The 461,373-nt window shown below is 56.8% G+C and carries 396 protein-coding genes, 11 tRNA genes and 2 riboswitches (2 of these 409 running past the window's edge); of the genes, 174 read left to right on the forward strand and 233 right to left on the reverse strand.

The window, feature by feature from the left end; translation table 11 throughout:
* The 4 genes in view from J8E65_RS00385 to J8E65_RS00400 are tightly spaced (at most 9 nt apart) and all read left to right on the forward strand, a layout consistent with a single transcriptional unit that may run on beyond the window.
* Positions 1 to 851, forward strand: partial view of a response regulator gene (locus J8E65_RS00385; RefSeq protein ID WP_210373371.1) — the 3' portion only. It extends 712 nt beyond the left edge of the window; the window shows 851 of its 1,563 coding nt (coding positions 713-1,563); its start codon lies off the left edge, out of view; it ends in the stop codon at positions 849 to 851.
* A gap of 9 nt (positions 852 to 860) precedes the next feature.
* A complete protein-coding gene (locus J8E65_RS00390; RefSeq protein ID WP_210373372.1) occupies positions 861 to 1,952 on the forward strand; it encodes a HEAT repeat domain-containing protein in 1,092 nt (363 codons plus the stop codon).
* Complete coding sequence (locus tag J8E65_RS00395; protein WP_210373373.1) at positions 1,949 to 3,358, forward strand: glycosyltransferase; 1,410 nt, start codon at positions 1,949 to 1,951, stop codon at positions 3,356 to 3,358. The genes J8E65_RS00390 and J8E65_RS00395 overlap by 4 nt, the downstream gene beginning before the upstream one ends.
* Before the next feature lie 3 nt (positions 3,359 to 3,361).
* Complete coding sequence (locus tag J8E65_RS00400) at positions 3,362 to 4,117, forward strand: YaiO family outer membrane beta-barrel protein (RefSeq protein ID WP_210373374.1); 756 nt, start codon at positions 3,362 to 3,364, stop codon at positions 4,115 to 4,117.
* Positions 4,118 to 4,121: 4 nt separating this feature from the next.
* On the opposite strand, the gene floA is transcribed toward J8E65_RS00400, so the two are convergent.
* From floA to rdgB, 5 genes are all read right to left on the reverse strand, one after another.
* Positions 4,122 to 5,111, reverse strand: coding sequence for a flotillin-like protein FloA (gene floA / locus J8E65_RS00405; RefSeq protein ID WP_210373375.1), 990 nt, complete (start codon positions 5,109 to 5,111; stop codon positions 4,122 to 4,124).
* An 86-nt stretch (positions 5,112 to 5,197) separates the two neighbouring features.
* Positions 5,198 to 5,707 carry a cyclic pyranopterin monophosphate synthase MoaC gene (moaC, locus tag J8E65_RS00410; protein WP_210373376.1) on the reverse strand — a complete coding sequence of 170 codons (510 nt, stop codon included), beginning with the start codon at positions 5,705 to 5,707 and terminating at the stop codon, positions 5,198 to 5,200.
* 82 nt (positions 5,708 to 5,789) lie between these two features.
* On the reverse strand, positions 5,790 to 7,484 hold the full coding sequence (locus J8E65_RS00415; protein ID WP_237181487.1) for an amidohydrolase: 1,695 nt from the start codon (positions 7,482 to 7,484) through the stop codon (positions 5,790 to 5,792).
* On the reverse strand, positions 7,474 to 7,938 hold the full coding sequence (gene dtd / locus J8E65_RS00420; RefSeq protein WP_210373377.1) for a D-aminoacyl-tRNA deacylase: 465 nt from the start codon (positions 7,936 to 7,938) through the stop codon (positions 7,474 to 7,476). Before dtd ends, J8E65_RS00415 begins: the two co-directional genes overlap by 11 nt.
* Position 7,939: 1 nt before the next feature.
* On the reverse strand, positions 7,940 to 8,539 hold the full coding sequence (gene rdgB, locus J8E65_RS00425) for an RdgB/HAM1 family non-canonical purine NTP pyrophosphatase (RefSeq protein WP_210373378.1): 600 nt from the start codon (positions 8,537 to 8,539) through the stop codon (positions 7,940 to 7,942).
* Between the two features lie 124 nt (positions 8,540 to 8,663).
* Here rdgB and rpsU point away from each other — a divergent pair, with 124 nt between their 5' ends.
* Positions 8,664 to 8,867 carry a 30S ribosomal protein S21 gene (gene rpsU, locus J8E65_RS00430; protein ID WP_210373379.1) on the forward strand — a complete coding sequence of 68 codons (204 nt, stop codon included), beginning with the start codon at positions 8,664 to 8,666 and terminating at the stop codon, positions 8,865 to 8,867.
* 69 nt (positions 8,868 to 8,936) lie between these two features.
* On the opposite strand, the gene J8E65_RS00435 is transcribed toward rpsU, so the two are convergent.
* The 15 genes from J8E65_RS00435 to J8E65_RS00505 form a co-directional block, all read right to left on the reverse strand.
* Positions 8,937 to 12,605: a multifunctional oxoglutarate decarboxylase/oxoglutarate dehydrogenase thiamine pyrophosphate-binding subunit/dihydrolipoyllysine-residue succinyltransferase subunit gene (locus J8E65_RS00435; RefSeq protein WP_210373381.1), complete on the reverse strand. Its 3,669-nt coding sequence runs from the start codon at positions 12,603 to 12,605 to the stop codon at positions 8,937 to 8,939.
* A gap of 72 nt (positions 12,606 to 12,677) precedes the next feature.
* A complete protein-coding gene (locus J8E65_RS00440; RefSeq protein WP_210373384.1) occupies positions 12,678 to 13,985 on the reverse strand; it encodes a GWxTD domain-containing protein in 1,308 nt (435 codons plus the stop codon).
* 180 nt (positions 13,986 to 14,165) lie between these two features.
* A complete protein-coding gene (gene ftsY / locus J8E65_RS00445; protein ID WP_210373385.1) occupies positions 14,166 to 15,128 on the reverse strand; it encodes a signal recognition particle-docking protein FtsY in 963 nt (320 codons plus the stop codon).
* Between the two features lie 3 nt (positions 15,129 to 15,131).
* On the reverse strand, positions 15,132 to 15,743 hold the full coding sequence (locus J8E65_RS00450; protein ID WP_210373387.1) for a CDP-alcohol phosphatidyltransferase family protein: 612 nt from the start codon (positions 15,741 to 15,743) through the stop codon (positions 15,132 to 15,134).
* Between the two features lie 113 nt (positions 15,744 to 15,856).
* Positions 15,857 to 17,695 (reverse strand): glycoside hydrolase family 13 protein, encoded by a 1,839-nt coding sequence (locus tag J8E65_RS00455; RefSeq protein ID WP_210373388.1) that lies wholly within the window; start codon positions 17,693 to 17,695, stop codon positions 15,857 to 15,859.
* An 18-nt stretch (positions 17,696 to 17,713) separates the two neighbouring features.
* Entirely contained in the window at positions 17,714 to 20,683 is a 2,970-nt protein-coding gene (locus tag J8E65_RS00460) for an alpha-amylase family glycosyl hydrolase (RefSeq protein ID WP_210373390.1), read from the reverse strand.
* 115 nt (positions 20,684 to 20,798) lie between these two features.
* Complete coding sequence (locus tag J8E65_RS00465) at positions 20,799 to 22,850, reverse strand: T9SS type A sorting domain-containing protein (protein WP_210373392.1); 2,052 nt, start codon at positions 22,848 to 22,850, stop codon at positions 20,799 to 20,801.
* 34 nt (positions 22,851 to 22,884) lie between these two features.
* On the reverse strand, positions 22,885 to 23,925 hold the full coding sequence (locus J8E65_RS00470) for a PorV/PorQ family protein (RefSeq protein WP_210373394.1): 1,041 nt from the start codon (positions 23,923 to 23,925) through the stop codon (positions 22,885 to 22,887).
* A 5-nt stretch (positions 23,926 to 23,930) separates the two neighbouring features.
* On the reverse strand, positions 23,931 to 27,770 hold the full coding sequence (locus J8E65_RS00475; protein ID WP_210373396.1) for a fibronectin type III domain-containing protein: 3,840 nt from the start codon (positions 27,768 to 27,770) through the stop codon (positions 23,931 to 23,933).
* Positions 27,771 to 27,784: 14 nt separating this feature from the next.
* A complete protein-coding gene (locus tag J8E65_RS00480; RefSeq protein ID WP_210373397.1) occupies positions 27,785 to 30,625 on the reverse strand; it encodes a TonB-dependent receptor in 2,841 nt (946 codons plus the stop codon).
* Positions 30,626 to 30,657: 32 nt separating this feature from the next.
* Positions 30,658 to 32,337 carry a peptidyl-prolyl cis-trans isomerase gene (locus tag J8E65_RS00485; RefSeq protein WP_237181488.1) on the reverse strand — a complete coding sequence of 560 codons (1,680 nt, stop codon included), beginning with the start codon at positions 32,335 to 32,337 and terminating at the stop codon, positions 30,658 to 30,660.
* Positions 32,334 to 33,395, reverse strand: coding sequence for a LacI family DNA-binding transcriptional regulator (locus J8E65_RS00490; RefSeq protein WP_210373399.1), 1,062 nt, complete (start codon positions 33,393 to 33,395; stop codon positions 32,334 to 32,336). The genes J8E65_RS00485 and J8E65_RS00490 overlap by 4 nt, the downstream gene beginning before the upstream one ends.
* A gap of 154 nt (positions 33,396 to 33,549) precedes the next feature.
* A complete protein-coding gene (gene ispG, locus J8E65_RS00495) occupies positions 33,550 to 34,650 on the reverse strand; it encodes a flavodoxin-dependent (E)-4-hydroxy-3-methylbut-2-enyl-diphosphate synthase (RefSeq protein WP_210373401.1) in 1,101 nt (366 codons plus the stop codon).
* A gap of 39 nt (positions 34,651 to 34,689) precedes the next feature.
* The gene (locus J8E65_RS00500) at positions 34,690 to 35,592 is read right to left on the reverse strand and encodes a rhomboid family intramembrane serine protease (protein ID WP_341481729.1); all 903 of its coding nucleotides are present in this window, start codon (positions 35,590 to 35,592) and stop codon (positions 34,690 to 34,692) included.
* Positions 35,593 to 35,660: 68 nt separating this feature from the next.
* Positions 35,661 to 36,317, reverse strand: a complete 657-nt coding sequence (locus tag J8E65_RS00505) for a rhomboid family intramembrane serine protease (RefSeq protein WP_210373402.1) — start codon at positions 36,315 to 36,317, stop codon at positions 35,661 to 35,663.
* Positions 36,318 to 36,471: 154 nt separating this feature from the next.
* Here J8E65_RS00505 and J8E65_RS00510 point away from each other — a divergent pair, with 154 nt between their 5' ends.
* From J8E65_RS00510 to J8E65_RS00520, 3 genes are read left to right on the forward strand one after another with little or no spacing between them, the layout of a single operon-like run.
* Complete coding sequence (locus tag J8E65_RS00510) at positions 36,472 to 37,221, forward strand: metallophosphoesterase (protein ID WP_210373404.1); 750 nt, start codon at positions 36,472 to 36,474, stop codon at positions 37,219 to 37,221.
* A 14-nt stretch (positions 37,222 to 37,235) separates the two neighbouring features.
* Positions 37,236 to 39,587, forward strand: a complete 2,352-nt coding sequence (locus tag J8E65_RS00515) for a penicillin-binding protein 1A (RefSeq protein WP_210373407.1) — start codon at positions 37,236 to 37,238, stop codon at positions 39,585 to 39,587.
* A gap of 11 nt (positions 39,588 to 39,598) precedes the next feature.
* Positions 39,599 to 40,831: a metallophosphoesterase family protein gene (locus tag J8E65_RS00520; RefSeq protein ID WP_210373408.1), complete on the forward strand. Its 1,233-nt coding sequence runs from the start codon at positions 39,599 to 39,601 to the stop codon at positions 40,829 to 40,831.
* Between the two features lie 5 nt (positions 40,832 to 40,836).
* Here J8E65_RS00520 and J8E65_RS00525 read toward each other — a convergent pair whose 3' ends face one another.
* Together J8E65_RS00525 and J8E65_RS00530 are read right to left on the reverse strand one after the other, a co-directional pair.
* Positions 40,837 to 42,900 carry a S9 family peptidase gene (locus tag J8E65_RS00525; protein WP_237181489.1) on the reverse strand — a complete coding sequence of 688 codons (2,064 nt, stop codon included), beginning with the start codon at positions 42,898 to 42,900 and terminating at the stop codon, positions 40,837 to 40,839.
* Positions 42,901 to 42,980: 80 nt separating this feature from the next.
* Positions 42,981 to 43,313, reverse strand: a complete 333-nt coding sequence (locus J8E65_RS00530) for an ArsR/SmtB family transcription factor (RefSeq protein ID WP_210373409.1) — start codon at positions 43,311 to 43,313, stop codon at positions 42,981 to 42,983.
* Between the two features lie 155 nt (positions 43,314 to 43,468).
* Here J8E65_RS00530 and J8E65_RS00535 point away from each other — a divergent pair, with 155 nt between their 5' ends.
* From J8E65_RS00535 to J8E65_RS00575, 9 genes are all read left to right on the forward strand, one after another.
* Positions 43,469 to 44,035, forward strand: a complete 567-nt coding sequence (locus tag J8E65_RS00535) for a YeeE/YedE family protein (protein ID WP_210373411.1) — start codon at positions 43,469 to 43,471, stop codon at positions 44,033 to 44,035.
* Between the two features lie 8 nt (positions 44,036 to 44,043).
* Complete coding sequence (locus tag J8E65_RS00540; RefSeq protein ID WP_210373412.1) at positions 44,044 to 44,562, forward strand: DUF6691 family protein; 519 nt, start codon at positions 44,044 to 44,046, stop codon at positions 44,560 to 44,562.
* 98 nt (positions 44,563 to 44,660) lie between these two features.
* A complete protein-coding gene (locus J8E65_RS00545) occupies positions 44,661 to 46,115 on the forward strand; it encodes an MBL fold metallo-hydrolase (RefSeq protein ID WP_210373414.1) in 1,455 nt (484 codons plus the stop codon).
* Positions 46,116 to 46,123: 8 nt separating this feature from the next.
* Positions 46,124 to 46,930 carry a sulfite exporter TauE/SafE family protein gene (locus J8E65_RS00550; protein ID WP_210373416.1) on the forward strand — a complete coding sequence of 269 codons (807 nt, stop codon included), beginning with the start codon at positions 46,124 to 46,126 and terminating at the stop codon, positions 46,928 to 46,930.
* Positions 46,931 to 46,943: 13 nt separating this feature from the next.
* Entirely contained in the window at positions 46,944 to 47,276 is a 333-nt protein-coding gene (trxA, locus tag J8E65_RS00555; RefSeq protein ID WP_210373417.1) for a thioredoxin, read from the forward strand.
* 15 nt (positions 47,277 to 47,291) lie between these two features.
* Positions 47,292 to 47,861 carry a Tll0287-like domain-containing protein gene (locus J8E65_RS00560; RefSeq protein ID WP_210373419.1) on the forward strand — a complete coding sequence of 190 codons (570 nt, stop codon included), beginning with the start codon at positions 47,292 to 47,294 and terminating at the stop codon, positions 47,859 to 47,861.
* A gap of 5 nt (positions 47,862 to 47,866) precedes the next feature.
* On the forward strand, positions 47,867 to 48,223 hold the full coding sequence (locus J8E65_RS00565; protein WP_210373421.1) for a rhodanese-like domain-containing protein: 357 nt from the start codon (positions 47,867 to 47,869) through the stop codon (positions 48,221 to 48,223).
* Between the two features lie 13 nt (positions 48,224 to 48,236).
* On the forward strand, positions 48,237 to 48,671 hold the full coding sequence (locus J8E65_RS00570; RefSeq protein WP_210373423.1) for a rhodanese-like domain-containing protein: 435 nt from the start codon (positions 48,237 to 48,239) through the stop codon (positions 48,669 to 48,671).
* A gap of 188 nt (positions 48,672 to 48,859) precedes the next feature.
* Positions 48,860 to 49,471, forward strand: coding sequence for an SAM-dependent methyltransferase (locus J8E65_RS00575; protein ID WP_210373425.1), 612 nt, complete (start codon positions 48,860 to 48,862; stop codon positions 49,469 to 49,471).
* On the opposite strand, the gene J8E65_RS00580 is transcribed toward J8E65_RS00575, so the two are convergent.
* Positions 49,468 to 49,758, reverse strand: a complete 291-nt coding sequence (locus J8E65_RS00580; protein ID WP_210373427.1) for a hypothetical protein — start codon at positions 49,756 to 49,758, stop codon at positions 49,468 to 49,470. The genes J8E65_RS00575 and J8E65_RS00580 overlap by 4 nt on opposite strands.
* A gap of 77 nt (positions 49,759 to 49,835) precedes the next feature.
* Here J8E65_RS00580 and J8E65_RS00585 point away from each other — a divergent pair, with 77 nt between their 5' ends.
* Complete coding sequence (locus tag J8E65_RS00585) at positions 49,836 to 50,957, forward strand: NAD(P)/FAD-dependent oxidoreductase (RefSeq protein ID WP_210373428.1); 1,122 nt, start codon at positions 49,836 to 49,838, stop codon at positions 50,955 to 50,957.
* Here the strand turns inward: J8E65_RS00585 and J8E65_RS00590 are convergent.
* The 4 genes from J8E65_RS00590 to J8E65_RS00605 all read right to left on the reverse strand — a co-directional run bounded on the left by J8E65_RS00590 (position 50,954) and on the right by J8E65_RS00605 (position 53,836).
* A complete protein-coding gene (locus tag J8E65_RS00590; protein ID WP_210373430.1) occupies positions 50,954 to 52,168 on the reverse strand; it encodes an NAD(P)/FAD-dependent oxidoreductase in 1,215 nt (404 codons plus the stop codon). The two genes, J8E65_RS00585 and J8E65_RS00590, sit on opposite strands and share 4 nt — an antisense overlap.
* A 122-nt stretch (positions 52,169 to 52,290) precedes the next feature.
* Entirely contained in the window at positions 52,291 to 52,998 is a 708-nt protein-coding gene (gene arsM, locus J8E65_RS00595) for an arsenite methyltransferase (protein WP_237181490.1), read from the reverse strand.
* Positions 52,999 to 53,003: 5 nt separating this feature from the next.
* Positions 53,004 to 53,471, reverse strand: coding sequence for an arsenic resistance N-acetyltransferase ArsN2 (gene arsN2, locus J8E65_RS00600; protein WP_210373433.1), 468 nt, complete (start codon positions 53,469 to 53,471; stop codon positions 53,004 to 53,006).
* 35 nt (positions 53,472 to 53,506) lie between these two features.
* Positions 53,507 to 53,836, reverse strand: coding sequence for an ArsR/SmtB family transcription factor (locus J8E65_RS00605; protein ID WP_210373435.1), 330 nt, complete (start codon positions 53,834 to 53,836; stop codon positions 53,507 to 53,509).
* 175 nt (positions 53,837 to 54,011) lie between these two features.
* On the opposite strand from J8E65_RS00605, the gene J8E65_RS00610 reads away from it, so the two are divergent.
* The 3 genes from J8E65_RS00610 to J8E65_RS00620 all read left to right on the forward strand — a co-directional run bounded on the left by J8E65_RS00610 (position 54,012) and on the right by J8E65_RS00620 (position 58,159).
* Complete coding sequence (locus J8E65_RS00610; protein ID WP_210373436.1) at positions 54,012 to 54,428, forward strand: hypothetical protein; 417 nt, start codon at positions 54,012 to 54,014, stop codon at positions 54,426 to 54,428.
* A 113-nt stretch (positions 54,429 to 54,541) separates the two neighbouring features.
* Positions 54,542 to 56,839 (forward strand): TonB-dependent receptor, encoded by a 2,298-nt coding sequence (locus J8E65_RS00615; RefSeq protein ID WP_210373438.1) that lies wholly within the window; start codon positions 54,542 to 54,544, stop codon positions 56,837 to 56,839.
* Between the two features lie 69 nt (positions 56,840 to 56,908).
* The gene (locus tag J8E65_RS00620; protein WP_210373440.1) at positions 56,909 to 58,159 is read left to right on the forward strand and encodes a sialidase family protein; all 1,251 of its coding nucleotides are present in this window, start codon (positions 56,909 to 56,911) and stop codon (positions 58,157 to 58,159) included.
* 45 nt (positions 58,160 to 58,204) lie between these two features.
* Here the strand turns inward: J8E65_RS00620 and J8E65_RS00625 are convergent.
* Positions 58,205 to 58,288, reverse strand: a tRNA-Leu gene (locus J8E65_RS00625).
* A gap of 210 nt (positions 58,289 to 58,498) precedes the next feature.
* Between J8E65_RS00625 and J8E65_RS00630 the strand changes: the two genes are divergently transcribed.
* The 18 genes from J8E65_RS00630 (at position 58,499) to hypE (ending at position 74,882) form a co-directional block, all read left to right on the forward strand.
* Positions 58,499 to 58,571 (forward strand) — tRNA-Asn (locus J8E65_RS00630).
* Between the two features lie 142 nt (positions 58,572 to 58,713).
* Positions 58,714 to 59,301, forward strand: coding sequence for a HupE/UreJ family protein (locus J8E65_RS00635; protein ID WP_210373442.1), 588 nt, complete (start codon positions 58,714 to 58,716; stop codon positions 59,299 to 59,301).
* Positions 59,302 to 59,305: 4 nt separating this feature from the next.
* A complete protein-coding gene (hypB, locus tag J8E65_RS00640; protein ID WP_210373443.1) occupies positions 59,306 to 59,962 on the forward strand; it encodes a hydrogenase nickel incorporation protein HypB in 657 nt (218 codons plus the stop codon).
* Positions 59,963 to 60,134: 172 nt separating this feature from the next.
* A complete protein-coding gene (locus tag J8E65_RS00645) occupies positions 60,135 to 61,514 on the forward strand; it encodes an NAD(P)-dependent oxidoreductase (RefSeq protein ID WP_210373444.1) in 1,380 nt (459 codons plus the stop codon).
* Positions 61,511 to 62,440, forward strand: a complete 930-nt coding sequence (locus tag J8E65_RS00650; RefSeq protein ID WP_237181491.1) for a 2-oxoacid:acceptor oxidoreductase family protein — start codon at positions 61,511 to 61,513, stop codon at positions 62,438 to 62,440. The genes J8E65_RS00645 and J8E65_RS00650 overlap by 4 nt, the downstream gene beginning before the upstream one ends.
* 19 nt (positions 62,441 to 62,459) lie before the next feature.
* Positions 62,460 to 63,647, forward strand: a complete 1,188-nt coding sequence (gene porA, locus J8E65_RS00655; protein WP_415663036.1) for a pyruvate ferredoxin oxidoreductase — start codon at positions 62,460 to 62,462, stop codon at positions 63,645 to 63,647.
* Positions 63,648 to 63,664: 17 nt separating this feature from the next.
* The gene (locus J8E65_RS00660) at positions 63,665 to 64,675 is read left to right on the forward strand and encodes a thiamine pyrophosphate-dependent enzyme (protein ID WP_210373448.1); all 1,011 of its coding nucleotides are present in this window, start codon (positions 63,665 to 63,667) and stop codon (positions 64,673 to 64,675) included.
* A gap of 114 nt (positions 64,676 to 64,789) precedes the next feature.
* Positions 64,790 to 65,932 carry a 4Fe-4S dicluster domain-containing protein gene (locus tag J8E65_RS00665; RefSeq protein WP_210373450.1) on the forward strand — a complete coding sequence of 381 codons (1,143 nt, stop codon included), beginning with the start codon at positions 64,790 to 64,792 and terminating at the stop codon, positions 65,930 to 65,932.
* Entirely contained in the window at positions 65,929 to 66,420 is a 492-nt protein-coding gene (locus J8E65_RS00670) for a cyclic nucleotide-binding domain-containing protein (RefSeq protein WP_210373453.1), read from the forward strand. Before J8E65_RS00665 ends, J8E65_RS00670 begins: the two co-directional genes overlap by 4 nt.
* 5 nt (positions 66,421 to 66,425) lie before the next feature.
* Positions 66,426 to 67,295: an FAD/NAD(P)-binding protein gene (locus J8E65_RS00675; RefSeq protein WP_210373455.1), complete on the forward strand. Its 870-nt coding sequence runs from the start codon at positions 66,426 to 66,428 to the stop codon at positions 67,293 to 67,295.
* A gap of 3 nt (positions 67,296 to 67,298) precedes the next feature.
* On the forward strand, positions 67,299 to 68,090 hold the full coding sequence (locus tag J8E65_RS00680) for an NADH-quinone oxidoreductase subunit B family protein (protein ID WP_210373457.1): 792 nt from the start codon (positions 67,299 to 67,301) through the stop codon (positions 68,088 to 68,090).
* Complete coding sequence (locus J8E65_RS00685; RefSeq protein WP_210373460.1) at positions 68,083 to 69,384, forward strand: Ni/Fe hydrogenase subunit alpha; 1,302 nt, start codon at positions 68,083 to 68,085, stop codon at positions 69,382 to 69,384. The genes J8E65_RS00680 and J8E65_RS00685 overlap by 8 nt, the downstream gene beginning before the upstream one ends.
* Positions 69,385 to 69,386: 2 nt before the next feature.
* A complete protein-coding gene (locus tag J8E65_RS00690) occupies positions 69,387 to 69,827 on the forward strand; it encodes a hydrogenase maturation protease (RefSeq protein ID WP_237181493.1) in 441 nt (146 codons plus the stop codon).
* Positions 69,820 to 70,185, forward strand: coding sequence for a hydrogenase maturation nickel metallochaperone HypA/HybF (locus J8E65_RS00695; RefSeq protein WP_210373463.1), 366 nt, complete (start codon positions 69,820 to 69,822; stop codon positions 70,183 to 70,185). Before J8E65_RS00690 ends, J8E65_RS00695 begins: the two co-directional genes overlap by 8 nt.
* Positions 70,161 to 72,482, forward strand: coding sequence for a carbamoyltransferase HypF (hypF, locus tag J8E65_RS00700; RefSeq protein ID WP_210373465.1), 2,322 nt, complete (start codon positions 70,161 to 70,163; stop codon positions 72,480 to 72,482). Before J8E65_RS00695 ends, hypF begins: the two co-directional genes overlap by 25 nt.
* On the forward strand, positions 72,473 to 72,730 hold the full coding sequence (locus tag J8E65_RS00705) for a HypC/HybG/HupF family hydrogenase formation chaperone (RefSeq protein ID WP_210373467.1): 258 nt from the start codon (positions 72,473 to 72,475) through the stop codon (positions 72,728 to 72,730). Before hypF ends, J8E65_RS00705 begins: the two co-directional genes overlap by 10 nt.
* Complete coding sequence (gene hypD / locus J8E65_RS00710) at positions 72,727 to 73,836, forward strand: hydrogenase formation protein HypD (RefSeq protein ID WP_210373469.1); 1,110 nt, start codon at positions 72,727 to 72,729, stop codon at positions 73,834 to 73,836. The genes J8E65_RS00705 and hypD overlap by 4 nt, the downstream gene beginning before the upstream one ends.
* The gene (gene hypE, locus J8E65_RS00715; RefSeq protein ID WP_210373471.1) at positions 73,833 to 74,882 is read left to right on the forward strand and encodes a hydrogenase expression/formation protein HypE; all 1,050 of its coding nucleotides are present in this window, start codon (positions 73,833 to 73,835) and stop codon (positions 74,880 to 74,882) included. Before hypD ends, hypE begins: the two co-directional genes overlap by 4 nt.
* Positions 74,883 to 75,182: 300 nt before the next feature.
* Here the strand turns inward: hypE and J8E65_RS00720 are convergent, their stop codons facing one another.
* Positions 75,183 to 76,082, reverse strand: coding sequence for a DMT family transporter (locus tag J8E65_RS00720; RefSeq protein WP_210373473.1), 900 nt, complete (start codon positions 76,080 to 76,082; stop codon positions 75,183 to 75,185).
* Positions 76,083 to 76,404: 322 nt separating this feature from the next.
* Here J8E65_RS00720 and J8E65_RS00725 point away from each other — a divergent pair, with 322 nt between their 5' ends.
* Both J8E65_RS00725 and J8E65_RS00730 read left to right on the forward strand, forming a co-directional pair.
* On the forward strand, positions 76,405 to 77,694 hold the full coding sequence (locus tag J8E65_RS00725) for an RsmB/NOP family class I SAM-dependent RNA methyltransferase (RefSeq protein ID WP_210373474.1): 1,290 nt from the start codon (positions 76,405 to 76,407) through the stop codon (positions 77,692 to 77,694).
* 173 nt (positions 77,695 to 77,867) lie between these two features.
* Positions 77,868 to 81,518, forward strand: coding sequence for a two-component regulator propeller domain-containing protein (locus J8E65_RS00730; RefSeq protein WP_210373476.1), 3,651 nt, complete (start codon positions 77,868 to 77,870; stop codon positions 81,516 to 81,518).
* 44 nt (positions 81,519 to 81,562) lie between these two features.
* Here the strand turns inward: J8E65_RS00730 and J8E65_RS12645 are convergent, their stop codons facing one another.
* The 5 genes from J8E65_RS12645 to J8E65_RS00755 form a co-directional block, all read right to left on the reverse strand.
* Entirely contained in the window at positions 81,563 to 82,810 is a 1,248-nt protein-coding gene (locus J8E65_RS12645) for a dienelactone hydrolase family protein (protein ID WP_341481730.1), read from the reverse strand.
* A gap of 4 nt (positions 82,811 to 82,814) precedes the next feature.
* On the reverse strand, positions 82,815 to 85,052 hold the full coding sequence (locus J8E65_RS00740; RefSeq protein WP_210373480.1) for a pectinesterase family protein: 2,238 nt from the start codon (positions 85,050 to 85,052) through the stop codon (positions 82,815 to 82,817).
* Between the two features lie 14 nt (positions 85,053 to 85,066).
* Entirely contained in the window at positions 85,067 to 86,236 is a 1,170-nt protein-coding gene (locus J8E65_RS00745; protein ID WP_210373482.1) for a glycoside hydrolase family 88/105 protein, read from the reverse strand.
* Positions 86,237 to 86,337: 101 nt separating this feature from the next.
* Positions 86,338 to 88,056 carry a T9SS type A sorting domain-containing protein gene (locus tag J8E65_RS00750; protein WP_210373484.1) on the reverse strand — a complete coding sequence of 573 codons (1,719 nt, stop codon included), beginning with the start codon at positions 88,054 to 88,056 and terminating at the stop codon, positions 86,338 to 86,340.
* A gap of 21 nt (positions 88,057 to 88,077) precedes the next feature.
* On the reverse strand, positions 88,078 to 91,092 hold the full coding sequence (locus J8E65_RS00755; protein ID WP_210373486.1) for a TonB-dependent receptor: 3,015 nt from the start codon (positions 91,090 to 91,092) through the stop codon (positions 88,078 to 88,080).
* Positions 91,093 to 91,291: 199 nt separating this feature from the next.
* On the opposite strand from J8E65_RS00755, the gene J8E65_RS00760 reads away from it, so the two are divergent.
* Positions 91,292 to 91,657 carry a DUF7009 family protein gene (locus J8E65_RS00760; RefSeq protein ID WP_210373488.1) on the forward strand — a complete coding sequence of 122 codons (366 nt, stop codon included), beginning with the start codon at positions 91,292 to 91,294 and terminating at the stop codon, positions 91,655 to 91,657.
* A complete protein-coding gene (locus tag J8E65_RS00765; protein WP_210373489.1) occupies positions 91,641 to 92,243 on the forward strand; it encodes a molybdenum cofactor guanylyltransferase in 603 nt (200 codons plus the stop codon). Before J8E65_RS00760 ends, J8E65_RS00765 begins: the two co-directional genes overlap by 17 nt.
* On the opposite strand, the gene J8E65_RS00770 is transcribed toward J8E65_RS00765, so the two are convergent.
* The 5 genes from J8E65_RS00770 to J8E65_RS00790 all read right to left on the reverse strand — a co-directional run bounded on the left by J8E65_RS00770 (position 92,205) and on the right by J8E65_RS00790 (position 102,436).
* The gene (locus J8E65_RS00770) at positions 92,205 to 93,113 is read right to left on the reverse strand and encodes a Clp1/GlmU family protein (protein WP_210373492.1); all 909 of its coding nucleotides are present in this window, start codon (positions 93,111 to 93,113) and stop codon (positions 92,205 to 92,207) included. The two genes, J8E65_RS00765 and J8E65_RS00770, sit on opposite strands and share 39 nt — an antisense overlap.
* Before the next feature lie 130 nt (positions 93,114 to 93,243).
* Entirely contained in the window at positions 93,244 to 94,272 is a 1,029-nt protein-coding gene (locus J8E65_RS00775; RefSeq protein WP_210373494.1) for a PorV/PorQ family protein, read from the reverse strand.
* 28 nt (positions 94,273 to 94,300) lie between these two features.
* Entirely contained in the window at positions 94,301 to 97,708 is a 3,408-nt protein-coding gene (locus tag J8E65_RS00780) for a T9SS type A sorting domain-containing protein (RefSeq protein ID WP_210373495.1), read from the reverse strand.
* 17 nt (positions 97,709 to 97,725) lie between these two features.
* The gene (locus J8E65_RS00785) at positions 97,726 to 100,785 is read right to left on the reverse strand and encodes a TonB-dependent receptor (protein WP_210373496.1); all 3,060 of its coding nucleotides are present in this window, start codon (positions 100,783 to 100,785) and stop codon (positions 97,726 to 97,728) included.
* Between the two features lie 205 nt (positions 100,786 to 100,990).
* Positions 100,991 to 102,436: a glycine--tRNA ligase gene (locus tag J8E65_RS00790; protein ID WP_210373497.1), complete on the reverse strand. Its 1,446-nt coding sequence runs from the start codon at positions 102,434 to 102,436 to the stop codon at positions 100,991 to 100,993.
* Positions 102,437 to 102,508: 72 nt separating this feature from the next.
* Here J8E65_RS00790 and J8E65_RS00795 point away from each other — a divergent pair, with 72 nt between their 5' ends.
* A complete protein-coding gene (locus J8E65_RS00795; RefSeq protein WP_210373498.1) occupies positions 102,509 to 102,973 on the forward strand; it encodes a BP74-related protein in 465 nt (154 codons plus the stop codon).
* Positions 102,974 to 102,977: 4 nt separating this feature from the next.
* On the opposite strand, the gene radC is transcribed toward J8E65_RS00795, so the two are convergent.
* Together radC and rho are read right to left on the reverse strand one after the other, a co-directional pair.
* Positions 102,978 to 103,715 (reverse strand): RadC family protein, encoded by a 738-nt coding sequence (gene radC / locus J8E65_RS00800; protein ID WP_210373499.1) that lies wholly within the window; start codon positions 103,713 to 103,715, stop codon positions 102,978 to 102,980.
* A 49-nt stretch (positions 103,716 to 103,764) separates the two neighbouring features.
* The gene (gene rho, locus J8E65_RS00805) at positions 103,765 to 104,886 is read right to left on the reverse strand and encodes a transcription termination factor Rho (RefSeq protein ID WP_210373501.1); all 1,122 of its coding nucleotides are present in this window, start codon (positions 104,884 to 104,886) and stop codon (positions 103,765 to 103,767) included.
* A gap of 262 nt (positions 104,887 to 105,148) precedes the next feature.
* Between rho and J8E65_RS00810 the strand changes: the two genes are divergently transcribed.
* Positions 105,149 to 105,952, forward strand: a complete 804-nt coding sequence (locus J8E65_RS00810) for an alpha/beta fold hydrolase (RefSeq protein WP_210373503.1) — start codon at positions 105,149 to 105,151, stop codon at positions 105,950 to 105,952.
* On the opposite strand, the gene J8E65_RS00815 is transcribed toward J8E65_RS00810, so the two are convergent.
* On the reverse strand, positions 105,909 to 107,294 hold the full coding sequence (locus tag J8E65_RS00815) for an MFS transporter (protein ID WP_210373505.1): 1,386 nt from the start codon (positions 107,292 to 107,294) through the stop codon (positions 105,909 to 105,911). The genes J8E65_RS00810 and J8E65_RS00815 overlap by 44 nt on opposite strands.
* Positions 107,295 to 107,460: 166 nt before the next feature.
* On the opposite strand from J8E65_RS00815, the gene J8E65_RS00820 reads away from it, so the two are divergent.
* The 3 genes from J8E65_RS00820 to J8E65_RS00830 are packed head-to-tail and all read left to right on the forward strand — an operon-like array spanning position 107,461 to position 110,598.
* Entirely contained in the window at positions 107,461 to 109,077 is a 1,617-nt protein-coding gene (locus tag J8E65_RS00820; RefSeq protein WP_210373507.1) for a UDP-N-acetylmuramoyl-tripeptide--D-alanyl-D-alanine ligase, read from the forward strand.
* The gene (locus J8E65_RS00825; RefSeq protein WP_210373509.1) at positions 109,074 to 110,009 is read left to right on the forward strand and encodes a polysaccharide deacetylase family protein; all 936 of its coding nucleotides are present in this window, start codon (positions 109,074 to 109,076) and stop codon (positions 110,007 to 110,009) included. Before J8E65_RS00820 ends, J8E65_RS00825 begins: the two co-directional genes overlap by 4 nt.
* Entirely contained in the window at positions 110,002 to 110,598 is a 597-nt protein-coding gene (locus J8E65_RS00830; RefSeq protein ID WP_210373510.1) for a ribonuclease HII, read from the forward strand. The genes J8E65_RS00825 and J8E65_RS00830 overlap by 8 nt, the downstream gene beginning before the upstream one ends.
* On the opposite strand, the gene J8E65_RS00835 is transcribed toward J8E65_RS00830, so the two are convergent.
* Together J8E65_RS00835 and J8E65_RS00840 are read right to left on the reverse strand one after the other, a co-directional pair.
* The gene (locus J8E65_RS00835) at positions 110,568 to 111,158 is read right to left on the reverse strand and encodes a shikimate kinase (protein WP_237181494.1); all 591 of its coding nucleotides are present in this window, start codon (positions 111,156 to 111,158) and stop codon (positions 110,568 to 110,570) included. The genes J8E65_RS00830 and J8E65_RS00835 overlap by 31 nt on opposite strands.
* Positions 111,159 to 111,160: 2 nt before the next feature.
* Complete coding sequence (locus tag J8E65_RS00840; protein WP_210374021.1) at positions 111,161 to 111,541, reverse strand: HEAT repeat domain-containing protein; 381 nt, start codon at positions 111,539 to 111,541, stop codon at positions 111,161 to 111,163.
* Between J8E65_RS00840 and truA the strand changes: the two genes are divergently transcribed.
* From truA to J8E65_RS00870, 6 genes are all read left to right on the forward strand, one after another.
* Complete coding sequence (gene truA / locus J8E65_RS00845; protein WP_237181495.1) at positions 111,540 to 112,358, forward strand: tRNA pseudouridine(38-40) synthase TruA; 819 nt, start codon at positions 111,540 to 111,542, stop codon at positions 112,356 to 112,358. The genes J8E65_RS00840 and truA overlap by 2 nt on opposite strands.
* Positions 112,343 to 113,659, forward strand: a complete 1,317-nt coding sequence (locus tag J8E65_RS00850; protein WP_210373511.1) for a Kelch repeat-containing protein — start codon at positions 112,343 to 112,345, stop codon at positions 113,657 to 113,659. Before truA ends, J8E65_RS00850 begins: the two co-directional genes overlap by 16 nt.
* A 13-nt stretch (positions 113,660 to 113,672) precedes the next feature.
* Positions 113,673 to 113,858 (forward strand): hypothetical protein, encoded by a 186-nt coding sequence (locus tag J8E65_RS00855; RefSeq protein ID WP_210373512.1) that lies wholly within the window; start codon positions 113,673 to 113,675, stop codon positions 113,856 to 113,858.
* A 60-nt stretch (positions 113,859 to 113,918) separates the two neighbouring features.
* Entirely contained in the window at positions 113,919 to 115,172 is a 1,254-nt protein-coding gene (locus J8E65_RS00860) for an arginine deiminase family protein (RefSeq protein WP_210373513.1), read from the forward strand.
* A 29-nt stretch (positions 115,173 to 115,201) separates the two neighbouring features.
* Entirely contained in the window at positions 115,202 to 115,678 is a 477-nt protein-coding gene (gene tadA, locus J8E65_RS00865; protein WP_210373514.1) for a tRNA adenosine(34) deaminase TadA, read from the forward strand.
* A 79-nt stretch (positions 115,679 to 115,757) separates the two neighbouring features.
* On the forward strand, positions 115,758 to 116,765 hold the full coding sequence (locus tag J8E65_RS00870; protein WP_210373515.1) for a YpdA family putative bacillithiol disulfide reductase: 1,008 nt from the start codon (positions 115,758 to 115,760) through the stop codon (positions 116,763 to 116,765).
* Between the two features lie 6 nt (positions 116,766 to 116,771).
* Here the strand turns inward: J8E65_RS00870 and J8E65_RS00875 are convergent, their stop codons facing one another.
* The 5 genes from J8E65_RS00875 to tatA all read right to left on the reverse strand — a co-directional run bounded on the left by J8E65_RS00875 (position 116,772) and on the right by tatA (position 121,895).
* Positions 116,772 to 118,511, reverse strand: a complete 1,740-nt coding sequence (locus J8E65_RS00875; RefSeq protein ID WP_210373516.1) for a SulP family inorganic anion transporter — start codon at positions 118,509 to 118,511, stop codon at positions 116,772 to 116,774.
* Positions 118,512 to 118,612: 101 nt separating this feature from the next.
* Complete coding sequence (gene yihA / locus J8E65_RS00880; protein ID WP_210373517.1) at positions 118,613 to 119,212, reverse strand: ribosome biogenesis GTP-binding protein YihA/YsxC; 600 nt, start codon at positions 119,210 to 119,212, stop codon at positions 118,613 to 118,615.
* A 13-nt stretch (positions 119,213 to 119,225) separates the two neighbouring features.
* Positions 119,226 to 120,104, reverse strand: a complete 879-nt coding sequence (sucD, locus tag J8E65_RS00885) for a succinate--CoA ligase subunit alpha (RefSeq protein WP_210373518.1) — start codon at positions 120,102 to 120,104, stop codon at positions 119,226 to 119,228.
* Between the two features lie 22 nt (positions 120,105 to 120,126).
* Positions 120,127 to 121,599 carry an Asp-tRNA(Asn)/Glu-tRNA(Gln) amidotransferase subunit GatA gene (gatA, locus tag J8E65_RS00890; RefSeq protein WP_210373519.1) on the reverse strand — a complete coding sequence of 491 codons (1,473 nt, stop codon included), beginning with the start codon at positions 121,597 to 121,599 and terminating at the stop codon, positions 120,127 to 120,129.
* Positions 121,600 to 121,616: 17 nt separating this feature from the next.
* Positions 121,617 to 121,895: a twin-arginine translocase TatA/TatE family subunit gene (gene tatA / locus J8E65_RS00895; RefSeq protein WP_210373520.1), complete on the reverse strand. Its 279-nt coding sequence runs from the start codon at positions 121,893 to 121,895 to the stop codon at positions 121,617 to 121,619.
* A 203-nt stretch (positions 121,896 to 122,098) separates the two neighbouring features.
* Between tatA and add the strand changes: the two genes are divergently transcribed.
* Complete coding sequence (gene add, locus J8E65_RS00900; protein WP_210373521.1) at positions 122,099 to 123,178, forward strand: adenosine deaminase; 1,080 nt, start codon at positions 122,099 to 122,101, stop codon at positions 123,176 to 123,178.
* A 15-nt stretch (positions 123,179 to 123,193) separates the two neighbouring features.
* Positions 123,194 to 124,495, forward strand: a complete 1,302-nt coding sequence (aroA, locus tag J8E65_RS00905) for a 3-phosphoshikimate 1-carboxyvinyltransferase (protein WP_210373522.1) — start codon at positions 123,194 to 123,196, stop codon at positions 124,493 to 124,495.
* Here aroA and J8E65_RS00910 read toward each other — a convergent pair.
* The 4 genes from J8E65_RS00910 to J8E65_RS00925 all read right to left on the reverse strand — a co-directional run bounded on the left by J8E65_RS00910 (position 124,492) and on the right by J8E65_RS00925 (position 130,929).
* Complete coding sequence (locus J8E65_RS00910) at positions 124,492 to 124,830, reverse strand: MGMT family protein (RefSeq protein WP_210373523.1); 339 nt, start codon at positions 124,828 to 124,830, stop codon at positions 124,492 to 124,494. The genes aroA and J8E65_RS00910 overlap by 4 nt on opposite strands.
* A gap of 17 nt (positions 124,831 to 124,847) precedes the next feature.
* Entirely contained in the window at positions 124,848 to 126,656 is a 1,809-nt protein-coding gene (locus J8E65_RS00915) for a GWxTD domain-containing protein (RefSeq protein WP_210373524.1), read from the reverse strand.
* Between the two features lie 99 nt (positions 126,657 to 126,755).
* A complete protein-coding gene (locus J8E65_RS00920) occupies positions 126,756 to 127,979 on the reverse strand; it encodes a RagB/SusD family nutrient uptake outer membrane protein (protein WP_210373525.1) in 1,224 nt (407 codons plus the stop codon).
* A gap of 28 nt (positions 127,980 to 128,007) precedes the next feature.
* Positions 128,008 to 130,929 carry a TonB-dependent receptor domain-containing protein gene (locus J8E65_RS00925; RefSeq protein WP_210373526.1) on the reverse strand — a complete coding sequence of 974 codons (2,922 nt, stop codon included), beginning with the start codon at positions 130,927 to 130,929 and terminating at the stop codon, positions 128,008 to 128,010.
* 360 nt (positions 130,930 to 131,289) lie between these two features.
* On the opposite strand from J8E65_RS00925, the gene murB reads away from it, so the two are divergent.
* Both murB and J8E65_RS00935 read left to right on the forward strand, forming a co-directional pair.
* The gene (murB, locus tag J8E65_RS00930) at positions 131,290 to 132,306 is read left to right on the forward strand and encodes a UDP-N-acetylmuramate dehydrogenase (protein ID WP_210373527.1); all 1,017 of its coding nucleotides are present in this window, start codon (positions 131,290 to 131,292) and stop codon (positions 132,304 to 132,306) included.
* A complete protein-coding gene (locus J8E65_RS00935) occupies positions 132,279 to 133,109 on the forward strand; it encodes an alpha/beta fold hydrolase (protein ID WP_237181496.1) in 831 nt (276 codons plus the stop codon). Before murB ends, J8E65_RS00935 begins: the two co-directional genes overlap by 28 nt.
* Before the next feature lies 1 nt (position 133,110).
* On the opposite strand, the gene J8E65_RS00940 is transcribed toward J8E65_RS00935, so the two are convergent.
* On the reverse strand, positions 133,111 to 135,090 hold the full coding sequence (locus J8E65_RS00940) for an RNB domain-containing ribonuclease (protein ID WP_210373528.1): 1,980 nt from the start codon (positions 135,088 to 135,090) through the stop codon (positions 133,111 to 133,113).
* A 172-nt stretch (positions 135,091 to 135,262) separates the two neighbouring features.
* On the opposite strand from J8E65_RS00940, the gene J8E65_RS00945 reads away from it, so the two are divergent.
* The 3 genes from J8E65_RS00945 (at position 135,263) to J8E65_RS00955 (ending at position 137,350) form a co-directional block, all read left to right on the forward strand.
* Positions 135,263 to 136,189, forward strand: a complete 927-nt coding sequence (locus tag J8E65_RS00945; RefSeq protein WP_210373529.1) for a DnaJ C-terminal domain-containing protein — start codon at positions 135,263 to 135,265, stop codon at positions 136,187 to 136,189.
* A 40-nt stretch (positions 136,190 to 136,229) separates the two neighbouring features.
* Positions 136,230 to 136,646, forward strand: coding sequence for a DoxX family protein (locus tag J8E65_RS00950; protein WP_210373530.1), 417 nt, complete (start codon positions 136,230 to 136,232; stop codon positions 136,644 to 136,646).
* 104 nt (positions 136,647 to 136,750) lie between these two features.
* On the forward strand, positions 136,751 to 137,350 hold the full coding sequence (locus J8E65_RS00955) for a DJ-1/PfpI family protein (RefSeq protein ID WP_210373531.1): 600 nt from the start codon (positions 136,751 to 136,753) through the stop codon (positions 137,348 to 137,350).
* Between the two features lie 62 nt (positions 137,351 to 137,412).
* On the opposite strand, the gene trmB is transcribed toward J8E65_RS00955, so the two are convergent.
* Positions 137,413 to 138,357, reverse strand: a complete 945-nt coding sequence (gene trmB / locus J8E65_RS00960; RefSeq protein WP_210373532.1) for a tRNA (guanosine(46)-N7)-methyltransferase TrmB — start codon at positions 138,355 to 138,357, stop codon at positions 137,413 to 137,415.
* A 90-nt stretch (positions 138,358 to 138,447) separates the two neighbouring features.
* On the opposite strand from trmB, the gene porX reads away from it, so the two are divergent.
* The 3 genes from porX to J8E65_RS00975 are packed head-to-tail and all read left to right on the forward strand — an operon-like array spanning position 138,448 to position 142,142.
* The gene (gene porX, locus J8E65_RS00965; protein ID WP_210373533.1) at positions 138,448 to 140,007 is read left to right on the forward strand and encodes a T9SS response regulator signal transducer PorX; all 1,560 of its coding nucleotides are present in this window, start codon (positions 138,448 to 138,450) and stop codon (positions 140,005 to 140,007) included.
* Complete coding sequence (gene tsaE, locus J8E65_RS00970; RefSeq protein ID WP_210373534.1) at positions 140,004 to 140,453, forward strand: tRNA (adenosine(37)-N6)-threonylcarbamoyltransferase complex ATPase subunit type 1 TsaE; 450 nt, start codon at positions 140,004 to 140,006, stop codon at positions 140,451 to 140,453. Before porX ends, tsaE begins: the two co-directional genes overlap by 4 nt.
* Before the next feature lie 33 nt (positions 140,454 to 140,486).
* Positions 140,487 to 142,142 (forward strand): M28 family metallopeptidase, encoded by a 1,656-nt coding sequence (locus tag J8E65_RS00975; RefSeq protein WP_210373535.1) that lies wholly within the window; start codon positions 140,487 to 140,489, stop codon positions 142,140 to 142,142.
* A 151-nt stretch (positions 142,143 to 142,293) separates the two neighbouring features.
* Here J8E65_RS00975 and J8E65_RS00980 read toward each other — a convergent pair whose 3' ends face one another.
* Positions 142,294 to 142,842, reverse strand: coding sequence for a YfiT family bacillithiol transferase (locus J8E65_RS00980; protein WP_210373536.1), 549 nt, complete (start codon positions 142,840 to 142,842; stop codon positions 142,294 to 142,296).
* Positions 142,843 to 143,264: 422 nt separating this feature from the next.
* On the opposite strand from J8E65_RS00980, the gene J8E65_RS00985 reads away from it, so the two are divergent.
* The 4 genes from J8E65_RS00985 to J8E65_RS01000 all read left to right on the forward strand — a co-directional run bounded on the left by J8E65_RS00985 (position 143,265) and on the right by J8E65_RS01000 (position 147,040).
* A complete protein-coding gene (locus J8E65_RS00985; RefSeq protein WP_210373537.1) occupies positions 143,265 to 144,635 on the forward strand; it encodes an ammonium transporter in 1,371 nt (456 codons plus the stop codon).
* 21 nt (positions 144,636 to 144,656) lie between these two features.
* Positions 144,657 to 145,019 (forward strand): P-II family nitrogen regulator, encoded by a 363-nt coding sequence (locus tag J8E65_RS00990; protein WP_210373538.1) that lies wholly within the window; start codon positions 144,657 to 144,659, stop codon positions 145,017 to 145,019.
* A gap of 127 nt (positions 145,020 to 145,146) precedes the next feature.
* Complete coding sequence (locus J8E65_RS00995) at positions 145,147 to 145,782, forward strand: sigma factor-like helix-turn-helix DNA-binding protein (RefSeq protein WP_210373539.1); 636 nt, start codon at positions 145,147 to 145,149, stop codon at positions 145,780 to 145,782.
* 40 nt (positions 145,783 to 145,822) lie between these two features.
* Positions 145,823 to 147,040: a baeRF10 domain-containing protein gene (locus J8E65_RS01000; RefSeq protein ID WP_210373540.1), complete on the forward strand. Its 1,218-nt coding sequence runs from the start codon at positions 145,823 to 145,825 to the stop codon at positions 147,038 to 147,040.
* 154 nt (positions 147,041 to 147,194) lie between these two features.
* On the opposite strand, the gene J8E65_RS01005 is transcribed toward J8E65_RS01000, so the two are convergent.
* The 7 genes from J8E65_RS01005 to J8E65_RS01035 form a co-directional block, all read right to left on the reverse strand.
* Entirely contained in the window at positions 147,195 to 150,539 is a 3,345-nt protein-coding gene (locus J8E65_RS01005) for a Swt1 family HEPN domain-containing protein (protein WP_210373541.1), read from the reverse strand.
* 65 nt (positions 150,540 to 150,604) lie between these two features.
* Entirely contained in the window at positions 150,605 to 153,592 is a 2,988-nt protein-coding gene (locus tag J8E65_RS01010) for a DUF1156 domain-containing protein (protein ID WP_210373542.1), read from the reverse strand.
* A gap of 21 nt (positions 153,593 to 153,613) precedes the next feature.
* Positions 153,614 to 154,456 carry a hypothetical protein gene (locus J8E65_RS01015; RefSeq protein WP_210373543.1) on the reverse strand — a complete coding sequence of 281 codons (843 nt, stop codon included), beginning with the start codon at positions 154,454 to 154,456 and terminating at the stop codon, positions 153,614 to 153,616.
* Between the two features lie 122 nt (positions 154,457 to 154,578).
* Positions 154,579 to 158,151 carry a helicase-related protein gene (locus J8E65_RS01020; RefSeq protein WP_210373544.1) on the reverse strand — a complete coding sequence of 1,191 codons (3,573 nt, stop codon included), beginning with the start codon at positions 158,149 to 158,151 and terminating at the stop codon, positions 154,579 to 154,581.
* Positions 158,152 to 158,547: 396 nt separating this feature from the next.
* Positions 158,548 to 161,529: a vitamin B12-dependent ribonucleotide reductase gene (locus J8E65_RS01025; protein WP_210373545.1), complete on the reverse strand. Its 2,982-nt coding sequence runs from the start codon at positions 161,527 to 161,529 to the stop codon at positions 158,548 to 158,550.
* A gap of 429 nt (positions 161,530 to 161,958) precedes the next feature.
* Positions 161,959 to 162,216 carry a hypothetical protein gene (locus tag J8E65_RS01030; protein ID WP_210373546.1) on the reverse strand — a complete coding sequence of 86 codons (258 nt, stop codon included), beginning with the start codon at positions 162,214 to 162,216 and terminating at the stop codon, positions 161,959 to 161,961.
* Positions 162,217 to 162,354: 138 nt separating this feature from the next.
* Positions 162,355 to 162,993, reverse strand: coding sequence for a DUF2459 domain-containing protein (locus J8E65_RS01035; RefSeq protein ID WP_210373547.1), 639 nt, complete (start codon positions 162,991 to 162,993; stop codon positions 162,355 to 162,357).
* Positions 162,994 to 163,073: 80 nt separating this feature from the next.
* On the opposite strand from J8E65_RS01035, the gene ilvD reads away from it, so the two are divergent.
* From ilvD to J8E65_RS01050, 3 genes are read left to right on the forward strand one after another with little or no spacing between them, the layout of a single operon-like run.
* The gene (ilvD, locus tag J8E65_RS01040) at positions 163,074 to 164,789 is read left to right on the forward strand and encodes a dihydroxy-acid dehydratase (protein ID WP_210373548.1); all 1,716 of its coding nucleotides are present in this window, start codon (positions 163,074 to 163,076) and stop codon (positions 164,787 to 164,789) included.
* Positions 164,790 to 164,829: 40 nt separating this feature from the next.
* Positions 164,830 to 166,206, forward strand: coding sequence for an AAA family ATPase (locus tag J8E65_RS01045; RefSeq protein WP_210373549.1), 1,377 nt, complete (start codon positions 164,830 to 164,832; stop codon positions 166,204 to 166,206).
* A gap of 47 nt (positions 166,207 to 166,253) precedes the next feature.
* Positions 166,254 to 168,011, forward strand: a complete 1,758-nt coding sequence (locus J8E65_RS01050) for a dynamin family protein (RefSeq protein ID WP_210373550.1) — start codon at positions 166,254 to 166,256, stop codon at positions 168,009 to 168,011.
* On the opposite strand, the gene queF is transcribed toward J8E65_RS01050, so the two are convergent.
* Positions 168,008 to 168,520 carry a preQ(1) synthase gene (queF, locus tag J8E65_RS01055; RefSeq protein WP_237181497.1) on the reverse strand — a complete coding sequence of 171 codons (513 nt, stop codon included), beginning with the start codon at positions 168,518 to 168,520 and terminating at the stop codon, positions 168,008 to 168,010. The genes J8E65_RS01050 and queF overlap by 4 nt on opposite strands.
* A 124-nt stretch (positions 168,521 to 168,644) precedes the next feature.
* Between queF and J8E65_RS01060 the strand changes: the two genes are divergently transcribed.
* Genes J8E65_RS01060 through J8E65_RS01070 form a run of 3 tightly spaced genes read left to right on the forward strand, consistent with a single transcriptional unit; the run spans position 168,645 to position 170,497 of the window.
* On the forward strand, positions 168,645 to 169,106 hold the full coding sequence (locus J8E65_RS01060) for a 6-pyruvoyl trahydropterin synthase family protein (protein ID WP_210373551.1): 462 nt from the start codon (positions 168,645 to 168,647) through the stop codon (positions 169,104 to 169,106).
* A complete protein-coding gene (queC, locus tag J8E65_RS01065; protein WP_210373552.1) occupies positions 169,075 to 169,791 on the forward strand; it encodes a 7-cyano-7-deazaguanine synthase QueC in 717 nt (238 codons plus the stop codon). Before J8E65_RS01060 ends, queC begins: the two co-directional genes overlap by 32 nt.
* Positions 169,792 to 169,795: 4 nt before the next feature.
* Positions 169,796 to 170,497 (forward strand): 7-carboxy-7-deazaguanine synthase QueE, encoded by a 702-nt coding sequence (locus J8E65_RS01070; protein WP_210373553.1) that lies wholly within the window; start codon positions 169,796 to 169,798, stop codon positions 170,495 to 170,497.
* Between the two features lie 35 nt (positions 170,498 to 170,532).
* Here the strand turns inward: J8E65_RS01070 and J8E65_RS01075 are convergent, their stop codons facing one another.
* The 12 genes from J8E65_RS01075 to J8E65_RS01130 all read right to left on the reverse strand — a co-directional run bounded on the left by J8E65_RS01075 (position 170,533) and on the right by J8E65_RS01130 (position 181,179).
* Positions 170,533 to 173,634 carry a UvrD-helicase domain-containing protein gene (locus tag J8E65_RS01075; protein ID WP_210373554.1) on the reverse strand — a complete coding sequence of 1,034 codons (3,102 nt, stop codon included), beginning with the start codon at positions 173,632 to 173,634 and terminating at the stop codon, positions 170,533 to 170,535.
* 114 nt (positions 173,635 to 173,748) lie between these two features.
* Positions 173,749 to 173,838 (reverse strand) — tRNA-Ser (locus tag J8E65_RS01080).
* Positions 173,839 to 173,898: 60 nt separating this feature from the next.
* Positions 173,899 to 174,828, reverse strand: coding sequence for an ATP synthase F1 subunit gamma (gene atpG / locus J8E65_RS01085; protein WP_210373555.1), 930 nt, complete (start codon positions 174,826 to 174,828; stop codon positions 173,899 to 173,901).
* A gap of 11 nt (positions 174,829 to 174,839) precedes the next feature.
* Positions 174,840 to 176,447: a F0F1 ATP synthase subunit alpha gene (atpA, locus tag J8E65_RS01090; RefSeq protein ID WP_210373556.1), complete on the reverse strand. Its 1,608-nt coding sequence runs from the start codon at positions 176,445 to 176,447 to the stop codon at positions 174,840 to 174,842.
* A gap of 3 nt (positions 176,448 to 176,450) precedes the next feature.
* A complete protein-coding gene (atpH, locus tag J8E65_RS01095; protein ID WP_210373557.1) occupies positions 176,451 to 177,032 on the reverse strand; it encodes an ATP synthase F1 subunit delta in 582 nt (193 codons plus the stop codon).
* A 6-nt stretch (positions 177,033 to 177,038) separates the two neighbouring features.
* Positions 177,039 to 177,554, reverse strand: a complete 516-nt coding sequence (atpF, locus tag J8E65_RS01100; protein WP_210373558.1) for a F0F1 ATP synthase subunit B — start codon at positions 177,552 to 177,554, stop codon at positions 177,039 to 177,041.
* A gap of 108 nt (positions 177,555 to 177,662) precedes the next feature.
* Entirely contained in the window at positions 177,663 to 177,890 is a 228-nt protein-coding gene (atpE, locus tag J8E65_RS01105) for an ATP synthase F0 subunit C (RefSeq protein WP_210373559.1), read from the reverse strand.
* A 50-nt stretch (positions 177,891 to 177,940) separates the two neighbouring features.
* Positions 177,941 to 179,059 carry a F0F1 ATP synthase subunit A gene (gene atpB / locus J8E65_RS01110; RefSeq protein ID WP_237181498.1) on the reverse strand — a complete coding sequence of 373 codons (1,119 nt, stop codon included), beginning with the start codon at positions 179,057 to 179,059 and terminating at the stop codon, positions 177,941 to 177,943.
* 35 nt (positions 179,060 to 179,094) lie between these two features.
* Positions 179,095 to 179,394, reverse strand: coding sequence for a hypothetical protein (locus tag J8E65_RS01115; RefSeq protein WP_210373561.1), 300 nt, complete (start codon positions 179,392 to 179,394; stop codon positions 179,095 to 179,097).
* A 102-nt stretch (positions 179,395 to 179,496) separates the two neighbouring features.
* Positions 179,497 to 179,739, reverse strand: coding sequence for an AtpZ/AtpI family protein (locus tag J8E65_RS01120; protein ID WP_210373562.1), 243 nt, complete (start codon positions 179,737 to 179,739; stop codon positions 179,497 to 179,499).
* Positions 179,740 to 179,774: 35 nt separating this feature from the next.
* Positions 179,775 to 180,275: a bactofilin family protein gene (locus J8E65_RS01125; protein ID WP_210373563.1), complete on the reverse strand. Its 501-nt coding sequence runs from the start codon at positions 180,273 to 180,275 to the stop codon at positions 179,775 to 179,777.
* Positions 180,276 to 180,279: 4 nt separating this feature from the next.
* On the reverse strand, positions 180,280 to 181,179 hold the full coding sequence (locus tag J8E65_RS01130) for a M23 family metallopeptidase (RefSeq protein ID WP_210373564.1): 900 nt from the start codon (positions 181,177 to 181,179) through the stop codon (positions 180,280 to 180,282).
* A gap of 126 nt (positions 181,180 to 181,305) precedes the next feature.
* On the opposite strand from J8E65_RS01130, the gene rpsT reads away from it, so the two are divergent.
* The 3 genes from rpsT to queG all read left to right on the forward strand — a co-directional run bounded on the left by rpsT (position 181,306) and on the right by queG (position 183,884).
* Complete coding sequence (gene rpsT, locus J8E65_RS01135) at positions 181,306 to 181,560, forward strand: 30S ribosomal protein S20 (protein WP_210373565.1); 255 nt, start codon at positions 181,306 to 181,308, stop codon at positions 181,558 to 181,560.
* Between the two features lie 265 nt (positions 181,561 to 181,825).
* Entirely contained in the window at positions 181,826 to 182,788 is a 963-nt protein-coding gene (locus tag J8E65_RS01140; RefSeq protein ID WP_210373566.1) for a PKD domain-containing protein, read from the forward strand.
* Between the two features lie 115 nt (positions 182,789 to 182,903).
* On the forward strand, positions 182,904 to 183,884 hold the full coding sequence (queG, locus tag J8E65_RS01145) for a tRNA epoxyqueuosine(34) reductase QueG (RefSeq protein ID WP_210373567.1): 981 nt from the start codon (positions 182,904 to 182,906) through the stop codon (positions 183,882 to 183,884).
* Here queG and lysS read toward each other — a convergent pair.
* The 15 genes from lysS to J8E65_RS01220 form a co-directional block, all read right to left on the reverse strand.
* Positions 183,864 to 185,438, reverse strand: coding sequence for a lysine--tRNA ligase (lysS, locus tag J8E65_RS01150; RefSeq protein ID WP_210373568.1), 1,575 nt, complete (start codon positions 185,436 to 185,438; stop codon positions 183,864 to 183,866). The two genes, queG and lysS, sit on opposite strands and share 21 nt — an antisense overlap.
* A gap of 110 nt (positions 185,439 to 185,548) precedes the next feature.
* Positions 185,549 to 185,929, reverse strand: coding sequence for a hypothetical protein (locus J8E65_RS01155; protein ID WP_279308392.1), 381 nt, complete (start codon positions 185,927 to 185,929; stop codon positions 185,549 to 185,551).
* Positions 185,913 to 186,443 carry a hypothetical protein gene (locus tag J8E65_RS01160; protein ID WP_210373569.1) on the reverse strand — a complete coding sequence of 177 codons (531 nt, stop codon included), beginning with the start codon at positions 186,441 to 186,443 and terminating at the stop codon, positions 185,913 to 185,915. The genes J8E65_RS01155 and J8E65_RS01160 overlap by 17 nt, the downstream gene beginning before the upstream one ends.
* A gap of 77 nt (positions 186,444 to 186,520) precedes the next feature.
* Positions 186,521 to 187,420, reverse strand: coding sequence for a Rossmann-like and DUF2520 domain-containing protein (locus tag J8E65_RS01165; protein ID WP_210373570.1), 900 nt, complete (start codon positions 187,418 to 187,420; stop codon positions 186,521 to 186,523).
* A gap of 114 nt (positions 187,421 to 187,534) precedes the next feature.
* A tRNA-Val gene (locus J8E65_RS01170) sits at positions 187,535 to 187,608 on the reverse strand.
* Between the two features lie 36 nt (positions 187,609 to 187,644).
* Positions 187,645 to 188,274 carry an anti-sigma factor family protein gene (locus tag J8E65_RS01175; RefSeq protein ID WP_210373571.1) on the reverse strand — a complete coding sequence of 210 codons (630 nt, stop codon included), beginning with the start codon at positions 188,272 to 188,274 and terminating at the stop codon, positions 187,645 to 187,647.
* 90 nt (positions 188,275 to 188,364) lie between these two features.
* Positions 188,365 to 189,039: an RNA polymerase sigma factor gene (locus J8E65_RS01180; RefSeq protein WP_237181499.1), complete on the reverse strand. Its 675-nt coding sequence runs from the start codon at positions 189,037 to 189,039 to the stop codon at positions 188,365 to 188,367.
* Between the two features lie 20 nt (positions 189,040 to 189,059).
* Complete coding sequence (gene holA / locus J8E65_RS01185; protein WP_210373572.1) at positions 189,060 to 190,130, reverse strand: DNA polymerase III subunit delta; 1,071 nt, start codon at positions 190,128 to 190,130, stop codon at positions 189,060 to 189,062.
* An 86-nt stretch (positions 190,131 to 190,216) separates the two neighbouring features.
* The gene (locus tag J8E65_RS01190; RefSeq protein ID WP_210373573.1) at positions 190,217 to 190,741 is read right to left on the reverse strand and encodes a DinB family protein; all 525 of its coding nucleotides are present in this window, start codon (positions 190,739 to 190,741) and stop codon (positions 190,217 to 190,219) included.
* Between the two features lie 4 nt (positions 190,742 to 190,745).
* The gene (locus J8E65_RS01195) at positions 190,746 to 191,438 is read right to left on the reverse strand and encodes a NuoI/complex I 23 kDa subunit family protein (protein ID WP_210373574.1); all 693 of its coding nucleotides are present in this window, start codon (positions 191,436 to 191,438) and stop codon (positions 190,746 to 190,748) included.
* Positions 191,439 to 191,497: 59 nt separating this feature from the next.
* Positions 191,498 to 192,802: a ribosome biogenesis GTPase Der gene (gene der / locus J8E65_RS01200; RefSeq protein WP_210373575.1), complete on the reverse strand. Its 1,305-nt coding sequence runs from the start codon at positions 192,800 to 192,802 to the stop codon at positions 191,498 to 191,500.
* A gap of 61 nt (positions 192,803 to 192,863) precedes the next feature.
* Positions 192,864 to 193,676, reverse strand: coding sequence for an EcsC family protein (locus tag J8E65_RS01205; protein ID WP_210373576.1), 813 nt, complete (start codon positions 193,674 to 193,676; stop codon positions 192,864 to 192,866).
* 64 nt (positions 193,677 to 193,740) lie between these two features.
* Complete coding sequence (locus J8E65_RS01210) at positions 193,741 to 194,550, reverse strand: undecaprenyl-diphosphate phosphatase (RefSeq protein ID WP_210373577.1); 810 nt, start codon at positions 194,548 to 194,550, stop codon at positions 193,741 to 193,743.
* Between the two features lie 87 nt (positions 194,551 to 194,637).
* On the reverse strand, positions 194,638 to 196,308 hold the full coding sequence (locus J8E65_RS01215; RefSeq protein WP_210373578.1) for an Rqc2 family fibronectin-binding protein: 1,671 nt from the start codon (positions 196,306 to 196,308) through the stop codon (positions 194,638 to 194,640).
* A 32-nt stretch (positions 196,309 to 196,340) separates the two neighbouring features.
* Positions 196,341 to 196,661, reverse strand: coding sequence for a hypothetical protein (locus tag J8E65_RS01220; protein WP_210373579.1), 321 nt, complete (start codon positions 196,659 to 196,661; stop codon positions 196,341 to 196,343).
* Between the two features lie 95 nt (positions 196,662 to 196,756).
* Here J8E65_RS01220 and J8E65_RS01225 point away from each other — a divergent pair, with 95 nt between their 5' ends.
* Entirely contained in the window at positions 196,757 to 197,209 is a 453-nt protein-coding gene (locus J8E65_RS01225; RefSeq protein WP_210374027.1) for an OsmC family protein, read from the forward strand.
* Positions 197,210 to 197,217: 8 nt separating this feature from the next.
* On the opposite strand, the gene J8E65_RS01230 is transcribed toward J8E65_RS01225, so the two are convergent.
* On the reverse strand, positions 197,218 to 197,997 hold the full coding sequence (locus J8E65_RS01230; RefSeq protein ID WP_237181502.1) for a TrmH family RNA methyltransferase: 780 nt from the start codon (positions 197,995 to 197,997) through the stop codon (positions 197,218 to 197,220).
* A 51-nt stretch (positions 197,998 to 198,048) separates the two neighbouring features.
* On the opposite strand from J8E65_RS01230, the gene J8E65_RS01235 reads away from it, so the two are divergent.
* From J8E65_RS01235 to J8E65_RS01255, 5 genes are all read left to right on the forward strand, one after another.
* A complete protein-coding gene (locus J8E65_RS01235) occupies positions 198,049 to 198,765 on the forward strand; it encodes an SDR family oxidoreductase (protein ID WP_210373580.1) in 717 nt (238 codons plus the stop codon).
* A 57-nt stretch (positions 198,766 to 198,822) separates the two neighbouring features.
* On the forward strand, positions 198,823 to 200,166 hold the full coding sequence (locus J8E65_RS01240) for a glucuronyl esterase domain-containing protein (protein ID WP_210373581.1): 1,344 nt from the start codon (positions 198,823 to 198,825) through the stop codon (positions 200,164 to 200,166).
* A 2-nt stretch (positions 200,167 to 200,168) separates the two neighbouring features.
* Positions 200,169 to 201,383 (forward strand): SGNH/GDSL hydrolase family protein, encoded by a 1,215-nt coding sequence (locus J8E65_RS01245; RefSeq protein ID WP_210373582.1) that lies wholly within the window; start codon positions 200,169 to 200,171, stop codon positions 201,381 to 201,383.
* 16 nt (positions 201,384 to 201,399) lie between these two features.
* Positions 201,400 to 205,209: a ThuA domain-containing protein gene (locus J8E65_RS01250; RefSeq protein ID WP_210373583.1), complete on the forward strand. Its 3,810-nt coding sequence runs from the start codon at positions 201,400 to 201,402 to the stop codon at positions 205,207 to 205,209.
* Positions 205,210 to 205,292: 83 nt separating this feature from the next.
* Complete coding sequence (locus J8E65_RS01255) at positions 205,293 to 206,399, forward strand: TRAP transporter substrate-binding protein (RefSeq protein WP_210373584.1); 1,107 nt, start codon at positions 205,293 to 205,295, stop codon at positions 206,397 to 206,399.
* Here J8E65_RS01255 and J8E65_RS01260 read toward each other — a convergent pair.
* From J8E65_RS01260 to fdxA, 3 genes are all read right to left on the reverse strand, one after another.
* Complete coding sequence (locus tag J8E65_RS01260; RefSeq protein ID WP_210373585.1) at positions 206,396 to 207,718, reverse strand: TRAP transporter large permease; 1,323 nt, start codon at positions 207,716 to 207,718, stop codon at positions 206,396 to 206,398. The genes J8E65_RS01255 and J8E65_RS01260 overlap by 4 nt on opposite strands.
* A complete protein-coding gene (locus J8E65_RS01265; protein ID WP_210373586.1) occupies positions 207,715 to 208,269 on the reverse strand; it encodes a TRAP transporter small permease subunit in 555 nt (184 codons plus the stop codon). The genes J8E65_RS01260 and J8E65_RS01265 overlap by 4 nt, the downstream gene beginning before the upstream one ends.
* 99 nt (positions 208,270 to 208,368) lie before the next feature.
* Positions 208,369 to 208,722, reverse strand: coding sequence for a ferredoxin FdxA (gene fdxA / locus J8E65_RS01270; RefSeq protein WP_210373587.1), 354 nt, complete (start codon positions 208,720 to 208,722; stop codon positions 208,369 to 208,371).
* Positions 208,723 to 208,888: 166 nt separating this feature from the next.
* Here fdxA and J8E65_RS01275 point away from each other — a divergent pair, with 166 nt between their 5' ends.
* Entirely contained in the window at positions 208,889 to 209,308 is a 420-nt protein-coding gene (locus J8E65_RS01275; RefSeq protein ID WP_210373588.1) for a methylglyoxal synthase, read from the forward strand.
* On the opposite strand, the gene ruvB is transcribed toward J8E65_RS01275, so the two are convergent.
* On the reverse strand, positions 209,297 to 210,334 hold the full coding sequence (gene ruvB, locus J8E65_RS01280) for a Holliday junction branch migration DNA helicase RuvB (protein WP_210373589.1): 1,038 nt from the start codon (positions 210,332 to 210,334) through the stop codon (positions 209,297 to 209,299). The genes J8E65_RS01275 and ruvB overlap by 12 nt on opposite strands.
* Positions 210,335 to 210,425: 91 nt before the next feature.
* Between ruvB and J8E65_RS01285 the strand changes: the two genes are divergently transcribed.
* A complete protein-coding gene (locus J8E65_RS01285; RefSeq protein ID WP_210373590.1) occupies positions 210,426 to 211,010 on the forward strand; it encodes a DUF3109 family protein in 585 nt (194 codons plus the stop codon).
* 22 nt (positions 211,011 to 211,032) lie between these two features.
* Positions 211,033 to 212,583, forward strand: a complete 1,551-nt coding sequence (gene rpoN / locus J8E65_RS01290) for an RNA polymerase factor sigma-54 (RefSeq protein WP_210373591.1) — start codon at positions 211,033 to 211,035, stop codon at positions 212,581 to 212,583.
* 3 nt (positions 212,584 to 212,586) lie between these two features.
* On the opposite strand, the gene J8E65_RS01295 is transcribed toward rpoN, so the two are convergent.
* Entirely contained in the window at positions 212,587 to 213,870 is a 1,284-nt protein-coding gene (locus tag J8E65_RS01295) for a sensor histidine kinase (protein ID WP_210373592.1), read from the reverse strand.
* A 190-nt stretch (positions 213,871 to 214,060) separates the two neighbouring features.
* On the opposite strand from J8E65_RS01295, the gene J8E65_RS01300 reads away from it, so the two are divergent.
* Both J8E65_RS01300 and J8E65_RS01305 read left to right on the forward strand, forming a co-directional pair.
* Positions 214,061 to 214,312 carry a hypothetical protein gene (locus J8E65_RS01300; RefSeq protein ID WP_210373593.1) on the forward strand — a complete coding sequence of 84 codons (252 nt, stop codon included), beginning with the start codon at positions 214,061 to 214,063 and terminating at the stop codon, positions 214,310 to 214,312.
* Positions 214,313 to 214,395: 83 nt separating this feature from the next.
* Positions 214,396 to 215,328, forward strand: a complete 933-nt coding sequence (locus J8E65_RS01305) for a hydroxymethylglutaryl-CoA lyase (protein WP_237181504.1) — start codon at positions 214,396 to 214,398, stop codon at positions 215,326 to 215,328.
* On the opposite strand, the gene gcvP is transcribed toward J8E65_RS01305, so the two are convergent.
* Positions 215,316 to 218,186 (reverse strand): aminomethyl-transferring glycine dehydrogenase, encoded by a 2,871-nt coding sequence (gcvP, locus tag J8E65_RS01310; RefSeq protein ID WP_210373594.1) that lies wholly within the window; start codon positions 218,184 to 218,186, stop codon positions 215,316 to 215,318. The two genes, J8E65_RS01305 and gcvP, sit on opposite strands and share 13 nt — an antisense overlap.
* Before the next feature lie 163 nt (positions 218,187 to 218,349).
* On the opposite strand from gcvP, the gene J8E65_RS01315 reads away from it, so the two are divergent.
* Positions 218,350 to 219,555: a damage-control phosphatase ARMT1 family protein gene (locus J8E65_RS01315; RefSeq protein WP_210373595.1), complete on the forward strand. Its 1,206-nt coding sequence runs from the start codon at positions 218,350 to 218,352 to the stop codon at positions 219,553 to 219,555.
* Here the strand turns inward: J8E65_RS01315 and rnc are convergent.
* Complete coding sequence (rnc, locus tag J8E65_RS01320; RefSeq protein WP_210373596.1) at positions 219,543 to 220,334, reverse strand: ribonuclease III; 792 nt, start codon at positions 220,332 to 220,334, stop codon at positions 219,543 to 219,545. The genes J8E65_RS01315 and rnc overlap by 13 nt on opposite strands.
* 132 nt (positions 220,335 to 220,466) lie before the next feature.
* On the opposite strand from rnc, the gene J8E65_RS01325 reads away from it, so the two are divergent.
* Positions 220,467 to 221,756, forward strand: coding sequence for an NAD(P)/FAD-dependent oxidoreductase (locus J8E65_RS01325; RefSeq protein WP_210373597.1), 1,290 nt, complete (start codon positions 220,467 to 220,469; stop codon positions 221,754 to 221,756).
* Here J8E65_RS01325 and J8E65_RS01330 read toward each other — a convergent pair.
* From J8E65_RS01330 to J8E65_RS01380, 11 genes are all read right to left on the reverse strand, one after another.
* Entirely contained in the window at positions 221,753 to 223,390 is a 1,638-nt protein-coding gene (locus J8E65_RS01330; RefSeq protein WP_210373598.1) for an MFS transporter, read from the reverse strand. The two genes, J8E65_RS01325 and J8E65_RS01330, sit on opposite strands and share 4 nt — an antisense overlap.
* A 90-nt stretch (positions 223,391 to 223,480) precedes the next feature.
* Entirely contained in the window at positions 223,481 to 225,481 is a 2,001-nt protein-coding gene (locus J8E65_RS01335) for a monovalent cation:proton antiporter family protein (RefSeq protein WP_210373599.1), read from the reverse strand.
* A 3-nt stretch (positions 225,482 to 225,484) separates the two neighbouring features.
* On the reverse strand, positions 225,485 to 225,787 hold the full coding sequence (locus J8E65_RS01340; protein ID WP_210373600.1) for a P-II family nitrogen regulator: 303 nt from the start codon (positions 225,785 to 225,787) through the stop codon (positions 225,485 to 225,487).
* A gap of 4 nt (positions 225,788 to 225,791) precedes the next feature.
* Positions 225,792 to 226,751, reverse strand: a complete 960-nt coding sequence (locus J8E65_RS01345; RefSeq protein ID WP_210373601.1) for a sodium-dependent bicarbonate transport family permease — start codon at positions 226,749 to 226,751, stop codon at positions 225,792 to 225,794.
* Positions 226,752 to 226,808: 57 nt separating this feature from the next.
* Positions 226,809 to 228,155 carry a Na+/H+ antiporter NhaA gene (gene nhaA, locus J8E65_RS01350; protein WP_210373602.1) on the reverse strand — a complete coding sequence of 449 codons (1,347 nt, stop codon included), beginning with the start codon at positions 228,153 to 228,155 and terminating at the stop codon, positions 226,809 to 226,811.
* A 184-nt stretch (positions 228,156 to 228,339) separates the two neighbouring features.
* Positions 228,340 to 229,395 (reverse strand): sensor histidine kinase, encoded by a 1,056-nt coding sequence (locus J8E65_RS01355; RefSeq protein ID WP_210373603.1) that lies wholly within the window; start codon positions 229,393 to 229,395, stop codon positions 228,340 to 228,342.
* 6 nt (positions 229,396 to 229,401) lie between these two features.
* Complete coding sequence (locus J8E65_RS01360) at positions 229,402 to 230,133, reverse strand: response regulator transcription factor (protein WP_237181506.1); 732 nt, start codon at positions 230,131 to 230,133, stop codon at positions 229,402 to 229,404.
* Between the two features lie 54 nt (positions 230,134 to 230,187).
* Positions 230,188 to 230,931 carry a PIG-L deacetylase family protein gene (locus tag J8E65_RS01365; RefSeq protein WP_210373604.1) on the reverse strand — a complete coding sequence of 248 codons (744 nt, stop codon included), beginning with the start codon at positions 230,929 to 230,931 and terminating at the stop codon, positions 230,188 to 230,190.
* 100 nt (positions 230,932 to 231,031) lie between these two features.
* On the reverse strand, positions 231,032 to 231,238 hold the full coding sequence (locus tag J8E65_RS01370) for a (2Fe-2S)-binding protein (RefSeq protein ID WP_210373605.1): 207 nt from the start codon (positions 231,236 to 231,238) through the stop codon (positions 231,032 to 231,034).
* Between the two features lie 2 nt (positions 231,239 to 231,240).
* A complete protein-coding gene (locus tag J8E65_RS01375; protein ID WP_210373606.1) occupies positions 231,241 to 232,359 on the reverse strand; it encodes a YncE family protein in 1,119 nt (372 codons plus the stop codon).
* 26 nt (positions 232,360 to 232,385) lie between these two features.
* On the reverse strand, positions 232,386 to 234,293 hold the full coding sequence (locus J8E65_RS01380) for a TonB-dependent receptor (protein ID WP_210373607.1): 1,908 nt from the start codon (positions 234,291 to 234,293) through the stop codon (positions 232,386 to 232,388).
* Between the two features lie 112 nt (positions 234,294 to 234,405).
* A riboswitch (cobalamin riboswitch) is annotated at positions 234,406 to 234,659 on the reverse strand.
* 160 nt (positions 234,660 to 234,819) lie between these two features.
* Here J8E65_RS01380 and J8E65_RS01385 point away from each other — a divergent pair.
* A complete protein-coding gene (locus J8E65_RS01385; RefSeq protein ID WP_210373608.1) occupies positions 234,820 to 235,290 on the forward strand; it encodes a MarR family winged helix-turn-helix transcriptional regulator in 471 nt (156 codons plus the stop codon).
* Positions 235,291 to 235,296: 6 nt separating this feature from the next.
* The gene (locus tag J8E65_RS01390; protein WP_237181507.1) at positions 235,297 to 236,040 is read left to right on the forward strand and encodes a queuosine precursor transporter; all 744 of its coding nucleotides are present in this window, start codon (positions 235,297 to 235,299) and stop codon (positions 236,038 to 236,040) included.
* Here the strand turns inward: J8E65_RS01390 and J8E65_RS01395 are convergent.
* On the reverse strand, positions 236,037 to 236,279 hold the full coding sequence (locus tag J8E65_RS01395; RefSeq protein WP_210373609.1) for a DUF2905 domain-containing protein: 243 nt from the start codon (positions 236,277 to 236,279) through the stop codon (positions 236,037 to 236,039). The two genes, J8E65_RS01390 and J8E65_RS01395, sit on opposite strands and share 4 nt — an antisense overlap.
* Positions 236,280 to 236,285: 6 nt before the next feature.
* On the reverse strand, positions 236,286 to 237,224 hold the full coding sequence (locus J8E65_RS01400) for a branched-chain amino acid transaminase (RefSeq protein WP_210373610.1): 939 nt from the start codon (positions 237,222 to 237,224) through the stop codon (positions 236,286 to 236,288).
* Positions 237,225 to 237,323: 99 nt separating this feature from the next.
* Between J8E65_RS01400 and J8E65_RS01405 the strand changes: the two genes are divergently transcribed.
* A complete protein-coding gene (locus J8E65_RS01405; RefSeq protein WP_237181508.1) occupies positions 237,324 to 237,578 on the forward strand; it encodes a pneumococcal-type histidine triad protein in 255 nt (84 codons plus the stop codon).
* Between the two features lie 5 nt (positions 237,579 to 237,583).
* Here the strand turns inward: J8E65_RS01405 and J8E65_RS01410 are convergent, their stop codons facing one another.
* Genes J8E65_RS01410 through J8E65_RS01425 form a run of 4 tightly spaced genes read right to left on the reverse strand, consistent with a single transcriptional unit; the run spans position 237,584 to position 241,834 of the window.
* The gene (locus J8E65_RS01410) at positions 237,584 to 238,087 is read right to left on the reverse strand and encodes a GNAT family N-acetyltransferase (protein WP_210373611.1); all 504 of its coding nucleotides are present in this window, start codon (positions 238,085 to 238,087) and stop codon (positions 237,584 to 237,586) included.
* Entirely contained in the window at positions 238,084 to 239,607 is a 1,524-nt protein-coding gene (locus tag J8E65_RS01415) for an AAA family ATPase (protein ID WP_210373612.1), read from the reverse strand. The genes J8E65_RS01410 and J8E65_RS01415 overlap by 4 nt, the downstream gene beginning before the upstream one ends.
* 35 nt (positions 239,608 to 239,642) lie before the next feature.
* On the reverse strand, positions 239,643 to 240,677 hold the full coding sequence (locus tag J8E65_RS01420; RefSeq protein ID WP_210373613.1) for a hypothetical protein: 1,035 nt from the start codon (positions 240,675 to 240,677) through the stop codon (positions 239,643 to 239,645).
* Positions 240,677 to 241,834 (reverse strand): S1C family serine protease, encoded by a 1,158-nt coding sequence (locus tag J8E65_RS01425; RefSeq protein WP_237181509.1) that lies wholly within the window; start codon positions 241,832 to 241,834, stop codon positions 240,677 to 240,679. The genes J8E65_RS01420 and J8E65_RS01425 overlap by 1 nt, the downstream gene beginning before the upstream one ends.
* Positions 241,835 to 241,941: 107 nt before the next feature.
* Between J8E65_RS01425 and J8E65_RS01430 the strand changes: the two genes are divergently transcribed.
* Positions 241,942 to 242,547: a pseudouridine synthase gene (locus J8E65_RS01430; protein WP_210373614.1), complete on the forward strand. Its 606-nt coding sequence runs from the start codon at positions 241,942 to 241,944 to the stop codon at positions 242,545 to 242,547.
* Between the two features lie 36 nt (positions 242,548 to 242,583).
* Here J8E65_RS01430 and J8E65_RS01435 read toward each other — a convergent pair whose 3' ends face one another.
* The 3 genes from J8E65_RS01435 to metK all read right to left on the reverse strand — a co-directional run bounded on the left by J8E65_RS01435 (position 242,584) and on the right by metK (position 247,983).
* Positions 242,584 to 243,861: an adenosylhomocysteinase gene (locus tag J8E65_RS01435; RefSeq protein WP_210373615.1), complete on the reverse strand. Its 1,278-nt coding sequence runs from the start codon at positions 243,859 to 243,861 to the stop codon at positions 242,584 to 242,586.
* 83 nt (positions 243,862 to 243,944) lie between these two features.
* Positions 243,945 to 246,728 carry a T9SS type A sorting domain-containing protein gene (locus J8E65_RS01440; protein WP_237181510.1) on the reverse strand — a complete coding sequence of 928 codons (2,784 nt, stop codon included), beginning with the start codon at positions 246,726 to 246,728 and terminating at the stop codon, positions 243,945 to 243,947.
* Positions 246,729 to 246,816: 88 nt separating this feature from the next.
* Positions 246,817 to 247,983 carry a methionine adenosyltransferase gene (gene metK / locus J8E65_RS01445; RefSeq protein WP_210373616.1) on the reverse strand — a complete coding sequence of 389 codons (1,167 nt, stop codon included), beginning with the start codon at positions 247,981 to 247,983 and terminating at the stop codon, positions 246,817 to 246,819.
* Positions 247,984 to 248,245: 262 nt separating this feature from the next.
* On the opposite strand from metK, the gene J8E65_RS01450 reads away from it, so the two are divergent.
* Positions 248,246 to 248,488, forward strand: a complete 243-nt coding sequence (locus J8E65_RS01450; protein ID WP_072714710.1) for an acyl carrier protein — start codon at positions 248,246 to 248,248, stop codon at positions 248,486 to 248,488.
* A 101-nt stretch (positions 248,489 to 248,589) separates the two neighbouring features.
* On the forward strand, positions 248,590 to 249,846 hold the full coding sequence (gene fabF / locus J8E65_RS01455) for a beta-ketoacyl-ACP synthase II (RefSeq protein WP_210373617.1): 1,257 nt from the start codon (positions 248,590 to 248,592) through the stop codon (positions 249,844 to 249,846).
* Positions 249,847 to 249,852: 6 nt separating this feature from the next.
* On the opposite strand, the gene J8E65_RS01460 is transcribed toward fabF, so the two are convergent.
* The gene (locus tag J8E65_RS01460; protein ID WP_237181511.1) at positions 249,853 to 250,134 is read right to left on the reverse strand and encodes a DciA family protein; all 282 of its coding nucleotides are present in this window, start codon (positions 250,132 to 250,134) and stop codon (positions 249,853 to 249,855) included.
* A gap of 83 nt (positions 250,135 to 250,217) precedes the next feature.
* Here J8E65_RS01460 and J8E65_RS01465 point away from each other — a divergent pair, with 83 nt between their 5' ends.
* The 3 genes from J8E65_RS01465 to J8E65_RS01475 all read left to right on the forward strand — a co-directional run bounded on the left by J8E65_RS01465 (position 250,218) and on the right by J8E65_RS01475 (position 253,368).
* Positions 250,218 to 251,633, forward strand: coding sequence for a TolC family protein (locus J8E65_RS01465; RefSeq protein ID WP_210373618.1), 1,416 nt, complete (start codon positions 250,218 to 250,220; stop codon positions 251,631 to 251,633).
* A 61-nt stretch (positions 251,634 to 251,694) separates the two neighbouring features.
* On the forward strand, positions 251,695 to 252,291 hold the full coding sequence (locus J8E65_RS01470) for an MlaC/ttg2D family ABC transporter substrate-binding protein (protein ID WP_237181512.1): 597 nt from the start codon (positions 251,695 to 251,697) through the stop codon (positions 252,289 to 252,291).
* Between the two features lie 81 nt (positions 252,292 to 252,372).
* Complete coding sequence (locus J8E65_RS01475) at positions 252,373 to 253,368, forward strand: glycosyltransferase family protein (protein WP_210373620.1); 996 nt, start codon at positions 252,373 to 252,375, stop codon at positions 253,366 to 253,368.
* On the opposite strand, the gene J8E65_RS01480 is transcribed toward J8E65_RS01475, so the two are convergent.
* Positions 253,321 to 254,958 (reverse strand): hypothetical protein, encoded by a 1,638-nt coding sequence (locus J8E65_RS01480; protein ID WP_210373621.1) that lies wholly within the window; start codon positions 254,956 to 254,958, stop codon positions 253,321 to 253,323. The genes J8E65_RS01475 and J8E65_RS01480 overlap by 48 nt on opposite strands.
* Positions 254,959 to 255,134: 176 nt before the next feature.
* Here J8E65_RS01480 and J8E65_RS01485 point away from each other — a divergent pair, with 176 nt between their 5' ends.
* Entirely contained in the window at positions 255,135 to 255,644 is a 510-nt protein-coding gene (locus tag J8E65_RS01485; RefSeq protein WP_210373622.1) for an outer membrane protein, read from the forward strand.
* Positions 255,645 to 255,870: 226 nt separating this feature from the next.
* Here J8E65_RS01485 and ftsZ read toward each other — a convergent pair whose 3' ends face one another.
* From ftsZ to mraZ, 13 genes are all read right to left on the reverse strand, one after another.
* The gene (gene ftsZ, locus J8E65_RS01490; protein WP_210373623.1) at positions 255,871 to 257,097 is read right to left on the reverse strand and encodes a cell division protein FtsZ; all 1,227 of its coding nucleotides are present in this window, start codon (positions 257,095 to 257,097) and stop codon (positions 255,871 to 255,873) included.
* Positions 257,098 to 257,169: 72 nt separating this feature from the next.
* Complete coding sequence (gene ftsA / locus J8E65_RS01495) at positions 257,170 to 258,438, reverse strand: cell division protein FtsA (RefSeq protein WP_210373624.1); 1,269 nt, start codon at positions 258,436 to 258,438, stop codon at positions 257,170 to 257,172.
* 39 nt (positions 258,439 to 258,477) lie between these two features.
* A complete protein-coding gene (locus J8E65_RS01500) occupies positions 258,478 to 259,263 on the reverse strand; it encodes a cell division protein FtsQ/DivIB (protein WP_210373625.1) in 786 nt (261 codons plus the stop codon).
* Positions 259,250 to 260,677 carry a UDP-N-acetylmuramate--L-alanine ligase gene (gene murC / locus J8E65_RS01505; RefSeq protein WP_272491911.1) on the reverse strand — a complete coding sequence of 476 codons (1,428 nt, stop codon included), beginning with the start codon at positions 260,675 to 260,677 and terminating at the stop codon, positions 259,250 to 259,252. Before murC ends, J8E65_RS01500 begins: the two co-directional genes overlap by 14 nt.
* Before the next feature lie 22 nt (positions 260,678 to 260,699).
* Positions 260,700 to 261,884, reverse strand: a complete 1,185-nt coding sequence (gene murG / locus J8E65_RS01510; protein ID WP_210373627.1) for an undecaprenyldiphospho-muramoylpentapeptide beta-N-acetylglucosaminyltransferase — start codon at positions 261,882 to 261,884, stop codon at positions 260,700 to 260,702.
* Complete coding sequence (locus J8E65_RS01515) at positions 261,881 to 263,071, reverse strand: FtsW/RodA/SpoVE family cell cycle protein (protein ID WP_210373628.1); 1,191 nt, start codon at positions 263,069 to 263,071, stop codon at positions 261,881 to 261,883. The genes murG and J8E65_RS01515 overlap by 4 nt, the downstream gene beginning before the upstream one ends.
* 4 nt (positions 263,072 to 263,075) lie before the next feature.
* The gene (gene murD, locus J8E65_RS01520; protein ID WP_210373629.1) at positions 263,076 to 264,440 is read right to left on the reverse strand and encodes a UDP-N-acetylmuramoyl-L-alanine--D-glutamate ligase; all 1,365 of its coding nucleotides are present in this window, start codon (positions 264,438 to 264,440) and stop codon (positions 263,076 to 263,078) included.
* Positions 264,441 to 264,452: 12 nt separating this feature from the next.
* Positions 264,453 to 265,598 (reverse strand): phospho-N-acetylmuramoyl-pentapeptide-transferase, encoded by a 1,146-nt coding sequence (mraY, locus tag J8E65_RS01525; RefSeq protein ID WP_210373630.1) that lies wholly within the window; start codon positions 265,596 to 265,598, stop codon positions 264,453 to 264,455.
* Between the two features lie 2 nt (positions 265,599 to 265,600).
* Positions 265,601 to 267,136 (reverse strand): UDP-N-acetylmuramoyl-L-alanyl-D-glutamate--2,6-diaminopimelate ligase, encoded by a 1,536-nt coding sequence (locus J8E65_RS01530; protein ID WP_210373631.1) that lies wholly within the window; start codon positions 267,134 to 267,136, stop codon positions 265,601 to 265,603.
* A complete protein-coding gene (locus J8E65_RS01535) occupies positions 267,127 to 269,193 on the reverse strand; it encodes a penicillin-binding transpeptidase domain-containing protein (protein ID WP_210373632.1) in 2,067 nt (688 codons plus the stop codon). The genes J8E65_RS01530 and J8E65_RS01535 overlap by 10 nt, the downstream gene beginning before the upstream one ends.
* A gap of 32 nt (positions 269,194 to 269,225) precedes the next feature.
* Positions 269,226 to 269,657 (reverse strand): hypothetical protein, encoded by a 432-nt coding sequence (locus tag J8E65_RS01540; RefSeq protein ID WP_210373633.1) that lies wholly within the window; start codon positions 269,655 to 269,657, stop codon positions 269,226 to 269,228.
* 15 nt (positions 269,658 to 269,672) lie between these two features.
* Positions 269,673 to 270,620: a 16S rRNA (cytosine(1402)-N(4))-methyltransferase RsmH gene (rsmH, locus tag J8E65_RS01545; RefSeq protein ID WP_210373634.1), complete on the reverse strand. Its 948-nt coding sequence runs from the start codon at positions 270,618 to 270,620 to the stop codon at positions 269,673 to 269,675.
* Entirely contained in the window at positions 270,617 to 271,060 is a 444-nt protein-coding gene (gene mraZ, locus J8E65_RS01550; RefSeq protein WP_210373635.1) for a division/cell wall cluster transcriptional repressor MraZ, read from the reverse strand. Before mraZ ends, rsmH begins: the two co-directional genes overlap by 4 nt.
* A 267-nt stretch (positions 271,061 to 271,327) precedes the next feature.
* Here mraZ and J8E65_RS01555 point away from each other — a divergent pair, with 267 nt between their 5' ends.
* A complete protein-coding gene (locus J8E65_RS01555; RefSeq protein ID WP_210373636.1) occupies positions 271,328 to 271,975 on the forward strand; it encodes a LexA family protein in 648 nt (215 codons plus the stop codon).
* Between the two features lie 60 nt (positions 271,976 to 272,035).
* On the forward strand, positions 272,036 to 273,343 hold the full coding sequence (locus J8E65_RS01560; RefSeq protein ID WP_210373637.1) for an NCS2 family permease: 1,308 nt from the start codon (positions 272,036 to 272,038) through the stop codon (positions 273,341 to 273,343).
* Here the strand turns inward: J8E65_RS01560 and J8E65_RS01565 are convergent.
* From J8E65_RS01565 to J8E65_RS01590, 6 genes are all read right to left on the reverse strand, one after another.
* Positions 273,340 to 275,034 carry a CTP synthase gene (locus J8E65_RS01565; RefSeq protein ID WP_210373638.1) on the reverse strand — a complete coding sequence of 565 codons (1,695 nt, stop codon included), beginning with the start codon at positions 275,032 to 275,034 and terminating at the stop codon, positions 273,340 to 273,342. The genes J8E65_RS01560 and J8E65_RS01565 overlap by 4 nt on opposite strands.
* 162 nt (positions 275,035 to 275,196) lie before the next feature.
* Positions 275,197 to 276,036, reverse strand: coding sequence for a class I SAM-dependent methyltransferase (locus J8E65_RS01570; protein WP_210373639.1), 840 nt, complete (start codon positions 276,034 to 276,036; stop codon positions 275,197 to 275,199).
* The gene (locus tag J8E65_RS01575; RefSeq protein WP_210373640.1) at positions 276,017 to 277,165 is read right to left on the reverse strand and encodes a glycosyltransferase; all 1,149 of its coding nucleotides are present in this window, start codon (positions 277,163 to 277,165) and stop codon (positions 276,017 to 276,019) included. Before J8E65_RS01575 ends, J8E65_RS01570 begins: the two co-directional genes overlap by 20 nt.
* A 6-nt stretch (positions 277,166 to 277,171) precedes the next feature.
* A complete protein-coding gene (locus J8E65_RS01580) occupies positions 277,172 to 278,131 on the reverse strand; it encodes a glycosyltransferase family 2 protein (protein ID WP_210373641.1) in 960 nt (319 codons plus the stop codon).
* An 18-nt stretch (positions 278,132 to 278,149) separates the two neighbouring features.
* The gene (gene gyrB, locus J8E65_RS01585) at positions 278,150 to 280,099 is read right to left on the reverse strand and encodes a DNA topoisomerase (ATP-hydrolyzing) subunit B (RefSeq protein WP_210373642.1); all 1,950 of its coding nucleotides are present in this window, start codon (positions 280,097 to 280,099) and stop codon (positions 278,150 to 278,152) included.
* A 77-nt stretch (positions 280,100 to 280,176) separates the two neighbouring features.
* Positions 280,177 to 280,644: a hypothetical protein gene (locus tag J8E65_RS01590; RefSeq protein ID WP_210373643.1), complete on the reverse strand. Its 468-nt coding sequence runs from the start codon at positions 280,642 to 280,644 to the stop codon at positions 280,177 to 280,179.
* A gap of 111 nt (positions 280,645 to 280,755) precedes the next feature.
* Here J8E65_RS01590 and J8E65_RS01595 point away from each other — a divergent pair, with 111 nt between their 5' ends.
* The gene (locus J8E65_RS01595) at positions 280,756 to 282,078 is read left to right on the forward strand and encodes a metal-dependent hydrolase family protein (RefSeq protein ID WP_210373644.1); all 1,323 of its coding nucleotides are present in this window, start codon (positions 280,756 to 280,758) and stop codon (positions 282,076 to 282,078) included.
* Between the two features lie 43 nt (positions 282,079 to 282,121).
* On the opposite strand, the gene J8E65_RS01600 is transcribed toward J8E65_RS01595, so the two are convergent.
* The 5 genes from J8E65_RS01600 to J8E65_RS01620 all read right to left on the reverse strand — a co-directional run bounded on the left by J8E65_RS01600 (position 282,122) and on the right by J8E65_RS01620 (position 288,000).
* Positions 282,122 to 282,781, reverse strand: coding sequence for a CBS domain-containing protein (locus J8E65_RS01600; RefSeq protein WP_210373645.1), 660 nt, complete (start codon positions 282,779 to 282,781; stop codon positions 282,122 to 282,124).
* Positions 282,782 to 282,991: 210 nt separating this feature from the next.
* On the reverse strand, positions 282,992 to 284,341 hold the full coding sequence (hflX, locus tag J8E65_RS01605; RefSeq protein WP_341481731.1) for a GTPase HflX: 1,350 nt from the start codon (positions 284,339 to 284,341) through the stop codon (positions 282,992 to 282,994).
* A gap of 56 nt (positions 284,342 to 284,397) precedes the next feature.
* Positions 284,398 to 284,961 (reverse strand): hypothetical protein, encoded by a 564-nt coding sequence (locus J8E65_RS01610; protein ID WP_210373646.1) that lies wholly within the window; start codon positions 284,959 to 284,961, stop codon positions 284,398 to 284,400.
* A 40-nt stretch (positions 284,962 to 285,001) separates the two neighbouring features.
* Positions 285,002 to 287,131, reverse strand: coding sequence for a BatA domain-containing protein (locus J8E65_RS01615; protein ID WP_210373647.1), 2,130 nt, complete (start codon positions 287,129 to 287,131; stop codon positions 285,002 to 285,004).
* A gap of 65 nt (positions 287,132 to 287,196) precedes the next feature.
* A complete protein-coding gene (locus J8E65_RS01620; protein ID WP_210373648.1) occupies positions 287,197 to 288,000 on the reverse strand; it encodes a methyltransferase domain-containing protein in 804 nt (267 codons plus the stop codon).
* Between the two features lie 274 nt (positions 288,001 to 288,274).
* Here J8E65_RS01620 and J8E65_RS01625 point away from each other — a divergent pair, with 274 nt between their 5' ends.
* Both J8E65_RS01625 and J8E65_RS01630 read left to right on the forward strand, forming a co-directional pair.
* Entirely contained in the window at positions 288,275 to 289,117 is an 843-nt protein-coding gene (locus tag J8E65_RS01625; RefSeq protein ID WP_210373649.1) for an endonuclease/exonuclease/phosphatase family protein, read from the forward strand.
* Between the two features lie 245 nt (positions 289,118 to 289,362).
* Positions 289,363 to 289,746, forward strand: a complete 384-nt coding sequence (locus J8E65_RS01630) for a DoxX family membrane protein (protein WP_210373650.1) — start codon at positions 289,363 to 289,365, stop codon at positions 289,744 to 289,746.
* Between the two features lie 316 nt (positions 289,747 to 290,062).
* Here J8E65_RS01630 and J8E65_RS01635 read toward each other — a convergent pair whose 3' ends face one another.
* From J8E65_RS01635 to J8E65_RS01750, 24 genes are all read right to left on the reverse strand, one after another.
* A complete protein-coding gene (locus J8E65_RS01635) occupies positions 290,063 to 290,305 on the reverse strand; it encodes a hypothetical protein (protein WP_210373651.1) in 243 nt (80 codons plus the stop codon).
* A gap of 451 nt (positions 290,306 to 290,756) precedes the next feature.
* Positions 290,757 to 291,137 carry a VOC family protein gene (locus tag J8E65_RS01640; RefSeq protein WP_210373652.1) on the reverse strand — a complete coding sequence of 127 codons (381 nt, stop codon included), beginning with the start codon at positions 291,135 to 291,137 and terminating at the stop codon, positions 290,757 to 290,759.
* 115 nt (positions 291,138 to 291,252) lie between these two features.
* Positions 291,253 to 294,717 (reverse strand): T9SS type A sorting domain-containing protein, encoded by a 3,465-nt coding sequence (locus tag J8E65_RS01645; protein ID WP_210373653.1) that lies wholly within the window; start codon positions 294,715 to 294,717, stop codon positions 291,253 to 291,255.
* Positions 294,718 to 294,772: 55 nt separating this feature from the next.
* Positions 294,773 to 295,627: an alpha/beta fold hydrolase gene (locus tag J8E65_RS01650; protein WP_210373654.1), complete on the reverse strand. Its 855-nt coding sequence runs from the start codon at positions 295,625 to 295,627 to the stop codon at positions 294,773 to 294,775.
* Between the two features lie 52 nt (positions 295,628 to 295,679).
* Positions 295,680 to 296,048, reverse strand: a complete 369-nt coding sequence (locus J8E65_RS01655; protein WP_210373655.1) for a hypothetical protein — start codon at positions 296,046 to 296,048, stop codon at positions 295,680 to 295,682.
* 101 nt (positions 296,049 to 296,149) lie between these two features.
* Entirely contained in the window at positions 296,150 to 296,398 is a 249-nt protein-coding gene (locus tag J8E65_RS01660) for an alpha/beta fold hydrolase (RefSeq protein ID WP_210373656.1), read from the reverse strand.
* 341 nt (positions 296,399 to 296,739) lie between these two features.
* The gene (locus J8E65_RS01665; protein ID WP_210373657.1) at positions 296,740 to 297,012 is read right to left on the reverse strand and encodes a glyoxalase superfamily protein; all 273 of its coding nucleotides are present in this window, start codon (positions 297,010 to 297,012) and stop codon (positions 296,740 to 296,742) included.
* A 187-nt stretch (positions 297,013 to 297,199) separates the two neighbouring features.
* Positions 297,200 to 297,955, reverse strand: a complete 756-nt coding sequence (locus J8E65_RS01670; protein WP_210373658.1) for a hypothetical protein — start codon at positions 297,953 to 297,955, stop codon at positions 297,200 to 297,202.
* Between the two features lie 496 nt (positions 297,956 to 298,451).
* A complete protein-coding gene (locus tag J8E65_RS01675) occupies positions 298,452 to 299,243 on the reverse strand; it encodes a DUF2182 domain-containing protein (RefSeq protein ID WP_210373659.1) in 792 nt (263 codons plus the stop codon).
* A 179-nt stretch (positions 299,244 to 299,422) separates the two neighbouring features.
* Positions 299,423 to 300,031 (reverse strand): DUF1326 domain-containing protein, encoded by a 609-nt coding sequence (locus J8E65_RS01680; RefSeq protein ID WP_210373660.1) that lies wholly within the window; start codon positions 300,029 to 300,031, stop codon positions 299,423 to 299,425.
* A gap of 233 nt (positions 300,032 to 300,264) precedes the next feature.
* Positions 300,265 to 301,284: a methyltransferase gene (locus J8E65_RS01685; RefSeq protein ID WP_210373661.1), complete on the reverse strand. Its 1,020-nt coding sequence runs from the start codon at positions 301,282 to 301,284 to the stop codon at positions 300,265 to 300,267.
* Between the two features lie 448 nt (positions 301,285 to 301,732).
* Positions 301,733 to 302,221: a group I truncated hemoglobin gene (locus J8E65_RS01690; protein WP_210373662.1), complete on the reverse strand. Its 489-nt coding sequence runs from the start codon at positions 302,219 to 302,221 to the stop codon at positions 301,733 to 301,735.
* A 160-nt stretch (positions 302,222 to 302,381) separates the two neighbouring features.
* Entirely contained in the window at positions 302,382 to 302,654 is a 273-nt protein-coding gene (locus J8E65_RS12700; RefSeq protein ID WP_210373663.1) for a DUF4242 domain-containing protein, read from the reverse strand.
* Positions 302,655 to 302,776: 122 nt separating this feature from the next.
* Positions 302,777 to 303,841 (reverse strand): class I SAM-dependent methyltransferase, encoded by a 1,065-nt coding sequence (locus J8E65_RS01700; RefSeq protein ID WP_210373664.1) that lies wholly within the window; start codon positions 303,839 to 303,841, stop codon positions 302,777 to 302,779.
* 687 nt (positions 303,842 to 304,528) lie between these two features.
* On the reverse strand, positions 304,529 to 306,568 hold the full coding sequence (locus J8E65_RS01705; RefSeq protein WP_272491912.1) for a copper-translocating P-type ATPase: 2,040 nt from the start codon (positions 306,566 to 306,568) through the stop codon (positions 304,529 to 304,531).
* A gap of 413 nt (positions 306,569 to 306,981) precedes the next feature.
* Positions 306,982 to 307,323, reverse strand: a complete 342-nt coding sequence (locus tag J8E65_RS01710; protein WP_210373665.1) for an SRPBCC family protein — start codon at positions 307,321 to 307,323, stop codon at positions 306,982 to 306,984.
* A 227-nt stretch (positions 307,324 to 307,550) separates the two neighbouring features.
* A complete protein-coding gene (locus J8E65_RS01715; RefSeq protein WP_210373666.1) occupies positions 307,551 to 308,063 on the reverse strand; it encodes a hypothetical protein in 513 nt (170 codons plus the stop codon).
* Positions 308,064 to 308,510: 447 nt separating this feature from the next.
* Positions 308,511 to 309,299, reverse strand: coding sequence for an ABC transporter permease (locus J8E65_RS01720; protein ID WP_210373667.1), 789 nt, complete (start codon positions 309,297 to 309,299; stop codon positions 308,511 to 308,513).
* Entirely contained in the window at positions 309,292 to 310,233 is a 942-nt protein-coding gene (locus tag J8E65_RS01725) for an ABC transporter ATP-binding protein (RefSeq protein ID WP_210373668.1), read from the reverse strand. Before J8E65_RS01725 ends, J8E65_RS01720 begins: the two co-directional genes overlap by 8 nt.
* A gap of 179 nt (positions 310,234 to 310,412) precedes the next feature.
* The gene (locus J8E65_RS01730; protein WP_210373669.1) at positions 310,413 to 311,036 is read right to left on the reverse strand and encodes a protein-S-isoprenylcysteine O-methyltransferase; all 624 of its coding nucleotides are present in this window, start codon (positions 311,034 to 311,036) and stop codon (positions 310,413 to 310,415) included.
* Positions 311,037 to 311,265: 229 nt separating this feature from the next.
* Positions 311,266 to 311,883 (reverse strand): dihydrofolate reductase family protein, encoded by a 618-nt coding sequence (locus J8E65_RS01735; RefSeq protein ID WP_262896811.1) that lies wholly within the window; start codon positions 311,881 to 311,883, stop codon positions 311,266 to 311,268.
* A gap of 147 nt (positions 311,884 to 312,030) precedes the next feature.
* Positions 312,031 to 312,855: an SAM-dependent methyltransferase gene (locus J8E65_RS01740; protein WP_210373671.1), complete on the reverse strand. Its 825-nt coding sequence runs from the start codon at positions 312,853 to 312,855 to the stop codon at positions 312,031 to 312,033.
* 106 nt (positions 312,856 to 312,961) lie between these two features.
* A complete protein-coding gene (locus J8E65_RS01745) occupies positions 312,962 to 313,444 on the reverse strand; it encodes a VOC family protein (protein ID WP_210373672.1) in 483 nt (160 codons plus the stop codon).
* A gap of 275 nt (positions 313,445 to 313,719) precedes the next feature.
* Positions 313,720 to 313,986, reverse strand: a complete 267-nt coding sequence (locus J8E65_RS01750) for an Lrp/AsnC ligand binding domain-containing protein (RefSeq protein ID WP_210373673.1) — start codon at positions 313,984 to 313,986, stop codon at positions 313,720 to 313,722.
* A 469-nt stretch (positions 313,987 to 314,455) separates the two neighbouring features.
* Here J8E65_RS01750 and J8E65_RS01755 point away from each other — a divergent pair, with 469 nt between their 5' ends.
* The 4 genes from J8E65_RS01755 to uvrA all read left to right on the forward strand — a co-directional run bounded on the left by J8E65_RS01755 (position 314,456) and on the right by uvrA (position 320,112).
* Entirely contained in the window at positions 314,456 to 314,863 is a 408-nt protein-coding gene (locus J8E65_RS01755; protein ID WP_210373674.1) for an ArsR/SmtB family transcription factor, read from the forward strand.
* Positions 314,860 to 315,459 (forward strand): mercuric transporter MerT family protein, encoded by a 600-nt coding sequence (locus J8E65_RS01760; protein WP_210373675.1) that lies wholly within the window; start codon positions 314,860 to 314,862, stop codon positions 315,457 to 315,459. Before J8E65_RS01755 ends, J8E65_RS01760 begins: the two co-directional genes overlap by 4 nt.
* Positions 315,449 to 317,125 carry a mercury(II) reductase gene (gene merA / locus J8E65_RS01765; RefSeq protein ID WP_210373676.1) on the forward strand — a complete coding sequence of 559 codons (1,677 nt, stop codon included), beginning with the start codon at positions 315,449 to 315,451 and terminating at the stop codon, positions 317,123 to 317,125. The genes J8E65_RS01760 and merA overlap by 11 nt, the downstream gene beginning before the upstream one ends.
* Positions 317,126 to 317,223: 98 nt before the next feature.
* Positions 317,224 to 320,112: an excinuclease ABC subunit UvrA gene (gene uvrA, locus J8E65_RS01770; RefSeq protein WP_210373677.1), complete on the forward strand. Its 2,889-nt coding sequence runs from the start codon at positions 317,224 to 317,226 to the stop codon at positions 320,110 to 320,112.
* Between the two features lie 144 nt (positions 320,113 to 320,256).
* On the opposite strand, the gene J8E65_RS01775 is transcribed toward uvrA, so the two are convergent.
* Positions 320,257 to 320,841, reverse strand: coding sequence for a tetratricopeptide repeat protein (locus tag J8E65_RS01775; protein WP_210373678.1), 585 nt, complete (start codon positions 320,839 to 320,841; stop codon positions 320,257 to 320,259).
* Between the two features lie 84 nt (positions 320,842 to 320,925).
* Here J8E65_RS01775 and msrA point away from each other — a divergent pair, with 84 nt between their 5' ends.
* The 3 genes from msrA (at position 320,926) to J8E65_RS01790 (ending at position 324,117) form a co-directional block, all read left to right on the forward strand.
* Entirely contained in the window at positions 320,926 to 321,477 is a 552-nt protein-coding gene (gene msrA / locus J8E65_RS01780) for a peptide-methionine (S)-S-oxide reductase MsrA (RefSeq protein WP_210373679.1), read from the forward strand.
* Positions 321,478 to 321,700: 223 nt separating this feature from the next.
* On the forward strand, positions 321,701 to 322,948 hold the full coding sequence (locus tag J8E65_RS01785; RefSeq protein ID WP_237181514.1) for a glycosyltransferase family 4 protein: 1,248 nt from the start codon (positions 321,701 to 321,703) through the stop codon (positions 322,946 to 322,948).
* Positions 322,949 to 323,034: 86 nt separating this feature from the next.
* Positions 323,035 to 324,117, forward strand: a complete 1,083-nt coding sequence (locus tag J8E65_RS01790; RefSeq protein ID WP_237181515.1) for a glycosyltransferase family 4 protein — start codon at positions 323,035 to 323,037, stop codon at positions 324,115 to 324,117.
* Here the strand turns inward: J8E65_RS01790 and J8E65_RS01795 are convergent.
* The 4 genes from J8E65_RS01795 to J8E65_RS01810 form a co-directional block, all read right to left on the reverse strand.
* Positions 324,086 to 326,608, reverse strand: a complete 2,523-nt coding sequence (locus tag J8E65_RS01795; RefSeq protein ID WP_237181516.1) for an efflux RND transporter permease subunit — start codon at positions 326,606 to 326,608, stop codon at positions 324,086 to 324,088. The two genes, J8E65_RS01790 and J8E65_RS01795, sit on opposite strands and share 32 nt — an antisense overlap.
* A gap of 2 nt (positions 326,609 to 326,610) precedes the next feature.
* On the reverse strand, positions 326,611 to 327,339 hold the full coding sequence (locus J8E65_RS01800; protein ID WP_210373682.1) for a DUF3047 domain-containing protein: 729 nt from the start codon (positions 327,337 to 327,339) through the stop codon (positions 326,611 to 326,613).
* Between the two features lies 1 nt (position 327,340).
* Positions 327,341 to 328,273 (reverse strand): hypothetical protein, encoded by a 933-nt coding sequence (locus J8E65_RS01805; RefSeq protein ID WP_279308393.1) that lies wholly within the window; start codon positions 328,271 to 328,273, stop codon positions 327,341 to 327,343.
* A 99-nt stretch (positions 328,274 to 328,372) separates the two neighbouring features.
* Positions 328,373 to 329,758: a capsule assembly Wzi family protein gene (locus J8E65_RS01810; protein WP_237181518.1), complete on the reverse strand. Its 1,386-nt coding sequence runs from the start codon at positions 329,756 to 329,758 to the stop codon at positions 328,373 to 328,375.
* A gap of 110 nt (positions 329,759 to 329,868) precedes the next feature.
* Here J8E65_RS01810 and J8E65_RS01815 point away from each other — a divergent pair, with 110 nt between their 5' ends.
* Positions 329,869 to 330,978, forward strand: a complete 1,110-nt coding sequence (locus J8E65_RS01815) for a glycosyltransferase (RefSeq protein WP_210373683.1) — start codon at positions 329,869 to 329,871, stop codon at positions 330,976 to 330,978.
* Positions 330,966 to 331,214: a hypothetical protein gene (locus J8E65_RS01820; RefSeq protein WP_210373684.1), complete on the forward strand. Its 249-nt coding sequence runs from the start codon at positions 330,966 to 330,968 to the stop codon at positions 331,212 to 331,214. The genes J8E65_RS01815 and J8E65_RS01820 overlap by 13 nt, the downstream gene beginning before the upstream one ends.
* Before the next feature lie 207 nt (positions 331,215 to 331,421).
* Here the strand turns inward: J8E65_RS01820 and J8E65_RS01825 are convergent, their stop codons facing one another.
* Positions 331,422 to 332,252, reverse strand: a complete 831-nt coding sequence (locus tag J8E65_RS01825; protein ID WP_210373685.1) for a glycosyltransferase family A protein — start codon at positions 332,250 to 332,252, stop codon at positions 331,422 to 331,424.
* Positions 332,253 to 332,401: 149 nt separating this feature from the next.
* Here J8E65_RS01825 and J8E65_RS01830 point away from each other — a divergent pair, with 149 nt between their 5' ends.
* Complete coding sequence (locus J8E65_RS01830) at positions 332,402 to 332,821, forward strand: MaoC family dehydratase (protein WP_210373686.1); 420 nt, start codon at positions 332,402 to 332,404, stop codon at positions 332,819 to 332,821.
* An 8-nt stretch (positions 332,822 to 332,829) separates the two neighbouring features.
* On the opposite strand, the gene J8E65_RS01835 is transcribed toward J8E65_RS01830, so the two are convergent.
* Together J8E65_RS01835 and recF are read right to left on the reverse strand one after the other, a co-directional pair.
* The gene (locus J8E65_RS01835) at positions 332,830 to 334,314 is read right to left on the reverse strand and encodes a M48 family metalloprotease (RefSeq protein ID WP_210373687.1); all 1,485 of its coding nucleotides are present in this window, start codon (positions 334,312 to 334,314) and stop codon (positions 332,830 to 332,832) included.
* A 26-nt stretch (positions 334,315 to 334,340) separates the two neighbouring features.
* Positions 334,341 to 335,504 carry a DNA replication/repair protein RecF gene (recF, locus tag J8E65_RS01840; RefSeq protein ID WP_210373688.1) on the reverse strand — a complete coding sequence of 388 codons (1,164 nt, stop codon included), beginning with the start codon at positions 335,502 to 335,504 and terminating at the stop codon, positions 334,341 to 334,343.
* 353 nt (positions 335,505 to 335,857) lie between these two features.
* Between recF and J8E65_RS01845 the strand changes: the two genes are divergently transcribed.
* The 3 genes from J8E65_RS01845 (at position 335,858) to mfd (ending at position 342,985) form a co-directional block, all read left to right on the forward strand.
* Positions 335,858 to 338,470, forward strand: a complete 2,613-nt coding sequence (locus tag J8E65_RS01845; protein WP_210373689.1) for a CHAT domain-containing tetratricopeptide repeat protein — start codon at positions 335,858 to 335,860, stop codon at positions 338,468 to 338,470.
* Positions 338,467 to 339,399, forward strand: a complete 933-nt coding sequence (murQ, locus tag J8E65_RS01850; RefSeq protein ID WP_210373690.1) for an N-acetylmuramic acid 6-phosphate etherase — start codon at positions 338,467 to 338,469, stop codon at positions 339,397 to 339,399. Before J8E65_RS01845 ends, murQ begins: the two co-directional genes overlap by 4 nt.
* Before the next feature lie 211 nt (positions 339,400 to 339,610).
* Positions 339,611 to 342,985: a transcription-repair coupling factor gene (gene mfd, locus J8E65_RS01855; RefSeq protein WP_210373691.1), complete on the forward strand. Its 3,375-nt coding sequence runs from the start codon at positions 339,611 to 339,613 to the stop codon at positions 342,983 to 342,985.
* A 3-nt stretch (positions 342,986 to 342,988) separates the two neighbouring features.
* Here mfd and J8E65_RS01860 read toward each other — a convergent pair whose 3' ends face one another.
* From J8E65_RS01860 to mnmG, 3 genes are read right to left on the reverse strand one after another with little or no spacing between them, the layout of a single operon-like run.
* A complete protein-coding gene (locus tag J8E65_RS01860; protein ID WP_210373692.1) occupies positions 342,989 to 343,963 on the reverse strand; it encodes a helix-turn-helix transcriptional regulator in 975 nt (324 codons plus the stop codon).
* A 45-nt stretch (positions 343,964 to 344,008) separates the two neighbouring features.
* Positions 344,009 to 344,686, reverse strand: a complete 678-nt coding sequence (locus J8E65_RS01865) for a 16S rRNA (guanine(527)-N(7))-methyltransferase RsmG (protein ID WP_210373693.1) — start codon at positions 344,684 to 344,686, stop codon at positions 344,009 to 344,011.
* A 36-nt stretch (positions 344,687 to 344,722) separates the two neighbouring features.
* On the reverse strand, positions 344,723 to 346,624 hold the full coding sequence (gene mnmG, locus J8E65_RS01870; RefSeq protein ID WP_210373694.1) for a tRNA uridine-5-carboxymethylaminomethyl(34) synthesis enzyme MnmG: 1,902 nt from the start codon (positions 346,622 to 346,624) through the stop codon (positions 344,723 to 344,725).
* A gap of 157 nt (positions 346,625 to 346,781) precedes the next feature.
* Here mnmG and J8E65_RS01875 point away from each other — a divergent pair, with 157 nt between their 5' ends.
* On the forward strand, positions 346,782 to 349,343 hold the full coding sequence (locus J8E65_RS01875) for a hybrid sensor histidine kinase/response regulator (protein ID WP_210373695.1): 2,562 nt from the start codon (positions 346,782 to 346,784) through the stop codon (positions 349,341 to 349,343).
* Positions 349,340 to 351,661, forward strand: a complete 2,322-nt coding sequence (locus tag J8E65_RS01880; RefSeq protein ID WP_210373696.1) for a PAS domain-containing sensor histidine kinase — start codon at positions 349,340 to 349,342, stop codon at positions 351,659 to 351,661. Before J8E65_RS01875 ends, J8E65_RS01880 begins: the two co-directional genes overlap by 4 nt.
* On the opposite strand, the gene mnmE is transcribed toward J8E65_RS01880, so the two are convergent.
* The 4 genes from mnmE to rpmH form a co-directional block, all read right to left on the reverse strand.
* Positions 351,638 to 353,023 (reverse strand): tRNA uridine-5-carboxymethylaminomethyl(34) synthesis GTPase MnmE, encoded by a 1,386-nt coding sequence (mnmE, locus tag J8E65_RS01885; protein WP_210373697.1) that lies wholly within the window; start codon positions 353,021 to 353,023, stop codon positions 351,638 to 351,640. The two genes, J8E65_RS01880 and mnmE, sit on opposite strands and share 24 nt — an antisense overlap.
* A gap of 11 nt (positions 353,024 to 353,034) precedes the next feature.
* Positions 353,035 to 354,819 carry a membrane protein insertase YidC gene (gene yidC, locus J8E65_RS12650; protein WP_210373698.1) on the reverse strand — a complete coding sequence of 595 codons (1,785 nt, stop codon included), beginning with the start codon at positions 354,817 to 354,819 and terminating at the stop codon, positions 353,035 to 353,037.
* Between the two features lie 73 nt (positions 354,820 to 354,892).
* Positions 354,893 to 355,321 (reverse strand): ribonuclease P protein component, encoded by a 429-nt coding sequence (locus tag J8E65_RS01895; RefSeq protein ID WP_210373699.1) that lies wholly within the window; start codon positions 355,319 to 355,321, stop codon positions 354,893 to 354,895.
* Between the two features lie 12 nt (positions 355,322 to 355,333).
* Positions 355,334 to 355,492, reverse strand: a complete 159-nt coding sequence (rpmH, locus tag J8E65_RS01900) for a 50S ribosomal protein L34 (protein WP_210373700.1) — start codon at positions 355,490 to 355,492, stop codon at positions 355,334 to 355,336.
* A gap of 159 nt (positions 355,493 to 355,651) precedes the next feature.
* Here rpmH and J8E65_RS01905 point away from each other — a divergent pair.
* The 3 genes from J8E65_RS01905 (at position 355,652) to J8E65_RS01915 (ending at position 356,888) form a co-directional block, all read left to right on the forward strand.
* Positions 355,652 to 355,724 (forward strand) — tRNA-Gly (locus J8E65_RS01905).
* Between the two features lie 58 nt (positions 355,725 to 355,782).
* Positions 355,783 to 355,857 (forward strand) — tRNA-Val (locus J8E65_RS01910).
* A 374-nt stretch (positions 355,858 to 356,231) separates the two neighbouring features.
* Positions 356,232 to 356,888 carry a nucleotidyltransferase family protein gene (locus J8E65_RS01915; protein ID WP_210373701.1) on the forward strand — a complete coding sequence of 219 codons (657 nt, stop codon included), beginning with the start codon at positions 356,232 to 356,234 and terminating at the stop codon, positions 356,886 to 356,888.
* On the opposite strand, the gene J8E65_RS01920 is transcribed toward J8E65_RS01915, so the two are convergent.
* Positions 356,840 to 358,030: an XdhC family protein gene (locus J8E65_RS01920; protein WP_210373702.1), complete on the reverse strand. Its 1,191-nt coding sequence runs from the start codon at positions 358,028 to 358,030 to the stop codon at positions 356,840 to 356,842. The two genes, J8E65_RS01915 and J8E65_RS01920, sit on opposite strands and share 49 nt — an antisense overlap.
* A gap of 259 nt (positions 358,031 to 358,289) precedes the next feature.
* On the opposite strand from J8E65_RS01920, the gene J8E65_RS01925 reads away from it, so the two are divergent.
* Genes J8E65_RS01925 through J8E65_RS01945 form a run of 5 tightly spaced genes read left to right on the forward strand, consistent with a single transcriptional unit; the run spans position 358,290 to position 366,856 of the window.
* The gene (locus tag J8E65_RS01925) at positions 358,290 to 359,594 is read left to right on the forward strand and encodes an MFS transporter (protein WP_272491913.1); all 1,305 of its coding nucleotides are present in this window, start codon (positions 358,290 to 358,292) and stop codon (positions 359,592 to 359,594) included.
* Positions 359,595 to 359,606: 12 nt separating this feature from the next.
* Positions 359,607 to 361,406, forward strand: coding sequence for a NirA family protein (locus J8E65_RS01930; protein ID WP_210373704.1), 1,800 nt, complete (start codon positions 359,607 to 359,609; stop codon positions 361,404 to 361,406).
* Positions 361,407 to 361,414: 8 nt separating this feature from the next.
* On the forward strand, positions 361,415 to 362,023 hold the full coding sequence (locus J8E65_RS01935) for a flavodoxin domain-containing protein (protein ID WP_210373705.1): 609 nt from the start codon (positions 361,415 to 361,417) through the stop codon (positions 362,021 to 362,023).
* A gap of 8 nt (positions 362,024 to 362,031) precedes the next feature.
* A complete protein-coding gene (locus tag J8E65_RS01940) occupies positions 362,032 to 363,330 on the forward strand; it encodes a diflavin oxidoreductase (protein ID WP_210373706.1) in 1,299 nt (432 codons plus the stop codon).
* 7 nt (positions 363,331 to 363,337) lie between these two features.
* Positions 363,338 to 366,856, forward strand: coding sequence for a nitrate reductase (locus J8E65_RS01945; RefSeq protein WP_210373707.1), 3,519 nt, complete (start codon positions 363,338 to 363,340; stop codon positions 366,854 to 366,856).
* On the opposite strand, the gene J8E65_RS01950 is transcribed toward J8E65_RS01945, so the two are convergent.
* Positions 366,818 to 367,036: a hypothetical protein gene (locus J8E65_RS01950; protein WP_210373708.1), complete on the reverse strand. Its 219-nt coding sequence runs from the start codon at positions 367,034 to 367,036 to the stop codon at positions 366,818 to 366,820. The two genes, J8E65_RS01945 and J8E65_RS01950, sit on opposite strands and share 39 nt — an antisense overlap.
* Positions 367,037 to 367,118: 82 nt before the next feature.
* On the opposite strand from J8E65_RS01950, the gene J8E65_RS01955 reads away from it, so the two are divergent.
* Both J8E65_RS01955 and mgtE read left to right on the forward strand, forming a co-directional pair.
* Positions 367,119 to 368,078: a hydrogen peroxide-inducible genes activator gene (locus J8E65_RS01955; protein ID WP_237181519.1), complete on the forward strand. Its 960-nt coding sequence runs from the start codon at positions 367,119 to 367,121 to the stop codon at positions 368,076 to 368,078.
* 250 nt (positions 368,079 to 368,328) lie between these two features.
* Positions 368,329 to 369,717, forward strand: a complete 1,389-nt coding sequence (gene mgtE, locus J8E65_RS01960) for a magnesium transporter (RefSeq protein WP_210374041.1) — start codon at positions 368,329 to 368,331, stop codon at positions 369,715 to 369,717.
* On the opposite strand, the gene J8E65_RS01965 is transcribed toward mgtE, so the two are convergent.
* The 4 genes from J8E65_RS01965 to J8E65_RS01980 are packed head-to-tail and all read right to left on the reverse strand — an operon-like array spanning position 369,697 to position 374,081.
* On the reverse strand, positions 369,697 to 370,629 hold the full coding sequence (locus J8E65_RS01965; RefSeq protein WP_341481732.1) for a tetratricopeptide repeat protein: 933 nt from the start codon (positions 370,627 to 370,629) through the stop codon (positions 369,697 to 369,699). The two genes, mgtE and J8E65_RS01965, sit on opposite strands and share 21 nt — an antisense overlap.
* A gap of 53 nt (positions 370,630 to 370,682) precedes the next feature.
* Complete coding sequence (locus tag J8E65_RS01970) at positions 370,683 to 371,702, reverse strand: LacI family DNA-binding transcriptional regulator (RefSeq protein WP_210373709.1); 1,020 nt, start codon at positions 371,700 to 371,702, stop codon at positions 370,683 to 370,685.
* A gap of 34 nt (positions 371,703 to 371,736) precedes the next feature.
* On the reverse strand, positions 371,737 to 372,348 hold the full coding sequence (locus J8E65_RS01975; protein WP_210373710.1) for a gluconate 2-dehydrogenase subunit 3 family protein: 612 nt from the start codon (positions 372,346 to 372,348) through the stop codon (positions 371,737 to 371,739).
* Positions 372,345 to 374,081: a GMC family oxidoreductase gene (locus tag J8E65_RS01980; protein ID WP_210373711.1), complete on the reverse strand. Its 1,737-nt coding sequence runs from the start codon at positions 374,079 to 374,081 to the stop codon at positions 372,345 to 372,347. Before J8E65_RS01980 ends, J8E65_RS01975 begins: the two co-directional genes overlap by 4 nt.
* 176 nt (positions 374,082 to 374,257) lie before the next feature.
* Between J8E65_RS01980 and nagB the strand changes: the two genes are divergently transcribed.
* Positions 374,258 to 376,183, forward strand: coding sequence for a glucosamine-6-phosphate deaminase (gene nagB / locus J8E65_RS01985; protein WP_210373712.1), 1,926 nt, complete (start codon positions 374,258 to 374,260; stop codon positions 376,181 to 376,183).
* Between the two features lie 136 nt (positions 376,184 to 376,319).
* On the opposite strand, the gene J8E65_RS01990 is transcribed toward nagB, so the two are convergent.
* Positions 376,320 to 377,252, reverse strand: coding sequence for an N-acetylglucosamine kinase (locus tag J8E65_RS01990; RefSeq protein ID WP_210373713.1), 933 nt, complete (start codon positions 377,250 to 377,252; stop codon positions 376,320 to 376,322).
* Positions 377,253 to 377,545: 293 nt separating this feature from the next.
* Between J8E65_RS01990 and J8E65_RS01995 the strand changes: the two genes are divergently transcribed.
* From J8E65_RS01995 to J8E65_RS02005, 3 genes are all read left to right on the forward strand, one after another.
* A complete protein-coding gene (locus tag J8E65_RS01995) occupies positions 377,546 to 378,352 on the forward strand; it encodes a TonB-dependent receptor plug domain-containing protein (RefSeq protein ID WP_237181521.1) in 807 nt (268 codons plus the stop codon).
* Entirely contained in the window at positions 378,262 to 378,873 is a 612-nt protein-coding gene (locus J8E65_RS02000) for a SusD/RagB family nutrient-binding outer membrane lipoprotein (RefSeq protein ID WP_237181522.1), read from the forward strand. Before J8E65_RS01995 ends, J8E65_RS02000 begins: the two co-directional genes overlap by 91 nt.
* A gap of 144 nt (positions 378,874 to 379,017) precedes the next feature.
* Positions 379,018 to 381,615, forward strand: coding sequence for a family 20 glycosylhydrolase (locus tag J8E65_RS02005; RefSeq protein ID WP_237181523.1), 2,598 nt, complete (start codon positions 379,018 to 379,020; stop codon positions 381,613 to 381,615).
* On the opposite strand, the gene J8E65_RS02010 is transcribed toward J8E65_RS02005, so the two are convergent.
* The 8 genes from J8E65_RS02010 to J8E65_RS02045 all read right to left on the reverse strand — a co-directional run bounded on the left by J8E65_RS02010 (position 381,612) and on the right by J8E65_RS02045 (position 387,891).
* Positions 381,612 to 382,319: a type 1 glutamine amidotransferase gene (locus J8E65_RS02010; RefSeq protein ID WP_210373714.1), complete on the reverse strand. Its 708-nt coding sequence runs from the start codon at positions 382,317 to 382,319 to the stop codon at positions 381,612 to 381,614. The two genes, J8E65_RS02005 and J8E65_RS02010, sit on opposite strands and share 4 nt — an antisense overlap.
* Positions 382,320 to 382,409: 90 nt before the next feature.
* On the reverse strand, positions 382,410 to 383,165 hold the full coding sequence (locus J8E65_RS02015) for a ChaN family lipoprotein (RefSeq protein WP_210373715.1): 756 nt from the start codon (positions 383,163 to 383,165) through the stop codon (positions 382,410 to 382,412).
* A 145-nt stretch (positions 383,166 to 383,310) separates the two neighbouring features.
* Complete coding sequence (gene fabG / locus J8E65_RS02020; protein WP_210373716.1) at positions 383,311 to 384,060, reverse strand: 3-oxoacyl-[acyl-carrier-protein] reductase; 750 nt, start codon at positions 384,058 to 384,060, stop codon at positions 383,311 to 383,313.
* Positions 384,061 to 384,063: 3 nt separating this feature from the next.
* The gene (gene fabD / locus J8E65_RS02025; RefSeq protein ID WP_210373717.1) at positions 384,064 to 385,023 is read right to left on the reverse strand and encodes an ACP S-malonyltransferase; all 960 of its coding nucleotides are present in this window, start codon (positions 385,021 to 385,023) and stop codon (positions 384,064 to 384,066) included.
* 9 nt (positions 385,024 to 385,032) lie between these two features.
* Positions 385,033 to 386,067: a beta-ketoacyl-ACP synthase III gene (locus J8E65_RS02030; RefSeq protein WP_210373718.1), complete on the reverse strand. Its 1,035-nt coding sequence runs from the start codon at positions 386,065 to 386,067 to the stop codon at positions 385,033 to 385,035.
* Positions 386,068 to 386,078: 11 nt separating this feature from the next.
* On the reverse strand, positions 386,079 to 387,086 hold the full coding sequence (gene plsX, locus J8E65_RS02035) for a phosphate acyltransferase PlsX (protein WP_210373719.1): 1,008 nt from the start codon (positions 387,084 to 387,086) through the stop codon (positions 386,079 to 386,081).
* Positions 387,087 to 387,169: 83 nt separating this feature from the next.
* Entirely contained in the window at positions 387,170 to 387,367 is a 198-nt protein-coding gene (rpmF, locus tag J8E65_RS02040) for a 50S ribosomal protein L32 (protein ID WP_210373720.1), read from the reverse strand.
* Between the two features lie 29 nt (positions 387,368 to 387,396).
* Positions 387,397 to 387,891 carry a YceD family protein gene (locus tag J8E65_RS02045; protein WP_210373721.1) on the reverse strand — a complete coding sequence of 165 codons (495 nt, stop codon included), beginning with the start codon at positions 387,889 to 387,891 and terminating at the stop codon, positions 387,397 to 387,399.
* 645 nt (positions 387,892 to 388,536) lie between these two features.
* Here J8E65_RS02045 and dnaA point away from each other — a divergent pair.
* On the forward strand, positions 388,537 to 390,054 hold the full coding sequence (dnaA, locus tag J8E65_RS02050) for a chromosomal replication initiator protein DnaA (protein WP_210374044.1): 1,518 nt from the start codon (positions 388,537 to 388,539) through the stop codon (positions 390,052 to 390,054).
* 62 nt (positions 390,055 to 390,116) lie between these two features.
* On the forward strand, positions 390,117 to 391,256 hold the full coding sequence (gene dnaN / locus J8E65_RS02055) for a DNA polymerase III subunit beta (RefSeq protein ID WP_210373722.1): 1,140 nt from the start codon (positions 390,117 to 390,119) through the stop codon (positions 391,254 to 391,256).
* On the opposite strand, the gene J8E65_RS02060 is transcribed toward dnaN, so the two are convergent.
* Entirely contained in the window at positions 391,253 to 392,245 is a 993-nt protein-coding gene (locus J8E65_RS02060) for a hypothetical protein (protein WP_210373723.1), read from the reverse strand. The genes dnaN and J8E65_RS02060 overlap by 4 nt on opposite strands.
* Positions 392,246 to 392,323: 78 nt before the next feature.
* Positions 392,324 to 392,968, reverse strand: a complete 645-nt coding sequence (locus tag J8E65_RS02065) for an RNA polymerase sigma factor (RefSeq protein WP_210373724.1) — start codon at positions 392,966 to 392,968, stop codon at positions 392,324 to 392,326.
* Positions 392,969 to 393,199: 231 nt separating this feature from the next.
* On the opposite strand from J8E65_RS02065, the gene rplM reads away from it, so the two are divergent.
* The 12 genes from rplM (at position 393,200) to dnaB (ending at position 402,694) form a co-directional block, all read left to right on the forward strand.
* Positions 393,200 to 393,643, forward strand: coding sequence for a 50S ribosomal protein L13 (gene rplM, locus J8E65_RS02070; protein WP_237181527.1), 444 nt, complete (start codon positions 393,200 to 393,202; stop codon positions 393,641 to 393,643).
* Between the two features lie 13 nt (positions 393,644 to 393,656).
* The gene (rpsI, locus tag J8E65_RS02075; protein ID WP_210373725.1) at positions 393,657 to 394,055 is read left to right on the forward strand and encodes a 30S ribosomal protein S9; all 399 of its coding nucleotides are present in this window, start codon (positions 393,657 to 393,659) and stop codon (positions 394,053 to 394,055) included.
* 110 nt (positions 394,056 to 394,165) lie between these two features.
* Complete coding sequence (gene rpsB, locus J8E65_RS02080; RefSeq protein WP_210373726.1) at positions 394,166 to 395,032, forward strand: 30S ribosomal protein S2; 867 nt, start codon at positions 394,166 to 394,168, stop codon at positions 395,030 to 395,032.
* Between the two features lie 11 nt (positions 395,033 to 395,043).
* Positions 395,044 to 395,874, forward strand: coding sequence for a translation elongation factor Ts (gene tsf / locus J8E65_RS02085; protein ID WP_210373727.1), 831 nt, complete (start codon positions 395,044 to 395,046; stop codon positions 395,872 to 395,874).
* Positions 395,875 to 396,004: 130 nt separating this feature from the next.
* Positions 396,005 to 396,790 (forward strand): UMP kinase, encoded by a 786-nt coding sequence (gene pyrH / locus J8E65_RS02090; RefSeq protein ID WP_210373728.1) that lies wholly within the window; start codon positions 396,005 to 396,007, stop codon positions 396,788 to 396,790.
* A gap of 45 nt (positions 396,791 to 396,835) precedes the next feature.
* On the forward strand, positions 396,836 to 397,405 hold the full coding sequence (gene frr, locus J8E65_RS02095) for a ribosome recycling factor (RefSeq protein ID WP_210374046.1): 570 nt from the start codon (positions 396,836 to 396,838) through the stop codon (positions 397,403 to 397,405).
* Between the two features lie 49 nt (positions 397,406 to 397,454).
* Positions 397,455 to 397,542 (forward strand) — tRNA-Ser (locus J8E65_RS02100).
* Positions 397,543 to 397,605: 63 nt separating this feature from the next.
* Positions 397,606 to 398,484 carry a YicC/YloC family endoribonuclease gene (locus J8E65_RS02105; RefSeq protein WP_210373729.1) on the forward strand — a complete coding sequence of 293 codons (879 nt, stop codon included), beginning with the start codon at positions 397,606 to 397,608 and terminating at the stop codon, positions 398,482 to 398,484.
* Positions 398,485 to 398,488: 4 nt separating this feature from the next.
* Complete coding sequence (gmk, locus tag J8E65_RS02110) at positions 398,489 to 399,058, forward strand: guanylate kinase (RefSeq protein ID WP_210373730.1); 570 nt, start codon at positions 398,489 to 398,491, stop codon at positions 399,056 to 399,058.
* A 12-nt stretch (positions 399,059 to 399,070) separates the two neighbouring features.
* The gene (gene coaBC, locus J8E65_RS02115; protein ID WP_210373731.1) at positions 399,071 to 400,294 is read left to right on the forward strand and encodes a bifunctional phosphopantothenoylcysteine decarboxylase/phosphopantothenate--cysteine ligase CoaBC; all 1,224 of its coding nucleotides are present in this window, start codon (positions 399,071 to 399,073) and stop codon (positions 400,292 to 400,294) included.
* Between the two features lie 72 nt (positions 400,295 to 400,366).
* Complete coding sequence (locus J8E65_RS02120) at positions 400,367 to 401,125, forward strand: uracil-DNA glycosylase (protein ID WP_210373732.1); 759 nt, start codon at positions 400,367 to 400,369, stop codon at positions 401,123 to 401,125.
* A gap of 21 nt (positions 401,126 to 401,146) precedes the next feature.
* Positions 401,147 to 402,694, forward strand: a complete 1,548-nt coding sequence (gene dnaB, locus J8E65_RS02125) for a replicative DNA helicase (protein ID WP_210373733.1) — start codon at positions 401,147 to 401,149, stop codon at positions 402,692 to 402,694.
* Between the two features lie 22 nt (positions 402,695 to 402,716).
* Here the strand turns inward: dnaB and J8E65_RS02130 are convergent.
* Both J8E65_RS02130 and J8E65_RS02135 read right to left on the reverse strand, forming a co-directional pair.
* Positions 402,717 to 402,787, reverse strand: a tRNA-Cys gene (locus tag J8E65_RS02130).
* Between the two features lie 111 nt (positions 402,788 to 402,898).
* Positions 402,899 to 404,581 carry a glycosyl hydrolase gene (locus tag J8E65_RS02135; RefSeq protein ID WP_210373734.1) on the reverse strand — a complete coding sequence of 561 codons (1,683 nt, stop codon included), beginning with the start codon at positions 404,579 to 404,581 and terminating at the stop codon, positions 402,899 to 402,901.
* A 134-nt stretch (positions 404,582 to 404,715) separates the two neighbouring features.
* Between J8E65_RS02135 and J8E65_RS02140 the strand changes: the two genes are divergently transcribed.
* Complete coding sequence (locus J8E65_RS02140; protein WP_210373735.1) at positions 404,716 to 406,035, forward strand: NfeD family protein; 1,320 nt, start codon at positions 404,716 to 404,718, stop codon at positions 406,033 to 406,035.
* A gap of 20 nt (positions 406,036 to 406,055) precedes the next feature.
* Positions 406,056 to 406,829 (forward strand): slipin family protein, encoded by a 774-nt coding sequence (locus tag J8E65_RS02145; protein ID WP_210373736.1) that lies wholly within the window; start codon positions 406,056 to 406,058, stop codon positions 406,827 to 406,829.
* Between the two features lie 40 nt (positions 406,830 to 406,869).
* On the opposite strand, the gene J8E65_RS02150 is transcribed toward J8E65_RS02145, so the two are convergent.
* The 8 genes from J8E65_RS02150 to J8E65_RS02185 form a co-directional block, all read right to left on the reverse strand.
* Positions 406,870 to 406,943: transfer RNA gene (locus tag J8E65_RS02150), tRNA-Arg, on the reverse strand.
* Positions 406,944 to 406,957: 14 nt separating this feature from the next.
* A tRNA-Pro gene (locus tag J8E65_RS02155) sits at positions 406,958 to 407,032 on the reverse strand.
* 58 nt (positions 407,033 to 407,090) lie between these two features.
* Positions 407,091 to 407,255, reverse strand: a complete 165-nt coding sequence (locus tag J8E65_RS02160) for a hypothetical protein (RefSeq protein ID WP_210373737.1) — start codon at positions 407,253 to 407,255, stop codon at positions 407,091 to 407,093.
* 4 nt (positions 407,256 to 407,259) lie between these two features.
* Entirely contained in the window at positions 407,260 to 407,433 is a 174-nt protein-coding gene (rpmG, locus tag J8E65_RS02165) for a 50S ribosomal protein L33 (protein ID WP_210373738.1), read from the reverse strand.
* Between the two features lie 19 nt (positions 407,434 to 407,452).
* Entirely contained in the window at positions 407,453 to 407,689 is a 237-nt protein-coding gene (gene rpmB, locus J8E65_RS02170; RefSeq protein ID WP_210373739.1) for a 50S ribosomal protein L28, read from the reverse strand.
* A gap of 123 nt (positions 407,690 to 407,812) precedes the next feature.
* Positions 407,813 to 408,610 (reverse strand): phosphosulfolactate synthase, encoded by a 798-nt coding sequence (locus tag J8E65_RS02175; RefSeq protein ID WP_210373740.1) that lies wholly within the window; start codon positions 408,608 to 408,610, stop codon positions 407,813 to 407,815.
* Positions 408,611 to 408,621: 11 nt separating this feature from the next.
* Entirely contained in the window at positions 408,622 to 409,875 is a 1,254-nt protein-coding gene (locus J8E65_RS02180) for an ABC transporter permease (protein ID WP_210373741.1), read from the reverse strand.
* Entirely contained in the window at positions 409,876 to 410,643 is a 768-nt protein-coding gene (locus tag J8E65_RS02185; RefSeq protein ID WP_237181531.1) for a hypothetical protein, read from the reverse strand. It abuts the gene before it with no gap.
* 211 nt (positions 410,644 to 410,854) lie between these two features.
* Here J8E65_RS02185 and J8E65_RS02190 point away from each other — a divergent pair, with 211 nt between their 5' ends.
* Together J8E65_RS02190 and J8E65_RS02195 are read left to right on the forward strand one after the other, a co-directional pair.
* The gene (locus tag J8E65_RS02190) at positions 410,855 to 411,925 is read left to right on the forward strand and encodes a glycoside hydrolase family 5 protein (protein WP_210373743.1); all 1,071 of its coding nucleotides are present in this window, start codon (positions 410,855 to 410,857) and stop codon (positions 411,923 to 411,925) included.
* A 58-nt stretch (positions 411,926 to 411,983) separates the two neighbouring features.
* Entirely contained in the window at positions 411,984 to 412,700 is a 717-nt protein-coding gene (locus J8E65_RS02195) for a hypothetical protein (protein WP_210373744.1), read from the forward strand.
* Here J8E65_RS02195 and ychF read toward each other — a convergent pair.
* Complete coding sequence (gene ychF / locus J8E65_RS02200) at positions 412,690 to 413,790, reverse strand: redox-regulated ATPase YchF (RefSeq protein ID WP_210373745.1); 1,101 nt, start codon at positions 413,788 to 413,790, stop codon at positions 412,690 to 412,692. The genes J8E65_RS02195 and ychF overlap by 11 nt on opposite strands.
* A gap of 92 nt (positions 413,791 to 413,882) precedes the next feature.
* Here ychF and J8E65_RS02205 point away from each other — a divergent pair, with 92 nt between their 5' ends.
* The gene (locus J8E65_RS02205; protein ID WP_210373746.1) at positions 413,883 to 414,380 is read left to right on the forward strand and encodes a hypothetical protein; all 498 of its coding nucleotides are present in this window, start codon (positions 413,883 to 413,885) and stop codon (positions 414,378 to 414,380) included.
* A gap of 11 nt (positions 414,381 to 414,391) precedes the next feature.
* Here J8E65_RS02205 and J8E65_RS02210 read toward each other — a convergent pair whose 3' ends face one another.
* Both J8E65_RS02210 and nusB read right to left on the reverse strand, forming a co-directional pair.
* Positions 414,392 to 415,048 carry a metallophosphoesterase family protein gene (locus J8E65_RS02210; RefSeq protein ID WP_210373747.1) on the reverse strand — a complete coding sequence of 219 codons (657 nt, stop codon included), beginning with the start codon at positions 415,046 to 415,048 and terminating at the stop codon, positions 414,392 to 414,394.
* Positions 415,049 to 415,053: 5 nt separating this feature from the next.
* Entirely contained in the window at positions 415,054 to 415,551 is a 498-nt protein-coding gene (gene nusB, locus J8E65_RS02215) for a transcription antitermination factor NusB (RefSeq protein ID WP_210373748.1), read from the reverse strand.
* Positions 415,552 to 415,710: 159 nt separating this feature from the next.
* On the opposite strand from nusB, the gene J8E65_RS02220 reads away from it, so the two are divergent.
* On the forward strand, positions 415,711 to 418,110 hold the full coding sequence (locus tag J8E65_RS02220; protein WP_210373749.1) for a DNA internalization-related competence protein ComEC/Rec2: 2,400 nt from the start codon (positions 415,711 to 415,713) through the stop codon (positions 418,108 to 418,110).
* Here J8E65_RS02220 and J8E65_RS02225 read toward each other — a convergent pair.
* The 3 genes from J8E65_RS02225 to J8E65_RS02235 all read right to left on the reverse strand — a co-directional run bounded on the left by J8E65_RS02225 (position 418,101) and on the right by J8E65_RS02235 (position 420,706).
* Complete coding sequence (locus J8E65_RS02225) at positions 418,101 to 418,937, reverse strand: universal stress protein (RefSeq protein WP_210373750.1); 837 nt, start codon at positions 418,935 to 418,937, stop codon at positions 418,101 to 418,103. The two genes, J8E65_RS02220 and J8E65_RS02225, sit on opposite strands and share 10 nt — an antisense overlap.
* Positions 418,938 to 418,944: 7 nt before the next feature.
* Positions 418,945 to 419,193 carry a hypothetical protein gene (locus tag J8E65_RS02230; RefSeq protein WP_210373751.1) on the reverse strand — a complete coding sequence of 83 codons (249 nt, stop codon included), beginning with the start codon at positions 419,191 to 419,193 and terminating at the stop codon, positions 418,945 to 418,947.
* Positions 419,194 to 419,431: 238 nt separating this feature from the next.
* Complete coding sequence (locus J8E65_RS02235) at positions 419,432 to 420,706, reverse strand: glucose-6-phosphate isomerase (protein WP_210373752.1); 1,275 nt, start codon at positions 420,704 to 420,706, stop codon at positions 419,432 to 419,434.
* 68 nt (positions 420,707 to 420,774) lie between these two features.
* Here J8E65_RS02235 and J8E65_RS02240 point away from each other — a divergent pair, with 68 nt between their 5' ends.
* The 5 genes from J8E65_RS02240 to J8E65_RS02260 all read left to right on the forward strand — a co-directional run bounded on the left by J8E65_RS02240 (position 420,775) and on the right by J8E65_RS02260 (position 424,727).
* A complete protein-coding gene (locus J8E65_RS02240; protein ID WP_210373753.1) occupies positions 420,775 to 421,998 on the forward strand; it encodes a molybdopterin molybdotransferase MoeA in 1,224 nt (407 codons plus the stop codon).
* A 59-nt stretch (positions 421,999 to 422,057) separates the two neighbouring features.
* Positions 422,058 to 422,675 carry a thioredoxin family protein gene (locus J8E65_RS02245; RefSeq protein ID WP_210373754.1) on the forward strand — a complete coding sequence of 206 codons (618 nt, stop codon included), beginning with the start codon at positions 422,058 to 422,060 and terminating at the stop codon, positions 422,673 to 422,675.
* Positions 422,676 to 422,760: 85 nt separating this feature from the next.
* Positions 422,761 to 423,393, forward strand: a complete 633-nt coding sequence (locus tag J8E65_RS02250; protein ID WP_210373755.1) for a hypothetical protein — start codon at positions 422,761 to 422,763, stop codon at positions 423,391 to 423,393.
* Positions 423,394 to 423,396: 3 nt separating this feature from the next.
* Entirely contained in the window at positions 423,397 to 424,101 is a 705-nt protein-coding gene (locus J8E65_RS02255) for an NUDIX hydrolase (RefSeq protein WP_210373756.1), read from the forward strand.
* A gap of 62 nt (positions 424,102 to 424,163) precedes the next feature.
* A complete protein-coding gene (locus tag J8E65_RS02260; RefSeq protein ID WP_210373757.1) occupies positions 424,164 to 424,727 on the forward strand; it encodes an NUDIX hydrolase in 564 nt (187 codons plus the stop codon).
* Here the strand turns inward: J8E65_RS02260 and J8E65_RS02265 are convergent.
* The gene (locus J8E65_RS02265; protein ID WP_210373758.1) at positions 424,707 to 425,402 is read right to left on the reverse strand and encodes a phosphatase PAP2 family protein; all 696 of its coding nucleotides are present in this window, start codon (positions 425,400 to 425,402) and stop codon (positions 424,707 to 424,709) included. The genes J8E65_RS02260 and J8E65_RS02265 overlap by 21 nt on opposite strands.
* 89 nt (positions 425,403 to 425,491) lie before the next feature.
* Between J8E65_RS02265 and J8E65_RS02270 the strand changes: the two genes are divergently transcribed.
* The 6 genes from J8E65_RS02270 (at position 425,492) to J8E65_RS02295 (ending at position 434,156) form a co-directional block, all read left to right on the forward strand.
* Complete coding sequence (locus J8E65_RS02270) at positions 425,492 to 426,130, forward strand: uracil-DNA glycosylase (protein WP_210373759.1); 639 nt, start codon at positions 425,492 to 425,494, stop codon at positions 426,128 to 426,130.
* A gap of 88 nt (positions 426,131 to 426,218) precedes the next feature.
* Positions 426,219 to 427,727: an MmgE/PrpD family protein gene (locus J8E65_RS02275; protein WP_210373760.1), complete on the forward strand. Its 1,509-nt coding sequence runs from the start codon at positions 426,219 to 426,221 to the stop codon at positions 427,725 to 427,727.
* Positions 427,728 to 427,763: 36 nt separating this feature from the next.
* A riboswitch (TPP riboswitch) is annotated at positions 427,764 to 427,868 on the forward strand.
* A 71-nt stretch (positions 427,869 to 427,939) separates the two neighbouring features.
* Positions 427,940 to 429,817 carry a phosphomethylpyrimidine synthase ThiC gene (gene thiC, locus J8E65_RS02280; protein ID WP_210373761.1) on the forward strand — a complete coding sequence of 626 codons (1,878 nt, stop codon included), beginning with the start codon at positions 427,940 to 427,942 and terminating at the stop codon, positions 429,815 to 429,817.
* A gap of 90 nt (positions 429,818 to 429,907) precedes the next feature.
* The gene (rpmE, locus tag J8E65_RS02285; protein ID WP_210373762.1) at positions 429,908 to 430,141 is read left to right on the forward strand and encodes a 50S ribosomal protein L31; all 234 of its coding nucleotides are present in this window, start codon (positions 429,908 to 429,910) and stop codon (positions 430,139 to 430,141) included.
* Positions 430,142 to 430,287: 146 nt separating this feature from the next.
* Complete coding sequence (locus J8E65_RS02290; protein ID WP_210374047.1) at positions 430,288 to 432,807, forward strand: glycoside hydrolase family 9 protein; 2,520 nt, start codon at positions 430,288 to 430,290, stop codon at positions 432,805 to 432,807.
* 11 nt (positions 432,808 to 432,818) lie between these two features.
* Positions 432,819 to 434,156: a thymidine phosphorylase gene (locus J8E65_RS02295; RefSeq protein WP_210373763.1), complete on the forward strand. Its 1,338-nt coding sequence runs from the start codon at positions 432,819 to 432,821 to the stop codon at positions 434,154 to 434,156.
* A 3-nt stretch (positions 434,157 to 434,159) separates the two neighbouring features.
* Here the strand turns inward: J8E65_RS02295 and J8E65_RS02300 are convergent, their stop codons facing one another.
* Positions 434,160 to 436,670: a M14 metallopeptidase family protein gene (locus J8E65_RS02300; protein ID WP_210373764.1), complete on the reverse strand. Its 2,511-nt coding sequence runs from the start codon at positions 436,668 to 436,670 to the stop codon at positions 434,160 to 434,162.
* Between the two features lie 235 nt (positions 436,671 to 436,905).
* Here J8E65_RS02300 and atpD point away from each other — a divergent pair, with 235 nt between their 5' ends.
* The 3 genes from atpD to J8E65_RS02315 are packed head-to-tail and all read left to right on the forward strand — an operon-like array spanning position 436,906 to position 440,005.
* Positions 436,906 to 438,411, forward strand: a complete 1,506-nt coding sequence (gene atpD, locus J8E65_RS02305) for a F0F1 ATP synthase subunit beta (RefSeq protein WP_210373765.1) — start codon at positions 436,906 to 436,908, stop codon at positions 438,409 to 438,411.
* Between the two features lies 1 nt (position 438,412).
* Positions 438,413 to 438,841: a F0F1 ATP synthase subunit epsilon gene (locus J8E65_RS02310; RefSeq protein WP_210373766.1), complete on the forward strand. Its 429-nt coding sequence runs from the start codon at positions 438,413 to 438,415 to the stop codon at positions 438,839 to 438,841.
* Between the two features lie 9 nt (positions 438,842 to 438,850).
* Entirely contained in the window at positions 438,851 to 440,005 is a 1,155-nt protein-coding gene (locus tag J8E65_RS02315; RefSeq protein WP_210373767.1) for an alanine racemase, read from the forward strand.
* Here J8E65_RS02315 and J8E65_RS02320 read toward each other — a convergent pair.
* The 7 genes from J8E65_RS02320 to J8E65_RS02350 form a co-directional block, all read right to left on the reverse strand.
* Positions 440,002 to 440,658 carry an RluA family pseudouridine synthase gene (locus J8E65_RS02320; protein WP_210373768.1) on the reverse strand — a complete coding sequence of 219 codons (657 nt, stop codon included), beginning with the start codon at positions 440,656 to 440,658 and terminating at the stop codon, positions 440,002 to 440,004. The genes J8E65_RS02315 and J8E65_RS02320 overlap by 4 nt on opposite strands.
* Before the next feature lie 3 nt (positions 440,659 to 440,661).
* The gene (locus J8E65_RS02325; protein WP_272491906.1) at positions 440,662 to 441,411 is read right to left on the reverse strand and encodes an ABC transporter ATP-binding protein; all 750 of its coding nucleotides are present in this window, start codon (positions 441,409 to 441,411) and stop codon (positions 440,662 to 440,664) included.
* Between the two features lie 17 nt (positions 441,412 to 441,428).
* Positions 441,429 to 442,793 (reverse strand): efflux RND transporter periplasmic adaptor subunit, encoded by a 1,365-nt coding sequence (locus J8E65_RS02330; RefSeq protein ID WP_210373769.1) that lies wholly within the window; start codon positions 442,791 to 442,793, stop codon positions 441,429 to 441,431.
* Between the two features lie 15 nt (positions 442,794 to 442,808).
* Positions 442,809 to 444,161, reverse strand: a complete 1,353-nt coding sequence (locus tag J8E65_RS02335) for a TolC family protein (RefSeq protein WP_210373770.1) — start codon at positions 444,159 to 444,161, stop codon at positions 442,809 to 442,811.
* A gap of 151 nt (positions 444,162 to 444,312) precedes the next feature.
* Positions 444,313 to 444,401 (reverse strand) — tRNA-Ser (locus J8E65_RS02340).
* A 15-nt stretch (positions 444,402 to 444,416) separates the two neighbouring features.
* Entirely contained in the window at positions 444,417 to 445,076 is a 660-nt protein-coding gene (locus J8E65_RS02345) for a class I SAM-dependent methyltransferase (RefSeq protein ID WP_210373771.1), read from the reverse strand.
* Between the two features lie 107 nt (positions 445,077 to 445,183).
* Positions 445,184 to 447,565: an alpha-amylase family glycosyl hydrolase gene (locus tag J8E65_RS02350; protein WP_210373772.1), complete on the reverse strand. Its 2,382-nt coding sequence runs from the start codon at positions 447,563 to 447,565 to the stop codon at positions 445,184 to 445,186.
* Between the two features lie 670 nt (positions 447,566 to 448,235).
* Here J8E65_RS02350 and J8E65_RS02355 point away from each other — a divergent pair.
* The 4 genes from J8E65_RS02355 to modC are packed head-to-tail and all read left to right on the forward strand — an operon-like array spanning position 448,236 to position 451,270.
* The gene (locus J8E65_RS02355) at positions 448,236 to 448,745 is read left to right on the forward strand and encodes a PadR family transcriptional regulator (protein WP_210373773.1); all 510 of its coding nucleotides are present in this window, start codon (positions 448,236 to 448,238) and stop codon (positions 448,743 to 448,745) included.
* Positions 448,723 to 449,553 (forward strand): molybdate ABC transporter substrate-binding protein, encoded by an 831-nt coding sequence (gene modA, locus J8E65_RS02360; protein WP_210373774.1) that lies wholly within the window; start codon positions 448,723 to 448,725, stop codon positions 449,551 to 449,553. Before J8E65_RS02355 ends, modA begins: the two co-directional genes overlap by 23 nt.
* Positions 449,529 to 450,191: a molybdate ABC transporter permease subunit gene (gene modB, locus J8E65_RS02365; RefSeq protein WP_210373775.1), complete on the forward strand. Its 663-nt coding sequence runs from the start codon at positions 449,529 to 449,531 to the stop codon at positions 450,189 to 450,191. The genes modA and modB overlap by 25 nt, the downstream gene beginning before the upstream one ends.
* The gene (gene modC, locus J8E65_RS02370) at positions 450,188 to 451,270 is read left to right on the forward strand and encodes a molybdenum ABC transporter ATP-binding protein (RefSeq protein WP_210373776.1); all 1,083 of its coding nucleotides are present in this window, start codon (positions 450,188 to 450,190) and stop codon (positions 451,268 to 451,270) included. Before modB ends, modC begins: the two co-directional genes overlap by 4 nt.
* On the opposite strand, the gene J8E65_RS02375 is transcribed toward modC, so the two are convergent.
* The 7 genes from J8E65_RS02375 to uvrB all read right to left on the reverse strand — a co-directional run bounded on the left by J8E65_RS02375 (position 451,267) and on the right by uvrB (position 459,469).
* A complete protein-coding gene (locus tag J8E65_RS02375; RefSeq protein ID WP_210373777.1) occupies positions 451,267 to 451,875 on the reverse strand; it encodes a YceI family protein in 609 nt (202 codons plus the stop codon). The two genes, modC and J8E65_RS02375, sit on opposite strands and share 4 nt — an antisense overlap.
* Before the next feature lie 19 nt (positions 451,876 to 451,894).
* On the reverse strand, positions 451,895 to 452,581 hold the full coding sequence (locus tag J8E65_RS02380) for a hypothetical protein (protein ID WP_237181536.1): 687 nt from the start codon (positions 452,579 to 452,581) through the stop codon (positions 451,895 to 451,897).
* Positions 452,582 to 452,591: 10 nt separating this feature from the next.
* Positions 452,592 to 453,059 (reverse strand): QcrA and Rieske domain-containing protein, encoded by a 468-nt coding sequence (locus J8E65_RS02385; RefSeq protein ID WP_210373778.1) that lies wholly within the window; start codon positions 453,057 to 453,059, stop codon positions 452,592 to 452,594.
* Positions 453,060 to 453,129: 70 nt separating this feature from the next.
* Positions 453,130 to 455,907: a carboxypeptidase-like regulatory domain-containing protein gene (locus tag J8E65_RS02390; RefSeq protein ID WP_210373779.1), complete on the reverse strand. Its 2,778-nt coding sequence runs from the start codon at positions 455,905 to 455,907 to the stop codon at positions 453,130 to 453,132.
* The gene (locus J8E65_RS02395) at positions 455,844 to 456,794 is read right to left on the reverse strand and encodes a FecR family protein (RefSeq protein WP_210373780.1); all 951 of its coding nucleotides are present in this window, start codon (positions 456,792 to 456,794) and stop codon (positions 455,844 to 455,846) included. Before J8E65_RS02395 ends, J8E65_RS02390 begins: the two co-directional genes overlap by 64 nt.
* Positions 456,791 to 457,345, reverse strand: coding sequence for an RNA polymerase sigma factor (locus J8E65_RS02400; RefSeq protein WP_210373781.1), 555 nt, complete (start codon positions 457,343 to 457,345; stop codon positions 456,791 to 456,793). Before J8E65_RS02400 ends, J8E65_RS02395 begins: the two co-directional genes overlap by 4 nt.
* 63 nt (positions 457,346 to 457,408) lie before the next feature.
* Positions 457,409 to 459,469, reverse strand: coding sequence for an excinuclease ABC subunit UvrB (uvrB, locus tag J8E65_RS02405; RefSeq protein WP_210373782.1), 2,061 nt, complete (start codon positions 459,467 to 459,469; stop codon positions 457,409 to 457,411).
* Between the two features lie 88 nt (positions 459,470 to 459,557).
* Between uvrB and J8E65_RS02410 the strand changes: the two genes are divergently transcribed.
* Together J8E65_RS02410 and J8E65_RS02415 are read left to right on the forward strand one after the other, a co-directional pair.
* The gene (locus tag J8E65_RS02410) at positions 459,558 to 461,282 is read left to right on the forward strand and encodes an AAA family ATPase (RefSeq protein WP_237181538.1); all 1,725 of its coding nucleotides are present in this window, start codon (positions 459,558 to 459,560) and stop codon (positions 461,280 to 461,282) included.
* 3 nt (positions 461,283 to 461,285) lie between these two features.
* Positions 461,286 to 461,373: the beginning of a DUF2357 domain-containing protein gene (locus J8E65_RS02415; protein ID WP_210373783.1), read on the forward strand. 1,601 nt of this gene lie beyond the right edge of the window; 88 of the gene's 1,689 nt are visible here — the first part of the coding sequence; its start codon is at positions 461,286 to 461,288; its stop codon lies off the right edge, out of view.

Raw genomic sequence — 461,373 nt, forward strand, 5'->3', positions numbered from 1 at the left:
TGGAGGAGGCTTTTGCGCGTTTTTGCAGCTTACATGCCAGCACCGGTGCCCCCTTTTGCCTGGCTTTAATTGATTTAGATCACTTTTCGGAAATCAACCAACGCTACGGTACCGCTGCAGCCGATGAAATCCTTCGGCAGGCGGCTTGGCGACTTGGTCGGCTACTGCGGCCTGGGGACTTCCTTGGCCGCTGGGAGTCCGATATGTTTTGCCTGCTGCTTCCAGATACTTCGGCTACACAAGCCAAGGAACTGCTAACGCAAGCGCTTCGCGTATTACAACTGGAACCTTTTGAAATCTCCCCAAACGCATCGCTCGTTCTTTCATTTTCGGCCTGCATTGTACCCGTTACCTCGCCACAAGTACAACTGGTTTTGCTCATAGAACAAGCCCAAAAATGTCTTATGGTTCAAAAAACATCTGGCACCATTCGCACCTATCAGGAGCCTTCGGCAAGTAAACCGCGCATCCTGCTTGTTGAAGACGATCCTGATATTGCTGCCCTGATTCAGATCCGGCTGCAACGTGATGGCTACGAAGTTGTTGTCTTCGCCAATGGTCGAGAGGCCGCTGCATGGGCGCAAACCAATGCAGCCCAGCTGGTGATTCTTGACGTCAAGCTGCCTGGCATGGATGGGTTTGAGCTCCTTTCGTTTTTGCGGTCTCAGCCGGCCTATAAGACGGTTCCTATTGTTTTGCTGACCAGCCTTAGCCAAGAGCATCATGTTGTGCGCGGCTTTGAACTTGGAGCAGATGACTATGTGCTTAAACCTTTCTCGCCGGTAGAGCTTAGCGCCAGAGTTCGCCGACTGCTTCACCGTCAAGAGATTCGCATAGCACAGGCGGCATAAACAGCGTGCATGATTGGAGCCATTGCACAAGAGCTATTAGAGTTGACGTTTGGGGATCGGCTTTTCCAGGCCGCCTTGATCTTTTTTTACGTACTTGTTGGGCTGACCGGTCTCATGGTCATCGCCGCTGTTCTGCTTCGCTGGCGGAACGAGTGGCAACAAGCGCACCTGCAACACCAGGAAGCGCGCTGGAAGGCGCAGCTCATGGCCGTACTGGTCGGAGCACAACCTCCAGAAACCTTATGGGCTATTGTAGCGCCCAACGAAGCACTGGCGTTCTGTGCGTTTTTGTATCGATTTGCCCGCAGGGTAAAAGGCACCGAGCTAGCGCAATTTCGCCGATTGGCAAGGCCATACCTACCTCAACTGCGACGGGCCATCGACCGGGGCAGTCCGGAAAAACGTGCCTACTACTTGCAAATTCTAGGTGTGCTCAGCGATGAAAATCTGTCTGAAGTGCTGCTTCAGGCATTGGATGACCCGGCTCCACTGGTTGCGCTTGTAGCTTTCCGCCGGCTTGCACGAGCCGAAAACGCACACCTTACTCCGCACCTTGTTGACCGCCTGCACCGCTTTAGTCAGAGCTCGCCGGCACTGCTGGCCTCCCTGCTGAGCCGCTTGGGTTTTGAGGCCCTGCCTATGCTACGCCAAGCGCTAAGCAATGTGCAGCGCCCGTCTTGGGTAAGGGCAGTTTTAGCCGAAACGCTCAGCCTGCTTAACGACCCTCATGGAGCGTTTATTGCTGCTCGGCTGCTTCAGGAAAAGGATCTGCCCGAAGAATTAACGATTGCGCTGTTGCGGCTGCTTGCCCATGGCGGTAGTCCGGCTCACGCCACCATTTTGCTTCCCTACTTGCGGCATCCTAAAGAAGCCCTTCGCTTAGAGGCAGTACAGACCTTGGGCACTATTGGAGACTCTAGCAGCTTACCCTTGCTTGTTGAAGCCATGCACGACGACTCGCCTTGGGTAGCGCTGGCTGCAGCCCGCGCCCTTAAGCGACAAAACGCCTTTAGCTTGCTAGCGCAGCTAGCCGAGCAATACCCTTCACGCCGACTGCTCATTGAACAGGTGCTGCACGAGTCGCCCCAGGAAGAGCCATGATGCAGACGTTCTTGCCGCTGTTGGCGGTTTTTCAATTGGTGGTACTGCTCTACTTTTTAGCCCTGAACACTTACTATCTAATCACCAGCCTACTGGCTTTTCGCAGCTTACATCGCTATGCTCGGCGGCTAAGTTCAGTGGATATCGATGACCTGATTGCTACAGCAGGTGCTCCGCCGGTAACGATTATTGTACCGGCGTACAACGAAGCAGCCACCATTGTCGAGGCTTCCCGCTCCCTACTCACACTACGGTATCCCGACTACGAAATCCTCATCGTCAATGATGGCTCGACCGACGCTACGCTGGAGGTCCTGCAAACGACTTATCGTCTACAGCCAGCCCCTCGCTTCCCTTTGGCCCATTTGCCTACCGCTCCGGTACGCGGTGTTTATCAGAGCCAGACGCACTTGAACTTGTGGGTTATCGACAAAGAAAACGGCAAACGTGCTGATGCCATCAATGCTGGGATTAACTTTTGCCGTACCCCACTGCTATGCATTGTAGACGCCGACGGTATCCTCGAGCCCGAAGCGCTCATGCGGATCGTGCGTCCCTTTTTGGAAGATGTACATACGGTAGCTTCGGGCGGTATCATTCGGGTGGTCAACGGCTGTCGCGTGCAGGATGGGCTGGTAGCCGACGTACGTCTCCCGAAACGATGGCTAGCGCGGTTTCAGGTGGTAGAGTACCTGCGCTCGTTTCTTGCGGGTAGGGTCGGCTGGGATGCACTTCAGATCATGCTGCTCATCTCCGGAGCTTTTGGGATGTTTCGGCGCGATCTGGTGGTTGCTGTTGGCGGGTTAGCCCACGACAGTGTGGGTGAAGATTTTGAGCTAACGGTGCGTTTGCATCGCTATTGCCGCGAGCGGCGTTTGCCCTATGCCATCCACTTTGTGCCTGATCCCGTTGCTTGGACCGAAGTTCCTGAAACTACAGCGCTACTGGGCCGCCAGCGCGATCGCTGGCAGCGCGGCCTAATCGACACGCTGCGACGTCATCGACGCCTGATGCTTAATCCGCGCTATGGCCGAATTGGCTTGGTCGCCTATCCCTACTTTTTCTTTTTTGAAATGCTTGGCCCTGTGATCGAGTTTTTAGGCTACATCGTGTTTTTTATCCTAGGGATTACGGGGCATATCTCCCCAGCTGCTGCGCTGCTTTTTTTGTGGATTGCCGTGCTTATGAGCGCTGTGCTTTCGGTTGCTGCCGTTGGTTTAGAAGAACTCTCTTTTCGCCGTTACCCTCAGCTACGGGATTTATTCCTGCTTTTACTGTTGTCGCTGCTGGAAAGCTTTGGCTACCGTCAGCTCATCACGTTTTATCGCATTCGCGGTACGATTTCATACCTGCGCGGCCAAACAGGCTGGGGCACAATGGAACGCAAAGGATTTCAAAAGGGCTAAACTATGCAAAAGCTGGCTTTTTGTTTGAGCTTGTTTTTTAGCCTGCCAATTACAGGCATTGCGCAGCAGCCCCCATCCCGATGGGGTGCGCAGGTAAGCTACGCTTACGAGGCGCTTAGCGGCAGGCGCGCTCCTTGGCAAATCAGCAGTGCCATACTCCAACGTCATTTCGCGAAAACCACGCTTCTAGCCGAGCTTGCTTCGGTACAACGCTTCCGGCGCCGAGATCTGGCCTTTGCCCTCGAGGGATGGGCAGCACTCTGGCCGCAGGCTTACGGTAACCTGCGCTTGCAATACGCTCCGTCTCCGAATTTTTCGCCCACTTATGAGCCGTACCTTGAACTTTACCAGGGCATTGGGGCTTGGGAAGTAGCCGTAGCACTCCGCTATCGTCATTTCTCCAATCAGGAGGTCACCACGTGGGGACTGGCAACGGGACGTTACTTAGGCAACTGGTACCTGCGAACCCAGGCCTTAGTAACGGTCGTGGTCGGCCATTTCAACTGGACCCAACGCATTTTAGCGCGTCGTTACGGTACCTCCCCGACCTCCTTTGTAGAAGTGCAAGCCGGCTATGGCCGTGGCGTAGAAATTGTCGATACAGGCCCTGTGCTTAAGCAACTGCGCACCTACTTTGTTACCTGCCGCATCCAGCACTTCCTGACGCAAACGGTAGGGGGTACGATAGGGTTAAGCTACAGCAATGATGATCTATTTACGCGTCGGGGAGCAGTGCTGGGTGTGCTAACGCGCTGGTGAAGTTTTAGCCCCCTTCCGCTTCCTGCTGACCGGCACCCCCAATGGCCCGGCGCATCTCAGTGTCGGCCTGGATGTTACGCAGGTTGTAATAATCAAGCACGCCGAGATTGCCTTGGCGCAACGCTTCGGCAATGGCTCGAGGGATTTCAGCTTCTGCCTCCACCACTTTGGCGCGCATCTCTTGCACCAGTGCCCGCATTTCCTGCTCACGTGCTACAGCCGCTGCCCGCCGCTCTTCGGCCTTTGCCTGGGCTACGCGCAAATCGGCTTCGGCTTGGTCAATCTGCAACTTAGCCCCAATGTTTTCACCTACATCCACGTCCGCAATATCAATCGACAGAATCTCAAAGGCTGTCCCAGCATCCAAGCCTTTTTCCAGAACCGTCTTGGAGATACGATCCGGATTTTCAAGCACTTCTTTATGGGTGTTGGCCGAGCCGATGGTCGAGACAATGCCTTCGCCAACGCGGGCGATAATGGTTTCCTCACCAGCGCCACCTACCAACCGGTCGATGTTGGCCCGTACCGTAACGCGCGCAATTGCCCGTACCTGAATGCCATCCTTAGCCACGGCCGAAACCGGAGGTGTTTCAATGACTTTGGGGTTAACTGAAACTTGCACAGCCTCATACACATCACGACCAGCCAAGTCGATGGCTGCAGCCCGCTCAAAGCTTAGATCAATATTGGCCTTATCTGCTGAAATGAGCGCATTGACCACTTTTTGAATGTTTCCCCCTGCTAGATAGTGGGCTTCAAGTTGCGCTGTTTCCAGATAAATCCCTGCCTTATGGGCTGTAATAAGCGGCTTGACAATAATCGCCGGGGGCACCTTACGTAGCCGCATGCCCACCAGGTCGCGCACCAGGTTTAGGCGCACCCCCGAAAAGTAAGCCGTGACCCAGAGCCCAACCGGCACGAAGTAAAAAAACAAAAATAGGCCGGCGACAATCAGCGCCAGCAAAATCAGGCCGGATGAAAAGAGCAATTCCATAACTGTGGTCAACGATAAAACCCCTAGGGTTACAAGCTAACCACACGCCTGTACGTTTGCAACCCTAAAGAAGTTACGCTCTAGGGCTATCGGGGCAGGGCTTTACGGTAGTCGCCGCTTGCACCTCCCGTTTTGGCCAAGAGTTGGATATCCGTGATGACAATCTCTTTAGAAAGGGATTTGCACATGTCATAAATGGTGAGCGCCGCCACCGCAACAGCAGTTAGCGCCTCCATTTCCACGCCTGTGGGGCCGGTCGCCTTGGTAAAAGCCCGGATCTCAATGCTATGGGTCTCTTCGTTGGGTTTAAGTTCCAGGTCAATCCCCGTTAGGTTGACATGGTGGCACAGCGGGATGAGCTGACTGGTTCGCTTAGCTCCGAGGATGCCAGCAATTTGCGCTACAGTCAGCACATCCCCTTTGCGTACTTCATGAGCCAAGATGGCCTGCAATACGTCAGCCGGTAGGACAACGCGCCCACTGGCCACAGCAGTACGCACGGTGTCCGACTTGGCTGACACGTCTACCATATGCACCCCTCCCTCTGGATTCAGGTGCGTAAGCATGTATTCCCGGGCTTGGAGTTCCTGCGTCATAGGATGGTAACAGCGTCTGTTGAGCTACTTAGAAGTATCGTCCGCATACTGGCCCAGTAAACGGACAAGGCTGTCAAGAGGTTCATGGGAGCTTGGGGCACAGCCCAGCGGCTGCTTCGTGATGAAACACACACTGGCCACCGACGAAGGTAGCCAGTACCTGCGTTTGCAGAATCTCTTCAGGGGGTATCGTCATGATGTCCTGCGAGAGGACCACAAAATCAGCATATTTGCCTGGCGTGAGTGAACCCAGCTCATCCTCTTGGAAAGCAGCATAAGCGGCCCCGAGTGTAAAGGCGCGAAGCGCCTCTTCGCGCGTTAGGCGTTCCTCGGGATACCAACCGCCCGGGGGCCAACCCTGCGCGTCTTGCCGGGTCACAGCTGCATAAAATCCCAGTAAGGGGTTAGGCGATTCAACCGGAAAGTCAGAGCCGAAAGCCAGGCGTGCGCCATGCCGCAGCAACGTACGCCAGGCGTACGCCCCGCGCACCCGCTCTGGTCCTAGCCGATCTTCGGCCCAATACATGTCGCTGATCGCATGTGTAGGTTGCATGGAAGCAATCACGCCTAATGCTGCAAATCGGGCAAAATCTGGCGGAGCGATCACCTGTGCATGTTCGACGCGATGCCGGCCAGCGGTGCGTCCTAAGGTTTGCAGCGCCTGCTCGTACGCATCAAGCACCACGCGTACACCCCGATCGCCAATGGCATGGGTGTTGACTTGCAGGCCGCAACGCATGGCCTGCTGTACCATTTCAGCAAAAACTTCCGGTGCGTACCGTAATAGACCCTGATTCTCAGGGTCATCGCTATACTCAGCCAAAAGGGCTGCCCCTCGGCTTCCAAGGGCCCCATCGATGTAAAATTTGACTGAGCGCACCGTCAGATAACCTTTATAGCCTAAGATTGGCCCCTGAGTACAAATATGCTCGAAGGCTTCGCCTAGGCCATCCACCATGACGTACAGCCGCAGGCGGAGTGCGTCGCGGTCGATAGCGCGCCAATACCGTTGAATGGTGTCCCAGTCGGCACCGGCATCATGCACACCCGTAAGGCCGTAGCGATGCACTTCAGTGACTGCCCGCTGCAAGGCTTCTTCCAGCACCGCTTCTGTAGGTCTAGGGATATGGCGGGCCACGAGTTCCATAGCGGCATCAATGAACACGCCTGTCGGTATGCCTTGGGCATCGCGCACGATACGACCTCCAGGGGGATCGGCCACAAACGTTGCTAGCAACTCTGGCGCAGCCTGTTGAAGCGCAGCAGTATTTGCCCATGCAGCATGGCCATCGATACGCACCAGCCATACAGGCCGATCCGGAAACGCAGCGTCTAGCATGTAGCGTGTAGGGAATGCCTTTACGGGCCAGTCGTTTTGGTCCCAACCGCGCCCTAGCAGCCAAGCCCCTTCCGGCAGCGACGTTGCAAACGCTTTAAGGCGTTCAAGTACCTCTTGGACCGAACGCGTACCGGTCAGGTCTGCTTGCATCCGGTTTAGTCCTAATCCCATCAAATGGGCATGCGCATCTATAAAGCCAGGCACCACCACATACCCATCCAAATCTATACGTTGCGCGTTTGGATAAGCAGCCAGCACCTGCTCGCTAGTCCCTACCATGAGGATGCGCTCGCCTTGCACTGCCATGGCTTCGGCAATCGGTTGGGCTGGATCGACCGTATAGAGGCGCCCTCCGACGAGCACGTAATCAGCTTGCCCGTAAGCACCCATGACCCCCAAGCAAAAAGTCCAAAACCAAGGTCCTCGCTTAATCCTCATGGCAAGATATCGCTTTACGTTCCACCCAGAGCGTAACTGGGCCATCATTCACCAGGTGCACGCGCATCATAGCTCCAAAAACACCGGTAGGCACGGTTTGGCCCAGCTCCTGGGCCAGACGTTGGACAAAGTACTGATACAGACATTCGGCCTTTTCCGGCGCGGCCGATTCGGTAAACGAAGGCCGATGGCCGCGCGAGACGTCGCCGTAGAGTGTAAACTGAGAAACCACCAAGGCTTGGCCGCCCACATCTTTAAGCGAACGGTTCATTTTACCCTCTTCATCGGGGAAAATTCGAAGATGGGCGCATTTTCGGGCCAGCCAATCGGCCTCAGCCTCCGTATCGTCACGGTGCACCCCTAGCAAAATGAGCAAGCCGCGGCCAATGGCTCCGGTAATTTGTCCATTGACCTCCACAGAGGCTTCAGCAACGCGTTGTACTAAGGCAACCATACTAAACCTTGTTTAGCCATTGCTCCAGAAAGCGGGCAAATGCACGCAGGGCTTGTCCTCGGTGGCTGATTTGGTTTTTTTCTTCTAAGGAAAGTTCAGCAAAGGTCTGCGTGTAGCCCTCAGGGACAAAAAGGGGATCGTAGCCAAAACCGCCCTGACCGCGTTCAGCCTCTAAAATATAGCCCGAGCAGACACCTTCAAAAAGGTGCAGTGTTTGTGCATCTGGCGCAAAAGCCAAGACTGTGCGGAAGCGTGCGCGCCGGTTGGTCACGCCTTCGAGCAAGCGAAGCAAGTGTGCTCGGTTTTCGGCATCCGTTGCTTGAGGACCGGCAAAGCGCGCCGAGTGCACCCCGGGCTGTCCGCCAAGCGCTTCCACTTCTAGTCCTGTGTCATCAGCCAAAGCAGGTAAACCCGTATATTCCTGCAGTGCACGGGCTTTGCGCACTGCATTGCCTTCGAGCGTAGCCGCATCTTCCATAACTTCAGGGGCTCCTGGGAAATCGCTTGCAGCATGCAGAACTACCGGAAAGGCTTCTAAAAGTGCTTTAAGTTCCGCAAGTTTGCCCGGATTGCGCGTAGCCAAAACCAACGCTACAGCCATAAGCAAGTATTACGAATTGATCAAGGTTTCACGTCGGGGAAGGCGAAACCTCCTAACGCTTTGATTGTTGCAGCTTCTGCTTTGTTACAACCTGTAACCCTAAACCAAAATAGGAGGAATTGCCTTGGCCCGAGCAGGTGTTGGGATAAAAGTTCGCGATAACGAACCCATTGATCGCGTGCTGCGGCGTTTCAAGCGCGCTGTCAACCGCAGCCGGTTGCTGCGCGAATACCGGCAGCATATGTACTACATTAAGCCTTCAGAGGAACGCCGGATGGAGGAGCAAAAGGCGCTGCGCAATGCGCGTCGGCATTCGCAGCAGTCCTAAGCAAACCTACAGCCGTTGCTGGAGCGACCTGCGGAGGAGTAGGTCGCTTTTTTATTTCTGGGGGTTGGGTTATTCCAAGCTTAGGGCCATACGCACGATCCGCTCCTGCTCCAGCTGATGTACTTTAGCACTGCCGGTAGCAGGACTGGCACTTTCGGGTCGGCCAATATATCGCACACGCCGGCTGCAGTCGCCATGGAGCGTTTCTAAAAGGGCATTTAGGCGTGGCTGCATGTAGGTCCAAGCCCCCATATTTGCCGGTTCCTCTTGCACCCAGACCACCTCTTTCACGTCCCGATAGCGGGCTAATTCGGCCTGCAGGGCGGCTTTCGGGAAAGGATACAGTTGTTCTATGCGAAGCAGCCCGATCTGATGGCGACGCATCTCGTCCGCCATCAGGGCCTCGAGCAGGTCATAGTAAACCTTTCCGGTGCAAAGGATAAGTCGGCGGGTTGCTGCAGGATCGGTTTCGGCCGGATAGATTTCATGGAAGCGGCCGTTCCAAAGCTCTTCCGGTGTTGATACAGCCAGCGGATGCCGCAACAGGCTCTTGGGGGTCATCAGGATGAGCGGCTTTTTAACCGGCATCCGCGCCTGTCGCCGCAGCACGTGGAAGTAGTTGGCGGGTGTAGTGAGGTTGCCCACGATGATATTCTGCTCAGCACATAGCTGCAGGAAGCGCTCCAGGCGGGCGGAAGAGTGTTCTGGTCCCTGCCCTTCGTATCCATGGGGCAATAGGCAAACCAACCCCGAGTGCTGACCCCATTTTTCTTCGGCTGCTGCAACAAACTGGTCAAAAATAATCTGGGCTCCATTGGCAAAATCGCCGAACTGGGCCTCCCAGAGCACTAGGGTTTCTGGTGAAGCGACCGAGTAGCCGTATTCAAAGCCACAGACAGCATATTCTGACAGCAGACTGTCGTAGATGAGCAATTCGGCCTGGCCTTCACGGATATGGTTGAGCGGGATGTACTCCTCGCCAGTTTCCTGATCGTACAGGACGGCGTGACGCTGACTAAAGGTACCTCGCCGCGAATCTTGGCCACTCAGACGTACCGGCGTACCTTCCAAGAGCAGCGTGCCAAAAGCCAAGGCTTCGGCAAAAGCCCAGTCGATTTTCTTTTCTTTGTAAAAAAGCACATCCCGTCGCTTAAACTGCCGTTCCAGCTTGGGGTGAATGTGGAAGTTTTCAGGAAGCTGGACCAAGGCCTGCACCACCGCTTCTAGGTCTTCTTGACGGGCAGCCGTTTCTACCTCAGGCAGGGGAGGCTCTTCTTCGGCCTGCTCGTGCAACCGTTGCAACACGGCGCCGGGGTCTTTTTCTTTGAGGTGTTGCGTACGCTCAAAAGCCTCTTGCAGCCGGGCCTGATAGTCGTCGAGCATCTGCTCGGCTTCCTCGGGCTTCATGTCACCCCGCCGGAGTAGCATTTCGGTGTAAAGCTTACGGACCGAGCGTTTTTGGGCGATTTTCTTATACAGCAGCGGCTGCGTGTAGGTAGGCTCGTCGGCTTCGTTGTGGCCGTGCACGCGATAGCAGATGAGATCGATGACCACGTCTTTGTTGAAAACCTGCCGGTAATCAAGCGCCAAACGGGCTACACGTACGCAGGCTTCTGGATCGTCGCCATTAACATGAAAGATCGGCGCCTGAATCATGCGGGCAATGTCCGTTGCATAGGTTGAGCTGCGGGCATCGGCAGGGGTGGTAGTAAAGCCGATCTGGTTATTGATCACAATGTGGATTGTACCGCCGGTTTTGTAGCCGCGCAGCTGGCTTAGGTTGAGCGTTTCGGCCACTACGCCTTGGCCTGCGAAAGCCGCATCCCCATGGATAAGAATCGGGATCACCGCGTCGTAGTAATCGCCTCCTGGGGCATCGGCACGCCGGCGGCGAAGCTGGTCTTGCTTGGCCCGCACCATGCCTTCTACCACCGGATCGACCGCTTCGAGGTGGCTGGGGTTCGAAGCGAGCGTAATTTTGACCACAGCACCACTGGGGGCGCGGTGCACCCCTTTGGCCCCTAGGTGGTACTTCACATCGCCTGAACCCTGGATGGTGTTCGGGTCGATGCTGCCTTCAAACTCAGAGAAGATGACCTCGTAGGGCTTGCCTAAGATATTGGCCAGCACGTTCAAACGGCCGCGATGGGCCATACCGATAACCACTTCTTCAACTTCCTGATCGGCCGCATCCGACAGCATCGCATCCAAAATGGGGATCAGCGACTCGGCTCCTTCGAGCGAAAAGCGCTTATGCCCGATGTATTTGGTATGCAAGAAGCGCTCAAAGGCCTCGGCCGCGTTGAGCTTTTGGAGGATGCGTCGCCGCATCTCGGGTGAAATGGGATCAGCCGCACGTACGGGCTCAATGCGTTCCTGCAACCAGCGGCGCTCGGTAGGGTCCGAGATGTGCATAAACTCAATACCGACCTTGCGCGTGTAGGTCTGGCGCAGAATGTCGAGAATTTCTCGCAGGGGGGCGATGTCTTTCCCTCCCAAGCCACCGGTGACAAACGTGCGGTCGAGGTCCCAGATGGTCAGCCCGTAGGTTGCAGGGTCAAGTTCAGGATGGTACTTCCATTCGTAGCCCAGTGGGTTAACGTCGGCCTGAAGGTGGCCGCGCACGCGGTAAGCGCGGATGAGCTGGAGCACGGCCGCCTGCTTCTGAATCATGGTCAATTCTTGGCCGTTCTCCAACCCGCCCAAAAGGGGCGTTGTGTCTTGAGCTAGACGATAGGGCTGGTAGGGAATGCCCAGATCAGCAAATACGCGTTCATAGAACGCGTGCTGCCCTTGCAGCAGCTCATCGATATAGGCAAGGAAGGCGCCGCTCTCGGCCCCTTGAATGACGCGATGGTCGTAGGTAGAGGTGATCGTCATCACCTGCGAAAGGCCTAGGCGGCTGATCATATCGGCGGGTAAAGCCGTGTACTCGGCGGGATAGCCGATAGCACCTACGCCCACAATCACCCCCTGGCCAGGCATTAAGCGGGGTACGCTCATAACCGTACCGATCATGCCGGGGTTTGTGATTGTTGCGGTCGTGCCCTGAAAATCCGTCACGTCTAAGCGGCCATCTCGTGCCCGAGCGACGATATCGTTATAAGCGCCCAGAAACTGGGCAAAATTCATCCGCTCCGCATGCTTAATGTTGGGAACCAGCAGCGTGCGCTTACCCCGACGCTCTAAGTCGATGGCAATGCCTAGGTTAATTGTTTTTGGCTGCACATGCATGGGCGTGCCATCATCCCGCCGAAACGTAGCATTCATCACTGGAAATGCTTTGAGCGCCTGCACCACTGCCCATGCGATCAGGTGGGTAAACGACACCTTTTCCCCACCCACATGGCGTTGATAGTCATTGATAAGCGCCCGGTTTTCGGCTAGCAGCCGGACCGACACTGTGCGCACCGAGGTCGCCGTGGGAATACCCAGGCTTGCCTCCATATTTTCGACAATCCGGGCTGCGGGCCCACGAAGCGGGTGGGCTTCGACCTCTTCAGGTGGCAATGCGGCTGCAACAGGCTCTGGTGCAGCGCCGTCGCCACCTGGGCGTTCACCTGATGCGAGGCGCGCTGGTTCAGCACCCGGGCGCATTTCGGGAGCTGCTACAAACGACTCACCCGGTTTGTAATCGGCAAAAAATTCCCGCCAGCTTTCGCTTACGCTTTCCGGATTTTCCAGATACTGGCGATACAGCTCTTCAACGTAACCGGTATTAAATCCTAGTGTGCTCACGGTAGGCAGTAGAAAGACCCCGCTTTTCGACTGTAGCTCGAACGATGCCTGCGCAAGAAGGATTCCAGAATTTTAGCGGATCCGTGAGCGTTCGTCCCAGACAGGCTCCAGCAGCTTGTAGTCGCCCTGACCGGTTTGGTCGATGAAGATGAAGCGGCGTCCCAAGCGACGATAGTGCCAAATTTCATAGGGTTGTGTTCCCGATCGACGCTCGATGAAGTCGGGTTCTCCAAAGAGCACGACAATATGCCCTCGATCGGTTTGCCAGCCTGGTCGCTGCCCGCTAAACTTACGATTTGCCAATGCAATGCGTGTGTAGTACTCTTCCATTTGCTCGTTGCGTGGCGTCCCAGGCGTGGGATCACGTTTTTTCCAGAATTCCAGAAAACGCTGCCAGCGTTGCTCGGGCGTTTTGCCAGAGCGGATGTAAGTCAGCTCTTTGGCTTTAGCAATGTAGCGGAGCTGGTCGATTGCCGCGTCTAGATCCTGCACGTAGGCCATCAATGGGTTCCAGAACACGGTAAACGGTTTTTCCACGGCAGCCAATAGCTCACCCTTTTCGGCCACGACGCGAAGACGCAGCAGGTAGGCCCCAGGGTCTAAGGGTTCCTTAAGCTCAAGCGGATAAAGGCGCGCCGTGCGGCCTGCAGGCAACGTAAGGACTTCTACCTGCTGCTCTAGCAGCACATAGTTTTCTGCACGGCCCAGGCCTAAAAGCGGTCCCACGATAGGCCAGCCCCGGCTTTGTTCAAGACGCAGCAGCTCATAGACGACGCGTCCCGCTTGCCGCTGCCGAGCGGCAAGCTCATAAAATATGGGCAGCGTGCGCGCGGCTATTGCACTCACTGCACCCACATAAGGCACCAACTGCTGTCGGTCAGGAGTGTAGGTTTTCAGGAGTAACGGATCACTCAGCGCTACTGGAGACTCTAGGCTCCGCACCTGCACATCCAGTGTTCGGGTAATTAGGCGTTGCGTTGCCCGATCCTCCAGTTGCACCACCACTTGGTAGCGTCCAGGCGGAAGGATAAACGAGCGGGTTGAAAGGTCAGCGGCTTCAGGGCTTTGCGTTGCTGCAAAGTCAGCCGTTGTTACACTACGCTGCCAGCTCTCGCGAGCAACAAAACGCCGCTGGTCGCCAGCTTCTAGCCGATACACTTCGGCCAGCAGTGCATATGTAGCACTAAATCCACCTTCGATGCGTAGAAACTGCAATGTGGCATAAGGGACTTGCACGTAAAGATCAACCCAGCGCTGCCCGGGCGGTGCTGGTGCTACTGTATGAATGGCTTCGATCGCAAAGGGGGCTTCGGGCTGCGCTTGCAGCATTCCCGCCGAGAGTCCCCACCAGAGCCCCAAAAAGACAGCCCAGCGTTTCATCGTTAACCCATCTACTGCACGCTTGACGGCAATAAAACGCGTTGCATTCCGCTTTATTGCTCAATTATCGTTACGAATGCCTCATGTCACGTAGTAAGATGGGTCAACGGTTAGGCATACCCTATCAACCGTTCAAAAAAGCAGCTGAACCGCACAAAGAGGAGATTGCAGAATCTCTTTCTAGACCAATACGCGACCAAACAGCGCTTCGACAAACTGTCGCCGGTCAAACACCTGCAAATCGCTGATTTTTTCGCCTACGCCAATGTATTTCACTGGGATTTGGAACTCATTAGAGATGCCGATCACAATGCCTCCTTTGGCCGTACCGTCCAGCTTGGTGAGCACAAGGCCGGTTACCTCAACGCTTTTGGTAAACTCTTCCGCTTGCCGAAGGGCGTTTTGGCCCGTTGAGGCATCCAGGACCAGCAAGACTTCATGCGGGGCGCCTTCGACCTGGCGAGCCATAACGCGCCGGATCTTTGCCAGCTCTTCCATCAGGCCGCTTTTGGTATGTAAACGTCCAGCGGTATCGATAATCACCACATCAACACCCCGGCTTTTGGCAGCAGCCAGCGTGTCGAAGGCCACTGCTGCAGGGTCGGCTCCGGGGTGCTGTTTAATGAGCGGCACCTGAGCTCGCTCGGCCCAGATTTCGAGTTGTTCGATAGCTGCAGCCCGAAACGTATCGGCTGCACCCAGCAGTACACTTTTACCCGCTTCGCGGTAGCGGTAGGCCAGCTTACCAATGGTTGTGGTCTTACCTACCCCATTAACTCCCACAACCATGATCACATACGGCTTATGCGGCAGCGGGGCTTCAAAATCGGCTGGGCGCTCCGAAGCATGGTCGAGCAACAGGCCCGCAATTTCGTCCCGAATGAGGGCATAAAGCTCCTTGGTCGAAACGTATCGGTCGCGTGCTACCCGGGCTTCAACACGCCGAATAATCTCCAAGGTGGTTTTTACCCCTACATCACTGGTGATTAGGAGTTCTTCAAGCTGATCAAGCACCTCGTCGTCGATCCGGTCCTTACCTCGGATCAAGCGATCGAGCTTACCAAGCAGGCTGGAACGGGTTTTTTCCAGGCCTGACTCCAGACGTTCCTGGTCTTGCTTCTTAAACCGATCCAAAAAGCCCATAGCCTACGATACCTCTGTAGACGCCAAAGCGGCTGCGGGGGGTGCCGCAGACCAAGCGCGCACAAACCGAATCACGTAGCGCAAAAACGAATAGCCCAGCAGTACCACTGAAACCCAAAGCAAAAAGCGAAACACTGGTGGATCAGCCCCAAGCAATGCAGCCAGCATTGTCAAGGCCAGTACGGTCACAGCTACTTTGCCAATCCAAATGCTCATGTAGACCCGCTGCGTGCGATGGGCCAGCAGTACGCCGCCCAGCACAATCAGCGCATCACGCAATACCACAAACGCAAAAAACCAAAACGGTAAGTCGCCCCGTACCACCAGCGCCATCGATACCAACCCGGCCGTCACCTTGTCGGCTAGCGGATCGAGCACCTTACCCCACTCTGAGACGGTATGGGACCAGCGAGCCACGCGGCCATCAAACCAGTCGGTGACAATGGCCAGCAGCGCTAGCACCAAAACCCAGGATAGCGGGCCGCGCGTCAGCACCAAATAGGCCAGCGGAAACGCCAAAACAAGGCGCAGCAGACTCAAAATGTTCGGAATGGTCCAAAATCGCCCTAAGGGTAACAGGCGAATGTTCGCAAACAGCGCACCCTGCTCCGGCATCCCGACTCCCAAGGTTGTGGATGGCGCGGGAAGCATACGCCGAAGCGCGCGTTAGGTTTGCTCTCAAACGACGGGTGCAGCCCGCGGCAACAGGCAGAAGGGTACAATGCACCTTACTCCTGTTGCAGCACCAGTCCAGTCAGCGGCGGCAGCCTCAGGTGCAGGGTGTCGGCAGCCGCATGCACGGCGTAGCCGTTGGGCACTGTAGCCAGTTGCACGCGATAGCGAGCTGCTTCTGGCAGTGGCAAAGTGACTTGCCGGTCTGTTTCGTCGCGGTTCAGCACCACCAGCACCTTTTCTTTGTCGAGCGTGCGCTGGAAAACCAGCAGGCCTCCTTCAGCCATAAGAACTGAAAACGTTCCGCGCCGCAGCGCAGGCGATTGTTTTCGTAAAGCTATAGCCTGCTGGTAAAACTGAAACAGTGTGCTGTCGAACCGCACGGGATCGGGCTGCCGAGGCCTTCCCAGCGGATCTGAGACTTCGTCGGCGTACTGCAGCTCGGGCCAGACCATCGGCTTGCGAACGTCGGGGTCGTCGGCACCCCACATACCAGCCTCTGTGCCGTAGTAGATCATGGGTGCACCAACGTATGTCATCTGAAAGAGCGCCACCAGGCGCTGAATCGCTCGCGCAGTGGCATCGGGGGCTTGCACCTTGTAGTCCGGGTTGTGTCGCGGAGAGTTGTGACGATCGTACCCAAACTGCTCCCGGCGAATATGTGCTGGATCACGGTTGACGATCATCGAGGCTAAGCGATCGGTATCATGCGAATCGATTAGGTTTTGCATTGCATATTGTACCGCCAGCGGATAGCGGCTGCGCCGCTCGTCCAGCAAACGCGCAAAAGCCGGCGCATCCAGACCGTAATCGATCAAGAAGGCTTTCACCGGAAAAGCGAAAGCAAAGTAATTCATTGTGGCAGAAAAACCGCCCTGAACGATAATATCACGGGCATCCTGCCAAAGCTCGGTGACGGTGTAGGCGTTCGGGTTAAGCTGGCGCACGTAGGCATTCCAGTCGGCCCAAAAGCCCACAGGCACCTCGTTTGTTACATCGAGCCGCCAACCGTCGATGCCATCTGAGGGGTCGCCATCGCCGTTGGGGTCCATCCAGCGCGCTGTCGCGTGGAAAATATAGCGCTTAGGTCCTGGATGCAGGTCCGTACCTGCTGCGTTGTCGGCAAAAACCGGCAGCGTCTTGACACCCCACCAACCTTCGTAGTCAAACTCGTTCGTGTCGGGTGTGGCCGGGTCATCGAAACGGCGAACAATATACCAATCTTTATAGGGGGAGTCCTGCTGCCGTGCCCGTAGATCTGCAAAGGCAAAAAAGTCGCGCCCCGTATGATTAAAGACGCCATCGATGATTACGCGCATGCCGCGCGCATGGGCTTCCTGGATCAGGCGCAAAAAAAGACGGTCAGCTGCGGTCCAATGCCAGGTGCTCGGATCCTCGGTTTCTTGGGCCATCAGAGCCAGATCGCCCTCGGGATCGGGCCCAAAGTAAGGATCGATGTGGTGAAACGTATTGCCGTCATATTTGTGGAGCGAGCGGGCATAAAATACGGGATTAAAGTAAAGTGCTGTAACACCCAGATCTTTGAGATAGTCCAACCGATCGATCACGCCCTGCAGATCGCCTCCATAGCGCCGATGGAAAACGGCATAGCTTTCGTAGAAGTCTTCACCCATTTCGCGCTCCCAGTCGTCTCGTGCATACCAGTCGCCCGTCCAGGGGGAAAGACGCCATGAGGCTGGCGCAGCTGGCAGGGCCGGCGGGTACTCAAGCGAAGCGCGGGTAGGATCGTTCGTCGTGTCGCCATTCCAGAAACGTTCGGGGAAAATTTGATACCAAATGGCATCGGCAGCCCAATCGGGTACGTTAGCTTCTTTCGGGGCTTGCATTGCACATCCGACAAGCAGCAGTGCAACAAGGAAGGAGGCTTGACGCATAATTCTAGCAGGTTGGGATCAAGGGGCATACAGGACAAAACGGGTTTCGATGCGCGCGGCTGTCTCGAGCCGGACCAAGTATGCGCCCGAGGCTAACGCGGTAGGCGTCCAAGCCACTTCGTGCAAACCGGCCGGCTGTAGCGCATCCACGAGGGTGGCTACGCGACGGCCTAGGAGATCATAGACGATAAGGCGTACCGGCCCTGGCTCTGCAAGGGCATAGGTCAGCGTGGTGCTCACCCGAAACGGATTGGGGAAGGGGGCTTCAAGCCGCGTCTGCGTCGGCCGCCCTTCCTGCTGTAAGAGATCTAGCCCTACGGTAATCAGCCCAGGCTCGGCCTGCCCCACATAGCGATTTGTGTAGAGCCGGAACTCTCCAGGCAGCAGGCTAATGGACGTGTTCGGGTCGCTTATTTCCAACGAGTCGCCGCGGAAATAGTCGTACCACGTCCCTGTTTGGGGAAACGTAGGCGTAACCGCAAGGGGCTCTAGGCCGAAGTTGCCCACGACAACCACACTCAGCTCCGGATGCGCCAGCGAAATCCAACGACCGGGCACGCCGTGCTGCAACCGCAGACGCACTTGCGTATCCGGACTCCGAAACACAGCGTACGTGCGCCGAAGCTTGAGCAGCTCGGCCCAGGTTTTGTACAGCTTAAGCCGCAGCGGGTCGCTTCGGTAGTCCCAACGAATGGGTTTCGGATCAACGCGGCCAGGCGCAATGGATGGGCAACGATCTCCGGCACCCTCCAAGCATTGCTCGCCACGCTCGCCATACCCATAACCCAGCTCACCGAACTGCCAGATCATCTTGGGTCCTGGTATCGTAAAGAAAAACGCTCCAGCGAGCTTTAGCCGATCGAGCGCCACCGGAAGCTGCCGTATATCGTAACTCCCCTGCTGCGCCCCATAGACCCGCATGCGATACATGAGCCACTGCTCATCGTGGCTTTCCATATAGGCAATCAAATTTGGCGAAGGGAAACCGCGGTTTTTAAAGTAGATTGCGGTCAGGTCCGACGAGAAAGTTAGATCATTTAAGTAGCCCATTACGCTCTGGCTAAACGGCCGGTTGAGGTTATGCCAGAGCAACATGCCCGCGCGGCCGCGATCTCGTCCGTAGGCAGCCAGTTCCCTCTCCTCTTGGTTATCTGCAAAATGCTCCAAGATGATGTAGGCTGTAGAATCGACCGACCAGATGGCATCGGCCATGCGCTTCAGCAATCGAATGCGGGAAGCATCATAAGCGCTCCAAGCACTTACGTCGTTACCTGTATACCTTTGCGTAAAGCCTTTTGAGAGGTCAAAACGGAAGCCATCTACGCGAAATTCTTCTAGCCAATAGCGGTTGGCCCGATCGAGCCAGTATTGGATATAAGGATGCTCGTGGTTTAAGTCATAAAAGACATTAAAGGGATGGCGGGCTGGGATGTTAATGAACGGATTGCTGGCTGTAGGACCGTAGAGCTGCACCAGGGGGGAACTGCCTGTAGCATGGTTGTAGACCACATCAAGGATTACCGCAATACCGCGGCGATGGCACTCGTCAATAAAGCGTTTTAGATCGTCGGCGGGACCGTAATACTTGTCGGGAGCCAAATGAAAGGCAGGGTTGTAGCCCCAGCTCACATTGCCTTCAAACTCGGCCACGGGCATCAACTCGATGGCATTAATGCCCAGGCGTTCTAAGTAGTCGAGCGTATCGATAAGCGTAGCGTAATCATGCTTGGCTACAAAGTCGCGTACCAACAGCTCATAGATCACCAGTTCGTGGGCTGGTGGTCGCTCAAAGTTGGTTACCTGCCATGTGTACCTCGGTGCGCCGGGCTGGAGCACCGCTACGATACCCTGAGTTTTTCCTGTGGGATAGGGTTTGAGGTTTGGATAGGTACTGCTTGGAATGAACGGATCATTCCAGGGATCGAGTACCTTATGGGCAAACAGGTCAGCCAGGCGCAGTTCGCCGTCGATAAAATACTGAAAAGCATACTCCTGCCCAGGGGTTAGACCATCGATGGTGATCCACCAGTGGACGCTATCGGGACGCGGCGCATCCCGGTGCATGAAGTAAGCAGGATCCACCTCCCAGTTGGTAAAATCGCCAATCACATAGACGAAAGCTTTGCCTGGTGCATAGAGCGAAAGCGTAACCCGCGTAGGGTCGTTTGGATCGTAGTTGATGCCGTCTTCAATGCCCGGTGGGCGAGGTTGATCGACAATCGACGGGTTGCGTACCGCATAAAACTTGGCAGTGTCGGCCTCTCCTAGTGCGTTTTCGGCCACAGCCCACACATCGAAGCGGCCAGGCGCGCTGAGCGTCAGCGCATAGCGCAGCGTGTCGCTGGTCGTCTGCGCCACCTCACTACCGTTGACAAACAGCCTTAGAGCGGTTAAGGTGGCACCGGTGCCTGGATCGGCTACAGCAACGACGGCAACAGTCGTGTCGCGTGGCGCAATCAGCGGGCGCAAGGGGGTCACATTAGGCGCAGCGAACTTAACAGCCAATCCCGGTGATGCGACATCTACGAAAATATCACGACCGCCCACGTCTTTCCCTTCACGCGAGCCGTCTGCATTCCGAAAGACAAACGCCAGTTTGCGGATCTGTTCATCATAGATGTTGTCCCACGGCGAAGCACCTGCTGGAGGCGTGGCGGAATAGTCTTGATAATAGGCCCGGATGTCCTCAATATGGAGGCGGTAGAGGTCCTCTCCAATGCGTTCCATGCGGATGTCCGCACGGTTTTGGCCCCAGTTGGCTTTCACGTAGCGCCAGTCGGTGTCGGTGCGACTTTCATTGGTGATGACGCCGGTGTGTGCATAAACGTCGCCGGTGTAGCCGGCCAGTCCGCCAGTACCTTCTTTGGCGTTGAAGTAAATTGTAACGGGTCGGTCTAGCCGCACCACCACGGGATCGGTCCAAACCACCTGGGCTGCGCTGGGGAGCACCCAGGTCCAAAGCAGCAGTACAACAAAAACCCTACGCATGCCTATGCTTTCGCGTTAAGCCCACCGAAGGCCTTGTGTGCTTTTGGGATAAAAATGGGCGGGATCGGGGCCGCCGGACCTATCAAACCCCGACCCCGCCCTCACGGCATCCGGTTTACCGGACGATCATCATTTTCTGCGCGTAGATCCCCGAAGGCGTCTCCAACCGATAGATATAGACGCCGTTCGACAAGCCTGCAGCCTCGAACGTGACGCGGTAAGTGCCTGCTGGCTGCACCTCATCGACCAGCGTGGCAATTACCCGTCCAAGCAAGTCATAGACGCGCACGCGCACCGGCTGCGTCTCGGGCAGGGCATACTCGAACGTGGTGCGATCGGCAAACGGATTCGGGTAGTTCCGCCCAAGCGCAAACCGCTCAGGCCGGCTGCCCGCTATTGGCTCAACTGCGGTCGGCGACGTGCCGGCCTCATAGCAGAGATCCTGGATGTCTTGCGGAAGCGAGGCTACATTGGCCGTCGGATTGCATTCGAAGGGAAGCGCACCGCTTTCCTGGAACGCGACCAGCGGCATGGTATAGGCACTCGGCCAGTTCTTGGCTGCCGAAGGCAGAATGTACTGGTAGCGCCGACGACCGGGGCCAAAGCCGCCTTCCCCTTCGTCAACAAAGCCATCCAGCATATTACCGTAGCGATAGCGGAAGCCAACGCCATTGTAGGTCGGTCCACTCACCGTCAGCGTGCCCGTGTAGATCAAATCGCCGTTTTCGTCTGCAAGCAGCAGCGGCTGAAGGTCACTTAGTCCTCGCGGACGGGCCTGCGTTAACCGCCAAAGTGGGTCTTCAAAAACCACATACACGCTGTCTTTTTGCGGATCAAAGGCCCGCTTAACCCGGAAGGTGAGCGCCGGATTCATATCAACCTGGAAGGTCACCTCGACCTGCGTTCCAGAAGGGATCACATTGCCCTCCCGCACGTCGTTGAAGAACTGGATACCTAGGTCGAGCGGGTCATCTCCCGTAAACACAAACCGTCGGTCGCTACCGCCGTAGTCTAGCGGCTCTTCCCAGCCCTGTGGCCAGTCTGAAGGCGCATAGTCCACATAGAATTTGTACTTGAACTGGGTGCCAGTGAAGGCCGTTAGCGGGATCGAAGTCGTGTATTGGGTAGGATCGACCGACTCGAACAGAGCGCAAGCATCTGGGTTGCCTACTTCCAGGCAGTTCCCCCAGCCGTTGAAATCACCCCGTACAATAATCGTGTCTCCACGCTGCTTGTCAAAAAGGCCAGCCCCCACTAGAGGATCGATATCGACCGTAAAGATCACCTCAGCAGTGACGCGACGCACGCCGGTCAGGTCGACGGGCTTCGTATTGCCATAATAGACCCAGTGCAGCGTGGTGTCTTGTGCCGGAATCACAAAGGAGCGGTTCCCTGTGAGCCTACCTTCTTCCCAACCATTAGGCTCAATGAAGAACTTGTATTCCTGGCGCGTGCCGGCCAGCGAAGCGGGATAGTAAGCTACACCAGAAAAGAGGTGGTAGCCCGGTTTGGTAATGTCGTTGGATTCGCGTTGCAGGATTACCTTTGTCGTGCTCCAGTCCAGCGGACCAGCATTATTGAGCGGGTCACCCCGCACGCCAACCACAATGTTGGCTGCCTGGGGGTCGTAGCCATCGGCTGCGCCTTCCTCAGTGCTCACGTAGACGCGGAACCACACTGCGACGGTGTCTGGCTTTTGTACCCAGGGCCGCCAGCTATAGTCCCGATCTGCTCCCTTCTCAAAATAATGGAGCACCAGCGTCGTGTCGCCGCTACCGGCTGCAAGCACATGATTTCCGCCATCTTCCCAGCCACCGATGCCTACCGCTTCGGCCTGGCTGGAGAAGAATTTGAACTCCAATCGTTCATTTTCTGGGATTTGGAAGCTGATTTGCCAATAATCGCCGCCGAGGTTGGTGGGCCTAAGCGTAGTGCGGTCGTCCCAGGAGATTACGTTTCCATCAGGCAGCGTAAAGGGCCAGTCCTGGTTTGTAATCTGGCCACGCACTTGAATGAGTCCATCGGCCGTGCCCGTAGTGTCGGGCAAGGTGGCCGTGTTCAGGCGGAGCGTCACCGTGCGCTGCGCCAGCGCATTGCCAGCCATGAGCGCTGTTGCGAGCAACAGCAAGCTAAGGCGGCTGCCGAGTTTTCTGGTAGCGCTTACCATGGCAGTTTCACCGGTTGGTTTGTGGGGTTTATGGTCAGAAGGCGACCATCAGGGTAAAGCGGTTGACGCCGTCGAAGTAGCGCCAACCTTCGTAGGCATAATCCAAGGCCAACTGCAACGGACCAAAGCGATAGCGCAGTCCCCCACCCAAGGAGAAGGTATGTGCGCTGTCGGTTAGAAACAGTTCGCTATAGCCTCCACGCAGCAGGATGAGGTCCCCCAGTAGGCCCAGCTCGGCGCCCACGTTCACATACTGGCTACTGTTGCTAGGGCTGAGGGCATCGACAGCCAGCGTCAGGCGACTTCCGTTGCGCTGAAAGACCTCCCCAGCCAAGCCAATGCGCATGGTTAGGGGAAGGTCAAAAGGGTCAGTGCGCAGCTCAGCACGGTTGCTGGTGTTGTTGCCTTGGCTACTGGGGTCAATATCGACAATGGTTAGTAAATCGTCACCTTGCATGCGCATTTTGGTGCCAAAGTTGGTAATCGCAGCGCCCAGGCGAATGCCCCAGAAGGGTGTTACAAAGAGTGTCCCGAGGTCGAGCGCTAGGCCAGTGGCTGTCGAGTAAGAGATGCGCTCTGTGATGTACTTTAGCGAGCCGCCGATCGAAAAACGATCGGTAAGCGCCCGGCCGTAACTTAGCGCGAAGGCATACGAGGCAGCCGTGAAAGTGCGGCCTGTGCCCTCTTGTTGCTCGACGGTGGTCTCCTCCATTTCTGGTGTGCGTAGGGCAGTAACAGCTACGCCCACGGTGCCAGCTCCTAGCGGTGCGGCTACAGCCACGTAGTTCAGCGCAATATCGGCCAGCCATGCGGCATGCTCGGCCGTGAACATTCCCTGCGTCAGGCCGGCCAGCCCAGCTGGATTCCAATAGATAGCCGTAGGATCGTTGACCGAAGCGCTTAGGGCGTTACCCATAGCTGTAGCCCGTGCGCCAATGGGAATGCTCAGAAACTCGGCTGCAGCTGTGCCTGCGCGCGTGACCGTACGCGTCTCACTTGCAAACTGCGCCTGCACCGGCCTAGTGGCCAGCATCAGCAGGCCCAAAACCACCCCAATCGATGTATGTCCACGCATGGTGCTTATTTGATAATCGCGAAGGTTCCGGTTTTTTCGCCGATACCTGGCGCTTCCACGTGATAGAGATAGACGCCGTAGGATACTTCCAGTCCATCTTCGGTGAGCAGGTCCCACACGAGCGTTCCATTAAGTAGCGAAGCAGCGTCCAATCCATCGTTTGCCCCTTCATTTAAGCGCAATGTGCGCACCAGCCGTCCTCCTACCGTAAAGATGCGCACGGTAGCTTGCGGAGGCAGGTGAATAAAGTGGATCGCCCTAGGTCCTCGGCCCGTGGTGAAGGGGTTTTGCGCTTCAAACCGGTTGGTAGCGATGTAGGGGTTAGGCACAACCTGAATCTGGTCTAAAAGCTGCCGTGCGCGTTCTCGATCTACGGTCGGACCTTTAGCCGTAAACTCAAAAACGTCGCTGGAGAGGAATGGCTTGCGCGTAATGAGCGTGGCTACATCGCCTTCGCGCGGATTACGCCGGTCGGATTGGGTAAAGTCCAGCGAAATACGCCAGGTTACCCCTTCACGACCATCCGGTAAGGGCTCGATCAGCACCAAAAAGTCGCTCGCGGGAGGATTAGCTCCTGGACTGGCTGTAAAACGCGCGGGAGTGGTCGAAAGCACACCGCCGTCGGTATTGTCGCGGTCCAGGAAAGCAAACTTTACAGGCTGACCGGTAGCGATGTTGATGACGCGGACGTTGGTAGGCCGTGCAGGGATGGTTTGTGCTCCGATGCGAAGCGGCTCCGACATGACCGAGCCGTCGGCCACAATCTCAATCCGGTAATCGGCGGGATTGCGCAGCCCCTTGATGAAAGGAGGCTGCACAAAAGGCTCCATTACCGGCGCAAATACGTCTGGGTTGTTCCAGCCCGAACTTGCGCGATCTTGCACGACATAGGGATCTGGGAAAAAGATGAGCTGGAAGCCGTCTACTATGGGCACCTCCTGGCCTGGTTTAAAGGCTGTGGAGCGCCGGATGAGCGTATCGGGGCGCGCAGCGTCCGTAATATCGATCAGAGAGAAGTTCTTCGTCGTGAGCGTGTCGGGTGTGGTACGTGTACCGGCAATCAGGGTGTCTTCGAACACAATACGGTAGCGGGCGCCTTCGCGCACAGCCCGTGGGTCGATAATCTGATACGCAATGCGGCTTGTGGTAAAACCGGCTACGCGCGGCAAAAAGCCGTCTACGTTTTCCAGTTCTGCGTTGCGATAGCCAGCCACGGGCGCTGTAGGGGTCACACGCACCACGTTGGGCCCAGTTTGGATCGTTCCGTCAGGTAGCCGTCGAATGCGGATAGGCGTTTCGGTGGGTGCAATATTGATTTCGGCCACTCCGCGGTCGTAGGCTGTCACCGCGTAGTAATACGTGATCCCATTGGTGACCGTTGTGTCGACGAACACATGTCGAATGCCATTGTCATTGCCTAGGTAGAACTTGATCCCATTGATATCGATGGGATGAAAGCCCGTAATGCCATTTTTTAGGTCAAATTGGGCGATCGGCTTGCGGAAGGTTAGGTTACCAAAGCCGTCGGTAATCACCAGGGCATCTAGAAAAGCAGGATCGGTAGCCCGGTAAATCCGGTACCCTTCAAAGTCGCGGCCATCAAGACCGATGCTTTCCAAATAGGAATCGACGGATTCTTCGGCTTTGCTATCCCAGTAAAGCGTCACGCGGCCATCGCCGGGCACAGCTACTACGGTAGGCGTAAGCGGCGCCTGGGCAAACTGGTAGTCTTCGGCATAGGCGCTCAGTGCATAATCCCGCCCCTTAAGGGCTTCGCTGCGATTGGCAGCCAGAATGACCGCCAGCGAGATGCGCTCGATTTGACCTGCTGTCAGGGGGAAAAGACCGCTGGAGACCGCTAAGTCGTTATCCCCAGCCGGTGGGCGTTCTAGATCCAGAAAACCTGGTATCATAAACCGATTAAACAGCGTCTGGTCCGGAGTTTGCGTCAGGTTGAGCGAACCGGCTGGGAAGATGCGCACGTTGGTAATGCCGATTTGGTCAGACTCTGCCACGTCGGTCTTATCGATGTTGCGCTCTCCTGGGAAAGATGTACCTGCTCCCGAAGTAGGGCAGCTATCATCTTCTCCTGGATCTCCCGTATTGGGAACGCCGTCAAGTCCCGTGTCGTCGCGCAGCAGGTTCCAGTCGCCGTCGTTGTCGATACCATCATCGCGGCGCTCATCGATCATCTCGTCGATGTTCTCGTCGATCCCTTCGTCAACGGCCCCATTGCCGTCGTTGTCCAGGCAATCTTTGTAGGGTTTACCTAGGTCTTCCGGCCCTACCTGATGCAGGATGGTGCACCATTGCAAGCGACCGTTGCGGCGCACAAAGACCGGGTAGCGACCGTAAGGATCTTGCGCGGCCTGGTTGACCATTTCCTGGGTGACGCGGGGACTACCCGGCTCACCGCGACAGGGGTCCTTGGCAGCTGTATCGTCGTTGTCGATGCCGTCTTTGAACTTCATGCCTAGGTCTTCTGAACTCACATCGACCAGGTGTACCCGCACCCGCTCAAACCCGGGCAGATCGCGCAAGCGAACACCTTCGACAAGCTGATCAAAGAAAGGATCGGCCTCAAAAGCAGGGGGCCAGCGCCGCCAACGATCTGACGCGGCCTGGTCGATCATCTCCTGCGTAACAACAGAACTACCTTCTTCGCCATCGCCATCGTTATCGATGCCATCAGCAAAACCAACCCCTGGGCTAGAGCCTAGCTCGTTTGTAAAGGGGATATGGGAGGCATTTTCGTCGATCAAGCCGTTGCCATTATCGTCGATCCCGTTGAGCGGGTCCTCCCCCTCCAGGAACTCAGCCCGTACCACTGGGCTATTGCATTCGGCCACGGTGCAGTCTGGATTGCCCGTCGAGCCGTCGGCATCGTTGTCGATGCGGTCGAGGGCATTGCCTGGTGTTTCCAGGAAGGCAAAGGCAGCTACGCCGACAGGATCAGTGCCAAAGTTTTGATCCCCTACCCCGTCGCGATCGGTCATAAACGCGACGTCCTCAAGGATGTCAAAAAACGGGATGTCGTCTCCGCAGTCGCCACCTACGCAGTCAGCCAGCCAGATCGTAAAACCGACACGTTCGAGGTCTTCGGTGCCGTCGTTTTTAACTTCGTAAAGCAAAAAGACGACATCGTCAATTAGGATCTGGCTCCAGGCCATAATTCGGGAATCCACAATAAGCCCTAGGCCGCCACGTGAGGGATCTGTAGAGTCGGGCCGATAGGCGCTAAGGTAACGGTCATACTGATCGTCCCCAGCCTTAAAGAAGAACTCTTGATCGGCGTTAAAGATGTTTTTGCCAAAAAAGCCGTTCCAGGAGCCGCGCCAGCCGGGGTCGTTTCGGTCGGCCAGTTTATCGGGCCAGAAAGGTGGCCAGCTATCGGGCTCATCGCTTTGGGCAATGCCATAGGCGCTACCGGCCGGATTGACGTAGCCCTTGATCGGCTCAAACGTCCAGGAGTTGGTACCGCCAAAGCGATTCTGGCGGAAATCGGCCACATCCACAATGTAGAGCGTCTGTCCTGGGTTGGTGCCCGTATTGGCCTTTACCTGGGCGCCAACCCAAAGCTGGGTGAGCGCTACGTAGATGCGGCGCGTGTTTTTGGGCCACTCGTACCAGAAATCTCCAGGGTTGCCTGACTGCGCTGTTTGCAGCCAGTTGGTGATGGTAGCACGGACGTTATTGCCGTCGATATCGTCGCGCCGGCGCTCCAGTGGATCGACGCGTTCCTGGCTGGGCACATGTCGGCGTTCAATTTCCTGTCCATAAGCCCAATGGCTGATGGACCCTGTGATTAACCCGACCAGTAGTCCAAAGGTTAAGCGTTTACACATCAAGCGCATAACACTCAAAACTGCAGTTCAAGTCCTATGTGGAGTCGGCGGGGTTCGCTGTAGTGTTCGGGCCGGACAAAGTAGCCGGGGTCGAACGAAGCGGCTTGCTGCTGAGGCAGCGTCACATCGGGCCGGCCAGTATCGCCAAAGACGGCCACAGGATTACGGCGGTCAAGCAGGTTATAGACCTGGGCAAACAGGCGTGGGCGCACGCCAGCCACTTCAAAGTCCCGATACACGTAGAGGTCGAGCTGCCAGGTTGAAGGCATGCGCCGCGCGTTGCGTGGAAAGGCCGGCGGTACGTTAGGCCCGGTAATTGCGGCTTCGGGGAAGGACGGCGTATATGGGAAGCCTGACCCCCAGATGCCCAGTAGTGATGCCCCCCAGTGTCTGCCGCCCAGGTAAAGCGAAGCAGCAACCTTGTGCCGCTGATCCCAGTCGAGGGGTAAAAGCGCCAGCGAAGGTTGTTGGTTGCCAAGGCGAGCGAAGAATTCTTCCTCTGGGTTAGAGTTTGAGCCTTCGGCCACCTGGTAGGTATAGCTCAAGTCAAAGCCCCAACCAGCTTCAAAGCGGCGGGAAAGCGTAGCTGTTACGCCCCGCGTGCTAGCGTAGTCCCGGTTCGTGTAGATCACATAGACCACGCCAGGGATCTCGGTCTCGATCGGGGTAGACGTGGAAACCCAGTCGCGTACGTCGCGGGCATAGGCCGTTACGTCTATCACAAACGGTCCGATGCCTTGTTTGAAGCCGATTTCGTACATAACGGTCCGCTGGGCATCCAGGTCAGGGTTCCCATAGGGGCCGTACGATCCAGAATTGTTGGGAATTTTGTAGCCGTAGTTGGCAAAGAGCAAATTCAGCGTTGGAATTTGGAGAAAGTGGCCGTAGGAAAAGTGCAGCACGCCGCTTTCGGTGATAGGATAAGCAATGCCTAATCGCGGAGAAAGCTGCAACTTTGGCTTAGGATACTTCCACCAGAAGGCTTCGCGTTCTTCGAGCGTAAAGCGGTTATCTTCCCGCTCTTCGTCGACCGTAATGACCCCGTCGCCGTTGAGGTCTTTATAGATGTGGATTTTCTTGAAGGGGAAATAGATGTTCGGATCTGAGGGATCCGCGGGGACCGGCGTACGGGCATCAAAGTAATCGAAGCGTAAGCCTACGTTGACAATAAAGTTTTCGAACTCGATTTTGTCCTGCACGTAGGCGCTGGCCGTAAGGGGCTTAACGTCGCTGTAGCGTTGAAATTGCAGTGAGGTCTCTTGGGGTACGGCCGGCTCGAAGGGCACAATAACATTGCCTTCGGCGTCGGTTTTAGGAATTAGGCTAAACGCTGTAAAATCTAGCCGGTCTAGGCGCACTTCAGCACCGATTTTGACCAAATGGTTGCGGGCAACTTGGCTGGTCAAATCTGCCTTGGCAAAGTAAGCCTGGGAAGTGCGCCGGAAGTGGCCCATATCCATTCCCCCTCGGGCAAAGCGGCCACCCCCGGTTAGGTAGGGAACCCAAATGCCTGGTGCCACTTCGATGGAATCTGGCGGCAAAATGGCAAGACCATTGTAGCGCGCATCCAGCGGGTTGTCGAACCGGCGGCTCCAGGCTTCTCGCCAAAACGTGGTTAGGTGTACGGTGTAAAACGTGCGGGCACTGAGCAGGTGCTTAATTTGCAGCTTCAGGTTGTAGCCGTTATCGTAGGAGCGCGTGCGGCCATCCGGGTTCCAGCGCCAGTAAAGATCGTAGGGCCGACTGCGCGTGACTGAACCCAATCCAATAAGGTTAATAAACAGGTTGGGCGTCACCTGCAAGCGTAAGTTCCCCTGCCAGCTCAACTTCGAAAAAGTATTCATGGGCACCAGCGACGAGTCGCCATAGGTGCCGTCCATGTTGAACAAGCGTACGCCATAGAGCCAGCCGTCGTTGTGGAAGTAGCGTACCAGTCCAAAGAGCGTCAGCTTGGGTGTGAGGACAGGTCCTTCGAGCGCCGTCTCCAGGTTATAGTAGTGCCTTGGGTTTAGGGGCAGGTAGCCATACGGATCGACGTCTCGGTACTGGATGCCCTGGCGCGTGTAGCGCTCGACTTCAACACCACGCAGGTAGGCCTCGCCACCTTCACCGAAAACCAGGTAAGAGCCGCTGTATGCTTTGATCGAGCCGGCCCAGCGATCCGATCGGCCTTCTTTGGTCACCACATTAATCACGCCCGACATGGCGTTGCCATACTCGGCGTTAAACGTGCCTGAAATCACCTGCAACTCCTGAATACCCTCGTTTTCGAGCTGCACAGCCGTTGACCCGTCGAAGTTATCCGTAACCGGTACGCCATCGACCATGACAACGACCTCACTCGCACGACCGCCCCGGATGTGCAACCCACCACGCTGGGTTACGCCAGCCTGAAGCGCTAATACCTGGCTTAGCTCTTGTACTGGGAGACGCTCAATCGTCTCGGCGGTTACGCGCGCCTCGGAGCTCGTCAGGTCTTTGCGTACCGTGATCGGGGGCGCAACCACAATAATTTCTTCCCCTTCGATTACTTCTTCACGTAACGCAAAGTCAACCTGTGTGGTCAATCCGCTGCCTACCTGTACACCTTCACGGCGCTCGGTCGCATAACCCACAAAAGAAGCCACTACCGTGTAGGTCCCTGGTCGAATGCCAATAATTACATATTCGCCGTTAATGTCCGTGGCTGCCCCTTGGGTTGTGCCCTCGATATACACGCTAACCCCAGGTAAAGGCGCACCGGTCCCTGCATCGATCACCCGACCGGCAATTTTCCCTGTGGTTTGCGCATGTGCAGCAAACCCGAAAAACAAGGGCAAAATCAACGCAATGCAAAATGTAAACGCTTTACCCATGACGGCTAATGCTCTTCTATGCAAACTGAGACTCAGGGCATGCGCATAGCGGCTGGCGCTTCTAAGCGAAAATCTTTTGTCCAGGTCACTTTGTCGGCATAGCGCGCCAGCACCTGCTCCAGGTAGTGTTGCCAGTGCTGGCGTGCAAATTCCGGTCGGAGCAATGCTTCAATCTGCGGCCTTGCTTCTTCAAAGGTCATCGGCTGTTCTGGCCTCCAGCCCCCCACTTTTAGGAGTACGTAGCCGGCTGGAATATGCAGCGGCCCTAGCACTTCCCCTTCTTGTGCAGCAAACACCTGTGCTCCGACCTTGCCTAGTTGCTCCTGCGTCACGTAACCCAGATATCCTCCTGTAGTCGCGGCACCTGGTCGCTTCGAATAGCGCCGCGCCAAATCAGAGAAATCTGCTGTGTCGAGCGCAGCCCGCAGGCGGTAAGCCTCGGCTTCGGTAGGCACCAGGATTTCCCAGACGGCACGCCTCGCGGGTAGCCGGAAGTATTCCTGGTGGGCAGTGTAGTAGGCCTGCAGTGTGTCTTCCGGGAGCCTTAGTTGGGCTAGCGCCTGCTGTTTTATGTAGTCATAGACCCATCGGTCTAGTGCTTTTTGCAAGGTTTGCGCAAACCCTGGGGTGCGGTCTAAACCGGCGTTTCGTGCCCGTTCAGCCAGTACATGCCGCACCACCAACCCCCGAGCAAACTCCTGCAGGGCTTCAACGGAGCGGGCAGCGGCTTCACGCTGGGCCCGGCTGGTACGCTGCGCCTGAGCCCGAAAGTCAGCTACGGTCCACGTTGTGCGCGCGCCTTTAAGGCCAAACGTCAGCAAGGGGGCCTGCAACAGCTCTGGATCGAGCGTTTCGAGCGGTTGTTCTACGCGACCGGTGATCCGATCGTAAAGCCGGCGTAGGGTTGCTGGCTCAAAGCGAATGGCCAGTGAGTCGGCCAGGCTACGGGCACAGGCCTCCCGTGCAGCTTGCTGTTTCCGGTAGCGGAGATAGCGCTCAAGCAACGGTCGCTTTTGGGCAAACTCCGTTTCCGTCAGCACTGGTTTTGAGAAGCGGTCGGTTACCTGAAGAATAGCCCAACCGTAGGCCGTCTGCACCGGCGAGGAAATCTCGCCTACCTTTAGGGAGAAGGCCGTCTCTTCAAAAGCCGGATCCATATCATCGAACGAAAACCAACCCACGTCGCCACCGCGATGGGCCAGCAGCGTGTCGCGAAAGACTTCGCGCGCCAAGGTCTCGAACGACTCCCCGGCCTCGAGGCGAGCCCGCAGCGACTCGGCAGCTGCACGCGTAGGTGCCAGCAAATATCGGGCACGAAGCTGCGTGTTTAGGCGCACAAAAGCTTCGGCCAAGTCGGTTTCGCGTACCTGCACCGTGTCGTAAAGCACCTGCCGGGCATAAGCTTCCACCAGCAGTTTCATCTCCAAGGCAGCCCGTTCTTCCTGATAGACCGGATCCGCCTCAATGCCCTGCTGACGGGCTTCATGAACGACCAATGCTTCGGCTACCAGTTGGCGGGCAAATTGCAGGCGCAGTAGCGGACTATCGGTCCGACCTGTGCGCAGCAGATAGTCGGTATAGGCTTCCTTAAAATTTTCAAGCGTTAGGTGAACGCCTGGACCTTGGGCCAGCACGACGTCCTGTGCCTGCCCTGGCCTAAGGACAGCGGAAAACGCCATCCATCCCCCCAATATGAAACCCCAGATCTTCATAACTGCACCGACACCGAAGCTGTGCCTGTAGCTTCGTGCTGTCCGTTACGCTTCACAGCTGCACACGTACGTCGGCAAATCAGGCGAGGCGCGAAGACCGTGCTGGTTACCGGTAAGTCGGGTTCTGCAATCCGCCGCAGGAGTTTTTCAGCGGCCAGCTTTCCCATCTCATACATTGGCTGCCGCAGTGTGCTGAGTCCTAGGTAGCGGCTTACGCGCAGGTCATCGAAGCCAATCAAGGCCACATCGTCGGGGACCCGCAAGCCGGCCTCTTCAAGGGCTTGCAACGCCCCCAGCGCCATAATGTCGGACACCACGAAAACGGCTTCTGGCCGAGGTTCATGTCCAAGCAGCTGGCGCATCGCCTCGCGGCCGCCTTCTTCGGTATAGCCGTGATGATGTGGATCTGTACTGGAGGCGATCAGCGACGGATCAAGCGTAAGACCTGCTTCACGCAGCGCCCGTTCGTAGCCGTAGCGCCGCTCCCGTGCTGGCACCGAATCGGGATGGGCCATCAGCAAGCCAATGCGCCGATAGCCATGCTCAATCAGGTGCCGCGTAGCTAAGTAGCCCCCCTGTTCGTTATCAATAGAAACCGAATCGAAATCCGGGTGAAACGAGTCCACAAGCACAATGGGCTGGCGTCCCCGCTTAAGCAGCTCCACGCGCTCTTGAGTTAGTGGTGTCGAAAAAAGCATCACACCGGCCGAGCGACCGCGTTGCAGGGCGCGCTCTAGGTGGGCATCGACATCGGCCAGCGTCGGCGCCGCATAAACCAACAAATCAAAAGGACTCTCGGCCAGGCGATCCTGCAGTCCCCGCAGCACCTCGACAAAAAAGTAGTTTGTCAGCATGGGGACCACAGCCGAGACGAGCTGAGCTTGCCGCCGCGCCAAACTTTGAGCCGAAACGTGCGGCTGATATCCTAAGCGACGGGCCACCTCTAAAACCCGCTTACGCGTATGCGGCGCAACGCGCGGGCTGTTGTTAAACACGCGCGAGACCGTTGCGATCGAAACCCCCGCCTCACGCGCAATGTCGTAAATCGTCAAGCTCATGCACACCAAAGATGGTGTAAGCGCTTACCTACAGTAAGAAATAAAACATCTTTGCACGATTTCGTCAAGTCCTGTCCCCAAAAATTTTTTTTGTTCCTATCGCCCCTTTGGAGAGGATGCCCGGCGCCACGCGTCGTGTAAGCAGCTAAAAAATTTACACCTTTGCGCCATTGGTGCCATCGCCTGAGGGTTCTTCCCACTGTTCAATGGCCTCGAGTACAGCCTCGACGACCTGGTCTTCGGGCACTACACGGACTACCTTACCTCGGATGAACAGGTGAGCCCGCCCGCGTCCTAGCGATACGCCTAAGTCGGCACCGGCAGCTTCACCCGGGCCGTTCACAGCACAGCCCATAAGGGCCACATTGAGGTTCTTTTTGAACTTACGGGCTTTGACGGCTTCTTCTACGGCTTCTACAATAGAAAACAAATCGCCTGTTAGCCGGCCGCACGTGGGGCATGCAATGATATTGACGCCTGGCGGTCCTAGCCGCAAGGCTTTCAGGATTTGATGGGCTACCTCAACTTCCTTGATTGGATCCGTGGCCAGTGAGACGCGAATTGTGTCCCCAATCCCTTCGACAAGCAAGGTGCCTATCCCGATAGCGCTCTTGATGCTTCCACTCAAGAACGAACCCGCCTCTGTTACGCCCAGGTGAAGGGGAAAGTCCGTATGGGCCGCCACCAGGCGGTAGGCTTGGATCATGTAGTAGACGTCGGAGTGCTTGACCGAAAGGATAATGTCTTCAAAGCCGTGCTTGTGGCAGATCTCTACATGCCGCATGGCACTCTCAAAGAGCGCCTCTGGCTTGGGATAGCCGTATTTGTCGAGCAGGTCGCGCTCCAGCGAGCCGGAGTTCACCCCAATGCGGATTGGGATCTTCTTTTCTTTGGCCGCCAGCAGCACTTCTCGTTCCCATGCTTCCTTTCCAATGTTGCCTGGGTTGATGCGCACTTTGGCTACGCCAGCTTCAATGGCCTTGAGGGCATACTGGTAGTTGAAATGAATATCGGCTACCACCGGCACGGGACTGCCTTGCACGATATCGCGCAGCGCTTCGGCATCCTCGGGCCGCGGCACAGCTACACGCACAATGTCGGCGCCTGCCTCAGCCAGCGCACGAATCTGAGCCAGCGTGGCCTCAACATCGTGCGTCTTGGTCGTGGTCATGGACTGCACGGAGATGGGTGCTCCGCCCCCTACCTGCACTTTACCCACCCAAACAGGACGGGAGCGGCGACGTGGTCTTTCCATGATAAACGCGGCTTATTTTCACAAGCTAGGACTACGCCTTCAACGCCGACTGGCTTCGTAAAGGATCCGCTTTTCTTCCTCAGTTAGCGAATCGTAACCATGGGCACTGATTTTGTCGAGAATGCGGTCTACTTCTTCCTCCAACGAGCGGCTGTGTTTGGCCACGGCTTCTCCCTCGGCTGTGCTACCGCGCCGCTGCTCAACCCAAGCGCCTAAGCGACGCAAAACCCTGCCCGGTTCGGCTGCTACGCTGGCCCGACTGCGTCGATGCGAACGGAAAAACACGCGCGCCCATCCGGCCAGCTCCCAGCCCCGCTGTTCCGCTTTCGCATAGAGAAAACCGAACAAAGCGCCCCCTAGATGTGCGCCTACAGCTGTGCGCCCACCGCTCAAAAACAGCACGTCCAGCGCCAAGAAAATGAGTACTAGATAAAGCAAGCGAATGGGACCAAAGAAAAACAACGCAACGCTTTTAAACGGATACAAAATCGCTACAGCCATTAGCACACCCAATACGGAGGCCGAAGCCCCATGTACCAACCCGCCAAAAGCACCCACACTCGGAAATAGCCCGTGCAGCAATACCGTAACCAATCCTCCACCTATGCCACTGAGCACATAAAGGGCCAGGAGTTGGTGTGAACCGTGCAGTTCTTCATATTCTCGGCCTATCCATACCAGCCAGAGCATGTTAAACAAGAGGTGCAGGAATCCCCAAAACCCAACCTGCAAATGCAGAAAGTTATATGTGAGCAGCTGCCAAGGGTGCGTCAAAATTGCAGGCCAATCCGGATTAAGCGCCAGGTAGATCCACACCAAGCGACGCGTGCTGTCGATGTGGGCCAGGGCCAAGATCCACAGCACGTAGAGTACCACGTTTATCGTCAGCAGCGCCCGTAGTGCAGGTGGCTGCATCCGATACCAGATCTGAAACCGGCTCACGGGAGCTTTTCCATCGATAGGTTTCACGATCTACCTTGTGAACCACCTAGCCCCTTGAAAGGTTTTGCTTAACGCCTGGGCTTTACCAGCAGCTTACCGCGCCAGTATTGGATGAGCAAAAAGCCGAAAACCATACCGCCCAGGTGGGCAAAATGCGCTACACCAGACTGCGTGCTGGCCACGCCAGCCCAGAGCTCTAGCAGGCCATAGCCAATCACCAGCCACTTGGCTTTAATTGGGAACAAAAAGTACAGGTAAATCGGCGTGTTTGGAAACATCATCCCAAAGGCCAGCAAGATGCCGAACACGCCTCCAGAAGCACCCACGGTAGGGAACACCGTCCCGCTCAGCGTTACCACCAGCAGTTGGGTGAGCCCCGCACCGATCACACACAAAAAATAGTACAGTCCAAAGCGGCGAGAACCCCAAAACTGTTCAATCGACACGCCAAACATCCACAAGGCAAACATATTGAAAAACAGGTGCGTCAGTCCCCCATGCAAAAAGCTGTAGGTCACCAGCTGCCAAGGCCAAAAGCTTGGATAGCCCGGGAGGTCGGGTAACCCCAGTGGCCAGAGAGCAAACCATTCTACCAGCCAGCGATCGGTTGTCGGCACCAGTTGCGCCAGAAAGACCAGACCGTTAAGGATGAGGAGATTTTTAACCACCGGGGGAAAGAGGGTAAACCGTGTCGGTGGCTGGTAGTAATTGTAGTCGCGATACATGAAGGCTTTGCTAGGTTAATACCCCTTTAAATACAATAAGTGCGGGTGCAACGCCTAAAGCGCCAAAAGGGTGCAAGCGGACGATCAAAGCGGAACTCTTTGGGCGCATTGGCGAACAAGCGCAAGCCGTTTCTGCTCACCTGTCCGGCTACCTGTGATTCTCTTCTTTGCCGATATGCACCTGGGGCGTGCCGATCCCGCAACCGAGCGGGCCAATGAAGCCGCCTTGCTGCGCTGCCTTGAAACGTTAGCTGACCGCACGCAGCATTTGTTTTTGGTTGGAGATGTATTTCACCACTACATCGAATATCGCTACCTGGTGCCTAAAGGCTTCGTACGCTTTCAGGCGCTACTGGCAGCGTGGACGGCGCGTGGCATTCCGGTAACCTATTTAGTAGGCAACCATGATCCTTGGCATCAAGGCTATTTTGCCCAAGAGCTAGGCGTACGTGTGGTCTTTAGGCCCTTGATTGAACCCCTCTTGGGGCGTCGCGTTTATCTAGATCATGGTGACCTGGCCATTGCTGGTCCGCTGGCGCGTCGGCTGCGTCGGTTGTTGCGTCACCCCGTGCCGGTTTGGCTCTACCGCACGCTACTGCCCGGCGACTGGGGGCTTCAACTGGCACGGTGGACAACGCGGCTGCGCCCCGAGGTGCTTAATCAAAAAACCATTGAACGCTTACGCCGCTACGCCCACCACCTACTGTCCACGCAGCAAGCCGACCTTGTCGTCTTAGGGCATAGCCACTATGCGGAATTGGCCTGCTGGCCAGAAGGCTGCTATCTTAACCCAGGCTGCTGGTATCAGCAGCAAACCTTTGGTCTGCTCGACCATGCAACGCTTAAGCTATGTCGCTGGACCTCAAGGGGCATCGAAACGTTGACCCAGTACGAACTTCCTTGATTTGATGGCCGCCTATGCCGAATCGGTGGACCCATACAGAAGAAGAACTGCAACGGTACTTTAGCGACCCTAACTTTCGCCGCGCGCGGCTTCGGCCCGATGGGGAGAAGGTTTCGCCCCCGCGAAGCAGACTCGGCAGGTTTTTTTACCGGCGCTTTCGCGATCCACGCAAAGCTCAGGCTGCCTTAGTGCTGAGCGTGCTGCTGGCCACCATGCTGGCCGGCATGTTGCTATTGCTGCTGTACATGTGGATGATTTCAGACGAGCTGCCCTCGTTTCAAGAACTAGATAATCCTACGTTTCAACTGGCCACGGTGGCCTACACAGCCGATGGGCAGGAGCTGGCCCGCTACGCCCGCCAAAATCGTTCTTGGGTCTCCTATGATGAGATTTCCCCCTACGTAATTCAAGCCGTACTGGCCACCGAAGACCATCGCTTTTACGAGCACTGGGGCATCGACCTATTTCGCACCGCATCAGCTTTATTCCAAACGTTCTTAAGCCTAGGGCAGAATGTACAAGGGGGGTCAACCATCACGCAGCAACTGGCCCGTAACCTATACAACGAACAAATCGGCCGGGCGCAAACGATTGAGCGTAAGCTTAAGGAAATGGTGACGGCTGTGGCGCTTGAGCGCCGGTATACCAAGCGCGAAATCCTTGAGATGTATCTCAACACGGTGGAGTTCGTCTACAACGCGTTTGGCATTGAGGCAGCTGCCCGGACGTTCTTCAATAAATCGGCGCGCGACTTGGATGTGCTTGAGGCGGCTACACTGGTAGGCATGCTGCGTAACCCTTCGCTTTATAACCCGGTTCGCTATCCAGAACGCGCCCGCCAGCGCCGCAACGTCGTGCTCTGGCAAATGGTACGGCATGGATACCTAGAGCGCGCTTTTTACGAAGCCCACAAAGATGAGCCCATAGCCCTCAACTTCCGCTCAGCCGCCATTACGGCCAGCATGGCCCCTTATTTTGCGGAGTACGTGCGACGCTGGCTTGTGCAGTGGGCAGAAGCGCACGGCTACAATATTTACACCGATGGCCTGCGCGTTTACACCACGCTCGACAGCCGCCTGCAAGAACTCGCCCGCCAGGCTGTCGAAGAACAGATGCGCGGCTTGCAAGCCGTAGTGGATTATGAGTGGAGCCGGCGCACGGGCTTCTTTCTGGGCCAGGACGTCAGCTTGTACCTCCGGCAGCGGAACTACGAGCCATTTGCCTACTACTGGTCTAGCCGGCAGGATACGGTCAATGCTTTCATTCGCGAGACCCCGCATTACCGCAGCTTACTTGAACAAGGGCTTACGCCAGAAGAAGCGCTCCGCCAGCTTCGCACAGATCGTGCGTTTATGGATTCACTCAAAGCGGTCAAAACGCGCCTGGAAGCGGGTTTTGTCGCTATTGATCCCCGTAATGGTTACGTCCGGGCCTGGGTAGGAGGGCGCGACTTGACGCAAGACTGGTACGACCACGTAGCCATTGCGCGGCGCCAGCCAGGTTCCACGTTTAAGCCTTTCCTCTATACCGCAGCCATCGACAACGGCTGGTCACCCGATGACCTTTTGCCCGACAGTTCGGTGACTTATGTAGATGCCGCAGGAAACGTTTGGCGGCCCCGCAACGCCGAAGGAGAATCGACCGGCCAGCTTATTACGCTGCGTGAGGCCTTAGCCCATTCGGTCAACACGGTTTCGGCTCGGTTGGTCTTGCAAGTTGGCGCGCGTAACGTGGCTTTCTATGCCCGGCGCATGGGCATCAAAAGTCCGCTGGAAGAAGTTCCTTCATTGGCCCTGGGGACCAGCAATGTTACGCTCCTGGAGCTAGTCTCGGCCTATGCCACGCTAGCCAGTGGTGGACTGTACTACGAGCCTATCGTCGTTACCCGTATTGAAGATGCCAGCGGACATGTCCTTTACGAGGCGCGTCCTGTGCCGCGTGAAGCTCTTTCTGAAGAGACGGCCTACACTGTGATCGACATGCTGCGCGACGTTGTCCGTTACGGAACGGGCACCCGCATCCGGTGGCAGTTTGGGCTCACGCAGTATGACTTTGCCGGCAAGACCGGTACAACGCAAAACAGTGCCGATGGCTGGTTCATTCTCATGCATCCGGAGCTTGTTACTGGGGCTTGGGTAGGCTTTAACGATCAGCGCGTTACCTTTCGCACGCACTGGTGGGGCCAAGGCGCCCATAACGCCTTGTTTATCGTTGGGGACTTTTGGCGCCGCCTAACCCAGATGCCCGACGTTGAAATCAACCGCAATGCTACGTTTCCCTTACCGCTGTGGCAGCGCACCCCAACGCAGAGAGCGCCTGAAGAACACCTGACGCCTGACGAGCGGCAGCGCCGCGTTGGCTGGTAACAGTTGGTGCCATGAAGATTCTGCACACGGCAGACATTCACCTGGGCATGACCACCTACGGTCGTGTAGACCCGACTTCAGGTCTGAATAGCCGACTGCTGGATGTGCAACGGGCCTTTCAATTCATGGTAACCCGAGCGCTTGAAGAAGACATCGACCTGTTTCTTTTTTGCGGCGATGCTTTTCGGAATCCGGATCCCTCGCCTACTGAACAAATGATCTTTGCGGAATGCCTGCGCCCGCTGAGCGAGCGCGGCATCCCGATTGTGCTTCTGGTAGGCAATCACGACCACCCGGTCACCTTTGGCCGCGCCTCGTCCATTGATATTTTTGGCTATCTTCAAGGGCAGACGCGGGTTTTTCGGCGACCAGAAGTCACCATCGTGCAAACCAAAAGGGGCCCGCTGCAACTCATAGCCCTCCCATGGCCTGTGCGCAGCCTACTCATGACTCAGGAAAACTTCCGCCGCAAATCCGCTACTGAAGTGCGTGAGCTCATCGAGCAACTCTACGTCGAGTACATTCAATCCGCTGCAACGCAGCTCGATCCTACGCTGCCTACAGTTTTAGCGGGCCACTTTAGCGTTCAAGGAGCAGAACTTGCTGGCTCAGAGCGCACCAGTCTCATTGATCACGAGCCGAAGTTTACTGTCGGACAACTCGCCTTACCGCCGATCGATTACGTCGCCCTGGGGCATATTCATCGGCACCAGAACCTCAACCCGGGCGGCATCCCCGTGGTCTACAGTAGCAGTATTGAGCGCGTCTCGTTTCGCGAAGCCGACGATCCGAAAGGCTTTGTGCTGGTGCAGATCGAAACCTCCCAGGGACGGAAGCAAACCTCCTATGAATTTGTGGAAACGCCAGCCCGGCGCTTTATCGACCTTTACGTAGACGTGCGCGCAAGCAGCAACCCTACAGAGCGCATTTTAGAAGCTCTGGCGCGCCACCCCATTGCCGATGCCATTGTGCGCCTACGCTACCAGGTAGACGAGCAGGCCGCCGCCCGCGTCGACGTGCAGCGCATCCGTGAGGCGCTCCGCTCAGCTGCAGCCATTGCGAGTATCGAACGCACCCTCGAGCCGGTAGAACGCCAGCGTCGCACTGTTGTCCATCGGGAAACCTCACTGCGCGAGGCACTTGAACGCTACATCGACCAACACGAGACACTGCGCCCTTTGCGTCAGGAGCTGATCGAGGCAGCCCTGGCCCTTGAAGCACGCCTGGAAGCCGAGCGCACCTAAAACCCCTAGGGTTCAGCCTCCACGGTCACACCCGGGATGCGGCCTTTCTTGTCAAACCAATCTAAAATGTAGGCCTGGGTGCGCAAGAAGTTTGACGGACGCGAGCCCGTGCCGTGGTACTCTTCGTTAAAACGCAACAGCACCACAGGCACGTCTTGCATTTTCAGCGCCACATAGTATTCTTCGGTTTGGCTCATTGGCGTACGTAGGTCCAGTTCCCCTGTCATCAGCAACGTGGGCGTTTTTACCTTCCCAGCCAGCATGAGCGGTGAGCGGAGCAGCCAGGACTCCGGATCCTCCCAGAAAGGTCGATCAAACCAGTTGAATGTAAACAGGGGAATGTCTGTGGTACCCGCCATGCTGATCCAGTTGGTTACCGGGCAACGCACAGCAGCCGCTGCAAAACGGTCTGTCTGACCAATCGCCCAGCTCGACAGAACCCCACCTCCACTGCATCCTGTCACAAACAGCCGATCTGGATCAATATAACCGCGGGCCAAAAGCGCATCGACCCCAGCCATGAGGTCTTCGTGATCTATACCAGGATAAGCCTGACTGATGGCTGCGCCAAAAGCTGTTCCATACCCTGTGCTCCCACGGGGGTTCGTGTAAAGCACGACGTAGCCACTGGCTGCAAAGTGCTGAAAAGCATAGTTAAACCCCACGTTGTACATGGCATGCGGTCCGCCATGGATATCTAAAATCAAAGGATATTTGCGCGAGGGGTCAAAATCTGGGGGTTTGACGATCCAACCTTGAATGCGCGTGCCATCGCGCGAGGGATACCACATCTCTTCGACTTCCCCAAGCTTTACGCCCTGCAGCACGTCGTCGTTGACGGCTGTCAAGCGCTCAATCCGACCTGGTGTACTCAACGAAAACCGAACCACATCGCCAGGTGCTTGGGCACTGGTCAGCACTCCCACAGCCATGCCGGTGCGGGAAAGCGAGCTCAGCGTGAGCATATGTGCCCCTTCCGTGACGCGACGCACTTCGCCCCGAACCGAAGCGAAGTACACGTTGCGCGTGCCGCGATCATCGAGCGTAAAGTACACCCCGCTGCCGTCGGGCGCCCAGTGCACGTTGCTGACATCCCGATCCAAGGCGCGCGTTAGGTTCCGGGGTGGCGCATTGCCCTCAAGCGGCAGCAACCACAGATCGGCCGCATGGTAAGTTTGCCGCGTTTCTGGATATCCGATATAGGCAACGTACCGCCCTTCTGGAGAAAGCACAGGCTGCGTCCACCGCCCCGCCTGTTGGGTAAGCTGCCGAAGCTGCCGGGTTTGCACGTCGATCACGTAAAGATGGGCATTGCGATAGTTGCGATCGACCGAATCGGCCGAAGCCTTGAACCCTTCGAAGACAATCGCACGTCCGTCTGGCGTCCAGCTTAAACGCGCCTCTGCCGGAATGCCGTCAAAACGCGCACCCACATGCCAAGTCCCTTCGGTCAGCTGCCTTGGCGTGCCGCCTTCTGCAGGAATCACAAAAAGATGGGTATAGGCCTCTTCCATAAAGCCGCGCTGATCAGCCCGGTAATGCAAGCGCCTTACCATTCGGGGCGCTTTTGTCCACTGCGCGCCTTGTGGAGGTTTAGGCAGCTGCACGTCCCAACGCACTTCGTAGGGCACCGCCATCGTAAAGGCAATCATGCGCCCATCAGGCGACCATCGCAAACTCCCCGGAGCTTCCAAAAGACGGGTCAACTGCGTGGGCGGCTCCGGCAAATCCACCCACTTGACGAAAATCTGCGGCCGGCCTTCCGCATCTTCGGCAATAAAAGCAATCCGGCGACCGTCAGGCGACCATTGGGGAGCCCGACCGTCCACCAAAAAGCGCTGCGCAGAACCGTCCGCATTCATGATCCACAAGGACGACTGCCACCGATCTTTTTGCACATCAATCCAGCGCCGGGTATAAACAATACGCTGCCCATCTGGCGAGATTTGCGGATCGGCCACAGCCTCCCATTCTAAATAACGTTCCAGCGTAAGACGATTGGTTTGGGCCTCCACCATAGGGGACACGCAGACCCAAACCCAAAACAGTATCATCCAAAAGCGAGGCATAGCACTTACCTGCAGATTGCTTGTAACGAAGCGCTTCCAAAATATAAAAGCCACAGGACACGCTTGCCAATAGCTTTAATTCAAGAAAGGCCAGTGGCATCCTGCAACGTAACTGCTGCATCAGACACTTGGCTACAGACCAGTACGCACAAAGCAGCCAACATGGGGTCGTTAATCCGATAATAGGCAAACACGCCTTCCTGCCGGCGTGCCACAAGCCCTCCCTCCCGTAATACTTTTAGGTGCTTACTGAGATTGGCCTGACTCTGACCCGTTGCTTCGACCAGTTCCTGCACGGTCATCTCCCCACGAACGTGCAATAAATTCAAAATCTCTAGACGTACCGGCTCGCTCAGCAACTGAAAACGCCGAGCCACTAACTGCAACTGCGCGCGCGGAATCAGCTCCTTCATTTTTAAGGTTCTGTGGTTTTCCCATTGAATTACCTATCAGTTATACGTGTTTCAGGAAAATCGCATTTTTAACTTTATAACCGTTCATACGAGGAAACTATTATAACCTTATGGTTGTTAGATCGCCCAGTGCAAAACAAACCTCTACCTAACCTATGCTATCGTGGCTTTCGCAACCTTGGCCCTGGTATGTGGCTGGACCGCTGATCGGACTCATCGTACCCCTGCTGCTGTTGCTAGGGGGCAAGTCGTTTGGCGTGTCGGCGAACTTGCGCCACCTATGCGCTGCTATTTTGCCTTCACGCCAAGACTTTTTCCGCTATGATTGGAAAAGCCAAGGGCTGTGGAACCTAACGTTTGCCCTAGGCATCGTGCTCGGCGGTCTGATCGCTTCGACGCTGCTTGCTTCACCAGATCCCTATGTGCACATTGCTGAGGCTACCCGGACCGAGCTGGCGGCATTAGGCATTTCAGACTTTCGCGGCTTGGTGCCGTCGGAATTCATGAGTTGGCAGGGGTTGCTCACGCCTGCTGGCCTAGTGATGATCGTCCTTGGCGGTTTTTTGATCGGTTTTGGTGCCCGCTACGCTGGCGGCTGCACTTCAGGCCACGCCATCATGGGTCTGGCCGATCTGCAACTGCCGTCTTTAGTGGCCACCATTGGATTTTTCATCGGTGGCCTCATCGCAACCCACCTGATTCTTCCCCTACTTTTAAACTGAACATCCCTATGGCAGAAATTTTACACAAAAGACGGCCAGAAGGCTGCATCGATCTCAACCAGGTGGCACCGGATTATGAGGCCCAGGCGGTTGAAACAGGCAACCGCCCGCAACATCTGCTGGCTTACCTGCTTTTGGGCATCTTCTTTGGCATTGTGCTCATCAAAAGCGAGGTAGCCTCCTGGTTCCGAATTCAGGAGATGTTCCGCTTTCAAAGCTTTCATATGTACGGCGTCATTGGCTCAGCCGTACTCGTAGCAGCCCTATCGGTGCAGTTCATTAAAAAACGACACCTGAAAACGCTGAGCGGCGAGCCAATCGAAATCCAACCCAAAATTTGGGGCAAAGGCACACGCTACTGGCTAGGCGGTATACTCTTTGGCCTGGGGTGGGCCTTGCTGGGTGCTTGCCCTGGACCGATGTTTGCTCTGCTAGGCAGTGGCATAACGGTCATGGTTGTGGCCATTGCCAGTGCCATGCTGGGCACGTGGACCTACGCTGTGCTTCGCCACCGCCTGCCCCACTAGCGGTTGACTTTATCCTGCTAACCTCATAACGTACTTACAACTGCCTACTTTTTTTATACTTCATCTTGTAATTACATGTAAACCAACCTAAATGTGCCATGCTTTTCCGTCAGATTTTTGATCCCAAACTGGCCCAGTATGCTTACCTGATTGGGTGCCAGCAAACCAAAGAGGCTATCGTCATCGACCCGGAGCGTGACGTCGACCAGTACTTGCAGCTGGCCGAAGAGGAGGGGCTGCGCATTGTTGCTGTCGCGGAGACGCACATCCATGCCGACTTTCTCTCGGGTGCCCGAGAGCTGGCCGAACGCATAGGCGCCAAACTGTATCTCTCGGCTGAAGGAGAATCTGAAGGCTGGGCTTCAAACTGGGCGAAAAACGGACGTTACAACGTCACCTTCTTGCACGACGGGGACACCTTCACCATCGGCAACCTTGTTTTTCAAGCTGTCCATACTCCCGGCCATACCCCAGAACATCTGTGCTATCTGGTGACGGATCAGGGAGGTGGGGCCACGGTGCCTATAGGCATGGTAACCGGCGACTTTGTGTTCGTAGGTGACCTGGGCCGGCCTGACCTACTCGAATCGGCGGCCAAAATTTCGGGGATGAAGGACCCTTCTGCCCGTCGGCTTTACCAGTCGGTCTTGCGTTTTTTGGAGCTGCCCGACTACCTGCAACTTTGGCCTGGTCATGGGGCTGGTTCGGCCTGTGGTAAAGCGCTAGGTGCTGTGCCCCAGTCAACCGTAGGCTATGAGAAACGCTTCAACGCCTCGCTGGCCCCAGCCCGAGAGGGGGAGACCGTCTTTGTGGAAGCCATTTTGAGCGGCCAGCCTGAACCTCCCCTTTACTATGCCCGCATGAAGGCCTATAACCGCGACGGAGTACCGCTCTTGGGCAAGTTGCCTGTCCCCCGCCGGCTTTCGGTTGTCGAACTAGACCGCCTGGTACGGCAGGGTGAAGTCACGTTTGTAGATACGCGTTTGGATCGCATGGCCTTTATGCAGGCCCATCTTCCTGGGGCTTTATATGCTCCGTTTAACCGGAGCTTTAACACGGTGGTCGGGTCACTGGTAGCCGACGACCAGCAGCCGCTTGTGCTAATCATCGATGAGGAAGACGTCGAGCAGGCCGTGCGCGATTTGGTGCGCATCGGCTACGACCGTATTGAGGCCTATGCCACGCCTGATACGCTCATCCGTTACTTCAACGAGGGCGGAGCCCGAGCCGCAATCCCGATGATTTCCTTTGCTGAAGTAGCCCGGTTGCGCACGCAGCCCGATATCGCGGTACTCGACGTGCGCTATGCAGCAGAGTTCGAAGCAGGTCATGTGCCTGGCGCGCTGAATGCTTCCTACACGCGGCTGCCAGAGTACCTGGACCGCATCCCCAAAGACCGCACGCTGCTGGTGCACTGCGCTACCGGTGGCCGCAGTGCAGCTGCAGCTTCGTTCCTGGCGGCGCAAGGCTACTGCGTGCAGTACGTGGCCGACGACTTCGCTGTTTATCAGCAAATCGGCCCGGTCGAAAGCAACACCCCAGTTATCGCCTGAGATTAGCCATGTGGATTGCCTTAATAGGGGCTGTACTGATCGGGCTATCCCTAGGCCTACTGGGCTCTGGGGGAAGCATCCTCACGGTGCCTGTACTGGTCTATTTGGTGGGCGAGCCCGATAAAATTGCCATTGCCGAAAGCTTAGGCATTGTGGGGGCCATTGCCGCTGCTGGTGCCCTGCCCTACGCTCGCCAACGTACCATCGACTGGCGTAGCGTGTTGTTTTTTGGCATTCCAGGCATTATCGGCACCTACGGCGGAGCCTGGTTGTCGCGTTTCGTTTCCGGACCCGTACAGCTGTCCCTTTTTGCAGTCGTCATGTTGCTGGCAGCGGTGCTCATGTATCGCCGCAGCCAGCCTGCCTTGCCAGTGGTGCGTGCCGCAGCCGGGGGTCTTGAAGCCAGCCGTCGCCATGCTGCCTGGAAAATCATGCTCGAGGGCCTCAGCGTAGGCGTGCTCACTGGCCTGGTAGGCGTCGGGGGAGGTTTTTTGATTGTCCCTGCGCTGGTGCTGCTAGGCGGCCTCGACATGCGCCAGGCCGTCGGCACGAGTCTTGTCATCATCGCGCTAAAGAGCTTTGCTGGTTACCTCAAATACCTTGAGGTGCTTGCCGAGCTAGGGCTAAGTGTCCATTGGGAAACGGTTGGCTTGTTTGCGGCCGTTGGCATTGCTGGCTCTTTTGCCGGCAATTGGATCGGCGGCCGCATCCCTCAACACCACCTGCAGCGCGGTTTTGCCGTTTTTTTAGTGGCAATGGGATTGTGGATTTTATACCAAAACATAGAAGCCTTCACGGGTTCAATTGCAAACTAAGCTCATTACTGCCATGTCGCTTCCAGCATTCTTTCAAAAAGAAGTGATTGAAAAAAGCCACGAAAAACCTGTAGTGGTAGACTTCTGGGCTCCTTGGTGTGGTCCTTGCCGCATTCTAGGACCCGTACTTGAAAAGCTGGCTCGGGAAAGCCACGGGGCTTGGCGCCTGGTAAAGGTGAACACCGACCAGCATCCAGAGCTGGCCATGCACTACCATGTGCGCGGCATCCCCACTGTCAAACTGTTCCGCAACGGTCAGGTCGTCGATGAATTCGTGGGGGCCTTGCCCGAAGTAGCCGTGCGCCAGTGGCTACGCCAACATGTACCCGAGCTTGCGACTTCCTAAAGCTACACAGACGCTATGCTTGCCCTTGTCTTACTTGCCTTGGTTTTTCTAGCCGCTTGCCGGCCCGCTGCATTACCCGAGACGCCGCCAGCGGAAATGCGACAACAGGTAGAAGCAGCAATCCAGGCACTTGACGCTATGCGGGCTGGCCTAGCGCAAACCATTGCGGCTGGAGAACAGGTCGACGAAGCTACATTCAACCGCGTCTGTCGCCCTGTGGGCCAACAGGCTCGACTACTGGGAGAAAGTAACGGCTGGGTGGTACGGCAACTGGCGATCAAGTATCGCAACCCAGCCAACCAGCCGGATTCGCAGGCCGCAGCCTTGTTTGCTCGCTTTGCAGCTGACCCTTCGCTCGACAGCCTTTGGGTACGGACTGTGCACAATGGGAGCTCGGGCTGGCGCTACCTGCGTCGCATCACGGTGCTTCCACAATGCCTGGTCTGCCACGGCCCACGCGACGCTCGCCCAGCCTTTATCGTCCAGAACTACCCCAGCGACCAGGCTTACGACTTTCAGCCCGGCGACCTGCGTGGGCTTTACAGTGTATTTGTGCCTGATTCGCTGCTGCAAACTTCCTTTTAAGCACTATGTGGACGCGCCTACTGGAACGGCTGCGCCAGGCCTCGCCTACCGCAGCCCAAGAAACGTTACGCCCGGAGGTTTTTCTGCATCGCCGACGCCCTGAAGATGTGATCATCGATGTGCGCACGCCTGCAGAATATCAGCAAGGACACCTAGAAGGGGCGTTGAACTTAGACCTTATGGCAGCAGACTTTCACGCCAAAATTGCGCAACTTGACCCTAGCCGAACCTACTATCTTTACTGCCGTTCTGGTAACCGAAGCGGACAGGCCGCGCGCCTGCTTCGCCAACATGGCCTAGAAGCCTACAATATTGGCGGACTGGAAGACCTGGTCCGTGCCGGAGCACCCTTAGCACCCTGAACGCTGACTGACCATGAAAACGCGCGCATTACCATTGCTAGTAGTACTTATCCTTGGGCTAACGGCTTGCGCCAGTGAACGCCCCCAGACCTCAGTGTCGGTCGCCACTCGAGCTACCCCCGATACCACCGTCATTTTGCGACTGACTGCTGAAGAATTCCTGGCGCGCTACACGCCCGAAACCGTTGTGATCGACGTACGCACGCCAGAAGAATTCGCTCAAGGACATCTCCAAGGCGCTCTAAACCTCAACGTACAAGCTCCCGACTTCCGGGAGCAGGTTGCAGCACTCCAGCTTAGTCCCGACCAGCCCGTATATCTCTACTGTCGCTCGGGCCGCCGCAGCCAGAGGGCCGCCGAGATCCTGCGCGAAATGGGCTTCCGTAAGCTGTACAACATCGGAGGGTTCGAAGACTTGGTACGCGCTGGCGCTAACGTAGCGCCGTAGAAGCCAGCACGTTTGCTATGAGCGCCTTGCTTCCCCTAGAGCAAAACAACCCCAACCTGTGCTGCCTGACCAACGAAGCCCGCTTTGCAGCGCAAGGCCAGCTCCAGCGGTTAAAGCGTACGGTTGTGGCGCGATAAGGGCGGTGTGAGGTAGACTGCTTAAAGCACAGCCAAGAGGCCTTAATAAAGATGCACCCTGAGTTCTGGAACCAACGTTTTGGTGAAGCGGCCTTTTTCTACGGTACAGCGCCGAACGCTTTCCTAGCCGAGGTGGTACCGCTTTACCTCAAGCCGGAATGCGACGTGATTGAACTGGGTGCTGGTGAGGGCCGCAACGCAGTATGGCTGGCCTGCCAAGGCTTTCGGGTGACCGCAGTCGATTACGCTGAGGCTGGCCTAGAAAAAACGCGGCAGCTGGCCAGACAAGCTGGGGTTCAGGTAGAGACCATAGCCGCAGATGTAACGCGGTGGCATCCGCAGCGCACCTGGGATGCTGTAGTCATGACGTTTTTGCACCTGCCCCCGGATCAGCGTCCGACCCTCTACGCCTTAATAGAACGCATCCTGCGTCCCAAAGGCTATCTTATTGCCGAGTGGTTCAGGCCTGAGCAGCGCACCGAAGGCTACCTGAGCGGTGGACCACCTGATCCGGCCTGGATGGTAACGGCCGAGGAGCTGCGCCGGTATTTTGCTCCAGCCGGGATTTGCCTCCTAGAAAACGCCACGCCCGAACTAAACGAAGGCATAGGCCACCGCGGCCCAGCAGCTACGATCCGTCTGGTATGGCAACGCGTAGCCTAAAGGCAATGCGTGGGATCGTCGGGGTCCAAGTAGCAGGCGTCCGACTGAAACTGGCGATTCAACGTAACCTCATAGGCCAGTTCGTCCAAAAACGCCTGCACGGCTGGCATCCCCTCGTAACGCTGCGAACCTGCCTCAAGCACAGGCCAAGCCGCAGGGATCGATCCATCGGGCAGCGCGGCCCCTTCGGCAAGCCGCACTACCCGATGCGCCAGCACCAGCTCTCGAAGCTGCTCCTCGATAGCCCCACCTTCTGGGTCGTTAGCGTGTCGATAGAGCACAAGCATTTTTCTGCCTTGGCCAGCTATGTTTGGCTACAACTGACCCGTGCATAGGTTCTCTGCGTATCCAAACCCGATCACCCATGCGACGACGCGTATGCATCATTGGGGCTGGACCAGGGGGCTTAGCAGCTGCCCGGCGTCTGCGTGAACGCGCAGCCGATGCGTTGGAAATCGTGGTTATCGAACGCGATGGCACTGCCGAATTTCTAGCAGGGACTATTGCTACCGCGCTTGGCGAGGCCCCGCCCAACCATTGGCGCACACCGGTACGCTTGCGTGGCATCGAAGTGCTCAAGACCCGTGCCCAGCAGGTTAGTGGCCAAGGCGTCGTATTGGCGGACGGCCGCACGCTAGAAGCCGACGCCGTCATTGCTGCCCCTGGCCTGCATTTAGACCTGGAAGCCGTCCCGCAACAACCGAATTTGTTTGCTTTTTGGAGTCCTAGCACGGCTCGAGCGGCCCATGAACCCATCGCTCAGCTGCACTCAGGCCATGTCGTAATCGTGATTGCTGGCCTGCCTTACCGTTGCCCGCCTGCACCTTACAGTCTTGCCATGCAACTGGCAGCGTTTTATCGTCGCCAGCAACGCGATGTGCAGATCACGCTTACAACGCCAGAACCAGTCCCATTGGCTTCGCTCGAGCACGGTATTCCTGAATTTCTGCTCCACGCTTGCGCTACGTCGGGTGTCGACGTCGTGCTGAACCGGCAGCCTGACTGGAGCGCCAGCACAGATCGACAAATCACCTTCACCGATGGCGCCCGGTTATCCTACGATCTAGCCCTGGTCATCCCACCGCATACGCGATCCCCACTACTTACCTCTTTACCAGATGACGGTGTACTAGTAGCGGTAAACGAGCAGTTTGAAAGCGTGCAGTCGGGACTGTTTGTTGTGGGCGATGCCGCGCGTACGCTGCTGCCACGCGCTGCTGGGGCCGCTACTGCCCAGGGGATGACTGCCGCCGACGCCATCCTAGACCGCTTTGGTCTGGCCCGCTATTCAGGACCCCACCTGCCAGCCCCAGAATGCTACATCGGCCACGGCGAAGGCCGCTACAGTCGCATCACGATCCGCTTTCCCAACGGCTTACCCCCCGTTGGCCAACCCGAAATCCAACGTGAAGGCCCTTCGGCGAAACTGGCTGCGGGTTTTGCCCGCGTATTTGACGAATGGCGCGCCCTGCGCACTGAGCTTTAGGCCTTCCCGCGCAGCATAAGATTCCAGTACATCCAAGGCAGCACGTATTTTTTGAGCAAGTACATCGAGCGCCGCTCCTTGGTGGTGTCGAATGGGAAGGAGGGCATAGGCCGGTTGTTGTAGTCGAATTCCGCCAGCACGAGCTTCCCATAGCCCGTTACAAGCGGGCATGAACTGTAGCCATTGTAATGCTTAGGGTGGATCAGCGCCCCATGCTCCCGAAGCTGCAGCAGGTTGTGCACTACCACAGGTGCCTGCTTGCGCACCGCTGCACCGGTTTTTGCATTTGGCGTGCTGGCAGCGTCGCCTAGAGCAAAAATGTTTGGATAGCGCACATGCTGCAGCGTATAGGGGTCTACTTCCACCCAGCCGTCTGCGCTGGCCACCTTGCTCTGCTTGATAAAGTCCGGCGCGCTCTGCGGCGGCACCACATGCAGCATCTGGAACGAGAAAATCCGCTCTTCCAGCACCTGGCCTTTTTCATCCTTCAAGTGAAAGACAGCCTCTTGCTTAGGGCCGCGCACTTCAGCTAAATCATGCCGAAAATGAAACTGAATGCCGTAGCGAGCAATGACTTTCTCCAGCGTTCGGGCAAATTCCGGAATGCCAAAGATGACCACGCCTGGTGAGAAAAAGTGTATCTCGACCTGATCTAAAATCCCACGGCGGCGCAAGTGATCGGCCGTCAGATACATGATTTTCTGAGGTGCTCCACCGCATTTAACCGGTGTTGGGGGCTGCGTAAAAAGTGCCCGGTCGCCAGGCTTAAGCTGTTGCATAACCTGCCAGGTATAAGGCGCCAGCTCATAGGCATAGTTGCTGGTCACGCCATAGCGGCCCAGCGATTCCTTTAGGCCAGGAATTTTATCCCAGTCGAGCTGAATCCCTGGTGCCAGTACTAAATAGTCGTAGTGGAGCGTACGTCCTGCGGCCGTCTGCACCGCATCGCGGTCCGGATCAAGGGCCACCACGCGATCTTGAATCCAGGTAGCGCCAGGCGGAATGTAGTCCGCTTCATTGCGCACAGAGGCTTCCGGTGGGAAAACACCTGCACCTACCAGTGTCCAGAGCGGTTGGTAGTAGTGCTTCACGGAAGGCTCAATAATGGCCACTTGTGGGGGATTTTTGGCGCGCCTTAGCTGGGCGGCTACCGTCAAACCTGCCGTACCCCCTCCCACAATAACCACTTCGTAGTGCGCTTGCTGTGTCATAACAGATAAGCGGTTAAGTTCAACAGGTTATAGCAGAATATGGATAACCTAAGATTAAGAGCAACCAGGCTTACCGGACCTTGCCTGTCGGCGGAATGTGCCAAAAACTGTAAGGCTATTTCCTACAAAGGACGACGGGCGCGCACCTGAAGCGAGACAATGGGTCCTTCAACGGCAGCACGCGTCACGGCCTCGATGACCAAGCCAGCCATTTCAATGGCTGCTAGATAATCTGCTTCAGGAATTGTACCTGCCAAACAACGGGCATAGGCCTCTGGATCGTCTTCCCAATAGGCTGGTAGCGCACCTTGCCGCACCAAGTCAGCCACCAGCAACCATCCTCCTGGCCGAAGCACACGGAAGGCTTCAGCAAATGCACGCGCTTTATCTGGCACCAAGTTGATAACGCAGTTGGAAAGCACCACATCGACCGAACACTCTGGCAGCGGCAAAGCTTCAATATCTCCTTGCACAAAGGTGACATTGTGCAGGCCCACCTTTCGGGCATTCTCCTGTGCCAATGCTACCATCTCAGGTGTCAAATCCACGCCGATTACCCGACCTTCTGGTCCTACGTGCTGGGCTGCAATCAGGCAGTCCATCCCTGCCCCAGAACCCAAGTCCAGCACGGTAGCCCCGCGGGGCAACGCTCCTAAAGCAAAAGGATTACCGCAACCAAGGCCCATTTGGGCTTCAACAGGTACGGAAGCCAACACCTCCTCCGCATAACCTGCAGCGCATCCACACGAGGAAGTGCAGCACGAGGTGCGCTCTTGTGCAATTTGGGCATAATACGCCCGCACGGCTTCTTTGATGCGATCCGTTGTCATGGCTTTCATTGATGTTTATCGATGACTTCAGGCAAAAAAATGCGCATCACTTGGCTACTTGTGGGACACAAGTGCGTAAACTGTGACGCCTGTTGCACAGAGACCGGGACAACCTCGCGCGTGATGGCCTCAAAGCCCAGGCGGGCAAAAAAACCTGCAGCGGTTTCTGTAAGCAGAAACACCTGTTGCAAACCTTCCTGACGCGCTTCCTCGAGCATGGCTTCAACCAACCGCCGCCCAATTCCTTTACCCTGCCAGGCTGGATCTACCGCAACGGAGCGAAGCAATCCCCCTTCAGCGTACCGTTCCAGCAACGCCATGCCCACTACCTGGCCATGCATATACGCCACACGCACACGGTCCAGCTGCGCTGCAACCCCCTCTTCGGTAAGATGACAGATTTGCAAAAGATGGCGCAATGCCGGCCACGCGTCAGCGTGGGCCGGTAGCACCTGAATGGTTGGATGACTCATAGACGATCCTCAATGAGTTAATTGATAAAAAAAATTTAAGCGGCTAAGCGCTGAAGCCACGCTCCTAAATCCTCAAGGACCTCAGGCTTAAGCTGATAATACGTGTACGGCCCGCGTACCTCTGCTATCACCAAGCCTGCCTCCCGCAGCCAACGCAAGTGGTGCGAAATCGTGGGCTGCTTCAGATCAAAATGCGCCTCGATATCACATACGCACAAGGGTGCACCTTCCTGCGAGAGCAACGCCACCATTTGCAGCCGTACCGGATGCCCAAGTGCCTTGAGCTGCCGCACCCGCAAGCGCAGCACCTCTGCTGGCAAGCGTAAGGCACGCGTCGACTGACCACACGCTGAGGGTGACGACATCGCTGTATTCGCTGAAAAAAACCTACTGATCCAATATATCGAAGTTTATCAATGAAGTCAATCTTGTTGTCCTTTGGGGACGCAAAAAATTTGTAAAGGGGATATTTTTATCCAAATTTATTTGGACTGGGCCAGCGCCGGTTCTACTTTTAGATTGCATTTAAATACCCAAATTATGCGCCAGAGCTTTGGGCAGCGACTGATCGCAAGTGGCCTTATGCTGCTCTTTTTGGGGCAGCAGGTGCCGCTGGTGATTTCGTTACCTGAGCTTCAGGCGCCTGTTGTCTGTCATCATCGGGAAGCTGACCTAGTTCCTGGCATAGTTGCCTGTCCGCATCACAGTTCTACCCCCCAAGCGAAGGTAAGCGTGCATGTAGCTGGTCTTGGCGAAATTGCGCTGCTGGTGTGCAATTGCCGCCACGATGCCCCGGCACACGTTTTTACCCTAGTGATCGATCGGTGGGTCCTTCCTCGAGCGTGCAGTTTAGCTTGTCCGGAAGGCAGACCGTTTGAGCTGCTTCCCGGTGAGGAAATGGTGCTTGCGCTTCGCCTTGCGGTAGACATTTTCCATCCCCCTCGTCTGGTTGGTTAGGCAGCTGCTTAGCAGCTGGCCATGCAGATGGTGCTTGCTGCTGCCTTTTGCACGGCAGAAGGGTCTAGGTATGCCCACTATCTCGAAAACCCATCAGACGAGACAGTTGTGTCATGCGATACTTCCTGTTTGCCCTAGGGCTGCTGGGACTATTGGCTTCAGCACACGCCCAGTCTACAGCCATTTTGGAAGGCAACGTACGCGTTGCTGGTACGGCGACGCCGCTTCAAGGCGCCCATGTCATCCTTGAGGAACTGGCTCAAGGTACTACAACCGACGCCAAGGGACGTTTTCAGCTAGCGAATCTGCCAGCAGGAACGTACACGCTAACGGTACGCTTTTTAGGTTTTGTGCCTTACCGCCAGGCCATTCTCCTCCAAGCAGGTGTAACAACGCAGCTTACGATCATCTTGGAAGAGCAAACCGTAAGTCTGGGGGAAATTGTGGTAGCAGCCAGCGGTTTGCCTCAGTCTCGGACGGATGTAGCGGCCTCTGTGGGCTTATTGCGCCAAGAGGCGATGGCATCGGTTGGGGCTTTGCACCCGGCTGAGCTTCTTAATCGACTGGCTGGGGTATGGTTGATGACGCCTACGGGTGAAGGCCATCTGACGGCCATCCGCCAACCGCTCACGACCGAGCCGGTCTATTTGTACTTGGAAAATGGGGTTCCCATTCGCTCGACCGGCTTTTTCAATCATAATGCCCTCTATGAAGTCAACTTGCCCCAGGCTGAAGCGGTCGAAGTGATTAAAGGCCCGGGAACGGCACTCTACGGTAGCGATGCTATTGGGGCAGTGGTCAACGTCTCTACGCCACCCGCGCCAGATCGCCCGTTGCTGCAAGGAAAAGTGGAAGGGGGTTCCTACGGCTATGGCCGCGCGCTTCTTAGCGCCGGCACGCGCATTGGCGCGCATCGCGTGCGGATGGATGCCAACGTGACCCGTACAGACGGTTGGCGCGAGGCTACACGCTATGCACGCCAAAGCGTCGTAGCGCGCTGGGACTGGGGTCGGGCAGGTAACCGTGCACGCCTAAGCACGGTTGTATCTTTTTCCCACATTGATCAAAATCCTGCCGGATCTTCAGCCCTCTCGGCCGAAGATTTTGAGCGCAATCCACGCCTAAACTATACGCCTATCTCTTACCGCCGCGTCTGGGCGTTTCGGCTTTCTGCGGCCTATGCTTACCAGACAGCACGCAGCCGGCTAGAGCTGACGCCTTACGTGCGCTACAACATCACCGAATTGCTGCCCAATTGGTCGCTGGCCTTTGATCCAGCTATCTGGGATCTGCGGCATCGGTCGCTGGGCTTGATGGTTCGCTATCACCATGAACTGCAGCCCGAGCGCCTTCGGCTCACCAGCGGTATCGACCTGGAAAGCAGTCCCGGAAGCCACTTTGAGCAGCGCGTGCGCGCAACGCGACAAGGCAAAATCTTTACTGCCTACACCCTTGCTGATACACTCTACGACTACTACGTGACGTTTTGGCAAGCAGCACCCTATGCCCAGCTCGAAGTGCGGCCGCTGCAGCCATTGGAGTTCAGCCTGGGTTTACGCTTGGATTGGGCACGCTACGACTACGACAATCGGCTCAGCGTCGTTACCACAGGCCGCCACCGCCGCGCCCCGGATACCAGCCGTGCGTTTGTACACGCCAGTCCTAAACTTGGATGGGTGTACCGGCTAGATCGTAGTCTGACGCTTTTTGGTTCTTATCGCCACGCTTTCCGCGTGCCTTCGGAGGGACAGCTTTTCCGACAGGGCGCGACGTCCAATACGACCCATCTAGCGCCTGTACGGGCCGATCAGTTTGAGCTAGGCATTCGCGGGGCCTTGTGGTCCGATTGGCTAGCTTATGAACTGGTAGGCTATCAGCTTGAAAAACGGAACGACATCGTTTCGTACGTTGATGCCCAGGGGGTTAGCCAAGTAGGCAATGTGGGCCGTACGCGCCACCGCGGCCTGGAGCTTTCACTGCGTCTTAAGCCGACGGAAGCCTTCCAGCTTGAGGCTGCTTGGTCCTATACCGGCCAGTGGTATGTCTCTTGGGAAACAGCCCCTCAAAGCAATCTCAGTGGAAACGAACTTGAGCTCGCGCCGCGCGTGCTGGCCAGCCTGGTTTTAAGCTACACGCCCTCCTTTTGGAGAGGAAGTCTGCTCCTCTTCGAGTGGCGCCGCGTGGGGTCCTACTGGATGGACGCAGCCAACACCGTACGCTACGAGGGCTATCACGTGGCAAATATGCGGCTTAACCTACCGCTACATAGCCGGGTAAGCCTCTCCGGGCGCGTGCTGAATTTATGGAATCGGCGCTACGCCGAGCGTGCCACCTATCATCCGGTACGCGGATCCGAGCTCTCTCCGGCCATGCCGCGCAGCATTTACCTAAGCCTGCAATACCACTTTTAATGCACCCTGCAAGGTGGGGCGCTGGTTTAGCCAAGCGCCCCACCCGCTTATGACACAGCGTTTACGATCATGAAATCCTTGAAGCTTGCGCTTGCTGGCTTGTTGCTGGGAGCGGGGTGTTCCAGCACAGGGCCTTCTGGGCTTAGGCCATACGATTTTCAAGTCATACGTCTGGACAGTGGTCGCGTAGGTGCAATCACCACAGCGATCGATCCCCAAACGCACACGATCTATTGGAGCTGGGCGGCTATGCGGGATAGCCTGGTGGATATTTACCTGTCGCGCATGGCTCCCGGCGATACGGCCCCTTCGCCACCGGTACGGGTTCATCCACAGCGAGGGCTAGGGAATCTGCATACCCAAGCACCGCCCCAAGTCCGGGTAGGCCCTGATGGCACAGTTTACGTGCTGTGGAGCAGCCGCATTCCGGTCCCTGGACGACGGTTTCCGGCCAGCAACCTGTACCTGGTGCGATCGACTGACCAAGGCCAAACCTTTGCACCACCCTGTTTGGTAAACGACGACGCGGAAGGGCCGCCTTCAAGCCATACCTTTCACGACTTAGCTATTGGACGTGAGGGCATCGTGTACGTCTCTTGGATTGATGCCCGTCGGCTGGATGCCCAGCGCTCTGCAGAAACCCACAGGCACCATCACGAAACCTCATCTGCTGGTCCTGACATTCGCGTAGCTCGCTCTACCGACGGCTGCACGTTTAGTCCTGGCGTTATTGTAGATTCGACCAGTTGCCCTTGCTGCCGCACAGCGCTCACGATCGATGCCCAGGGCGGGCTCTACGTTGCCTGGCGCAAGGTCTTTCCAGGCAACGTGCGCGACATTGTGGTGGCTGTATCACGCGACAGAGGACAGACATTCTCCCAGCCAGTGCGCGTCCAAACCGACGGCTGGGTGCTTGACGGCTGCCCACATGTGGGGCCAAGCTTGGCCGTCGATGATCGGCAACAACTGCATGTAGCTTGGTATACCGGAGCCCCTGAGCGAACAGGCATCTGGTATCGCCGCTTGAGCCCCCAGCTGCGCCCTGTCTTGGCAGCCCAACCGCTTGCTCAGGTCCTACCCATAGCCCAAATGCGGCTAGCTTGGGATACGTACCAGATGTGGGCAGCGTGGGAAGCGCCTACGAAGGGACAAGTGCGCCTGCAAGTTTTTTCCAAAACGGCGTTTCCAGACACAACGCAGGCGCTGAGTTTTATGGGTAGGAATCCTGCGTTGGCCGCAGTGGACGGCTGGGTTGTGCTGGCCGTGGAAACTGAGCAAGACGTGCGTGCCTATATTAAACGCCCTGCGGCCAAACCCTAAAAGCCAGGGGCCCAAGTTCTGCGTAGAACTTGGGCCCTTCCCTTGTGCCCGGGGAGGGATTCGAACCCCCACGGAGTTACCCCCACATGACCCTGAATCATGCGCGTCTACCAGTTCCGCCACCCGGGCAGGAAATAGTGGCAGGGGATGATAACAAATCGCAACCCGGTTTGCAAGTTCCCGCAAACGCCTTTCACGACCTTTTCTCGACCTCCAGGAAGGCTGCTGAGGTAAACTAAAATGAACCTGAAAGCCATTTGGGCGTTTGAAAAGGCGTCAAACTCCTATCGTACTATTGACGGCCGCGGCCGGTCGCTGTATCTTAGAGGCCGCTTTCATTCCTCGGTAGCTCAATTGGCAGAGCACCTGGCTGTTAACCAGGGGGTTGCAGGTTCGAGCCCTGCCCGAGGAGCTTAAAGTAAAGCCCCTGCCGCGAATCGCGGTAGGGGCTTTTTTTTTACAAGTTGATTTTTTAAAGGATTGCGCCAGCCCATCTTGACCAGTCGAAAACCAGTCTTTTCTTGTTAAGGGTGTAGCACCCAAATTTTTTTGACATGAACCCTTCACGTCTTCCTTTAGCAGCGGTGCTGTGCTGGCTGCCCATCCTCGTGCTCACAGCGCCTGCTTCAGCACTGGCCCATACGGGGTTGACACCAACCACAAGCTGGGGCTACGGCTTGCTACATCCGCTCACCGGCCTAGATCACTTGCTAGCTGCAGTGGGGGTGGGTTTATGGGCTGCCTTGCAGGCACATGTTCTTGCACGCCGCTTACTGTTCGTTTTTTTGAGCATGCTCCTGGTCGGACTACCGCTTGGAGCTGCTTGGCCCACGGAGACCACCGAATGGAGCGTGCTGGCTTCGGTGCTGCTTTTGGGCACAATGCTGGTTTTGGTGTCTCGCCCACCTGCTGCAGTTAGTCTACTGCTTATTGCGCTGTTTGGTTTGCTACACGGACACGTCCACGGCACCGAAATCCTGCCTGAGACGGGCTGGGCTTATGCCCTTGGATGGATGCTTGCCACAGGCCTGTTAACCTTTACGGGCTACGCGATCGGACGCTTGCTGCACCACCGACAGGTGGTTGGCGTTTTTCGGCTTGCCGGTTTCATGCTTATTGGGGCGATGATTGCCCTGCTTTAAAAATATGGAGCCTACGCTAAAAATCATCCAGGTAGCGCGCCGCGTGCAGGCCGATAACAACGCCTTAGCCCAGGCGCTACGTGAGCAGTTCGACAAGGCCGGCGTGCGCGTGCTTAACTTGATTGCTGCCCCAGGGGCGGGCAAAACCAGTTTGATTGCTCGGACGCTGGAGCAGCTTGGCCGGCGCCTGCAAATTGGCGTGCTGGAAGGCGACATTGCCGGTAGCATCGATACCCAAAAGGTCCTTCAGGCCGGCGCCCGTGATGCCGTACAGATCAACACGGGTGGAACCTGCCATTTAGAAGCCCGCATGGTTGCCGAAGCCCTTGGCCAACTTGAACTGGAGGCGCTCGACTTACTCTTTATCGAAAACGTCGGCAATCTTATTTGCCCAACCCACTGGGATTTAGGCGCGCACTATACGGTATGCATCGTCAGCGCTGCCGAAGGGCACGACAAGCCACTCAAATATCCAGCTATTTTTGTTCGGAGCGATGCGATTGTACTCAATAAAATCGACTTAGCCCCGCTATGTGGTTTTGACCACGATCAGTTCTACCTCCACCTCAGAGCCCTTACCCAAGCCCCGGTTTTTGAGCTCTCCTGTCGCACGGGTGAAGGTTTGGCGTCGTGGATTACTTGGTTAACCAATGTATTGTAATACAAAAATTACCCACAAACTTTTGCCCTTCTATTCACATCTATTTCGACAGATCGCTTTTCTCAAGCGCAACAACTTCTCGATTTTATAGTCAGTAATTCTGGCGACTCCAAGACGCCTCTTTAGAGGCGGGGCAGCGCCGTACGAAGTACTGTTAACCTAAAGCTGTGCTATGGAAGCCATCGCTAACTTTCGTACGGTTTTTGAAGAAGAGCGCCCCCGCCTGACGGATGTTGCAGCGCTACTGGAGGCTTCGCGTTGTCTGGAATGTGGGCGTGATGGGCGGCCGGCCCCTTGCATTGAGGCTTGTCCTACCCGCATTGATATTCCCGGTTTTATTCGGGCTATTCGTGAAGGCGACCCGCTGACCTCAGCGCGAATCATTTTCGAGGCGAACGTGCTAGGGGGAAGCTGCGCGCGCGTCTGTCCGGTGGAAGCGCTTTGCGAAGGTGCTTGCGTGCTCACGCACGAGAAACGCCGGCCGGTAGCTATTGGCCGTCTGCAACGCTACGCAACCGACGCTGCGTTTGCAGCGGGTATCGCCCTCCATCCTCCCCGCCGGCAGGCTCAGCTACCGCTCAGCGTAGGCGTTATTGGAGCTGGCCCGGCCGGACTGGCCTGTGCTGCAGAGCTGGCTCGTTTGGGTCATGAAGTCACCGTTTATGAAGCCCGCTCAGAGCCAGGAGGGCTAGTCGTTTCGGCCATTGCACCCTACAAACAGATGGTCGAGCCGATTCCCCAGGAAGTTGAAGCCATCCGAGCGCTAGGCGTCACCTTCTGCTTTAACACCAGCATAGGGGAAGATCTTTCGTTTGCTGAATTGGAATCGCGGCATGATGCCCTGTTTTTAGCAGTGGGCTTAGATGGGGATATGCCGCTTGAAATCGCAGGAAGCGACCTGGAAGGCGTTTGGCCTTCCCTACGCTTCATCGAACGCCTAAAGGCCATGGATCCGCCACCGATAGGCGAAAACGTTGTGGTGATCGGTGGCGGCAACACGGCAATCGACGTGGCCCGTGAAGCGGTGCGTCTAGGAGCGCGGCACGTCACCGTGCTTTACCGTCGCACGGAAGCTGAAATGCCGGCTTTCCGGCACGAGGTGGAAGCTGCACGGGACGAGGGTGTGCAGTTTGAATGGCTTACGCTACCGGTACGTCTGCTGGGGGAGGTGCGCGTTTCGGGGGTTGAATGTGTCCGAACGCGCCTGGTGCCTGATCCTTCCGGTGGGCGTCCGCGACCGCAAGTCGTCGAAGGCACCGAGTTTGTTTTGCCAGCCGATACAGTAGTCTTTGCTATTGGGCAACAACCACGCACCAATCTGCTGGCCACGATCCCAGACCTTCGCATAGAGCAAGGGCGCGTGTGGGTGGATGAGCATTTTCAGACCAGCCATCCACGACTGTTTGCTGGCGGCGATTGCGTCAATGGCGGTGCTACCGTAGTCGAGGCTGTAGCGCAGGGCAAGCGGGCGGCCCATGCTATTGCCCAACGTATTCAGCCCTTAGAAAGTCGGCCTAGGCCGATGACCGACCGAAAAGAGACCCTACAATGAACATGCTGGAAATTCGCTGGCACGGACGTGGTGGCCAAGGGGCCATCACTGTATCCAAAATCCTGGCGCTGGCTGCTTTACGCAGTGGCAAATATGCCCAGGCCTTTCCGGAGTACGGTCCGGAACGCAGCGGCGCCCCCGTACGTGCCTACAACCGGATCGACGATCGGCCTATTGTACTGCATTCGGGCGTCTACACGCCACAGCGTGTGGTGGTGCTGGACGAGACGCTGCTGGAGGCCGAAGACGTATGCGAAGGATTGGCACCAGATGGCGCTTTGGTGCTCCATACCCATCGTTCGCCCGAACTCATCCGAGAGCAAACAGGCTATGCCGGACGCATCGTGTGCGTCGATGCCGCAACGATTGCTGAAAGCACCGGTGCCCGCTTTGCTAACGTGCCGCTGCTAGGCGCCTTAGCCAGCACACTGGATTTTCTGCCGCTGGCCACGCTGGAAGAAGCGCTACGCACCTTCCTGGGTAAACGTCGGCCCGAAGTGGTTGCGGCCAACATCGAGGCGCTGCGTCGCGGCTACGCAGAGACAGCAACGCTAGAGGCCATTGTACCCGATAGCCTGCCGCTTCGCCCCCGTCCCGAAGGGGCACGGATGCTGCTGCCGTATCACAAGCTGCCCATAGGGGGCGTTATCACGCCCGAAATTCGTTGGTTTCCCAAAACCGGTGGCTGGCGTAACGAACGGCCGGTTTTCCACGAAACGCTTTGCGTCAACTGCCTGCTCTGCTGGGCTCATTGCCCAGAACCGGCCATCCTGGTACACAACCGTCGGATGGAAGGGATCAACTATGACTACTGCAAAGGCTGTGGCATTTGCGCGACCTCATGCCCCACAGGGGCGCTCAGCATGGTCCCGGAAAACACAGCTGAACCGGTCGTCGTCGCCGCAACCGCACACAACCCTGGATAAAGCTATGGCCCTTGGCGTCATTCCGCGGCTTGAAGCTGCCCAACTGCTCACCGGCGCACAGGCGGTTGCCCACGCTATGCGCCAGATCGAACCCGACGTCGTGCCGGTCTATCCGATTACGCCACAAACTCCAATTGTTGAGGAGTTTGCGCAGATGGTTGCTGATGGCCGCTGCGACACCGAGATCATCAACGTCGAATCGGAGCATTCGGCCATGAGTGCAGCCATCGGCGCCTCGGTAGCCGGTGCACGGGTAATGACGGCCACAGCTTCGCAAGGCCTGGCCTTAATGATTGAAGTCCTCTACATCGCTGCTTCGATGCGCTGCCCGATCGTGATGCCCCTAGGCAACCGAGCCCTCAGCGGACCCATCAATATTCACTGTGACCACTCCGATGCTATGCTGGCCCGCGACTCGGGTGCTGTCCAGATCTTCACCGAAAATGGCCAAGAGGCCTACGATTACACGCTGATGGCTGTGCGCTTGGCAGAAGATGAACGGGTACGATTACCTGTGCTGGTGAACCTGGACGGCTTTACACTTACGCACTCGGCTGAGGCTGTCGAGCTGCTAGCCGACGAGGTAGCACGTGCGTTTGTGGGACGCTACCGTCCGCACTATCCCTTGTTGGACACAAGGCGACCCACAACGCAAGGGCCTTTCGACATGCCCGATTTCTACTACGAACACAAGCGTCAGCAAGATGAAGCCCTACGGAGCGTATTAACCGTCTTTCCTGAAGTGCAGCACGCCTATGCCGAGGCCACAGGGCGCAACTATCTGGGCTACTACGAAGCCTATTGCCTTGAAGATGCGGATTTTGCCCTGGTCGTCCTAGGATCGACCGCAGGTACGGCCAAAGCGGTCGTTGAGGCGCTGCGCGAGGAAGGCCAGCGCGTAGGTTTGCTGAAGCTTTGGCTCTTTCGCCCCTTCCCACACGCAGCTGTAGCCAACGCCCTGCGCGGCAAGCAGGCCGTAGCTGTCATGGACCGGGCGTTATCGTTTGGCAGCTGGGGACCACTTTACACGGAAATGGCGGCTGCACTTTACGGACTACCCGAGGCCGAACGTCCCCAATTGTACAACTTTACCTATGGTCTGGGGGGGCGAGATGTGACGCCTGACCAGATCGCGGAAGCCTTCAGACGTATCCAAGACCCGCGTACGCCCACGCAACACATGCATTACTTGGGTGTACGCGCTTAAAGCTGGGAGCCTCGACCATGATCGCTACACGCATTTATCCTAACGGCGAGCCGACACGCCCCAAAACGCTTAAAGAACTGGCCGATCGCGAAAGCCGTGAACCGCGTTTCCAGGGAGGGCATTCGCTTTGCGCCGGCTGCGGTGTGCCTCTGGTGGTGCGCATGGTGCTCAACGCTATCGATACCCCCGTGGTGGTGGTTAATGCTACTGGCTGCCTAGAGGTAGCCACCACGCGTTATCCCTCGACGGCCTGGAACGTCCCCTGGCTCCATGTGGCCTTCGAAAATGCCGCTGCCGCAGCCAGTGGCGTAGAGGCTGCCTTTCGTGTGCTCAGCCGAAAGCGCCGCCAGGGCCAGCCCATCCCTTTCGATCTGCCCGAAGAGGTGCGCATTGTAGCCTTCGGGGGCGATGGCGGTACCTACGACATCGGTTTGCAGGCGCTCTCGGGCGCCTTGGAGCGGGGCCATCGCTTTACCTACATCTGCTACGATAACGAAGCCTACATGAATACGGGCAACCAGCGCAGCGGGGCTACTCCACCTCTAGCCCACACCACAACTACACCTGTGGGCGAGCAAAGCCTCGGGAAACTCCAGCAGCGTAAAGACCTAACCGAGATCGCTGTCGCACATCATGTGCCCTATGTGGCCCAAGCTTCCATCTCTCACTGGCAAGACTTGGTGCGTAAAATTCAACGGGCAGTGCATGTCGACGGTCCCAGCTTCCTCAACGTGCTCGCCCCTTGCCAACGCGGCTGGGGCTACGATCCTGCCCAAACCGTCGAAATAGCCCGCCTAGCTGTTGAAACCTGCTACTGGCCGCTTTATGAAGTCATTGATGGGGATTACTGGCTAAATGCTTGGCCACGCAAACCCTTACCCCTTACGGAGTGGCTTAAGGTCCAAGGGCGTTTTCGCCACCTCCTACGGCCAGAAAATCGCCACTTGCTTGATGCCTTACAGCAGCAGGTCAACCGCAAATGGGAACTCCTGCTGCGCAAATGTGAGGGCCGAGTGCTGGAAGTATAGCGTTACGTAAACTAGATTGCCAGAAACGACTGCATGTAATTTAGCTTTAGGTAAAGCTTTGTCGAGACAGGACCGTGAGGGGGCATCAAGGTTCATCTTAAACCGTTAAGCCCTATGCACGCCCCAGCCTCACGATGGATTGTAGAACGCTCGGACTTCGATGCCCTGCTTGAAGCCTTAGGACAACGGGGCTTTACGCTGATTGGACCACACGTGCGCGACGGCGCTATCGTCTACAGCCCTATTCAACGCAGTGAGGATCTACCCATCGGATGGACCGACGAGCAGGACGGCGGTTTGTATCGACTGCATCGCCGAAATGACGCCGCCTTGTTTGGCTACGCTGTAGGACCGCACAGCTGGAAACAGTTTCTCTTTCCACCTAGGCTACGCCTCTGGCAAGCCCATCGTAACGGGACCGGGGGACACTTTGAAATCCATGAGGCTCCCCTTCCGGAGACGCCATATGCGTTCATCGGCGTTCGCGCCTGCGAGCTTGCCGCCATCCGCATTCAAGATCGTATTTTTCTAGAAGGGCCTTACGTTGATCCCTATTACCAGGCCTTACGCGAACGGCTGTTTGTGCTGGCCGTTAACTGCACAGAACCTGCCGGCACCTGTTTTTGCGCTTCCATGGGCACTGGGCCCGAAGCCCGTGCGGGCTTCGACCTGTCCCTTACGGAAGTCCTTACCGAAAACCGGCACTACTTTGTCGTGACTGTTGGCAGTGAAGCTGGCCAAGCAGTACTTGCCGACGTACCCCATCGCCTAGCCACAGCAGATGAAATCGCTGCAGCCAATGCGCTTCTTGCTGAAGCCGCTACGCGTATGGGACGCCAGCTTGACTGCCAGCACCTCAAAGAACGGCTCTACGCTTCCTATGAACATCCCCACTGGGATGCGGTGGCCCAGCGCTGCCTCAGCTGCGCCAACTGCACCATGGTATGCCCAACCTGCTTCTGCCATACCGTTGAAGAAGTTACAGACTTAACAGGCCAGACGACTGAACGCGTGCGCCAGTGGGACTCGTGCTTTTCGGTGGAATTTTCCTATATCCATGGCGGCAGTGTGCGGCAAAGCACACGCGCCCGCTATCGGCAGTGGCTCATGCACAAACTGGCCACGTGGGTCGATCAGTTCGGCACCATGGGATGCGTAGGCTGCGGTCGGTGCATCACCTGGTGCCCTGTAGGCATCGACTTAACTGAAGAAGTTGCTGCCTTGTGTACAGAATCACAACCGGAGACCGCTCCATGACGTCCCAACATTCGCTCAGCGCCCTACTGGCTGAACATCCCTTCTTTCGAGGGCTTGAAGCGCCCTACCTGGAATTGATCGCCGGTTGCGCGCGCAACGTGCGCTTTAATGCAGGCGAGTACATCTTTCGCGAAGGCGAAACGGCCAATGAATTTTACCTCTTACGTTACGGCCGCGTGTCGCTTGAAGTTCATCTGCCCGACCGGGGAACCGTAACCATTCAGACCCTAAGCGAAGGCGACGTGCTAGGCTGGTCGTGGCTCGTTCCCCCTTATCAAAACCAATTCGACGCGCGGGCGCTAACGCTTGTGCGGGCACTGGCGTTCGATGGCACCTGCATTCGCAACAAGTGCACCGAAGACCCTCGCCTAGGGTATGAGATTTTCAGTCGCTTTGCGCGGATCATTGCCGAGCGGCTGCAAGCTACCCGCCTCCAGCTCCTCGATATGTACGGTGGGGTCCCCCGGCGCCAACCTCTGCATGCCTAAAACCTATGAGCGCCCCTTCGATTTTGAGCTTGCCTGTTGAAGCGCGTCACGCGCTTCAACCTCTAACGCCACGGCTATGGCGCGTGCTACGCACGCGTCGCGAAACGCACGACACACGCACGCTCGAGCTAGAAGCCCTAGACGGTATTGGATTACCGTTTTGCCCAGGCCAGTTTAATATGCTCTATGTTGGGGGCATCGGAGAGATTCCGATTTCGATCAGCGGCGATCCAGCCCGTCCAGAACGGCTAGTGCATACCATTCGGGCTGTAGGCGCCGTCAGCCAAGCCCTGTGCAGTTGCAAGCCTGGGGACGTCATCGGCGTACGTGGACCGTTTGGCAGCGCCTGGCCTGTTGAAGCTGCCGAAGGTTACGACGTAGTGGTTATGGCAGGGGGTATTGGGCTGGCGCCACTCCGGCCTGCAATTTATCATTTACTGCAGTATCGTGGTCGGTATGGCAACTTGGTGCTACTCTACGGCGCTCGCACGCCCCAAGACCTGCTCTACGTGCGGGAGCTGGAACGCTGGCGTAGCCGCTTCGACTTCCAAGTGGAAGTTACCGTCGACCGTGCGCGCGAGGGCTGGTTTGGCCATGTGGGCGTGGTCACCGGCTTGCTTCCTAGAGCCCTCTTTGATCCCGAAGAAACTATGGCTTTCGTCTGCGGCCCAGAAATCATGATGCGCTTTGCAGCTAAAGCCTTAGTAGAGCGAGGTGTGGCTGCAGAGCGGATTTTTCTCTCCATGGAGCGAAATATGAAATGTGCTATCGGCTTGTGTGGCCATTGCCAATTTGGGCCTCACTTCATTTGTAAAGACGGACCGGTTTTCGCTTTTGCACGCGTTGCCCGATGGCTAACCATCCGTGAGCTTTAAACCATGCCCCGGCGTAAACCTAAACTAGCTGTCTGGAAGTTTGCCTCTTGTGACGGCTGCCAGCTCAGCCTGCTCGACTGCGAAGACGAGCTGATGACGATAGCCGGTGCGGTTGAAATTGCCTATTTCCTAGAGGCCTCGCGGGCTACGGTACGCGGCCCCTACGACCTATCCCTTGTTGAGGGATCGATTACGACCCCTCACGATGCTGAACGAATTCGGCAAATTCGTCAGCAATCAAGGTTTTTGATCACCATCGGCGCCTGCGCTACGGCTGGGGGCATTCAGGCACTGCGCAATTTTCGGGACGTGGCCGAGTTTACCCGTATCGTGTATGCCCATCCCGAGTATATCGAAACGCTGGCCACTTCAACACCCATAGCGGAGCATGTAGCCGTTGACTTTGAGCTGCGCGGCTGCCCCGTCAGTAAGCAACAGCTCCTTGAGGTTATTGTGGCTTTTCTTCAGCACCGGCGCCCCCAGATTCCCGCCTACAGCGTTTGCGTCGAGTGCAAGCGTCGAGGTACGGTGTGCGTCATGGTAGCCCAAGGTACGCCCTGCCTGGGTCCTATTACCCAAGCTGGCTGTGGAGCCCTGTGCCCGGCGTATCACCGAGGCTGCTATGCTTGCTTTGGTCCCAAAGAAACGCCCAATCCAGCCTCGCTGATGCACTGGTGGCAGGAACGGTTGGGCGTAGCTGCGCAAGACGTCGAACGCGCCTTGCATACCTTTAATGCATACGCACCGGCTTTCCGCGAAACGTTCTCACCCAACCCCGCGCGTCACCATGGCTAAGGCCCGACTTACCCGCACCCTCCGCGTTGACGCCTTGGCCCGTGTTGAGGGTGAAGGTGCACTCTACGTGCGTATCCAAAACAACCAGGTCGTCGACGTGCGACTGCGCATCTATGAGCCACCCCGTTTTTTCGAAGCGTTTTTGCGTGGACGCTCGTTTCTTGAGGCGCCTGACCTTACCGCACGCATCTGCGGCATCTGTCCCGTAGCCTATCAGATGAGCGCATCAACAGCGATGGAGAACGCCTGTGGCGTCGAAGTGACTGGACCACTGCGGCTGCTGCGCCGCCTGCTTTACTGTGGCGAGTGGATCGAAAGCCATGCGCTGCACGTGTTCATGCTGCATGCTCCTGATTTTCTGGGCTACCAAAGCGCCCTCGAAATGGCCCGGGACTATCCGGACTGGGTTCAAAAAGGCCTGCAGCTCAAGAAAGTCGGTAATGAACTCATGCGCCTCATCGGCGGTCGTGAAATTCACCCGATCAATGTGCGGGTGGGGGGCTTTTACCGAGTTCCAAGCCGGGAAGAACTTCTTGCGCTGCGCAAACCGCTCTTGTGGGCCCGTGAAGCTGCTTATGATACGGTGCGTTGGGTAGCTAGCTTCGACTTTCCAGATTTTGAACAAGACTACGAGTTTGTGGCACTGCGGCGCGAAGACGAGTACGCCATTCTCGATGGCCGTCTGGTGTCTAACCGCGGCCTAGACATTCCAATAGCCGCCTTCAACGACCATTTCGAAGAGGAGCATGTGCCCCACTCGAATGCCTTGCATGCCCACATTCGAGGGCGTGGGGCTTATCTCGTAGGACCGCTGGCGCGCTTTAACCTGAATTTTGATCAGCTGTCGCCACTAGCCCAACAAGCTGCCCAGGAAGTTGGTCTGCGACCAGGGTGCCGTAATCCTTTCCAAAGCATCATCGCACGTGCTGTCGAAATACTTTATGCCTGCGACGAGGCCTTGCGGCTCATCGAAGCCTACGTGCCTCCAGAACGGCCCTTTATCGACGTGCAACCGCGCGCGGCTACCGGACATGGCTGCACCGAAGCCCCCCGAGGCATTCTCTACCATCGTTACGTGATTAGCGACGAAGGAACCATCCTAGAAGCCCAAATTGTGCCACCCACGTCACAAAATCAACGACGCATCGAGGAAGACTTGCGACAGGTCGTAAGCCGCTGGCTTACGTTAACCAACGACGAACTGCAGTGGCGCTGCGAGCAAGCTATTCGGAATTACGACCCCTGCATCTCGTGCGCCACGCATTTTTTAAAACTGCACGTGGAACGTTCGTGAAGATGGTGATCGGCCTGGGGCATCCTCTTCGAGGCGACGATGCTGCCGGACTGGAAGTGGCGGCGCTGCTTCAAAGCCAAAAGCCTAAAGGGGTACAGGTACTAAGGGCTACCGATCCGTTTCGGCTGCTGGCATGGTGGGAAGGGGCCGAGATGGTCATCGTGTGCGACGCGGTCTGCTCGGGGGCAGCGGTAGGTACGCTACATCGCTTGGATATTGAAACCACGCCCTTGCCCAGCACTTGGCGCAGTGTTTCATCGCATGGCATTGGTCTAGCCGACGTCATCACCTTAGCCCAGCAGCTTGGACGGATGCCTCGACGACTGATCCTCTATGGCATCGAAGGGGCATGCTTTGACCCAGGGGCGCCCCTTTCACCAGCTGTGGCCGAGGTGCTCCCCCAAGCTGCCCAAGCCATCTTGCAAGAACTGCCCCATGCATGAACTGAGCATTGCCCGTGAGCTGGTGCGACTCCTCGAAGCCGAGGCCCGACGCGCTGGCGCGCGGCGCGTACGCGCCGCGCGCCTCGTGCTGGGTAGCCGCGCACACCTATCGGCCGAAGCGCTGCAGTTCTACGTGACGGAGCTGGTCGATCCTACAGGTCCAGCAGCTGGCGTTGTGCTCGAAATCGAGCATTGCCCAATGCGGTTTTACTGTACCCATTGTCAATCCGCCTATGAGCCTGCCGAAGCCGACTGGCGCTGCCCCGGCTGCGGACAAATCGGAACGCTGCTGGCAGGCGGAGACGAAGTTTTGCTGGAAAGCCTAGAGGTCGAATGCGATCCAACACCCGCCGACTGATCCGTTGGCGCCTGCATGTCGAGGGCGCCGTACAGGGCGTAGGCTTTCGCCCCTTCGTCTACCGTCTGGCCCAGCAAATGGGCCTGCAAGGTAGGGTATATAACGATACCCGTGGCGTAATCATCGAGATCGAAGGGACACGCGAGCGCCTGAAGGCTTTTTACACCCAGCTAGTACAAGCACCACCGCCTGCAGCCCGCATTGCGCGCATCACGTGTGAAGAACTCCCTCCTGCAGGCTATCACCACTTCATCATCGCCGAAAGTCACGCTGCAGGCCTTAAGCAGGCATTTATTCTGCCCGACCTGGCTACGTGTCCCGATTGTCTACGGGAACTGTTGGACCCTGCCGACCGGCGCTATCGCTATCCGTTTATTAACTGCACCAACTGCGGCCCCCGCTTTACCATTGTGGAGCGCCTGCCCTACGATCGCGCCAACACCACCATGCGGGCATTTCGCATGTGCGCGCGCTGCCAGGCTGAATACGACGACCCTCAAAACCGGCGCTTTCATGCCCAACCCAACGCATGCCCTGACTGCGGCCCTCAGCTGCAACTTTGGGATCAGGCAGGACATGTACTCGCTGAACGGGACGAAGCGCTCCGGCAGGCCACCGAGGCTATTCGACAAGGGCAAATCGTGGCTGTTAAAGGGCTAGGCGGTTTTCACCTGATCGTTGATGCCCGCAATGAAGCCGCGGTGCACCGACTTCGGCTACGCAAAAATCGAGAGGCCAAGCCGTTTGCCCTGATGTATCCATCGCTCGAAGCCGTGCAGGCACATGCCTTTGTCTCGGCATCCGAAGCTGCCCTGCTGAGTTCATCGGCTGCACCGATTGTGTTGCTGCGCCGCACCGAAGCCAGCTGGGACGCGCTAGCCCCTTCGGTAGCACCAGGGAATCCTTATTTAGGCATCATGTTGCCCTACACGCCCTTGCACCACCTGCTGCTGCAAGAACTCGACTTCCCTGTAGTAGCCACCAGCGGCAATCGTTCCGAAGAGCCTATCTGTACCAGCGAGCACGAGGCATTGACGCGGCTTAGCGGGCTAGCCGACCTATTTTTGGTGCATAACCGACCCATTGCTCGTTACTGCGACGACTCGGTGGTGCGCTTGGTGGCCGGACAGCCTGTTTTTCTCCGGCGGGCACGCGGTTATGCCCCTTTACCTGTCCAGCTCGCTGAAGACTGGCCCGATCGCCCCTTGCAGGTGCTGGCTGTTGGCGGCCACTTGAAAAACACCGTGGCGCTGGCTGTAGGCCACACTGTTTGGCTTAGCCAACACATTGGCGATCTGGAAACGGCCGAAGCACGCGCGGCTTTTGTCCGCGTCATCAACGACTTGCAACAGCTCTATGAGCAAGGCCCCGAGGCCGTAGCTTGCGACGCTCATCCCGACTATGCTTCCACACACCATGCCTACCGGCTAAAGCGACCAGTAACCACCGTCCAACATCACTTGGCACACGTGTGGGCTTGCATGGCCGAGCACCACCTAAAGCCTCCTGTAGTGGGCTTTGCCTGGGACGGCACGGGCTACGGTCCAGATGGTACGGTCTGGGGTGGAGAGTGCTTTTTGATTACTTCGGAGCGGGCCCTGCGGCTAGCCTATTTGCGACCGTTTCGGTTGCCAGGGGGCGAGGCTGCCCTGCGCGAACCTCGCCGAGCAGCACTGGGCTTGCTGCATAGCTGGAAAGGCGCTGAAGCCTTAGAGCTAGTGCCCTCCATGCGTGAGGTGTTTTCACCTACTGAGCACCAGCTACTCTGTCGTATGCTTGAACGCGGCCTAAACGCTCCATGGACTACCAGTGTGGGACGACTTTTCGATGCTGTAGCAGCCCTACTGGGTTTGTGCCTGTACAACCGGTTCGAGGGCGAGGCCGCTATGCGGTTGGAGTTTGAAGCCGAAAAGGCTGCGGCGTCAGGCATGCCATATTCCCTTACGCTCCAGCCTCAGGGCCACCAGCTTGTGCTCGACTGGGGGCCGCTGCTTGAAGCGTTGCTGGCCGATCATCGTCAAGGCGTGCCGAAAAGCCTTATGGCGCGACGCTTTCATGATGGGCTGGCTGTTGCTATCCTACACATAGCCCAGCACATCGGCTGCCCCCATGTTGTGCTCAGCGGCGGGTGCTTTCAAAACCGATTGCTTACCGAAAGTGCACTCCGGCTGTGCGCAGCAGCCGGATTTCTCCCCTATATTCACCGTCAGCTACCCCCTGGCGACGGCAGCTTGGCCCTAGGCCAGGTCGCTGCACTGCGCTGGGGCATAACCCAACCCGAACGACCATGTGCTTAGCTATTCCGGGTAAGATTGTCGCTATCACCCAGGACGAACCGCTCTCTCGCGTCGGCAAGGTTGACTTCGGGGGCATCTTTAAGGAAGTCAACCTAACGCTTGTGCCGGAAGCCCGCGTGGGTGACTACGTCATGGTGCACGTAGGCGTAGCTATTAGCGTCGTGGACGAAGCCGAAGCCTATCGCGTCTTTGAGTACCTGCAGCAAATAGATGAGCTGACCGAGCTCAAGCCCCCAGAAATGCCATGAAATTCATCGACGAATACCGCAACCGTGAGGCCGCACTGCGCTACGCCCAACGCATTGCCAAAATCACGACGCGGCCCTGGACCATCATGGAAGTCTGTGGGGGCCAAACGCACGCCATCGTGCGCTTTGGCATCGATGAACTGCTCCCTCCAGGCCTGACGCTGGTGCATGGCCCAGGTTGTCCGGTTTGCGTCACCCCCGTGGAGCTGATCGACAAAGCCCTGGCGATTGCTTCCCTGCCCGGCGTGATCTTTTGTTCTTTTGGAGACATGCTGCGCGTGCCAGGAAGCCGTGGCGACCTATTTTCGGTCAAAGCGCAGGGCGCAGACGTCCGCATTGTTTACTCACCCCTAGATGCGGTGCGCCTAGCGCAACAATACCCTGATCGCGAGGTCGTTTTTTTTGCTGTAGGCTTTGAGACCACGGCCCCGGCCAACGCGCTGGCTGTGCTCGAAGCCCATCGACGCGGCTTGAAGAATTTTTCGATGCTCGTAGCGCACGTGCTTGTTCCTCCCGCAATGGAAGCGATCCTACAGTCTCCCAATAACCGCGTGCAGGGTTTTCTGGCCGCTGGCCATGTGTGCACGGTGATGGGCTACAGGGAGTACGAGCCAATTGCGAAAAAATACCGGGTACCCATTGTTGTAACCGGATTCGAGCCCCTTGACCTGCTCCAAGGATTGTATATGTGCATCCGGCAGCTGGAGGCGGGCCGCTTCGAGGTAGAAAACCAATACACGCGTTCGGTTCGGCGCCAAGGCAACCTAACAGCGCAGCAGCATATTCGGGAAGTGTTCGAGGTCGTGCCCCGCAAATGGCGCGGCATCGGCGAACTGCCTCAAAGCGGGCTAGGCCTGCGGGCTCCCTATCGTGCCTACGACGCCGAGCAGAAATTCGGTGTCGCCCCCCTGGCTGCCCAAGAAGCCTCGGAGTGCATCGCTGGAGAAGTGCTACAAGGGGCCAAAAAGCCGACCGCATGTCCAGCATTTGGCACGCGCTGCACCCCTGAACATCCGCTGGGTGCACCCATGGTGTCGTCCGAGGGAGCCTGCGCAGCCTACTACCGCTACCGTCGCTTTACACCGTCGTACGTCTCAGGGTTATGAGTGACGCCTTCTCCCTTGAATGCCCACTGCCCCTGCAGCAGTATCCACACGTACTGCTCGCCCATGGTGGAGGGGGCCGGCTCATGCAACAGCTCATCGACACCTTCACGGCCGCTTTTGCCAATGCCGAGCTGCACCGCCGTCACGATGGGGCAGTGCTTACCCTTGCAGACGCCAGGCTAGCGTTCACCACCGATGCGTTCGTGGTGCATCCGCTTTTCTTCCCCGGAGGCGACATTGGCAAGCTAGCGGTTTTCGGCACGGTAAACGACCTGGCCATGTGCGGTGCCCGAGCGCTATATCTAAGCGTCAGCTTTATTCTCGAAGAAGGACTACCTATGGAAACGCTCTGGCGCGTGGTGCAGTCGATGCAGGCCGCTGCCCAGGAAGCCCATGTCCAAATCGTCACCGGCGACACCAAAGTGGTTGATCGCGGCAAGGGCGATGGGCTTTTTGTGAGCACCTCCGGCATCGGAATCATAGAACACAACCAGCACATTGGTCCCGAAGCCGTGCGGCCAGGCGATGCCATCCTCCTGAGCGGCGACATTGGCCGCCACGGCATTGCCATTATGGCTGTACGCGAGGGACTGGCCTTTGAGACCGAAATCGCAAGCGATTGTGCCTTGCTCTCTACACCGGTGCTGCAATTGCTTGAAGCTGGCATCGAGGTGCATTGCCTACGCGACCTAACCCGTGGGGGACTGGCCGCAGCCTTAATTGAAATTGCCCAAACCGCCAGGCTATGCTTCCAGCTCGAAGAGACGGCCATTCCCGTGCGGCCAGAAGTGCAGAGCGCTTGCGAGCTGCTGGGACTTGACCCCTTGTACGTAGCCAATGAAGGGCGTTTTGTAGCCTTCGTGCCCGAAACCGAAGCAGCACGGGCTCTGGACGTGCTGCGCAAAGTGCCCGTAAGTGCCGGCGCCTGCCTTATCGGTCACGTAACAACCGACGATCCAAATGGACTTGTCACACTCCACACTGCCATCGGTACCCAGCGCATTCTTGACCTGCTCAGCGGCGAGCAATTGCCCCGCATCTGCTAAAGCTGCATCGTGACGAAACAGCCAACGCCGACACCTAGAGCGATGGCCCTTCCTTCTAGGCTTTTAGATCAATATGTTGGCCTATTGGTCCAACAGGGGAAGCAGGCGCCTCTGAGGACGCGTTTGGAGCATCGGGCTTTGGACGCTTGCGACGCGGGCGTTCCTCAGCACTACCCTCCCGATAAGGGTCTCTATCGGCCGATGCTTCCGTTACCCTAGGTAGCCATCCAATATCGCCGGGCTGCATCATAAGCCCTCACAATGCTGATACTTTCTGTTAAACATCGGACATTGCTAAAATTATTTAAAGTTCCCGTGCACAGCGCCCGGAACACTGCGTCGGGAAAAGGGGCGAAGTTGAGACAGCAGCATACCCCCGAGCATTAGGCCGCAGCCGATAAGCTGGCGCAGGGTAAGCGTTTCATCTAACAGCCACCAGCCGCCTAGCGCCGCAAAAACAGCTTCTAGGCTGAAGAGAATCGCGGCATGTGTGGGATGCGCTTCGCGCTGAGCCACAACTTGAAGGGTATAGCCAATGCCTACGGAAAGCACCCCTGCATACAGTAACGCTCCCCAGGCATCGCGAGCCACAAGAAAGGAAGGGGCTTCCCAAAGGATAGCCGCCAAACTACTTAACCCGGCGCATGCCACAAACTGCATAAAAGCTAACCGAAAGGGCGGCATGCGATGCGCGTAGCGATCAATCAGATGAATGTGAAAAGCCCAGCAGATGGCGCTTGCCAATACAAGCACATCGCCAGGATTAACCGAGGGCGTCTCTGCAACGCTGAGCAGGTACATTCCTGCGGCAGCCAGCCCAGTGCCTAGCCAGGCTTCTTTGTAGGTGCGTTGCTTGAGCAGCACGCCTAGCAAAGGCACGAAAACCACATAAAGTCCCGTAATAAAACCAGCCTTGCCAGCCGTGGTATAAACAAGCCCGATCTGCTGCGTCGAAGCCCCCAAAAACAAAATCCCCCCGGCCAGTAATCCTACCCGAAGCTGGACGGTTGCCGGAAGCGCCCCCGGATCGCGTCGCCTCAGCAACGGCACGAGGACCAGACTGCCCATCGCAAAGCGTAGCGCGTTAAACCAAAATGGCCCCATATGCTCCATACCTACACGCTGCGCCACAAACGCAAAACCCCAGATGGCCGTAGCGAGCACAATGAGCAAATCGGATTGGAGCGTTCTGGTCTTCATACCTCTCTCCCGTCATCTGTGGGTGGCGCATAATACACCGTTGTCTTCTTTTCCACCAAATGCTTTGCGATTTTTACTGGAACCTGCGCTTCAGGCTTTTGTCTTAAGAGGCCCGTCACAAGCACGCCCCAAAGGCGCCTTCACGGTTGCCCTGAAGCATAATCTTGACCCCTAGCCCGAGCTGACGCGGCATAGTGCACCGCCGATCAGGCACGTGCCTCAATCGGTCGAGCAAAACAGCTAGCGCTCGGTGGGCTGCCTGCGGGAATCCTACCCAGGCATCCTTCACCTGGGGTAAAAAACCGCTTAAACGTTTCGTTTTATGCTGCTTCGCGTCTATCCGTTTTGGGTCGCCTCAGTAGTTGACGTGCTGCAGGAGATCCGCTGTTCTCCGCTACCTGCCGACACCGTGCTGCAGCAGTTCTTTCGCAAACACCGAAAAATGGGCAAACGGGATCGGGCTTTTGTAGCCGAGACCGTTTATGGCATGCTGCGCCACTACCGACGGCTGGCCTATGCTGCCCAAGACCAAGCTAGCGATGTACGCTTTCTCGTGCTGCTCTATCTTCGGGTATTCGGCTTTGGAGCAGCGAGCTTGGATCTGCCCATAAGCTTGTCCGAGCGTAGCAGGCTTGAGGCTGCGGCTCGACGTTTTCAAGCGCCTGCGCTGCCTGCAGATCCGGTCGCAGCGCTTGGCATCACCTATAGTTTGCCCGACTGGCTGGTGGCTGCATGGATGGCCGCGTTGCCTTACGAGGCTGTCGAGAGGCGTTGCGCTGCCTTAAAAGAACCCGCTCCCCTAACTATCCGGGTCAATACGCTGAAAGCCGATCGCGAAACTGTCCGGCAACGCCTACGGGCTGAAGGCTTTCCCAGCCAACCCACACCGTACAGTCCTACAGGACTGATTCTTGAAGAAAAAGCTTTTATTTTTCGAACGCGTGCTTTTCAAGAAGGCTTATTTGAAGTGCAGGATGAAGGCAGCCAGCTGATCAGCTTACTTACTGAAGCCAAGCCAGGACAAGTAGTCGTGGATGGATGCGCAGGAGGTGGAGGCAAAACGTTGCATTTGGCCGCTCTAATGCAAGGTAAAGGGCGGCTGTATGCCTTCGACGTCCACAAAGCCCGTCTGCAGGAACTGCGCCCACGGGCGCGCCGCGCCGACGTGCACAACATCCGACTCCACGTGCTCCCGCACAACCGGGCGCCGATTGTGCAGCGGCTCTATGGCAAGGCCGATGTGGTCCTGATCGACGCCCCTTGCAGCGGCAGCGGCGTGCTTCGACGCAACCCAGACGCAGCCTGGAAAATCACACCAGAGCGCCTCGCTGCCCTGGTCGCGCAGCAGCAACAAATCCTCGAAGCTTATGCCCCTCTCGTCCGCCCAGGCGGCAGACTCGTCTATGCTACCTGTTCCCTGCTCGCTGAAGAAAACGAACGCCAGATCGAAACTTTTCTAGCACAACATCCCGAATTCACCCTACTCAGTGCTGCTGAAGTGCTTCAGCGACAACACATCGCCCTGCCCGGACAAACCGATGCCTTTCTGCGTTTAGAACCTGCCACGCACGGCACCGACGGTTTCTTCGCGGCCATACTCCTACGCACCTAAGCTCTTAGACCTCACGCTGCCACTGCTAGCACGAGCAAGCTGCTTTGGGCATGCATTTCACGCAGCTAGTTCATTCCCAAAATGAATCGATTCAAAAATGCTATCAAAATTTAACAACCCGTAGAAAGGGTCGATATTTGAAGCCAAAGCGTATCTAGCAGGTGTAGCGCAACATGGCATATAAGCACTGGACCTGGACCGTAGCCCTACTGCTAGGGATTGCTACGCTCCAAGCACAACCGACACGGCTTCGGTTCACCCATCTGACCAGCGATGAAGGGCTTTCCCGCTCATGGGTGACTGCTATAGTGCAGGACTCGTTGGGCTTTTTGTGGATTGGTACGGCTGGGGGTTTAAACCGCTACGATGGCTACCGCTTCACGCTTTACGAGCACGATCCGCGCGACAGCTCGAGCCTGAGCAGCAGCTACATTCGTTGCCTGTATGTTGACCGTCGGGGTACGCTTTGGGTTGGTACCGATGCTGGCCTAAGCCGCTACATTCCTGAGCAAGACGCTTTTTATAACTACACCGTAAGCAGTCGCACTGGCTTTCAAGGTGGAGCCGTCCAAGATATCGTAGAAGACCGTAGGGGTATGCTTTGGATGGCCAGCACCAATGGCCTATATCGTTATGATCCTAAACGCGGGGTTTTTACCCTTTACCGTAACGATCCCGCCCAAGCATCTAGCCTGAGCCACAACGACGTGCGGGCTTTACTAGAAGACCGTAAAGGTAATCTTTGGGTGGCTACCGCTGGTGGACTAGACCGCTTCGACGCTGCCAGTGGCACGTTTGAACACTTCCGCCATGATCCTCGCGATGCACGCAGCCTGCCGCACAATGTGCTTATGGATTTGGTCGAAGATCCTTACGGCTACCTCTGGGTGGCAACCGATGGCGGTGGGCTGGGGAGGTTGAATCTGCAGGCGATTGGCCGCGGCTTTGATCGCTTTCGCCATGACCCTCGCAATCCTCGAAGCTTGGCCATCGATCGCGTACGCGTGCTTTATGTCGATCGCAAAGGCCAACTCTGGGTTGGCACAGAAAACGGGGGGCTAGATCTTTTCGACTACAAAACCGAAACATTTTATCACAACCGACGCAGTCGTACTGATCCTAGTAGCTTAAACAACGAATCGATCTGGGCGCTCTTTCAAGATCGGACTGGTAACCTGTGGGTTGGCACGTTTGCTGGCGGGCTCAACGTGCTTAAGCCAAACAGCAATGCCATCGAACACTACCGCAGCATTCCCGGCGATCCCTACAGCCTGAATGCTAATGCCATAAGCCGTTTTTACGAAGACCGAAAGGGAAACCTTTGGGTAGCTACGGATGGCGGGGGCTTTCATCGATTCGACCGCCAAACAGGTCGCTTCTATGGCTACAGTATGGCCAATACGAACCTCCGCACCGATGCGATTTTTGCTATGACAGAGGATGCCGAAGGCAATCTCTGGGTTGGCGGCTGGGGTGGGGGCATTGCCCGTTTCGATCGCGCACGGGAGCGCTTTACCGAGCATTTCGACGAAACCAATCTGCTTCTTACACCCCACGTGTTTGATGCCCTTGTGGATGAACAGAACCGGCTTTGGGTGGCGAACTTTCTGGGTGGGCTGGTGCGCATCGATCTCAACACCCGAAAGTCCCACGTATACACTCCAGAAAACAGTGGCCTAAGCAGCAATCAGATTCTCCGCATGCTGCGCGATCCGGAAGGGCGCCTTGTACTAGCCACACAAAATGCCGGCGTAAGCATTTTTGATCCACTTACGGAAACGTTTACCACCTATCAACACGACCCCAACAATGCCAACAGCCTCAGCAGCAATTCGGTGCTTGCTATCCTTGCGCCTGATGCGTACACGCTCTGGGTAGGGACGCAACACGGTCTCAACCACATCGACCGCCGTACAGGCGCCACGGCCCGCTACTATCGCGAAGATGGCCTTCCGAGCAATATCATCGTTGGTTTGGCACGCGACCACGCAGGACGCCTATGGGTGGCGACCAACAGCGGCTTATGTCGCTTCGATCCTCAGGAAAAAAGCTGCGTGCTTTATACCAAAGCAGATGGTTTGCAGGGCAACGAGTTCAACCGCTTTTCAGATTACGTCTCGCGAGATGGGGCTCTTTACTTTGGGGGCTTTAACGGATTCAACGTGATTTATCCCGAACGCTTTGTGCAGAACACCACACCGCCTTTGATCGTGTTGACCGACTTCCGGCTGTTTAACCAACCCGTACGCATTGGCACCAAAGATAGTCCGCTGCAGCAACACATTAGCGTAACACGCACGCTGAAGCTTGCTTACTGGCAAAACGTCGTGACTTTTGAGTTTGCTGCACTGGACTTTACGGCGCCTTCGAAAAATCGTTATGCCTACAAGCTCGAAGGTTTCGACCTGGACTGGAACGAGGTGGGGCCACAGCGAACGGCTACCTACAGCAATCTGGATCCAGGTCGCTACGTGCTGCTTGTTCGCGGTACGAATAACGATGGTCTCTGGAGCACGCAACCAGCCAAACTGGAGCTTATCATCACGCCGCCTTTTTGGGAGACGTGGTGGTTTCGCGCTTTTGTCGTTTCAGCGCTTATCGCCTCTGTTGCAGCCGTGGTCCAACGCACCAGGCAACGCCATAAGTACCTAGAATCCGTCAATGCCGAACTGGCCGCCATGAACCAGCGGCTTGAAGCTGAGATGCGGCATGCTGCCGAAGCTGAACAGGAAAAACGGCGCGCACTCGAAGAGGCTGCCGAACACGATCGCCAAGCCAAAGCCCAGCTCGAAGCCCAGCAGCAATACCTGGAGCATAGCGTGCTGGAAATGCTCTCAGCAATGGAACGCTTCTCACGGGGTGACCTTACCGTATCGCTTAGCGCCACTCAGGAGGATGCCATTGGTCGCCTGTTTACTGGATTTAACCAGGCAGTAGCAAACATCGAAGCCATCCTGCGTGAAGTCACTTCGGTCGTCCAGGCTACGGCCGACACCAGCCGGGAAATTTCGCATAACTCAGACGAACTAGCCGCAGGCGTGCAGCAACTTACCTATCAGACGGCCGAAGTGGCTAGCGCGATCGAAGAGATGGTGCGCACCACTGCAGAAACCACGCGCAGCCTTAGCCAGGCTGCAGCACTAGCCGAACAATCTTCTGCCCAGGCCGAACATGGCGGTCAAGTCGCAAAGGACGCCGTCCAACGCATGACCGAAGTCGCACAGGCCGTTGCCCAATCTTCAGAAACCATTCGTGCCTTGGACGAAAACACGCAGAAAATCAATGCGATGGCGCGCATTATCGACGAAATTGCAGACCAAACAAACCTGTTGGCGCTCAATGCAGCCATCGAAGCCGCTCGGGCCGGCGATCAAGGCCGTGGTTTTGCGGTGGTAGCTGATGAGGTACGTAAGCTGGCTGAACGAACCGCTGCCGCAACGAAAGAAATCGAGCAGATGACGGCCCAGATTCGCCGCGACACTTCCCGGGCTGTAACCTCTATGCATCAGGTCAACCGCGAAGTGGACGCGGGCAGGCGCCTGGTAGACCAGGTAGGTATGCTCTTGGAAGACATCATTGCCCGCTCCAAACAGGTACAAGATTACATTGCACAAATTGCCACAGCAAGCGAAGAGCAGTCTGCAACCATCCAGCACATTAGCGAAAACGTGGAAACCATCGCCCAGATCACCCAGCAGGCGGCAGCAGGCAATACGTCTATCGCTTCCGCCATGCAGCAACTTGCCCAGCGCATGGAAAATCTCCGCCGCCTAGTAGCTCGCTTCCGCTTCGACAGCGCGGTTTCTGCAGAAACAAGCGCCTGAGACCTACCTAGACACTTTGGACTCCGTACGCTTGCGTAAGGCTCTTAAGCCTTTAGCCACTGATCAAACCAGCTAAAGGCCTCCGTTTGCATCGCCCGGCCAAAACAGTGGCCGCTATCGTAAAAGCTGCACTGCAGCTGCGCTTCGGCAGATACGCAGCGGTACACTTCCTGCAATTGATCAACAGCACGCTGCATTTCTGCAAGGGTAAAGAGCGGATCTTGCGTGCCGCATTGCACAAGCGTTGGGGCTGGCACGCGCAATCCTAAGAGCTCTGGATAGTCCAGCTCGTGTGCTAAAAGAGGAACGTAAAGCATCCAGGTATGCGTGTAACTCCGGTTCACCACCAAATCGCGCCATGTGGTCATCATGCAGCTGACCACAGCGCAGCGGATGCGATTGTCCATTCCAGCTAGCAGGACCGTTTGCCAACCGCCACCGGAAAATCCTCCACACCCGATGCGCTCGGGGTCCACCTCAGGCAAACTACACAGCACATCCAAAGCGTAGCGAAGCTCCGCAAGCAGCACACCCGGCCAGGTCGTACCCGCAGCCAGCAGCGAACGGGCAACCATATGCTCATGCCAAGCTGCCCATTCATTATAGGCACGAATTTCGACCTCTGTCTTAGGGTCTTCAGGGGGCAGGCCGCGACGCACGCGCTCTGGCACTGCTTCAAGCCGAATGCGCCGGCTGCCAAACGGAAACACGTCGGGTACGAGCACCACATAGCCCCGTCGGGCTAGTTCATTGGCCCAAGCCTGTCCCTCATAGTGTTTTTCCTGGTGGGCTACCATTAATGGATGACGTGCACCTGGATCGACAATCTTCTCCCGGCCGAAAAACTTATCCCCACCATGATCATGAAAAGCCAGCACGCCGGGCAAAGGCCGGGAGGCGTTTACTGGGCGTAGTAGATAAGCCCGCGTAGGTGGCCCAAAAGGAAGTTGCCAAACCAAGTCTTCAACCACCACATCCCTATAGACAAGGCGCGCCTGTACCTTAAGGGAGCGATCTAGCCCGATTTCCGGTGCAGCCAGCAAGGCCTGCACCCGAGCACGCGCCTGCACCTGCCATGCCCTTAGGTCTACTGGCGCTAGGCGCCGAAGGGACAACCTTGGGGGATCCTCAGCCAAACAAGCAGCCCAACGGCCATAAGCGCCAAGCACAGATCCGGCTTCTTCATCATTTGTCAGCGCTGTTAGGCATTCCTCGGGGCGTACGCTACTTTTGCTGCCGAGCGCAGCTGCCCCCAGTAAAAGCTCCAGGAACGCTCTGCGATCTAAAGGCACGGCTTTAAGACAGTTCTTGCCAAGGCATCCACCCTGCCAGTACATGTTCTGGCGCGTAGAACACAGCCTCTTGGGCCGAGAGTTGCGGACGGTCTGGATAGGCACCTGGTCCGGTGCTCCCATATTCGAACAGTCGCTCTCTAGCCGGATCTATCCCGCGCATCTCCGTCCAACCTTCTGCCCGGACGTGATCTTCCATATAACAGTGCAAGAAAACAGCACTGCTACTTACCAGGCCAAGCTGGTTTGAAGGATGCCAGGGGCGTCCGAGCCATACCGAAGCCGCATTCATCTTTGGCGATTCTTTAAGCAATCGGCACCGGTAAAACACGAATCCGTAAGGTTGGCTTCGGGGCGTACTGGGTGCTGTAATGTAGCCATTGTTAGACTGCCCTCGGTCACGCGAGATCAGATCGCATTGTTCAAATACCGCTATGCCGCCGCCAAAGATAAAATCGACGTGCCCTAGAATAATGCAATCGCGAAAGTAGCTGCGTCCTCCGTCTACAAACAGCGTATCCTGGTAGCCACGAATAACGCAGTCGTAAAAAACCGTGCGATCGGCTTCACGATCTACCAGTACGGCCACAGCCTGTGGGTCTTGGAGCGCAACGTGACGCGCAGGATAATCGAAAGCGTTTTCGATCGTTAGGTGCGCAATGCGCACATTAGGCGCGGCAATCCGAAGCGTAAAACTCCCCCGCGTGCCGCAGCGCCCGGCCTCACGGGGCTGCGCCGAGCGATTTTCAGCGCGCCAATGCGCTTGCAGCACCTGCCATTGGGGCGTATCCCTGCAAAGACCGCCGGCTACATCACCGTAGCTTAAAATGGTCGCTGCTCGCTCTTCACCGATCAAGTAGACAAACGGCCGATCAATGGAGAGCTTTTCGTAGTAACGGCCGCGGCGCACAAAGATTACGTAGGGTGCTGCATTATCGGGGGGCACATCGGCCAGAGCGCTTCCAATCGTTCGATAGTGTCGCACACCGTTTATTTGCAATCCTTCAGACCCTTCATAAGCAGGGTCGACTACGGCAGCATAGGTATAGGATTCTGCAGGAGACCGTAGGGCTCCTGTCGCTGCTTCCATAATGCTCACCCGAAGTGGCTCCCGTAGGCGCTGCACAAAACGGTCCAAATACGCCCACCAGTCTTCAACACGCTGAAATTCACCTGCAGCTGTCCAGCCTGCCCCAACGTAGTGCGTAACAGGCTGTCCGGGATGGATGTGCCCTAAAAGCAAGTAATGGTTTTCAGTTTCGCGTACCCCTAGCAGGTGTTCTCCGGGCATCAGAATGGCCGTGCCCAAGTCCCCGTGGCCGCCGTTTTGACGACTCACTGGCCCCCAAACGCTTAGCCAGGTCCAGTCGCTGCGCTGCTTCCAAGCGCCCGTCACACCTTCCCGCTTAACCAGTCCGATCGCGTAGGTTAACGGCTGCTTGGTAGCTGCGTGAAACGTTACTTCCTGGCGAAATAAGTACTGTCCTGCATCGATGGTGATGCGCCGCGTTTCGGAGACCTCTACGCCGCTTATCTGCCAGGGCTCGTAGTACAGTTCTACTATAGCCCGAAGCGGTCCCTGCGCTACAATGCGGTAGGCCTTGAAGTTACGGGCCGGATAGAGGCGGTCCTGGTGCCAGATGGCCGTCCCGCCTGTCCCCAAGGTTGGACCCACTGAGAAAAAGTCGGCCCCTTCACCCGTGTCGATGTGGTAGGCCTCTTGTCCCTTTGCATACCAGCGCGTGATCACCAGGTCGCGCACGCGCTTCAGCCAAACATCAATGCCGCTTGAAACCAGCGACTCCAGCCGCCACAGCCCTTGGCCATAAGTACGAAAGGCTACGCGGTCACTTTCCCAAGCCACATCATCCCGCCGCGGTTCATGAAAAGCAAACGCCCGGGCAGCGAACGTTGTCTCCGGTGCAGCAGCTTCAATCCGATAGCCGCGCGTTTCACGGGGCCAGAGTTGTACCAAAAAAAGCAACGCGTCGGGCCGTCCATCGCCATCTTCATCCATCACTTGATGCGGGGCAAGCTGACCGCTGGCGACATCCCGCACGCGTACCCGTTCGGGAGTAAGTGTCGACAAACGCTCCTGCAATGCTGCCCAGGAAAGCTCTACGAGCTCATCAGGACGTGCAAAGTCCGATGGATTGGTCACGCGCACGTGTACGTACGCTGGGACTTCAGCGGCACCACTGAGCAACAATAGCCCGACACAAAGCAGCTTGCACCCACGCATGGCTCAAGCACGATTTACTCACCTAGGGCTTCTATTTCTAAGCTGGCCAGAATGAACGGTCCCACCCCTTTGGGGTCATCGCGGACAATCGGTTCACTTAGGTAGTAGGCGACCGAACCGTCACGCTGTTGCGGTCCACCTAGACCAGCTACCTGGCAAATCTGATTCAGATGCACGGTACCATCGGGATCAACGGTGACCAGGTGTTGGATAAGCCCCCGATAGCCGCGACGCGCTACTTCAAGATACGCTGGCGCCAAATATCCTTTACGCACGCCTTTAGCCAAGGTGTAGACAAACATACTGGAAGCTGAGGCTTCCAGGTAATTGCCGGGGTGGCTTGGCCGATCCAAGACCTGGTACCAAAGACCAGTGACTGGGTCTTGGACACGGGAAATCGCCGCCGCCAAATCGCTAAGCACGCGTAGAAGGGCCGGGCGGTCGGGATGCGCAAGCGGAAGAAAATCTAACACGTCAACCAAGGCCATAGCATACCAACCCATACCGCGACCCCAAAAGTTGGCTGAGAGCCCTGTAATCGAATCGGCCCAGACCTGCTGGCGCTTTTCGTCCCAACCATGATAGTACAGACCGGTGCGCGGATCACGCAAGTAGCGGGCTACCAACAAAATCTCGTGGGTCGTCTCATCGATTGCTTTGGGATCGTTAAATGTCACGCCATAGCGTACCAGAAACGGTCCCATCATGTAGACCCCATCGAGCCAGAGTTGGTAAGGGTAGATTTTTTTATGCCAGAAGCCCCCTTCGCTGGTACGAGGGTGGTGCCGGAGCTGGTCGCGCAACGTATCGATAGCCCGACGGTAGCGCTCTGCTCCCGTTTGCTCGTAGAGCAAAAAAAGGAGCTTGCCCGTATTGATCTGATCCAGGTTGTACTCCTCTTTTTCGTAGGTCCGGATAGCGCCTTCAGGCGTGATGAAGCGATCGAGGTTTGTGCGAATAAACTCCATGTAGCGCGGCTCGCCCGTACGTTTCCAAAGCTCTTCAAAAGCGCGCAGCATCACGCCAACTTCGTAGTGCCAGCGCTCAGAAAGCACGGGCCGCTGCCGCATTACCGATTCAGCCATGCGAACCGACCAGGGCCGCACTTCCGGCACCTGCGCCCAAGCCGCAAGCCCCAGCAAACAACCCAGCCCAATCCCCCAGATTCGTCCGTACCAGCCCATCGTTTTGCTTTGATTCATGAGACGTTGATCCCGGCACCAAGAGACGCCCCAGGAGCCCACAACGCGCCTGGGGCGTCCGTCCTGTCCCCTCCCATGCAACCTCAGTTAGAGGGGAGGAGCAGCATTTTGCGCGTTAGCACCGTGCTACCGGCCTCCAGGCGGTAGAAGTAGACACCTGGGGTCACCTTTCGGCCCACCAGGTCGGTACCATCCCAGGTAGCCGTGTAGACCCCAGCCACCTGCCGGACACCGTCGGCCAGGCGAGCCACCTCCTGCCCCAGGAGGTTGAACACGCGCAGCGTAACCGTAGCCGGCTCGGGCAGCGTGTAGGTAATGCGCGTTTCCCGCGTAAACGGGTTCGGATAATTCTGGTGAAGCTGGAATGCCAGCGCTGGCAGGTGGCTGGACTGACGCTCAATAGCCGTCAGTTCCCACTGCGCCTTTTTCTCTGGAAACCAATTCAGATCGCCAACTGGGAAACCACCAGCCGCTCCAGTATAAGCCGGGGAAGTAGTGGGATAGGAGGCATCAAACTGCCGCATGAAGTACGTGATCGGTTGCCGGTCGAAGTCATGTTGATCGCGCACAAACGCTGTGGTGGCTTTTGTACGGCCAGTTTGCGTGCGATACCACTCGGCCAGGCGGAGCATTTTGCTAATAGAAGGTCGACTAGCCACGGTCAATTCGCTTAACTCCACAAAGGCGCTGGCAGAGTCGGCCCCTAGCCGCCGATTGATGTGATAGGACAACGGTGCCCCAGGGCCAATGATGTCGTTGTCGCCATCGGTGCCGTTGTCTGGGTTGCCGTCATCGCCCCGGCCATCGCCATACTTGGCATAGAACGCTTTTACCGAATCAGACACCGCCCAGTAGTTGTTCGCCACAACCCAACGGGTGGTATCGTTAGGCACCGAGAAAATCCAGATCATGCGCGGTTTACCGTTTGGGTAGAGCTCGCCATGTTCGTCAAATTCGGCTTGCCGGCTGGCATCACTGGTATCGGCCCCGAGCACAAAAGAATCGAAGAAGAGATTATTTGTAATGCGGACGCTTTTACCTACCCATCCTAAAGCTAATGTGCCGTGATAGGACGTGCCATTGAGGATAGTGTTATGGTCAAAGATAAGGTTGTTAATTGGGGCGGTGCTGGACCGATGGCGGATGATGCGATCTAAAAAGTTTACAAAAGTGCAGTTCTGGATAAACAGCGTATCGACCGAGGTGTCACGCAGGTCGATGGCTTTACCGGCACCAAAATTTGAACGCCCCAGGTCTCCCATATTGGCAAAGATCGTATTTGTAATGCGCATGACCCGAACAGCTGCCTCTGTGCGGATGTGTTGCCCGCGCGTATTAGACATGATTACACCATCGATGATCAGGTCGTAGCCTGGAGCTGTAGTGCGTACAATGGTACTGCTAATGTTGGCCACTTCTTCCGGAAACACATCTGCATATCCCACGAGCACGACGTCCTTCAACCACACATTCCCTTCCATCCGAATGCTGGGATCTGGGAATTGTCCTGTGCTTTGGTTAACCACAGGAAAGATGATCGCCTTTTCCCCTTCCCCAGCTTCTGTCATGAGGCGTAGGTCAAACCCGCGCACAATGATAGGGGCATTGATCAAGTAGATTCCATTCCGCCGAAGCACGTAAACCCGGTTAGGATCCCGGGGCGTATCGTTAGCAATAACCTCATTTAAGTATTGCCCTGAGACCTCAAAGGGTTCGATAATAAGCGCTTGCGCCTTTGCAGTCTGGGTGCACCATAAAAATAGCACGCCCAGCAGGATCAGCATTCGGGTAGCGGTGTGCATAGCATCCTCTCAGGTTTAGGGTTACAAAAGCAGACGTAATCCTAGATCTATCGTGGTACCGTAGATTTCCCGGTCGTTAGGCAGCTGCCAATCCTGCACGCGATTCAGTACGATGCTGCCTTCCTCGACATTGGTCAGGTTATTTACGTTAAGCAGGAGAAACAAATTGGAGCGCAATTGCTGCCGCAGTGCCAGGTCCCAACGCGTAAAACCCTTAACCATGCGATCGTCACGGCCATCTGGCGAGAAACGCGTATTAAATGCCCCTTGATGAAACATCGAAAGGCGCGCTGAAAAACCTCGATAGTCGTAACCTATCGCCACATTAGCCAAGAGCTCCGGCTGCCGTTCTAGTTTGTGCTTACGCTCGACAAACACATAGCGCAAGCGAGGAATAGGCGGTAAAGGGGGCCGGTGAACGTAATAGGTCTCGGTTTCTGTGCCTGGGATGTAGGTCTCTGAGCGAATGAATGAAAGGTTATAGTTAAGCACCAGGTGGCGCAGCAAGCCAGGCAAAAACAGGAAGTTCGCCTGATGCTCGATTTCTAAGCCCCAAACACGCGTGGGTTTGGTGGAATTGTAAGGGTAGGTAAGCGCTAATCCTTGATTCTGGAAGGGATTGGTTACGTTAATCCCCAATGTTCTGAAAAGCGAGTCGGCCCCAGATGGATCAAAAAAGACCCCATCGATAAGGTGATACATCTGCCGGATATCCTTGTAAAAGGCCGATACAGAAAACAGCCCAAAGCGACTGTCGTAAAGCGCAACGTTCACCTCATAATTCCAAGCCTGAGCTGCCCGAAGACTTGGATTACCCACAATCAGTGAATTGCCCGGATAAAACGTGCCGGCCTTGCGCGCTACAAAATTGGGGAGACGTTGGTTATAATCTGGACGTGCCAGCGCTTTATAGGCTGCCAAACGCACAGTAAGAAAGCCTGTGGGCCGTAGCGTAAGGTGCACGTTAGGAAGCCATACGGTTTCGTCAAATCTGCCTGTTGTGTCCCGCATTACACCTTGCGGCACAGGAAAACCCGAAAGGTCCTTTGGGGTGTAGCGCGTGGCATAGTCGTTATGCTCTCGCTCCACCCGCACGCCCCCAATGAGCGTCACCCGACGACCTAAGTTCAGCGTATGCATCACATAGGCGGCCGATACACGTTCGGTGAGATCGTAAAACAGCGCCTCGGCCTCCAAATTGCGCTCAAATTCAGGGTTTGTGCCCGCTGCATCCGAAAAACCATTTCGGTTAAGCGTCCACCATTGCCGTAGCCGATCGCGATCGAGCAGTGGATACAAACGAAAACGATCGAACAGGGCGCGATCTTCCGGATGAAGTCCTAAGAAATTCGTTACCAGGAGTCGATCGCCAGCCATCTGAAGCGTTTCAAAAGGCGTCCCTGAAAAGTTTTTCGGCACTACCTGCCCCTCTGCTGTTTTCACATACTGCGGAAAGGCCTCGTTGTAATAGGGCGCCAGTAGTTCGTGACGCTCACGGAAACGGCTTTTTTGCCGGTACTTTGCGCCTATCTTGAATTGGCCAGCTAGCCCACCACCAAGCGCGTAATCCCGAGCGATATCAAGGTAAAGGGAGGTTTCGGTTTCGCGGCTTTCTTCTCCTCGGTAAAAAGCCGTGTAGAAATAGGCTCGTTCAAAATTATTTAGTGCATAAGCAATAATCCGCTCTGGGGGACCTTTGAGTTCTTCCGGTGGAATGCGGCCCATCCCAGCAATCGGATTCCCTTCCGCATCGGTAGCCGAAGGCTCAGTAAAGCGGATGTCAAAATCAAACGGATAATGCGATTGCGAACGGGCGTAGGAGGCCCCCCAGTTCATCTGCCACCGGCCAAAATACTGCTCTCCGCGCAGAGCACTGGTCAGCGTGTAAATGCGCTGATCACGATCCCGCGCGCCATAGAATATCTCCGAGCCTTCGGTGGGGTAATTCCGATAATAGTCAACAAAACTGCGTCGCGTAGCATTGTAAACGTTATTCAAGCGAATGGTCCCCCCATTCGGGGTATCCAGATCCAACAAAACACTTAAACCTTGCCGCGTTCGAATCTCATTTCTAAAGTTCAGCTCAATATCTGAGATCTCATAGTCTGTCCCACTAGCCAGACTCATGTCATACGCCAAATCGTAGTACTCTCGACTGCGATCACGCCGCTCCAACCCACCAATGAACTGCACACCTAAGCGCTGCTTCCAGAAGCGTTCTCCATAACGGGCACTCAGATCGTACTGCCCCCAAGCCTGATTCAGCTCATTGTAAGCCCCTCGCGTATCCAAACGTATCAGGCGCTGCTCCGGAGCCTTCTTGGTGACCAGGTTGACGCTACCTGCAATGGCATCCGCATCCTTGTCTGGCGTCAGGGCTTTATACAACTCGATACCGGCAAGCGAACCTTGAGCAATCGTGCTAAGGTCAACCCCTCGCGCATCTGCATCCGTAGCCGCCAACCGAACCCCATCGACCGTAATCGTAGCAAACCGATCACTCAACCCCCGCAAGACAATCTTGTTAGCCTCACCTCCAGAACGCTGAAGAGCAACCCCAGGCAGCCGCCCTAAAGCTTCTGCAGCATTCGCATCAGGAAGCTCTTGAATTCTTTCTTCCGAAACTACATTGACAATCGTATGGGCATTAAGCTGCTGGTTGATCGCGGCAATTTGACCCAAAGCCTGCCCTACAATAATCACTTCTTGCCCGCCAATGGCTTCTGGCACTAAGGCAATGTCCAATAAGATCGTCTCGGCTCCTTGAATGTGCACAGATAGGTTTTTGGTCTGATAGCTTAAGTACGAGACGCGCAGCGTATAGGTACCCGGAGGAATATTCGTAATGCGATAACGCCCTTCAATGTCGGTTGCGCTCCCCTTTCCCGTACCTACCAAATAGACGTTTGCACCGGGTAACACGTCACCTGTTAACGAGTCAGTCACTACACCATAGATGGTCCCCTGCGCCCAAGCCGGTAGCGCTCCCAAAAGCAACAAACAGCTCCAGAACCAAACCATTCGATTTACCCGCATAAGCAACCCAAGACCTCTTTAAACAAAAGCAAAAGTTAACGGTTACTTTATCGTTTGCCAAAAGTAGATGTGCCTACCTGTCCGCTGCAAGCCCTTACCGCGTCTCCCAGGCTGCTTAACACGGATTTCACAAAAATCTTTTGTTAACAGCCCCGAACCTGTCGCTTGCACGCGTTTACCTTAATAAAAAAACTAAGCCATGAAACTGCGCCTGACCGACCGCTCCCTGCGCCTGCGCCTGGAGGCCGATGACCTGCAAACCCTGCAGCACACCGGACGCGTAGAGCTAATCACCCCTTTTGATGCCCAAACGGTCTTTTCCTGCACGCTGCGCATCGACGCCCAGACAGCTGTGCCCGTTGCGCATCTGGACGGCAGCCAGCTCACGGTGCATCTTCCCCCCGAAGAAGCCCAGCGCTGGCTCTGTAGTGACCAGCTCGGCATCGAGGCAATCCAACAGGCCGGGCCTAACCGCACGCTGAAGTTGCTGATCGAAAAAGACCTAGGCTGCCAACATCAGCCGCATCCCTCCGCACCCAATGCCGCTAATGCCAAAGCCGAATGACCTAACCGCCCTACTTTTGGCCGGCGGGCAAAGCCGCCGCTTTGGACGTGATAAGGCGCGGGCACGCGTAGGCAGCCAAACGATGCTGCAACACGTCTATTGTGTCGTGCAAGCGGTTACACCTCATGTGCTGCTCAGCATACGCGCCGACGGTGACGCCTACCTCGACTTGCTTCCTGAAGCCATACCCCGCCTGCCCGATCCCCTTCCGCACGCTGGACCTTTAGCTGGCCTTGTCGCTGGCCTTCGCGCGGCCACAACCTCCTGGCTGCTGGCTGTGGCCTGCGACCTGCCTGGCCTAACCCCTGAAACGTTGAGCTGTCTGCTCAAAGCCCGGACCGCTCAGGCTAACGCTGTCGTCCCCATAACGCCCGACGGCCAACGCCACCCGCTCTGCGCTCTCTATCACGTACCCTCCGTACAACCTATTGCCGAAGCCCATCTGGCTGCCGGATGCCTTGCCCTACACGCCTTACTTGAGCGGCTGCATGTAATGACGGTGCCTTTGGCTCCTTTTGCCTTACATAACATCAATACTCCCGCTGATTTAGCTGCCTTCGGGCGTAACTGGCCGCTGGCCCATTAGCCCTACTTCGGCCGGATCCAATCGAAAACGTCCAAACTGCACCGTGGTAATCTCGCGGGCACGAAACGGCGGCGCCCAAAGATAGAGCATTTGAAGCTGGGGATCAAAACGCACCACAATACCTAGCACACGGGAAAAACCTTGCGCATCGCATAGCGCCACTACGCGATGGCGCCACGCCTCTGGATTCGCCCACGAGGGCACCATCCCGTGCAACCCTCGTGCTGCAACCGATAGCCTGCATAGGCGAGCTGCCGCAAAGTATCGCTGGAATCGCTCACGCCGATAACCACTCCGCACAAGACGGTCCCGCTCCTGAACAGCTTGAGCCACAGCCATCCGCACCATCTGTGGCCGCCGGCTTTTCCGGAAACATTGCCATACCGGCTTGAGCTCCTCTTCCCGCTCAAGCGCCACGACATAATCGGGCCGAAGCACATCCAGGATTTGGAACAACAACTCCCGACCAATCTCGCCAGGAATATGCCCAGGCAGATCCACCACAAGCCGTTCGGCTCGGTACCAGCGTGCAGCTTCTACCAACCGGCATAGACCACTGAGCATCTGAAGCAAATGCCCCTCAGGCGAAATATGCCCGACAAACCGAAGTCGTAGCCAGCGATCCGGATCGAGGGGCAAAGAGCTTAAGGCCAACGTGGTCGGCGGACCAATGAGCGACTGTCCAGGATCAGCATCCAGAAAAAACGTACGATAGCGGTCACTGAGCTGCTGGGCTAACCAGGTGGCCAGGGTGGTTTTACCTGCATTCACAGGACCTGCCACCATGAGCATGCGCCATGGAGACCCTTCGCGCAACTGCCCAAGCAACGCTTCCCATGCTGAAGGAACCTGAAGCGCCAAAGCTTGCATACAGAACAGGTTTAAAGAAAAATCCCCCTTAAAATAAACAGCGGCCACCTACCTCGCCCTTAGAACATAAAAAAGCCCTGCCTCGAGGTTCGAGGCAGGGCCCAGCGTAGCGCTCTCTTTAAGAAGGCTACTAAAACTGCCCGCGCAGGGTGAAAATGTGATTGTTCTCAAAAAATTGAGCCGGCATGAATCCGTAGTCAATCGCCATATTCACCCCCAAAACAGGCTGCAGGTTCAAAGTTGCACCAAAAGCCGGCCGGTTGTCAAACGGTCCTTTCAAATCTCCTTGGCGCTCCACATTCTGCACAAAGGCTCCGCGCACAATGATGTAATTCTGAAGGTTGTAGGCAAGCTGTCCCTGAACCTGACTGGGGCCATAGGTGTTTTCCATATAGGTCATGCTTACCGAAAGCCCCTCAAACAACCGGTAGCTTAGGCCCACATCCACGACGGTAGGGACGTCGGCACTGGCAGCGATAACCTTGTATTTGGTGGTTGCCCGACCCCCTTCAGGCGTGCGGGCATCGATAATTAGGGGCGAGCCATCATAGCGCATCGAGGTCCCAATATTCCGGATAGCTACGCCCACCGAAAGCCCACCAAAACCTAAGAAGTTGTCATACTGCACACCCGCATCGAACGTCACCCCGCTCGTGCTCACATTGGCGAAGCTTTCGTAATTCAGGTTAACTGTAGCCCCTACACGGATGCGATCCGTCATAGCCCGGCTGTAGGAAGCACCCAGCGTGAAAAACGTAGGCGAAAACGTCTCGCCAGTGCCATCCATGTTGAACTCATCGGTCTTCTGAATTTCACCGATATCCAGGCTGCGCAGGTGCAAGGCAATGGCCCCCAGGGAGCCAAAACGCAAGCCCACGGCAGCGAAGTTGATGCCAATATCGGCAATGTAATTGCGGCGTGAGACCATCACCAGCACATTGCCTTCGCCATAGTCGAGGCCCGCTGGATTCCAAAGCACGCTCTCGATGCCGGTAATCGCTGCGGCCGCGCCGCTACCACCTAGAAACTGCGCACCCAGCGGAATCAACAGTTGAGAAGCGGCATTGGTGCCATTACGCGCTTCCTGGGCTTGGGCTATTCCGCTTATGCCCAGCAGGAGTAAAAGCCCTAAGCCTTTTGCAAATCGACGCGGGTTCATGATCTATGCCCTCCGTTTGGCTTCAGGATTAATAGCGTTGCAGAATTTGCTCTTCCTGCACAATAGCCAGCTTGAGCACCTTCTCGCCATAGGGTGTATCCACATGTACGAGGTAGATCCCACTCGCCACAGGGATGCCATCCTGGTTTGTCAGATCCCACCGCTCAAACTGGGAGGGACTGTCGTGCTCGATCACCCGTACAGGGATACCAGCCAGCGTGAAAATGCGGATTGTTGCCCGCTCCGGCAGATGGGTAAAGGTAACGAACTTCTGGAACCGGTTGGTTTCTAACCGGCTGAAGCCAAAGTAGGGGTTCGGGAATACATTAATATCCTTCACCGCTTGCCGTTTCAGTTCAGGATCGTCGGTAATGGCTCCCTGAACGGAGAAAGTATACTGATCCCCTGGAGAAAGCGGCACTGCCGGATAGAAGTACAGCTTAAAGGGCGCCTGAAGGTAAGGCCGCGTGCCCCGACGATTGGGCCAGATGGCGTACATCACGTCTGCGACCGGTGCAAAGTTGTCGTCGTTGTAGCTGGCCCCCTCATCGTAATCCGACTTATGGATGAAAATGTACTCCCGGCCGCCCAGGCTCAAAGCGCACTCCTCAGGAATCTCATCCCCGAAACGATTCGACAGCAGCAGGCCCATATCCCAGCGCATGTTGCTGCACGCAACGGTTGCCTCTACAAAGCTCACGTTCACCTGGCGTCCTTTGGACCCATCAGGATTGAGCACATAGGCTGCAAAGGGCAAATACCCCGTCCCCGCATAGGCATATCCTGCACCCCGAATGTAGACAGCGCCCTTGCTCGCCCAACCATCGGCAGGACCGCTGGTCGTGTCGCCTTGGAACTCCAGGACGACCGGTTCTAGGTCGCTGGCAGCAAGCGTGCTTCCAAAGAAATGTGCTCCAATGGTAGCTCCGCCAAAGAAGGCTTCACCCCCAAAATCCACCCCTGTCACCCAGCGTTCCCCTTCCGAGGTCCAGTTAGCAATCTGGGCCACCACCAAGGGTACGTACACCTGCAACCCGCCCACCAAAGGCGCCTCTTGGGCGGTCACAGGTCCATCGGGGTCAATTTGTGGGAACCAAGCGTTGACTACCGGCTGGTCGTTACGGAGCAAGCGCCAGCGCAGCGGCCAGGGGTCACCCACGTTATACCGATGGCCTTCGCTATAGTACTCGTGCTCAAAAAGACCCTCTACAGAAGTTAGGACGTCGTCTTCATCTAGTTGGGTCTTGGTTTCTCCAGTAGCTGGGTTGTAGTAGGCAAATTCAATCTTATAGTTGCCCGTTTGCACCGCAGCCGGATTGGCAATTTTTACCTGTATTGTAGCCGTCGAAGAGCCCTGATGCGCGATCTCCACATCGCTTTCTGCTTCCGGCGGCGCTGTAGAACCCGGCTTAGGTGGCTGCGGCACAGCAGCTACCACAACCGGCGTGCTCTCGAGTACCCGGAACGGCGAATCCACGTCTTCAGCAAGTACGGCATACGACGTCACCGCAAAGTAGTAGGTTACACCGTTTGACAAAGGCCGCTGCCGTATTGCGTCTTGGGTTATGGAAATGTAGCGCTTAATACCTTCATCAGAACCAAACTGAACGGGTTTTTCCAGCACAAAGCCAGTCTGTGGATCAAAGGCGTTGTCAAAAACAATCGTGACCAGATTCTTTTTGTCAAACGTTGCCAGCCGCACCCCTTCGGCTATCGAAGCTGTGGGTGAGGGAAGCTGATAAACGTTGTAACCCTCAAACACAAAGCCGGCATTCCGGTAGCTTTCTACTTGCGCTACGGCCTCTAGGTTATGTCCCCAGTCCAGCACAATCTGCTGGTCCAGCTCGCTTACACGTACTGGGGGCACATTGGGTGGTGCAGGCAGCACGAAGTTGTTATCGTAAGCAAACTGGGCAAACAGGTCATAGTATTTAAGCAGACTGATGCTGGACAGGTTGTTCGTACCTAGGGCGGCAATTTGCCCGACGACCACATCGACCGTGTCTCCTTTCTGCATAGCAAATGGTCCGCTAGAAAGCACAAGGCGTCGGTCGCCAGGAGGCAACTGCTGCCCATCGACCCAACCCCTTCCGGTCACCGGATCGCCCGTAAGGGCAAACTTGGTGATGTGCCCCGTAGTGGGATCCACAAAAGGATCTCCAGCCGGGTATTCTGGCCGCGGCCGGTAGCCCCGCATGAGGTTGAACCACTGAAGCGTACCGCTATACTCTCCAAGATCAGGGTCACTGATATCCGAACCCGCCGCAAAGTAGACAAAGGTTGTCATTCCCAGCGTATCCCCTTCGGCATTGACCGGCCCTTGCAGGAAGTCCCAGCCTACCGCTGGCGGGGGGAGATTAAACGGTTCGTACTGGTCATCGCGCGGATTGGCGTTGTAGGCGTAGCCCAGCGACAGCGTAGTGTCGCTTCCAGCAAAGTCATCAGAGTAGTTGCCAACGTCGGGGTCTGTCCACCAGACAACAAACATCGAGTCCAAACGGGCGTCGGGTGGACTGTCCGGACGGCCAGTAAAAATCAGCCGCGTGCGAATGAAATTGATGTTGCCCAGCGGGTTGGTGGCTGGGAAATCATAAGCCCAAAGGGTGAACTGATACTCCATGCCCACAGAAGGGGAGCCGTAGCTCCGCTCTGAAGTGCCCGGCTGCAGGTCGTTGGTCACAATCCAGATGGTCTGATCGGCCCCTGGATAGCCGGGGATGTCTCCTTCTGTAGCGCAATCGAATTCCCCATCATTGTTCGTATCCTGGGCTGGTTGATATCCAGGAGTGCCGTTGCATTCCTGGTAAGGCGCGCCCCAGGCGGCCGGCCAGTTGTTCCAATCGTACTCGTACTGATCTAGGATCGCTTGCCGGTCGGCATCAGTTACCTCACTAGGCTGCTTACCAAAGAAATAGGCAGCCGCAGCGGTAACGTCGAAAGCCCGGGACTTCCACCGGCGGTGTACCCGCCAGACATGGTATTTTTCTGGCGAGAAGGCATCTGGCCCTGTAACTACTCCGGTCTGCGGATCCCAGAGTACGCGCCCGGGATCCATGCCGGTTTCGTACGTGCTGCCGTTGACGCGGACACCCTGGCGCACCCCGTTCTCATACAACACACCTCCCCAAACGAACCCCTGCGCAAAGACAGGCCCGGCAGTCCGCTTCGGCATCGTCCCGTTTACATGCGAGAACGGGTCGACCCAGTCGAACTTGCCGTTGTTTCGAAGCCAGATGGTAGAGTTGTTCACATCCAGTACAGAAAGACTTGGATGGGCCGCCGCTGTAATTGCAGGCGTGCGTTTCATGAGGGCTGCTTTATCCTGTGCTTGCGCCCCAAGCCCTATCGGCCCAAGCAGCAGCAATCCCAGCGCAAACGCCCTAAGGTATATGTTCGTGTACATAGTCGCTCCTCGATGCATTCCTGAATAGGCCATGGTCCCTGTTGATTGCCTTAGAATTCCAACCGCAAACCCAAGCGCACTTGCCGAGGCCGATCAAGGAGATCTACCCCTTCATCGGCAATGTAGTGTTGCCGGTTACGCAGGTTAATTTGTTGATAGTAGTAGACATAATCGGGTCCCTGAGCAGCCACAATTTCCTGGCTGAGTTCTGGGTTGTTCAGGAAGCCGTCATCTGTGGCACTGCCCGTCCGCAAGTAGACATTTACAGGGTTGCGGCGGTTGAGCAGGTTTTCGATGTACATGTAGGCGGTAGCTGTTGCCCGACCGAACGTAAAGCCTTTCTCCAGCCGCAGATCGGTCCGGAAGTACCATGGCGTTGTGGAGGCATTGAGCGGCTCTAGGGGCACGCGGTTACGCGGATCGGAGCTGGTTAGCAGTGCGCCTTCATCGGCTGCGCGCTGGCCAATGCCTCCTGTGCTCCGCGTATAGCGATGGCCGCTGTTGAACGAAAAGAGCAGATTCACCGAGAGGTTCTGCAGCGCCACGGGGTCGGTTGGTCCCGTGCGATAATCGAGCACCACACTTCCCCGGTGCCGCTGCTCAAAACTTAGGGGCTGCAAGAGCGAAGGCGGGGCGGTGCCGTTTTCTAGCGCCGAGACTTGCCCACCAGGCTCCGAGTTCGTTCCCTTGGCATCGGTCAGCGTGTAGTTAAAGATCGCCATCACGCCGCCAACGCGCCGCGTGCGCAGGCTGATCTCAATACCACGGGCGATGGCAAAGTCGCCGTTGACAAACAGGTTATAATCGCTAGCTGGAGACCGCGGATCGGTGTTTTGGCGGATGATTTCCAGCTGCCCCTCGGTCTTTCGATAAAAGGCTGTAATGTCGAAGGCCGAGTAGTCGGTAAACTGATGGCTAAAGCCAATCTCGTACTGTGTGGTTTTGATAGGATCGAGATCAAAAGCAAAGGGGCTGGCAAAGAAGAACCGACCGCTAAAGATCAACGCCATGCGCGAGCGCCGCGTATACACGTAGGCCATGTCTGGCATTTGGGCAAACTTCCCATACTGCAGATGGAAGACCGTGCGCTCGGTCACCGGGAAGGAAAGCCCCAGCCGCGGCTGCAGGACTGTCTTGGCCGGTGCTGACTTTAGACCGTTTGGTGCTTCATCCGCCCCAAGGACAGTTGCATTGCTGGCGTCATAGGCTGGATTGGTCAGGTCATCCACGGTCCACAAATCCATGTCAAAGTAATCCAACCGAAGGCCAGCATTGACGATGATATCGTTGAATTCGATTTTATCGTTGATGTAAACAGAAGCCGTAACAGGGCGCTTAGGTCCGTCTAGCCCACTGTTGATTTTGTTCATAAACTCGTCATATCCGTAGCCGCCCCATCCATCCTGGCGAATGCGGAAAGCAACCTCGGCTGCTTCGGCTTGAATCTGCTGGAGATAGTTTGGATTACTTTGGAGCACTGCGGCCAGGCCGCTTCCACTTAGCGCATAGTCGCGTACCGTCCACCGCTGATAATGTCCACCCAGGCGCAGCTCATGGTTTTGCTGCTGCGAGACCAGTCCTAGAGACACATTCCAATAAGACTGCTCCCGGCGCTGATAGTTGGTCATTACCCGTCCAGGCCGATGGAAGCGGAAGGTGCGGAATTGATACCACGGGGGTTGGATATATTGCCCTTGCCAAAACCGCGTGTACAGGTCAGCTAGTTCAGGATCCTTCGCCAGCGCCTCACGGATAGCATCTCGATTATAGTAGTTCACGATGTTGACCACCGCGCCGCCTTGACCATCCGCTTCAGGCTTCCCCAAAAGGGGATCGTACACTTCAAAGTTGTACTGGAAAAACCCTACGTTACCTTCCAAGTAGGTGTTGGAGCCCAAAAAGTACGTTGCCTGTAAGTTGGCTAGCCGGCGCAGGTCATCCCGACGCGGGAGGCGTTCCTGATTGTAGAAGTTGCGAATGGGCAATGTATTAATACGCCGGTTACCGCTCAGCTGCGCAAAGCCCAGCCGCAACCGCAAGGGATTGAAGTCAAACTGCAGCGTTCCATTAACGCGCAGCTCCTCTAGCGGCCGCCCAATTCCCGGGAGTTTTCCGTCTTCCCAGCGCAACGATCTGACCGCCATATCCCCCCGGATATCATCGATAGGAGGAATGCACTCTTGATTCGGATCGTTAACGCACAAACCACCATTGCGGCTATAATCCAGATTGGCGCCATACCAGTACATCGGGTCGTAATTGTCCGTAGTCCGGTAGTTCAGCGCCACAAAGAACCGGTGCTGGTTCCACACCAGGGGTCCACCGAGCGTAAAGGTAAGGTCGTTGTAGCCATAAGAATAGGTGTTGTTAAAAGCATCGGCGGCAAAATCGCTCTCATACTGTACCAAGCCGCTCAGGCGCGGACCACCGGTACGCAGCACTTGCTGGACAATGCCTGCGTTGGCCCCACCCAGCTCTGCACTATAGCCCCCTGCAAAAACCTGCACTTCCTCCAGCGCTTCGGGGATAACTGGAATGACGTTGTCCGTCCCCAACAGGCTACGGGAGCTGATGCCTTCCAGCAGGAATTCGGTCTCGTCCGGGCGTCCACCTCGGATATAAATTTCATTATTCAAGAACGTCACTCCTGGCTGGATAGCGTAGTAGGTAGTGACATCGCGCGTGGGAAGCTTTTCAAACTCCTCGCGGTCCAGCCGGCGGACGGCATTCGTTGCCGTTGGGTTCACCAACGGTCGCGCGGCCACTACCACAATCTCCTCACCTTCAATGGTAGCCGGCCGAAGCTCAAAGTCTAGACGGGTAGTAATCCCAGCGATAATCTGGACATTCTCCTGCCGCACCGTCACATAGCCGACAAAGCTGGCCACCACGGTATAGGTACCGGGGGGAACTTCAAAGATGTTGTACTGGCCATCGACATCTGCGGAAGTCCCTAGCGTAGTCCCCTCTAAGAAGACGTTAGCACCGGCAAGGGGTTCACCGGTGCTAGCGTCTATTACACGTCCTGAAAGCTTTCCGGTATTCTGGGCCACAGCCCAACTAGGGAAAAGCAGGAGTGCCAAAAGTCGTAGGCTCCATGCGCGAACCATACGTTCCTCCTCTATCGTTGGCTTAGTGGAAATAAAAAAGCGCTTTCAAAAGCCCATTGGCTAATATTTTACATTCCCTTCAAAAAGTCAACACCTACGTCCAAGAACTTGCTACATATTAAACCAGATAACTTTAGCAGCCAAAAGTGCCTTTAGGGAGTTGTTGGCAAGCCTTGTTGAACGGTAGGATGGCTGCCCTGAACGGTCAAAGCGCACGGACCAACTTCCAGTGGCGCAGGCGATCTTGAAGGTAATTCAGCAGCTGCGCTTCGGCAATGCGCTCCTGCAGCATTGTGTCGCGGTCGCGTACCGTGACGGTACCGTCTTCAAGCGTCTGGCTATCGATCGTCACGCAAAACGGCGTGCCTACTTCGTCCATGCGACGATAGCGCCGGCCGATGGCACCTTTTTCATCGTAGAAAGTGTGGACAAACGGCTGCAAATCACGCAAAATGGCTTGCGCGCGCTCAGGCATGCCATCTTTACGCACCAAGGGCAATACCGCTACAGTTATCGGCGCTAATCTGGGATGCAGCCGTAGCACGACGCGCGTTTCGCCCTCGACCTCTTCTTCATCGTAAGCTTCGCAGAGCAGCATCAGAATGGTCCGGTCAAGTCCTACGGAGGTCTCCACTACATAAGGGATATAGTGCTCCTGCGTTTGTGGATCAAAGTATTCCATCCGTTTACCCGAAAACTCCTGATGCCGTCGCAGGTCATAGTCGGTGCGCGAGTGAATGCCTTCGACTTCCTGCCAGCCCATAGGGAATAGGTACTGAATGTCTACCGCAGCATCGGCATAATGCGCCAGCTTTTCATGCACATGAAAGCGCAGGTGCTCAGGCCGAATGCCATTTTCGATATGCCACTGCAGACGTTTTTCTTTCCAAGCTTCGAAGGCTTCCATCTGCGTACCCGGCTTAACGAAATACTGCATCTCCATTTGCTCAAATTCACGCATGCGAAAAATGAACTGCCGGGCTACGATCTCATTCCGAAAGGCCTTGCCAATTTGGGCAATGCCAAAGGGAATCTGCAAGCGCGCAGCATCCTTGACGTTGTGGAAGTTGACAAAAATGCCTTGCGCAGTCTCCGGACGCAGGTACACTTTGGTTTCCTCAGAAACCACCGGCCCCACGTGCGTTACAAACATCAGGTTGAACTGTCGCACCTCGGTCCAATCAAACGCGCCGGAATCTGGCGATGGAATACGCTCATCCAGAATAATCTGGTAGAGCGCTTTGGGCATATCCGCGGCATTCAGCGCTTCAATGAGTCGCCGGTGTAGCGCTTCGGCCCGTTCGGTTTCGCCTTTGGCGCGCAACTTTTCAATGTAATCCTCAATAAGCTGATCGGCCCGGTAGCGACGCTTCGACTGGCGATCGTCGATCAGCGGATCGTTGAAAGCATCCACATGTCCTGAGGCCTTCCAAACCGTTGGGTGCATGAGGATGGCCGCATCCAGCCCCACAATGTTGTCGTGCTCGTAGACCATGGCCTGCCACCAGCGCTGCTGCACGTTGCGTTTAAGCTCAACCCCTAGTGGGCCGTAGTCATACACCGCCGCCAGTCCACCGTAAATCTCCGAAGAGGGAAAAATGAACCCTCGACGCTTGCAAAGCGAAACGATTTTTTCGAGCCGATCTTGCATTCGTGGTCTTCAGGATGATTTATTTAGGCGCTGCGAAATAAGCGTTAAAAAGTAGCTCGACCGTAGGGCCTAATGCAATCCATCCCTGTTGAATTCCCCTTAAACCCCGCTCTTCTGCCCAGGCTGTGGATTTTGGCCATACTGTTGCTTGCAGGATGTGCTGTTCAGGAGCAACCGGAGTTGCGGACCTACCTGTTTGTGAGTACTGCCACTGGATCGCTTTTTCGTGCCCAAACCCGTAATGAAGAAGTCATCCAACAGGCAGAAGCAGAGCTGAGGCTGCCGCCAGCCGAGCGGCGTCTGTTTCCTAATGGACCCATTGCGCGTGGTGATGGGGGGCATAATGCCCCCTGGAGCTGGCATTTTGTACCCGACCGTTGGGAACTGGTTGAAGTGAGCATAGAGCTGTGCGACGCTACGCCGGAATATGTTGAAGCCCATCTGGCCATGTTTGTCGATACCATTGGTCGCTTTTGTCCTTGGAGCGCACGCCTGGTCCGATCGCCTGAGGAAGCACAAGCGCTTTTGCAGCCCTAATCCATCACCCCATCAATCCGCGCTCGGCAAGCGACGTGTAGGTGGTTCCTGCAATGATGATATGATCCTGCACCGGAATGCCCAGCAGGCGTCCAGCCTCAACCAGTTGCCGTGTAAGCTGCAAGTCTTCTCTGCTGGGCTCAGGGTTACCGGAAGGATGATTATGTAGGCAGATGATGCTGGCAGCGTGGTCTAGAATCGCCCGATGGAAGACCGCGCGGGGTTCGACAATGCTGGCGGCTAGCCCTCCCTCGCTAATCGTATAGTCGGCGAGGATATAATTAGCGGTGTTGAGCAGCACAATTTTAAACACTTCGCGCTTGAGGTCACGCAGCAGTGGTCCGTAGCAGGCCACCACATCGGCCGGCGTGCGCACCTGGATGCGCTGCCCAGGGCGTTGGGCTTCAACGCGACGGCCAATTTCGAAAGCCGCCATAAGCTGAACCGCCTTGGCTGGACCAATACCAGCCACGTGCGTAAGCTCTTTGAGGTCCCGCTGCGCTAGGCTGTAGAGTGAACCATAGGTACGGAGCAGCGCCTGGCCGAGCTGTACTGCAGAAAACGTCCCTGTGCGGGTGCGCGTGCCACTGCCAAAAATCAACGCGATAAGCTCGGCATCAGAGAGCACCGAAGGACCACGACGCATGAACTTTTCCCGAGGCCGGTCGGCTTCATCCCATTGTCGGATAGGCACCTGATAGCGCAGCTGAGGTGCTGTAGCGCTGTCGCGTTGGCCAGCCATTGGAAGGCGCTGTAGGTTTTTTCCTACAGACACCCCCATGCCGCTCTTGTTACCTTTCGAGCTCTACCGGTACCAGACTGTTGAGCAATTCTTCGTTGGACTGCGTTTGCTGCATGTGGCGCAGCAGCGCCTGCATTGCCTCGATTGGCGGTCGGGAATTTAGCGCCCGAAATAGCCGGTGATGCTGAAGCGTTCGCTCACCCAACAGGCGCTCTTCGTTGCGTGTACCGCTTTTGCGTAGGTTAATGGCTGGGAAGATACGTTTATCGGCCATTTCGCGGTCAAGCACAATCTCGGCGTTGCCGGTGCCTTTAAATTCCTCGAAAATGACCTCATCCATGCGGCTGCCTGTCTCAATCAGCGCCGTAGCAATGATGGTCAAGGAACCGCCGCCTTCGATATTGCGTGCGGCCCCAAAAATGCGACGCGGAATTTGCAAAGCGCGGGCATCCAGGCCGCCTGAGAGCGTACGTCCGCTACCTTCGACATAGAGGTTAAAGGTGCGTCCCAGCCGCGTCAGCGAGTCCAGCAAAAGCACCAGGTCGTGCTTGAGTTCTACAAGGCGCTTGGCAAACTCTAGGGCCAGCGTCGAGACGCGCACATGGTTATCCTCTTCGCGGTCGTTTGAAGAGGCAAAGACGATCGCCGGCGTCGAGCGCCGAAAGTCGGTCACTTCTTCGGGCCGCTCGTCGACCAACAGCGCCACCAGTTTGACCTCTGGATGATTTTGGGCCAGCCCAGCAGCAATCTGTTTGAGCAGAACGGTTTTGCCTGTACGCGGGGGCGCTACAATCAGCGCACGTTGGCCTTTGCCAATCGGTGCTGCTAAGTCCACCACGCGCATGGCATAGTCGGTGGGACCGGTAACTAGGTTAAACTTTTCATCCGGATAAACAATCTGGCCCGCGTCGAAGTCCTCTGTTTCGGCCCAAACCTCGGGAGCCACGCCCATGATGGAGTAAATTTCTTCCACCTGCAGGTCTCCTTTGCGGCCAGGCCGCAAAAGCCCTTCGATCAGCACGCCGTCACGGAGCTTATAGCGCCGGATGATGGGCGGAGCCACAAAAGGATCGTTCTTACCTTTCGGCAAATCGGGGCGAAATTCTCGAACAAAGCCAAATTTTTTATCCCCGATTAACTCCAAAATGCCACGAAACGGTTGCTCATTCATAGATGCTGCATCACCTAATCACGTGCGAAGGGATTGGTTACATTTTCTATGCCTGCTCCGGCAATTACCGGAAGGGCCCTATATTCCATCCACCGCAAAGTACACAGGAAAGCTCGTTTAAACCCTCTACATGCCACGTAACGCACGCCCACGTTCTTTTCGTAGGCTTAAGGAGAGAAAGGGAAACTTACATCCCTACGGAGGTTGGAACGACGGCTAGCCGGGATGGTTTCCCGCACGCACTAAAGTATCGGCACTGGGCATGCATCCTGAAGCGTTTGTAGATCGGCTCCACGTAGAAATCAGCGGACCAGACGACGGACCGGCAGTGCTTTTGCTGCATGGCTGGGGCAGCAATGCTCGGCTCATGGCACCCATTGCCGCAGCCCTATCCGACCGCTATCGCGTTGTGAACATCGATCTGCCAGGCCATGGGCTTACCCCTCCACCCCCAGCTCCTTGGGGCGTAGCCGAGCACGCAGCGCTGATTGCGCATTTGATTCGCACGCGCATTGGCCGTCCGGTCGTGCTTATTGGCCATTCCAATGGGGGTCGCATTGGCCTTTACCTCGCTGGTGAACCAGAAGGCCCTACGCTGCTGCGCGCACTGGTGCTGATCAGTCCCTCAGGCATGCGCCCTCATCGCCCCTGGCATTACTACCTACGGGCAACGCTGGCCCGGCTGCTTAAGGCGCCTTTTCAGGTGCTGCCTGCTCCGCTACGCGAAGCAGGACTCGCCTGGCTGCGGCATACGCTCGTCTGGAAAGCCTTGGGATCTTCGGACTACCGGCAGCTCACCGGGGTAATGCGTGAAACGTTCGTACGCGTGGTCAACACCTACGTCGAAGACCGGCTTGCGCGTATTTCCATCCCCGTACTGGTCTTCTGGGGCGAGCGCGACCAAGCCGTGGGCCGCAAGCAGATGGAACGTCTTGTCCAAAACTTACCTGATGCCGGTTTGGTCGTGCTGAAAAACGCCGGCCACTACGGCCACCTGGACGACCCCGCCACGTTTGTGGCCGCTACGCGGCATTTCCTGGCAACCCTCCCCCCACTGTCGATGTAGCCAAAGCACCTGTCTTGACTCCCATCGGCACATCATCTTCATCCCGTACCCAAAGGTTCATGACAGCAGCAATCAGCATGCTGCCCCCACCCAACAGCATGGCATAAATGCTCTGGTTGTCAAAGAAAACCTGAATCAATACCCCTAGAATCAGTGCAGCGACAATCTGTGGTATCACGATAAAAAAGTTGAATACACCCATGTAGAACCCCATCTTTTCAGGCGGCAACGCTCCCGCTAAAATGGCATAGGGCATGGTTAGCGTGGAAGCCCAAGCCAGACCAATAGCAAGCATTGGAATAAGCAGCAACCAGCGATCTTGAATAAAAAAGATGCTACTTAAGCCTATCCCCCCAATGGCTAGGGCCAGCAGGTGCGTGCGGGTTCTCCGGATGCGCCGGGCAATGACTGGCAAAAGAAACGCCAAAAACGCTGAGACACCGTTATAAACCGAAAACAACACCCCCACCCAGTCTCCCGCATCCTGAAAGGCCTGCGTTTGCGCATCTGTGGTGTGATACACCTGCTGGGCTACGGCAGGGGTAGTGTAGATCCACATGGCAAAAAAGGCGATCCAGGTAAAAAATTGCACTACGGCCAACTGCAGCATCGTTTTGGGCATATGCACAATACCTCGGCTAATTTCGACGAGGCTCCGGATCAAGCCACGCGTCTGCTGCTTTTGGTGTCTCCAAGCACTCAGATCCTCCGGCGGATACTCACGCGTGGTAAACACTGTCCAGCTAACCGCAGCAAAGAAACACAGCGCCCCCACGTAAAAGGCATACTTCACCGAAAGCGGCACTTGCGCATCAATAACCGCATTGCTAATTCCACCCCAATGGGTCATGAGGTAGGGCAACTGAGACCCTAAAACAGCCCCTAACCCAATAAAGAAGGTCTGCATAGCAAACCCTAAGGTTCGCTGCGCAGAAGGCAACATGTCGCCCACAAAAGCCCGAAAAGGCTCCATGGAAATGTTAATAGAGGCATCCAAAATCCAAAGCATCACCGCAGCCTGCCAAACGGCCTGCGTGTTGGGCATTACGATGAGGGCAACCGCAGCAAGCAGCGATCCCACAAAGAAAAAGGGCCTTCTACGCCCCCAGTACGGATGCCACGTCCGGTCACTCAAATAGCCTACAATCGGCTGCACCAACAATCCCGTCACCGGAGCTGCAAGCCATAGCAAGGGGATTTGCTCGATAGAAGCCCCCAAGGTTTGAAAAATGCGGCTGACGTTGGCATTTTGCAGCGCAAAACCAATCTGAATGCCAAAAAAGCCTACGCTCATGTTCCATATCTGCCAAAAGCGCAGGCGCGGTTTGTTTACTGAGGACATAGCTTTGTGTAAGCGCTAACATCGATACATGGTGCAAAGTTAATCTTTTGTTTGCATCGGGTAAACAGGTCCCCATAAAGATTTCCTGTTTAACTGATTCTCTGTGGAACAAACCGCCATAGGCCAGAGCATAACCGCAACGTTATTATTAATGCTGCGACATGCTATGCTGTGGTTGCTTGCGATCGTAGCCTCTTTGTTTGCTGGATGGCGTGCTTGGCGCCGGCTGCAGTTTTTTTTGCATTTGTTTCAGTTGGAGGGCTATAAGCCAAAAGCTTTTTTGCGTTGGCTACGCATGCATCCCGACGTGGTGCTACGCCGTTCCCATGGTGTGGGCCTCTTGCTTCTGCTCGCAGGTGTGCTGGCACTGCCGATCCTAGGTTCGCACTGGACCCCCGCATTGGTGCTTCTGGGTTGGTGCATCGCCTTTGCTTCGTCACGCCGCTATCGCCGCGATCGCCCCAAAAAACCGCTTGTATACACCCCTCGCCTGCTGCGACTTCTCAGCGCTGCGGCACTCCTGGTGCTTACTTGGCCGGTGGTCGGGGCCCTTCTAGGCTCAAGCTTTGGTCCAAAAGGCTGGCTGGTTTATCTGGGAGGCTGGCTTGCAGCCGATCTGGGCGTGCCTGTCTGGGTGCTTTTGGCGGGCGTGCTCCTTACGCCAATAGAACGCGCCATTCAAGAAGGTTTTAAACGCCGAGCCCGCCAAAAGCTGGCGGCCCGTCCTGACCTGACGCTTATTGGCATCACGGGCTCCTATGGTAAAACAAGCACCAAATTTATTATCGCCGAGATCCTTAGCCTGCGCTACCAGGTGCTTGCCACACCGGGTTCTTACAACACGCCCATGGGCATCTGCAAAGTAATTAATGAACAACTCCGGGCGGAGCACCAGGTGCTCGTGCTCGAAATGGGCATCCGGCATCCTGGGGACATCCGCGAGTTGTGCGCCATTGCTCAGCCGCACATTGGGGTGGTAACCGCAGTTGGGCCGATGCACCTGGAAACGATGGGTTCCCTTGAGGCGATTGCTCGAGAAAAAAGCGAACTGGTTGCCTGCACGCGCCCTGGTGGTCCCGTGGTGCTGAATGCAGACGACCCCCGTGTGGTGGCCATGGCTGAGCGCGCGCAAGGACCGGTGTGGCGCGTTTCGGTTGAAGGCCATCCTGAAGCCGACCTCGTCGCCCGAGACATCACCTATGGCCCTGAAGGGACCCGTTTTATCGTACGCGATGAAACAGGTAGGGAGCAGGTCTTTCAGACACAGCTTTTGGGCCGTCATAACGTGCTCAACATTTTGCTGGCACTAGCTGTCGGACGCATTTTTGGGCTCCGATTGCGCCAGATGGCCCATGCGGTAGCTCGCCTTCGGCCAGTTGAACACCGGCTCCAACTGCGCCGAGAGGGTCCGATTACGGTCATCGACGATGCTTTTAACGCCAACCCTATAGGTGCCCGAAACGCTTTAGAAATCCTGGGCCAGTTCCGAACAGGCCGCCGCGTTGTGGTTACCCCAGGTATGGTTGAACTGGGGGACCGTGAGGCCGAAGAAAACCGTGCGCTAGGGCGCTTTATGGCGCAGCACGTAGACTTGGCGGTGCTCATTGGTCCACAACGCACGTTACCTATCCAGGAGGGCTTGCGTGAGGCAGGCTTTCCAGAAGCCCAAGTGCGTGTCTTCAAAAGCTTGTTTGATGCACAAGAATTTTTAAAAACGTATCTTCAGCCAGGCGATGTGGTCCTCTACGAAAACGATCTTCCGGATCAGTACGACGAGCCATGAAACGTATAGGGTTTTTGGCGCTAGCCGTGCTCCTGAGCGCACTGCCCACACCAGCGCAGTCGCTGCTGGAGCGCCTAGGCTATCCCCCTGATGCCAAGCTGCTTGTTTTGCACGCCGACGACGTGGGCATGTCCCGCGCAGTTAACCGGGCTTCGATCGAAGCACTGGAGGCTGGCTGGATCAGCTCAGCAAGCATCATGGTGCCCTGCCCATGGTTTTCTGAAATTGCTGCCTACGCGCGTCAGCATCCCGAATTTGACTTTGGGCTGCACCTGACGCTAACCAGCGAGTGGAAATACTACCGCTGGGACGGGCTGCTGGGCGCGCTCCAGACTCCTTCCCTGCACAACTCAGCCGGTTTTCTGCATGCCACCACTGAGGAAGCCGTGACCAATATCAAACCCGAAGAAGCCGAAGCCGAGCTGCGCGCTCAGATTCGGCGTGCTCTGGATGCCGGCATTGCGCTCACGCACCTAGATACGCACATGGGCGTGCTCTTTCAAACGCCCGCACTGTTTGCCGTATACCTTCGCCTGGGACGCGAATTTAAACTGCCGGTCTTGATTCCCCGAGAGCAGCTTGCGCAGCAAGCCCCTCACCTGCTAGAGCTCCTGACGCCTGAAGATCTTGTTATCGATCGCGTATGGCTGGTGCCCACCGATACCCCTCCAGCACAATGGCAAGAGGCTTACCTTAGGCTCATCGAAAATTTGCCCCCAGGCATTACAGAGCTGATCGTGCACCTGGGCTATGCCACCGATGAGCTGCAAGCCATCACAGTCGACCATCCCGACTTTGGTGCAGCCTGGCGCGAACGCGACCTCGAGGTCGTGCGTAGCGAAGCTTTTCGCAACGCGCTGCGCCGCCACAACGTGACGCTAGTCACCTGGCGTGAACTCGCCGAGCGTTTTCAAAAAGCCCGTCATGAGTGATCCGTGGCCGGAAGCACGCCTTTGGGCCCAAGGTTACCGCTATGTAGCCGGCATCGATGAGGTGGGGCGAGGATGCCTGGCCGGTCCCGTTTTGGCTGCTGCGGTTATCTTGCCTCCCTATTTTCAGCTTAAAGGCCTACGCGATAGCAAACAATTAAGCCCTCAGGCGCGCCAGGTGCTCTCGCAAAAAATTCGGGCGCAGGCCTTGGCCATTGGCATCGGGCTGTGCTTACCCGAAGAGATTGACCGCCTAAACATCCTTCAAGCTTCCCTTGAGGCTATGCGGCGTGCCGTAGCTACCCTGCCCTTGCAGCCCGACTACCTGCTCATCGACGGCAACCGATGTTTTCCAGAGCCGCCCTGTCCGGCTGAACCTCTAGTGCAAGGCGATCGGCGTAGTCCCCTCATCGCCGCCGCCTCCATCTTAGCCAAGACAACGCGCGACGCGCTCATGCGTGAGCTGCATCGCGATTTCCCTTGCTATGGATGGGACCGCAACGTGGGCTACCCGACCCGGGAGCACTACGAAGCTTTAGCACGCCATGGGCCCTCGCCCCATCACCGACGTTCGTTTCGACTTGAACGATAAACGCGCAAGGCCTGCAGCACGGCCTCAACCGTCTCCGCCACCGACAGACCGTCGGTGCTCACAACACAATGCGCCCGAAGATACCAGGCCTCGCGGCGCCTGAGTAGCGAAGCAATGCGCTGCCGCAGGGCCGCCCCTTGCAGCGGCTGCCGACGCCAATCTTGCAGCATCGGACGATCTCTAGCTGCTGGTGCAAGCCTTTGGACCAGCTCTTCGATGGATACCTGTAAATACACGACACACCCGTTGCGAAGCGCCCAGTCTAGGTTTTCTTCTGAAGCCAGCGTTCCCCCTCCTGTGGCAATCACATAGGCCTCGAGCATGGCTGTCTGGCGCAGCACAGCCCGCTCTACAGCACGAAAGGCCCCCTCGCCCCCCGTAGCAAAGATTTCCGGAATGGTTTTCCCGGTCTGCCGCTCGATCAGCACATCAAGGTCCACAAAGCTATAGCCCAAGCGTCGGGCTAGCAGCGGCCCAATGGTGCTCTTGCCACAACCCATAAAACCGGTCAAGTAAAGGCGGATGGGTGGCCAGCGCTCTTGCATAAAATCGCCCTCCAAACTCAATGTGGCTTTGCCAACAACTGCTGCGCCCAATGGCGGACAAGCGGAAGCGGATGCCGAGCAGCTGCATCAGCTAGCAATGTGCGGCTCTCGTCTGTAGCTAACCGCTCAAGTGCCAGCAATACTTCCTGCAGTATATATACGTCCGTTTCAGACCACAATAGCTGCTTAAAATGAGGCAATGCTGCACGGCTTTGGATCTGGCCAAGTAGCCGAATGGCCAGTAGGCGGGACTCCCGCACTGGATGCGCTAAGGCATGGAGGAGCTTTTCCTCATAAGGTACTTGCGCAAATGCCTCGAGCTTAGCCCCGCAGTGCGGGCACACGATGGCTTCGGCCGGCACTTCTTTCCAGCAGTAGGGACAGAAAAACGTCACCATGAGCCCAGGGCAACACTTCGGTCACGCCGGCGTACATCGACGCAATGCCGAAGTGGCCGTGCCTACCTATCGATTACTGATTGAGTACGACGGAACAACGTTTAGCGGCTGGCAGATCCAGCCCAAGGGTCCCAGCATTCAAGGCGCGTTGGAAGCAGCGCTAGCCGTGGTGCTGCGCGAGCCTGTGCGCGTCATAGGCTCAGGCCGTACCGATGCGGGCGTGCACGCCCGCGGACAGGTGGCCCATTTTCGCACGCGGCAAACCATTGATCCCAAGCGCCTGCAGGGTTCGTTAAACGGACTGCTGCCGCCCAGCATTGCCATCCGTGCGGTCACGCTGGCCGCTGAGGATTTTCATGCCCGCTATGATGCCCGATGGCGCCGCTATCACTACTACGTAGCCACTGTACCATGCGCCCTCGAACGCCACCTGCGTTGGTACCTGCGCCCAGCACCTGACTTTGCGCGCATGAACCGGGCTGCACAAGCGCTTTTGGGAACGCATGACTTTACGACGTTCTGCCGCACGCAATCGGCCACCCGTAACCGTCTGTGCACGGTGTACCTAGCGCGCTGGGTACCGGATCCCAGACCGGGTGACTGGCACTTCGAGATCATAGCCGATCGCTTTTTGCACGGCATGGTACGCGCTATTGTGGGCACTTTGGTCGAAATCGGACGTGGTCAACGCGAAGAGACAGCACTTGCCGAACTGCTTGCACAGCGCGATCGACGTTTAGCGGGCCCGGCTGCACCGGCCCATGGATTGGTTTTAGAGGCTGTTGGCTACTTGGAGGACCCATGGCCACTTACGTAAAAACGCTACGGGGCCTCGCAGCTGCAATCCTGGTGCTCATGGGGTGCGAACGACCGTTTGTGCCTGCGCGCGTACCTGAGATTGAAATCTTGGCACCGGACTTTTCAGAAGTGCACACCGATTCGCTCCTCATGCTCGAAGTGCGGGCGACTTCGTTTCGGCGCATCGCCGGGGTCACCCTTGAAAACCAGCCTCTGCACTATGACAGCCTACGAGCCGTATGGAAGGGAATCGTAAAGCTGCACTGGGGACTTAACCGCTTGCGCTTAACTGCAGTGGACGAGCAGGGGGTATCGGCTACCGATACGATCTGGGCTCTACGTCTTCAGGCAACGCTATACCCTGGCCCCCCCTTGGTGGGAGGGCGTGGAGCTGGAACGCTGACCCGCCTGCCCGATGGCCGTTTGCTCTTTGTCGGTGGGGCCAGCACTTGGAATGGCCCCGCCAGCCGTCAGCTTTACGCCTGGACACCCGGCAATCCTGCCTTTACGCGCTTTCCAGGATTGCTCGCAGAACCGCGGGCAGGCCACACGGCCACGTTGCTTTCTGACGGCCGCTTAATCCTTCTGGGCGGTAGCCTCCAGGGACGCCCAGAAACAGCCGACGATTTGCGCCCCAATGCCGAAGTTTTTGACCTGCACGCGGGTAGGGGGCGCATCTTTCCTATTGCTCCCACCGCTGCCCGGGCCTGGCATACTACCGCTCTGCGTCACCACGCAGACCGCTGGTTCTTAGAAGTCCTCGGAGGATACCGCCGCCTGCGCCGTGATGCTGCCGAATTGGGCGTAGCCAGCGACCTGATCACCTTTGAGGTCTATCCCGACTCTCTACGGTTGCTGACGCCCGGAATCGGCTATTACCTTGCACCGCTAGCCGGCCACATTATGGCCCCTCTGGATCCAGATACAACGCGGTTCCTTGTAGCCGGCAGTCTTTCTCGTACAGAACACCCGGAAATCCAAACGTTTCGCTTGCGGCTCGACCCTGCGGGACCTATTGATCTTCTCAGCGCTCCACCCCTACCTGAACCGCGCCAGTTTGCCACAGCTGTCTCCATAAAACCGGGAGTCGTGATGATCCTCGGGGGCTTTAACGGCCAGCCTACCCAAACTTATACGTATCCCCTGTTGTACGTTGAGACAGCGAATCGTTTCTTTCGCTATCGAACGCTTCCCCTGGAAGCTCGGTTTAACGCCAGTGCAACCCTCCTAGAAAATTTCCGAATACTGATTACAGGCGGCTTTGGACCCGACGGCCAGGGCCTGTCGGTGACCGAAATGGTGGAACTGATGCCGTTTTGACCAGAACTATAATATGGACCTTCAGCAAATCTTACGCGCACTGATTGTAGTGATCGTGCTGCTTGTAGCAGCCACGCTGCTGGGCGTGATCCTTCAAGTGGCCACTGCGCTGCTGAAGATCGGCCTAAAGATCTTGTTGGTCTTAATGATCGTGCTTGTGGTGCTCCGTTTTTTTGAGCTTCTGCTTCGTCGGCGCTGACCTTCGAAGGGCTTCCGACGTATTTTGGACCCTGGCCTCCATGGGACAATCTGCAACCACATGCCCCAACGTACCTCTGCACTGCCTCCGCTAAGCTTTGCGGTTCGCTCCGAAACGGACCGGCTACACCAGGTGATTGTCCACACACCTGGACCTGAGCTGGAGCTGGTGGCTCCTGAACACCGGCTGACGCTGCTTTTTGATGATCTCCTCTTTTTAGAAGAAGCGCAGGCAGAACATCGCTGCCTGTGCCAGCTCTTCGAAAAGGTCGTAGGCCCTGAAGGCGCCGTACTGCAAATCACCGAGCTGCTACAGCAAGCGTTTGCTGTAGAGGACGCACGTATGCAGTTTGTCGAACAGCTTTGCCAACTGCAACCGGAAGCGAATCTGCAGGCTTTTGCCCGTGAGCTGCGGGCGCTTTCTCCGGAAGCCTTACTGCACTTTGCGCTCACCGGGCAGAGCCCGCTCCCGCTCAATGCTCTGCCCCTGCCCAATTTGCTCTTTACCCGCGACTTGGCTGCCGTCGTGGACGACCATCTGATCGTCAGTCACCCAGCTACCGCTGTACGGGCCCGCGAAAGCCTTATCTTACGCATTATCCTGGAACACCATCCCAGCTTTGCCGGGCTACGTGACCGCATCCTCTACCTGCCAGAAGGCGTGACCTTTGAAGGGGGCGACCTATTGGTAGCTTCGCCCGAGGTCGTTCTTCTTGGACACTCGGAACGAACCTCCCTAGGTGGGGTGGCTCATGTAGCCCGAGCGCTGTTTGCCCACACCTCGGTACAACACGTGCTGGTGGTCGACTTGCCCAAACAACGTGCCTCCATGCACCTCGACACCGTATTTACGTTTGTCTCCCCCGATGAATGCGTCGTCTTTCCCCCGATCTTCCAGCAGGAAGGGCATTTGCTCCACCTGATGCGGACCGACACGCCAGAACGCATCCTTACAGCAATGCCATCCGACCTTAAAGCCGTATTGGAGGCGCTGCTCGATCGCAAGCTGACGTTTATTCCTTGCGGTGGGAGCAACCCCATACACCAGCGGCGGGAGCAGTGGACCGACGGGGCAAACTTTTTTGCCCTGGCCCCTGGTGTTGTGGTGGGCTACGAGCGCAACCATTATACGTTCGAAGAAATGCGCCGCCACGGCTATCGCGTTGTCACCGCCGAGAGCTTTCTGGCATACTATGCGGAAAGTCCCTTCGAGCCCGGTGAAGAAAAACTGGCCATCAAGCTGGAAGGCAATGAGCTATCGCGTGGCCGTGGGGGCCCACGTTGCATGACACTTCCCCTGGCGCGGCAGTCTTAAGCGGCCTAAAAGCAAATCCGTCCCTTGCCATGAGCTTAGATCGCTTGTTAGCACCCCACAGGCGTTGGATGGAGGTGGCCCTGCGCGAAGCCGAACGTGCTTTTGAAGAAGGGGAAGTGCCGGTAGGCGCTGTGGTTGTCCAAAACGACCGGATTATCGGCCGGGGCCACAACCGCGTTGAGCAGCTCAAAGATCCTACAGCGCATGCCGAGATGCTAGCCATCACGGCAGCCTGCAGCACCTTAGGCACGAAATACCTGAACGGATGCACGCTTTACGTCACCCTCGAGCCGTGCCCCATGTGTGCAGGAGCTATTCTCTGGGCCCGGATTGACCGCGTCGTCTTTGGAGCATTTGATGAAAAAGCTGGGGCAGCTTCGACGTTGTACAACCTGCTCCAAGACGCTCGCCTGAATCACCAAGTAGAGGTACTTTCAGGCTTAGAAGCGGATCGGGCTTCGGCACTGCTACAAGCCTTTTTTCGCCAACGCCGCAGCCCAAACTAAGACTTCACAGCATCGCGCGAAACCCTGCTTGGCAAGCCGCGGTACAGCTTTGCAAGTTGCTTAGCCCTCCAAAGGTAAGATGTGGGATGTCGTCATCGTTGGTGCAGGTCCAGTAGGCCTGGCCTGTGGCATTGAGGCCCGTCGGCGTGGTCTGGAGGCGTTGATTATCGAAAAAGGCGCCTTGGTAAACTCATTTCTGGGATATCCAACCAACATGGAATTCTTCTCCACGCCGGAGCTCATGGAAATCGGTGGGCATCCGTTTCCTACGCAGGGCTACAAACCAACACGTGAAGAAGCCATCGAGTACTACCGACGCGTTGCAGCCGCCGAGCAGCTGCGCATTCGGCTCTATGAACGCGTGCTGCAGGTCACGGGCGAAGATGGTGCTTTCACTGTCCTTACGGAAAAGGGGACCTATGCCGCGCGCAAGGTCGTGATCGCTACGGGTTTTTTTGACCTTCCGAACTACCTAGGCGTACCTGGGGAGGACCTCCCTAAGGTTTCGCACTACTTCAAAGAGCCTTTCCCTTATACGGGGCAAAAAGTAGCTGTGATTGGCGGGCGCAATTCAGCAGCCAAAGCTGCGTTAAGCTGCTACCGCCATGGTGCTGAAGTGACCCTTATCCACCGAGGTCCATCGCTTTCGGACAAAATCAAGTACTGGATTCGCCCGGACCTCGAAAACCGCATTCGTGAAGGCAGCATTCGGGCATTTTTCAACACGCGCGTGCTGGAAATTCGCCCCAGCAGCCTGTTGCTCCAAACGCCCGACGGAAAGCTGGAAATCGCAAACGACTGGGTACTGGCTTTAACTGGCTACCGGCCTGATCTCGAATTTCTCGCGCGCCTTGGTATCCAGATCGGCGACGACCCAGCCCGCACACCTTATTATAACCCAGAAACGTTTGAGACCAACCGACCAGGTCTATATCTGGCTGGAACGGTTTGCGGGGGCCTAAACACCAGCCGCTGGTTTATTGAAAATGGCCGTTTTCACGCTAGCCGCATCATGGAGCACATTGCTACGGGTCGTGTTGCCGAGGCACCTGCCCTCGACGGTCAGCACTGGAAAACCGCCGAGTAGCCTCTTTTAGTGGGCTGGCGTTGCGGTCGCTTGTTCACGCCGCACTTCAGGAACTGCATCCGGGGGACGCTCACGCGCCGGAAGTCCCAACACGGCATACGCCCGGTTCAGCGCGTCGTCAATGTTCCCAAAAACGTTTTCCTCTCCTACCCGATTCAGAAACCCTGACCGCTGCATCACTACCAAGGGCTGCGCGTGCACCCCAGAAAGGATCAGCACAGTCCCCTCTCGACGTGTGCGGTCCAACAAATCTTCCAGTGCCATCAGTCCGGTAGCATCCAAAGAAAGCACCTTGCGCAGGCGCAGAATAAGTACCCGCGGAGGCTTTTCCACCTGACGTAACGCATCCTTGAACTTGTCCGCTGCCCCAAAGAAAAAGGGCCCGTTCACCTCAAACACCTCGACCCCTTCTGGGATAAAACGGGTTCGAAGGGGATTAGGATCTTCTTCCTCTTCTTCTTCTAAAAGAGAACGCGTAACATAGCTCATCTGCGTTACTTCGGCCATACGGCGCATAAAGAGTAAAGCAGCCAACACAACACCAACTTGGATGGCTACGGTCAGGTCTACCAGTACCGTAAGCAGAAACGTGGCTAGCAGCACCAGCACATCGCTCTTAGGCCCACGGAAAAGCTTCACAAACAGATGCCATTCGCTCATGTTGTAAGCCACCACCAGCAAGATACCCGCCAGCGTAGCCATGGGCACCAGAGCGGCCCATTTACCAAAAAAGAGCATAATAAGCAGCAACACCAAGGCATGGATCATACCAGCTATGGGCGTACGACCCCCATTTTTGACGTTCGTGGCCGTCCGTGCAATCGCTCCAGTAGCAGGAATACCTCCAAAAATCGGAGAGAAAACATTTGCTATGCCTTGGGCGATGAGTTCCATATTGGAGCGATGCCGCCGGCCTGTCATCCCATCGGCCACAACCGCCGAAAGCAACGATTCGATACCTGCCAGCAGCGCAATCGTCAGCGCAGGCGAGAACAGCTCAGGTAAAGCCTCCCAGGAAATCGCAGGAAATACTGGTTTGGGAAGCGTGTTGGGAACCGCACCAAACCGGCTTCCTATGGTCTCTACAGGAAGGTTCCCCAAATGCACCAGCGCCGTGGTCACCAGCAAGGCGATCAGAGATCCAGGCACCCGATGGGTTAGACGCGGCCAGTAGACCACGATCATCACGGTCAGCAACCCAACCCCTACCGCATAGGGATTAAACGTGTGAAGATGCGCTCCATAGGCCACCCATTTTTCAATAAACGCCGCAGGCACCGAAGACATCTGCAGGCCCAGAAAGTCCCTAAGCTGCCCGGCAGCAATGATCAGCGCTATACCTGCCGTAAAACCTACCGTGACCGGATATGGGATGTACTTAATTACGGTGCCCAAACGCGCCAACCCCATCACCATCAGCAGCAAACCCGCCAGCAGGGTTGCCACGGCTAACCCTGCATAGCCATGCTGCTGCACAATCCCATAGACAATAACAATAAAAGCGCCCGTTGGACCACCAATCTGGACCCGACTACCGCTAAAACAGGAAATCAAAAAACCAGCAACAATGGCGGTGTAGAGTCCTTGCTCTGGCTTTACCCCTGAAGCAATCGCAAATGCAATTGCCAGCGGCAAGGCTACAATCCCTACAATAACCCCTGCGCTAAGATCTTTTATGAACTGCTCCTTGGTATACCCTTCACGAAGAACAGTTAGCAGCTTAGGTTCGAGCTTACTTTGGGGCATGGGTTAGAAAAGCTTTGTGAGAAAAAAAAACGGGTCTTTGTACTTGTCGACCTCAAGAAGATCCGAGAATTTTAACCTAAAACCGCAAAAGCTCTTCGGCTTTAGCTTTGCCTGCCTAAGGCTACTTGCGCAATCCAACCCCAAAGCTCCCGAAGGCCTAAGCCTGTGTGCGCAGAGGTCACGACAACAGGGACTTCCAGCGCCCGCTTCGCTAACGCCTGCGCTACCTGGCGCGTAGCCTGCACGCGCCGGGGAGCAGACACTTTATCGGCTTTAGTCAGCGCAATCAGGTAGGGGACGTGCTGGCCACGCATGAGGTCCATCATGGCTTCATCTAGGGCCGTAGGCGGATGGCGGCTGTCGACCAAATGCACAACAAGCGCTAGCGTAGGACGCTCTTGCAGATAGCGTGTGATGAGCTGCGCCCATGCACGCCGCTCAGCCTGAGCCGCACGCGCAAAGCCGTAGCCAGGAAGGTCTACAAAATAAAGGTGGTTATCGACCAGGTAAAAATTGAGTTGGCGCGTTTTGCCCGGCGTACTGCTAACGCGAGCCAGGCCAGGAGCCCGAAGTAGCGCGTTGATCAAGGAGCTTTTACCTACGTTCGATCGTCCAGCAAAAGCCACTTCGGGCAGCCCCTCGACCGGCAAATCCTCCCAGCGCGTCACGCTGCGCAGAAAACGCGCGGCAGGTTTTTTCACGGTTGAGCGTCTTTTATGCCTGCACTCCCAAATGCTCGCGGACGGTCTCGCCAATAAGCGCCGGGTTGCGTACCACAACAGCCCCAGCTGCTTCTAGCGCCTTGAATTTTTCTTCAGCCGTGCCTTTCCCACCAGCAATAATGGCACCTGCATGGCCCATCCGTCGTCCCGGAGGAGCCGTTGCACCGGCAATGAACGCAAAGACAGGCTTGGTCATGTAGGCCTTAATAAAAGCCGCGGCTTCTTCTTCAGCCGTACCGCCGATTTCGCCGATCAGCACCACCGCTTCTGTTTCTGGGTCGTCTTGAAACAACCGGAGCACCTCGGTAAAACGCAACCCAATAATCGGATCGCCCCCAATCCCAACCGCCGTGCTCTGCCCCAATCCCATACGCGTCAGCTGGTCTACGGCTTCGTAGGTCAGCGTACCTGAGCGCGACACAACACCAATGGTCCCTTCTTTAAAAATCATCCCTGGCATAATGCCTACTTTCGCCTGGCCAGGCGTAATCACACCAGGGCAATTGGGACCAATAAGCTTAGCCCCTTTTTGCCGCACATAATGATAGACCGGGATCATGTCCCGCACCGGGATGCCTTCTGTAATGCACACAATTACCTCAATACCAGCATCGACAGCTTCTACGATAGCATCCGCTGCAAAGGCAGGAGGCACAAAGATAATCGACGTGTTGGCGCCTTCTTTTTCTACTGCCTCTGCCACAGTATTAAAAACAGGCCGATCTAGGTGTTTCTGCCCGCCTTTGCCTGGAGTAACGCCAGCCACAACGTTGGTCCCGTATTCAATCATCTGCTGGGCATGGAAAGTCCCTTCTTTACCCGTGATGCCCTGTACCACCAGACGTGTATGTCGGTCAACCAAAATGCTCATGGTTTTCTGAGGTTTAGCCTGTTTATAGGGTGCTAAGCTCCATCAGCGTTTTTCCTACCTGTAGCAGGGTGGCCTCGTCAAAATGCCGTCCCAAAAGCTGAGCGCCCACAGGGAAGCCACTTGAATGCGTACCTACAGGTACCACCAGACCAGGGATGCCAGCTAAGTTCGCCGTCACGGTGTAGACATCGCTGAGGTACATTTCGAGTGGGTCCGAGAGCTTGCTCCCCAGAGGGAAAGGCGGGGTGGGCGAAGCCGGCGTAAGCAGCACATCGACCTGCTCAAAAGCCCGGTCAAAATCCTGTCGAATTAACCGGCGTACCCGCTGTGCTTTGGCATAATAAGCTTCATAATAGCCCGCCGAGAGCACGTAGGTGCCCAGCATAATGCGGCGTTTGACCTCAGTTCCAAAACCCTCGCTACGAGAGCGCACATAGAGACGATAGATTACCGCGTCGTCGCTACCGCTTTCGGCCAGCTCACGTCGGATCTGCTGCACATCGGCGCGGTAGCCATAGCGAATGCCATCATAACGCGCCAAGTTACTTGAAGCCTCCGCTGTGGCCAGAATGTAGTACGCAGCAATGCCGTATTCGGTGTGCGGTAGCGATACTTCTTGCACTACGGCTCCAGCAGCTTCAAGCTGCGCAGCGCGCTTTTCGAGCACCTGGCGGATCTCCGGATCCAGGCCTTCGGCGAAGTATTCACGCGGCAATCCAATCCGCAACCCTTGCATGGGGCGGTCCAGCGCTGCCACATAGTCGGGCACAGCTACCGGCGCGCTGGTCGAATCCCAGCGGTCAACCCCAGCCATCACTTGCAGTAGCCGGGCCACATCTTCAACCGTGTGCGCAAAAGGCCCAATCGTATCCAAAGATGAGGCATAAGCGACCAATCCATAGCGGCTGACGCGCCCATAAGTAGGCTTAAGACCTACAACCCCACAAAAGGCGGCTGGCTGACGAATAGATCCCCCAGTATCGCTGCCTAGTGCGGCATGGCACATTTTTGCGGCAACCGCCACGGCCGATCCCCCGGAAGACCCCCCAGGCACGTAGTCTGGGTTGATCGGGTTACGCGCCGGACCAAAATACGATGTTTCGTTCGACGAGCCCATGGCGAACTCGTCACAGTTGGTCTTGCCAATAAAAATCGCCCCTGCCGCGCGCAAGCGCTCAATGACTGTGGCGTCGTAGAGGGAAACAAAGTTTTCCAGCATGCGCGAGCCGCAGGTGACGCGCTGGTCTTTGATGCAAATCACGTCCTTTACCGCCAGCACCAATCCACCCAGAGGCGGCAACGGTTCCCCTTGGCGCAAACGCTGATCCAGCGTTCGTGCCTGAGCAAGCGCACCAGCTGCATCTACGGAAATGAAGGCGTTTAGCCGAGCATTTTCGGCCTCAATGCGCTCCAAAAAAGAAGAGACCAGCGCTTCGCAACTGGTCTCACCCTGCTCCAGCGCCCGACGGGCGTCGGCGTACGTCACATACTCCATAACGCGATCAGACGGGGTCAGTTCTGCGTCGACTCCGGCTGCTGTGCCGACTCTGATTGCTGCGTCGACGAGGAAGTCGTCCGCGCCGTCGCTGTCCCTTGCTGTGGTGGCCGAATCTGTGGCCTTTCTTCTACCTCTACAGAAAGCTCACGCGAAACCTCCCGCGTAGCCTCCTTAAATTCCCGAATGCCTTTTCCAAGTCCACGCGCAATCTCTGGGATACGCTTAGCCCCAAAAACCAGAAGGACCACCAAAAAGATCAGTAAAAGCTCAGTCGCACCGATGTTGCCAAACATGACGTCACCTCAGCGAAAGTTTGCGGGCGGTCTCGTATTGGAATCAATAATAGAAAAATTTACGCAACCTCTCCCCTTACCATGGCAAAATCTTACAAAAGATCACACCGGTTGGCAAAGCCAAAACGACCGCCCTAAGCTAGGGTTCCGCCTCCCAGAAACCCCCTGCAGCCACGACCGTTTTTTCTAAGCAAAAAGTTGCTATGCAAACTTTTGCCTTGCTCTCCAAAACGGCCCTTCAGGCTTGGCCTAAGGCAGAGCTGCACTGCCACTTAGATGGCTCCTTGCGTCTGGAAACACTTCTGGACCTAGCCCGCCAACAGGGAAAAACTGCGCTCCTCCCTGCCGACAGTCTTGAAGGATTAGCAGAGATTTTACAGCAGGTCGATACCTCGGCCTCGCTAGAGGCCTATTTGCAGTGGTTTCGCTACACGGTCCCCCTGATGCAAACGCGAGAGGCGCTCCGCCGGATTGCCTACGAACTGGCCGAAGACGCTGCCCGAGAAAACGTCTGCTACCTCGAGGTACGCTATGCGCCGGTGCTGCACACCGAAGAAGGCTTAACGCTCGAACAGGTCAATGAAGCCGTACTTGATGGCTTGCGGGCTGCTGAACGCGACTTTGGCCTACGCATCGGATTGATTCTTTGCGGCTTGCGCCACCTACCGGAAACGTTCTCGCTACGTACAGCCGAGCTGGCCGTAGCCTATCGCAAACGTGGCGTAGTGGCCTTCGACCTGGCCGGTGGCGAAGCTGGACACCCGCCTAAGCACCACCTGCACGCCTTTTACTACGCCCGCAACCATCTGCTCAACCTAACGGTCCATGCTGGAGAGTCTTGGGGACCGGATTCCATCCATCAGGCCTTGTTTTACTGCGGCGCCCATCGCATTGGCCATGGCGTCACGCTTTACCAAGATCCTGACCTCTTGCAATACGTGCTCGATCATCAAATTCCCTTGGAGATTTGCCCTACAAGCAACGTGCAGACGAAAGCCGTTGCCGACTATGCCACCCATCCGCTCCGGTATTACGTAGAGCATTCGCTGGCCGTGACCATCAACACGGACAATCGCCTCTTCAGCCGTACCACCATGACCGAAGAATTGTGGCGTGCGCACACTGCCTGTGGCCTAAGTGTGCAACAACTCCGAGAAGTCGTGCTCAACGGATTCCGGCACGCCTTTTTACACTGGGATGAGAAACAGGATCTTTTGCGCAACGTGGAAGCGTCGCTCAAGCAGCTTACAGCCGACCCAACACAGCCAAGCCTTACCCACTAAGCTTTATCGCCGTCCATGATACGTCGCGTCTCTCAAGCCCAAAGTTTACTAGGCCTTGTTGAGCTTCCGCCCGACAAATCCATTGCCCATAGGGCAGCCCTGCTGGCAGCCTTAGCCGACGGCACCTCACGCTTGGTGAACTACCCTTCAGCTGCCGATCCGCAGTCGACGCTTTCCTGCCTGCGCCAGCTGGGCGTGCCCATCTATGAAGATGCGCACGGCATCCTAGTGGTAGAAGGCCGCGGTTTAGAAGGCTTGCGAGCACCCAACCAACCCCTTGATTGCGGCAACTCGGGCACCACAATGCGACTTTTGGCGGGTATACTGGCGGGGCAACCCTTTGCCAGTACCCTCGTGGGCGACGCTTCGCTAAGCCGCCGCCCTATGGAACGCATTGCAGCACCACTGCGCCAGATGGGCGCTGTGGTCACGCTTACCGATGGGCACCCCCCCCTCTACGTTCAGGGTTGCCGCCCGCTACGCAACATTACCTATCGCCTGCCTGTGCCCTCAGCTCAGGTCAAGTCCTGCGTCCTGCTGGCTGGCTTGTTTGCTGAAGGGGAGACGACCGTCATCGAATCCGTACCTTCGCGGGACCACACCGAACGCATGCTGGGCTTAAATGTGGTAGAGCTAAACGGCGAACGCTACCTGACCGTCCAGGGCGGTATGCGCATTCCTGCACGCACTTGGGCTATCCCGCGCGACTTCTCGGCAGCTGCGTTCTTTTTGGTCGCTGGCACCCTTGTACCCGACAGTGAAATCCGCCTACCTGGGGTGGGACTGAACCCTTCCCGCAGCGCCTTGCTCGACGTACTCCGGGCCATGGGCGCCAACATCCAGGTCGAAAATGAACGCGTCTACGGTGGCGAGCCGATCGCAGACCTTGTAGTGCGCAGCAGCACACTACACGGTGTGCAGGTAGCGGGAACGATTATCCCTAACCTGATTGATGAGATTCCAGTGCTGGCTGTAGCCGCTACCTGTGCCCATGGCCGCACCGAAATCCGCGATGCTGCCGAGCTGCGCGTCAAAGAAACCGATCGCATTGCTGCCATGGCCGAAAACCTGCAAGCCCTCGGGGCACGTGTCGAAGTGTTCGACGATGGACTAGCCATCGAGGGACGCTGTCGGCTACGGGGAACCACCGTGCGTAGCTTCGACGATCACCGCATTGCTATGGCCATGGGCGTAGCCGGACTGGTTGCCGAGGGCGAAACCCTGATCGAAGGGGCCGAATGCGCCCGCATTTCTTTCCCCGGCTTCTGGGAGGTGCTAGATCGCCTGGCTGGCCGACCTATTCCAGCCAACCCCTAGGCCGCTTCATCCTGGCCTGGAATCCATAAATGACGCGACAAATCCACCCGACCGTCTTCGGTAAACGTGACGCCCTCACTACGCAAACGCTCTTCCATCACAAAAGGCCCCTCAAAGTGCATGCGACCCGTTAGCTCTCCCCGACGGTTGACCACCCGATGACAGGGCAAATGCGATCCAGCTGCCGCATTGAGCGCCCAACCCACCGTGCGCGCTGCACTGCGCGCACCTAAGTATGCCGCAATGTGCCCATAGGTCGTCACCCGCCCTGGTGGAATCTGCGCCACCACCGCCCAAACACGCTCAAAAAAATCTCCTTGCACTGCCTGCGACAATTTGCGCGGGTTTTGCTTTACGAGATCAGCTCGAAATTGATGGCGCGCCATACTTCCTGACCTGAATGCAAATCCCGAACCCGAACAACTACCTCTACCGACCGCATATCTTTCCAGGTCTGTAAATCCAAAACAATATACTCTCGTGCCTTGCGGCTTGTCCCTTCATAAACGGTCCGTGAACCTATCTGTACGAGTTCACCTCGCCGCAACAGCCCACCTTCTGCCCGACGCCGCACTTCATAGGCAACCTCATAGCGCGTACGCTCCCCTGCTCCAAGCCGTAAATGATATACCTCAAAATACAGCGCTAGCGGCACCTCTGGGCTTAGCTGCACAAATGGATAGGGCCGCCCAGGCAACGTGTCGCTTGCTGCAGCATCATACCAGAGGGGAAGCAAATCGCTCATCTCCAAAAGCTCCGGATCGGCCTTAAGTGCCCTTAGCGAATCCAAGCGGATTGCAAAAAGCTTTACCAGAATAGCTTGTTCAGGCGAAAAACGATGGGGCAACGTCGCGTATTGATCCACTTCAAAGGCCAGATGATATAGATCACGCGGGCTTTCTACCACGTAGCGCTGAGGTGCCAGCCAGCCCTGCAGCTGCTCAAGGGCTGCAGCAGTTAAACGATAATAAAACTTGGCCGGAGCAGTGATGCGGTAATCGGCATCATACTGCAAAAGCGAACTTTCCAACACATAGGCCGCTTGCGCAGGATCGACGCCCTGCCGCTCTAGTCGCCGCTGCTGCGCTTTTGACAAACGAAATGTCGCCACTGGACCAGACCAGTAAACCTCGGTGCGCGTTACTCCATCGGGATTGAGAAAACGGGCTATGCGAAGCTGAATCGCTAAGGTATCGACTTCCTCGAGCACGTTCGAATAAAAAGGCGGGCGCAATGCTTGCTGGCGCTCACGTACCGTAAGGTCTTGCTGCTGGACTTTAGAAAGTATGCCCTGAGCAAAAGCAACGGCCGAGGGCAATTCAGGCCGTGGAATGCGACTTTCTACGGCAGTAATATAGGTGGCGAGTTCGTCATAGAGCATCCCATAGTCAATGTGATAGATCGAAAGCTGTCGGTAAATCTCTTCTAGCGTGCGCAGCAGGGCCATAACGCGCCGCGGACTTTGGTAGAGGCCGCGCGGAATGAGCTCCTCAGAAGTCCCGATGCGATAACCCTCAGCCCCCTTCCGGACAAAAAGGAAATGCAGGTCTTTATGAAGGTGAGCATAAACCCAGAATTCGTTTTCTGGGAATCCGCTTAGGCTTAGTGTAGGCTCCCGATCCAAAACCTGCTGTCGGTAGCGGGCATGGTCTAAACGAACGGACGTTTTTCGGCTAGGAGGGCCGTAGCAAACGTACACAAGCCCCCGATCATCCAATTTACCCCCTACGCTGTAGTGACGTATCGCATAAGCCCAACGCTCCAGATGCTCTTCCAAACGCTCATTTCGTGGCGTAGCCGGCCGCGGATCTTGCCATTGCCACCAACGCTGCAAAGCAGCGCCAGAAAGACTACGCCGCGCATCTGGATAAATGGCCTCTAGGGCTTGCACATGTGGGGCAAGAATACGCGCTTCCGCCTCCGTGAGCGAATCGTCCAGCAGTGTCAGCATGCGTAGGTAGCGCTGCGCAGCCTCCGGATACTGCAGCCGGTCCTGACGCGTAAAGACATCACGAATGTACCGATCGGCAGCTTCCAGCCAAGCCAGCCGTTCTTCGCGTGTTGGACCCTCGGCTACCGCCAGTTCTTTCTGGGGCTCTTGCGCCTGTGCTCTAGGCAGCAAGCTAATCCAAAGCATGCCCCAGCTTATCCAGCGCACCATAATACCTTCGGAAGCCTTTGCGTTCATAAGGCATACGCCAAAACAGAAGCGGGGAGCCCGACCTGGACTCCCCGCTTCTGTTTTTGTTGCCGCGTTCTTTTATCCGCCTAAGTTGGGATTGCTTAAGCGCTCACGCTCCGTGATCTCTAGGTATTTCCAAGTGCCCGCCGGCAAATGCCACCGGTTAAAACGCCGCTGGTCCATGAGCCGCTGACCTTGCACAAACAGCTCTTTGTCACGCTCTACATAAATAACGTCGAGGTCTACAGCACTCAAGGGGCTCAGGTTGCGGGAAGCCCGCACCTCGTTGACCAGCGTAAGGGCCCTCGTAGCATCGTTATCCAGACGCAGGGCCAACTCAGCCAGCATCAGGTGGTTTTCCTGCCACGTGATGATCGGTAAGCTCGATTCCCGGTCCGGATACTTGGCTTGGCGGTAGAAAACAGTGCCTGCAGCTGATGGAGCCCGTTCAATAGGAATACGGGAGGCCTCCGCAGGATCTGCTGCCAAATAGGCCTGGAAACGGTCGGCCACCACAATCTGCGTTCGCCCACGCCCACCTCCAAAATACCAGGGGTTATTGTCCTGCGTAGAGTAGCGCGCTACAAACGGGGCATCCCCAGGCCGCATTCCTCGCTGCGCTGCGTCACGGGCTTGGGCATACTTACCGTTGTACAAATGCGCACGGGCAATCAGGGAGTAAAGCGTCCGCTGCTGCACCTCATTAGCGTATTGCAACGCCTCGGTCCAGAGCGCTACAGCCCGGTCATACAGCTGGGCACTGGGGACAAAAGGTCCTCCCCCTTCATCAAATCCCCCTCCCTGGTCTGGGCCCAGGCCATAGTAGGAAGCCCAGGTGAAGCGCACTAGGCCACCGTACAGGTAGGCATTGTAGAGCGCTTGTTGCCGCAGCGACTCGTCCTGGAACGTCCCAATCCGATTTACCCGTTCGATCAGGTCCTTAGAGATATAGTAAGCCCGCCCCAGCGGCAGCATTGCTGCTGTGGTCGAGTTGTTATCCCGCAAGGGGTTGCCCTGATCGATATTGGCATAGGTAGGGAACGTGGCATTCTGCACGCGGGTGTCAAAAAAGCACTGATCCGAGAGCAGATCCCCTAGCATGGCCGACTGCCCATACCCCTGCCCAAACTGCTGCTGCAAGCCAATGATTTCGTAGGGAATCTGGCTTTCGTCCAAGAATTGGTCCTGGACTTCATCGATAGGGGGCTCAATGTCTTGCACAAAGTTGCTGCACCCCCCTGTAAAGCTCAGTCCTACGGCCACCAGAATCCAGGCGGCTATGGGAGCAATATATCGTTTCATGGTTGTTTGCCTGTAGGTTGGTGGTCGTTTATAACCCAATGCGTACCCCTAAGGTATAGACACGCGGTCCAGGCAACGTCAGGAAGTCCTGACCGTTGGTGGTGGTAATCCCACCATTAAAGTTGACCTCAGGATCAGGATTGCGATACTTGGTCGCAATCAGCAGATTGCGTCCTGCGGCGGTTATCACAAAAGACCGCAGCCCCGGGAAGCGCGTCAGGCGACGCAACCACGAGGTAGCATCCAGGCTGATGGCCACCTCGTCGAGCTTCCAGAAATCTCCAGGCTCGATGTAGTTTTCCACCTCGTTGTTGGTCCCCAGCAGGCGTACGTACCGTTCAGCCGCTTGCTGGTATTCAGGCGTTCCGGGTGTCAGCGGTGTAATAGGCTCCCAGAGCTCCCGCGGGACATTTTGGCCAATCGATAAGCCCAGCTTGCGGCGCAGCTCTAGGTATTCCCGGTGGTTCATGAAGTCGCCCGTGCGCGAGGTAAACGCCAGCGTATAGTTGAGCACCTTATGCCCAAGCGCATAGCGGGAGTTGGCCGTCAGTGTAAGCACCCGGAACAGGCGCAAGTTCATTCCAATGGCACCCGTATACCGTGGAATGGGAGTTCCATGATCGAAGCGTTCCCCGTTGTTCTCCAACTCTACCCCAGCGAAACGGCCTTGATTATCATAGCGGGGGCCTTTGATTTTCGGCACGTAGAACGTATTGCGCCGCAGTCCTTCGTCGATCACCGTGAAGCTAAAGGCATCGAAGATGGGCGACGAGCCGCCTAGGCTTCTTACTTTGTTGTCCTGCCAGGTAAAGGTAGCATTCAGGGAAAGCTGCACATTGCGTGTGCGAATGGGGTTAGCATAGGCTGCTGTTTCTAGTCCCCATCCATCGATGCGGCCTACGTTCCGGGGAATACCTCCTGAGTTCACGCCTGTGCCCCCAGAAGGTGGCAGCAGGAAGGTCACAATCGAATTTGAGGTGTATTGGCGATAATAGGTTAGCTCCACGCCATGCCCACCCCGGAACTCAAAGTCAAGGCCCAATTCAATCTCACGTGTGCGCTCTGGCTTGATGGCCGTGTTGCCAAAGCGGCTTACGACCAGCCCCACGCCATACCCCGACGGGGGTGTAGGCGCCCACAAAAGCGGCTGACCGTCCAGAAGGCCAGGCAGCGCGCCCGATTCTCCATAAGCAATACGGGCCTTGAAGAGGTTAAACTGGTTAAAAAAGCCGGGCAGGAAGCCTAACTGATCAAGGCGTGCCGACAGGTCTGCCCGGGGATAGAAGATATCGCCCGCATCACGACCATAGGCACTTGCAAAGTCCCAGCGAAAACCACCCGACAGGAAGAGCTTGTCTTGCCAGTTGAACTCCTGCTGCAGGAAAACGCCAGCCTCGCGCGCGTTGGTAAAGCCTTCGTTGGCGTTGATAAAATCAAGCCCCGAGCCAATGTTTTTCACCAGCTCCGAGCCAAAGTTTTGCTTCGTCACCCAGAACGTACGCTGCGTCACAATGAACGCTTGCGTACCCGTAATGGTGGTCGCGCGAATTTGGTTCGGCAAGGTATAGCTATAACGCACGCTGAGGTCGTAGTTAAACTGGTTACGGCTCAGCTGGTAGATGTTACGCTCGCCGCGAACCCGTCCGCTATACCTGTAGATAGGCGGATAGGTGGCATCGTTGCGCGTGTCGAGCCCATCGTAGCCCATCACGCCACGCAGCTCTAGTTGGGCAATCGGAGACCAGATCATTTCGATGGAGCCCACAAAGCGGTTTTCGCGGAATTTGTTTTCGATTGCCCGAACAGCAGCGCTATCGGTGAAATACCATGTGATCGGCGTTAGCAGCGTGTTGCCCAAATAGCCGAAAATGTTGTTGTCATTTTGGGGGCGATCGTTTTCGGTCAGCGAGAAAGCCGAGCTTACCCGCACCGTGACCCTATCCGAAGGATAGGCATCGAAGTTGGCCCGAAAGGCCCGCCGATTCAATGCATTGCTGGGCAAGTGTCCTTCTTCCCGACGGAGGTCCAGCGAAGTGTAGTAGCGCGTCCAGCCCGCTGTGCCCTGGATGGATAGAGCGTGATCCTGGATGGGCCCGCGCCGGAACAGCGCATTGGCCGCATCAGCAGTTATGTAGATGTCAGGATCGTATTTGCGGGCCTGCGTATTGTAGCCAAACGTCGAACGGTAGTCTACCTGCAACGCGTTAGCAAGCCGGCGAGCCCGCTTCGTTGTAATGAGGATGACGCCGTTTTGGCCACTGGTACCGTAGAGCGCACCGCCTGCTGGACCCTTGATGACCTCGATCGACTCGATATCTTCAGGATTCAAGCCAGCTAAGGTAGAATATTGCTGGCCACCAACGCCAAAGCCACCGATTTCGATATTGGTGACGCGTACCCCATCGATGTAAACCACAGGCTGGCCGGTACCGTAGAGCCCACCACCCGAACGCATGAAAAACCGAAAGCCACCGCCCAGGTTACCCGAAGGGTTCACAATCTGCAGTCCAGCCACTTTACCACTAATGAGTTGTGAGACCGAGCTGTACTGTCCCACCACCTCTAGATCGGCCGTGTTAATCCGCGAGACGGCCAGCGGCGCAATAGCTTTGGCTGTACGAGAAGCGACGCCCGTAACCACAATTTCTTCTAAGCCCCGGACGTCAGGCTCCAGCAAAAAGTTCAGCGTTACTGTAGCGCCTGCGGCAACACTGACTTGCTGCTGCGCTGAGCGGTACCCTACATAGGAAACCGATACGGTATAGGTCCCTGCGGGTACGTTTGCGATCTCATAGCGCCCCTCAATATCCGTAGCTGCACCCAGTGTGGTCCCCTGCACCACAATGTTGGCTCCCGGTAACCCTTCACGGGTATCCCGGTCTATCACCTGACCCCGAATGACACCCTGCTGCGCATAGGCTACCCACACTGGCGATAAAACGAAGAGCATCCCCAAAAAGAGACCTCTTCCCAGAATGTGCTGCAGCACATTCCTTGGCCTGGTCCGATCGTCCATAGATAAACCTCCTCGGCTGGTTTTGGGAATCTTCCGCAAGGTATACCCCGGATGTCCTCCTCATCCGGTACACTGTCCCCACTGGTGGATACTTAAAGATTTTCCCTGCAACCCTACCGCTCCAAGCGAAACCGGCCCAACGGTATAAAACCTATGCTCACCGGTTTTAAAAAAGAGATAGATCGCAAATCCAAAAGCGCTTCCGAGTTAAAATTAAATTTTGTTCTAACAGGCTGTCAAGCCAGACGAATCTAAATTCGTCGCAGCGTGGTATAGAAAAAACTTTTTTATCCTTTGCATGACGCCGTGTGGTTGGTTTCCGAAGTATTGTGCTATCTGCAAAAACGCCTTGATGCTCGGCGGCTTCGGCTAAACGTGCCCTTGGCCCCGTATACCACTTTTAAAATCGGTGGGCCAGCGGACCTATTTTTCGAAGCCTACAGGCGTGATGAGCTTGCTACAGCGGTTTTGGCTGCGCGTGAACTAGGCATCCCTTATTTTGTACTTGGCCTAGGTGCCAACATCTTGGTCGGTGACCGGGGTTTTCGAGGTCTGGTCATCCGCAATGCCGCCCGGGCTTACCGGTTGCTAGATGGCCACCGTCTTTGGGCCGAAAGTGGCGCCATCGTCTACCCCGACCTCATCGAAGTAGCCGTCAATGCTGGCCTTTCCGGACTGGAACACTACGTAGGCATTCCTTCCACTGTGGGAGGTGCGCTGTGGCAAAACCTGCACTTTCTCTCGCCGCCGCCTGAGCGGGCACGCACGATGTTTATTGCCGAGGTGCTGGCCGAGGCTGAAGTGCTGACGGCGGAAAACATGCGCCAGACGGTCGGGCCAGAGTACTTCTGCTTTGGCTACGACTATTCGATCCTCCATGAACGCGACGACATCGTGCTGGCCGCAACGTTTCAACTTGCTCCTGGTGACCCAGCCCGCATGCGGGAAATCATGGAGGCGAACCTGGCTTGGCGGCGAGAACGTCACCCTCCACTGGAAACTGAACCCAGTGCCGGCTCGATCTTCAAAAAAATCGATGGCATTGGTGCCGGACGCCTTATCGACCAGTGTGGCCTCAAGGGCACGCGCATTGGTGATGCTGAAGTCTCGCCAAAACATGCAAACATCATCGTTAACCGCGGCCGTGCTACCGCGACGCAGGTGCGTGCGCTCATCGCTTATGTGCAACACGTGGTCGAAACCCGCACCGGCTACCGGCTAGAACCAGAAATCCGTTTTGTGGGCGAGTTTGACCCCTTGCCCGACGTAGAAGCCTTGGCGCAATGGGTACACGCAAAAGCATCAACGTGATGGAAGCTCCTGCAGCACCGGTTGACTTGGCGTACCGTGCCTATGGAACCGAGGGTCCGGCCCTCCTGATTTTGCACGGCCTATTGGGCAGCAGTGGCAACTGGCACACGCTAGCTAGCAAAGCGTTTGCGCCGCATTTCCGCGTTTGGGCTTTAGACCTGCGGGGCCACGGCCGCTCGCCCCATGCTGAACCCATCGACTATCCCACCATGGCAGCCGATGTGCTGGCTTTCATGGACCGCCATCAGCTTGGCCGAGCGCACGTACTGGGCCACTCGATGGGCGGCAAAGTGGCGATGGAACTGGCGCTCCGTGCTCCCGATCGGGTCGATCGTCTCGTGGTCGTGGACATCGCCCCGCGTGCTTATGAAGCGCGCCACAACCACATTCTTCAGGCCCTCAGGGACATCGATCTTGCTCAGTACAATAACCGTCAAGCTATCGACAAGGCCCTGGCGGCCTCTATTCCTGAAGACAGCATCCGCCAGTTTCTGCTCAAAAACCTGCTCTATGATGCGGCCACGCAGACCTATCGCTGGCAGGTTGACCTGCAAGGCCTGATGCGCTACTATGACCGCATCAATGCGGCCATTAACAACCAGCGGCAGTTTACCGGACCGGCACTTTTTGTGCGTGGGGAGCGCTCCGACTACCTCACCGAATCCGATGCTACCCATATGCGCCGCCTGTTTCCCAGAGCCCAAATAGTCATCATTCCTGGGGCTGGCCACTGGGTGCATGCTGACGCTCCCGAGGCCTTTGCCCACACCGTAGTAACGTTTCTTCTCCAACCCGAAAGCTGATTTAGACCCGCTCTAGGCGCAGGCTACCTCGTCGTGGGTCAACGGCTTCGATGCGCACCTCGAGCAACGTGCCAGGAACCAGCACATCTCCCGTAGCCAATAGACCGCGCAAACCGTAGGGCTGCAGTTCGACGACATAGCCAGCTGGACGCCGTGCTACCACCAGCGCTTCAAATACCTGGTCGGTTTGTCGACTAAGCCACACCAACGCCCAGTAGCGGTTGACCTGTTGCTCTAAGGCCCGCGCTTCTTGCTCTGCTGCTTCAGCTGTAGCCAGCACTTCCAAAAGCTTTGTTGTATCGTAGGGTAAGGGGTCCCCTGCTAAAGCAGCCACAAGCTGGCGTTGAAGCACCAGATCGGCGTAGCGCCGAATCGGCGAAGTTATTTGCACATAGGCTTCAAGGCCCAAGCCCGCATGCGGCTGCGGGTGCGTCGAGAGGCGCGTGCGCCGCAGCCCCCGCAGCCGAGTCTCCAGCACGACTGGATCATAATCTAGGCATTGCCCCTCGAGCTCAGGGTCTTCCGGAGGGTCTTGTACCCGATAAATCATGGGTAACCCTTGATCAGCTGCCCAACGCGCGGCCGCGGCATTCGCCAGAATCATCCATTCGCTCACCAGCCGTCGTGCTGGCGTGTGCGGATCAATCACCTGCACGGTGATCGCTTCGCCTACAACCCGCACCTTGAGCTCTGGCCTGCGGATGATCAAAGCACCGCGGGCCAGTCGGGCTGCTGTAAGCTGCGTGCTCAGGTGAAAAAGCACGTGCAGGGCTTCGGCAAGCGCATGCGTAGCCTGCCCGCTAAGCAGGGCATCAACGGTTTCGTAGGTGAAGCCGTAAGCGATGCGCACCTGCCCACGGGTGAGTTGCGTCGCCTGAATTTGTCCCTGGGCATCGACAGTAACGACGACGCTGAGGCTTGGCCTGAGTGTTCCAGGACGTAGGCTAGCCAAATCGTAGCTGAGTCGCTCGGGCAGCATCAGCATGGGCCCATCAGGAAGGTAACGGGTTAGCCCGCGACGCTGCGCTTCAAGGTCCAGCACGTCCCCTGGCCGAACAAAGTAGGGGACGTCGGCCAGGTGCACGCCAATACGCCAACCGCCTTCGGGAAGGGGTTCTACGGTAAACGCATCATCGATTTCTTGCGTTGTAGCGTCGTCGATGTGGAATGCCTCCAAATGGGTAAAGTCAGTGCGGCCTTCCTCGGGGGCAAAAGGCATCAGCGCTCGAGCAGCAGCAAGCACTTCAGCAGAAAATTCCGGATCGATACCTGAAAGCAATGCCAAGCTGCTGCCGGAAGCTTCTAATCGGCCAGCACGGACCAGGATTTCCAGGGCGGCCTCACGCACCGTAAGCCCACGCTCGCGTGCCAACGTCTCGAGCACAGCTGCGGCTTCAGACGGTTGCCGCTGGCGCAGCAACGCCTCGAGCGCGTCGAGCAGTGCTGGCGAAGCCTCCACGCCCGCTGCGTCCCCAGCCTCTAAAAGCTGCGCAAGCTGCTGGCGGAGTGCTTCTCGCGCAGCGACTTGCTCCTGGCGACGCTGCTCGGCCAAACGCAAAGCCTCAACCTGTTCGGGCGTACGGGGCGCAAACGTTAACCCTTTACGTCCGAAATACAGCCTGTCGCGCAGCAGTGCCCGTAGCAAGGCAGACTGCTCCTGTGGACCGTCGGTGCCAAAATACAAGCGGGCAAGCGCCGGCAGTTCAAAGGATGCTCCTTCCCCACGGGCCGCCTCCCAAAGAAGGGCCAGGTCTATTTCCTCAGCACGCGCTTCCAGCTGCGCGATAAGCCCACGGGCCACTTCGGCCAACTGTGCTGTCGAAGCGGCTTGCTCATGGCAAAGCACAACACGGCGGATGGGTAACCGAATGCGACGGCCTGAAGGCGTAAGCGCCTGCAACCCATCGTTGCGTGCCTCCAAAACAAGCGCAAGCTGCGGCTGATCGTCTTCCAGGTACTCAATCAGTGTTCCCGGCTTCATAGCGTTTCCTTTTGTCTAAAGCCAACCATAGCCCAAACAGGCGGCCCTTTGTTAAATTATGGCGTTATGTCATTTTTGCATAACCTGCAGACCTGGCACGGTCTGTGCTAAACGCCTTTGACCACATACCTGAAATCTGGGGTTTGAGATTTAGCGACGCAGGGGGGATGCTATGGCGCAGATGCTCAAAGATTATTACGAAATCCTAGGCGTGCCTGAGACAGCTACCGAAGAAGAAATCAAAAAAGCGTATCGGAAGCTGGCACGGGAGTGGCATCCAGATCGGAATCCGAACAAGGCGCAGGCTGAAGAGCGCTTTAAAGAGATCCAGGAAGCCTATAGCGTACTGTCGGACCCTGAAAAACGCCGGCAGTACGATATGCTCCGCAAAAATCCCTTTAACGCCTTCGGTGGGTTTAGTCCAGGTAATGGAAGTCGCTTCTATCAAACGCCAGAGGGGACCTTCGTCCACTTCGAAACTAGTGGTAACCTAGAAGACCTGCTGGGTGGCGGGCTCGGAGATCTCTTTAGTCGCTTCTTTGGTGGATTTGGGCGCACTGGGCAGGATCCGTTTAGCCGCACGCGACACCCACGCGACGTTGAGGTGCGGGTTCGCCTGCCCTTTGAACAAGCCCTGCGTGGCGGGAAAACCGATATCACGCTACCTGATGGGCAAAAAGTACGCATTAACGTACCGAAAGGCGTACGGCCTGGCTTTAAAATTCGCCTCAAGAATGGCGGCCCTACAATTGCGGGCGTCTCGAAAGGCAACGTATATATCATCTTCGACGTAGAGCCGCACCCACGCTTCCGGCGCGAGGGAGACGACTTGTATACCACGCTCACCATTAATCCGCTAGAGGCCATGCTCGGCACCACGCGCGAACTGGTGGATGCTTACGGTCGCTATCTTAAGCTGCGCATTCCTCCAGGCACGCAGCCGGGCGAGCGCCTGCGCATCCGGGGACATGGTGTGGAAACCGATACTACCAAAGGGGACCTTTACGTCGAAATCCACGTCGAAATCCCCCGCAACCTATCGGCCGAGCAGCAGCGCTTGCTGCGCGAAGCTGCTCAAAAAGCGGGTTTGCTATCGTAGGCAAACCTAAGTGTAGTTTCATCCAAACGATAAGGTGCGTATGCTGCGTCCTGTAAAATACCGGCATGACCTAGGGTTACTCGTGCTACGACTTGGGTTAGGGTTGACGTTCCTTTTCGTCCATGGTGGCCCTAAGCTGTTTGGCGGCCCAGAACGCTGGGCGCGCGTGGGCAGCGTGATGCAAGTTTTCGGCATTGACTTTGCGCCGACGTTTTGGGGATTCGTGGCCGCACTGTCTGAATTTGTAGGTGGGGGTATCCTCCTGATCTTGGGGCTTTTTTGGCCCTGGGCTTTAGTGCCTGTCGTAGCCACGCTGCTTGTTGCTGCCTTGGGCCACGTTAGCGGGGCTATTCCTGGCGGCCCTTGGTACCCCCTGGAAATTGCGCTGGTCTTTGTGGCCCTGATGCTTACGGGTCCAGGCCATTACAGCCTCGACGCCCAACGTACCCGCCAATAACAATTCGGTAACATTTGGTCCTGGAACTGCCCCAAGGTTCCTTCGTGCATGAAAGGAGAAGCGCTTCGTTCACTTTCCATTCACCCATCTACAAGGAGGCTGCTATGGGAGCTAAACGCATCTTGATGATCGTGGGGGACTTTGGCGAGGACTACGAAATCATGGTCCCCTTCCAGGCGCTACAAGCCGTCGGGTGCCAGGTTGACGCCGTATGCCCAGACAAGAAGAAAGGCCAGAAAGTTCGCACGGCCGTGCACGATTTTGAGGGCGATCAGACCTATTCCGAAAAGCCAGGCCATAACTTCCAGCTCAACGCGACGTTCGACGACGTTCGTCCTGAAGACTACGATGCGCTGGTGATTCCTGGGGGACGTGCGCCTGAGTACATTCGCCTGAACCCGCGTGTGCTGGAGATCGTCCGGCATTTTGCCCAAGCCAACAAACCTATTGCCGCCATTTGCCATGGGCTACAGGTACTTGCGGCAGCCGGGGTGCTCAAAGGTCGGCGCTGCACGGCTTACCCAGCTTGCGGTCCCGAAGTGAAAGCTGCAGGCGGTGAATACCTCGAAGTGCCGGTCGATGAAGCGGTAGTTGATGGGAACCTGGTTACAGCACCCGCTTGGCCTGCCCATCCACGCTGGCTAGCCGAGTTTTTCAAAGTGCTTGGGCTGCGTATCGAACATGAGGAAGCCGCAATGGCCTGATTTTAATCCTTGATCCGAGCCCCAGAACCGCGCGCTTTACGATGAAAGCGCGCGGTTTTTTTTTAAAAAAACGCCTCACATAAGCGCATCCCCTGAGCCTCCAGCCACGTGCTTAAGTAACGTACTGCTTCACGTGTGCCTCGCGTTGAAAGCGGCAACCCAAAAGGCAGTACGCGTACCAACACACGGCCCTCCCTGGGGGCAGCTTCTAAGAGCACTTCCTGGACCAGATCCTCTTCTTCTATGCGCGCTAGAAACAGCAATCCGCTCCCATCCAGGGACCGATAAGCTTCCAAAAAAATTACATGTCCACCCTCAAAAGCGTGCACCAGCTTTTCAAAATGCTCCAGCTTAGGTAGCACACCTTCCAGCACGGCATGATGCATGACGTCGTAGCGTTCGATGGTTGGGAGAAACGGGTCGGGGGCTTCAGCAGCTTTATGGAAAACGGCGTGATAGATCGGTTTTTGTTGCGCTTGCCATTTGCGGGCGTATTTGGTTTGGAGCGTTTCTGGGGGTGGTTCAGTTACTTCGATCCGGAAAAGACCCGTCTGCTGCGCAGCCTCGAGCGCAAAGGCAAAGTACGGCGCGTCATCAGTCGTCAAGCGTAAGGTTCCCTGCGCTTCCAAGCGCGTCGACAGTAACGCAAAAAATGAGGTCTGCAACAAGCGTCGCGCCCGATGCCGCTCTTTGGGCCAGGGATCTGGAAAGTTGACATACACGCTGTGCAGACTGCGTGGAGGAAGCACTTGGCGCACCAAAAAACGCGCCTGCCCCAGGTAAAGCCGTACGTTTGTCAGACCAGCTTGGCGAAGACGACGGCGTGCCCGCCGCACGGAACCTGGAGAGATTTCCACGCCCAGCACGTTCCACTCGGGGTGTCGACTTGCCAGATCCAGAAGGAACCCGCCATCGCCGAAACCAATTTCCAAAACCAACGGCGCCTGCCGTCCAAAAAGCTGCTCTGGTGGCGTAGGAAACGTAAACTGGCCCGTACGCAATAGCATTACTGGGTCATGCGTTGGTGTGTTTGGACCAGATCCTTGACTAGGGCGTTCGTTATAGCCGTAAACCTCGAAGAGTTTCCTTAAGCTACCATGCCAAGCAAGCCGCGCATCCTTTGGGCCGATGACGAAATTGAATTGCTACGTCCCCATATCTTGTTTCTGGAAACCAAAGGCTACGAGGTAACAAGCGTCACCAACGGCGCCGATGCGATCGAGCAGGTGCGGCGCAACCACTTCGACGTTGTCTTGCTGGATGAGCACATGCCGGGTATGGGCGGTCTAGAAACGCTGGCTGGCATCAAAGCCCTAGCACCAGAGCTGCCGATCGTCTTGGTAACCAAAAGCGAGGAAGAGCAGCTTATGGAAGAAGCCCTAGGGCGCCAGATCAGTGACTACCTTACCAAACCGGTCAATCCAAGTCAGATTCTGCTGACCTGCAAGCGCCTGCTCGAGCAGCCACGCATCCGCAATGAAAAGATTTCCCAGGAATACCTGCAGGCGTTTGCGCGTATTGCTGCCGCCTTACAAGGGCAACTGGCACCCGACGACTGGGTAAGCCTCTATCGCCAGCTAACCCGCTTCGATGTCACGTTAGAAGGAGACGAAGCTGCACGGCAGATTTTGGAAGATCAGTTTCAGGAAGCAAACAGGGTCTTTGCCCGCTACATCGAGGCGGTCTATCCCAACTGGCTTTCCAGCGCGCCTGGTAAGGACCGTCCCCTGCTGTCACACGAAGTGCTACCGCACGTTGTGTTCCCTTTGCTCGAAGAAGGCCGTCCGGTGCTGTTTTTGGTCATCGACTGCATGCGTTTGGACCAATGGCTAGAATTTGAACGCCTTTTGGCTCCGCTTTTTGATCTAAACGTCATGCACTATTTTGCGCTCCTGCCTACGGCAACGCCCTATGCCCGAAATGCGCTCTTTAGCGGACTGCTTCCGCGTGACCTCGCGCGGCGCTATCCCGATGCCTGGTCTGAGGCCGAAGAAAGCGAAAACAGCCGCAACCGTAACGAAGAGTTATTTCTGAGCGAATGCTTATCCCGCCGGCGCATTTCTGCCCGCATCCGCTACGAAAAACTCCTTGGCGCGGCTGACGGACGCACCTTTGCCCGCCAGGTGAACGACTTTTTGCAATACACCCTGAGTGCTGTTGTGGTTAACTTTGTCGATATCCTTGCGCACAGCCGCTCCGACTCCGACGTACTTAAAGAACTGGCCCCAGACGAGCGTGCCTACCGAGCGCTGACCCGCACCTGGTTTGAACACTCCTGGCTTTACCAGGCGTTTCAGGCGCTGGCCCACCAGCGTTGCACTATCCTTCTAACCACGGACCATGGCGCCATCCGATGTCTACATCCTACCAAAGTCATTGGCGACCGGGAAACTTCTACGGCATTACGCTTCAAGTTTGGCCGCAACCTGCGCTGCGACGAACGCCACGCTCTCCTGATTCGTGATCCCCTACCCTTTGGCCTGCCGCGAAGCAGCATCACCACCACCTACCTTTTGGCCAAGGAAGACTACTATTTTGTCTATCCTACCAACTACCATTACTACGTCAACCTCTACCGCGATACGTTTCAGCATGGCGGCATCTCGCTTCAGGAGATGATCGTGCCGCTAGCCATTTTGCGCCCCAAGGCAGTATGAAAGCCGCCCTTACGCTTGCCGACCTGTTGCCCTGCGAGACCAACACGCCCGAAGCCACGCGCGCTCTGGGGAAGCACCTGGCCCGTCGGCTACACCCCGGAGACGTAGTCGCCCTTTACGGCGAACTGGGCTCGGGCAAAACCCAGCTCGTTAAAGGCATTGCCGAGGGCTTGGGCATCCCTGAAGCTGAGGTCAACAGTCCTACGTTTACGCTGCTGCATATTTACTTGGGTGGACGCCTGCCGCTTTACCACTTCGACGCCTACCGCTTGCGCCAGCTCGAAGAGTTCTATGCGCTAGGCTATGAAGAATACTTTTTCGGCGAGGGGGTGAGCATCGTCGAGTGGGCCGAACGCATCGAGCCTTTATTGCCCCCTTATGCTCTGCGCCTGCGCCTGGAACATTTGGGAAACAACCGCCGCCGCATTACCTATTGGCCTACGTAAATTGAGCCTACCCTAAACAACACTCCAAGCTTCATGCAACGCACGACTTTCTTGCTGCTTTTAGGCCTTTGCTTTGCGCTTTCGGCCTGCCATCGTCAAGACCCGCTCGAAATAGCCCAGCAGGCAATCACGCCAGAACGGTTGGCCGAGCACATTCAGGTGCTGGCTTCCGACGCCTTTCTTGGCCGGGCACCGGCATCGGCCGGCGAAATGCTCACCGTAAACTACCTTGTCGAGCAGTTCCAAGCACTCGGTTTGCAACCAGGCCATCAGGGCACCTATACGCAAGACGTACCTCTGGCCGAGCTTACCGTCGATCCGCGCTCCGTTCGTCTGGAAGTGCGCGGACCTCAAGGCCAACTGCACTTCCGATACGGCGACGAAGCGATGCTCTGGACCAAACGCCTAGCCCCTAAAATCACGCTTCAGGCCAGCGAGGTGGTTTTTGTCGGCTACGGCATCGTAGCGCCCGAATACAACTGGAACGACTACGCTGGTGTAGATGTGCGCGGCAAAACGGTACTCATGCTGGTCAACGATCCGGGCTATGCCACGGGCGACTCGGCGCTGTTTACCGGACGCGCCATGACCTATTATGGCCGCTGGACATACAAGTTTGAGGAAGCCGCCCGCCAAGGAGCAGCGGCTGCACTCCTCATTCATGAAACAGGACCAGCCGGCTATCCTTGGGCTGTTGTGCAGGGCTCTTGGTCTGGACCGCAGTTTACGCTCGCTAACGAGCAGCAGAACATGGACCGCTGTGCCCTTGAAGGTTGGCTCACCTACGAAGCTGCACAACGCCTACTTCGGCTAGCCGGACGCGACCTAGAACAGCTCAAGGCTGCTGCGGCACAACCGGGATTTCGAGCCCTACCCCTAGGCCTCCAGCTGTCGGCTGCGCTTGAGAGCACTGTTCGCCAGGTGCAATCGCGTAATGTATTGGCGCTGCTGCCTGGCCAAAAGCAGCCCGACGAGGTCGTGATCTACACCGCGCATTGGGACCACCTGGGCGTCAACCCTTCGCTGGCCGGCGACAGCATCTATAACGGTGCCCTAGACAATGCCACCGGCACTGCAGGCCTGCTTGCCCTAGCCCACGCTTTTACCACTCTGCCTGAACCCCCAGCCCGCTCTGTACTCTTTCTGGCCGTCACCGCCGAAGAGCAAGGCCTATTGGGATCGACTTACTACGCCACACACCCCGTCTTCCCACCGGCAAAAACAGTGGCGGTGCTCAACATGGACGGCCTAAACGTGCTAGGCCCTATGCGGGATGTAACCGTCATCGGCTACGGCCTGTCGGATTTGGACGACTATGCGCAGGCCGCTGCTGCAGCGCAAGGACGCTATTTGCGTCCTGATCCAGAACCCGAAAAAGGCTATTACTACCGCTCCGATCATTTCAGCTTTGCCCGCATCGGCATTCCAGCTTTGTACCTCGACGCCGGCATCGATCACGTAGTGCACGGCACGGAGTGGACGCTCAAGCGCCGCGCCGAATACGTGGCGCAACACTACCACAAGCCCTCGGACGAGTACAATCCTTCTTGGGATCTACATGGCGCCGTAGACGACCTGCGGCTGCTGTTCCACATTGGCTACCAACTGGCCAACAGCACCGACTTCCCTAACTGGCGCGAAGGAACGCCCTTCCGCGCACTGCGCGACCAGCAGCGCAATGAACGCTAAAGCACCGCTATTGGGACTCCCAAGCGCAGCGCCGAAGTGGCTTAGAAAAACATATCCATGCGGGCAAACGCCAGGCCAAGAAATTTCCCGGCAGACATCAACAGCATACACGCCCAAAGACGCTGCCTATACGCCGATCATTGCCACACGCTTATCCGTCCGCTCCAATCGCGGCTTGAGCCTGCGTTCGAACCAGCGTAAGATGCGCTACGTGGTGGCGACCGTGCCAGGCATAAAGCGCCAAGGCCTGGTCCAGCGTGATCCGACCCCGTTCAGGATGAAGAAACGCGCGCTGAAAATCCTCAGCAGCCAAGTTGCGCAGCAGTGCCACCCAACGTGCATGAAGCCCTTCAAGCAGCGCTATAGAAGGTCCAACCGGTGCTGAGCGCGCATCGGGCAATTCAGCCCAGCGCTGTTGATCGTAGGTGCGAATGGACGGCGTCTCTTCGGTCAGGGCCAGTCGGAACCGAAGATAGCCGTTGAGATGACTGTCGGCCAGATGATGCACCACCTGACGCGCTGTCCACCCCCCAGGTCGATAGGACTGGTCTAGCTGCGTTTCGGTAAGCTGGGCTACAGCCTGGCGCACCAAAACCGGTAGCTCGGCCAGCTGCGCAATCAACCCTTCACGCTGCTCGGTGGTCAGCGGCTTTTCAGGCCAGCGAAACGGTCCAATAGGATAACGTAAAGCGTCGGTCATGAACGCATGCGTCGTGACTGGCGGATCGTGTAGGCATTTCTACGGTGAAGGTAGGCAAATGGTTTACACACTTAGGCTTCCTGGTGGCCTGCACAGGCGATCGCGTTAAGATGGACTGCCCTACGTCTTGATCCGTTGCGTCCACGGATAGCCCACAAGACGTTGCTGCAGCCGCCAAAGCGGGGCGTGCACGACCACTACGACATGGTTCGCATCGCCTGAGACCACAATTCCCAAAGCTACTTTTAGCCCACAATGCCTTCCAAAGGCAAGCCAACGTGTGCCTTATCACGCCTTCCGAAACCGCTTTCTAAAAATTAAATTCTATTAATCCATTGTTTTAAGATATTGACTTTAGTTTCTCATTTTCCTAAATAAAATACGGAGTCTTGATTTAATAACCTAAAAAAGTCAAAACAGTCATGCGATCTTCTAAACTACTGTTCTGGCCGCTTGTATTCCTTGCGTTGCCAGCGCAGGCTCAGGGGACAGCGGAGGCCTCGATCTCAAGTGGGGATACCGCTTGGATGCTGGTTGCCACAGCCCTGGTATTGCTGATGACGCCCGCGTTGGCTTTCTTTTACGGTGGCCTGGTGCGCGCCAAAAATGCCCTGAATACGATGATGATGAGCTTCATTGCGCTGGGCATTTCGGGTGTGCTCTGGGCTGTGCTAGGTTATTCGCTGGCTTTTGGGGAAGGGTCGGCTTGGATTGGGGACTTCTCCAAGGTCCTGCTCATGGGCGTTGGGCTGGAGCCCAGCGGAAGCATTCCGCACTTGCTGTTCATGGCCTTTCAGGGGACGTTTGCCATTATTACCGCTGCGCTGATCTCTGGGGCCATTGTCGAGCGCATGCAGTTTAAGGCGTATCTTTGGTTTATTGGTCTGTGGGGCCTGCTTGTTTATGCGCCGATTGCCCATTGGGTCTGGGGTGGAGGTTGGCTGGCCGATTTGGGCGCCTTAGACTTTGCTGGGGGGGCTGTTGTGCACGTAAATGCTGCAGCTGCTGCCATAGGTGCCGTGTTGTTCTTAGGACCGCGCCGGGACTATGGGCGTCAGGCCATGTTGCCCCACAACGTACCCTTTGTGCTGTTGGGCGCTGGACTGCTGTGGTTTGGCTGGTTTGGCTTCAACGGCGGGAGTGCACTGGCCTCGAACGAAAGCGCCGCATTGGCTTTTGTCAACACGATGCTAGCGCCTGCAGCAACCCTTAGCGCCTGGGCCTTTTTGGACCTGATCCGGAGCGGTAAGGTAACTGCTGTTGGTGCTGCTACAGCCATTGTGGTGGGCCTGGTGGCCATTACCCCTGCAGCAGGGTTTGTTCCCCCCTGGGCAGCCCTGCTCATTGGCGCGCTTTCAGCCTTACCCAGCTATTTTGCCATCCTCTGGCGGCCCCGCACTCGGTTCGACGATTCGCTGGACGTATTTGCTGCCCATGGGCTTGGGGGCGCCAGCGGTGCGCTTCTGACGGGGGTCTTCGCCCATGCAGCCTGGAACGGAACGGCCGACGGGCTGCTTTTTGGGAATCCCGGTCAAGTCCTGGTGCAGCTCCTTTCTGTCGTAGCCGTCCTGTTCTACAGCAGCGTGGTCTCGTTCCTGATCCTGAAAGTCCTGAGCCTCTTTATGCCTGTCCGTGCAGCGGCGCCCGACGAAGCCCGCGGCCTTGATGTGGTGCTGCATGGCGAAGAAGCGTACGCTTACGGTGAGGGTGCCGTCTTGCTGCTCGAGCATGAACGGGCCAACGGTACGGCCCCCGCAACAGCGCCGCGGCCACAACCGGCTACAACCGCATAACCTTTAAACTTGCCTTCCGCCATGAAACTCATCCGTGCAATCATTCGACCCGAAAAACTCAGTGACGTGCTCAAAGCCCTCTTTCAAACTGAGGTGTACGGGCTAACGGTGAGCCGCGTCCAGGGTCACGGTGGCGAAACCGAACTCGTGGAAACCTACCGCGGCACTACGGTCAAAATGGAACTGCACGACAAGATCATGCTCGACATTGGCGTATCAGACCATTTTGTCGAGCGCACCGTAGCAGCCATCTTGCGTTCAGCCCGCACAGGCGAGGTCGGTGACGGCAAGATCTTTGTCCTTCCCGTAGAAAAAGTCTACCGCATCCGTACAGGAGAAACCGACGAAGCAGCCGTCACACCCGTTACCGTGACCACCGCCTAAGAGCTCGTTTCCGAAGCCCCCTTTCCTGCGGGAAAGGGGGCTTTTTTGTTGCAGAAACGGTACGTTTGCCAAGGAACTCTGCAGCGGCCCGCCACTTTTTTAAGCTAGAGCAAACCTCTTTAGTGCCGTGGCCGCTTTAGATCTCTGGAAAGCGGTTTTAGCAGGCGACCGCACCGCCTTTCGCCAATGGGTCACGCCGCATGTTGACGAGCTGCTGCTGGCTGCACGCCGCGAGCTCTCGCATTACCAGCGGCTTAAAATGCTCCGACCGGAAGATCTGACCCCCGAAGAACTGGTCGGAGAAACGCTGCTTACCGCCTGGCGCCAGCGGCACCGCAAGCCCTGGCGACTTAGCGTGCGCGCCTGGCTGCTGGGCCTGCTCAACCGGGTGCTTGTCCGCTATGTGGCTCGTGAACGCACCTTTCGCCGGCTTTGGGAGCTGTCTTTAGAGGCTCCCCTACCCCCAGAGCCTATCTACGACGATGACGAATCCTTTTGGGAGTGGTACCAGCCAGACGATCTGGAGCGCTGGGAAGATGTGATCCCCGACGCTGCTACGCTCACCGAAGAGCAGCTGTCGCTCGAAGAAGCCCCACCGGAGGCGCTGGACGTGCTCGAACCTGAAGAGCGACAGGTATTGCTGCTGCACGACCTGCATAAGCTGTCCCTTCAGGAAGTGGCCTTCGTGATGCAGCGTTCGGTTCGCGAAACGGCCGAGTTGCTGCAGCGTGCCCGCAGGCGCATGCAGACCGTACGTGCCTAAGGGCCCGCAATCGCTACGCCATGCAAACCTGAAAAAAACGATGGAAAAATCCATGGTGCAGTTGACCGAGACGTTCTCGCCAGCTTTGAGGGACCAGATTCTGGCGCGCTTGGAGCAAGAGCGCACCGAACCCGCTTACCGCCTGCTTACGCCAACTGCCTTGCGTCAGCTCGGTGAAACGAAGTCCAACGGCGATCCTATTGTCAGCCTTTACCTGAAGCTGACGCCTGAACGCCGGCAAAAGGGAAGCTGGCACGCGGTCTTTAAAGATTTAACCCGAACCCAACTGGAAACGATCAGTGATCCTCGGCTACGCGACCATGTGGCTGAGGAACTTGAACGCATCGAGCTGGCGCTAAAAGAAGGGCTGCCTGCGATGGGTCGCGGTGTAGCCTTTTTCGTGTGCGAATCCTTGGGCCTCTGGCGGCAGATTGCGCTTCCGATTCCGCTGCCCGATCGTCTTGAACTGGCCTCGACGCCTTACACGCGCCCTTTGGTGCGCACGCGCGACGAGCACGACCGCTTTGTCGTGGCAGTGCTTTCGCGCGAACACAGCCGCTTTTTCATCAGCCAAATCGGCTACGTCGAAGAAGTGCTGACGCTAAGCGGTCCCAAACTCCGCGGCTTGGTTACCGACTGGATCGACTGGAATCAACGCGACGACCTTGAACGCCAGCTTAACGAACAAACCGGAAAAGCGCTGGCGTACATTGCAGCCTTGGTTTTTCAACAGTTCGAAGCACGCTACCTGCTTTTTTCCGCGCCAGAAAAGCTAAAGCCAAGCTTTTTAGGCAACCTACCCAAAAGCGTTCAGGAGCACATTGGAGGAGAGTTTACCATCGATGTCCACGCCCCCAATGTGCGGGTTGCTGAGGTTATTGATCCCCTTGAGCGGGCAGTCGAGGCGCGGGAAGAGGTGCGCACCGTGGAGCAGATCCAAGAAAGTCTGCCCGACCGGGGTCTTTGGGGGATTGAACAGGTTGTCGATGCCCTGAACCAACGGCGCGTCATGACCCTAGCCGTGGACGACGACTTTCAGGTCTCCGGAGGGTATTGCCCTCGCTGCGATCTCCTCATGCTGGACGCCACAAAGCCCTGCCCGGCTTGTGGCGAGGCTGTCGAGCCGGAATCCGACCTGGTAGATCAGGCCCTTGAGCTTGCCTTGGCCCAAAATGCCACGGTTGAGCTGGTACGCAGCGAGGCAGCACGCCGGCTGATGGCCTCCTATGCCCCTATAGGCGCCCTGCTGCGTTTTTGAATACGCGCACCGTTTGGGCGGCGCTAAGCGCCCCATCACGACCTCAGAGAATCGACCTCCGGTGCTAGCCCACTGTAAGCGCTGCTTCAGAACAAACAGAGGTGCGCCCGCTGCCCTGAGCAAAACGTAAACAAAAATGCAGATTTTTTGACCCTTATGCCGTTTCAAACCCGTGGCTCTTGAACTTTAGGGTCCTGGCATTTTCGGTGACGGTGCGCACCACGTTTTCCGGAATCCCCTCGGGCGCGACGACCTCGATCTCCAGCGTCACCTGGACCTGCGCCCCAGGGACGTTGACGAGGTGGGTGAGGATCTCCTGAGCGATCCTGCCCGCCTCCGCCCCGGTCCGCACGGCGTCCAGGCTCACGGTCCCGTGGAAGCGGGTGGGGAGTTTCAGAGGCGCCGGTGGCTCCGGCCCAGCATCGAGTCCTGCCACTGTGGGCCCCTCCACCCTTTCGCCTCCAGAAGCAGGCGCCGCGCCGGGCCCAACTGCTTCCATCTGCCTCTTCGCCGCCTCAGGCTTCACCACCAGACCCTGGGGAGCTTCCGCTGAGATGTGCACTTGTTGGCCAGCCCGAAGCCCCCGGTAGCGACCCGCAGCCTCATCGAAGCTATCCGCGTAGGCGAAGGTCTCCTGCTCCCAGGTCAGGAGCGCCACCCCATCCCGCACGGCCTCCACGAGCACGGCCGGGCTCTTGAGGCGCGGTAGGTAGATGTAGCGAGCGAAGTCCTCGATGAGTTGCTGGATGGACACATGATCTCCACGCCACAGCGGAACCTTGTCCAGTTCCATCCGAAGCCGCGTTCCGGCTAGCTGGATTAACAGCAGCTCTTCCTTCACGAGCCTGGCGCTTGCTCGCACCGCAAGCCCCTCATTACCCTGCAAACGGATCTCCTGCCATGTGACTTCGCCATGGGGATCTGTCTGGACCGGCACCAGTAACCACTGAAAGGTCTCAGGGAGTCGCACGTTCACGGTGACGTCGGCAGCCACCTTCTGCGACTCGGCCTGTCGCACCTGATGCGGGGAAAGATCGAGAACTTCCTTGTCCTGCAGGATGGACTCCCAAGCCAGGTAGCGCCGGACGGCCTCCTCCAGGTCCTGCAGCCGTGCTTGATCCGCTGCCAGAAAGACCAGCGTATTCCGGTTGTGGCGCGGGGAGCTCCCGCGCCACTCAAGGACCTGCTTCGCGAAAATCAGGGCCGGGCTCTCCTGACCCCTGGTGTGGGGATGATCAACCCCAAGGACGACGAGCCGGGCGTCCAGGTCGTCGGGCACATCCTGACTGGTGCGCGGGAAGTCGTGGACGCGGCTGAACTGACCCGGCCGCCGTCGTACGTCCTCCCGCACCCGCCGCTCGATTTCGCGGGCCACCTTCTCTGGTTCCCGCTCGAGCTGGGCTGCGCGCTCCTCCGCAACCTTTGTGACCGTCCGTTGTGTGGAGTACCAGTAACGAGTCCCGTCCTGATAGAGGTGAATCGCCTCGCTTGCCAGTCGCCGCAGCGCATCGCCGAAAACCGCGGGTGCCTCCCCCGGCATCACGCACCCGAGGCGAATCCGCCGGTCTTCGATGCCCTGGTGGGCAGTCCGCTGAATTGGGGCTGAGCCCAGGTAAATAGTACGTGCCACTCGCCGGCAGGCGTGGTACTTGCCTAGGTTAGGCACCTCGGAGTCCAATCGGACCGGCAACGAGCTTGGTCCGTCCACGTCCTTCTCGATCACCGGCACCCAGTTCTCCGACAGGTACCGGGTCAGCTCGAACTGCACCTGGGAGTCGTCCATCGGAATGGTGCAAGGCAGGATCAGCGGGTTCCGATCGCCACGCTCCCACAGGCTGTGGATCACTGCGGCCATGAGCCGCAGAACCCCTCGTGTGCGCTGAAACTTCGCCAGGGTGGACCAGTCTTCGTACAGACGGGCGAACACCTCGGGGTGGATCGGATACGCCGCCTGCAGCCGACGCTCGTACTCGGCCTCCGCACACTCCGGGGGGAACTCGCCTTTCTGCGTGCGATAGAGGTCGGCAAAGGCCCGCGCAGTCACGTCCCGCGCCTTGAACTGCTCGGGGTCGGTCATGGGCTCGAACAGGCGCCGTCGCACGATCTCGAAGCTCTCCTCGGCAGTGGCCGGCCGCCACGGGGACTCGACGCGTCCGATCACGTTGCGCAGCCGATCCAGCGCCTCCCGTCCGCGCACGCCGCCCACCTCGATGTCTTCGGCCGTAGCGTGGGGCGACGCAGGTGTGTCCGAGGCTGGAAGGGAGACCACGACCACGCAGTTCTTCGCGGCCCGGGCGGACTCGGTCAGCGCCTGCGCGAAGGTGAACTGCGTGTCGAAAGTCCCTCCGGGTAGGTCCGCCTGATCATGGAGCTGGCGTGCGTAGGCCACCCACTCGTCAATAAGCACCAAGCACGGGCCGTACGCGTTGAACAACTCCCGGAGGACGTCCCCCGGGCTTGTGGCAAGCTCGTCATCTTTTGCTATTCGGGCATAGGCTTTTCTGGCTTCCTCGAGGCCACCGGCCGCAAACCCGAGCTGCCAAGCGAGCTCGCCCCACAGGGTTCGGACCACCGTCCCGTCCGGCTTCACCGTCGGATTCCCCGGCGAGATACGGTTTCCGACCAGCACCACCCGCTGGACCCTCGGCAGCGTGTGCACCCCCGCCTCGGCCATTACCTCCTCCACCCCTGGCAGCTCTGCCGGAGGCCGGCCGCTGAACAGGTGGTAGAGGGCGATCATCGCATGGGTCTTGCCACCTCCAAAGTTGGTCTGGAGCTGAACCACTGGGTCCCCCCCTGTGCCCGACAGGCGTTGCACCGCCCGCACCAGCAATCGTTTCAGGTTCTCTGTCAGATAGGTGCGGCGGAAGAACTCCACGGGATCCTGGTACTCCGAGGTCGCCTCGCCTAGGTAAACCTGCCAGAGGTCCGCAGCGAACTCTGCCTGTTGATAGCGGCCGCTGGCCACGTCGGGGTGCGGGGTAACCACCTCCCTCCAGGGCTTGAGCGCCCCTGCGGCCGCCGCTTCGACCAGCGACCCACCGACCTTCCGCCGCTCCGACCGTAACTGTTCGTCGAAGCGGACCCGCAACAGCTCCTGCTTCATTCGCGCCAGCTCTTCGGCCTGAGATGCGGAGATGGCGGTCAGCAAGCGCTCTACGGAGTCCAGCACCCGATAGGCATCGTCAGTGCTGAATGCCTCTTGGTGGGCCCACTTGTTGCGCCAGGTTCTTAGCTCGGATACAAGGGAGCGTTCCGCATACCCCAGGGTTTGACGGAAAACCTCGTTCCATCCTTCCCACATCACCTTAAGAAGCGCTGCCGCATCCCACTGGGAGATCGGCTTGGGGGAAGAACGGTCCTCACCCAGAAACCCCAGCGCCTTAGTCTGGGCTGTTTCCCCATACCGGCTCTGAAACTCCCGCTCCACGAAACCTGCGAGTCCCGCTCGCAGGAGTTCCAGGGCTTTGCTCACGCGTTCGTAGTTGGTTACTGCCATCTTATCCGTCGGGACCTTTCCTTGCTAGTATCTTTCATTAAAGACAGCCTCTAGCCCGCACTTTCTCATGCCCCCCCGTTTTCGAACAGGGAGGCAGTAGTGGGACCTTGTTCCCGTGCGAGACGGACCAGCTCTGGCCAACCTAGGACCAGGGCGTTGTAGCCCTGGCCTTCCTGTGACCATTTCTTTTTTTCGCAGACATTGTACAGCCGGTACGCCAGCTCCCGCGCTAGGTCTCCCCGGGAACCCAGCTTCCGCAGCAGGGCGGCCGTGGCCTCGTCCCCGGCCTTCTCGTGGTAGTAGACCCGGAGCAGGTGGTGGGTCGCCTCCCAGACCGTGAAGCGGCGGTCCCGCTCGGGGTCCCAGTCGTTCCTCAGTTCCTCCGGGCGCAGGAGCCGGACTTTGCCCCCTTTCGTGACCACGATACCCGCCTCGACCAGGCCGCTCACCGAGGTCACTTTGGCTTTGGAGAGGAGTTCCGCCTGGCCGAACTCCCCTTCGTCGAAGCCGTGCTGCTCGAACCAGGCGATGGCCCAGCGGGTGTCGTTGTCGAATTCATCTTCTTGCTCCGAGAGCACCTCGGTGAGGACCTGGTTGATGAGACCCAGGGCGGTGCGGACGCTCATGGGCCGGCCGCTCGCCTCCAGCACCCGGCTGTATTTCGAGTAAATGGCCATGCCGGGACCGATGGCCGCCTGGGCGAAGTCCACCGGGGCGATGTTGCCCTGCTGGAGCCAGCGCAGCGCCGCTGGCAGCTCCCGCTTTAGTTCGGTCACGAACGACCGCCGGTCCGTCTGCGGGGCGTCCTCGGGACGACGGCGGCAAGCGATGACGATGTAGGAGGCGAGCGCGTTGGCTTCCATCGCGTTCATCCGCCACTTCTGCGCCGACCGGACCGGCCAGGTGGCGGTGATCTGGAAGCCGGTGCCAATCAACGCTTCAAGCATGGTCTCCCAACCAGTGGTACGGTCGATCCTGGGAGCGCCCCCGGGAGCGTCGGCTTCCAGCCGGTCCACCTCAGGACCGCCAACATCTTGCCGGCCCAATGCCGCCGGGACGGCGGCGCTCCCAGGATTACCGCCGGCATCTTGCCGGCTCCTGGGACCGCCGGCTTCCAGCCGGCTCTCATCCTCATCCTCCTCAGCGCCGCTCTCCACGTCATCTTGCTTAAAGGCATAGTACACCGTGAGCGGAAACCGCGGGTCCATCTTCTCCCGCAGGATGGCAAAGGCCTGGCGGAACCCCTGTTCGAAGTGCTCCTTGGCCTTGCGCTTGTCGCCATCGAACCGCTCCGGCGCCGCCACCAGCTCCGGCTCCTTGGGCACGAGGATGGTGGCGAAGAGCTCCGGGTAGAGGTCGCCGATCGTGCGGCGAAGCCAGACGTAGAAGAAGTCGGACAAGGCCGCGTAGCCGATGTTGTCGTAGTAGGGCGGGTCGGTGGAGACGAGGACGTCTCGGAGCCCGTCCCACGGCCGAGCGGCGTCGATGGGGCGGGCGTGGCCTGAGTGGTGTGTCGCAATGGTCTCAAGGCAGTCCGCTACGCGCTCGACGCAGACGTTCCATGAACATCGCCCTTCAGCAAGCGTATTCCCCTCGGCAAAATCCCACGTCATCGGTATAGCTTGGCGTCCAAAGGAATGCATAACCACTTGGTCATGTGGATTCCAAGCGCATAGTGAGCTGGTATGGTCTGCGCACCGATCCAGGGCCAGGGCCAGGAAGGTGGCGACGGCGGCGGTGTAGGCGTCGGCGTCGGCTTCCGAGAGCCCGGCGGCCAGGGCATCCCGCCGCACGTCCTCTCGCACCTCCCGGACCAGGTCCGACAGCGTCACCATCGCCGTGAGCTGGCGAGGGGTGAAGAGGTCGCCGTACTTCCTGAGGCCGTAGCCCACGCACCAAACATTGCGAGGATCGTCCACGAGTTCGCCATCGGGCCTCCACACCGGCTCCGCCCGCCTGGCGACTGCCTCATATTCGTCAGCCGCTGGCAGGTAAACCCGCCCGCGGCCGGTGTCCGCCACGATCGCCACCAAGCGCTGACCCAGCCGACCAGCTTGTCCTTCTTTCTTGATGTGGTCGTCCGAGATGGGATCTCCGGTCAGCAGACAGCGAAACTGGGCGCGACCGGTCTTGGTGCCAGCCTTTACCGCCTCCCGGTCCCGCGGTGCACCGGTGCGAACACGGAAGCGCCAGGCATTCCGCGCCCGGTCCACCACCGGCTCGAGCCAGGCCTCGCTTCCCTTCTTGCTGGACAGCCAGAACGTGGTCATGAGCGGCACGTGTGCGCCCCGGGCCGCGGGGTTGGGGCTCGGCACGGTGCGCGCCCAGAGCCAGGCGATGACCGGCAGCTCCTTCCCCACGTAGGGCTTGAGGTGCGGGTGCTCGGCCGCCATCTCGGCCGTCACCTTCACCGGCGGGTACAAGTGCCCGATCCTGTCCCGTGCCCGCTCCAGGATCACCCGTCCGTAGTAGCGGACGTCGGCCGCCAGACCGGCGGCGCCGCGCCAGCCCCTCGTCCCCCCGATCTTCCGCCGGTCCTCCGGGTTCACCGGCGGGTGGTCGCTCCAGCGCGGGACGATCTCGAGATACACCTTGTTCAAGAGCACCGCGACCGGGTTTAGGTCCCCGGCGTACGCCTCGAACCCGAGCCGCGCGGCCTCGAGCGGAATCGAGCCCCCGCCCGCAAAGGGGTCCAGCACGGGGGGCAGCTTCCCGTCGCAGTACTTCAGCATCTCCGCCCGGGCCTCGGCGTAGACCTCGGGGTGCTTGTGGAGCTGCTTCTGCATCATCCGCCGGATGATCCCAAAAAGGCGCTCCCGCTCGGCGGCCTGAGCTTCCTCGGTTGGGAATCGCTCCGGATGGCTGCTCGGGTCATCCACGACAGAAGCAAAGAGTACGGCCCGTGCCACCGGTAGCGGTAACCTCGCCCACCAGTGGTGAATCCCCTTGGGGTGTGCCCCGATCCCCGGCATCTTGTCGTACCCAGAGGCGTCGTTGATTTCTGGAAGCGGCAACGCTACCTCGATCAGTTTTCGCACAGTTTCGTTACTCATTTCGGATCCTTCAGTCTCCGTTCACTGGCGGTGCTCCTCTTGAACGCGCATCCTCTCCACACCTCTTCGGATCCGTGCACATCCCTCCGGCACCGAGTACACCGTCGCAATGGATGCGGCTATCCCACCCAGCGAAGGCCCTTCTAGCACCCCTTCAACTGCCGCAACGATGTCTGCCCCAACCAGAATCGCCCCTCCCAGTGCGGCCCCCCAGCCCTCTCTCCTCGGCCACAAATTGCGAACTCGTTCAAGGCTCAGCTCTCGTTTAAAGCGCCAGATTCTATTGGAGAATATGGTGAACGGATTAGGCATGCGCAAAAGAAGTGCAAAAACGTTGCGGCTTCCTCTCTGTCCCACCTCCGCAATAGCCTCTTGTGGGGACAACCTCCCGCCCACAAGTTCAGCCGTGTCCTCGATAGACACTCCCAGGGACTCGGCCAACCTGAGGATATCGGGGGGCGGCCATTCTCGCTCGGCTCCGTATCCCTCGGGCGTCGCCTGTGCAAGGTGTGCGATAACCTCATGCAGGCCCGACTTTTCCATCGTCTCCTGGATTATTGCAGCGTGCCGGATCGCATCTTCGTATGCCTGCTCTGCACTTCTCGGCAACTCTACAAACACCACCCAGGCTCTCCTGTAGTACGGAAGCCAATACACCCCCCCTTCTTCCAACAACACGAAAGGCATTTCTTTTAGCTCGTCGGGCGGGATCGTCTCCAGTTCTGCCCGAAATACCTCATCTACTACGAGTATCCGCCTTAAGGCCGCTTCTACGCCTCGCGTTGCCGCTACGATATCTTCGGCTTCCACGCGCGACAGCGCATGCCCTAGCAGGTATCCTAGTTCGAATGCTTTCCGATCCATCGGTAGTCTCCTTCTCCAGCCCGTTTACCACAGGCCACCGGTGTACTTTACAGCATGGTCCTGTATGGCCGCATCCAACACAGCGCATCAGCGGAGCAGGATCACGAATTCTCCACGTGTAGTCATCTCGGCTCCTCCGCTCTCGCTAGCAACTCTCGTAAATCGTAATTCACGCTCGTCACCTCGAAGTCCGGCTCTCGGCGGAAGGGGCGGCGGACATAGTGGACTCGGTGACCGCCCCCCTCCAGGAACTCCACAATGGCCAGAATATAATCATCAGGCTTGTTAAGGGCTGTGAGAACCTCATTGCGGGTTACGGTAATGGTATCGGCTCCAGCTACTCGTCCCTTTACCTCAATAAACCGGAGGCGGCCTGTGCGGGGGTCACGGCTTTCGATGTCGTATCCAAGTCGTTCTTGTTCCCTATCTACCGGCTCATAGCCCAGATTGCGTTCTATCTCCATGACAATAGCCCGTGCACGAGCGGCCGAGGCCTGCGTGTCGGCTGGAACCGAGATGGGAATCGTAGCCTGTCCCTTTATTTTAGCCAGCAGCCCCGCCGGCACCACCACGAATCCGCCCATCACCACGGGCGGAAGCGCCGAGATCTGGGCCTCGAGGTCCAACTGTTCCATGCGCTTCTGAAGCCGGGCAGCCAGGTCGTCGGCCCGACGTCGGGCTTCCTGCCAGTTGAGCCGGGCAGCGGGTTTGCCCGCTTGCTCCTGGAGGCGTAGTTCCTCAGCCCGGTGGTCCCAGTAGGCGATCTCCTTGGTGAGCCGGTCCTTCACTGCCGCCCGGGTCTTCTCGATCCACTCCAGCCGACGCCGCCGGACCTCCTCCAGATGCTCGGGGACGATCCGGTTCACAGCGTACGCCTGCGCCCGGCTCTCCAGGTCCCGCGTGATCCACGCGCACTCGGGCCGGGCCAGGATCTCTTCCGGCGAAGGTTCGCCCTCCCGCAGAGGCCGGTAGTCCAGGTAAGGGGCGTAGCCCGCGTGGCGTGCGTTGCCGTCAGCGTCCAGCTCCACGTACAGGAGCCGGCGCGAGATTACACGGCGTTCGCCCGTGCGCGTGGTGCTCGCGTCCTGGATGGCGTGCTCGAGGTAGAAGACCACCCGCGGCCGCTCGCCCGGGTCTCGGTCGTCCACCAGCACCGTCCCGCAGCGCAGGAGGTCCCGGTAGCGCTCCAGGGTTAGGTCGATGACCGCGTCCAGAAGGGGGTGGCCCGGGCAGACGAAAGCGGCCAGGGGCTGCCCGGGCGGAGCGATGAGGTCCTTCTCAAAGGTGATCCGCTCATAGCGGTGGAGGATAGGCTCGCGGGTCCCGATGAGCCGGTCGCGCTGGCGCACCGCCGCCGGCACATGGGTCACCTCGTATCGTCGAGGCTCCCGCTGGCGCACGGTACCACCCAACTGCCGGAACGCTTCAAGGAAGAACGACTCGATGTAGTGCGGCTGGAGCCGGCGGGCCTCGGCCCGTTCCATATCCTCCCGGATGCGACGCAGCCGCTCAGCGTCGATGATCTCGTGCGCCAGAGCGCGCTCCTCGACCAGGTTCTGCACGTGGGCCAAATCCAGCGCCTCGCCGATGGCGCGGTCGAGCCTCGCCTTGACCTCGGGTTGCTCGCCATGTCGGATGGCCTCGATGAGGAGATCACGGAGCGGCCGCCCCTCGAACTGTAGCTTCCCCAAAACGTCAAAAACTTTACCCCCGAGGGCTTTGCGTGCCTCCTCCAACTTCCGTAGCAACGTGTGGTAGACGTCACCCTCCCGCGTCTCGATGGCCACGAGGTTCCACATGTGGCAGGGCTCGGTCTGCCCGATGCGGTGGATCCGGCCGAATCGCTGCTCGAGACGGTTGGGGTTCCAGGGCAGGTCGTAGTTCACCATCAGGTGGGCCCGCTGGAGGTTGATGCCCTCGCCGGCGGCGTCCGTGGCCACCAGGACCTGCACCTCGGGATCGTGCAGGAACGCCTCCTGCGCCTTCGCGCGCTCTTCGCGACCCATGCCGCCGTGGATCGACACGACAGCCCGTGGCCGGCCGAGCAGGGTGGAGATGCGCTCCACCAGGTAGCGGAGGGTATCCCGGTGCTCAGTGAAGATCACCAGCTTCTGGCGGGACGAGGCCACCGGCTTCGGGGGGTCCGCTCCGTCGGCCTGCGCTTCCTTCGCGATGCGCTCTGCGATAGCCGTCGGAGTGAAGAGTTCGCCGAGGAGGTTCGCAAGCTCCCGCCACTTCCGGTCCTCGCCGCTCTGCCGTACGCGCTGTGCCAGGTCCTCTAGCTGCCTGAGGGTGGCGATCTCCGCCCGCAGCTCCTCGATGGTACGGGCTGCGGTGGCCTGGTCGAGGACCTCTTCTTCTTTCTCGGCAACCTCGGTGTCTGGAGCGTCCTCGAGGTCCTCAAGGTCCTCTAGGTCTACCGCAGGGCCAAGGTTCGCTGGTACGGCCACTCTCCCACCGCGCTGGAGCACTTCCACTTCACGTAATCGGCTCTCCAAGCGCTCCCGCCGGCGCCGGAGAGACTGATAAATCGCCTCTGGCGAGGAAGCCAGACGGCGCTGCAGGATGGTCAGGGCGAATCCGACAGTGCCCGCGCGCTTTTCGTCCCCCAGAGCGTCGGCGCGGTTGAACTCCTCCCGCACGTACTCCGTGACTTCTTTGTACAGGCACGCCTCCAGGTCCGATAGACGATAAGGGACAGTATGGGCGAACCGCTCCGGGAAGAGGGGCGAGCCGTCGAACTTGACCAGCTTCTCCTTGACCACCCTTCGCATGAGGTCCGAGACGTCCACCTGGTGCACGCCGTCCCGGAAGCGGCCCTCGAACCGGTCACCGTCCAGCAGAGCCAGGAAAAGCTGAAAGTCCTCCTCCTTGCCGTTATGAGGTGTCGCTGTAAGCAAAAGGAGGTGCCGGGTAAGGCCGGAAAGAAGTTGGCCAAGTTTGTAGCGCTTGGTGTACTTTACCTCTCCCCCAAAGAACGTGGCGGACATTTTGTGGGCTTCGTCTACCACTACCAGATCCCACCGGCACTCCGGAGCCGCCAGCTTCGCCTGCACCGATTCGTTTCGAGCGGCCTTGTCCAGACGTATGATCACCAGGTCGTTTTCCAGGAACCAGTTGCCGGTCCGCGCAGCTTCCAGCTTGTCGTTGGTGGCGATCTCGAAGGGGAGCTGGAAACGCCGGTACAGCTCGTCCTGCCACTGCTCCACCAGACTCCCGGGGCACACCACCAAGCACCGCTGCACGTCGCCCCGGACCAGGAGCTCCTTGATGAGCAGCCCAGCCATGATGGTCTTGCCCGCTCCAGGGTCGTCCGCCAGCAAAAAGCGTAGCGGCTGGCGCGGAAGCATGCTCTCGTAGACCGCAGTGATTTGGTGAGGGAGGGGTTCCAAAAGCGACGTGTGCACCGCGAGCAGAGGATCGAACAGGTAGGCTAGCCGGATGCGTTGAGCCTCGGACACCAGACGGAATAGCGCCCCGTCCCCATCGAAACCCCAAGGCCGGCCGTACTCCACAAGTTCTAAGCGGGGTTCATCGTCCCGGTAAAGCAAAATGTTTCCCACGCGCCCGCCAGGGTCCTTGTAGGTGAGCTCCAGGGCATCGGTGCCGAACCACTGGACGTGCACCACCGTCACGGCGCGGTCCGGAAGGATGCCCCGCACAATGGCCTGGGGTCTAAGATCCTCGAGCTTCATTGTTATACCGTGACACCTGAAGCCTTGGGTTGGTCCTACCAGGTCCTAAAGTACACCATTGATCCTTTTTGAACACCCCGCACAAACAGGCACATCTTCCATCCCGCATGGGCGGTTATTGGCCCCTCCCCAAATAACACTCTCTGGTGAGACTTTCGTAAAGCCCCAGAGCACGCAGTTCCTAAAAGACGCCATGACTTAAAAGGTCAGGGAAAAGCATCCGCTCTCCAAGGAGATAGCTTTCGTACGTAAGCTTCATTATTGGCTTAGGAATTACGCTTTCACGGGCGGACTGCTACCAGGAGCAGCCCTTAGCGCCCTTGGTGCTTACCTAAAAAGACGCCCGGCCCGTGCACACGGGCCGGGCGCTACGTCCCAGTCCAAGGGGAACCTGCATCAACCGCAGCCGCTCGAATTGCCGCAGTTCGGGCAAACGTAGCAGGCGCCTGAGCGCACCGTGATTGAACCGCAGTTCGAGCAGGCTGGCGCATCTTCCTGATGCTCAAAAACCCTAGCTTGCGGGGTTGTTTTTGTGCTACCCGAAGCTGCCTGCCCCTGAAGTCCTAAGAAGGCTTCAATGGTGGGCCCCACAAGCGGCGTAATCGGCCCTGTAGGCTGCGTCTCGAAACTCAGCTCCAGTTGCCGTTCGTCACGAGCCGGACCGCTGCGTTTAACTTCGGCCGCTACACCTTCGCCAGGCGTCTCGCTTTTTTCTTCCTGCGGGCGCCCCAAGAATTTGAGCGAAAGGTAGCGGAAAATGTAGTCCATAATGGACTTGGCAATCGGGATTTGCGGGTTGTTCGTAAAGCCGGAAGGCTCAAAGCGCATGTGACTGAACTTGTTGCACAAGTCCTCCAACGGCACGCCGTACTGCAGGGCAATAGAGATGGCTGTGGCAAAGGCGTCCATTAGTCCAGAAATCGTCGACCCTTGCTTAGCCATGGTGATAAAGATCTCGCCCGGCATGGCGGTGTCTGGATAAAGCCCAATGTGCAGGTAGCCTTCGTGACCCGCTACCGAGAACTTGTGCGTCAGCGAAGGCCGCTCATCGGGCAGCCGCTTGCGCACAGGCTTGTAGATCACTTTCTCGATGACCTGCGGCTCGCTTGCAGCCACGCCGTCCCCACTGGACTCGGCCTTTTTGTCTTCCTTGCGCGTGGAAAGCGGCTGGCTGCGCTTGGAATTTTCGCGGTAAATGGCCAGCGCCTTAAGCCCCAGTTTCCAGCCTTGAATGTAGGCATCCATAATTTCTTCGACGGTCACGTGCTCAGGCATATTGACCGTCTTGGAAATGGCGCCGCTGATAAAAGGCTGGCAAGCTGCCATCATCTTGATGTGACCCATGTAGTGAATAAAACGCTGGCCTTTGTAGGGCTTAAAGGCACAGTCAAAAACCGACAGGTGTGCTTCCTGAAGATGGGGTGCGCCTTCGATCGTGTCGTTTTCCTCAATATAGGCCAAGATATCTCGGATCTGCTCTTCCGTGTACCCAAGGCGGCGCAGTGCAATTGGGACCGTATTGTTGACGATCTTGAGCATGCCGTCGCCTTTACCGGCCAGCAGCTTGTATTTCACCAGAGCAATGTCTGGTTCAATGCCCGTGGTGTCGCAATCCATCATAAAGCTGATGGTACCGGTCGGGGCCAGCACCGTTGCCTGGGCATTGCGGTAGCCGTAGCGTTCGCCCAGGGCCACCATGCGGGCCATGCTTTCACGCGCTGCTGCTTTCAGGTAAGCTGGACAGCTGGGGTGGATCTCTTCAACGGCTGCTTGGTGCATGCGCATCACTTCGAGCATGCAGTCCCGGTTTTGCTCGAAGGCCGCAAACGGCCCAATGCGTTCGATAGCCGCGATTTCCGCACTGCGGGCATAGGCCTCGGCATGCATGATGGCCGTAATGGCACCGGCCACAGCCCGCCCCTCGTCGCTATCATAGGGCAATCCCATGGCCATCAACATCGCCCCTAGGTTAGCAAAGCCCAAGCCGAGCGGCCGGTAGTCGTGGCTGTTTTGGGCGATCTTTTCCGAGGGATAGCCCGCATTGTCCACCAGGATCTCCATGGCTGTGATGAAGATCCGTACGGCTGCCCGGAAGCGCTCGACGTCGAACGACCCGTCTTCGCGCTGGAATTTGCGCAGGTTCAGCGAGGCCAGGTTGCAGGCGGAGTTGTCGAGAAACATGTATTCGGAGCAAGGATTGCTCGAATTGATCGGCCCGCTATTTTTGCAAGTGTGCCACTTTTGAATCGTGTCCTCATACTGCAAGCCTGGGTCGCCGCAAATCCACGTGCCTTCGGCCACCTTGTAGAGCAGTTCGTAGGCATCAATTTCTTCGACCACTTGCCCGGTGGTGACGGCGCGCAACGGATACTTTTTGCGGGCCAGCACCGCCTCCATGAACTCGTCCGTCACACGCACCGACTGGTTCACATTCTGAAAAGCAACCGAGTTGTACGCCTCCCCATTAAAAGAACCATCATAGCCCTGCTCAATGAGCGCCCAGGCCTTTTTTTCTTCCTTGGCCTTGGCGGTCACAAATTCCATGATATCGGGATGCCAGACCTTGAGCGTTTGCATGATGGCCGCTCGGCGCGTTTTACCTCCCGACTTAATCGTAGCGCCTGTGGCATCCTGCACCCGCATAAACGAGACCGGACCCGAGGGCTGCCCCCCTCCGGAGAGTTTTTCTTTGGTAGAACGCAACTTGGACCAGTCGGCACCCACGCCTGAGCCAAACTTAAACAGGCGGGCGCTTTCGGCCATCAGCTGCCAAATATCGTCGATGGAGTCTTCAACCGAAATAATGAAACAGGCAGAAGCTTGCGGCCGCTCATACGGATCAACCGGCAGTGCGCGCTGCGCCTTAAAATCCCATCCCCAAATGGTCTTTCCCCCCGTATCCCGCACGCCATACAGATGGTAAAGCCCAACGTTGAACCAAACCGGAGAGTTAAATGCCCCGTACTGGTGCAGACAAAGCCACGTCAGCTCATCGTAGAAACGCTCGGCATCTTCCGGCGAGGCAAAATAGCCCTGATCCCTACCCCAGTCGGTGATCGTACGCGTTACGCGATGAATGAGCTGCTTTAGGCTGTACTCGCGCTTACCTTCACGCGGATCGCCATTACCTACAGCCAGATCTCCGTAAAAATATTTGGACGCCACCACGTTGGTGGCCAGTTGGCTCCACGTTGATGGAAACTCGACGTCCTTTTGCTCAAAAACCGCTTCACCTTTGCTGTTGTAAATGGCCGCAGTTCGGCGCTCCCAGACAACCGAGTCGAAAGGATGCTGCCCTTCGGTAGAAAAAACACGTGCAATACGCAACCCCTGACGCAGCGTCGAAGCTTCTGGCAATAGACGGGGAGACTTTGCCATAACAACCTCCAAATATGGTTAGGGTAGGTTTGCTCTGTAATCGCACACGCCTTGCAGTAGAAGCAGTCTTTTGTAATAACGGATATAGAAACCTTGCTTGGGTAAGACTGCTTCCCAGACCGGGCTTTTCTAATAAAGACCCTTGCTGCCGTTAATTCAAGCAGAAGTTAATCACAATTTATCCACACAACTCCACCAAAAAACAAGAATAACAGCAGTTTTGACACAAAAGCATTTCTAACCTTTATAAATATGTTTAATTTCCGTTATGCATCAAAACAGGTCTAAGAAATCCACTTATCCACAGCGTTGGATGTTTGGCTTTTTAGGATCTGTATAACGGAAATCAAGATAAGAAAACCCCGGCAACGGATGCCGGGGCGCATTTCCGGCTGAGCGGGCAGCCGGGCTCAAAAGGAGCCTTATACTTTAAAACTCCTCCTCTTCATCATCCTCAAAGTCCTCAAACTCATCATCGAAGTCTTCTTCGAAATCCTCGAAGTCCTCATCGTCAAAGTCTTCTTCAAAGTCTTCGAAGTCTTCTTCATCAAAATCTTCTTCGAAATCTTCGAAGTCTTCCTCGTCAAAGTCTTCTTCTTCAAAGTCGTCAAAATCCTCTTCCTCTTCATTGTAAGCCCACGCCCCTGGGACCAAAGGTAAGGTGTCTTCCAAAGTGAAGGTACGCATAGTAGATAAATGCACAGGTTTGGTGAATCTTGGCTCCTGGCCGGGCTGCCCGGCCCTCCATGGGCAAAAATACGACAAATCAGGGAATACACGACAGGCTTAGCCTCTTAGGATTATGAAAAATTCCCGTTCATGCAGCTACTTGCAATAGGTTTCTTCGGTAGGGGCTTCGGTCAGGGGTTCAAGCTGTTGCCACAGATCGCCTACCGTTAGGGCACGTGCCGGCGCTACAGGAAGTCCAGCGGCTCGCAATGCCCGTGCAACCCAGTGATTGCAATTATTGAACAGGTGATAGCGTCCGCGTGCTGCGTAGAAAAAGCTTTCGCGGCCGTAGAGGCCGGGCTGCAACCGCTGCACTTGGCCTGTCTGGTCTCGCGCGAAATAGTTCGCCACGTAAGCCACCAAACGGCGAAACGCTTCAGCATCCAAGTCGAGCTGCCGTACCGACTCGCGGAAAAGCTGCACCGGCGCGTCGTCAAACCCAGCCACATGGAGCACCGCGCGCGAAGGCCACAGGGCAGCCCGCAGTGCATCCCCAACACCAGGGTTAGGATCGGGATAGTAACCGGCCTCTCCCCAACCTACTTCCAAAAAACGGCGTTCCGGGCAGAAAACCTCCCGGGGCCAAAGGGTATCCCACAGATCCTTCTGGCAAAAGGCTATGCCCGCATGCCAGCCGTGATGCACCAGGTAAACCCGATAGCGAGGCTGCGCCTGCACCGACAAATCGATGAGCAGGCCCAAAAGAAATCCCCCAAGGAACGTGAAAAGATGCATGGCTTCAGGGAACCCTGCCTGAGATTTAGGGTGTGCAGCGGTTGCTGTCTTGTCCGCGCAAGTTTAAGCGAGGTTCCACCATGCCGCTGCTAAATCGTTACAGCCGCACCATCACGCAGCCTAAATCGCAAGGCGCCTCACAGGCCATGCTTCTGGCCACGGGCCTAAAAGAAGAAGACCTGAACAAGCCACAGATCGGCATTGCTTCGGTTTGGTTTGAGGGCAATCCTTGTAACATGCACCTGCTGGAGCTGGCAGCTGAAGTGAAGGCCGGTGTTCAGCAGGCTGGGATGGTAGGCTTTCGGTTCAATACCATTGGCGTTTCTGATGGCATCTCGATGGGCACGGACGGGATGTCCTACAGCTTGCCTTCACGAGATCTGATTGCCGATTCGATCGAGACGGTCATGCGGGCGCAATGGTACGACGGTCTTATTGCGCTGCCCGGATGCGACAAGAATATGCCGGGTTGCGTTATCGCTATGGGCCGTCTAAATCGCCCCGCCCTCATGATCTACGGGGGCACGATCCGTCCAGGTTGTCTGAACGGCCAGAAGCTCGATGTCGTAAGTGCCTTTCAAAGCTATGGCGAATACTTAGCGGGCAAAATTACCGATGAGCAGCGCCGTGCTATCATTCGGCATGCTTGCCCAGGTCCTGGCGCCTGCGGTGGCATGTACACGGCCAACACCATGGCAGCTGCCATTGAAGCCATGGGGCTATCGCTCCCTTTTAGTTCTAGTCTTCCAGCCGAAGACCCACGCAAGCGCGAAGAATGCCGACGGGCAGGGATCGTCATGCGTCAGCTGCTGGAGCAAGACCTTAAGCCCCGCGACATTGTCAGCCGCGCCTCGCTTGAAAACGCCATCGCCGTTGTGATGGCCTTGGGGGGGTCAACCAATGCGGTACTGCACCTGCTGGCCATCGCGCATGCCTTTGACTTGCCCCTCAGCCTGGACGACTTTCAGCGCCTGGCGCAGCGCGTACCGCTCTTGGCCGACTTGAAGCCAAGTGGTCGCTACGTTATGGAAGACCTGTGCCGCATTGGGGGCGTGCCCGCGGTGATGAAGCTTTTGCTGGCCCATGGTGTGCTTCACGGCGATGCGCTTACGGTGACGGGCAAAACCGTTGCCGAAAACCTGGCCGAAGTGCCTGCCTTACCTGAGGACCAGGACATCATCCGTCCTTGGAACAACCCCATCAAACCTACCGGCCACATCTACATCTTGTACGGCAACCTGGCCCCTGGCGGCTGCGTGGCCAAGATCACAGGCAAAGAAGGCTTGCGCTTCAGCGGCCCAGCCCGCGTGTTCGACTCCGAGGAGGACATGCTGGCCGGCTTGGAAGCAGGCCGCATTCAGCGCGGCGATGTGATCGTGATTCGCTACGAAGGGCCTAAAGGGGGCCCCGGCATGCCTGAAATGCTTACACCTACCTCCGCCCTCATGGGTGCAGGCTTAGGCCAGGATGTAGCACTGATTACCGACGGTCGTTTCAGCGGTGGTAGCCATGGCTTCATTATTGGCCATGTCGTGCCTGAAGCCCAGGAAGGCGGCCCGATCGCGCTCATCCGGGATGGCGATCGCATCACGATCGATGCCGAAGCCGGGACGATTCAGGTAGCCCTTTCCGACGAAGAGCTGGCGCAGCGCCGGGCTGCCTGGACCCCCCCACCGCTGAAGGTTTCACGCGGCGTACTTTACCGCTACATTCAAACCGTGCAGGACGCTTCCCACGGCTGCATTACTGACGCGCCCCTGAGCGAAACGGTAACCCTGGGATCAACGCCTGCCTGAAACGGTATCTAGCGGTGAGGGCTTTACGGCGGGAACGCCTATGTCGGACTTGTTCCAGGAGGCAGCCGAGCGCCTGCTGCAGGCACAGGCGCCCTTGGCCGAACGCATGCGGCCACGCACACTCGACGAATTCGTCGGACAAGAACACATCTTAGGGCCTGGCAAGCTGCTGCGCCGCGCCATCGAAGCCGACCGCCTCTCGTCGCTGATCTTTTATGGTCCGCCAGGAACAGGTAAAACCACGCTGGCCCAAATCATTGCACGCAGCAGCCGAGCGCATTTTACTGCCCTCAACGCCGTGCTTGCCGGCGTCAAGGACATCCGCGATGCCATTGAAGCCGCTCAAGAACGCCTGCGGCTGCATCAGCGGCGTACCATCCTGTTTATCGACGAAGTCCACCGCTTCAACAAAGCCCAGCAGGACGCCTTACTCCCTCATGTCGAAAACGGCACGGTCATCTTCATTGGTGCTACTACGGAAAACCCCTATTTTGAGGTGATCAAACCGCTGGTCAGCCGATCTCGCGTTTTTGAGCTTAAGCCGCTCACGCCAGAACACTTGCGACGCATTGCCCAGCAAGCGCTCACCGATCCCACGCGTGGCTACGGCCGCCGCAACGTTGTCGTCGATCCCGAAGCCCTGGAGCATCTCATCGATGTGGCCAGTGGCGACGCCCGTTCGCTGCTGAATGCCCTGGAGCTAGCTGTCGAAACAACACCGCCCGATGCCGAAGGCCGCATTCACATTACGCTGCCTGTTGCTGAAGATTCCATTCAGCGTCGGGCCGTGCTTTACGACAAAGAAGGGGATGCGCACTTCGACACCATCAGCGCCTTTATCAAAAGCCTGCGGGGGTCTGATCCGGATGCTGCCCTCTACTGGCTTGCCCGGATGATCTATGCGGGAGAAGACCCGCGCTTTATCTTGCGTCGCATGCTGATCTTTGCAGCCGAGGACGTTGGACTGGCCGATCCGCAGGCCTTACAAGTGGCCGCAGCCGCCGCGCAGGGGTTTGAGTATGTAGGCATGCCCGAAGGGCAGTTCCTTTTGTCCGAATGCTGCCTGTACCTGGCCACGGCACCCAAAAGCAACACGACAATGGCCTATTTTGACGCGCTAGCCTACGTGGAGCGCGAGCAAAGCGGCGAAGTACCTATCCATCTGAAAGACGCCCATCGTGACCAACAAGGCCTTGGTCACGGCCAAGGCTACAAATATCCGCATGCCTATCGCGAACACTACGTTGCCCAGCAGTACCTGCCTGATCACATGCAGGGCACCTATTTTTACGAGCCGTCAAATCAGGGTTACGAACGCCTAATCGCCGAACGTTTAGCTGCCTGGCGACAACGCGACCTGGCCGAAAACCTGCCCAAACGCCTCAAACGCTACCGGCCAGATACCCATAAGCCATAAGTTTTTGTACTTTTACCTCTCTCTACGGATTGGGCCAAGGCGACCACATGGACGCACTGCTGACGGCCGAACACGAAGCACTGCTTGAAAGCGAGCGCAACTTGCTTGTCCGGCTCCATGGTCTGCTGGCCCGTACCGGGGCCGAGCCGACCCTGCGCGAGCGCCTTTCTGAAGTGATCGAGGCGCTTGAGGCCCCCTTTGTCGTGGTGGTCGTCGGCGAGTTCAACGCGGGCAAATCGAGCGTGCTCAACGCGCTTGTTGGCGAAAAGCTGCTCGAAGAAGGACCTATCCCTACCACAGCACGCATTACGCTGCTGCGTCATGGAACGGTGCAGCTAGAACGCCCCCGCTCAGCATACCTTGTGGAGCGCTACCATCCCTTGCCTAGGTTGCGTCACCTGGTACTTGTCGATACGCCCGGGACCAATTCTATCCTTCGCCGCCACCAGGAGCTGACCGAGCGGTTTATTCCCCGGGCTGATCTGGTGCTTTTTGTGACCTCGTTCGATCGCCCATTAGCCGAAAGCGAACGCCAGTTTCTTGCCTACATCCGCGACGTCTGGGCTAAACGTCTGGTATTTGTACTGAACAAAGCCGACCTGGCCCGATCCGAAGCCGACCTTACGCAAGTGCTCGAACATATCCGCGCAGCCTGTCGTGAACTCCTGGGCTTTGAGCCAGAGATCTTCCCCATCAGTGCTATACAGGCTTTCGAAGCACGTACGAGCCAAAACCCAACGCAACGCCAGCAGTGCTGGCAAGCCAGTCGCTTCGAAGCTTTCGAGCACTTCTTGGTAGCACGCCTAGCTGGCCCTGAACGCCTTCGGCTTAAGTTCTCCACACCACTCGACATAGCTGAACGGCTGATCACGCGCCTGCGTATCCATCTGGCTAAGCGACGCACTTTAGTGAAGCAAGATCAGCAAAACCTGAATCGCCTAGAAGCGCAGCTCCAAGCCGCCTATCAGGAGCTTCTCAGCACGGTGCGTCCCTATTTGGCGGAAATCGATAATCAGCTCCTTAAGGTTGAACGCCGGGGCTTGAAGTTTTTGCAGGAGGTGATTCGGATTGGCCGGCTGAGCCTGCTGCGCGATCGGGATCGCTTTAAAGAAGCATTTGCCCATCAGGTGGTGTGCGACTTAGACCAGCGTCTGGAAGCCACCCTTGCTGAAGCGGTCGATCGCTTGCTGACGCAGGGACTCCAGCGCTGGCAACTGAGCTTTCATGAGTTCACCCAACGCGTTGAACAAGTCGTCCGCCGACGCCCTCCCCGTGTGCAGGCAGCACTGCTGCACGACCGCCGGAGACTCTTCGAGTCGGTCGTAGCGCAGGCCGCACGCCAGCTGAGTACCTACGACCTGCGCGAAGAATCCCGTCGCATTTTAGAAAATGCGCGCGATGCCGCAGCACTTTTCCTGCACGCGGAAGCCTTAGCCGGACTGGGCGCGCTGATCACCATGCTCATTACCGCCGCTGGGCTCGACGTGACCGGAGGCTTTGCGGCAGCTGGGGTACTGGCTCTATTTGGCCTTGTCGTACTTCCGCTCCAAAAGCGGCGCGCCTTGCAGGAATTCCGCAAGCGGATTACGCTGCTGCGGACCTCGCTACACACAGCCCTAACGCAACAGCTCGAATATGAGGTAGACCACCTGCTCGAACGCCTAGCCGCGACGCTCAACCCTTACCGGGAATTTGTCGCGCGCGAACACCGCCTGATCAGTGAAACCACCGAAGAACTGCGGATGCTAAGCCGCGAATGCCAACGCTTGCGCGCAGCTGTCGCAAAGGCCGTGCCCGTTGGCTAACGTCGCTGCTCACGGCTGTCAACCGTGCAGGTGGTCCGGATGCCTCCACGTACGTTGTAGACGGTAGTGACTTTCAAATACTCGGGGTCTTCAAGATGGCGCATGACGTCTTGATAGACCATAGCGGTCACGTCTTCCTGCGTCACCCCAATATGCCGCCAAGAAATGAGGTAGTACTTTAAACTCTTAAGCTCCAGAATCCAACTTCCGGGAACGTACTCAATCCGGAGCACGCCATAGTCTGGCAACCCCGAAAACGGACAGACGGCAGAAAACTCGCCTGGCTCGGTTTCATACACAACCACTTGCCGTACAGCGTGCTCGTAGGGCAGGCGGTCTATGTGCTGCTGCCGCGCTGCGGGTGGCAAGAAAGGCTGAATGTGCCCCTCAGGCCGAATACCGTAGCGCGCCATATAGGCCAGCGCTTGTTCCGTATGCAGGAGCGCTTCTTCCCGAAGCGCTGCAAGCTTTTCAGCCCATGCCTGTCGCTCTGGTTCGGTCATCGCCATGTTTTTGTTTTTTTGCAGCAAAACGCACTGCTGCAAGGATGGTTCAACGTTTGTCGGATCCTACGACACCCCAACGCCACTCGGGCGTTTCATGAAACGTAACCACTAGAAATTTTTTCATCTTATGAAAATTGCCAAACAGTTTCGGTTTGAGGCGGCGCACCGGCTACCCTGGCATCAAGGTGCCTGTCGCCACTTGCATGGCCATTCCTACCGCCTCGTCGTTGGGCTTGAAGGCACGCCTAACGCTCGGGGGATCTTGGTAGATTTTCAGGACCTCAAGCGTTTGCTTAAGCCTCTGCTGGATCGGTGGGACCATGCCACTTTAGTGGCTGCCAGCGATACTGCCCTGCAGGAAGCCCTAGATGCCCTGGGTTCTCGCTACGTGGTGCTCCCCTTCGATTCGACCGCAGAGAACCTATGCACCTATATAGCCGACTACCTTATGCACGAAGCAGGCGACTGGCTGCGTGCCCAAGGCGTACGGCGCTTGTGGGTGCGCTTGGCTGAGACCGAAACCTCGTTTGCTGAACTGGAACGTGCGCTGCTGCCCGATGTCCACCCCGAATCTGCTCCCCACGCTTAAGCCCACCACACACGGCGAAACAGCCTTGGTGCTTTTTTCCGGTGGGCAGGACTCTACCACCTGCCTTTACTGGGCACGGCACTACTTCCCAAAGGTGGAAGCCATCGGCTTCCACTACGGCCAAAAGCACGCGGTTGAGTTGGAGCAAGCCCGTAAAATCGCACGCCACGCTGGCGTACCCTTTACCGTGCTGGACCTGCGCGGTCTCCTTAGCGGAAGTGCACTCCTTGAAGCTAACCAAGAGGTATCGGCTGCCCATCCCCTGGCGCCTCACCTGCCAGCCTCGTTTGTACCTGGCCGCAACGCGTTATTTCTAACGTTGGCGGCCAGTTACGGCTTTACGCGTGGAATTCACGACTTAGTCGGCGGCATGTGCCAGACCGACTATTCGGGCTACCCAGACTGCCGCCGTGCTTTTATCGATGCTATGGAGCAAGCCCTTTCGCTGGCACTGGATGTAACCATCCGCATCCACACGCCCTTGATGCACCTAACCAAAGCAGAAACCTGGCGACTGGCGCGTGAACTAGGCATTCTGGAGGTGATTGTTGAACTCACGCATACCGACTACAATGGCGACCGCTCCGAACGCCACGAATGGGGCTACGGCCGCCTCGACAACCCCGCCTCGATCCTCCGCGCTCGCGGCTACGAAGAAGCCAAAGCCCGCGGATGGCTCGACTAATCCCGTGCGCACCTACCGGATCAAGGCCATCTGGAAAACCCTGCAGGGCGAAGGCTTTTTCGCTGGAAGGCCAGCTGTCTTTGTGCGTTTTGTAGGATGCAACCTGTGGTCTGGCTACGAACGCGACCGGGAACGCGACGCAAGGCGCACCGGGGCTAACTGCCCACGTTGGTGCGACACAGACTTCCGAAAAGCAGGTAGCCGCGCCTACACGGCCGAGGCGCTCATAGCCGCCCTGCAAGACATTGGGGGCGCCATCCGCTTCTGCGTACTTACCGGTGGCGAGCCCTTGCTGCAGCTCGATGCCTTGCTTGTCTCTGCCCTAAAACAAGCAGGCTACTTTGTGGCCATTGAGACCAACGGGACAATGAGCCTGCGCCAGGCATGCACCGATCCGGTAACCGGCAAGCTCATCGCTCCTGACTGGATCGTGTGTAGCCCGAAATTACCCGAAGAGCAGCTGCGGTTAGAATTTTTCGATGAGTTGAAGCTGATTGTGCCAGACTATCGACCCGAGCAGTATGCCCGCTTTGCGCGACGGGCACGACTGCATCGCTTAGGCGGCCGACCGCTCCCCTTGCTTTGGCTTCAGCCCGAAGATGGCCCTCGGCTGGAAATGGCCAAGCGGTGTGCGGTCGAACTTGCCCTGGCCCATCCTGCCTGGCGCGTTTCGGTCCAAGCACACAAAATCTTGGGGGTGGAATAACCCAACTGGCGACGCGTGCACGGAAGCTATTGTGGCTAAAACAGCTCCAATTGGCGGCCACCTGGGGGCTTAGCACGCGCAGCGTGCACTTTGTGCCGAACGTAGCCTGGCGGCACATCCCTAAGAAATCGGGAGGGACAAGCCGCCTGGAGCTGTCCCCTGTGGTGACGCTTTCGGGCCCAGGTCACAAACAGGCGCTCTTGCGCACGTGTCATCCCCACAAAAAACAGACGTCGCTCTTCGGCCTCTTGGGCTTGATCAACCACGCCGTCGTAGCTGAGCGGCAATAGCCCCTCTTCGCAGCCTACAATGAAAACAACCCGAAATTCTAGCCCTTTAGCTGCATGCAGCGTGAGCAGCGAAACGCCTTCAGCGCGACGATCCCACAGGTCGGCCTCACTGCGCAGCGCCAGTTCGTTTCGGAAAGCCGTCAGGTCATCCCCACACTGGGCAGCCAGCATCCGCAGCATAGGAAGCAGCGCTTCGAGCTCTGGCACAGGCGCTGCTTGGGCTACCCACTGGGCCAGCCGTTCTGTAAGTGTTGCGGCGGCAGGTGCTTCGGCCAACTGCTCAAGCAGCGCCTCAACGGCAGGGTGCTCGATAATAAGCCGGTGCGTCCGCTTCTGGAACGGAATACCGGCCTGAGCTAGCACTTCTTGCAATTCTGCTGCTTGGGCTTCAGTACGGTAAAGCACCGCTATATCCCCAAAAGTATAGGTATGCTCTTGGCCATCTGCCCGAGCGCTGTCGAGGGCATAGAAAGAGGTGCCCCCGATAAGCCTTTCGATCGTCTCGGCTACAAAAATGGCTTCAGCCCGAGGGCTGAAGCATTCCACTACATCAATGGGCTCGCCGCCCGGCTGCAGGGCCACAAGCGCGCGATCTGGCACCAGCGACGCTGGGGCGATCATCTGCTGAGCTGCCTCGAGGATGGTTTGCGTTGAGCGATAGTTTTGCCGGAGCAGCACGCGTCGGGTATTGGGATAATCATGGGTAAAATGCAAGAAAAAGCGCACATCGCTACCCCGAAATCCATAGATAGCCTGATCGGGATCGCCGATGACAAACAGACGGGCATTGGGCTCTGGAGCCAATAGCCGCAGCAATCGGTATTGGCAGGCATCCACATCTTGAAATTCGTCGACCGAAATCCAGCGAAAGCGCTCGCGATAGGCCCTTGCCACTTCGGGATCGGTCTCTAAAAGCTCGAGCGACAGACCAATCAAGTCGTCGTAGTCTACCTGACCCCTTTCCCGGAGTGCCTGGTCGTAGGCTGCGCGCACTGCCAACACGTGCTGGTCGGTTGCCTGTCCGGTGCGTTTCAGCCGCGAAAGATGGGATAAAAGTCGCTGCGCCTGGGTAGGCGAAAAGCCCTGGGCTTCGAGCAGTGCACGCTGCTCGGCTTCGGTAGCTACCCGAAGCGCTCTGGGCAAGCCCAATCGGTCGCCATAGTGCGTTAAGATGTCTAATCCAAGACCATGAAAGGTGGTCACGGTCAGTTTTTCAGCATCAGCGCCGAGCAAGGCCTGGAGGCGCTGGCGCATTTCATCAGCTGCCCGTCGCGTGAACGTAAGCGCTAGGCATTGGGTCGGATCGACACCGCGTTCCCGCACCAGGTACGCCAGCCGGTAGGTCAGCGTGCGCGTTTTACCTGTGCCTGGACCGGCTACTACGAGTACTGGCCCTTCGATGTATTCGGCTGCAGCGCGCTGATCCTCATCTAGCCCAGCCAGCAGGCCACCGTTGCCATTGGTCGGGGTCAGGTGAACAGGCGGAGGCGTTGGCTCAGCCAAGGGGGCAGCTTGGGGCAATACGGGTTCCCGGGGTTGCCTGGGTGCTGCTTGGGGTAAGGGCAGATCAAATAGGAACCCCACAGCCCTGCCTTGCGCCCGTTCAGCATCGGTGAGCAGCCGGATTACGCCATAGGTGCCGTCATATCCTGCTTCGCGGATCACCTCACCTGCCCGCATGCGACGAATAGCCTCGGCCAGCAGCGAACCCGCGTGCCGTGCCAGCTCTTCCAGGGGAAGCTCACGCAACACGCTCAGCTCCGGACCCAGCGCCCCCAGCAGCCGCGCATAGCGTTGCTGCAGGGCCTGCGTGCCCGGCCCTTTGTTTTCGACTTCAGCCAAGATTTCGATCAGGGGAATAAGGCGCTCAAAGGGCATGGGGCGCTCTGGGTGCGCACCTTCAGGGCGATCGGCCAAGGCTTCAACGCGGTGCAGCACCCCTACGGTAATCGGCCGGCCACAGCTCGGGCAGCGTCCACCCAAGCGGCGCGTTTCGGCCGGTTCCAAACGCACTCCACAGGCGCGATGGCCGTCCAGGTGATACTTGCCCTCTTCAGGGAAGAACTCAATGGTGCCCCTATAGCCTTGCCCCGTTTCAAGCGCCCGTTTGATGGCAAAGTAGTCTAGCTCCGTATCAAACAGACAAGCCTCGCGGCCCAGCTTAGCAGGCGAGTGCGCATCGGAGTTGGAAACCAACGTATAGCGGTCTAGTGCCGAAAGCCGCCAGTTCATGGGCGGATCCGACGAAAGACCAGTCTCGAGGGCAAAAATATGGGGCGTCAGGTCGCCGTAGCAGGCCTCGACCGTATCAAAACCCGACTTCGAGCCCAGCACCGAAAACCAAGGGGTCCAGATGTGCGCAGGAATCAGAAAGCAACCTTCACCAGCTTCCAAGGTGATTTCGAGCAGATTGCGGGAATCCAGCCCAAGGATAGGCCGACCATCAGCCTTTAGGTTACCGATGCGGCCCAAAGCTTCGCGAATGCGCTCGGCTTTGTCCAAGTCGGGTGCATAGAGGAGGTGGTGAACCTTGCGTACGCGATCGCCTTTCTTATAAATCGTTGAAACTTCGACCTCGAGCATAAAACGAACGGGAGTGAGGGCTGGCACGCCAGCTTGGCGGCGGACTTCGCGATCCAGTTCATCCCGCAAGCGAAACAGCCCAGGTTCAGCAGGAACGAGTTTTTCCCGAAGCTCAGCCATCCAGGCTGGGTGCGTAAAGTCTCCCGTAGCAACTACCGCAATGCCCTTACGATAAGCCCACAAGGCCAGGTGCTCCAGATCCAGGTCCGGACTGGTTGCTCGGGAGTATTTGGAGTGTACGTGCAGATCAGCCGCAAACAGCATGGCCTAGCGCAGCAAGGTTGTCGGTTGCAGCAAAGTTACGCGAACTTGCAGCGCAAGGCCAGTTGTTGCCAATAAAACAGGCCCTGCCATTATGGCAGGGCCTGTTTGCGGTCGCGGAGAGGGAGGGATTCGAACCCTCGGTACCGCTTTAGGCGGTACGGCGGTTTAGCAAACCGCTGGTTTCAGCCACTCACCCACCTCTCCGGCTAATCTGGGCTGCTCTACGTAAGCCGTAAGATAACGTTCCCGGAGTTTTAGGGCAATTTATGCGCCACCCTTGGCTAGCGCTTCGGCACCACTGGTGATTTCAAGTATTTCTTTTGTGATCGCGTCTTGGCGTGCCCGGTTATATTTGAGGCGCAGCTGCCGCAATAATTCTTCGGCGTTGGTGGTGGCGTTATCCATGGCTACCATGCGTGCGCCTTGCTCGGCCGCGTAGGACTCTAGCAAAATCCGCCAAATCTGGTAGCTTAGGTAATGAGGAACAAGTGCTTCTAAGATCGCCTGTGGATTCGGCTCGAAAAGGTAATCTACCTGATAGCCCGGCCTTAGGTGGGGTCGCTGCCCCAGATCCCGTTCCATGATAGGCGTCAGGAAACGCTCGGTCGGGATTGGCAAAAATGGTTCAACGATTCGATTTTGGGCGATTGTGTTGCGGAATTCGTTATAGACGATGCGCACTTCGTCCCACTGCCCTTCCAGATAGCCTGAGGCAAGCGTATCGGCAATCTGACGGGCCATGTTGAAGGTGAGCCGATCGAAAATCCCCTGCTGATGTCCAGCGATGGGATAGTTTCTGCGGCGAAAATAGTCGTAGCCCTTTCGGCCAATGCAGTAGAGGTAAAGCTGTCCCTTGCGGGCGAGCGTTTCGTACACCTGGGCGATGGTTTGCTCGGCGAGCTTAATGATGTTGGCATTAAAGGCCCCAGCGAGCCCGCGATCTGCGGTAACCACCACCAGCAGCGCAGCCTGTCGTTCCTGGCGCGCTTGAAAAAGTGGATGCAGCCCTGGATCGATATGCCCCTGCAGATGGCTGATCACCTCGGCCAGTTCAAAGGCGTAGGGGCGCGTTTGAAAGATGCGCTCTTGTGCTCGGCGCAGCTTGGCTGCGGCCACCATTTTCATGGCGCGCGTGACCTGCTGCGTGCTTTTGACTGAATTAATCCGGTTGCGGATATCTCGAAGGCTTGCCATAGGGAGAGCCGTCAGGCAGGTTGCGCTTCGCTGCTTGTGTAGACCTCAATAAGGGCCTGGGCCTCTTTGCGGAAGATCTGGGCCAGCTCATCGGTCAATTCGCCCGTTTGGGCCAGTTGCTTAAGCTGCTCTGCATAACGCAAGCGCAGCCGTTCCAGAAATTCCTGTTCAAAGGCGCGCACCTGATGCACCGGTAGCGGGTCGAGCAGTCCTTGCGTTGCCACAAAAATGATGGCAATCTGTTCTTCAACCGGCATAGGCCGGTACTGGCCTTGTTTGAGCACTTCAACCAGCCGCTCACCGCGCCGCAACTGGCGCTGCGTGGCGGGGTCTAGGTCTGAGCCAAACTTAGCAAAAGCTTCCAGCTCGCGATACTGGGCCAGTTCGATACGCAGCGTACCGGCCACTTTCTTCATGGCTTTGATCTGCGCGCTACCGCCCACACGGCTGACGGAAATGCCGACATTGATGGCCGGCCGAATGCCCGCGTTGAACAGATTCGCCTCTAGGTAAATCTGGCCATCGGTAATCGAGATCACGTTGGTGGGGATGTAGGCCGATACATCTCCAGCCTGCGTTTCGATCACCGGCAGCGCGGTCAGCGAACCGCCCCCTTTAACCAAGTGCTTAATGGAGGGGGGCAGGTTGTTCATCTGACGGGCAACCTCGTCACTGCTAATAATCTTGGCTGCGCGCTCTAGCAATCGGCTGTGCAGATAGAAGATGTCGCCTGGATAGGCTTCGCGCCCGGGGGGACGGCGCAGCAGCAGCGACACTTCACGATAGGCAACCGCTTGCTTAGAGAGATCGTCGTAAACCACAAGTGCATGGCGGCCGGTGTCGCGGAAGAACTCACCGATGCAAGCCCCAGCAAACGGTGCAATGAACTGCATTGGGGCTGGGGCCGAAGCAGGCGCATTCACCACGACGGTGTATTCCATGGCGCCATGCGCTTCAAGCGCCCGCACCACCTGTGCAACGGTCGAAGCCTTCTGCCCAATGGCCACGTAAATGCAATAGACCGGCTTGTCGGTTTGGTGCGTGTACTTTTGGTTGATGATGGTGTCGACCAGCACAGCCGTCTTTCCCGTTTGCCGGTCCCCGATAATCAGCTCACGCTGCCCCCGTCCAATCGGGATCATGGCATCAATGGCCTTGATGCCGGTCTGCAGCGGCTCCCGCACTGGCTCACGGTAAATCACACCAGGCGCTTTGCGCTCCAGCGGCATTTCGTATTTCTCCCCCAAAATAGGTCCTTTGCCATCCAGGGGGTTGCCTAGGGGATCGATGACGCGTCCCAGCATTCCTTCAGAGACCAAGATCGAGGCCACGCGATGTGTCCGACGGGCTTCATCCCCTTCCTTTACCTTGTCCACCTCGCCGAAGAGCACAACGCCTACATTATCCTCTTCGAGGTTAAGGGCCATGCCCGTCACACCGCTGCGCGGAAATTCGATCAGCTCGCCAGCACCTACCCCTTGGAGGCCGTAAATGCGGGCGATGCCGTCGCCTACCTGCAGGACCGTTCCTACTTCGTAAACGTCTGCTTCTGCCTCAAAGCCTCCCAGCTCCCGCCGGAGGACCTCCGTAATTTCGTCAGGTCGAATCGCCGTAGCCATAGCTTATGGGCTTACGTTGGATTTTCCGTTAAACGCTATTGTATTGCGGCGTAGCCGCTCGCGGAGGATGGCCAGCTGGTGTCGTACGCTGCCATCATAGACTGTATCGCCAATCCGAACAACCAAGCCGCCGATCAGGCCAGGATCGTAGGTTAGGCGAAGGCGAACGCGTTTGCCGGTCAAACGCTCCAGTCGCTCCTGCAGGGGAGCAGCCCCAGCCTCGTCCAATGGAAAGGCCGTACGTACATGCGCCTCGACAATACCTTGCGCCTCATCCTGAAGCACCTGATAGGCCCGCACCACGTCTGGCAACAGGTGTTCCCGCTCTTTGGCAATGAGCAACATAAGAAAACGCCACGTCAACGGGTGCACCCGACCGGCAAGCAACCGTTCCAGAATTTTTTGCTTTTTATCTCGAGGAATAACCGGGCTTTCAAAGATGCGCGCCAGCTCGCGTGAAGCGGTGAGCAGTTCGCTGAGCTGTTGGAGGTCAGCGTCGATGGCAGAGGCCAATGCTTGTGCCCGGGCTTCTTCGAACAACGCCCGGGCATACCGTCGCGCTACAGGATGCATACCGCCACGCATGCCCGTTTAGTTCTGATTTTCTGGAAGCGACGCCAGAAAGCGTTCAACCAATCGGCGCTGCCGCTCGGCGTCCAGGTTTTCCCGAAGAATCTTTTCAGCAGCTTGCACCGCCAGATCCGCTACCACAGCCCTGAGCTCGTCCAGCGCGCCTTGCTTTTCGCGTTCGATCTCTGCTTGCGCCTGAGCTTGCATTTGTTGAATTTGCAGCCGCGTCTTTTGCAATTCTTCCTGGCGCAGCCGTTCGGCTTCCTCGCGCGCTTCGCGCAAAAGGCGCTGTGCTTCTTGCTCCGCCTCGCGCCGGATGCGTTCGTTCTCGGCCTGAATCTGGCGCGCTTCCGCCAACGCCCGCTCGGCGCGACGCAGTGAGGTATCGATGGTTTCCTCACGCTCTTGAAGTGCCCGCACAATGGGGCCCCAGGCAAATTTATAGAGCACCAGAAGCAGCAGTAAAAACGTTATCGTCTTCCAGAAAATCAGCCCTGGTTCGACCGAGACCAGATTAGCTGCCAGAATCAGTTCCATGCCTTGTCTCTCCGCTTGGTCTTGTCTACCCTCCTGCTACCCTGGGAGAGACAGCTGCGGACTGTCTCTCCGGGGGCAGCCGGCACAGGCCTGCTGCCCTGCTCCTGCTTATTTAATGGCCAGCAGGATGCAGATCACCAGTCCAAAGAGCGCCACCCCTTCAATGAGAGCGGCCGCGATAATCATTGAGGTCCGGATGTCTCCTGAAGCCTCTGGCTGGCGTGCTGAGCCTTCCATAGCTGAAGCGGCTAGCCGTCCAATGCCCGCACCGGCACCAATAGCCACCAGGCCAGCACCAATACCTGCAGCGAGGAATGCTAGAGCAGTAGGTTCCATAAGTCGTTAAGGATCAGTTGGTTTACGGGGTAACGTTTATCGGTTAGGGTCTATGTTGAAGATGCAGCCGGTGGTGCATGCACCACCGCGCCTTCACCACTTTCGCCCTCTTGTTCATGTTCGTGTGTATGCTCTGCCACAGCCATTCCGATAAAAAGCGCCGAAAGCAGCGTAAAAACATAGGCCTGAATGAAGGCCACCAGCAGCTTAATCGCCGAAATAAAAAGCGTCAAAAGCACGCTAGGAAGCGTTGTCAACCAGGCCGCTAGCGCACCAAACAGGGCATTGATCATAAAAATCAACCCGATCAAGCTCAAGATGACCAGCGTGCCCGCGGTCATGTTGGCAAACAAACGGATAGCCAAGGCTGCGTGCCGCGTAAACAATCCCATGATTTCCACGGGGACCAAAATAGGCTTGACAAACACCGGCACGCCTGGCGGCCAAAGAATATGTTTCCAGTGATCCTTGGAAGCGTACACCACCCCGATGACAAACGTAAACATCGCCAGCACACCAGTTACGGCCAGATTTGAAGTGGCCGCTCCTAGATCGGGCACCAACCCCAGCAGATTACAAAAGAGAATGAAGAAAAACGCGGTAAGCAGATAGGGCAGAAACTTGTCGGCCTTGGCGCCCAGATTTGGACGGGCAATCTCGTCGCGTACAAAAACAATCAGGACTTCAGCTAGATTCTGCCAAACGCCCCGCGGAGGCGTGGTGCGACCCACGCCGCGTTGGTAGCGACGCGCAACCGGCAAAAACACGGCTAGCACAAGCAAAGCTGCCAGCAAACCAAAAACGTAATGCCGCGTGATTGAGAGATCTAGGGCCCAAAGCCCGTCCCGAGGCACGAGCTGCGCGTACAGGTGCTGATGCGCAGCAATAAGCCGCTCCAGAGCTACAGCTTCTTCGTAACGCTCACCCTCGTATGTAGCAGCGTATCGCCCAGAACGCAATGCTGCCGCTGTGCTGCTAAAGGCATCCAGCCGAAAGCCGGTTGCTGTGCGCACCAAAAACAGCCGCGGCAACTCCAGCGTAATAAAAGGTTCAAGAGCCAAATAGTAACCGTCGGCTGTGTGATGGATCAAGACTTCGCTGATGTTTTCAGACTCAGCCGCTACGCCCTGCGCAGGCCAGAAAATCCCCAGCCCGCACAGCATGAGCATAAGACTCCGTAGGCTTACCGCTTTGTTCATGCAGTTTATCGCCGCTGTTTTTCCGATGCGCCGCGATGCCACCAACCTACCTCGCCAATCAATCCCAAAACAAACACGCTTCCAAAGCCCAACAAAAACAACTCAGGCTGCAGCTTAAGCGCCTTCAGGGCTACGGCAATGAGCGTAAGTGCTCCTACTAGCCGTAGCGCCATCCCCCCCAAGACCCACCGCACAAAACGCGCCATCGGCCAGCCTTTGCCGCGCCCATTCCACCAAAACCCCAACCCATGATACAGGCTACCCAGTCCTATCCCATACACCACATCGACCCAAGACACTTCCATATCGCAGAAAGCTTTCGCCTGTAGCGCGCCGCTGAAACGCCAAACTACAGCGAAAGACCCCACCCCCTCGCCCCAAAGTGGTGAATTCTGAATAAATAGCCACTACGACGGAGCGTCCCCAGAGGACCTGGGAGGCTCAAGGTGCCCCCGTGACCGCACCCCCACCTGCCACAGTTTAGCAAAAACCGCTACTAATCCCAAGCCTATGCCCACAAGCAGCAGCCAGGGTTGCGTACCTAGCCAACGATCCAGCAAAAAGCCCCCGATGGCAAAAAATGCCATGCCCAGCGCCAATTGCAACCCTAAGCCCATGTAAGGAGCCAGGGCTTTCATCGCTTCTTGCATGGAAGCGCCAGCACCTTTGGATTTGTGGGACGAGGTCATGCGCTAGGCGCGCCTTCCTGGCCGGTTTTAGGCAAACGCGCTGCCTCACGACCCGATGAAGCAGTGCCTTTGGTTTGCTCCTGCTTGGTTGCTGCCACCTTGGTTTCGATCACCTGATCGAGCTTACCCATGCGGCATTCTCCATCGAAAAGGGCACCTGCCTCGACGACCAAGCGACCGGTCTGAATTTTGCCTTCTACGCGAGCCGACTCTTTTAGCAGCAACGTCTCCTGAATAAAGAGGTTGCCCTGAACCTGCCCTGCAATGTCCGCATTGGCTGCATGCAGTTCTCCTTCGATGACGCCTTCGGCAGCGACAATCGCCTTTCCTTGCACATGCAAAGCACCAACGATGCGTCCGCTCACCCGAATGTCGTGCGCCGTACGCAGCGTCCCTTCAAAAACAGTCCCTTCCCCAATCAGGTTAAGCTGGTTAGGAGCCGGCGTCCCCACCGAGCGATGCCCCTCTTTTCGGGTTGTGTTGCCAAATACTGCCATACGTCTAGCGGGTTACGAAATAGTTTAACGGATCTTGCGCCAGCCCATGACGCCAAAGCTCAAAATGCAGATGCGGCCCTGTGGTAATCTCGCCTGTGTTGCCACTTAAGGCAATGGCTTCTCGGTCCCGCACCCGATCTCCTACTTGTTTGAGCAGGCGCTGGTTGTGTTTGTAAACAGAAATGTAGCCATCGGCGTGTTGCACCACGATGACAAAACCTCCGGCCTGCGTCCAGTCGGCAAAAATCACATACCCACTGCCAATAGCGCGCACCACAGTGCCTTCTTCAACCGCCAGGTCAACGCCGTAGTGTCCGCTTTTGGCATCCACCCCCCGGGTTAAAAAGCCTTCTACGGGGGGTAAGACCGGAAATTGCAACTGCAGCAGCGGATCGCTTCGCAGCGCTATCGGGATAGCCTGTCTAGGCGAGGGCAAGACCAGCTCTGGCACAGCAAAAACGGCAGGCTGATCGGCCGACCGCCGCTCAAACGCCGGAGCTAACTCCGACGCTAGTGCACCGCCAGCAGAAGCCATGCGCGCTTGCGCAGGCACTGCACTAGATTCAGCAGCCACTTCGCCCAAAATCAACTTGCGCAGTTGGAGCATGTATTGTTGCTGCGCCGCCAGCGAATCTTCCAACGCCGCTACACGCAGCATGCTTAACCGTGTCCGGTGCTGCACCTCAGCATTGCTCATGCCAGGTAACCATTCACGTAGCGGGGTTGCCAGCACAAGCACAAACAGCCCCAGGGCGATGCCCCCTGCCATACCGACTAGCAATCCCCAAAGCCGCCATGGATACACCACATAGGAGCGCGGCACGCCCGCATACGCATCTTCCATCACCAGCACCGTCAGCGGCCTATCCCCATGGCGCATCAGCACTTTAAGCAAGGCCCACATACCAACCTTCAAGATTTTTCAGTAAACAGATCGCAACAAACCGAACCGCATAGGGGTTCACCCTCTCCCAAGTTTGACCCTAGATAAACTTACCACAGGCGACAAAAACCATTCCACAGCACACTCATGGCACACCACAAATCAGCCCTTAAGCGCCTGCGCCAAAACGCCAAGCGACGGGCGCGTAATCGTTACTATCGCAGCTGGATGCGTACCTTGATCAAAAAGGTTCGCGCAGCACAAACCAAAGCTGAAGCCCTCCCACTGCTCAACCAGGCCAAAAGCCTGCTCGACCGCCTGGTCGTCAAAGGAATTATACACAAAAATAAGGCGGCAAACTATAAGCGAAAGCTGGAAAAGCACGTGAACCAGCTTGCGTAAAATGTTTAGTCAGCCTGCTAACAGGCAGGCGTATTTCAAGCCGACTTTATTAGGATTCTGTGCTTCGAAATTACAAATCGGTCACTTTACTTTGGGTCTTTAAATGTCTATTTTAGGGGCCAGCCGTTAGGGAGATTTTTATCAATCTCTCTGATCCTGTAGAGGCAAAGGGGACTTACTTTAGACCTCAGTGATTTACCATCCGTTCTTTTTTCGATCATCCCCCTATTTTCTATCGTTTCACCATTTAACCTGTGTACGAGCTATGCAGAAGCCACAACATTATCTCGCTTTGACGGCCTTAGTAGCCCTGACGATTGTGGGCTTGACGGGCTGCCGTTCGACCCCTGTCGAAGTGCTAGGTGTATCGGGACCTGACAGCCTACAAGTCAACCAAAGCGGCACGTTTTCGGCCACCATTAATGAAAAAGCAAAGCCCCCTGTCGAATTCCGGTGGGATTTTGGCGATGGTGCGACAGGCTCAGGCAACCCTGTCACCCATGCCTATTCTGAGCCTGGCACCTATACGGTAACCGTCACGGCCTCTAACCGTAAAGGTAAGTCGACCAGTACGCGCTCGAGCTCGGTAGTAGTGTATCGCCCACCGGTGCCCGCCCAAATCATCTCGATCACGGCTGACCCCCTGCAGCCAGACACGCGGACGGCAGTGCGCTTTAGCGCCAACGTGCAGGGCGACCAACCCCTTACCTATCAATGGAACTTTGGTGATGGCGGCACTGCCACCGGCGCTAACCCCACGCATACCTACAGCCAGCCGGGCACCTATACCGTTACGCTAAACGTATCGAACAATGCCGGCTCGGACTCGCGCACGCTCTCCATTACGGTCCGTCCTTATGAGGCGGAATTCTGCGCTGAGGTAACCGAGCTGAGCCCTGCTTTCTTCGATCGGAACTCGAGCGTGCTCAACGATGCCGCGCGTCAAGCCCTGCAAGAAAACCTGGAAATCTTGCAGTCGTGCCCGAATATGTATGTACGCATCGAGGGATGGGCTGCCCCTGGCGAGCGTAACCCGCAGCAGCTGTCGGCAGACCGTGCCCGTGCCGTTGAACAGTTCTACACTTCCAACGGTATTGCAGCCAGCCGCCTGGTAGCTGTAGGCCGCGGCCGCGCTACAGGGGTAACCAGCAAGAAAGAAGGCGCTGACCAATACCGCCGTGCCGACTCGATTCCCACCACCCAAAGTGGCCTGATGGGCAGCAACTAATTCGGGCGCTCTGTAAAACGCTTGAAGCGGGCTTCCAGCTGGAAGCCCGCTTTTTTATTGGATCTCTCTGCAAAACCGGCCGTTGTGTTGCATAACCTACCTATGGCGCCAAACGATGCCCGGCTTCGATGTCCATGCTCAGCAACGTCTAGCCCAAGCGCTCAAGCAGGAAGCGCGGCGCTTGGGCTTTGACGCTTGCGGCATTTCAAAGGCCGAACCGCTTGACGAAGAAGCCCGCCGCCTTGAGGCCTGGCTTAAAGCCGGCTTTCACGGCAGCATGCATTGGATGGAAAACCACTTCGACAAACGCATCGACCCAACCAAACTGGTCGAAGGTGCTCAATCTATTATCTCTGTGCTGCACAACTATTACCAACCGGTAGCACACGACCCTTCGCCTGAAACTGGCAAAATCAGTCGCTATGCCTGGGGCGACGATTACCATGAAGTCCTCAAGGAAAAACTCTATCAGCTTTTTGCCTGGCTGCAAGCGCAAGTAGGCGAAGTGCACGGTCGCGCGTTTGTAGATTCTGCGCCTGTGATGGATAAAGCCTGGGCCCGACGCAGCGGCCTAGGTTGGATGGGCAAAAACACCAACCTGATTAACCGCCGCATGGGATCCTTTTTCTTTATCGGCGAGCTCATCGTAGACGTACCCCTACCGCCCGACGGACCTATCCCCGATTACTGCGGGTCTTGCACCCGCTGCATTGATGCCTGTCCCACCGGTGCGCTTGTGCAGCCTTACGTGCTAGATGCGCGGCGTTGCATTTCTTACCTTACGATCGAGCACCGCAGCGACGATATTCCCGCCGAGCTTCAAGAAAAAATGGGCAACTGGATTTTTGGATGTGACATCTGCCAAGACGTGTGCCCATGGAACAAGTTCAAATACGCCACAAGCGAACCGCGTTTTATGCCCCGCCCTGGCTTGCCTGACACGCCCTTACATCGCTGGGAAGAGCTAGACTTGGAAGCCTTCCGGAAGAAATTTCGGAAGAGCGCGGTTCAGCGGGCCAAGTTTGAGGGGTTTAAACGCAACGTGCGCATTGCACTGCAGAACGCCCATCCTGTTTTACGTCCCGGCAGCTTCTGAGCTGTTGGTATCCGTGAAGGCGGTAGTTGCAGCTGGCTGTTCAGGCCGTAACAGGGGAAAGAGGATCACGTCCCGAATTGAAGGCTGATTCGTCAGAATCATGGCCAACCGGTCAATCCCGATGCCCAGTCCGGCTGTTGGCGGCATGCCATACTCCAGGGCCCGCAGAAAATCCTCGTCGATTTGCATGGCCTCCTCGTCGCCTGCTGCCCGCAGCTTGGCCTGTTCTTCAAAACGGGCGCGCTGGTCATCCGGATCGTTAAGCTCACTAAAGGCATTGCACAGTTCTTTGCCGCCTACGATCACCTCAAAGCGTTCAACCAAACCTGGCTTTGTGCGGTGTCGCTTGGCCAGTGGGCTGAGCTCGATAGGATAGTCAATAATAAAGGTGGGCTGAATCAGGTGCGGCTCCACGAACTCTCCGAAAATTGCATCAATGATTTTGCCGCTGCCCATGGTGGAATCTACCTCAAGCCCTAGTTTACGTGCAATCTCGGCCAGCTCATCACGTGACTTGCCGTAGAGGTCATAGCCTGTCCGCTCCCGAATGGCCTCAAACATCGGTATACGTGGCCAGGGGCGCCGAAAAGAAATCGTGTGTTCACCCCAATGGACTTCAGCCTGCCCGGTCACTTCAATGGCTACATATTCAAGCAACTCCTCTACCAAGTCCATCATCCAGTAGTAGTCCTTATAGGCCACGTAAAGCTCAAGCATTGTAAATTCTGGGTTGTGGAAACGGCTCAAGCCCTCGTTGCGGAAGTCTTTTGAAATTTCGTAGACGCCTTCATATCCCCCAACAATGAGCCGTTTGAGGTACAGCTCGTCGGCTATGCGTAGGTAAAGTGGCATGTCGAGCGCATTGTGGTAGGTGATAAACGGACGGGCTGTAGCGCCCCCATAGAGTGGTTGTAAAACAGGTGTTTCGACTTCTAGATAGCCCCGCGTATCCAGAAAGTGCCGAATTGCTGCGATCATCCGTGCCCGCTTACGAAAGACCTCTCGCACTTCCGGGTTGACGATCAGGTCCACATAGCGTTGGCGGTAGCGGAATTCTTTGTCGGTCACTTCGTTATACAGGCGCCCATCCTGTTCTTTGACAACAGGCAAGGGGCGCAGCGCTTTGGCCAGCAACTCAAGCCTTTGGGCGTGGACGGTGATCTCGCCCATACGGGTTCGAAAGACAAACCCCTCGACACCCACGATGTCGCCAATGTCCAGCAGCTTCTTGAAAACCTGCTCGTAAAACCCTTCAGGCAAGTCTTGCTGGCGCACGTAGACCTGAATACGGCCGCTTTCATCCTGCACGTCAAAGAAGGCCGCCTTACCCATAATGCGCCGGCTCATGATGCGTCCAGCAATGGACACCGTATAAGGTTCGGGAGCCGGACCGTCGGGACGCGGTTGGTGGCGCGCATCGTCGAAGCGGGAGAGAATTTCAGCCGCGTGAGCGGAAACTTCCCAACGATAGGGATAAGGCGTAATACCCAAGGCTTCGAGTTGCTGGCGGGCTCGGCGGCGCTCGAGTTCCTGTTCGGTAAGTACGCGCTTCATGTTTTCCATTAACAATTCGGGGCAAAACAAAAGACGCAGCCTAGCGGCTACGTCGCCGTGTTGAACACGGCGTGGGTACCCCAGGCTCCGCTGATGGGTTTCCACTACGGCTAAGCTTGCTGGCGGGCAAAATATTCCAGGATAGCCACGCGCAGCAGCTTTTCTTGTGCTTCTTGCGAAAGCACAGGCCAAGGCGTAAGGGTTGGTTCCCAACCAGAAGGAAGGCGCTTAAAAAGCCCCAGTGTCGCCAGGGCATACCCTGCGCCGTCTACAATCAAGGCCTGCTTTTCCTCCCGAGGTAAATTGGGCTCGTAGCCCTGTCCGCGTTCTTGAAGACCGATCAAAAAAAGCACGTGTTCAATACCTGAAGGCAAGCGACCAAACTGCGCTGCTAGGCGGCGCAAAAGTGCCTCCCAGCGCATGGCTACTTCACTATCTGCAAGCTGCAGGCAGGAGGCTATGGCTTCAGGCAACTCATTCGATCCATTCACGTGCTTCCCACAGCAGGTGATGCTGATAGCGGCGTAGCAGCCGCAGTAGCACAGCGCCTAACTGGCGGGATAGGCTGCGGTGCGGCTGCCCTTGCACCAGAGAAAGCGTACGCTGCAGCGTTGTTTCGATGACTTCTAATGCCTCGGCCAGCGCAAACCACCAGGAAGGTTCATGGGCTAAACTCGCAGCTGTGTCATTCAACTGGAGTAAATATTGCCCCGGAGCCGTGAGGGCTTGACGCATTCGCTGAATTACGGCCTGCAACACACGGTTCATCTCGTGCAGCGTTTCCCGCTGAGCTAGCGACAGAGCGGCCTTGTGCGCTTGTTGTAGCTGCAGCTGCACTTGTTCTAGCGCGCGCGTTAGCGAAGCCAGCAAGGCCTGAAAAGCTAACGTAGAGGTCTCTGGGCTTTGTAACAAAATGTCCAGTTCGTCTAGGTAGCGATGCGTTGCAGTAGGAGTAATTTCGGGGGAATGAGCCGCTTCCCAACGCCTTCGACCAATAGAGCGCATACGTGTGTTTACTTCAGGATTCGTGCCGACAGGCGCCAACCGATCATGCAGAAAGATGTTCCGGTAGCGATAATTGCTTATAACCAAAAGTCTTGCGCTGCATCTAAAGCCGCTCGAAGCATATCGAGCACAAGTGCTGCCTGCTTAGGGTCCAAGCGCCCAACACGCACCCCTGCGCGAATCATCTCGGTAGTCAACGCCGCGTAAACTGGAAGTAAATGGGGCAAATGGGCTTTTAAGGCCTCAAGGTGTTGCTGGATCGGCTGCAGGTCACCCCGTACGGCGGGTCCGGTCAAGGCCTCTTCGGGAAGAGAGGCGCGCATATTTTCTAGGGTTCCACGCAACAAAGGCAACAGCAAGTCTCGCGATTGCTGTCGGGACACGCCAATCGTTGCGAGCACCTCACCGGCCATGGCCAGTAGCGCCCCTAGCCCATTAGAAACGAGCACTGCAGCCAGGTGGTAGCGGGCCTTAGCCTCTGCGGTCAATTCGATGGGATAGGCCCCCAACGCGTGCACCACTTCGTATCCTAGGGCCATGGCCTTAGGATCTCCTTCCAACCCGACGTAAACATGCTGGAGTGAAACAAGCGATCCTGTCTTCGGAAAGGCTTGCAAAGGATGGAAACTTAGAAGCGAGGCGCCACGCTCGGCCAGCGGTGCCAAAATGTGAGCAGGCAGTGCTCCTGAGGTATGGGCTACAACAGTAGTCGACCAGTTACGTGGCAGATGGGCCAGTTGCTGGGCCAGCAGGGGGAGCTTATCGTCGGGAACGCAACAAAACACCAACGGCACATCCGCAGGTAGATCTTCCAGTGCCGTAGAAGCCACCGGTGCGCCTACCTGTGCAGCCAATGCCTGAGCGGATTCCAGACGGCGACTGATTACGGCAGCGATCGCATAGCCGGCCTGTCGGAGGGCCCAGGCCAGCGATCGCCCGACAGCCCCTGCACCAAGAACGGCAACGGCCAACGCCATGATATCCTTGCCTGTTTCTGCGGTTTTTTAAAAGGTAGTGCCCCCAAATGCATGCTGCAACGGCAAGGCTCTTCGAAGCAAAATAAAAAACCCACCGCATCGCGCGGTGGGGTGTGGGCCCTAGTGGATTCGAACCACTGACCTCTCGCGTGTGAGGCGAGCGCTCTAAACCGCTGAGCTAAGGGCCCAAGCTGGGCTATTCTACGATCAATCTTAGGCACCTGTCAAGGTGCTCCATGGCTTCTTTGCACGAGACGCAACGTTTCTAGGGTATCCCGTAGGCCTATAGGCACCGACGCTGCGGGCTCCCTCCACGCTGCTGAAAGCATGGCACCATTTCGCGGTGGCAACACAGGACGCGGGGTCCACGCGTACTTCCATGTCACGAATTCAGAAGATACCGCAGGAGAAGCGACCGGTGCGACTTCAGTCGAGGAAGGCCGCGTCACATTTTCAGCATATAGCCACGTGCCGGTATACATACCGACCAGAAACAGGATCACAGCAGCTGAAGCCAGCACCGTTACCCCCCGCAGAGGCAAGCTGACGTAGTCCAAAACCCGCTGTTCCCGCATCATTTCATAGGCCAAACGTTGCCGCAACCGAGCCTGGAAGCCTTCAGGAGCGCGCAGCATGCAGGCTCCATGTTGATGGAGCAACTGGCGCGTCCGACACAGACAGGCCACATGGTGGGCCACTGCTGGATTAGCCCGTAAGTATTCCTCAAACACTTGGCGCACCGCCGGATCCATCGTACCGTCGACATATTCACAGAGCAATTCGTCCCAATCGCTAAAGGGACAACTGCTCTCTTCTGGCCGCGATGAATCGGGATCGTGGTAATCCTCGCGCATAGGCCTTCAAACGCTACGCTCATGCAACAAAAACGCACAGGGCCGGCTTGCGTGTGCTGGCCGGCCCTGAACTTACGACAAGACCCGCGTTTAGGATTCCTCAGGCATGGGATAGACGTCTTTCAAAAGTGCCTGCAGCTTCGTCCGTCCCCGGTTGATTCGGCTTTTTACCGTACCCATGGGAAGCCCGGTAATCTCCGCAATCTCTTCGTAAGAAAGCTGCTGCACATCCCGAAGCACCACCACTTCACGGAACTCTTCTGGAATCTGCTTCAGGGCTTCCTGAATGTAGTGGTCCTGAATGGTGCTCTCTGTGTGCCGGTCTGGAGCAAACGTCTCGTCAGGAATCTCCACCTCGTATTCCTCTTCCTCACGGTTGACCGACTGCAAGGAATACAGGCGGCGCCGCTTACGCTTCCGATATTCGGAGCGTGCCAGATTGCCTGCAATTGTATAGAGCCAGGTAGAAAATTTCGCGATGCGGCGATAAGAGTGTCGGTTTCGGTATACGCGCATAAACGTCTCTTGCAAGAGGTCTTCGACTTCTTTCGGATCCCCCAAAAAACGATACAAGTAGTTGGCTAACGGGTCTTTATATCGGCTCACCAGAATGTCGAAAGCCTCTACCGTTCCCGCCTGAAATTGAGCCATAAGGTCTTCATCGCTCATGCGCAGCAGTTCCTCATAGCGGGCCTTTTCCCGCTCATCCTGACGCGCCAGCGCCTTTCGGCGCAGCACGATGCGCTGTTTCTGCTGAATGTTCATCGCTATCGATGATAGGTGAATTACAAAAAGGTACGGACCAAATGGTTCTGTCGTTGCACCCCCTGACCCGCTGCGGTGATTTGGCGCAGGAGTAAGTGCGCCACCAGGTGCGGGTCCCGCTCGCTTTCGCCTTTTAGCTCGGCGTCAGCGGCCAGCAACGCCGCAAGCACAAAGCGGATCGCTGGCAGCTCATAGCGGCGAGCAGCCTGCACATATTCCTGCAAAAAATACGGGGGTACACCAATCCGAGCGGCAATCGCCTTTTCTGGAAGCCGCTGTGCCTGGCAAAGTGTCAGCCTCCAGAGCTTCATGAAATATGTTGTCAGTACTGAAACGATGCGGAGTGCCTCACTCCGGGGATTTGAAGCATGCCGCAATAAGTGTTCCATAATTGTAACTGCTTCAGCATAGCGTTTCTCCCCTACCGCGCGTTGCAGTTCAAAGACATTAAAAGCACGGGTCTGTCCACTAACGCTAACGACGTCATCAGCTGTTAACATCGTCCGGCGCCCGGCAAACGTAAAAAGCTTTTGCAGCTCTTGAACGGCCGCTTGCAGGTCGGTGCCCACATACGCTACCAACTGTTGCAGGGCTTCTGGCGTCAACTGGTAGCCTTCCTGCTGTGCATAGCGGGTAATCCAGGCAGGCATCTGGGCAGGCTTGAGCGGACGCAGCTCGGCCCAGACGGCATGCGTTTGCAAGGCACGGTAGGGCTGCGTATTTAGGTTGGGCCGCCCTGGACTTACGAGCAGCACCACCGCTTGCGGATTGGGGTGTTCCGCATAGGCGGCAAACTGGCGGTTATCCCGCAAACTGTCAAAATTGCGTACAATTACCACACGTCGCGGCGCCATAACCGGTAAGCTACGGCACAGCGCCAATACTGCACTTGCCTCGACTTCGTCGCCGTAGACGATATTTAGGTTGAAGTCTCGCCAGGCAGGTTCCAGGGCATGGGTGATTACTAGCTGCTGCAGCGTATCGATTAAAAATGTCTCTTCCCCGAACAAAAAGTACAGGGGCGCAAAGTTACCATGCCGGAAGGCTACTTCCAGCTCCTCAAAGGTTTTCCCTGCACCCGACGCAGCCATGCATTTTTACAGTGCTTTTGAAGAAAGGTAGAAAAAGTGAGCGCTTCCTACAAGAGGCTGGGGGGAAGTTGCGCACTTGTTGCAACTTATCGGGGTGGACGCGGGCGCCCTGGCAACGTGGCATTATAAAGTCGATAGCCTAAAGCCTGCAGCAACGCGAAATCATGCTGCACAATAGCGTATACATACCGATAAACATCCCAGCGCTCCGAGCCGCAGTAGGCAGCATGCTCCCAGGCCTCTGGCGCGGCTTGTTTAAGGCGCATCAGCAAAGCGCGGCGGGCCTGCTGCAAGCGATCCAGTAAAAGGGCCAGGGGAATGGCGTTCCAGTCTTCAAACGTCTGGAGCTGGACATCGTCGGGCAGTGGAAGGATGCGGGCAGTCCCTTCGAGTAACGCATCGAGTGCTGGACCAAAGACCTGCTCGTCGGCAGCGATCAGCATGCCATAGGTTTCTCGCAGCGAAGGCTCCTCAGGCAACGGGCGGGCCGTCTGCAGCGGCTCTGGGATTTCGCTGGCCAGCTTTCGCATGGCTTCTGCCTCATCGATGAGGTAAGCCAGCTGGCTGAGCAAAGCTTCGCGTAGCGTCGCTAGACTTTGGGCTTTGCGCATGGCTCTAGCCTTCAGCCCGCACACCGCCCCAGGACATCTGGGCCGCTACCGGCGCTTCAGGTCGCAGGTGCGTGCTGCGTAAGGCCTCCATGCCCTTTTGCTCTAGCAACCACTTCAAGAAAGGTCGATCCTTCAGGCTATGCAGGTTGTTTTCCTTTCGAAATTCCCAAGACTGCCCGTACGGGGGATTTTTGTAGTGCCTGAGCCACTCCAGACGATCTTTAAGCCGCTCAGCGGGCACCAAAAGCTTTTCTAACCCAAAAATGGCTTCTTCCCGACTCTGGAACGTCAGGTCATACTCCTTAGACATCACGATGGCCTCTTCTGGACAGACCTCCTCGCAGTAGCCACAATAGATGCAGCGCAGCATGTTGATCTCAAACCAGGCTGGCTCCCGTTCCTTCGGATCCTCGACTTCTTTCGCCTGCATCGAGATGGCCAACGGCGGGCAAGCCCGCGCGCAAAGCCCACAGGCCACGCAGCGTGGCCGACCGTTTTCCTCTACCAACACAGGCCGCCCACGGTAGCTGTCCGGCGGGTACCACTGCTCTTCAGGATACTGCAGTGTGTAGAGGGGCGCACGCATCTTGCGCCATGTAAAGCTTAGGCCTCCCAATACAGTAGGCAGATACAGCCGCTCCCAAAAGCTCAGCTTTCGCTCGTTCGGAGAAGCCAGGTTAGCGGGTTTTCCAGGCATAATGGGGCTTGCTTGTCATCAATGCGGGCTTAGCAGTGCCTTTGTAAACGACAGATCCGCTACTTTTGTTTAAAAACCAGCGTCAGCGGCACGCCTTCAAAGCCAAAAGCCGCCCGCAATTGCTTTTCCAGATAGCGCCGGTAGGATTCTTTGATCGCTTCTGGACGATTGCAGAAAAAGGCAAAAACCGGTGGGGCTGTTTCAAGCTGCACTGCATATTTGATCTTCACCGGATGGGTTCGATAGCTTGGCGGATGCTGCTGCGCCAATGCAGCCTGAAGCACCTCGTTTAGCCGGCTGGTCGGCACGCGCTGGCGACGATTTTCGTAGACCATGAGGGCGGTCTCCAACACGCGGTGGATACGCTGGCGCGTTTTGGCTGAGATAAACAGCAAAGGCACATGTTGCCACGTAGGCAGGCGCGCGCGGATTGCCTCTTCCCAAAGCCTCATCGTGTTCGCGTCTTTTTCGACCAAGTCCCATTTATTGACCACGAGCACCATGCCTTTACGCAAAGCCTCGGCCTGACGTAAAATGCGAATATCCTGGGCCGTCACGCCTTCGGTAGCCTCGAGTAGCACCAGCGCCACGTCACATTCCCGAAGCGCGCGTTCCGTACGCAAGGTAGCATAAAACTCGATGTTCTCCCGGATTCGACTACGGCGCCTTAGGCCAGCGGTGTCTACCAGAACGATTTCGCGGCCGTAGTACTTAAGCACAGAATGCACCGCATCGCGCGTGGTGCCGCTCTTGTCGGTCACAATAGCGCGTTCCTCTCCCAACAGCGCATTCGTTAGGGACGACTTACCTACATTAGGCCGACCAACAATGGCCAAACGCGGCCGTTCCTCTGAAATAGGGGCTCTCGTCTGGCGGGGCAACTGCTGCACCAGCGCGTCGAGCAGCTCACCAGTACCCCGACCACTTAGGGCACTGATGGGATAAACGCTCGGCAAGCCCAGCTGATAAAAGACTTGGGCTTCCCAAGTCCGTTCGTCGTTGTCGGCTTTATTGGCCACGACGATAACCGGCTTTTCGGTACGTCGCAGCATTTGGGCCAATGCGTCATCCAGGTCAGTAATCCCGGTGCTCGCATCCACCATAAACAAAATCAGGTCGGCCTCTTGGATAGCGATTTCAACTTGTTCGCGAATCGCTTGCTCGAAAATGTCTGCCGAGTGCGGGACGTAGCCTCCCGTGTCCACCACAGAAAACGAAACCCCATTCCATTCAGCTGTGCCGTAAATGCGGTCACGGGTTACGCCAGGCTCGTCGTGCGTAATGGCCTGCTGCGAGCGCGTAAGCCGGTTGAAAAGCGTTGATTTTCCTACATTAGGCCTACCAACAATCGCTACCAGCGCCATCGTCCCCACGGTTTGGTTTGGTGGCCCTGGGAAAGCTTTTGCGTATACTTTCGTTCCCGCCTTAGCGACGGTCTCGCTGCTCGAGATGCAATGCCCGAAAGAGCATATAGGCGGTGTAACCTGTTTCGCGCGTAAAGACGTAGTTGACGCCTGCGCCTACGGCCGCGCCAGCCAGCGGAATGAGCTGGCTCAGCTTGCGGCGGGCCAAATTTTTTACCAACTCGCGTGGTAAATGTCGATTTTGTTCGCGAATAAAGTCGCGCGTGCGGCCTTGGTAAGGAGCTCCTCGTGCCAGCAGCGCTGCGGCTACGCTGACTTCGCGTAAAGCGTTCTGGCGCGCCTGGCTGGTTCCTGCCGCTGCTGCATTAAATATCGCTAGCACCAAAGGCCGAAAGGCGGGTACGTGCACGCGGAAACCATAGACGGCTCCAATCTGCTGAATCAGGCGCAGATTGATCGTGAAAAGGAGCGGCACGTCGGCAGCAGCCCATAGGAGGCCTCCTAAGCCTGCTCCAGCTCCTTCAAGGGCCGCTAGCACAGCATGCGTGCCAAACAGCGGTTGCACGAGCGGATCCAACCGCTCTAAAGGCTCGGTCTGGAGCGCTTCAAGGCAATCGACCTCCAACCCCTGCTGTCGAAGGTGTTGGAGCAATTCGGCCTCATTATAGGTCCAGCTGGCTACGTCGTGCAGCGTTTCAAGAAAACGAGCTACAGCAGCCTCAAGCTGCTCTCGCCATGCCGAGGGAGCCCAACGCGCAAACAGCGCATCCACAGGTCGCATAGCGCGATCGAAGATTCCTTGCCAAATGGGTCCGCCAGATTGCACCCAGTGGTCGATTTCCCGGCGAACCGCTTCGTCGTAGGTTAACGGCATTGCGGCATTAAGGCATGTGCACAGGGTCCTTCCTCTCTACGACCAGCTTGCACCCGTGTTGCACTCAGCGGATAAGCCAAAGTCCTAGTAACCCCACAGCAAAACAATAGTAGGCAAAATAAGCCAGGTGTCCACGCCGCACAATGCGAAGCAGCAGTTTGATGGCAGCAATGCCCGATCCATAGGCCGCTATGGTACCCACAAGGAGCGGAAGCATACCAATCGCGTCAGGCTGTGCGAGCAGCTCTAGTCCTTTCAGCAGCGTAGCGCCCAGCACAACGGGTAAAAGCATCAGAAAGGAAAAATCTGCTGCCCGCTCGGGCCGAACATTCTGATAAATTGCTGCACAAATGGTAGCTCCGGAGCGCGAAATGCCCGGTAGCATGGCCGCCGACTGGGCGACGCCCACCACGAACGCTTTTATCGAAGAAAGATCTCCCTTTGGATGACGCCGCAAGCGCGTCAGCACCAGCAGCGTTCCGGTCACCAGCAGCATGCCGGCTGCAAAACGCGGATGTTCAAACGTTTGCTCGATCCAATCACCCATCAAAAGATACACCAGTCCCGTAGGAATTAAGGTGATCAAAATCCACACCGCCAACCGAAAGGATTCGCGTTCTTGATAAGCCTGCACCCACTGCGCTGGGCGGGGTAAAACGCGTAGGGTCTCCAGCACAAGCCCCCCGATGCGCTGCCGATAAACTGTGATGATACTGAGTACCGTGCCAAAGTGGACGAACACCTCAAAGGTTACGCCACCGGGATTGAGTCCCAACAGATACTGTCCAAGGACTAGGTGCGCTGAGGATGAAACCGGCAAGAACTCGGTCAGTCCCTGCAAAAGACCTAGAACCAAAGCTTCCCACCAAGACATGTTTTTTTTCTGATTGACAGGTGTTTTACGCGAACGGCCTAACTTACGGGTTCTTTCACGGTCTTGCCAGCATAAGGATTGTTCTCGCTAAAAATTTGCTGTCTGCAGCACTTCGGGCGGCTGGGGTTGGACCAGGAGTACAGTCTCTTGCTCGAAGACGACAGTACCTGGGGCAGCAGCACGTGGTTTGCGCACATACTTGCGAGGAACTGCAACGACAGGCACCAGATAGCTTCCACGTGCTTTGCTAAAGTAGGCTGCTAGTGCGGCTGCCTGTTCCAGCACGTGTCGAGGGGGCTGATGGGTACGGCCAGGAAGTCGCAAAATCACATGGGACCCTGGAACGTCCCGTGCATGTAGCCACACATCAAACGGACGTGCATAGCGAAACGTGAGTGCATCGTTCTCTCGGGCGTTTCGGCCAATCCAGGCCTCGTAGCCCCCACCCAGTGGAATGCGTCGAAAACCAGGTTCGGTTTGCTGCAAACGCGTGCTGTGCGCTAGGCCGAGCGCGGCAAGTTCTGCAGCATAGCGTTGCCGAAACGTGCGAAGCGCAGGCATGCTTGAAATTGCTTCCAGCTCGCTACGTAGCGCCTCTAGTCGCGGTAGCCGACGCTGCACGTCTTCCAAGCGTTTTTGGATTGTCTCTCGTTCCTGGCGGGCTGCTCGGGCACGTTCGTAGTAGGCCTGGGCATTTTCTACGACGGAGCGGGAGGGATCAAGTGGGATCTGCACCAAGCTACCGTCGCCAAACCAATCGGGGAGCGCCACCATTTCAGCGCCTGTCGGCACCAGGTGCGCCTGGGCCATGAGCAAGTGACCCCAACGCGCATACTGCTCGGCACGTTCAGGCCGGGCGAGTGCGGCCGCAAGCATCTGCTGCTGCTGTTTGAGGCGCTCCAGTGCTGTTTCGAATGTTTGCCGAAGCGGTAGGTAAGCTTCCCGAAACGCCTTTACGGCCAGGGCCCGACGCGTAGCCACATGCACCGCCGCATCGACCGAATCAAAGCTTTCGCAGGGCAGGTGCGCCAGATGCTCAAGGGGAATCAGGGCAAATTGTGTCGTCCACGGATCAATCCGGTAAAGCCGAGGGGCCGGATGCTGCAGTGCAGTTTCAAGTGCACTACCGGCGGCATACAAACGTTGCAATGCCTCTTCCGTACATTCTGCGGGCAACTGTTCCTCCAGCCCAGCGCGAAAGATCACTTCTTGCGCAAGCAGTGCATCAAACAGCGGGAAAGCGGCGGCCACAGCTTGCGTGAGCGTGCGACCTTTGGGCTGCCAACGGGCTTGAAACGCAGCAAAGGTGTCCACTGCAGCAGCGGGGCACGGTGCTGGCGCCAGCTGTCCACGCCAGGCGTCGTCTTGCGCGAAAGCCGCTCGAACCCGCCCATCTGGTCCAACCCAGAGCACGTTTGGCCGCGGCCCATAGAGCCAGCACTGAAAGTAAGAGGCGTCGTCCAGTTCAAAAAAAAGCACCCGGTCTCGTTCGGCCACCCGGATATCCACCAGGGTGCGCCCGTGTGCTGCGGCAAATAGCGTAGCCACGTTACGACGCGCTCGGTGATAGCCTTCGACGCGAAAAACGTACCGGAACGCCCCCGTCGAGAGGCGCACCATCCATTGGGCCTTCGGTTGGGCAAAAGCCAACACCAGCTCACGGCGCACTTGCGAAAAAGCATCGATAAGCTGGCTGCCACGCAGCTCGCGGCGCCACGCTTCGGCCAAAGCATGCAGGGTGTAGTAAGTCTGTAACATACGCGCTTGGATCTGGGCCACATGCTCGGGTCCTAAGCAGAGCGCTGACGGTGTGCGATGGCTGCTGAAAGCCCCCAGATGAGCGCCCAGGCAAACGCCATCCACCACCAGCGTCCAACCCCAAGGACCAGCACATTGAGCCCATAAAGTACATGAAACAGGGCTTGGGGGGTATGCTGACGCACACGCGGTAAATGCGGTGCAGCCCACAACGCCACCAGCTTAAGCAACAACATAAACGGTGTGTACACCAGTACGATCCAGCGTGCCCAAGGCAGCGCAGGAATAGCAGCCAGCACGATCACCACCGTAACGAGACCATCTAGCCAGGCCTCTTTCAGCCAGCGTCCCATGTGGCACCTTTCTCGATAGTTCGTAAACGCGTTTTATGTTGCCTTATCAAGGTAAAATGTCGATTTTGCGCTTTCAAAAACCACCAATAGAAGCGATGCAGGCACGACTTAAATACGTTGAGGGCTTGACGTTTATGGGTCAAGGCGGCTCTGGGCATTGGACCGTACTCGATGCCGCACATGAGGGACGGCCATCGGGCGCAACAGGTCCGATGGAAATGGTTCTGATTGCGCTCATGGGGTGCTCGGCCATGGATGTGGTTTCCATACTCCAAAAAATGCGTGCGCCCCTTACTGATCTTCAGCTTGAGGCCCAAGCCGAACGTGCGGAGACCCATCCGCGGGTCTACACCCGCATTCATCTCACGTATCGCGTCGTTGGACGCGGGCTTAAGCCCGAACAGGTGGCCCGGGCCGTACAGCTTTCCCAAGAAAAGTACTGTTCGGTCAGTGCTATGCTGCGCCCTACCGTGCCCATTAGCTACGAAGTTTGGATTGAAGACCCGGAAACCGGACAAAGACAGGCGGTACCTTTGGTGAAACCCTAACAGGTGACTTAGGGGCAAGCACTGTTTTCCTGCTTTAAGCGTGCCCAGAGAAACTTACCCGCATGGCGCACGCTGCGCAAGTAGAAGATCGCCTTTAGGGTTTCTTGCCAAACCGGTGGCAAATCGCCGTGCCGTCCTTGCCGCGCCATGCGATCGCGATAGGCATGGTAAAGCGCAATAGCTGCGGCTACGGAAATGTTAAAACTTTGCGTAAAGCCCATCAGGGGAATGACGCATCGCGCGTCGGCCTGTTTTAACAATTCCTCCGACACCCCCGCTAGCTCATTGCCGAAGACCAGCGCGGTGGGCACCGTAAAATCAAAGGTCTCGATAGGGGCTGCATTTTCCAGCGTAGTAGCCACCAGACGGTAGCCAGCGGCTTTAAGTGCCTGGGCAGCCTCTGTAGCTGTTTGCCATGTCCATAGGTCCAACCACTTATCGGCGCCTTGGCTGGTGCGTTCAGAAGTTTTGAACTTTTGAACGCTTCCCTTAATGATGCCAAAGGCTTGATAGCCTAAAGCTTCCGCCGAGCGCATCACCGCGCTGACATTGCCCGTGTTGGCTAACCCTTCAACGACCGGTACAATGGTATAGGTGCGCCCTGCCAGCACCTGCTCGATGCGCTGCCGGCGATGCGCACTGATGAACGGCTGAAGCCATGCCACAATTTGGCTGGGGGAAAAACTACAGGCCAGCTTTGCCACAGACTGCGCATCGCATTTTTCTCGCAATATGCGATGCAGCTCTTGTTGCAGTCGCGCTTCTGGCGTAGCTAGCATAAGTAGCATCGATCGTAGATTAGGAAGGTCCTTTTATCCTTAACCCAACGTAACGATCCAATGGAATTGCAGGATAAAGTAGCCGTTGTTACGGGTGCCAGCAGTGGTCTTGGCCGTGCATTTGCTATTGCCTTGGTGCACAAAGGAGCTCAGGTATATGGTTTGGCCCGGCGTGCCGAACGCCTGAACGCCCTGCAGAGCGAACTAGGCTCCCGTTTTCACCCGGTTGTCTGCGACGTAACCCATGCGAACGAGGTAGAGGCCGCCTTCCAACGTATTGTGCGAGAAGCAGGCCGCCTAGACATTCTGATCAACAATGCTGGGTTGGGCAAGCTAGGGGCCGTCGACCAGCTCTCGCTGGAGGACTGGGACGTGCAGATGAACACCAATCTGCGAGGTGTTTTTCTTTGTACCCGTGCGGCTGTACCACAAATGAAAAAACAAAACGCTGAGACGGGTTTTGGTGGGCACATCATCAATATCGCTTCAGTGGCCGGCTTGGTGGGGAATCCTAACCTGAGCGCTTACAATGCCACCAAGTTTGGCGTGCGGGGCTTTAGCGAAGCGATCATGCAGGAACTGCGCCACCACGGCATCAAGGTAACCTGCGTGTATCCCGGTTCGGTTGCTACAGCATTTTTCGAGGTGTCGGGCATGCGCGGAGCCGACCATCCAGTTACACCTGAGCAGGTGGCGCAAACCGTTTTGCACGTGCTGGAAACAGACGACAACTACCTGATCTCGGAAGTCGTCATCCGGCCGCTGCGACCCCGGTAAGGCATTCTAATAGGGCAGTATGCAGCGGTGGGTGTCTTTAGCTGAAAAAGCTAGGCTATGCATCGCTGTGCGCTGCTGTTTATCGGGCTGGGGATAGCCATTCGGCCAGCACTTGCGCAGCGGCCGGATTCGGCCATGTGGTTAGCCTTGCGTAGGGCCACGCAAGAAGACTACCAGCGTATGCTGCGACGTTTGGGTATCGACAGCCTACGGGCTGGGCCCTCTCCTGCAGAAGCCAATACCGACGAGTCGAAAGTTCCTCCCTACACCCTACCTGATCCGCTACGATTTGCGGACGGCTCGCTGGTAACCACTGCTCAGCAATGGTGGGAAAAACGGCGCCCAGAAATCCTCGAGGATTTCGATCGAGAAGTTTACGGCCGCATCCCACCCAACGTGCCCCCTGTACAGTGGGAAGTGGTTCAAGTCCTTCGGGAAAAGCGAGATACCTTTCCTGTAGTGATCAAAAAACTTAAAGGCAGGGTCGATAATACACGCTGTCCAAGTCTGCAGCTATCCTTGGAGCTTACGCTCAGTTTGCCGACTACAGCTCAGGCTCCAGTGCCGGTAATCCTTCATTTTGGTTTTGCTTGGCCGCCCTGGATGCAACGCCCTGCAGCTGAAAAGGCCACACTCACCGAGTGGCAACGGTTGATTCTGATGCGCGGATGGGGTTTTGCCGAACTTATCCCAACCAGCTATCAGCCTGACTATGGCGCAGGACTCACGGAAGGCATCATTGGGCTAACCAGCTGCGGCCAATCCCGCAAGCCCGACGACTGGGGCGCACTGCGGGCATGGGCTTGGGGCGCTAGCCGAGCGATGGATTACTTCGAGACCGATCCAGACGTCGACGCCACACGCATAGCCATCGAAGGGCTATCCCGTTACGGAAAAGCCGCCTTGGTGGCTATGGCCTACGACCAACGCTTTGCCATCGGCTTTATCGGATCTTCAGGCGCAGGTGGCGCCAAACTCTTGCGGCGTCGTTTTGGCGAACAGATCGAGAATTTGGCTTCGGCAGCCGAGTATCACTGGTTCGCTGGGAATTTTCTCAAGTATGCTGGGCCCCTAACGCCGAATGACTTGCCTGTCGACGCACATATGCTCATTGCGCTTGTTGCTCCCCGACCGATCTTTATCGGAACGGGTTCGCCAGAAGTAGAAGGGCACTGGGTGGATGCTCGCGGCATGTTTCTGGCCGCTGTCCATGCCGAAGCTGTCTATCGACTGCTGGGCAAAACAGGTCTTGGTACCGACGTCATGCCCCCTGTCGGCATCTTACTGGACCAAGGGGAAATCGCTTTCCGGATGCATGAAGACGGACACACGAATGACCCTAACTGGCCCTATTTCTTAGAATTTGCCAGCCGGTATTTCCAGCATAAGCCTGCACGATAAGCATGTTGCGCTTTCGGACCGCTTTCTTTTTGCTAGGCGCAGTGGCCCTGCTGACCGCCTGTCGTAGCCATAGCCAGCCTTCGGAAGCCTGGGTAGGCACCTGGGCCACCGCTCCCCAGCTTGTGGAACCCCATAACTTACCTCCACCGCCAGGATTAGCAGGCAATACGCTGCGGCAGGTTGTGCGCGTTTCCCTAGGTGGCCGTCGACTACGGGTTCGCTTTTCCAACGCGTATGGGAGTTCACCTTTGGTGCTGAAGGCTGCGCATCTGGCCCAATCCTTGGGGGGCAGCGCCATCGATCCAGCTACTGACCGCGCACTCACCTTCAATGGCCAAACTTCGGTGAGCATTCCAGCAGGTGAGCATGTGGTGTCTGATCCGATCGACTATCCGCTTCAGCCGCTATCCAACATCGCCATTACCCTGCACTTCGGCACTGTACCCGCTGAAATCACGGGCCATCCTGGGTCTCGAACAACTTCGTACCTGCAGTCAGGCTCAGCGGTCGATGCGCGGGAAATGCCTGAAGCTGTCACTTTTGAGCGCTGGTACGTGATCCATGCCATCGACGTTGTAGCTCCAGGGGCAGCCGCTGTGGTCACTTTAGGCAATTCGATTACCGACGGGCGCGGCTCAGGCACAAACAAGCAGAATCGCTGGCCTGACGAGCTCGCCCGTCGGCTGCAGGCGGATCCCCAAACGCGCCATATAGCGGTGCTAAACATGGGCATCGGGGGCAATTGCGTCCTACGCCAATGCCTGGGCCCCTCTGCCTTGGAGCGCTTCACACGCGACGTGCTCGATCAGCCTGGAGTGCGTTGGGTAATCGTTTTTGAAGGCATTAACGACATTGGGGGCGCTATGGGAGGGTTGGAAGGAGCCTTAGCTGTAGCCGATTCCTTGATCGCAGCCTACCGGTGGATGATCGAACAGGCCCACAACCGCGGCCTACGCATCTACGGGGCTACGCTCCTGCCTTTTGAGGGCGCTTTTTACTACACGCCAGAACGGGAGCTCGCCCGCCAGCGCGTGAACGCTTGGATCCGTTCCAGTAATGCTTTTGACGGCATCATTGACCTCGACGCAGCACTACGTGACCCAGAGCATCCCTCACGCTTGCATCCCAACTGGGATAGCGGCGACCATCTGCATCCGAACGAAGCAGGCCATCGCCGCATTGCCGAGACAGTAGACCTTCGGCTATTTATGGATTAACAGGACGCACGGCTCCATGAAGCTGCTACTCTTGGCTTTACTCTTGACAGCTACGCCAGCGGCAACGCTCCAGCCCGATGTGCTAGCCTCTCCTTATCCGTATGACTTTCGCGTGCTGGTTTTTTCGCGAACGTTGGGTTTTCGGCACAGCTCCATACCCACAGGCATCCAGACCCTTCAGGAGCTGGGCCAAGCACATCACTTTGAAGTCATAGCCACCGAAGACCCAGCGGTTTTTCGTGATGAGGTGCTGCAAAACTTTGAAGTGATCGTCTTTCTAAACACCACCGGCGACGTGCTCGATGCTGCGCAGCAGGCAGCCTTTGAACGGTTTATTCGCTCTGGGAAAGGCTTCGTAGGCATTCATGCAGCAGCCGACACAGAATACGACTGGCCCTTCTACAGCGGCCTTATCGGCGCCTACTTTGCTAGCCATCCAGCCGTTCAAACCGCCACCGTAAAGGTTATCGACCGCACACACCCCTCGACAGCCATGCTCCCCGCACGCTGGGTGCGTACCGACGAGTGGTACAACTTCCGTAGTAATCCCTACGGCAAGGTCCATGTGTTGGCCGTACTCGATGAAACCAGCTATAGCGGAGGTAGCATGGGCAGTGTGCATCCGATTGCTTGGTGCCAGGTATATGAAGGCGGGCGCTCTTGGTATACCGCTGGGGGACATACCGAAGCGGCCTACCAAGAGCCTTTGTTTCAGGCCCATCTCCTAGAAGGCATCCGTTGGGCTGCAGGACAGACGCCTGGCAATTGCGGCGCAACCGTGGAGCGCAACTTCGCGAAAATCGTCCTCGAAGACGAAGTAGATAACCCTATGGACCTTGAGGTCCTACCAGACGGGCGCCTGCTTTTCATTGAGCGCGGAGGCGATGTGCACTTGCATGACCCAACCACAGGACGCACAACGCTGGCTTTGCACTTAAACGTGTTTACGGGCAACGAAGATGGTCTGCTGGGCATTGCGCTTGACCCTCACTTTTTGGAAAACAACTGGGTTTATTTGTTCTATTCGCCTGCCACAGGCCCAGCACGCCAACAGGTTTCTCGCTTCACCTTCGACGGCACTTTGCTTGATGCGACCTCTGAAGTGGTACTGCTAGAAATTCCGACCCAACGGGAGCAGTGCTGCCACGCAGCTGGATCTATGGTGTTTGATCCGCAGGGAAACCTTTACATTGCTACCGGAGACAACACCAATCCCTTCGAATCGGACGGTTATGCTCCCATCGACGGGCGCCCGGGGCGCGCCGCCTGGGATGCCCGACGCACCGCAGGTAATCCCTTTGATCTACGCGGCAAAATCTTACGCATTCGTCCCCAGCCTGATGGGTCCTATACCATTCCAGAAGGCAATCTATTTAACGGCCAGGATGGTGCCCCTGAAGTTTACGTGATGGGGGTGCGCAACCCGTTCCGCATTGCCTTTGACCCTGTAAGCGCTATGCTCTACTGGGGCGATGTGGGACCAGACGCTTGGTCGGATAACCCTCGACGCGGGCCACGCGGCTATGATGAGTGGAACAGAACCAGCCGCGCAGGTAACTTCGGCTGGCCGTTTTGCATTGCCGACAACCAGCCGTACCTTGCCTACGATTTTGCCACTGGAAGCTCCGGCGCTCCTTTTGATTGCGCTGCGCCGGTCAACGATTCTCCCCATATACCTTATGGCCCGCTGCTATTGCCGCCTGCACAACCGGCCTGGATTTGGTATCCCTATGGCCCTTCCACAACCTTTCCTGAAATTCCCGACGGTACGGGACGCACGGCTCTGGCCGGACCTATCTACCGACGACCTGCACAGCCAGGACATGGAGCATTGCCTCCCTTTTACGAAGGGGTGGTATTTCTGCTGGAATGGTCTCGTTCTTACCTCTTAACAGCTCACCTCGACGAAAATGGCAACCTGCTGGCTATTTTGCCTTTTTTGCCTAGCATTCCCTGGAAACGCCCCATTGCCATGAAACAAGGTCCTGATGGGGCCCTTTACGTGATCGAGTGGGGAACGAGTTTCTGGGGCGGCAATCAGGATGCTCAGTTGGTCAAGCTGATTTACCAAGAAGGGGGCAGGGCTCCTGTCGTCCAAATCCAGGCAACACCCACTTCAGGTCCGCTACCGCTTGTCGTGCATTTCTCCAGCGCCGGCACCTATGATCCCGATGCAGAGGGTCCGCTAACGTACGCTTGGGACTTCACCGACGACGGCACCATCGACGCAACGACACCCGAAGCCACCTTTACGTATACCCAAGCAGGCACCTACGTTGCGCGGCTCATCGTAACCGATGCCTCTGGTTTAAGCAGCAATGCTACGGTTACCCTGATTGCTGGCAATACCCTACCGGAAATCACCATTGAAACACCTGTAGATGGGGGCATTTTCGACTGGGGCCAAGTTATTCCTTTTCGCGTGCGCGTGACCGATGCGGAAGATGGCACTACAGAAGACGGCACCATTGCCTGTGAAACGATTCTCGTGCAGCCCTTCCTAGGGCACGACGACCACAGCCATCCCCTAGAGCAGCTCTCGGGCTGTGAAGGCAGCTTTCAGACCGTAACCAGCCATGGCACCGAAGGCGACAATCTGTATTACTTGCTCCAAGTCACCTACACGGATCGTGGCAGTGAGCAGGCCGGCCCACTTACAGGATGGGCTGGGGTAAAACTGTACCCACGCCGCGTTGAAGCCGAACACGCTACCGAGCAAGTAGGTACCGTGCGTGCCTCAACCAGCGATCCCTTAGGCGGACGATACGATTTGGGGCAAATCGACCACGGCGACTACATCGCATTTTCGCCTATGAATCTCACAGGCATCTCTTTTGTGACCTTTCACGCGGCCTCAGCCAGTGAGGGCGGGCGCATTGAAGTGCGTGCCCAGCGCCTTAACGGTCCGTTACTTGGGACAGCCTACATCCCCCCAAGCGGCAGCTGGCAGACCTATACCGATGTTACCATCCCACTAGCGCCTTTTGACCAAACGACGACCCTGTACTTTGTTTTTCTCCGTAACCCTGGGAATACCGGACTGTTCAACCTCAACTGGATTCAGTTTCACGGCCCGGGCGTAACCCGTTCTGCTGTAACAAAGCAGGGGCTTAGAGCGCAGTATTTCACATCGCGCACGTTGAGTGGCCCAGCACGGGAGCGCCTTGATCCCCAGATCAGCTTTAACTGGGCCGCATACGGTCCTTTTCCAGACTTTCCGACAGACAGCTTCAGCGTTCGCTGGACGGGCTTTTTGGAGGTTGAACAAACCGACACCTATATCCTTATTGGTCAAAAAGACGATGGCTTACGCGTTTGGCTAAATGGGAATCTGGTCATTAACCGCTGGCAAGAGGGTCCCCAAGAAGTACGCTCGCAGCCCATTTTTCTGGAGGGTGGGCGGCGCTATCCGCTGACGGTCGAGTACTTTGAAGCTGCAGGACACGCCCGCGTGCGCCTCATGTGGCAAAGCGCCTCTATGCCGGCACAAACGATCCCTGAACGCCTCCTCTTTACAGACACTACAGGCACTACACAGCTCGAAAATGCTCCCTCCCCGACAGAAGAAGTAACGCTGCATTCGCCGTTTCCCAACCCATTTTCTGGCGCTGTTCAGCTTGGCTACACGCTGCCGCATGCGGCTGAAGTGCGTCTTTTTGTGTACGACCTTCTGGGCAGACGCGTGGCCGTGCTTCAAGAAGCATGGCAAGCAGCTGGGGTGCATCACCTGCAGTGGCGCCCCGAAGGTCAAGCCTCTGGTTTCTATATTGTTTGGTTAGAAGCTGCTGGCAAGGTCCGACGGCAGGCCGTGATGTATCTCCCTTGAGCTTACTGGGGATTCGCTTTTCAACCTGGGATCGTTGTATTTTTAGCGTTCAGGTATTGGATAGGAAACCGCAACGCGCATTTATGGAACGTCGTCGTTTTCTCAAAGACGCTGCCCTGGGTGCTATGGCTACGGCCATGCTCACCGGTTGCGGCAATCGGTCTGCTTCAGAAACAGGCGCTCCGGCTGTCCAAACGCAGCCGCGTTTGCGTTGGCGCCTAGCCTCAAGTTTCCCACGCGGACTAGATACCATCTTTGGTGCTGCCGAAGTGCTGGCTAAGCGTGTGCACGCGCTAACCGATGGCCGATTCGAGATTCGCGTGTACCCAGCCGGTGAGCTGGTGCCCGGCTTGCAGGTCTTTGATGCGGTTCAGAACGGGACTGTCCCTATGGGCCACACGGCCAGTTACTATTTTATTGGCAAGCATCCGGCGCTGGCCTTTGACTGTACGGTACCTTTTGGATTGACTGCGCGCCAGTACAATGCTTGGTTGCTCGAAGGGGGTGGGTTGGATTTACTACGCGAATTGTTTGCGGAATTTAACATCGTCAATTTGCCCGGGGGTAATACTGGTGCCCAGATGGGAGGTTGGTTTCGGCGAGAAATTCACAGCCTACGCGACCTGCGCGGGCTCAAAATGCGCATTCCCGGCATGGGAGGCCGTGTGATGAGTGAAATGGGCGTAGTTGTACAAGTGCTTGCCGGGGGCGAAATCTATCCAGCCCTTGAGCGCGGAGCCATCGATGCTGCCGAATGGTCTGGTCCCTACGACGACGAAAAATTAGGCTTTTATCAGATTGCTCCTTATTACTACTACCCCGGCTGGTGGGAGCCTGGCCCAGCGCTTACGTTTTATGTCAACCGGCAAGCCTGGGAGCGCCTGCCTACCTTCTACCGCGAAGTGCTTTGGACAGCGGCCCTCGAAGCAAGCCAGGTTATGCTGGCGCGCTACGATGCCCGTAATCCAGCTGCACTGGAGCGGCTACTGCAGGCAGGTGCCCAGCTTCGGCGCTTTCCAGAAGACCTGCTTCGCGAAGCTGCCCGCATCTCCGAAGCGTTCCTCGAGCAAGAGCGCGATCCGCTTTACCGCAAAATCTACGAGGCCTACCGCTCCTGGCGCGCGCAAAGTTATCGCTGGTTTGGCACTGCCGAGCTGGCTTATGCCCAGTTTGCCTTTCCCCAAGCTTAGCGGACTAGCCAGCCAACCATGTCGGGGAATAAGATGACCAGCAAAAGCCCTATAAGCTGGAGCACAATAAAAGGCAATGCACCGCGATAAATTTGCGCTGTGGTGAGCTCTGGCGGTGCCACTCCCCGAAGGTAAAACAGTGCAAAACCAAATGGCGGTGTTAGAAACGAAGTTTGCAGGTTCATCCCCACCATAACCCCGAACCACACCAAATCGACCCCCAACTCGCGAGCAGCAGGCACCAAAAGTGGCAAAATGATAAAGGCGATTTCAAAGAAATCAATAAAAAACCCAAGCACAAAGATAGCCAGATTCGCCACGACAAGAAATCCGATAACTCCCCCGGGCAAATTTGTCAGCAGCTCTTCGATCCAGATATCTCCATAAAGCCCATAAAAAACCAGCGAAAACGCCGTCGAGCCAATCAGCAGAAAAACTACCATTGTGGTTAGACGAGCAGTCTCGTCCATAGAAGCCCGCAGGGCCGCTAAGGTGAATCGCCGATTCAAGACAGCCAAAAGCAGGGCACCTACGGCTCCCAGGGCGCCGGCTTCGGTGGGCGTGGCAATACCGGCAAAAATGCTTCCGAGCACCAGTAGCATAAGCACCAGCGGCGGCAGCATAACCAGCACTACGCGACGGGCCAGGGTGCGCCCAGACACGTTGCGCACCGCACGAGGAAGTGCTGGCGCAGCCTTAGGACGAAGAAGCGCTATAGCTGCAGCATACAGGGCATATAGCCCGGCCAACATGAGGCCAGGGATGATTGCACCAAAAAACAAATTCCCTACCGACACCCCCAGCTGGTCAGCCAGCACCACAAGCACCACACTGGGTGGGATAATTTGCCCTAGCGTGCCCGAAGCTGCAATAATTCCAGCAGCCAGTTCTTTGGAATAGCCGTACCGTAACATGATAGGCAGGGAGATCATCCCCATGGCCACGACCGAGGCTCCTACCACACCGGTAGCTGCAGCCAGCAACGTGCCCACAAATACCACGGCCAGTGCCAGTCCACCCCGAAGCGGGCCAAAAAGCATCCCAATCGTCTGCAGCAGGTCTTCGGCCAAGCGGGAGCGCTCCAGTACCGTACCCATAAAAATGAAAAACGGAACTGCCAGCAGCACGTAGTTGGACATGATCCCAAAAGTGCGGTCAGGCAACGCTAGCAGCAAACTCCAGTCGAAATACCCCAATGCCACGCCCAGACCTGCAAACAACAGTGCCGTCCCTCCTAAGGCAAAAGCCACTGGATAGCCCGAAAAAATGAGCACCAGGGCTGTTACAAACATCAGCGGGGCTAGCCAATCGCCATTCATAGTTTGCCTAAGCCATCTTCATGTGTTTCTGGTTCGCTCTGGCGTAATCGTGCGATTTGATGAATCAAAAAGGAAAAGCCTTGCAGGGCCAGTAGCACAAACGCTATCGGTAGCATTGCTTTGAGCGGATAACGTGGCAATCCTCCTGGATCAGGCGATACTTCACGCACGGCCCAGGAATTGGCCACCCAGCCCCATGATACCCAAAGCATCAAGGCGCAGAAAGGCAGCAGAAAAAGCACTGTGCCCAATAGGTTGATCCATGCCCGACCGCGCGATGAAAACCGACTGAAAAATACATCCACCCGAACGTGTGCATCCCGCTGCAGCGCATAGGCCGCCCCTAGCAAAAAAATCAGACTAAAAAGGTACCACTGCAGCTCTAAATAAAAGTTTGAGCTGAGCCCCAGCCCTGTATATCGATCTAGGTAACGGGCTACGGCATTGTACGCGCCTAGAGCCACCATGAGCAGCACCAACCAATAGACCAGCTGACCAACAGCCGAGTTCAGCCGATCAATCGCGCGTGCAAGCTTTAACCACGTCTCCATAGGTGCATCTTGAAGGGTTAAGCCCATCCACAAGCCGAATGTAAAAAGGCCCCTGCGCCAAATGCAGAGGCCCTCTTCCTTTGTTTCGAGAAGCTATGGCTATGCAGCCGGCGCTTCCCAGGTGAGGATATCCTTTTCTGATTTAGGCCGCGTGCGCCACGTCTCTGCATCCGGCAGGGGGCCTTTCTTTTCCGTGATGTTATACCCCATTGCCTTCCACTGCTCGGCCAGATATCGATTCCATTCAATGTAGTGTGCCCATTCCTCGGGCACTTCATCTTCTGGGTAAATGGCTTCTACCGGACAGGTCGGCACGCACGCGTTGCAATCGATGCATTCGTCTGGATGAATCGCCAGGAAATTCGGCCCTTCATAAAAACAGTCGACTGGGCATACTTCGACGCAGTCGGTGTACTTGCAGTTGATGCAAGGTTCGCAGACGACGTACGGCATAAGGTTTCGCGCAATAAATGAACGTAAGGATCCGGGCGAAATATACGGTGTAAACAGGAAACCTCCCAAGTTTTTTTAGGAGGAGGCCCCAACTTTTGATCCCGGTAACCTTTGCGGTGGTTGGCTTTTTTTGTTTATTTGTAACGACGATCTGTCCTTTACAGCCATGAAAGAAACGCTTCGGACCATAGCGCTGATCGCGCATGATGGCAAAAAGGCCGACATGGTGGCCTTTGCCATGCAACACAAGGACCTTCTGGCCCGCTTTGAGTTGGTAGGGACCGGCACCACCGGCAAACTGCTAGAAGAAAAAGTTGGGCTCAAGGTGCGTCGATTTCTTTCCGGGCCACTGGGCGGCGACGTGCAGATTGCCGCGCGTGTGGTGACCGGCGACATCGATGCGGTGTTCTTTTTTGTAGATCCCTTAGATAAACATCCGCACGACCCTGATATCCAGACGCTCCTGCGCGCTTGCAATGTGCACAATGTGCCGCTGGCGACCAATCCAGCCACAGCCCATTACATCCTGACCAGTCAGGCACTGCAAAGCGTCGAAACAAGCCCTGCGGACGAGTCAGCGTCCTAAGTCGTCAAACAGCGTAGGCATGCGGGCTGGGGGTTCCAGGCCAAAGTGCTGATAGGCCCGAGCTGTAGCCACGCGTCCGCGTGGTGTACGCTCCAAAAAGCCTTCCTGGATCAGGTAAGGTTCATAGACCTCTTCCAGCGTACCTGGGTCTTCACCTACCGAAACCGCCAGGGTACCCAGCCCGGTAGGTCCACCGCCAAATTTCTCGATGAGCGTGCGCAGCAGCCGCACGTCCATTTCGTCCAAGCCAGCTTCATCCACTTCTAAGGCCTCAAGTGCCAAACGGGCTACCTCACGCGTGATGCGGCCGTCCCCTTTGACTTCAGCAAAGTCGCGCGTGCGTCGCAAAAGTCGGTTGGCAATGCGGGGTGTGCCCCGGCTCCGGCGGGCAATTTCAAAAGCTCCTTCTTCATCAATCGAAATCCCTAAAATGCGTGCCGAGCGCAAAACGATTTGCAAGAGCTCTTCGGTTTGGTAGTAATCATAACGAAACTCAATGCCAAAACGCGCGCGCAGCGGTGCTGTCAAAAGCCCTTTACGCGTCGTTGCGCCAATAAGCGTAAAAGGTGGCAGTCGAAGCTTCACGCTGCGCGCATTCGGACCACTGTCGATCAATATATCGATCCGATAATCCTCCATCGCCGAGTACAGGTACTCCTCCACCACAGGACTTAGGCGATGAATCTCATCAATAAACAGCACATCTCCTTCGTTGAGATTGGTCAATAGCCCCGCAATATCGGCGGGCTTTTCCAGTACAGGACCACTCGTGGTGCGCAAGCGCGCCCCCATTTCTTCAGCAATAATCCAGGCCAGGGTCGTCTTTCCTAAACCCGGAGGGCCCGAGAGTAGTACATGGTCCAGGACTTCACCTCGTTGCAGCGCAGCGGTGATGAACACCTGTAAGTTATCTTTAATTTTCTTTTGGCCGATAAATTCTGCTAGGCGACGCGGCCGAAGCGCCTTTTCGTAATCCTCTTCGGCGCGCTGCGGCAACGGGTGCAGGAGTCCGCTTCGCTCAGGCATAGGGGTATAAGCGCTTTAGCCTATGAAATTAAACCTTTGATGAACCCAATGCGTTGACAAAACGCACAGGGGATACTACGTTACAGGCATTATGTTTGCTGTAGACCACATTCTCATCTCGGATGGCCTGCTTCGGGCGCCGTTTGCCTGCCAGCTCCAGGCCTGCCGGGGAGCCTGTTGCGTGCAGGGCGAAGGCGGAGCCCCTCTGGAGCCGGGCGAGCGACGCGTGTTGGAAAGTCTGCTGCCAGAGCTGTGGCAGGACCTTCGGCCTGAGGCGCAAGCTGTTATCACCCAACGGGGTCCCTGGCAAAAAGTAGGGACAGATCGCTATGCAACCACTTGTGTGGACGATGGCGCCTGTGTGTTTGTGGTCTATGAAGATGCCATTGCCCGCTGCGCTATCCAACGGGCTTATAGCCAAGGCCGCATTGACTTCCCCAAGCCAATTTCCTGCCACCTGTATCCGCTTCGGGTGGAACGGCAAAAGGGGGTAGAAATTCTCCGTTATGAAGAAATTCCCCTATGTGACCCTGCACGGCAACATGGTGCGCACTGCGGCATAGAGCTTATTGACTTTCTGGAAACACCACTCACGCGCTGCTATGGCGCATCGTGGTATGTCCGCTTCCGAGCCGCTTGGGCTGAACGCCGACAGACCTTAGGTTTGGTCCCGTAACACAGCAGAGAGGAACCGTGCCATGCTGAAGCTCAAGCAAGAACAAAAGCTGCAGCAAAAACTTTCGCCGCAGCAAATCCAGTACATCAAGCTGCTGCAGCTGCCTACGCTGGCGCTCGAGCAACGCATTAAGGCTGAACTGGAATCCAACCCGCTTTTAGAAGAAGGGCCGGAAGACGAAGAGGCACCCCTGGAGGAGGGTTTGGCTGAACCTGCTGAAGCTACAGCTGCCTCTGAGGTAAGCGGAGAAGCAACCCCTGCAGCGGAAACTTCCGGATCGACCGAAGCAACCACCTCAACCCCTGAAGAAGAGGTCGATTGGGAGGAACTCTTTAACAATGTCGACGACCTCTACGGCTATAAAGCCCGCGTGGACCGTAGCGACGAAGAAGAGGAGCGGCGTGAGCTTCCCCTACCAGCACGCCCTTCCATGGCCGAATATCTGCGCGAACAACTGGTACTGCTGAAGCTCAACGAAACCGAACAGCTTATTGCTGAACAAATCATTGGGTCAATCGACGAGGACGGCTACCTGCACCGCTCGCTTGAATCTATTGTCGATGACCTTATCTTCAGCCATGGCGTTAGCGTGACCGAAGCCGACGTGGAGCGTGTGCTCAAACAAATCCAACGCCTCGACCCCGTCGGCATTGCCGCACGTGACCTGCGCGAGTGCCTAATCGTGCAACTCGAAGTGCTACCTGAAGACACCCCTGGCCGCAGCGTAGCCCTCCGTATGCTTCAGGAAGCGTTTAAGGACTTCACCATGAAGCACTTCGAGGCGCTTAAACGCAAACTCAAAGTTTCCGAAGCAGAATTAAAAGAGGCCTATCATCTGATCCAGCACCTTAACCCTAAACCCGGAGAAGGCGACCTTAGTCCGCAGCAAAATTATATCATCCCCGACTTTACGGTAACCTACGAGGATGGAGCGTTCATCATCACGCTTAACAGCCGCAACGCACCTCAACTCCGCATTTCACGCCGCTACCGCCAGATGCTCGAACAGATGCTGGCAGAAAAAAAACGCGGCAAGCCGCACAGCAGCTTCGACGAAGAAACCCGCGCCTTCCTCAAAAACAAGCTGGAGTCGGCCCGCTGGTTTATCAACTCCATCAACCAGCGCCGCCAAACGATGTTTAAGGTGATGAAAGCCATTGTGGAACTGCAAGAGGATTTCTTCAAGTACGGGGAAGGCCACCTCAAACCCATGATCCTCAAGGATGTGGCCGACCGCATCGGAATGGACCTCTCAACAGTTAGCCGTGTGGTCAACGGGAAGTATGTGCAAACAGACTTTGGCGTCTACGAGCTCAAGTATTTCTTCTCTGAAGGATTGCCTACCGAAAGTGGCGAAGAAGTCTCTAACAAAGAGGTCAAAGCCCTCATCCAACGCATGATCGAGGAGGAAGACAAGCGGAACCCGCTCTCCGATCAGCGCATTGCTGAGCTCCTCGAGCAGCAAGGCTTTAAGATTGCCCGTCGCACCGTTACCAAGTATCGCGAGCAGCTGGGCATACCTGTAGCCCGCTTGCGGCGAGAGATCGTACTGGACGGCGAAGCGTCTTCTTAACGACTAAGACCACTTCTCTAAGAAACGCACTTCCATCGGCGCTTTTTGAAGACTAATCGTAACTGTTGTACCCTGCCCTGGCCGACTTTCGATACGTAGTCCCCCTGCCATCAATTCAAGCAGTCGATGGGCAACGGTCAGGCCAATCCCCGCCCCTTCGTGCGAACGTCCTAATCCCGTAGACCCTTGCTCGAACGCCCGAAGCAACCGCTCCAGCAAGGCAGCATCAATACCAGGACCGCTATCCTGCACCTCAAGCTCCAGACGGTCTTCTTGCGTCTTTAGCGCAAGGTGTATCCGCCCTTGAGCAGTAAATTTGATCGCATTTTCGAGTACGTTATAACACACCGTGTGCAACGCTTCGGGATCGGCATACACGTAGACAGGGGCACTTGGACAAGCACACGTCAGGTCCAAGCCCTTTGCTTCGGCTTCTGCCTTGAGCGCTTGCAGCACTTCATGCATTATCTCCCTGAGATCCACCAGACTGGGCTTTAGGCGCAGCCGATCCGCTTCCATGCGGGCCAAAAGCAGCAGGTTGGTTAACAAATGCAACAGGCGTTGCCCGCTATGCTCAATGATATGCACAAACTCTCGCAAGGAGGGGGGAGCTTCTTCATGCAAGATTTGGGCAGCACCTAGAATGCCGGCCAGCGGCGTCCGCAACTCGTGGTGCATGTTGGCCAATAGCGCATTGCGGAACTGCAGGGCAGCTTCGGCTTGAGCCCGTGCTTCGTCTAGGGCCCGCTGCCGCTCCATGAGCGTACGCATCACCAAATATAGGGTAATCCCAATACCGGTGAGCACGCTAATAAGCATTACGCGGGAGATCCCGGGGTCCGCTATCCAAATACTGCCTAAGGCTATTCCAAGCCACCCAGCCCCAAGATAAACTCCCAAGGGTTCAGGCCGCTGCAACCCCAGTCCATAAACTACACCTGTGGCCGCATATACCAGCAAATACCCAACCACATAGTTCGGCGACAGGCGATTGGTTAAGGTCAGCAAGCCAAACCACAAAAGCAGCACCCATAGAATGCCTGAAACCACAAGCACCAGGTGTGTACGAATCCACCCTATTCGGTACGAAAGGCCTACAACAGCCAACGTACCACCGCCGATGCACAGCCGTATCCAGAGTGGATCCCAAGCCGATGGCTCTAGACTACGGTGTACAAATCCAAACCCCACCACCATGAAAGCCACTATTACCCCTAAAACGCGGTAAATTCGAAGCAATCCGGCAGGAGGTTCTAACCGATACGCTGGCCCCAGTGCAGTTTCCATATCATTACGGTCTGTTCTCAGGAAGTATCGACGCTATGCAGGAAAAAACTTAGGCGCTCTATGCGGTAACTTGTGTGCCTCATCAACGTACCTTTGAGTAGACAACTTGGCATTCCTGAACGAGAAAATAGAGTTTGGCGCAAAATTTGTTGAACACAACATGAAGAAAAATGACCAACCTGCTTTCCTCATGCGTACTACACGACGTAGACGAGACTCAGCGCTGGCTAAACTGTTTACGTACTACGTAGCTGGCCAAATTGGCGAAGAGCAATGGAGGCAGCTTTCCCGCCTGCTGGATGCCCGCAATACCACACGAGAGGAACGGGAAGCGCTGGCGACTTTTTACACCGACCTGTTGCGGGACCGTCCGCCGGCTGAACTGCGCATTCCTCGACCCAAGGAATTCCGGGATCTCATGGCTTTAGTGCATCCAAAGTAATTTTTCTTATAAGCTGCACTTTAAGCCGAACCTGCATGGCGGGTTCGGCTTTCTTTTTAGGCTTAAATATCCACTGCGTATGTATGATGAAGCTTCCTGAAAGCGCTTTGATCTGCGAAGTCGGGCCGCGCGACGGCTTCCAGTATGAAACAAAGTGGATTCCGACCGAACGAAAGCTGGCTGTGATTCAGCGGCTGCTTGAGGCTGGGGTGCGGCGCATCCAAATTACCTCGTTCGTCCATCCTAAGTGGGTACCGCAAATGGCCGATGCAGAGGAAATCTGCCGTCACCTGCCACAGCGAGACGATGTGATTTTTTCCGGGCTGGCTCTTAACCAGAAAGGCGTTGAGCGCGCGCATGCCGCTGGGCTCCGCTACATTGATCTCTCTATTGCAACCCATGACGAACACAGCCTGGCCAATGCGAACATGACCGTAGCAGAGGCCGTCCGGCAGGCCGAAGCAATGGTTCGCCTGGCCCATCACTACGACATGCAGCCCCAGCTGGGGTTGCAAACGGTGTTTGGCTATCGCAAACCGGGCGACACGCCGCTGGCACGCGTGCGCGAACTGGCCCGGCGTTTTGTCGATCTGGGTCTGGAGTCGTTTTCGCTGGCCGATACTACAGGTATGGCCCATCCGCTGCGCATCCAAGAATATGTGCAGGCCGTTCAGGAGGAAATTGGCGACACGCCACTGGTGCTGCACCTACACGACACGCGCGGCCTGGGCTTGGCCAATGTATTGGCTGCACTTCAGTGCGGTGTTAGGCGCTTTGACACGTCGGTAGGTGGCCTGGGCGGCTGTCCGTTTATTCCTGGTGCCACGGGCAACATCGCTACCGAAGACACTGTCTATTTGCTCGAGGCTATGGGCGTGCGCACAGGCATCGATTACCACAAGGTGGCCGAGCTTGCCCTTGAGCTAGAAACCTTTTTGGGCAAACTGCTGCCCAGCCGCCAAGCGCGTTTGCTAGCCCGCCAGCGTGACCTAGCGTCCCAGGCTCACACCGCATAAGCTTCAACGGGTGGGCAGGCGCACATCAGGTTGCGATCGCCGTAGGCCTCATCGACACGCCGCACAGCAGGCCAAAACTTGCGCGTACGCGTCCAAGGCGCCGGGAAAGCAGCCTTCTCCCGTCCATAGGGCATCTCCCAATGATCTGAAGCCACCATAGCCGCCGTGTGTGGCGCCTGTTTGAGCACGTTGTGCTCTGGATCGGCCCATCCAGTAAGCACTTCCTCAATCTCAGCCCGAATGCGGCGCAGCGCTTCGCAGAAGCGATCCAGCTCTTCCTTTGACTCACTTTCGGTGGGTTCAATCATCATCGTCCCGGCTACAGGAAACGAGACGGTGGGCGCATGGAAGCCATAGTCGATCAGGCGCTTCGCCACGTCGATTTCCGTAATGCCTTGCCTGCGGAAGGGACGTAGGTCTAGAATAAACTCATGTGCCACGCGCCCATTGGGCCCTCGGTAAAGAATCTCAAAGGCGTGCTCAAGTTGTTGGGCTAGGTAATTCGCGTTTAGGATGGCCACAGCAGAAGCACGGCGTAACCCTTCGGCACCCATGAGGGCAATATAGGCCCAAGAAATAAGCAGAATGCTTGCGCTGCCAAAAGGCGTAGCGGCCACGGGCCCAATGGCCTGAGAGCCTCCTGTGGGGATGACCGGATGGCTGGGCAAGAAAGGCTTTAGGTGTTCAGCTACGCAGACCGGACCTGCACCTGGCCCTCCGCCACCATGGGGAATGGCAAAGGTTTTATGCAGGTTCAAGTGGCACAGGTCTGCACCGTACTCCGCGGGTCGACACAGCCCTACCTGTGCGTTCATATTGGCCCCGTCTAGGTAAACCTGCCCGCCACAGGCATGTACGATGTCGCAAATCTCTCGAATATGCGGCTCAAAGACCCCGTGGGTTGAAGGATAGGTCACCATGAGCGCAGCCAGCCGATCTCGATGGGCCTCAGCTTTGGCCTGCAAGTCGTTAAGGTCGATATTGCCGTTTTCGTCGCACTGCACCACGACCACCTCCATGCCAGCCATGACCGCACTGGCGGGGTTTGTGCCGTGTGCTGAGGCTGGAATCAAACACACCTTGCGGTGTCCTTCCCCCCGGCTTTGGTGATAGGCCCGGATGATCAGCAATCCGGTGTACTCACCTGCTGCACCGGAGTTGGGCTGGAAGGTAACAGCGGCAAAGCCGGTGATGTCTTTGAGCCACTGCTCCAGCTGATCGAGCATTTCGCGATAGCCTTGCACTTGGTCCAGCGGGGCAAACGGATGCACCCGCATGAACGCTGGCCAGCTCAGCGGCATCAGCTCTGCAGCAGCATTGAGCTTCATTGTGCACGAGCCCAAAGGAATCATGCTGTGCACAAGCGATAGATCGCGGCTGGCCAGGTGGTGCAGGTAGCGCATGAGCTCGGTTTCGGAGTGGTAGCGTTGAAAGACCGGATGGGTCAGGTACGGCGAGGTGCGCGCCAGGGGTCCCTGGTAACCTGACTCCATGGTTGTGGCCAACGCGGCAGCGGTAAATGCCCGAGGCTGGCCAAGCGCAAAAACTTCTAGCAGCGTTTCTAGCTCTTCAGCGGTGGTCGCTTCATCGAGCGATAGACCCACGCTACCATCCTCGTAGTAGCGCAGGTTGATGCGTCGTGCCAGGGCTGCTTCGCGAATGCGCGCAGCCTCAGCAGGGGTCGTGTCCAGGCGCAATGTGTCAAAAAAGTGCTTGTGGCGTAGCCGGTAACCTAGGCGCTCCAGGCCAGCTGCCAGCACACGGGTCAGATTGTGAATGCGCTCGGCAATGCGGCGCAGTCCCTCAGGGCCGTGGTAGATGGCATAAAAACTGGCCATAATAGCAGGCAACACCTGGGCCGTGCAGATGTTTGAGGTAGCCTTGTCCCGGCGAATGTGTTGCTCACGCGTTTGCAATGCCATGCGCAGCGCCAGATGTCCATCGGCATCGCGCGAAACACCAATAATGCGACCAGGCACCTGGCGTTTAAAAGCATCGCGCGTAGCAAAATAGGCGGCGTGCGGTCCGCCATAACCCATCGGCATACCGAAACGCTGCGTGCTGCCTACAGCCACGTCGGCCCCGAACTCCCCCGGAGGCATCAGTAGGGTTAGGCTTAGCAGGTCGGCGGCCACGACAACGTAAGCACCAGCCGCATGGACTTGTGCACAATAGTCTCGGTAATCGTAAATCGCTCCGTCGGTGGCCGGGTACTGCAGCAACACACCCAAAAGCTCAGGACCAGGCGTGAACGCTCGATGATCGCCCACCACAATCCGAACGCCCAGGGGCTCAGCCCGTGTGGCCACCACCGCAATGGTTTGCGGATGGCAGGTTTCGGAGATAAAAAAAGTGTTTCGGCCTGGATCTGTGGTCAACCGGCGCAGCATCATCATCGCCTCAGCAGCAGCTGTCGCCTCATCAAGCAGCGAAGCATTGGCTAGCTCCAGCCCTGTGAGATCGATGATCATGGTTTGGAAATTTAAAAGCGCTTCCAATCGACCTTGTGCAATCTCAGCCTGATAGGGCGTATACGCGGTATACCAGGCTGGATTTTCGAGCACATTTCGCTGAATCACCGGTGGGGTGACCGTGTCGTAATAACCCATTCCGATAAAAGAACGAAACGGCGCATTTTTCGCCGCTAACCGCTCAAGTTTTTCCAATAGCGCGGCCTCACTACATGCAGGTGGAATCTGCAAGGCATGCCGCGTACGAATCGGCTCCGGGATGGTCTCGTCAATCAGTGCTTCCAGGGAAGTCAGCCCTAGCGCCTGAAGCATTTGTTGGATTTCTGCCTCTGAAGGCCCAATATGCCGATCGGCAAACCGGTCTGTAGGAGATAAATCAATCGCCATGAGCTCGTATTGCTTAAGCTGCTGAACCAACTGCGCTGCATAAATGCCAAGCGCTCGCGCAAGTTCAAGATTGGCGGATTCTTCAGATGCCTGAAGGCACTTGCATCCCCATCTTGAGGTAAAGAGCTGTCCTTCAACACAAGGGCATGAAGCAGTTGGCCCCATGAGCACAACCACCCACGTTCCCCCTGCACTGCGGGGTACCGATCCCGATTCTTTTGCGCAACAGACGGTTCGGGTGCGCTGGCCCAAAATCGTAGCGCAAACCATTGCAGAAAATACATTCCCCCAAGCTGTTGTAGCGCGGCTTTGGGCCCTGCATCGCGAGCTGCCCGACGGTCCTATTCGGCCCCTTGAGGATCCTGGAGCACCTGACGTGTCGCTTTGGGCAGCATGGATTGCGCCATTTTTAAATGAAACGTGGGCTTCTGCTCCCTGGCTATTTGCAGAGCATTATCTCTACCGTCGCATTCTAGAGGCCACAGGGTATTTTCAACCCGGGCCAACCTATCAGCTAGATCCCTTCCGGAAACAAAAAACCGCGACGCTGACCGAATCGGGCGACGCTGTTTGTGCGCTAGCGCAACAGGCCAATCAGTGCGCTGCGCATGCGGAAGCAGCCCGAAGGCAGCTTCCACAGCTTTTGCGTACGGCGCTTTGGGGAAATCAAATGGACCTAAGCATGTGGTCGGTAACGGAAGCACCTAGCCATCTGGGGACCGACCGTGAAACAGCCCACCTTTTGGCTGACGATACCCACGCAGTAGTCGCCTACCTAGAGGCTGTTGCACCAATCCGCATTGACCTCCTAGCCGACAATGCTGGCTTCGAGCTGCTTTGCGACCTCCTCCTTGTCGATGGCCTGCTCGCAGCAGGCTACGCCCGCGAAGTGGTATTGCATCTCAAGGCGCACCCCACGTTTGTTTCCGACGCTTTGATTGCCGACGTGCTGGAGACACTGGACGTCCTGGCAGCGCATCCCCATACTGCACCCCGCCAATTGGCCGAACGATTGCGGACCTATTTAGCTTGTGGACAAATGCGGTTAGCAGACAGTTTTGCTTGGAACTGTCCGCTGCCAATGCGTCAGTTTCCTCCCCTAGCGATCGCCGATTTAGCCCGTTCTGGACTCGTCATCGCTAAAGGCGACGCGAACTACCGCCGCCTGGTCGACGATGCCCACTGGCCGTTTACCCTTCCTTTTAGCGAAGTTGTCGCTTACTTTCCCACGCCTTTACTGGCCTTGCGTACCCTTAAGGCCGAGGTAGTTGTCGGTCTGTCCGAGGCACGCCTTCAGGAGGTGCAAGCGCAGGATCCGGAATGGATGATCAACGGTCACTGGGGCGTGATCCAGTTTTATTGCCCGTAGTCCTGCGGGTTTTCTGCAGCCTGCAGGTAGGCTAAAGCCGCTCGTGCAGCCTGTTGTTCTGCCAGCTTTTTGCTTCGGGCAATTCCACGCCCCAGCTGGCGATCGCCAATCCAGGCTTCAACGATGAACGTGCGTGCATGGCTGGGCCCTTCTTCGGCTACCACCTGGTAGCGTGGTTGTGGCCAGCCCCGGGCCTGGGCAAATTCGAGCAATAAGCTTTTGTAGTTGTCTGAGCGCCGTGCTAGCGCTTCTAAGTCATACGAGGCCAGCAGTACGCGTTCAACAAAAGCGCGCGCTGCTTCAAGCCCTAAATCGAGGTACAGCGCGCCGATTAAAGCTTCAAAGGCATCGGCCAAAATAGATGGATTGTCCTGGCCACCGACGTGTTGCACGTCTTCACTAAGGCGCAGGTAGGCGCCTAGCTGCAGGCTCCGGGCTGCTTTGGCTAAGGCTTCCTGATTGACCAGTTTGGCTCGCAAGCGCGTTAGAAATCCCTCGTCGCGGTCAGGAAAGCGTTCATACAAATAGGCAGCTACAACAAAACCCAGCACGGCATCCCCCAGAAATTCCAGTCGTTCGTTGGAGTACAAATAGCTACCGGGCTCTCCGCGAAAAAGGCTGCGATGCGTTAGGGCCTGCTCATAAAGGGGGACGTTCTGTACAGGAAGCCCGGTTAGTTGTCGAAACTGCTCACGTGTCCTGTCTAGGATCGGGTTAGGGGCTGCTGCAGTTTGGATGCCCCGAAGCCACTGTTGCAGTCGTTCCAGCCAGTACGCCATACAACGTGCAGATTACCGCCACACCAATAGCAAAATACAGCCCCTATAGCAAAAATTCTGTAACACGCACTTCCTTTAAGAAACTTTATGATCATCTAGCTTTCCAAACTTGGACTAAAGCGATACTTCAATATGAAAGCTGCAGCACCCCGTGTGGTCATTATAGGCGCCGGTTTTGGCGGGCTAACGCTAGCGCGCTTGTTGCGCCGTACCCCCTTCGAGGTGGTGCTTATCGACCGGCAGAATTACCACACGTTTCAGCCGCTGCTTTACCAAGTCGCCACAGCTGGCTTAGAACCCGAAGAGATTGCGCATGCCGTACGGGGCATTTTTCAGCAGCAGCGCAATTTTCGTTTCATCATGGGTACGGTTGTAGGCGTCGACTGGGAAGCCCAAGCCGTCTGCCTGGAAGACGGTGACCGTATCCCCTTTACGTATTTGGTCCTGGCTGCAGGAGCAACCACAAACGATTTCGGCATTGAGGGCGTTGCGCAACATGCCTTCCCGCTTAAAACCCTTGAAGATGCCATTGCGCTGCGTAGCCATATTGTCCGTCAGTTTGAAGCAGCCGATCGCCATCCAGAGCGCATCCGTGAAGGTTTGCTGAACGTGGTGGTTGTTGGGGGTGGACCGACAGGTATTGAGATGGCGGGTGCGCTTGTGGAGTGGTTTGAGCTGGTTTTTCGCAAAGATTATCCCCAGCTGCCCATCAACCGGGCACGCGTACTCCTGGTAGAAGCGCTCGATACGGTGCTGCCCACCTACAGCGTGCAGCTGCAACGCTATGCCCGAAAGCAGCTTCGCCAGCGCGGCGTAGAGCTTCACCTGGGGAATCCAGTGGCTCGCATTACTTCCGAGGCCGTTTACCTCCAAAGTGGCGAGCGCATCCCCACGCGTACAGTCATCTGGGCAGCCGGCGTGCGGGCCTGCCCTTTAGCCGACCGGCTGGGCTTACCGCAAACGCGTGGCGGGCGCATCGTCGTAGACCCTGATCTACGCGTGCCCGGCCGGGCGAATGTATTCGTGATCGGAGACCTAGCAGCCAGCCAAGACGAAGCAGGCCGTCTCCATCCTCAGATGGCACCTGTAGCCATTCAAGGCGCGCGGCACGTAGCTCGGCAGCTTCAACGCCTGCTTGCAGGGCAAGAAACCGAACCGTTCTGCTATCGGCACCGTGGAGCAATGGCCACGATTGGCCGCCATGCAGCCGTAGCTGAGCTACCCAGCGGCGTGCGCCTAACAGGTCCACTAGCCTGGCTTGCTTGGCTTGTGCTCCACCTGATAGAACTCATTGGCTTTCGCAACCGGCTGCAAGTGCTGATCAACTGGGCCTGGAATTACTTCACCTATGATCGCAGCGCCCGACTTATTTTTCATGTTCAGCCCCTTAGGCAGGAAGCCCTTGACGCAACCGTTGCTTAACTGACCAGATCAGCCCCCACTTGCTCAGCAGTGATTTCTTCCAAGCGCCGGCGCCGGGTTTCGATACCGCGTATAGCAAGTACCACAAGAGCCAGCAGCAAGGGAATCGCTCCTAGCAGCGCAGCGCCGGTAAACGTAGGTGGCGTAATGCCAGCCACCACCAGACCGATGCCGAGCACGCCCCCTACCTTGCTAGCACCTGCTATAAAACCACTACCGCGCCCCCGCAGACTGGTTGGGTACACCTCAGCGGCATAGGTTGGCATTAAGTCTGTCGTGGCTGTGCTCACCCCCATAATGATAAGTACAATAAGCCCGTAAATCAGGAGCGTATTTTGAGTAACCGTGCCTTCAAAGAAAACAAAGCCAAGCAATGCTGCACAGGTGAGCATCGCAAAAAGAAGCAGCGTTTTTTTACTGCTCCAAAATGCATAGAGAAAAGCAGAAATAAAAGTTACCGGGAATCCTAGCAAGCTCGCACGCGCAATTAAGCCATCGGCAGCTGCTACATCAAAACCTGCTACGCGAAGATTTGTAGGCAACCACAGCAAAAAACCAAATTGAACTAAGCCAAACGCCACTGCATAAAGGCCTAAACCTACACTGAGTCCAATAAAGGGTCTTTTGAACAACTGGCTGAAACGCCCTTGAATCCTTTGTTCAACCGCTAACGCTTCGTCTTTAGACACCTCCACGATCGAAGCCCCAAAACGATCCATGATCTGTTTGGCTTCTTCTGTGCGGCCTGTAGCCAATAAAAAGCGAGGGGATTCCGGAATCCATCGGCTAATCAGGATAAGCAGCAGACCTGTTGGAGCTCCAATCAACCAAAGAATGCGCCATCCAAATTCCGGCTGTAGCCATGCTGAAAGGGCACTGGTGACAAAGTAAGCCAGCGAGAGGTCCCCACCCATAAGAATCATGAGTAGCCCGCGATGACGCGCTGGAATTGTCTCGGCAGTAAGCGCATAAGCGATCGGCAGCATGCCCCCCACCGACAAGCCCATGAGAAAACACATGAGCAAATTCAAGGAAAAGGTGGGCATTGCTCCACAAATAGAAGTCGCAATGAAAAGTAGCGCAGCAAGCAAAATTGTAGGACGGCGCCCAATCCAGTCTGCCATCCATCCCCAAATAAAAGACCCCAGAACCGTGCCAGTTATGCCAGAAAGTGGCAAGAGCGCCACCGGTATCTTGCCGTCAGGATTAAGCGGGGATTTTAGACCGTACTCTTTAGCCATACCAGGCACCACAAAGCCCAGTGTCGTTGGCTTCATGATGTCGATCAGAATAGCAATGGCCAGCACGGTCAGGAGTACGATGTGGGTGCGCCCCAGAGGTACATCATCGAGCGCCTTAACGCGAATATGAGCTAAGCGCGCCCGAACTTCCGGGTCGGTCTTCGGAATAAGGCCATAGACAGCCATGCCAAGGCCTACGACAATGAGTATCATGCCCAGGATCATCCATCCATCTATGGGCATCCCGACCAGCTGGTAACCCATGTGCGCTGCGTGCACAAACATAGGAATGTGCAGGAAGGTACCTACCGACAGCGCGATTGTACCCAGCCAAAAAGCAAGCGGCCGAGAAAACACAATCCTGCCACTTGAAAGATTACGTTGAGGAGCCATCGATAGCCTCACTTAACTTGTTGACGCTTTTGGCAGGCGTACGATATGCAATTTACATGTAATTTACAAGGCGTGAAAAAATCCCCATTTTTAGCTTTCTGCGGCACTAGGACGCGGGGGGCGAAACAGTTCAGCGCAGCGGGCAAACTGATCGGCCAGACCAATAAGCACCAGACGATCGCCCGGTTCAATGCGAAAGTCGCCAGAAGGACTGCCTATGGTGCGCTCGCCTCGGCGCACGGCGAGTACTGTCAGGCCATAGCGCTGACGTAGGTTCAGCTCGGCCAACGTTTTTCCCGCTACCGGTGCACTTTCCCGAACCACCACAGCCCGGGTATGCAGACCTTCCTCGTCAAGCCCCTGCAGGACCATAAGGTGCGCTTCCTGGATGCTGCCTCGAAAAATACGATAATCACCCGCCCGAATAGTGGCAATCTGGCGATTAATCTCTTCGGGCGGCACAAAGTAGGCCTGCAGCACTTGGGTAAAGATGCGTACAGCTGTTTCCAGCTCTTCGGGAACCACGATATCGGCGCCAATGCGTTGCAGGAATTCCACATCGCGCAGAAAGCGGGTGCGTACGATGATCTGCAGGGTAGGGTTAAGGTACCGGGCCAACTCTACAATCCGTCGCGTTGCGGCATCATCGTTGATAGCCACGACACAAACCTTGGCCCGATCGACCGCTGCGTGCTCTAAAATGTGCCGGCGACTGGCATCCCCGTAAAGCACAGGAAGGCCATTTTTTTGGGCAGTCTGTACTGTATAGGGGTTAAGATCAATGATGATGAACGGAATACCTGTGTCTTTGAGCACCTGCACTAGGCGTTGACCAGCCGGTCCGTAGCCCACAACGATGACGTGATCTTCCAGTGCAGCCTTGGTTGCAGAGGCCACCATGGCATGCTCGCGTGGATGCTGCAGCAGGTGCGCATTGAGTTGCCGGCCTGCGGCCATAAGCAAGGGTGTAGCAGCCATGAGCAACACAATCGCGGCCAACAGGCTCTGCGTCCCCACCTCACCCAAGCCGGCGGGTGTAAGGCCCACTTCTTGTCCAGCCTGCGCCAGTACAAAAGAAAATTCCCCTATCTGGGCTAAAGCTAAACCCAGAACCAACGCCACCCGTAAAGGATAGCCCAGCAGCCGCGTTGCAGCAGCTGTGGTTAGCACTTTCACCAAAAGCACAGCAAGCGCTGTAGCCGCCACCAGCAGGGGGTGCGCCAACAAGAAATGCACATCGAGCAACAGGCCTACCGAAACAAAGAACACCGCATTGAAGACCGACTTGAGCGGAAGAATTTCACTTAAGGCATATTCACTATAGGGACTTTCGCTGACCACCAACCCGGCCAAAAAAGCTCCTAAGGCCAAGCTGACGCCAAAGAGATGGGTAATCCAGGCCATGCCAAAACAAATGGCTACGATGGTCAGCAAAAACAGGTCGTGGCGGCGCGTGCGGGCAATGCGCTCCAGAAGCGGCGGCATAATGCTCCGCGCCAGAAACAACGTTCCCCCTACTACCAGTAGCGCCTGACCCAGGGCCAGCAAAGCCTGGCCAAACGAGCCATGGCCTTCACCTAAGACGGGGATCAGCAACACAACCGCTACTGTAGCCAAGTCCTGAAAAATTAACATGGCTAGTGCCAGCCGACCGACCACGGTATCGGTCTCTTGTCGGTCGCTCAGCACGCTAAGCACAATAGCGGTACTACTGCCTACAGCAACCAGAAAACCCGTAAACAAGGCGGAACGTACCTCCACCCCTAACCCTACGAGTAGTGCCAACACCACCAGGGTACACAACCCTACTTGCAATCCACCGCCGATCAGCAGCTCGCGCCAGATGCGCCGAAGCTGCTCAAGCTTAAATTCAACCCCAATGGTAAAGAGTAGCAAAATGACGCCAATCTGGGCGGTGTTATAAATCAGCGTTTCACTACGAACTAAGGCTAATAGCCCTGGACCAATAAGCACACCGGCCAAAAGAAATCCAACGATCGGCACTAGCCGGATCCGATAACAGAGGTAGGCAATAAGCACGCTAATGGCCAAAAGGGCCACCAGCTCAGCCAGCGTGTCTGCAAGGGACATGGACTAAACGTATTTATCGCCGCGTACCACTTCGACTGGTTGCGCGTAGACAATGACAGCGTAATGCTGAAAATAATGGGTAGCGATGTGCTCGATAATGCGATCAGCTACCTCGGGGCTCACGATCGTTTCAATTTTCACGTTGTGTCCTTCCCACTCGCTAGCCCGCACGCCTCGTGACCCTTCGCCCGATACTTCGGTCAGCGTGTACCCCTTTCCTCCCAATTCTTTGATTTCACGCAGCAGGCGTTCCTGAAGAATACGCTCTGTGACAATCGTCACCAGTTTTAGCGTTACCGTAAGCATGGGTTTACCCTCCGATCCAGTGTGCTAAGGCAAAATACAGCGGGATGCCGAGCGTCAAGTTAAATGGGAAGGTAATGCCCAGCGAGGCCGTCAGGTAGTAGGTGGGGTTTGCTTCAGGCAGCGAAATGCGTACAGCTGCTGGTGCTGCAATGTAGGAGGCGCTAGCGACCATAGCTCCCAGTACCGCACTACCGCCCTCGGAAAGCCCAGCCCAACTTCCTAGCACAACACCTAACACGCCATGCACGATGGGCATGCAAATGCCAAATCCGATTAAGAAAGCACCCACCTTCTTTAAATCGCGCAAGCGCCGCGCAGCAACCAGCCCCATCTCCAGCAGAAACAGCGTCAGCGCTCCCTTAAAGCCATTGACAAAAAAGGGCTCAACTTGCTTGAGCCCTTCCATACCGGACAAATAGCCGATGACCACTCCCCCCACTAAAAGCAACACGCTTCGCCCTGTGAGCACTTCGTGCAACCCTTGGCGCCAGGAGCCGTGGCGGTTCGAGCGTAAAAAGACAATCATCAGCGCCACTACGATGGCCGGGACTTCGAGCATAGCTACTAGCGCGGGCATGAATCCCTCGGCAGGTGTGCCTTGCAGCTGGCCAAATGTTTGTGCTGCAATGAACGTTACGGCCGACACTGAGCCGTAGTGCGCGGCAATAGCCGCCGCGTTGATGCGGTCCATACGGCCGATCTTCCGCAGCACGATATAGGACGTCACCGGTGTCAACATACCCAGCAGCAAGGTCACCAAAGCTGGCCAGAGCACCACAGCCCAAGGTGTGTGGCTGAGCTCGGCGCCGCCTTTTAATCCAATCGCCAACAGCAAATAAATCGATAGCGCCTGGTAAAGCGGCTCTGGAAACGACAAATCGCTGCGAATCAGCTGCGCAACAACGCCTAGCGCAAAGGCCAAAACGATGGGGGAAAGCAAGTTCGTTAGCAGAATTTCCAGCATAGAGCGGCTCCGGCTTGTTTCAGGAAAGCCGGAGCCGCCTAACGAACCCATGAAGGACTATGTTTCGACCGCCAGCGTTTCTGCTTTGTGGATTTTCCGCTCCCGAGCTAACAGCGCCCAGCCCACAAGCCCGGAAAGCAGCGATGCGCCAAGGATCCCGACTTTGGCTTGATCCAACAGCAGCGGGGAAGCAAAAGCCAAGCTGGCAATGAACAAGGCCATGGTAAAGCCGATGCCGCACAGGCATCCCACGCCCAACAGCTGTCCCCACCGCACCCCTGAGGGCAGCTCGGCTAGCCGCAGCCGCGTTGCTAGCCAGGAAGCCCCAAGCACCCCAATAGGCTTGCCCACAAGCAAGCCCAGCACAACGCCCAGCGTCACCGGATGCGTAAAGCTTAAACCGGTATCTCCACCTAATACGACGCCTGCATTGGCCAAGGCAAAAACGGGCATAACAAAATAGGCCACTAAACCATGCAGGTTATGCTCCAAACGGGTTAGGGGCGCTTCGACACGCTCGCAGCTTTGTTCCAGGGCGTAAAGCGCATCGCGCTGCGCTTCGTTGAGCAAACGTCCCTCGCCCCGATTGCGCGCAAACGTATCGATCGCTTCTCGCACTTGTTCTAAAAACGAAGCACTGTCGAGCTTGCGCCGCGCCGGAATCGTCAGGGCGAGCAGCACACCGGCAACGGTTGCATGCACACCTGACTTGAACACGGCCAGCCAGAGCAGCACGCCCAACAGCGCATAGACGGACAGCTGGCGTACCCCCAGCAGATTGCAGCCCCACAATAAGCCCCAAATGCCTGCAGCCGCCAGCAAGGCGTTGGTCGATAGATCTGCCGTGTAAAAGATCGCAATGACCAACACCGCCCCTAGATCATCCACAATGGCCAGCGCTGCCAGAAACACCCGGAGCGCCACGGGTAGCCCCCGGCCCACCAGGGCCAGCACGCCCAGCGCAAACGCAATATCCGTCGCCATCGGAATGCCCCAACCCCGCTCGCCTTCACCCCCCGCATTAAGCGTTGAATACAACAAAGCTGGCACGATCATCCCTCCAAGCGCTCCTGCAATTGCTAAACCTGCCTTGCGCGGAGAAGAAAGCTCACCGACCAACAACTCCCGCTTGATTTCCAATCCCACCAGCAGGAAAAACAGCACCATCAGCCCATCGTTGATCCAATGCAAAAGCGATTTGGTTAGCGCAGCTTCGCCAAAACCAACGGTAAACGTTGCCGACCAAAGCGCCTGATAGGTCCCGCCCCAGGGCGAGTTAGCCCAAACGAGGGCTATCACCGCGCTTACCAGCAACAGGGCCCCGCTGGCCGCCTCGGTGTGAAAAAACTCCTGAAAAGGACGCAAAAGCTGCGCTACGCGATTCGTAGAACCCCGAGTCTCCATCGATACGCTCAGCCAGTTTGGTTTTAAGGTTAGCGAAAGCACTCCTTTGGCCTCATCGACAAGGCCTAAATACCCTTCAGAGCTCCCCCAAAACACGCGGGCTGCCTATATCAGAAAGGGCAACGCTCTATTTCCCACCGAGGGGTAGATCAAGCATAAGGTCAATCAGCTCAAAAAGCAAGCATTACACCGAAGCTGCAGGCAGGACAAAAGCAAAAGTAGAGCCTCGACCGGGGGTACTTTCAATCTGCAAACGGGTGCGGTGCGCTTGAAGGATATGCTTAACGATCGCCAGACCGAGGCCAGTCCCCCCTTGCTCGCGTGATCTTGAGCGATCCACCCGATAAAATCGCTCGGTTAGGCGCGGAATGTGCTGCGGTGCAATACCAATGCCATTATCGACAACGGCTACACGCACGCTGTGCTGCTGCGGGATGGCCTCGAGGCGCACTTCCACAAACCCTCCTGGATTGTTGTACTTGATGGCGTTATCTACCAGATTAACCAGCACCTGGCGTAGGCGTTCGCGATCAGCCAAAACAGAAGGCATGTTCTCCGTAGCCGTAATCCGCAGGGATACTTGGCGTGCTGCTGCTAGCGGCTCCATCGATTCGATCACCTCACGCACCAAGGATACCAGGTTACACGGAGCCATTTGCATTTGCAATGCGCCTGTTTCCAGGCGCGAAATGTCCGAAAGATCACGCACCAAGTGCGCCAGGCGATCTGCATTGTGCAAAATTTTTTGCAAAAAGGCTTGGCGCGTGGCCTCATCTTCTGGATTGGCTTCAAGCAGCGTTTCTGCAAACCCCCGAATAGAAAAAATGGGGGTTTTGAGTTCATGAGACACGTTGCCTAAAAACTCGCGCCGGTAGTCTTCCATGCGTTGGAGTTGCTGGATTTCTTTTTCCAGCACGCGGCCGGTGCGGTAAACTTCCCAAATCAGCGTGTTGAGCTCGTCGCCTTGAGGCACTTGTGCTTGCTCTAGGTTTTCAAAGGATCGGTTTCGGATCTGGGCTAAAAGCTCACGTGCTAGGGTCAAGCGGGGCGTAAGCAGCCGTGTAGCCACCAACAAAACACTTGCGGCCCAGATTAGCATTAACAGGCCCCACTGCAGCAAAGGGCTTCCTACAACAAACAGTGTCGCGGCTGCTGGAGCAGCGGCCACAAGCATACTGTAGGCAGCCAGCTTAAACACCAGCTGGCCTACCGGCCTGCTTTGGGTTCCTTGCCATGGCATGCGGCGCTATTCACGGAATTTGTAGCCGATGCCCTTGACCGTTTCGATATACGTACTGCCTAGCTTTTCGCGGATTTTGCGCACGTGCACATCGACCGTCCGGTCTACCACATAGACATCACGCCCCCAAATTTCGTCGAGCAATTCCTGTCGCGAAAAAACCTTTCCTGGATGCGCCGCCAAAAAGTAAAGCAGTTCAAACTCCTTACGGGGCAACCGTAGTGTCTCTCGCCCTTCGGGGGTAAAACGATAGACCAGATACCGATCCCGGTCAATTTCTAGGTCGTGAATGCGCAGCAGCTCGGGAGGAGTCTCATAGCGACGCAGACCCCGCAGCAATGCCCGCGTTTGACTCAGCAGCACAGGAACCGACACCGGCTTGCCAATATACAGGTCTGCACCTACATCCAGGCCCTTGAGGTAATCTTCCTCTTCGGTTCTGGCAGTAAGCATCACAATGGGGATGGTGCGGAGTTTCGCATCACGCCGCAGCCGTCGGCATACCTCTAACCCATCCATCCCCGGCATCATGATATCCAAAATAATTACGTCCGGCTGGCTGCGTGCTGCCTTTTCTAAAGCTTCTAGGCCCTCTCGGGCTAACTCTACCTCAAAACCTCCCCGCTGAAAATTGTAGGCCAGAAGCGAAAGGATATCCTCCTCGTCGTCTACGATAAGTACACGCGGTGGGCGGTCGGCGACGTCTGCATCGGGCATGGCTCGCAATAGCGTTTCCATAAGCTGCGCTTTATCGTGGCTTAACGTACAAAAAATACGACCGCCAGCGGGCTTTTATGTTATCAAAGCGTTATGTGCTGGATTTTCAATCCCCGGCAACTGGGCCGTTAGATCTTCCAGAGGAGGATCAAAGCGCTCCTGAAACAACTCAAAACAAACGCCACCAGCCACCAGGCGTAGCGGCTGCTGGGCATCAATCACGGCCTGATAGGTCTGATAACAAGCGAGCGCTGCTTCAGCACGTTGCCGATCTGCTTCGCTGAAGCGCACGCAGACATCAATGGCTGTTTGCGGCGAAGTGCGCAGATGGGGAGGTTTGTTTGGCAAACCCTCAGGCAATGTCAGAAAAGCCAGTCTGCGTAAGTAGGGCACCTGCGGTCCACGCATGGCACAAAAAACCCGCTTGACCACAGCATGCGTCACCAGATGATCCGGATGACCACTAACGCCGTGAACCGGATACGTCACCACGACCTCGGGCCGATGACGCACGATCGCCTGCTGCACTACAGCCTCCAGATGCCGCGGATCCAGCTCAGCCAAGCCGCCATCAGGAAAATCCAGCACCTCTAAGCTACTAAGCCCAAGTACTTGGGCCACACATTGCATCTCTGCGAGACGCACGCGTCCCATTTCAGGCTTACTGTAGCCGTACCGATGCCGCTGGTGCGTAGCCTCACCCCGCGTGAGCGTTAGCAAATGCACTGCATGTCCCTCCCGCCGCTGCCGGGCTATGGCCGGCGCAGGCCCAAAACTCTCATCGTCGGGGTGCGGAAAAATGTACAGTAGCGTGGCCATGGCTTAAAATGACGCAACAGGGTAAAAATTTTAGGCTAAACCTTGTCTTAACAACTTTTGTTGCGCCAACCAATTAGAGCCTAGCCACGCTGTTTTCGGATCAAGCTACATCTTCGCGCAGGACCTCGTGGAACACCGTTTTGCCTGTTTGGAGCATGTGACGGACATAAGGCAAGCAAAGCCGGCAACGCAGGCCAAAGGCCACCTGCTGCTGCAGTGCTTCAGGGCTTGTCACCTTGTGCTGCTGGGCAATCGCCTTAAGCTCGGCAAACGTTCGCTGAAAGCAATAGCATCGGTCAATGCGCATTGTTAACGCCTCTCTTGCACAAGCGCGATGTGGGAAGGGGCTGGGCCTACGCTAAAGCGGTCAATCTGACGTCCTTCGCGGTTCAAGATCACCACAGCGCCTGCGGCGGTATAGTCTGGGCGCCCGTTGGGTCCAGCAGCCAAGCGGGCCACATAGAGCCGTTGTTGTGCGGCATCATAGGCCACAGCTGAAAGACCAGCCAAATCCGTTGCGGTAGGCACCGTGATCGTTGCTGCCAGGGCGTTGGCATTGGTGTTAACCCGAAAGATGCGGCCGCTACCGCTTGAGATTGCATAGAGTTCTTCCACTTCCGGAGCGTAGTAGGCCACTTGCGTGCCGTTGGCCGATCCGAGCTGAACCTCAAGCGTCAGACGTGCAGTCACGACCCCGGTAGTGGGATTCATGAAAACGATTTGGCCATTGGTCTGTTCAATGATGGCGCTGTAATCGGCATTGTACACCGTTTTGCCTAAGCAAACGACAACCAGTTCCTCTTCGGCATCAATAAACACTGCTTGGGGACCGTCGCAACCCGGTTCAAGTGTCTGAACCACCGCATCTGTAGCGGTATCGATCACCGAAATGGTTCGCCCCGCACCTAGTGAACCGTAGTTGGCGACGTAGACCCGTCCCTTGTGAGCTACGAGCCCTTCTGGATAAAGGCCAACGGGGATTGTATCGGGCAAAAGCGTTTGGGTTACAGGATTAAAGGCTAGCACAAATCCATCGCGTCCAAAAGCCATGTTGGTCACGTAGGCTTTTTGGTCGCTTGCAAAGGTGATGTATCGCGGGATAGGTACATTTATGCGGCCCGCCAGCTGGCGCGAAGTTAGGTCAACGATCGCGATCTGTCCGACGCTAAACGTGTTCAGGGCTACATATGCTCGTCCTTGGTGCAGCGTTAGGCTTTGCACGAAGGCGTTCAGGGCCAGCGTAGCGGTCTGGCCTGTAGCCGGGTCATAAAACGTCAGCGAGCCATTTTGGTCACTGAAGTTGCCCCCATTGCCTACCACAACGCCTGTGATGACCAATCTGGAGGCTTGATCATCTTCGGAGCCCAGCAGATCGCAACCGTTTAGTACCAAAAGGAGCAAGCTCCAAAGCAATAGCAGTTTTCTCATGGTTTATCTTAATTTAGTGGATGGACTTACGCGTTTTTTGGGTTCAGATCGATCCGAAGCTGCACGCGCACCTGGCGCGGAGGCATCGGGTAAAAACGCACCACTTCGTAAGGATAGTTGGTCAGATTCTCCACGCTGAGGCCTAAAGCCAGCCGTACGTAGCGCAGGGCTTGCTCCCAGCGCAGGTAGCCATCGACAATGAGGTAGGGCCTTAATGCCTGCGTTTCATCAGTGGTGAGATAGCGACGGCCTGTGTAGCGTCCTTGCAGGCCGATGCGCAACCCAGCCCATTGGATTTCCCCAAAAGCTTTCAGCTGGTGCAAAGGCACGTAGCGAAGCTGGCGGCCGAAAGCTGGGCTTGCACGATATGAGCGGTCCTCGGCGCGGGTATAGGTGTAGAAGCTTCCGCCCTGGAGTACCACAGGACCCCAAGCAATCGCTTCGGTAGCGAGCGAGGCTTCCAGGCCGCGCGTGTGCACACGCCCTACGTTTACCGGCTTCCAGAGCTGCAAACCCGGCGCCACCAGTGCAGGGTACCAGACGATCTGGTCCACCAAAGCGGTGTAAAAAGCCGTGAGCTCCAGCGAGAACTTAGGCGGATGGAGCAGTAGTCCAGCTTCCAACGTCCAACCGCGCTCTGGGCGAAGGTGGGGGTTGCCCCCAGGCATGTAGAACCGTTCACCTAACGTAGGAGCTCGAAAAGTTCGTCCGATTTGTCCTTTCAGGTGCAGTCGTTGCGCACGAAGGGCCAGGTTGAAGCCGAGTTGCGGGCTAAAGGTTTGGAAGTGCTGCGCTCGGGTTACGTATCTATCTAACCGTAGGGCAGGATAAAGCCAAAGGGGCCCCACGTGACCGTTGCCTTGCAACGCTAGTGCACCGGCACGCCCATCCACACCACCACGCAGCGCAGCGTGCTCCCACCGCGTTTCAGCACTTAACGTCATAGCCCACCGCTTGCCTAGCGCTTGTTCCAGCATTCCACTGAAGCTCAGCGTGTACGTACGTGCCGTATCCTGCTGCTGGGCATACGTGTTGACGTACTGCAGCCGGGTATGCTGGTAGTGGCCCCCAAGCGTGAAACGGCCCTTAGGGATAGCACGCCAAGCACCTAACAGCAGGCGTTGCGCATGGTCCGTCTGCCAAGCGTCGATGGGAGGCGCGTTTCCCGGGCCGGGAAGGCTGCGGTGTGCTGCGGTAGCCCAAAACGTACCCTCAAAGCGCCAGGCGTTCTCGTAACGGACTTTACCAAACAGCGTGGTCATTTGACGGTCGGCACCTTCTCGCCGCCGGGTTTTGGGCGGTGGCAGCGGGTTAGGATAAGGGTAATCTCCTGTGGCCAGACTGCGCTCCGCAGCGGCCACGGCTGCTATGCGTCCTTTCCCGCCCTGCATCACGACACCTAGGCTACGTTCGCCGAAAGCCCCTACCCGCACAGCAGCCCGAGCGCCTAGACGCTCCCTAGGCCGTAGCGTATGCAAGTGCACAACCCCTCCCATAGCTCCAGAACCATACAGGGCAGTGGCAGGACCGTGCACCACCTCAACCGCCTCCAGGAGCACGCTGGGCAAAAGGGTCAAGTCGAGAAGACCAGACTGGGGATCGGCTACCCGGTGTCCATCGACAAGCAAGAGTGTCTGCGTAGCAGCCGCACCGCGTAGGGAAACCGCTGCTAACCCTCCACTGCCATAACGACGCACCCAGAGACCTGTCCGTGCTTCGAGCACTTCGGCGGCTGTCGTAGCACCCGCTGCTTCCCATGCTGAGGCCTCTAAACGCCATAAGCGCTGCCCTGCCGTAAGCGCGCTAGGCGTTCGCTGCCCTTCGATCACCACAGGTGGAAGCATCCGCGTGGTGTCCGAGTGCTCCTGTGCCCAAGCGCCCCTAAGGCTCAATAGGCCCCATAGCAGCAGTCCACATGTACGCGAAAAGCCCATAAAAAAGCCCGTTACCTCAAACGAGGTCCGGGCCTATGCAAGCGACGCGCGGCCAAATGCCTAAGCCGTCGAACAGCCGATGCATCAGGCACGGACCTCAGTTCCCGGAGGCTTCGGCCTGACGCCGCCGGCAGGTCTCCTGGCTCGCCGCAGGCCCTGTCGATCCGACAGGGCAGGTCGCTACGGGCTCCACCGCCAGCCTTCCCATCTGCTCCCAAGCAGACAGTGACTGTCGGCTTCTTCGCCCGCCAACCTCAGCTGCAGCTCACAGTTGCGGGTACAGCTCCAGACTCCCCGACGCTACCGTCGGGCCACTGGATTCCCTTTTCATCCGCTTAAGGCGGAACCGGCGACGCATGTCGAAGAACAGGGTGATAGAGAGAATTTACACCCCTTAGCCTTTAATGCCAAGTCTTCAAGAAAACTCCTGCAACACACGCTCGCTGGAACGCCGTAGACTCTTGCCCGTAGAGATTAACCTTTGTAGGTTTAGCGCGAATCTATGTACGTAAGATTACGTACGCCGATGAAACTTTCCGAACGGATTCAACAATCCCAGTTTGCCTCGCCTGCACAGGAAGCCTTGCTCAACATTTTGGTCACCAGTTCTTGGGTGCTGAGCGAGCTGAGCACTTTGATGGCCCCTTTTGGCATTACCCCCACGCAGTACAATGTGCTGCGCATTTTACGCGGCAGCCATCCCCGCAAGTTGACCTGCACCGAAATCGGCCGGCGCATGCTCGACCGCACGCCCGATGTTACACGCATCTTGAATCGACTTCAAAAAGCTGGCTGGATTACGCGGGGACGAGCTACTTACGACAAACGCGTTGTTGAAGTCGGTATCACGGAAAAAGGGCTAGACCTGCTGGCGCACATGCAACCTCTGGTCGATGCTGCCCAGGAACGCTTGATGGCTCGCCTATCTCCAGAAGAATTGCGCCAGCTGAGCAACTTGCTCGACCGCTTACGTGCTGAAGAACCCTCGCTGTCTTAAACCGCCATGCGACCAGAAGTTTACGTTTTAAGCCGCCCACAAAAGCTTTTTGTCGTTTGCACAGCTATTTTTATCACAGCATTGGTTATTGCCGAAGCCACGTCAACCAAATTTTTTACAGCCTTTAAGCTGCCTTTCCCGATTCATCTTTTTGGCATGACCTTCGGCGAGGTGGTTATGACCACTGGTGTGCTAGCCTTTCCGGTCACGTTCATTATTACCGATCTTATGAACGAGTACTTTGGCAAAAAAGGGATCCGCTTCGTGACGCTCGTGGGGATGGTCATGATCGGGTTTGAGTTTTTGCTGCTTCAAGCCGCCATTGCCGTTCCAGCAGCTAGCATTTCTCCGGTATCCCAGGAAGCATTTGAGGCGGTTTTTGGGACGACAGGCCGCATCATTCTAGGCAGCTTAACAGCGTATTTGCTCGGGCAACTGGCCGACATTACCCTTTTTCATTGGCTTCGCGGCCTTACACGAGGCCGTTTTCTTTGGTTGCGGGCTACAGGCTCAACGTTTGGGTCGCAGTTTATCGACACGTTTGTTGTGCTCACGATCGCCTTTGCTGGTCAGCTTGCCTTTCAACAAATTCTTGCGATCACGCTTTTTAACTACGGATACAAGCTCCTCATTGCCATCGCAATTACACCGTTGATTTACTTAGCCCACTGGGCAATGGATGCCTACTTGGGCAAGGAATTGGCGCATCAGCTTACTGCCAAAGCTGCTGCGCGCCAAGATGCCTTTTAGCGAAAGAGCCTAAGGAGCAGGTTTAGCAAGATGGTCAGCACCAGGCTGATCAGCAGCATCGTGCCCAGGGGGAAGTAAATGCGCACGTTTCCTTTCTCCCAGCTCAAGTCACCGGGTAAACGCCCTAGCGGCAGTTGCGGTAGGCGGCCCAGGAGTAGCATTAGGCCACCAACTACCAGTAGCACCGCGCCTATGAGCAAAAGCCAGCGTCCCAGCTCCGTCAGTGGACCTTGCGCCATGGCATGCTACAGCGATATGCTTGCTTCGCGGGGAACGTCGACGAACGTCAACCAGCCATAAGGGTCGTTGCCCTTATGGACAATTTCGTAGAAGGCCCGTTGGAGCGCCTCCGTTACGGGGCCGCGGCGGCCTTGACCGATCGTATAATGATCGACCGAGCGAATTGGGGTGATTTCGGCAGCCGTTCCCGTAAAGAACAGTTCGTCGGCAATGTAGAGCGCCTCGCGTGGGATGGGTTGCTCTACGACCCTATAACCCAAGTCACGGGCAAGCGTCATCACTGTGTCGCGCGTAATGCCTGGCAGAATCGACAGAGTGAGGGGAGCGGTATAAATCACCCCGTCGCGTACCAAAAAGAGGTTCTCTCCACTGCCTTCGGCCACGTAGCCACCTACCGAAAGCATAATGCCTTCGGCATGCCCATTCAGCACGGCTTCCATCTTCACCAATGCTGCGTTGGCATAGTTAGCACCCGCTTTGGCCATGGCTGGCAACGTGTTGGGCGCCATACGCTGCCAGGTAGCCACCTGGACGTCGACGCCCTGCTCGAGGGCCTCGTTGCCCAAGTAAGCGCCCCATTCCCACACCGCAATTGCAACCTCAACGGTATTCTTGAGGGGGTTGACGCCCAACCCGCCCATACCCCGGAATACCACGGGTCGGATGTAGCAGGATTTGAGTCCGCTGGCGCGGATCGTCTCGAGCGTGGCTGAGATCAGCTCCTCTAGGGTATAAGGCAGTTCCATCCGATAGATGCGCGCCGAGTCGAGTAACCGGCGCAAGTGTTCCCGCAGCCGGAAAACAGCCGGCCCGCGCGCTGTCTCGTAGCAGCGTATACCTTCAAACACCGAGGACCCATAATGCACTACATGAGAGAGCACGTGAATCTTGGCTTCCTCAAACGGCACCAGCTTGCCGTTGAACCAAATCGGATGTTTGTCCATGGTTATCGTTGTTTATGTCAAAAAAGCAATGTAGCTGTCCTATTTTTGGAACTCCTATCCCCGTCTGGCTATAGGAGCCGATAAAGTAACGTTTTTCCCATGGCCGCAATGCGCTGGTCGCGTTGGGTTTTCCTATTATTCATTGCAGGTTTTTTGGCCTTAGTCGTGGCCGACGCACTGGACTTGTTTGCACGGCGACCATACTATGAAGTCCCGCATGGGGATCACACCCACTATGTACCTCGCGACCGTAACCCCAACGTGCCGCTCGAACGTTTTCCCACGCGCCCACCTGGCCGATGTGAGCGCATTGCGCCCGACGGTGCGCTGATCCCCATCGAAGGCTGCCAGTAGGCCTTTTAGCCTGCCGCAGCATTGCTTCCCAGCTGGAGTAGGGCGGTGCCGCTAAGACGCATTGGAATCCATTCCTTCAACGCTTGCGCGCCCAGCTTCTCATAAAACTGGCGTGCCGTCGCATTCCAATCGAGTACCTGCCAGTCGAGTCGCTGGGCCCCTCGAGCGACTGCGATTTCGGCCACGCGCTGAAACAGCGCCATACCCACGCCCCGGCCGCGGTAAGCAGGCCGTACGTAAATATCCTCCAGATAGAGGCCCCATCGGGTTAAAAAGGTTGAATAGTTCGCAAAGAAAAGCGCAAACCCTATGGGCTCACCGCTTTCGATCTCCTCAGCCAGCAAAGCTTCGCAGCGCGGGCAGGCAGCAGGATCGAGGTGAGCCCGCAAGGCTTTGGGATCAGGCTGCGCTACGTGCTGAAGTTTTTCATATTCGGCCAGTTCGCGAATGAGCCCAACCAGCACCTCGGCATCTTCTGGCCTAGCCATACGAATGCGAAACGCGCTCATCGGTATCGGCGAAAGTCTTCTTCCTCGTCGTCATCAGACTCTTCGTCGTCGTCCCGTCCCAGCGAAGAGAGCATCGCACCCATCATGTCGCTGTAACGGGTTTCCTGTTCGAACAGGTCTTTGCCCAAAAGCGAATGCTGGTGCAGCGCCTCCAATACGAACTCCATCATGGAAGCTGTCTCTTCCCGGGTATTAGGTCGGGTATAACGCTGCACCACAGCGCAGAGCCCCTCTACAGCCTCAAGTCGACGGGCATACTCCACAAATGGCAGCTCTGGGTTAAGCTCAACCTGCCCTCCTTTAGCAAACCAGTCCAGAATAGGCTGGTACGGCGCGCGCCCTTCTTTCCGGTTGGTTGGGTCGGGGAAATAGCGCGGGAAGATGGCCTTAATAGCTCTTCCCACAAGCAACCGGGCAACGTTTTGCACGCCCTCCTGCTCGCCTTCGTAGACCAGTTCGATTTTTCCCGTGATGGCAGGTTCAATCAGCAACAGGTCGCTAATGCGCAGGGTGGTTTCTGTTTCGCCATTGAGCAACGCGCGGCGCTCGGCAGCCGAAATTAGGCACTCCAGCGCTGCCCGCGTCATCCGCACCGAAACGCCCGACTTTTGGTCTACATATTCACTTTTTCGGGCCTCAAAAGCAATTTGCTCAATGATTTCTCGGAAAAAGTAGGGAATATGCACCCGTACCTGTCCGTCGCGCTCTTGCCAGGCTTCTTGTTGCGTAATGGCAATGCCAATCTCGAGGGTTTTCGGATAGTGGGTGATGATTTGGCTATCGATGCGGTCTTTGAGCGGCGTAATGATGTTCCCCCGGTTGGTATAGTCTTCGGGGTTAGCTGTAAATACCAAAAGTACATCAAGGGGGAAGCGAATATTAAAGCCGCGAATCTGAATATCTTGCTCTTCGAGAATATTGAGCAGCCCCACCTGAATGCGCGGCTGCAGATCGGGCAGCTCGTTAATGGCGAAGATCCCGCGATTGGTGCGTGGAATCAGGCCAAAGTGAATTACTTCTTCATCGGCGTAGGTCAGGCGTCGGTTAACCGCCTTGATTGGATCGATATCGCCGATTAAATCGGCAATGGTGGTGTCGGGTGTGGCCAGCTTTTCAGCATAGCGGCGGCTGCGATGCAGCCATTCAATAGGGGTGTCGTCGCCCATATCGGCCACCATTTCGCGCCCGTATTTAGAGATAGGGGCAAACGGGTTGTCGTTGACTTCGCTCCCCTGGATGATGGGGATGTATTCATCGAGCAGCTCTGGTAGCATCCGGATGAGGCGCGTTTTGGCCTGGCCGCGCAGGCCAAGCAAGATCATGTCATGGCGGCCCAGGATGGCATTTTGAATTTGAGGGATCACGGTGCGCTCGTAGCCAATAATCCCTGGAAAGATTTCCTCCCCTCGGCGCAGCTTAGCGATTAGGTTCTTTCGCAATTCGTCCTTGACCGTAAGTGGCCGGTACCCGATCGCCTTTAGGTCGCCCAGTGTTTTTAGTTCAGTTAACGGCCGATCCATAGCCCCTCGTTGGATGATAGCGCAAAGTAGCACGGTCAGGGCGTGCGGCTGTTCCCTACAAGTCGCCAGCTGTAGGCCACCACACGCGGATCAGGGTCGTTGAGGACCACCACCAATAGGCAAGCAGTTGGCTTACAGCGCACGGCCAAGTCATGCGGGTAAAACTGGCGCTTCAACGGTTGTGCTGCTGGGGCCAACCGGTAGCGCAGCCAACCCTCGGTGTCGTATACATCGACCTGCACCCATCCGGGCCGCAAGTTGAGCACAAACAGTAGTGAATCGACAGGCACGGCAGCGCTGCTCAGCAGCGGCGCCTGGTATGCTTCACCAACGAGAAATGCCCTGCTGCGGGCAAGCATTGGGGAGTCGAACCCCACGAGTGCCAGCGTATCCATGCGCCCGTCTGGGTACCATCGGTCGACGACGGGGCGAAAGCCCGACAGACTCAGCAACGTATCGTCCCAAAGCCGTAACAGCCCGGCATAACGCCACACAGGCCCAGAGAGCCGTTGTTGCCGCAGCGTTTGCCCTAAGGCATCAAGCTGCAGGAGCCATCCCGTTTCCCCCTCACGGAGGGCTTTCACAAAGTAGCCCGTCTTGCTGGCTGCCGCATAAAGCAACGCCTTCGCAGGGAGTTGATCCGGCAGTGGGATACGACGGACGACTTGGTGGCCCACTAAACCCACAAGTTGACGCGCTTCGGGCGCCAACACAACCAAGGTATCCCCACGCCAGCCTGCCAAATAAGGGTAACGCAGCCCGGCCACGTGTAGCGTGTCCACCAGTCTCCCCATGGTATCCAACACGGCCACAAAATGCCGGGCAACATCGCTCACATACACCTTGCCTTCTGGCCCAAACTGTACTGTGCGTGGGCGTTCTAAGGGAAGCGCAGCGGTCGCCGCCACTTCCCAACGTAGGTGCAAGGTGTCTTGCGGAACCGTAGCGGCAATCTGCCGCGAAAGGGAATCCGACGGTAGCAGCGCCGTGGGCTCTTCGCGACGGCACGACGAGGGAAGACATCCCGAGAGCACCGCTATGCTCAAAAGCCACCAGGTGCTGCGCCTCATCACGGTGCTTGCCGGCCAATCCGCATTTCCAGTTCTAGCCGTCGCCCTTCTCGAAGGATGCTGAGACGAACCCGATCGCCCGGACGGAAGTCGAGCAGCCGCGCCCGCAGTTCTTCACTGTTTGCCACGGCGGTACCCCCAAAGGCAATGATGACGTCGTAAGGCCGCAGCCCGGCTTCATCGGCAGGCGAACCGGGGTCGACATCGGTAACAAATACCCCTCGCGCCTCGGGCACCCCTAAAGCCTGCGCAATGCGCGGCGTAACGTCTCGTACGTACAGGCCAGTGTAATAAGAACGATCGACGTATCCTTTGGCTTTTAATTCTTCTACAATGCGGCGGACCTTTTCTGCCGGAATGGCAAAACCAATCCCCACCGACCCTCCCGTTTCTGTATAAATGGCCGTATTCATGCCAATCACTTCACCAATCGCATTGACCAGCGGCCCCCCTGAATTCCCCTGGTTGATGGCAGCATCGGTCTGGATCATGTCGCGATACACCCGACCGCTTTGGCCAGCTGGCAGGTTACGCCCAACAGCACTGACAACGCCTACAGTTACCGTTGGAGGGGCGGCTTCAAACAAGCCATAAGGATTCCCCAAAGCCACAACCCACTCCCCCACGATAGGTGGACTATCGCTAAACTTCAGATAGGGCAGAGGCCGATCCGGCCGCACTTTTAGAAGGGCAATATCGGTTGCCGGATCTGTTCCCACCAGCTCGGCATCCATGGCATGACCATCGGGAAAGGACACTGTAATCTTGGTCGCATTGCCCACCACGTGGTCGTTGGTGACAATATAGCCATCAGGAGAAATGACAAATCCAGACCCGATCGCGTGAATCTGACGCTCAATAACGCGCGAACGCGGCCCTCCGAAAAAGAATTCCCAAATCGGATCATTAAAAAAGTCGGCAAAGGGGTCACGATAACGGATACGCTGCACCTCAAGCACGTTGATGCTCACCACTGCTGGCGACACCTCGCGAACAGCCCGCGTAATGGCTGTCTCACGAGAACGGGAAAGCTGCACTTGTGTAGTATCTACAAGGCCCTGGGATGCTCCAGGCTCTTCCGAACGCGCGTTCTGTGAACACCCCATTCCTGCCCATGGCAGGAAAAGCAGGCCCAATAACAGTGCGTAACGCATCATGTTTGACATGCTTTGTAAACCCAGGCCGTTAATACGAGCCGTACCCGTCATGAGTTCTTTAGGAAAAGATGTACCTTGAAAGAGATACATCTAACCAATTTGATGCGATGCCCCCTTTGCGCCACGTGCTATTTTGGAAGCCTTATGGCGTACTGAGCCAGTTCACAGATCCTCAAGGGCGTCCCACGCTTAAAACGTACATTGACGTCCCAGACGTCTATCCGGTTGGACGTCTGGACCAAGACAGCGAAGGACTGCTTTTGCTCACCCGCGATGGGCAGCTTAAGCATCGCCTGCTTCATCCGCGCTACGGGCATTGGCGTACCTACTGGGTCCAAGTCGAGCGCATCCCTGAAGAAGAGGCACTACGGCAATTGGCACAAGGCGTTGTCATTGCCGGGGGCTACCGAACACGTCCAGCCCGCGTGCGGCGCATCGACCCCCCACCGCTTCCACCACGTCCCGTACCTATCCGCTACCGAAAAACGGTTCCCACCTGCTGGCTAGAGATCTCCTTACGGGAGGGAAAAAACCGCCAAGTGCGACGCATGACAGCGGCTATTGGACACCCTACGCTGCGCCTAGTGCGTGTAGCCTTTGGCCCCTTAAGCTTAGAAGGTCTCTCTCCAGGTCAATGGCGGCCCCTCACCCCTGAGGAAGAAGCCGCACTGTACCGCCTCTGCCACCTAAACAAACCTTCCCACTTACCTTGAGGGGATCTCGCCAGACCACTGGACGACCCCCCCAAGTCATGTACCTGCAGCATAATCGGTCACGTAAGCCCGCTGCTCCTCCGAGAGCGTGTCGATCCGAATGCCTAAGGTCTCCAGCTTGATGCGTGCAATTTCTTGGTCCAGCTCTTCAGGCAGGTCAATCACTTGAGGTGGCAGCTTTTCGCCTGATTTGTGTTTTTCAACCAGGGTCAAATGGGCCATAAACTGATTGGCGAAGCTCATGTCCATCACTTCAGGCGGGTGTCCTTCGGCAGCCGCCAGGTTGACGAGGCGTCCCTCGGCCAATACGTAGATGCGGCGGCCATTTTCGAGCAAGTATTCTTTGTTGTTGGGTCGCACTTCGCGGGTGCGAACGGTCAGCGCGGCCAGTTCCTTCAGGTTAAGCTCCACATCGTAGTGGCCGGTGTTGCACACGATCGCCCCATCTTTCATTTTGCGAAAATGCTGGCCACGAATTACATCCTTCATGCCCGTAGCGGTGATGAAAATATCGCCGATTTCGGCAGCTTCGTCCATGGGCATGACTTGAAAGCCATCAAGTACAGCCTTGAGCGCAGCGGTCGGTTTTACTTCGGTGACAATCACCTGCGCCCCCATTCCCCGGGCCCGCATAGCTACGCCGCGCCCGCAATGGCCGTAGCCGGCTACCACCACGCGCTTGCCCGCCAGGAGCACACTGGTAGCCCGCAAGATGCCATCGATCGTAGACTGGCCAGTGCCGTAGACATTGTCAAAATCCCACTTTGTTTCCGCATCATTGACAGCGAAGACCGGATAGCGGAGCTTTCCATCAGCAGCCATGGCCCGCAGGCGTTTGACGCCTGTGGTGGTTTCTTCCGATCCCCCAAGGATGTGCTCGGCCAGCTCAGGTCGGCGATGATGCACCGTAAAGATGAGGTCGGCACCATCGTCCAGTGTCAGGTGCGGTGGTTTTTGGAGCGTCTGCTCGATACTCCAGTAGAACTCTTCGACGCTCTGTCCATGCCAAGCGTAGATTTCTATGCCAGCATCGGCTAGTGCGGCTGCAATGTCGTCCTGTGTCGAAAGCGGATTACAGCCGCTCCAGGCTACCTCGGCGCCACAGGCTTTAAAGGTCTCGATCAGCACCGCCGTTTCTTTAGTTACGTGCAAGCAGCCAGCAATCCGGTAGCCTTTGAACGGTTGCAAGGCTTGATAGCGCTCGCGCAGGTGCATCAGCACTGGCATGCGGCTTTCGGCCCACGCAATGCGCCTGCGGCCAGCTTCGGCCAGACGCAGATCCCGTACCTTATAGGCGCCTTCCTTGTAGTCCATGGTCTAGAATCTATTTGCTGGAATCGTAGGCTGTTCCTACGCCTTAGCCCTAAAGGTAGCTCACGGTTCAGCAAAACTTCACCTCAAGGTCGGTACACCACCGATACGGTCTGCTGCGCGTCTTCGGTGAGCAGCCGAACCCAATAGACGCCCGCAGCAAGTCCGGTAGGCTGGAACGTTACGGCGTAGGTGCCTTCAGGCTGCAGCGCATCGACCAGTCGCACGAGCTCTCGCCCCAGCAGATTATAAACGACCAGCTGCACCTGCTGCGTACGCGATAAGGTATAGGCAAGCGTTAGCGTCGTTCGGAAAGGATTGGGGAATGGGGGCCACAATCGGGTCTGGCGCTGCAGCTCCAGCTCAGGATCTAGCGAGGCCTGCTCTAAGCGCAGCGCTTCTAGTGTCCAAAAAGCCTCTGGGACTTCACTAGAGCAACGAAATGAAGCCCTCAGCCAGAGCGTAAGACCAGCATAGCTTGAAAGATCAAAGGTGTGCCAGAGGCCTTCTGGGGGACTCGCCTCGCCAAAGGGTTGCTCAGCAGAGGATGCGCCTTCGGGCAGCAAAACCTGCCAGCTATAGCCGCCATCGGTCGATCCTTCCAAAAGGCCATTACACGCATGGCCAAAATGAAACGCATGGTGCAAATGTAGGCGCAGCCGTTGGGCATTGCGGGCCAGTTCAAGCGGCAATAAGACAAGCGTAGCCGGTGTTGTCTGCGGGCGTTGAATGCGCCACTGCGTACCCGATTGGGCCCAACCGGCATTGGCCTGCGCTACACGTAGCGCATCAGTTTCGGCCACGTGTCCAATAGCCACGGCAAAGGTTTGATCGGGCGCTTGCAGAGGCTGGCGCAGCTGCCAGCCTGTTGCCGTCTCGGCCTCGAGATAGTAAAAAATCTGTCCCGGCATCCCATCCCAAGGGATCTGCCCTTCAAAAAGCGAGTCACTAAGGGGTTGGAAGAAAGCAGACGGGACGAACTGACCGTTTTGCAGATAAAAAGCCTGCACCCGTACAATCGAGTCCCTACGGGCTGTAGCGTAGGTGCGCACAATGAGCGCAGTGGGCGTGACCGTCACGTCACGCGTGGGATCGTGGCGAACCACCACCGGAAACGATGCAGGATCAACGAGCCCCCGTGCCCCTAGTCGCTCAACGAGCAGGCTCACATGCGCCCCCCCATAGTAATCCATATCGGCCTGCAAAAGGGCCTGGGCTGCATCTCGAAACGTAGCTGGTGGGCTTAAGTACAGGGCGGCAGCCACTGCCAAACGGTCTGTAATGGCCTTTCCGAGAACATCCTGAATTTCCATGAGCACCTTAGCCCAAAGCAAACCGTCCCGATAGGGATTGCAGGGACTTTGCGGCGTGTCTTCGCGATCGCAGTTTGTGTCTTGCGGATAGCTTCCTTCGAAGGCTATGCGTCGTCCTTCCCAGATCGTTCCGTCGCCACTATCCCAGCGAAAGAGGAGATCCCAATCTGTGCGTCGCACGGCCCCAGTTTCGGCCAGCCATCGGGCATACGTAGCTGCCCAGTAGTCGGCCCACCCCTCATGCAGCGCTTTGCCTTCGTTCGTATTGAGCAACCCTGGCGCCATGTCCTCCAGCAGGGCATGCCAGTACTCATGCCAAATGACCGCAGCATCTTCGGCGTCATCTACGCCACCCGTGCCAAAAGCGATGGCTTTGGCGGAGGGGTAGTACATCGAATTATCTGTGGTCAGGCCGCGTGGATTGACCGGCAAAGGGGCGGCCTGGACGGGCGTGCCAATGGCAAGCTGCTGCAGGTAACGTTGGCTAAAGTCAATATGGTAATACGCCATAACCGCTTCAAAGCGCGGATCGCCACGGGTATAGTGGAAAGCATCAGGGACAGGCTCTGCAGGAGGGGTGTAGGCGGCATCGGCCACATTGGGTAGGTTACCCGTAATGCGCACATACGGACCTTCCAGCCGGTAGAGCCCATCTTGGCCTTGGGTGATTTCAAGCAGTGAAACGGCGCGGCGCTCGGCATTCAACTCAGGCGTGTCGGCGTCACTGTTGTCGGCATAGGCTCCACCATAAGGCATGCCGGCTGTAGCCAATGGATCGGGGTCGAACACATGCCCTTCACCTGTAACCAGGCCCACAGGTAAAGGAAAAGCAGGGCTTGGCGACACCACAGACTTGGGAGGCTGCACATGGGTGGCTTGGTTCCAAACGGCTACTAGCCCACCGCTATGGGCATCGACAAAAACAGCCCATTCTTCGGGCTGGTCTTGAGGCCAGAGTACGAAATGCCAAACCAGGCGTGGGGGCAGCTCAGGCCAAACCATAAGCATAGGATCACTCGCAGGGGCTTCAGGCTGCTTGAGCTCGTGGCGTGCGCTGGCCAGTGCTGCCGAAGCCGAAAGCCGAGGTAAGGAATCCAAGCGATGGGCCCAAGCTTCCAGGCGAGGGTCGTAACCGTTCAGCACCAGCGTAGGCCGACCTTCCCGGTTGAGATTGAGCTGCACATATCGTCCCCAGATGGGCACGCCGTTTAAGGTTTGCTGAAAGCGCACGTGCGCCGCCTGAGGCGTAGCGCGTAACCATTGCAGCTGGAGCGTGCGGTCCGGCGCACGCCATCCAAAACGCACGGCTTCTTGACGCAGGAACGCGCGTGCAGTGGCTTCCACACTGCCTTGCCAAGCTACCGGCGAGGGGAGGCGGTACGTGGCCTGCTGCTGTCCTGTGAGCGGGTGCACGCGGCCCTGAGGTACCGGTCGGGTCGGCGAGGCAAGCAGCGTATCGGGGAGCGTCTGCACGCGGCGCGGCTGCGCATAGGCTGCCAGGCTTACCGCGAGCATCAGCAGTCCTAAGCTCAGCCTCTTTCCAATGCGCCTGGTCATAGCATGACCAGTGAATGGTGGGACCTTAGCTAAAGTACAAAAAAAGCCGTCTAAGGCTTAGACGGCTCTAGAGCAAGCGCACTGCGCTTTAGGCAAAGCGGGCAACAGCCTGGCGTAGTTCTTCGACGCGATCGAGCGCCTCCCAGGGGAATTCCTCGCGGCCAAAGTGGCCATACGCTGCAGTGGCGCGATAACGCGGGCGCAATAGATCCAGATTCCGGATGATCGAAGCAGGGCGAAGATCGAAGACCTCTTTTACTACCTCTACCAGCACAGCATCGGGCACAACACCAGTACCAAAGGTATTTACGTCGATCGAAACCGGATCCGCTAACCCAATCGCATAGGCAATCTGCACTTCCACTTCATCGGCCAAGCCTGCGCCCACAATGTTCTTGGCCACATGACGGGCAGCGTATGCACCAGAACGATCCACCTTGGAAGGATCCTTACCGCTAAAGGCGCCGCCCCCATGCGCCCCTTTACCCCCATAGGTGTCGACAATGATCTTACGACCGGTCAGGCCTGTATCCCCATGAGGCCCACCAATAACAAACCGCCCCGTGGGGTTTACATGCAAAATAAGCCGCTCGTCGACCAGCTCCGGCGGTAGCACCCGTGGGAGCAAAATTTCTCGGATGTCTTCTTTAATGCGTTCTTGTGCAACTTCTTCACTGTGCTGCGTCGAAACCACCACTGTGTGGATGCGCCGGGGTGTGCGGCGGTCGTCTTCGTACTCCACAGTCACTTGACTTTTGGCATCCGGACGTAGGTAAGGCATCAGGTGCGGCTCATGTTTGCGAATGTGGGCCAACTCCCGCACCAGTTTATGCGCCAAAATGATGGGCAACGGCATCAGCTCTGGCGTCTCGCGGCAAGCGTAGCCAAACATCATGCCCTGATCCCCTGCTCCCTGTTCACCACTTGGCGCCCCATCAACCCCACGGCGGATATCTGGACTTTGCTCATGAATGCTTGAAAGCACACCACAGCTATCGGCATCAAAGCGCAGGCGGGGATCTGTATAGCCAATATCCCGGATGACCTCACGCACGACCTGTTGCACATCGACATGCGCTCGCGTGTAGACTTCACCCGAAAGAACTACCAGTCCGGTAGTGACCAGCGTCTCGACCGCCACCCGGCTGTTGGGATCCTGCGCCAACATAGCGTCCAGGATCGCATCCGAAATCTGATCGGCAATCTTGTCCGGGTGTCCTTCGGAGACCGATTCAGAAGTAAACAAGTAGGCCATTCGTCCTTTGGTCTTTTGCGTTGCGCTAAGGGGTGAAAGCGAGCCGTTAACGCCCTGGCTGCTGCAGGGTTCAACGCTTTTTGTGCTGAAGGCTTCCATGGAACTCCCTCCAGCCTTGCACGTTGGCCGCTGCCGTCTACAGCGCCACGTTGCCCTAAACGTTTTGGTGTTGTATTTTGAGGCGATTTGCGTTAGCCATCCCCTGCCAACGGGCTCTGGCTCGTTTTGGATGTAGCTTTACTAACCAAGGAGGCATCGCACTATGGCAAACGATATCGAAGCGAAAGTGAAAGCCATCATTGTCGAAAAGCTGGGCGTCGACGAAGCGGACATTACGCCAGAAGCTTCATTTACGAACGACTTAGGGGCCGACTCGCTCGACACCGTTGAACTGATCATGGAGTTTGAAAAAGAGTTTGATATTACCATCCCCGACGAAGAAGCAGAGAAAATTGTGACCGTGGGTGACGCCATCAAGTACCTCAAAGAAAAGATTGGTGCCTAAAACAAACTTACCTTGGGCCCGGCTGATTGCTGAAGTACATGCCGGGCTTTTTTGTGTTTTTTGATTTGTGTTTTTTGATTTGTGTTTTTTGAGAAACGTCTATGCGACATCCACGGCGCGTTGTCGTCACCGGAATGGGCGCGCTTACGCCAATTGGCCTAAGCGTTCCCGAGTTTTGGGAAAACCTGCTGCGTGGTACAAGTGGCGCAGCACCCATTACCCGCTTTGACCCTACACCATTTGACACGCATTTCGCCTGCGAGCTCAAGGGCTTTGATCCACTCAACTATATGGACCGTAAGACGGCGCGACGGTTAGATCCCTTCGCGCAGTATGCCCTGGTGGCTGCCGACGAAGCGCTGCGCGATGCAGGGTTAGACCCGGCAGTGCTTTCGCCTGCGGAAAAGGCCCGCATTGGCGTTGTTTTTGGCAGCGGCATTGGCGGCATGCACGTCTTTCAGGAACAGACCACGGGCTACCTTCGCCAAGGCGTCCGGTCCATCTCACCGCTTTTCATCCCCATGCTCATTCCCGACATTTCAGCTGGGCACTTGTCGATTCGTTACGGATTTCGTGGTCCAAACTACGCCGTTGTCTCGGCTTGCGCTACAGCCAATCACAACATCGGTGATGCCTTTCTCCTGATTCAGCGTGGCCTGGCCGACGTAGTGCTTTGCGGCGGTAGCGAAGCGCCCATTACCGAAATGGCCTTAGGCGGTTTCAATGCCATGAAGGCCCTTTCCACGCGTAACGACGATCCAGCACGCGCCAGTCGACCGTTCGACGCAACCCGCGACGGCTTCGTGATGGGCGAAGGAGCCGGAGCCCTGGTGCTCGAAGCACTCGAACATGCCCAGCGCCGCGGTGCACGCATCTACGCCGAAGTGCTTGGCATCGGCATGTCGGCCGATGCCTATCATATTACCGCGCCCGATCCCGAGGGCGAAGGAGCTGCTTTGGCCCTTCAGGCACTGCTCGCCGACGCCAACCTCCAAGCTGAAGATGTTGACTACATCAATATGCACGGCACGTCCACCCCACTGGGCGACGTGGCAGAAACCAAAGCGATCAAGCGCGTCTTTGGCGAGCATGCCTATCGCATGAATTTTTCATCCACCAAAAGCATGACCGGACATCTGCTCGGGGCCGCAGGTGCAGTTGAAGCTATCGCTACCATTTTGGCGCTGGTGCATCAGACGATCCCGCCCACGATCAATTTTGAACAGCCAGATCCGGAATGCGACCTAAACTACACGTTTAATGCGCCGCAAAAGCGCTCGGTGCGCGTGGCCATCAGCAATGCGTTTGGATTTGGAGGCCACAACACCGCTGTGGCCTTTGCCCGATTCGAAGCCTAAGAAAAGCTATCGAAAAACGATTTCTTGGATCAGCGGCTTGCCCAGCGCTTCGTTGAGCCGCAGCCGCCACTGCTCGCGCTGCAGATGCAACGTGTGCCGCCAAGCTGCTGAGGTCAGCTTGACGTAAAGTGTACCGTCGCGTACCCAAACCGCGTCGGTGACGCGATTAATTTGGGGGCCTGCTAGGGCAGCCCAGGTCTCTACCACCTGAGCTGCTTCGATACGCGACTTTAAGCCCAGCCGCTCGATAACTTCCTTGAGTACAGCGCCTAGCGGTCGCGGATTCATAGAAATGGAAAGAAGTTTGCAATAAGGTAGGCACGCTGCGACGTTTTTGTCCAGCTGGGTTTCTCCAAAAACCTTAACGTTCCATGAAGTCCTCTAGGCTTTGGTTGCATTATGCGTGCGTTGCCACGCTTTTTTGGGGACTAGCCGGACGGGCGCTAGCGCAGCCGATCGATACGCTACGGCTTTCGCTGCTAGAAGTGCTTCAGCGCGCCCTAGCGGTAAGTCCCGATTTACAGGCCGTTGCCGCACGAGAGGCATTCGCCGAAGCCCGCTATGACCAGGCCCGAGCAAGCCGGTTTTTGACGCAGTTGCGCCTGCAAACGGCACATGCGGTCGCACCGGGCCTCAAGATTCCAGAAGACAATGCCTACCCAACCGATGCCCTGTACTTAAACCCAGAGGTGCGCAACGACTGGGCACATGTACGCCCCTTTAATCAGCTCGAAGTGGAGCTAATTCAGCCGCTTTGGACTTGGGGAGAGCTTAGCGGTCAGATCCGCGCTGCCCGGTATGGTACCGAGGTCGAAACTGCCAGCTTACGGCAAAAAGCCCTGGAAGTGGCAGCCCGTAGCGGCGAACTGTACTACAGCCTACAACTTACAGCAGCCCTGCTTCGCCTAACGCGAGAAACAGGCGAGATCATCGAGCGGGCAAAAGCCGAAATCAACCGACTACTGGAAACTGGCGCTCCTGAGGTGGACGATGCGGACCTATTCCAACTCCGCATTACCGAACAAGAATACTTGCAACGCGTGGTTGAGGCTGAAGAACGCCATCGGCTTGCGCGCTCGGCCTTAGCCCTCCAGCTGCAGTTGCCGGATACGGTTGCCCTGGAAACTACAGAAGTTCTGCTCCCCGTATCGTTCACGCTACAACCGTTAGAAACCTACCTAGCGCTGGCTGAAGCGCATCGGCCGGAAATCCAACAAGCCCAAGCTGGCTTGGCTGCCAGAGAAGCCTTGGTTGACGTAGCCCGCTCAGAGTACTACCCTAAGCTTTTTTTGGGCATCTCCGGGCGCTGGACTTACACGGCTGGACGCTATCGGCAGCCGAATCCATATATCAGCGATCCCTACTTAGGTGAAAGCCTACGCGCCGGCCTTGGACTACGCCTCAGCCTCAACTTTGGCCAAACGCGGGCGCGCGTTGCCCAAGCCCAAGCCCAACGCAACGAGGTAGCCTATCAGTTGGAAGCCGCGCGCCTGCTCGTCCGCTACGAGGTCGAAGAAGCCTATCGCAATGTCCTCATTGCGAAGGCCGCCTTAGAAGCCCGCGACCGTGCCTTGACCATCAGCAAGGAATGGCTCCGCACCGAACAAATCAACTTTGACCTGGATCTGGGTGATACCGAAAACCTGGTCCGGGCCGTTCGGGAAAACTTAGAGCTGCAGGCGCGTTACTACGAAGCTGTCTACAATTATAACCGTGCGGTATTGCGCTTACTACGCGCTATAGGCACCTTGGACGAAAATATTCGCAACGGTACAGTTATTGAGTAAAGCACACACACGCCCAACTGACTACCTAGACCATATGTATAAGCGTTGCATACCCCTTGTGATGAGCATCGGCTTGCTTAGCGGCGTGCTTGGGGTGCACAGTCTTTGGGCCCAATCCACCAGCCCTGAAGCCCAGCGCCTGCAACAGCTGCTCGAAAGCCGCGACCGCCAGGTTAAAGCCTTACTCAATGCTGGACCCCTAACCCCAGAACGGCGCGCCCGCTTGAAAGAGCAAATTAATGGCGTAGTCGACTTCGAAACGATGGGCCGCCTGGCTTTAGGGCCTTTTTGGAAAAACCTGACGCCGGCGCAGCGCCAGGAATTCATTCAGGTCTTTAGCGACATCGTGCGCGAACAGTCCTTAGCAGATCTGGACATCTACCGGGCTCAGGTACGCTACAACCGCATCGAAGTGCGCGGCGACAGTGCGCGGGTGCTGACTACCGTTACCTACAAAGAAACCCCAACCCAGGTCGTTTACCTTTTCACGCGCCGTGATGGCCAGTGGAAAGCCTACGATATCATCATCGACGAAGTGAGTACAGTCGACGGCTACGCCCGCTCCTTCCAAAGCGTGATTCGCAAACGCGGCTTTGAAGCCCTTATGAACAGCCTGCGCAAAAAACAAGCCCAACTCACCCAATCCACTTCTTCATAAGCAAAAATTTGTGACTTTACCTAAAACCCAGGCGGCTTTTCTATCGTTTGCTTGAGGCTTTGCGGGCTTAACACAAAGATAATGTCTCGCTCCCCTAGCGAAGGCTACGTGCTGCACACCTATGGACCCGAACGCTACGTGCAGCACGCGTTGGCATCGGTAGTCACGCTGCGACGGCATGATCCGATCCGTCCTGTGGCGCTTTTCTGCCCGCCTGAACACCAGGCCCTGCTGAAGCACTATGGCTTAGACCAGTGGTTTCAGGTTATTGCCCCCCTTCCGGAAGCTCATCGCTCGATCGTTGGCTTTAAGCATCACCTGCACCGCTTCATGCCTTTTGACCGGTGCTTGTTTGTCGATGCCGACATGATCTGGTGCCGCAACCCGGATCCCCTATGGCAGCAGCTGGCGGCCTTTCCCTTTACGGCTACCGGATTAGAGCGCGCAGATTTCTTCTTTGGTGGGCCTAAGGGCTTAGGTGTTGTGAAGGACTTCTTGCTGGACCGCCGTCGCCGCACGTTGCGCCGCTTGGGCCTTACATATCTTCCCCGCGTGCAAGCCGGGATGATCTTTGCCCAAGACGCTGAGCTGACCCGCACGGTCTGTGAGCTGGCAGCTGCATTTTTAGCCCGCAGGACAGAAACCCATTTTCGCAGCCGTCTTCATGAAGGCCGCAGTGAAGAATCCTGCGAGTGGAGCTTGGCTTTGGCAATGAGCCAACTCAACTTGCCTGTTTTCCCCTGGTTTGCTGGGCAAAATAGCCCGCAGCTCGACTTTATCGAAGACTTGACCACCTACGACCCTGACTTCGAACAGGTGCGCTGCCGCTACTATACCGATCGCCTGGTCTATGCCTTGCGTGGGCTGCCTAACGCTACGCTTCGACGCCTATTGCTTAGGCTCTTTACCTGCCTTCCTGGCCGAGGGGATTATATGGAAGTGACCCCCTTTGCGCTGCATTTTGGTTGGCTGCACCAAAAAGCCCCATTTTATGCCTTTGCCACGCGCGTCTGGCATCAGCTGACCCACTCAAAACTCCGCAGCGAGCAGGTGCCAGAAAAAGTACGTATCTCCTGAATGCAGGCCCCATCCTGCACTCCCTGCCATTACAGCAAACAGCCAAAAGCCTGGATGCAGTAGAACCAAGGCCAAACGCATCCAAAGGCGCCCTTCTACAACCTGCCCTGCATCTCGCAGCGTACGTTGCAAACTCCATCCTTCACACAACACCCATAACCCCAGCAGTGCAGTTCCAGCTGCTGGCGACGCTGTGTCTAAAAGGCCAAGGGCTCCCATCAGTAGGGCAAGCAAAACCCAACGAGGCATAAGCGCAATAGTTAAGGCCTGCACATATCCAATGCGCCGCCCCCAGCGACTGAGCAGTGCCAATCCCAAGCTCCATAACCCAACGCCTATGGCAGTCCCGCAGAGCGTTAGCCCTAGCAGCAGAGCCGGATACTGTAAAACAAACAGTACCGTTTCCTGCACGTCCAAAGGCAACAAGCCAACAAGCCAGGCAACTGCTCGGCTTTGACGCAGCATCGGCACGCTGAGGGCTAGCGAGACGCCGAGCGCTACGCTTTGAGCTAAGCCGAAACTGAGGACAGCTCCCACAGGGAGATCCCGCCCCCACTGCACGGCCTCAATGTAAAAGCCGTGTGCCCAAAAATAACGCCTGCTTTGCAGGCGCCAAAGTAGCGAAACGCGGCGGTTGACTGCCAGCAGCACAATAGGCAGCCAAGCCAACATGACCTCCCAAGGCCATGGGGACTTAGGGGAATGGCCCATTGCAAAGGCAAAAACCCCCTGCCTGCCTGTAAAAAATCCCTGCACTACGTCACGTGCTGGCCGGGGAGTTCCTTCGCGGGCGTGCAGTCCATAGGGTTCCCAGTAGGGCTGATCGTGATGCAACGCTGGCCGTTGACGGGAGGCGTCACGCCATCGATAGACGAAAACCGGACCTTCTATCCAGCCCTGTAGGCGGCGCAGGTGCTGCTCGAAGTAGCGCGCCTGCGCCTCTGGAGAATGCGGCACCCGCAACCCACGCAGCGTATCTGCCCTCACCCAGATGCCCAACTTGCCTATGCCGACCGGAACGCGCGGATGGGCTTGCTTCCAGCGACGGAGCAGTAGCAGCGGATCTTCGGCATCACGTGCATCCAAAAGCACCCAGTCGACGGCGTGGCCACACCGATCGGCTTCAATAAACACGGTCTCGTAGTAGACGTCCAGGTCGGCTCGGTAACGCCGCACCTCTGCTGCGAGGGTCTCAAAGTAAGCACAGGCCTCAGGATCTGTCGTATCCACCCCTTGGGCTAAACCTATAGCCCGCAGCGAAGGATGCCCTCCAAGCTGCTCAAGCAGTGTCCAAAGCTGCCGACGCACCTGCGGAAGTAACCGCAGCAACCTACGCGCTGCCAAAGCTTCAACCGGTAACGACACGTATACCGCAAGCCCTAGTGAATCGGCCATATCCAACACAAAAGTCGGCACTGCTCCTCCTTCTACCTGTACAGCTTGGGCACCTAGCTGCCGAACTCCTTGCCAGTCCACAAAGGCTTGAAAGGTATCTTGCGCAGGACGCCAAACAATTCCCCATACCTGTGCATAAGCTGCACTGCCCAAAATCCACCAACCGATACACCAATAGCCCCACAAGCATCTCATCTTTTTAGCCACGACCACGAAATTTTTTGGTCTGTTTGGTACTATCCGTTAAAGCTTATATTTTTGTCTAAAGCCTTTGACCTTTTGGTGCTCTAAACCAAGAGAAGATACAACCCGGCATTTTCTTTGCCTAAGCTAAACAACGCGCTTTTCACCAACCAAACCCTATACGCCCTATGCCATACCGTATCCTGTCCTTATTGTTTTTAGGCGCCCTTGGAGCGCTGTCTGTTCGAGCTCAGGTACCTTCGCCAGTTACCTTCGAGCTGGGTCCACGCGTGGGCTATGATATCGGTGGAGACGTAGAAGAATTTTTTATAGGAGCAGACGCTCGTCTGGGTGTGATTGCCCTGCCCATCGATTTTCAGGCCACGTTTGATTATTACTTCATGGAAGAGAATACCACGTTTTGGCAGCTAAGTCTTAATGCCTTGCTGAGTTTTGGTCCGGGCATTTTGTTTACTCCCTATGTGGGCGGAGGCATTGGCATTTCCAGAACTTCGATAAGTGTAGACATCCCAGGGTTTGATAGTGTTAGCGACACCGACACTGGCCTAAACCTTGTAGGTGGGGTGCGCTTTGGGGTAGGGCCGCTTCGACCCTTTGTGCAGGCGCAAGTAACCATGCTGGGAGATGTGGAGCTTGTAACCCTAAGCGGGGGGCTGCTTTTCAAGTTTGGCCCTTGATTCGAGAGGCTTCGATACCTGAAAGGGGCAGCCTGATTGCTGCCCCTTTCTGTTTTACGGCCCTTGGGCCGCTCGCTGAACCACACCCCACGTGCTACAGGCTGTGCTCGGCAGCCCAGTGTAGGGTGAAGGGGGACTTAACTGCCACCGAGATAAAGTTCATCCCAGCGGGTGTCAGCTGTTCGTCACCTTCTACGCGAACGTGGAGCCCGGTCTTGCCGCCGGGTTAGTCCATCATTTTGCGTAAAAAAGCCGGTGTATCCATACCGTCCTTGCGGCTGCGCTCCTTGAGCTCGTCGGCATGCAGCCGGCGGATATTTCCCGGTCGTTCCGTGTCTGTCATCGGGGGGAGGGTGCGCCGCTCAAAAGCAGGGGTATCGAGCCGTTTCAGGTTTTCTTCGCCTTTGTAGTTTACATAAGGCTCTTCGGGCTCTAGCGGGACTGTTCGGCGCCGCCCGACGGTTTCTGTTCGACGCTCGCGATCGAAACCCGTGGCAATGACCGTCACACGCAGCTCGTCGCCCATACTGTGATCGATCACTGTGCCGAAAATCACTTCCACGTCTTCCCCTGCTTCCTGCTGAATAATACGAACCGCCTTTGTGGCTTCGTGAATGCCTAATGAGGGGCCAGCCGTGATGTTGACCAGCACGTTCCGGGCCCCTGAAATAGAAAGCCCGTCGAGAAGCGGGCTAGAAATAGCTGCAATCGCTGCCTTTTCGGCCCGGTTTTCTCCAGAGGCCACGGCAGAACCCATGATAGCTGTACCTCCGTTTTGCATGGTAGTCTTGACGTCTGCAAAGTCCAGGTTGATAAGGCCATGGGTAGTGATCAGGTCGCTAATACCACGCACGGCGTTGTAAAGCACTTCGTCTGCTTTTGCAAACGCCTCTAGGAGCGTGGTCTTTTCGTCGGAGATGTCCAGCAAGCGCTCGTTAGGGATGACAATAAGCGTATCAACGTTTTCTTTCAGCAAGGCAATGCCGTCGAGCGCTGCCTTCATGCGCTTAGCCCCTTCGCATTCAAAGGGCTTGGTCACAACGGCCACTGTTAGAATACCCAGCTTGCGCGTAATGGCAGCGACCACCGGAGCCCCTCCCGTACCGGTACCGCCTCCCATCCCTGCCGTGATAAAGACCATATCATAGCCCTTTAGCGCCTGCTCGATCTCGTCGCGGCTTTCTTCAACAGCTTGAGCCCCAACCGCTGGGCGCGCACCTGCGCCCAAGCCTTTGGTCAAGTTACGCCCTACTTGAATCTTGATGGGAGCTTGGTTGGCTGCCAGGGCTTGGGCATCGGTATTAATCGCAATAAAGTCTACCCCACGAATGCCTCGCTCTAACATGTTGTTAATGGCATTGCCGCCCCCACCGCCGATGCCCACCACGCAAATTTTGGCTTCGCTGGGTACCGAATCGTCAAAAGCGAAGCGTGAGCTAATAGAGTTTTCCATAAGTCCCCCCTTAGATTGTGGTTCAGCGGATGAAAGCCACCGGGCCGAGCCTACCCGGCAGCACCGTCAAGTTCAAAGTTCGTCAAACCAAGCTTTCATGCGGCTGGCAATTTTGCGCAGCAGGGTTTCTCCCGGGATGGCTTCGCCAACGCTACGCGCTTGCACCTCGCTGCTGAGCCCCGGCGTACCGATCAATTCAGGCCGCAGGCCGTAGAGCACCAAGCCAACAGCCGTAGAAAACTTCGGATCACTCACCTCGGCCACCATCCCACCCGACAGACCCATAGGGGCACCCAAACGCGCCTCCATACCCAACACATCGGCAGCCAATTCGACTGTGCCTGGAATTAGGGCTCCTCCACCCGTCAGCACCGCTCCAGCAGCTAAATGCCGGGCATACCCACTGCGTTTAATTTCAATGGCTGCAATTTCTAAAATTTCTTCCATCCGCGGCTGGATAATTTGCGCTAAGGTCGTGCGGCTAATGCGCTTTTCTGGACGTCCACCAATGCCAGGGATCGTAATCTCCTCATCCTCCTCAATAAGGTCAACGAGCGCCACGCCAAAGCGACACTTGAGCCGCTCGGCCTGATCGCGCATGATGCCCAATCCTTTGCGGATGTCATCGGTTACCTTGTTGCCGGCCACCGCAATCACTCCGGTATGCCGGATGGTATGGTCTTCAAAAACAGCGATATCGGTTGTGCCACCGCCAATGTCGATTAGGGCAACGCCAATTTCTTTCTCATCCGGATGCAACACGGCAAACGAAGAGGCCAACGGCTCGAGCACCAAATCGGCTACCTCGTAGCCCGCCTTTTCCACGCACCGATAAATGTTGCGGGCTGCCGAAACCAGGCCGGTGATGATGTGCACGTTGGCTTCCAAGCGAATGCCGCTCATCCCTACGGGATCGGCTACCCCGTCCTGTCCATCCACAATAAATTCCTGAGGAATTACGTGCAGGATTTCGCGATCGGCCGGCAAGGCCACATGCGTGGTGTCCTCAAGCAACCGTTCTACATCACGCTGGGTGATCTCGCCCTCACGGTTAGAGATGGTGATCACTCCGCGACTTTGAAAGCTTTGGATATGATCCCCCGCAATTCCTACAATAACGTTGCGTACCTGAATGCCTGCGGCCCGTTCAGCCTCACTGACAGCAGCTCGGAGTGAAGCCACGGTTTTGTCGATATTGACCACCACGCCCCGGTTTAGGCCGTCCGATTCGGCCACTCCTACACCTAAAATGTTGACCCGATGCATTTCATCGGCCGCAGCGACTACGGCACACACCTTTGTGGTGCCGATATCGACGCCTACGACAATCCGCTCGTTCATGACCGATCCCAGGTTAAGGGTTTTTAGATTACACCTGCCTTAGGAACGCAGGCGTTCATGCACGACCACCTGGCCATTAAATCGCAAATCTATAAACAAAAACATCTTGCCTGGTTGGGTTAAAACAGCCTGCTGCCAAAAGGCGGCAAGGGTGCGCAAGCGCTTGCCAAACTCCTCCTGCCCTAGGCGGACCGGGATGCTGCCTTGACCCGCGGCCGGTGTTGTATACAGCCAGAATTCACGTGCTGGCGTATAAACAATCTCGGATATCAAGGCGCGTTCTGGATCTGGCATGGTAGCCAGTGCACGTAAAAGCGCCCGCACACGCTCGTCCTGCAAGGGACGCATAGGATGCACTGGACCTTGCACCCCATGCAGCAGGGGCACGTCGATGGCTGGCTCCTTGCCTAGCGGCATGCCATATCCCTCGGCGTCTAGATAACGCATCGGTCGCCCTGCAGCATCCATCTGCAACACTACCGGCACGCGTTCCTCCACGTGGATCAGGAGGGTTCCTGTAGGCAATCGCGTTACCGACGCTTTGCGTACCCATGGGTGGCGCGCGACGCGGTCGGCAATCAGTTCAGGATCCAGCCTGAACAGCACAGCACCCGAATCCACCGCTGCCAGCGTTTGCAGCAGCTCGGCATCGGCATGGCGTGCGCCCTTGATTTCAATGCGTGCTAGCCGCACACTACTGAGCCATAGCCAGGCCAATAGGCACACCAAACCTATCGGCAGCCCCAGCCAAAGGTGCCGGAGGCGCCAACGTCGCGACGCTGGCCGGGAGGCATGTCGTGCAGTTTGGGCCTTACGAGGCGGCATGGCTTGGAGATATCGATTGAGATTTTGGCCACGCCCAGTGGGGTAGGGTCTCCAAAAGTGCTCGGGCTGCACGCCAGATATCCCCCGCACCTAAAAACAGCACAGCATCTCCAGGTCGCAACACGTGCTCTTGAAGATAGCGGGGGAGCTGCGTTAGCTCGGGCACGTAGTGCACATCGCGATGCCCGAAGCGCCGTGCCAAATCGGCAATCAATGCGCCACTGACACCTGGAATAGGCGCTTCCCGCGCTCCGTAGATTTCGGTTACCACGAGCACGTCGGCATCCACAAATGCCCGTGCAAACGCTTCTTGAAAATCCCGCGTGCGCGAGTACAGGTGCGGCTGAAACACCGCCACAAGCCGCCGATCAGGCATGGCGGTGGTTGCAGCCTCTAGCGTAACCCGGATTTCCGTTGGGTGATGGGCGTAGTCGTCGATCACCAAAATGCCCTGCACTTCACCCAACCGCTCAAAGCGTCGACGTACACCGGTAAAACGCTCCAGACCTGCCCGAATGCGCGCAAACGGAATGTCCAGCTCAAGCCCCACGGTGACCGCCGCCAGCGCATTGCGCACGTTATGCAATCCTGGAACTTGAAGGTGCATCTCGCCTAGCGACACACCTTCGACCATCACCTCGAACGAAGATCCAAAGCCTTCAAAACGAACGTTTTCCGCCCGCACTTCGGCTTGCCGGGCCAATCCATAGGTCCGTATGCGTCGGTCCAGCTTCCCCATCAATGCCTGCACGTTAGGGTCATCCAAGCAAAGAATCGCGGCACCAAAAAAGGGTACGCTGGAAGCAAACTGGCGGAAAGCCTCAAGCAGATCGTCCAGATCCCGATAGATGTCCAGGTGCTCAGCTTCAATGCTGGTAACCACAGCCCAGGTGGGCGTCAGCCGCAAAAAGGTACGGTCGTATTCATCCGCTTCAATGACGATAAGGTCACCTTCACCTGCAACAGCATTGGAGTCAAAGGCCGTTACCTTTCCACCCACGATGATGGTCGGGTCAAAACCACCTTCGGCCACAACCAGCCCGACCATCGATGTGGTGGTGGTTTTGCCATGCGTGCCGGCAACGCCAATGCCGAGCTTCATCCGCATCAGTTCGCCCAGCATTTCGGCCCGCGGGATGAGCGGGATGCGGCGCCGCAGCGCCTCGAGGGTCTCCGGATTGTCCTGGGGACGCACGGCCGAGGAATAGACGACCACATCAGCCCCTTCAATGTGCTCTGGCCGATGGCCTTCATAGACCGTGGCCCCAAGCTGCTCCAGGCGATCGGTAATTTCACTGCGCTTAAGGTCCGAGCCGGTCACGCGAAATCCTCGAAGCAAGAGGATCTCGGCAATCGAGCTCATGCCAATCCCTCCAATACCTACCATATGCACGTGGCGCACGCGCCCAAACAAAGGCGGTCGCCGCCATTTCGGTTCAGTCATAGTCCCTCCTAGCGGGACGTGCCCGCCGCGTTGCAGCCCAGCGAAGCACTTCAGCAGCAATGGTTGTTGCTGCATGGGGACGCGCCATACGGCGGGCCGCCTCGGCCATTGTAGCCCGCCGCGCCGAATCGGCCATCAAAGCCTGGACTACCGCCTGCAGCTGCTCGTTCAGCACTGTTTCAGGCAGATGAAGTGCTGCTCCAGCATGGGCCATGCTTTCGGCATTTCGCGTCTGATGATCGGCGGCCACCCGGGTGGCGGGGACCAGAATAGCTGGCGTGCCCGTCACCATGAGTTCACTGCAGGTTAAAGCCCCAGCGCGACACACAACCAGGTCAGCTGCAGCATAGGCCGCTGCCATATCGTCGATGTAAGGCCATAGATGCACCCGATCAGGAAGCGGCTCTAGACGCTCGTGAAGCGCCTTATAATGCCGCGGACCTGCCTGCCAAAGCACATAAAACCTTGCATCTTGCAGCCAGGCCGGAAGCGCCCGAACTACGGCTTCGTTTAGCACCGTGCTGCCCAGGGATCCGCCAAACACGAGCAGCACGCGTGCCTCTAGAGGCAGCTTTAACCGGCGCCTGGCTTCAGCTCGCGACACTTGCCCTAGCGTAGCCCGCACGGGATTACCGCTGAGCACGCAACGCTCAGCTGGGAAATAGGCTTGCGCCTCTGGGAACGCCACAAATACGCGTACTGCCCAGCGCCCTAAGATCCGGTTGGTGATTCCTGGATACGCGTTTTGCTCTTGAAGTACTAAAGGTCGCCGCAGCAAATGCGCCGCCAGTAGTACTGGACCAGATACATAACCACCGGTGCCTACAACCACATCAGGATCGAAGGCCCGAACAAGTTGCAGGCTTTCGTAGAGGCCACGCATGAGCTGCCAAGGCAGGCGCAGCATCTGGGGCGTGGGTCGGCGCGGCAAAGCCGCGGCCGTAATCGAATGGATTGGATAGCCAGCCGCAGGTACGGCGGTCCACTCTAAACGGGCTTGGGTACCGGCAAAGGCAATGACGGCATCAGGACGTTGGGCGCGAAGCGCATCGGCAATCGCCAGCGCAGGGTAAACATGTCCCCCTGTACCTCCACCCGCAAACAACACGCGCGGTGCCACCTTAACGGCAGCCCGCTTTGGCACCCAAACGCTCGGTGTACGCAGCAGCGTGGTCATCCAACCTCTCCTTTTTCCGTTTGCAGAACGATCCGCCGGGAGACGCTCAAAAGGAGTCCGGCCAGCACGCCGTTGGCCACAAGGGACGACCCCCCATAAGAGACAAACGGAAACGGCAGCCCCGTTACCGGTAGTAAACCACAATTTACAGCGGCATGCACCCATCCCTGCAGCACTAAAAGCGTTGTAGCCCCAAAAGCCAGGAAAAATCCTAGAGGATCTGGCGCATGTCGGGCAATACGCAAAAATCCCCGAAGCAATAAGACCGCAAGTGCGGCCAGTAAGCCTAAAGCGCCAATAAAGCCGTATTCTTCGGCCACAATAGCAAAAATGAAGTCGTTATAGGGCGCTGGCAGAAAGTCTCGTTGTACACTTTTGCCCGGCCCCACGCCCGTAAGTCCACCCATAGCGAGTGCAATACGTGCTTGACGGGCCTGATAGCCTTCCCCTTGGGGGTCGAACACTTCTTCGGCCTGCGTGTGAGGGAACAGCTTCACGCCCCAAAATGCCTCGATGCGTGCAGCCCGTTGCGGCGAGCTCAGCAAAAGTAGCACCGCTAGCACCACTCCCGTAGCCGCTAGCCCCCCTAAATGCAGCACTCGTACCCGACCCACAAAACACATCAGCAACGTTCCGGCCGTCAACAGCGCAGCGGTGGAAAGGTTTTCGATGCCAATCAAAACCGCTGTTACGAGGATCCAGAACAAAAGCGGCAGAAAGCCTCGGTCAAATGAGGTGATGTAGGCCTGCTTACGCGTCAAAAGTACCGCAACGTGCAACAGCAGCGCCAGCTCGGCCAGCTCAGAGGGCTGAAAAACTACCGAGCCAATGCGCAGCCAACGCGTAGCTCCACCAAAAGCCACACCCGCCACCTGCACCACCAGCAGCAAACCCAAAGACCCCATCAGCAAGGGAAGGCTCCAGCGCGCTAACCGCCGGTAATCGATGCGGGCCACAACCCACATGGCCCCTACTGCCAACCCAACCCGCACCAGATGGCGCAGCAGCAGTCGATCCGGATCGCCTCCAGCTTTCGTTTCGGCCAGAAACGATACGGCGCTGTAGACGGCAACCACCCCGAAAGCCAGGAGCGCCCCCACAACAAGCTGGATGTAGCGGTCGACGCCAGGTTTAGCTGGCGCCGGCGCTGTTTTCCGACGCTTCCGCGATGCGACAAACGTAGCCATTAGCCTACAAGCTCATTACCAAGCGGCGAAACGTATCGCCACGCTCTTCGTAGTTTTCAAACATGTCAAACGAGGCACAAGCCGGGCTAAGCAGCACAACGTCGCCAGGCTCGGCAAACAAACGGGCATAGCGGATCGCTTCTTCCATGCTTTGGGCCTTGACCGCATGGGGTACTAGGGGTCCTAGCTCCGCCATCAACTTGTCGGCACTCTCCCCAATAGCCACCAAAGCTCGGACTTTCTCGGCTACCAACGGCTTGAGCACCGTGTAGTCGTTTCCTTTGTCCCGCCCGCCAGCGATCAGCACAATAGGGCAGGAGAAGCTTTCAAGCGCATACCAAACCGCGTTGACATTGGTGGCCTTCGAGTCGTTGATATAGCGCACCCCATCAAGCTCGCGTACAAACTCCAACCGATGCGGCACCCCTTCGAAGCTTGCCAAGCTTTCGCGCACTACATCGTTGCGCACTTCCATTACCCGGGCTGCTACAGCGGCCGCAAGCGAGTTGTACAGGTTATGTCGCCCACGCAAGGCCAGTTTGTCCGCATGCATAAGGACTTCCTCCTGCTTGTCAATCCGAAAAACCAGGTACCCTTCGCGCACAAAGGCTCCTGCTGAGAGCTCTTCTTTTTGGCTAAAGCCCAGGATTCGGAGCCCGCGTTTTTGGTGCGCGCGCTCTGCTGCCGACCGGATCAGGACGTCGTCGTGGTTATAGACCAGCACGTCTTGGTCACACTGGTTCGCAAAAATGCGGAATTTGCTCTGTGCATATTCGTTAAAGCTGTAGTTGTAGCGATCGAGGTGGTCGGGGGTCAGGTTGAGCAGCACGCTCACGCGCGGCCGAAACGTCGCCACGTGGTCGAGCTGGAAGCTAGAGACTTCGAGCACTACGACATCGTCGGGTGTCGTATCGAGCACGTAATCGGAAAACGGATATCCAATATTACCGGCCACAATCGTCCGCCGCCCAGACTGCCGAAAGATATGGCCAATAAGGCTTGTGGTTGTGGTTTTGCCGTTGGTGCCGGTTACGGCAACTATCGGTGCTTGGCAAAACCAGGAGGCCACTTCGATTTCGGAATACACCGGGATGCCCGTCCGTAGGGCCTGCACAACCAAAGGAATCGTCGAAGGAACTCCTGGACTTACCACCATCAAATCGGCCTCTAAGGCGCGAACCGTGTGGCCCCCAAACTCGTAGCGCACGCCTAACGCATCGAGCATAGCCTCAAGGCCTGCTGCCGCTGCCTTTTGCTCGGTAAGAAACACCTGCGCTCCGGCCTTGCGCAGCAGCCGCGCTACCGCTAAACCACTACGCGCCCCCCCGACTACCGTCACACGCTTTTTATATAAGGCTTCTGGACGCATCGCTGACCCCGCTTATCGGATACGAAGCGTCAACAGTGTGGCTAGCACAGTCAACGCTGTCACAATCCAAAACCGAATAACGATTTTCGATTCGTGTAGCCCCATGGCCTCAAAGTGGTGGTGCAACGGCGCAATCCGAAACACGCGTCGGCCTTGGCCCGTACGCCACCGCGTATATTTGAAATACGTTGTCTGAAGGATCACCGAAAGCGCCTCTATGAAATAGACTGCCCCCAACAAGGGGAGCAATAATTCTTTTTTTACCATAAGCGCCAGCGTACCCACAGCAGCACCCAATGCCAGTGCACCTGTGTCGCCCATAAACACCTGAGCTGGATAGCCGTTGTACCACAGAAACCCCAGACAGGCCGCAGCCATTGCCGCAGCAAACACGGTCAGCTCACCTGCGCCAGGCAGATACAGGTCGTCAAGAAAGTCGGCTAAAATGGCATTGCCGGAGATATAGGCAAACACCATAAGCCCGGCAGCGACAAAAGCGGTCGTACCCGCTGCCAGACCATCAAGCCCATCGGTAATATTGACCGCATTCGAAACCGCCGTCACAATAAAAATGGCCACCGGTAGATAAACGAGCCAGCCTATATCGACGGACAGCTTTTCGCCAAAGAAGTAGTAATCAAAAACCTTGTCTTTTAGAAAGGGGACGTAGGTGATCGTGTGGATCTCGGCAAACTGGGGATGGAAATACAGCACGCTGCCCACAATAAGACCAAGGCTGACCTGGCCGGCCAGCTTGATGCGGGGCGTAAGGCCACGTTTGTCCCGTTTGACGGTTTTGATATAGTCGTCTACAAGACCGAAAAGCCCCATCCAGGCCGTTGCCAGCAGCGCCAACCAGACGTACACCTCGGCAATTGCTCCCCAGAGCAGCACCGACCCAAGCAAAGCCAGCAAGATGATCAGGCCGCCCATTGTTGGCGTACCGGCTTTGTGGGCATGGCTGATGGGCACGTCGTCTCGCACATGCTCCCCTAATTGCTTTCGTTTCAGCCAGCGAATAATCCGCCGTCCTAAAAACAGCGAAAGCGCCAGCGCCGTCAGCGCTGCCAAAGCTGCCCGTACGGTGATAAACCGAAACACCTGAAAGCCAGGGGGCTCAAACGTAGCTTCTAGGTATTGGAGTAAATAGTAGAGCATGGTCAGGCAAATCCCAAAAGCCGGGCACGCCCCGGCGAATGATGGTATTCGAAGTATTCTTGCACCAACTGGCGATCGTCAAAGGGGATCTTCTCCATACCTATAACCTGGTAGGTCTCGTGCCCTTTGCCGGCCACCAGGACCACATCACCTGGGCGGCAGCGACGCGCTACGGTTTCAATAGCTTTGGCGCGATCTATCTCCCATAAGGCTGCTTCAGGGTGCTGCATACCGCGCCGAATGTCCTCGAAAATCTGTCGCGGATCTTCTGAGCGGGGATTATCGCTAGTGACCACGACACAGTCGGCCAGGCGCTCTGCAATTGCCCCCATCATGGGCCGCTTACCACGGTCCCGTTCTCCACCACAGCCGAAGATGCACCACAACCGGGCCGATGCGGGTTTGATTTCACGAAGCGTGCGCAGCACGTTTTCTAAAGCATCCGGCGTATGGGCATAGTCGACCACTGCTGTTGTGCCATCTGGAAAGGTAAACCGCTCAAAACGGCCTGGCACTTGCGGGCTTTGCGCCAAAACCTGCAGGAGCAGCTCTGGGTCTTTCCCCATCACACGCCCTACACCATAAGCGGCCAACAGATTATAGGCATTAAAGCGCCCTACCAAGGGGAAACGCTGCAGCCGCCCATCGATATTGAGCGTTAGCCCTTCTAAACTGTGGTGGATAATGCGCATGCGCAACTGGGCCTCGGGACACTGGCCATAGCTGAGACAACAGGCCTTGGTGTCGGCTACCATAGCCGGACCATTGGGGTCATCCAGGTTGTAAAGCGCCGTTGCCCGAAAACTGAGTTGATCGAAGAGCTTCTTCTTAGCCCTTAAGTAAGCTTCAAACGTACCGTGATAGTCCAAGTGATCTCGCGTCAGGTTGGTGAACACCGCAATCGAAAACGACAGTCCGGCTACCCGCTCCTGGTCTAACGCATGAGAAGAGACCTCCATCACACAGCTCTTGCAATGCATCCCGGCCATGCGCCGTAGCAAGTAGTTGAGCTCAATAGGACCGGGGGTGGTATGGGAGGCCGGTAGTTCATGCCGCCCAAAGCGATAGCTAATGGTGCCAATCAGCCCAGTATCTTCCCCCAGGGCGTTCAGCATGTGGTACACCAGAAACGCTGTTGTGGACTTACCATTGGTCCCGGTAATGCCAATGAGGCGCAGCCGCCGGGCTGCATTGGCTTGAAACAGTACCGCCAGCAAGCCCAGTGCACGTCGACTGTCTGTAACCTGGAGAAACGTCACGTTTGGGAATTGCGCCTTGAGCGCATCAGGGATCGCTTCGCCCACAACGACCGTAGCGCCACGCTCGATGGCCTGAGGGATAAATCGATGGCTATCTACGTGCTCACCGCGTATAGCCACAAAAAGCCCATTAGCCTCTACTTCCTGGCTGTTGTCAGCTAGGTGCGTCAACACGCGGCGTTCAACAGGTCCTTCAATGGCCCTGAGCAACCGCTCCCGTTCCAGGTATTTAAGTACCTGGGATAGAGGTAAGGGGTGGTGTGGGATAGCTACTGGCATCGCAAGTAGGCTTCTGCGGGTAAAGCAGCTCCTGGGGTTGGCCACTGGGCTACAACACGGCCATGTCCTTCGAGGCGCACGCGGGTGCCATAGGTTTGTAGCCAATAGACCGCCTGACGTGCACTCAGGCCTATCAGGTTCGGCATTTTCGGGGCAAGCGAATCCAGTGCAGCCAACTCAAGTCGCACATCAGTCCTAAGCGGCACCGAATCTGCAGGCGCAGGACGCTGACGTGCTACCAGCAACGGATCCATGGCTGAGGTGCTTACCTCTAGCCCTTCAGCCCATAGGCGGGTTGCTGCAACAGCCATGGGTTGTCCTATCACCGAAGGCACTGGACGCACTGGGCGTTTAGGCAGTTCTTGGGTTAGCGCCATTCGTTCTGCAATTTTCGGGAAAGTGCCAATCCAGCGCTCTGCTACGCGGCGGAAAATCGGCGCAGCCACCTGCCCCCCATAAATGCTGCGTTTAGGTTCATCCAGCACCACAATAAGCGCCACTAGAGGGTCATCAGCCGGGAAAAATCCCACAAACGAAGCCCGATAGGCGCCGCTTTGGTAGCGTCCCCCAACGGCTTTGAACGCTGTCCCCGTCTTACCAGCTACCGGAAGTCCCTCAATATGGGCTGCTTTGCCTGTGCCTTCGTTGACCACGCGTTCAAACACGGGCAGCAACTGCTGTGCTGTTTCGCGCCGGAAAGCCCTTCGGATAGAGTCTGGCCGCATGCGCCAAACCACTTCGCCGGTAAGGGTGCGACGCTCGGCTACGACATAGGGTTGCACCAGTAAACCTCCATTGGCCAAGGCGCAATAGGCCGTGAGCACTTGCAAAGGCGTAGCATCGACCTCATAGCCAATGCTCATCGAGGTCAACGTGGTGCCACTCCATTGTGCCGGGCGCTTCAAGGTGCCCGTTACTTCACCGGGCAGGTCAATCCAGGTAGGCTGGCCAAAGCCCAGGTTGCGCGCGTACTGGTAAAGCACACCCCGTTTCAGCCGGGTAGCGACCTTAGCGATACCTACATTGCTGGAAACCACTAAGGCTTCTGCAAAAGAAATACGGCCGTAGGCATGTACGTCGCGCATCATGCGCCCGCCAAACACTGCCCATCCCGCGCCTGTGTCAATGACTTCATCGAGCGAAGCCACGCCTTGCTCTAGCGCAGCCACGGCGGTTACGAGTTTAAACGTAGAGCCTGGCTCTAGTCGATCTGTGATGGCCCGGTTACGCCGCGCCTCTTCGGATGCAGCGGTAGGTTGGTTAGGATCAAAATCCGGCACGTTGGCTAGAGCCAAGACAGCACCGGTGCGGGGGTCCATAGCGATCGCGGTACCCCAATTGGCACCTGCTTCCCATACGCCGCGCTGGAGCTCTTCTTCTAAAATGGTCTGGCGAATCAGATCGATTGTCAGTACGAGCGTTTGGCCATGCTCGGGTTCAACCACTTCGCCCCCAACCATAGGCTTAAGCACACCCCGGCGATCCCGCTGCACCACGCGGCGTCCGGGGTGCCCTTGCAGATAACGATCATACTGCAACTCTACACCGGCCAGACCTCGCCCATCGGTTCCCACATACCCCAACACATGCGCGGCCAAGCTGCCATAAGGATAGTACCGGCTAAAATGCGGCTCTAAGATCACGCCCGGGATGTCCCAGTGCTCGATTTCTGTTTTTTGGGCTTCACTGAGACCCCGCCAAAGCACGACATAACGTGGGCTTTTGCGCCTAGCGACACGCTGGCGGAAATAAGCTGCAGGCTGACCGGTCAGGCGCGCCAGTCGTTCATAGAGCACCCGAGCCCGGGCTTCGGTAAACCCTTCTTCTTCGGGATCCAGAGCCAGATCATAGCGCGCCACGTTGACGGCCAGAGCCCGTCCCGTCCGATCTAGGATTTCTCCTCGCATCGCCGGGATGGGGACCACTGCCCGTATCTGGCGCTGCCCCTGGGCACGCAGCATCTCGCCTTCCCCTAATTGGATGCGAAGCATTTGGCCTGCGATGGCCAGAGGGACCGCAGCCAACAGGGCCAGCACCAGGTACATCCGAACCAGCATCTGATCGCGCGCTTCCACGGTGCGCTGCAGGACTAAGGGTTAGCGTGAATCACTACTGGACCGTAGGTAAAGCCCTCGGTCAGGCCCAGGGCGCGTGCCCGCTCGTAAATCACGGCTGGGCTGGTGGCACGGTCCAGTTCACCGCGCAGTCGGTTGTAGCGTAGCACGAGTTGCAGCTGCTCGCTCCGCAAACGCTGCACCTCTTCTAGCGCGGCCCGCGTGGCATACACATGACCGACGTAAAGCGTAAAGGCCAGCGCAGCCAACAACACGTAGGCCAGCAGCCGTCGCACGGGCAGCCGCATGCTACCTTCGGGTGCCCAGCGCTCGGCTGGCTGATTGGTGCGTGCAAGCTCCCGCCACGTCGGCCAGCGCACCGCGGTCGGCGACCGTCGGCTGGCACGAGGCCTTGCGGGCTGCCAGCCACGTTTTCTTTGAGCATAGATGGGGCGGTGCGTGGACATAGCACTGCAAGATTTTTAGTCCATACGTTCAGCCAGGCGCAAGCGAGCGCTGCGGGCCCTTGGGTTTGCTGCCACTTCATCGTTCGAAGGCCGAATAGGCCGGCGCGTTAGCGGCCGCCACGGCGCTACTAGTTGTCCATACACGTCACGCACCGGCCTCCCTTCCAAGTTGCCATAGCGCAAAAAGCGCTTGACGCGCCGGTCCTCTAGGGAGTGATAACTGATCACAGCCAGGCGTCCTCCTGGCCGAACGCGTCGCGTGGCAGCCTCAAGTACCTGCTCCAGGGCCTGCAGCTCGTCGTTGACCGCAATGCGAAGTGCCTGAAAAACCCGCGCTAGCGTTTTTGTGGCTTCCTTTGGAGGCACTTCGCGACGGATGATCTCGGCCAAGGCCGCTGTTGTGGTAACCGGACGAGCTTCGCAGATGGCTCGCGCTAGCTTTGCCGCGCGTGGCTCTTCGCCATAGCGCCGCAGCACCTCAGCCAATTCCTGCGGACTCCAGCGCATAAGCAGCTGCTGCGCTGTTGGCCCCTTCGAAGGATCCATGCGCATATCGAGTGGCCCCTCAGCTTGGAAGCTAAACCCTCGCGCCGCTTTATCGAGCTGGTGCGAAGAGACCCCCAGGTCGAGCAAAAGCCCATCGATCAACTCCACCCCCAAGCTATCCAACAGCGCTTCTAGGTCAGCAAAGTTACCTTGAACAAGCCGCAAGCGTCCCTCAGCTAGCGCTTGGGCCAGGCGACAGGCTGCTGCCTCCAGTGCCTCAGGATCTCGATCGATGCCTATGAGCCTTCCTTCAGGCGACAGCGCCTCCAGCAGCGCAGCCGCATGCCCTCCGCCGCCAATCGTAGCGTCGACGTAGCAGCCGGCCGGATTGGTCACGAGGCCTTCGACGACAGCCTTATAAAGAACAGGCACGTGGTAAGCCGTGCCATAGTTATGTGTGGCGTGCGGCGCGTTCACACCCCCATCACCTGTTCTGCCAAGGTTTCATAATCAGCCGGTTGCGCATTCACGTACTGGTCGAAGACCACTGGATTCCAAATTTCTATATGGTCTAATGCGCCAATAATCAGCGCCCGGTCTGTGATATCAGCATACTCCATGAGCGGCTTAGGCAACACAATGCGCCCCTGCTTGTCCAACACGACTTCTTCAGCCCAGCGTAAAATGAGCCGGACAAAGTCGCGCACTTCGCGATGATACAAGTTGAGCGACATCATTTGGGCCTCCATGTGCGCCCAACGGTCGAGCGGATAAGCAAAAATGCACCGCTCAAAACCGCGCGTCACCACAAACGTCCCTTTGGCCTCTGGCTTTAAGACCGCCCGCATTTTGGCTGGGATAGCTACCCGGCCTTTCTCATCTACCGCGTATTCTGCCTGTCCTTTAAAGCCCGCCATCTAAAGGTTGCTGCATCTTACGCCGAGGCATGGGACAATTCCCCACTTTTCCCCACCGCGCAGATAAGGTATAGCATTTTTTCAAAAAGTCAAGATATTACGCAGTTAAAAGAAGGTTTTCTTTTCCTTAGAAGACCAATTGCAGCTCTTTTTTGTGCGGTTTTTTGCTAATTCTATAGGATAGGTGAAAATATTTTCAGTATGTCTACGGGCTTGGTAAAAATATTTTCACCCCCTATCTTTGCCTGCAAAGCGTCATGGAATGCCATGAAAGGACGCCTGACTGCCCGACAAAACGAGGCCTACGAATTCATTCGGGCTTATCAGCGCCGGCATCATAAACCGCCCACGCTTCAAGAGATCGGCGAAGCCTTAGGCATTCGCTCAACTAACGGCGTTTTCAAGCTGCTTCAGACCTTAGAAAAAAAAGGGTACCTGCGCCGAGACCCTGGTGCTGCGCGCGGACTGCACCTGCTCGACAGCGAAGACCCGTTTGCCCTGACTGAGGCGGCCCCTTCTATCCCTGTGATTAGCCGAACAGCCAGCCATGAACCCGAGCGTCTGCGCCAGCGTCCTTCTGGTTTTTTATCGGTCGATCCATTCTTCTTACCTCGTGGCCTGGACCCAGACGCTTGCCTGATCGGACGGGCGGGCGACGACGGCATGAGTGGTGATGGCATCTTTAAAGGGGATTTGCTGCTTATTGAAGAAACCCCCTGGCGCCAGCTTGCCAATCGGGAGCTGGTGGCCTGCCTGATCGGTGAGTTGCTTTTGGCCCGACGCTTTGTATTTGCCAACAACCGAATTCATCTGCAGCCGGCCAACCGAACATACCTCGAAGAAATTTTTTCGCCTGAAGATCCGAGCTGTTACGTTATTGGGCGTGTGCATGCCGTATTTCGCCGCCTGGCATAAAACCCTTGTTCAAACCCTTGATGCTTCAGATATTCCTGCGGCTAAAGACAAAGCCTGCTTATGATCGTGCTGGACAGGTACTTTCACCTCACCGAACAGAAAACCACCGTAGTCACTGAACTTCGCGCAGGGGTAGCCACGTTTCTCACGATGGCCTACATCCTCCTGGTCAATCCGCAAATCCTTGCCGAAGCCGGACTACCACCCACCGATGTGGTACGGGCTACAGCCCTGGCTTCGGCAGCAGCCACGCTGATCATGGGTCTGTGGGCTAACTACCCTTTTGCGCTTGCCCCCGGCATGGGACTCAACGCCTACTTTACCTACGGCGTCGTCCAAGGCCTGGGAGTTAGTTATCCAGTAGCGCTGGCCGCTGTATTTGTAGAAGGGCTCCTGTTTCTCGCTTTAGCGCTCAGTGGTCTTCGCGGCGCCATCATTCGAGCTATTCCTCATGCCCTGAAGGTAGCCACCTCAGGGGGTATCGGATTGTTTTTAGCAATCATTGGCTTTCAGCAGGCCGGCATCATTGCCGACAGTCCGGCAACGCTTCTCACACTAGGCGTGCTCACCCAACCGGAAACGCTACTTGCTCTTGGAACGCTGGTCCTTATGGGGGTCTTGCTCGTGCGCCGTGTACCTGGAGCCTTGCTTTTAGGCATTTTGGCGGCTACGGCTACGGCCTGGCTTACAGGCCTAAGCCCTTTTCCTGAGCGCTGGGTTCAACTTCCTGGACTTCCACGCGAAACGCTTGCTGCGTTTGACTTTAGCACCTTGTTTACAGCCAAACTCTTTGGCGTCGTCGCAGCGTTCTTCTTTGTTGACTTTTTTGACACTGCTGGAACGCTCATGGGAATTGGACGGCTGGGCGGCTTTCTAGATGCGCAAGGCGAGTTAAAACGTGCGCGGGAGGCGTTTGCAGCAGACGCCGCAGGGACTACCCTGGGTGCGCTACTTGGCACCAGCACCGTGACCACGTATATCGAATCGGCTACCGGCATCGAAGAAGGAGGGCGCACAGGGCTAACGGCCGTCGTGGTCGCGTTGCTCTTTCTGCTATCTTTGTTTTTGACACCAGTTTTTACCGCCGTTCCTGCAGCCGCTACAGCCCCAGCGCTCATCTTAGTAGGAGCCTTTATGATGCGAGCGCTAGCCGAGCTGGACTGGCGCAACCATGAAGAGGCTATCCCAGCTTTTCTTACCATCACGGCCATGCCGTTTACGTATTCCATCGCCAACGGCATTGCTTTCGGGTTGCTGGCCCATGTGCTTTTGCAACTTTTGAGCGGACGTGCCCGCACGCTGCACCCATTGCTGTACGTGCTAGCTGTGCTCCTGGCCCTTTATTACGCCTTAGGATTTCACGCCTAAAGCATCTTGGCCGAAGCCAGGCGCAGCGTTTTTTGCCGACGTGGCGGACGTGGCGTGCGCAGCTGCCCTTGCTCCCGAGCATATTCCACACAGGCCGCTACAAACGCTGCAAAGAGTGGATGCGGCCGCCCCACGGTCGACTTGTATTCTGGATGAAACTGCACGCCAATAAACCAACGATGCTCAGGGAGCTCGATGATCTCTACCAGGTCGCGCTCCAGGTTTAGCCCAGTAAACTGCATGCCGTGCTCGAGCAGCTTGTAACGCAGCACGTTATTTACTTCATAGCGATGGCGGTGCCGCTCGCGCACATCCGAAGTGCCGTAAATTGCACGCACCCGAGAACCTTCCACCAAGTGACAATCATAAGCCCCTAAACGCATGGTCCCCCCCTTGTCGGTAATCCTTTTTTGCTCAGCCATCAAGTCGATTACCGGGTGCGGCGTGTCCGGATCGAATTCCGTCGAGTGCGCATCGTGCCAACCGCATACATTTCGAGCAAACTCAATTACGGCACATTGCATCCCCAAACAAATGCCCAAAAACGGCACGTTGTGCTCACGAGCATAGCGTACTGCTTCAATTTTGCCTTCAATGCCCCGCTCCCCAAAACCCGGAGCTACCAAAATGCCTGATACATCTCCCAGCAGCTCAGCTGCCCGCTCACGGGTGATTTCTTCAGAAAGCACGAGTTTGACATCCACCTGCACGCCATGCTCCGTTCCGGCCAGCACAAAGCTTTCCATGATCGACTTGTAGGCATCTTGGTGCGTAACGTACTTGCCTACTAAAGCGACACGCACGGTAGCGGTAGGATTTTTGAGCCGGCGCAAAAATTCGATCCAGTCCTCCAGCTTGGGTGGATGCAGACGCCGCCGCCCCTCTTCCTCAAAAAGCCGCTCAATGACAATCGCGTCCAGCCCTTCTTCGTGAAGTAGCAACGGCACCTCGTAGATAGACTCGGCATCTAATGCGGCCATGACCGCACGGGGCTCTACGTTGCAGAACAACGCCAGCTTGCGCCGCAAATCAGCATCAAGCGGATACTCAGAGCGGCAAACCAGAATGTCGGGCTGCAGCCCATGCGAGAGCAAGGTTTTAACCGAATGCTGTGTTGGCTTGGTCTTAAGCTCTCCAGCCGCCTCTAAATAGGGAACCAGCGTAAGATGAATAATGAGCGTATTGCGCGTGCCCAGTTCATAGCGAAGCTGGCGGATGGCCTCTAAATAAGGCTGGCTTTCGATGTCGCCCACCGTCCCACCAATTTCGGTAATGACCACATCGTAGTCCCCCGTCTCGCCTAGCTTAAGCATCCAACGCTTGATTTCGTCGATGATGTGCGGCACCACTTGCACGGTCTTCCCCAAATAAGCCCCTGCCCGTTCTTTGGTGATCACTTCCAAGTAGATGCGACCGGTGGTAACGTTGTTGGCCTGACTCGTAGGTCGCCCCAAGAAACGCTCATAATGTCCCAAATCGAGGTCGGTCTCTGCCCCATCTTCGGTCACGTACACCTCGCCATGCTCATAGGGATTCATGGTGCCGGGATCGACGTTAATGTAGGGATCTAATTTTTGGATAGTCACCCTTAGGCCGCGCGCCTCAAGCAGGCGTCCCAGTGAAGCGCAAACGATCCCTTTTCCCAGCGATGAAGTTACCCCTCCGGTAACGAAAATGTACTTGCTCGGCATAAGTAATCGGCTGGATGGCTTATGGCAGGCGTTCTAGGGGCGCCGACAACGTAGGGACAGGCCCTATCAAGATACGCTAAAGTCTATATTGGGATCAACGCTTGCTATGGATTCTCCGCCAAAAGACACCACACGTTGCGTGCGCGTCATTAGAGGCCAGTCTCAACGCGTTGAAACTGTAGTGTGGGGCTTTTGCGCCACCACAAGCAAGCCGGTCCCGCGCCGATTGTCTTGGTATAGATCTAGGACATGCAGCACAAGTCCTATAGGCAGCACCAGGGCGTAATAGAGTGGCAGCAGCAGGTAGGCCGCACGGCTACGGTTCAACCACAGCATAGGGCGTTTAACCAACAGACGCCAGGCAAGCGATCCAAAGGGGCCATAGCTGTAGTGGCTCTCGAGGGGTTCTAGCCCGGCCTCACGCAACCGTGCTTCAAGCAGCTCACGGCTATAGCCCTCGCGCACGTGCTCCGAGATAAAGCTTTGCATGCCCGGCGCGTGCACGTCGGAGCCGCCTTGATCCGAAGGGGTATGGATCACCACAAAACCGCCAGGCTGCAGCACACGGGCAAAGTGGCGCAGTACCGCCTGGTCATCCGGGATATGTTCCAGCACATCAACCGCGAGAATAAGGTCAAAGGGACCTTCGGTGCGCAGTTGGGTCAGATCGTCGACCTCAAACCGCACCCGTGCTGCTAAGGGAGTATGGGCAAAAAAACGGCGTGCCCGCTCTAGGTACTCGGCTTTGACATCGACCCCCACCACTTCCGCCTGAGGATAGCGTCGAGCAATGTAGTAGGCATATTGGCCAAAGCCCGTACCGGCATCCAGTACGCGCACTGGCTGATCCGATGGCCACCGGATCAAGATGCGGCGCAGCGCCCGTCGCACATGCCAACTCCGCAAGAAAATCAAGTGCAACAGCGCAAAGAACACCCGCTCCAGCAGCGGATGCCGACCCAAAATGCGCCCCAGTTGATCTTTAACCGGATCGTAACGCATGAGCAGGTTGGAGCATCTGTTCAAGGGCCTCGCAAAGCGGCGCCCAGCCATAGCGCGGCCGTAAGCGACGCACCCCTTCGGTTAGTCTGTCAGCCCAATTTTCCCGAAAGAACCGCACAATAGCCGCGGCCAGGGCCTCGGCATCCCCCGGAGGCACCACAAAACCCGCCACTTCATCAGGCACAACTTCTGGTAAGCCGCCCACCGCAGTGACAACCACCGGCCGCTCAAAGTGGAAGGCCATGGGGACTACCCCACTTTGCGTGGCTGAAAGATACGGCTGCACCACTAGGTCGGCTGCCGAAAAATACCAAGCTACTTCTGACTCAGGAATATACCGACGGTGCACGGAAACGGAATCCTTCAACCCTAGCGCCTGCAGGCGCTCTTGGTAACGTGCTGCGTCTTCGTAGAATTCACCAGCCACCACAAGCTGCACGCCGGGCAAGGCCGCTTGCACGGCAGGCATAGCCTCCAAGAGCACCTCCAACCCTTTGTAGGGTCGCACAAACCCAAAAAAAAGCAGCACCGGTGCCTCAAGCGGCAAGCCCAATCGACGTCGTGCTTCAGGCTTAGACTGCGGCGGACCGTAGCGAAAGTCAATGGGATGCACCAGCTGCGCCTCCACCGACACACCCAGCTGCTGCAACTGCTGGGCCACGGTCTGAGAAAGCACCAAGCGTGCAGTACAACGCTTCAGGAAAAAACGGCTCAGGCGCTTGTCAAAAGCATGGCGTTCATGCGGGAGGGCGTTATGCACCAAGGCCACCGTAGGCACAGCCCATCGTTTGAGGCAACTGCTGATGACTCCATAGGCCGGAGCAAAAAACGGCATCCAGTACTGAAACACCACCAAGTCTGGCGCCAGCTGTCGGGCAGCACGCGCTGCGCGCTGCCAAGTCCAGGGCTGCAACGGATCAATCACATAAGTTGCCGGCATCGCAGACATCGCCGGCTCTGGTTCGGTCTGCTGCTGCCCGGGGAAAAGCCATCGCGGATATTGTCGCCGAAAGCTCAGGGCATGTACCACGTGCCCTCGCTCCTGCAGCGCACGCCCCAAAGCTTCGCTAAAGTGCGCAATGCCACCGCGGTAAGGGGCCACCGGACCAATAACTACGATGCGCGCCATAGCTGCTTAGGCAACACGAACCGCCAGGGGCTGCTGCTCTTCGGCAATCTGATAGAGCGGTGCCCGCTCCATGCGCTCCCGAATGAGCAACTCGCCCAAAAGCCCTGTGGTGAACATCTGCACGCCTACCAAGATCATAAGCACGCCTAAAAGCAGCAAAGGACGGTTAGTCAGCGGCTGGTTCCAGAGCAGCTTTTCGAGCGTTAGCCAAAAACTGATTGCCAACCCTGCCAAAAACGCCAGCACGCCAAAGCTACCGAAAAAGTGCATAGGCTGCGACATGAAACGCGTTAAAAACAGCACGGTAATGAGATCCAGAAAGCCGCGCACAAAACGCTCAAGTCCAAACTTTGTGCGGCCATACTTGCGTGGCCGATGATGGACAGGCTTCTCCGTAATTCGGCTAAATCCTTCCCAGTAGGCCAAAAGCGGAATGTACCGGTGCAGCTCTCCGTAGACGCGAACCGCTTTAACCACCTCCTGACGGTAGGCTTTAAGCCCGCAGTTAAAATCATGGAGGGGGATGCCCGACAGCTTTCGGGTGACAAAATTGAAAAAGCGGCTGGGAATGGTTTTACTTAAGGGATCCTGCCGCTTTTTTTTCCAGCCGCTTACCAAGTCGTATCCTTGCTCCAAAAGGGCAATCAAGGCGGGAATTTCGGCCGGATCGTCTTGCAAATCTGCGTCGAGGGTAACCACATAGCGCCCACGCGCACGCGCAAATCCCACGGCTAAAGCAGCACTTTTGCCGTAGTTGCGGCGCAGGCGCACGCCGGCAAAGCGCGGATCTTGTTCATGCAGCCGCGAGATCACTGCCCACGAGTCGTCCTTAGAACCATCATCTATCAGCCATACCTCAAACATGTAGCCCTGCGCCTCACAGACCATACGAATCTCTTCAGCCAGCTCTGGCAGCGAAGCGGCTTCTTCATAGACGGGAACGACGATACTCACATCGGGCATCATAAAAGCAGCCCTGAGGCTCTAGGCGTCGATCGTCGCATAGCGGGCGTTGCGCTCAATAAATTTGCGGCGGGGCTCAACGGCGTCGCCCATCAAGATTGAAAAAATCCGGTCAGCTGCCGCAGCATCTTCAATTGTTACCTGTTGCAGAATACGGGTTTCGGGATTCATTGTCGTCTCCCAGAGCTGCTCCGGATTCATTTCGCCCAGCCCTTTGTAGCGCTGAATCACCGCGCGCTGGGGCTCTCCGTCGGTCAATTCTTCGATCACCCGGTAGAGTTCTTCTTCGTTCCAGGCATAACGCTCCACTTTGCCCACTTTTACGCGGTACAAAGGCGGCAGCGCGATGTAAACGTGACCTTGCTCGACCAAAGGGCGTAGTTGCCGGTAAAAAAACGTCAGCAACAGGGTTCGGATATGGGCACCATCTACATCCGCATCGGTCATAATAATGATGCGATGGTAGCGCAATCGACTTAAGTCGAAGTCTTCTTCTGCTGTGGCCAGACCCGTACCTAAAGCAGTGACAATGTTCTTGATTTCCTCGTTTTCCAGAATCTTGTCTAGTGGGGCCTTTTCGACGTTTAAAATTTTCCCGCGTAGCGGCAAAATCGCCTGAAACTCTCGGTTACGGGCCTGCTTAGCACTGCCCCCAGCTGAGTCTCCCTCGACCAAAAACAGTTCACACTGCGCAGGATCCCGCGATGCGCAGTCGGCCAGCTTACCGGGCAGTCCCGATCCATTTAGAGCATTTTTGCGCTGCACCAGCTCACGGGCTTTTCGGGCAGCCAGGCGCGCCTGCGCCGCAAGAAGGACTTTATCCAGAATGCGACGGGCCTCACGTGGATGGTCCTCAAGCCACCGGCCTAGGTGCTCCGAAACGATAGCGGCCACAATACCTTGAACCTCTGAATTGCCTAGCTTTGTTTTGGTTTGTCCCTCAAACTGCGGCTCAGGAACCTTAACGGAAATCACAGCCGTTAGCCCTTCCCGGAAATCTTCCCCTGAAAGCTCTCCTTTAAAGTTTTTGAGCAGGTTGTTCTTTTCTGCATACGTCTTAAGCGTGCGCGTCAGCGCGGTGCGGAAGCCAGCCACGTGCGTCCCGCCCTCGAGCGTATTAATGTTATTCACAAAAGAGAGCACGTTTTCGGCATAGCCGTCATTATAGCGCATGGCCAGCTCTACAACCACCTCGTCGCTTTCCCCTGCGATGTAAATGATCTCGTCGTGGATGGGCTGGCGCGTCTCATCTAGATACTGGATAAATTCAAAAAGTCCGCCCTCAAAGTAGTATTCCTCGTAGCGAAGCGCCTCGTCCTCTTCCCGTCGGTCTTCAAGCGAGATGCGCACGCCACGGTTCAGATAGGCCAGCTCGCGTAGCCGTTCGGCCAGCGTGTCAAACCGAAACTCAACGGTCTTGAAAATGGTCGGATCAGGCCAGAACTGCACAATGGTGCCGGTTTCTTCGCCTTCCTGCATGGGCCGCACGCGCTCAACAGGCGAGGTCGGCTTACCATAGGCGTAGCACTGACGCCAAACGTACCCGTCGCGCCGAACGGTAGCAACAAGCTGCCGCGAAAGCGCATTGACACACGAAACGCCCACGCCGTGTAAACCGCCCGACACCTTATAGGTGCTTTTATCAAACTTGCCGCCAGCGTGCAGCGTGGTCATCACGACTTCCAGCGCCGAGCGCTTTTCCGTGGGATGCTCATCCACAGGAATGCCCCGGCCATTGTCTTCTACCGTTACTGACCCGTCTTCGTTAATGGTCACCGTAATGCGATCGCAAAAGCCTGCCATGGCCTCATCGATCGCATTGTCTACAACTTCGTAGACCAGGTGATGCAGGCCGCGAATGCCCACATCCCCGATATACATGGCCGGCCGTTTGCGAACCGCCTCAAGTCCTTCAAGAATCTGTATATTGGAAGCGACGTAGGTAGAGGCTTCAGTAGGACGCGTACGCATAGGAAACGTTTATCCTTCGCTAATGCGAAGCAGGTTCTTTAGCCACAGCAAATCGAAAATGTAACGTCCCGCTACAACTATGGTTCTCTTTTGCTCGCCTGCTCGAGCACGCGCCTAACGTGACGAAGTAGCCTTTGGCTACGCCGAATCCAGACTGGCCAAGTGCTCAGAGGTGCACGATCAACCTTCCTGCAGTAGCCCTCCTTGCGCACAGCTTCGATCATGGAAGCAGGGACTTCTGGATATAGGGCAAGTAAATCCTGGTGCAACACTTGCCAGGCATCGTCGACTTCTCGCGCCAAAAGCAACAGGTTAAACTGGCGTAGCAACGCGGCCTCCAAGGTCTGGTCGCGCATGACTTGGACGTGCAGCAGTGCAAGCTGCAGGCGGTCGAGTTGTTGCCCAAGGTGTTCAACTGTTTGGCGTGCCCTGGACCATGCAGAAAGACGCTGGTGGCGCTTTGCCTCAGCCATGCGCGCAACAACACGCACCGTACTCAGAAGCAACAGCGCTTCGCTGACTTCAGCTCGCAGCGGGAACGACATACCCTTATCGTTTGATGCACGCAAGGCAAAATGCACCCTGCCAAGATGGGTTCCTTTTATGCAGGCTAGATTGTAAGCTATAGGATCCCTGTTAACCAACAAAGTGCAGCCATGCGTAGTGGTCTTTTGCTCCTTGTATTTGGGATCTGTGCCCCTATCCTCTGGGCACAACCTGCCGAACGGGTCTTGGTGCACTGCGGCACGGTGATCGATCCAGGAGTTTCGTCACAACCGATGCAGGAGCGCACTATTATAATCCGTGGCCAGCGGATCGAAGCCGTCGTAGCGGGTTTTGTTACGCCTCAAGCAACCGATCGGGTGGTAGACCTGCGTGCAGCCTACTGCTTGCCTGGACTGATCGACATGCACACGCATTTGTCGTCTGAAAGCCGAAAAGCAGGCTACTTGGATCGGTTTCAGCAGTCTCCAGCATTGCAGGCCCTGCGGGCCAGCGTGCATGCGTATCGCACGCTCATGGCTGGGTTCACCACGGTTCGCGACCTAGGCGGCAGCGAGGGCATCGACCTGGCGCTGCGCGATGCCATCAACCAGGGATGGATCTGGGGACCACGTATGTTCACAGCTGGCAAAAGCCTAGCCGTTACAGGCGGCCATGGAGATCCCACGAATGGATTTCGTGAAGACATTCTTGGCGTGCCTACAGAAGCTCAAGGCGTTGTGGATGGCGTAGAAAGTGCGCGCCGAGGTGTGCGCTTGGCCATCAAACGCGGGGCGGATGTGATCAAAATTACGGCTACGGGAGGTGTGCTTTCTATTGCGCGCGACGGCTCTTCCCCCCAGTTTACAGAAGACGAAATCCGTGCGATTGTCGAAGTAGCGCGCGATTTTGGCTTGAAAGTAGCCGCCCATGCCCATGGTGACGAAGGAATGCAGCGGGCTATCCGGGCGGGGGTGGCTTCGATCGAGCATGGGACCTTTATGAGCGAAGCCACCATGCGCCTGATGAAAGAAAAAGGCGTCTATCTGGTCCCCACCCTCACTGCAGGTCGCAGCGTAGCCGATTCGGCCCAGATTCCCGACTACTACGTACCCGTTGTAGCCGAAAAGGCTCGGCGCATTGGACCCGTACTTCAAGAAACGTTCGCTCGTGCTTACCGGATGGGGGTGCCGATAGCCTTTGGCACTGATGCCGGCGTTTTCCGGCATGGCCGCAATGCCGTGGAGTTCGTCTACATGGTCGAAGCCGGAATGCCGCCCATTGAGGCAATTAAGGCAGCCACCTACAATGCCGCCGACCTTCTAGGTCAGCTAGACCACCTAGGCACGCTCGAGCCAGGAAAGTGGGCTGATGTGATTGCTGTCCTACGCAACCCCTTAGAAGACATCTTCGCGCTCCAAGAGGTAGACTTCGTCATGAAGGCAGGGGTCATCTACAAGCAGCACGGCCAACCGCTCCCGCGACCCCTACCTTAATTCAACACCGGAAGGGACCGCAGCCCTTTTTCCGCCCAACTGCTTAAACCTCTAAGTAGCGCATAAAAGCTTCAATGCGCTGACGGAGTTCTTCATCGTCTTCTTCACTGTAGGCCGCCGTCACATGGAAGCCATGATGTTCAAGGACGTGTCGAATGCGGGCCGTATCCTGCACGTTTAGACGCATGGTCACACGCAGTCGACCTTCGACATTTAAGGGTTGGGCGATAATGGCCATGATTTTCGCATCGCACTGCTCTACGCAGTAGACCAAGCGCGAAAGCGCATAGTCGCGCGCGTCGACCTCCAACTCCAAAATCGCTCCTGCTTCAGGCATAGCCAGCATATGGACCAGCTGTTCCAACAATTGCTGGCTGGATACGGTGCCTCGATAGTGGCGATTGGCTTCCACAACCGGAAGCGTAGTCAAACCGTGTTGGACGAGAATTTTTCCAGCGTCAAGTACATGCATGTCGGGGGCAACACTGATGGGCTCACCTTGCAGCAGTGTCACCACAGGGGTGGTAGGATCTGCAATGGTTTGCAGCTGCCCTTCCGAGACGACTCCCAGAAGTACCCCTTCGGCATCCACTACAGGAAGATGCCGGACTTGCTGGAGGGTCATTTGGGCCAATGCCTGAGCGACCGTGTCGCCTGGCTTTAGAGGTTGCCGCCCTCCTTCGATCAGTTGTTCGATACGCATAGTTGCGTTGCCCTTAACGGGCCTGGGTCTACTATTGAATACCCAGCACCACGGTTCCCGTTTCCTATACCTTGCAAGAACATGCACCCGGTGCGGGTTCCCAAGAGGGAAAGCATGCTTTTCACCTAAGATTTACGTTAAACATCGGCCAAAGACAAGGGATTTTTTAGCCCCCTTGCTACGTAGTTCTGGCGCATAACTTCAGCGTGTTTACCTAGCAGGTATCGGTTGCAGGGCTCGGAATTGCGCTAGCAGCCGTTCAACAGCTGGCTGGCGATGGATTGGAATGCGCAGCCGAAGCTGGGCCACGGGCAACGGCGTCTCACTGTAACCGTTGCGCGCGTAGAGATAGGCTTCTTCGAGCACATCGGCCACTTGGTAGAGATAGGCTAGTGTGCGGCCTTCGGTAAGCGGCACGCAAACGACCAGCTCGGTTGCTTCCGCCTCGATCCGCTCCTTCAGGCGATGTTTGAGTGTTTCCACCCCAATGCCGCGCAGCGCTGAAATAAAAACAGCTTCAGGATATTCTGCCCGTAGGGCCTTCAGCAAGCCCAAATCCTCTAGCCGGTCAACTTTGTTAAACACCAGCAAAGTAGGCTTATCCTTAGCTCCTAGCTCGGCCAGCGTGTCTTGCACCACCTGGATGTGGTCTTCAAAGCGCGGGTGTGTGGCATCGACCAGGTGGAGGAGTACGTCGCTTTCGCGCACTTCATCGAGTGTACTTTTGAAACTTTCGATGAGGCGATGGGGAAGCTTGCGAATGAATCCGACCGTGTCGGAAAGCAATACGGGTTTTCCGGGCTCTAGGTATACCAGGCGCGTTGTAGCGTCTAAGGTGGCAAAGAGCCGGTCTTCAGCCAGCACATTGGTGCCTGCCAACGTATTCATCAGGGTCGACTTACCCGCATTGGTATAGCCGACCAATGCTACACGCGTATAACGTTGGCGTTTTTTGCGCTGGATTGTACGCTGACGGTCGATTTGCTCCAGCCGCTCTCGCAGCACCGCAAGGCGCCGGGCAATCAGTCGGCGGTCGGTTTCAATCTGGGTCTCACCTGGACCTTTAGTCCCGATGCCGCCTTTTTGGCGCGACAAGTGCATCCACTGACGGGTCAGCCGCGTGCGCAAGTATTCCAGCTGCGCCAGTTCTACCTGGGTTTTGGCTACCGCCGTCTTTGCCCTGCGGGCGAAAATATCCAGGATGAGCCCTGTTCGGTCAAGCAATTTACACCCGAGCATTCGCTCGAGGTTACGCATTTGTACCGGCGACAGGTCGTCGTCAAAAATAACCAAGTCACTTCGGCGTACACTGACCAGGTGCTTCAGCTCTAGGACCTTGCCCTTACCAATATACGTAGCGGCATGTACCTGCTTGAGTACTTGCAGAACCCGATCCGTCACTTCCGCACCCGCTGTACGCGCCAACTGCGCCAGCTCTTCCAGCGAATCCTCAACGTCCCAGCGCGTCGCGCCTGGCGTTACAACGCCAACCAAAATAGCGGTCTCTGGACGTGACAACTGTGCTGCGTGCAACGCAGAAATCCAGGTTGTAAATGACACTTACGTTTCCTCCACACCCCCTTACTAAACGCACAAAACCCTGTCCTGTGCCGCCGTCATTCTTCTAGCGCTTTTTTACCATAGCACTGCTGCATCGTCAACTCAAAACGGCTGTCCAGATGCCGCTCTAGCATCTGGTGAAACGCCCATTGCTGCGCTGGAGGGACAGCCAAATTCAACCGCCGGCGCTTTCCGTGCAAATCCACAAACAAAAACACAAATCCTCGCAGCCGCCCTTTCTCATCTTGCCAAGGAAAATAGTCTACAATCTGTCCCCATCCAATGCTTCGCTCTGAGCGGCTTAACCCCCCAATAATGCCACATTCCGTAACTAAAACCTGTGCCGACAGCACCGAGGCAGCCAACCAAAACATCCCTCCACTAAAGTACAGGCCAAGCCGCAGCACGGGAATGGCTTGTCCCTCAAGCGCCGCATACACGCCTAACCCGATCACCAACAGCAGAAAGCCTGTAGGCAGCAGTGGCCACCGACCTACCCATTGAAGCCGTACCCGCTTGACTTGCCAGCGGTGAAGCAACGTCACCAGTAGAAAAAGCAGCGTTACCCCAAAAAAACAAACTGGCAGCACACCATGTAACATGCGAAGCAGCTCTGCCATAGGGGTACAAGGCTTGGGGAAACGCGATCTTTAGAGGAAGCTACGCCCCTTGTAGGGTTACAGTTTCCATCCGCGTGCGCAGCGTAACCCACATTTCCAGGACTAAAAACCCCAACGCCAGCCATAAAAAGACGTTCCACAGCGCTCTGCCTGTTTGGGCTTGCTGGAGCACGGCAACCACCTCTTTTGCCGTGGGCTGCGCCACGTGCAGCAGCGTTACCGGCCCTTCCAAGGCTGCCTGCAACCACTGCACCGCCTCCTCAGCTTCTATCGGGCGCAAATCGGATTCTTCGGGGGCCAGGTGCACAGCCAGCTTCCGTTGCCAGGAATCCCCTGCCCGCAGCTGATACACGCCAGGATACGAGGGCCCAGGATCAAACCGCAACACCCCAGTGCCTGCATGATACTCCGGCGTAGCCCGATACACCAGCCCCTCAGGGCTGACCAGCTCTGGCACGGCATTGGCCGGTAAGTCTACTATGCGCAGGGTAGCCGGCCGGCCGGCCAACAGCGCTTCCGAAGATTCGTTTGGGGCAGAGAGGTAAAATACCGTGCGATAAAGCAGAGGCACAAAAAGGCCTCGCAATGGCAATTCACTCCAGCTCAGATCTGGTCCTATAGTCCACAATAGTACCCTCCCGCGGCCATGACGGATTTCTTGAAGCAGCGGAAGACCATTGCTAAGCTGTATCAACGTATGCTCGTCCCCTTCCCCGGCCACATAGTGCAACGCCGCATATACCGCCGGCCGCTCGATACGCACGGCTTGCTGTCCTGGAAGACGCACAAACAAATGTTCAAAAACAGGATGCCCTAGGTCTACACGGTCAAACGTGGCCATAGGCACCGAGGCATTCCACCGACCGCGTAAGCCACGTAGCTGTCCCCCTTCAAGCTGACGCAGCAACGCCTGATACGCTTCTAGCTGGATCTCTTGGCCCGGAAACAAAAGCAGCCCGCCACCTTCAGCCACATAGCGGCTTAGCTGCGCCAGTTCACCACTGGAAAGATCTTGCACACCAGCCAGCACAACTACGTCATAATCCTGAAGTGCGGTAGCAGCTAAAGCAGCCTCCTCAATACGCGTCACCTCAAAGGGCACTCGGTCTTGACGCAACGCAGGCGACAAGGCCAGCTCCAAATATTCCGTTTGGGCCTGCCGACCAGCTACAAGCAACAAACGTCGCACTTCGGGCACGTGCAAAACCAACGCGCGCACGTTATCGTCGGGAAACGCATCCGGCTGCAGCACTCGCACCGTACCCTCCAGCCATCCGCGTCGCACAGGGACAGCAGCAAGCGCGACACGCGTTGTGCCGCCTGCCGGCAGATCTGCGGTCGCCTGGGCCACCCGTTGCCCGTCCAACTCTAGCACAGTCAACACGTTACCTACCGGGGCTGCACCATAATTGGCCAGCGTAGCCACAATATGCACAGGCTGCCCCTGCTCGATAATTTGGCTTTCAACACGCACTTCGACAACCGCCAGGTTAGCGGGGGTCTGCCCGCCTACAGGAATCAGCACGGTAGGCACGGGATCCTGCAGTGGCTGCGCAAGGGAGTCGCGTAAGGCGGTAGCTTGCAGGTCGCTGATGACATACACGATCCCTGAAGCCCCTGTCTGCTTCAAACAGTCCTGCGCCCTGCGGATGCTCGTTGAAAGTTTTTCTGCCCCATAGTGCACCGTTAATCCTTCCAGACGCTCAAGCGCTACTGCACGCGGCAACGGCGATGCGGTGCTAGCCGCCCCAGCTACAGGAACCAAACAGACTGAACCCTCGGCTTCTACCTGCTCCAAAATCCCACGTGCTACCGCCTTAGCTTGCTCCAAATAGGCCCCCAAAGCATCACGCACCTGCATTGAAGGGGAATTGTCTACCACCAGCCCCACAGCTGCAGCCGAACTGCCTCCCATCCATGCGGCCAATGGACCGCGCACAACAGGCTGTGCAAACGCTAACACAAGACACACCAGCGCCAACACGCGCAATAAAAGCAAAAGCCATTGCCGAATGCGCAGCCGTTCTAACGCATTTTGCTGCAAAGATTTCAGAAAAGCCAGCGAGCTAAACGGAAGCGATTGAGGCCGCCGAAAATGGAAAAGATGCACGACAATGGGGATTACTGCCGCGGCTAATGCCAAAAGGATCAACGGGTTTAAAAACGTCATAGGCTAAACCTACCCCGGGGAAAACCTCCCAACACCAAACCGCAGCAGCAAGCTTACGTTCCAGTTCACTCCCAGCTAAAGTATACCGCCGCCCCCCGCTCCTCGGGCACAAACCGAAGCCGAAAGCGATCTCCAACACGCGGCGTCCACACGTACGGCCAGTTTGGGCAGTGCCCGGCCTGGCAGATTAGTCGATCGCCATGAAAGATCTGCAACCCCAAATATAACAAATCCCCTTCACGCCCACGCAGATCACATACGACTTCTCGCTCGACTTCGCCAAAAGCCCAACGCGCAACGGGAAACTGAAGCTGTAGCCCTCCCTCATCCAAAAGCCCAGCCACCAACGCTCCCTTAAGCTGTCGGACCACAGCCGGCGTAACCGTTGCATCGGCTACGTTTTCAATCCACGTCAACCCTCCCATCAGCACGGCCCGATTAGGCAGCACAAGCCGAGGCCGAAAGCGCAACGCTTCAAGCACATGCAGGTCTTCATCGTACAGTAACGGCCCAAAGAAGTCATGAACCAGCACGTCAACGGGCTCTTCAGGAATAAAGTGCTGCACCTCGGCCTGCACACAGATCACCTCCGGATAGCGTGCCAATCGCTCGGCAGCAAGCGCATACAAATGGGCATTTGCTTCAACAGCATAAACGCGCCGTGCACCTAACCGAACCATCTCTTCAGCGAAGTAACCCATACCACAACCAGCATCTACGCACACAGCCCCCGCAATACGTGCACGATAAGCGTGCAACAAACGCAAATAGGCCCGCGTGCGGCGGCGATCGTCATAAATGCTGATAAACGTCAGCAAATCATCTAAAGCAGCAAAAGCAGCTTCAGGAAGCACGTTGAGTATATCCATAGCCCAGATCTTCTACACTACAGCAAAAAAATAGCAACAAGGTTTGAAAGACAAAGCACACTTGCTGTAAGAAACCATACCCAACGTATCTCCTTGTCGGGGAAGGTTCGTCTGGTTTGCGCTGCAGCACAGCGAAGCCATGCCTCAGTTATGTGGCTCCCTACCCCCCACGATAGCAAGATCACTGGCAGTGCTTGCAAGACGGGCTTTAGCACCACTTTTTCCCTGTAAGGAAAGCCTATGTATATTACCCCAAACCCTCGATCCTGGAGGAATGATGCGGTTTTACCTTACGCTATTTTTGCTGGCCGCAACCCCTGCGCTTTCCCAGCCACTCCCGTTGCGGATCGTCACCTACAATCTGCGCTACGACAATCCGGCCGATGGACCGAATGCCTGGCCCCACCGCATCGATCGCATCGCCGCTTTCGTGCGTTTTTATGAACCCGAAGTCATGGGTGTCCAAGAAGCGCTGCGTTCGATGCTCGACAGCTTACAAACGCGCCTCCCTGGCTACCATTGGGTTGGCGTGGGCCGCGCTGATGGCCGCAATGCGGGAGAATTCAGCGCTATTTTTTATAGAACAGACCGGCTCGAATTGCTCAAAACCCACACCTTTTGGCTCTCACCCAATCCAGAAGTCCCCGGCAGCAAAGGCTGGGACGCTGCCTTCGAGCGCATCTGCACCTGGGCCCTTTTTCGTGATCGTCAAAACAGCCAGGAGTTCTTTGTCTTTAACACCCATTTCGACCATGTAGGCGTGCAGGCCCGCTTAGAAAGCGCCCGACTGCTTCATCACGTGATTGCCCAAAACGCCCGCACCGCGCCCGTAATGCTCATTGGCGATTTCAACACCACGGAAGATACCCCACCCTACCAGGTATTGACAAGCGACGGCCTACTTTATGATGCCCTGTATCGCGCTGAACATGGCCACTACGGCCCACGTACGACTTGGAATGGTTTTAAGGCACTCGAACCCGGCCAGCGCATCGACTTTATCTTCGTTACCGAAAACATTCGCGTGCTACGCCACGCCATCTTGGTCGACCTCGACGAAGCCGGCCGCTTTGCCTCCGATCACCTGCCTGTGGTAGCCGACGTACTACTACCCTAACCTAGCTGCTGCCCCGAGCCTGCGGCAGAACACGCTGCTAAGCCAATCTACCACACCAAAGCAGAAATCACCTGAAGAAATACTGGCTTTTCTTTTGAAAGAGAAATTACCGCATTTTTAGGGTTTATCTCCAAAGTTACAATGTGTTAAGGCTTTATGTTCGGGTAGAGGACTTGATTACAAAAAATAATGAATTTATGTTTAAACTATGTCTCCCCCCTTTTTCCACCAAACCCTAGCCTGCCATGAACTTCTCAACACTCAAAATCGGCCGACTGCTTTATGGCCTGGTATTCATTGTATTCGGACTAAATCATTTTATAAACGTTTCTGCGCTTAGTGGAATAGTTCCTATTCCAGGAGGCGCTTTTTGGGTATACGTCACAGGTCTGGCCATACTGGCTGCTGCGATAGCCATTTTGACGGGCAAGCAAGCACGTTTGGCCTGTCAGCTACTGGGCATTTTGCTATTTATCTTTGCCCTGACGATTCACCTGCCGGCCATGATTAACCAAGGAGTGATGGCTGGGCTGTCGAACTTTCTTAAAGACACAGCCCTAGGCGCAGCAGCATGGGTCATCGCGGAAACCTACGCAGCCCAGCCCAAACAGGCCGCAGCTACAAGCTGAAGCCATAAATAACATTCAAGGCCGCCCCCAACGGGGCGGCCTTTGTTTTTACAACCAAGCCTGGAGCAGTCAGGACCGCCGCGCCTCTACCCCTTTGTGCCGGTTAGGCGTACACGCCACTTTGCCTTACCCTCTGTTTGGGTATACTCAGCACTTCCTGCTGAAAAATCCATCCTCTTTGGTGAGCCTGAGGGCACCACCTCTCTGAGCTGGGGGGGTTATATTTTGGGTAGCACACCCCAAAGGCCACGCAAAAACACTAGCGCTTGAGGCCTACCGATGCCTCTGCAAGTGGAGGAAGCTGGGGTGCAGCACCTTAAGCCCTCTCCAACTTCACCAGGGTCTCGTAAAACACCACGCTCGCGCCAACCGGGTCGCTCAGTGGGGTATTCTGCAACACAGGGTCGATACGCATAGCGGCGTTGAGGTGTGCGCCCTTTGCGCGCCGCTCGTCGGCAGGGATGCGCTGGCCGTCAATGACAATGTCGCTGGCGCCATAGGCCCAGTGCCCGTAGCCCAACGCAAAGGTCACCGTGCCTGGTCGGATGCCCTCGATCACCCTGACACGCAGAACGAGGGACTGGCGCTTTCCGTTGCCCAGATCCCATTCGCCGTCGGGGTTCGATGCCAGGCTGTTATCCGTAGCGATAGTTTTCTACGGTTTTTAGGTTGGTGGAAGATTGCCCCTCTAGTGTAGCCCCGGCATTTTAGGTCCGCAAAGTTATAACTGACCTCCTTTGCAAAGCCGATGATGTTTGCTGCTTAGGGCGAAGGTATGGGCAAGAGGTAGCCCTGCTTCTGGAGTTAGGGTTTGGCCTTGTAGCTGACGATGGACTGCGGGTACGTTGCTTTTTGATGTTCCACAAGCCATCCGGATATGGTTCAGAGTGCCCGTGCGCTGCAGCGGACCGTGCAGTGCCATGCACCAAAACCAGTGATTCGGCGATCTGTCAATCGCCGCAAACCCGCAGGGGGCTTTCAATCGTCTCTACGCCGTGTGCGCAACTCCTTCAGTGAACCTGGCAAGCCTCGAGAAGATTGCCGTCGACATCACGAAAGGTGAAGTAGGTTACGCCTCCGCTATCGACCACCTGTCCGACATCCACACCACGATCTCGCAACAGGGCCCATGTCTGACGGGCATCCACGACTGAAAAGATCGGGAACGTCCCCGCATGGTCAGAAGGGCACAGAATCTCGCCCAGCTTCAGTTCCCACAGCGTGAGGCTTGTCGTCCCACCGAGGTCGAAGACGGCAAGGCGTTCCGCCGGATCAAAATAGGGCTCAGCGAACCCAAGCTTTTCCACATACCAGCGCTTTGCCACCTCAATGTCCTGAACACGCACAAGCACTGTGTCAAGCCCTTGAAACACATTCGCAAGTGTTGTCATCGTCTCTCCTTTGGGTTGCTTATTAGAGCTATTGTCACCTGTCCGCCTTTTATAGAAGGCACCACCTAAATCCCTGTTTCGGAGGGGAATGTTGTGCAATCCTCTGCATCAAAGCTCACTTCATCAAGGTCATCTTTCTCGTGATCACCGTCTGGCCCGCCCTGAGTTGATAGAGGTAGACGCCACTCGGCACGCGGTGCCCATGCCCATCGAGCCCGTCCCAACGCACCACGTAACGACCTGCTACCTGGAAGCCGTCCACCAACGTCCGCAGCTTCTGACCCAGAAGGTTGTAGATCTCTAGCTTCACCGGACTGGCCTGCGAAACGGTGTACTCGATGGTCGTGACCAAGATAAAGGGATTAGGATAGTTCTGCGCGAGCTGATAGCGCCCCTCGGCGTTGGATAGCTGGTCTTCCCGGCTACTCCCAACAACAGCTATCGTACGGTGATCCAAAACTGTGTTGTCCACCGGATGGGTGTCTGCCGAGCCACTACCAACCACCGCCAGGACAAGGCTCCCCTCCGGCGGGATCGATGCCACATGGAGTTGCACCTGAACCATTCCCCATTCGCCCACCGGCAGATCGCCCAAGTCCCAGCCCAGAACACCCCCGGCGAAGGTCGGACTCGTCATCGTCCGGCTCGGCGCGGGCTGCGCGCTCACCAGCTCAAGCCCCGACCAGAGGGATAAGCTCAAAGTCGTCGCCGGCGCCATCTGGTTGCCAGCGTTACCGTAGAGCAGCGTGTAGGTAACGTCTTGCCCCGGGCTCAGCATCCCCGGACCGTCGGCTCCTTGCACGTTCATCGACACCGACAGATCAGGCCCGGCAAACTCCACCCGTTTAACCACCTCTTCCACGTTATTGCTCAGGTCAATGTCGGGCGTCACCGACTCGGCCTGCAGGGTGTAGGTCAACACACCGCCCGCCTCCAGGTCTGGATCCAGCGGCACGCGAGCCAACAGCGCCGGATCCAGAGACACCGTCACCGTTACCCGTTTGGAGGTGTCGGGAGCAAGGCTTCCCAAGTTCCAGGTGGCGCGGCCTGCACTAGAGGTGGCCGGCGCAGGGCTCGCGCTGTCGAGCGTAACCGAGTCAGGAAGCGTCAAGCTAAGCGTAACATCGGCGGCAGGTGCATTGCCGGCGTTTGCCACTTCCAGCGTCAAGGGGATGGGTTGGCCGACGGTCATGGCCGTCGCCGCAATGTCCGAGCGGACGACAAGATCCGGCCCTGGCGGCTGCACCAAAAGCCCAAAGGCTTCAGATTGGTTATCGGACGGGTTCGCGTCGGCATCGCTGGTGCTGGCCTCGGCGGTGACGGTCAGCATGGTGCCGGGCGCGACGCTCCCGCCGACTTCGGCCACGACGTCAAAAAGACGCGGCACACCCTCAGCATCCAAGGTGCCGAGTTCCCAGACGGGCTGGTTGGCCCCGGCCATGCGGGTGGGCGCAGGGTTGGCACTGAGGAATGTCAGCTCACTCGGCAAGGTGGCGGTCAACACCACATTGTGCGCCTGGGTGCTGCGTGCTAGGTTTTCTACACCTACCGTGTAGGTGACCGTCTGCCCGACCCCGGCGGCGTAGCGGTCGGCAGGGTCCGACAAGAAGACCACCGTCGCCAGGTCAGGGCCGTCCGCCGTTGACGCCATGTTCACCCGCGTGGCCGTCCTCTGCTCAACCGCCAGGTTCCAGGGAGAGCCGCCGTCGCTGTACCAGGTGCCGTATTGCTCCCCCAGGCGGCGAAACTCCCGCTCCATCCAGGCCGTGACCTCCTTTTTGGGAACGGGGAACCCTAACCCTGTGAGCGAAGGCACTATGAGGGCTTGCAGCCCGTACCCATGCAGGCCAAAGGGGATCCGCCACCATCCCCGTTGCGGGAGGTCGAACAGGCCGCCGTCCTCCAGGCTGATGGCCAAGACCTTTGTCGGCGCGATGGGCCACTCCGGCTTGCCGTAGAAGCGCAGGTCAGCATTGTGCTCCTCCTGGCGCTGGCGGAAGGCATCGGCCAGTTGGCGGACGGCGTTCAGCGTCGCCGGCGTGCCGTAGAGTACTTTCGGATGAGGAGGGCCTCCGATGGGAGAGAGTTGGTAGTTGGCGCCGGGGCCGAGTTCCTGCAGCCCGTACACCAAGACGTCGATGCGATCCGACGTCTCGCTAGTGTAGGGAAAACGGGTTGACCTGGCCTTGATAACGTAGATGCCGGCGATGCCGCGCAAGCGGTACTGCAGGTCCTTGCCGGCCTCAAACCTCACCTCGGCGTTGCCGTGGTCGTCGGTCTTGACCTTGATGCTGGGCCGGCTGTCGGTGATCTCGGTACCGTTGAGGTAGCCGCGCGGGCGGTTGCCGTCATGGAGATGGCCGCCGCTGTTTGGCTCCGGCTTGACGGTGACCTCCAGTTCGGCGTTCTTCACCCGCCGCCCTTCGCAGGTGGCGACAAGGTCGAAAGTCGCCGCCATATCCGGACCGACTGCCAACGGGGGAGGCGGATAGAATGAGACGCGCAGGCTGGTGACGACAGGATCACTGGCGTCAAAGATGTGCGACGGCGGATACGCGGCGCAGCCGCACACCTGCTGGATGGAACTCTGGCCGCTGGCCACGGATGCCGCTGCTGCGCCGCAGGGAAGCCGGACGGTAGCATGGAAGTTGATCGTCAGGGGTACGTCGCCCAGTTCCACGGTGTACGTCACATCTCGGGTATAGACCGTGCCGGTCGGGTCCCCTTCCAGATCGTGAGGCCCCTGGCCGAAATCGAAGAACACGACTGGGTAAAGCCAGCCTGCTTCCCGGGTCTCCGTGTCAGAAGATCCTTCACCAGTACAGGGATTGGCGTAGGTGTAATCGAAACGGTAGGTAAAATCGCGGCCGAGGTTGCCGTTGATGAAGAACTCCGGATTGAAGGGGTCTTCGATGTACCAGCGGCCGTCGGCCCGCTGACGCGGCTCGAAAATCCATGGGTAAATCCAGAATTCGTCGGGCCCGCCCATGTAACGGTCGGGGTCGACAATGGACCAGCGCCGGTGCTCGTAAAGACAGGGGCCCGTTGCAATCTCCTCCCAATCGTCCGTCACGCTCAGCTCAAAGGGAATGGCTTTGAGCAATTCGCCCGGCGCCTGACGGATGACGGTAGAGCCGTGGATGACGATGTGGCGGCGTGCCGTTCCCTTGGTAGTGCCGATGAACGTCGTGCGGTCACCGCTGGCGGTAATGTTCCAGTCTACGTAGATGATCTTTTCGCCCTGGGCGGGCGCCGCCGGCCCATCCATACCGACAGGCTGCGCAAAACCACGGCTCGTTCCCACGGTCGCCACCAGCGCCATGAGCAATGCAAAAACCAGTAAAACGCGCGCATGCACCCTGAACGCTGCGTTTACCGCTGGGTTGTTGTCACCTGTTGCCCAGGTGGCTCGATGAGGCTGTTTCAGCGTGCCGAGCTTACCGGGCGCTAAGGCGTGTTCAACGACCCCATCGGTGCCCTCGCTCACCACGCTAGGAATCTTGACCGTTGCGACCCCCATCTTGAAGGTGTCACAAGCGGTCGCTGGGTCGCCCACACCACGTTGAGTGCGTCGCCGCATGGCATGCCTCCAAGTTGTATAACGATTAACACTGGCCCTTACGCGGCCACTAGCCTCAAGCGACAAATCGCTCTATGGTCCTGGCCATCTCGTCGGGGACTTCGTACATCGGGAAGTGGCTCCGCGCCTGGAGCTTCACCACCTGGAACCACGGATGCGTGTCGCTGAATGACCGCTGCGCCTCCAGATATCCCGCATCTTCCGGCTGCGCATACAGATGTAGCACCGGCACGGCAGGGTCCAGGCTGGCCAGGGCCTGAAGCGGGCTCCCAGCCTTCGCATACGCAGCAGCGATCTCTCGACCTGCACGGGCCCACATCGCAAAGGGGTACGAGCCCATATCCTCGCGCACAAAATGGGCCAACGCCGGAAGGTCCAGTCCCTGAAGCCACATGGAGAAGAGTCGTTCACGCACTTGCTGCCACTGGGCCGGATCCTGGAGCGCTTGCAATGCCCCAAGAAAAGGCGGCGGCGCTTCGAGGACGATCCAGTCGAGCAGCACCAGCTTGGGAATACGCGCACCCAACCGACGACGCAGCTCAATGGCAACCCAGCCGGCGTGGGACAGCGCAACTGGCACCACCCGGTCCGCCTGGCTCGCCTCGATCACAGCAAGGGCATCGTCAACGAGGCTGTCAAATCCGAAGTCAATGTCGGGGTGTGCCTCCTCGCCCGTAAAACCACCATTGTCGGCGAGCCTGTCAAATCCCAAATCCTCGGTAGGCCTCTCCGACTCTCCATGCCCCCGCCAGTCAAGGGCCAGCGTGCGCCTCCATCGGGCGCAGCGCCGAGTGAGTTCGGCAAAGACCCTGCGGCTAGCACACCAGCCAGGCAGGAACAGAAGTGCCGGCTCTCCCTGACCCTGGTCGTCGTAGCGGATGCGTATCCCGTGGGATTCAACCTCTGGCATATGCTTCCCCCCCTAGATTTGTTGAATGGTCATAAGCCGTCTAACATGCATGTTAGGCCGCGCCCACCCACTCCGGAAGCTTGGCTTCGAACATATCGAGGAAGCGGGGAAGGTCGACGCTGGGTTCCAAGGCGACCGACACATGGCCACCCGCAACGGGAAACACACACTGGAAGAAATTACCGTAGCGAATCACAACATAGCGAAGCCCGCCGCAGTCGATGTTGCCTCGCTGCCGGACCAGCGTCAGCACGGACGGATTCACGAAGAGCTCCTCGTACTTATCTGATTCGCCCGAGCTGGCGCCTGCCAAGCCGGGCCGCTCCCGGTACCGAAGTAACTCGTCTCTATATACAGCGACGTAGCGAACCTCAGGGCTCAACGCCAGGCAATGGTCGATTATGGCATCGTGGCTAAGCATCGGCCACCTTTCTGCGGTCTAACCTCCGATTCAGCGGCGGGCGCATGCGCGTCTGCTGCAGCACCTTGTTCGGTACGAAAAGCGACCACCCATCCGAGGCCTTACCCGAGTTGTACGTTATGCTCACGAATGATGACTGGCAGTTGACTCATGTCAAACTCCAAGTTGTACCGCTGCGCAAGTGCTATCACCGCCTGCATATCTGGTAGGCCATCAGGTGGGAACAGGGCTGCCAGTTCGGCAAAGACCCTGCGGCTAGCACACCAGCCAGGCAGGAACAGAAGTGCCGGCTCTCCCTGACCCTGGTCGTCGTAGCGGATGCGTATCCCGTGGGATGGAACGTCTGGCATGTGCCCTCCTCTTTCTCAAGACGCCGACCCCATCGTCTAGCAGCAAAGTATCTTTTTTTAACTTAACATGCAAGCTCTTTTTTTAAAGGATCTTAACTAACTATTCAAGTATTTTGGAGAAGTTATAGAATCGCCACCGAACACGTACAGGTCATTGCCCACTGCCCCCGACTGAACTTTTGACACCTCGACCGCTACAATTCAGCTGCGGTGTGCAGCACCACCTGCTGCATGCTGTTGTCAGGCGTTCTTGCTCGATGGTTCTATGAAACGCAACTGGTTACCGTCGGGGTCGGTGATGATCATGTTGCGGAAGCCGAGGTCGTTGTTCGGGGCTTCGGCTACGCTCCCCCTCGCTCCCGAAACTCACTGTACCACGCATCCACGTCTGGAATCACAAAGTAGACTAACCCACCCACTTGGCAATCGCCGCTGTGCTGCGTCAAGTAGATCTGCATGCCATCACAAACGATGGACATGAAGGCTGGAATGTGAGGCCCAAAGCGGTGCTCCCATTCCACAGTAAAACCGAGCCTCTCGATGCAATACGCCTTGCTGCGCTCATAATCTGTGATCCGCAGGGCAGGGACGACACGCTGTTTGGGCAACTTCATGAATTCACCTCGCGATTTGCTTTCTGTGGCCTAACGACTGGCGCCTAACCCGCGCGCCGAGGCGCTGGCGTTGTAGCACGGCAGTGTCGCGCGTCGGGTTCACGCGCGGGTTAGGCGGCCCCTGTTGAAACGCTGGTGCGGTTGAAACAAGGCAAGACTCCGAAGCCGCAACAAAGCTCACGTGCGGCTAGCCAAGCAGCCCGGTCGCCCACCGCGCGAACACGAGCCAGCCCTCAGTATTCGACACGACGAGCCGAAGGGGCTGTGAAACGATGATAAGCAAGCCTCCCCACAGGGTGACCGGATGCAGCCGGCCGCGTGCGTAGAAATCCCAGATCGCCAGCGCTAACACGAACACGTCCGTTAGAGCGAAGAACGCAGGCAGGCCCAAGGGACCTACGCCCGGCCAACGCGCGATAGCGGCGGTGACCAGGTTAACGGTGGCAAGCAACATCCACCGCTTGTGGGTTTGGGGGTTTCGCCGCTGAGCAATCCCCAGCCATGTGAATGCTGCGAACAAGGCGATGTCGAATAACGGGGTGGCGAGGAACTGAAGCGGTGGAGTAGAAATGCCCACAAAACCCGTAGGGCGACGAGCAGCGATCAGCGCCCCTAGCGTGCCAAGCACGACCATCGCAGCGGCCAGTACGACGCTGAAGGGGCCGATCTTGCGATGCAGGCTGGTTCGTCTGCTTGCGACGAGTGAGGTCTGTACGACCAAAAGCACGATCCACGCGGTGAACACTGCGCCATGCACATAGAAGATTGTCTCGGGGGGCGAAGGCCAACCCGGGAATAGCGGCCGCAAGAAGAAGCTAGGTGTGAAGCCGACGATGACCGTTGCCAGGATTGCAAGCGCCATCCCCGTAAAGAAGCGGTGCTCGGCCGATGCGCGCCTGGAGGATGCCATCCCTGTTGCTATTGATTCCTCCTTTGTGTCCATGATGTCCTCCGTTGGTTTATAATCGGGATGCCATCACTGTTGCCATTGATTCCTCCTTCCTTGTCCAGGGCGCATGTAGACGCGGTCAGCATTGGCATACACGGCGCAAACCACGGCCTTCCCGCTGTGCACAATGGCCGCCTGGTTGACCCCAGCCCTAGAGTTACCACGCCACGAGGCCTCGATGCTCGGCAAGACGAAGGGACAGGCGACCTCGCCCTCTCCCACCAGCGCTCCAGGTTCGGACAACGCTCCCAGATGCGGCGGGATAGCGTCGGGTGGCGAAAGCGGCATCGAGCGCCGCACCGAAAAGCGACAAGCACACCTGCTCCACGTAGGCTGCCCAGTCCTGAGCACGCGCTCCCCAGAGTTGATCTTGAATTGTTACGCTCCCCAAGAGTATTCCTCCTTGCATGCTAAAGGCACGCGCATCCCCCACCGTGAGCCAAGCGGAGCGAGGAGGGCAGTTGGGCGCATGCGCTGATCGGGCGACGTTTTACGCTCCCAACGCTCGAAGCAGCAACCATATCCCCCATCCAACCGCAAGCCCACCGATCGCGCGACTGATCCATTGTCCGGCTGGGGCTACTTTCTCAACCAAAATATACCCGGCGATGAGGGCGACCCACAGCAAATTCATCACTCCCGCTACAAAGAGCAAGGTCATCAGCATCCAGCAACAGCCGACGCAGTAGAGGCCATGTCGCACACCCATGATGAGCGCACCCCTTATTCCTTCTCGCCATTCGGTCATGAGAAAACCGAGGGGCGTGCGGCACTGCGACAGGCAGATGTGCTTGAGCGGCGTAAACTGATATACGCCAGCCAGGATGAGCAACATCCCGCCCAAGGCAGGACTGATGCGGATGAGCTCAGGCGAAAGCAACGCGGCGGAATGCAAACCCCACTGAACCAAAGTGGCTCCAGCGCTAAACGAACCCCACAGGATCAAGTAGCCAAGCAAGAAAGCCATCGTGCCAAGAAGGGGCATTCGGTCCGCCTGTCGCTGGCGACTGACCCTGGCAAACAGGAGAATCATAGGTGTGGCTGAGGGCGTCATCATTGCCACCATCATGACGGCCCACATCAGGAAGGTGAGGAGAACGTCTCCACTTCGCCAGGCTTGCGTGGTGGGCATGGACATCCCTATCGCGTTGATGTCCATGCCCGTCATGCTGGAAGCGAACTGAATCACATATGCCCATGCCAGCGCAGTAACGGCGGTGAGACCGGCGATCACAATGATGCGGTCTCGTTTCAGCGCGGCCACGACAATTTCGGTCAGCATCCTTCAATCTCCTGACACACCGATCTCCCTAGGGATTATTTTGGGCCTAGGCAAAGACTCCAGACCCGATTCAACCAATTTTGCCGGGATCCCAGCACGCGATAGCCAGAACACTGGCTCGCCCAGACTGCCTGCGGGAAATCCGTGTGACATGTAAATGGCGCGGAAAACTCGTTCGGCTAATTGCCGTGTTCCACCGTGCAATAGAAGCCGTATTTCCCAGGCGCAATGATCTTGAGCTCTTTGCTGAAGATCGAAAGAACTTTGGTCGCTGTGGCCTCGAGTCGTTTTGTGATTAATCCATCAGGCAGCACAACCGAGGCACGGGTTTCTGCGCCTGTGACCGGGTTCCGCATGGCGTCTAGCACCACTTGGACTTCGTTTCCCGCTTTGCAGTAGCTCAGGTGTTCATCATACGTCCACTCGAAGGGGACATAAGTGGTCGTAAGCCACTGGTCAATCGTGGCAGCAAGGATGCCCCAGGGCTTGCCTCCATGCTGGCCTTTCAATATCTCTTCCACTGCCCGCCGTTGTGGCTCGGACGCGGTCTGGTCGATCCAGATTTTGCACACGCCGCCTCCTTCATGGATGGCACCAGGCCATTTGGCGGCCAATGCCCACTTGACGCCATCTAATCGTGTCTCACCACACACACCTGCGGTGATGTGACCGGCATACATCCCCTCGCAGTACCCTTGTGTTGGTTTGGCGTTAAAGTTACACGGGCAACCCCAGTCACAGATACACGCAGCGATCAGCTCGGCTTGATAATTCCATTGCGCAGGCATAGTTTGTTCTCCTTTTTAGATTTGGGACTTATATGTCACTCGTGCTTCATCCATTTTTGTTTTGAGGATAGATATGGGATGGCGAGGGCCAACGGCCCCCCTTGATCCCCTCCCCACGGCCTAAAGGGCCGCGATTCCGTATGATGGACATCTGGCATGGGCTTTCCTCCGTGTATGTGTACCTATTGAGTTTGCGGTTTCTATCCACCAAGTCTTATGCGTCCACGTGATGGCTATGCCTTCCTTCCCTCCACCACCCCCAGCATCTTGGACACAGGGTACCACGCCTGCCGGTACGTCCACCCCGCTGCTTCCAGCAGTCCAGCATACTCCTCGGCGGTCCTCTCCCGTCCGGTCAGCATGACAAGCATGTGAATATCGAAAAGCTTGGAAAGATGGGAGGTGTCCGGGCCAGGGACCACGGCTTCCATGATAAAGATCCTCCCATCCCGGGGTGCGGCCTCGTGAGCGTTGGAGAGAATCTGGATACACGCCTCATCGTTCCAGTCATGAAGGACGCGCTTCAGCATATAGGCGTCTGCCGGGGGGACCTCGCGGAACATGTCCCCGGGCACGTAGGCGCACCGATCTCCCACACCCATCTTGTCAGCCCACAACAACTCTTTTTGTTCGATCACACCGGGGAGCTCCAAGACTGTCCCTCGCAGGTGGGGGTATTTTGCCAAAAGGCTGCACAGAGTCAAGCCGTGGCCGCCGCCGATGTCACAGAGATGGGAGATGTTGGAGAAGTCGTAGCTCTCCAGGGCTTCCAGCACCAACGCGTTATCCATGCTGGACAAGCTGCTCATGGCCTCGTTGAAAACTTCTCCATGACTCGGGTTCTGGCTGAGATACTCAAAGAGAGGCCGGCCAAACTCCCTGACAAAGCCGTCCTGCTTTCCCTCTTTGATCAGGTCAGGGAGGTGCCACCAGGCGAAGTAGGTCAAGGGGCCTTCTTCCCACAGGGTTATGCCGCGCAGTGTTTGCGGGTGGTCCCTACGGAGCAACTCGCCCATGGGGGTCAGGGAGAAAGTCCCGGTGTGGTCTTCTTTTAAGAGTTCTAGAGAACCCAAGGCCCGCATGAGCCGATAGAGTAGGCCCGCATCCACACCCAGCTCTCTGGCCACACGGACGGCGTTCTTGGGACCGTGAGCCAGAGCATCGAACACACCCAGCTTGACTCCCGCATACAGTATTTGGCTACGCCATCTCCCCGAAATCAGGTCGATGAGCCTAGCATTTGCATCTTCCATGATGAGTGGCCTCCTTTTTTATAGACAGCCTCTCTTGCCGTCCGCAGCGCCAGGCGAGTTTGTCGAAGACCCCACGGCTGGCGCACTAGTCAGGCAGGAAGAGGAGTGTCGGCTCTCTCTGGCCGTGGTTGCCGTAATTTTTGTGTGATTGCACTTCGGCCATGCGTCGTTCTTACCTGTGATGTTTTCCATTTTCTCTGGCATGATTTTGCTTCTTTCTTGAGATTGGTCCTATGGTTATGTGCAGGCGAACTTCTCGTCGACAGCAATGTCTGAATGTGCCCGGACCGCTGTCACAAGTGTACATGGGCTGTGGTGGTCGTTCGCTGCCGATACCTTGCCGCATGGGCCGAAGCGATGCTGCCTGAGGCGCCGTGCGCTGCATTGGTCACACCAGCTGCCACAGGTGCCGGCCGCTACCGCCGGTTGTTAGCTGGTGCACTGTCGCTCACTTGTCGTCCTTGGACACCACGATATCAGCCTTCGTCGAGCCAACGAGGGCAAGGAGCTCTTCAGTCTCCTTCGCCGGCACTTTGTGCTTCGCGAGAATCTCTTTGAAGATGGTGACCATTCGGTCCCACTCGCCCTCCGTAATGTTGAGATGCCCGTGGGCCTCCTTCATCGTACGGCCATGGTACTGGCACGGACCGCCAGTTGCCTGACAGACGAGCGCAGTCACATGGTACTTGAGGTACGGTGCAGGCACGCGCTTCCTTGCCGCATCGATCTCAGGATTCGCATTGAGAACAGCATCTGGCATAAGGGCATCTATGAAGTCGCTGACAACGACCGAAATCGGCGCGAGACCACCCAGTCGGTCGTATAGGGACACCTGCTTCTCTTCTGCACTGTCCTGAGCGAAGACCGTGTGGGAGCCGGATGCCATCGGAGCGACGATCGTAAGGATGGCCCACAGTTTCAAAATACGTGTTGTCATGCCTGCCCTCTTTCTGTTTGTGAGGATTTTGTTGGTAAGGAGGGCGTTTCCACCCCACTGTTTCGCTGCCCCGACGCAGGTCGGCTCGATGTTCTGGGTCAGCGGCGGTGCGCTAGCGCCGTCCGCTCTGATCGCTTCAGCAGCTCAATACGATCCCCTCCTACTCAGCTGTAGTCGGATCGATCACCGACCACACTCGTGACACTCTGTTGGCAGGGAACCCGCCTTGCTTTGCGTGCTCGCGCACCGCCTCTTCGTTCGGAGCAACGTATATACAGTAGATCTTGTCGTCCGTGACGTAGCTCTGAACCCACTGGATCTGCGGACCCATCTCACTCAAGACACTGCACGACTTCTGTGAGATGGCCTGCAACTCCTGAGGCGATAGCTTCCCTGCACCAGGAATCTCTCTCTCGATTACAAACTTAGGCATAACTCATAACCTCCTCTTGTTTGATTACGTGATTCGACAGCTTGGCGCCTGCTAACGCTCCGCTTCAGCGGCGCGCGCGGCGGACTGTCTGCCGCATACTGTTGTTGGGCCGCCAATCGAGATTAAGACCGCGCGACGTAAATGGCGTGCATCGGGTCGCCTTCCAGATGATGGACCTGGACATGGGAGAATCCAGCTTCTTTCAGATAGTCCTGCGCCATCTGTTCCCCCCACATCGTTCCCAGCCCTTCGCCACCCTGCGCTAGTGAGACGGTCATGCAATGCATCACCGACACCCCGTACAGCGCAGGACCGAACGGGTGGTCGAGGTTCTCTTCCAAGCGACTGGAGGCTGCCATGTCCATCATCAGGAAAACGCCTTCTGGACGCAGGGCGCGGGAGATGTTGGCCAGAACGACCTTGGGCTTGGCGAGATCGTGGATGACGTCGAACGCGGTCACGAGGTCAAATTCCCCAGGCAACTCGGCGGCGACGTCGGCGACCTCGAAGCGCGCGTTCGGAAGCTTCCAATCGGCCGCTTCGGCGCGCGCGGCCTCGATGCCTTCTGCCGAGAAATCCACGCCCACAAAACGGCTGTTGGGAAACGCACGGGCCATCACATTGACGGCATGGCCTTGTCCGGTGCCCAGATCGATCACGTCAATGCCAGAACGCAAGCGCTCCACGACCCCGTCCGCCAAGGGCAAGATCGCCTCCACCAACGCCGTGTCGAACAGCGCGGCGCTCTCCTCGGCCTGAAGCCGTTGAAAGTCGGGATACTTGTCGTAGCCGACGCCACTACCTTCGCGGAACGCACGGATGACATCCCCCTCAACGGCGGAAAGCAGCCGGATGTATTGCGTGAAAAAGGCGAGATTGTTCGCGCCGGCGGATCGCGTGAGAAAAGCAGCGTGTTCGGGAGGAAGCACGTACGTCTGGGTGGCTGGGTCGTACGAGACGATCCGCGCCACAACCATGCCCCCGAGCCACTCCCGCACGTAGCGCTCCTGAAGCCTAGTGGCTTGGGCAATGGCCTCACTGGTTGCCGGTGGCATTTCAGCCATGGTATCGAAGAGGCGGGTCTGATGCCCGATGCTCACGAGCATTCCCAGGAACGCGTCATTGAGCAGCGCCATCATCCTTCCGGCGAACGCCTCAGCCTTCGCTTGATCCATCGTTTCACTCATCGTCTACCTCTAAGAATTGGTTTACCGTGCATGGGCGGCCTCCGGCGAAGCCGGTCTGCCGTAGTCGTTTGTTAGGCCGCGACCTATCATGGCGCTTTCCGGTGAGGAGACCACAATCCGGACCTGACAATCCGCCTAGCGGTTAGAGCCTCCAGTCGCTGTCTCCGCTCAACAGGGGTGAAAGCCACCCCATGGGCTCAGAAGTACAACCGAATCTGCAAACGACCAGTGTTTAACAAGCTTGCCCTCCCCAACACAAAAAATCGCCACCACCTTAACGTCTAAGTCGTTACCAGAGAAGGGAATTGCCTCCTAAAGAAGCTGCCATATGCTTTACCGACATCGCTCAGGCAGCTCACAACCTTGTCACCTTCAGCAATCTGGTTTCGATTAGGCGATGGCTGGGCGTAGCCTTCCGCACAGCCTATGTATACACCTTTGCCTCTACTCTGTTGGTAGCGTACATCTTTACAGTTTAGCTATCAAGTTCTTTTTTTACAGATTAACTTATGGATTATTTTCATGAAGTTAGCCTCTAACCCGCAACGATCTGTACTTATATCCTTTTAACATTGTTTGCTCTCCAACACTTCCATTTTCAGAAAAGCCTTGCGGTAAGATGACCTGGCAGTAGCGTTCGGCTTATCCAATCCAAATAAGCAATTCCCTCTTGACACAAGGTAGCCCTCAACCAGTAGATACCACCGCCGATAGGTGCTCGCCGCGCAGCAGTTGGGCGTTGATGGCGACAATGACCGTGCTGAGCGACATGAAAAGCGCTCCAAGGGCCGGGGAGAACAGGATGCCCCAGGGAGCCAGGACGCCTGCCGCCAGCGGCAGCGCAAGGATGTTGTAGCCCGCCGCCCACCACAGGTTCTGAACCATCTTGCGGTAGCTGGCGCGGCTCAGGGCGATAACCTTGACCACATCCAGCGGGTTGCTCTTGACCAGGATCACTCCGGCCGATTCAATGGCTACGTTCGTGCCGCCGCCGATGGCAATGCCGACATCGGCTTTGGTCAAGGCAGGAGCATCGTTGATGCCATCGCCAACCATGGCAACCCGCTTGCCCTGCGCCTGCAGCTCAGCGATTTTCTGAACTTTGTGCTCTGGCAGCACTTCGGCAAAGAAGCGATCAATGCCCAATTCGGCAGCAACGGCCTGGGCCACCTCGCGGCTGTCACCGGTCAGCATCGCGACCTCAACGCCCATCTCGTGCAGCCAGCGGACGGCTTCCTTGCTTTCGGGGCGCACGACGTCGGCCACGGCAAAGGCGGCGACCACCTGCCCATCGGCCACCAAATAGACTACCGACTGCGCCTTCTCCCCCGCAGTCTGGGCAAAGGCGTTGAGGTGCGCAGGCGGGCGCAAGTCCAGCATCTCCAGCAAGCGCGGGCCGCCCACATAAACCGGCTTGCCCTCCAAGGAGGCTTGCACGCCGCGTCCTTTCAAAGCGGTGAACCCGCTCACCGATGGCAGCGCCAGCCCCCGGTCCTGCGCCGCCCGGCGAAGGGCTTGGGCGATCGGATGCTCCGAGTCGCCTTCGATGGCAGCAGCCAGGGCGAGCGCGTCGTCCTCATTCCACCCCTCAGCCACCGCCATGCCCACCACCCCGAACTTGCCTTCGGTCAGCGTCCCGGTCTTATCAAAGACCACCACGTCAATATCGCGAGCAGCTTCCAACGCCAGCCGGTCACGCACGAGGATACCGTTCTTAGCCCCCAGTGCCGTGGTGATGGCAATTACCAGCGGTACGGCTAGACCGAGCGCATGCGGGCAGGCGATGACCAGCACGGTAACGACGCGCTTGAGGACTTCGACGTTGAAACCGACGGCGACGGCCCACCCGACGGCAGCCAGAGCGGCCACGGCCAAGGCGATGTAAAACAGCCAGCCGGCGGCCCGGTCGGCGAGCACCTGAGTGGGAGACTTGGACTGTTGGGCTTGCTCCACGAGGCGCATAATGCCTGCCAGGGCCGTCTGATCGCCGGTGGCGGTGACGCGGATGCGCAAACTGCCATCGCCGTTGATGGTGCCGGCGATGACGTTGGCGCCGGGTTGCTTACGGACAGGACGGGATTCGCCGCTGATCATCGCCTCGTTGACGCTGGACTCGCCCTCAACCACTTCGCCATCGGCCGGTATGCTTGCACCCGGACGTACCAGCACGAGGTCCCCTACGTGCAACGCAGAGGTGGGTACGGTTTCCACGCGGCCGTCAGGCAAAAGGCGCTCGGCGGTATCGGGCATGAGCTTGGCCAGTTCGTTCAGCGCGCCGGAGGCCTGACGCACCGAACGCATCTCCAGCCAATGACCGAGGAGCATCACATCGATCAGGGTGACCAGCTCCCAAAAGAACCCTTCCCCCAACTGGGCAAGTTGCGCCAAAAGGCTGTAGACAAAGGCAATGGAAATCGCCAGCGAGATCAAGGTCATCATGCCAGGCCGGCGCTGGCGTAGCTCGGGAACGGCCATTTGGAGGAAGGGTACGCCACCATAGCCAAAGATGACCAGCGAGAACACGAAAGGAACCCACTCGCTGCCGGGGAAGGTCGGCGCGCTGAAGCCCAACCAACGTTGCAGCGCGGGGCTGAAGATCAGCACCGGCAGGCTGAGCACCAGGCAGACCCAGAAGCGGGTGCGAAACATCCGCTCGTGTCCGGTGTGGTCGATGTGGCTTTTGCCGTGCCCGGCGTGAGTGGCATGCCGGGCGGGCGGTTTGGGCATGGCATGGGCAGAGTGGTCCTCGGGAGCGCCCGCTGCCGGGTGCATGGGTTCATGGGACATCGGGTGCGTCTCGTGGGCATCAGCTTGCCCCTTATGTTCGGTCGAAGATGGGCTCATAGGGTACCTCGTCAGTTGGATCCATCTTTTTCTTGGACCTTTGCGACTTCGTGGTCCGGCACGGGTTTGAGGGCACATTAGCTAGTATCACGCATTAGCGCCCTACGGCAGGCGCTTTAGCTGCAGCGCAGAGCAAAGCGGAGCAGCGGCGTGTGCATCCGCTGTAATCCAATAGCAATCCGCTCGAGCTCTTCGATGGCACCATCCCCAGCGCGCTCTGGCAGGAGCGCGCTTCTTCCCAATCTGAGCTGCTTCGCCAGCCAGAGTGAACCATATGGATGCGTGTTCCCGAAGTTTCAGACACAAACGACCACCATATGCGTCAAGGGATCGGGACCGTTGGCGAAGGTCCTGAACCGCTTTGGAAGGCGCCATTGGAATGCAAAAAGCTGGTTTGCCTCGATCGCAGTGATCCGACAACCGATCGTGCTGTTGTTTTCACGGGCGGTTGGCTCCCAGAACAGTTCGTATTTTCCACTGACCTTCGGATCTACTTCGGCAGCCGCAGTAAGCCATTCGGTCAAAAGATCGGCCCTGGTGAAGTATTCGAACGCACGTGCTGGCGGGACAGAGAGAAGCGCGTTCACATAAATCACGCGGTCTGTAACTGGGGCGATCAAACTACGGCTGGGGTTCATGGACTTTTTCTGTGTAGTCGAGCACGTAACCAATGGCATCCAGGAGAACAACATCGCATGGCGTGCCTCTCTCTACGACGCTCGACTGGTTTCCACATAAAACGCATGTACCTTTGTCGGTCGGCATAACGGCCTGCCGACAGCTTCATGGGCTTGTCAGCCAACATCCGCGTTTCAGCTCATGGAACTCCACCTGCGGATCACTTGAACACGACCGGCCCCCAAAGTCACTCGTGAAGATCCAGACCACCTCCCGCGACAACGTGCGCTATGATCGGGAGCAGCAACAGCAACGCTGCGGCGTGAATCCACACTACGCGCGCCCACCTCGGTCTCTTCTCAGGAGCTTCCCGTCCTAACGGGGTCAGGCCCCGGGGCTTGTATACGTTCAAGGTAGCGATCCCGAGTAATATTACCAACCCGACGCCGGCATGAAGTAGTTCTCCCTGCAGCGCAGGGTACAAGACGTCGCGAACGTTCGTAATCGCCGTGTCAGCAGCGATGGCTGCAACCGGCGTAACCACCGACGACATGTGCTGCAGTAACACAGTCACCGCAACCAGCGTAAGGTGCCAGGAAACGACGACCCAATAGTGTCGAAACAGTCCCCAGGGGGTGGCGAGCGAGATGGTAATCCCGGTGATCAAGGCAGATAAAGCGAGTGGCACGATAACGTACGACCCAATCACCCCCAGCGCGATCCACGCAGCGCGCAGGAGCTGATCAGACGGGTCCATCATAGCGGCTATGACGAGCGCAAGATAGGCGAGGGCTGCCCCAATCCACCCCACGGAGACAGTAATGTGCGTTGTGAGAAGAAGCTTTCGAACCTTTCGATCCATCGCCGCCTCCTGCGAATGCTGGCTAACTATTGTTTATATGGGTTCCCACATAAGACGCCTACACCGCTGTCTGTCGGCATAAGACGCTATGTGGGTAAGCTGTTAAGTTCTTTGATTCCAACATCTTCAACCTGTTCCTTTACGCCTTCGGGTTCTTGTACAGTTTAAGCATAACATGCCATCATTGTCTGGGTTACAACGTGTCAATCAGACTATGGAGACTTTTCCCGCCACGGTTCAGAAGGTGCGTATAAATAATGGTTGTCTGCACGTCTTTGTGTCCTAACGGCTCGGATTCAGCCGCACGCGGAGCGTGTCGGCTACAACCCGTTGTTAGCCCGCCCGTTAGTATGTGTGATCTGCCAGCTCCCACCAGACAAGTGTTCCTATCAATCCAACAAGACTCGTAACAATCACAATCACGTAACTGATCCCTCCAAGATCTGCATACTGTGGACCGGCCATCCCAGCATATAGTGCTGGCACACACCAGGGGAAATACTCACCCCATCCTGCTGCGGCGACCACTTGTGCTAGCACTACGGCGAGTATCGCCGCGCCCAGCGCCGGCAGATAGCCAGGCCCTGTGCTCGCGAAGAAAGATACAGGGGTGGTGACGGCAATCGTCAAACATGCCGTAACCACTATGGTGATTGTACCTTGCCGAAATACTTGTGCTGATGCAGCCGGAAGGGCAATGGCTGCGCCAACACCGAGACCGATGAGGTATATGAGTGCTACCAAAATTGTTGACCACAGGATAAAAACGACGAATTTGGCAAGCACGATGGTGGAGCGCGATGTGGGCAACGCAAGCAAGTCTGTGATCGTGTGGTCTGAATACTCTCGACCAAAGATCCAACTGCACACGAACGCAAACACCATAAAGCCGCCGACCGCAGTCGCCTGAGCAAGAAATCCCAGGTAGGTTTGCCAATCGGCAGAACCCGCCAGAATCTGGGCTTTTGCACTAATGATTCCCATACGGCGGGCCAGGTCGGGATCTTTCATGACAATCATAAAAAAGCCACCTGCAAATGGAGCCAACGAGAAACCCAAAGCAGTCAGTAAGGGCATCTTGGAACGGCGTGCTTTCAGTAGTTCTACCCCAATGGCTTGTGTGATGTTACTCATAGTACTCTTGATTTGGCTGCCGACTGTCCACACCGACGAGTCGCAAAAAATAATCTTCCAGATCTTCTTCTTCGACGTTGAGCATCGTCGGTGCGTGCCCTGCATTGACCAATAACGTTGCTACGTCATCTGGCCGCTCAAGTGCAATACCGTCTTTCACCTCAATTACGTTGTTGGGCATAAGTGTTGCCGAAAATCCTGCGCCAACAAGTACGGCGAGCGCCGCTTTACAATCACGCGTTCGAACCAGCAGCCGTCGCCGCCGGTTGCGCTCCAATTCAGCCGCATCAAGTTCCTGAATCAAACGACCTTGATGAATAATGCCAATCCGATGCGCTAGCCGCGATACTTCCGCGAGAATGTGGCTTGACATGAAAACAGTAACCCCCTGCTCTCGCACGAGTGTAAGCAACAGTTCCCGTATTTCAACAATTCCCGCCGGATCCAGTCCATTGGCTGGTTCGTCCAGGATGAGTAGTTTGGGATTGTGCAATAGTGCCTTGGCAAGCCCTAGACGCTGCCGATTGCCGAGCGATAGTGTGCCAGCGCGCCGGTCAGCATAGGCAGTCAAACCTAAAAGCTCAATGACCCGCTCAACAGCCTTCGGCTCAATACCAGGACGGAGACGACGCATCGCTTCCAGGTTTTCGCGTACAGAAAGCTCTGGATATGCAGCTGCTGTCTCAACCAAATAGCCGACGGAATCCCATGGCTTCCTGCTGCCAATTCGAATTCTTTCTCCCAACACCCACACTTCGCCAGCAGTGGGTTTGACCAATCCAAGCAACATACGAATGGTCGTTGTCTTGCCTGCGCCATTTAGACCAAGGAACGCATAAATTTCACCCGGAGCAACACGCAAGGATAATCCGTCTACGGCGATTACATCACCGTATCGTTTCGTCAGGTTGTTGGTCTCGATGGCTGCACGCATTCTGTCCTGAAGAATGCTGTTAATTTATTGGGGATCATAATTTTCGGGCCAAAGGTCTTGAGATGAGTCGCCGGGCCGGCCCAAGGCTAGTATCGTAGGAATTGGCTAACCTGGACTGACCGGGCGGCTCCATCGGGTTGTTTGACGTGCGGCAGTTCATGGTGCTTGGTGATCGGCTGTTAGGTGTCTTTGGCTGGCCATTTGGGCTCTCGGCGGAAGCGTGGGAGGATACGACCGGTTCGTGTGCAGTACTCATGATACTGGTCGCCAAACTGCTCGAGCATCATGTTCTCCTCCTTTGGGACTCTAACACAGTAGAGAAGCAAGAATGCAAGGAGGCCGCCGAGTCCTGCGATCCAGTTCTGCACAAGGAATGCTTGGGACAAGCCAAAGAGGAACTGGGAAGCGTACATGGGATGGCGGATCGACGCGTAGATACCCTCTGTGACAAGTCGATGGCCAGCACTGAGCTCCAAAGAGGGTGACCAATACACACCGAGGTCATGGTGTGCTCGCCAGAAGAGCCATAGCCCGGCCGTGAGGATGAGGACACCCACGACTCCGAGGACTGTCGTGACGGAGGCCGGGAAGGGGTAGTCCGCGAAAGCCAGCCAGTCAGTTAGTGCGTAAATGACTGGCAAGACCAGCCCACCAAGAGTCAGAACCCCGAGGACGAGCTGCTCGGAGGCGGTGGTTTGCTTTCGGACCTTCTTAAGCTTACGGGCACGCGCCGCATAGGGAGCCCGGATGATCAACTGCGCGAGAATCCCGCTGAAGTAAACTACAGTGAGTGCAGACTTCATGATCTGTTGCTTATACACACCTAATGCTCAGCATCAGCGGCAGCGCATCGCGCCGTCCGCTGCATGCTAGAGTACATGTCTTTAGTTGGACTTGCAAGCTCTGTTCCGCTGCATGCCGTCGCTAGTTGCTGACTAGGCCCATCGCGACAACGCCTTCAGGGCCGCAAGCCACGCTACCAGCGCCGCCGCAGGACGAATGTAGCTGAGGCGCACCCACTCCAGCACCTTGCTAGCTGGCACGATCATTTGACCCCGCCTTGCGCACTGGGTAGCGTAGGTGGGTTACGCCAATGCCAGCGATAACCCTCGGACTGCCCAGGACGGCTGGCGCGTCCGCGAGGTGGTCAAAGAGTCGAACTCCAGAACCAAGAAGGAGTGCCGCGATATCGACACGGATTGCGTCGAGCAAGCCAGCGTTCAGTAGCTGCTGGATGGTGTCAGCGCCGTGGACTCCTACGGACTTCCCGCCGGCAGCAGCTTTCGCTTGCTTTACGGCACTTTCGATGCCGTCGGTCACGAAGTGAACGTTCGGGTTGGGTCGCGGCCATCCGGCAGGGATATGGTGGGTAAGCACGAATGCCGGCCCCCACGCGTGATTGCCACCCCAGCCTTCGGCTTTGTCGAACGTGCGGCGGCCGGTGAGCACGGCGCCAAGCTCTGACCAGAGAGCGCGTAGGTGCTCGGCGCTCGGTGCGGAGACCTTGAACGTCATGGGGTCTGCCCCTCCGGCGTGGAATGCGACGTCCCCAGAGTTGAAGTACCAGTCGAACACTTCGGTCACCCCATCGTTGAGGTCGGCGACGTAGCCATCAAGCGACATGGACATGATTGCGACCACCTTTGACATTACGATCCTCCCGCGTTAACCCGCGCGCCGCTTGCGGTGCGTCGGCGTTGAACGGATTGTTGGGCGACTTCAATGGCGGTCGCGCCGCCGTTATGGCACCCGCTGGCGCCGCAGGCTGCGAAGGACGTGAGTGGTCGTCACTGTTGCTCACGCGGGCTTAAGGAACACGCCTTGAACGTACACGATCCGCCCGTCACGCAAGGCACGGCTGGAGTTGCCACGCTTCTCGGCATGTCGCTCGCCGAGCACTAGGTGCATGCCAAGCGGAGGCAGTGTGCCTGCTGGCGGTCGGTTGGCGTCCTCCCAGGCAAGTACAGTCGCAGAGACATCCCGGAATGTGTGTTCCTTCAGGCCTAATGTACCCAGCAGCATCCGCAGATCTTCCGGTGGAATCAGGTGGCTCTGGTCCGCTTCGCTGGCCCAGGGTACGGGAAACTCAAGCGGCTGTCCGTTGCCGGCACAGATGTCCTGAAAAACGAACTGTCCCCCGGCTCGCAGGACGCGCGCGATTTCGCCGTAAAACTGGCGCTTCTCAGCAATGTTCATCTGTACCTGAATCGTCCACACGCAGTCGAACATGCCTTCATCGAACGGCAGCGCCAACGCATTTCCTTGCCGAAATCGGGTCCGCTCCGCTAGGCGCGTGAGTCGGGAAAGCTCGGTGGCCACGATACAAAACTCGGGCATGAGATCAATACCGGTGACATCACAGCCGTACGTCGCGGCGAGAAACCGTGCCGGGCCACCCAAGCCGCTGCCCACGTCAAGCACTCGTGATCCGGGCTTGAGGGCGGCGAGCGCGGCGAGGTCCTTCGTAGCATGGCGCCCGGCCGAGTGAAACTCATCGGCCGGCGCGAGATCATCCACCGTCGGTGCGCTAGGGTCCTTGCCCGCCTCGCGCAAACCAGCGACGATGCGATCGAGCAATCCCACAGCACGGTAGTGAGCTTGAACGGAATGTTCATAAGTCATGATGACACCTCCCTTCTGTCGCCCAACGGCGCGGCGGTTGAGCTGCGCTGGCGGAGGCGCGCAGCGGACCCCGTCTGCTGCAGCCGGTGGTTAGACCGCCACCTTCTCACCCCCGCCACGCGGCGTCGATGGCGGCGTGGTCGATCTTCTTCATCGTCAGCATCGCCGCGAAGGCGCGCTTGGCCTCCTCGCCACCCGCGGCAAGAGCCTCGGTGAGCGTGCGCGGGGTGATCTGCCAGTTCACACCCCAGCGGTCTTTGCACCAACCGCACTCGCTCTCCTGCCCACCGTTGCCAACGATCGCATTCCAGTAGCGGTCGGTTTCTTCCTGCGTGTCGGTGGCGATCTGGAACGAGAAGGCCTCGGTGTGCGGGAAGGCAGGCCCGCCGTTCAGACCGATGCAGGGGATGCCGCAGACGGTGAAATGGACGACCAATACATCGCCCGCCTTGCCCGAGGGATAGTCGGCGGGCGCGCGCAAGACGGCTGTCACCTCGCTGTCGGGAAAGATCGAAGCATAAAATCGTGCAGCTTCCTCGGCCTCTCGGTCGTACCAAATGCAAATCGTGTTCTTTGCGACGTGTGTCATATTGTTTTTCCCTTTACATGTTTAGCTATCAGCGCGTAGGTAATGGCTCTTGCGTGTTAGACAGAGATGGTTTTCCGGGTTAGGCATGAGGGGAGCGCGTATCCGATAATCCTGAGCCAACGTCCTTTTGAGGAATCCGAGGAGCTTCTAGCTACCGAATTCAGGATCGTCCACCACACCGCCCGCGCCGTGAATGAACAGTATTTCTCGCATAAGATCACCTCCAGCCTGTGTTGCGGTCCAGTGACATAGATTCGTTCCATGTTAGGTACCATTTAAGCCGGCGGAAGGCTCGTACGCGGTGGGCCTTGGCCATCAAGCCACCGCGCAACCTTGGAGTCGGTTCCGGCCACGTCCGGCACTTCCGCAATCTTGTCGATCACGGCATCCATCTGCGCCACATCCTCCCCTTCCACGATCGCAACGACATCCGGAGAACCGAAGAGCGCATCCGCATGGATCACCCCTGGAAGCTGCCGAACGGCGCGGAGAACCTTCTTGGGCTGCCGCGTAGTGATAAAGACGTAAGCCCAGATCTTCATAAGTACCCCACTTAACGTCTAAGTCGTTACCAGAGAAGGGAATTGCCTCCTAAAGAAGCTGCCATATGCTTTACCGACATCGCTCAGGCAGCTCACAACCTTGTCACCTTCAGCAATCTGGTTTCGATTAGGCGATGGCTGGGCGTAGCCTTCCGCACAGCCTATGTATACACCTTTGCCTCTACTCTGTTGGTAGCGTACATCTTTACAGTTTAGCTATCAAGTTCTTTTTTTACAGATTAACTTATGGATTATTTTCATGAAGTTAGCCTCTAACCCGCAACGATCTGTACTTATATCCTTTTAACATTGTTTGCTCTCCAACACTTCCATTTTCAGAAAAGCCTTGCGGTAAGATGACCTGGCAGTAGCGTTCGGCTTATCCAATCCAAATAAGCAATTCCCTCTTGACACAAGGACTGTTTTCGTGCATCTTTATTTTAGTAATTTCTAAAATACTAATTAAAGTATGAAAGAAAGCTACATTGAAGGTCAGCGCTGTGTTGGGCCCAATTTTTCCCAAGCTGAGCTGGCCCTCATCAAACGAAATCTTGCCGCGCAGAAGGGACTCGATACCTTGGCAGAAGTGCTCAGCGCTGTAGGCAACCCGCAACGCCTCAAAATCCTCTACCTCCTCCATGCCCACCGAGAGATGTGCGTGTGCGACCTGGCAGAGGTCCTCGAGCTAACCGACTCGGCGGTTTCCCAGCACCTGCGCCGGCTCAAGGACAAAAACCTCGTCCAGGCCCGGCGTCAAGGTCAAACTATTTTTTACACTCTTGTGCCCAACCTCGTCACGACAAAGCTCGAGGAGCTGTTTGCCATGGAAGAAACCAAGCAGCCTTATGCTTTTATTCACAAGGAGGTTACCTCATGAACGGGGCAAAGATCACAACCATCGGTGCTGTTGTCGCTGCCATCGGTGCATCGCTCTGCTGCATTGGCCCTGCGGTGGTTGCCCTCATTGGCGTAGGCAGCATCGGCGCGTTTGCCGCCTTCGAACCCTTCCGCCCCTACCTCATCGGGCTCACAGCTATCCTACTGGGCTTTGCCTTCTGGTGGACGTATCGAAAGCGCGAAGTGCAATGCGAAGACGGCACTTGTAAGGTCCAAAGGGCCAGCAAATGGAATAAGCGAGCGGTATGGCTAGCCAACTTCCTGGCGACAGGGGCCATAGCCTTCCCGTATCTGCCCTCCAATGCACCGACCGCTGCTGCGCTCCCCACAGCGCGGGTTGAGTTCCGCATCAAAGGGATGGATTGCCCAGCGTGCGCGATAGGCCTCGAGGCCACGCTTTCCCGGCGCGAAGGAGTTCGCCAGGCCACGGTGGACTACGAGCGCGGCTGGGCAACTGTCGACTATGATCCGCAGAAAGTGACGCCAGAACGTCTCCTGGCGGTCATTGCCGACGCTGGCTTTGAAGGGGTGATGATCCAAAAAACCGAGAACCAAAAGCCTGTCCATGGAAACTAAACATCAGATTACCCTTGAGATTAGCGGGATGATCTGTAATGCCTGCGCACAGCGGGTCCAGCAGGCGCTCCAGTCGGTGCCTGGAGTGGAGCAGGTGAGGCTCTCGAGCTGGCGCTCCGGTCAAGCATCCCTTGTAGTCCAGGCCTCCGTTACCGACGACCAGCTCCTCGAGGCCGTCTTGCAAGCCAGCCGCGGCACGCCCCACGCCTACCACGCGCATGTACGCGAGCGGTCGCCAATGGCATCTCAGCACGTCAGCGCTGGGAGCGCTGAGACGACCCCTGAGCTCTTGATCATCGGTGGGGGCTCTGCTGCCTTTGCTGCTGCCATCAGAGCACGCGAGCTCGGCGCTACCGTCCTCCTCGTCACATCAGGAACGCTCGGCGGCACCTGCGTTAACGTCGGCTGCGTTCCCTCAAAGACCTTGATCCGAGCGGCGCAGCGCGTGCATGCTGCCAGGCGTGGTGCCACCCATAGCACGTCTGCGCTAGCCCCTCTGGATTGGCAAGCACTCCTCCAGCACAAAGAGGCGCTCATCGCTGCGCTCCGCACGAGCAAATATGAAGGCGTGGCGCAGACGTACGGCATCCCCATCCTTCACGGCACAGCCAGCTTCGCCGGCCCCCAAACTGTTGTTGTGGACGGCACGGTGTACCGGCCCCGCAAAATCCTGATCGCCACGGGTTCAGCGCCGTGGGCTCCTCCGATTCCGGGGTTAGCCCAGAGCGGATTTCTCGATAGCACAGCAGCGCTGAGCCTGCCTTCGCTGCCTGCCTCCCTGATCGTGGTTGGAGCAGGAGCCATTGGCCTTGAGCTGGCGCAGCTGTTTGCGCGGCTTGGCGTTGCCGTCACGGTGCTCGAAGTGCTTCCGCGCATTGCCCCCTTGGAAGAGCCAGAGCTCAGCGCGATGCTGACAGAAGCACTGCGCCAGGAAGGCCTTGCCATCTACACGAGCGTGGCCATCCGTCGGGTAGAAAGAAAGGAAGGCGCCTACCGAGTAGAGGTCGAGCGGGAAGGGCGAACCGAAGTCCTCACGGCCGAGCAGCTGCTGCTTGCCACCGGCCGCAGACCGCAGACAGCCCACCTCAAGCTCGAAGCCGCCGGCGTCGAGACCGGCCCGAAAGGCGAAATCCTCGTCAACGAACTGCTCCAAACCACCAACCCGAAGATCTATGCCGCAGGCGACGTGCTTGGGGAGCCGATGTTCGTGTACGTGGCAGCCTATGCCGGTGCGCTCGCTGCAGAGAATGCGCTCACGGGCACCAACAAGCGGTATAACCTCTCTGCGCTGCCGCGGGTTACCTTTACCGATCCGCAAATTGCCAGCGTCGGCTTGACCGAAGCCCAGGCGCGCGCCCACGGGCACGAGGCAAACACAGCCCTCCTCCACGCAGCGGATATTCCGGCTGCCCTCGTAGCGGATGCGCCCTACGGACTCATCAAGCTGGTGGCCGACAGCCGCACAGGCAAACTCTTGGGCGCACACGTCCTAGCCCCCGAAGCCGGAGAGGTGATCCAAGCAGCCACCATCGCAATCCGCTTGGGATTGACGTACAAGGACCTGGCTGACACCTTCCATCCCTATCTCACCTGGGCCGAAGGTCTCAAGCTGGCCGCCATTGCCTTCGAGAAAGACATCCGCCAGCTCTCCTGCTGCGCAGCGTAGGAATGCAAGCAGCCCTGCCCGCACTGCGCAGGGCTGCTGTGCATCCATTAGGCCGGCCATGCGTTAATGAAACGCATGTCGTAACCGGTCGAAAAGCCATGGAGCTTGCTCCCCCGACGGCCACGCAAACAGCCGCTGAAGCGCTGCGTCAGAAGGCGCGCACGCACATCGTGCTGCGCGGCGTGCGCCAGCATAATCTAAAAAACATTGACCTTGACCTCCCTAAACGAAAGCTCATTGTCATTACCGGTCCCAGCGGCTCAGGGAAGTCGAGCCTGGCCTTCGACACCATTTATGCCGAGGGCCAGCGTCGTTATGTGGAAAGCCTTTCCGCCTATGCCCGCCAGTTCTTAGAGCGCATGGACAGGCCCGATGCGGATCTGATCATAGGCCTAGCTCCAGCCATCGCAATTGAGCAAAAAACGGGTGCACGCAACCCCCGGTCGACGGTGGCTACCCAGACCGAGATTTATGACTACTTACGGCTGCTCTACGCCCGCATTGGCCGCACCTACTCGCCCATCAGTGGGGAAGAGGTGCGGCGCGATTCGCCCTCGACCGTTGCACAAGCCCTACACGAGCGCTTGCCCGATGGTGCACGATGCTTCGTATGCTTTTTCTGCCCTGAACATCCAAAGCGCTCCCTAAGAGACGAGCTTGTAGCTCTACGCGAACGCGGCTTTTCGCGGCTAGTGGTGTTGCCTACCGACAAACAGGCGCAGCAGGGCGTGCAACCAGAGATCCTAGACTTAAGCACCCAGGATCCAGCCACGGTGCGCATTGCACGGGAACGACTCCTGGTGCTCATCGACCGACTGGTGATTCGTCCAGGCGACGAAGCCAACCGCTCCCGCATTGCCGATGCTGTCGAGCAAGCTTTTCGTGAAGGCGGCGGTCGTTGTGTGATCGTGCGCGTATCGCGCAGCGCAGAGCGCTTCGACCCCAGTGCCGATCTGCTTTTTTTCAGCGAGCACTTTGAGCGCGACGGGATGGTTTTCGAAGAGCCAACGCCGCTTTTGTTTTCTTTCAACAGCCCTGTAGGGGCCTGCCCTACCTGCCAGGGCTTCGGGCGCGTGCCCGGCCTCGATCCAGACCTGATCATTCCCAATCCAGATCTATCGATCCGGCAAGGTGCAATTGCGCCGTTCCGTACCGAAAAGTGGAGCCAGCACTACCACCAGTTAATTCGCCTAGCTGTTGAAGAACGCATCGATATTGATCGGCCCTATCGCCTCCTTTCTGAACGGGAAAAACGCCTGATTTGGGAAGGTAAAGGGGAATATATCGGCATTTACGGATTTTTCCGCTTTCTGGAAAAGCACAGCTACAAGCCACACTACCGCATCTTCCATGCCCGCTTTCGGGGCTACACGACCTGCCCGGATTGCCACGGCTACCGGCTACGTAAAGAAGCGCTGTATGTTAAGGTGGGCGGCTTGCACATCGGCGAAGTGTGCGAAATGACAATTCGGGCTGCACGGGAATTTTTCGATACCTTGGTGCTAACGCCTTTTGAGCAGCAGGTAGCTGGCGAACTGCTTGAGGCCATCCGCCGCAGGTTACGCTACTTAGACGAGGTAGGGCTCAATTACCTAACGCTCGATCGGCTCAGTCATACGCTTTCAGGTGGTGAGGCGCAACGTATCCACCTGGCCACTTCACTGGGATCGACCCTAGTGGGAGCCCTGTATGTGCTCGACGAGCCGTCCATCGGCCTTCATCCACGGGACACCGATCGACTTATCCGCATCTTAAAGGGGTTACGCGATCTAGGAAATACGGTGATCGTTGTCGAACACGACGCAGCAACTATTCGCCATGCTGACCACATCGTGGACCTAGGGCCCGGAAGTGGTCACCTGGGCGGAGAGGTCGTCTTTCAAGGCACCTTTGAGGAGCTGCTACGTGCTGAACGCTCGCTGACCGGGGCCTATTTAAGCGGCCGAAGGCGCATCGAGGTACCATCGCAGCGCCGTCCGGTTGACCCAGAGAACGTGATCGTTGTGGAAAATGCCCGCCAGCACAACTTAAAACGCTTGACTGTCCGCTTCCCCTTGGGCCTGCTGGTGTGCGTAACCGGCGTTTCCGGCTCAGGCAAATCAACACTCGTGCACGATACGCTCTATCAGGGACTAGCCCGCATTAAAGGCACGCACGACGGCGAATCGAAGGTGGGACTGCACGATGCCATCCGTGGCCATCATCTGGTTGACCGTGTCGAAATGGTCGATCAGAGCCCAATTGGCCGCTCGCCGCGCTCTAATCCAGCCACCTATACCAAGGTTTTTGACACAATTCGCGAACTGCTAGCCTCCACACCTCAGGCCCGTCTACGTGGCCTCAAGCCAGGCTACTTTTCGTTTAACGTGCCCGGCGGCCGTTGTGAAGTGTGCCAAGGGGAGGGCTTTGTGCGCGTCGAGATGCAGTTTCTGGCTGATTTGTACTTAGAATGCGAGGCCTGCCACGGCACACGCTATAAGCAGGACGTGCTCGAAATCCACTACCGTGGCAAAAACGTACATGACATCCTCAACCTAACCGTAGATGAAGCCCTGGTGTTTTTTGCCGATGTGCCCGAGATTGCCAACCGCCTCCGGGTGCTCGAGGAAATCGGTCTAGGGTACTTGAAACTAGGGCAGCCAGCAACCACGCTCTCTGGCGGCGAGGCGCAGCGCATTAAACTGGCGGCCCATCTGGACAGCGCCAACCGCGAACGCGTGCTGTACATCCTCGATGAGCCTACCACCGGGCTGCACTTTGACGACGTGCGCAAGCTGCTGGTTGCTTTAAACCGCCTTGTTGATGCCGGGCACTCGGTGATTGTCGTAGAGCATAACCTAGATGTCATCAAATGTGCCGACTGGGTGATCGACTTGGGACCTGAAGGAGGCCACCGAGGAGGCTTTATTGTGGCCGAAGGCACACCCGAGCAAATCGCCAGCCATCCCGAAAGCCACACCGGCCGCTTCCTGCGCGAAGTGCTGTAAACGCCAATAACCACGCGCTGTGCGATAGGTCGAGAAAAGCTCAAAACCAATCGATTCCTTTTCTCAAAGCTACTGGGCATGCACCCCGCTTGCGCATGAAATGCCCAGGTTTGACCAACGCACGCGTTTCGCCGGCCGCCGATGCTAGCCAAATGGCGGAGGATCGCTCCAGGGCCAGCGACGCGCTTCTGGGCTATTTGGGTAGCGCCTCAGCAAGGCAGACAGGTCTTGGCGAAACTGCCTGCTGTCGCCACCGGAGTTCAAGTACCGGGCTATGGCCCACCAAAGCATAGCTTGGGCAGCCAAGGGGTGATCCGGAAAGCGCTCCAGTGCTTCGTTAAGCAGCGCAATCGCCTCTGGGTAACGGCCGCGAGGTACAAGCTCTTTAGCCCTACCCAAGCGTAATACAAGCCAAAAGTCCTCTGGGGGCAGATAGCCCAGCTCTACATGGTGCGCTGCGCCACGCACATCGAGCACATAAAACGAAGGCGTCCAGACAGCCGCATACCGCACACGCACCAACCGATCTCGCTGAATGTCCTGCCGTAACAAGATAAATCCTTCGGTCAGCTCAGCCTGCACGGCAGCGTCGCGGTAGGTAATGGCCTCCATTTTCGCACAGCCTGCGCATTCTTCCCGTACGAACATTAGCAGCACAGGCTGGCGCCTTTGGCGCGCTGCAACTAAGGCCTGCTCGAAGTCTTCTAACCAAAAAAGCGATTCACTCATCCTGTAGCCCGCTTTTGGGGAGCTTGAAGCCTCTTAGATCGTTTGTGGGTTGACGTCCGCTTTTTGTAGGCACAGCTTCAAAATATGAAACGGTTGCAAGAAAAAGCGACGCTAGGTGGGGGATGCTTCTGGTGCCTAGAGGCTGCCTTTTTGGAGCTGCGTGGTGTAATCGATGTAGTGCCCGGCTATGCCGGTGGCCACGTGCCTAATCCTACCTATGAACAAGTGTGCACAGGTACGACGGGTCATGCCGAGGTGGTACAGATTACGTTCGACCCTGAGGAGCTTTCCTATGCAGATCTGCTGCACATTTTTTTTGCCCTGCACGATCCAACCACACCCAATCGACAGGGAAACGACGTTGGTCCCCAATACCGCTCCATCATCCTTTATCATGACGCAATTCAGCACCAAACTGCTCAGGCGCTCATTCAAGAGCTAGAAAACTCCAGGACCTATGCTTTGCCTATCGTAACCGAAGTGCGGCCTTTTACGGCCTTTTATCCAGCCGAGCCTTATCACCATCGGTACTACCAGCGCCATCCTTGGCAACCCTACTGTCAAGTCGTGATTGCCCCAAAGCTGGCCAAGCTGCGTCGCCAATTTGCCCAGCGTCTTGCCAAGCCTTTCTCCTAACGCGTCCGTGTTACTTTTGCGCTTCTTGCAGCGGCTTTTCTCAAGCCCCTTGTATCCCGAAGGGGTGAGCTTTTGGTGAATTCACGATTTTAGCCAGCTTTGAGGGGGAGGGTTACTGAATCTACGCTCGGATCGATCCGTTTGGTGTCCGATGTGGCCAGAGGGGATTTAGGCAGTGGCAAGCTGGCCAGAAAATAAGGGTTTGGAAGCGTTCATGGTCTATATGCCCACGTACCTAACGCGCCCATACAAAAAACAGGTGCACGTCGATGCTCCGCGGATTGCCCTTTTCACGGGTGCTTACAACCATATTGCTGACGGCGTTTCGCGTACACTGAACCGGCTGGTTGCTTATCTCGAACGTCGCGGGGCCTCGGTATTCGTTTTTGCACCGACGATCCCCAACCCTCCAGTAAAACATGCCGGGACGTTGGTCCCCGTGCCTTCTATTCCGGTGCCCGGCCGCTCAGAGTATCGCATCAGTCTTGGGCTTACTGCCCGCCACCGCCGTCTGCTGAAAACATTTCAGCCCGACCTTATCCATATTGCAACACCTGACTTTCTTGGTTTTCAGGCGCTTTGGTGGGCTCGGCGGCAGCAAATCCCTGTTGTAGCCTCTTACCACACCCATTTTAATGCTTATTTGCGGTATTACCATCTCAACTGGTCGGAGCAGTTGTTGTGGGCTTATTTGCGGTGGTTTTATCGTCAGTGTCGCCAAGTTTACGTGCCCTCTACGTCGATCTTGGAAATTCTTCAGGCCCAAGGCTTAAGCCAGAATTTACTTTTGTGGGAGCGCGGCGTAGATACGCAACTGTTTCACCCTGGGCAGCGCTCGCTATCCTGGCGGCGTAATGTGCTTAACGTTGGTGACGACGAGGTCGTGGTGGCTTATGTGGGTCGCTTGGTATGGGAAAAAGGGTTGGGAGTTTTTGCGGACACAATCGAACAGCTGCGTGCGCGCCAGGTGCCGCATCGCTGCCTAATCGTGGGAGATGGGCCCGCGCGGAGTCGGTTAGAGGCACGTTTGCCTGGGGCCATTTTTACAGGATACTTGGAAGGGAAAGCGCTGGCCCGAGCTTATGCTTCAGCCGACGTGTTTTTCTTTCCCAGCGATACAGAGACTTTCGGCAACGTAACGCTTGAAGCCATGGCTTCGGGGTTAGCGGCCGTTTGTGCCGATGCTCCTGGCAGCAACATGCTGATTGAGCACGGCCGCACCGGTTTTTTAGCCACGCCGGGACGCGTAGCAGAATTTGCTGCGTACTTGGAGCGTCTGATTCTCGACACCGAGCTTCGCCAAAGCATGGGGCGGCGTGCCTTAGAGCGGGCCCAACATTTCGACTGGCAGGCGGTTTTAGACCGGCTCTACAGCTACTACTTAGAGGTGCTTATGCCCTCTGCCATTCCAACAGGTGACGGTGCAGCAACCGAGCTGCCCGAGCTCTTGCCGTCGGTCTCAGCTGCTTGATGGAGAGGATGGCGTCACCGCTACGCCTGTTATTTGTTTCACACTCTTTTCCCCCTGCCAGCAATCCCCTAGCTAACATAGGGGGCATGCAACGCGTAGCAACAGAATTGGACGCGGTCCTAAAAACCCATCCCGACGTGGCCTACCATCACCTGGTCTTACGCACTTCTTGGCGATGGACGCACGTACGCGTTGTGCCTTTTTTCGTACGGTTGCTGGCGCAGCTTCCCCGTTACGTTGCCCAGCACCACATTGACGTGGTCCTGTTTTCTTCGATGGTTACAGCTTCGGTAGCGCTGCTGCTACGGCGCCATCCCAAGATGCATGCTACGCGTCTGGTAGCTATTGCTCACGGTCGCGATGTGACACTACCGGTAGCCGCCTACCAGCAACTGGTACCTCGTGTATTGCAACGGCTTGATGCTGTGCTACCGGTTAGCCGGGCTACTGCCCAGGCCTGCCTCGAACGCGGCATGCCGCCATCGCGGGTGCACATTGTGCCCAACGGTATCGATCCAGGCCGCTTCACGCATTTGCCGGATCGTCAGCAGGCCCGTGCAGCACTGGAGGAAGCATTAGGCCTGGAATTACCTGAAGGGGCCTTGCTACTTTGCAGCGTAGGCCGCCAGGTCCGGCGCAAAGGCTTTGCTTGGTTTGTTGATGCCGTTTTGCCTCGGCTGCCTGAGCAGGTGCACTACTGGCTGGCAGGCGACGGTCCCGATGCTGCTGCCATTCAAGCCGCAATTGCCCGCCATGGGCTTCAAAAGCGCGTTCGCCGACTGGGTCGCGTGCCCGACCCTATCCTCCAGCTGCTCTATCGGGCAGCCGATTTGTTCATTATGCCCAACATCCCTGTTGCTGGAGACTTAGAAGGCTTTGGGGTCGTTTTGCTTGAAGCTAACCTGTGCGGCACACCTACGCTGGCTGCTCAGCTGGACGGCATCCAAGATGTGATTACCGAAGGCCAAAACGGTCACCTCATCGAAAGCAGGAATGCCGAGGGTTTTGTCCGGTGGATTCTGTACTATATGCACAACCCTGATGCCCTAGAGGAGCTATCGGAACGCGCGGCAGCCTACGTTCGCCAGCATTTTACATGGGAAATCATTGGCCAGCATTATGTACAAACGCTAAAGGCTATTTGTCAGCAGCCACCGGTGATGGCGTAGCCGAAACGCGCGCGGTGCGGTCCTCCAGCCATTGGAGCAAAGCCGGCAAGAAAAGCAGCGCAGCAAGAAGCGTTGTTCCAACACCTACAACAGCCAGTTCACCAAGAGAACGCAATCCTGGATGAAAGCTCAAAAGCTGACCGCCAAAGCCCATCATTGTGGTAAGCGAGGCCATTGTTACCGCCTCACCCGTAGAACGCAGCACTTGCCGCAGACTACCCGCCCCATGTTCCCGATAGCGATGCACTAGATGTGCACCAGCATCGTTGCCAATGCCCAACACGGCTGGTAGCACCACCATGTTGTAGAAATTGAGCTTCATGCCCAAAAGCTCCATGATCAGGAGCATCCAGAGCACGCCGACCACCAGTGGCAGGAGGGCCAGCAAGGTCCACCGTAACGTCCGAAAGTTGAGCCACATAACCAATACCACAGCAGTAAATGTAAGCAGCACCATCCAGGGCGCTTCTTGGAGCATCAACCGAAGCATGTCGGCAGCTACCAACGAGGTTGACCCGGCATAATAAACCTTCCCGTTAACCTTAACCTGGCCCACATCTTCAGCAAAAGCAATAGAGTTGCGTCCATCAGCTAAGCGAACCGAAGGATACACCAGCACAAAGTTACCTACTTCGCCGGTTTTAGACGTAAAGCGTTCTTTGAGAAACTCAGGGACTTCTTCCAAAGCAATGGGACGCTCAGTTTGCGCGGCTTCACGCAGACGCTGCATGGCTTCAGAAGTGTCGGTGCGCAAAAAAGGATCTTCTAGCAGCGTGCGAATATGAGCAATACGGGCTAATTTGGCCTGCTGGGCTTCCGGCAGAATAGGGAAACGCTCCTGCAGGCTTTCTACCGCCAAAATAGTTGGGGAAAGCGTATCCTGGGCTGCCCGTTCCTTTAGCGCCGCAACGACAACAGGCACCTCTGCTGGATCGTCCACCACAATATAGGCGGGGTTGCGTCGGCCACCGGTTTGATAAACACGCTCCACATAATCCTGCCGGGCTTCATAGTCCTCGTAGCGCGGCTCGAGTTTTCCGAAATCCCACTCAAAAGAAACGCGTGGAAGAAAAACCAGGGCTAAAACTACCGCTACCACACTACCGATCAGGATCGGACGTGCCCCTGGGAAGCGTCCTGGGGCTACCCGATGTGCTGGGGCTGCATGGTCAGCGTCTAAGTTGAGCAGCCGGTAGCGCTCAGCGAGCACTAGCAACGCTGGCATCACGGTGAGCATGGCCAGCAAGGCAAGCAGAATACCGCTGCCCGCAATAAACCCAAACTCACTAAAGCCCTTAAAGTCGGCCAGCATCAACACATAAAGCGCAATAGCCGTAGTCAGCGCCCCTACTGTGATGGCTTGTCCGGTACTTAGGAACGTTATCTCAGCCGCCTCCGCCACCGAACGTCCTTCGGCCCGTTCTTCAGCATAGCGCGCATAGAAGTGAATGCCATAGTCAATACCCAAACCAAACAGCACCAGTCCCAGCGTCGAGGTCATCAGGTTCAGCGTTTTAAACGCCACGTAGGCCAGCCCAAACGACCACGATAGGCTCATCAGCAGCGGCAAGCCAATAAGCACTGCCATCACCGGCATGCGCCCTAGCTCCGAGAGCAACACCCGTCGATTAAAATGACGCCCCACACGGGCCCGATACGACTTGTAGCTAAAATACAAAACTACCGTGAGCAGCACGGCGGTTACACCTGCTCCAAAAGAACCAAACACGTCATTGGTGATCGCCCGCACTTCGACGAGCTGCCGAAGCAACCGGCCCGCCAATACCACCTGCATCTCGGGGTGGTAGCGGCTGGGTTGCATTTCTGCCACAAGTCGATCTAGGTCCCGGTAGAGGTCTTCGATATAGCCAATGTTGGTCTGCGACTGCGTGGGATAAAAACGCACTACCAGCGTGGTGCTATCCTCCGAAATGGGATACTCCTTCCCCACCAGCTCTTCATAAACCGCCTGCAAAGCAGCAGCGGTGGTGTCCTCCGGCTCCTCTTCCTCGAGCTCAAAGAAAAACGGATTGACACGCAGCCGGGCTTCTTCGATTTTGTCTTGCAGATATTGTTCCAGACGGTCTAGTTCATCGTCTGTAGCAAAATAAAGTGCATTTTTGCGTAAAAACTCGGTATCTCGGCGGTACTCTACGCGCCCCAAGTACGGCTCGGCATATTCCTTTCCTTGGAGCGCCAAAGCCCGTGGAATCAGGTCTTCAGCAAAACGCCGATTGGCCTCAAATGAGGGGCTAACGATGGCTACATCCACCGTACTTTCGCCGCCAACCATTTCGCGCAAGCGCTCCAGCGCCTGAACGCTGGGATAAGACCTCGGGATGAGCTTGGCAAAGTCGGTATCAATGCGCAGCTGCATAACCAGCGATACACCGAGTACCGACAAGGCCAAAGCCACACCGAGCACCCGGCCGGGATGCCGAACTACGGTACGAATAATAGGTCTCAGCCGCTGAAATAAACTTTCTATCATGTTTACCGAATCGCTGCTATAGCCGGAAGCAGTTCAAAGTCGTCAAAGTCTACGATCGCGTAGTCTTTGGTATTGTCTGAGTCACTCCAAATCGTAAGGGAAAGCGGCCGGCTAGGCGGTTCTTTTCCAAACAATCGCTGGTAGTCGGCCATTACATCCCGTTCTACGGACACCCAAGGCCCCATGCCGTCGATGCCTGAACTGACCACAAGCACCTTTAACGGTCCGTAATCCACTACGGTCTCAGCAGGCAACAACGAGCTATAGGTGTATTTGATGCTTATAGGCCGGCCTAGCCAGTCCGTGCCAAAGGTTACGTAAACGGCCCCACCGCTATCGTTCCAATGGCGACGGTCCTCTCGAGCACTAGCAGGCAGGTGCACCGCACGCCAGCGCCAACGCAGTCGAGGATGCTGGCGCAGATCCCAATCCAGCGCAAAGTCCTCCCGATTGACCAGCGTAATGCGCAGGGCTTCTCCGCGTGTAACGCAGCGCAAAAATTTATTTTGCGCTTCTTGCCGTACCCGGCATTCTTTCCGCTCATTCATCACCGCCGAAAGTGGTAAAAATTCTCGGCTGCTTGTCAGAAAACGCCATCGGTCGGGATAGGCCCCTGTCGGATAACGCTCAAAATTCTCAATACCTACGCGCTGTGGTTCCGACGCGGGCAGCGGTGCCAACTCTGGAAGCAATACTCCAAAAACCAGAAAAAATGCAAACCATCGCCCCATGTCATTCCAAAGACGTTACCGAACGTTCCTTACCGTCTAGCCGCTGCTCAAGCCAGGTGGTTAGGCCAAACAGCACGGCATTTAGAACCCGATCCAGCACGCTACGGACAACAAGCATGCCAGCAATGACCGCTGCAGAAGCTTCAAAGAGTGAGGTCATGCCCAGCACTGCCCCCATAGCCAACAAGTCGGTAGCGGGAAGAAATGGGATGCGATTGGTTACCGTACCCACCACCAGAATAGTTGCCCACACGCGAAACGGCGCCTCTGGCAGCACAACCCACCACTGGAGCACCTGAAGAACGTACATAGCAAAAAAGCGCAACACATGAACGCTCAGGAGCGTCACGACCAAGTGCTCAGGCAGATGAAAAATAGCCCTGCGGAACCGTATGCCCAGAACCCCTAGCGTCCCTACCGCCAACGTACCGGTAGCTACGTACAGAGGGTCAGCTGTTGCCCCAAGCCACTCAATCAGTGCAAACTGCCCGGTCAGAATTACAACGGCCACCAGCAAAATCACCGCAACGGTCGAAGCCACCGAGGAAAGGATGGTGTTGTCCTTGATGGTGCGCAGTAGATGCCCATCGGGCTGGTCAGTGTGGCGACGTGCCCACAGGTAGAGGTACACTTCCCCCGAATAGCCCAACACATCGGTATTCAACACACGCTTGCGCACCAAAACAGGGAAAACCTGCCCCCAGCGGATTTGCCAAAGCGCGCGATAAATGCCAGCCTCGGTAGCTGGAAGCAAAAAGTACAGCACTAGCCAAAGCACATAAAACCATGGCGTACGCGGCAAACTGGCATAGACCTCCTTCCAGCCAATATGGCTTAGCTGGTATACCAGCCAGGCAAGTACGCCAGCTACAAACAGCCCTCGGAGTGCTTTTTGAACCTGCCTCCCCAATGGCGTACGCAACCACCTAATCACCCACTGTAAAAGGCCTGGGGCCCGCATTATCAGCCACCCTGTGGTTTTAACATCTGGAGGGCTAACGGCAAAGGCCGCTTCAGGTTGCCGTAGCGCCTTTCAAGGCAAAGGCCGATAGCGTACGCCCAGCCGTAGCCCTAAGTTATCGGGGTAAAGCTGCCCCACATCTGCCCCTAGGGCTGCTAAAATGGCCAACGGACTTCCTCCAGAGCGCCACACCACCTCCAACAGTCCGGAAAGCTGCTCCGGTGGTGGCTCAAAGCGATAGGTTGTCCCCGGTTGCTGGAGCACGTCCCGCCCGTTATACGTCCCGTAGTTACGCGTGTAGGTCGCCAGCAGTCGATAGGACCAACCCTGTCCCAACTGCCCCATGAGCGCTACATGGTGGCCCACTACCCGATTGTTTTCCACCCCTTCGATCAAGCGTTGCTGCCGGTCCTCGGCCGCAAACATGAGCGGCGAGCCTACCGTGCGGCCATAGTGCGTCCACCCAGTCCGATACAGATAATGGTTGTAGTAATTATCCCGTCCCCCTGGCCCCCCCCGACCAGGACCTGGCGGCTCAGGGCCACTTTGGCGCTTTGTGTACAGAAACTCATAAACCACCCGCTGGACTAGCTTCCCTTGGCGATCCTGCAAGGATATCCCTAAAAGGCCGTCTTGGGGATTTTTAAACTTGAGCCCATCGCGGTCTTCATACAAAAAGTGCCGGTAGACAAGCACGTCAAACCGCTCGCTATGCAGCGAGAACCCAAAGTCGTACACACCAAAGTGATCCCCCTGAATGTAAATGCGCTCACCATAAGGAGCCCCTTCCCCCGCATTTAGGGCAAAGAAGGTTCGAAAGTAATCCTCTAAGCCTTGAGGCAGGCGACCGACATTGGGGTTGCGGGAAGTACCCCCCCAAAAGGCATCGTGCAACAAGCCGGCATAGATGCGCCACCGCGGAGATCCGACGCGCACGTAAAGGTATTTCTGGTGCAGATAGGGATTTTCAATTTGCCGAAAGTCGCGCATCCAGCCATGCGCCCAGTAGCCATGAAATTGCACCCAGCCGCGCGTTCCAGGCACTGGGGTATAGCTTTTCGTGCGCACGACAATTTTAGGAATCGGCGTGGCATTCCCGCTTTCCACCAAAGAACCTGAAGAAAGCAGCGTGTCGACCGTGCCAAGCACTTCCCGCTGACGCCCTACATAAGCCTCTAAAAAACCTACGCGTAGCTGTGCGTAGGCTGCTACTGCATGCAACGAAGGACTCTGAGAACCACGTGCTAGCACCTCCCCACCCAGTTGGTAGCTTAGCCAGCGTCGCGGCTGCCGCGTCCAAGCCCCCTGCAACACCAGGTAGGCATTCGACGACCGGGGATCAAACCGCCCCCATTGGTTGGCAACCAGCCAAAAAGGCTGTCGATCGGCTGAGGCACCTAGAAATCCTGCCTCCCCCTCTAGGCTCAACGGTGAAGCCTCCTGTGCTTGGAGGGGCATCAAGCTTAGCCAACCCCAAACCCACAGTCCAATAGACCACTGAACTTTCCGCAAAACCCAACGGTTGATGTGCATATGGCTGCCGCGATAAAACCCGAAGTCTGCTGAGCATGCCTCCCCGCGTCCTCCACTTCAAATCGATCTATCTCAATCGCTCCGAAACATTTATTGATCGCCTGATACGCCACCTGCAACGCTACGATCCCATCGTAGCCACCCTCTTCCCCAAGCATTATACCGAAAATCTCCCTATCTATACCCCTTCGGGTTGGTGGGCGTGGCGACGCGACTGCTGGCTCAAGCAACTCAACCGTACCCCTCGGTTTCTCTACGGGCTTTGTCGCCGGCTCCAACCTGCGCTCGTGCACGCCCATTTTGGCCTTGATGGCTACCGGCTTATCGGCCTAGCGCGAAAGACTGGGCTTCCTCTCGTAGTCAGCTTTTACGGACACGACGTTTCCCGCCTGCCTGATGCTGCTGGATGGCAACGCCGCTACCAACGTTTGGCGCTGCAAGGCACGCGGTTCATTGCGGCGACCGAAGCCATGAAGCAACAGCTTCTCAGGCTAGGCTTTCCCGAAACCCGTATCGCTGTGGTGCGCTTCGGCCTTGACCTACACCAGTTTGCTTTTCAGGCGCGCCATCAAGCAGGTCCCCGATTGCTTCTGGTAGGGCGGCTGGTCGAGAAAAAAGGTCATGCTGTAGCCCTTGAAGCCGTAGCACGACTCCATGCACTGGGGATTGAAGCGCGCCTAAGCTGCCTAGGCGACGGCCCCCTCCGGAACGCCTTGAAAGAAAAAGCGCAAAAGCTTGGCATTGCTGATCGGGTGCTATTTTACGGCGAGGTTACAAACGAACAGGTCCACGACGCGTACTACACGCACGATGTGCTACTAGTGCCTAGTCAAACGGCTACGGATGGTGATCAAGAAGGATTACCCAACGTGTTGATTGAGGGACTGGCTTGTGGCATTCCGGTTATCGCTACGCGACATGCAGGCATCCCCGAGCTCGTGCAGCATGAAAGCACAGGCCTATTGGTGCCCGAAGGCGACGCAGAAGCGCTGGCAGCAGCCATCCTGCGACTTATGGAAACTCCTGGACTGGTTGCTCGGCTAAGCTATGCGGGACGCCTTGCTGTTGAACAGCTGCATAGCCTGGAACGCATGGTGGGTGATGTCGAAGCCGTATATGACGATGTCTTAAAATGCATCCCATAACTGTTCGCCGGCTGCTTTTTGCGGTTTTGATTTTTCTCCCCTTACAATACGGCACCGTGGGCTTGGTACAACTTGTCACCGGACGCGAACCCTGGCCTGCGCTGGTTATGCCGGGCTTTAAAGCAACATGGGACGGCCGCGCACCACTCTTGGCTTCAAAGGTGAGCTTCGTTGCCTACGATACCGATTTATTGCAGCAGCAATTGCTGCTGCAACCTGAACGGGCATTTGCTTAGCGGAGCGTTGCTTACGGCGCTGGCCTTCTCGACGTCTCTTATTGGTGGCGCTGGTGGCTATGCCTATCGGCATTTATGCCGTACTGCAAATTTCCTTTCACTTTGCCGCAGCGGAACTGCTGCTGTTGGTTTTGCCATTAGACTTGTGGTTAAATCGCTTGCTTTCCATACTGGGGAAAACTTCTTTCCGCTGTTGCGGCATTGGAATCATAAACGCACCTGAAGCACCTCGGGAGCAAAAACACCCGTCTGCACCGAATCCTGCAAATAGGCCATAAAAGCCGCACGGCCTTGCACGTCGAGCTGAAAACGTGGGTGCATAAACTCGTTGCCGCGTACGTATCGGTACCAGAGATAGGCCAGGAAATCTTTTGGCGTATTGCGCATGCGCCGCAGAAAGTGCTCCTGCTCCCAAAGGTTTTCCCCGTGAAAGTAACGCAAATAAAGGTACGATTCGGAGGCAGGGAGCATGACGTAGCGGCGCTGGGCGCGCCATGCCTCGAGGTAGTGCGTATCGCTCGTGCGGCGTAAGTCCGGATAGCGCATTTGCGCGTCACGACGATGCACCAGCGTTGGGGGAACGCCACGCCGCAGCAATCCTAAGAACGGATGGAAAAAGTAGACGGGATGATTCACGTGCATCAGGGTACCAGCCAAGGCACAAGCGTCATAGCCCCCTTCAAGCAACACCTGCATTTGCCGCATTAAGCGTTCAGGATGAGACCAGTCGTCGTCATCCCATTGGGGCGCGATGTATTCACCGCGGGCCAAAGCCAGGGCTTGGTTCCGCAAGGTACCAATAACCCGGCCAGGCTTGGGCTCCTGGCGTACATAGACCAGCTCATCGGCTGGAATATCGGCCAGGAGCTTTTCGTCTAGGGGCTGTTGGCCGTTGTCTAGCACGATCAGCTCCCGATGAGGATAGGTCTGCTGTAGATAAGACCGGATAGCCCTCCGCACCAAATGCGGCCGATCGGCTGTCACCATAAGGCAACTGACCCGAGGCCAACGCGATCGTGCGCTTGCAGCCTGTTCCATCGTGCAGCTTACTTTGGGTTAGGTTTATGCACACGCAAACCCTTAAACTCCGTTCCTTGCGAAAAAAATGAAGGGCTGGCAGTGGGTTTCGTTTTTCAGAGCGCGTTCGTTAATTAACGCCCTTCCCTTAGGAGTTTAGAAGATGCGCCATGTATACCTACGAAACGCTTCAGGTAGGTGATCGCTTTATAGCCACCCGCCGCATTACGGCCGAAGACGTGCGTGCCTTTGCCGAGCTAACCGGCGATGACAACCCCATCCATTTGGACCCAGCATACGCCCAAAAAACCCGCTTTGGACGTCCCATTGTGCACGGGGTACTGTTACTGGGCATTATTTCTAAGGTCCTGGGCCGCGACTTTCCTGGCCATGGAAGCATTGCGGTAGCCCTCTCGTGCCGCTTTCTCCGACCGGTGCCGGTGGATTCCGAAATCACCATTGAAGTTAAAATTGCCGAAAAAATAGAAAAACACCGTCATATTCGAGCCAAAGTGTACATTTACCTCGAGGGCAAGATGGCGGTAGGTGGCGAAGCCACGCTCATTCCTCCCTCAAACGAGGGCCTATAGCCTCTGGGTTATGGCTGGGGCAGTTTAAGCGGTGTACCGGACGAAATGGGCGCCTCTAGCGTTACCTGGTTTAAGATCGCGACCGTCTCCGGTGTAAAGCCTCGAGGCAACTCCGGGAGCAAGACCCGAAAAGGCGCTGAACGTGCGGCCCGCACGACGCGTAGGCGAATGGGCTGCACGTTCAAACGTACGGGATCCCGAAGCGGAGCAAACCCACGAATGGCCTGCAAAAACGTGGGTTGATAGCGCGCGTAGTGTGCTTGAAGCGCATAGCCTGCAAAGCTATAAACGCGACCTTCGTGTTCGATAAAGTACCGCAGCACACGTATAAGCTGTCCGTCAGAAGTTTTTCCTTCAGCGACTACGTAGACCGCTGTTAGCCCGTTGATGCGCTCGCTCCCTTGATCGATTAAGGTCAGCCCTTGTTGCCCACGCCAGCGTTGTGCCGCTGCTGCAGCAGAGGTTTCTGAGGCGAGCGAGAGGACCAGCACGGCCTCCTGCCGGTGGTCGGTCAAAATCACCTGTGATGGCTGGTTGGTTACGTGAAATCCGGTAGGTACAGGAAACCAGAATCGCAACGTGGGATGGTAGAAGGCCTGACCGTCTAGGTACCCCTGACGCGGATCCTCGCCCAGCACGAGGCCTTCGATGCGCGTGTAGTAGGCGGCCTGCAGGACCCGATCCATCGCTGGAAGTTCCGTGCGCCAGCGAGCTGCAAGCGCACGGATCGTCTGTTCCCGTTCACCGGGATCAGGATGGGTTGAAAGAAAAGACGGCAAATTAGCTCCGGCTTGTTCACTGAGCCGCTTGAGCGTGCTAAAGAACGCAGCGGCTTCGGCGGCATCATATCCGGCCCGCGCAGCGTATTCAACCCCTAACCGATCGGATTCGCGCTCGTCGTCCCGACTGTATTTCAGAAACAGGAGCTGAGCTACCGTGCCCCCTAGCTGAAGCACATCACCTCCTGGTAAACCAAGGACTTCTTGCCCCACGATTGCGCCACCCAAGAGGGCAACCTGCCCTAGCTGCAGTTCAAAGGCGCGCTGTGAGGCATGGCGTGCAGCCACATGTCCGATTTCATGGCCTAGCACCACCGCAAGCTGTGCTTCATTGTTTACGTGCGCCAGCAATCCCCGCGTCACATAAATGTATCCTCCCGGAAGTGCAAACGCGTTAACGATTGGGCTGTCGAGCACGCGAAACACAAAGGGCGTATTGCGAAACGCTGCAGGCGTCTCTGGTCGTCGCAAATGGCTATGCTGAAGGATCACCTGTCCTAGACTGTCCACATAAGCCGCCAGCTTGGGGTCTTCATAAAGCCCGTACTGAGCAACAATCTGCCGATCGGCCTCCTGTCCTATGCGGCGTTCCTCCTCCCAGGAATAGCCATAAAGCCGACGGCGACCACTTACGGGGTTGGTTGAAACAGCGCATCCCTCTGCCAAAAGCACGGCGCCTACCAGCAAGCTGACGAATATCGCGGCACGCATCATGGGCTTAAAGGTTGACCAGGGTTTAGTTATAGGGCAGATGGTGCAGGATGGGTTTCCACAACCTTTCCCTGCTGCACGCAGATCACGCGATGCGCCCGATCAGCAAAATTAATGGCCTCCTGAAACAGCTCCTGACGCACCGCCGTTAGGAAACTTTGCCCGATTACTGTTTCTTGCTGCAAGAGCCCTAAAATCCGTCGGGTTCGATAGGGGTCCAGCCCGTCGAACACATCGTCGAGCAGTAAAAGCGGCGTTTCTTCTAGCCTTGCCTGCAGGTAAAGAAACTGTGCCAGTTTTAAGGCCAATCCCATTATGCGGTGTTGCCCTTGTGAGGCATAGCGGCGCACTTCCATGCCGTTAAGCCGCAAGCGGAACTCGTCCCGATGGGGGCCAGCCAGCGTGCGGCCTTGCTCTCGCTCCTGGCGAGCAAGACGCCCAAGCCGATCCCGAAACGCACAGCGAATGGACTCAAAGTCGGCCTCAGCTTCAAAGGCCGCAACAGTCACGTATTCAATCTGGGGCAGCTCAGCGCTCAGTCCAAGGTAGGTGTGGGCTTCTGCCAGGAATTGGGCAAATTCTTGTACCCAGCGCAAACGCCGTTGAATCAACCGACTGCCAAGCAAAACCAGTTCTTCCTGCCAGGAATCTAAAAGCGCCGGCTGAATGGTGGTCGGCTGGCGCCGCAATCGGGCAAGCAACTCATTGCGCTGCTGAAGGGCCCTTCGGTAGTGCAGCAGATCTTTTAGGTACGCTGGGTAAGCCTGACTGAGCAGGTTGTCCACAAAGCGCCGGCGCTCTTCTGGTGGACCAGCCGTTAACGCTTGATCTGTAGGCGAAAGCACCACTACCGGCAACAGGCCCACAAGCTCGGCTAAGCGTTCCAGAGGAGCCCCATTTATAAAGACCCGCTTACCACCTTCTAGCGCGTAGACCAAGCGCACGGTTAGCTCTGGGCGACGGGCGCTAGAGAACTGTCCTTCCAATTCAAAAAAAGGCGCTCCCTGACGCAGAGCGTACGCATCCTGAGCGGTCAAAAAACTTTTGCCCAGGCAAAGATAATGAATTGCTTCTAACAGGTTGGTTTTGCCAGCCCCGTTAGGACCTACAATAAGGTTAATGCGGGGCGCAAAAGCAACGACCGTTTCTTGGTGCGCCCGAAAATTGTACACGCGGAGTGATCGAAGCGTCATAGCCCAGGGTTCAATTCAACAGACGCCTTCTAGACACGGGAACCCGGGCCGTTCGTTCCTTACTTCGGGTCTTTGGGATTCTGCGGATCGTTGCCGCCCCCTCCATTTTGCCCTTCCTTTTCTTCCTCTTCGATCGTCTGCTTAAGGATCCACGGAGAATTTGGTCTCATTGGGATTTGGGCTCAGGCGTTTGAGATTCATTTTAAGATACGCCCCACCCTTTCGTAACGCAACAGCGTTGTTTTGGCTTAAATTTGTCAAATAAATCCGCTAAAAAGTTTATGGGACTTTTGGCTTTTAGTTTTTGGGTCAGCTTAGTTCTTTGGGCACATCCAACTGTTTCTTGTGATTCCTTGCGAGAAGCTGTTGCTGCACTGCCCAATGATGCTCGCGCGGCTCCGGAAACGCTCCGTGCCCATGCTGTGCAACTCATCCGGGCCTACCGGCAGTGCGGCAACCTGACGCTTTCGCAGCAGGCGGCTTTATATGACCAAGAATTGAGCTACCTTAGTGCCCTAGGCCGCTATACCGAAGCGCTCCTGCTGGTCGATTCTTTTTTTGTGCGCTTTGCGCGGCAGCCCGATTCGATGCTTTTCTACCAAATGTATCGCTGGAGAGGCTACATTCACTATTTACGGGGAGATTTGCCTGCTGCGGTTGCAGATTTTGATCTTGCGCTGCAGCATGTACCTCCTCAAAATGCCCGTACGCGTGCGCTCCGCTTCGCTGATATTGGCACGATTCTGCAGCGCATGCGCGCTTATGACGCAGCTTATACTTTCTATCAGCAGGCGTTGCGTCAGAGCTATCAGATTGCCCCCCGAGATTCGCTACGCCTTTGGACACGCTTAGTCATCTTAAGCGACCTAGCGAGCTTGTTTCTGGACTATCCCACGATAGCAGGCCGTTCTCCCAAGGAAAACTTGGAGGAAGCGCGACGTCTTAATGCAGAAGTGCTTCGCGTTTTACCGCAGCTGCACCACCCTGCGGCCCTTACGCGACAAAGCTTAGCGCTTACGACCGGTTTTAATCAGGTCCTGACCGAAAGTCAGTTAGGCCACACCAGTGTTGCTTTACACTTGTTAGATAGCCTAAAGCACCTTACGGCCGCTTCGCACGAGGAGCATTGGCATTTTTTATGGGCTTTCCGACGGGCTCAGGTTTTAGCACAGGCGGGGAGGATGCGTGAGGCCAAAGCCGCTTTTCAAGCAGCGCTGCAGCGCCAAGAGGATGCCCGCCATGATGATTACCGCAGAGCACTTATGGTAGAAATCGGTCGTTTTTACGAAGCTCAGGGTCAGCTGCAGCAAGCTGAAGCGTTTTATCGCCAGGCGATTCAGCTTTCAATAACCTATCTTTCGGCCCTCCACACTACGGAATGGGCACGTTTACCGGGTGTTGACTGGTACCAACCCTACCGGCTGCTGGCCCGCGTACTGCTGCGCCAAAAACGCGTTGTCGAAGCCTTTTATTGGCTAGAAGCCGGTCGCGCGCTGAATTTACAGGCGCATCGGAAAGCCATCTTACAATTGCGCGAGTTACCCCCAGAGCAGCGCCGTCTGCAAGATAGCCTTTTGGCAGCGCTAGGCGCAACGCTGAATCGTTTGAGCTATCCTGCTTTGCCTGCAGAAGAACGTGCGGCCCTATGGCGTACCCAAATCCATTTGGAAAAACAATTGCGTGACCTGATCGGCTTGCCTTTGGAACCTCAGGCTTTATCCCTTTCCAAGCTGCAGCGCTGGCTGGCTGCAGAGCGGACAGCAGTATTGTCTTACATGCTTGAAGATACGCTGGCAGGGGTCTTTTTGGTTACTTCGGACACGCTCCGATTTTTCCCGCTTAACGTTTCTTCCGATAGCTTAGGAGCGCTTTTGCGTCGTGTTTCACCCATATTGCATACAACCGTTACAGCTAACACTTTAGCGCATCGCTACTTTAACTTAAATGCTCTGCAGCAGCTTTATCGTTATCTTATAGCGCCGGTAGCGGCCTACATTCCGCCTGGCACGCGGTTGCGCATTGTCCCGGATGGCCTGCTTTTTCAAGTCCCTTTCGATGCCTTGGTTGTGGAAACCCCGGGGGCATATACGTATGCCCAAGCAACCTACCTAATGCATCGCTATCCGATTTCCATTGCGTTGAACGCATTCTTGTTTATCGACAGTGTTTCAGCGGCAGTGACTCCTGCTGCAATGGTAGCCCTTGGACGGTCGCGGTTTCTCGCTGATCCTAGGTTGGTGCTTCCTGTTTTTTATCCTCACGATACGCTTCCAGATCTGCCTGGGGTGCAGCAAGAGCTGAGCCGTTTGCGGCAGCGGTTTCCCGCCGCACAGATTTTTCCAGAAAAACAGGCTACCGAAGCCCGTTTTCGTCAGGTAGTACCGCAAAGCCAGGTGCTTCACCTGGCCTCGCATGTTTTGCTTCACCCTACGTCCTCGGCCTATCATGCACTCATCCTCTACCCTTCTTTACAAGTGCAGGATGACGGCATCCTTTTCTTGCACGAGCTGATTCGCCAGCCGCTTTCAGCCGCCCTTGTGGTGCTTAGCGGATGCAATACAGCGAAAGGCCAGGTGCTTCCTGGGGAAGGGTTAGAAGGGCTTCAATATGCATTTCAGGCCAGTGGGGCTTCTAGTGTGGTGGCAACGCTTTGGTTGGTTGAAGATCAAGCCATAAGCCAGCTCATAGATCGTTTTTATGCTCGCGTCCAAGAAGGTTTGCCATTAGATCAGGCGCTGCGCCAGGCACGGATAGACTTTTTGGCTACCGCACCCCCTGCCTACCAGAGCCCTTTTTACTGGGCCGCCCCGGTACTTTTTGGTGCCCATCAAGCACTTACGTTTATCCCCTCCAATGCTACGGTTCGGTTTTACCTCGGAATTTGGATCCTTCCGCTTCTTCTTGGGGTTGGGCTGGGCATCCTGTGGATATGGAGACGTCACCGCACAGCCAGGCTGTTAAAATGAAACGTCCTTCCTTGTTTGACGAGCTGCAAGCCCTAGCCACGGAGCAGCGCAATCCGCATTCCCGCCGGATCGACACGGCAACGGTTCGAGAGATTCTGGAGATCATCAACACCGAAGACCACCTGGTTCCGATAGCCGTTCGCCGCGAAATTCCCTACATCGAGCAGGCAGTGCACCTGATCGTCGAAGCCTTTCAGCAAGGAGGGCGGTTGTTTTACGTTGGCGCTGGGACAAGTGGCCGGTTGGGCATTCTGGATGCAGCCGAATGCCCTCCAACTTTTGGCACGCCGCCCGAAATGGTGCAGGGGCTCATTGCTGGCGGGCCAGCCGCTGTTTTTCAGGCGCAAGAAGGCGCCGAAGATCGGGAAGCAGATGGCGCACGTGACCTAGCGCAGGCAGGTGTTACGGCGAAAGACATCGTCTGTGGCCTAGCTGCAAGCCGCCGCACCCCTTACGTTATAGGCGCTATCCGCTATGCGCGTCGCATAGGCTGCCGTACGATTTTGATTACCTGTACCCCCCGAGAAGAATTAACGCTGGAAGTCGACGTCGCGATCTGTCCTGTGGTAGGGCCTGAAGTCATTATGGGCTCAACACGCATGAAAAGCGGTACAGCCCAAAAGTTGGTGCTCAACATGCTTTCAACTGCGGCCATGATTCGGCTGGGCAAGGTCTACGAAAACATGATGGTGGATTTGCAACTGACCAATCAAAAGTTGGTCGAACGGGCTAAACGCACAGTCATGACCGTAACTGGCCTCGACTACGAAGCGGCTTCCCAATTGCTCCAAGAAGCTGGTGGGCACGTCAAAACCGCCCTTGTGATGGCCTTAGCTGGCGTCTCTGCTGAAGAAGCCCGCCGACGCCTTGCGCAGGCAGGCGGCTTCGTCCGTGCAGCTATAGCTAACGAAGGACCTCCGCCTGCTTGATGTTTCACGTGAAACATTTGCGTTTGCTTTAGGGATACCCTTCTGGTGTTTCACGTGAAACACGCGCTGCTGCCTTGGTCCATGTATATGAGGCTTTAATGTTTCACGTGAAACTTTTGCCGAACCTCTCCAAGGCCACTTCGTTTCATCGCCAGCATCGCCACGGTCCACACGGATCGGGGCTTTCTGCGTTTGTACCCGCTTTTAGCCTATGAGACACGAAGCCGTTGGAACCTTGCAGGAGCTTTTCTTTCGCTTAGAACGCGCCGCCTTTTTTGAGCCCGTGCACGCCTGGCTAAGCGCCACGGCATCAGCAGAGCCCGCACGCTGCCATCTGCGAGGACTGACGGGCTCGCTGCCCGCTTTTTTAGCCTATAGCCTGCATCGCCACTGCGCTTGCCCTATTGTTTGCCTGCTTCCTAACGAAGAGGCAGCAGCTTACTTCTATAGTGATTTGGAGCAGCTCCTTGGTCCCTCAAGCCAACTTTTACGTTTTCCCACTACCGGCCAAAAACCCTATGACTCGGAACAGATCGCAGACCCGGCACCGCTCATAGAACGCTCCGATGTGCTGCGTCGCCTCACCGAAGGGTTTACGGGCCTTTTGGTTACCAGTGCCGAAGCACTCCTAGAGCGCGTCCCTCCCTCGCAGCAAGTCCTAGAACAAACCATAGAGCTCCACCTAGGGCTTTCACTTGCCCCTGAGACCTTACTGGCCCGCTTAATCGAACAAGGTTTTGAGCGCGTCGAATTCGTTGAATCCCCTGGAGAAGTGGCCCTGCGTGGCGGGATTTTGGACGTATATCCTTTTGCCGGTACCTATCCGATCCGTATCGAATTTTTTGGCGACGAGATCGACTCCATCCGTGAATTCGATCCTCGCACCCAACGCTCTGTTAGCCGCCTGCATATGGCCCACCTGGTGCCTAACTTGGCAACAGCGGATACCCCTGGAAAGGCCCAGGCGTTGACCGAATACTTCCCCCCGGAAACCTTGGTGCTCCTTGTGGAGGAAGGCGCTGTGCTGGACGTAGCCCGCGAGGTCTTTGCTAAAGCGGAAGCGGCTTGGCATAACTTAGAAAACCCCTCTAACGTCCCTCCTCCCACCCATCGATACCTCCCTCCCGAAGCACTCCACGCACAGCTTGGCCACTTTCGAACGCTGCTTTTAGGTGCACTGGCGGAAACCACGTGCGCACTTTCCTTTGAAGCACACCCCCAGCCTTCCTTCCACAGCAACTTGCACTTGCTACGCGAACGCCTGCAACAAAACGCCCGCTCGGGCTGGAACACCTACATTTTGTGCGACAGCCGAAGCCAACAAGCCCGCTTGCAGGATCTGCTCCAAGAGGAAGTCGCTTCCGGCACCGTCCACCTGCTTGTTGAATCTCTGCACGAAGGCTTTGAAGTCCCTTCAGCCCGCTTGGCCGTCTACACCGACCACCAGATTTTTGGTCGCTACCACGGACCCACCACCCGCAAACAACGCCGACGCTTGGGAGGGCTCTCCCTTCGCACCTTGCAGCACCTGCAACCAGGCGACTACGTGGTGCACGTCGACTTTGGCATTGGACAGTTTGCAGGCCTGCAGCGGATTACCGTTCGCGGGAAGCAACAGGAAGTCGTCCGCCTGCACTATGCCGACGGAGACGTCCTCTACGTTAGCGTGGGGGCCTTGCACAAACTGCACCGCTATACCGGCAAAGAAGGCCACCAACCTACGCTGACCAAACTCGGCTCAGGCCAGTGGGAAAAGGTTAAAGCCCGCACAAAGAAACGCGTTAAGGATATTGCCCGTGACCTGATTCTGCTTTATGCCAAGCGCAAAGCTTCGCGCGGCTACGCCTTCTCACCCGATACGGTTTGGCAGCGCGAAATGGAAGCGGCTTTTGAATACGAAGACACCCCCGACCAAGCTGCTGCTGCCGAAGCTGTCAAGCGCGACATGGAGCAACCGTTCCCCATGGATCGCCTGGTGTGCGGCGACGTGGGCTTTGGGAAAACCGAAATTGCTATCCGTGCGGCCTTTAAAGCGGTGCAAGACGGAAAGCAAGTGGCGGTGCTGGTTCCCACCACCATTCTCGCTGCTCAGCATTATGAAACCTTCTGCCGCCGTTTGGCGCCTTATCCAGTGCGCATCGAGATGCTTTCGCGCTTTCGCTCGGCTGCGCAGCAACGCGCCGTGCTCAACGACCTGGCTGCAGGCAAAGTAGACATCCTCATCGGCACCCATCGTCTGCTTTCCAAGGATGTCCGATTCAAAGACTTAGGCTTAGTGATTATCGACGAGGAACAACGCTTTGGCGTAGCTGCCAAAGAACGGCTGCGCCAGCTGCGTGTGGAGGTCGATACGCTTACGCTTACAGCTACGCCGATCCCACGCACGCTCCAATTTGCCCTTATGGGAGCGCGTGATTTGTCTATCATTGCGACCCCCCCACCAAACCGCCAACCGATCGAAACCGAAATTCACACCTTTAACGAAACGCTTATCCGCAACGCCATCCACTACGAAGTCAGCCGCGGAGGACAGGTGTTTTTTATCCATAATCGGGTACAAGGCATCTATGAAATGGCTGCCCGACTTCAGGCCATTGTGCCCGAGGTACGGATTGGCGTAGCGCACGGTCAAATGCGCGCCCATGAACTGGAACGGGTAATGCTAGACTTCATGGCACGCAAATTTGACGTGCTCGTCTCTACCAACATTATTGAAAGTGGCCTGGACATTCCTAACGCCAACACCATCATCATCAACCACGCCGAGCAGTTCGGTTTGGCCGATTTGCACCAACTCCGCGGCCGCGTAGGCCGCTCCGATCGCAAGGCCTTCTGCTATCTGCTGGTTCCCTCTATCCATGGCCTCACCCGTGAAGCCCGACAGCGTCTGCAGGCTATCGAAGAATTCAGCGCGCTGGGGAGCGGCTTTTCGATCGCAATGCGCGACCTGGACATTCGTGGTGCAGGCAACCTGTTAGGAGCTGAGCAAAGCGGCTTCATCGAAGAGATCGGCTTTGAAACCTACCAGCAGATTCTGGATGAAGCTATCCGTGAACTGCGTGAGGAAGAATTTGCAAGCGTGCTGGGTCCCCCTTCACCGCCCAAGCCTCCCGAAACCACCCTCGACATCGAAGCCGACGCGTTTATCCCTGAAACCTACGTCGCTAGCTCGGTTGAACGCCTAAATCTGTACCGCCGCCTCAGCGAAGCCAGCGATGCGGCAGACCTTCAGGCTTTTCGCGAAGAGCTGATCGACCGCTTTGGGCCCATCCCCCTCGAGGTAGAAAACCTGCTTTGGGCCGCTCGAATCAAGCTCCTGGGGCAAGCCTTGCGGCTTCCTAAAGTCCTCTTTAAAAATCAACGCCTCTTTCTTGAGCTGCCAGCGCAAGACGAAGACCCCTACTTCTATGCGCAGCACTTCCTGCCTTTGCTAGAACGGCTTGGCCAACTGGATCGGCGCTACGTGCTTAAGGAGCAAGGCCGAAAGCTACGCGCCGTTATCCAGGAAATACCAGACTTAGAAACAGCCTGGCAGGTAATGCGGCAGCTTGAACCGGTAGAGACGCTGGCCCCCAGCACCACTTGAGACTCAGCTGTAGCGTGCTGCAAGCCCTAAAGCCAACTCCCGCATGCGCACCCGTAGTGCTGGAGGGTCAAGGACTTCTACCTCTGGACCATAGCGCAGTAACCAACGCGCTAAGTAATCCAAGTTATCAAACAAAAACGTAACCTCTACGCCTTCAGGCGTTTTGTGCTCGGTTTCCACGCGCGCAGGAATGCTGCGCCGCGCCCAACGGTAGGTGGCTTCCGAAAAGCGAAGCCGAATAGCATGGGCCTCGGGAGCAGCCCCTTTAGCTTCCAGATACGTTTTTAAGTTAAAGCCTACCGGTGGCGTAAACCGCTCGGAAAGAACCTCCAGGGCTTCAATGCGATCTAAACGGAAATTCCGAATATCCGCCCGCAGATGGTCGTAGGCAATCAGATTCCAGTGATCGCTGTAGTAGACCAGTCCCAAGGGGTTAACTTTGCGGCGCGTTAGTTCATTACGGCTAGGAACGTAGTAAGCCAGCTGTACCGATTGCTGATGCGCAATGGCTTCGCTGAGCGTATACCAATAACCGGTCTCTTCATCAGATCCTTGGATTGCCTGAAGCCAGTAAGGATCTATCGTAATGCGTTCTTGCAGCCGGTCGATATACTCCCGAATCGGCCTAGGAAGAACAGACTGAATTTTGAGGGCAACCGCATCCGCATCAGCCCGCAACGAGGCATCGGGCTGGCGCTTTATAAATGCCATACCAATAAGCAGCGTAGCCGCTTCCCGGGCCGTTAACATAAGCGGAGGGAGCTGATAGCCTTCCAGGATTTCATAGCCCCCTTTTTCGCTATACGTGAGCGGGACGTTGGCCTCGCTTAAAGCCCGAAGGTCGCGAAAGATCGTGCGGCGGCTTACGCCAAAGTGTTCGGCAAGCTGCCGCGCCGTCATTCCGGGCCGCGTTTGAAGAAGCAGCGTTAGCGCAAACAGGCGTTCTGTGCGGTTGCGTGTACGTTCAACGAGCTTCATGGCTGCCGCTGCGCCGCGTGCATAGCGATTCGCAGTTTAGCGAACCTAAGCGTCCAAGCTCGGTTCCGGAGTGAGATGTACCAAATACTTGTCGGCAAAGTAACTATCACCCAGTAACGCGGCCAAAGGAATCAGAGAAACCGTTACCTGGGCATCCAGGCGCTCCAGCGCCGCCAGCTCTGCCGTGAGGTCTCCCCCTTTGAACGTAAGCACCCCAGCCTGCCAAGCCCCTGGCACCGGTGCGTGCGGCCGGGCAACGCGCCGGTGCCACTGCCACAGCTTGGCTAGGGGTGCCGCAGCACGCGAAACGCTGTAGTGTACCGCACCGCTCCAGGCCTCTGCCCGCGCATGATGCACCTGGACGTTATTTAGGCCTAGGCGACGGGCCATGGTGCGCACCGCCAAAACCTTTTTTTGTACCGCATCGACAGCGTGAACCGTTATATCAGGAAACGCAATGGCCAGTGGAATCGCTGGAAGCCCTCCGCCGGTCCCCCAGTCTACCACCACACTGCCTGGTGGGAAAGCGCGCCAGGCTAAGGCCAAGCAGTGCAGCAGATGACGCCGACGGACCTCAGGGAGTGTTTCACGTGAAACCAAGTTGTGTCGCTGGCCCAACGCCTGGAGCAGTTGGGCGTACTGCTCAAGCTGTGCCCGTTGCTGATGCGTTAGCCATTCCCAAGGATTCCATACAGCATTGGGGGTTTCACGTGAAACCTTCATGGCCTAAAGCAAGAGCTTGTGTTTCACGTGAAACATTCAGGCGGCCTGTGAACGTCGATAGCGACGCAGCAACACCATGAGTACAGCAATATCGGCGGCACGCACCCCACTGATCCGCGAAGCCTGCCCTAAGTTTTCGGGACGGATCTTACTGAGCTTTTCGCGGGCTTCTTTGGAAATGGTTTCCACAGCCTCGTAGTCAAAATCCGGCGGAATCCGCCAGTCTTCCAGCTCTTGCATCTTTTCAACCAGCTCCTGCTCGCGGTCCATGTAGCCCGCGTACTTCAACTCAATTTCCACCAAGAGCTCAGTGGGTTCCATGCCCGGTGCCGGCACCACCACCTGCGCATGCATTCCTGTGGCTTCCAACAACTCTCGCAAGTTGACTTGAGGGCGCAGAGCTAGCCGAATCAGCCGTTCCGGTCGGTCGATCGGGGAAGTACCTACGCGCTCCAAGTAGCCATTCACCTGTTCTGGTTGCACAACCAACGTCTCCAGCGCTTGTCGCGTTCGCGCAATGGCTTCTTTCTTGCGCAGCATGCGCTCGTAACGCTCGCGCGAGGCTAGCCCTAACCGATAGCCCAACTCGGTCAGACGCAAATCGGCATTATCTTGACGCAGCAAAATCCGGTGCTCGGCCCGAGAAGTAAACATCCGGTAGGGCTCGTCCGTACCTTTGGCTACAAGGTCGTCGATGAGCACGCCAATGTAGGCTTCAGAACGCCGCAGCACAATCGGCTCAGCACCTCGAAGCTTTTGCACAGCATTGATGCCTGCCATAAGCCCCTGGGCTGCCGCCTCTTCATACCCAGTTGTGCCATTGATTTGCCCTGCAAAAAAGAGCCCCTCAACCCGCTTGGTCTCCAAACTATAGCGAATCTGATAGGGAGGAAAGTAATCGTACTCTATGGCATAGCCTGGACGCAACACATGGGCCCGCTCAAGTCCAGGAATGCACCGCAGTGCCGCCACCTGCACCTCCTCAGGTAGACTGGTGGAAAACCCGTTCACGTAGACCTCGTAGGTATCCCAGCCTTCAGGCTCCAGAAAAATCTGATGCCGATCGCGTTCTGCAAAACGGAAAATTTTGTCCTCAATCGAGGGGCAGTACCGAGGGCCTCGGCCTTTAATACGACCAGTAAACATGGGGCTGCGGTCAAAACCCGTGCGTAAGATGGCATGCACTTCGGGCGTCGTGTAGGTAAGCCAGCAACTGAGTTGCTGCTTTGGAAGCTGATCGGTCATGTAAGAAAAGGGCAAGGGATCGGCATCTCCAGGCTGCTCCTGAAGCTGACGGTAATCGATCGTGCGGCCATCCAAACGCGGCGGCGTTCCCGTCTTGAGCCGACCGCTTTCAAACCCTAACCGTTCCAGGCAAGCGGTCAATCCCGTAGCGGCCCGCTCCCCCATCCGCCCACCTCCCATTTGACGCTCCCCCACATGAATGACTCCGTTAAGAAAGGTGCCGTTGGTCAGAATTACACATGGGGCAAAAAATTCCTTTCCAAGCTGCGTGCGTACCCCACGTACCCGACCATCGGCCACCAGCACCTCAGTCACCGTATCAGCCCGCATCCACAGATTTGGGATGGATTCTAGCTCACGCCGCACCGCCTCGGCATACCGCTTGCGGTCGCACTGTGCGCGAGGGCCCCACACGGCCGGCCCTTTGCTTCGGTTGAGCATCCGAAACTGAACCCCCGTTTGATCGGCCATGCGTCCCATAATGCCCCCCAGCGCATCAATCTCGCGCACCAAGTGCCCCTTGCCAATCCCCCCAATGGCCGGATTACACGACATGCGCCCAATCGCCTCTAGGCTCATCGTGATGAGCAACGTGCGCGCCCCCATACGCGCCGCAGCAGCCGCTGCTTCTGCACCCGCATGCCCACCCCCCACCACAATTACCTCATATCGATCCGATGGCAACGGTAGCATCGTTTTCCCTACACTTGTGCTAAATCCTACGAACGGATTGCCTTAAACGAATAGATCTACGCCTGTTCCAAAAACCCCGCCTACTTTTGGGAGTAGTTTTACAATATCTTCAATACCCTACGCCTCCTAAGTTCCATGTAGCCAACCAAAGCAAGCCATGGCCTCCGTCCCGATCTACTGCTGGCCCCTCCAACAGCAGACCGAGCCTCCCCCAATACCGGCTGGCTTGCTGCCCCCTGAAGCCTCTAGCTGGCTAGCAGCACAACGCGAACACCCACCAACCCAACCGCAAGCCTATCTTTGCTCGTCGGTCCCAGGGCTTGTGCTTGTTCTTCCAACCCATAGCACCACGCAGCCACTAGCCGCCTACGTTGACCTACACGCCTTGCAGCCCTCGGACGCTTTTTTCCGCACGTTGATCCACAGCCTGCAAGCCGTCGTCTGGGAAGCCGACGCCCGCACTTTCCGCTTCACCTACGTAAGCCCACAAGCCGAAGCGCTGCTGGGCTATCCACTGGCGCAGTGGCTGGAGCCCAACTTCTGGGTGGATCATATTCACCCCGACGACCGCGCACAAGCCGTGGCTTTCTGCCGAGAGACCAGCGAGCGCGGCGAAGACCACGACTTTACCTATCGCATGCTCCGAGCTGACGGCCGAACCGTGTGGGTACGCGATATCGTCACCGTAATTCCAGATGCCCAAGGCCGTCCAGAGCGCTTGCGTGGCCTGCTGCTCAACGTAACCAGCGAACAAGAAACCCGACAGGCCTTAGAAGTTGCCTGGCAGCGTTATCAAGACCTGGTCGAGCATAACCCCGTTGCTACCGGCGTCTACCATCACGGTCGCGTTGTCTTTGCCAATGCAGCCATGGCCCACCTCTTTGGGGCTGCACAACCAGAAGTACTGCTGGGGAAATCCGCCAACGAGCTCATCCATCCCCACCACCTCGAAGCAGTACTCGAAAATCTTCGCCGCATCCTCGAACGCGGGGAGAAAATTTCCCAAACCCGAGGGGTCATCCAGCGCTTCGACGGCTCCTCGGCGATTGTGGACTTCAGCGGCGTACCGATCTCCTGGGAAGGCGAGCCTGCTGTTTTGTTCTTTATGTGGGACGTCAGCGAGCAGGTCCGCACCGCCCAGCGCCTAGCCGAACGCGAAGCCTTGTATCAAGCCATCTTTGAAAATGCCCCAGAGCCCATGTACGTGCGGCGCGATCGGCACTATCTGCTGGTAAACCCAGCCTTTGCACGACTCACCGGCTACACGGCTGAAGAGCTTACCGACCCACACTTTAACGCCGAGCAGCTGGCCGCGCCCCAGAGCCTACCCGTCGTGCGGGAACGCTTGCGCCGGCGACAGCAAGGCTTACCCGTGCCTTCACGCTATGAGCTCTGGATTCGCCGAAAGGATGGGAGCGAACGGCTCGTTGAAGCAACGTCGATCAATATCCAGTGGGAAGGCCAACCTGCAGTGCTAGGCATCTTTCGAGATCTCACCGCACAGCAAGCAGCCGAAGCTTACCTGCAACAAGCCCGCAAGAAAGCCCTGGAGGCCCATCAGCTCAAAAGTACCTTCCTGGAGCTTATCACGCACGAGATTCGCACCCCACTAAGCACCATTTTGGGATATGCGGAACTGCTGCACCAAGAGCTGGCCGGACATATCCCAGAGGAGCTGCTGGATTTTCTGTCCGCTATTCGCGCCAGCGGCCGACGACTTTTAGGTCTGCTCTCCGACATACTGGACTTAAGCCTGTTGGAAACGCAGCGCTACCAGCTTTCGCAACGTACCCTGCATCTTGAACACTTTGCCCAGCAGCTTGCGGAAGATTTTTCCGCAATGGCGGCCGAAAAAGGCTTGCGCCTTGTCTTTGAGCCACCAGCCATCCCTGTACGCATCCTGGCAGACGAGGAGGCCTTGTACCGAGCCCTGCGCAACGTCGTGCACAACGCGATTAAGTTCACTGAAAAAGGCGAGGTGCGGCTGCGCGTGGGGCAAACCGACGTCGAGGGCTGGATCCAGGTGAAGGATACAGGCCCAGGCATGGATCCAGCATTTGTACGCAGTGGTCTGTTTGAACCCTTCCGGCAGGAATCGGAAGGCCTGGACCGCCGCCACGAAGGGGCTGGCCTAGGCATGGCCGTAACCCGAGGCTTAGTAGAAGCCATGCACGGCCGCATCCTCGTTGAAACCGCCCCAGGTCAAGGGACCACAGTTACGCTCTATTTCCCTCGCCCTGCCCCAAAAGCACAGCAACCCAGCGTTTCTGCTTTGCATCCTGAAGCCCAAGACCTTCGCACATTGCAAGAACGCCTGCAGCAAAAACATCTGCACCTATTGGTTGTGGAAGACAACCCAGAAAATGCACGCTTTTTGGAGCTAGCCCTTAAACCCATCGCACAGGTTACGCTGGCCGCCGATGCCTACGAAGCCTTGCAACACATTGACGCCCTCCTCCAAGAAGGCCAAACCTTCGACCTCATCTTACTGGATCTCAATTTGCCTGGAAATTTTCCTGGGCAGGCCCTGCTGCACGAAATCCGCCGGCGCCCCGCCTACCACCATACGCCTATTGTAGCCCAAACGGCTTATGCTGAACCGTTTCGTCCGGAAGACTTTTTGCGAGAAGGTTTTGACGGCTACCTGGCCAAACCTATTGACCGATTAACCCTCTACCTAGAACTAGACCGGCTGTTATCCACACCGGCACCCTCATGAAAAAACGGTTCGTGCTTCCAGTGGAAGAAGACCTGCAGCTGCTGGGCACCACGCAAGATGCTCTGCTGGTGCTCGACCTCGAAACAGAACGCATCGTGGAGGCCAGTCCACAAGCCTGTGCGCTACTAGGCTATAGCCGAGCAACACTGTGCACCCAACCTCTCGACGCGTTGGTTCCTGCCAAAGAACGCACGCTGTTCCAATCCGTGCTTCTGGGAACAAAGGAAGCTGCCAACCCTCTGCATTTCCGCTTATCCAATGGGTCACTGCTCCCGGTCGAACTCCACAGCATCCGACTGCAGCATCAGGGCCGCAAACTGGGCATTCTCCTTTTTAGAGCGCTGCAGCTTTATCCTGAGACAGAACTTCTGTTACGCCTTTTGCACACGCAGGACTTTCTCGGACTTTTTGGGGTGCGTGCTGGACGGCTTGTACACGCTAATCCTCCTTTTGCAACCCTGTTGGGCTATGAACGCCCAGAGCTGTTATTAGGACGCCCTATCGACGAGCTGCTCTCGGCCGATGCACTGCGTCAGGTACAGCGGCTCACCGCACGGCGGCGATGGGGTCGTGTTGCAGCCGCTAAGATTACCTTCCGCCATCACCAAGGATATACCCTGGAGGCTGCCACCTTAATTACGACAACAGCAGAACCCCAACAGCCAACGCTGTGGGGACTGGTGCATTCTACTCAAGAAGCCCAGCAGCAATTTTATGCGCGCGAGCGTCAGATTCTAGAGGGGCTTGTGCGCGGCGAACCCCAAGAAGCGCTGTTAGATGCCCTCTGCTATGCGCTTGAAGCCCGCATTCCTGGTGGAACCTGCACAGTTCTGCTGCTTCGGGAGGGGCGCCTCTGGCGCGGGGCTTCGCACATGCCTTCAGCATACGACGCGGCTATTGAAGGAATAGCCATTGGCCCAAACGTAGGTTCCTGTGGCACAGCGGCTTTTTTAGGTGAGCCCGTGTGGGCTCACGATGTGCAACGCGACGCGCGCTGGGCTGCCTATCGAGATCTAGCCGACACGTTTGGCTTTCAGGCATGCTGGTCCTATCCCATTTTGGACCGCCAAGGTACGGTTTTGGGCACATTTGCCATGTATTTTTCTACACCACGCGCACCTTTAAAAGAAGAGCAAGCGGCTCTAGCCCGCAGCGCAGCCTTGGCAGCGCTGATTCTGGAAACGTACCGACTTCAGCAAGAGCATAAGCTGCTGTCCCAGGTAGCACGCCAGACCACCAATGGTGTTGTCATTACCGATGCCCAGCGCCGCGTTGTTTGGGTCAATGAGGGCTTTACCCGTCTGACAGGCTACCAACTTGAGGAAGTTCGGGGTCAACCGCTTATATCTTACCTTCAGGGACCGCAAACCGATGCGCAAACCGTAGCTGAAATTCGTCGCGGTTTGCTTGAAGGTCATCCGGTACGCGTACGCATTTACAACTACCGGAAAGATGGCACGGGATTTTGGAACCACTTGAGCATCGACCCGCTTTGGGATTCGGAAGGTACCCTTGTAGGCTTCATTGGCATTGAAAACGACGTCACCGACCTCGTTACCCGAGAGCAGGAGTTGGAGCGTGCCCGAGCTGAAGCTGAAGCCGCTGCTCGTCTCAAATCTGCTTTCCTGGCTAACCTGAGTCACGAGGTCCGCACGCCCTTAAACAGCATTTTGGGGTTTACCGACCTGCTTGAGGAAGCTCTGGCCACGCACCAACTGGAAGATTTGCTAGAATTTACGGGTATCATTCGCCGCGCTGGTCGGCGACTGCTTCAGCTGATTAACGATATGCTGGAGCTTAGTCGCCTGGAGGCCGATCGGCTGACTTTAGAGCAAGAGCCTTGCTCCTTAGCATCCATTGTGCAGGAAGCGGTGGCCGAGCTGCAACCCCTTGCCATGCGCAAAAAGCTACACCTGCATGCGCGCATAGAAGCCGTGCCGCCTATCCGTGGCGATGCTCGGCGTCTGCATCAAGTGCTGGTAAACTTAATCGGCAATGCCATAAAGTATACCGACCAGGGAGAGGTTTGCGTAGAACTCACCGCCGAGACGTTACCTCACCCCCAGGTCGTGCTGCGGGTTATCGACACGGGACGCGGCATACCGCCTGAGTTTGTGTCCCGTATATTTGATCCTTTTTGGCAAGCCCCTTCTGAGGCAGCTCGCGGGGAAGGGAGTGGGCTAGGACTGACGATTACCAAGCGGCTGGTAGAGCAGATGCATGGGCAAATCACGGTAGACTCGATCCTAGGGAAGGGCACCACGTTTACCGTGACGTTTCCGGCGCTTCCGGACTTACTTTCCGATGCAAAATCGTGAAAAGATCTGATCCAGTACGTCTTCAGTAGTTATTTCGCCTGTGATCGCGCCCAGCTCATGAAGGGCTCGTCGCAGTTCTAAGGCCAATAGGTCGCTGCTAATTCGCTGGTTTAACACCGTGCCTGCAGCCTGAACCGCCTCAAGCGCACGGGCTAAGTGCTGCCGGTGGCGAAGATTCATCACAACAGCCGAGGCGTCCATGCTGCTCAAGTCTGCTGCTACCACATCGATTAGTTTCTGCAGGAGCGGTTTGAGCTCGGCGGGATGCGTCCGTGCGTGATGCGCCGAAAGCGCCAAAACGGGCCAGCGCAGCGGGGGCAATGCAGGCGAGGCTACAAGATCGCGCTTGTTCCCAATCACAAGGATCGGTAGGGTTGGGTGCGCCGCCGAAAGCGTGTTGAGAAACGCTTGCTCCTCTGCATCCAGACCCAACGTCAGGTCAAAGACGTACAGGAGCACATGTGCTGCTTCGATGGCTTGTTGCGCGCGGCGCACGCCTTCGCTTTCCACAAGATCTTCTGTGCTGCGCAACCCAGCCGTGTCTACAAAGCGAAACCGCAGGCCTTCAATTTCTGCTTCGGCCTCAATTTGGTCCCGTGTGGTGCCGGGCAGCGGACTTACAATTGCGCGGTCTTGCCCTAGCAGGGCGTTCAGTAGGGTCGACTTGCCGGCATTGGGACGACCGCCGATCACCACGCGCACGCCATCCCGCAAAAGCTCTCCCAATCGATAAGAATTGAGCAAATCCTGCAAGAACTGTGCAGTACGGTCCAGCAAGGCACAAAGGCGCGCTCGGTCGGCAAACTCGACGTCTTCTTCTGAAAAATCCAGTTCCAGTTCCACATAAGCGCACAGCTCCAAAAGATCATCCCGCAAACGTCGGAGCTGTTCTGAATACCGTCCTTGCAGATGCGCCAGTGCGGTGCGATGCGCCCGCGTTGAGCCAGCATGAATTAGGTCTGCTACCGCTTCCGCTTGCGCCAAGTCGAGTTTGCCATTAAGAAAAGCCCGTAGCGTAAACTCACCAGGTTCGGCCATCCGTGCGCCATGATGCAAGAGCGCCTCTAGGATAAGTTGCGGTGCCAAGTCGCCTCCATGGCAGGTGAGCTCAACTACATCTTCACCCGTATAAGAACGTGGGGCGCGAAAAACCGTCGCCACTACTTGATCGATCGGCTCTCCTGTTGGACTGAGTACATAGCCGAAATGGGCCGTGTGCGAAGGGACAGCTTCAAGGTTCGCTCCTCGAAAGCAAGAAGCTGCAATACGACAGGCCTCAGGTCCAGAAAGCCGCACAATAGCCAGCGCGGCCCGGCCACGGGCCGTGGCAATGGCCGCAATCGTGTCGTCTCGTCCCGTCATTACCTGCGGCCTTAACGTCGCATGCGGGCATGCTTTCGACGGGCCTTAGCGGCTTGCACGGCCATTTTTGCCGCTGCTTTCCGGTCACCCTGCCCGTCGGTTTTCCCCTTTTGGCGTTCGATGGACCGGTTGATAAAAAACTGCTGAATCGCCGAAAAGATGTTGTAGCAGAGATAGTAGAGGTTGAGGGCCGAGGAAAGCCGGTTAAAAATGGCAAAAATGAAGATCGGGAAAATGTAGGTTAGAATTTTTGTCTGCGGGTTAGGGGGGGTTGAAGCAGACTGAATCCGCATTTGGAAGATCATCGAAATTCCCATTAGCAGCGTAAAGCCAGCCACAAAGTCGCCGTAGAGGGGAATTTTGAACGGAAGGTGCAAGATTGGATCTGGAGCAGAGAGGTCTTTGGCCCACAGGAAGGCTTGCTGCCGCACAATCAGGGATTGTTGAAAGTACTGCCACAAGGCAATAAGCACGGGCCATTGCAAAAGCATCGGGAGACATCCCCCTAGTGGATTAATCTTTTTCTCCCGATAAAGCTTCAGCATAGCCTCCTGTTGCTTTTGTGGGTTATCGGCATATTTCTCCCGGATGGCTTCCAGCTCTGGTTGCAGTTCTCGCATTTGGGCGATGCTTCGGAAGGAGGCCCGGGTAAGTGGATAAAGCGCAATCTTAACCAGTAGGGCAAAAGCAATGATGGCCAGACCGTAGTTCCCTAACAAGCGTCCCAAAAACGTAAACAGCGGGATAAAGATGAACTTAGCTAGCGGCCGCGTCATCCACTCGAAGGCGTCCCAGCCGTAATCGACCATGTTATAAAGGTCGAGGTCGTAGCGGGCCAGCCGGAAGTACTCCATTGGGCCGAGGTAAAGCCGGAAGGTATCGACCTGTCCTGGCTCAGGCCGAGGCATCAGCAGGCGAGCAGCGTAGTCTTCCCAGTAATTTGGGTCTTCAACTGCCCCCAGACGTTCTCCAACCAATTCAGCCCCGCGGGTTGTGCCCGTGGGCATCAGAATGGCCGTGAAGAATTTGTTTTTGACCGCTACCCAGTCGACCTGTCCTGCAAGGCGTTTTTCTTCGGTCCGCTGGCGATCGAGCGTAACCTTTTCTACCTCGCCTCCACTGCGGGCAAAGACGCCACTATGGCGGGCCTCGTCATCCCGGTCGCGTTCAGCAAATGGCACGCCCCCGTTCCAAACCAGCTCGTAGCCTTCGATGGTACTAAACGTGGCTGCTTGCTCCTGCTCGATGCGCAGCAGGACCTCGTAGTCCTGAGGAGAAAACGTATATACTTGCCGGATACGCCCTGTGCCCAAAGGTGCTTCAAAAACCACCTCTACCGGAGCCTCGGTTACGTGCAGCGTGTCGGCCGTCGTGGCGGTTTCGAAGAGCAGCGTGCGCGTATCCACAAGATGGTTTGTAGGCGTGGTAAAAACCAAGCTAAGCGCACCCGGTTTTGTGGTATCGACCAACTGAACAGGCGTCTCAAAATCGTATTGTTTGTAGCGCTTGAGCTTTAGGGAAACAAGCGTAGCTCCTCGGGTAGAAAGTTGCGCCTGATAAAGATCGGTTTCAATCGTGAGGGTGCGTGCTTGGCCATTACGTGCGGCTAGGAGAAGCGTGTCGAGCAAGGGCGCTTGCTGCGCCAGCGCTGCGGTATCTGCAGGCGCCTCGGGCGTATCAAGATGGAGCGTATCGCGCGTGGAAGGGGTCGGCTGCGGCGGTGGGGCCAGCCACCACAACCAGACAAACATGATTAGGGCAGTGAGTAGCGTAGCGATGACGACGTTACGGTCCACGGTAGGGGCTTTACACTAAAGTGGTCTAAAGCGAAACAGGATACAAAGCGTGCTAAGGGTAGTTCCCCTCGACCTATAGCGTTTCCTGTAGGTGCATAGCAAGTCGATGCAGGGCCTCGGGCAGATCGCGACGGATCCTTTCCCGGGCTTGCGAAGGCTGTGCGCGATAAAGAATCATTAGCGTGAGCGCATCGGGGCGTGGACGAAACAGTTCCAGCAACGGCTGCTGGTGGAGGCGATAGGTTTCGCGAAGCAAGCGGCGAATGCGATTGCGCTCAACGGCACGCCGCGCTTGCCGCCCAGCAGCAAATCCAACCTGCAGCGGCACATCCGCTCCCACTTCTCGACGGGGTACAATGCGGTACAACAACCGAATACAGCCTTGGCTAAGCGTTCCCACGTCCGTGCGGGTGCGGTCAAACAGCGGCCGAATGAGCCGCTGGTGCCGCAACCGAAAAGCGCGGGGCAGCCGGTTCGTTCCACGTGCTTCCTCCGCGGTCACGCTTTTGCCGCACTATTTACCCGACATCCGGTCGCTCACGGTGAGGCTTTTACGCCCTTTCTTGCGGCGACGCGCTAAAACCTTGCGGCCGTCTTTGGTTTTCATCCTTGCCCGAAAACCATGGGTGTTCAAACGTTTACGACGGCTAGGCTGATAGGTACGCTTTGGCATAGCAAAAAGGAATTTGCTCGTTCCGGGGAAAACGGCTGCTGAAACGCTGGCCCAACATTTTGGTTGCGTGGAACCTATAGCCGCCCGTTGGCGGTTGAAAAGCGTGCAGGTAGCTTGACAGTAGCCTCAAGGTGGTGTAAAATTTAGGGGCACTCACAAGCGGAAGTAGCTCAGTTGGTAGAGCATCAGCTTCCCAAGCTGAGGGTCGCGGGTTCGAGTCCCGTCTTCCGCTCACCCAAAGAGGCGATTGCTACCTTAAGCCGCAAGGAGCAATCGCCGTTTTCATCTATGGGCGGTTAGCTCAGTTGGTTTAGAGCGCCTGCCTTACAAGCAGGAGGTCAGTGGTTCGAGTCCACTACCGCCCACGGGTTACAGTGCTTTTCAGCCTGAATTTGCCGATCTCCAGGAGCCCGCGGTCGAAAAGACCTTTCAGGTCTTGGTAACGTTTGGGGCTACGTGGGTGGTTCGGGCCAGGAGAAGCCTCATGCACCTCACCAAGCAGTAGGGTGCGGAGACTACGATCTGCCTGAAGGACCGGTGAGCCTCAGCTACCCCCAAGGTGATCGACCTGGCAACGCCTGCGATACCGTAGGGGGTTGATCCCCGCCTGCGTCGGAGGGCCATAAAGCCAGACAGGCGCTTTGCGCAGCTGCGAGGAACAAGTTGTTCATTGGTCTCCCTTTATCAAGAGACAAACACCAGTTTTTCACAGCGAGCAAAGCTGGGAGGGAACCGGCATATGCAGCGAACGCTTCGCGTTGCGGCCATTGTGCTGGCTGCGGGGTCCTCTCAACGCATGGGCGGCCGCAACAAGCTGCTGCTGCCGGTAGGGGATCAACCTCTTGTACGCCACGTCGTTGCAACCATCCTGCAAAGCCGTGCAGATCCAGTGCTTGTCGTCCTGGGCCATGAAGCCGAAGCTGTCGGCGCGGTGCTTGGCGGACTGCCCGTTCGGCTTGTCTATAACGAACGGTATGCAGCAGGCATGACTACCTCCATCCAAGCAGGGGTTGCTGCAGCACCACAAGACGTAGCTGGCTACATGATTTGCTTGTCGGATCTGCCTCTGCTTGAAGTAGCAGAATATAACCGGCTACTTGAGGTCTTCCAGGAGGGGCTGCGCCGCGACCCAGCCTGCATTGTGGTGCCGGAATTTGAAGGGCAACAGGGCAACCCGGTACTGTTTTCGGCCCATTACCGAGCATCCATTTTGGCTGAAACAGGCCTGGAAGGCTGCCGTGAGCTGGTTAGGCGCCACTTAGAACATGTGCTGCGTGTAGCCATGCCTACAGATCATATTTTGCGCGACGTTGATACTCCTGAGGCATTTATGGCCTTGCAGGCCTTTTACAAGACCGCATTCAAGGAGCAAGGCAAGGGGGAACGCTCGCCGTGAATGGGTGTGGGACGCTCACGCAACGGCCGCGCCGAGCGGCCATGCAGCACGGCTTGAATTTCTGCCAGCGCAGCCAATGCGATTTCTTCAGGGGTTTCCGTGCCTATGTCTAACCCCACGGGTCCGTAGATGCGGTAACGGTTGGCTTCTAAACGCTCTTGGCCATACGTTTGGGCCAATTCCGCAAGCATCCGCGCGGTGCGCTCTTTGGGTCCCAGCATGCCGATGTAGGGGATGTCGCTTTCAAAAAGGAGCGTTTCTAGCACCTGCCGATCTCGCAGATAGGTGTGGTTCATCACCAATGCGGCTGTGCGGGCGTCGGTTGCCACGTGCTGCGGCAGCTGTTCGGGATGCATCAAAAAGCGGCAAACATCTGCCTCCGGGAAGCGCGCGGACAATGCCTCCTGAGGCCGTCGTCCAATCACTTCTACTTCCCAGCCCATGCCTCGGGCAAAACGTACCACAGGTAACACGTCGTAGCCTTCCCCAAAGATCAATAGTCGCACGGGGGGGTAGAGCACTTCCAGGAAGAGTTCCATCCGCGCATTGTCTGCGGCATAACGCTGCACGGCCCAGCTGCGCTCTTCATGCCCTGCTAGGGACCGGTTGAGCATCCGATAGGCCTCTTCTCGAATCCAGGCAGCTGGTGAAGCTTCAGGCAGATCCCCTTCCGCTAGACCTCCTTCGCAAAGCAGGTAATGGCGCCCAAGCCAGTCCTGTCCTGCTTCATGGGTCTCAATGACGGTGGCCAACACTGCCTGCCGACGGGCTTGCAGAAAGCGATCCAGAAGCACCAGAGGACTCATGCGTCCCGACGTTGGCACACGCTCCAACAGCACATGCACAACGCCATTGCAGCCGGTGCCAAAGCCGTAGAGCAGATCGTCTTCGGTCAGGTCAAAAGCAAGGAGGCAGGCTGGAAGGTCTTCTTGCAGCAGCTGCAGTGCCTGATGTGTGATCTCTCCTTCCAGGCATCCGCCACTAACTGCGCCATGGCTTGTGCCGTCGGGTTCCACAATCATACGCGCTCCTGGCCGGCGATAGGTTGATCCCCCAATCCGCACCACGGTAGCAACCACGTGAGCCGTGCCTTGAGCCCAAAGTCGGCGGGCTTCCGAAAGCAACATGCGCCATTCACGCATAGCCCTAACAAAGCGCTTTTTAGCAAAAAAAAGCAAAAAAGCCCCCGAAATCAAGGGAGCCAGTGCAGTAGCGCCGCGCTTTTGGAAGCGCTCCTCTTTTTAGATTCTTAACATGACGTCTATTCACAAAATAAGGGTATATTAGTATTATAGCTGTTGTATTTAAGCTATTGATAGTTCTTATCTAACTTATTTAAATAAAAAATTCCTTTACATAAAATTTCTTCTATAGAAAAATTCAATGTCTGCTATGAAGCCTTTGCCGGTAGTTCAAAAAGCGACGCGGATCACGCTTTCTGATTTTCGCTCTCCTCAAATGCGGGCGTTTCACATGGCGTGGTTTGCCTTTTTTGTATGCTTTTTCGCCTGGTTTGGCATTGCTCCCCTCATGCCAGTGGTACGTGAAGAATTGCAGTTGACCCCGGCCCAAGTGGGAACTACGATTATTGCCTCCGTAGCCGTCACCATTTTAGCACGTCTGCTGGTAGGACGGCTGTGTGATCGGTTTGGACCGCGCCGCACCTACGCCGGGTTGCTCATCCTGGGAAGCTTGCCCGTTATGGGTATAGGTTTGGCCGATTCCTACGAAACGTTCCTGCTTTTCCGCCTGGCCATTGGCATGATTGGGGCAGCCTTTGTGACCACACAATACCACACTACGCTCATGTTTGCCCCCAACATTGTGGGCACGGCCAACGCTACCACCGCTGGCTGGGGGAATTTAGGTGGCGGAGTTACCCAAATGATCATGCCTCTGGTTTTCTCTGGTTTTTTGGCCTTGGGGTTCTCCGAGGCGGCAAGCTGGCGCTTGGCCATGTTCCTGGCTGGCATGATCGTTATGCTTACTGGGGTCGCCTATTATTTCCTCACCCAGGATACGCCAGAAGGCAACTTTGAAGACCTCCCCAAACATCCGCGCCTTAGCAGTAAAGGAAGTTTTCGGCTAGCAGCACGCGACTTTCGCGTCTGGGCGCTTTTTGCTCTCTACGCAGCCTGCTTTGGAATTGAGCTCACCATCAACAACATCGCAGCCCTCTATTTCACAGACTACTTTAAGCTCGATCTTAAAACAGCGGGCACAGTGGCCTCTCTTTTTGGGCTCATGAACATCTTTGCGCGCACGTTAGGTGGTGTTTTGGGTGATGCGTTTGGGGCCCGATGGGGGCTAAAGGGGCGTGTGCATTGGTTGTTTTTAAGCCTGCTCGGTGAAGGCTTGGCCTTGATGCTTTTTTCCCAAATGCAAACGCTGGGATTGGCCATAACAACCTTGGTGCTGTTCAGCCTGTTTGTACAGATGTCTGAGGGGGCTACGTTCGCCGTAGTGCCATTTGTGAATCGGAAAGCGCTCGGGTCCGTGACAGGGATCGTGGGAGCAGGAGGCAATGTGGGAGCTGTCGCGGCCGGGTTTCTGTTTCAAGGAGCCCTTGCTTGGAATCAAGCCCTGTGGCTTTTGGGGCTTATCGTCACCGGACTTGCCTTTCTGGCCTTTACGGTCCGTTTCTCGCAGGCTGATGAAGCCGCCTTACACGTAGCACGCCATCGTGAACCCGCCGTGCTCTCCTAAAAGACAACAGCCATGCAGCCGCCTGATGCCATACCCAACTTGCCGTTCAGCGAAGAGCAAAAGCAGTATCTCCAAGGCTTTATGGCCGGAGTGCTGCAACGCGGAGGGTTGACCTTTGTAGGCCAAACAGCCGACGGCCGCTTTACGCACCAGCCCGAACAGGCCGTACGCGACCTGGCAGCAACACCGGCTGCAACGACTTTCTACGGCACTCCGGTCGATCGTCTTTGTAAGCAGGAGCATATTAAACTGGAGCTGCATCCGCTCGACATGTGGGACCGGGTGCTCGAAAACGCCGCGGCTGGCCGCTTCCCTGAGGGGGACGACGTCTTTCGGTATAAAACCCTAGGACTTTTTTACGTAGCCCCGGCTCAAAATGCCTTTATGCTACGCTGCCGCATTGCTGGAGGGCTGCTGTCTAGCCATCAGGCACGCGGCTTGGCCGAGCTGGCAATGCGTTACGGCGGCGGCTACCTGGACCTCACCACCCGGGCAAATATTCAGGTGCGAGAAATCCGGGCCCAGGATGCAGCCAACGTGCTTATGGCCCTGGCCGACTTGGGACTGACTTCGCGCGGCGCTGGCGCAGACAATATCCGCAACATCACGGCTACACCCACCACTGGCTTTGATGTGCAGGAACTCTTCGACCTGAGGCCACTGGTACGCGCGCTCTACTACTACATCCTGCACAGCCGTGACCTTTACAACCTACCGCGAAAATTCAACGTGGCTTTTGACAGCGGTGGCGTTGTCACGGCCGCTGCTGAAACAAACGACCTGGGTTTTATCGCAGTCCGCGTAGAGGAAGGGCATGAGGTGGCCCCAGGCGTCTACTTTCGCATCGAGTTAGGTGGCGTAACAGGGCATGGCTCGTTTGCCCAGGATACAGGCTATATGGTGCCGCCCGAGGCTTGCCTGGCCACAGCTGCTGCCATCATCCGCGTATATCTGGAGCATGGCGACCGTACCAATCGGAAAAAAGCTCGCCTGAAGTACTTACTGGAAGCTTGGGGGCCTGAGCGCTTCATGGAAGCTGTCCAAAAGCGACTGGCTTTCCCACTTGTGAAGCTTCCTCGCACTGCCTGCTGGCGACCTTCACCTCGCCCCAACGCCCATGTAGGCATCCATCCACAAAAACCTGAGGGACATTATTACATCGGCATCGATGTTCCTGTGGGTCGCCTCCAAGCCGACCAGTTGCGGGCCTTGGCCGACATCGCCGATCGCTACGGCACCGGGGAGCTGCGGCTGACGGTTTTTCAGAACCTGCTGATCCCAGGCATTCCTGAAGCCGAGCTGAACGCTGCTTGCGATGCCCTTCATCGCATTGGCCTTTCGCCCACCGCTACTGCACTGCGCCAAGGACTGGTGGCCTGCACCGGCAACGCAGGGTGCCCCTATGCCCGTACGAACACCAAAGCCCATGCGCTGGAACTGGTACGTTACCTAGAAGAAACAGCCGGCATCCGCATCGATCAACCCCTGAACATTCACCTGACGGGCTGCCCGCACTCCTGCGCGCAGCATTACTGCGGCGACATCGGTCTACTTGGCGTCAAAGTGCAAACCCCAAACGGCGAGACCGTTGAAGGCTACGACATTGTGGTGGGCGGGGGACTGGAAGCTGAACAAGGGCTGGCCCGGCCGCTGGCCCGCAGCGTTCCTTTTGAAAACGTACCGCCGCTGATCGCCCACCTGCTCCGCACCTACCTGAACCAGCGTCAGGCAGGTGAATCCTTTGCCGCCTTTACCCGACGCTTGGATGAGGTCGCGTTGCAACAACTAACGCAGGAAGCCAAACCCGTTTAATCCGCACCATGGTGCCCTATATCCCAGAAAATGCACCGTTTACACCGGCCCAACGGGCCTGGCTAAACGGCTTTCTGGCGGGCCTGTTCTCCACGCAGCCGTTGCCTTCCAATGCCTCAGCACCTACGGCCTCACCCCCTGGCCTTAAGGTGACCCTTTTGTTTGGCTCGCAAACCGGTACAGCCGAAGGCTTAGCCCGCGAAGCTGGCCGACGCCTCAATGCTGAGGGATTCACGGCCCGCGTCTGCAGCATGGATGCTTACGACCCAGCCGATCTGGCCCAAGAACATGTACTGCTTGTGGTCACCAGTACCTATGGCGAGGGAGAAATGCCCGACAATGCGCAGCGCTTTTGGGCATTCCTTTCCAGCGATCAAGCCCCCCCGCTCAACCATGTGCACTACAGCGTGCTGGCCTTAGGGGATTCGAGCTATCCCACATTTTGCCAAGCAGGCAAGGCCTTTGATGCCCGACTTGAAGCCTTAGGCGCACACCGCCTACACCCACGCGTCGATTGTGATGTAGACGTAGAAGCCCCCTTTACCCAGTGGTACCAAGGGGTCTTAGAAGCCCTCAAAACCCTTTCTGTTGCTGAACCTTTACGTCAAGCTGCCTGAAACTGCTTATGTACGCGCCTTACCTTCCAGAAACCGCCCCTTTCTCGCCGGAGCAACGCGCTTGGCTCAACGCCTTCTTGGCCCAACTGGCAGTGACGCTGGGATCAGGGGATTCCGGCGGCGATGGTCAACCCGTGTCTACCTTACCCACCTTGCGCCCTGGAGATGGCCAAGCTACCCTCGAGCCCCCACTGCCACCGCGCTACGACCGCAAGCATCCCTTCCCAGCCTATCTGCTTCAGTCGCGCAAACTCACAGGGGAAGGTTCTAGCAAAGACATCCGTCATGTGATCTTCTCGCTCGAAGGCTCAGGCCTTACCTACGAAGTGGGCGATGCGCTGGGCGTCTATCCGGAAAATGACCCAGAACTGGTCGCTATGCTGCTTGAAGTAGGGGGCTACACAGGGGAAGAGCCCGTAAAACGACCTGACGGCACAGAAGTCTCCCTTCGAGAAGCGTTGCTGCGCCACTACGAACTAGGCAGGCCCTCGCGCCCGCTGCTGGAGGCGGCTGCGCCTTACCACGACACGCTTCCGGGATTGCTGCGGGAGGCTACAGCGCTTCAAACCTATCTGACAGGCCGCGATGTGCTCGACATCCTGCGCGAAAGCCCTGCTTTCCGCCCGGACCCGGAAACGTTCGTAGGGCTACTGCGGCCACTTGCACCCCGACTTTACTCAATCTCTTCTAGTCCCCGCGTGCATTCTGAGGCTGTACATCTCACCGTTGGCGTCGTACGCTACGAAGCCCATGGCCGCTTGCGCAAAGGCGTTTGCTCCACGTTTCTGGCCGAACGGGCTGCCCACTCTGTACCGGTTTTTGTCCATTCCAATCCCAACTTCCGTTTGCCACCCGATCCTGAAGCCCCTGTGATCATGATTGGGGCCGGCACAGGTATTGCCCCCTTCCGAGCTTTTTTGGAAGACCGCGAGGCCACAGGTGCACGTGGCGCTACCTGGCTATTTTTTGGTGAGCGTAACCGGGCAACCGATTTCCTCTACCAAGAAGAACTGGACCGATGGCAGCAACGCGGCGTGCTTACGCGACTAGACACGGCCTTTTCACGCGATCAGGCGCAAAAGTGCTACGTCCAGCACCGAATGCTGGAGCAGGCCCGCAGGCTTTATGCCTGGCTTGAGGAAGGGGCTTACGTGTACGTCTGTGGCGATGCTACACACATGGCTCGCGATGTGGAAGCAGCTCTCCTTACCATCCTGCGTCAAGAAGGAAAATGCTCGGAGGAGAACGCCTTGGAGAAGCTTAACAATCTAAAAAAATCCCGACGCTACCAACGCGACGTCTATTAATCGCTGTATGCCTCAGGAAAGCTTAATCAAGACTACGTGCTGCTATTGTGGCGTTGGGTGCGGGATTGAAATTCGCCGCAACCTATGGGGTGAACTTTTGCTCGAGGGCGACCCCAATCATCCAGCTAACCGGGGTTTGCTGTGCAGCAAAGGGCGCTACCTCCTCCAGGTGGCCCTGGACCGCGATGACCGATTGCTGCATCCCCTACGCCGCGCCCACCGCAAAGCCCCTTTGAAGGCCACCGACTGGGATACCGCTCTTGACGAGGTAGCCACAACGCTGCGCCACATTCTCGATCATTACGGGCCCGATGCCCTTGGCGTTTATGTGTCTGGTCAGCTTCTGACCGAAGAATATTACGTCATTACCAAGCTGGTTAAAGGGTTTATTGGCACCAACAACTTGGATTCCAATTCCCGGCTCTGCATGAGCTCGGCCGTAGCCGCCTACAAACTCGCGCTAGGAGACGACCTTGTCCCTTGCTGTTACGATGACCTTGAGCATAGCCAGTGCATCCTCATTGCCGGCGCTAACCCAGCGTGGTGTCATCCTATTCTGTTTCGGCGCATTGAAGCCCACAAAGCCTCCCATCCTGAGGTGCGCATCATTGTCGTAGATCCCCGACGCACGCAAAGTGCAGCCATAGCTGATTTGCACCTTCCCATTCGTCCAGGCACCGACATTGTCCTTTTCAACGCTTGGGCAGCCTATCTCATTGAAAAGGGCTACATCGACACGAATTTCATTGCGCAGCATACAGAAGGTTTTGAAAAACTGCAGGAGCACTTGCAAGGGGCTTCTCTGGAACGGGCCGCTCAGATTTGTGAGGTCCCCCTGGCAGAGGTGCAACAAGCTGCAGAATGGATCGGCCAAAGTCCGGCGCTTTTGACGCTTTGGGCGATGGGTCTCAACCAAAGCACCGTGGGTGTTGCCAACAATTTGGCACTCATTAACCTTTCCTTGCTCAAAGGTCAAATCGGCCGACCGGGCATGGGGCCGTTTTCGCTCACCGGACAGCCCAACGCCATGGGTGGACGCGAAGTGGGCGCCCTGGCCCATCTCCTCCCAGCCCACCGAGACGTAAACAACCCTGCTCATCGGGCTGAGGTAGCAGCCTATTGGGGCGTGCCGGCGCTCTCAGACCGCCCGGGACTGACCGCCACAGAGATGATCGATGCCCTGGCGGATGGCCGTCTGAAGGCAATTTGGATCATCGGCACCAACCCGGCTTTGAGCCAACCTGATATTGCCCGTGTGGAGCGGGCCTTTGCACAGGCGCACCTGGTCATTGTCCAAGATATCTCGACGCGAGCCACCACGCTCGCGTGGGCCGACGTGGTGTTCCCCGCGGCTACATGGCTGGAAAAACAAGGCACCATGACCAACTCCGAACGCCGCGTTACCTACCTACCCCGTCTGTTAGATCCCCCCGGGGAAGCCCGACCAGACGTATGGATCTTCTGTGAGGTAGCCCGTCGCATGGGCTGGGGACACGCTTTTGCTTATCGGGACGAAGCCGAAATCTTTGCGGAGTACGCTCGCCTAACGCATGGGACACCGGTGGACCTCTCGGGGGTAGATTATGATCGCCTTCGCCGCGAGCGCAGTATCCAATGGCCCTGTCCCGCGCCTGACCATCCTGGAACACCACGTTTGTTTACCGATCACTGGTTTGCTACCCCCTCGGGGCGCGCCCGCCTGCATGCCATTCCTGAGCCAGATCCGCCCGATGCCCCTGCGCCTGATCGGCCGCTGGTACTGATTAGTGGTCGGGTACGCGACCAGTGGCACACGCGCACCAAAACCGGAAAAATTGCCCGGCTTAACCAACATGCACCGGAGCCTTATGTAGAAATGCACCCCGCCGATGCCTTAGCTCGAGGCCTAGGCGAAGGCGAAATTGCAGAGATCACCAGTCCTGCAGGAAGCCTCAAGCTGCGCGTGCACCTTTCAGACGATATCAAACGCGGCGTCGTCTTTGTGCCGATGCACTGGGCCCAGGAAGGGCCAACCGCCGATGGGCGGGTCAACCGTCTCTATCATTGCCGTGTAGATCCCATCTCCCGGCAGCCCGCGCTCAAGTTTGCTCGGGTGCAGGTAGCCCCTTTACTGCGTCAGCGGCAACGCATCGTGGTCATTGGTGCTGGCGCGGCAGCGCGTGCCTTCGTAGAAGCTTATCGCTCCCGTAACAAGAGCGATGAGCTGCTCCTGTTCGGTCGAGAACCCCACGGCTTTTACAACCGGGTGCGGCTGCCAGAATATCTCATTGGGACCTGTACTGCTGCTGAGCTCTGCACCCTGGCTAAAGAGCAGCTCGAGGCGCTGGAGGTAAAAGCACATTTTGACGTCGAGATTCAGCACCTCGATCGGGCACAACAGCAAGTCGTCGCTGCCGATGGTACAACGGTCAGCTACGACCGCCTGGTGCTTTGCACCGGTAGTCGCCCTGTGGTTCCCCCTGGTGTGCCTTTGGGACAGCCTGGGGTCTTTACGTTGCGCACCTTAGCCGATGCCGAAGCACTGCGGAAACATCTATCTAGCGCAGCGCGCGTACTCATCTTAGGGGGAGGCCTGTTAGGCTTGGAAGTGGCTGCTGCGCTAAACGCAGGGGGCTATCGGTGTACAATTTTGGAGTTGGGAGAACGGCTCATGGCTCGGCAGCTCGACGAAACCGCTGCAACGTTGCTTAGCGAAGCACTCCAAGCGCGGGGCATTGCGGTTTGCTGTGGAGAGACAGCGGAGACGTTTTTGGGAACAGCGCGCTTTGAAGGCCTCCGCACACGAACAGGTCGCTTGATTCCAGCCGAGTTGCTTCTGGTAGCTGTAGGCACGCAGCCTGAGGTTCATTTGGCCCGACAAGCCGGTTTGCGGGTTCGACGTGGGATTGAGGTCGACGATCATCTCCGCACCAGCGATCCGGCCATTTATGCGATAGGCGAAGTGGCTGAGCACCGAGGCATCCTTTACGGTACCACACCCGCTGCCGAAGCGCAGGCACGTGTGGCCGCCGCGCATATTGCAGGGGACGTATGGGCCCGCTATACCGGCTCCGTGCCTTTCAATATCCTAAAAATTCCAGGGTTGGAACTGTGCACCATAGGACTATCGGTTCTGCCGCCAGAGGCCGAGGGTTACGAAGAAATCGTACTCCTTGATCGGCAACGCCGAGTGTACCAGAAGTGCGTGGTGCGCCATCGTCGGCTGGTCGGAGCGATCCTGCTGGGTGACCAAAGTCGTTTTGCAGCATTCAGGCAGCTTATTGCTGAAGGGTTGGAGCTGGAGGACCCACCCCATCGGTTACTCCAAGGCGCCGAATTTTCTACTCATGCCTTGCCTGAAGGCCCACTCGTGTGCAGTTGCTTTCAGGTAGGCCGCACCACCTTGGAAAGGCTCATAGCCGAAGGCTGCACTGATCTAGAGACGCTTACCCAACGCAGCCGTGCAGGCACAGGATGTGGAAGCTGCAAGCCAGAACTTCAAGCACTGCTAAAAACGCGGGCGCACCGGACGCCGGTCCCTGCTTAAAGCACGTGCCTTGGGCTCTGGATCGGCACCACGACGCGGCCCTCGAGGCCGACGAGCTCTGGGCAAACGATAGCCCCGGCCACCCGAAGACGCCTGCCGATTGGCATAACGCAATAGCAGCCACGCAAAAAGGCTGCCTGCCACCATCAGCCCAAGGGCTACCCAGTAGACCCAACCCATGGTGTCATAAGGTTTTCTCTAATGTGCAAAAGATAGCAAAAAAACTTTGCATGCTAAAAGACCTTATGGAATCTGCAAACCTTTGAATGAACGTGCACCTATGACGCTCACGCAACTGGCCTACGCGGTTGCTGTCGACACGTACCGGCATTTTGGCCGGGCAGCTGAGCACTGCCACGTATCGCAACCGACGCTCAGCATGCAGCTCCAAAAGCTGGAAGAAGAACTAGGCGTGCAGCTTTTTGATCGGAGCCGTAAGCCCATCTTACCTACACCAGCAGGCGAACGCATTTTGGCGCAAGCCCGGGTCATCTTGCGGGAATGCGAACGCCTTTACGAGCTGCTGCAAGAAGACCAAGGCACCCTTCGCGGAGAACTTAGGCTGGGCATTATCTCCACGCTTTCGCCTTACCTGTTGCCGCTTGTTGCCCCTCTTGTACAAGCGCGCTATCCAGAACTGACCGTACACCTCGAAGAGCTAACTCCAGAACAGATCCTGGAGGCGCTTTTGACGGATCAACTGGATGCAGGACTGGTAGCTACCGAAGTAGACCGACCGAGCCTACGCCGACGTGCCCTGTTTCACGAGCCATTTGTGGTCTATCTCTGCCCTGGACATCCCCTGCTTCGAGAAACCTACCTAGACCCCTACCAGCTTCGCGTAGAAGAGCTTTGGTTGCTGCGCGAGGGGCATTGTTTTCGCGATCAAGTCCTGCAGCTATGTGGCCGACCTCCGGAGGTTAGTCCAACACCCCAGTTTCGCTTCGAAAGTGGCAATCTGGAGACGCTTCGCCTACTGGTTGACGAGCTAGGTGGACTGACGCTGCTTCCACTGCTAGCGACCCGCTACCTACCCGCTGAAGCGCAGCAGCGCGTGCGGCCCTTTCGCGAACCGGCACCGCACCGGACGATTTATCTGCTCTACGCGCGCACGCACCTGAAGCGCTCTTTGCTGGATGCTTACGTCAGCGTCCTGCAAGAAGCCGTACGTCCTCATCTCTTATCTGCAGCGCTGCTCCATTCCTGCACCAACGCTTCATAGTTTTCTCCTATAACAGCCAGAGCCTAACTCCGCTGCGCCACGCTCGCACAGGGGTTACGTCACCGATCTTTTCACGGGAAGAGGAATTCTCTATAAACCCGAATCTTGGGCTCCCGAACACCACATTTTATATGTACAGCTTATCCCTTTAGGGTAACAAACCGGTTTCTTGCAATATCCCTCTTGGAAACTCTCCCAATGCGATTTATTTTTTTAAGCTTTTACGCGCAACGCGTCCCTTGAGCCTATGATGCTGGCCCAGTTGCTCAAACCAGAAGTGCAGGAACTGATTCAAACGCGCAACTTGCGCGCTTTGCGCGATGTGCTTGTCGACTGGGAACCCCCCGAAATTGCGAGTCTGATTGACCATCTTCCTTCGCCAGACGACGTAGCTGTCTTTCGTCTACTGCCACGCGACGTGGCTACAGACGTTTTCGAGTACCTAAGCACTGAAAAGCAAGAAGAGCTTGTCGAAGCCCTTGCCCGGGAGAAAGAGCGGCTGGCCGAGCTGCTTAATGAACTTTCCGACGACGACCGAACGGCCCTGCTGGAAGAGCTTCCCGGTCCCGTAGCCCAGCGACTGCTCAACATGCTTTCGCCTGAAGAGCGTGCGGTAGCCACCAAGCTGCTGGGCTATCCAGAGGAGAGCGTTGGACGGTTGATGACCACCGAATACGTGGCCGTCCGACCACACTGGACCGTCCAACAGGCCCTCGACCATATCCGACGCTACGGAAAAGACAGCGAAACGCTGAACGTCATCTATGTGGTCGACGACAACTGGCGTCTGCTCGACGACCTGCGTATTCGTGAGCTCCTGCTGGCTGAGCCCAATACCAAGATCGAGGAGCTTATGGACGGCCGCTTTGTGGCCCTTAAAGCCACAGATGATCAAGAAATGGCCGTTCAAGTCTTCCGCGATTATGACCGCGTAGCGCTGCCCGTAACTGACTCAGAAGGCGTGCTCCTGGGCATTGTCACCATCGACGATGTGCTCGACGTGGCCGAAGAAGAAGCCACCGAAGACATTCAAAAACTCGGTGGTATGGAAGCGCTCGAAGAGCCCTATCTTTCGGCCTCCATGGGCACGCTGCTTAAAAAGCGGGCGCGCTGGCTGGTTTTTCTCTTTTTGAGCGAAATGTTCACGGCCACTGCCATGGGCCGCTTTGAAGACGAAATTGCCCGGGCAGTAGTCCTTGCCCTTTTTGTACCCCTTATCATTGCCAGTGGAGGGAACAGTGGTTCTCAGGCAGCTACGCTCATCATTCGGGCCATGGCCATCGGTGAAGTGACGCTGCGCGACTGGTGGCGCGTTATGCGTCGCGAAATCTTTTCGGGATTAGGTCTTGGAGCAATTCTAGGGACCATAGGCTTCCTGCGGGTGTCCCTCTGGCAGCTGGTCGGTTTTTACGACTATGGCCCACATTGGTATCTTATTGGATTCACGGTCTTTCTGGCGCTCATTGGTGTGGTACTTTGGGGAACGCTTATCGGCTCTATGCTTCCCTTTGTATTGCGACGCCTCGGGTTTGACCCTGCCGTCTCTTCGGCGCCCTTTGTGGCCACCCTTGTGGATGTCACGGGCATCATTATCTATTTCGAGGTAGCGCGGCTGATGCTAACGGGGACGCTTCTCTAAAGGCATACCCACAAGCCTTCCTGCAAGGTTTGCCAAAGCGGAGCTTTGGGGCTGCAGTGCGTAGGCTGCTTCGACGGCCTGGCGGGTCTCTGCTGCATAGCCTTGGGCCAAAAGACGCCGGGCTAGCTTAAGCAGGCTCAGCGCCTCGGCATGCCGTGCAACTTCAAGCTCGGCCTGCGTGAGCAGTGGCGCGAGACAGCGAATGGCCTCTGCTTGTTGTAAATGATACTGACCCTCCGCTGCGTCTCCTAGCGCGTTAAGCAGGCGCCCAAGCTGATAGTGCGCGGCAAGCTGCCAGGGACGCGCTGCCACTACGGCGCGCAACATTGCTACAGCTTCAGCAGTTTGGCCGGTGCGTGCCAGCAGCATTCCCAGGGCCAGCTGGTAGTCTACCTTTTCCGGGGCCCATCGAAGCGCTTTGCGCGCTGCTTGGAGCGCTTCAGGGTAGCGGCCTTCGGTTTCGTAAAGCTGGCGCAGCCCATCCCATGCTTCAGCCAGCGTACTGTCAAGACGCAGGGCTTCCAAAAAAGCTACAGCTGCACTATCTGCCTGCCCAAGTGCTTGGTAGAGATGCCCAAGTCCAAGCCAAGCGGCCGCACGAAGCAATCCTTCGGCCTGGCGCAGTGCCTGATTGTAAAGAGACACCGCTTTGCGCAAATGCCCTTGTTGCTCCACTACGCGGGCCAGCAGCAAGCGGGCTTCAGGGTGCGCTGGGGCCCGCGCCAACGCTTCATAAAGCAGAGCTTCAGCTTGGCTGAGCTGTCCCAGTTCACGCAGCAGCGCTGCCTTCCATACGTAGCCTTCAGGCCTTTCTGGGGCGATTTGGCATAAACTATCGGCCAGCAGCAGCACCTGCGCTCGGTTTCCTGCACGATAAGCCTGCGCAAGCTGCGCTGTCAGTTGCTGCACCACATCCTGATCTGCAGGCTTGCGACAAGCCAGCAGCGATACAAGCAGCGTAAGGCTCAGGCCAAAGCACCACAGCTTGAGCGCACCACCAGTTCGGCCTGCAGATTGACCTGCACCGCAGGTCCACTGCGCCCCTCGATTTGGTCGATCAAAATATTGGCTGCCCACTGGCCTTTTTCGTAGATCGGCTGGTGTACTGTGGTGAGCGGGGGACAGGTGTATTGGGCCACCGGCAAATCATCAAAGCCAACTACCGCCATCTCGCTAGGCACCCGCAGGCCTGCTTCGTAGAGCGCCAGCAGCGCCCCAATAGCCATCGTATCGCTGGTACAAAAGACCGCGGAAAAATCTGGCCCTCGCGCCAGCCAACGTTTCATAAGTGCATAGCCCGCATGCTGAGAGTAATCTCCCTCTTCAATTAACCGCTCATCCAACTCAGCCCTAGCATCCCTCAGGGCCTGCAGGTAACCTGCCCGGCGGTCTCGCGACTCTTGCAAGGCCGCATTACCCAGCATGAGCGCAATGCGGCGGTGGCCTAAGCGGCACAAATGCCGCACAGCCCGATAGGCTCCAGCAAAGTTGTCTACATCGACAGAGTGCACGTGCGGGTGTGCCGGGTCGTGCCCTACCAGCACCACGGGCACCTCCCGAGCGCTAAGCGACTCGAGCACACAACTAGCCACCTCTTGCGTTAGCAGCACATAGCCATCAAACCGATGCTCGTAAAGAATACGCGAGGCCAGGGCTTCCTCGGCATCTGCAGAAAGCATCGACAAAGACACAAAATAGCCGCGCCGGATGCACTGCTCGAAAATGCCTAGGTGCAGCAGCGTCCAAAACCCGTTGGCCAAAGCTTCATCGCTGCGGCGCGGTGTGAGAATGCAAATTTCATAGGTGCGCTGCCGTGCCAGACTGCGGGCCACCGAACTGGGATGGTAATTGTACTTCCGGATCACTTCCAAAACGCGCCGCTTTGCCTCTTCACTCACGTTGGGATGGTTGTTCAGCACGCGCGAGACCACCGAACGTGAAACGCAGGCCAAACTGGCTACTTGGTCGATGGTTAGCTTTTCCATAGCAGCACCCTCCTTGGGCTATTACCCAAACACGTTAGCCAAGCTTCAAGTGGGCCAGCACTTCTTCCGGACATCCCGTCCATTCTGGAACGGCAGTGTTGCCCTTGTAACCTAAGTCTTCCATCCCCATCTGGCTGGTCCAAAAACCCGAGGCAACCAGGTCGCGCAAACTGTTAAAGAAGGCTACGCCTGGCTGCATCTCAGGCGGCGCAACCTCGGGATAGGCAATCTGCTCCAGCATTTCTTGCTGCTGGCTTGGGGTACAGGCCACAAAGGGTTCGCCATAGCGTTTGAGGCAATGGTAATCAAGCCAGGCTAAGCCTCCTCGGATGGCTGTCTGGCGCCGCTCCAGGCCTGGAATAAGCGGATCCGTCATGATGTAGTCGATAAAGGCCGGCACACCGGCGTCGCTGGCACTGCCTGAACGCTCGTCGGCTGGAATAATCCAGTCAGCCAAGACCGTAATCGTTCGGTACTCATGCTCTGTAAAAAACTGCGGTTTACGGTCTGGGCTTGGCTGGGTCTGGCCTTGCCGCTGGTGGGCTTGATGGATTTCTTCCGGGCGACAGCCAAAGCTAAACGTGGGTGCTGCGGCCATCAGCGCCAGCAGCTTAAGCGCATCACGCCGGCTGAGCTCGCTACTCATAGGTTTCCTTGTTTACGCTGCTCGATAATGTACTCCGCTGTGCGCCAAGCCAGCGCCAGAATCGTCCAGGTTGGATTTTTGTGCGGCATCGAAACAAACGGTGCCGCATCTACGACGAAAAGGTTTGGTACCTCGTGCGCTTGGCACTGCGGATTGAGCACCGACGTTTTGGGATCCTTGCCCATGCGTGTGGTGCCTGCTTCGTGGATAATCTCGCCCGGCTTGGTAATGCCATAGCCGCGCTCTGGTCCGGGCATCTCGTCCAGCGGTTCTCCTCCCATAGCCCGAATGATTTCCCGAGCGGTTTCTTGCATGTGCCGCACCTGGCGTAGCTCCTCCTCACTCCATTGCACGTGAAAGCGCAGCACGGGAATGCCATAGCGGTCGACCACATTTGGATCCACCGTACAGTAGTTTTCATAGCGGGCGATCATTTCGCCGCGTCCTGCAAAGCCTACAACGGCTCCGTAAAGCTTTCGGTAATCTTCCTTGAGCTGCAGCCCATATCCCCCACCGCCCTTAGGCCGTGGTTGGCCATCTGCGCCTGGCAGCCGACCATTGAGCCGGTGAATCCCTGCCCCAAAGCCATAAGCCGGCATGCGGCGACCACCCCAAACCTCTAGATGATACCCCCTAGGGAAATCTAGCCGCTGGTTGTAGGCCCACCATGGAATGTAAATGTGCATGCCGCCCACGCCATCTTCGTTGTGGGGTGGGGTATTCACTAGGGCCGGGATAAAGCCGGCTACGCTAGTGCCTGTCGAATCCATCAGGTAGCGTCCCACCAATCCACTTCCATTGGCTAGGCCGTTTTCGTAGCGCGGTCCCTTCGAGTTGAGTAGCAATCGGGCGGTCTCACAAGCACTGGCGCCCAACACCACAATGCGTGCCCGTACCTGCCGCTCTTGGAGTGTCTCCTTATCGATGTAGGAAACCCCCCGTGCCCGCAAGTTCTCGTCGACCAAGATTTCTCGCGCCATGGCGTTCGGGATGATTGTCAACCGGCCCGTATCTAGTGCTGGAGGGAGCAGCACATAGGTGGAAGCAAAGTTCGCCCGAACTGTGCAGCCTCGGTTGCATTGGCCGCAGTAGTGACAGGCAGCACGGCCATTAAGCGGCCGCGTTAGGATCGACAGGCGCGAAGCCAAAACCGGTATGCCCAGCTTTTCACAAGCCCGCGCTACCAGCAGCTCATAACAACGCGGCTTAGGCGGCGGCAAAAAGATTCCGTCTGGTTCGTTATAAAAATTATCCCTTGAACCAAACACCCCAATAAGCCGATCGACCTTGTCATAGTAGGGCGCCAGATCTTCGTAGCTGATTGGCCAGTCGTCGCCATAGCCATCACGACTTTTGCCCTTAAAATCGTCTGGTCCAAAACGCAGTGAAATGCGTCCCCAGTGGTTAGTCCGCCCACCCAGCATACGGGCCCGAAACCACATCCAGTCGGTCCCTTCGTCCTTCAGGTACGGCTCGCCGGGGATCTCCCATCCCCCATAGCAGGCGTCAAATTCGCCAAAGGGCCGCTCCGTGGTTGACGCCCCACGCCGGGGCGAGGCATAGTTCCAGGTAAACATCGCCCCATCACGGGCTACATCCCACATCGGACCGGCTTCGAGCATCACGACATTGGCCCCCGCCTGCGTAAGTACATAGGCAGCCATCCCCCCACCAGCGCCCGACCCAATAATGCATACATCGTATTCGGAAGCGCGCTGCAACACTTGAGGCATAGCTTCTCTGCAAAGTGAATCGTTACCAAAGTATAGGCATAGCAAAACTCAGCCTCAAGCCCATGTTTGGGTGAAACGCGCATTTTGGAACCGCTACCCAAATGCAATCCCCCTTGCATCGTAGGGCTATCGCTTAGATCATGTGCGTTTAAGTGGAAACCGAAGGGCCGTTGACCATGCCGTACGTAAATGCAACGCCAACAGCTACATTTGTCCCTCCGACACGTACCGAAACCCAGCGGGAGCGTGTACCCGTTCGCATTTTCGACAATCCTGCCCAGATGGCCCGGGCTATAGCAGAACACATAGCCAACCTGATCCAACAGCGACGTGCAGAAGGGCGAAAGGCTGTCCTAGGACTGCCTACGGGCTCGACCCCCATTGGGGTTTACCAAGAGCTTATCCGCATGCACCGCGAAGAAGGGCTCGACTTTTCGAACGTGGTCACCTTCAATCTGGATGAATACTACCCTATGCATCCAGAAAGCCTGCAAAGCTATCACCGGTTCATGCGGGAAAATTTATTTGATCACCTCAATATTCCCCCCGAAAACATCCACATTCCCCGCGGTGACCTTCTACCAGAAGAAATCGAGGCTTATTGCCAAGCTTACGAAGAGGAAATCCGTAAAGCCGGGGGACTAGACCTAGTACTTCTAGGGATTGGCCGCAGTGGCCATATTGGCTTTAATGAACCAGGCTCTGGTCCAGAAACGCGCACGCGACTGGTCGTCCTGGATGAAATCACGCGCAAAGATGCGGCCAGTGACTTTTTTGGCGAAGAAAACGTGCCTCGCCAAGCCATCACCATGGGGATTGGGACCATCCTGGATGCCCGCGAAATTATCTTGATGGCCACCGGCGAACATAAAGCGCCTATTGTGCGCCAAGCGGTCGAAGAGCCCCCCAACCGTCAGGTCCCCGCCAGTTTTCTCCAGACCCATCCTAACGCTACGGTTTACCTGGATCGTGCCGCAGCAGGTGAACTCACCCGTGAAAAAACCCCTTGGCTTGTAGGCGAAGTAGTCTGGGACCGGCAGATGGCCAAGCGGGCGGTCATCTGGCTTTCGGAAAAGCTCGGGAAAGCTATTTTAAAGCTAGAGGCAGCCGACTTTTATCAGCATCACCTGCACAGCCTGGTGCATGCTTATCCTAGCGTCGATGCATTGTGCTTGGAAATTTTCGAGGACTTGCGCCAACGCATCATCTATCCGCACCAGCTTTTTAAGCACCAGCGCGTCATCGTCTTCAGCCCCCATCCCGACGACGACGTTATCTCCATGGGCGGCATGCTCGACAAGCTGGTGGCCAATGAAAATCAGGTCACGGTAGCCTACATGACCAACGGCTCGGTAGCCGTTTTTGATGCCGACGTGCGGCGCTACCTGCGCTTCGTCGAGCTCAGTCATGAGATCCTCGGCCTCGAAGGGGAAGCACTGGCCCGCTTCCGAAAAAGCCAGCAAGAAATTTTGGACTTTTTGGCTCGTAAGCAGCCGGGGCAAGTGGACCTGGAGGTAATCCAAAAACTCAAAGCCCACATTCGCTATGCTGAAGCGGTAGCTGCTATTGAGGTTATGGGGCTTTCGGCCAAGCATGCGCGCTTTTTGGATATGCCGTTCTACAAAACGGGAACGGTGCGCAAAGACCCTATTGGCGAGGCTGACATCCGGATTGTACTCGAACTGCTCGAAGAGCTTCGACCGCAGCATCTTTTTGTGGCAGGAGATCTGTCGGATCCGCATGGCACCCACCGGATGTGCTACACAGCCATCGGACAGGCGCTTGAACGCTACCACCAAAGGCATCCCCGCGAGGAATGGCCCTTGGTGTGGCTTTACCGTGGCGCCTGGCAGGAATGGGAAGTCCACCAGGCCGATGTCTTTCTACCCCTGTCGAAAGCGGACCTGGACCGCAAAATCGAGGCCATCTTCAAGCACGAAAGCCAAAAGGACCGTGCGATGTTTCCAGGAGCCTACGACGACAGGGAGTTTTGGCAGCGTGCCCGAGACCGCAACCGCGGCACGGCCGAAACCCTTAACCGCCTCGGCCTTCCTGAATTCTATGCCGCAGAGGCTTTCGTTACCACCTATGAGATGCCTTAAGTTCTGGAGCTTGGCCGGCTGCTAAGCGGGCTGGTTTTGGAGCTTCCTCCGGCTGCGGCTTCACCCACGCCGACGATCACGCGGCCGGCCACGGCTCCAGAGACTTGCACCCCTCCACATGCCCAACGCAAAGCATTCAGACTTTAGCAGATGCTTCTGCCAGCATGCGCCGAGCCAACAGCAACGCACCTTCAACAGGCCGCCGCTGCTCGACTTCGACAGACCAATCCGGCAAAACGCTTTGCAGCTTTCGACACAGGCACTCAACGTAAAACGGCTCTCTGGTTAGCCCCCCTGCCAACGCAATGCACGGCCTGACTGCTTCAAGCTTCCAGAGCAGCCAATCTACTTGGGCCACCAGTTGGGCCACTTGTTCTTCCACAATGCGCAAAGCTACGGCATCCCCTGCCCGAGCAGCCTCAAGCACCACGGGGGCAAACTCCTGCACCGGCCAGCGATCTTGGTAAACATGGTGAATAATCGCGTCACGCTCGCTAAGCCCAAAGCGTTCGGCTAGCAGCTCACGCAACCGCGTAGCCGGCCCCCCATCTAAGGCGTGGGCTACGGCCTGCAACCCAGCCCGGCCAAGCGCAAACCCACTTCCTTCATCACCGAGCAAATAACCCCAGCCTCCGACCACCTCAATCTGACCGCTAAGCGAGCGACCCAAAAGCACTGAACCAGTACCCGCAATAATCACCACGCCACTTTCGCCCTCAAAAGCGGCCTCCAGGGCGATCTCCGCGTCGTGCACAACGCGAACCTGGACACTCCGGCCACCATCGGAGAGCACCTGCTGTAGTCGCCGAGCAACCAGCTCCTGATCTTTTTTGCGCCCAGCCCCAGCAATCCCAGCACAAATAAAAAGACCTATAGCACCTACATAGTGACGCAGCGCTTGCTCAATCAGCTCCTGAAGGACTGCAACCGTCTGCTCAAAACCTACCCGCTGCAAATTCGCCCCCGGGCCATAAAGATGGACGCGCGTCTGCGTTAAATCTGATTCAGCCAGCAGCTCTGTGGACGAACCGCCGACATCCAAGCCGATAAATAGCTGTTGCGTATCCACAAACGACCAACTTTTTAAAGGTTAACCCCTTCGTTTTTTACCCCATCCGTCCTCCCCCCCACTTGATTTCATCCATTGTCCTGAAGAAACAGGTAGCCTCCTATTTGAGGCAAGATGGGAACGATCCCAAAAATACGCTCCTGCCTCTTGGAATCGATCCCTAATTATCACCCCATCTTGTTCCCCCACAAGGGTTCCGCTATCATGAAAATTGTGCACAAGTTCACAAACAAACAAAAAGCGCCATGCAACACCGCTACCCTAAGAACTACAAAAGGTGGTTATGCCTAGGCATGCTGCTTTTCGGAGCCACCTCTGCACAGGCACAGGTAGCCGTGCGCGGTATTGTCCGCTCTGCAGATGATGACAGTCCGCTCCCTGGGGTCAACATTGTGGAAGTGGGCACAATGACCGGGACCACGACCGACGCCGACGGCAACTTTGCACTCACGGTCAGCTCTGCTCAGGCTACGTTACGGTTCTCGTTTGTAGGCTTTGAGACGCTAGAGCTTTCACTAAACGGCCGTACCTATGTAGAAGTTTTGCTGCGGCCTTCAGTGGCCGTTTTGGGAGAAGTGGTCGTAACAGCACTAGGGATTGAGCACCAAAGCCGCGCTGTCGGCTATGCGGTAAGCCAGGTCAATGCCCGAGATCTCGTTGCGGGCACCGAAACGAACTTCGGTAACCTGCTGCAAGGCAAAGTGGCGGGCCTAGAGATCAGCCCAACCGCAGGAGGCACAGGGGCTTCAACAAGGATTGTGATTCGCGGCGTTTCGTCGCTCACCGGCGACAACCAGCCGCTCATTGTGGTCGATGGTGTCCCTATCGACAATACTACGATCGGCTCGGCCGGAATGTGGGGCGGCTTCGATGGCGGGGACGGAATTTCAAGCCTGAACCCAAACGACGTGGAAAGCATCTCGGTACTTAAGGGTGCAGCAGCCGCAGCCCTCTATGGAACGCGCGCCCGCAACGGCGTGATCTTGATCAACACGCGCTCCAAAAAGGCATGCCCAGTGGCTACAATGCCACCACAATCCAGAACCATCCAAGCTGGACCGGAGACTTGGCCGACTACTCACGGGTTAATCCCTTGCTAACCGATTTCGACGATCCGGTCTTCTTCTTGACCTATGCCCAAACGGCCTTGCTACGGGCCGAAGCGGCCGTGCGCGGGTGGACCAGTGAAAACCCGGCAACACTGTATGCCGAAGGCGTGCGCGCTGCTATGAAACAACTCTCCCTCTACGACGCAGGTGGGAGAGCCGACATCTCGGACGCTGCGATTAATGCTTACCTAGCTGCAAATCCTCTCAGCAACGACCCCAACGAGGCCTTGCGTCAAATCAACGAGCAGTACTGGGTAGCTTCTTTTCTCGATGGCATCGAAGCTTGGGCTAACTGGCGACGCAGCGGCTATCCCATACTCGAACCTGCCCCCGTGGATGATCCTAACCCGTATCCCGGCAACGTGACCAACGGCCAAATTCCACGGCGCCTCCCCTATCCGGTCACCGAAGGCGTGCTCAATAAGGCAAACTATGAAGAAGCCCTTAGCCGTCAAGGCTTGCGGGGAGACCCCAGTGACATGGCCGTTCCCGTCTGGTGGGACCGACCCTAACCTGTTAGGTACTTTAAGGCCCGCAGCCTCGCGGCTGCGGGCCTTTGACTTTATGTTGGGAGCGGTCCCTAATCGATCTGCAGCTTGTTTTTCCTGCATAGCGCGGTGTATCCTTAAAAAAGGAATGCAAATACCTACGCTGCCATGGACCCGCTGAAGTCGTTTATCTACGGGGCTTTGCTCCTTACTGCCCCCGCCTTTGCCCAGTACCCTGCAGCCGAGCGCATAACGCTCTATTGGGGCCTTTCGGCCAATCAAGAAAACGGCCGCGCACGCTGGGAGCTGACCTTGGTCAACCAAGACACGGTGGCACTGCCAGCTTCAGGCTGGACGCTCTTTTTTAACTTTATGCGCCCCATCGACGCCCAAAGCGTCTCGCCTATGGTGCGGCTTACGCATATAAACGGTGATTTTTACCGACTAGAGCCTACCGAAACGTTCACCCCTCTTCCAGCTGGCGCGCGCCGTACGCTAACGTTTGAATCTTTGGGTCCCATCCTTAAAGCCATTGATGCCCCAACGGGCTTTTATTTTGTATTTCGCGATACCGAAGGCCAAGCGTTGCCGCCCGCGCCAGTACGCGACGTGCGCATTTTACCCTTTGTCTCCGCCTTTCAAACGCAGAGCCATCCGGCAGATCAGCGCCCTAGTCCTACCCCAGCGCTCGATTACTACCAAAATGCCTACCTCCACCTGCTTCCATCTGAAACCTTGATTCCCGTTATTCCTACCCCCTACCACCTTTCCCGTCAAGCGGGCAGTTGCCAACTCGATCGCGCGACAACCATCACCTATGAGCCTGCTTTGGCCCGCGAAGCGGACTTCTTAGCCCAAGCATTGACGCCCCTTTTAGGCACGCGCCCGCACCTGGTCGAAGGCGGTGAGGTTCAAAAAGGCATTCGGCTTCAGCTGGGCACTGTGCGCCTTCCGGATACGGGTCAACAAGTCTCCAGCGAAGCCTATCACCTCCTTATTCACCCCGCTACCGGCGTCACGATCACCGGCAGCGATCCAAGCGGTGTATTCTATGGCATCCAAACGCTCCGGCAACTCATCGATCCGAGCCAATATCGCCAAGCCAGTGGGGCCTTCTCGTTGCCTGCGGTAGAGATCATCGATGCACCCCGCTTTGGCTACCGTGGGTTACATCTGGACGTAGCCCGCAACTTCCAGCCTAAAGACGTGGTGCTCCGGTTGCTCGACGTCATGGCCCTTTACAAACTCAACCGGTTTCATTTTCACCTGACCGACGACGAAGGCTGGCGGCTGGCGATTGATGGCCTGCCTGAGCTAACTGAAATCGGGGGTTGCCGAGGACACACGGAAACCGAGTTGGACTGCCTCATCCCTTCTTACGGCTCAGGCCCTGAGGCCGGACGGCTACCCGGAAGCGGCTACTACACCCGTGAAGACTTTATCGAAATCCTTCGCTATGCCACAGCCCGGCACATCGAGGTGATTCCGGAGATCGACATGCCCGGCCACGCGCGTGCTGCTATTAAAGCTATGGAAGCCCGCTACGCGCGCTTAAAGGCGAAAGGACTCTCTGAGTCCGAAGCCGCTGCCTACCGCCTGATTGATCCGGCGGACACGTCCACTTACCGCTCTGTACAAGGCTGGGACGACAATGTGATCAACGTTTGCCTGCCTTCGACCTATCACTTTTTAGAAAAAGTGATAACAGAGCTCCAACGGCTGTATGCCGAGGCCGGGGCCCCACTGCGCGTGGTACATACCGGTGGCGACGAAGTGCCTCACGGCGCTTGGAGCGGCTCTCCAGCCTGCCAAGCGCTGATGCGGTCCGAAGGGATCCAGGATCCGGCCGAGCTACAGCCATATTTTCTGCAACGGTTTCATCAGATCTTGAGGCAGCGGGGTTTGCGCACAGCAGGATGGGAAGAAATCGCCCTTGTTAGTACCGAAGAAAACCATCGGCGCGTCCATCGCCCTAATCCACGCTTCCGCAACGAAGGCTTTCTGGTTTATGCCTGGAACAACATTTGGGGTAGTGGCGCCGAAGATCATGCCTATCGGCTGGCCAATGCCGGCTATGACGTGGTGCTTTCTCTGGCCTCAAACCTATACTTTGACTTGGCCTACACCAAACACCCCGAGGAAGCGGGGCTCTACTGGGCAGGATTTGTGGACAACGATACACCCTATCGCTTGGAACCTTTCGAGCTGTTTCTAGGCCCCCTCTATGACTGGCTGGGCCGGCCGCTGCCGCCGGAAAGATTTGCGCACCATGAACGGCTGACGCCAGAAGGCCAGCGCCACATTGTCGGCATTCAAGGACAGCTCTGGGGGGAAACGCTGCGCACGCCTGACCGCGTCTTCTACATGGCCCTACCACGCCTGCTCGCACTGGCCGAACGGGCCTGGGCCCGGCAACCCGAATGGAGCCAAATTCAGGACTCCGACGCCCGCCGTCAGGCTTTCGAGAAAGCATGGAATGAATTTGCTAATCGCCTAGGCCAGCGCGAGCTGCCCCGCCTAGATGTGGTGTATCCTGACGCCTCCTACCGCCTACCTCCGCCAGGAGCTGTGGTCGAAAACGGCTATCTAAAAGCCAATGTGGCCCTACCTGGCCTAGCCATCCACTACACGCTCGACGGCAGCGAGCCCACACCAGCCTCACCCCGCTACACCACGCCCGTTCGGCTCGAAGGCCACGGCGAAGTGCGGCTGCGCACATTCGACACCCGCGGCCGCGGCAGCCGTAGCGTACGCGTTGTTTATTAAGTACGAAAAAGGCGATCCAAAAGCTGCTCCAAAACGGCATGCAAAGGCTTATAGGCCTCAAGGGGCTGGGCCAGAAGGGTCTCTGCAGGCTGCACGTAGGCCGAACGCTGCCGGGCAGCATCGAGCTCGGCTCCCCCAGCCTGGACCAGTGCGGCCACGCTCTCAGGCGTCATTTCCAAGTGAAATTGTAAACCTAAGGCCTGATCGTTCCAGAGAAAAGCCTGGTGGGCATAAGCTGCACTTTCCATAAGATGCACTGCCCCTGGCGGTAGGTCGAACGTGTCCCCGTGCCAATGAAAAACCATTAGCTGATCCGGAAGATCAACCAGAAACGGACAGGAGCGACCTTGCGGCGTACGCCATACGGGAAACCAGCCGATTTCGGGCTGCGGGCCGGGATAAACGCGCCCACCCAACACCTCAGCCAACAGCTGTGCTCCTAGGCATATCCCGAGCACGGGTTTACCAGCCTCAAGCACAGCACGTAAAAATGCTTTTTCTGCACGAAGCCAGCTGTAGCGGTCTTCATCGTAGACCCCCATAGGTCCCCCCATGACAATCACCCCGTCGACAGTATCGGGAGCGGGCAAGACATCCCCGGCAAAAAAACGCGTAAACGCAAGGCTATAGCCGCGCTGCTGTGCCCAAGGAGCAATCTGCGCTGGCCCTTCGAAGGCAACATGCTGAAGCACGTGAAGCTGCATTGTTTCACAGCTAAGGCCTAGGATCAAGGTTAGAAGATACGTTTTTTAGCATCGCTGCGCCGAATTACAGATCCCAAAGGATCGATTGCTTCAATGACCCAAAGGCGTTAGCCATACAAAGTCGCCCAATCCCCCATGCACTTGAGGATCGAAGCGAGAAGGATCGGCAGCGGGCCGCCAGATCAGGACAAGCCCTCGGGTCCCGGGTCGATAGCGCGCAAGCATTTCTGGCGTACCCAACCCTCCCGCTACATGAAAGGCACCTGTTAGGTGTACTATGAGGGCCTCAGGCTGGCGCATCAGGTGCTTGGCCAAGGTATAGGCCATCATGGCATCTCGAAGCGCCTGGGCATCGAGCAACCGTTCCGGATCCCCGCCATGCGGACCGCTGTGCCCAGTGCGCTGCATGAAATCTAGGAACTGCTTTCGGTACAAGGGCGAAGGATTAGGATAAGGCAATGGGGGCAAATAAGCATATGCCCGAGGTGGGAGGTCATTTAAGGCTTGGCGGCCTAGACGGCTAACGCGGTTTACATAGCGCTGCGGGGCATTCGCGGCCAGGACCGGCCAGCCGTGCAACCGTGCAAATTCTACCAAGGGTCGATAGTCGCGCTCGTAGTTGGACCATGGCCGCGCTGCTTCCAAAAACTGCGCCTCGGTGATGAGCCCCTGCAGGTACTCGTCGAGCACAAGCTGCACGTCGCACTCAAACATTTCCAGTGAAAGTACCAGTGGTCGCTCTTCGCCCAAACGGGCCTGGAGCTCCTGAAGCACCTGGAGCTGCAACCGATGGGCCACGGTGTCGTCGTGCTGCTCGCCCAGGAAAACTACTTCTACCGATGCCATCGCGTCAAGCAGCTCTGGGAGCGAGGCCTGCCGCCCATCACCGAAGAATAATCCGGGTGTTGAGACCTGTGCCGCAGCCGAAAGGCTCCAAAATAGCCCAACCGCCCAAACGCCTTTGATCGTAGAAAGGCTTGGGCGTCTGTGTTTACATGGCCATGCCACCGTCGACCTGGAGTACGTGGCCTGTGATGTAGCTGGCTGCTGGAGAAGCCAGAAAGAGCACCGCTTGGGCAACGTCTTCTGGCGTGCCTGGTCGTCCGAGGGGGATGCTGTTTAACATCGCCTGGCGGGCCTGTTCAGGTAAAGCAGCCGTCATGTCTGTCTCGATGTAACCAGGGGCGACCACGTTCACCGTAATCCCCCGGCTGCCCAGCTCTCGGGCAAGGCTTTTCGAGAAACCGATAATGCCAGCTTTTGAAGCCGCATAGTTGGTCTGTCCAGCATTGCCCATGATACCGACCACCGAGGAAAGGGTGATGATGCGGCCACTGCGCTGGCGCATCATGGGACGGTAGACCTGCTTACAAAAGTTAAACACGCTCTTTAGGTTGGCTGCCAGCACGGCGTCCCAGTCGGCTTCGGTCATGCGGAGCAGCAAGTTATCGCGTGTAATGCCGGCATTGTTTACAAGCACATCGATCGTCCCCCAGGCCTCTAGGATCGCTTCTACAACCCGGCCTGCTGCTTCAAAATCGGCCGCATCGGCTTGAAAGGCCAGGACCGCCGTACCATGTTGTTCAAGTTTTCTTTGCAGTGCTTCAGCCTCTTGCACCGAGCTGCGATAGGTAAAGGCAACGCGAGCGCCCGCCTGGGCAAAGGCCTCCACAATGGCACGCCCGATGCCTCGGGTTCCCCCGGTCACCAGGACCGATTTACCGGAAAAGTCGAATGTCATAGGTCAGTGCTTTTGCTGGAGCAGGGTTTCCAATTCCTCGGCTGTACCTACAGTGAGGACCTGAACCTCACGGCCTAAGGTGCGCCGGACCAAACCGGCTAAGACATTCCCTGGTCCAACTTCCCAAAACGTGGCAATGCCATCGCCTTGCATGCGACGTAGGGTCTGGGTAAAGCGAACAGGAGCCAGCATTTGCTCCACTAGCCGATCCCGAATTTCACTGGGATCTCGGCTTGGTGCAGCCGTTACGTTGAGATAAACTGGACACCGAGGCACATGCAGCGGCACATGCGCAATGGCTTCGGCCAACTGTCGGCTGGCTTCTTCCATAAGCGGCGAGTGAAAGGCCCCACTCACCGGAAGCATCACGACACGGCGCGCCCCCTGTGCTTGGGCTTTTTCCACGGCCCGCGACACGGCTTTCACCTCGCCAGAGATCACAACTTGTCCTGGCGCATTATAGTTCGCTGGCTGCACCCATCCATATCCCTCGGCAACGGTCTCCTGGCAAAGTGCCTCGACCGCTGCGTCTTCTAATCCCAGGATTGCGGCCATGGCACCAGGGTGCTTGTGACCAGCCTGGGCCATCAGCTGCCCTCGTAGGCGCACCAGGCGGAGTCCCTCTTCAAATGAGAGTGCCCCAGCTGCTGCCAGTGCGCTGTATTCACCCAAGCTATGCCCAGCAACAGCATCAGGATAGCAACCTGCCGCCTCAAGCACCGCCACCACCGCTAGGCTATGCACGTAGAGGGCTGGCTGCGTGATCTCGGTCTGAGCCAGCCTTGCGGCGGCAGCTTCTGGGTCTTCGGTAGCGTTACCGAACATGTAGGCCGTCAGGTCAAACTCGAGCAGCCGATTAGCCGCCTCCAAAAGGGCTCTTGCTTGGGAGAAACGGGCCCATAGGTCTTGGGCCATTCCTACGCGTTGTGAGCCTTGCCCAGGAAACAACCAGGCCTGCGCCATAGGCAAAAGTTATGCGCTTGTTGCAACGGCAGCCCTTTCAGCTTCGGCTGCCACTTTGTCGCCATCGTAGGCCCACTTCAGATAGGCAGCACCCCAGGTGAATCCCCCTCCGAAAGCGGCCAAGATGAGGTTATCGCCCCGCCGCAACTGTCGCTCCCAGTCGTACAGGCACAAGGGGATGGTTGCCGCCGTGGTGTTCCCATACCGGTCAATGTTGACCATGACCTTGTCGGCCTCAAGTCCCATGCGACGGGCTGTAGCATCGATGATGCGCAAGTTGGCCTGATGAGGCACCAAGTAGCGCACCATCTCGGCTGTTAGGTTGTTACGCTCCATGATTTCGACCGCTACCTGCGCCATGCCTTCAACAGCCAGTTTAAAGACCGACCTGCCCTCCTGATACAGATAATGGAGCTTGCGGTCAACTGTCTCATGCGTAGGAGGGTTGAGACTACCGCCACCCAGCATGCACAGCAGCTGCCAGTCGCGACCGTCGCAGTATGCTACCGAATCGATCAGGCCACATTCTGGATCGGGTTCAAGCAGCACAGCAGCCGCAGCATCCCCAAAGAGAATACAGTTGTTGCGGTCGGTGTAATCCGTGATCGTGCTCATCTTGTCGGCCCCGATTACCAGCACACGCTCATGTTTGCCGCTTTCGATAAAGCGGGCCGCGGTCGACAGCGCAAACAAAAAGCCACTACAAGCTGCAGACAGATCAAAACCCCAAGCCCGACGCGCACCCAAGTTGGCTTGGACCAAGCAGGCGGTGGCTGGGAAAAACATATCTGGGGTGACGGTAGCCACGATGATCAGCTCAACCTCGTCGGGATCCATACCGCGCTTTTGCAGCGCTTCACGCGCGGCTTCTGTAGCCATGTAAGAAGTTGCCTTATCTGGATCCCGAAGGATGCGGCGTTCGCGAATGCCCGTTCGCGTTCGGATCCATTCGTCAGAGGTATCGACCATCTGCTCTAGATCCGCATTGGTCAGGCGATCTTCTGGCAGAAAGTGGCCAACAGCCGTAATGGCAGCGTAAGGCATAGGGTTCAAGTTCAGGCTGGATGAAAAGCTTCGGCAATAGAACGCACAACGTCTTGTTCGACCATCTCCGCGGCAGCCCAGATCATACGCGCAATCGCACGGGCAGAAGAGCTGCCATGTCCGATCACGACGGGACCGTTTACGCCCAGCAGGGGGGCACCTCCGTATTCTTCGTAATCAAAGCGGCGCAGCACGTTGCGCAACAGTCCCAGTACCAGCCGCTGCTGCGCTTCCTCAAGACCTTGGGCTTTCATTTCCTGCCGTAGCATTTCCACAAAGGCCGTCACCATGCTCTCGCCTAGCTTAAGCATGATGTTACCCACAAAGCCGTCGCAAACCACCACGTCGGCAGCATGGTGCATGAGGTCGCGCCCTTCAATATTGCCCCGAAAGTTAATATCAGGAGCCGCTTGTAAAAGTTCGTAGGCAGCTTTGGTTAGGGCATTACCTTTACCAGGCTCTTCGCCCACGTTCAGTAGCCCTACGACCGGATGCGGGAGTTGCCACACCCGTTCCACAAACACCGATCCCATCCGAGCAAACTGCAGCAGGTGCTCCGGCTTGCAGTCGACGTTGGTGCCAATGTCAAGCACCAAGCAGCGGCCACGCGTAGTGGGGAAAAAGCCTACAACCGATGGACGTGCAATCTCTGTTATTCGACCCAGCACAAAAAGCGCCACTGCCATCACTGCCCCTGTGTTGCCTGCACTGGCAAAGGCATCAGCCTGCTTTTGCGCCACAGCCTGCAATCCCAGGTGGATTGACGAACGGGGCTTGGTCTTTACCGCGCTGGCCGGCGACTCAGCCATACCGATGACTTCTGGGGCATCGATCAGCACCAAGGCTGCATTTTCCTGCACCCCTCGCTGCTGCAGCTCCGCTTCCAAGAGGGAACGCGGCCCAAAAAGCTGAATTTGCAGGCGCTCTGGAGCTTCCCGAAGCGCCTGCAAAGCCCCTTCAACGACTACTGCTGGCGCGGCATCGCCGCCCATAGCATCTACCGCAACGCGAATGGCCATGTGCTCGTTTGCCGTTTAGGTCTACGGCTCGAGGTGCCAAAATACAACGTACCGCCCTAAGATGCGACAGGGTGGCCCGTGTTTTAAGCGAACTCTGCCACGTCGACGACTTTGCGCCCGCGATAGTAGCCGCAGGAGGGGCAGGCGTGATGCCGCAGCCTCATGTTTCCACAATTGGAGCACTCCACAAGCGGCAATGAGGCCGTTACAAGTTGGCGATAGTAGACTGCCCGCCGCTTACGCGTGCGCGCCTTTGAGTGTCTACGCTTCGGATTGGCCATAATCCAAAAGGCTTAGATGGTGGGTGTAATTAACAGTTTCGCAATCGTCGCAGTACCTCCCAGCGCGGATCCATCGGCAGAGCTTCTTCTGGCGATGTCTCTGCAGCGCCAAACTGTGTAGGCAGCGGGAGGGCCTCTGCACCCGGCTTGACCTTCCGCAGCGGAATGGCCAAAAGCAACGTATCCCGCACCACGTCTGTTAAATCTACATACCGGTCCGAAGGCCTCAGCTCCCGCACCTCTTCCACATCAGCCCGCGCGATGGCCGTGCCTGGCGGCGCATAAAACAACGTATAGCTACCTTCAATGGCCTGTTTAAACAGCTCCAGCGTGCGGTCACACTCTAAGGTAGCTGTGGCTCCCGCCCAGAGGTGCACCAGCAATCGCCCATCGTAGTAGTCCAGCGTCAGCTCGACGCGGATATCTTCAAACACAGCTGGGTCTAACTCCAGCGCCTCAGCAGACGGCCTTAGGGTCAGATGCTGGCCTCCAGGCCGCAATGCCGTTAAATCAAGCCGCACCATGACACACCCTCCCAAGCACTGTCGGTAAACAACCGCAAACCAACGAGGTGGAGCATTCAGAGTTCCCGGAAATATCCAAGTGAAGCCCTCAAAACCCTCTCTACTGCACGGATTTTCTAAGCTATTTTCCCTAGAAACTCGGCAGGACTTCACGCAACAGGCCAAACGCCTTGCAAAACGCCGGGTTCAAGACTTTCCCTAAGCAGTAAGGTTCAGCATCGTAACATTACACAGCCCAACTTGCGGTTCAGCATCCGAAGCTGTAGCATTACTTTACACCCGGGTAACAGGCGCGGGGAGTGCACAAGCCTCTCTAAAACTGTGGATAACTTGTGCAAAACCCCGCCCAAAGTGCACAACTGCCTACTTTCTGCTTTTGCCCTGTGGCTTTAGGCAAAAAGACGTGAATTTTAACCACACCTTAACATTACAAGTGTTTATAAAACAAATACTTGTATAAAACGAGCACATGTGGACAACTTGTGGAAAACATACTGGAGCTATAGCAGAAGCAACCACGTTACCCACAGGAAACCCACAGGTTGTGCATAAGTGGTGTATAACCTATGGCGTGCTAAAGCCGTGTGTATGGAGTTTTCTGCGTTGAACACCTTGCCAACATTTGTGACGACACCGCCTGCGGGCATGGAGCGAACACCAGAAGCAGTCTGGAAAGCTTGTCTCGAGATCATTCGAGACAACGTCAGTCGGCAGAGCTACAAAACCTGGTTTGAACCGATTAAGCCGCTCAGCCTTGTAGAAGAGGCAGAGCAAATTAAGCTGACGGTACAACTTCCCAGCCGGTTTTACTATGAATGGCTAGAAGAGCACTACTACAGTCTGCTGCGCAAAACCATTACCAAGGTGCTGGGGCCGCGGGCGCGCCTGTTTTATAAGATTGTAATCGAGAAAGAAGACCCCGAAAGTGGCTTTGAGGGTGCCACAATGAGCCTGCCAGCCCGTACGACGGAAGAGCCCCCTCCTGTGCCCCGCCCTGTGGCCTCACGACAAGAACCCTTGGAAGAAACCACCCCTACGGCCCTTTTACCCCCTTCAGCAGCCGAGTCAAGAAAAGCAGAACCGGTTATCGCCCATCCGTTTGCCATCCCTGGCATCCGCCGCATTCAGGTTGATAGCAATTTGGACCCCGACTATACGTTCGACCGATTTATTGAAGGCGACTGCAATCGCTTAGCCCGGAGTGCTGCCCTAGCTATTGCCAAGCAGCCAGGCACGACCAGTTTTAATCCTTTTCTGGTTTACGGCGGTGTCGGTTTAGGAAAAACCCACCTGATTCAAGCTATTGGGAACTATGCCCGCCAGTACCGCACTGCGGAAACGATCCTCTACGTCTCTAGCGAGCGCTTTACGAATGAATTTGTACAGGCCATCCAGCACAATCGGATAAGCGAGTTTTCAATGTTTTATCGCCAGATTGATTTGCTTATCGTAGACGACATCCAGTTCTTTGGAGGCAAAGAGAAAACCCAAGAAGAGTTTTTCCACATCTTCAACGCACTGCACCAAGCGGGCAAGCAGATCGTGCTTTCCGCTGACCGGCCACCGAGAGAAATTCCCGGCATTGAAGAACGCCTGCTCTCTCGGTTCCAATGGGGACTTACGGTCGACGTGCAACCGCCAGACTTAGAAACCCGCATCGCGATTCTGCGCCGCAAAGCCGAAGATGAAGGCATTGAACTCAAAGACGAAGTCATCGAGTTCATTGCCCATCACATCAAAAGCAATATCCGCGAGCTGGAAGGGGCTTTGCTTCGCCTGGTGGCCCATTCTGCTTTCCATAAGTGCGAAACTGACATAAACTTAGCCCGAGAAGTGCTGCGCGATCTGATTAAAGACACCCGTGTTACGCTAACGGTTGAGGAAATTCAACAGATCGTCTGTGAGTACTTCCGGATTCCTCCCGACCAAGTGCGGGCCAAAACGCGCAAACGCGAGGTCGTGCAAGCCCGTCAGGTAGCCATGTACTTTTGCAAACACTTTACCCAGCACTCGCTAAAGTCCATTGGCCTGTATTTTGGCGGCCGAGATCACTCCACGGTCATCCACGCTATCCAAAGCGTACAAGACCAAATGGAGACAGATCCTAATTTCCGTGAACTCATCGAAGCGCTGCAGCATAAAATTTCCTTGCGCAGCCGCTAAGCTTGAACAAAGATTTTTCTATATTTTAGGGGACAACTTCCGAAAGTCTTTCTAGAGGGGTTATGCGTTTCACTGTGAACTCGACCGATTTGCTTAAAGCCCTTACCACGGTGGCCGGAGCCGTACCTTCCAAGGCCACGATGCCCATTTTAGAGTGTATTCTTTTTGAAGCTAGTGGCGAGACGCTGCTGCTGAAGGCCACAGATTTAGAAATCTCCATTGCAGAGCGACTCGCGGTCCGCATGGAACCACAAAACGGAACGCTTGGAGCCCGACGCGTCGCCGTACCCGCCCGTCGACTGCTCGAAACACTGCGTGCCCTACCAGACCAGCCTGTCCAGTTCGCAGCCGACGAGTCCTTTACGGTAACGCTGACCACCGAGCAGGGACATTATAAAATGGTCGGCTTCGACGGTGCCGACTATCCCGCGTTGCCTGAACTGGAAGAAGCCCATATGATTTCTATTGAGGCACAGCTCATTCGGCGGGCCATCCAGAAAACCGCGTTTGCAGTAAGTAAGGATGCGCTTCGCCCTGCCATGATGGGCATCTTTTTCCAGATTTTGCCTGAAGAAGGACGCGTTGTCTCCACCGATGGGCACCGCTTGGTGCGCTTCCGGCTTCGGGAGTTGACCTATCCTAAACCTTTAGCTTTTATTGTACCAGAAAAGGCGACCACGCTGGTGGCACGCTTGGCCGCGCACGCCGATGGAAGCCTCACCTTGCGCGTAGGCGAACGTCACGTTGCCTTTGATCTCGGTAGTGCACGCATCCTTAGCCGCCTTATTGACGAAGTCTACCCCAACTACGAAGCGGTTATTCCGCTGGAAAACGACCGGCGCCTAACCGTAGATCGCAATGCATTTCTGGCTGCCGTTAAGCGCGTAGGCCTATATGCTTCGACCACAACCAACCAAGTACGCCTACGCCTAGAAAAAAATCACGTAGAAATTGCTGCCGAAGATATCGAGCGGGCCAGTGAAGCCTACGAGCGCATTCCCTGTGCCTACGAAGGGGAGCCTATGGTGATCGGCTTTAATGCCAGCTACCTGACCGAAGTCGTAGGGAACGTCGATTCCGATGAAGTGGTGCTGGAGTTTAGCTCGCCTAACCGTGCAGGGGTGGTTACGCCGCATGACCAGGCCGAAGGGGAAGACCTACTGATGCTGATCATGCCGGTCATGCTCAACACGTACGCTTAAGACCGCCGCTCAAGCGCAGCTAAAGCCTCAAGCAGACGCTGGGCTTCTGCCGCATGCGGCCCTTCCAGCTCAACCGCTTGCAAAAAGGCTTGGCGTGCAGCCGGCACATCCTCCAAAAGCAGTTGCACCTTGCCCAGCAAAAAGGCTGCTTCATGCCGCAGCAGTGGAGAAGCCTCCGGCTGGGAAACGACGTGTAGGAGAAGCGCTGCGGCCTCTTGAAGCGGCGCTTTGCGGTAATGCGGAAAAAGCCCTAAAACCGAAGTGTATGCTTGACGTAGCTGCGCAACAGCCTGCCTATAAGCCGCTTCGGGACCAGCACTTTCCAAAGGCTCACCACGATACGTGTCCACCTCCAACAAAACAGGCGCAATAAACCCCAACCGCTCCAGCTCCGACTGCTGATGGCGACCCCAGACAAACAGGGCACTGTAGAGCGCAGCAAACCCCACCACCACCAACGCCCCACGCTCTACCCAGCGCCACCGACGCCCTTGCCGACCTAAAGCGCGAGCAGAGCGGTCTCCCCAATGCTTTGCAACGCGTCCTGAACGAGCTCCCAGCGGTTCGCTACACCTTACCTCTTCCAACGCTTCGGCTTCAATCTGGTAACCCGTAAGCGACCCAAAGTGCTGAACGGCATCAAAGCTCCCGATCAACGCCTGCAATCGATCGGCCAGCACCTCGAGCCGCTGCTGCAGTGCCACGTTGGCCCGCAGCTCGGTTTCCAACGCACTAAAATAGGCCTGCACTTCAAGTGGCAGGGTTCCTGAAAAACGACGGGTCACCAAGTAATAGGCCAATAACTCTTCAAACCTGGATTCCCCTGGGTCAGGATGCAAAGGACGTAAAACAGGTGTAAGTTCTTCGATAGCTTCCAGAAGCGGTTGCCACTCTGGCTGCTCCTCCTGAATCTGCTGAGCAAGGGCCTCCTGTTCTTCCGCAGCAAGCCAAGGATATTGCAAAAGCTTTTGAACCTGGAAATCTCTCATACCCCTCACCCCTCTTTTAAGCAGTTCTTTTCTTTAAAGAAACCTTGCCACAAGTTCCGTAACCTTGGTGCTAGTTTTTTACGCTTCAAGCAAAGCCCGAAACTCTTGCAATTCCGGATCCGTGCGCAAACGTTCCAATGCGCGGTGCAGATAAACCCGAATCGTAGGCGGTGGTTTACGCAAACTTCGGCTGATTTCCTCATAAGACAACCGCTCTAGCAAAGCCAATCGCGCCACTTCCCGCAAAAAATTCGGCAGACGCCCAATCGCTGCTACCACTGCGGAAACCCATAGGGATAGATCCTCCGCTTGCAAGCTATCGATCGGCTCTTCGCTCCCCTCCTCTTCCTCATCGACCAGGGCGTCTGGCCGCATCTGGTGCCGCAGATGGTTTAAAAAAGCATGCCTGCAAGCACTTGCCACCCACGCCACAAACCGCTCAGGATAGCGCACCGAGTCCAAATTGCTACGCAGCCGCAAAAAGGTCTCTCCCACCAGCGCTTCCAACCCTACCACCGAAAGCCTGGGGTTCTGCAGCGCCTTGATGAAAAAATACCGCAACACGTAGCAATACAGCCAAATTTCCAACAACTCTTGTGCCTCAGGTGTTCTATGCTGACGCCAGCGCACGTAGAGTTCTCCTACACGCGTGTAGTCGTCCAAGGAAAATGGCAAGCGACGGGCCAGCACATCTATGGACGTCAATTCAGCGGCAGGCTCCATGTGCATCAGCTAACAGGTTAGACGTCAGCTACAGGATAAAAACTTTTGCATCAAGAATAAAGGAAGAATAGTATAAGCAGAAAACCTTTTGTTGTGAATGGCGTGGGAGGGGGAGTCGTTCGTGGAACGGCTACTACATTGACAAACGACAATAGAATCCCTAACTTTTTAAGCTCTGTATGCGGCAGCTCCAGAGAGCTGAAGCGTTTTTAAGGTTAAGCCAGGGGCGCTATGGACGTTATCAGCTATAAGACCTACAGTGCAAAACCGGCAGAGATCTCCCGTACGTGGTACCTTATCGATGCAGAGGGTCAGGTGCTGGGCCGGTTGGCGTCTCGCATTGCGGCCATCCTGCGTGGCAAACACAAGCCGACCTTTACGCCGCACGTTGATGGAGGCGACTTTGTGATCGTGATCAATGCCGACAAAGTACGTTTGACTGGAAAGAAAGAAACCAAAAAGCTCTATTTCCATCACTCAGGCCAGCCTGGGGGAGCGCGCTTGCGCTCGCCGGCCTACATGCGCCGGCATCGGCCTGAATTTCTCATCGAGCATGCTGTACGAGGCATGCTGCCCAAGGGGCCTTTAGGACGCCGCATGTTTCGCAAACTCAAAGTTTACGCAGGCCCTTCGCATCCCCATGGAGCACAGAAGCCCACAGAGCTGACGCTGTAAGGAGCATAAGACGATGAACGCTACCTTAACGCAGTGGATTGCCGTAGGCCGTCGGAAAACAGCTACAGCGCGTGTGTATTTGCGGCCAGGCACAGGCCAAGTTACAGTGAACCGCCGTCCCTTTGAAGACTACTTTCCGCTGGAGTGGCGGCGCAAAGTGATTTTAGCTCCCTTGGAGGTGACGGGGACGTTGGGACAGTTCGATGTGTTGGTTAACGTGCAGGGAGGAGGTCTTAGCGGCCAGGCCGAGGCCGTTCGCCATGGTATTGCCCGCGCATTAGTCGCCTACAACCCGGAGTTTCGCAAGCCGTTGCGTGAAGCGGGCTTTCTGACACGCGACCCGCGTATGGTCGAGCGCAAAAAATATGGTCAGCCCAAAGCACGCAAACGGTTCCAGTTCTCCAAGCGATAATTTTCTTGTTCATCTCCCATACCTCCCGATGCCTGGTTGGGTGGCTGCAGCGCATGCAGCTTGGCCAGGCAGTAGACGGAGGTAGTGGCCTAACCCAAACCAAGTAAACCATGAATACACCGGAAACTCCAGTCGTCGAAACGACAACCCCTTCAGCGGTAGCTGCTGAAGCCCCTGCGCCTGAAACGCGACATCGCGTGACCATTGAAGAACTCCTCAAGGCGGGTGTGCACTTCGGCCACCTGACCAGTCGATGGAATCCCAAAATGCGCCCCTTTATCTTTATGGAGCGCAATGGGATTCATATTATTGATTTGGTCCAAACGCAGCAACTTCTAGATCGAGCGGCTGAAGCTGCTGCCCGTTTTGCCCGGCAGGGGAAAAAAATCCTCTTTGTAGGCACCAAAAAGCAGGCACGCGACATCGTACGTGCCCAAGCCGAGGCCTGTGGCCAGCCCTACGTAGTTGAACGCTGGCTGGGTGGCACCTTGACCAACTTCCAAACCATCCGCCAGAGCATCCGCCGCATGGAAGAACTGGCCCGCATGGAAGAAGAGGGCATCTTGAGCCAGCTTAAGAAAAAAGAACGGCTCATGAAACAACGCGAGCGGGAAAAGCTGGAGCGGACGCTCGGCGGCATCGCGCAAATGGCGCGCCTTCCGGGTGCTTTGTTTATTGTGGATGTGGTGCGCGAGCACATTGCGGTCAGTGAAGCCCGCAAATTGGGCATTCCGATTATTGCCTTAGTGGACACCAATGCTGATCCAGAGCTGATCGACTACCCGATTCCAGCCAACGACGACGCGGTCAGGTCGATCGAGCTCATTACTTCGGTGATCGCCAACGCCATCATCGAGGGCGCCAAACAGCGAGAGCAGGAAGAAGCTGCGCGTAAGGCAGAGAAAGAAAAACGTGCCCAAGAAGCTGAGGCCACCAAAGAAACCCGCGCCAAAAGACGTTCCAAGAAAGAATCCTGATCTAGAAACCTATGGCCATCTCGGCACAGGATGTTAAACGGCTCCGCGAAATGACTGGGGCCGGCATGATGGATTGTAAGCAAGCCTTAGAAGAGGCTGGAGGCGATTTTGAGGTAGCCATTGAGCTGCTGCGCAAAAAAGGCCAAAAAGTGGCGGCCAAACGGGCTGAGCGTGAAGCAAAAGAAGGGCTAGTGGTCACGGCCGTTGCTGCCGACGGACGTGCAGGAGCGATTGTTGAGGTAAACTGCGAGACCGACTTTGTCGCTCGCAACGAGGAGTTTGCCACGTTTGCCCGCCAAGTAGCTGAGCTGATTCTCCAAGCCCAGCCTTCGGAACTGACAGAGCTCCTGGCGCTTCGCCTGCCAGACGGCCGCACGGTTGAAACAGCCTTGCTGGACCTGACGGGCAAAATTGGCGAAAAGATCGCTATCCGTCGCTTTGCGGTGCTCACCAGCGATCAGGGTCGCATCATTTCCTATGTGCACCCCGGCTCACGCTTAGGCGTGCTTGTCGAAGTTTTCGGCGATGGCCAATTGGAAGAAGCCGGACGGGATGTGGCGATGCAAGTAGCTGCCATGAATCCACTGGCTGTTCGTCGCGAAGAAGTCCCTGAGTCGGTGCGCGCCAAAGAACTGGAAATTGCCCGCGAAGCCGCACGCAACGAAGGCAAGCCCGAACACATTCTGGACCGCATCGCCCAAGGGAAACTGGAACGGTTCTACAAGGACCATGTGCTGCTCGAGCAGGCCTTTATCAAGGACGCTACGCTCAGCGTAGCGCAGCGGCTAGCGCAGGCGGGCGTCAATGTGCGACGCTTCGTACGCTACGCCCTGGGAGACTAACCCAGCCTAACCCGAGCCTCAAACGGTTCGGGTTTTTTTGCGCTGGGCAGCGCTCACAGCTGCCCGGCGCGTTGCCAAACCTACCGTTTTCGCGTAGCTTTGGGGCAGCAAACTTGCCGCAGCTTGCAAAATGAACGCCGATGCAGACACGCCGGCGCGTCTTGGACGACCGCGCTACCGCCGGATCTTGCTTAAACTCAGCGGCGAAGCCCTGATGGGCCAAAAAGCCTATGGCATCGACTGGGATGTGCTTGAAGCCTATGCCCAAGAAATCCGCCAAGTTGTTCAACTGGGCGTTTCGGTTGGGATTGTCATTGGTGGGGGCAATATTTTTCGCGGTGTGCAAAACGCACGACGCGGCATGACCCGTGCCCATGCCGACTACATGGGCATGCTGGCCACCATGATTAATGCCATGGCCCTACAGGATGCGCTCGAACAAGCAGGCCTAGATACGCGCTTGCAGTCGAGCATCAAAATGGAACAGATCGCCGAACCTTTCATTCGTCGACGTGCCATTCGCCATCTGGAAAAGGGGCGCGTGGTCATTTTTGGCGCTGGTACTGGGAACCCCTACTTTACCACCGACACCGCTGCTGCCCTGCGTGCTTTAGAGATCGAAGCCGACGTACTGCTCAAAGGCACCCGCGTCGAGGGCGTCTACTCCGCAGATCCAGAGCGCGATCCCGAAGCCCGACTCTTTACCTCTATCCATGGACGCGAAGTCATCCGGCGCGATCTGAAGGTAATGGACATGACCGCTTTTACCCTCTGCCGGGAAGCCGGACTCCCTATTGTGGTGTTCAATATGAATAAACAGGGCAACCTGCTACGCGTCGTGTGTGGCGAACCGGTGGGCACGCTGGTCTACTGGACCGAAACGCCCCCTACTTTCGCCGAAGTGGCCCAAGCCTGAATCCTCGTAATCCATTAAATTCTACAGGAAAGGGCAATGACCACCATACCGGACGAAACCTTACAACTGATCTTGGAAGAGGCACGCGAGCACATGGAAAAGTCGCTCGCACACCTGAAATCCGAGCTGGCCGCTCTGCGTGCCGGCCGTGCCACCCCAGCTATGCTCGAAGACCTTCGCGTTGAGTACTACGGCGCGATGACGCCGCTGTTGCAGCTGGCCAGCATTACCGCACCCCAGCCCGATTTGCTGATCGTGCAGCCCTGGGATCGCTCCGCCTTAGGGGCCATCGAGCGTGCCATTATGCATGCCAACTTAGGGTTGACGCCCTCAAACGATGGGACGATCATTCGCATCCCCGTGCCTCCGCTTTCCGAAGAGCGCCGTAAGGAACTGGTCCGGGCAGCCCGGGTCCGGGCTGAGGAGGCCCGCGTGGCTATTCGAAACATTCGCCGCCACGCCAAAGAGGAAATCAAAAAGGCTAAGGATGAAGAACACTTGCCCGAAGACCTCTGCCACATGGCCGAGGAAGAACTGCAAAAGCTAACCGACGCCTACATCGAAAAGATTAATCATCTTTTGGAACGCAAGGAAGCCGACATTATGGAAGTGTGAGACGCCCAGGAACCCTCACACCGCGCATGCCATAAAGTGGGTGTGTTACGGAGAGGTGCCCGAGCGGACGAAGGGGCACGCCTGGAGAGCGTGTGTACCGCAAACCGGTACCGTGGGTTCGAATCCCACCCTCTCCGCAATCGGCCGGGTTGCGCATCATTGCAACCCGGCTTTTTGTGTCACTTTGCCGCAAAATCGTTATGATTGCCAGCATGACCGGCTTTGGGCGAGGGCAGGCAACAGTGGAAGGCGTGACGGCCACGGTTGAACTTCGCTCTGTCAATAATCGCTACCTGGATGTCAGCGTTCGTTTGCCGCGCTTGGCTGCAACCTATGAGCCAGAAGTCTTGCAAACCCTTCGCCAGCATTTCCAGCGCGGCCGCATCACCCTACAGGCCGACCTGAAAGTAGCCGGCGGGCTATCCGGGCTTTCCCAGCTCAACCTTGAACGGGCTCAGCTATACCTCAAACAGCTCGAAACGCTCCGCGCCCACACAGGCCTGACCGATCCGGTGCGCCTAGATCACTTGCTCGCCTTCCCCGACCTGTTTGAAAAACCCGAGGAAGGCGAAGCCGACGAGTGCATGCGCCAGGCGCTCATGCAGGCCCTCTACCAGGCCATTGAGGCCTTAAAGGCAGCACGCCTTCGCGAAGGAATGCTACTCAAGACGGATCTGGAGACACGCTTAGAAACCATTGCCCAGCGTTTGGCAGCCATCGAAGCCCGGGCCCCCGAGCGCTTGGCCGAAGCACGCGCTAGACTGCAGGCCCGCGTCCAAGAGCTGCTGCGCGAAACCCCAGTAGATCCGAGCCGCTTAGAGCTCGAAATCGTGCTGCTGGCCGATCGACTCGACATCACCGAGGAATGCGTGCGCCTACGGGCGCATTTGCAGCACTTCCGTGAAGTACTCACTTCAACGGAGCCCAGTGGCCGCCGGTTAAATTTTTTGGTACAAGAACTCCACCGAGAGGCCAACACCATCAGCGCTAAAGCCAACGACGCAACGATTAGCCTACTTACGGTAGACATCAAAGAAGAACTGGAAAAGCTTCGCGAGCAGATTCAAAACATCGAGTGACGGCATGCCAGAGCCTCGCCTCGTCGTGCTTACCGCCCCAAGCGGAGCTGGTAAAACCAGCATTGCCCGCCGCGTGCTCCAAGCGTTTCCCAACATGCGGTTTTCGGTTTCGGCCACGACGCGCCCACCCCGACCAGGCGAGCGCAACGGGGTGGATTACTACTTTCTTTCCGAAGAGGCCTTTCGCGAGCTGATTCGGGACGGTCAGTTCGTAGAGTACGAAGAAGTCTACCCAGGGCGGCTTTATGGCACACTTCGAAGCGAGATCGACGCAGCTTCACGTGCCCACCCCGTGCTGCTCGACATCGATGTCAAGGGGGCCCTCCGCATTAAAGAACGTTTTGGTGAGGAGGCTTTAGCGATTTTTATCAAACCGCCCTCTCTTGAGGTGCTGGCGGATCGGCTGCGCACGCGGGGCACAGAAAACGCGGCTGCCCTGGCCGAGCGGCTTGAACGTGCCCGCATGGAACTTACGTATGAAGATCGCTTCGATGCGGTGGTGGTGAACGATGACCTGGAACGGGCCACGGCCGAAACCCTAAATCTGGTGCGCTCGTTCCTTTCTCGCCCCTAATGCTACCCGACCATGTCTACAGGCGCAACCCTTTCCTTGGAAAACCGCCGGATTTTGCTGGGCGTCTGCGGCAGCATTGCGGCCTACAAGGCCGCAGAACTGATCCGCTTACTAAAACAGGCGGGCGCCGAAGTGCAGGTCATCATGACCCCCGACGCTACCCGGTTTATTACCCCACTGACGCTAGGAACCCTCTCAGGCCGTGATGTGCTGGTGGATCTTTTTCCGGAAAACGCAGCGCATGCCTGGACCCAACATGTGCATTTAGGGCGATGGGCCGAGCTGGCGCTGGTAGCTCCCGCCACGGCGCAAACCCTCGCACGCCTGGCACAAGGCTTTTGCGACACCATGCTCGCGGCCACGCTCCTTTCAGCACGCTGCCCAGTGCTGCTCTGCCCGGCTATGGACCATGACATGTACCATCACCCGGCCACTCAGGCCAATCTAGAGCGGCTACGCCACTACGGCTACGAAATCCTAGCTCCTGCATTTGGTCCCTTGGCCAGCGGGCTTGTGGGCGATGGCCGCCTGCCTGAACCGGAAACCATTCTGCAACACGTAGCTGCGCTGCTGCAGCGAAAGGCGCAGCTTGCTGGCAAACACGTTCTGGTCACCGCTGGCCCTACGCGAGAAATGATCGATCCCGTTCGGTGCCTCACCAACCCTTCAACGGGCACTATGGGGTTTGCGCTGGCGCGCGCTGCCGCACGCCGCGGCGCACGCGTCACGCTTGTTGCTGGACCCACTTTGCTTCCTACACCCGCCGGTGTCACCCGAATCGACGTCGTTTCGGCCCAAGAAATGTACGAGGCCGTCGTCCAACACGCCGAAACTGCCGACCTTATCCTTATGGCAGCCGCTGTTGCCGATTACACCCCAGTAGAAACTTCGTCTTCCAAGCTTAAAAAACATCAAGAAGAGCTGTTGCTGCATCTTCGGCGCACACCCGACATTCTGGCTGAGTTGGGGCGTCGCCGCCGCCCTGGGCAGATTCTGGTCGGATTTGCTATGGAAACAGACCATCCATTGGAAAATGCGCGGGCTAAGCTGGTGCAGAAACAAGTGGACTGGATTGCGCTGAACTGCCTCAACGAGCCTGGTGCTGGCTTTGGAACCGGCACCAACCGCTTGACCCTACTTCATCGCGACGGCTACCAAGAAACGCTGCCCTTACTCCCCAAAGAAGAAGCCGCCGAGGTGCTGCTAGACCGCGTGTTGCAACAAACAACAACGTGAATCTCCAAGCGCCTATTGTCCCCAGCATAGAAAGCCCGTACCTTTTCTTAAGGTGCTTTCCTAGAATCTGCCATGCAAGCCTTACTTGAAGCCCTGCGCGATGTGCTCCGTCAAGAGTACCGGCTCTTTGGGCCCGTGGCTTTCTGGGGAGCATCAGGCTATTCCCGTTTCTCCTTAAGGACTATGACAACCGCTGCTGCCTCCCCCGCACCTTATGACCGCATTGCCGCCCTCATTCCGCCGGATTCTCCCCTGCATCGCCTCTCAACCCTGGAAGCGGTGCGCCAGTATGTAGCGCAGACCGTACTGGTTCCGATTGATGCACACCGTCTGCATGCCGTGTTTGGAACAGGAAATCCTAATGCCGAGCTGATGGTCATTGGCGAGGCGCCAGGAGCTGAAGAAGATCGGCAGGGCGAGCCTTTTGTTGGACCCGCAGGTCAGCTGCTGACCAAAATGCTGGGATCGATTGGTTTTAAGCGTGAAGAGGTCTACATCACCAACGTGGTCAAAAGCCGTCCGCCCCAAAACCGAGATCCACTACCTGCAGAAATCGAAGCCCATCTGCCGATCTTGTACAAACAGATGGTCCTCGTTAAACCCCGTTTGCTGCTGTGCGTAGGACGCATAGCTGGGGGCGCTTTGCTGGGCCGCGAGCAGTCGCTGCGCTCGCTTCGCGGGAAGGTGCATGACTTTTACGGCTTGCCGGTTGTCGTAACCTACCATCCCGCAGCGCTTCTTCGTCATCCGCCTTGGAAGCGGCTGGCTTGGGAAGACCTGCAATTGTTGCGTGCCTGCTACGACGCCTTACAGAATCCTAAGCAGTCATGATGAAATATTGGTCTACGTGCAATGGCTGAATTTGAGGAGCGTCCTCGGCTAAGCATTGGTTCAGAAGAAACGCCGCCCTACCCGTTAGAGAAGCTAACCGGTCCGGTGCGTCGCGTAGCCCAAGTGCATGCGCTGCATCAACAAGCCGGGCGCGTCCCGCCGCAGGCCATCGAGGTGGAGCAGGCTGTGCTTGGCGCTATGCTGATTGAACCCTCGGCCATCCCTCGAGCAATCGAAATCCTCACTCCCGAAGCCTTTTACGACGGACGCCATCAGCGCATTTATCGGGCTGTAATCCGACTGTTTGAACAGGGTTGCCCGGTTGATGCGATCACGGTGACCGAAGAATTGCGGCGCTGCGAAGAACTTGAGCAGGCCGGTGGTCCGATTTATTTGGGCGAATTGACCAGTAAGGTCGCTTCAGCCGCCAACGTCGAATATCATGCCCGCATTCTTGCAGAAAAGGCGCTCCTGCGGCGCATGATCGAAACCATGAGTCTTCTTATTGGCCGTGCTTATGAGCCCGGCGCGGATGCTTTTGAACTCCTCGATCAAGCCGAAGCCGAAATCTTTCGCCTCTCAGACGCTCAGCTTCGGAAACCAGCCCGCTCCATGAGTGAGGTGGTTAAAGAAACCATCGAGCGGCTGGAGGCCATTCATGGGCGACCGGGGGGCATTACCGGTGTGCCTAGTGGCTTCCATGGGCTCGACAGCTTAACCGGCGGCTGGCAACGCAGCGACTTAATCATTATTGCCGCCCGGCCTTCTATGGGGAAAACCGCTTTTGCCTTAAGCTGCGCCCGCAACGCAGCACTGCACCCGCACTACGGCACAGGGGTGGCTATTTTTTCCCTGGAGATGGGGGCGGAACAACTTGCGCAGCGCCTGCTGACTGCTGAAGCCCGCGTCGATGCCCAAGCGGCCCGCACCGGCCGCCTACGCGACGAGGATTGGCGCCGCTTGGCCCGAGCAGCCGGTCGGCTCTCCGACGCCCCCATCTTTATCGACGACACGCCCGCCCTAAACGTCCTGGAACTGCGCGCCAAAAGCCGCCGCCTTAAGGCTGAGCACGACATTGGGCTGATTATCATCGACTACCTTCAGCTCATGCGGCCAACCCGCCTGTCGCGCAATGCGAACCGCGAGCAGGAAATTGCCCAGATTTCACGTGCGCTTAAGGCGCTGGCCAAAGAGCTCAACGTTCCTATTATTACGCTCTCGCAGCTCAACCGGGCCGTGGAAACGCGCGGCGGCGACAAACGACCGCAGCTTTCAGACCTGCGCGAAAGTGGTTCTATCGAACAAGACGCCGATGTCGTTATCTTTATTTACCGTCCTGAACGCTACGGAATCACAGTCGACGAGCACGGAAACCCAACCGACGGTATTGCCGAAATCATTATTGGCAAGCAGCGCAACGGTCCTACCGGTACCGTTCGTTTGGCATTTATCGACCAGTACGCCCGCTTTGAAAACCTGACGACGCACTATACTTCGCCCCTAGCTACAAGCAATCCGACGGGAGCGCTAAGCGATGTGGCACCAGAAGCGGAAGAAGCCCCTTTCTAAGAAAAGACCCATGTTCAAGAAGAGGTGACGGGCGGATTCGAACCGCCGTACGAGGCTTTGCAGGCCTCTGCCTAGCCACTCGGCCACGTCACCTTTGGCGAGAATATGTTACGAAAGATGGCGCGCAGAGATCCTTAAGGAAGGGAATCAACGTCACGCTAGCCCACCGTGTTTCGCGTTTTCGCGTAGCTTTTGCACAGCACCCTACGGCTGGCAGATCCAGAGCTGGTGTGCTGCGTTAGCCCCCGCCCGAAGCTGCACCAGGTACACACCGGCAGCTAGCATAAGCGGCAGGGTTGTCTGCCAACGGCCAGCCGGTTGTAGGCCTGCTTCATAGCGGAACACCTGGCGCCCTAGCAAATCCCAGATTTCTACCACTACGGGTGCCGGTACGGCTAGCGTTGCCGCAACCGTTAGTTGTCTTGTCCCTGGGTTAGGGAAGAGCTCTAGCGCCAAGGGCAGCGCGGGTTCTTCTGGCTGCTTTGCTTCAAGCACATAGGTCCGCCACTCCGGCAGCTCCTCACGCGTTAGGACGCGTTCGCTATGGTAGGCGCGTCGCAGGCGTTCGGGATCAATTCCTCGAAGAAAGTTATCGGTCCAGATCGAAAACCAGCTCCACCAGATGCCGTAGTCGGTGATGATTTCAGGGTCAGGTAGCGTACCCGATTCGGTTAGCGCTATCAGCTTGCGGCCGCCAAAAAGCTGCTCAAGCTCTCGCCAATCCTCTCGCATGAGCGCTTGCGGATCGTTGGCATACACGTCGCGGCCCACCACATCCACATACGCATCGCCAGGGTACCAATCGACGGCTGCAGGCTCGTGCGTATAGACCCAGATCAAGTGGTGCAGACCATGGTGATGCACGAGCCGGTGGTAAAGCAGTCGCCAGAGCTGCTTAAACGGCTCCGGGCCTTTTGCACCCCACCAGAACCATCCACCGGCTGCTTCATGAAGCGGCCGCCAAAGCACCGGCACATCAGCTTCTTGAAACTTTCGCAATTGCACTGCAATGGCATCGATATCGCGCAGCAACAGTCGATATCGCTCAGAAGTGGTGTCGGCCAGCGCAGCCGCGACATCGAACGTAGTGCAGCGCGTGTAAAAGCCATACCACCAGTAACAGTCGCGCGCCGGATCCTGAATGAGGTCGGTTGGGGCATTCCAGTGCCACATGAGCGAGACAATCCCGTCCTGCCCAGCCCAGGCAATCCAATCTTCTGGCCTTTGGTGATGCACAACACCATACTGCTCACGCGAAGGAGAGTAATCGATGAGATCAAACGAAACCAATGCCGGCTGCTTACCAGTCACCTGCTGAACATAATCGATCGCGTCAAAGTCCGAGCGATACGGGTTTTGCTGCTGTCCGGATAGAACGTACCGGCCATAGACATCCCGTAAAAACGCAAACAACGCCTGTGCTGAAGCCGTAGCCAGCGAGTCGGCAAGGCGAGCAGGCGGCTTTGTCGGGGGTGGATAGGCAACAGGCTCTAGGCGAATATAGTCTACTGCAGCCCCGTTTACCCAAAGGGCCAAGGTGTGCTGCCCGTGATCCAGCCAGATCTCACCGGCGGAACTTTCCTGAAAACCAGCACCACGCTTAAAAAAACTTCCAGTACGCTGCACGCTATCCACACGCAGCCCGTAAGCCACAAAACGCGGCGCAAAGGCTACGCGCACCCAAAGCCGATACACACCCCGGGAGGCTTCAAACGAAAAGCGTACACTATCCCCCGAGGCCTCAAAACCCGTGACATATCCCCATCCAGAAAATCCTGTTAGCGTAGAATCCACATGCACGTTCCCAAGGAGCTCGGCATCCTCAGCTTCAAATTGCACCTCGCTAGCAGTCCCCCAGACCGAAAGCCAAACCAATAGGAATATCATGTCCAAGCTCCATTTGTCCATTGAATGGATGAAATATAGGCTTGGGGAACTATTTCAGACAAATCTTGAAAGATGAAGGTAGTCGTTGGCGTGGTCAGCGCAGATTTTCATATTTTCATCAAAAAATCGGTGCCATGTGGGGGCTGCTTTTGGGGCTTACGCTTTTGGCGGAAAGCCCGCCCATCGTTTACCGGGTGGTTTTGGCCGATGAGCCGATCTCGCCGGCTACAGTTCGGCTGCTTGAACGCAGCTTGCGGGAAGCCCAGCAAGCGCAGGCCACTTGTTTGATTATTGAACTGGACACCCCAGGGGGACTGGTTGCGTCGACGCGGGATATTGTTCAGCTGCTGCTGCGCAGCTCTATACCCGTGGTGGTGTACGTAACGCCTCCAGGCGCCCGGGCAGCTTCGGCCGGTGTTTTTATTACCCTGGCAGCGCATGTAGCAGCCATGGCACCAGGAACCCATATTGGCGCAGCGCATCCTGTGCAACTGGGCGGAGGATCGGCTGCACCTTCCGACACGGTCAGCGACCCCATGTCCGAAAAGATCCTCAATGATGCCATAGCTTGGGCGCGTGCCTTAGCCCAGTATCGGGGGCGAAACGCCGACTGGGCTGCCCGGGCTGTTGCTGAAAGCCAGACGCTTACAGCGCACGAAGCTTTCGCCCAAGGGGTTATCGACCTGGTGGCTTCCAGTCTGGATTCCCTACTGCAGCAACTTGACGGGCGAAGCCTCACCATAGGCGACCAGCCGGTGAAACTGCAGACTGCTGCAGCCTCGGTGCATACGGTTGAACGTTGGTGGGGCGAGCGCCTACTGGCCGCTTTGTCTAACCCCAACATTGCTTTCTTGCTCTTAATTTTGGGCTTTTACGGCTTGCTTTTTGAGCTTTACACACCGGGCTGGGGCATCCCAGGAACGCTAGGCGCTATTTTCTTGATGCTAGGTTTCTACGGCCTGTCGATTTTGCCGGTCAATTATGTGGGTTTGGGGCTGCTGCTCTTGGGATTGGGGTTGCTGGCAGCTGAAGCCTTTGTGTCGAGTTTTGGCCTACTCACGCTAGGAGGGGTCGTGTGTTTGGTATTAGGCGGCCTGATGCTGATCGAAAGCCCTATGGGGTTTCCACGCCTTTCGGCCGCGCTCGTTGTGCCTGTAGGTATTGCCACCGGACTGATCGCGCTGTTTTTGATTGGGAATGCGTTGCGTGTTCGACGGCAACCTTCTCCGGTGGGCGACGATGCGCTCCTGGGGCAGCAAGTCGTGGTGCACGAAGCGTTTACTCCTGAGGGAGAACGCTACCGAGGCTTTGTTTTTGTGCATGGTGAGTGGTGGCAAGCCATCAGTGCTACGCCTGTAGCTGCCGGACAAGTGCTTCGCATCATTGGTCGCGAGGGCTTGCATTTGCTAGTGCAGCCGCTGGAATCGCATTCGGATCCCCAACCGCAGGTGTAAACTAAACCTAAGGAGCTGCCATGATCTCTTCACTGGGTATCGTTATCGGCATCATTGGACTTTACCTGATCAGCTGCATTCGGATTCTGTATGAGTACCAACGCGGGGTTGTCTTTCGGCTAGGGCGGGCCTTACCCACGCCAAAGGGGCCAGGTATTTTGTTTATTTTCTGGCCAATTGATCGCATGGTACGCGTGAGCTTGCGCACGTTTGTGCACGACGTTGCTGAGCAAGACGTGATCACGCGTGACAACGTATCGGTGCGTGTCAATGCGGTGGTCTACTTCCGCGTGGTAGACCCCATGAAGGCTGTGCTGGAGGTGGAAGACTATCGCTATGCCACAACACAGCTCTCCCAGACGACGCTACGTAGCATTGTGGGACAGGTTGAGCTAGACGAGCTTTTGGCAGAGCGAGACAAAATCAACCGGAGGCTGCAGGAAGTGCTAGATAAACAGTCAGACCCCTGGGGCATTAAAGTGTCGCTTGTAGAAGTGAAGCACGTCGATCTTCCAGAACACATGAAGCGCGCTATGGCCAAACAAGCCGAAAGCGAGCGTGAACGGCGGGCGAAGATTATTCATGCAGAAGGTGAATACCAAGCCGCACAGCAACTGGCCATGGCTGCAGCTACCTTAGAACCCCATCCGATGGCCATGCAGATGCGGTTTCTGCAGACGCTGCTCGAGGTAGGCTCGGAAAACAATACCACCATCGTGTTTCCGCTGCCATTGGACCTGATTACACCCTTCCTCCAACCGGTCCGGTCTCGCCGCACGCAAAAGAAAAGCTGATTAGGAGCAACGCGGGGTTGAAAAAGCACACACTCCTCGGTGCCCCGGGCAGGACTCGAACCTGCAACCGGCGGCTTAGAAGGCCGCTGCTCTGTCCGGTTGAGCTACCGGGGCGCCGCCAAGCTATGTCGGGGCGGCCGGATTCGAACCGGCGACCTTCTGCTCCCAAAGCAGACGCGCTAACCGGGCTGCGCTACGCCCCGATGGCAAAAAGCAAAATGAGCCTACTCCCTGAGCAGGGCACTACTTAAACGGACCGTCTTAGAGATTTTTAACGGCCTGCGGCACTTCTTCCAACGGCACAATCCGCTCCCGAAACCGAATTTGCCCATTGGGCTTTTTTTCGGCCACAACGATCTTGGCCACCTTGACCTGCTGGCGCACTTTTACACGGTCCGTACGCTGGTTCTTGCTAACCTTTGCCATAGTTTTACTTCACCTCCCGATGCAACGTATGCCGGCGAAGTACCGGATTGTACTTTTTCAACTCTAACCGTTCGGGCGTGTTGCGCCGGTTCTTCGTTGTCGCATACCGCGACGTTCCTGGAGCTTCGGTGCACTCCAGAATGATCTTTACCCGGTTTTCTTTCGACTTCTTGGCCATTGCACTTCTCCCGGATGATTTAAAGCTTTATCCCTTGGCGGCGGGCTTCATCCAACACGGCTTTGATCCCTTTCTTATCGATGGTCTTGATCGTTTGGGTCGAAACCCGCAGGGTAACCCATCGACCTTCTTCGGGAATGTAGAAGCGTTTCTTTTGCAGGTTTACCTGAAACCGACGCTTGCTTTTGTTGTGGGCATGCGAAATGCTATGCCCCGCAACCGGCCCTTTTCCCGTCAGTTGATCTCTGCGCGCCATGATCGTTTGGGTCTTTCTTTAAGAATGCGAAGTTAACCGCTGTTTTTTTGCACAGGCAAGGCACAGCGCCTATAAAGCGTAGCTTCTAAGCCCGCGCACCGGCAAAGGTTTCGCAAAATATGCTTAAGTAACGCTGCCGACAGCGCTCGGGGCGTTTTTCGCCAAGAGATACATTTCCTGTAGCGTATCGGCGCGCAATCCGTACCGCAGCGTCTCAAGCGGAAGCACTTCTTCTGGGGCAATATTGCCTAAGTTGACATTAGGTCCCAGACGTCGAACAAACCATACCTGTTGGGCTTTTTGTGGTGCCTCAAAAATAAGATAAGAAGGTTCCACCTGAGCAATGAGTGCTTCAACCAATTCCTCGCGTACTTCGCCCGTTGGATGGTACAAGCCTACGGTTCCACTTTCTCGCGCTTCGCAGATCACCTTCCAGCTTCCGGCTTTCAGCTCGGCCTGCACAGCCTCCACCCAGGCAGCGGGCGGAAGTGCTGCACGAGCATCTTTGGTGCCTACCTCGCTAAGCACCCGGAAGTGAAGGCTTAGATGCCGAATAAGCCGAAGCTTCTCTTCAAGCGGAAGGGTTATGGTGCCATTGGACACTTCCACGTACTGCAGGCCAAGCCGGTCTACAAGCCGGCAGTAGGCATCTAAACAGCCCCGCAGGTAGAAGGCTTCAAAGAGCGTACCGCCTAGATAGACCGGAACGTTTGCTGCGCGATAGCAGGCCAACTTTTGCTCTAAAGAAGGTGTAAGCAGGGAAGTGCCCCATCCTAATTTAACCAAGTCAATATAGGCCCCGGCCACCTCTAGGATATCCTCGGCCTGTCGCACCGAAAGCCCTTTGTCGAGCATCAGCGTCAGGCCGCAAGTTCGGGGTTTTGGGGGTCGGGTCGGGAGCGCAGGGAGGCAGTCAAGCATGGCACAAAAGATTATTCTTCCAGGTGTACGGCTCGGGCTGGAGCGATGGCTGCTGCTCGAGCTGCGGGATACATGGCTGCCAGCATGCAGAGCACGACGGCCGCCAGCAAAACGCCCAGCACATCCAACGGCTCAACAGCCACAGGATAGGCATGGATTAGAAAGGCTTCAGATCCTGCCAAAGGGACCAGCTGAAACTGTTGTTGCAGTAGGGCTAGCCCTACCCCCAGTACGCATCCTAACCCTGCACCGGCTAGGCCAATAAGCAACCCTGCTGTCCAGAATACCTGTCGGACACGCCTGCGGGAAAGTCCCATCGCCTGCAACACACCAATATCCCGCCGCTTTTCAATTACGACCATCGTGAGCGCGCCCAAAATGCTGAATGCGGCTACTACAACAATGAGTGCCAAAATAAGAGAAGCCCCCCATTTTTCTAGACGCATTACTTCGTACAAGCCGCGCTGGAGGTCGTACCATGTTTGCACACGGTATTGGGTAGGATCCAGCTGCTGTTGCAGTAAGGTCTTAATAGTCTCGGCGCGATCGAGGTGGTCCAGCCTCAGCTCAATGCCGTCAATGCGTCCAGGCATGCGAAACAGCCGTTGCGCCTCTTCCAGAGCGATAAAAACATAGCTTTCATCATAGCCCGAAGCCAGCTGGTACAGTCCTCGTACTTCAAAGCGGATCAAGGGAGGTGGCGAAAGCGGGGACATCAAAAGTTGCTCCAGTGCTGGCGCCGAAAGCAACCCGACCTGGCTGGCCGGCTCGGTAGGACTCCCTGGTAACAGCCCCAGGCGTTGGGCCAGAGGCATGCCCACTAAGACGCCAGGCCGTCCCTCCTTTTGCCCTCGCAAATCAACACTGCCGAAAACATGCGTTAATGCCTTGAGGGCCTCAGGTTCCACCCCACGTACAATCACCACTTTGTTCGCCTCACTACTGCCTTCGTAAAGCAACAGCGCCTTGCCTTCGATATAGGCTGTAACCTGCCGCACATGGGGCAGCTGCCGCAATGCTTGCTCCAGCGAGTCCGAAGCGGGAATACCTCCTGGCGCTACGCCAACAATCCGCACGTGTGGATCCACCGAAACAAGCAGATCGCGCACTACCCGATAAAATCCATTCATCACCGAAAGCACCACAATAAGCGCTGCTACGCCTACGGCAACGCCCAGCACAGAAATCCCTGTGATGACGGCTATCAGTGTCACCTGATGTCGTGAAACGAGGTACCGCTGCGCTAATAACAACCGCACGTCCATTTATTTCTCCTGGGCTCCAAGTCCCAAAATAGGCAGAGGGTTGGCAAACCAAGCTTCAGGAACCGTCCCTGGAAAGGTTACGTGATCGGTAAGGATCACCAAAGGCCCATACAAAAACGCCTTTTGTGTAGCCCAACGTACGATCCCATAGGGCGTTTGCCATTGCTGGTAATCCGTCCAGCGATACTGGGCTAGCAGCGCCCGCGGATTGTCGTGCATGGGGTAGGCCCATTGAAGCACCAGGCTCGTTTGCCGATCTGCATACAGCCAGTAACGCGCAGCAGGCAACCCCTCAGCCTGCTGCAGCTCAATCCGTAGCACTTCATACGCTGCGGTACTCGAATCGGCTTCATAGAATCGCAAAACTCCTGCTTCAAAAAGCTGAACCGGAGCCAACAGCCAGAAACTATCGTTGCGATAGCGCCGGTAAGCTTCTTCCAGCAGCCGTTGACTGACCTTAGCGGCTAGGGGCTGACCATGATGGTACACCTGCCCCTCGCGCGTATGCACATTAAAAAGCGCTACGTAGAGCGAGTCCCCCCTTTGCCATTCCAGCCGATAGCGGCCACTAGGCCGATGCCAAAGGTGGCGCGCTACCAACTGGCGCATACCGTCATGAACCACAGCAAAGTCAAAACGAATATAGGCCAGCCGTGCCCAAACTTCTGGCCCACCCCAAGCGCGATATATGCGCATCGCTAGGGAATCGGCACGGGTTTCTACTACAGGTAGGGCCTCCGGTGGAAGCGTAGCTTTGGGAGATTGCATCTGGCATCCCCCAAACCCGAGGAGCAGCACCCCAGCCCTAAAAAACCTCCAGAAAAATACGCTTGTGTAATTCATCCGCAAACCGAGACCTAAGCTTACAGGAGACACTTTTTTGAATTCCCTTTTAAGAAAAGAAATAAACTTTTGCAAACATCGCCACAGTGCTTTATTCCATTGTATGGACGAATTGGAATCATCCTGCGCTTTTCCTATGTCCCGCTACTTGCTCCTATGGGTCTGGGTCATGCTTTCGAGCTCGGCATTCGCCCAACCGCAAAAAGTTGATGACGTAGTGATCGACACCACGCACGCACCAGCCTCCCCGCCTCGCACGTATTCACTTCCTTTCGTGCGTGTTGAAGGCAACCGTTTTGTCGACGAAAACGGCCGCACGCTCGTTTTCCGAGGCGTATCGATTGCCGATCCTGACCGACTGGAGCGCATTGGCAAATGGAATAAAACGCTTTTTGAAGTGATCAAAAAAGACTGGAATGCCAACATTGTCCGCATTCCGGTCCACCCCCAAGCTTGGCGCGAGCGTGGCGCGTCGGCGTACCTAAAACTTCTCGACCAAGCGGTTGCGTGGGCTAATGCGCTGCAGCTTTACTTGATCATTGACTGGCATAGCATTGGTAACTTGCGCACAGAGCTCTTTCAGCACCCGATGTATAACACCACCAAAACGGAGACTTTCCGTTTCTGGAAAACCATTGCAGAGCACTTTCGCCATAATCCGATCGTGGCTTTCTATGAGCTTTTTAACGAACCCACCCATTTTAACGGTACGCTAGGTCGCATGTCTTGGGAAGAGTACAAGGCCATTATAGAAGAAATCATCTACATCATCTACGCGCACGACCAGACCGTCATCCCCCTGGTAGGGGGCTTTGATTGGGCCTACGACCTCACTCCGGTTCGTGAGCATCCCATTAACTTTCCCGGGGTTGCCTACACGGCGCATCCCTATCCTCAAAAACGCCAGCCCCCTTGGGAAGAAAAATGGGAGCAAGACTGGGGATTTGTGGCAAACACGTATCCGGTGTTTGTTACCGAACTGGGGTTCATGAGCGCAGACGGCCCTGGTGCCCACGTTCCAGTAATTGGCGATGAGACGTATGGTGAAGCAATCCTTCGCTACATGGAACAAAAGGGGATTTCTTGGACGGCATGGGTATTTGATCCCGTTTGGTCCCCGCAACTCATCGCCAATTGGGATTTTGAACCTACACCTCAGGGCCGATTTTTCCGTGACAAAATGCGCCAGCTTAACCCACGAAACTAATTTGAAATGCTGTCTTAAGCTTTAAGGGGTTGATTTAAGGACCTGAAAACCGTTTGCGATGCGTGCTCCTGCGGGGTGGGTAGGGTGGATGGTGCTGCTCCTTCCGGCTTGGCAAGCCTGGGCTCAGCAAGCTGCCGATAGTAGTCGCGCAGACCCATACGGAACGGGCTTAGGCTTTCAGATTTTGTTGACCAACAGTGGATTTGGGCTTGGCGGCTATTATCACCGTTCGATAGCTACAGATGTGCAGTTTTTGATCGATTTGAGTTTAAGTGCGGGCAAAGACGAGCGCGAGCAGAAGTTTTACAACCCGATTACGGGTGCCAGTTACATTCAAAACAAGGCAAACTATCTCCTTCTCCTTCCTTTTCAAGCAGGGGTGCAACGGCGCCTTTGGCGTGAGCAGATTGCAGATAACCTGCGTCCTTACGTGCAATTTTCTGCAGGACCGACGCTGGGGTGGGTTTATCCCTACTTTGACGATCGCAACAAGAATAATCGCTATGAGCCTGAGCTAGGCGAGCGTATTTATGATGTATTTCAAGCGCTGCCCAAAGGCCGTTTGCACACCGGTATTGGAGGTATGGTGGTGTTTGGAGCTTATTTTGGCAGTAGCCATCGGGCAGCCCAAGGCATACGCTTCGGCTATATGCTCCACTATTTTCCTCGTCCAGTTCAACTATTAGAAGGCAACACACCCCCGCAGCGCTTTTTTGGAACACCCATAATCAGCCTAACCTTTGGCCGGCTTTACGACCCACGGTTTAGACATTAAATCGAAACAGCATCACGTCACCGTCTTGCACCACGTATTCTCGGCCTTCCGAACGCAGCAAACCTGCCTCTCGGGCAGCTACTTCCGAGCCGCAGCGCACGTAGTCCTCGTAAGCGATCGTTTCGGCGCGAATAAAACCCCGTTCAAAATCACTGTGAATCATCCCCGCGGCTTGGGGCGCCTTAGTGCCACGGCGGATGGTCCAAGCCCGCGCTTCTTTAGGGCCCACCGTGAAAAACGTGATTAACCCCAGCAGGTCATAGGCTGCCCGAATCAGCCGCTCTAGCCCGGACTGTTCCAAACCTAATGCACGGAGAAACGCCTGGCGTTCATTGTCGTCCAGCTCGGCAAGCTGTGCTTCCAACTCGGCACAAATGACCACGACCGAAGTCCCTTCCTGCGCTGCAATCTCTCGTACCTTGGCGACATGAGGATTGCCCTCTCCTTCAGGCAAGTCAGACTCGGCTACGTTGGCCACATAGAGCACAGGCTTTTCCGTTAGCAAAAACAGCGAGCGCATCCAAGCCGACTCGGCGCCGGTTGTCGTGAAGCTGCGCGCTGGCTGGCCGCTGCTCAGCTTTTCGCGTAGCTGCTCATAAAAAGCCAACTCTTCACGCAACTTTTTATCTCCGCTTTTGGCAGCGCGGGCCGTGCGCTCGATGCGGCGCTCTACAGTCTCCAGATCCTTGAGCAGCAGTTCGGTCTGTATGATCTCGATGTCGCGCGCAGCATCAACGGCCCCAGCGACATGAACCACATCGGGGTTTTCAAAGCAACGAACGACGTGTAAAATGGCATCTACCTCGCGAATATGCGCCAGGAACTGATTACCCAACCCTTCTCCCTTCGAAGCGCCAGCGACCAAACCTGCAATATCCACAAACTCGATCGTTGTAGGAGTGACTTTGGCCGAGCCTGCAAGCTCTGCCAGTCGCCACAGTCGCGCATCCGGTACTGGTACTACGCCTACGTTGGGCTCAATCGTACAAAAGGGGTAGTTTGCTGCTGCTGCACCCGCGCGACTAAGTGCATTAAACAGGGTAGACTTGCCCACATTAGGCAACCCTACAATTCCGCAACGCAGAGGCATATGGCACAACTTTCGTGAAATAAACCAGTAAAAGCCAGCCGGTCCCTATCGACGCAGAAGAACAATTGTTCCTTTGGCCCTCTGCAGCAAGAATGCATCGCAGTGTTTTTTTGATAACCTTTTTTTTGGTTTCAACAGTATGGGCCCAGCCTATCCCGCCCGATGAGGGACGCTTTTTACAACTCGGTTTGGCTGTAGCCCCTGGTTTAGGCGTGCAGGTCGGATATGTAGGGCCAAGGAGCATCTATACCATCGAAGGCATGAGCTATGCAGACGCCTCGCCTTCGTTTGCAGGTGGTGAAAAAAGTCTGCAGCTTTCGGCAGCCTTCGGGGCTGCACTGCGGCTTACCGGTATGCTCCGAACGCTGGGTAATGCACCTCTGCCGTACGATCTGGATATTGGCCTGCGGGCAGGACCCAGCTTACTGTTTACATCAAATGAAACACGCGCCCAAAAAAATCAGCGCTTTGGTCTGTTTCTAGAGCCTTTCTTTCGAGCAATCTCCGCCTTCGGAAAGCGGCAGTTCTTCTTTGGCGAGTTTGGCCTGCACCGCCCCTTTTTACGTGCTGGATTGTGGTTTGCATTTTGACGCAACCTTTGCTAGACCAAATCCTGGCGTGGAATCGAGAGAAATACGCGTTCCGGCAAGCGCACAGCAGTCAGCCGTCCCAGCCCGGGATGCGAGTAAACGCACCCCGTATCGATTGCAATAAGTCGTTCTCGATTGAGAGGCTCGGCAACCGGCGTATGCCCACAAACAACCGTTTTTTCCCAAGCCAGACGCGGAGCATTTAGGTGATCCCGCTCCCAAAGAAAAAGCTCGGTGTGGGCATAACGCTTCAGGTTTTCAGCAATGGTCAAATCTGGCTTTAGCCCCCCATGAACAAAAAAGAACTCTGGGGTATCATAATACAGCTGCGTTTCCCGAATAAATTGCTCATGGGATTCAGGAATGCGTACGCCATTTCCACGGTAACTGTTAAGGGTGGTTAGCCCTCCATTCATGAACCACAAGTCCACCTCTCCCCGGTCCAGATATTGGAGCATCAGGGCCTCGTGATTTCCACGCAAAAACACACACGATATTTCCTCGCGCAAGCGAAGGAGCCGTTCAATGACCCCCCGGGCATCAGGCCCCCGATCCACATAATCCCCGATAAAAATCAGCTGATCTTCTGTGGTGGGAGCGAGTTGCTCCAGCAAAGTCTCCAGCGTACGCACGCATCCATGAATGTCTCCAATAGCAATCAGGGCCATGCCTGCTATGATTTAGACTGTTGCTGGGCTGCCAGCCGTTGAAGCAGGGTCTCGATGCCAATCAGGCCACGGCCAGATTTTTTTAAGCGCCCTTGCCGTTGCAAATCAAGTACCACGGCATCTAAAACCCCGTTGACAAACGATCCACTTTTTTCCGTGCTATACCTTTTGGCTAGTTCAATCGCTTCGTTCATAGAAACCTTAGGGGGGATATCTTCAAAAGTTAGCAATTCGCAAATAGCCATTCGGAGGAGTAAGCGATCGATTAAAGCAATACGGGTTAAATCCCAATTTTGGACATGCGCTCCAATGAGGCGGTCCGCTTCTTCACTATAATCTAACGTGCGTAGAAAAAGACTAATGGCAAAACGCAGTGCCGCGGCATCTTCTTTTAGAGCAGGACGCAAAATGGTCTCGATGACGTGCTCGGCCGTGTCATGACCGACCTCATAGGCATAAAGGGCCTGCAACACCCGCTCTCGAACCTCACGTCGACGAGGCATGGCCGTTTGCTTTAAAGAACACCTTTAGGACGTTTACAGCTTTGCTGCAATTCTTCAACCTTAGGAAGGTTCTGGCTAAAGCGCGGGATTCACAGCTTGTTTGCGGCACGAGTTACAAGAGAGACGCACCAGTGTCTTCTAAAAATGGGCTAGATCCTTATGCCCGTGGGCATGTTTCGCAATGCACCGCTTGCCTGGACGGCTATTTGCCTGAGCCTGGGGATATTGCTTGCCGATCGGTTAAGCTGGCCAGTTTTGGTTTGGCTTGCCGTAGCTGCAATCGCTGGGGGGATCACGCTGGGTTTGCTTTTTAGGAAACATCGCTCGCTGTTTTTAGCCCTTCCTTTAGGGCTGCTGTTTTTAGGCACGGGTGCAGCTCACTGGCAATTGTGGTTTTCTCCTAGGCCGAACTCGATCCCCACCGATACTACCGCGATCGCATGGGTTACTGTGCGTAGCGCGCCACAACCTACCTCTTATGGCTTACGCTTTAGGGCAGAGGTGCAAATGCTCCTGGTGGGAAAAGACACGTTGCGCCTTCCTTTTTTTCTGGAAATCGTGGTGTCTGGGGTAGACACTTTACAGCATGGTCTGCCTGAGCTCCGTTGCGGCGACCAGATATTTGTGGGTGGACGCTTAGAGCCTCTTCCAGCCCCTCGAAATCCGGGACAGATAGACCACCGGCCGCGGCTGCGTCGCCAAGGTGTTGTTGCTCAGCTAAGGGTTCAAGACCCCCGACTTTTACAACCTATAGTCTCTGGCCAATGCTTCCCCTATAGCTGGCTGGAGCCGCTAAAACGCCGCATCAAGCAGGACCTTACGCAAGCCATTCCAGATCCGGAAGCGCAATCTATCGTGCAAGCCCTTGTGCTAGGGGATCGATCGGGCTTGCACTGGGAAACGCGTGGGCAGCTAGGTCGGGCTGGCCTGGCCCACCTGCTGGCAATTTCTGGGCTGCATGTGATGTTTGTTGGTTTGGTTCTTTATGCGCTTTTGCGGCCGCTTCTGCTTCGCTTAGGTTTAAGCTGGTGGGGCATGGAATGGACGCGTACGCTACTTACACTGCTCATTGTTCTCGGCTACGTATGGCTAGCAGGAGCTCCTGCCTCGGCCGTGCGCGCTTTGGTTATGACAGGACTGCTGCTAGGCGCTACGCTCCGGCAGGTTCCTGCGCATCCTTTCAACTCCCTAGGTGCAGCCGCGCTGCTTATCCTTCTTGTGGATCCATCACAGCTTTTTGAACCAGGGTTTCAGCTTTCCTTTGCCGCTGTCTGCGGGCTGATTGGTGGACTTGGCTCACTACAGCAGCATTTACCCAAACGCCTGCTGCGATCCAGCATAGGACGCTACCTAACCGGGAGCTTACTGGCCACCTTGACAGCCACGTTGGCTACAGCTCCTTTTATGCTTTTGCATTTTGGCTATGTATCTTGGGCTGGACTTCCCTTAAACCTTATAGGTATTCCACTGGGCTCAGGTGCTCTAAGCGCTGGACTGCTTACTGCCCTAAGCGCGCTGCTAAGTCCTGCGGTAGGACAACTGTTTGGCGGTGCAGCTACGCTGTGTGCTCAAGGGCTGCTTTGGCTAGGTAGTTTGGCCGACAAGGCGTTTGCCGGGTGGGTTATGTACTATCCCCATCCTCCTTTATGGCTCTTGCTGCTGCCTCCGTTGCTTTTAGGCCTGCTTAGCCGCTCTTTTAAATTCCGTCGCCTTGCTTTGGGTCTGATGCTTGGCTGCAGCTGTGCCGGGGTGTGGCTTAGCCGACCTGTTTCCCCCACCCTAGATGTGGTGTTTTTTGATGTAGGACATGGGGATGCCACCCTGATTCGCACCCCAAACGGCCGACACCTGCTTATCGACGTCGGCGGCTATGCCTTTGAAGAAGCAACTCTCTATTGGAATGTGCTTCCCTTTCTACGTTGGCAAGGCATCCATTACTTAGATGTGCTCTTACTTACCCATCCTGATGCTGACCATATTGGCGGTGCACCGACGCTTTTACGCCGCATCAAAGTTGGACGCGTGCTGGACAACGGCGCTTCCGACACTTCTCGCATCGCTCGAGAAGTGCAGCAGGTACTGGATAGTCTAGGACTTGCTCGCTATCCCTTAGCGGCAGGAGACACGATTCACTTGGAAGATGCCGTTGTGCTCCAAGTACTGGCTCCGGGTGTTGCTTCGATGCAGCCGTCTGATAACGAACGCTCTGTAGTACTGCGCATGGTCTATGGCAACACCCGTTGGCTTTTTCTTGGGGATGCTGAAGCAGGGTTAGAAAGCCAGCTTGTTCGAGCCTACGGCGCACTGCTTCAAAGCGACGTGGTCAAAGTTGGCCATCACGGATCTTCAACCAGCAGTACACCAGCCCTGGTGGAGGCAGTCTTTCCAGAAACCACCCATGCTGGGTGGGCCGTCATCAGTACCGGATGGCGCGGTGTAAGCCCGCAGGTACATCAGCGATGGCTCCAGCAGAAAGCAAAAGTATGGATCACGGCAACTTCCGGTGCACTTTGGCTACGCAGCGATGGGCGGCACATTTGGCCTGTCAATCAGTGGTAAATAAAAAGAGGCAAAGTCGTTTTTTCCAAAAGCGCCGAGGTAGAGGATCCAAAAAGCCAACGCTTTAAACCACTTGTGGCATACGCACCAGCAACAACCAAGTCGGCCTTGACCTCTTCAGCAAAACGAACAATCTCCTCAGCAACACTTTCGCTACTACGGACTGTAGTATTAAGAATAAACCCATGTTCTTGAAGGTATTCTTCCATAAGTGAAAGCATAAGGCGTGCTTCAGAAGTGTCCTCTGAGATGGTAAGGACTTCTAGCGCAACCTCAGTTCCAAAAGGCTTAAGCTGAGCAAAACGCTGGATTGCTCGAGCTGCTGCAGCGCTGCCATCATAGGCTATAAGCACGCGATGAATTGCGCGGTATACCTCACCGACCACAAGTACAGGGCCGACGCTTTCGTGTACCACCCGGACGAGCGTTTTATTTTTCTCTTCGGGATGGCTGTAAAAAAAGTGGGGCTCTTTACCTACCACAAGCAGGTCGTGATACTTCATGTCTTCTATAATCCGCTGAAAAGGCACCCCTTCAGCGACGGTATTGCGGTGCCGTAAGCCCTCTTCATCGGCAACGGCGTCAAATTCCTCAATAAGCCGACGGGCTACCAGATGGGCTTCTTCGGTGAGCTGTTCACGTAGCTTTACGGCATAATACATACTTCCAATACCTCCTCCGCGAATGCTAGCTTCGATGTGGCCCGTGTCAACAACAGCCAGTCCAGTTACGCTGGCACCATGACGGCGAGCGAGTTCTGAAGCGTAGCGAACGGCAGTTCGCGTATCGGTGTCTGGATCAAGGGCTACAAGGATACGCCGGATCATAGACTGCTTAACAGCTTGTGGAAAGGTTAGCCTGGAGGTAAAAGTAAGCGTTTTGATACCACTGCACAAATGCTCTTGAGGCGGTGAAAGCAGCTTTTTCAACAATAGGTTTTTTTAAAAAAGCAGTGTTGTCGTTGTTATAGCACGCTGTGGAAATGTGGAAAGTGAAGTTGTGCACAGCGACTTTATAGCTTTGTGGATAAACAGCCCAACTATTCCACCACTTTATCCACAAAGCCTTTGGTTCAAAGGTCATTTTTGAGCTTTTTAAGGCGTTTATTTACTGTTTTCCACGTTTCCACATCAATTCATGGCTAACGCCAAACGTTCAGCGTCCACGTTATCCCCCATTGTCCACATCGTGGAAAAGCGGGGATAACGTGGGGAAAGTGGGGAGGTTTTGTACACCTAAGCTGTGCAGCAAAACTTTTCCCCGACTTATCCGCAGCGTTATCCCCTGCTATCCACAGGTAATCCACGTTGTGCATAATAGCTTAGGCGTGGCCGAGAAGCCGGTACATTTCCCGTTTATAGGCCTCAACGCCAGGCTGGTCGAAAGGATTGACCCCAAGTAAGTAGCCGCTGATGGCTACGGCATGCATAAAGAAGTACAGGCAGGCGCCTAGAGCGTTTGGGCTAAGGTGCTCTAGCCAGATCGTTGAGACTGGAACGCCACCTTCAGCATGAGCTTTACGGGTGCCTTCGTAGGCGATGCGGTTGATCTCTTGAAAGGAACGGCCAGAAAGGTAGGCTAGACCATCTAAGTCATCTCCGGTGTCTGGAACCAGTAGGGGGTCAGGTTCGCGTTCAACCATCAGGAAAGTTTCAATTAGATGTCGCCTTCCTTCCTGGACATACTGTCCTAACGAGTGTAGATCCGTTGAGTACTGAACTGTGTCGGGATAGAGTCCCTTACCTTGTTTCCCTTCGCTTTCTCCAAAAAGCTGCTGCCACCAAGCGCCAATGCCGCTTAGGCGAGGTTCAAAGACAGCAAGGAGTTCGAGGGCGTAGCCGCGTTCATAAAGCAAGTAGCGCAGTGCAGCGTAGTTGAGGGCAGGGTTATCGAGAGGATTGGAGAGTCGTTCGCAGGTCTCGACAGCACCGTAGAAAAGCGAGCGAATGTCAACCCCAGCTACAGCGATAGGTAGCAAACCAACGGCAGTTAAAACAGAAAACCTTCCGCCTACATTCGGTGGGATGGCAAAGCGTGGGTAGCCGTAAGTACGGGCCATCTCAAGCAGACGGCCATGGGCAGGATCGGTGGTCACAAGAATACGTCGGCTGGCATCGGGAAAGCGGGCTTCCATCCAGGGACGAAGCACGCGAAAGGCCAACATTGTCTCAAGGGTAGTTCCACTTTTAGAAACAACGTTGAGGTACACCGATTTGCCTTCAAGGTAGTTGAGGAGTGCTTTGAGATAGCTTCCACTGAGGTGGTGACCAGCGAAGAGGATTTCGGGCGTAGGAGCAAGGTGTCTAAAAGAGGGGGTAAGGGCTTCAATGACAGCGCGTGCCCCTAAGTAGGATCCGCCAATACCCAGACACAAAAAGACGTCGGCCTGCTCGCGAATTTCGGCAGCAGTAGCATCGAGCATTTCGAGCAGTGCGTCGTCGGGTTTGCGTAATAGCTCACGCCAGCCAAGCATTTCGTGCCCAGGTCCTGTGTGCTCCAAAAGCATCTTTTGGGCGGCTTCGAGGCGTGGATGTATAGCTTCCCAATCGTGGGGTTCTAAAAAAGCCAACGCGGGTGCATAGTCGTAGCGGAGCATAACTCGCAGAAGTTCGTGAATATCTTTCAGTCAAAGATCTGATTTTTTTAAGAGCGCAACCGAAAATCATGCGCGAATTTGTTTCTGTAGATGAAGCCCGGGCATTGATTTTAGATCATGTCAAGCCTTTGCCTGTTGAGCAGGTGCCTTTAGCCCAGGCATTGGGTCGGCGTTTAGCCGAACCAGTGGTCAGTCACGATAATATTCCGCCGTTTCCCAATGCCGCGATGGACGGCTATGCGGTTCGGCAAGCGGATATTGTTCAGCTGCCGGCCCTGTTGCGGGTGGTAGCCACGGTAGGTGCTGGACAGCTGCCCCCGGAGGTAGTGCCTAAAGGGGCTTGTGTGCAAATTATGACTGGCGCTCCGCTGCCTCACTGGGCCGATGCCGTTGTGCCCTTAGAATGGACCGAAGTCGATTCAGAGGGTAGGGTGCGCATTTTGCAGCGACCGGCGGCAGGAGAAAACATCCGTCCATCCGGACAGGACGTCCAGGCAGGTCAGTTACTCTTTGCCCCAGGGCAGCCTATTACGCCGCCAGTAGTGGCCATGTTGGCTACGATAGGGGTTGCCCAAGTTCCTGTGTTTCGCAGACCGCGATTGAGGGTGGTGGTTACAGGAGATGAACTGGTCGATCCCTCTCAAGCGCTAACGCCGGGGCATATTCGGGACTCTGCTGGCCCAGGACTTACAGCGCAGGCTCAATGGGCCGGTGCAGAAGTGCTACCACCGCTTCGCGTACCGGATGATCGTCAGAAGCTGGAGAAAGCTGTGGTGCAGGCACTTGAGGCCGATGTGCTGGTCTTTTCTGGAGGGGTTTCGGTTGGGCTTTATGATCTTGTGCGTCAAGTGCTGGATGCTTATGGCACGGCATGGCTTTTTTGGAAGATTCGCCAGCGACCTGGCAAACCAATGGCTTTTGGTTTGCTAGAAGGGAAACCCGTGTTTGGGCTGCCTGGAAATCCAGTCTCTTCTGCCTTGTGCTTCGACCAGTACGTTGTGCCTGCGCTTCGGCGCATGCAAGGGCAACAGTCTGTGCTGCGGCCGCGCTTTCCAGCTGTACTCGAGGCGCCTACACCGAAAAAAGCCGGCCTCTATTTCTTCACCCGAGGGGTAGCCCGTGCCGCAAATGACGGCAAACTTTACGTGCACGATACCGGTCCGCAAGGTTCTAACCTCTACCATTCCATGGTGCGAGCCAACTGCCTGATCCATTTGCCCGAAGCCCTTGAAAAAGCTCCAGCTGGGCTTGAGGTGTTCATCGAATGGCTTCCTTGGGCAATGGAACCTTAAAGGTGTTTGTTGTCGTTCATACGCTATTCATAAACTGTTTAACCTTTCCTAGAACGACCATGAAGCGCAAACCTTTCTGGTTAGGGGTTGCTGGACTGCTAGGTTTAGCACTTACGGTTTCTGGCCCCGAAAAAGAGCTAGAGATTGGAAGCAAGGCCCCGTTGATCGACTTAAAAATGCGCGACGTATCGGGACAAATGCTCTCGTTACGCGACGTTGCGGGTAAAAATGGCCTGCTGGTTATTTTTTCGTGCAATACATGCCCTTGGGTAAAGGCTTGGGAAGATCGGTATTTGATTGTGGCGCAGAAAGCCAAGGAACTAGGCATTGGCATGATTGCCGTGAACCCTAACGAAGCCTATCGAAATCGGGGTGACGGTTTTGAAGACATGCAGCAGCAGGCAAAGGAAAAAGGCTATACCTTCCCATACGTCCTGGATGAAGGATCCAGGCTGGCTGATGCCTTTGGGGCAACCCGCACGCCCCATGTGTTTCTCTTTAATAAGGACTTGGTGCTGGTTTACCGGGGTGCAATTGATGATAATGCCCGCAATCCCGAGGCCGTGCAACAGCCCTATTTACTCAATGCCATGGAAGCAATGGCCGCAGGTAAGCCGATCCCAGTAGCTACTACGCGCTCTATTGGCTGCACGATTAAACGGGTAGAAAAAAGTTGAAGGATGTGTCTAAATTTTGAAGCCACCATTCCAGGAGGCTTCCTTTTTAGATTAGAACCTATTTAGAACCTAGGATATGATGGCTATGAGCCTACAGGCGATAGGGGTCTTGAGCTTGGCACTGCTATGTTCGGGCTGTCTTTCGCTGGCGGCGTTTCAGGGACCAGATGTGCTACCTCAGGGAAAAACAGAAGTAGGGGTTGGAATCACCGGTGCTGGGGCCTTAGGAGATGATGAAGGAGGAGGCGTAGGGCTTATAGAGCTTTACGGCCGCTATGGTGTATCGCCACGTTTTGAGATTGGGGCTAGAACAACCGGGTTTCTGGCTGCAGAAGGTATTGTTTTGGGGGCAGTTATGATGGAGGGAAAGTACCAATTCGTTACCCGTTCTCCCCAGGTAGCTGTAGGAATGGGCATTTCCTATTATGGATTGGAGTTAGAGAATGAACGGTTTAGTACGGTGGGTCTGTATCCTTCCCTGTGGGTAGGTTCACCGCGCCTATATACGGGTGCACGGATGCTTATCGTGACCATGGGTTCTACAGGCTCTGATGAGGTGGGTACAGGATCTCTGGCTGGCGTAACCGTTGGCGGGGTTATAGGAAATCGCATGCGTTTGCGGCCGGAGCTTACGCTCTACAAGCCGCTATATGAAGGCGGCAATGGATGGCTTTGGGTTGTGGGGCTAGGTATGGCCTTGCGTTTGGGAGGGCAATAGGCGATGCAGCTGTTAGGGCCGTTACTGCTTCCTTCAACAGCTCCACAAGTATTTGTGACTTGCCTTTCGGACCAAGCGGGTAGGCAAGGTTTAGCAGCAGGAACGCGGCTATGGGAGTTTCCTGAAGCGGTTCCCCAGGAATGCTGCTGCACGCGGCTCGGCGTTGTAGCGGTGCCGCCAGGGGGAGCTGAGGCCTGTAAAGGTTTTTGGGAGTTGCGCACAGCGCTACCGGCTTCGGCATTTTGTAATTTTTCTCCTTACCGTCCGCCTGTCGGCGTGCAAGCTGCCGGGGGCGTTATCCTTCGGGCTGCTGCGTCAGCGCCGGAGGTGCTCCTGATTCATCGACGGGGATGCTGGGATTTGCCCAAAGGCAAATGTAACCCGGGTGAAGCGGTCGAAGCTTGCGCCTTACGGGAAGTGGCCGAAGAGCTGGGCATCCCGCCTGAAGCGCTTCGGTTACTGACATTGTTGGGGCATACGGTGCATGCCTATCCCCTAGATGGCCACTATGCGGTGAAGGTGACCTGCTGGTTTCTGATGGAGACGACGGCCGAGACGTTTGTGCCACAGCCTGAGGAAGGCATTGTGGCTGCAGCTTGGGTTTCAGTGGCGCAAGCTCAAAAGCAGGTGGGCTATGCCACGCTCGAGGCTGTGCTTGCGGCGCTCAAACGCCGATTTGCTCAGCAGGTGTCGTCGCCAAGAGCCTAAGGGGAGCCTTTCAAGAAGTAGGATCGTTTGCTTTCCCTGCACTTGGAACCAGAGAAACTTCTATGTTAGGGCCTTGGAAGTGCTTGCATCGAGAAGTGCTGGCCGATTACAAGGTGTTTCGCATCTGGCGTGAGCAGGTGCAGCCGCCGCGGGCCACTAAGCCGTATGATTTTTATCTGCTCGAAGCGATCGACTGGGTGAACGTCATTCCAGTCACGCCTGAAGGACAGATCGTTTTTGTGCGGCAGTATCGCTACGGCACCAAAGAGGTTTCGCTTGAGATTCCTGGTGGTGCTGTAGATCCCGAAGACCCTTCGCCCCTAGAGGCCGCGCGTCGTGAATTGCGGGAAGAGACCGGCTATGCTCCAGAGCACTTAAGGTATTTAGGTGCGGTCGCGCCTAACCCAGCCATCCTCACCAATCGCTGCCACGTATTTCTAGCAGAAAACGTTCGGCTGGTGGGAGCGCAGCAGTTGGATGGGGCGGAAGAGATCGAAGTGGTGTTGCTGGAGGTAGGGGAGATTCCGGAGCGGATTATGCGGGGGGAAATTACGCACGCGCTAGTGCTTGCTGCGCTTTATCTCTACATGCTAGGGCAGCAGGGTCTAGCGCAGCCATCGCGTTGAGAGCGCCCACACGGCACGTAGATAGCGGCGCCAGGCCATACCTAAATGCATTCCAGCTGTTCCTGAAAGATAGCCCCAGAGCAAGCCAGCGCCGACATCGATTACGCCATGTTGTTTTGTGAACAAGGTGCTGAGCGAAACCAAAACGACTGTTGCGGTTCCGATAAGCCAACTGGCGCGCTGCGTAGCTGGTGAGGCGTTCGAAAGAGCTATTTGAAGAAAGTAAGCGACCAGCACGGTGCTTGCAACGTGCAGACTGGGAAACACGTGGGTAGGGGGATCGGCCTCGTAGATTTGGCGCATTAGCCAGATTGAAGCCCCACCGGTTTCGGGCAGATCGGGGCGCGGCATGTAGGTTGGAAACAGAAAATGGATCGACCAGCCGCCTAACTGCATGAGCGTCCCTCCGGCGAGGAACTGGTAAGGGTAGAGCCCATGCTCCCGCATGCGCCAAAGCGCATAGCCGCTTCCGAGAAAGAGAAATAGCAGCCAGAAAGGCATATAAATCCATGCCCAGATCGGTTCAAAAGGAATCCAATGGTCAATAGGAAATGAGATGTCGACGGGCAGACGCCATAAGGGGAAGAGCTTAACGCAGAAGTCCAGGCTGTAGAGCCCAACCCCAAACAGCCAAAAAAGCAGTAGTCGTCGGGTCAATCCGCTATGCCCCTTCATGCCCTTGAAAAGGGGTAAAGGTTTTACCTTAACGTTAAGCCGTGCAGTCCAACGCCAAGGGGTTCGGCCAGGTTCAACGGGTTATCGTTATGGTGCCAGCTATAGCGTCACTTTGGGCATTGTGCGAAGCGCAGCTTTTTGCTACGCCTTCAAGCGAGCGACTTTTTAATCTTTATAGTGATCGTCATCCTGAGCTGGATCGGGAAGAAGCTCCAGCAATTCGCCGGAATAACTTGAAGCGGTATTTTGCTGCTTATGCAGCGGTGCCCTCGGTGTTACTTTTGGCTGAGGCGCCAGGACCTTGGGGCTGCCGTTTTTCTGGCGTGCCGCTCACGAGCGAGGCGCAACTGCTTGATCCCGAATTCCCGCTGCAGGGCGAGGCTTCTAGTGCAGCCCCTCGACCGCATCACGAATACAGCGCCCGGATTTACTGGCGCGTTATGCGGCCGTACTTTCCGCGATTTTTTACGTGGAGTGCAGTGCCATTGCATCCCCATTATCCAGGTGCGCCGCTTTCGATTCGCACGCCTACGCAGCAGGAAGTGCGCTCCTGGCTGCCGTTTACCGCAGCCATTGTTGAAATTTTATCGCCTGAGCGGGTGATTGCTGTGGGTCGCAAAGCGGAGTTTGCGTTGCAGGCGCTGGGCATTCCCTATACCTATGTGCGTCACCCTTCGCAGGGAGGGGCACGGCAGTTCGAAAGTGGGATTCGCGCGCTTTTTAGTTAAGCGGCCTGTGGTCGCTAAGCCATTGCAGCGTAAGTTAGTGAGCTGTAGTTTGCACTTAGCCGCCAAACGAACCTTTTGGGCAATCGTTATGCAGAAGCATGTTGTACGCGTCTATCCTTCCAAAGCGCGCCTGCCTCGTGAGGAACAATTGGCTTGGAAGCTTGCCCAAGTAGCTACCGATGAAGCCCCGTTGGATGCAGCCGCAGTCGAAATGGTGATAAACCGCATCATCGACAATGCAGCAGTTGCGGTGGCTGCGCTCAACCGTCGTCCGGTAGCTAATGCGCGCACGCAGGCGCTAGCCCACCCGAATCCTGCAGGCGCAACGCTTTTTGGTCTGCCGGCAACGCAGCGGTTTAGTTGTGAATGGGCTGCTTGGGCCAATGGTGTGGCGGTACGTGAGCTGGATTTTCATGATACTTTTTTGGCTGCCGACTATGCGCATCCGGCAGATAACATCCCGCCTATTCTGGCTGTGGCGCAGCAGACAGGGCGGAGAGGCATGGATGTGTTGCGGGGCATTTTGGCGGCCTATGAGGTGCACGTTAGTCTGGTGAAAGCCATCTGTCTGCACAAGCACAAAAAAGACCACATTGCGCACTTGGCGCCGGCGGCCACTGTTGGCATTGGTGCGCTGCTTGCCCTTCCTACGGAGGTGATCTATCAGGCCGTGCAGCAGGCTGTGCACGTGTCGTTTCAAACGCGCCAGTCGCGTAAAGGGGAGATTTCCAGCTGGAAGGCCTATGCGCCGGCTTTTGCTGGCAAGCAAGCCATTGAAGCGATTGACCGGGCGATGCGCGGCGAAACGTCGCCTTCGCCCATCTACGAAGGCGAAGACAGCGTGATCGCCTGGATGCTCGACGGGCCTGAAGCCCTCTACGAGGTTGCGCTTCCTGAGCCTGGCGAGCCGAGGCGTCAGATTTTAGAGACCTATACCAAAGAGCATTCGGCGGAGTATCAAGCGCAGGCCCTAATTGACTTGGCTTTTCGCATGCGCGAAAAGATTGATGACTTTGAGAAGATCAAAGAAGTTGTCATTTACACAAGCCACCACACGCATTATGTGATTGGCTCAGGTTCAGGCGATCCGCAGAAGTACGACCCCGAGGCGAGCCGCGAGACGCTCGATCACAGCATCATGTACATCTTTGCTGTGGCTTTGCAAGACGGCAGCTGGCATCATGAGCGTAGCTATGCGCCAGAGCGTGCCCGGCGGTCCGACACGGTGCGGCTTTGGCGGAAGGTTCGTACAGTTGAAGATCCGGCGTGGACGGCACGCTACCACCATCCAGATCCTGCTCAGAAGGCCTTTGGTGGGCGCGTGGAAATAATCTTTGAGGATGGGCGCGTGCTGGTTGATGAGCTAGCTGTCGCCAATGCGCATCCCAATGGTGCGCGGCCATTCGATCGGGAAGACTACATCCGCAAATTCGATGTGCTTACCGACGGGATTGTTACGCCTGCGGAGCGCGACCGGTTTTTAGCGTTGGTAGCGCGTTTGCCCGAGCTTTCGCCGGAAGAGGTGCAGCAGCTCAACGTCGAGGTGCCTTTGTCTTGGCTTACCTATAGGGAGCGCGACCGGAGAGGGATTTTTTAAAACAGGGAACGCCGAGCGTTGCGTCGCGTTGGCGTTGGCAGACCGTGGGGGTGCTCTGTCCGCACAAGGGCAGGGCTGAGAGCATACCCTTTGAACCTGATCCGGGTAATGCCGGCGCAGGGAAACGGTCACCGATCGCGCCTGTCGCATTGGTGCCTTTCCGCTGCCCGCCCCGGGTTTTGTTCCGTAAGCTTTAAACCCAGGAGGGCGTTATGATGCCACAACCACCGCAGGCTATTCGGCGCGTGTACGTGTCCGGATATCGTTATCCTGAACTGCGCGTTCCCTTCAAAGAGGTGCACCTGTCGCCAACGCGGCTGCCTGATGGTCGCTTGGAGCCGAACGCGCCGGTCTTGCTTTACGATACGCGAGGTCCTTGGGGAGATCCGGACTTTCACGGGGACATTCGGCAGGGGCTGCCGCCCCTAAGGCGTCCCTGGATTGAGGCGCGCGGGGATGTAGAGGAATACGAAGGACGGCCGGTTCAACCGATCGACGACGGTTACCGGAATGAGGCGGAACGCCAGCAAGCCGAGCTGCGCGGCAAGGTGCATCGCTGGCCGGGCGTTCGTCGCCGGCCGCTGCGGGGCAAAAACGGTGCGGCCGTTACCCAAATGCATTACGCCCGGCAGGGCATCATTACCCCCGAGATGGAGTTTGTCGCCATCCGGGAAAACATGCGGCGCGAACGGCTTATCGAACTTCAGGCGGCTTTGGGCGACCGCTGGTCGCTTGCTTTTCAACATCCGGGGCAGGCTTGGGGAGCACAAATTCCACCGGTGATAACGCCCGAGTTTGTGCGCGATGAAGTGGCCCGAGGGCGAGCCATCATCCCCTGCAACGTGAACCACCCGGAGTGCGAGCCGATGATTATCGGCCGCAACTTCCTGGTTAAGATCAACGCAAATATTGGCACTTCGGCTGTCTCCAGTTCGATTGACGAAGAGGTAGAGAAACTCCTTTGGGCGATTTACTGGGGAGCGGATACCGTGATGGACCTCTCGACGGGCAAGAACATTCACGAAACCCGCGAGTGGATTCTGCGCAACAGTCCAGTGCCTATCGGGACCGTTCCGATCTACCAGGCGCTGGAAAAGGTGGGCGGCAAGCCCGAAGAACTTACCTGGGAAATCTTTCGGGATACGCTTATTGAGCAGTGCGAGCAAGGCGTCGATTACATGACCATCCATGCAGGCGTTCGACTGGCCTATATTCCCCTCACTGCTTATCGCCGGACGGGCATTGTCTCGCGGGGCGGATCGATTATGGCCAAGTGGTGTTTGGCCCACCACAAAGAGAACTTTCTCTACACGCACTTTGAGGAAATTTGCGCCATTTTGCGGCAGTACGATGTCTCGATCAGTTTGGGTGATGGATTGCGTCCGGGCTCTATTCAAGATGCCAATGATGAGGCCCAGTTTGCCGAGCTCAAGACCTTGGGTGAGCTGACCCAGATTGCCTGGAAGTACGATGTGCAGGTGATGATCGAAGGTCCAGGCCACATTCCCATGCATCTGATCAAGGAGAATGTAGACCGGGAGCTGGCCGAGTGTTATGAAGCCCCCTTTTACACGTTAGGGCCGCTGGTAACCGATATTGCCCCAGCTTACGACCACATCACCTCGGCCATTGGTGCTGCGATGATCGGTTGGTTTGGTGCCGCCATGCTCTGCTACGTCACGCCTAAAGAGCATCTGGGCTTGCCGAATAAGAACGATGTGCGCGAGGGCGTCATTGCCTACAAGATTGCGGCCCACGCGGCCGATTTGGCCAAGGGCCATCCAGGTGCGCAGTACTGGGACAACGCGCTCTCCAAGGCCCGTTTTGAGTTTCGCTGGGAAGACCAGTTTAATCTGTCGCTTGATCCAGAGCGGGCGCGAGCCTATCACGACGAGACGCTACCCGCTGAAGGTGCTAAGCTGGCCCACTTCTGCTCCATGTGCGGTCCTAAGTTTTGCTCCATGAAAATCACCGAAGAAATTCGCGCCATGGCGGAGCAGCAAGGCGTTGAAGCCCAGCAGCTTATCGAGGAAGGGCTGCGGCAAAAAGCCCGGGAGTTTGTCGAAAAGGGGGCGGAACTTTATACCTAAGGCGGCTGGCAAAGCTTTTGAGATGGAACTGTGAGGTTGTATGAGCGTTACCCTGCCTTCAAGGCAAAGCAAACGCGGACAGGGGTTGCCATGAAAAAAGGCCTGCATCCTGAATACAAATTGATCACTGTGCGGCTGGCCGATGGCAGTGAGTTTCAGATTCGCTCAACGCTACCAGGCCCAGTTTACGTTTCCGATGTGGACGCAACGAATCATCCTTTCTATACGGGTGTGCGGCAGTACGTTGACCGCGCTGGCCGGGTAGAGAAGTTTATGCGCCGTTACGGCACCATTACTTCGGAGGGCATCAAGAAGGGTAAGTAGGCTCTTTTGGCTAAGCTTCCAGAGGGGCTGCTCTCGATGAGCAGCCCTTTTTTGTTTTTGTCGATGTCTTAGCTTTGGGCAGAGGATTGCACCTTTGGCCATGAATGTGCATTTTGGGTTTAGCGAACAGATCCTTCTTGTTTATGATGCGCAACGCGATCCTTTGTCTCTGGGTTGTTTGGATGCTGCCGAAAGGAGCAGCTTATAGCCAGCAGTCGGGGTTTGTGCTGAACGAGCGGGGGTATTTCGAGCGCGAGGGGATAAGCGTTATGGTATTCCAAGATTTCTACCCAGAAGGACATCAAAGCGGCGTGACGCTTATTCAGCATGGCGAGCGCGTAGCGGCCAACGGCGATGTGCGCCTAGAAGCCACTCCCGGACAATGGCAGCCTGTCCCGCGGCTTCTTCGACGCGAAGTGCACCGAGCGCAAAATGAAATTGTAGCTTATCTAGCCTATCCAGATACGGCCCAGCATCGAAAGGGTTTTAACCCGATCTTTTATCCCGACCTAAAGCTTTCGTATCGTGTTTGGGTGCGGGGCGAGGCTGAAGGGGTGCGTATTGGAGTGGATTTGGATGCTCCTCTTCCGGAAGCATGGGCAGGTCGCGTTGGATTTAACTTGGAGTTGTTCCCTGGCGCGCTTTTTGGCCATGGATGGTACATGGACAGCACGGCAGGTATTTTCCCTCGGCAGCCCCATGGGCCGGTTCAGGTCAACGCGTTTGGGGAGGTAGAGGCCTTGCCGTTGGCTGTAGGGCGGCGGCTCGTTATCGCGCCGGATAATGAAGCCCTTCGACTAGAGATAGAAAGCTTGACGGGAGAGCTAGCGCTCTACGATGGGCGCGTCCAGCACAACAATGGCTGGTTTGTGGTACGCACGACCTTTGCTGCTGGCGCTGCGCAAAGAGCGGTCGAATGGGTGTTGCGGCCACACGTGCTTGCGGGATGGCGTTATGAGCCGGTGATTCAGGTTTCGCAAGTGGGTTACCATCCGGCTCAGCCTAAAGTGGCTGTTTTGGAGCTAGATGCCCGGGATAGCCTGGAAGGAACCGTGCGTCTTTTGCGTCTTACCGAGCAGGGAGGGGTCGAAGAGGTGCTAGCGGGTCCACCTCAGCCCTGGAAAGGGCAATTCTTGCGCTACCGGTATGCCCAGTTCGATTTTAGTCGAGTTACGCGGGCAGGGCTGTATGTGCTCGAATTTCGAGGCCGGCGAACCCATCCTTTTCGGATAGCTCCTGATGTATACCAACGCGACGTTTGGCAGCCCACATTAGAATTTTTCCTGCCCGTGCAAATGTGCCATATGCGGGTTGAAGAGCAATATCGCCTATGGCACGGAGCCTGTCATTTGGATGATGCACGTATGGCACCACCGGACACGAACCATTTCGATGGATATGTCCAAGGTGCAACGCTACTTACCCATCATGCTCCTGGTGCCCACGTTCCTGGTTTAGACCGAGGAGGATGGCATGATGCAGGGGACGACGACTTGCGCATCGAGTCGCAAGCCGACGAAGTATACATTTTGGCAGCAATGTATGAGCTTTTTGAAGTGTTGAAGACGTACGACAATACTACAATCGACCAGGAGCGTCGTCTAGTGCAAATTCATCAGCCCGATGGGAAACCAGATGTGCTTCAGCAGATCGAGCATGGGGTTCTAACCATTTTAGGAGGATATCGGGCTTTAGGACGCCTTTACCGTGGAATTATTACACCAACGCTTAAGCAGTATGTGCTCATTGGGGATCCAGCCGGGAGCACAGATAACCAGATCTATGATCCCGCAACGCCCCTGCAGGTGCGCTCAGCCTTGCGTGTCGATGCACGTGATCCCCGATGGGTAGTTACTAATGCCGATGATCGTTGGGTATTTACTGAAGAGCATCCCGGGCATGAGTACAAAGGCATCGCTGCTTTAGCTATTGCTGGGCGCGTGCTTCAAGGGTATAATCCCGTGCTGGCGCATGAATGCATAACGGTTGCCGAAGCGCTTTGGCAGCAAAAGCGGGATACTACGCGAGGGTTAGACGAGCGCGTTGTTGCTGCAGTTGAGCTTTTGCGTACAACCGGGAAGCCGATCTACCGAGAAGTCTTGCTAGCTGCCCGAGACCGGATTATTGCCCATATTGAGGATCTGGGTTGGGCTGTAGGGCAGGCTTTGCCGCTTATAGACGATACGGTCTTTGCTACAGCCGTGCGCACGGCTGTAGCCCACTACATCGCTGAAGTCGATGTGCTTCAGCAAGAAAATCCCTATAGCGTGCCGTATCGCCCACGTATTTGGGGTGCTGGATGGGAAATCCAGCGCTTCGGTGTGCAGCAGTATTTCTTGCATCGCGCCTTTCCAGAGCTGGTTAGTCCGGTGTATGTTTTCAACGCGTTAAACTTTGTGCTAGGAGTGCATCCAGGTCGCAATACGGCCGCTTTTGCCTCAGGGGTTGGTGCGCGTTCCGTGACGGTAGCCTATGGATTTAATCGGGCCGACTGGACCTACATTCCCGGGGGCGTTGTTTCAGGAACGGCGCTAATTCGTCCCGATTTCCCTGAGCTCAAGGAGTTTCCTTATCTCTGGCAGCAGGTGGAGTACGTTATGGGCGGTGGAGCTACCCATTTTATGTTTTTGGTATTGGCTGCCGACCAACTGCTAAATAAGGTGTAGATCGCGCTTATATGCCCGAGGCTGTTACGTTGATCATTAAAAAGCGCGATGGGGGAAGTTTGCAACCGGAAGAAATGCGCTGGTTGGTTGAGGCCTACACGTGGGGTAAGGTCCCCGACTATCAGATGAGTGCATTTCTTATGGCGGCTTTTCTTCGTGGGCTTAGCGATGCAGAGATGGATGCCCTAACGCAAGCCATGCTGCATTCTGGCCAAGTGCTGGATCTGTCGGATATTCCGGGGCGCAAGGTAGACAAGCACTCAACGGGAGGTGTGGGCGACAAGGTTTCGTTGATTTTGGCGCCGCTCGTCGCTGCTTGTGGGGTACCGGTGCCGATGATTTCAGGTAGGGGATTAGGGCATACTGGAGGCACGCTAGACAAGTTGGAATCGATCCCAGGGCTCCGCACTGATCTTTCTATCGCCGCGTTTCGTCGCCAACTCCGCACATGTGGTGTCGTGATGATTGGGCAAACCGATGAGATTGCGCCGGCCGACCGTAAGCTGTACGCTTTGCGCGACGTGACGGGCACAGTGGAGTCTATTCCGCTTATTGCTGCTTCAATCTTGAGTAAGAAGCTTGCCGAAGGGGCCGATGCACTTGTGTTTGACGTTAAATGCGGTCGCGGGGCCTTTATGCAGCGCGAGGCTGATGCGCGTCGCTTGGCCGAGACGCTGGTGGGCATTGCCGTTCGGGCAGGCAAATCGGCAGTGGCCTGGCTGACCGATATGAATGTGCCGTTGGGGCGCGCAGTAGGCAACTGGCCTGAAGTGGTCGAAAGCCTTCGTTGTTTGAAAGGGGACAGTGCAGGTATAGAAGATGTGCTGGAGGTTACGTTGGTGCTAGCGGGAGAAATGCTCTGGCTGGGTGGTGTAGCGCCAACGCCAGCGGCTGGGCGCGAGCAGGCACGCCAGGCGCTGATGAAAGGATGGGCCTTTGAGCGTTTTTGTGCCATGGTACAAGCCCAGGGCGGTGATGTGCGCCTGCTGGAGCATCCGGAAAGACGCCCTGGAGCAGAACCTGCGGGTGATGTTTTTGCCCCCGAGATGGCTCAGGGCTACGTAGCCGACCTAGACGCCCGGGCTGTTGGGCGCTTGGCGGTGCGTTTGGGTGCAGGCCGTCGTGTTAAAGAGGAAGCGGTTGATCCCACAGCTGGCCTGGTGCTCCACCGCAAGCCAGGCGATCTTGTAGCGCCTGGTGATGTTCTGGCCACACTCTATACCCAGCAGCGCGATCAGCTCGAAACCTTTCGCCAGGAGCTACTTGCGGCGTATCGTTTTGGTGCAACCCCCCCTGCTCCCCGCACGCTTTTGCTGGACCGCTATGCCGAAGGGCGATGGGCGAAGTAGGCTTTACTCCCTAAAAAACACAGCATTGGTAAATAAAAGTTGGCCAGCATACCAGAAACCCCGAAAGAGCGGGTTATCTACAAAGTAAACGATGGATCCTTTGCCCCAAGGTTGCGTCCCCGCAACCAAGGTTTGGGTCAGCTGGGCCGAAGTGCGATAGCCTGCAAAGCCACTACGTGGGCGACCCGCTTCAAGCCAGGCCACATTCCACCCTTCCTCGAGCAGCTCATAGGATTGCGCCCGTTGTTTGAGCGTAAAGTATCTGTCCAAGCCAAAAGCCAGCGGATGGGTTGTGTCGAGCTGGGTTGGATAAATTGCCCCTAGTACTTGACGAGAAAGGACGGTGCGTTCGCGTTCTCGGTAAAGCGAGGGCTGCTTGAGGTCACGCTCTTCTGGCTCGTTTCGGCGTTTTAGGGCGATGCCTTTTTGGCCAACGAGCAACTCCAGCGCTCCTTCCAGTGCAATTAGGCGGGCTCCGCGGCGTACGCCCTCTAGTAAGGGTTCTATGGCAACAGCCCGTGAGCTGTAGCTACCATCGGGCAGGATAAGCACATCGCCATCCTCGAGCACAAGCCCACCAAGCTGATCGGCAGTGAGCAGGGTGGCTGGATAGTGCAGGACCTGCTCAAAAAAATGCCATACCTCACCTACGGCTGTGGCCTTAGCCGGTGGTCCAGCCAGTATGTATACCTGGGGTCGCTTGATGAGGCGGATTTGGGTAGAGCCTAGATCGGGGCCGTCTTCAGCTAGTCCGGATGCTATGGCATAAGTAGGCACGCGATAGTGTGCAGCAGTTTCTTGTACCATTTGGTCAAAGTGCGATCCCAGGTGGGCATTGCCTGCCCGGGTTAAGATGAGCGTGCCTGCTTCAAAGCGCTGGCCGCCAAGGCGTAGGGGTATGGTAGCCACGCGTACATTGACGCCTGCGGTAAGCAGAGCCGAAAGAAATCGAGCGGTATTTAAGCCGCTCCAGCGAACCAGGTAGGCGTAAGGTTGGCTATGAGCGTTTGAGGGTATAGGTCTGGAGATCCACGGCTGATCTGGATCAAGCCGCGTGGTCAGGGCATAGGCTTCCAGTCCAAAAGCAAAGGGGAGCGCCCAGCTGGTAATGTCGTAGGTGAGCGAGTCGGGCAGCGAGGGCTCTGGGTCAAACAGTACTTGTGCCAGCACGCCGGCGGGTTGGTAGACGCTGACCACGAGGTCGCCGGGTTGGGCTTCAAGCTGCTGTCGCAAGCCAGTCGCATAATTGATGCCTTCGACGCGGCGTGGCCGAGAGAGGGTGCCGTAGCGAATCCCCTGGCGGTCTAGCAGCGCGGTTAAGGCTTCTAGGCGGTCAGAGGAAGAGGTGTGGCGGAGGAGAAAAGCCTGATATGGGCCTCGAGGCTGCGTCTGCGCTTGGGCAAAGTAGTGGATAAACTGCGTAAGCAGCACGTTGCGCAGGCGGACAGCGGCTTCAATTGTGGAGAGGGCCGTCATGTAGTGGTTGCGGATGCGGGCGGCAAGCGTGAGCGTGTCTCCTTCAGGCAGGCGAACCGCTAGGCCAGCGCGCGCGCCACCGCCTTGCTCGTAGGTCATGCCGATGGCCCCATTGAACGAGGGCCAGGTATCTCCATAGCCGGGGTAAAAGAGGTCGAAGACTTCTCGGGTGAAATAGAGCTGAGCAGAGGCGTCGAAGTAGCGGGCATGATTGCGACCAATGGAGTCCTGCAAGGCACGTTGCCAGTCGGCAATAAGCGCATGAATAGGTCGAGCCGCTGGGGCAAAGTAATAGGGTTCTTCGATCCCCTGCTCATGAAAGTCCACGTGAACCTGGGGCATCCATTGTAGGTAGAGGGCAAGGCGTGCCTGTGTTTCTTGCTGCGTGGCCCAGGCCCAGTCGCGGTTTAAGTCAAAATAGTAGTGGTTGGTACGACCACCAGGCCAGGGTTCATGGTGCTCGCGGGCCAGGGGGTTAGGGTCGGGCCGCACGCCTTGGGTTTGGTGATACCACTGCACGTAGCGTTCGCGCCCGTCTGGATTAAGGCAGGGATCCAGGAACACAACGGCCTGTTGGAGCCAGCTTCCGGTGCGTTGGCTGTCGGGATGGGCTAAGGCATAGAGCGTTTGGAGTGCAGCCTCGGTGCTGGCCGCTTCGTTGCCGTGCACGTTGTAGCTCAGCCAAATAAAGACCGGGCCTTCTGGGTGAGGCGTGCCGGGTAGCCGTCCAGCCCGTCGCAGGTTGTCGGTACGTAGCGTTTCAAGGCGGGCCAAGTTTTCTGGCGAAGAAAGGATTGCTAGCAGTAGCGGACGGCCTTCGTAGCTTTCGCCATAGCGCAGAAGCTGCACGCGCGGCGACGTTCGGGCCACATATTCCACGTAGGCTACCACCTGAGCGTAGGGGGTAAAGCGACTGCCTAGGGGATAGCCCAGAAAAGCTTCTGGCGAAAGCAGCGGCACTTGTGCTGCAAGCCTGAGTACAGGGAGTACAGGAAGGAGTAACCCAAACAAGCCGCTTACGAACCGATTAAGTCTCATGCTGCACGGTGCTCCATGTCTGTTGGGCGCAAAGTACGACCTGCCATCTACGGGTGCAACGGCATAGCCTGTTGCCACGAGCAGAAGAAAGCCTAAATTTCCCAGATTCTTTGAGATCAATCTTGATGCCTTTGCCGTTGCACGCCCTGCTTTAAAGGGAAAGAATGTTGTATCTTTTTCCATTGAGCCCGTCAATCTAGGGGGCAGGAGCCATTAACCGAAGCTGACAGGAAGCATGGAAATCAAAACAGATCGCGCCCTGGGGCGTGTGGTCCAGATTATTGGTCCCGTAGTGGACGTGGAGTTTCCTGAAGCACAGCTCCCGGAGATCTATGATGCCTTAGTGATCGATCGGGAGGATGGGAGCGAGTTAGTGCTTGAGGTAGAGCAACATTTGGGTGAGAATCGGGTGCGAACCATTGCTATGGATTCGACAGACGGGCTGACGCGGGGTACGCCGGTGCGCAGCCTGGATCGGCCGATTGCTGTGCCTATTGGGACGGAAATTCGTGGCCGCCTGTTCAATGTGGTCGGTCAGGCAATTGACGGCCTGCCTCAGCCTAAGGCAGAGGGCTATCGCCCGATTCATTCGCCACCTCCGCCGTTTGAAGCGCTGGCCACGCGCGTTGAGATGCTCGAGACCGGTATCAAGGTCATTGACTTGATTCAGCCTGTCATGCGTGGCGGTAAAGTAGGGCTCTTTGGGGGAGCAGGCGTCGGCAAGACCGTGCTGATCATGGAGTTAATTAACAATATTGCCAAGGCCCATGAAGGGCTCTCGGTCTTTGCCGGCGTAGGAGAGCGGACGCGTGAAGGGAACGACTTGCTGCGCGAAATGCTCGAAAGTAACGTTATCCGCTACGGTGAGGCGTTCAAGAAATCCATGGAGGCTGGCGGCTGGGACCTGTCGAAGGTTGATTTTGAAGAGCTGCGCAAAAGCCAAGCCACGCTGGTTTTTGGACAGATGAACGAGCCGCCAGGAGCGCGTGCCCGCGTGGCGCTTACCGGTCTAGCCATTGCCGAGTATTTCCGGGATCTGGGGGGGCGCGATGTGCTGTTGTTTATTGACAACATCTTCCGCTTTACGCAAGCAGGATCTGAAGTGTCCGCGCTGCTGGGGCGTATGCCCTCGGCGGTGGGATACCAGCCCACGTTAGCTACCGAGATGGGCGAGCTCCAAGAGCGCATTACGTCGACCAAGCACGGCGCGATCACGTCGTTCCAAGCCATTTACGTGCCTGCCGACGACCTGACGGACCCTGCGCCGGCGACCACCTTCGCCCACTTGGATGCAACGACCGTGCTTAGCCGTCAGCTGGCTGCCCAGGGGATCTATCCGGCCGTTGACCCGCTAGACTCAACCAGCCGAATTCTAGATCCGCTTATCGTCGGCGAAGAGCATTACCGCGTTGCGCAAGGCGTCAAGCAAATCTTGCAGCGCTATAAAGAATTGCAAGACATCATCGCGATTCTAGGGATGGACGAGCTTTCGGAAGAAGACAAGCTGGTTGTGCATCGGGCGCGCCGCGTGCAGCGCTTCTTGAGTCAGCCTTTCTTTGTGGCCGAACAGTTTACTGGCATTCCGGGTAAGTACGTGAAGGTTGAAGATACCGTTCGCGGCTTTCGGATGATTCTCGACGGGGAACTGGATCATCTACCAGAACGGGCGTTCCTGTTGCGCGGAACTATTGAGGAGGTTATCGAGGCGGGTGAACGCATGCTGAAAGAAGCCGAGGCCTAAGATGGCACGGACGCTTTTTGTGGAAATCGTAACCCCAGACCGGCGGGTTTTTCGGGGCGAAGCGCTCAGTGTGCGGGCTCCAGGGGTAGAGGGTTCTTTTGAAGTACTCTATAACCATGCGCCTATGGTGGCCGCTATTACTGTTGGGCCACTTTTCGTTACCACCCCTTCTGGGGAGCGGATCACATTTGCTACCAGCGGCGGGTTTGTAGAGGTGCTGGGCAATCGGGTAACGGTGCTGGCCGAGACAGCCGAACCTGCTTCGGAAATTGACGTCGAGCGTGCCCGAGCAGCCGAGCAGCGAGCCTTAGACCGGCTGCATAACGCCCAGTCGGCTGAAGAGCGTGCTGAAGCTGAAGCGGCTTTAGAACGGGCCCGCAATCGCTTGCGGATCGCGATGGGACAAGTGGGCCAGCGCATGCATCCTTGAAACCAGGCCATGCTGCTCGAGCATCTGCCTACACCGGTTGCCTTAATTGACCGGAAACGCCTCGAGCGCAATGTGGCGCAGATGCAAGCGCGGGCCAGGGCGCAAGGGGTGGCGCTACGCCCGCACATCAAGACGCACAAGTCGATCCATTTGGCGCAGCTGCAGCAGGCGCAGGGAGCACAAGGGCTCACGGTAGCTACCCTCGAGGAAGCCGAAGCGTTTGTGGCAGCAGGTTTTTCAGATGTTCGGTTGGCCTATCCTACGGTTGGCCTCGATCGCTACCAGCGTGTACGTGCCCTTATGGCGCGTGCACGCGTTTCGTTTTGCCTAGATACCCCTGAGGCGATTCGCCAAGCTTCGGATTTCTTTGCAGCGCAAGAAGTGCGTGCCGAGGTGCTTTTGGAGGTCGATACAGGCCAGGGGCGCACGGGAGTGCGTTGGGATGACGCCCATCGCTTACAGCTCTGCGCTCGCCTTGTCCAAGAAAGCCCTGGTTTGAAGCTTATTGGCCTACTTACGCACGCGGGTCATGCCTACCAAGGCCCCTTGGCTGGGGAAACGCCGCGCGAAGCGCTGTGTCGTGTGGCGGCTGAGGAGCGCGATCGGCTTTTGGCCGCGGCTGTTGTGCTGCAGCAAGCCGGGCTGGCCAGGCCGGATGCGTTTGAGCTCAGCATCGGCGCTACGCCCACCGCACACGTGTTCGAAAACCGTACGCAAAGGGGCTTCCGCATTACGGAAATTCGCCCGGGGAATTATGTGTTTCACGATGCCATGCAGGTCGCCTTGGGAAGCTGCACGCTTGAGGACTGCGCCCTGACCGTCTTGGCGCGTGTGGTTAGCCGCAAGCCGGATGGCCGTGGGGGATGGTGGCTATTTCTGGATGCTGGGAAGAAGGCGCTTTCGACCGATCAGGGCTATGGCACGCAAGGCTATGGCGTATTGCTTTATCACCCAGCCCGTCGGGTGCCCTTACCGCATGCCACACTGGAGCAGCTTTCTGAAGAGCATGGCTGGGTTCACTTCCGCGGAGGCGCCACGCTACAGGTAGGAGATCGGGTACAGGTGATTCCTAACCATGCTTGTCTGGTGGCGCCCCTACTGCGTAGGTTTTTCGTCATCGAAGGCGACGAGGTCCAGGCCGAGTGGCCTGTCATTGGGCATTAATAAACGGGGTGTAGCGCATCGAGTACGTGCTGGAAACTTTCGGGCAGGGGGGCGGTCAGTTCCAGCTCAGGTCCTTCGGGATGGGGGAAGCGTAGCGTCAGGGCATGCAGCATGAGGCGAGGAAAGGCCTGTTGCTTAGACCGATCGCCATAGCGCAAGTCGCCAACGATGGGGTGGCCCAAGTGGTAGCAGTGCACGCGAATCTGATGGCGGCGGCCTGTGAGCGGCAATGCTTCCAGGAGGGTATAGGCGTTGCCTACGTAGGCTAGCACGCGGTAGCGCGTTTCGCTAGGTTTGCCGCGTTGAAAGTCAACGCCCATGCGACCCGAGCCAAAAGCCCGAATAGGGGCCTGAATTTGGCCTTGCTCCGGCGAAACGCATCCATGTACCAGTGCGCGGTAGATTTTGTGCACGCGACGCGTGGCAAACAGCGCGTTTAGATAGCGATGGGCTTCAGGCGTACGTGCAAAAAGTAAGACCCCTGAAGCTTCTTTGTCGAGCCGGTGTACGACAAACAGCCGTTCCCCTCGAAACGTCTCCAGCAGTTGCCGTGCCGATGGCTGTGCAGGGTCCCGTTCCGGAATGGCAGCCAGGCCTTCGGGTTTGTGAATCGCCAGCAGGTAGGCATCTTCGTAGAGTACCGGAAGCTTCATAACTTAAGCCGTCGACATGCTTAGGTCCAAGCCAGCCAAAGCGGGCTGGGCCACGGGTTCGTCGTACTCAATGCGTCCATCACGCAGGTGAATGATGCGGCGTGCGTGGTGAGCGATGTCGGCTTCATGCGTCACAACAAGCAGCGTATGGCCTTGGCGGTAGAGCAGCTCAAACAGGCGCATGATTTCCTCACCGGTTTTGGTGTCCAGGTTCCCTGTGGGCTCGTCTGCCAAGAGAATCGATGGGTTGTTGACCAGGGCACGGGCAATGGCTACGCGTTGGCGTTGTCCGCCCGAAAGTTCACTCGGCTTGTGGTGCATCCGGTCGCCCAGTCCTACACTGCGCAACGCCGCTTCGGCCAATTGACGCCGTCGGTTTTTTGGCAAGCCTGCATAAATGAGTGGCAACTCAACATTTTGTAGGCAATTGGCCCGTGGCAACAGGTTGAACGTCTGAAAGACAAACCCCACTTCTTTGTTGCGGATGCGTGCCAGTTCACTCTCTGAGAGATGGCTGACGTTGCGTCCGTTCAGATAGTACGTACCTTGGGTAGGGGTGTCCAGGCATCCAATGATGTTCATCAGGGTAGACTTGCCTGATCCCGAAGGCCCCATGATGGCTACGTACTCATTGGGATAGATGTCCAAAGAAATGCCATCCAGGGCCCGCACGGGCTGTTCTCCCATCGGATAGATTTTGGTAACGTGGCGCAATTGGATCAGGGGTCGTTGGGCATTGGGTGTGGTGTTCATGGCGAGGCTCAGGCGAATTATTGTACGGTAGCCATGAGGCGTGGCGTGCGTTCGGGTGGTCGAATACGCACAGGCATGCCTGGCCGCAGCGTTTGGCTGACGGCCCGGTACGGACCGATAATGACCGTTTCGCCACCTGCAAGCCCGGCCGTGATTTCGATGTGCGTATCATCGGCAATCCCGGTTTGCACCTCGACCATTTTGGCCTTGCCGTTTTCGACCAGAAAAACCACTTTCCGCAGGTCTTCCTTAAGCACCGAGGGATTTTGTGCGGTATCGGCAGGAGCAGTTTGCCCTTCAGGACGCACGCGGTTAAAGTCGCGCACGGTGACCGCTTGGATGGGAACAGCAACTACGTCGAAAACCGTTTTGGTATAGATGTCCACTGTGCCGCTCATGCCTGGCCGCAACGGTGGCAGCAATTCGGTCGTTGTTGGCACTTCTTCGCTGACCACCGGTCCGGAAGCAGCAGTGGCTGTCGGCAGGGCCACACTGCCCAGAATGCGAACCTTGACGGGAAAGTTGGTTACCTGCTCCTGTGTACCCTGATTGGCAATGCGGGCCGAGTTAGCGATTTGGGTCACCAGGCCTCGGAAGGTGCGCTCAGGATAAGCGTCGATATGCACGGCCGCCGTGTCTCCGATCGAGATGTTCACCACGTCGTTTTCGTTTACATCGACCTCGATTTCCATTTGCTCTAGACGGGCAATGCGCATCATCTCGGTTCCGGCCATCTGGCTGGTGCCGACCACGCGTTCACCCAGTTCAACATTTAACTTACTGATAATGCCGCTCATAGGAGCATAGATCACGGTTTTGGCCAGCTGCTCCCGGGCTTCGCGGAGTTGAGCTTCGGCACTTGCTACAGCGTGGCGCGCGGCCTCTAAAGCCGACTTAGCGACTTCGTATTGGCTGCGCGCAGCATCAAAGTCGCTTGCCGAAATGGCGTTGCGCTCAAAGAGCATCTGTTGGCGTTTGTATTCCGCTTCGGATCGGATCAGGTCGGCTTCCCGTTGTTTCATGACAGCTCGGGCCTGGGCTACGCCGGCTTCAGCCTGTTGCACCTGCGCCTCATAGAAGTCTGGACGGATGCGGGCTAGCAACTGGCCGCGTACAACGCGGTCCCCTTCCTTTACCGGAAGTTCGACAATTTCTCCGGACACGTCCGGGCTAATGGTCACTTCCACTTCGGGCTGCACGCTTCCTGAAGCGGTGACAACCTGCGTGATGCTGCGCCGCGTAGCCTTATCGACCTCGACTTCGAGTCCTGTATTGCGGGAAAAAAGACCTAGCGCAGATCCTACCGCGCTAATACCCAGCAGCAGACCGATTAAGGCCAGCATTACGATGAGTAAACGTCGGGTTGCTCGCGTAAGCGCCATGGCTTGTTTGGGGTTTTATCGGGCTACGTTTTCTAGGTCCAAGGTGCCTGCGTAGTAGTCGATCAACTTTTGTCGGAATAGCAGCGTGTAGCGGGCGCGCACCAGGTCCGATTCGGCACGGACGAACGTTGCGCGGGCTTGGGAGAGCTCAACCCATGTCGCTGAGCCTACATTGTAACGCTCCTGATAGGCTTCAAGCGCCAGGCGTGCAGCTTGTAGCTGAAGTTGGGCCGTTTGGTATTGTTGCCAGGCTGCCTCGTAGTCTAAAAAAGCTTGCCGCACTTGGGTGGCAATTTCTTGCCGCAGCTGTTGGAGCTGCAAGCGCACGTTTTCCAGTTCTACGCGGGCTTGTTGGATGTTGTGGCGCGTGGTAAACCGGTCGAAAATGGGAAACGTCAGGCTTAGGCCGATCGACCCACGCCGGTTACGGTTGAAGAACTGCTCGTCAAAGCTTAACGGTGCCAGGTCGGTATAGCTTGAACCGTAGCTTAGCCTCAGGGCAATGGTGGGCCAGTAGGTAGACTGGGCAATCCGAACACCATAGTCCGCTGCCCGGAGTTGTGCTTCTAGGGCTTGGAGGTCTGCCCGACGCTCGAAGGCAGCTTGAAGCAGCGTCTGCACCTCGTAGGAAGGCGCGCTTAGGGCCAGCGTGTCTAGCTCAGGAAGGACAAATTCGTAGGTTCCAAACGGATCAAGCTGTAAGAGTTGAATGAGGTTGGCTGTTTGAAGCTGCTGATTTCGACGGGCATTGATGAGCTCTAGTTCAGCCGCGGCAACCTGAGCCTGTTGCTGGTAGAGATCGGCTACGGGTCGGCTTCCTACTTGCACAAAGGCTTCAATTTGCGCCAGCAAGGCCCGTTGTGCAGCGAGGTTTTCTTCCTGGATGCGAACCTGCTCCTGGGCCTCGATAAGCGACAAGAACGTGGAGGCCACGTTAAACAGCACGGTTTCGCGCTGGCGCGCCTCGTTGCGTTCACTGGCAGCCACTTGGGCGTGGGCTTGGGTGACGGTATGGATATCGCGAAACCCGTTAAACAGGTTGATGCTGGCTGAAAAGCTGGAGCTTAGGTAGTGCGTGGTTTGATCTACGACGCGTCCCTCATCGAAAACGAAGTTGCGGCCGTAGTCTCGAGAACCGCTTACCGAGAAATTGAGATCGGGCAGAAAGTTGCTGCGGGCACTGGCCAGTCCGATTTCGCTGCGTGTCCGCTGGTGAACTGCTTGCAGCACCAAGGGATTGCGCTTCAAGGCCAGTCGAAGCGCTTCGTCGAATGTGATGCGTTGCACGGGCTGAGCCATCGCAGCGAGAGGCAACAGCAGACCCCACAGGGAAAGCCATATCTGCCGTCGCGTTGGGATTGCGCTCATGAGGACAGCAGGGGTTGTACAAAGCCGTTTGATTTCGACGTCGAAAGTAGACGAGGCAGAGAAGAGATTTGTTACATCTGCTTAAACAAAAAGCCGATCCCTTGGGAGATCGGCTGGTGTCATCGAGGCGCTAGGCGATCAGTTTCAGGGGCGGAGGGGGTGGGATTCGAACCCACGGTGCCCGCCAAAGGGCACGCCGGTTTTCAAGACCGGTGCATTCAACCACTCTGCCACCCCTCCGAAAATGCGGAAAGGCTAACGCGCGCGCCTATGCTTGAGATCCAGAGGGCGACGGGCACACACCACGACAAATCCTCCTTCGCCGTAACCTTCACGCACGGGGTCAGCTTGCTGGAGCACCTCTGGATTTGAAAAGAGCGTCTGTCGCCAGTTCAGGTTGGTAAAGCCAACGGTCTGCAGCAAGTGTTTCACTTCATCGGCTGCGAGCAAGCGGGCGTCTCGATAGAACGGATGCGTATGTTGAAGGGCGACGTATCGCTGCCCCAAGGCACTGGTGCGGTCAATAAAGCCCACCACCAAGTAGCCCCCTGGCTGCAGCACCCGATAGGCCTCTCGCAAAGCTTGTTCAGGGTCTTCTGTAAAGCAAAGCGTGGTGACCATCAATGCCGCGTCAAACGTTTCGTCAGGAAAAGGCAATGCTTCGGCTACGCCTTCGAGGACCGTTATGCCGCGCTGCTGGGCTTTTGCCCGCATTGCAGGGGACGGGTCCACGCCATAGCGAATACCAAGCGGAGCAGCAAAGCGCCCTGTGCCCACGCCGATCTCTAGGGTTAGGTCACCCCCAGGCCATACGGCACGGATGGCGGCCAGCTCTGAGGCATAAGCCGCTGGATGGCGTTCAAACCAGGCGTCGTACCGATCGGCCAGTTGGTCGAAAGCAGCGGTTCGGGCCATCACTCAGGCAAGCTTTCCCCGTTGAACGTCTTTGGGTATTTGGGGTTTGTACATAAAAAACCCCCTAACCCCATGGGGTTAGGGGGTAAGACTAAGTGCACGTCACGTCATTGACGCAAAAAGACCAAGCGATGCTGCACGTACCGTTGTCCGCTTGTGGTCTCTACGATTAGCCGCGCCACATAGGTGCCGCTGGCTAAGCGGTTGGCTTCCCAGTGCACCTGGTGACGCCCTGCAGGGAGTGCGTCGTGCAAAAGTTGCTGGACTTCCCGCCCGAGTAGGTCATAGATCGTTAGCTGCACCTGTGCAGCCTCAGGCAGTCCCAGTTCGAACCGGGAATGTTTGGCGAAGGGATTGGGTGCTGGACCATTCCAGAAGAACTCCGTAGGCAGTGCTTCAAGGAAAAGATCCTTTTCGCCTACCTGGAGTGGGCTATGCTCCATGCTTGCAAATAAGCCAGGGTCATACTCTTCTTGTAAGACCCAGATCGCATAGCTGCGAGGCGGTGCCCAAACGTACACGCGGCCATCAGCATAGATTTGCGAAGTCTGGCCGGTTACGGGGTTAACTAGGACTTTGCCAGCCCAGTTGGGCCATCCGCTTGGGGAGCTGTCCACCCAGAGCCCCTTGGTGCTGGACTCATGGTCGTTAAGTACCAAAATAGCACCTGACCGGGTGCCATTGCCCCCGCGGCGTGCTACAAATACATCGGCTACGTCAGCACTGGGCCAAGGATTGCCTACCTCACTAAGCACCACCATGGTCCCCCCGAGATAGTTGCGGCGCAGTTTGATCAAGCGGATCAGGTCCTGTCGCAGTGAAGCCGGTGCTTGCACGGTGATGCTGGGGTCGCTATGGTCGTGCTGGGTAATGCCGTAAAAATGGGGATAGAAGATTTTAGGACGTCCTTCGGCAAAGAGGATGTAGGCATAGGCCATGTCCCAGTCACGCCAGAGCCACTTGTCGTGTTCTTTACCCGTGTCGTGGTTCTCTACAAAGGTGACCACTTGGGTCCCAGAGAGTGCGTTGCCTGTGTTGTCCCGAACAAGACCGGCATGGTTCAGCCAACTCATGTTCCAATCGGCACCGTTCCAGTTGGCCATGTCGGTGAGGGTAAACTTGAGCGGGAAGTCGAAAGCATCAATATCGGCACCTAGGCTTTCAACCGTGGTCACCCAGTTTTTAATGGCAGGTTTGGAGCCCCAGTATTCAGCTACAGCAAAACGCTGGCGGCCGTCGGCGCGTTTAGGCATGCTTTTAATCCACTGGGCTGCAAATTCTGGCTGGTAGCCTCGGACGAAATCCAGGCGATAGCCATCAAACCCTACCGTGTTTGTGAGCCACTGGCCCCAGGTGATCAGCCGATCTTGCACTACCGAGTCAAACGTGTTGAGGTCATTGCCGAAAAACTTTGTATTGGGAATAACCTCATCGGTACCGGGAAAGCCCAGATAGTCTCGGCTATCTACCGGGTGAAAGTGGGCGTAATTCCAGCTCCAATTGGCCTCTCCTGGACCTGTGTGGTTCACGTAGGTGATACCAGTAGAGGTCCAAGCTTGCAGCGCGGTAGCAGCCAGGTTTTGTCCATTGTACCAAATCTCAAAGGGGTAATAGCCTCGGGTCTGATCAGTAGGAACAAAATCAAAGGGGTTATAGACCTCTCGGCGCGCTTCGAGGCGGATCTCGATGGTACGAGGAGATGTCAAGGTGATTTTGTATTCGTCGATGTCCCCACAGGGGTCGATGTGAGCCCAGATATGTTTCCCAGAACCGGGAAATACGTTGTATTGGCCATTGCCGTTGTTGGGTTCGTATTCCCAATTGGCATTACTTGGGGTGTTGGGCTGATCTGGCGAGCCGTCCCAGTTGATATAGAGATCATACCCGCGTTCGCCCTTGGGGTCGCTACAAGGCAGAAAATAGCCTTTAATTTTAATGTAATAGTCCCCAGCTTGAGCGTTAGGAATACGCCAGATAATTTCGTTTGTAGGGTAAGGACTAAACTGGCTGTAGACGCCGTCACCGTCTGGGTCGCGGCGCGCTTCGTCGAAGACGTAACGTTTGACTTCGGGGTTGGGCTCTAGGTTGTCGGGACCCCCGTAAATGTGGTTCAGGATAATGTCTGCATACACTTCAATGCCAGCAGCATGCATCGCTTGGACCATGTTCAACAGCTCGTTGCGGCTGCCAAAGCGCGTTTCAATGGTGCCTTTCTGGTTGTAATTCCCCAGGTCGAAGTGGTCGTAGATGGCATAGCCCATATCGTAGATGCCGAAGTTGCCCTTTGCAGGCGAGGGAACCCAGATGCCGGTAATTCCGGCGTTGGCCAGCTCAGTAGCCTTAGCAGCCAGCGTGTCCCACCAGAAGCCGTTTTTATTGGCTGCATCGACGGGCACGTCCCAATAGAAGGCTTGCATCATCACGTCGTTTTGGGCCTGCGCGCGAAGCGCCAGCATTGCAACAAGGAGCCAAAGCGTGTACCGATACATGGCAGGGCAGGATTGGTTATGTAATCGCTTTCTCAAGAAAATTTGCTTTAAATAGCCATTTTAGTCTGTATCTGCTATGTAATAATGTAAACGCTTTCTTGCAAATTTTCATTCAAATATTCATTTTTTCTTGACAATAGGCCGCATTCATCAATGATTTCCCCGTTTTCAGGATATGAAGACTGCGCTAGGGATGAAGCAGATAAACTACAAGGCGGCTGCCATAGCTTGGCTCCGTGACAATAGCAAGAGAAGTCCAGATCTCCTCATTGATCAGAGGCCCGATTTCCCGGTCAATTGCAGCTAGGTTCTTTTCTGGGGCTACAGTGGACCATTATAGGCTTGGTTTAACTCTTCTCGAATGCTTGAAGTGAGCACTCCGAGGGAGACTTCAGCCGCTCTTCGATGCTTAGGCTCCACTTGTAGACCAGCTCCAGATAGGAAGATTTAGCTTCAGGCGCTGCTTTTCGGGGGGCAGTTTAAGCGTGTGGGTTTTGCTTTCTGAATTGCAGACTATAGCGGTTGTACACAATCCCTGCAAAAGCTTTTGACGTGGGCAGTGTCCTTCCCGTAGGGTTGGCTATAGAACAGGCACAACATATATTCAGTCTTTGGATATTCACCTAATGAATAAACACGCTGTTCCTTTCGCTTTGGGGTAAAGAGAGCTATGGGTATAGAAGCCGTTTTATTGGGTCTGCTGGCGCAGGGTCCGCGCCATGCTTATGCGCTTTACCAGGAGCTTCGGCGGCCGGATGGCCTTTGGCTGGTCTGGCGATTGAAGCCTGCGCGGCTCTACGCGATGCTGGACCGACTGGAGCAGGCTGGGTTGATTGTCTCGGAGACTGTCCCTCAGGAGCGTCGTCCGGCACGCAGGGTCTTTCGGTTGACGCCGGCTGGCGAGGCCTGCTATCTGCGTTGGCGCACCGAGCCTGTTCAGCATGGCCGCGATATGCGTCAGCTTTTTTTGGCTAAACTCTACTTAGCTCGCCGTGATGGGGTGGAGGTGGTTCGCACCCTATTGGAAAATCAGCAGGCCGCTTGTCGCCAATGGCTGGCCGATTTCCGGAGGTCTGTGCCTGCACCGGAGAGCTTTGGGTATCAGGTGTGGCGCTATCGGGTGCAGTATCTTGAGGCCTTGTTGCATTGGTTGCGTGATGAGGCTACGTCAATACCTTAGGGGGCTGCTGGTGGTCTTGGCAGGGGGGCTGTGGGTGAGCGCTTGTCAGAAGCCGCCAGTTTCGGATCCCCGGCCTAGAGAGCTGCATGTGGCGGCAGCGGCTGATTTGCGCTATGCGTTTGAGGTGATGCGCGTGCAATTTGAAGCCGTGCACCCAGGGGTTCAGCTAAAGCTCAGCTATGGATCCTCTGGGCAATTTTTTGCGCAGATTCGTAATGGAGCTCCCTTTGACCTGTACTTTTCGGCCGATGTCGACTATCCCCAACGGCTTATAGCCGAAGGGTTGGCTGTCGATACGTCGTTTTTTCTCTATGCCGTTGGCCAGCTCGTTGTGTGGGTGCCCAACGATTCGCCGCTGAAGCTAGAGCGTTGGGAGGAGCTGGCAGGACCTAACGTGCGGCGGTTAGCCATTGCCAATCCGCAGCATGCGCCCTATGGTCGAGCAGCTATTGCTGCATTGCAGACGCTAGGACTCTACGAGCGGGTACGTGACCGCTTTGTGTTTGGCGAAAACGTTGCGCAGACAGCCCAGTTTGTTGCCAGTGGAGCGGCTGAGGCCGGCATTATTGCCTTGTCCTTAGCTTTAGCTCCAGAGATGCAAGCGCGCGGGCGCTATCGGCTGTTGCCGCATGAACACTATCCCCCAATTGCCCAAGGGGCTGTGATTCTCCTTCCGGCTGCGCAGCGGCCAGAAGCTTGGGCTTTCTGGCGTTTTGTGCAGACGGTAGAAGGACGTCAGGTGCTTGCTTCGTTTGGTTTTTTAAGTCCGGATGCAGTAGGCCTATGGACTGGATGGCCGCAGGGGTGACGCTACGGCTGGCCGCGTGGACAACGGGGGTGCTCCTGGTTATTGGACTTCCGCTAGCCTATTGGTTAGCGACAACGCGTTTTCCCGGGCGTGGCGTCATTGAAGCCTTGGTGACGCTTCCATTGGTACTCCCCCCTACCGTGGTTGGTTTTTATTTGCTGGTGGCCACGGGGCCTGAAGGGCTTTTAGGGCGCTTTTTGTCGCTTATGGGTGTAGATCGGCTGGCGTTTACGTTTCCCGGTATTGTGCTGGGTTCTGTGGTGTTCAACTTACCCTTTGCCGTGCGTCCGTTTACAGCAGCCTTTGAGAGCGTTGATCGCCGGCTGGTTGAAGCTGCCTGGTGTCTGGGCGTTCCGCGCTGGCGCACCTTTTGGAAGGTCGTATTGCCCCTTTCCTGGCCAGGGATTCTGACGGGGATTGTGCTCAGCTTTGCCCATAGCTTAGGGGAGTTTGGCGTGGTACTTATGGTTGGCGGCAACATCCCAGGGGTAACGCGCACGCTCTCGATTGCCATTTACGACGAAGTGCAGGCGCTCAATTATGCTGCTGCCGATCGGATGGCCTTGGCGCTTGTGGGTTTTGCGTTAGCTGTGCTTAGCCTAACCTACCTGCTGCAGCGTAAGGTGGTGCGCCGATGACGCGGCTAGAAGTAGACATTGTTCGGCGATACCGCACAGGGTTCGCTGTCGCTGCGGCCTGGTCGCAGCCAGTAGACCGGTTTTCTGTGACTGTACTGTTTGGTGCTTCAGGGAGCGGAAAAACGACGTTGCTGCGTTGTCTGGCTGGACTAGAGCGTCCAGATGCCGGCTATATCCGACTGGGTGGAGAAACCTGGTATGATGCTGCAACGGGCTATCACCTGCCCCCACAGCGTCGGGGCATAGGGTTTGTGTTTCAGGATTACGCGCTGTTTCCGCATCAGACCGTTGCCCAAAATATTGCTTTTGGGTTAGGTCATCTGTCCAAAGCGGAGCGACAGCGGCGTGTGGAAGAGCTCTTGGCTTTGCTTGAGCTGGAAGGTCTGGCCGATCGCTATCCGGCGCAGCTTTCCGGAGGACAACAACAACGGGTGGCCTTGGCCCGGGCTTTGGCCCCACGTCCACGTCTGTTGTTGCTTGACGAGCCCCTTTCAGCGCTCGATGGTCCTACGCGCGAAGTGCTTCGGCGCAAGCTGCGTCGTTGGCTAGCAACTCTGGGCATCCCCGCAGTGCTAGTTACGCATGACTGGCTAGAGGCCAGTACGTTAGGGGAGCAGGTCATTGTGCTCGAGGCCGGTCACGTGTTGCAGCAAGGGCCGATCGAGGAGGTCTTTTCACGACCAGCAACTACGCAGGTAGCCAATATTGTGGGGATAGAGACCGTAGTGCCTGGTGAGGTGCTGCATGTGGCCGGTGGCCTGGCGCAGGTTGCCGTGGGATCGGCAAAGCTGATGGCTCTAGCGCCTGAAGCGGTGAACAGTCGGGTGTACGTGTGCATTCGGGCAGAAGAAGTTACGCTGCTGGCGGCGCCGCCAGAGGCTACGAGTGCCCGTAATCGTTTACAGGGACATGTGGTAGCTATAGAGTCCGAGGGGGCGCTGGTGCGCGTAGCGCTTGACGTGGGCTTTCCGCTGGTAGCGCTCGTTACTCCCCATGCTCGTGAGGAGCTTCGCCTGGAGGTTGGATGTACAGTCTGGGCTGTGGTTAAAGCCACGGCTGTCCACCTTGTGCCGCGCTAAAACGATTGTTCGCCAGCTTTGGCGGCTGGTGGCAATACCGCCCGAATCGTGCCTTCCAGATCGATTCTGTCGCGGATAGCCATCAGCAGCAATTTAGGTCGGCGGACGCCAAACTGGGAGAGCATGATCGAAAACCGCCCGGTAGCTTCGAAGCGATGGTTATTGATCCGTACAGCTACCGGAATGGCCACCGCTTGCGTCTGCCCATGAAACGTTAGACGACCGTTCACAACCCAAGCGCCTTCATAGCCCGTGGCGGTTTGCTCCCAACGCTCTACAGCGATAGCAGACGATTCAAAGATTACTTCCGGGAAGCGATCGGCCTCAACGACCTCAAGCATGTTTGAGTCGCGATTGCTATTGCCGCTGCTAAAACTGGCCACCGGTACGTGAAGGCGGACCGTAGAGCGGGCTGGATTGGCTAGATCGAGGTGCAGCTTTCCCTGAACGGATCGGCTGACGCCGGTCCATCCATGGAGCGGATGGTGTCCGTAGTACTGCAGGAGACTTTGCGTACTGTCGACAGGCAGCGTGACAGGCTGAGCAAGCACGCCGGCGCTTCCTAGGAGTACCCATAGGGCCCATAAACACCAAAGACGTCGCATAACCGTTTCCCTTTCGTTTTTAGTAGGGTAGTGTGATGACCAGAAAGGCTGCAGTATAGGCGCCGAGCGTTAGGCGCCCCACCCAACGGTGGGTGTTAAGGCGGCGATCGTAGCTTTCGGCAGAAGGGGCTGCGCGCACGTGACGTCCTAGCCAGGGCTGCAGGGCCATCCCGCTAAAGTGGATCAGCGCAAGCCAGCGGTGCAGTTTAATGGAGCTAAAACCCGGATCGTAGCGCCGGGCAGGGGGGGCGCCAAGTGAAAGGCTGGCCGTGCCCATGTAGAGGCCAAACGTCACATAGCCCAGCGTGCGATGCACAGGCTGCAGGTCCTGGTAGTAGCGTGGGCGGTTGCTGGCCAAAACTTCACCCAGGATCACCTGTGTGGTCAGTGCAGCAAACGTCACCAGCGCCATGCGCTGATGCCACTGAAGCATGGTTTGGCGGATTTCTAGCTCGCGGCGGCGGCTAGCTGGGGCCAGACCGATCAGGCGAAACAGCCCGTGCCGTCCCCAAAGAAGGCGGGTATTCCAGGGCATGCCTTGGGGTAAGCTATCCAAAGGGCTCGTAGCCACCGACAAGCTGGTCGTCCGCAAGCCCACCCGATTGGTGGAAAGCAGGAGTCTTTGCCCAGAGCCAAGCTGTTCGTATTGGACCTGCTGTGCTAGGACGGTCATAGGAAGCAGGCAGAGCAGGCCCAGCAATATCATGCCGCTGCGGCTAGCTTTTGGTAATGCGTACCCTGTTTCCATCCCGTTCGACCGTATACGCTGTGAGCGCTCGTGTTGCTGGTCCCTGAAGCACTTGACCATCGGTGCCAAACTGTGACCCGTGGCAGAAGCAGACGAAGCGGTTGTTCTGGAACGAGCTAATTTCACAGCCCTGGTGGGTGCAGATGCTGCTAAAGGCCCGGATGGTGCCCTCCACGTTGACGACCAGCATATCGGCCGCGTCGATATGCAAGAAGCCGCCAGGATTGGCCACCTTTCGGGCTTCGCTTCCGGTCAGATCCAAAAAAACCGTGTTTCCTTCAATGGTAATACCGCTGCCTGGAGGGGGAGGGGTATCGTTGTCGTCCTCCATGCTACTGTAGCTGTCGCATCCGCTCAGAGACAAAAAGAGGGAAACAAAGGGGAGCGTGCTCCCGGCGGTTTGCAAAAAAACGCGGCGTGAGGTCGGTTTGCTCATGGCGCGTGGCTTGGGTTGCGGTTTCAATAAAAAGCACCTAAGGGGCTGTCTATGCCTACTGCGTGGTCACTTAATGGGAAAGTTGTACGGTTAGCAGCCATTGCCGACCGGGAAGCCGTCGATTAAGCACAACCGGTTCGAACGTGCTGATCCAGGCCAGACTCCGGTCGTAAACGTCACGGCGGTTGAGCACATTATGTACCATCCATTGGACCTGGAGCTGGGTGGATCCGATCCGGAAGTGCCAGGAAAGCCCAACATCCAGTCGGTGTTTAGCAGGCAGGGTGTGGGTTTGGGGGGCGTCTAGGTGGTATGGCCCTACAACGGCAGGCCCTGCATAGCGCAGGTAGTCGTAGTAGAGCCGACGGAAGGCCCATCGTTGGCCCCAGCGGGATTCCCATCGGATCAGGCAAGCCAAATTGGCCGATAGGTTTTGCATCAGTTCCGCATGCACCCGGTAGGGTTCATTCCAAGGCGTAGGAAGCAGCCGAAGCTGGCCGCTGCGCTCGGGGTAGGCTCGTTGCGTGCGGTCGTAGCTGTAGAGGAAGCGCAGTCGCTGGGTTGGGTTTTGGTATTGCAAACGCAGGGTAAAGCCAGTTGCTTGCCCGTAGGTATGGCGGAGAAATGCGTTTTGGGCCAAGGGTGTTGCTTGGGGTGCAGGGTAAGTGGCCGGAAGACGGGCCAGCAGGCCAGGATAATCTACCTGCAACAAGTGAGGCTGGCGTTTGTGGTACAAGATAAACTCCAGTTGCCAGCGATCGTGCTGGGCTACAAGCGCATCTAGCGTAAGATGGTAGCTCCAAGGAGGGGTTACGGTGGCGTCAGGTGGAAGCCAAAAGAGGATGGAAGGGATAATAGTAGTAGCGCCAATGCTGGTCAATTCAAAATGGTTTACAAACTGGCGGTAAATGCCGCCGGCTACGCGGAAGGCCAGCTCCAGCGGTCCAAGCAGCACGTCTTGCCGCAGGGCGAGGCGGGGCTCGGCGTAGATCTTCCGATGTCTAGCCAGGTAGGTTAGGCGCACGCCTGGTTCGATAACGAGCTGCAACGAGGGCGTCCAGGTGGCGGCAACAAAAGCGGCGGGATGCCAAGTCGTGATTTGGTGCGTGAAAGGAGCTATCAGTACGTTGCCCAGCAGAAAAGCGGCGTGCACTGTTTCTATTGACAACCCGATTGCGCTTTGCCAGTGGGGTGAGAAGCTGTAGTGCGCGGTGCTTTCCAGAGCGAGTTCTCGGATGGTGTTGCGTTCGGTCGCAGCTGGGGTCTGGCGCAGCTCACGTTGCAGCTGGGTTTCCAGAGCTCTCCAGGCTTCGGGGTTTTGGCGTGGTGCCGTGCCTTCGCGGGCGCGGTAATAGTATGTAGACGTATGCCAGCTGCCGCGCAGCTGCAGGCTCCAAAGCATGCGGGCACTGAGTAGGCGGTCGTAACGGAAGCGTGCGGCCTCGTTCAGCCAGCGGTAGGCACTGTGCGTTACCATGAGATGAGCCGAGTCGGCTGCTTCAGCGGCATAGCGGGTTTGCTGGCGCGCTTCCAGGCGATTGGTCCCCTGGTAGGCAGAAAGGTGCACGGTCTGAAAGGGATCAGGGCGGAAGCGCATGGCGGCATGCAGGTCCAAGAAAGCGGCATCGGGGGTCCAGGGATTGGCCTGGAGGCCAGGTGCCGCGATCGGTTCTCCCAGCCAGCGGCTAGCCATGAGGGGGTCGATCGTGTTCCATTGGCGGAGTAATGCCCGTAACCCTGGTTCCTGGTAGATGTCCCATACACTGTGGCGCACGGCCAGCAGTCCTGCTGTTGTGGTGGTGCGCATTTGGGCTCGGGCATTCAGCGCTAGCGGATCTAGTCTGGTGGCTAAGCTGAAGGGCGTAGCCCCACCGAGCGCATGCTCCAGTTCGATCAATCCTGAAAGCTGGCTGCCCTGTGCTGCGCCGTGCCCGGCACGATGAACAGTGAGGCGTCCAATAGCCAAAGGGCTGAAAGCGCTCAAGTACCGGCCAAGGCTGACGGGATTGCGTATGGGCATGCCGTCAAGGAGCGTCAGGTGCTCTCCGCTATCGCCCCCTTGAAGGTGCAGTTCTGCTAAGGGATGGGTCACCTGCACGCCAGGCAGGTGGCTGGCTGTTTGTAGGAGATCCAGAGCGAGTTGCGGCTGTGCTTCTTCGGTATGCTGGCTGGTGCCCAAGGCAGCAGAAAGAGCGCGTCGCGTGAGGCCATCAATAATGACTGGAGGCGCTTCCAGTGAAGCAGGTTCTAGAGGAATCTGGACATGGACGGTATGGTTGGGTATGATGCGGACGCTGTCGAGCTGCGGGTGATAGCCTACATAGGAAATCACCAACCGGTGCGAACCGGCCAGCAGGCCATTAAGGGCAAAGCGGCCGGCTTCGTTGGAGACGGCTCCTGTGCCAGCATCGACCAGCAGTACGTGAGCATAAGGCAGCGGTGCGCCGGTTACCGCATCGACAACTTCGCCCACTAGACTTCCCCGAAGTGGAGGTTGCCGTCGGGCTTCAAGGATTACGTAAGCGCCAGACGAAGAGCGCACAAAATCCAACCCTGTACCAGCCAGCAAGCAGGCCAGCAGCCGTTCGATAGGTGCCTGGTGCAAGGCGCAGTAGACGGTTTTGCCTTGCACTAAGGCTGAAGGGTAAATCAGATTGATGTGGGCTGTACGCGCGAGGGTTTCTAAGGCTTCCTGAAGCGAAGCGCCCTGGACGACGAGCGTAAAGCGTGGGCTTTGCTGGGCCCAGAGGGGTTGCCATCCACAAAAAAGCCCCACGATAATGATTAGGGTGTAGCAGCTGAATCGGGCTCGAGCGCAAAACCCTGGCTGATGCGTCGGTAGCGGCATGGTAGCGTTAAGCACAGGTCCTGAAGGATCCGTTCCACTTGGGCATCGCGTTGGTAGAGTATCGTAAGGCGTCGCGTTAGCGGCAAAGATCCTGCGAGTTCGATGCGGAGGCCAAAGCTACGTTCCAGTTCGCGTAGCACGGTTGCTAGAGGTTCGTCGATCACAACAAAGCCTCCGCGTTGCCAGGCCAGAACGCGTTCAGGGTCAATCTTTTCGGGTTGGGTGGGCAAAGGATGGTGGGCGCTGATGCGTACATGCTGACCGGGGGTAGTAAGCCAGAGGGTATGCTCGGGCTGTGTGGTAGCGCGAACGCGTACCCGGCCTTCAAGCAGGGTGACCTGGGTTTCTGCGGCTTCTGGCCAGGCACGTACGCTTAGCCGCGTGCCCAGCACCTCAACATGTGCCCAAGGCGTGTGGATCGTTAGCGGAGGACCTGGAGCAATGGTCAACAGCGCTTCGCCCTGCAGGCGTATCCACCGAGGCCGTGGGCTCAAGAGGGATCGGGGATAGACCAGCCGTGAGCCTCCACGGAGGAAGATGGTCGATCCATCGCCAAGGGTAACGGTTTGGTTTGTCCCTAAAGGCACGGTAAACGTATGAGGCCGTGCTAGCCAGAGCGTCCCTAATAGGCCTAGTCCTACCAGCAACATGGCAACACGTGGCCAGCGGAGCCGTGCACGCCGGTGCGGTGGATGTGCAGCACGGATGGTCTGGGGAAGCCGGCTCAAGAGCTCGGTCCAGGCCTGTTCAGTATCGGGGATGCCTTCAAGCGGGCGCTCCAGGGCTGCTAACCGGTTCCAGAGCGCCTCCAGTTGGCGGCGTTCGGCTTCGGAGTGCTGTTTGAGTGCCGCTTCTAGATCAGGGGGCAAAGAAGAACGCTCCTTCATGGCGTTAGGGCGAGCGCTTGCAGCCGTCGTTGTAGCGTCTCCAGCGCCCGTAGCAGATGGTTATTGACTGTTCGGGGAGAAATGCCCATCACCTGGGCAATTTCGCGATGGCTCAGTCCATGCCAGCGGCTGAGGACCAGGGCCTCTCGCTGTCGCTCGGGCAGCTCCTCCAGCCAGCGCGCCAGGAGCGTTTCCAGCTGGTGGGTTTCTGCTAGCGTGTCGGGTAGCAGCGGCTCGGTAGTCGAGTTTGCTGGCAGGTGTTCAGCGCGCTTGCGTGCACGTCGCCGCTCGTCGCGTAGGTGCCGTAAAGCCCGGTTGCGCGCCATGCGGTACAGGTAGGGGCGCAGAGGTTGGGCAGGATTAAGCGTGGTGCGCCGCATCCACAGGTCTAAAAACACGTCTTGTATCAAGTCATGGGCTACTCCACTGTCACCCACGATGGCTTGCACATAGCGCAACAGCGGGATGCGCAGGCACCGAAATAACATGCCTAGCGCAGCCTGGTCTGAGGCACGCAGCCGCTCGCAGAGCGTTTGGAAATCGTCGGTCACCCAGGCTTTCTACGATTTGGTTACAAAAGTACCTGAGCGCCGCCGTATGCCTACGGCTGAACTTTAGGAGAGGGGGGCTTCCAGCTGGCGCTCCAGGCTGAGGATCAGGTCGCGTAATTCGGCTGCGCGCTCGAACTCTAGCCTTTCGGCGGCTTCGAACATTTCGCGCCGAAGCTGCTCCAGGAGCTCCCGTTTCGCCTCCGGTGAAAGTTCTTCAAGCACCGGGTCGACCACTCGCGGTGGCAACTCGGGTTCTTCGTGGCGAGACGCAGCGACCAGCGGTCGGTACTTTTCTTCAGCAACAATAGTGCTTTTGAGGATCTCTTCGCGTGATTTATAGACCGTGCGGGGGGTAATGCCGTGTTTTTGGTTGTAGGCCAGCTGAAGAGCACGGCGACGGTGGGTTTCGTCGATCATGCGCTGCATGGCCTCGGTAACCTTGTCGGCATAAAGCAGAATTTTGCCGTTGGCATTGCGGGCAGCACGTCCTGCCGTTTGGATGAGCGAGCGTTCTGAGCGCAGAAAGCCTTCTTTGTCCGCATCTAGAATGGCTACTAGCGAAACTTCGGGCAGGTCCAAGCCTTCGCGCAGCAAGTTTACGCCTACCAGGACGTCGAAGTCCCCCAAGCGCAGCCCTCGAAGCAGGTCTACCCGTTCTAAAGCGTCGATTTCAGCATGTAGGTAGCGTACGCGCACTCCAAAGCGGTCCAGGTACTCGGCCAGGTCCTCGGCCATGCGTTTGGTCAACGTGGTGACCAAGGCGCGTTCGCCACGTGCAATAACCTGTTGGATTTCTTCCAGTAAATCATCGATTTGTCCGGCCGTGGGGCGCACCACAACTTCGGGATCTGGGATGCCCGTGGGGCGAATGATCTGCTCGACGACAATGCCGAGACACTTTTCCAGCTCGTAATCGCCCGGGGTAGCGCTCACAAAGATGACTTGGTGATGCAACGCTTCAAATTCTTCGAAGGTCAGGGGCCGATTGTCCAGCGCTGAAGGAAGTCGAAAGCCGTGTTCGACCAAGGTGAGCTTGCGGGCGCGATCTCCGTTGTACATAGCCCGCACTTGAGGAATGGTAACATGGCTCTCGTCGATAATGAGCAGGTAGTCTTGCGGAAAGTAGTCGAACAGGCAATAGGGACGTTCTCCTGGAGCGCGGCCAGACAGGTGGCGGCTGTAGTTCTCGATTCCCGCGCAGTAGCCTACCTCGCGCAGCATTTCGATGTCAAAGCGCGTGCGCTGCTCCAAGCGTTGCGCTTCTAGTAGTTTGCCTTCGGCACGTAGCACCCCCACCCGCCAGCGCAGCTCTTCTTCGATCGAGGCAAGCGCCCGCTCCAACCGGTCACGTGGGGTGACAAAGATCTTCGCCGGATAGATCGTAATGGCCGTTTCCTCCATGCCCAGTTCACCAGTAAGCGGGTTAAGGCGGGCAATCCGATCGATTTCATCGCCCCAAAATTCAACCCGAAAGGCACTTTCTTCGGCATAGGCTGGGAAAATATCCACCACATCCCCGCGTACGCGGAACGTGCCCGGCTTGAATTCGAGGTCGTTACGCACGTAGTAAATGTTGATGAGCTGGCGCAGCAGCTCGTTGCGTTCGATCTGTTGACCCACATGGAGGGGCACGATCTGCGCTCGGAATTCATCGGGAGAGCCCAATCCATAGATGCAAGAGACCGAAGCGACCACAATCACATCGCGTCGGCCAGAGACGAGCGCACTGGTAGCGCGCAGCCGCAGCCGGTCGATGCGCTCGTTGATGGCTAAGTCTTTTTCGATGTAGGTGTCGGTAGCTGGGATGTAGGCTTCAGGCTGATAGTAGTCGTAGTAAGAGATGAAAAATTCTACGGCATTGTCTGGAAAAAACTGCTTGAACTCGCCGTAGAGCTGGGCAGCCAGTGTTTTGTTAGGACTCATCACCAGCGTAGGCCGCTGCACGTTTTGGATCACATGCGCCAGCGTAAAGGTCTTGCCCGTTCCTGTAGCTCCAAGCAACGTCTGGTACTTATCGCCACGCAAAATGCCTTCGGTCAATGCAGCTATCGCTTGGGGCTGGTCGCCTGTAGGCGCAAAGGGGGCTTTAAGCACAAAAGGCCGCTTTTCGATGACTTCCTCCATGATGCCTTGTGCATCCAAGTTGGACCCGCCTTTTAAAGAACCGGAAGCCATCGCAGAAGTTGCGCTTTGGCTGTAAGCTAGGGTTTCTATGCGTATATTGCGCCCGATGGCTGAAGCTGCTGCTACATACCGCGCTCGCGACAGCCAGGCCTGGCTCTGGGCTGTGCCCCCGGCGCATTATCCGGCTTTCCTGCAAACGGGCACGTTCGCCGTGCATCGGGTGGGGCGCAGTGCCTTGACGCAGTTGCGGCCAGGAGATCGCATTTTTGCGTATCTCTCGGGCTCCAAGGTACTGGTTGGGCTTTTTGAGGTGGTGGATACGCCCTTCGAGGATCACACGCCGCTGGTGCCCGGGGTCGCCTACCCACATCGGGTGCGGGTGCGACCGCTGATTACGCTGGCTGAAGAAGCCTGGCTGCCTTTTGAGGCGTTTGCGGACAAGCTCGACGTGGTGCAACGCTATCCCGACTTCCGATCGGTCGTTAAGCAAGTGTTGCATCCGCTGCCGCGCGTTGATGAAAAGGTCTTGGAGTTTTTAATTCGGGCCCGAGCGGCTGACCTAGAGCAGGCCTTGTCGGCGCTAGACGAGTTGCGCCGTTTGCGGGCTGAGCGACCGACAGCGGCTGTCCGCGAAAAGCCCGTCCGTTACCGCCCCAAGCCGTTTGATCGTGCCGCAGCGCTAGCTGCGTTGCTTGAGGGGCTCGAGGCCCGAGGGTTTATCTACCCCCCTTGGGTAGTAGCCGCCTACGTAACCGCGCTGCGCACAAAGCCGCTGCTTATTTTGGCAGGCCCAACAGGCATAGGCAAGTCAAAACTTCCTTTGCTGGTAGCCGAGGCAACAGGAAGCTTTGCACGGCTGATTCCGGTACGCCCTGACTGGGCCGACAGTGCCGAGGTGCTGGGGTACATTGATCTGCAAGGGCGCTTTCGACCTGGTGCCCTTCTTCGCCTGGCCCGTGAGGCGCAGCAGGCACCTGGACAGTTTTTTGTTGGCGTGCTCGACGAACTCAACCTGGCACGGCCTGAGCAATACCTGGCTGAAGTGCTGAGTCGCATTGAAGATCGGCATCCACTTCCAGAGGGGGGATGGACGACAAGTCCCCTACTCCAACTGGCGCTCCCGCCTGCCGATCAGGCCTGGGAACGCGTGGTCTGGGGCGCTAACCTGGCTTTGGTGGGGACGGTCAACGTCGATGAAACCACGCATGGGTTTAGCCGCAAGGTTATCGATCGGGCCTTCACGCTCGAGCTTGCAGAGATTGACTTGATGGCCTTGCCGTTAAAGACGCACACCGAGACTGCAGCTTGGCCCGTATCGGCTTGGCTGCCACGCGCTTTACGCTGGGCTGAGCTGTCCGAACTTTCGGAAGCAGAGCAGGCCCAACTGCGTAAGGTACAAGAAGTGCTCCAGACCCTCAATCGTTGGCTCCACCCAGCTGGCCTACCAGTTGCGTACCGAACGCGGGACGAAATCGCGCTTTTTGTGTTGCATGCTACCGAGGTACAAGAAGCTTTCCGCACACGTTCTGGCACCCCGATCGATCCACTAGATTTGGCCCTGTGGATGAAGGTTTTGCCGCGCCTCGAAGGCAGCACACCTGCTTTGCGACAAGCACTGCGGGCTATGTTGGGTTGGACCGTTACAGGTGCGCCGACTTTGCATGCCGATACGTTGCGTACGTTGATACGTACTTGGGAAGAGGCTGCCTGCCCGAATCTCTGGCCCGAAGCAGCTTTTCCCATGACCGCTGCGCGCCTGGCGCACATGTGGCGTCGCTTGGAAAGCGAAGGCTACGTGTCGTTTTGGGAGTAATCCATGCACTACTTTACGGTCGAAACACCTTACATTCGGCTCAAGTGGGAAGGGCCTTGCGTGAGGTGGGGTGTGCCCTTGGTGGTCGAAG

Source organism: Rhodothermus bifroesti, from assembly GCF_017908595.1.
Lineage (GTDB): Bacteria > Bacteroidota > Rhodothermia > Rhodothermales > Rhodothermaceae > Rhodothermus > Rhodothermus bifroesti.

Excerpts from the sequence above, each read along its gene's own strand:
- modB (WP_210373775.1), top strand. The coding sequence starts at position 449,529 with ATGGACTGGATGGCCGCAGGGGTGACGCTACGGCTGGCCGCGTGGACA.
- J8E65_RS02135 (WP_210373734.1), bottom strand. The coding sequence starts at position 404,581 with ATGATATTCCTATTGGTTTGGCTTTCGGTCTGGGGGACTGCTAGCGAG.
- J8E65_RS02330 (WP_210373769.1), bottom strand. The coding sequence starts at position 442,793 with ATGGCGCTTACGCGAGCAACCCGACGTTTACTCATCGTAATGCTGGCC.
- arsN2 (WP_210373433.1), bottom strand. The coding sequence starts at position 53,471 with ATGAGTCATCCAACCATTCAGGTGCTACCGGCCCACGCTGACGCGTGG.
- J8E65_RS01130 (WP_210373564.1), bottom strand. The coding sequence starts at position 181,179 with ATGTGGGCCTTGCTTAAAGTGCTGATGCGCCATGGGGATAGGCCGCTG.
- J8E65_RS00695 (WP_210373463.1), top strand. The coding sequence starts at position 69,820 with ATGCATGAACTGAGCATTGCCCGTGAGCTGGTGCGACTCCTCGAAGCC.
- modA (WP_210373774.1), top strand. The coding sequence starts at position 448,723 with ATGAGGCTACGTCAATACCTTAGGGGGCTGCTGGTGGTCTTGGCAGGG.
- ftsZ (WP_210373623.1), bottom strand. The coding sequence starts at position 257,097 with ATGGAAAACTCTATTAGCTCACGCTTCGCTTTTGACGATTCGGTACCC.
- J8E65_RS01835 (WP_210373687.1), bottom strand. The coding sequence starts at position 334,314 with ATGATGCGTGCCGCGATATTCGTCAGCTTGCTGGTAGGCGCCGTGCTT.
- tsaE (WP_210373534.1), top strand. The coding sequence starts at position 140,004 with ATGAAAGCCGCCCTTACGCTTGCCGACCTGTTGCCCTGCGAGACCAAC.
- mnmG (WP_210373694.1), bottom strand. The coding sequence starts at position 346,624 with ATGCTACCGTTGCCATCGGATCGATATGAGGTAATTGTGGTGGGGGGT.
- J8E65_RS01720 (WP_210373667.1), bottom strand. The coding sequence starts at position 309,299 with ATGAGTAACATCACACAAGCCATTGGGGTAGAACTACTGAAAGCACGC.
- atpB (WP_237181498.1), bottom strand. The coding sequence starts at position 179,059 with ATGCTCATGCTGTGCGGGCTGGGGATTTTCTGGCCTGCGCAGGGCGTA.
- J8E65_RS01380 (WP_210373607.1), bottom strand. The coding sequence starts at position 234,293 with ATGGGCTTTTCGCGTACATGTGGACTGCTGCTATGGGGCCTATTGAGC.
- J8E65_RS00810 (WP_210373503.1), top strand. The coding sequence starts at position 105,149 with ATGCATCCTGAAGCGTTTGTAGATCGGCTCCACGTAGAAATCAGCGGA.
- atpH (WP_210373557.1), bottom strand. The coding sequence starts at position 177,032 with ATGCGTGGCGGTATGCATCCTGTAGCGCGACGGTATGCCCGGGCGTTG.
- J8E65_RS00855 (WP_210373512.1), top strand. The coding sequence starts at position 113,673 with ATGGACCTTCAGCAAATCTTACGCGCACTGATTGTAGTGATCGTGCTG.
- coaBC (WP_210373731.1), top strand. The coding sequence starts at position 399,071 with ATGTCTACAGGCGCAACCCTTTCCTTGGAAAACCGCCGGATTTTGCTG.
- J8E65_RS02240 (WP_210373753.1), top strand. The coding sequence starts at position 420,775 with ATGCGCGAATTTGTTTCTGTAGATGAAGCCCGGGCATTGATTTTAGAT.
- J8E65_RS01610 (WP_210373646.1), bottom strand. The coding sequence starts at position 284,961 with ATGGCAGAGCTGCTTCGCATGTTACATGGTGTGCTGCCAGTTTGTTTT.
- arsM (WP_237181490.1), bottom strand. The coding sequence starts at position 52,998 with ATGACAACGGATCGCATCAAAGAAGCCGTGCGGGCGTATTATGCCCAA.
- J8E65_RS02410 (WP_237181538.1), top strand. The coding sequence starts at position 459,558 with ATGCGTATATTGCGCCCGATGGCTGAAGCTGCTGCTACATACCGCGCT.
- J8E65_RS02270 (WP_210373759.1), top strand. The coding sequence starts at position 425,492 with ATGGTGCCAGCTATAGCGTCACTTTGGGCATTGTGCGAAGCGCAGCTT.
- J8E65_RS00515 (WP_210373407.1), top strand. The coding sequence starts at position 37,236 with ATGCCGAATCGGTGGACCCATACAGAAGAAGAACTGCAACGGTACTTT.
- J8E65_RS02045 (WP_210373721.1), bottom strand. The coding sequence starts at position 387,891 with ATGGTGCGGCTTGATTTAACGGCATTGCGGCCTGGAGGCCAGCATCTG.
- J8E65_RS00570 (WP_210373423.1), top strand. The coding sequence starts at position 48,237 with ATGAAAACGCGCGCATTACCATTGCTAGTAGTACTTATCCTTGGGCTA.
- J8E65_RS02030 (WP_210373718.1), bottom strand. The coding sequence starts at position 386,067 with ATGCCTTACGCTGCCATTACGGCTGTTGGCCACTTTCTGCCAGAAGAT.
- J8E65_RS01860 (WP_210373692.1), bottom strand. The coding sequence starts at position 343,963 with ATGAAGCTCGTTGAACGTACACGCAACCGCACAGAACGCCTGTTTGCG.
- J8E65_RS00690 (WP_237181493.1), top strand. The coding sequence starts at position 69,387 with ATGGTGATCGGCCTGGGGCATCCTCTTCGAGGCGACGATGCTGCCGGA.
- J8E65_RS01760 (WP_210373675.1), top strand. The coding sequence starts at position 314,860 with ATGAACGGGGCAAAGATCACAACCATCGGTGCTGTTGTCGCTGCCATC.
- J8E65_RS00545 (WP_210373414.1), top strand. The coding sequence starts at position 44,661 with ATGCTTTTCCGTCAGATTTTTGATCCCAAACTGGCCCAGTATGCTTAC.
- J8E65_RS01600 (WP_210373645.1), bottom strand. The coding sequence starts at position 282,781 with ATGCGTATCGAACAACTGATCGAAGGAGGGCGGCAACCTCTAAAGCCA.
- J8E65_RS01630 (WP_210373650.1), top strand. The coding sequence starts at position 289,363 with ATGAACTTCTCAACACTCAAAATCGGCCGACTGCTTTATGGCCTGGTA.
- J8E65_RS01045 (WP_210373549.1), top strand. The coding sequence starts at position 164,830 with ATGTCGGACTTGTTCCAGGAGGCAGCCGAGCGCCTGCTGCAGGCACAG.
- rpoN (WP_210373591.1), top strand. The coding sequence starts at position 211,033 with ATGCTGAAGCTCAAGCAAGAACAAAAGCTGCAGCAAAAACTTTCGCCG.
- J8E65_RS01575 (WP_210373640.1), bottom strand. The coding sequence starts at position 277,165 with ATGGCGCGCATCGTAGTTATTGGTCCGGTGGCCCCTTACCGCGGTGGC.
- J8E65_RS02290 (WP_210374047.1), top strand. The coding sequence starts at position 430,288 with ATGCGCAACGCGATCCTTTGTCTCTGGGTTGTTTGGATGCTGCCGAAA.
- J8E65_RS00725 (WP_210373474.1), top strand. The coding sequence starts at position 76,405 with ATGCTGCTTCGCGTCTATCCGTTTTGGGTCGCCTCAGTAGTTGACGTG.
- plsX (WP_210373719.1), bottom strand. The coding sequence starts at position 387,086 with ATGGCCATTCGCGTTGCGGTAGATGCTATGGGCGGCGATGCCGCGCCA.
- J8E65_RS00730 (WP_210373476.1), top strand. The coding sequence starts at position 77,868 with ATGGCATATAAGCACTGGACCTGGACCGTAGCCCTACTGCTAGGGATT.
- J8E65_RS00915 (WP_210373524.1), bottom strand. The coding sequence starts at position 126,656 with ATGGTGCGCTGGATAAGCTGGGGCATGCTTTGGATTAGCTTGCTGCCT.
- J8E65_RS00520 (WP_210373408.1), top strand. The coding sequence starts at position 39,599 with ATGAAGATTCTGCACACGGCAGACATTCACCTGGGCATGACCACCTAC.
- murG (WP_210373627.1), bottom strand. The coding sequence starts at position 261,884 with ATGACCACGCTGCTGCGTACACCGAGCGTTTGGGTGCCAAAGCGGGCT.
- J8E65_RS01530 (WP_210373631.1), bottom strand. The coding sequence starts at position 267,136 with ATGCCAGTAGCTATCCCACACCACCCCTTACCTCTATCCCAGGTACTT.
- J8E65_RS01775 (WP_210373678.1), bottom strand. The coding sequence starts at position 320,841 with ATGAGTGAATCGCTTTTTTGGTTAGAAGACTTCGAGCAGGCCTTAGTT.
- J8E65_RS01255 (WP_210373584.1), top strand. The coding sequence starts at position 205,293 with ATGGAACGTCGTCGTTTTCTCAAAGACGCTGCCCTGGGTGCTATGGCT.
- hypD (WP_210373469.1), top strand. The coding sequence starts at position 72,727 with ATGAAATTCATCGACGAATACCGCAACCGTGAGGCCGCACTGCGCTAC.
- J8E65_RS00590 (WP_210373430.1), bottom strand. The coding sequence starts at position 52,168 with ATGACACAGCAAGCGCACTACGAAGTGGTTATTGTGGGAGGGGGTACG.
- J8E65_RS01420 (WP_210373613.1), bottom strand. The coding sequence starts at position 240,677 with ATGAGGCGCAGCACCTGGTGGCTTTTGAGCATAGCGGTGCTCTCGGGA.
- J8E65_RS01230 (WP_237181502.1), bottom strand. The coding sequence starts at position 197,997 with ATGCTACTTATGCTAGCTACGCCAGAAGCGCGACTGCAACAAGAGCTG.
- J8E65_RS00950 (WP_210373530.1), top strand. The coding sequence starts at position 136,230 with ATGCTGCGTCCTGTAAAATACCGGCATGACCTAGGGTTACTCGTGCTA.
- rnc (WP_210373596.1), bottom strand. The coding sequence starts at position 220,334 with ATGGCGTACTGGCTGGAACGACTGCAACAGTGGCTTCGGGGCATCCAA.
- J8E65_RS00455 (WP_210373388.1), bottom strand. The coding sequence starts at position 17,695 with ATGCGTCAAGCCTCCTTCCTTGTTGCACTGCTGCTTGTCGGATGTGCA.
- J8E65_RS01915 (WP_210373701.1), top strand. The coding sequence starts at position 356,232 with ATGCAGCGAACGCTTCGCGTTGCGGCCATTGTGCTGGCTGCGGGGTCC.
- J8E65_RS01120 (WP_210373562.1), bottom strand. The coding sequence starts at position 179,739 with ATGCAAGAAGCGATGAAAGCCCTGGCTCCTTACATGGGCTTAGGGTTG.
- J8E65_RS02015 (WP_210373715.1), bottom strand. The coding sequence starts at position 383,165 with ATGGCATCGGTAGAAGTAGTTTTCCTGGGCGAGCAGCACGACGACACC.
- J8E65_RS01335 (WP_210373599.1), bottom strand. The coding sequence starts at position 225,481 with ATGTCCCTTGCAGACACGCTGGCTGAGCTGGTGGCCCTTTTGGCCATT.
- J8E65_RS00475 (WP_210373396.1), bottom strand. The coding sequence starts at position 27,770 with ATGTGTAAACGCTTAACCTTTGGACTACTGGTCGGGTTAATCACAGGG.
- trxA (WP_210373417.1), top strand. The coding sequence starts at position 46,944 with ATGTCGCTTCCAGCATTCTTTCAAAAAGAAGTGATTGAAAAAAGCCAC.
- J8E65_RS01140 (WP_210373566.1), top strand. The coding sequence starts at position 181,826 with ATGCAGAAGCCACAACATTATCTCGCTTTGACGGCCTTAGTAGCCCTG.
- J8E65_RS00535 (WP_210373411.1), top strand. The coding sequence starts at position 43,469 with ATGCTATCGTGGCTTTCGCAACCTTGGCCCTGGTATGTGGCTGGACCG.
- floA (WP_210373375.1), bottom strand. The coding sequence starts at position 5,111 with ATGGAATTGCTCTTTTCATCCGGCCTGATTTTGCTGGCGCTGATTGTC.
- mfd (WP_210373691.1), top strand. The coding sequence starts at position 339,611 with ATGAGACACGAAGCCGTTGGAACCTTGCAGGAGCTTTTCTTTCGCTTA.
- J8E65_RS01730 (WP_210373669.1), bottom strand. The coding sequence starts at position 311,036 with ATGAAGTCTGCACTCACTGTAGTTTACTTCAGCGGGATTCTCGCGCAG.
- J8E65_RS00465 (WP_210373392.1), bottom strand. The coding sequence starts at position 22,850 with ATGGTAAGCGCTACCAGAAAACTCGGCAGCCGCCTTAGCTTGCTGTTG.
- J8E65_RS01385 (WP_210373608.1), top strand. The coding sequence starts at position 234,820 with ATGAAACTTTCCGAACGGATTCAACAATCCCAGTTTGCCTCGCCTGCA.
- J8E65_RS01410 (WP_210373611.1), bottom strand. The coding sequence starts at position 238,087 with ATGAGCGCGTTTCGCATTCGTATGGCTAGGCCAGAAGATGCCGAGGTG.
- J8E65_RS01340 (WP_210373600.1), bottom strand. The coding sequence starts at position 225,787 with ATGCTTACGGTAACGCTAAAACTGGTGACGATTGTCACAGAGCGTATT.
- J8E65_RS02265 (WP_210373758.1), bottom strand. The coding sequence starts at position 425,402 with ATGAAGGGGCATAGCGGATTGACCCGACGACTACTGCTTTTTTGGCTG.
- J8E65_RS00575 (WP_210373425.1), top strand. The coding sequence starts at position 48,860 with ATGCACCCTGAGTTCTGGAACCAACGTTTTGGTGAAGCGGCCTTTTTC.
- J8E65_RS01050 (WP_210373550.1), top strand. The coding sequence starts at position 166,254 with ATGGACGCACTGCTGACGGCCGAACACGAAGCACTGCTTGAAAGCGAG.
- J8E65_RS01565 (WP_210373638.1), bottom strand. The coding sequence starts at position 275,034 with ATGCCGAGCAAGTACATTTTCGTTACCGGAGGGGTAACTTCATCGCTG.
- J8E65_RS01795 (WP_237181516.1), bottom strand. The coding sequence starts at position 326,608 with ATGATAGAAAGTTTATTTCAGCGGCTGAGACCTATTATTCGTACCGTA.
- J8E65_RS00780 (WP_210373495.1), bottom strand. The coding sequence starts at position 97,708 with ATGGCCTATTCAGGAATGCATCGAGGAGCGACTATGTACACGAACATA.
- atpF (WP_210373558.1), bottom strand. The coding sequence starts at position 177,554 with ATGGAACTGATTCTGGCAGCTAATCTGGTCTCGGTCGAACCAGGGCTG.
- J8E65_RS00790 (WP_210373497.1), bottom strand. The coding sequence starts at position 102,436 with ATGCAAGATCGGCTCGAAAAAATCGTTTCGCTTTGCAAGCGTCGAGGG.
- J8E65_RS01555 (WP_210373636.1), top strand. The coding sequence starts at position 271,328 with ATGAAAGGACGCCTGACTGCCCGACAAAACGAGGCCTACGAATTCATT.
- J8E65_RS01640 (WP_210373652.1), bottom strand. The coding sequence starts at position 291,137 with ATGACAACACTTGCGAATGTGTTTCAAGGGCTTGACACAGTGCTTGTG.
- J8E65_RS01665 (WP_210373657.1), bottom strand. The coding sequence starts at position 297,012 with ATGAAGTTGCCCAAACAGCGTGTCGTCCCTGCCCTGCGGATCACAGAT.
- J8E65_RS01010 (WP_210373542.1), bottom strand. The coding sequence starts at position 153,592 with ATGAGTAACGAAACTGTGCGAAAACTGATCGAGGTAGCGTTGCCGCTT.
- modC (WP_210373776.1), top strand. The coding sequence starts at position 450,188 with ATGACGCGGCTAGAAGTAGACATTGTTCGGCGATACCGCACAGGGTTC.
- moaC (WP_210373376.1), bottom strand. The coding sequence starts at position 5,707 with ATGACGCAGGAACTCCAAGCCCGGGAATACATGCTTACGCACCTGAAT.
- J8E65_RS00870 (WP_210373515.1), top strand. The coding sequence starts at position 115,758 with ATGTGGGATGTCGTCATCGTTGGTGCAGGTCCAGTAGGCCTGGCCTGT.
- J8E65_RS02120 (WP_210373732.1), top strand. The coding sequence starts at position 400,367 with ATGCAAGCCTTACTTGAAGCCCTGCGCGATGTGCTCCGTCAAGAGTAC.
- J8E65_RS00505 (WP_210373402.1), bottom strand. The coding sequence starts at position 36,317 with ATGTATCGCGACTACAATTACTACCAGCCACCGACACGGTTTACCCTC.
- J8E65_RS01485 (WP_210373622.1), top strand. The coding sequence starts at position 255,135 with ATGCCATACCGTATCCTGTCCTTATTGTTTTTAGGCGCCCTTGGAGCG.
- J8E65_RS00720 (WP_210373473.1), bottom strand. The coding sequence starts at position 76,082 with ATGAAGACCAGAACGCTCCAATCCGATTTGCTCATTGTGCTCGCTACG.
- rpsT (WP_210373565.1), top strand. The coding sequence starts at position 181,306 with ATGGCACACCACAAATCAGCCCTTAAGCGCCTGCGCCAAAACGCCAAG.
- rpmG (WP_210373738.1), bottom strand. The coding sequence starts at position 407,433 with ATGGCCAAGAAGTCGAAAGAAAACCGGGTAAAGATCATTCTGGAGTGC.
- J8E65_RS02355 (WP_210373773.1), top strand. The coding sequence starts at position 448,236 with ATGGGTATAGAAGCCGTTTTATTGGGTCTGCTGGCGCAGGGTCCGCGC.
- J8E65_RS01375 (WP_210373606.1), bottom strand. The coding sequence starts at position 232,359 with ATGAGAAAACTGCTATTGCTTTGGAGCTTGCTCCTTTTGGTACTAAAC.
- J8E65_RS01590 (WP_210373643.1), bottom strand. The coding sequence starts at position 280,644 with ATGTCGTTCCCGCTGCGAGCTGAAGTCAGCGAAGCGCTGTTGCTTCTG.
- J8E65_RS00675 (WP_210373455.1), top strand. The coding sequence starts at position 66,426 with ATGAGCGCCCCTTCGATTTTGAGCTTGCCTGTTGAAGCGCGTCACGCG.
- J8E65_RS01650 (WP_210373654.1), bottom strand. The coding sequence starts at position 295,627 with ATGCCAGAGGTTGAATCCCACGGGATACGCATCCGCTACGACGACCAG.
- J8E65_RS00985 (WP_210373537.1), top strand. The coding sequence starts at position 143,265 with ATGCGATCTTCTAAACTACTGTTCTGGCCGCTTGTATTCCTTGCGTTG.
- J8E65_RS01570 (WP_210373639.1), bottom strand. The coding sequence starts at position 276,036 with ATGCGTTACGATCCGGTTAAAGATCAACTGGGGCGCATTTTGGGTCGG.
- J8E65_RS01880 (WP_210373696.1), top strand. The coding sequence starts at position 349,340 with ATGAAAAAACGGTTCGTGCTTCCAGTGGAAGAAGACCTGCAGCTGCTG.
- J8E65_RS02375 (WP_210373777.1), bottom strand. The coding sequence starts at position 451,875 with ATGCGACGTCTTTGGTGTTTATGGGCCCTATGGGTACTCCTAGGAAGC.
- J8E65_RS02395 (WP_210373780.1), bottom strand. The coding sequence starts at position 456,794 with ATGAAGGAGCGTTCTTCTTTGCCCCCTGATCTAGAAGCGGCACTCAAA.
- holA (WP_210373572.1), bottom strand. The coding sequence starts at position 190,130 with ATGGCTGCGTCGGGTGCAGGGAAAACCTTTGAGGAGCTGGAAGTAGCC.
- nusB (WP_210373748.1), bottom strand. The coding sequence starts at position 415,551 with ATGCCTCGTCGACGTGAGGTTCGAGAGCGGGTGTTGCAGGCCCTTTAT.
- queG (WP_210373567.1), top strand. The coding sequence starts at position 182,904 with ATGCCCGGCTTCGATGTCCATGCTCAGCAACGTCTAGCCCAAGCGCTC.
- J8E65_RS02310 (WP_210373766.1), top strand. The coding sequence starts at position 438,413 with ATGGCACGGACGCTTTTTGTGGAAATCGTAACCCCAGACCGGCGGGTT.
- J8E65_RS01470 (WP_237181512.1), top strand. The coding sequence starts at position 251,695 with ATGAGCATCGGCTTGCTTAGCGGCGTGCTTGGGGTGCACAGTCTTTGG.
- J8E65_RS01020 (WP_210373544.1), bottom strand. The coding sequence starts at position 158,151 with ATGAAGCTCGAGGATCTTAGACCCCAGGCCATTGTGCGGGGCATCCTT.
- J8E65_RS01690 (WP_210373662.1), bottom strand. The coding sequence starts at position 302,221 with ATGACAACACGTATTTTGAAACTGTGGGCCATCCTTACGATCGTCGCT.
- J8E65_RS01160 (WP_210373569.1), bottom strand. The coding sequence starts at position 186,443 with ATGCGCTCTATTGGTCGAAGGCGTTGGGAAGCGGCTCATTCCCCCGAA.
- mnmE (WP_210373697.1), bottom strand. The coding sequence starts at position 353,023 with ATGACGGGACGAGACGACACGATTGCGGCCATTGCCACGGCCCGTGGC.
- J8E65_RS01435 (WP_210373615.1), bottom strand. The coding sequence starts at position 243,861 with ATGGACTACAAGGAAGGCGCCTATAAGGTACGGGATCTGCGTCTGGCC.
- J8E65_RS01360 (WP_237181506.1), bottom strand. The coding sequence starts at position 230,133 with ATGGAAACGCTATTGCGAGCCATGCCCGATGCAGACGTCGCCGACCGC.
- der (WP_210373575.1), bottom strand. The coding sequence starts at position 192,802 with ATGGCGCTGGTAGCGATTGTTGGTAGGCCTAATGTAGGAAAATCAACG.
- J8E65_RS00990 (WP_210373538.1), top strand. The coding sequence starts at position 144,657 with ATGAAACTCATCCGTGCAATCATTCGACCCGAAAAACTCAGTGACGTG.
- J8E65_RS02065 (WP_210373724.1), bottom strand. The coding sequence starts at position 392,968 with ATGGAGCCTGCCGCTGAATTGACGTCCATAGATGTGCTGGCCCGTCGC.
- J8E65_RS01465 (WP_210373618.1), top strand. The coding sequence starts at position 250,218 with ATGAAGTCCTCTAGGCTTTGGTTGCATTATGCGTGCGTTGCCACGCTT.
- J8E65_RS01175 (WP_210373571.1), bottom strand. The coding sequence starts at position 188,274 with ATGCGCGAGGATTACCACGATCCCGATTCATCGCGGCCAGAAGAGAGC.
- rho (WP_210373501.1), bottom strand. The coding sequence starts at position 104,886 with ATGAATGAGCAACCGTTTCGTGGCATTTTGGAGTTAATCGGGGATAAA.
- J8E65_RS01000 (WP_210373540.1), top strand. The coding sequence starts at position 145,823 with ATGGAAAAATCCATGGTGCAGTTGACCGAGACGTTCTCGCCAGCTTTG.
- J8E65_RS02325 (WP_272491906.1), bottom strand. The coding sequence starts at position 441,411 with ATGAACACCACACCCAATGCCCAACGACCCCTGATCCAATTGCGCCAC.
- radC (WP_210373499.1), bottom strand. The coding sequence starts at position 103,715 with ATGGCTGGCCAACGCGACAGCGCTACAGCACCTCAGCTGCGCTATCAG.
- J8E65_RS01655 (WP_210373655.1), bottom strand. The coding sequence starts at position 296,048 with ATGCTTAGCCACGATGCCATAATCGACCATTGCCTGGCGTTGAGCCCT.
- J8E65_RS00775 (WP_210373494.1), bottom strand. The coding sequence starts at position 94,272 with ATGAACCCGCGTCGATTTGCAAAAGGCTTAGGGCTTTTACTCCTGCTG.
- J8E65_RS00540 (WP_210373412.1), top strand. The coding sequence starts at position 44,044 with ATGGCAGAAATTTTACACAAAAGACGGCCAGAAGGCTGCATCGATCTC.
- J8E65_RS01195 (WP_210373574.1), bottom strand. The coding sequence starts at position 191,438 with ATGCCTGGAAAACCCGCTAACCTGGCTTCTCCGAACGAGCGAAAGCTG.
- J8E65_RS00610 (WP_210373436.1), top strand. The coding sequence starts at position 54,012 with ATGCGCCAGAGCTTTGGGCAGCGACTGATCGCAAGTGGCCTTATGCTG.
- J8E65_RS01865 (WP_210373693.1), bottom strand. The coding sequence starts at position 344,686 with ATGAAGGTTTCACGTGAAACCCCCAATGCTGTATGGAATCCTTGGGAA.
- J8E65_RS01330 (WP_210373598.1), bottom strand. The coding sequence starts at position 223,390 with ATGGCTCCTCAACGTAATCTTTCAAGTGGCAGGATTGTGTTTTCTCGG.
- J8E65_RS01005 (WP_210373541.1), bottom strand. The coding sequence starts at position 150,539 with ATGGCAGTAACCAACTACGAACGCGTGAGCAAAGCCCTGGAACTCCTG.
- fabG (WP_210373716.1), bottom strand. The coding sequence starts at position 384,060 with ATGACATTCGACTTTTCCGGTAAATCGGTCCTGGTGACCGGGGGAACC.
- J8E65_RS01625 (WP_210373649.1), top strand. The coding sequence starts at position 288,275 with ATGATGCGGTTTTACCTTACGCTATTTTTGCTGGCCGCAACCCCTGCG.
- J8E65_RS01260 (WP_210373585.1), bottom strand. The coding sequence starts at position 207,718 with ATGAATGGCGATTGGCTAGCCCCGCTGATGTTTGTAACAGCCCTGGTG.
- rpsB (WP_210373726.1), top strand. The coding sequence starts at position 394,166 with ATGAATACACCGGAAACTCCAGTCGTCGAAACGACAACCCCTTCAGCG.
- dnaA (WP_210374044.1), top strand. The coding sequence starts at position 388,537 with ATGGAGCGAACACCAGAAGCAGTCTGGAAAGCTTGTCTCGAGATCATT.
- J8E65_RS02180 (WP_210373741.1), bottom strand. The coding sequence starts at position 409,875 with ATGGACGTGCGGTTGTTATTAGCGCAGCGGTACCTCGTTTCACGACAT.
- J8E65_RS01595 (WP_210373644.1), top strand. The coding sequence starts at position 280,756 with ATGCGTAGTGGTCTTTTGCTCCTTGTATTTGGGATCTGTGCCCCTATC.
- J8E65_RS00760 (WP_210373488.1), top strand. The coding sequence starts at position 91,292 with ATGAAACTGCGCCTGACCGACCGCTCCCTGCGCCTGCGCCTGGAGGCC.
- J8E65_RS12700 (WP_210373663.1), bottom strand. The coding sequence starts at position 302,654 with ATGCCTAAGTTTGTAATCGAGAGAGAGATTCCTGGTGCAGGGAAGCTA.
- J8E65_RS00400 (WP_210373374.1), top strand. The coding sequence starts at position 3,362 with ATGCAAAAGCTGGCTTTTTGTTTGAGCTTGTTTTTTAGCCTGCCAATT.
- tsf (WP_210373727.1), top strand. The coding sequence starts at position 395,044 with ATGGCCATCTCGGCACAGGATGTTAAACGGCTCCGCGAAATGACTGGG.
- J8E65_RS01935 (WP_210373705.1), top strand. The coding sequence starts at position 361,415 with ATGGTGCCCTATATCCCAGAAAATGCACCGTTTACACCGGCCCAACGG.
- queF (WP_237181497.1), bottom strand. The coding sequence starts at position 168,520 with ATGGCGATGACCGAACCAGAGCGACAGGCATGGGCTGAAAAGCTTGCA.
- J8E65_RS01945 (WP_210373707.1), top strand. The coding sequence starts at position 363,338 with ATGCCTCAGGAAAGCTTAATCAAGACTACGTGCTGCTATTGTGGCGTT.
- J8E65_RS00745 (WP_210373482.1), bottom strand. The coding sequence starts at position 86,236 with ATGGGCTGGTACGGACGAATCTGGGGGATTGGGCTGGGTTGTTTGCTG.
- lysS (WP_210373568.1), bottom strand. The coding sequence starts at position 185,438 with ATGAAGCGCGTACTTACCGAACAGGAACTCGAGCGCCGCCGAGCCCGC.
- J8E65_RS02345 (WP_210373771.1), bottom strand. The coding sequence starts at position 445,076 with ATGGCCCGAACCGCTGCTTTCGACCAACTGGCCGATCGGTACGACGCC.
- J8E65_RS02255 (WP_210373756.1), top strand. The coding sequence starts at position 423,397 with ATGCAGCTGTTAGGGCCGTTACTGCTTCCTTCAACAGCTCCACAAGTA.
- J8E65_RS01205 (WP_210373576.1), bottom strand. The coding sequence starts at position 193,676 with ATGCCGTTAACCTACGACGAAGCGGTTCGCCGGGAAATCGACCACTGG.
- J8E65_RS02335 (WP_210373770.1), bottom strand. The coding sequence starts at position 444,161 with ATGAGCGCAATCCCAACGCGACGGCAGATATGGCTTTCCCTGTGGGGT.
- J8E65_RS01220 (WP_210373579.1), bottom strand. The coding sequence starts at position 196,661 with ATGGGACGCTGGCTGAAAGAGGCCTGGCTAGATGGTCTCGTTACGGTG.
- J8E65_RS00815 (WP_210373505.1), bottom strand. The coding sequence starts at position 107,294 with ATGTCCTCAGTAAACAAACCGCGCCTGCGCTTTTGGCAGATATGGAAC.
- J8E65_RS01345 (WP_210373601.1), bottom strand. The coding sequence starts at position 226,751 with ATGCTGGAAATTCTGCTAACGAACTTGCTTTCCCCCATCGTTTTGGCC.
- J8E65_RS00850 (WP_210373511.1), top strand. The coding sequence starts at position 112,343 with ATGGCCACTTACGTAAAAACGCTACGGGGCCTCGCAGCTGCAATCCTG.
- J8E65_RS01580 (WP_210373641.1), bottom strand. The coding sequence starts at position 278,131 with ATGATGCCCGATGTGAGTATCGTCGTTCCCGTCTATGAAGAAGCCGCT.
- J8E65_RS00645 (WP_210373444.1), top strand. The coding sequence starts at position 60,135 with ATGGAAGCCATCGCTAACTTTCGTACGGTTTTTGAAGAAGAGCGCCCC.
- J8E65_RS00470 (WP_210373394.1), bottom strand. The coding sequence starts at position 23,925 with ATGCGTGGACATACATCGATTGGGGTGGTTTTGGGCCTGCTGATGCTG.
- J8E65_RS00490 (WP_210373399.1), bottom strand. The coding sequence starts at position 33,395 with ATGAGCTTGACGATTTACGACATTGCGCGTGAGGCGGGGGTTTCGATC.
- J8E65_RS00770 (WP_210373492.1), bottom strand. The coding sequence starts at position 93,113 with ATGCAAGCTTTGGCGCTTCAGGTTCCTTCAGCATGGGAAGCGTTGCTT.
- J8E65_RS00620 (WP_210373440.1), top strand. The coding sequence starts at position 56,909 with ATGAAATCCTTGAAGCTTGCGCTTGCTGGCTTGTTGCTGGGAGCGGGG.
- J8E65_RS00580 (WP_210373427.1), bottom strand. The coding sequence starts at position 49,758 with ATGCTTGTGCTCTATCGACACGCTAACGACCCAGAAGGTGGGGCTATC.
- rpsI (WP_210373725.1), top strand. The coding sequence starts at position 393,657 with ATGAACGCTACCTTAACGCAGTGGATTGCCGTAGGCCGTCGGAAAACA.
- J8E65_RS02295 (WP_210373763.1), top strand. The coding sequence starts at position 432,819 with ATGCCCGAGGCTGTTACGTTGATCATTAAAAAGCGCGATGGGGGAAGT.
- J8E65_RS02385 (WP_210373778.1), bottom strand. The coding sequence starts at position 453,059 with ATGAGCAAACCGACCTCACGCCGCGTTTTTTTGCAAACCGCCGGGAGC.
- J8E65_RS02380 (WP_237181536.1), bottom strand. The coding sequence starts at position 452,581 with ATGATATTGCTGGGCCTGCTCTGCCTGCTTCCTATGACCGTCCTAGCA.
- hypF (WP_210373465.1), top strand. The coding sequence starts at position 70,161 with ATGCGATCCAACACCCGCCGACTGATCCGTTGGCGCCTGCATGTCGAG.
- J8E65_RS02205 (WP_210373746.1), top strand. The coding sequence starts at position 413,883 with ATGCATCGCAGTGTTTTTTTGATAACCTTTTTTTTGGTTTCAACAGTA.
- J8E65_RS00795 (WP_210373498.1), top strand. The coding sequence starts at position 102,509 with ATGCAATCCATCCCTGTTGAATTCCCCTTAAACCCCGCTCTTCTGCCC.
- rplM (WP_237181527.1), top strand. The coding sequence starts at position 393,200 with ATGGACGTTATCAGCTATAAGACCTACAGTGCAAAACCGGCAGAGATC.
- recF (WP_210373688.1), bottom strand. The coding sequence starts at position 335,504 with ATGACGCTTCGATCACTCCGCGTGTACAATTTTCGGGCGCACCAAGAA.
- add (WP_210373521.1), top strand. The coding sequence starts at position 122,099 with ATGCAAACTTTTGCCTTGCTCTCCAAAACGGCCCTTCAGGCTTGGCCT.
- J8E65_RS01645 (WP_210373653.1), bottom strand. The coding sequence starts at position 294,717 with ATGCGGCGACGCACTCAACGTGGTGTGGGCGACCCAGCGACCGCTTGT.
- J8E65_RS01500 (WP_210373625.1), bottom strand. The coding sequence starts at position 259,263 with ATGCCGCCTCGTAAGGCCCAAACTGCACGACATGCCTCCCGGCCAGCG.
- J8E65_RS02260 (WP_210373757.1), top strand. The coding sequence starts at position 424,164 with ATGTTAGGGCCTTGGAAGTGCTTGCATCGAGAAGTGCTGGCCGATTAC.
- hypB (WP_210373443.1), top strand. The coding sequence starts at position 59,306 with ATGGAGCCTACGCTAAAAATCATCCAGGTAGCGCGCCGCGTGCAGGCC.
- J8E65_RS00680 (WP_210373457.1), top strand. The coding sequence starts at position 67,299 with ATGCCCCGGCGTAAACCTAAACTAGCTGTCTGGAAGTTTGCCTCTTGT.
- J8E65_RS02245 (WP_210373754.1), top strand. The coding sequence starts at position 422,058 with ATGAAGCGCAAACCTTTCTGGTTAGGGGTTGCTGGACTGCTAGGTTTA.
- J8E65_RS02390 (WP_210373779.1), bottom strand. The coding sequence starts at position 455,907 with ATGCCGCTACCGACGCATCAGCCAGGGTTTTGCGCTCGAGCCCGATTC.
- J8E65_RS02105 (WP_210373729.1), top strand. The coding sequence starts at position 397,606 with ATGATTGCCAGCATGACCGGCTTTGGGCGAGGGCAGGCAACAGTGGAA.
- trmB (WP_210373532.1), bottom strand. The coding sequence starts at position 138,357 with ATGCTATTGCGTACGGGCCAGTTTACGTTTCCTACGCCACCAGAGCAG.
- thiC (WP_210373761.1), top strand. The coding sequence starts at position 427,940 with ATGATGCCACAACCACCGCAGGCTATTCGGCGCGTGTACGTGTCCGGA.
- J8E65_RS01815 (WP_210373683.1), top strand. The coding sequence starts at position 329,869 with ATGCCTCCCCGCGTCCTCCACTTCAAATCGATCTATCTCAATCGCTCC.
- J8E65_RS00450 (WP_210373387.1), bottom strand. The coding sequence starts at position 15,743 with ATGCCGGAGCAGGGTGCGCTGTTTGCGAACATTCGCCTGTTACCCTTA.
- J8E65_RS02005 (WP_237181523.1), top strand. The coding sequence starts at position 379,018 with ATGGACCCGCTGAAGTCGTTTATCTACGGGGCTTTGCTCCTTACTGCC.
- J8E65_RS02145 (WP_210373736.1), top strand. The coding sequence starts at position 406,056 with ATGATCTCTTCACTGGGTATCGTTATCGGCATCATTGGACTTTACCTG.
- fabF (WP_210373617.1), top strand. The coding sequence starts at position 248,590 with ATGCGACATCCACGGCGCGTTGTCGTCACCGGAATGGGCGCGCTTACG.
- J8E65_RS00460 (WP_210373390.1), bottom strand. The coding sequence starts at position 20,683 with ATGCGTAGGGTTTTTGTTGTACTGCTGCTTTGGACCTGGGTGCTCCCC.
- J8E65_RS02000 (WP_237181522.1), top strand. The coding sequence starts at position 378,262 with ATGCCCAGTGGCTACAATGCCACCACAATCCAGAACCATCCAAGCTGG.
- J8E65_RS01275 (WP_210373588.1), top strand. The coding sequence starts at position 208,889 with ATGAAAGAAACGCTTCGGACCATAGCGCTGATCGCGCATGATGGCAAA.
- atpG (WP_210373555.1), bottom strand. The coding sequence starts at position 174,828 with ATGGCAAGCCTTCGAGATATCCGCAACCGGATTAATTCAGTCAAAAGC.
- J8E65_RS01190 (WP_210373573.1), bottom strand. The coding sequence starts at position 190,741 with ATGCGCAAAGCCCAAAGTCTAGCGACGCTACGCGAAGCTTTGCTCAGC.
- J8E65_RS01930 (WP_210373704.1), top strand. The coding sequence starts at position 359,607 with ATGCAGCCGCCTGATGCCATACCCAACTTGCCGTTCAGCGAAGAGCAA.
- J8E65_RS02010 (WP_210373714.1), bottom strand. The coding sequence starts at position 382,319 with ATGCAGCTTCACGTGCTTCAGCATGTTGCCTTCGAAGGGCCAGCGCAG.
- J8E65_RS01715 (WP_210373666.1), bottom strand. The coding sequence starts at position 308,063 with ATGATGGACCCGTCTGATCAGCTCCTGCGCGCTGCGTGGATCGCGCTG.
- gatA (WP_210373519.1), bottom strand. The coding sequence starts at position 121,599 with ATGGAGTATGTGACGTACGCCGACGCCCGTCGGGCGCTGGAGCAGGGT.
- J8E65_RS01820 (WP_210373684.1), top strand. The coding sequence starts at position 330,966 with ATGCATCCCATAACTGTTCGCCGGCTGCTTTTTGCGGTTTTGATTTTT.
- J8E65_RS00560 (WP_210373419.1), top strand. The coding sequence starts at position 47,292 with ATGCTTGCCCTTGTCTTACTTGCCTTGGTTTTTCTAGCCGCTTGCCGG.
- J8E65_RS01660 (WP_210373656.1), bottom strand. The coding sequence starts at position 296,398 with ATGCCAGACGTTCCATCCCACGGGATACGCATCCGCTACGACGACCAG.
- J8E65_RS01620 (WP_210373648.1), bottom strand. The coding sequence starts at position 288,000 with ATGGATATACTCAACGTGCTTCCTGAAGCTGCTTTTGCTGCTTTAGAT.
- J8E65_RS01075 (WP_210373554.1), bottom strand. The coding sequence starts at position 173,634 with ATGCTGTTTGCGGCTGATCTGCACGTACACTCCAAATACTCCCGAGCA.
- J8E65_RS02320 (WP_210373768.1), bottom strand. The coding sequence starts at position 440,658 with ATGAAGCTTCCGGTACTCTACGAAGATGCCTACCTGCTGGCGATTCAC.
- uvrB (WP_210373782.1), bottom strand. The coding sequence starts at position 459,469 with ATGGAGGAAGTCATCGAAAAGCGGCCTTTTGTGCTTAAAGCCCCCTTT.
- J8E65_RS02140 (WP_210373735.1), top strand. The coding sequence starts at position 404,716 with ATGTGGGGGCTGCTTTTGGGGCTTACGCTTTTGGCGGAAAGCCCGCCC.
- dtd (WP_210373377.1), bottom strand. The coding sequence starts at position 7,938 with ATGGTTGCCTTAGTACAACGCGTTGCTGAAGCCTCTGTGGAGGTCAAT.
- gmk (WP_210373730.1), top strand. The coding sequence starts at position 398,489 with ATGCCAGAGCCTCGCCTCGTCGTGCTTACCGCCCCAAGCGGAGCTGGT.
- J8E65_RS01405 (WP_237181508.1), top strand. The coding sequence starts at position 237,324 with ATGGCCGCAATGCGCTGGTCGCGTTGGGTTTTCCTATTATTCATTGCA.
- J8E65_RS01025 (WP_210373545.1), bottom strand. The coding sequence starts at position 161,529 with ATGGCAAAGTCTCCCCGTCTATTGCCAGAAGCTTCGACGCTGCGTCAG.
- murD (WP_210373629.1), bottom strand. The coding sequence starts at position 264,440 with ATGCGTCCAGAAGCCTTATATAAAAAGCGTGTGACGGTAGTCGGGGGG.
- J8E65_RS01365 (WP_210373604.1), bottom strand. The coding sequence starts at position 230,931 with ATGGCCACGCTACTGTACATTTTTCCGCACCCCGACGATGAGAGTTTT.
- J8E65_RS02060 (WP_210373723.1), bottom strand. The coding sequence starts at position 392,245 with ATGAGAGATTTCCAGGTTCAAAAGCTTTTGCAATATCCTTGGCTTGCT.
- J8E65_RS01675 (WP_210373659.1), bottom strand. The coding sequence starts at position 299,243 with ATGCTGACCGAAATTGTCGTGGCCGCGCTGAAACGAGACCGCATCATT.
- J8E65_RS01700 (WP_210373664.1), bottom strand. The coding sequence starts at position 303,841 with ATGAGTGAAACGATGGATCAAGCGAAGGCTGAGGCGTTCGCCGGAAGG.
- J8E65_RS00975 (WP_210373535.1), top strand. The coding sequence starts at position 140,487 with ATGCAACGCACGACTTTCTTGCTGCTTTTAGGCCTTTGCTTTGCGCTT.
- J8E65_RS00395 (WP_210373373.1), top strand. The coding sequence starts at position 1,949 with ATGATGCAGACGTTCTTGCCGCTGTTGGCGGTTTTTCAATTGGTGGTA.
- aroA (WP_210373522.1), top strand. The coding sequence starts at position 123,194 with ATGATACGTCGCGTCTCTCAAGCCCAAAGTTTACTAGGCCTTGTTGAG.
- J8E65_RS00665 (WP_210373450.1), top strand. The coding sequence starts at position 64,790 with ATGCACGCCCCAGCCTCACGATGGATTGTAGAACGCTCGGACTTCGAT.
- J8E65_RS01725 (WP_210373668.1), bottom strand. The coding sequence starts at position 310,233 with ATGCGTGCAGCCATCGAGACCAACAACCTGACGAAACGATACGGTGAT.
- J8E65_RS00925 (WP_210373526.1), bottom strand. The coding sequence starts at position 130,929 with ATGCTCTTCGTTTTATCGCCAGTGTGGGTAGCCTATGCGCAGCAGGGT.
- mgtE (WP_210374041.1), top strand. The coding sequence starts at position 368,329 with ATGCTGGCCCAGTTGCTCAAACCAGAAGTGCAGGAACTGATTCAAACG.
- J8E65_RS00480 (WP_210373397.1), bottom strand. The coding sequence starts at position 30,625 with ATGGGTAAAGCGTTTACATTTTGCATTGCGTTGATTTTGCCCTTGTTT.
- J8E65_RS01355 (WP_210373603.1), bottom strand. The coding sequence starts at position 229,395 with ATGCCATGGCAAGGAACCCAAAGCAGGCCGGTAGGCCAGCTGGTGTTT.
- J8E65_RS00415 (WP_237181487.1), bottom strand. The coding sequence starts at position 7,484 with ATGAGGATTAAGCGAGGACCTTGGTTTTGGACTTTTTGCTTGGGGGTC.
- J8E65_RS01460 (WP_237181511.1), bottom strand. The coding sequence starts at position 250,134 with ATGAATCCGCGACCGCTAGGCGCTGTACTCAAGGAAGTTATCGAGCGG.
- J8E65_RS00615 (WP_210373438.1), top strand. The coding sequence starts at position 54,542 with ATGCGATACTTCCTGTTTGCCCTAGGGCTGCTGGGACTATTGGCTTCA.
- J8E65_RS00825 (WP_210373509.1), top strand. The coding sequence starts at position 109,074 with ATGAAACGTATAGGGTTTTTGGCGCTAGCCGTGCTCCTGAGCGCACTG.
- murQ (WP_210373690.1), top strand. The coding sequence starts at position 338,467 with ATGAAACGTCCTTCCTTGTTTGACGAGCTGCAAGCCCTAGCCACGGAG.
- J8E65_RS00525 (WP_237181489.1), bottom strand. The coding sequence starts at position 42,900 with ATGCCTCGCTTTTGGATGATACTGTTTTGGGTTTGGGTCTGCGTGTCC.
- J8E65_RS01710 (WP_210373665.1), bottom strand. The coding sequence starts at position 307,323 with ATGAACCCCAGCCGTAGTTTGATCGCCCCAGTTACAGACCGCGTGATT.
- J8E65_RS00740 (WP_210373480.1), bottom strand. The coding sequence starts at position 85,052 with ATGCGTGGGTGCAAGCTGCTTTGTGTCGGGCTATTGTTGCTCAGTGGT.
- J8E65_RS01615 (WP_210373647.1), bottom strand. The coding sequence starts at position 287,131 with ATGACGTTTTTAAACCCGTTGATCCTTTTGGCATTAGCCGCGGCAGTA.
- J8E65_RS01810 (WP_237181518.1), bottom strand. The coding sequence starts at position 329,758 with ATGCCCCTCCAAGCACAGGAGGCTTCACCGTTGAGCCTAGAGGGGGAG.
- J8E65_RS01030 (WP_210373546.1), bottom strand. The coding sequence starts at position 162,216 with ATGCGTACCTTCACTTTGGAAGACACCTTACCTTTGGTCCCAGGGGCG.
- J8E65_RS02300 (WP_210373764.1), bottom strand. The coding sequence starts at position 436,670 with ATGAGACTTAATCGGTTCGTAAGCGGCTTGTTTGGGTTACTCCTTCCT.
- ruvB (WP_210373589.1), bottom strand. The coding sequence starts at position 210,334 with ATGCCTGAGCGAAGCGGACTCCTGCACCCGTTGCCGCAGCGCGCCGAA.
- J8E65_RS01315 (WP_210373595.1), top strand. The coding sequence starts at position 218,350 with ATGAGCACAACCACCCACGTTCCCCCTGCACTGCGGGGTACCGATCCC.
- J8E65_RS02315 (WP_210373767.1), top strand. The coding sequence starts at position 438,851 with ATGCTGCTCGAGCATCTGCCTACACCGGTTGCCTTAATTGACCGGAAA.
- J8E65_RS01300 (WP_210373593.1), top strand. The coding sequence starts at position 214,061 with ATGCGTACTACACGACGTAGACGAGACTCAGCGCTGGCTAAACTGTTT.
- dnaN (WP_210373722.1), top strand. The coding sequence starts at position 390,117 with ATGCGTTTCACTGTGAACTCGACCGATTTGCTTAAAGCCCTTACCACG.
- tatA (WP_210373520.1), bottom strand. The coding sequence starts at position 121,895 with ATGTTTGGCAACATCGGTGCGACTGAGCTTTTACTGATCTTTTTGGTG.
- J8E65_RS01325 (WP_210373597.1), top strand. The coding sequence starts at position 220,467 with ATGAAAGCTGCAGCACCCCGTGTGGTCATTATAGGCGCCGGTTTTGGC.
- J8E65_RS00390 (WP_210373372.1), top strand. The coding sequence starts at position 861 with ATGATTGGAGCCATTGCACAAGAGCTATTAGAGTTGACGTTTGGGGAT.
- J8E65_RS00920 (WP_210373525.1), bottom strand. The coding sequence starts at position 127,979 with ATGAAACGATATATTGCTCCCATAGCCGCCTGGATTCTGGTGGCCGTA.
- J8E65_RS01790 (WP_237181515.1), top strand. The coding sequence starts at position 323,035 with ATGCAACGCGTAGCAACAGAATTGGACGCGGTCCTAAAAACCCATCCC.
- J8E65_RS01540 (WP_210373633.1), bottom strand. The coding sequence starts at position 269,657 with ATGTCCACGCACCGCCCCATCTATGCTCAAAGAAAACGTGGCTGGCAG.
- J8E65_RS01475 (WP_210373620.1), top strand. The coding sequence starts at position 252,373 with ATGTCTCGCTCCCCTAGCGAAGGCTACGTGCTGCACACCTATGGACCC.
- J8E65_RS02210 (WP_210373747.1), bottom strand. The coding sequence starts at position 415,048 with ATGGCCCTGATTGCTATTGGAGACATTCATGGATGCGTGCGTACGCTG.
- fabD (WP_210373717.1), bottom strand. The coding sequence starts at position 385,023 with ATGGCGCAGGCCTGGTTGTTTCCTGGGCAAGGCTCACAACGCGTAGGA.
- J8E65_RS02195 (WP_210373744.1), top strand. The coding sequence starts at position 411,984 with ATGCGTGCTCCTGCGGGGTGGGTAGGGTGGATGGTGCTGCTCCTTCCG.
- atpD (WP_210373765.1), top strand. The coding sequence starts at position 436,906 with ATGGAAATCAAAACAGATCGCGCCCTGGGGCGTGTGGTCCAGATTATT.
- J8E65_RS01970 (WP_210373709.1), bottom strand. The coding sequence starts at position 371,702 with ATGGAAAAGCTAACCATCGACCAAGTAGCCAGTTTGGCCTGCGTTTCA.
- J8E65_RS01125 (WP_210373563.1), bottom strand. The coding sequence starts at position 180,275 with ATGGCAGTATTTGGCAACACAACCCGAAAAGAGGGGCATCGCTCGGTG.
- J8E65_RS00765 (WP_210373489.1), top strand. The coding sequence starts at position 91,641 with ATGCCAAAGCCGAATGACCTAACCGCCCTACTTTTGGCCGGCGGGCAA.
- porX (WP_210373533.1), top strand. The coding sequence starts at position 138,448 with ATGCCAAGCAAGCCGCGCATCCTTTGGGCCGATGACGAAATTGAATTG.
- J8E65_RS00830 (WP_210373510.1), top strand. The coding sequence starts at position 110,002 with ATGAGTGATCCGTGGCCGGAAGCACGCCTTTGGGCCCAAGGTTACCGC.
- J8E65_RS02220 (WP_210373749.1), top strand. The coding sequence starts at position 415,711 with ATGCCCGTGGGCATGTTTCGCAATGCACCGCTTGCCTGGACGGCTATT.
- mraY (WP_210373630.1), bottom strand. The coding sequence starts at position 265,598 with ATGCTCTACTATTTACTCCAATACCTAGAAGCTACGTTTGAGCCCCCT.
- J8E65_RS01370 (WP_210373605.1), bottom strand. The coding sequence starts at position 231,238 with ATGCGCATTGACCGATGCTATTGCTTTCAGCGAACGTTTGCCGAGCTT.
- J8E65_RS01440 (WP_237181510.1), bottom strand. The coding sequence starts at position 246,728 with ATGACCAGGCGCATTGGAAAGAGGCTGAGCTTAGGACTGCTGATGCTC.
- J8E65_RS01415 (WP_210373612.1), bottom strand. The coding sequence starts at position 239,607 with ATGGATCGGCCGTTAACTGAACTAAAAACACTGGGCGACCTAAAGGCG.
- J8E65_RS02190 (WP_210373743.1), top strand. The coding sequence starts at position 410,855 with ATGTCCCGCTACTTGCTCCTATGGGTCTGGGTCATGCTTTCGAGCTCG.
- J8E65_RS01670 (WP_210373658.1), bottom strand. The coding sequence starts at position 297,955 with ATGGACACAAAGGAGGAATCAATAGCAACAGGGATGGCATCCTCCAGG.
- J8E65_RS01515 (WP_210373628.1), bottom strand. The coding sequence starts at position 263,071 with ATGGCTACGTTTGTCGCATCGCGGAAGCGTCGGAAAACAGCGCCGGCG.
- J8E65_RS02160 (WP_210373737.1), bottom strand. The coding sequence starts at position 407,255 with ATGGCAAAGGTTAGCAAGAACCAGCGTACGGACCGTGTAAAAGTGCGC.
- pyrH (WP_210373728.1), top strand. The coding sequence starts at position 396,005 with ATGAACGCCGATGCAGACACGCCGGCGCGTCTTGGACGACCGCGCTAC.
- sucD (WP_210373518.1), bottom strand. The coding sequence starts at position 120,104 with ATGAGCATTTTGGTTGACCGACATACACGTCTGGTGGTACAGGGCATC.
- nagB (WP_210373712.1), top strand. The coding sequence starts at position 374,258 with ATGCCGTACGTAAATGCAACGCCAACAGCTACATTTGTCCCTCCGACA.
- J8E65_RS01785 (WP_237181514.1), top strand. The coding sequence starts at position 321,701 with ATGCCCACGTACCTAACGCGCCCATACAAAAAACAGGTGCACGTCGAT.
- hypE (WP_210373471.1), top strand. The coding sequence starts at position 73,833 with ATGAGTGACGCCTTCTCCCTTGAATGCCCACTGCCCCTGCAGCAGTAT.
- J8E65_RS01390 (WP_237181507.1), top strand. The coding sequence starts at position 235,297 with ATGCGACCAGAAGTTTACGTTTTAAGCCGCCCACAAAAGCTTTTTGTC.
- J8E65_RS01180 (WP_237181499.1), bottom strand. The coding sequence starts at position 189,039 with ATGAACATTCAGCAGAAACAGCGCATCGTGCTGCGCCGAAAGGCGCTG.
- nhaA (WP_210373602.1), bottom strand. The coding sequence starts at position 228,155 with ATGGAGACTCGGGGTTCTACGAATCGCGTAGCGCAGCTTTTGCGTCCT.
- J8E65_RS01920 (WP_210373702.1), bottom strand. The coding sequence starts at position 358,030 with ATGCGTGAATGGCGCATGTTGCTTTCGGAAGCCCGCCGACTTTGGGCT.
- J8E65_RS01425 (WP_237181509.1), bottom strand. The coding sequence starts at position 241,834 with ATGATGCGTTACGCACTGTTATTGGGCCTGCTTTTCCTGCCATGGGCA.
- atpE (WP_210373559.1), bottom strand. The coding sequence starts at position 177,890 with ATGGAACCTACTGCTCTAGCATTCCTCGCTGCAGGTATTGGTGCTGGC.
- J8E65_RS01060 (WP_210373551.1), top strand. The coding sequence starts at position 168,645 with ATGAAAATTGCCAAACAGTTTCGGTTTGAGGCGGCGCACCGGCTACCC.
- J8E65_RS01225 (WP_210374027.1), top strand. The coding sequence starts at position 196,757 with ATGCAGGCACGACTTAAATACGTTGAGGGCTTGACGTTTATGGGTCAA.
- J8E65_RS01245 (WP_210373582.1), top strand. The coding sequence starts at position 200,169 with ATGTTGCGCTTTCGGACCGCTTTCTTTTTGCTAGGCGCAGTGGCCCTG.
- J8E65_RS00485 (WP_237181488.1), bottom strand. The coding sequence starts at position 32,337 with ATGAAGATCTGGGGTTTCATATTGGGGGGATGGATGGCGTTTTCCGCT.
- J8E65_RS01825 (WP_210373685.1), bottom strand. The coding sequence starts at position 332,252 with ATGGAACAGGCTGCAAGCGCACGATCGCGTTGGCCTCGGGTCAGTTGC.
- J8E65_RS02175 (WP_210373740.1), bottom strand. The coding sequence starts at position 408,610 with ATGCTTGACTGCCTCCCTGCGCTCCCGACCCGACCCCCAAAACCCCGA.
- J8E65_RS00860 (WP_210373513.1), top strand. The coding sequence starts at position 113,919 with ATGCCCCAACGTACCTCTGCACTGCCTCCGCTAAGCTTTGCGGTTCGC.
- J8E65_RS00650 (WP_237181491.1), top strand. The coding sequence starts at position 61,511 with ATGAACATGCTGGAAATTCGCTGGCACGGACGTGGTGGCCAAGGGGCC.
- uvrA (WP_210373677.1), top strand. The coding sequence starts at position 317,224 with ATGGAGCTTGCTCCCCCGACGGCCACGCAAACAGCCGCTGAAGCGCTG.
- ilvD (WP_210373548.1), top strand. The coding sequence starts at position 163,074 with ATGCCGCTGCTAAATCGTTACAGCCGCACCATCACGCAGCCTAAATCG.
- gcvP (WP_210373594.1), bottom strand. The coding sequence starts at position 218,186 with ATGGCGATTGATTTATCTCCTACAGACCGGTTTGCCGATCGGCATATT.
- J8E65_RS00755 (WP_210373486.1), bottom strand. The coding sequence starts at position 91,092 with ATGCGGGTAAATCGAATGGTTTGGTTCTGGAGCTGTTTGTTGCTTTTG.
- J8E65_RS00875 (WP_210373516.1), bottom strand. The coding sequence starts at position 118,511 with ATGCCCCAAAGTAAGCTCGAACCTAAGCTGCTAACTGTTCTTCGTGAA.
- J8E65_RS02350 (WP_210373772.1), bottom strand. The coding sequence starts at position 447,565 with ATGTATCGGTACACGCTTTGGCTCCTTGTTGCAATGCTGGCGCTTCGC.
- J8E65_RS01750 (WP_210373673.1), bottom strand. The coding sequence starts at position 313,986 with ATGAAGATCTGGGCTTACGTCTTTATCACTACGCGGCAGCCCAAGAAG.
- J8E65_RS01015 (WP_210373543.1), bottom strand. The coding sequence starts at position 154,456 with ATGGATCGGAAAGCATTCGAACTAGGATACCTGCTAGGGCATGCGCTG.
- J8E65_RS02225 (WP_210373750.1), bottom strand. The coding sequence starts at position 418,937 with ATGATCCGGCGTATCCTTGTAGCCCTTGATCCAGACACCGATACGCGA.
- J8E65_RS00955 (WP_210373531.1), top strand. The coding sequence starts at position 136,751 with ATGGGAGCTAAACGCATCTTGATGATCGTGGGGGACTTTGGCGAGGAC.
- J8E65_RS02185 (WP_237181531.1), bottom strand. The coding sequence starts at position 410,643 with ATGCAATCTCCCAAAGCTACGCTTCCACCGGAGGCCCTACCTGTAGTA.
- rpmF (WP_210373720.1), bottom strand. The coding sequence starts at position 387,367 with ATGGCCAATCCGAAGCGTAGACACTCAAAGGCGCGCACGCGTAAGCGG.
- J8E65_RS01995 (WP_237181521.1), top strand. The coding sequence starts at position 377,546 with ATGCTGCTTTTCGGAGCCACCTCTGCACAGGCACAGGTAGCCGTGCGC.
- J8E65_RS01535 (WP_210373632.1), bottom strand. The coding sequence starts at position 269,193 with ATGCTGGTTCGGATGTACCTGGTGCTGGCCCTGTTGGCTGCGGTCCCT.
- ispG (WP_210373401.1), bottom strand. The coding sequence starts at position 34,650 with ATGGAAAGACCACGTCGCCGCTCCCGTCCTGTTTGGGTGGGTAAAGTG.
- J8E65_RS01295 (WP_210373592.1), bottom strand. The coding sequence starts at position 213,870 with ATGGAAACTGCACTGGGGCCAGCGTATCGGTTAGAACCTCCTGCCGGA.
- J8E65_RS01400 (WP_210373610.1), bottom strand. The coding sequence starts at position 237,224 with ATGGACAAACATCCGATTTGGTTCAACGGCAAGCTGGTGCCGTTTGAG.
- J8E65_RS00440 (WP_210373384.1), bottom strand. The coding sequence starts at position 13,985 with ATGAAACGCTGGGCTGTCTTTTTGGGGCTCTGGTGGGGACTCTCGGCG.
- atpA (WP_210373556.1), bottom strand. The coding sequence starts at position 176,447 with ATGGCTACGGCGATTCGACCTGACGAAATTACGGAGGTCCTCCGGCGG.
- fdxA (WP_210373587.1), bottom strand. The coding sequence starts at position 208,722 with ATGCCGTACGTCGTCTGCGAACCTTGCATCAACTGCAAGTACACCGAC.
- J8E65_RS01950 (WP_210373708.1), bottom strand. The coding sequence starts at position 367,036 with ATGGGTTGGGTCTACTGGGTAGCCCTTGGGCTGATGGTGGCAGGCAGC.
- msrA (WP_210373679.1), top strand. The coding sequence starts at position 320,926 with ATGAAACGGTTGCAAGAAAAAGCGACGCTAGGTGGGGGATGCTTCTGG.
- merA (WP_210373676.1), top strand. The coding sequence starts at position 315,449 with ATGGAAACTAAACATCAGATTACCCTTGAGATTAGCGGGATGATCTGT.
- J8E65_RS01940 (WP_210373706.1), top strand. The coding sequence starts at position 362,032 with ATGTACGCGCCTTACCTTCCAGAAACCGCCCCTTTCTCGCCGGAGCAA.
- J8E65_RS01215 (WP_210373578.1), bottom strand. The coding sequence starts at position 196,308 with ATGTTACAGACTTACTACACCCTGCATGCTTTGGCCGAAGCGTGGCGC.
- J8E65_RS01285 (WP_210373590.1), top strand. The coding sequence starts at position 210,426 with ATGTTTGCTGTAGACCACATTCTCATCTCGGATGGCCTGCTTCGGGCG.
- J8E65_RS00585 (WP_210373428.1), top strand. The coding sequence starts at position 49,836 with ATGCGACGACGCGTATGCATCATTGGGGCTGGACCAGGGGGCTTAGCA.
- ftsA (WP_210373624.1), bottom strand. The coding sequence starts at position 258,438 with ATGAACGAGCGGATTGTCGTAGGCGTCGATATCGGCACCACAAAGGTG.
- J8E65_RS02250 (WP_210373755.1), top strand. The coding sequence starts at position 422,761 with ATGAGCCTACAGGCGATAGGGGTCTTGAGCTTGGCACTGCTATGTTCG.
- J8E65_RS00705 (WP_210373467.1), top strand. The coding sequence starts at position 72,473 with ATGTGCTTAGCTATTCCGGGTAAGATTGTCGCTATCACCCAGGACGAA.
- J8E65_RS01800 (WP_210373682.1), bottom strand. The coding sequence starts at position 327,339 with ATGGGGCGATGGTTTGCATTTTTTCTGGTTTTTGGAGTATTGCTTCCA.
- J8E65_RS00670 (WP_210373453.1), top strand. The coding sequence starts at position 65,929 with ATGACGTCCCAACATTCGCTCAGCGCCCTACTGGCTGAACATCCCTTC.
- J8E65_RS02230 (WP_210373751.1), bottom strand. The coding sequence starts at position 419,193 with ATGACCTTTGAACCAAAGGCTTTGTGGATAAAGTGGTGGAATAGTTGG.
- J8E65_RS01395 (WP_210373609.1), bottom strand. The coding sequence starts at position 236,279 with ATGGCGCAAGGTCCACTGACGGAGCTGGGACGCTGGCTTTTGCTCATA.
- mraZ (WP_210373635.1), bottom strand. The coding sequence starts at position 271,060 with ATGGCGGGCTTTAAAGGACAGGCAGAATACGCGGTAGATGAGAAAGGC.
- J8E65_RS01450 (WP_072714710.1), top strand. The coding sequence starts at position 248,246 with ATGGCAAACGATATCGAAGCGAAAGTGAAAGCCATCATTGTCGAAAAG.
- J8E65_RS01975 (WP_210373710.1), bottom strand. The coding sequence starts at position 372,348 with ATGAGTAGCGAGCTCAGCCGGCGTGATGCGCTTAAGCTGCTGGCGCTG.
- J8E65_RS01035 (WP_210373547.1), bottom strand. The coding sequence starts at position 162,993 with ATGCATCTTTTCACGTTCCTTGGGGGATTTCTTTTGGGCCTGCTCATC.
- tadA (WP_210373514.1), top strand. The coding sequence starts at position 115,202 with ATGAGCTTAGATCGCTTGTTAGCACCCCACAGGCGTTGGATGGAGGTG.
- J8E65_RS01115 (WP_210373561.1), bottom strand. The coding sequence starts at position 179,394 with ATGGAAGTGTCTTGGGTCGATGTGGTGTATGGGATAGGACTGGGTAGC.
- J8E65_RS00635 (WP_210373442.1), top strand. The coding sequence starts at position 58,714 with ATGAACCCTTCACGTCTTCCTTTAGCAGCGGTGCTGTGCTGGCTGCCC.
- J8E65_RS01875 (WP_210373695.1), top strand. The coding sequence starts at position 346,782 with ATGGCCTCCGTCCCGATCTACTGCTGGCCCCTCCAACAGCAGACCGAG.
- J8E65_RS02275 (WP_210373760.1), top strand. The coding sequence starts at position 426,219 with ATGCAGAAGCATGTTGTACGCGTCTATCCTTCCAAAGCGCGCCTGCCT.
- rdgB (WP_210373378.1), bottom strand. The coding sequence starts at position 8,539 with ATGGCTGTAGCGTTGGTTTTGGCTACGCGCAATCCGGGCAAACTTGCG.
- J8E65_RS00980 (WP_210373536.1), bottom strand. The coding sequence starts at position 142,842 with ATGACCGACGCTTTACGTTATCCTATTGGACCGTTTCGCTGGCCTGAA.
- J8E65_RS01560 (WP_210373637.1), top strand. The coding sequence starts at position 272,036 with ATGATCGTGCTGGACAGGTACTTTCACCTCACCGAACAGAAAACCACC.
- J8E65_RS01250 (WP_210373583.1), top strand. The coding sequence starts at position 201,400 with ATGAAGCTGCTACTCTTGGCTTTACTCTTGACAGCTACGCCAGCGGCA.
- J8E65_RS01680 (WP_210373660.1), bottom strand. The coding sequence starts at position 300,031 with ATGCCTGCGCAATGGAATTATCAAGCCGAGCTGATCGCTGCGTGTATC.
- truA (WP_237181495.1), top strand. The coding sequence starts at position 111,540 with ATGAGCCCAGGGCAACACTTCGGTCACGCCGGCGTACATCGACGCAAT.
- J8E65_RS01685 (WP_210373661.1), bottom strand. The coding sequence starts at position 301,284 with ATGGAAGATGCAAATGCTAGGCTCATCGACCTGATTTCGGGGAGATGG.
- J8E65_RS00820 (WP_210373507.1), top strand. The coding sequence starts at position 107,461 with ATGCTGTGGTTGCTTGCGATCGTAGCCTCTTTGTTTGCTGGATGGCGT.
- ychF (WP_210373745.1), bottom strand. The coding sequence starts at position 413,790 with ATGCCTCTGCGTTGCGGAATTGTAGGGTTGCCTAATGTGGGCAAGTCT.
- J8E65_RS00945 (WP_210373529.1), top strand. The coding sequence starts at position 135,263 with ATGGCGCAGATGCTCAAAGATTATTACGAAATCCTAGGCGTGCCTGAG.
- rpmE (WP_210373762.1), top strand. The coding sequence starts at position 429,908 with ATGAAAAAAGGCCTGCATCCTGAATACAAATTGATCACTGTGCGGCTG.
- J8E65_RS00605 (WP_210373435.1), bottom strand. The coding sequence starts at position 53,836 with ATGTCGTCACCCTCAGCGTGTGGTCAGTCGACGCGTGCCTTACGCTTG.
- J8E65_RS00940 (WP_210373528.1), bottom strand. The coding sequence starts at position 135,090 with ATGAAGCCGGGAACACTGATTGAGTACCTGGAAGACGATCAGCCGCAG.
- J8E65_RS00530 (WP_210373409.1), bottom strand. The coding sequence starts at position 43,313 with ATGAAGGAGCTGATTCCGCGCGCGCAGTTGCAGTTAGTGGCTCGGCGT.
- J8E65_RS00935 (WP_237181496.1), top strand. The coding sequence starts at position 132,279 with ATGGGTACACGCAAAAGCATCAACGTGATGGAAGCTCCTGCAGCACCG.
- gyrB (WP_210373642.1), bottom strand. The coding sequence starts at position 280,099 with ATGCGTACGCGTCCTACTGAAGCCTCTACCTACGTCGCTTCCAATATA.
- J8E65_RS01980 (WP_210373711.1), bottom strand. The coding sequence starts at position 374,081 with ATGCCTCAAGTGTTGCAGCGCGCTTCCGAATACGATGTATGCATTATT.
- J8E65_RS00750 (WP_210373484.1), bottom strand. The coding sequence starts at position 88,056 with ATGCACACCGCTACCCGAATGCTGATCCTGCTGGGCGTGCTATTTTTA.
- metK (WP_210373616.1), bottom strand. The coding sequence starts at position 247,983 with ATGGCCTACTTGTTTACTTCTGAATCGGTCTCCGAAGGACACCCGGAC.
- J8E65_RS01755 (WP_210373674.1), top strand. The coding sequence starts at position 314,456 with ATGAAAGAAAGCTACATTGAAGGTCAGCGCTGTGTTGGGCCCAATTTT.
- ftsY (WP_210373385.1), bottom strand. The coding sequence starts at position 15,128 with ATGGGCTTTTTGGATCGGTTTAAGAAGCAAGACCAGGAACGTCTGGAG.
- J8E65_RS01305 (WP_237181504.1), top strand. The coding sequence starts at position 214,396 with ATGATGAAGCTTCCTGAAAGCGCTTTGATCTGCGAAGTCGGGCCGCGC.
- J8E65_RS01265 (WP_210373586.1), bottom strand. The coding sequence starts at position 208,269 with ATGGAGACGTGGTTAAAGCTTGCACGCGCGATTGATCGGCTGAACTCG.
- J8E65_RS00840 (WP_210374021.1), bottom strand. The coding sequence starts at position 111,541 with ATGGTGACGTTTTTCTGTCCCTACTGCTGGAAAGAAGTGCCGGCCGAA.
- J8E65_RS00785 (WP_210373496.1), bottom strand. The coding sequence starts at position 100,785 with ATGGTTCGCGCATGGAGCCTACGACTTTTGGCACTCCTGCTTTTCCCT.
- J8E65_RS01745 (WP_210373672.1), bottom strand. The coding sequence starts at position 313,444 with ATGACACACGTCGCAAAGAACACGATTTGCATTTGGTACGACCGAGAG.
- J8E65_RS01480 (WP_210373621.1), bottom strand. The coding sequence starts at position 254,958 with ATGAGATGCTTGTGGGGCTATTGGTGTATCGGTTGGTGGATTTTGGGC.
- queC (WP_210373552.1), top strand. The coding sequence starts at position 169,075 with ATGTCCACCCCGAATCTGCTCCCCACGCTTAAGCCCACCACACACGGC.
- J8E65_RS01830 (WP_210373686.1), top strand. The coding sequence starts at position 332,402 with ATGTATACCTACGAAACGCTTCAGGTAGGTGATCGCTTTATAGCCACC.
- J8E65_RS01430 (WP_210373614.1), top strand. The coding sequence starts at position 241,942 with ATGCCCCCTTTGCGCCACGTGCTATTTTGGAAGCCTTATGGCGTACTG.
- J8E65_RS01210 (WP_210373577.1), bottom strand. The coding sequence starts at position 194,550 with ATGTCTTGGTGGGAAGCTTTGGTTCTAGGTCTTTTGCAGGGACTGACC.
- rpmH (WP_210373700.1), bottom strand. The coding sequence starts at position 355,492 with ATGCCAAAGCGTACCTATCAGCCTAGCCGTCGTAAACGTTTGAACACC.
- J8E65_RS01740 (WP_210373671.1), bottom strand. The coding sequence starts at position 312,855 with ATGACTTATGAACATTCCGTTCAAGCTCACTACCGTGCTGTGGGATTG.
- dnaB (WP_210373733.1), top strand. The coding sequence starts at position 401,147 with ATGGCTGAATTTGAGGAGCGTCCTCGGCTAAGCATTGGTTCAGAAGAA.
- J8E65_RS01165 (WP_210373570.1), bottom strand. The coding sequence starts at position 187,420 with ATGGCGTTGGCCGTTGCCGTTCTTGGTGCAGGGGCTGTCGGGCGATCG.
- J8E65_RS00550 (WP_210373416.1), top strand. The coding sequence starts at position 46,124 with ATGTGGATTGCCTTAATAGGGGCTGTACTGATCGGGCTATCCCTAGGC.
- J8E65_RS01735 (WP_262896811.1), bottom strand. The coding sequence starts at position 311,883 with ATGTCAAAGGTGGTCGCAATCATGTCCATGTCGCTTGATGGCTACGTC.
- J8E65_RS00685 (WP_210373460.1), top strand. The coding sequence starts at position 68,083 with ATGGCTAAGGCCCGACTTACCCGCACCCTCCGCGTTGACGCCTTGGCC.
- J8E65_RS01240 (WP_210373581.1), top strand. The coding sequence starts at position 198,823 with ATGCATCGCTGTGCGCTGCTGTTTATCGGGCTGGGGATAGCCATTCGG.
- J8E65_RS00660 (WP_210373448.1), top strand. The coding sequence starts at position 63,665 with ATGATCGCTACACGCATTTATCCTAACGGCGAGCCGACACGCCCCAAA.
- J8E65_RS00565 (WP_210373421.1), top strand. The coding sequence starts at position 47,867 with ATGTGGACGCGCCTACTGGAACGGCTGCGCCAGGCCTCGCCTACCGCA.
- rpmB (WP_210373739.1), bottom strand. The coding sequence starts at position 407,689 with ATGGCGCGCAGAGATCAACTGACGGGAAAAGGGCCGGTTGCGGGGCAT.
- J8E65_RS02235 (WP_210373752.1), bottom strand. The coding sequence starts at position 420,706 with ATGCTCCGCTACGACTATGCACCCGCGTTGGCTTTTTTAGAACCCCAC.
- J8E65_RS01705 (WP_272491912.1), bottom strand. The coding sequence starts at position 306,568 with ATGCCCAAACCGCCCGCCCGGCATGCCACTCACGCCGGGCACGGCAAA.
- J8E65_RS01235 (WP_210373580.1), top strand. The coding sequence starts at position 198,049 with ATGGAATTGCAGGATAAAGTAGCCGTTGTTACGGGTGCCAGCAGTGGT.